Genomic DNA, 456,115 nt, shown 5'->3' with positions numbered 1-456,115 from the left:
GCCGAAGCTGGCCGAGGTCAACCCTTATGGCAGCGTGCCGACCTTGGTCGACCGTGACCTGGCGTTGTATGAATCGACCGTGGTGATGGAATACCTCGAGGAGCGTTACCCGCACCCGCCGCTGATGCCGGTATACCCGGTAGCGCGTGGCAACAGCCGTCTGCTGATGCACCGCATCCAGCGCGACTGGTGTGCCTTGGCCGATACCGTGCTTGACCCGCGTAGCAGTGAAGCTGCCCGAACCGAAGCGCGCAAGGCCTTGCGCGAAAGCCTGACCGGGGTCTCGCCGTTGTTCAGCGAGTTCGCCTGCTTCATGAGTGATGAGCAAAGCCTGGTCGATTGCTGTCTATTGCCCATACTCTGGCGTTTGCCGGTGTTGGGTATCGAATTGCCGCGGCAAGCCAAGCCGCTGCTGGATTACATGGAGCGCCAGTTCGCTCGCGAGCCTTTCCAGGCGAGCCTGTCCTCCGTAGAACGTGAAATGCGCAAGCTTTAAGGAGCCGTTGATGAACTCCAGTCGCCCCTATCTGGTTCGAGCACTGTACGAGTGGATCGTCGACAACGATTGCACGCCCCATATGCTGGTCAATGCCGAATTCCCGAAAGTTCAGGTGCCGGATGGTTTCGCCAGTGATGGCCAGATCGTCTTGAATATCTCGCCAAGTGCCGTGCGTAGCCTGCACATGGACAATGATGCAGTCAGCTTCGAGGGCCGCTTCAGTGGCGTGGCTCACTCGCTGTTCGTGCCAGTTGGTGCAATCCTGGGTATCTACGCCCGCGAAAATGGCCAGGGTATGGTCTTCGAGCTGGAGCCGTCTTCGATGGATGGTGACGAACTGGAAGACGATGATGTGCAGCCGGATGACGATGGCCCGCCAGACGATGGAGGGCAGCCGCCGCGTCCGACTGGCCGGCCAAGCCTGAAAGTGGTCAAGTAACAAAAAAGGCGATCCGGATGGATCGCCTTTTTTGTTTGGCCTGTCCAGGCAATCACTGAGTCAATCGATATACTCGAACAGCTTGACGATCTTCTGCACGCCCGACACGCCCTGCACCACGGCAGTGGCCGAGTTGGCTTCTTGACGGGTGACCAGACCCAGCAGGTAGACGATGCCGTTTTCGGTAATCACCTTGATGCGCGAGCTGGGCACGGCGTTGTCGGTCAGCATCTGGGTCTTGATCTTGGTGGTCAGCCAGGCGTCGTTGTTGCGCGCCAGAATGGAGGAGGGCTGCATCACTTGCAGCTCGTTGTGCACTTTCTTGACCCGCTGGACCTGGCTGGCGGTTTGCTCCGCGAGGCTCTTGAGGTCGGCGCGCGGGGTCTGCCCGGCCAGCAGGACGATACCGTTGTAGCTGCTGACAACGATGTGCGAGCCCTTGTCCAGGTCTGGGTTGGCTTTGGAAATGTTCACGGCAGCCTTGGTCTCGATCAGCGAGTCGTCGATCTTGCTACCGATGGTGCGCGTGCCGCGATCGTCCTCGATCGGCGAATTGCGGGTAGAGGTGAGTACCGAGCTGCAACCAGTGACGCTCAGGCACAGGGTCAGGGCCATCAGGCCGAGGCGCATAGGGGTCATTCTTCACTCCCGAACAGTTGGCTGTCGATCAGATCGCACAGGCAGTGGATCGCCAGCAGGTGGACTTCCTGGATACGCGCGGTAACTGTCGAAGGCACGCGGATTTCGACGTCCTCGGGCAGCAGCAGCGAAGCCATGCCGCCGCCGTCGCGACCCGTCAATGCTACGACAATCATTTCACGGTCATGTGCGGCCTGGATTGCCTGGATCACGTTGGCCGAATTGCCGCTGGTGGAGATCGCCAGCAGAACGTCACCGGGCTGGCCCAGGGCGCGGATCTGCTTGGAAAAGACTTCGTTGTAGCTGTAGTCGTTGGCGATCGAGGTCAGGGTCGAGCTGTCGGTGGTCAGCGCGATAGCTGGCAGGCTGGGGCGCTCGCGCTCGAAGCGGTTGAGCAGCTCCGATGAAAAGTGCTGGGCATCGCCGGCCGAGCCGCCGTTGCCGCAGGCGAGCATCTTGCCCTCGTTGAGCAGCGCATTGACCATGACCAGGCTGGCCTGCTCGATGTGCGGTGCCAGGATGTCCATTGCCTGTTGCTTGGTTTCGATGCTGGCCTCGAACAGCCGGCGAATTCGGGATTGCATGTCCATCTGGTGACCTTAAATGGGGCGGTGGCCTTTGCTACGCGCAACAACGACCAGCCCGCGATACATAGAGCAAAAAAAACGAAGTGGGTTCAGCATTCGAAGGCGTTTTTCAGCCATTGAAGCGGTCTGCCTGCATGGTGGCTACCCTGCAGGGCGACCACGTCGAAGCGGCAGGGGTAGTTGCCCCAGTGGGCCTCCTTCTGCAGGAACAGGGTGGCGGCAAGCACCAACCGTTTCTGCTTGCGCCCGTCGATACTGTCGAGAGCGCCTCCGAAGCCCGCGTGCAACCGGTAGCGGACTTCGACGAATACTACTGTATCGGCGTCGAGCATGACCAGATCAAGCTCACCGCCTTTGCATCGCCAGTTGCGTGCCAGCAACTGCAGCCCTTGCCCCTGAAGGTACTCAAGGGCTTGGGTTTCTGCCGCTTGCCCGGCACGGGTAGGCGATGCTGCGGCCATCAACGCACGGTGTCAGGCAGGCGCTTGACCTGGCCGCCGCTAAACTCGGCCCAAGGCAGCTGGCGTTCGACGCGCTGGTTGGCATTGATGCTCAGGCTGCCCGAAAGGCCAAGGACGCGGTTGTCCGGTAGCGCTTTCAGTTGGCCCAGGCGCGGCGCCAGGCTGTAGGCATCGACGCCCATGGCATACAGGCGGCCGAGGCTGCCAGCGGCTTGCGGCCACTGCTGTACAACCTGTTGACGCAGGCTGTTGCTGGTGTCGAGCAGCCACGGTGTTTCGCAGAAGCGGATGCCGTTCATGTCATTGTACTGGTTGATGTCACCGCTGGCGCTGTACAGGTTCGAGGTGGCATAGACCGGCACATCACCTGCGTATTGGAAGTTCAGGGTCGGCTTGATCTGTTGCGCCTGTTGTGGGGTCGAGGCGAGGAAGATGAAGTCGATGTCCTGGCGGCGCGACGGTTGTGCAGCGATGCTGCCGCCCACCGTGCTTTGCAGGCTCTTGGCGCGGCCTTCGCTCTGGCGCAGCTGGAACAGGTCGGCAATTTGCTGGGCCAGGGCGACCGGCTGGGCGATGCGCTCGGCGGCGAGCAGGGTTCCGCCATTGCCTTCCCAGTCCTGGCGGAAGGCGGCCAGGACACGGTCACCCCATTCGCCGCTCGGCACCAGGGCAACGGCGCGGACCATGCCATCGGCGCGGGCGCGGCGGGCCACTTCGCGGGCTTCGTCCTCGGCAGCCAGGCCGAACTGGAACAGTTGTGGCGGCGCCTTCTGGCCAGCGTCGGCGTAGTTCAGGGCCAGCGTGGTAATCGGCAGCTGTGGTTTGGCGGCCAGTTGTTTGACCAGCGGCTTTTCAAGCGGGCCGATGACCAGTTGCACGCCGGCGGCTTGCGCCTGGCGATAGAAGTCGTCCAGCGAGCCGATGCGTGAGCTGTCGAACACCTGCACCGCAGGCGCTGGCTGGCCGCTTTGCTGGGCCTGGAAGTGGGCGGCCATGAAGCCATCGCGCAGGGCGCGGGCTACACCGGCCAGCGGGCCTTCCTGAGGCAGCAGCAGGGCGATCTTGGTCAGCGGCTGGCTGGCCAGCTCCTTGAGCTTGGTCAGGGCCAGCGGCAGTTGCTGGGCGGCAGGGTGGTCCGGGTGCTGTTTGACCCAGGCTTCGATGGCCGCTTGCTGCTGCTCCAGGGTGCCGGCGCTTTTCACGGCGAAGGCCAGGCTGGTCCAGCCAGCCAGGGTCTGATCGTTGGTTGGCTGCTGCAGTTGCTCTGCAGGCAGCGAGGCGACCAAGGCCCAGATGGCGTCATTGTTGGTGCTGGCGGCCTGGCCGCCAAGCAGCGGGGCCAGCAGAATGCGCTGCTGTGCAGCAGCCAGGGCCTGGCCATCGGCTTCGAGCGCGGCGGCGTGCACACTGTAGGTGCGCGCTTGCAGGTCTGCCGGCAGTTCGGCGAGGCGCTGCAGGCTGGGGTGGGCCAGGGCGGTCAGCGCTGCCTTGGGCTGGTTGCGGCTCATGGCCAGCTCGGCCGCGAGGGTGCTGGCGAACACTTGCTGGGCCGGCTTGAGCGTGTCCAGCGGGACCTGCTCGAGAATGCGTGCGGCGCGTGGGAAGTCCTTCTGCTTGTAGGCCAGGTCGGCCGCGCTCAGGCGCAGCAGCGCGGCGTCTTCCGCAGACTTGCTGGAAGCGGCCTTTTCGAGCAGTTGCTCGATGCTGGCGTCCGGGGTGCGTGGTAGTTCGCCCAGGCTGGATGAGGGCGAGCTGGCGCAGGCTGCCAGCAGGGCGGCGAGGCAGAGGGCTGTGAGCAGCCGCAGGCAAGCGATCATGTAAAGGTCCTGTTACTCGATCAAGTTGGCCGGCAATTGTACCCAAGCACTGGCCGGGGCGCGATGTTGCTGTGTCGATCCTTCACTATAGGTGGCGTGTTCCTGATCGCCGGCGAAGTTCTTTGCGCCCTGTTGCAGGCGCTCGGGCTACAATGGCGCCTTTGATCCGAATGACAGGTGTGCGCAGTGACTGATGTGGCAGGGGCTTCGAAATCCACGGTGGGGACGCTGTATGTGGTGGCAACCCCCATCGGCAACCTTGACGACATGAGCGCCCGGGCGCTGAAGGTGCTGGCGGACGTGGCGCTGATCGCCGCCGAAGACACCCGTCATTCGATCCGCCTGCTGCAACACTTTGGCATCGATACGCCGTTGGCCGCTTGTCATGAGCACAACGAGCGTGACGAGGGCGGGCGTTTTCTCTCCAAACTGCTGGCGGGTGAAAATGTGGCGCTGGTCTCCGATGCCGGCACGCCTCTGATTTCCGACCCGGGCTATCACCTGGTGCGTCAGGCGCGGGCCGCGGGGGTGAGCGTGGTGCCAGTGCCGGGCGCCTGTGCCTTGATCGCCGCGCTATCGGCGGCGGGCCTGCCGTCGGACCGCTTCATCTTCGAAGGCTTCCTGCCGGCCAAGCAGGCAGGGCGTCGTGCGCGCCTGGAGCAGGTGAGGGAAGAGCCGCGCACGTTGATCTTCTACGAAGCCCCGCATCGAATCCTGGAATGTCTTGAAGACATGGAGGCGGTATTTGGTGGCGATCGTCCGGCGTTGCTGGCGCGCGAACTGACCAAGACCTTCGAGACCCTGAAGGGCTTGCCGCTGGCCGAGTTGCGCGCCTTCGTAGCCGGCGACAGCAATCAGCAGCGTGGTGAATGCGTGGTGCTGGTCGGCGGCTGGAGTGCGCCGGAGGGCGAGCAGGCCATCAGTGCCGAAGCGCAGCGCGTGCTCGATCTGCTATTGGCTGAGTTGCCACTGAAGCGGGCGGCGGCGCTTGCAGCGGAAATTACCGGGGTGCGCAAGAACCTGTTGTATCAACTGGCCCTTGAAAAGCAGAAAGCCGAATAGTGGCAGTTTGATATAAATGCCGTTAGCGCTTGTTCTTGCGCCCGCGTGTCGGTAACCTTGGCGGCGGAGAGTCGATCGGACAGTCGCTGCCTGTTTTTGTTCCGCAACTTTTTGTTGTGTGAGCAGCAGGGGGAGGAAAGTCCGGGCTCCACAGGGCGGAGTGCCAGGTAACGCCTGGGAGGCGTGAGCCTACGGAAAGTGCCACAGAAAATAACCGCCTAAGCACTTCGGTGCCGGTAAGGGTGAAAAGGTGCGGTAAGAGCGCACCGCACGGCTGGCAACAGTTCGTGGCTAGGTAAACCCCACTCGGAGCAAGACCAAATAGGGTTCCATCAGGCGTGGCCCGCGTCGGAACCGGGTAGGTTGCTAGAGGCGTCCAGTGATGGCCGTCGTAGAGGAATGACTGTCCTCGACAAAACCCGGCTTACAGATCGACTCTCCACCTTTCTTTCCCTGCTTGAATCGATAGCAGATCCTCTCTGGTAATACCGAAAAAATCTTACTCTTAATAAATTACTTTAACTTCGAACTCCATTCGCTTGCGTGGGTTTGATTTTTCTCGTGTTTTTTTCTCTCTGGCAGTCCTTCCACATTCCCTTGTTGCGCTAAATCTCGGTCCTGTAAGGCTTTTCCTTATGAACGTGCCTTGACGGTGCTGCGGGCGGATTCCTATAGTGTGCGCAAGTGGCAGAAAGTGGGATGAAGTGGGTTTTCTGACACAAAAAAGCTAACATTGTGGGGAATCACAGCCGTGTTCCGCGGAGCCAACGCCGTCAGCCTCGATGCCAAGGGCCGTCTCGCCATGCCGAGTCGGTACCGTGACGAGCTCGACTCACGTTGCAATGGCCAACTGATCGTGACCATTGACGCCGTAGACCCCTGCTTGTGTGTTTATCCCCTCGATGAGTGGGAACAGATAGAAGCCAAGTTGCGTGCCTTGCCATCGTTGCGTGAGGAAAACCGCCGCCTCCAGCGTTTGCTGATTGGTAATGCGGTTGACCTGGAGCTCGATGGCAGTGGGCGTTTCCTGGTGCCGCCCCGCCTGCGTGAGTACGCCAAGCTCGACAAGAAGGCGATGCTGGTGGGGCAACTGAACAAATTCCAGCTGTGGGATGAAGATGCCTGGAACGCGGTTTCGGCAGCTGACCTTGCAGCTATTCAACAACCGGGCGCCATGCCCGACGAATTGCGTGACCTGATCCTGTGACCATAGATAGCGGCTTCAACCACATTACCGTCCTGCTCGACGAAGCTGTCGAGGCATTGGCCCTGCGCGCCGACGGTTGCTATCTGGACGGCACTTTCGGCCGGGGCGGACACAGCCGTCTGATACTCAGCAAGCTCGGGCCGCAAGGTCGGCTCTTGGGCTTCGACAAAGATCCACAAGCGATTGCCACGGGGCAAGCGCTGGCGGCCGAAGACGGCCGCTTTGTCATTGTGCAGCGCAGTTTTGCCGAGCTGGGTGCAGAAGTGGCAGCACGCGGCCTGCACGGCAAGGTCAGTGGTGTGTTGCTGGACCTGGGCGTGTCCTCGCCGCAGCTGGATGACCCGGAGCGTGGCTTCAGCTTCCTCAATGATGGCCCGCTGGACATGCGCATGAACCCGGACCAGGGCATCAGTGCCGCTGAGTTCATCGCCACTGCGCCCGTGGAAGAAATCGCCCGCGTCTTCAAGGAGTACGGCGAAGAGCGCTTTGCCGGGCGAATGGCGCGTGCAGTGGTCGAGCGCCGTGAGAAGCAGCCCTTCACCCGTACCGCCGACCTGGCGGAGGTGCTCAAAGTGGCCAACCCGGCATGGGAAAAGGGCAAGAACCCGGCTACCCGTGCCTTCCAGGGCCTTCGCATTCACGTCAACAACGAGCTGGGTGACCTGGAGGCCGGTCTTGAGGCTGCGCTCGATGCGCTCGAAGTCGGTGGTCGCCTGGCGGTCATCAGTTTCCACTCGCTGGAAGATCGTATCGTCAAGCTGTTCATGCGAAAGCTGGTGAAGGGTGAGGCCGACAACCTGCCGCGTAACCTGCCGGTTCAGCACAAGGCCTTCGAGCCGAAAATCAAGCTGATCGGCAAGGCTCAGTTCGCCTCCGAGGCCGAGCTCAAGGCCAACCCGCGGTCGCGTAGCGCCGTGATGCGCGTGGCGGAGAAGCTGCGGTGAGCAGGCTACTTGCCAAACCCTTGCCAGGCGGAAGCTTCCTGATGCTTTTGCTGTTCGTCGGCGTGTTGGTTTCGGCCATTGCCGTGTCCTACAGTGCGCACTGGAACCGTCAACTGCTCAACACCCTGTACGGTGAATTGAACGAGCGCGACAAGGCTCAGGCCGAATGGGGTCGGCTGATTCTTGAGCAGAGTACCTGGACCGCTGCCAGCCGCATCGAGAACCTGGCCTCCGAGCAGTTGAAGATGCGCGTGCCGTCAGCTGACGAAGTCCGGATGGTGGCGCCATGATGAAGCTCGAAGGCGCACTCTACCCGTGGCGCTTCCGCGTAGTGATCGGCTTGCTGGCGATCATGGTCGGCGCCATTTGCTGGCGCATCATCGACCTCCAGGTGGTTGACCGTGACTTCCTCAAGGGCCAGGGCGATGCACGCAGCCTGCGTCACATCCCCATCCCGGCGCACCGCGGCTTGATCACCGATCGCAACGGTGAGCCGTTGGCCGTGAGTACCCCGGTCACCACGTTGTGGGCCAACCCCAAAGAGATGCAGGCCTCCAAGGAGCGCTGGCCGCAATTGGCCGCTGCGCTGGGGCAAAACCCGCAGCAGTTGATCGAGCGCCTGACCCAGCAGGCCAACAAAGAGTTCATCTACCTGGTCCGGGGGCTGACCCCCGAGCAGGGCCAGCACGTGCTCGACCTCAAAGTGCCTGGTGTGTACGGACTGGAAGAATTCCGCCGCTTCTATCCGGCCGGTGATGTGACTGCGCACATGGTCGGCTTTACCGACCTCGACGACCACGGTCGTGAAGGGGTGGAGCTGGCCTATGAAGAGTGGCTGGCCGGCGTGCCCGGCAAGCGCCAGGTGATCAAGGACCGGCGCGGTCGGCTGATCAAGGACATTCAGGTAACCAAGAACGCCAAGGCCGGGAAGACCTTGGCGTTGTCGATAGACCTGCGCCTGCAGTACCTGGCTACCCGCGAGTTGCGCAACGCCATTGCCGAACAGGACGCCAAGGCCGGCAGCCTGGTGATCATGGACGTCAAGACCGGTGAGGTCCTGGCCATGGTCAACCAGCCGACCTACAACCCCAACAACCGCCGTAGCATGTTCCCGGCGGCCATGCGTAACCGGGCGATCATCGACGTGTTCGAGCCGGGCTCAACGGTCAAGCCGATCTCCATGAGTGCGGCGCTGCAGAGTGGCCGCTGGAAGCCGACCGACAAGGTCGAGGTGTACCCTGGCAGCCTGCAGATCGGCCGCTACACCATCAAGGACGTGTCGCGCAGCGAGGGCCCGATTCTTGATTTGACCGGCATCCTGATCAACTCCAGTAACGTTGGCATGAGCAAGATCGCCTTCGACATCGGCGGCGAGGCCATCTACCGGGTCATGTCCCAGGTCGGCCTGGGTCAGTACACCGGCCTTGGCTTCCCGGGCGAACGTGTCGGCAACCTGCCCAACCACCGTGAGTGGCGCAAGGCCGAGACCGCCACCCTGTCCTATGGCTACGGCGTATCGGTGACCGCCCTGCAGCTGGTGCATGCCTACGCGGCGCTGGCCAACGACGGCAAGATGGTGCCGCTGTCGATCATCAAGGTCGACAAGACGCCGGAAGCCGTGCAGGCCATTCCGAAGGAAGTCGCCGAAACCGTTCAGGGCATGCTGCAGCAGGTGATCGAAGCGCCGCGTGGCGTCTTCCGAGCCCAGGTGCCGTTCTATCACGTGGCCGGCAAGTCCGGCACCGCGCGTAAGGCCACCGTGGGTGCCAAGGGATACACCGAAAACGCCTACCGCTCGCTGTTCGCCGGCTTCGGGCCAATGAGCGACCCGCGCTACGCCATCGTCGTGGTCATCGACGAGCCAAGAAAGGGTGGTTACTTCGGTGGCCTGGTTTCGGCGCCCGTATTCAGCAACGTCATGTCCGGCACCCTGCGCCTGATGAACGTGCCGCCAGACAACCTGCCGCCACCTGCACCAGCACCAGCCGTGCCATCACAAGTCAATGCAGCAGCCGCCAAGGGAGGGCGTGGATGATGACAATGCCATTAAGCAAACTTTTCGCCCATGCCAGCCGTGATCCGTTGATTCGCGAGCTGACCCTGGACAGCCGTAGTGTGCGCCCGGGTGACTTGTTCCTGGCGGTGCCGGGTGCCAAGGTCGATGGCCGCGAGCATATCGCCGATGCCCTGGCCCGTGGTGCTGCTGCCGTGGCCTATGAAGAGCAGGGCGCCAACGTGCTGCCGCTGACCGATGTGCCCCTGATTCCGGTCAAAGGCCTGATCGCTCAGCTGTCAGATATCGCCGGGCGCTTCTACGGTGAACCGAGCCGCCAGTTGAATCTGGTCGGCGTGACCGGCACCAACGGCAAGACAAGTGTTACCCAACTGGTCGCCCAGGCGCTCGACCTGCTTGGCCAGCGCTGCGGCCTGATTGGCACCCTGGGTACCGGTTTCTACGGCGAGTTGCAGAGCGGCCGCCTGACCACGCCGGACCCGATTGCCGTGCAATCGACCCTCAACGACCTCAAGAAAGGCGGCGCCAGGGCCGTGGCCATGGAAGTGTCTTCCCATGCCCTGGAGCAAGGCCGGGTTGCCGCACTGGAATTCGACATCGCGGTGATGACCAACCTGTCCCGCGACCACCTCGACTATCACGGCAGCATGCAAGCCTATGAGGCCGCCAAGGCCAAGCTGTTCGCCTGGCCGAGCCTGCGTTGCCAGGTGGTCAACCTGGATGACGGGTTTGGTCGTCGTCTGGCCGCCGACTTCGCGCGTCGCCCGAGTGTCGACCATATCGAAACCCGGCTGCTGAGCTACAGCCTGGAAAGCCCAGAGGCCTCGTTGTTCTGCCGCGAAGCTGTGTTCAGTGACGATGGCGTGCGCGCCACGATCGTCACTGCCCAAGGTGAGCGTATCTTGCGCAGCCAGCTGCTGGGCCGCTTCAACCTGAGCAACATGCTTGCCGCTGTGGCGACCCTGCTGGCGCTGGACTATGCGCTGGACGAGATCCTCAAGGTCACGCCGCAACTGCAGGGGCCGGTAGGCCGCATGCAGCGCCTGGGTGGCGGCGACAAGCCGCTGGTGGTGGTCGACTACGCGCACACACCGGATGCACTTGAAAAAGTACTCGAGGCCCTGCGCCCGCACGCTCATGGCAAGTTGTTGTGCCTGTTCGGCTGCGGCGGTGACCGTGATCGCGGCAAGCGCCCGCTGATGGCCGAAGTGGCCGAGCGCCTGGCCGACCGCGTACTGGTCACCGACGACAACCCGCGTACTGAAGATCCGTTGCGCATCTTCGATGATATCCGCCCCGGTTTCACCAGGCCTGACGACGTCGAGTTCGTGGCCGGCCGTGGCGAAGCCATCGCGCACCTGATTGCCACCGCTGCTGCCAACGATGTGATCGTGCTGGCCGGCAAGGGGCACGAGGATTACCAGGAGATCAATGGCGAGCGCCATGATTTCTCCGATTTGACCGAAGCCGAAAAGGCACTTGCAGCCTGGGAGGCTCCACATGCTTAAGCCGCTGTCACTCAGCCAGCTGACCACAGCACTGAAGGGTCAACACATCGGTGACGACGCCACGTTCACCGGCGTCAGCATCGATAGCCGCAGTGTCAGCGCCGGGCAACTTTTCGTCGCCCTGGCCGGCCCGCGTTTCGATGGCCATGACTACCTGGCAGATGTGAAAGCCAAAGGCGCAGTAGCCGCCCTGGTCGAGCGTGAAGTAGCCGATGTCGACCTGCCGCAGTTGCAGGTGGCCGATTGCCGCCTGGCCCTTGGCCAGCTCGGTGCTTTGAATCGCGCCGCTTTCGACAAGCCGGTGGTGGCCATTACCGGTTCCAGCGGCAAGACCACGGTCAAGGAAATGCTCGCCAGCATCCTGCGTACCCGTGGCCTGGTGCACGCCACCCGCGGCAACTTGAACAATGACCTCGGTGCACCGCTGACACTGCTGGAGATCGCCCCGGAACACAGCGCGGCAGTGATCGAGCTGGGCGCCTCGCGCATTGGCGAAATCCGCTACACCGTAGGCCTGACGCAACCGCAGGTGGTCATCATCAACAACGCCGGTACTGCCCACGTTGGCGAATTCGGCGGCCCGGACAAGATCGTCGAAGCCAAGGGCGAGATTCTCGAAGGCCTGGGCCAGGGCGGTATTGCCATCCTCAACCTGGACGACAAAGCCTTTGACATCTGGAAGGCGCGGGCCGGTGCGCACGAGGTCGTCAGTTTCGCACGCAGCAACCCGAAGGCCGATTTCCACGCGTCAGACATTGGTCGCGATGCCCGTGGCTGCCCGTCCTTCACCCTGCATGGCGCCGGTGAAACGGTAGCCGTGCAACTCAATGTGCTGGGTGAACACAACGTCAGCAATGCCTTGGCCGCCGCCGCCGCTGCACATGCCGTTGGTCTGAGCCTGAGCGGCATCGCCGCCGGCCTGGCTGCGGTGCAACCGGTCAAGGGGCGCACCGTGGCGCAGATCGCGCCGAACGGGGTACGGGTAATCGACGACAGTTACAACGCAAATCCCACCTCTATGTGCGCAGCCATTGATATACTCGCCGGCTTTTCCGGACGCACCGTTCTGGTGCTTGGGGATATCGGCGAATTGGGGCAATGGGCGGAAGAAGGCCACCGTCAGGTGGGTGACTACGCGCGTGGCAAGGTCGACGCCCTGTACGCGGTGGGTTCCAACATGACACATGCGGTCAAGGCGTTCGGCGCCAATGGCCGCCATTTCGCTACTCAAGCTGAGCTGATCGATGCGGTTAGCGCCGAGAATGCCAGTGACACCACTATCTTGATCAAGGGCTCGCGCAGCGCTGCGATGGAAAACGTCGTGGCGGCATTGTGCGGTGCCAGCGGGGAGAAACATTAATGCTGCTGCTGTTGGCCGAGTATCTGCAACAGTTCCACAAAGGCTTCGCGGTCTTTCAGTACCTGTCCCTGCGCGGGATTCTTGGTGTACTGACCGCGTTGTCCCTGGCGCTGTGGCTGGGCCCCTGGATGATCCGTACCCTGCAAATTCGCCAGATCGGCCAGGCCGTGCGTAACGACGGCCCGCAATCGCACCTGTCCAAGTCCGGCACCCCGACCATGGGTGGTGCGCTGATCCTGTCGGCCATCGCCGTCAGCACCTTGCTGTGGGCCGACCTGAGCAACCGCTATGTATGGGTTGTGCTGATCGTCACCCTGGCGTTCGGTGCCATTGGCTGGGTCGATGACTACCGCAAGGTGATCGAAAAGAACTCGCGTGGCCTTCCGAGCCGCTGGAAGTACTTCTGGCAGTCGGTGTTCGGCCTGGCGGCGGCGGTGTTCCTGTACAAGACGGCGCCAACCAGCGTCGAGACCACGCTGATCCTGCCGTTCATCAAGGATGTCACCATTCCGTTGGGCGTCGGCTTCGTCGTACTGACCTACTTCGTCATTGTCGGCTCGAGCAACGCGGTCAACCTCACCGATGGCCTTGACGGCCTGGCAATCATGCCGACGGTGATGGTCGGCGGCGCGCTGGGCATCTTCTGCTACCTGTCGGGTAACGTGAAGTTCGCCGAGTACCTGTTGATCCCCTACGTGCCGGGCTCGGGCGAGCTGATCGTGTTCTGCGGCGCGCTGATCGGTGCCGGCCTGGGCTTTCTGTGGTTCAACACTTACCCGGCGCAAGTGTTCATGGGCGACGTCGGCGCGCTGGCGCTGGGCGCCGCGCTGGGCACCATCGCCGTCATCGTGCGCCAGGAAATCGTGCTGTTCATCATGGGCGGCATCTTTGTGGTGGAAACCCTGTCTGTGGTGATCCAGGTCGCCTCCTTCAAGCTGACCGGCAAGCGCGTGTTCCGCATGGCGCCGATTCATCACCACTTTGAACTCAAGGGCTGGCCAGAGCCCCGGGTGATCGTCCGATTCTGGATCATCACCGTGATCCTGGTACTGATTGGCCTTGCAACCCTGAAACTGAGGTAGATGAGCGTGTCTTTGATCGCTTCCGACCAATTCCGCATCGTTGTCGGCCTCGGCAAGAGCGGCATGTCCCTGGTTCGCTTCCTGGCGAGCCGGGGCATTGCCTTTGCGGTCGCCGATACCCGCGAGCAACCGCCGGAACTGGAAACCCTGCGCCGTGATTACCCGCAGGTGGAAGTGCGCTGTGGTGAACTGGACGTGGACTTCCTGTGCCGCGCCAACGAGCTGTACGTGAGCCCCGGCCTGGCCTTGGCCACGCCGGCCTTGCAGCAGGCGGCCGCGCGTGGCGTGAAGCTGTCTGGCGACATAGAGCTGTTTGCTCGCCATGCCAAGGCGCCGATCGTTGCCATCAGTGGTTCCAACGCCAAGAGCACCGTCACGACGCTGGTCGGTGAAATGGCCGTCAAGGCCGGCAAACGCGTGGCCGTGGGCGGTAACCTCGGTACCCCGGCGCTCGACCTGCTGGCCGATGACATCGAGCTGTACGTGCTGGAGCTTTCCAGCTTCCAGCTGGAAACCACTGATCAGCTCAACGCCGAAGTGGCGACCGTTCTGAACATCAGCGAAGACCACATGGACCGCTATAGCGGCCTTCCGGCCTACCACCTGGCCAAGCACCGGATTTTCCGCGGTGCCCGCCAGGTGGTGGTCAACCGCCAGGACGCCCTGAGCCGGCCGCTGCCGGTGGAAGGCCGTCCATGCTGGACCTTCGGCCTCAACCCGCCCGACTTCAAAGCGTTTGGCCTGCGTGAAGTGGACGGTGAGAAATACCTGGCGTTCGAGTTCCAGACGCTGATGCCGGCGCGTGAACTGAAGGTTCGCGGTGCTCACAACCAGAGCAACGCCCTGGCGGCGCTGGCCCTGGGGCATGCTGCCGGCCTGCCGTTCGAGCCCATGCTCGAGGCCCTGCGCGAGTTTGGTGGCCTGGCCCACCGTTGCCAGTGGGTACGCGAGCGTAATGGCGTGAACTGGTACGACGATTCCAAAGCCACCAACGTCGGTGCAGCCCTGGCCGCCATCGAAGGCCTGGGCGCCGATATCGAAGGCAAGTTGGTGCTGATCGCCGGTGGTGACGGCAAAGGTGCTGAATTCACTGCGCTGCGCGAGCCGGTCAAGCGTTTCTGCCGCGCCGTGGTATTGCTTGGCCGTGATGCCGAGCGCCTGGCCGAGGCCTTGGGCGATGCCGTGCCACTGGTTCGGGTCAAGACCCTTGACGATGCCGTACAGCAGTGTGCCGAGCTCGCCCAGGCCGGCGATGCCGTGCTGCTGTCGCCAGCATGCGCCAGCCTCGACATGTTCAAGAACTTCGAGGAACGGGGACGCCTGTTCGCCCAGGCAGCGGGAGGTCTTGCATGATCTTCGGCATCTTCAAACCCTACCCGTCGCCGCTGATCAGCGGCCGTGGCATCGACCTGGACTTCCCGATGCTCGCCGGTTGCCTGGCCTTGCTGGGCCTGGGCCTGGTGATGATCACTTCGGCCTCCTCGGAAGTGGCTGCGGTACAGTCCGGCAACCCGCTGTATCACATGTTCCGCCACCTGGTGTACGTGTTCCTTGGCCTGGTGGCCTGTGGTGCAACCATCCTGGTGCCGATCGCCACTTGGCAGCGCATGGGCTTCATGATGCTGCTTGGCGCTTTCGGCTTGCTGGTACTGGTGCTGGTGCCGGGTATCGGCCGTGAGGTCAACGGCTCCATGCGCTGGATCGGTTTCAGCTTCTTCAACGTGCAGCCTTCGGAAATCGCCAAGGTGTTCGTGGTCATCTACCTGGCCGGCTACCTGGTACGCCGACAGACCGAGGTGCGCGAAACCTGGATGGGCTTCTTCAAGCCGTTCATCGTGCTGCTGCCCATGGCCGCCTTGCTGCTGATGGAGCCGGACTTCGGCGCCACGGTGGTGATGATGGGCGCGGCGGCGGCCATGTTGTTTTTAGGAGGGGTGGGGCTGTTCCGCTTCAGCCTGATGGTGGTGCTGGCGGTGCTGGCGGTATTTGTCCTGGTGCAGGCGCAGCCCTACCGGATGGCGCGGCTTATTACGTTCACCGACCCCTGGGCCGATCAGTTCGGCTCGGGCTACCAGCTGACCCAGGCACTGATCGCCTTCGGCCGTGGCGAGTGGCTGGGCGTTGGCCTGGGCAACAGCGTGCAGAAGCAGTTCTACCTGCCTGAAGCGCACACCGACTTCGTGTTCTCGGTCCTGGCGGAAGAACTGGGCGTGGTCGGCTCGCTGCTGACCGTCGCGCTGTTCGTGTTTGTCACCGTGCGCGCCCTGTACATCGGCCTGTGGGCCGAAAAAGCCAAACAGTTCTTTGCCGCCTACATGGCGTTCGGCCTGGCTTTCCTGTGGATTGGCCAGTTCCTGATCAATATCGGTGTGAATGTCGGCCTGCTGCCGACCAAGGGCCTGACCCTGCCGTTTCTCAGTTACGGGGGGAGCTCGCTGGTGATCTGCTGCGCCTGCGTGGGCCTGTTGCTGCGCATCGAATGGGAGAGCCGCACGCACCTGGGCAGTGAGGAGCACGAATTCAGCGAAAGCGATTTTGCCGAGGAGACCAGTCATGGCCGCTGAAGGCAATAATGTGTTGATCATGGCCGGCGGCACCGGGGGGCACGTGTTCCCGGCGCTGGCCTGCGCCCGTGAGTTCCAGGCGCGCGGTTACAGCGTGCACTGGCTGGGCACCCCGCGTGGCATCGAGAACGAGCTGGTGCCGCAGGCGGGTTTGCCATTGCATCTGATTCAGGTCAGCGGCTTGCGCGGCAAGGGCAAGCTGTCGTTGCTCAAGGCGCCTTTCACCCTGGTCAAGGCAGTGCTGCAGGCACGGCGCATCATTCGCCAGCTCAAGCCCGTATGTGTCCTGGGCTTTGGCGGCTATGTGACCGGCCCCGGCGGCGTGGCCGCGCGGCTGTGCGGCGTGCCACTGGTGATCCATGAGCAGAACGCCAGGGCCGGTACCGCCAATCGGTTGCTGGTGCCACTCTCGGCGCGGGTCTGCGAAGCTTTCCCGAACACCTTCGAGGCCAGCGACAAACGTCGCACCACCGGCAACCCGGTGCGTCCGGAGCTCTTCATGGACGCGCAACGCACGCCTTTGGGCGAGCGCCGCGCACGCCTGTTGGTGCTGGGGGGCAGCCTGGGTGCGGAACCATTGAACAAATTGTTGCCTAAGGCCCTGTCCGAGGTGCCCGCGGCGCTGCGGCCAGAGGTGTTCCACCAGGCCGGCAAGCAGCACGCACCGATCACCGCCGAGCGTTATCACGAGGCGGGCGTCGCGGCTCAGGTAGAGCCTTTCATCAAAGACATGGCCCAGGCTTATGGCTGGGCCGACCTGGTGGTGTGCCGGGCCGGTGCCTTGACTGTCAGCGAACTGGCAGCAGCAGGCCTGCCTTCGATGCTGGTGCCTTTGCCCCACGCGATCGACGATCACCAGACCCACAACGCCCAATATCTGGCCCGCGAAGGCGCTGCCTTCCTGATGCCACAAGCGACAACTGGCGCAGCGCAACTCGCTGAACGCCTGAACGAGGTGCTGATGCAACCCGAGAAACTCAACGTCATGGCTGGCACCGCACGGCGCCTGGCCAAACCTGCTGCAACCAGCACCGTGGTCGATATCTGCCTGGAGGTGGCCCATGGTTGAGAGCCAGAAAGCCATGCCCCAGCCGAAGATGGGCCGTATTCGCCGCATTCACTTCGTCGGCATCGGCGGCGTGGGCATGTGCGGTATTGCCGAAGTGTTGCTGAACCTGGGTTATGAAGTGTCCGGTTCGGACCTTAAAGCCTCGCCGGTCACCGAACGCCTGGAGTCCTTCGGCGCTGAGATCTTCGTCGGCCACCGCGCCGAAAACGCTGCCACCGCCGATGTGCTGGTGGTGTCCAGCGCCATCAACCCGGCCAACCCGGAAGTTGCCACCGCCCTCGAGCGGCGCATTCCGGTGGTGCCGCGTGCCGAGATGCTCGCCGAACTGATGCGTTACCGCCATGGCGTGGCCGTTGCCGGTACTCACGGCAAGACCACCACGACCAGCCTGCTGGCTTCAGTGTTCGCCGCCGGTGGCCTGGACCCGACCTTCGTCATCGGTGGCCGCCTTACCGCTGCCGGCACCAATGCGCAGCTGGGCACCAGCCGCTACCTGATCGCTGAAGCAGACGAAAGCGATGCCAGCTTCCTGCACCTGCAGCCGATGGTGGCGGTTGTCACCAACATCGATGCCGACCACATGGCGACCTACGAAGGTGACTTCAACAAGCTGAAGAAAACCTTCGTCGAGTTCCTGCACAACCTGCCGTTCTATGGGCTGGCGGTGATGTGCCTGGACGACCCGGTGGTTCGCGAGATCCTGCCGCAGGTGAAGCGCCCGACCGTGACCTACGGCTTCAGCGAAGAGGCCGACATCCGCGCCATCAATGTGCGTCAGCAGGGCATGCAGACCCACTTCACCGTGCTGCGCCGTGACCGCGAGCCGTTGGAGGTTTCGGTGAACATGCCCGGCAACCACAACGTGCTCAACGCCCTGGCTACCATCGCCATCGCCACTGACGAAGGCATTACTGACGAGGCCATCGTCCAGGGCCTGTCCGGCTTCCAGGGTGTCGGTCGTCGCTTCCAGGTATACGGTGAACTGCCGGTCGAAGGCGGCAGTGTGATGCTGGTCGACGACTACGGTCATCACCCCACCGAAGTGGCGGCGGTGATCAAGGCTGTGCGCGGTGGCTGGCCAAGCCGCCGCCTGGTGATTGTCTACCAGCCGCACCGCTACAGCCGCACCCGCGACCTGTACGACGATTTCGTCCAAGTGCTGGGCGATGCCAACGTGCTGCTGCTGATGGAAGTCTACCCGGCCGGCGAAGAGCCGATCCCCGGTGCCGACAGCCGTCAGCTGTGCCACAGCATCCGCCAGCGCGGCAAGCTGGACCCGATCTACATCGAGCGCGGCGCCGAACTGGCACCGCTGGTCAAGCCACTGCTGCGCGCTGGCGACATCCTGCTCTGCCAGGGTGCCGGTGATGTCGGCGGCCTGGCCCCCCAGTTGATGAAAAGCCCGCTGTTCGCAGGCGCCAAGCAGGAGAAGTCGAAATGACCAGCGCCTACGACAAGCTGCACTCGACCCTGGACGTCAAGGCGTTCGGTCGCGTCGCCGTGCTGTACGGTGGCAAGAGCGCCGAGCGTGAAGTGTCGCTGAAATCCGGCGCCGCAGTGATCGATGCGCTGAGCACTGCCGGCGTCGACGTGGTTGCCATCGACGTCGGTGACGACCTGCTCGCACGCCTGCAGAGCGAGAAGATTGACCGCGCCTTCATCATCCTCCACGGCCGTGGCGGTGAAGACGGGAGCATGCAAGGTTTGCTGGAGTGCCTGGGCATCCCCTACACCGGCAGCGGCATCCTGGCTTCGGCGCTGGCGATGGACAAGCTGCGCACCAAGCAGGTGTGGCAGAGCCTGGGCATTCCCACGCCACGCCACGCGGTGCTGGCGAGCGAAAGCGATTGTTTGCAGGCCAGTACGGAACTGGGCTTCCCGCTTATCGTCAAACCCGCCCATGAAGGCTCTAGCATCGGCATGGCCAAGGTGAACAGCACCCAGGAACTGGTCGCCGCCTGGCAGGACGCCGCCAAATACGATTCCCAGGTACTGGTGGAGCAGTGGATCCACGGCCCGGAGTTCACCATCGCGGTACTGCGCGGCCAGGTGCTGCCGCCGATCGCCCTGGGTACGCCGCACGTGTTCTACGACTACGACGCCAAGTACATCGCCAACGATACCCAGTACCGCATCCCGTGCGGGCTGGATAGCGTCAAGGAACAGGAACTGATCGACCTGACCGCGCGCGCCTGCGATGCCATTGGCATCGAAGGCTGGGGGCGGCTGGACGTGATGCAGGACGAGCAGGGCCGGTTCTGGCTGCTCGAAGTCAACACCGCACCAGGCATGACAGATCATAGCCTGGTGCCCATGGCGGCCCGCGCGGCTGGCCTGGACTTCCAGCAACTGGTGCTGGCAATCCTGGCCGAAAGCGTGGCGACGCGAGGTTAATAACCATGCAAGGCGCGATGATACGTCAGCAGCAACCCGTTACCGGCCGTAGCAAGCCGGTGCCGCGTGGTGCCAGCCGGCTGGTGGCCGACGAGCCCGTATCGGCGCGCCTGCCCCGGCCAAGCCTGGGCGGCCTGAAGCGCTTGCTGTGGCCGGTGTTGCTGGTGGCGGCCGGCTTTGGTGCCTACGAGGGCGCCGTTCGCCTGATGCCGTACGCCGACCGCCCGATCACCAAGATCGATGTGCAGGGCGACCTCAGCTACATCAGTCAGCAATCGGTGCAGCAGCGTATCGCGCCCTACGTGGCGGCGAGCTTCTTCAGCGTCGACCTGCCGGCGATGCGCGCCGAGCTCGAGCAGATGCCGTGGATCGCCCACGCCGAAGTGCGCCGGGTGTGGCCCGACGAGGTGGTGATCCGCCTTGAAGAGCAGCTGCCGGTGGCACGCTGGGGGGACGCGGCCCTGCTCAACAACCAGGGTCAGGCTTTCACCCCGCGCGAGCTGGCCAACTATGAGCACCTGCCGCAGCTGGCCGGGCCGCAGCGTGCTCAGCAACAAGTCATGCAGCAGTATCAGGTATTGAGCCAGATGCTGCGCCCCTTGGGCTTTTCCATCGCTCGCCTGGAGCTGCGCGAGCGAGGCAGCTGGTTCCTGACCACCGGTGCGAGCAGTGCCGGGCCAGGCATCGAGTTGCTGCTGGGGCGCGATCATCTGGTGGAGAAGATGCGCCGTTTCATTGCCATTTACGACAAGACACTCAAAGACCAGATCACCACTATCGCCCGCATTGATCTGCGTTATTCCAACGGACTTGCCGTTGGTTGGCGGGAACCGATTGCACCGACGACGGCCCAACCCGCCGTTGCGAAGAATTAGAGAGAGGCAGGACCATGGCAAACGCGCATAGCGGCAAAATGATCGTCGGGCTGGACATTGGCACCTCCAAGGTGGTGGCGCTGGTGGGCGAAGTGGGCGAAGACGGCACCCTGGAAATCGTCGGGATCGGCACCCATCCGTCCCGTGGCCTGAAAAAAGGCGTGGTGGTGAACATCGAGTCCACCGTGCAGTCGATCCAGCGCGCCGTGGAAGAGGCGCAGCTGATGGCCGGCTGCCGTATCCACTCGGCGTTCGTCGGTGTGGCCGGTAACCACATCCGCAGCCTGAACTCCCACGGCATCGTCGCCATCCGTGACCGCGAAGTCAGCCTGGCCGACCTGGAGCGCGTACTCGACGCTGCCCAGGCCGTGGCGATTCCGGCCGACCAGCGCGTGCTGCACACCTTGCCGCAGGACTACGTGATCGACAACCAGGAAGGCGTGCGCGAGCCGCTGGGCATGTCTGGCGTGCGCCTGGAAGCCAAGGTTCACGTGGTCACTTGCGCAGTCAACGCCGCCCAGAACATCGAGAAGTGTGTGCGCCGCTGCGGCCTGGAAATCGACGACATCATCCTCGAGCAGCTGGCTTCGGCCTACTCGGTGCTGACCGATGATGAAAAAGAGCTGGGCGTGTGCCTGGTGGACATCGGTGGCGGCACCACCGACATCGCCATCTTCACCGAGGGTGCCATCCGCCACACGGCGGTCATCCCGATTGCTGGCGACCAGGTGACCAACGACATCGCCATGGCCCTGCGTACCCCGACCCAGTACGCCGAAGAAATCAAGATCCGCTACGCCTGTGCCTTGGCCAAACTGGCTGGCGCTGGCGAGACCATCAAGGTGCCAAGCGTGGGCGATCGCCCACCGCGCGAGCTGTCGCGCCAGGCCCTGGCCGAGGTGGTGGAGCCACGTTACGACGAGCTCTTCACCCTGATCCAGGCCGAACTGCGCCGCAGCGGCTACGAAGACCTGGTGCCCGCCGGCATCGTCCTCACTGGCGGCACCGCGAAGATGGAAGGCGCCGTCGAACTGGCCGAGGAAATTTTCCACATGCCGGTACGCCTGGGCGTGCCGCACAGCGTTCGGGGGCTGAGCGACGTGGTGCGCAACCCGATCTATTCCACTGGTGTGGGCTTGCTCACCTACGGCCTGCTGAAGCAGTCCGAGGACTTGGCCCTGACCGGTAACAGCAACAGCAGCAGCAACAGCTATGGCGATGAACCGAAGGCCCCAGTGCTTGAACGCTTCAAGAAGTGGGTCCAGGGCAACTTCTAAGTTTCAAAGCAGTAGTGGTAGGCGCAACAACTAGAGAACTGTAAGGAGAGGGAAAATGTTCGAGCTCGTAGACAACGTCCCGCAAAGTCCGGTCATTAAAGTGATCGGCGTTGGTGGTGGTGGCGGCAACGCCGTCAACCACATGGTCAAGAGCAGCATCGAAGGCGTGGAATTCATCTGCGCCAACACCGATGCCCAGGCGCTGAAAAACATTGGCGCGCGCACCATCCTGCAATTGGGCACGGGTGTGACCAAGGGCCTGGGTGCCGGTGCCAATCCGGAAGTCGGCCGTCAGGCCGCGCTGGAAGACCGTGAGCGCATTGCCGAAGTGCTGCAGGGCACCAACATGGTGTTCATCACCACCGGCATGGGTGGCGGTACCGGTACCGGTGCAGCGCCAATCATTGCCGAAGTGGCCAAGGAAATGGGTATCCTCACCGTAGCAGTGGTGACCCGTCCGTTCCCGTTCGAAGGCCGCAAGCGCATGCAGATCGCCGATGAAGGCATCCGCATGCTGGCTGAAAGCGTCGACTCGTTGATCACCATCCCCAACGAGAAGCTGCTGACCATCCTGGGCAAGGATGCCAGCCTGCTGTCCGCCTTCGCCAAGGCTGACGATGTTCTGGCCGGTGCCGTACGCGGTATCTCCGACATCATCAAGCGCCCAGGCATGATCAACGTCGACTTCGCCGACGTGCGCACCGTGATGGGTGAAATGGGCATGGCCATGATGGGTACTGGTTGCGCCAGCGGCCCGAACCGTGCGCGTGAAGCCACCGAGGCAGCTATCCGTAACCCGCTGCTGGAAGACGTCAACCTGCAGGGCGCCCGCGGTATCCTGGTGAACATCACCGCAGGCCCGGACCTGTCGCTGGGTGAGTACTCCGACGTGGGTAGCATCATCGAAGCCTTCGCCTCCGACCACGCGATGGTCAAGGTCGGCACCGTGATCGACCCGGACATGCGCGACGAACTGCACGTGACCGTGGTGGCCACTGGTCTGGGCGCACGCATCGAGAAGCCTGTGAAGGTGGTCGACAATACCCTGCAGACTGCCCAGCAGGCGTACGAAGCGTCCAATCCTGCGCCGGTGCGCCAGGAGCAGCCAGCGGTCAACTACCGTGACCTGGAGCGCCCGACCGTCATGCGCAACCAGGCGCATGCAGGTGCTGCCGCAGCCGCTAAACTGAACCCTCAGGATGACCTGGACTACCTCGATATCCCGGCATTCCTGCGTCGTCAGGCTGATTAATGGAATTTATCAGGGGTATAAAGGTGATTGGTATTCATCAAAGGTTGGGTCTGTTATCATCCCCAGCCTTTGTTGATACCTGTTCGCAATTTGCGCTGAAGCGGCCAATGCCATGATTAAACAACGCACCCTGAAGAATACCATCCGTGCCACAGGTGTCGGTCTGCACTCCGGGGAGAAGGTCTACCTGACCCTCAAGCCTGCACCTGTTGACACCGGCATCGTCTTCCGCCGCGCCGACCTCGACCCTGTGGTCGAGATCCCTGCGCGTGCGGCCAACGTCGGCGAGACAACCATGTCGACGACGCTGGTCAACGGTGACGTCAAGGTCGATACGGTCGAGCACCTGCTCTCCGCCATGGCGGGTCTGGGCATCGATAACGCCTACGTCGAGCTCTCCGCCTCGGAAGTGCCGATCATGGATGGCAGCGCCGGTCCTTTTGTATTCCTGATTCAGTCTGCCGGCCTGGAAGAACAGGACGCAGCCAAGAAGTTCATCCGCATCCTGCGTGAGGTAACCGTGGAAGAGGGCGACAAGCGCGCCACGTTCCTGCCTTTCGAAGGTTTCAAGGTGAGCTTCGAGATCGATTTCGATCACCCGGTGCTTCGCAACCGGACCCAGAGCGCCAGCGTCGACTTTTCCAGCACGTCGTTCGTGAAGGAAGTCAGCCGCGCGCGTACTTTTGGTTTCATGCGTGACATCGAGTACCTGCGCAAGCACAACCTTGCGTTGGGTGGCAGTGTCGAGAACGCCATCGTGGTCGATGAGGACGGCGTGCTCAACGAAGACGGCCTTCGTTACGAAGACGAATTCGTCAAGCACAAGATCCTCGACGCCATCGGCGATCTGTACCTGCTGGGCAACAGCCTGATCGGCGAGTTCAAGGGCTTCAAGTCCGGCCACGCGCTGAACAACCAGCTGTTGCGCAAGCTGATTGCTGAAACCGATGCCTGGGAAGTGGTCACTTTCGAAGATGCCAGTACGGCACCGATCTCGTACATGCGCCCTGTTGCGGCCGTGTAAGTTCGAACACTCTCTAGTTCATTAAGGCCACCTTCGGGTGGCCTTTTTTATGGCTTGCCCTGGGCGTGGGCGGCCAACCGTTCCAGTGCTGCGCGCAGTTTGGGGTCGGTAATGCCTTCGGCGGTGTCGCGCAGGCTCTCGGCCGCGCTGTTCGAAAGCTCGGCAGCATGCCCGCCCCGCTTGGCCGGCACCAGCGGCGGCTGCACCTTGTACAGGATGCGCCTGAGGTTGCCGAATGCTTCCATGGCCTGCAGTGCCGCCAACAAGCGCTTCTGCTGGTAGCGCAGGCGGGTGGCCCAATGGCCGTCGGTAACCACCAGCAACAAAGTACCATCGCGCCAGGACGCCACATGGCAGTGCTCGCGGGCAGCCGGTTGCAACTGGCTTTCCAGCAGGCGCTGCAAGTGCTCCAGGCGCTCGGCCTGGTTCAGCAGCAGGCGCAGCGGGCGCACCTGGCGCAGCAGGGCGGAGGGCGGCTGGGCGGGGGAGGGTTTGTAGGCCATGGGGGTACGCGTGAGGTGACGTGGGCACAGTCTAACATCTCCGTTGCCTGTACCGGCCTCTTCGCGGGTGAACCCGCTCCTACCAGGGCTATCGATACCTCGTAGGAGCGGGTTCACCCGCGAAGGGGCCGGCACAGGCAGCCAAAGACAAGACTGGTTCTCGATAGCTTTCATGTTGCCAAGCCTTGAACTCAGTGAAAATGCCCCTATCTAAAACAGGCCCCCGCCAAAACGCTGTATCAGCATCGTGGAAATCCACCACTTTCCTCACCATCGTTTCCGGGTAGAATGCTCGTTCGCATGCGGCCTATGGGCTGCACGGGCGACTCATGGGGCCGCCCTCCATCCCTACGTGTGGAAGATCCTGCCGATATGTTTGCGCCTTTGTTAAAAAAACTTTTTGGAAGCAAGAACGAGCGTGAAGTCAAACGCATGCTCAAGACGGTGAGTATCGTCAATGCCTTCGAAGAGAAGATGGTGGCCCTCTCCGACGAGCAACTGCGGGGCAAGACTGCAGAGTTCAAGGAACGCCTGGCCAAAGGCGAGACACTGGACCAGTTGCTGCCCGAAGCCTTCGCCGTGGCCCGCGAGGCCGGCAAGCGCGTAATGGGCATGCGCCATTTCGATGTGCAGTTGATCGGCGGCATGACCCTGCACGAGGGTATGATCGCAGAAATGCGCACCGGTGAAGGCAAGACCTTGGTCGGTACCTTGGCCGTCTACCTCAACGCATTGTCCGGCAAGGGCGTGCATGTGGTCACCGTCAACGACTACCTGGCGCGCCGTGACGCCAACTGGATGCGCCCGCTGTACGAATTCCTCGGTCTGTCGGTCGGTATCGTCTCGGCCTTCCAGCCGCCGGAAGAAAAGCGCGCCGCCTATGCAGCCGACATCACCTACGGCACCAACAACGAATTCGGGTTCGACTACCTGCGCGACAACATGGCGTTCAGCCAGGACGAGAAGTTCCAGCGTGAACTGAACTTCGCCGTGATCGACGAAGTCGACTCCATCCTCATCGACGAAGCGCGTACCCCGCTGATCATTTCCGGTCAGGCCGAGGACAGCTCCAAGCTGTACATCGAGATCAACCGCCTGATCCCGCGCCTCACCCAGCACATCGAAGAGGTCGAAGGCCAGGTCACCCAGGAAGGCCACTTCACCATCGACGAGAAGAGTCGCCAGGTGGAGCTGAACGAAGCCGGTCACCAGTTCATCGAAGAGATGCTGGCCCAGGCGGGCCTGCTGGCTGAAGGCGAGAGCCTGTACTCCGCGCACAACCTGGGCTTGCTGACACACGTCTACGCCGGTCTTCGTGCACACAAGCTGTTCCACCGCAACGTCGAGTACATCGTCCAGGACGGCCAGGTTCTGCTGATCGACGAACACACCGGCCGTACCATGCCGGGCCGTCGCCTGTCCGAGGGCCTGCACCAGGCCATCGAGGCAAAAGAGAACCTGAACATCCAGGCCGAGAGCCAGACCCTGGCTTCGACCACGTTCCAGAACTACTTCCGCCTGTACACCAAGCTGTCCGGCATGACCGGTACCGCCGACACCGAAGCGTTCGAGTTCCAGTCGATCTATGGCCTGAACGTGATGGTCATTCCGCCGAACAAGCCACTGGCGCGTAAGGACTACAACGACCTGGTGTACCTGACCGCTGACGAGAAATACGCCGCGATCATCGCCGACATCAAGGAAAGCATGAAGCTGGGCCGTCCGGTGCTGGTGGGTACCGCGACCATTGAAACTTCCGAGCACATGTCCAACCTCCTGAAAAAGGAAGGCATCGACCACAAGGTGCTCAACGCCAAGTATCACGAGAAGGAAGCCGAGATCATCGCGCAAGCAGGCGCGCCAGGTGCACTGACCATCGCCACCAACATGGCTGGCCGTGGTACCGACATCCTGCTGGGCGGTAACTGGGAAGCCGAAGTGGCTGCCCTGGAAAACCCGACAGCCGAGCAGATCGCCCAGATCAAGGCCGACTGGCAGAAGCGTCACCAGCAAGTGATCGAGACGGGTGGCCTGCATGTAATCGCTTCCGAGCGCCACGAATCGCGCCGTATCGACAACCAGCTGCGTGGCCGCTCCGGTCGTCAGGGCGACCCGGGGTCCAGCCGCTTCTACCTGTCGCTGGAAGACAGCCTGATGCGCATCTTCGCCTCTGACCGGGTGAAGAACTTCATGAAGGCACTGGGCATGCAGTCGGGCGAGGCCATCGAGCACCGCATGGTCACCAACGCTATCGAGAAAGCCCAGCGCAAGGTCGAAGGCCGCAACTTCGACATTCGTAAGCAATTGCTCGAATATGACGACGTCGCCAACGAGCAGCGCAAGGTGATCTACCACATGCGCAACAGCCTGCTGGCCGCCGACAACATTGGCGACACCATCGTCGAATTCCGCAAGGAAGTCCTGGACGCTACCATCAGCCAGCACATTCCGCCGCAGTCGCTGCCAGAGCAGTGGGACGTAGCCGGCCTGGAGGCTTCGCTGGCCAGCGATTTCGCCATCAAGTTGCCGATCCAGCAATGGCTCGACGAGGACGATCACCTCTACGAAGAGACCCTGCGCGAGAAGCTGCTGAGCGAGATCACCACGGCCTACACCGAGAAGGAAGACCAGGCCGGTCTCGAGGCCCTGCGAACCTTCGAGAAGCAGATTCTGCTGCGCGTACTGGACGACCTGTGGAAAGACCACCTGTCGACCATGGACCACCTGCGTCACGGTATTCACCTGCGTGGTTATGCGCAGAAGAACCCGAAGCAGGAGTACAAGCGCGAGTCGTTCAGCCTGTTCCAGGAGCTGTTGGAGTCGATCAAGCGCGACACCATCCGCGTGCTGTCGCACGTACAGGTTCGCCGCGAAGACCCGGCCGAAGAGGAAGCCCGCCTGCGCCGCGAGGCCGAAGAGCTGGCGAGTCGCATGCAGTTCCAGCACGCCGCTGCACCGGGCCTGGAAAGTGAGCAACTGAGCGAGGAGGGTGCCGAAGTAGCGGTAGCCTCGGCGCCAGTACGCAATGACCAGAAGCTGGGCCGCAACGAGCCGTGCTGGTGTGGTTCGGGCAAGAAGTTCAAGCATTGCCACGGTCAGATCGAGTGATCTGAACCTTACGTTGTACAAGCCTGGGGTCGCTTTGCGGCCCTTTCGCGACACAAGGCCGCTCCCACAGGTACCGCGCTCGTCCATGAACGGGCGCGATCCTTGTGGGGGCGGCCTTGTGTCGCGATGGGGCGCGAAGCGGCCCCTTTTTCGACATCATCGTTTTTTCTAGGAGCGCTCTAATGGCTGTTGGTCTTGGTCCTTTGCCCACCCTGCACCCGGTTCCGGGTTTTGAACTCGGTATCGCTTCTGCCGGTATCAAGCGCCCGGGGCGCAAGGATGTGGTGGTCATGCGCTGTGCCGAAGGCTCCAGCGTGGCTGGCGTGTTCACCCTCAACGCCTTCTGCGCCGCGCCGGTGATCCTGTCCAAGCAGCGTGTACAGGGCACCGTGCGCTACCTGCTGACCAACACGGGTAACGCCAACGCCGGCACCGGCGCGCCAGGTCTGGCCGCCGCCGAGCGCACCTGCGCCAAGCTGGCCGAACTGGCTGGCGTACCGGCCGAGTCGGTACTGCCGTTCTCCACCGGCGTGATTGGCGAGCCGCTGCCGGTCGAAAAGATCGAAGGCGCGCTGCAGGCCGCCCTCGACAACCTGTCGGAAAACAACTGGGCTGAGGCCGCTACCGGCATCATGACCACCGACACCCTGCCCAAGGGGGCCAGCCGCCAGTTCCAGCACGATGGCGTGACCGTCACCGTTACCGGAATCAGCAAGGGTGCAGGCATGATCCGCCCGAACATGGCGACCATGCTGGGCTACATCGCCACCGACGCCAAGGTGGCGCCAAAGGTACTCAAGGACCTGATGCTGGACGGCGCCAACAAGTCGTTCAACCGCATCACGATCGATGGTGACACTTCGACCAACGATTGCTGCATGCTGATCGCTACCGGCAAGGCCGACCTGCCGGAAGTGACCGAAGCCAGCGGCGCGCTTTTCGAAGCGCTGAAAAAGGCCGTGTTCGAAGTGTGCATGGAAGTGGCCCAGGCCATTGTCCGTGACGGCGAAGGCGCGACCAAGTTCGTGACCGTGCAGGTCAACGGCGGTGGCAACCACCAGGAGTGCCTGGACGTTGGCTACGCCGTGGCCCACTCGCCGTTGATCAAGACCGCGCTGTTCGCTTCCGACCCGAACTGGGGCCGCATCCTCGCCGCCGTAGGCCGTGCCGGTGTACCGGAGCTGGATGTGAGCCTGATCGATGTCTACCTGGACAGCGTTTGCATCGCGAGCAAAGGCGGCCGCAGCCCGAGCTATACCGAAGCGCAGGGTTCGGCAGTGATGGCCCAGGAAGAGATCACCATCCGAATCGAACTGGGCCGTGGCCAGTGCAGCGAAACCATCTGGACGACTGACCTGTCCCACGAGTACGTGAAGATCAACGCCGAGTACCGTACCTGATCTACTGATCCGAAGGCCTCTTCGCGGGCACGCCCGCTCCCACAGGTGTTGCAATGCCTGCAGGAGCGGTGCGGTCCCTGCAGGAGCGGGCTTGCCCGCGAAAGGCCGCGTAGCGGCCTGCGGGTTTTGCAATACAAACCTGATGGAGCCGAACCATGAGCTATCACCTGATCATCGGCGACAAGCTGTACTCCTCCTGGTCGCTGCGTGGCGCCCTGGCGCTCGAGCTGGCTGGCGTGCCCTACGAAGAAACCCTGATCAAGCTGAACCAGCCTGATACCCGCCAGCGCATCCTCGCTTTCTCCTCCACCGGCAAGGTGCCGCTGCTCAAGACCGAGCACGGTGTGATCGCCGATTCCCTGGCCATTGCCGAATACCTCAACGAACAGCACCCCGACGCCCAGCTGTGGCCTGCCGATGCAGCCGCCCGCGCCCAGGCCCGTTCGGCTTGCGCGCAGATGCACAGCGGTTTCTTCGCCCTGCGCGGTGCCATGCCGTTCGACCTGTCGCGTGACCAGGCGCTGGACACTGTGCCGCTGGACGTGCAGGTCGATATCGACCGTATCGTCGCGCTGTGGTCCGAATGCCGCGTGGTGGCCAAGGACAGCGGCCCGTTCCTGTTCGGCAAGCCAAGCCTGGCCGATGCCTTCTTTGCCCCGGTGGCCGTGCGCCTGCGCACCTACCGCGTAGAAGTCCCCGCCGAGGCGGCAGCCTACATCGAGACCATTTATCAGTGGCCAGCCTTCCAGGCATGGCAACAGGCAGGCCTGGAGGAGCGTAAAGCGTGAAACGGATTCATGTAGTAGCTGCCGTCATTCGCGGTGCTGATGGCCGTATTCTGATCGCACGCCGTGCCGATACTCAGCACCAGGGCGGCTTGTGGGAGTTCCCCGGTGGCAAGGTGGAAGAAGGCGAAAGCGTCGAAGCGGCGCTTGCCCGCGAGCTGCGCGAGGAGCTGGGCATCGAGGTAAGTCGGTCGCGTGCGCTGATCAAGGTCAGCCATGACTACCCGGACAAGCAGGTGCTGCTGGACGTGCGCGAGGTCGAAGCGTTCACTGGCGAACCCCATGGTGCCGAAGGCCAGCCGCTGGAATGGGTTGCCCCGCGCGATTTGCCGCAGTACGAATTCCCCGAGGCCAACAAGCCGATCGTCGCCGCTGCGCGCCTGCCGGACCAGTACCTGATCACCCCGGATGGCTTGGAGGTGCCGCAGCTGCTCAAGGGCATCCAGAAGGCCGTGGCCAATGGCATTCGTCTGATCCAGTTGCGTGCCCCGGACATGTACGACCCCAAGTACCGCGACGTGGCGGTGGATGCGGTCGGGCTGTGTGCGGGCAAGGCGCAGCTGATGCTGAAAGGGCCACTGGAATGGCTGGGTGATTTCCCGGCGGCCGGTTGGCACCTGACGGCCGCGCAGCTGCGCAAGTACGCCGCCAGGGGCCGGCCGTTCCCCAAGGAGCGCTGGTTGGCGGCATCCTGCCACAGTGCCGAAGAGCTGGCGCTGGCTGAGCAGATGGGCGTGGACTTTGTCACCTTGTCGCCAGTGCAGGCGACCCTGACGCATCCGGATGCGGTGCCGCTGGGCTGGGATGAGGCGCAGCGCGTGATTGCCGGGTTCAACAAGCCGGTTTATCTACTGGGTGGGATAGGGCCGAGTGAGCGCCAGCAGGCCTGGGAGGCGGGTGCACAGGGTGTGGCCGGGATCCGGGCGTTCTGGCCCGAGGTTTGAGTCCCCTGTAACAGGGGCCGCTGCGGGCCTCATTCGCGGGCTTGCCCGCTCCCACAGGAAACTCACAAGCCTCAAGCCTGCTCGAAACCTGTGGGAGCGGGCAAGCCCGCGAATGGGCTGCAAAGCAGCCCCAGAAGTATCAGCCTTTCGGTTTCTCGGCGGGCTGCCACAAAACCTCAGCCACCCCCTGGCGCCGCCCGATGATCCGCGCCGCCACGAACAATAGATCGGAAAGCCGGTTGATATACGCCAAACCAACGCCTTCCAGCGGCTCCACGGCATTCAACTGCTGGCACCGGCGCTCTGCACTGCGTGCCAGACTGCGGCACACATGCGCCTGCGCCACCAGCGCCGAACCACTGGGCAGAATGAAGTTCTTCAGCGGCCCCAGCTCTTCGTTCCACACATCGATGGCCGCCTCCAGGCGTTCCACTTCTGCCAGGTTCAACGCCTGGTAACTGGGCATCGCCAGCTCGCCACCCAGGTCGAACAAGCGGTGCTGACACGGCGCCAGCACTGTGGTCACTTCATTCAGCCCATGCTCGGCGAGCCCCGCCAGCAGCAACCCCAACTGGCTGTTCAGGCTGTCCACCTCGCCAATCGCTTCGATCCGCGGGTGGTCCTTGGGCACCCGACGGCCGTCGCCCAGGCCGGTTTCGCCTTTGTCGCCGGTGCGGGTATAGATCTTCGAAAGGCGGTAGCCCATGTCATTGCTCCGTTCTGGCCGGCACCGCCGCTGCCGGCTGGGTGAGGGGCAGGCGTAGGGTAAAGCAGGTGCCTTGGCCTGGCGTGGATTGCACTTCCATCTGCCCCTTGTGGTTGTTGGTGATGATGAAGTAGGAGACCGACAGGCCCAGCCCGGTACCCTGGCCGATTTCCTTGGTGGTGAAGAACGGCTCGAAGGTGCGCTTGCGCACCGCCTCGGGCATGCCGACGCCGTTGTCTTCGACCTGGATTTCCGCCCATGGCGGGTTTAGCCGGGTGCGCAGTGTGATGCGTCCGGGCTCGCTGGGTTGCGGGCGTTGGTGGATGGCCTGGGCTGCGTTCTTCAGCAAGTTGAGCAGTACTTGTTCCAGCTCGTTGGCGGTACATGGCACCGGCCCCAGGTCGGGGTCGAACTGGCGCACGATGGCTTGCCCCTTGAAGTCGAAGCCGATGGCCAGATCGAAGTCATTGCCGGCAATTTCAAGCGCCTGATCGATCAGTGCCGGCAGCTCGCATGGCACCAGCTGGCGGTTGCTGCGGCGGCTGAAGCTGAGCATGTGGGTGACGATCTTCGCCGCCCGGGCGCCGGCCTGCTGAATGCCGTCGAGCAGCTGCGGCACCTCGCGGCTGTCCAGGTAGCGGTTGATCGTGGCCAGGTCGATGCCCAGCTCTTCGGCCTGTTCCTGGTTGCGCGGCAGGTCGGACGACAGGCGTCGGCGAATGTTCTGCACGTTGTGCAGGATAGCGCCCAGCGGGTTGTTGATTTCGTGCGCCATGCCGGCAGCCAGACCACCGACCGAGAGCATTTTTTCCGATTGCACCATCATTTCTTCCAATGACAGACGCTGGGTGATGTCGTCGATACGAATGACCACGCCGCGCCCGCCGCCGCCGGTCAGTGGGTAGAAGGTCAGGGCGTAGTGGCGCAGGTCGTCGCCCTTGGGCCAGGTTACCCGCTCAATCTTCGCCACTCGATGTTTTTCCACGGTTTCCTTCAGTTGCGGGAGGAACGGCTTCAACGGCTCGAACGCAATGAACACCGGCTGGTTAAGTGCCTCATCCAGTGGTGTGCCGGAAAGCACCGTGGCTTCGTGGTTCCATTGGGTCACGTAAAGCTGTTCGTCGAGGGCGATCAGTGCCGAGGGCATCGAGTCGATGATGCTGTTGAGGTAGTTCTGGAAACCGGTGAGCTTTTTCTCGATCTTGCTGCGTACCTGTACTTCCAGTTCCAGCTTGCGGTTGGTGTGGCGGGTTTCTTCGGCAAGGCCCTGAGCCTGGTCGTAGGCACTCTGGAACTCGTCGCGGGCGCTCTTGAGCTGCTGCTCGCGCGCCTCGATGCGCGACAGCATGGTGTTGAAGGCCTCGGCCAGGCTGCCGATTTCATCATCGTTGCCGCGTTGGGCGCGCAAGGCGTAGCTCTCTTCGCGGGTAACCTGGCGGCTGAGTTCCTCAAGCTGGTTGATCGGTTGGGTGATCAGGCGTTTGATCTGCCGTGCGATGACGATCCATAGCAGGACACTGAACACCAGGATGCCCAGGCTGGCGCTGAGTGTGCCGGTGTAGAACGCCGTGGGCAGTTCGCTGCTGGCTACCAGCAGCAAGTGTGCCGGTGGGTTGGCATCGCGGGGGATGCGGATCAACTGAGTGCTGCGAAACTCCATCAGGCGCCAGCCGTCGATGTTGCGAAAACGTTTGGGCAGGGCCAGCGGCTCGCCATGCTGCAACTGCGCCAGCATTCGGCCATCGCCACCGTAGACCGCGGCGGCGCGCAGCGGTGTGTAACTTTCCAGTTCCTTGAGCAGGGCACGGGCGGTTTCCGGGGTGTCGCCGGCGCGGGCTGCAAGCTGAGGATTGGCCACCAGCCGGCCGATGGTCTGCATGGCCTGGGGCGCCATGCTTTCCTGGGTGATCCAGTAGGCGGCGCTGATGAAGGTGAGGTTGGCCATCAGCAAGATGGTCACCAGCAATACCAGCAGGGCCGCCAGCAGCTTCTGCCCGACCGGGAGGTTTTCCAGGCGTTGGCGCAAGGTCATGGGCAAGGCAATGTCCGTATCCGGTTGAAGGGCCGCGTCAGTCGCAGGGCAAACCACGCGCGCGCAGGTTTTCGACCAAGCGCTGCAGCAGGTGTTCCAGCTGCGGCAAGTGCAGGCCATGACGGCCCGCAGCGCGGCAAGCATGGCCGAGCAGGTAGTGCAACTCGGTGCGCCGTCCTGCATGCACGTCCTGGTACATGGAAGAGTAGTTGGCTGCGGTGGCGAGGATTACCCGCTGCACTTCTTCGTCCAGCCCCTCGGCTGCTTGCGGCTGGCCGCAACGGCGCAGCAGTCGGGCCAGCTCGACGCACAGGGCCTGCACTTCACCCAGGTGCCCCAGCAGCCCGCCATTCTGGCAATCATGAAGGACGGTCAGCGGGTTGATGGCGCAATTGAGCGCCAGCTTGCGCCACAGGCGGGTCAGTATGTCTACTGTCCATTGCGCGGGGATACCGGCCTCGTGCAGGTCATCGAACCAGGCGGGGATCATGGGGTTACGTGGGTCGCCCAGCCAGTTGAAGCCATGGCCGGCAAAACGCACCTGCCAGTCCCCCTCGCGGAAGGCGCCTTCGGTGCTGGAGGCGAAGATGCAGCGAGCGTGCGGCACCAGGTCGGCGACTTCATCCTGGCTGCCAAGGCCATTCTGCAACAGCAGCACTTCGGCGCTCTCGGCCAGCCGTGGCGCTACACCGGCAATCGCCGGGGCAGCGTCATAGGCCTTGCAGGCCACCAGCAGCCGGTGGATCGGGCCTTGCGCCTGCGCCGTTTCGGCAGGTATGGCGTAGTGCCGGGTGTGCTCCTGTTCGACCAGGGTCAGGCCACCGGCCTGCTGATAGGCCTGTAGCCGTTGCCCGTCACGCAGGATCAGGCGCACGGCCTTGCCTGCGCGTGCCAGGCGGCAGGCCCACAGACTGCCAAGGCTACCGGCGCCGAGAATATGCCAGGTGCTGCTCATATGCGTTTCGCAACCCGTTATAATGAGCCCGCATTTTAACCTTCAAACCCAGCGCGCTCCATCTTCAGCCTGAGCGCGCTTTTATTTTGGGAGAACAACCATGCCTTCGTTCGACGTGGTATCGGAACTGGACAAGCACGAAGTGCAGAACGCGGTCGACAACGCCATCAAGGAACTGGACCGCCGCTACGACCTCAAGGGCAAAGGCACCTTCGAGTTCAAGGACAAAGAGCAGACCGTGATGCTCACCGCCGAGGAAGAGTTCCAGCTCGAGGCGATGCTGGAGATCCTGCGCCTTGCACTGGTCAAGCGCAAGATCGACGTGAAGTGCCTGGAAACCAAGGACCCCTACGCCTCCGGCAAGGAAAAGAAACAGGAAGCCAAGTTCCGCGAAGGCATCGACAAGGACCTGGCAAAAAAGATCGTTGCCACCATCAAGGATGGCAAGCTGAAAGTACAGGCCGCCATCCAGGGTGAGCAGGTACGGGTAACCGGCAAGAAACGTGACGATCTGCAGGAAGCCATTGCCCTGCTGCGCACCAAGGAATTCGACATGCCGCTGCAGTTCAACAACTTCCGCGACTGATGCGGGGGTGGCCCGGAACCCCGATGGCCAAATGATGTCCATGGGGGCCGGGGTTGCGTAATAACACGCGCGCCTGTTCTACCGTGTACTTGCCGCTCGGCATCAGGAGATGAATATGGATTTGAACGCTGAAGTCGATCAGCTCGTCCGCCAATCCCAGACGTGGATTCCCTTGATCATGGAATACGGCAGCCGTGTGCTGCTGGCACTGCTGACCCTGGCGGTCGGCTGGTGGATCATCAACAAGGTCAGCGCCCGCCTCGGCAAGCTGGTGGGGCTGCGCAACGCCGACCTGGCGCTGCAGGGCTTCATCAGCACCCTGGCGAACATCGTGCTGAAGGTGCTGCTGTTGGTCAGCGTGGCCTCGATGATCGGCATCGAGACCACCTCGTTCGTCGCCGCCATCGGTGCCGCAGGCCTGGCCATCGGCCTTGCCTTGCAGGGCAGCCTGGCGAACTTCGCCGGTGGTGTGCTGATTCTGATGTTCCGCCCGTTCCGTATCGGTGACTGGATCGAGGCGCAGGGCGTTGCCGGCACCGTCGACAGTATCCAGATCTTCCACACCGTGCTGCGCACCGGTGACAACAAGACGGTCATCATGCCCAATGGCAGCCTGTCCAACGGCATCATTACCAACACCAACCGCCAGCCGACGCGCAAGGTGGTGTTCGATGTGGGCGTTGACTACGAGGCCGACCTGCAGAAGGCCCGCAATGTGTTGCTGGAACTGGCAAAGGACCCGCGTGTTCTGCAAGACCCGGCACCGCAGGCGGTCGTGTCGACGCTGGGCGACAGCTCGATCACCGTATCGCTGCGGTTGTGGACCAAGACCTCCGATTACTGGGACGTGATGTTCATGCTCAACGAGTATGCGCGTGACCGGTTGAAGGCCGAAGGGATCGACATTCCGTTCCCGCAGCGGGTTATTCGCGTGGTGCAGGAGACTGCAACGCAGTAATGCCGCGTTCAAGCCGGGGCCGCTTTGCGCCCCTTCGCGGGCAAGCCCGCCCCTACGAGGACATGCGTGTTCTGTGTAGGAGCGGGCTTGCCCGCGAAGGGGCGCAAAGCGGCCCCAGCTTTTTCCGACCCTGATTACACTTGCTCACAGCAATTTCCAGCCATTTCTGGCATATAGCGTGACCCCGCCCGCCACACCCGATACGCCATCATGAAACCACTGCTGTATATCACCCCTCTGCGTGCCTTGCTGTTCGGCCTGACCCTGGCCCTGTTCGAACTGCTGACCTACCTGGCCAGCGATGCGGTCATGCCGGCCATGCCTGTCGTGGTCAACGACCTCGACGCCAGCCCCGAATACATACCCCATGCCCTCAACCTGTACCTGCTGGGGGGCGTGGTACTGCAATGGCTGATCGGCCCGTTGGCCGACCGTTATGGACGGCGCCCTTTGCTGCTGGTCGGCTGCGCATTCTTTGGCCTGGCCTGCCTGGCTACCTTCTGGGTCCAGGACATCGGCCTGTTCAACCTGTTGCGTCTGTTGCAGGGCATTGGCCTGGGCTTTGTGGTCACCGTCAGCTACCCAGCCCTGAACGAGGCTTTCAGCGAGGCTGATGCCGTACGCATGATGGCCCTGCTGGCCAACATCGCCTTGCTGTCGCCCCTGCTCGGGCCGCTGGTGGGCACCTTGCTGCTGCAATGGCTGGACTGGCGCTGGCTGTTCGTGGCATTCGCCATCGGCGCGGTGCTGGCCTGGCTGCTGCTGTACCGCCTGATGCCGGAAACCCTGGGCGTGGAGCGCCGTGACGGCTCGCGGCTGGCGTTCACGCCGATTCACCTGCTGCCGCTGTTGGCGGGCTATGGTCAGTTGCTGGGCAACCGCCGCTTCGTTGCAGGCAGCGCCGCCCTTGGGTTGGTCGGCTTGCCGCTGATTGGCTGGATTGGCCTGTCGCCGGTGCTGCTGATTCACGATGAGGGGTTGAGTACCCTGGAGTATGCCTTGTGGCAGTTGCCGGTATTTGGCGGGCTGATCCTCGGTAACCTGATCATCAATCGTATTGCCGATCGCTACCCACTGCCAGCCCTGGTGCGTGGCGCGCTCTGGCCATACCTGGCTGGCCTGTGCCTGATGGTGCTGGCGACCTGGTACTGGCCGAGCGTGACCAGTGTGGTGGCCGGCATGTCGCTGTATGCGCTGGGGTTGGGCGTGGCCAATGCGGTGCTGTACCGCATGACGCTGTTCTCCAGTGAGCAGAGCAAGGGGCTGGTTTCGGCCATGCTGGGGATGATCACCATTGCCTTGCTGGGGCTCGGCGGTGCGCTGCTGGCGATGATTGGCGCCGGTGCCAGCTTGCTGCATTTTGCCCTGGCGGCGGGGGTGGCGGGGGCGTTGGCGCTGTGGCCGCTGTGGTTTGTGGTGGGTGGGCGGCCTGGGGAAGGGGCTGTAGCTCGATAATCGGTATTGCCGGTGCCGGCCTCTTCGCGGGTAAACCCGCTCCTACGAGGCAACGCGTGCTGGCCTCTTCGCGGGTAAACCCGCTCCTACGAGGCAACGCGTGCTGGCCTCTTCGCGGGTAAACCCGCTCCTACGAGGCAGCGCGTGCCGGCCTCTTCGCGGGTAAACCCGCTCCTACACAGGGCCGCGCCGCCTTGTAGGAGCGGGTTTACCCGCGAAGAGGCCAGCACAGGCAATACAAAACTTCAGGGCCGCTCAGCCACAGAATGATCCTCGGCCACCGGCGTCCCCCGCCCGGCTTCCTGATGCCACTGCAGGGCGATCAGGATCAGCGTAGGCACCCCCAGCAGCGCCGTGATCAGGAAGAAGTCGTGGTAGCCGAATTTCTCCACAATAACGCCCGAATACCCGCCAATCAGCCGCGGCAACAGCAGCATGATCGAACTGAGCAGCGCGTACTGGGTCGCCGAGAACTTCAGGTTGGTCAGGCTTGACAGGTAGGCGACAAAGGCCGAGGTAGCCATGCCGGAGCTGAAGTTGTCCAGTGAGATGGTCACCACCAGCATTTCCAGGTTCGGCCCCATGTCAGCCAGCATCAGGAACAGGATGTTGGTGCCGGCAGAGGCTACGCCGCCGATGAACAGGATGGGCATGATGCCGAAGCGTACGATCAGCAGGCCGCCAACCCCGGCGCCGACCAGGGTCATGATCAGGCCGAAGATCTTGCTGACGCTGGCAATCTGGTCCTTGGTGAAGCCCATGTCGATATAGAACACGTTGGCCATCACCCCCATCACCGTGTCCGACATGCGATAGGTGGCGATCAGGCCTAGCAGCAGCAGAGCCTGCCAGCGGTAGCGGGTGATGAAGTCGTTGATCGGGGTCAGCACGGGGGCCAGGCCGCGACGGCCGAGGCTCGACAGGCAGGCCCAGGACAGCAGCACGTAGAGGATCAGGCGCAGGAAGGCGCGGTCTTCCAGCAGCAGGTCGAGCGGCGTGGCATCACCGGAGATCACGCTGGACCAGCCGGTATTGAACATCTGGGTGAAGCTGGCCGGTACCGAGACCAGCAGGATGATCAGCACGAACACCGAGGCCATCTGGTGCACCAGCCCGTAGCGCGCTGCCGATAGCTGGGTGCGCATGGGCACTGGTGGTTCGCGCATGACCAACGTGGTGAACAGGGCGGGCAGCATCATCACCCCGAACATCACGTACGTGCCGGCCCAGGCCTTGTGCAGGTAGCTGAAGCCGGTAGAGCCGAACCACTCGGCGAAGAACAGGGCACCGGCCGTGGCGAGCAAGGCAGCCACCCGGTAGCCGGCCATGTAGCTGGCTGCGAGCGCGGCCTGGCGCTGGTCGTCAGCGATTTCCAGGCGGTAGGCGTCGACAGCGATGTCCTGGGTAGCCGAGGCGAAGGCCACCAGTACGGCCATGGCGATCAGCCAGGAGAGGTGTTGTTGCGGGTCGCACAGGCTCATGCCGACCAGCCCGATCACCACCAGCGCTTGCGACAACAGCAGCCACGAACGCCGGCGCCCGAGGCCGCCAAGCAGCGGCAAGCGCCATTGGTCGAGCAGCGGTGACCAGACCCACTTGAAGGCGTAGGCCAAGCCAATCAGGCTGGCATAACCGATGGTTTCACGGGCAACGCCGGCTTCGCGCAACCATACCGACAGGGTCGAGAACACCAGCATGTAGGGCAGGCCGGCGGCGAAACCGAGTAGCAAAAGTACCAATGTTGACGGGCTGGCATAGGCAGCAAGCGCAGCGCGCCAGGTTTTACGGGGCATGGGCCAACATCTGCCTCAAGTTTTCGAAAACAAAGCGCGCACTCTAACCGCTGTGCTCCATTGGGCGCCAGCCATGGCGCGTCATATCCACACGATTGTTGCTTACATTCACACCTTCCCCGCGTAACCGCGCCCGTTGTTCATCGCCCGACGGGGTGCCCAGCGGCAGGCTCAACCGGCCACCTGCACCGAGCACCCGGTGCCAAGGCAGGCGTGTGTCTGCAGGCAACTGCCCCAGGGTACGCCCCACCCAGCGCGCCGCACGGCCAAGCCCGGCCAGTTCGGCCAGTTGGCCATAGCTCACGACCTTACCGGGTGGCACTTGGCCCAGTACTGAATAAAGCGCCGTTCGTCGGCCCTCGGCCGAATCAAGGGCGTGCTCATATCCATCAGACATCTCGCCCGCCTTGGGCTGCAGATGAAACCGGACCGGTGGTCTGGTAAATGAGAGTTGAACTCAACGGCATACTCCCGGTCTGTCCTTGCTCTGGTCGTGGGTATCTGGATAATGCCCGGCTTTTTCGTCAAATCGAACCCATAGTCCGCAAACAAAGCCCGTTTATGAATTCTAGATCCTTGTTGTGCCTTCTTGCTGTTTCCCTGTGTGCCTCTCCAGTGTGGGCCGACACTGTGTGGATGAAGAACGGTGACCGGCTAAGTGGCAAGATCAAGGTATTCGACGGCGGCAAGCTGCTGCTGGAAACCCCTTATGGCGGGTCCATCGCCCTGGACTGGAAACAGGTCCAGACGCTGGAAAGCGACCAGGAGATGCTGGTCAAGCAGGACGCCTACAGCGGAGAGAAAGCCAAGTCGCTCAAGGCGGCAGAGCCAGGCAAGGTGACCTTGGCCAATGGCGATTCACCGAAGACGGTGGAGCTGGCCAGCATCGAGCAGATCATGAAGCCCAAGCCGCTGGTCGAGGATTTCGTGTGGAAAGGTAATGTCGACGTGGCGCTGGACTACAAGCGCGCAGAGAACGACACCGACGATTACGACGTGGGCTTCAAGACCACTGCCCGCCATGGCCGCTGGCGGCACAACGCCGAGGGTGAGTACAACCGCGAGACCAAGGACGACGTCACCACCACCAACAACTGGAGCGCCGAGTACGCGCTGGACCGCTTCATTACCGATAAGTGGTTCTGGCAGGGGCGTGCGGAATACAAGCGCGATCACATCGAAGACCTGGCCCGCCAGCGCACCGTGGGTACCGGCCCGGGTTACCAGTTCTGGGACGATGAGCTGGGTGCGTTCTCGCTGGGCTCACTGATCAACCGCACTGATTTCGAGTACCGGGACGGCGGCAAGGATAATTTCTATTCTGCGGCCGTGAAGTGGGATTACACCCGCTACCTGATCGGCAAGAACGTGCAGCTGTTCACCAACGGCGAGTTCGCCAAGCCGCTGGGTGGCGTGGCCGACTACTCGCTGGATGCCGAGGTTGGCCTGCGCTACAAGGTCACCGAGTGGGCCTCGCTGAACCTCAAGGCGGAGAAGGATATCATCACCGGCACGCGTGAGAGTGACCTGGACAAGACACGCTATACCGCGGGCTTCGGCGTTACCTGGTAAGGCGTCTGGATGCAGGTCAGTGGCACAGGCAGCTGATAATGCTTATCTTGTCCCCAACCCGTCCGCCAGGAGCCGCCCTCAAGTGAGTACCAACGCCATTCGCCCCGCCCGGGAACTGCTGCTCAAGGAATACCGCGGCGTGCTTTCGACACATTCCAGGTCGATGCCTGGCTACCCCTTCGGTTCGGTCGTGCCGTACTGCCTGGACGCCCAGGGCAACCCGCTGATCCTGATCAGCCGCATTGCCCAGCACACCCACAACCTGCAGAAGGACCCCAAGTGTTCGCTGCTGGTGGGTGAGCGCGAGGCCGAGGATGTGCAGGCGGTAGGGCGCCTGACGGTGATGGCCGAAGCGCACAAGCTGGTCGACGAGGCCGTCATCGAGGCCGCCGCCGAACGCTATTACCGCTATTTCCCGGACGCGGCCGACTACCACAAGGCCCACGATTTCGATTTCTGGGTGCTGCAACCGGTGCGCCACCGCTACATCGGCGGCTTCGGTGCGATCCACTGGCTTGACCATGTGACCTTGGCCAACCCGTTCGCGGGCAAGGCCGAGGGGAGCATGATCGAACACATGAACAGCGATCACGCCAGTGCCATTGCCCACTACGTCGAATTGACCGGGTTGCCACAGCACGTACCGGCGCAGATGGTTGGGGTAGACAGCGAAGGCATGCACCTGCGCATCGGCCAGGCAGTGCACTGGTTGCCTTTCCCCACTACTTGCAACACGCCGACACAAGTCCGCGAGGCCTTGGTTTTGCTGGCTCGCGCCGACCATTGGCCGCTTGTGATGCAAGCCGAGGGTTGAAATCCGGAGCGCAGGCATCCATTTGAGGTCTTATTGGAAGGTTATCTTCCGTCGAGGAACCCTTGATGCGTGCTTTTCTACTGCTGTTTCTGATTTTTCCTGTGCTGGAGCTGTTCGTCTTCGTGAAGGTCAGCGCGGCTATCGGTTTCTTCCCGGCGTTGCTGCTGATCATCGCCGGCTCCGCCCTGGGCGTACTGGTCATGCGGGTGGCCGGCCTGGCGACTGCATTGCGCGCCCGTGAAAGCCTGCAGCGCGGTGAATTGCCCGCCGAGGACATGTTCCAGGGCATGATGCTGGCCGTGGGCGGTGGCCTGTTGTTGCTGCCCGGCTTCATCAGCGACGTGCTGGGTGTGCTGTGCCTGCTGCCATTCACCCGCCGCCTGGCGGCGCGCAAGATGCGCGAGCGTGCCGAGGCCCAGGCCATGCGCCAGCGTGCATTCCAGGATGACCCCTTCCAGGCGCAGCCGCGTGATGGCGGCCACCGCCCGAACGTGATCGAAGGCGAGTACGAGCGCCGCGACAAGTAACAAGGACCGGGGCCGCGCAAGCGGCCCCGGTTTTTTTGGGCCTGATGAAAAATTTTCTATCTCGAGCCTTGTAATTGGATGTGGCGGCCTCATGTATGTGGTCACCGCAAGGTTTCTGGTGGCAACACCAGACATTACACAGGTGGTTCGCTCACAGCGGGCCACCCCCGGCAACGCCGGACAGCATCAAAACCGCCGGTGTCGAACCGGCCGATGAAAACCACAATTTGGGAGAGATCGACAATGAAACTTCGTCCTCTGCATGACCGCGTAGTCATCCGTCGCAGCGAAGAAGAATCGAAAACCGCTGGCGGTATCGTCCTGCCGGGTTCGGCCGCTGAAAAACCAAACCGCGGCGAAGTTGTAGCCGTCGGCACCGGTCGCGTTCTGGACAACGGCGAAGTTCGCGCGCTGGCCGTGAAAGTGGGTGACAAAGTGGTTTTCGGCCCGTACTCGGGCAGCAACACCGTGAAAGTCGATGGCGAAGACCTGCTGGTCATGGCCGAGAACGAAATCCTCGCCGTTGTCGAAGGCTGATTTCCCCCGACTTCCCGTTACTCCAAAGTTTTTCAAGGATTAAACGATCATGGCTGCTAAAGACGTAAAATTTGGTGATTCCGCTCGTAAGAAAATGCTGGTTGGTGTCAACGTTCTGGCTGACGCGGTAAAAGCGACCCTGGGCCCGAAAGGCCGTAACGTGGTACTGGCCAAGAGCTTCGGCGCGCCGACCATCACCAAGGACGGCGTTTCCGTCGCCAAAGAAATCGAGCTGAAAGACGCTTTCGAAAACATGGGCGCCCAGCTGGTCAAGGAAGTTGCTTCCAAGGCCAACGACGCTGCCGGTGACGGCACCACCACCGCTACCGTTCTGGCTCAGGCCATCGTCAACGAAGGCCTGAAAGCCGTCGCTGCCGGCATGAACCCGATGGACCTGAAGCGCGGTATCGACAAGGCCACTGCTGCCGTTGTTGCCGAGCTGAAGAACCTGTCCAAGCCATGCGCCGACTCCAAGGCCATCGCCCAGGTAGGTACCATCTCTGCCAACTCCGACAACTCCATCGGTGAAATCATCGCCGAAGCCATGGAAAAAGTCGGTAAAGAAGGCGTGATCACCGTTGAAGAAGGCTCGGGCCTGGAAAACGAACTGTCCGTCGTAGAAGGCATGCAGTTCGACCGCGGCTACCTGTCGCCGTACTTCGTCAACAAGCCGGACACCATGGTTGCCGAGCTGGAAGGCCCGCTGCTGCTGCTGGTCGACAAGAAAATCTCCAACATCCGTGAGCTGCTGCCAGTTCTGGAAGCCGTTGCCAAGGCCGGCCGCCCACTGCTGATCGTTGCCGAAGACGTTGAAGGTGAAGCGCTGGCTACCCTGGTAGTCAACAACATGCGCGGCATCGTCAAGGTTGCTGCAGTCAAGGCTCCGGGCTTCGGCGATCGCCGCAAGGCCATGCTGCAGGACATCGCTGTCCTGACTGGCGGCCAGGTCATCTCCGAAGAAATCGGCCTGTCCCTGGAAACCGCTACCCTGGAGCACCTGGGTAACGCCAAGCGCGTCATCCTGTCCAAGGAAAACACCACCATCATCGACGGTGCTGGCGCTGACACCGAGATCGAAGCACGCGTCAAGCAGATCCGTGCCCAGATCGAAGAAACTTCCTCGGACTACGACCGTGAGAAGCTGCAAGAGCGTCTGGCCAAGCTGGCTGGCGGTGTTGCCGTGATCAAGGTGGGTGCCGGCACCGAAGTTGAAATGAAAGAGAAGAAAGCCCGCGTTGAAGACGCCCTGCACGCTACCCGTGCAGCCGTTGAAGAAGGCGTGGTGCCTGGCGGTGGTGTTGCCCTGGTTCGCGCCCTGGCAGCCATCATCGACCTGAAAGGCGACAACGAAGACCAGAACGTCGGTATCGCGCTGCTGCGTCGCGCTGTTGAATCCCCGCTGCGCCAGATCACTGCCAACGCCGGTGATGAGCCAAGCGTGGTTGCTGACAAGGTCAAGCAAGGTTCGGGCAACTTCGGCTACAACGCCGCTACCGGTGAATACGGCGACATGATCGAGATGGGTATCCTCGACCCAGCCAAGGTCACTCGCTCGGCGCTGCAAGCTGCTGCTTCGATCGGCGGTCTGATGATCACCACCGAAGCCATGGTTGCCGACCTGCCGGAAGACAAGCCAGCTGCTGGCATGCCTGATATGGGCGGCATGGGTGGCATGGGCGGCATGATGTAAGCCAGCCTTACCCTCTGCACCATAAAAAGGCCCCGGTTCGCGAGAACCGGGGCCTTTTTTTATTGCTGTCGGGGCCTCTTCGCAGCACAAGGCTGCGCTTGAGCCTTGTGCTGTGAAACGAGTGGATCAACCGACCAGCGGATCACCGACGTGCAGGATCTTCATGCCGTTGGTGCCACCGATGGTGTGGTAGCTGTCACCCTTGGTCAGGATCACCCAGTCACCTTGCTCCACCAGGCCACGTTTGAGCAGCTCGTCGACCGCCGCCTGGCTCACCTTGTCGGCCGGCAGCGCGGCCGGGTCGAAGGCAATCGGGTACACGCCACGGAACATCGAGGCGCGCGCCTGGGTGGCGCGGTGCGGCGACAGGGCGAAGATCGGTACATGCGAACGCAGGCGCGACATGATCAGCGGGGTGTAGCCGCTTTCGGTCAGGGCGATGATCGCCTTTACGCCCGGGAAGTGGTTGGCAGTGTACATGGCCGCCAAGGCGATGCTTTCGTCGCAGCGCTGGAAGGTGGTGTGCAGGCGATGGCTGGACTTCTGGCTGGTCGGGTGCTTTTCGGCACCCAGGCAGATGCGTGCCATGGCCTGGACAGCTTCGATCGGGTAGGAACCGGCGGCGCTTTCGGCCGACAGCATCACCGCATCGGTGTTGTCCAGCACGGCGTTGGCCACATCGGACACTTCCGCGCGGGTCGGCATCGGGTTCTGGATCATCGACTCCATCATCTGGGTCGCCACGATCACGGCCTTGTTGTTGCGGCGGGCGTGCTGGATGATCTTCTTCTGGATAGCGATCAGCTCGGCGTCGCCGATTTCCACGCCCAGGTCACCACGGGCAACCATCACCGCGTCGGAGGCGGCGATCAGCTTGTCGAGGGTCTCGTCATCGGCCACCGCTTCGGCGCGTTCGATCTTGGCCACCAGCCAGGCGCTGCCGCCGGCTTCATCACGCAGCTTGCGCGCGTATTCCATATCGCTGGCGTCACGCGGGAAGGATACGGCCAGGTAGTCCAGGTCCATTTCCGCAGCCAGTTTGATGTCGGCCTTGTCTTTTTCGGTCAGGGCCGGTGCGGTCAGGCCGCCACCTTTACGGTTGATGCCTTTGTGGTCCGACAGTGGGCCACCGATGATCACCACGCAGTGCAGGGCATCTGCAGTGGCGGTTTCGACGCGCATGACCACGCGGCCATCGTCGAGCAGCAGTTCGTCACCAACGCCGCAGTCCTTGACCAGGTCGGGGTAGTCGATACCGACGATGTCCTGGTTGCCTTCGGTCAGCGGGTGGGCGGTGGAGAAGGTGAACTTGTCACCGATCTTCAGTTCGATGCGCTTGTTGGCGAACTTGGCGATGCGGATCTTCGGACCCTGCAGGTCGCCCAGCAGTGCAACATGGCGGCCGTTCTTGGCGGCGATGTCACGGATCAGGCGCGCGCGGGCCTTGTGCTCGTCCGGTGTGCCGTGGGAGAAGTTCAGACGTGCCACGTCCAGGCCGGCGAGGATCAGTTGTTCGATCACTTCCGGCGAGTTGCTGGCGGGGCCAAGGGTGGCGACGATTTTGGTGCGGCGGATGCTCATGCACAGACTCCTATAGTGAAGCGCAGCGAAAGGCTACTCCTGAATCTCGCTGTAGTCATTGTTCCGTTGCACTACCTGCAACCAAGGCAGGGTGGCATTTGAACGGGGCAGGGTATCCTTGCAAAAGGGTGTGAAGATTTGCAGGCAAACGCCGATACACTGGCATCAAAGGAGATCCCCATGCGAGCCCTGATCGTTTTAGCCTTGGCCGCCAGCGCCGTCGGCTGTACCCGCTGGTCCATGGACCACCACCTGAACAATGCCTACCGCGCCTACGACCGCGGCGATTGCGCACGGGTCATGCTCGAACTGTCGCAGGTTGATCGCACCAGCCGTGCCCGGCCGTTCATCCACCCCGAAGTGTCACTGCTGCGCGGCCAGTGCCTGGAGCGCCAGGCGTTGTACGTGGACGCGGCGCAGACCTATCAGTACCTGATCCAGCAGTACCCGGGCAACGAATATGCCTATCGCGCCCGGGCGCGCCTGCAGACCTTGGAAAAACTCGGCCATTTGCGCGGTGCAGAAACGGCCGTGGCCAACCCGGTGACGACCGTACCTTGGCGCTAACACAAAGGTGTGGTTTATTTCACGGGATTTGCTGCGCGTGCTGCGCTAATCTGTAACTCAGCTGTTACAACAACCGCCAGTACCTAGTATTCCTGGCATCAGGTACGGAATACACTCGCGATCATGTTCAACAAGCGCCACATAGAACGTCATCAGCTACCTTGTGTCCTCAAGGTGTTCAACCGCTTTACCGGTCAGGAGATCGGTCAGCTAGGCAATGCCTCTGAAAATGGGTTGATGGTCATCAGCCAGCTGCCCGTGTTGGTCGGGCCCGATTACGAGCTGCAACTGCGTATGCCCCTGCCTGGCGGCGGGCACCAGTTCGTCAACCTCACTGCCAGTTGCCTGTGGTGCCGCGAGGACCAGACGCCTGGGCACTACGATTCGGGCTTCATGCTGCTGCAGTCTCCGCGCGAGTACGATGATTTCGTACGTTCGTTGCGCGACTATTTCAGTTTCCGCCCCGCCAACGCTCCCGTCTGAACGTTCATTTTTCAGAATCGCGCTAGAATCGGGTCGACCTTGATACAGGACGACCCCGTGACCTCCAGCATTTTCTGGCACGACTATGAAACCACCGGCATCAACCCGCGCTGCGATCGGCCGCTGCAGGTGGCCGGCCTGCGCACTGACTTCGACCTTAACGAAATCGACGAGCCAATCAGCCTTTATTGCCGACCGTCGGACGACATCCTGCCGCACCCGGCGGCCTGCCTGGTGACAGGCATTACGCCGCAACTGCTGGCGGAGCAGGGCCTGTGCGAAGCCGAGTTCATGACTCGCGTGCATGCCCAGCTGGCGCAACCGGGCACCTGTGGTGCCGGCTACAACACCCTGCGCTTCGACGATGAAGTGACCCGCTACAGCCTTTACCGCAACTTTTTCGACCCCTATGCCCGTGAATGGCAGGGAGGCAATAGCCGCTGGGACCTGATCGACATTGTGCGTACCGCCTATGCCTTGCGCCCGGAAGGCATTGAATGGCCGCAACAGGACGGGCGCACCAGCCTGCGTCTGGAACTGCTGAGCAAGGCCAATGGCATTGACCACGGTCATGCCCACGAAGCGCTTTCCGACGTGCGGGCAACCATTGCCTTGGCTCGCCTGATTCGGCAGAAACAACCCAAGTTGTATGACTGGCTGTTTCAGCTGCGCAGCAAGCATAAAGTGATGGAGCAGGTCCGTCTGTTGCAGCCACTGGTGCATATATCCGGGCGTTTTTCGGCGGCGCGCAATTACCTGGGGGTCGTATTGCCACTGGCCTGGCACCCGCGTAATCGCAATGCACTGATTGTCTGCGACCTGCATCAGGAAACCCTACCGTTACTGCGGGAAAGTGCTGAAGTTTTACGTCAGCGCTTGTACACCCGGCATGATGAATTGGCCGAAGGTGAATTACCGGTACCGCTCAAATTGGTGCAGATCAATCGCTGCCCGGTAGTGGCGCCGCTGTCGGTATTACGCCCGGTCGATCAGCAACGATTGGGCCTGGACTTGACGTTGTTACAATCGCGCGGTGAACAACTGGCCAATCAACAGGCGCAATGGCAAGAAAAGCTGGAGCACATCTATGGCAAGGACGAGTTTGCCCCGAGTGAGGACCCGGAACAGCAGTTGTATGATGGTTTTATAGGTGACCGCGACCGGCGCTTATGCGAGCAAGTTCGTGCGCTGGAACCGGCGCAGTTGAGCCATGGCCAATGGATGTTCGATGATCCGCGTTTGCCGGAGCTGTTGTTCCGCTACCGGGCACGTAACTTCCCTGAAACCTTGACCGGCGAAGAGCGGCAACGTTGGTATGGCTTCTGCCAACAGCGCCTGAGCGACCCGCAGTGGGGGGCGCCGAATACCTTGGGCGACTTCGAAAAGGCGCGCCAGCAAGCCTGGGAGGGGGCCGACGAGGCAGGCAGGCGCGTGTTGGAGGCCTGGCAACTGCATGCTCGACAACTGCAGGAACGCTATTCCATCGGCTGATGGCAGATAAACAAAAACGCCGGCAATGTGCCGGCGTTTTTGTTGTGCGAAGCAAGAGGGCGTATGCGGATAATCAGTCCAGCAGGGTTGCCCAGCTTTCAACCACGTCGCCGCCCCAAGTGGCTTTCCACTCTTTCAGGGTCTTGTGGTTGCCGCCTTTGGTTTCGATCACTTCACCGTTGTGCGGGTTCTTGTATTGCTTGACCTTGCGTGCGCGCTTGGTGGCGGTAGTCTTGACCGAACCACGAGGTGCCTTGCTCAGTTTCGACTCTGGATCGAGCAGGGCAATCACGTCGCGCAGCGACTTGGAGTACTCGCCCATCAGTGTGCGCAGTTTGCCTTCGAACTCCAGTTCTTTCTTCAGCTTGTCATCCTGCGACAGATTGGCCAGGCGGGCCTGAAGTTCCTTGATGGCTTCTTCGGTGGCGCGGTACTCGTTGATCAGGGACATGGAGTGTTCCTTAATGCGTGTTCAGAAATGTGTGGGGCAATAATAGACAGCCCATACTCGCAAGTAAACATAAGATTGGGCAATTAACTGTTAATTAAGCTGTGACAGCATTTCTCTACGTGAACAAAATTTTACATATGCCCCGTGCGTTTCCTCTTGTCTGTCAGGCAGCGCCCGTGTGGCGTTTTCGGGCTTGCATATGCCATCGCGGTAACGATCAATACTGCGTTTTTTCTGGCGGACCGCTAGAATAGGCGCCTTTGCGAAGTTCTGGAGTCTCATTCATGCGCACCTATCGTCTGGTGATCGCCTGCCCCGACCGTGTAGGCATCGTGGCGAAAGTCAGTAATTTCCTGGCCTTGTACAATGGCTGGATCAACGAAGCCAGCCACCACTCCGATGAGCAGAGCGGTTGGTTCTTCATGCGTCATGAAATCCGCGCTGAATCGCTGCCGTTCGGTATCGAAGCCTTCCGTGAGGCGTTTGCGCCGATCGCCGAAGAGTTCTCCATGACCTGGCGCATTACCGACTCGGCTCAGAAAAAACGCGTGGTATTGATGGCCAGCCGTGAGTCGCACTGCCTGGCAGACTTGCTGCACCGCTGGCACACCGATGAGCTGGACTGCGAGATCCCTTGCGTGATTTCCAACCACAACGACCTGCGCAGCATGGTCGAGTGGCACGGTATTCCGTTCTTCCATGTACCGGTCGACCCCAAAGACAAGGCCCCGGCCTTTGCCGAGGTGTCGCGCCTGGTGCAGGAGCATGCGGCCGACGTCGTGGTGCTGGCCCGCTACATGCAGATCCTGCCGCCACAACTGTGCCGGGACTATGCCGAGAAGGTGATCAACATCCATCACAGCTTCCTGCCGTCGTTCGTCGGCGCCAAGCCTTACCACCAGGCCGCCCTGCGTGGGGTGAAGCTGATCGGCGCGACGTGCCACTACGTCACCGAAGAGCTGGATGCCGGCCCGATCATCGAGCAGGATGTGGTGCGTGTCAGCCATGCCGACAGCATCGAGGACATGGTCCGCTTCGGCCGTGATGTGGAGAAGATGGTGCTGGCCCGTGGCCTGCGTTATCACCTGGAGGACCGCGTGCTGGTGCATGGTAACAAGACTGTGGTGTTCGACTGACACCGTGCGGCTTGCTGTGAGATTCCGGGCTGCTGCGCAGCCCTGTCGCGACAGGGGCGCAGAGCGCCCCGGCAATCCTGGGTGAAACGGCAATGACCAAGCAACGCAACAACCCCGTCGCCTCACCTCCACCGACCGTTGGCGAAGGCTGCCTGGCCCGCTACGACCCTGAAGCCCTGGATGACACGGATGGCACCGACTTCCCCGGCGCCGCCGAACTCTGGCAACAGCTCAACCCGCCTGACGCCGCCAGCGCTCCAGCAACGGACGTCCCAGCAGGCACACAAACACCGGCCCCCCAGCCAGCAGATAAAAGTAGTACGTAACCGCCCGCCATATCAGGATTGCCGCAGCTGCGGTCGAGCTGCCCACCAAGGGTGTCAACAGGCTGGCCGACGTCAGCTCGGCGGCCCCGGCGCCGCCAGGCAGCAGACTGAATTGGCCGGCGCTGAGCGACAGCATCTGCACCAGGAAGCTGGGAATCCACTGCAGGTCTACCCCCAAGCCACGCAACACCAGGTACAAGACGCTGTAGCGCAGCCCCCAGTGGATGCAGGTCAGGGTGAATACCAGGCTCAGCCTGCGCTTGGGCAGGCGCCAGGTCTGCGCCAGTGCTGCAACGAAGTGCAGCAGTTTGCGCGCCCAGCGACGTTTGCGCGGCTGGCCCATCCCCATGCGCTGCAACAGCCTGCCGTTCATGCGCATTATCGGGCGCCGGTAGCGCAACAGCCCGATCACCCCGGCCAACGCTGAGCACAGCAGTAACGCACTGCCAAGCAACATGCTTTCCTGGCTGCGGCCCAGGCTGTGGAACAGCGCATAGCCGGCAATCGCCAGCATTGCGCAGAAGAAGAACACCAGGTCGTTCAACTGGTCCATGGCAAAAACGGCGCCGCTGCGCGCCGGGCGGATGCGGTCTCGCGCCAGCAGGGCCATCAGGGTCAGCGGCCCACCACTGCCGCCAGGGGTGGTGCAGATGGCAAACTCGGTGGCCATGACCACGCCCAGGCTGCGAGCATGGCTCAACTGTTTTGCCTGCTCACCCAGCAACAGGCGCAGGCGCAGCGCATTGATGACCCAGCACAACAGAATCATGCCTAGTAGCATGAGCAGCAGGTGCGGGTCGAACCGGCTCAGCCTCGGCAGCAGCTCGCTACCACCCAGCAACGCTGGCACCAGCGCTGCACCCAGCAATGCCAGCGCCAGCCAGGCCCAGCGCTTCATGCTGCCCCCTGGCGCTCCAGCCAGGCAGATTTGGTCAGCGGTTCGCGGCCATCCTTCAACAGTCTCTCCAGCGTGCGCAACCAATAGTCACGGGATGAGCGATGGCGCATGTCTACAGGGTGCAGCCCCAAGCGCAACGTGCTCGCGCCCCGCCAGCGCTGGCATTGCCAGTCGCACAGCGTGCGGGACAGTTTGCGACGCCATGCGCTGCGCGCGCTCCAGACCAGGCCTGGCGCATCAATGGCCGTAAAGTCTGGTAAGCGGTACAGATGCTGAGGTGTACTGGTGTATTTCAGTGGCAGGCGGCACAGCGCTTGCCGCGTGCCCTGGCTCATGAGCCAGGCCGGTGCGACAAACCCTGCCACAGGCCACCCTCGGTCCTCGAACAGTGCCAGGCCCTCCTGTAGCCGGGTAAGCGCTTCGTTCTCATCAAGGCTGTAGAACTCGCCTTCATGGGTATAAATGCGCCGCATGAAGTAGTCGACGGGGCTGCGCGGTACGGGGCCTTCGTCAGCATGGACATAGCCGTGAAGCGCCAGTTCGTCGCCTTTGGCAAGGCGTTCGTCCAGCAGACGGCAGAACGAAGGTGCCTGGTGCAGCGGATTGCGTCGATGGAAGTCCGGGACCACCAGCCATGTCATTGGCACGTGGCCCAGCGCGTCCACGGCCCCTACGAACGGTTCATAGTCCGGCCAGGTTTCCGGGGCAACATCATGCAACACCAGCATGAGGCTGCGTTGGCTGGCGGAAGGCTCAAGCATGGGCGCGCACCTGCGGCTGGTGGCCGAGCACGGCCTGGTAGTGCTGGAGCAGGCCAGCTACCACGTTATCCCATGAATAATGTTGCTCTACATGGTGACGGGCCTGCACGCCGAGCTCGCGGATACCTGCCTCGAATGCCTCGCGCACGGCGGATGCCATGGCCCGGCCATCGTTGGGCGTGCACAGGCGGCCACACTGTTCGTTGATGATTTCAGGGAACGCACCGGCGCGCACGGCCACCACGGGTGTGGCGCTGGCCATCGCTTCGAGAATGACCAGGCCGAATGTTTCCTGGTCGCCAGCATGCACCAGCAAGTCGGCGCTGGCGATCAGCCGGGCCACCTCTGCAGCCGGGCAGAAGTGATCGATGACGCTGACGTTGGGCGGCACGCTGGCCGGCATGTTCGAGCCCACCAGTAACAGGTGGTAGGGGTCGCCGAGTCGCTGCATGCAGTCAAGCAGCACCGGCAGGTTCTTTTCTCGCGAGCCGCGGCCGGCAAAGATCAACAGGCGGCTGGTGTCGGCAATGCCCAGTTCGGCACGTACATGTGGGTCGCGCCGGGAGGGGTGGAAAGTGGCAAGGTCAACGCCCAGCGGCTGCACATGGACATCGCGCACGCCCAAGCGGCGTAGTTTGTCGGCCATCACCTGGCTGGGGGCCAGTACCCGATCAAAATTGCCGTAGAGCTTGCTGACGTAGGCCTCGACATTGGGTGCGAACCAGTTGCCCATGCGGTTGCTGACCAGTAACGGCAGGTCGGAATGGTAGAAACCGATCACGGGCACGTCGAGCTGGCGCCGCGCCTCCAGCGCCGCCCAGGCGGTCAGGTAGGGGTCGCCAACTTCGATCAGGTCGGGTTTGAGCGTGCGCAGTGTATTGCACCAGGGGGCCAGGCGTACCGGAAAGCGGTAACCCTTGCCAAACGGCAAGGGCGGCGCAGGTACCTGATAGATGCCATCGCCGTGTTGGGCGCTGGCACCGGGAATCAACAGGCTGTGGCGTACGCCGTGAATGGCGTCGAGACGGTGATGTTTGGCATCAAGATAGGTACGTACGCCACCGCTGGCCGGGGCGTAGAACATGGTGATGTCGGCGATGTGCACGATCAGCATCCCTCCGGGATCGTCTTCGGGTCTGTCATCCGGCGTTGAATTGCCGGCGATGAAATGCCTAAAGGTGGACCTATCAGAAGGATAGTTTGTTCGATCGGTTTGAGAGGAGGGGAGTGCGTAATGCCTGGCGCAGCGCAGAGGCTGCGCCAGGCGAATGTGTAGCCTCTATCAGATACGGAAGCTGCCCACCAGGTGCTTCAGGCGGCCAGCCTGCTGCTCGAGGTCGGAGCAGGCGCGCAGGGTCGCTTGCAGGTTCTCCACGCCTTCCTGGTTGAGCATGTTGATCTCGTTGATGTCCATGTTGATCGCCTCGACCACGGCGGTCTGCTCTTCGGTGGCAGTGGCCACCGACTGGTTCATGCCGTCGATCTCGCCAATGCGCACGGTAACGCTGTCCAGTCGCTCACCCGCCTGGTTGGCGATCTGCATGCTGTCCTGGCTGTGGCGCTGGCTCTGCTCCATGGTGTCGACCGACTCGCGGGCACCGACTTGCAGCTCTTCGATCATGGTCTGCACTTGCTGCGCCGACTCCTGGGTGCGGTGCGCCAGATTGCGCACCTCATCGGCGACCACGGCAAAGCCACGCCCGGCCTCACCGGCGCGGGCCGCTTCGATGGCGGCGTTCAGCGCCAGCAGGTTGGTCTGCTGGGAAATGCTGGTGATCACTTCCAGGATCTGGCCGATATTCACGGTCTTGCTGTTCAGTGTTTCGATGTGCGCGCTGGAGGTGACGATCAGGTCGGACAGGCGGTTCATCGCGGCAATGTTGCGCTCGACCACTTGCTGGCCTTCTTCGGCCAGCAGGCGCGCGGAGCTTGCGTGCTGCGAAGCCTGGGCGGCATTGCCGGCGATTTCCTGAGCCGCAGCGCCCAGTTCGTTGATGGCGGCGGCGACACTGTTGGTGCGGTTGGACTGCTCGTCGGAGTTGGTCATCGACGAGTTCGAAGCGCTGATCACCCGCAGGGCCACTTCGTTGACCTGCTCGGTGGCCGAGGACACTTCGCGAATGCTGCTGTGAATGCGTTCGACGAAGCGGTTGAAGGCGTTGCCGAGGACACCGAATTCGTCGTGGCTGTGGATGTGCAGGCGCTTGGTCAGGTCGCCCTCACCTTCGGCGATGTCTTCCATGGCGCGGGTCATGGTGTGCAGCGGTTGCATCAACACGCGGATCAGCAGGCCGAGCAGGCCGATGATGATCACCACTGCCACTACCGTGGCGATCACCGCAGAGGTGCGGAAGGTGCTGAGCATCGAGAAGGCCTTGTCCTTGTCCACCGACAGGCCGATGTACCAGTTCGCCGACGGCAGGCCGGTAATCGGGCTGAAGGTCAGCAGGCGGGTCTGGCCATCGCTTTGCACTTCGGTCAGCTCGCCGGTCAGTTTCGGCGTGTGCTGCGGGAACAGGTCCGACAGCGACTTCATGACCAGATCCTTATCCGGGTGCACCAGGATCTTGCCCTGGTCGTTGACCAGGAAGGCGTATCCCATGCCGCCGAAGTTCAGCGAGTTGATGATCTGCACCAGGCCGTCCAGGGCCAGGTCGCCGCCGACCACGCCAACGCTGCTGGAGACCTTGCTGAGGATGCCGATGACCATCTTGTTGGTGGTCATGTCGATGTAGGGTTCGGTCAGCGTCGCGCCGCTGGCATTCATGCCGTCCTTGTACCAAGGGCGGGTGCGCGGGTCGTAGCCGTCGGGCATCTTCGCGTCCGGGCGCACGCTGAAACCGCCGTCGACTTTGCCCAGGTAGACCGTGAGGAAGCTGGATATCAGCGCATTCTGACCCATCAGGGTTTCGGCGTTGGCCGGGTCCTGGGCAATGTTCTGCGCCAGGTTTTCCACCAGTTTTATCCGGCCCTCGAACAGGTTGCGAATGTTGGTCGACGTGGAGGCGCCCATTTCAGCCAGATAATTTTCCAGGTCCTCGCGGATCGCATTACGCTGGAGGTAATCGTTGTAGAGGGTGAAAAGGCTGAAGGCGAGTATCACGATCAGTGATGCCGCCAAAAGAATCTTGTGGCTGAAACGAAGGCTTTTGTTCATGGCGTAATCGGTTCCGCTAAGGTTTTATATCAGGCGTTCGCACGAGTGGAGCCGTAGGTTGTGCAACATCCCGAAAAGTCCCTTTTCGGCTGTTCCTCTCTATTAAGGCGAATAACACCCACAGGTATCGGCCGAATTAAGCTAAAGCTTGAGCAGAGGATTAAAGAGATGTCGGAATTTTCGACCATCGTTGTAGGCGCGGGCCCGGATGGCCAGCCAGTCGGGCAAGCAATGCGCCTGGCCAACCGCCACGGTCTGGTGGCTGGCGCAACCGGTACTGGCAAGACCGTCACCCTGCAGCGCCTGGCGGAGGTGTTCAGCGACGCAGGGGTGGCGGTGTTCGCCGCAGATGTCAAAGGCGACCTTTGTGGCCTGGGTGCTGCCGGTGCGCCACAGGGCAAGGTGGCTGAACGCATCGCCGGCATGCCGTGGCTGGGGCACACGCCCAGGGCTTACCCGGTGAGCTTGTGGGATATCGCCGGGCAGTCTGGCCACCCACTGCGCACCACCCTCAGTGAAATGGGGCCGTTGTTGCTGGGAAACTTGCTGGAACTGACCGACAGCCAGCAGGCGGCGCTGTATGCAGCATTCAAGGTGGCCGACCGCGAAGGCCTGCTGCTGCTGGACCTCAAAGACCTCAAGGCCCTGCTGGCGCATCTGAAGGACAACCCGCAGCTGCTCGGCGAAGACAGCGCGCTGATGACCACGGCCTCCACCCAGGCTTTGTTGCGCCGGCTCGCTACCTTGGAGCAGCAGGGCGCCGAGGCACTGTTCGGCGAGCCGGCATTGCAACTGGAGGACCTGCTGCGCCCTGATCCGGATGGACGTGGACGTATCCACTTGCTCGATGCCAGCCGATTGGTGCACGAGGCACCCAAGGTGTACGCGACGTTCCTGTTGTGGCTGCTGGCCGAATTGTTCGAGCAGTTGCCCGAGCGCGGTGATGCCGACAAGCCGGTGCTGGCGCTGTTCTTCGATGAAGCACACCTGCTGTTCAACGGCACGCCCAAGGCGTTGCAGGACCGTCTTGAGCAAGTGGTCCGGCTGATCCGCTCCAAGGGGGTGGGGGTCTATTTCGTTACCCAGTCGCCGGGTGATTTGCCCGACGCGGTGCTGGCCCAGTTGGGCTTGCGCATTCAGCACGGCTTGCGGGCGTTCACGGCCAAGGAGCAGAAGTCGCTGCGAGCAGTAGCCGATGGTTTCCGCCCCAACCCGACGTTCGACACCCTGGCGGTGCTGACCGAACTGGGTATTGGCGAAGCGCTGGTGGGTACGTTGCAAGAGAAGGGCACGCCGGCCATGGTGCAGAGGGTGCTGGTTGCACCGCCGCAGTCGCGTATCGGGCCACTGAGTGCGGCTGAGCGCAGTGCGCTGATTGCGGCTTCGCCATTGTCGGGGCGCTATGACAAACCGGTGGACCGTGAGTCTGCCTATGAAATGCTGAGCCAGCGTAAGGGCGAGCCGGTGGAGCCGGCGCCACAACCGAAGGCGGATGAAGAGAGTTTTGCCGACAAGGCGGGTGAGTTCTTGCAGAGTGCAGCGGGGCAGGCGATCAAGTCGGCAGTGCGCCAGGCGGCCAACCAGTTGGGGCGGCAGTTGGTGCGCGGCTTGATGGGGTCGTTGTTAGGGGGCAAGAAAAGGTAGTCTTCCTGCGCCGCGCCCATACCCTTGGTAGCACAAGGCTGCTTCGGCAGGCATAACGGCTATGAAAAAGGCGCCCGAGGGCGCCTTCATTCATTGCGGTGTCACTCAGCCAATGGCTTTGGACGCCAGCCAGAACAGGCCGGCCGCCAGGCCCATCGAGGTAGGCAGGGTCAGGACCCATGCCAGCAGGATGGTCTTCACGGTGCCGCCTTGCAGGCCACTTTTGTTGGCGACCATGGTGCCGGCCACGCCGGACGACAGCACATGGGTGGTCGATACCGGCAGGGCGAATACGTTGGCCATGCCGATGGCGCAGGCTGCGGTGATCTGTGCCGACATGCCTTGGGCATAGGTCATGCCTTGTTTGCCGATCTTCTCGCCCACCGTCAACACCACGCGCTTCCAGCCAACCATGGTGCCCAGGCCAAGGGCCAGGGCGACGGCCACGATCACCCAGAACGGGGCGTATTCGGTGGTGGCGGTGAGGTCTTTGCGCAGTTTTTCAAGGTCGGACTTTTCACGGGCGTCCAGGCCTGGCAGCTTGCCAACCTTCTTCGCCGTGTCATCCAGGCACAACAGATAGCGGCGCACTTCAACGCGCTTCTCGGCATCGAGGCTGTGGTAGTCCGTCACGCCCTTCAGTGAGGTCTGCAGCGCAGCAATGGTCGGCTCGGTCTGCTGCGGGTTGCAACTGAACTGCTCCGGCAGGTCGCTGGCCTTGGCCTTGCCCAGTGCCAGGAACTCGCCCAGGGTGGCAGCGTTACGCTGGTAGAACTGGCTCATGTGCAGGGTGGCGTCGCGAGTACGTTCGATCTGGTAGGTGGTGCTGTTCAGGTCGAGTACGAACTTGGCCGGGACAATACCGATCAGCACCAGCATGATCAGGCCGATGCCTTTCTGGCCGTCGTTGGAGCCGTGCACGAAGCTCACGCCCATGGCGGAAACCACCAGGACCAGACGGTTCCAGAAGGGCGGGTGCTTCTTGTCGTCGAGCTTGCGGCGCTGTTCCGGGGTTTTGTGCATCTTCGACAGCGGGCGCCACCATTTCAGGCCGATCAGCACCAGGGCAGCAACGGCGAAGCCGGCCATTGGCGAGACCACCAGCGACATGGCGATATCGATCGCTTTCTGCCAGTTGACGCCGTCGCCCAGCGGAATGTCGTTGATCAGGGCGTTGGCCAGGCCGACACCGAGGATGGAGCCGATCAGCGTGTGCGAACTGGAGGCGGGGATGCCAAAGTACCAGGTGCCCAGGTTCCAGGTGATGGCCGCAGCCAGCAACGAGAAGACCATGGCCAGGCCGTGGCCGGTGTTCACATTGATCAGCAGCTCTACCGGCAACAGGTGCACGATGGCATAGGCCACCCCTACACCGCCGAGCAGAACGCCAAGGAAGTTGAACACGCCGGAGAAGAACACGGCGAGGTGCGGCGGCATGGCTTTGGTATAGATGACGGTAGCTACCGCGTTGGCGGTGTCATGAAAGCCATTGATGAACTCGAAGGCGAGTACGAAGGTCAAGGCGAGCAGCAGGCTCACCAACACCCAGGCATCCAGTCCGCTGAATAAATCGATCATGAAGGTTGTCTGGCGGGTCTTAGGGGGGCGGGATTATGCCAGAAAACCTTGGCAATCGATGCACCTGTAACAGGCAGATGACAGTCTTCATGGTGCAAGCGCGCCATGCAGAGGGGGGCGGCACGGGAGGTAAATAGCGGCTAAAAATCACAAAATAGGGCGAAAAAAGGCCGAAAGCTTGAGAAAAATCCATTTCGCAAAAATTCAAACGCCTGTATGAAATTTGTGTGATTCCATTTCATCATCGGCCAGACAGTAAAGATCGAGCTCGCCCGGGTAGGCCGGGCGACGATGCGCAGAGGGCCCCGAGACTCAGGGGTTGTCGCTGCGCAGTTCTTTTTCGATGCGTTCCAGTTCCTGGCTGAAGGCCTGGTCGCGAACGCTGGCACGCTTGCGCCAGGGTTTGCGTTCCGGATCCGGTTGTGCGGCGTATGTGGTGACTTCGCCACCATAAACATCCTTGTAACGTTCAGCCTGGCGCTCGAGTTCCGCGCGCAGTTCATCTTTCGTCACGTGCAGTACCTGAAATAAGTGTAATGACTGTTGTCATGCATTGTGCAACATGCATTTGCCTTGCTGGCCGCAACGGCTTGATAAAGCGGAAGGTTCAACGACCACGGTAAGCGGAGGGCCTGCGCAATCGATTATAGCAACCGATAATTCGCCGAACATCGATAATTTACGCAACCCTGACATCATCTGGCGTAAGTAGCAGATTGTGCCCGCGAACAGTTGGGACCTTTCGTACAAAGTTTGAAAGGAATGGCGGATAGAAGTTCGTTGCAATGTCAGGGCGGGCCGTAATGAAAAACGGCCTCGCCGAAAGGCGAGGCCGTTGCCTGGGGACTTCTACGGTGGGTACCTGACCAGTCTCTCCAAAGAAGCCACAAGTGGCATGGGAAAGGTATAAGCAAAAGTGTCGGCGGTCAATTGCGATTATCGGCCGTTTGTTCGATAATCGCACGAACCGGTGTTTTTTTTGAGGTGTGCGATGAGTGACGAAACCCTGGGCAACGATTCCGGCAATGCCGAGGTGGCGCGACCTGCTTCGGCTGCCATGGCGCCGCCGATCGTGGCTTCCCCGGCCAAGCGCATCCAGGCCTTTACCGGTGACCCGGACTTCATGACCTCGCTGGCACGTGGCCTGGCCGTGATCCAGGCATTCCAGGAGCGCAAGCGCCACCTGACCATCGCCCAGATCAGCCACCGTACCGAAATCCCTCGCGCGGCGGTGCGCCGTTGCCTGCACACGTTGATCAAGCTGGGGTACGCCACCACCGACGGGCGTACCTATTCGCTGCTGCCCAAAGTGCTGACCCTGGGGCATGCCTACCTGTCGTCGACGCCGCTGGCAATTTCTGCACAGCCGTACCTGGATCGCATCAGCGACCAGCTGCATGAGGCGGCCAACATGGCCACCCTCGAGGGCGACGACATCCTTTATATAGCCCGTTCGGCCACGGTCGAGCGGCTGATCTCGGTCGATCTGTCGGTGGGCGGGCGCCTGCCGGCCTATTGCACGTCGATGGGGCGCATTCTGCTGGCGGCCATGGATGACACCAGCCTGCGTGAGTACCTGGAACGTGCCGACCTCAAGGCGCGCACCAGCCGCACCCTGAATGACCCCGAATCGTTGTTCGCCTGCATCCAGCAGGTGCGCGCCCAGGGCTGGTGCGTGGTAGACCAGGAACTGGAACAGGGGCTGCGATCGATTGCCGTGCCGGTGTATGACGCTTCGGGGCAGGTGTTGGCTGCGCTGAACGTCAGTACCCATGTCGGGCGGGTGACCCGCAGTGAACTGGAGCAGCGGTTCTTGCCGATTTTGCTGGCAGCCAGCCGGGACCTTTGCCACCAGTTGTTTGGTTGAGACCACAGGGAGCACTTTGCGGCCCCGGATCAGAACAGGCAAAACCGTTTCCTGTGCGATAAACGCACAGTGTCGTGCCGGGTGAATTGCGTCACCTCGGCCGGCTGATTAATGTCTCTCGCAACGGTCGGCTAGCCGACCGAACAAGAAAAACACTAGAGGCACTCACTCATGAATACTGTCACCTCGCTGCTGCGGCCGCACCCGCATGCAGTATCGTTATATCCAGGCTGACCCAGGCCATATACCCCAATCATCGCCCTTGTACCGGATGCCCGCGTGCAATGGCCTGACTGTGCCCCACATTCTGGATAACAATAATGAACCAAGCGCAAACCAACGTCGGCAAAAGCCTCGACGTTCAGTCATTCATCAATCAGCAGCCGCTGTCCCGCTATCAGTGGCGGGTCGTGCTGCTGTGCTTCCTGATCGTCTTCCTCGACGGCCTGGACACCGCTGCCATGGGGTTCATCGCCCCGGCACTGTCGCAAGAGTGGGGGATCGACCGCGCCAGCCTTGGGCCGGTCATGAGTGCCGCGTTGATCGGCATGGTGTTCGGCGCCCTGGGCTCCGGGCCGCTGGCTGACCGTTTCGGCCGCAAAGGCGTGCTGGTGGGGGCGGTGCTGGTGTTCGGTGGCTTCAGCCTGGCCTCGGCCTATGCCACCAACGTCGACCAGTTGCTGGTACTGCGCTTCCTGACGGGCCTGGGCCTGGGTGCAGGCATGCCCAACGCTACCACGCTGTTGTCCGAATACACCCCGGAGCGCCTCAAGTCGCTGCTGGTGACCAGCATGTTCTGTGGCTTCAACCTGGGCATGGCGGGTGGTGGCTTCATTTCCGCCAAGATGATCCCGGCCTACGGCTGGCACAGCCTGCTGGTCATCGGTGGCGTGCTGCCGTTGCTGCTGGCGCTGGTGCTGATGGTCTGGCTGCCGGAGTCGGCGCGGTTCCTGGTGGTGCGCAACCGCGGTACCGACAAGGTGCGCAAGACCTTGTCGCCAATCGCGCCGCAAGTGGTGGCTGAGGCAGGCAGTTTCAGCGTGCCGGAGCAAAAGGCGGTGGCTGCACGCAACGTGTTCGCGGTGATCTTCTCTGGCACCTATGGCTTGGGCACCGTGTTGCTGTGGCTGACCTATTTCATGGGCCTGGTGATCGTCTACCTCCTGACCAGCTGGCTGCCAACCCTGATGCGTGACAGCGGCGCGAGCATGGAACAGGCCGCGTTCATCGGCGCGCTGTTCCAGTTTGGCGGCGTGCTAAGTGCAGTCGGCGTGGGTTGGGCCATGGACCGTTTCAATCCGCACAAGGTGATCGGCATTTTCTATCTGCTGGCCGGGGTGTTCGCCTACGCAGTGGGGCAGAGCCTGGGCAACATCACTCTGCTAGCCACGCTGGTGCTCGTCGCGGGTATGTGCGTGAACGGTGCGCAGTCGGCAATGCCATCGCTGGCGGCGCGCTTCTATCCCACCCAGGGCCGGGCCACAGGCGTATCGTGGATGCTGGGTATTGGCCGCTTTGGTGCGATTCTCGGCGCCTGGAGTGGTGCAACGCTGCTGGGCCTGGGCTGGAGCTTCGAGCAGGTGCTGACGGCGTTGCTGGTACCGGCGGCGCTGGCGACGGTGGGAGTGGTCGTCAAGGGGCTGGTCAGCCACGCCGACGCAACCTGAGGGCGAGGGCCGCGTTGCGGCCCATTCACAGCACAACGCCGCTCCCGCAGGGGCGGCGTTGTGCTGCAATCAGGGCGCACAGTTGCCCTGCGCGTGGGGTGGATAGTTGCGCAACAAATGGTTCGTTAATCGCACAGATAGTCGATTATCGGATTGTAAGGTACCTACCAGTCTCCTTAATCTGGGTTTACCGAAGCACCCTGACCAGGAGCCTCCAAATGCCACGCGCAGACCATTTCCGAACCCACCCAAATCGAGCTGTCCGCCATGCGTGACCTCGACGCCCGTACCGCCGCTGACCATGGCCAGCTGGCAGGAGAAGCCTGATGCACGACGTATTCATCTGTGATGCCATCCGTACCCCGATCGGCCGCTTCGGCGGCGCCCTGGCCAGCGTGCGGGCCGACGACCTGGCAGCCGTGCCGCTGAAGGCGCTGATCGAGCGCAACCCTGGCGTGCAGTGGGACCAGGTAGACGAAGTGTTCTTCGGCTGCGCCAACCAGGCCGGTGAAGACAACCGCAACGTGGCCCGCATGGCACTGCTGCTGGCCGGCCTGCCGGAAAGCATCCCGGGCGTCACCCTGAACCGTCTGTGCGCGTCGGGCATGGATGCCGTCGGCACCGCGTTCCGCGCCATCGCCAGCGGCGAGATGGAGCTGGTGATTGCCGGTGGCGTCGAGTCGATGTCGCGCGCCCCATTCGTCATGGGCAAGGCTGAAAGCGCCTATTCGCGCAACATGAAGCTGGAAGACACCACCATTGGCTGGCGTTTCATCAACCCGCTGATGAAGAGCCAGTACGGTGTGGATTCCATGCCGGAAACCGCCGACAACGTGGCCGACGACTATCAGGTTTCGCGTGCTGACCAGGACGCGTTCGCCCTGCGCAGCCAGCAGAAGGCTGCCGCTGCACAGGCTGCCGGCTTCTTTGCCGAAGAAATCGTGCCGGTGCGTATCGCTCACAAGAAGGGCGAAATCATCGTCGAACGTGACGAACACCTGCGCCCTGAAACCACGCTGGAGGCGCTGACCAAGCTCAAGCCGGTCAACGGCCCGGACAAGACGGTCACCGCCGGCAACGCCTCGGGCGTGAACGACGGTGCTGCGGCGATGATCCTGGCCTCGGCCGCAGCGGTGAAGAAACACGGCCTGACTCCGCGTGCCCGTGTTCTGGGCATGGCCAGCGGCGGCGTTGCGCCACGTGTCATGGGCATTGGCCCGGTGCCGGCGGTGCGCAAACTGACCGAGCGTCTGGGGATAGCGGTAAGTGATTTCGACGTGATCGAGCTTAACGAAGCGTTTGCCAGCCAAGGCCTGGCGGTGCTGCGTGAGCTGGGTGTGGCTGACGATGCGCCCCAGGTAAACCCTAATGGCGGTGCCATTGCCCTGGGCCACCCCCTGGGCATGAGCGGTGCACGCCTGGTACTGACTGCGTTGCACCAGCTGGAGAAGAGTGGCGGTCGCAAGGGCCTGGCGACCATGTGTGTGGGTGTCGGCCAAGGTCTGGCGTTGGCCATCGAGCGGGTTTGACCTGTACCGGCCTCTTCGCGGGGAAGCCCGCTCCAACAGGGATCCACGCAATCACCTGTGGGAGCGGGCTTCCCCGCGAAGAGGCCTCTCCTGTGAGACATAAGGCCCATTGCCAGCCCGATAGCGGAACGAGTGTGTTACTAGGTATGTCTAGAACTACCTAGGACCCTCCAGGAGTAAACCCGTCATGACCTCAACCTATTACACCGGCGAAGAACGCAGCAAGCGCATCTTCGCTATTGTCGGTGCCTCATCAGGCAACCTGGTGGAATGGTTCGACTTCTACGTCTACGCCTTCTGCGCGATCTACTTCGCCCCGGCCTTCTTCCCCTCCGACGACCCCACCGTGCAGCTATTGAACACGGCAGGTGTATTCGCCGCGGGCTTTTTGATGCGCCCCATTGGTGGCTGGATCTTCGGCCGCCTCGCCGACCGCCATGGTCGCAAGAATTCCCTGATGATCTCGGTGCTGATGATGTGCTTCGGCTCGCTGATGATCGCCTGCCTGCCCACCTATGCCAGCATCGGCACCTGGGCCCCGGCGCTGCTATTGCTGGCCCGCCTGATCCAGGGGCTGTCGGTAGGGGGCGAATACGGCACCACGGCCACCTACATGAGTGAAGTAGCACTGCGTGGGCAGCGCGGCTTCTTTGCTTCGTTCCAGTACGTCACCCTGATCGGCGGCCAGTTGCTGGCGGTCCTGGTCGTGGTGATCCTGCAACAGCTGCTGACTGAAGATGAACTGCGGGCCTGGGGCTGGCGCATTCCCTTCGTGGTGGGCGCCATCGCCGCCCTGATCTCGCTGATGCTGCGCCGTTCGCTGCACGAGACCAGTAGCGCCGAAGCCCGCAATGACAAGGATGCAGGTTCGATCGGAGGTTTGTTCCGCAATCACGCAGCGGCGTTCATCACGGTACTGGGCTACACCGCGGGTGGCTCGCTGATTTTCTATACTTTCACCACCTATATGCAGAAGTACCTGGTCAACACCGCGGGCATGACCGCCAAGAACGCCAGCTACGTAATGACCGGGGCGTTGTTCCTGTTCATGGTGGTGCAGCCGTTCTTCGGCATGCTGTCCGACCGTATCGGCCGGCGCAATTCGATGCTGCTGTTCGGCGGCCTGGGTACCCTGTGCACCGTGCCGCTGCTGATGGCGCTGAAAACCGTGACCAGCCCGATCATGGCCTTCGTGCTGATCAGCCTGGCCCTGTGTATCGTGAGTTTCTACACCTCGATCAGTGGTCTGGTGAAGGCCGAGATGTTCCCGCCGCAGGTGCGTGCACTGGGTGTTGGCCTGGCCTACGCGGTGGCCAACGCAGCATTCGGCGGTTCGGCCGAGTATGTGGCCCTGGGCCTGAAAACCCTGGGGATGGAAAACACTTTCTACTGGTACGTGACGGCGATGATGGCGATTGCCTTCCTGTTCAGCCTGCGCCTGCCGAAGCAGGCGGCGTACCTGCACCATGATGATTAAGGACGCTGCATGAGCAACCAACTGTTCGACGCCTATTTCACCGCGCCGGCCATGCGCGAGATTTTCTCCGACCGAGGCCGCCTGCAGGGCATGCTGGATTTCGAAGCCGCGCTTGCCCGTGCCGAAGCCTCTGCCGGTTTGGTCCCGCACAGCGCGGTAGCGGCCATCGAGGCGGCATGCCAGGCCGAGCGCTACGACGTTGGCGCGCTGGCCAATGCCATCGCCACCGCGGGCAACTCGGCCATTCCGCTGGTGAAAGCGTTGGGCAAGGTGATCGCCACCGGCGTGCCTGAGGCTGAGCGCTATGTGCACCTTGGGGCCACCAGCCAGGATGCGATGGATACCGGTCTGGTTCTGCAGCTGCGCGATGCCCTCGATTTGATCGAGGCCGACCTCGGCAAGCTGGCCGATACCCTGTCGCAGCAGGCCTTGAAGCACGCCGATACGCCCTTGGTGGGTCGTACCTGGTTGCAGCACGCCACCCCGGTGACCCTGGGCATGAAACTGGCCGGTGTACTGGGTGCTTTGACCCGCCACCGTCAGCGCCTTCAGGAACTGCGCCCGCGCCTGCTGGTCCTGCAGTTCGGCGGTGCCTCGGGTAGCCTGGCGGCCCTGGGTAGCAAGGCGATGCCGGTGGCCGAAGCGTTGGCCGAACAGCTCAAGCTGACCCTGCCCGAGCAGCCCTGGCACACCCAGCGCGACCGCCTGGTGGAGTTTGCCTCGGTACTGGGCCTGGTTGCCGGCAGCCTGGGCAAGTTCGGCCGTGATATCAGCTTGCTGATGCAAACCGAGGCGGGGGAGGTGTTTGAGCCTTCTGCGCCGGGTAAGGGTGGTTCTTCGACCATGCCACACAAGCGCAACCCGGTGGGTGCCGCCGTGTTGATCGGTGCCGCGACCCGCGTGCCGGGCTTGCTGTCGACGCTGTTCGCAGCCATGCCTCAGGAGCACGAGCGCAGCCTGGGCCTATGGCATGCCGAGTGGGAAACCCTGCCGGATATCTGCTGCCTGGTCTCTGGCGCCCTGCGCCAGGCTCAAGTGATTGCCGAGGGCATGGAGGTGGATGCCGCGCGCATGCGCCGTAACCTCGACCTGACCCAAGGCCTGGTGTTGGCCGAAGCGGTGAGCATCGTCCTCGCCCAGCGTCTGGGTCGCGACCGTGCCCACCACCTGCTGGAACAATGCTGCCAGCGCGCGGTGGCCGAACAGCGGCACCTGCGTGCCGTGCTGGGTGACGAGCCACAGGTCAGCGCCGAGCTGTCTGGCGAAGAACTCGATCGTCTGCTCGACCCTGCCCATTACCTGGGCCAGGCCCGCGTCTGGGTGGCGCGCGCCGTGTCCGAACATCAACGTTTCACTGCCTGAAGGAGACCGCTGTGGCGCACTTGCAACTGGCCGATGGCGTTTTGAATTACCAGATCGATGGCCCGGATGACGCCCCGGTGCTGGTCCTGTCCAACTCGCTGGGTACCGACCTGGGCATGTGGGACACCCAGATTCCGCTCTGGAGCCAGCACTTCCGGGTGCTGCGCTATGACACCCGTGGTCACGGCGCATCGCTGGTCACTGAAGGCCCTTACAGCATCGAACAGCTGGGCCGCGACGTGCTGGCCCTGCTCGATGGCCTGGACATTCAGAAGGCTCACTTCGTCGGCCTGTCGATGGGCGGCCTGATCGGCCAGTGGCTGGGTATCCATGCAGGTGAGCGCCTGCACAGCCTGACCCTGTGCAACACGGCCGCCAAGATCGCCAATGACGAGGTGTGGAACACCCGTATCGACACGGTACTCAAAGGCGGCCAGCAGGCCATGGTCGACCTGCGCGATGCCTCCATCGCCCGCTGGTTCACCCCGGGCTTTGCCCAGGCACAGGCGGAGCAGGCCCAGCGTATCTGCCAGATGCTGGCGCAAACCAGCCCGCAAGGCTACGCAGGCAACTGTGCAGCGGTACGTGACGCTGATTATCGTGAGCAACTGGGCCGCATCCAGGTGCCCGCGCTGATCGTTGCCGGTACGGAAGACGTGGTTACCACCCCTGAGCATGGCCGCTTCATGCAGGCCGGTATCCAAGGTGCCGAGTACGTCGACTTCCCGGCGGCGCACCTGTCCAACGTCGAGATTGGCGAGGCCTTCAGCCGCCGCGTGCTCGATTTCCTGCTGGCTCACTGAGGACAACACCATGGACGAGAAACAACGTTACGACGCTGGCATGCAAGTGCGCCGCGCAGTGCTGGGTGATGCCCACGTGGACCGCAGCCTGGAGAAGCTCAACGACTTCAATGGCGAGTTCCAGGAAATGATCACCCGCCACGCCTGGGGTGACATCTGGACCCGCCCGGGGCTGCCGCGCCATACCCGCAGCCTGATCACCATCGCCATGCTGATCGGCATGAACCGCAACGACGAGCTGAAGCTGCACCTGCGTGCGGCGGCCAACAATGGCGTGACCCGCGACGAGATCAAGGAAGTGCTGATGCAGAGCGCGATCTACTGCGGCATTCCGGCGGCCAATGCCACGTTCCACCTGGCTGAGTCGGTGTGGGATGAACTTGGCGTAGAGTCTCGCCAGTAAACCGTGATCACGGGCAGGCCCCTGCAACAGGGCGCTTGCCCGCGAATGGCCTTTACACCGATGCCTTTTTTTGCCGCATGGCAATCGGGCCGGCGTTGGCTTCCACGGCGCGCTTCAGGGTCGGGCACAGGCCCAGCATGAACGCAGCTTCCGCCACCACGAACAGTGGCCCGATGATCAGGCCGCTCACGTCGTCGACAAATGCCGGTTTGCGGCCTTCGTAGTAATGGCCGATGAACTGGATGATCCAGCCCACCACGAACGTCCCCAGCCCGGCGCCGAGCCATAGCGTTGTCGACTGCACTGCCAGCGCCTCACCGACCCACAGGCACAGGCCCAGCAACAGCCCCATCACCAGCCCGAAGCGCAGGTCCAGGCGCAAGTAGAACCACACAGACGCCGCCGCTGCCAGCAGGGCAGGGGACAGCCACATGCCAGCTATCTCCCAGCCTGGGCGTGAAAGCAGGATGGTGACTGCCAGCACGATCATGGGGATGCCGACGAAGTGGGTGGCGATGTTGCGTGGATCGCGGTGGTAGTTGGCGTATTGGCTCAGGTGGTCGACGAGGGTTTTCATTGTTGTGCCTCCCTGTTCAGCTTTGTTTCACCTGTAGCGGATAGTGATCAGGATAGCCTGCAGTCACCACCATCATCAGCTCAGCGAATGGCGGCAGCTCGCACTGGGCAATTCATGGCAGGGTTTTCATCACGCTGTTGCCAATGATGCTTTCAAAAGGGAGGGCGTCTGGCCTCTTCGCGGGGTTATTCGCGAAGAGGCCAATTGAGTCACAGAAGATTCAGCGGATAACTCACAATCAAGCGGTTCTCATCGAACGCGTTGGTGCTGAAGTCGCGACGCATGGTCGAGTTGCGCCATTTCAGCGACAGGTCCTTGAAGCTGCCCGACTGCACCACATAGGCCAGCTCTGTTTCCCGCGCCCATTCCTTGCCATCGTCCACGCTGCCCACGGTGACGTTGTCACCCTTGATATAGCGGTTCATCAGGGTCAGCCCGGGTACGCCGACGGTGGCGAAGTTGAAGTCATGGCGAACCTGCCAGGAACGCTCCTTGGCATTGTCGAAGCTTGAATTGTAGCTGTCGTTGGCCAGGGTACCGCCACTGGTGCCATTGACCCGCATCCAGGCATCGTCGCCGCTGACCTTCTGCAGGCCAACGTAAAAGGTGTGGCCTTGGTAGCGCGCGGAAAGCAAGGCGGAGGCGGTGCGGTTGTCCAGCTTGCCGGCCCGTTCGGCGCCATCTTCCTTGCCGATGAAGTAGCCCAGGTTGGCGCCCAGCGTCCAGTCGCCCAGCGGCTGGCTGTGCGTCAGGTTGAGGTATTGCTGGCGGTAGATGTCCTTGAGCTGGGCATCCCACAGGCCGATCATGGTGCGCTTGTCGTTGAAGGTGTACTCACCGCCGCCGAAGTTGAAACGGTCGGAGGTGAAGGCGGCTTTGCCGTTGAGCGACATGTCTTCCATGCTGGCATCGTTGCGCGGGCTGTTGCCGCGGAACTGGCCGGCGTACAGGGTCAGGCCGGCGATTTCCCTGGAGGTCAGCTGGCCACCGCGGAAGGTTTGCGGCAGTGAGCGGCCATCGTCCGAACGCAGGATTGGCAGTACCGGCATCCATTCACCGACTTTCAGCTCGGTTTCGGACAGCTTGGCCTTCAGCGCCACACCCAGCCGGCCAAAGTCATCGGCCGGGCGGCCGTCGTCATGCACTGGCAGCAGGTGGGTGTTGGTGGTGCCTTTGCCGCCGTCGAGCTTGACCGAGTACAGGCCCAGTACGTCCACGCCGAAACCGACCGTGCCCTGGGTGAAACCGGAACGGGCATCGAGGATGAAGCTTTGTGTCCATTCCTCGGCCTTGCCCTGTGGGTGGGCCGGGTCGACGAAGTTACGGTTGATGTAGAAGTTGCGCAGGTTGAGGGTGGCCTTGGCGTCCTCGATGAAACCACCTTCGTTGGCGGCGAATGCGGGGAGGGCGCAGGACATGGCCAACAGGCCAGGCAGCAGCTGACGTGCGGGTAGCGAAATGCTCATCTGTCGTGGATCTCTTGTTTTTATGGTCGAGCCGGTGCACTGCAGGATCGGGCCTGCAGGTGCGGGTGTTTTTGATGAACTTGGGTAACGTTGCGTGGTGGGGATGGTGCGGGGTAGTGCGGGGGTGAGGCAATTCGCCGCAAACGGAACGGGGCGATAATCGAACGGAATGTTCCGGTTGGTTAATAACTCTCCTGGGGCGGCCTCTTCGCGGGTGAACCCGCTCCTACAACGGCTTGCGCCCAACCACCGATATGTGTCCACCACACGATCCGCGTAGGAGCGGGTTCACCCGCGAATACGGTGGTGGCTGCGACGGTGAATCACCAGGGATACTGGCCGGCACAGGCACTAAAAAAGCAAAGCCCACCGCTAAGGGTGGGCTTGTGCTGTAACAAGGCCGATCAGCCTTTCGGTGTTTCCACCGATGCCTGCTGGTTGGCCTGCCCGGTCTGCTCGTACCAGCCACCGCCAAGCGCCTTGTACAGGTTGACCTCGCTGGTCAGCTGCGACAGGCGGTCTCCGATCAGCGCTTGCTGGGCACTGAACAGGTTGCGTTGGGCATCGAGGAAGGTCAGGTTGCTGTCAATCCCGATGCGGTAACGGCGTTCGGCCAAGCGGTAGTAGTCCTGGTTCGCCTGCACCAGGTCGCGCTGGGCCTGCAACTGCTCTTCAAAGGTCTTGCGTGCCGCCAGGCCATCGGAGACTTCCTGGAAGGCCGTCTGGATGGTTTTTTCGTACTTGGCGACGTTGATGTCCTTCTGGATTTTCGAGTAGTCCAGGCTGGCTTTCAGGCTACCGGCGTTGAAGATCGGCAGGTTGATCTGCGGCTGGAACAGCCAGGTGCCCTGGCCGCCCGAGAACAGGTGGCCCATGTCGGGGCTCAGGCTACCAGCGTTCGCGGTCAGGCTGATGCTCGGGAAGAACGCTGCGCGGGCTGCACCAATGTTGGCGTTGGCAGCCTTGAGCAGGTGCTCGGCTTCCTGAATGTCCGGGCGACGCTGAAGGATATCCGATGGCAGGCCGGCCGGTACTTCGGCCAGTTGGTCGGCATCAAGCTCCAGCGGCTTGGCCAGGTCGGCAGGAATGCCGGTGCCCAGCAGCACGGTCAGGCTGTTGACGTCCTGGGCGACCAGGCGCTGGTACTGCGAGTACTTGACCCTGGCGCCTTCCACGGCGGTACGCGCCTGGCTGACGTCCAGGGCCGAGGCCACGCCGACCTCGTTGCTGCGACGGGTGAGGTTGTAGCTTTCCTCGTAGGTCTTCAGCGTTTCTTCGGTCAGCTTGAACAGGGCCTGGTCGGCCTGCCAGGTGTAGTAGGCGTTGGCCACGCTGGCTACCAGGGCGATTTGCGTGGAACGACGCGCCTGCTCGCTGGAGAGGTAGGTTTCCAGGGCCTGCTCGGTCAGGCTGCGCACGCGGCCGAACAGGTCCAGCTCGTAGGCGCTGACGCCCAAGGTGGCCGAGTACTGGCTGGTGATGCCAGATTCGCCCGTTTGCGACATGTTCGCCGGGACACGCTGGCGGCTGCCGCTGCCGGTGGCCGAAACCGCCGGGAACAGGTCGGCGCGCTGAATGCGGTATTGCGCACGGTAGGCGTCGAGGTTCAACGCCGCGACCCGTAGGTCGCGGTTATTGACCAGCGAGGTCTGGATCAGCTGTTGCAGCGCCGGGTCGTGGAAGAACTGGCGCCAGCCCTGTTCAGCAGCGGCAACATCCGCCGATTGCGTCGGCGAGTAAGCAGGGCCTTGCGGCCACTGCGCAGCCACCGGCGCCTCCGGGGTCTGGTAGTCAGGGATCAGCGAGCAGCCGCCAAGAATGAAAGCGGTTACCGCCAGGGACAACAAAGACTTGGTCATTGCCCAGCCTCATAACGTGGATTTTCAGGGGTGACGTCTTTTTCCGGCTCTTTGCTGCCGAACAGCGACGACACTGCGACGAAGAACAGTGGTACCCAGAAGATAGCCAGCACGGTCGCACTGATCATGCCGCCGATCACGCCAGTACCGATGGCGTGCTGGCTGCCGGCGCCGGCGCCGCTGGCGATGGTCAACGGTACCACGCCCAGGATGAACGCCAGCGAGGTCATGATGATGGGGCGCAGACGCATGCGGCACGCCTCGATCGCTGCGTCGTACAAGCTGCGGCCTTGTTCGTGCAGCTCCTTGGCGAATTCCACGATCAGAATGGCGTTTTTCGCCGCAAGACCGATGGTGGTCAACAGGCCAACCAGGAAGTACACGTCGTTGGACAGGCCGCGCAGGCTGGTGGCGATCAGCGCACCGATGATACCCAGCGGTACTACCAGCACCACAGCGATCGGGATCGACCAGCTTTCGTACAGGGCCGCCAGGCACAGGAACACGAACAGCACCGAGAGGGCGAACAGCGCCGGCATCTGCGAGCCGGAGAGCTTTTCCTCGTAGGACATGCCGGTCCAGGAGAAGCCGATACCGCTTGGCAGCTCGCCTGCAATGCGCTCGACCTCGGCCATGGCTTCACCGGTACTGTAGCCAGGCGCCGGTGCACCGAGGATTTCCATCGCTTCGACACCGTTGTAACGCGACAGCTTCGGCGAACCGTAGGTCCATTCGCCTTTGGCGAAGGAGGAGAACGGCACCATCTCGCCTGCGCCGTTGCGCACGTACCATTTTTGCAGGTCTTCCGGGCTCATCCGCGCGCTGGGTTCGCCCTGGATGTACACCTTCTTGACCCGGCCACGGTCGATGAAGTCGTTGACGTAGCTGGCACCCAAGGCAATCGACAGGGTGTTGTTGATGTCGGCAATGGTCACGCCCAGGGCGCTGGCACGTTCGTCATCAATGGTCAGCTGGTACTGCGGTTCATCGTTCAGGCCGTTCGGGCGCACGGCGCTGAGGATCTTGCTCTGCGCAGCTTTGGCCAGGAACTGGTTGCGCGCCTCCATCAACTTCGCGTGGCCGACACCGCCGCGGTCCTGAAGGAACACGTCGAAGCCGGTGGCGTTACCCAGTTCAAGCACCGCTGGCGGGGCGAAGGCGAACACCATCGCATCACGGAAGGTGAAGAAGTGCTGCTGGGCGCGCTGGGCCAGGGCGAACACGCTGTTCTCCTTCGAGCGTTCATCCCAGGGTTTGAGCATGATGAAGGCCATGCCCGAGCTCTGGCCGCGGCCTGCGAAGTTGAAGCCGTTGACGGTGAACACCGACGATACGGTATCGGCTTCGTCCTTGAGCAGGTATTCACGCATCTGGTCGACCACGACCTGCGTGCGTTCGGCACTGGAGCCGGCCGGGGTCTGCACCTGAGCGAACAGTACGCCCTGGTCTTCTTCCGGCAGGAACGCGGTAGGGATGCGGGCGAACAGCCAGATCATGCCTACCACGATCAGCGCATAGGCCAGCAGGAATGGCACCTTGTTGCGCAGGATGGTGCCTACACTGCGCTCGTAGCCATTGACGCTGCGGTCGAAGTTGCGGTTGAACCAGCCGAAGAAGCCGCCTTTGGCGGTGTGGTGCTCGCCCTTCTTCAGCGGTTTGAGCATGGTTGCGCAGAGCGCCGGGGTGAAGATAAGCGCAACCAGCACCGACAGGCCCATGGCCGAGACGATGGTGATGGAGAACTGCCGGTAGATCACACCCGTGGAGCCGCCAAAGAACGCCATGGGCAGCAGTACGGCCGAGAGCACCAGGGCGATACCCACCAGGGCGCCCTGGATCTGTTCCATCGAGCGTTTGGTCGCTTCCTTGGGCGGCAAGCCTTCCTCGGACATGACCCGCTCGACGTTCTCCACCACGACGATGGCGTCGTCCACCAGCAAGCCGATGGCCAGAACCATGGCGAACATGGTCAGGGTGTTGATGCTGAAGCCCGCGGCGGCAAGGATGCCGAAGGTACCCAGCAATACCACCGGTACGGTCATGGTGGTGATGATGGTGGCGCGGAAGTTCTGCAGGAACAGGTACATCACCAGGAACACCAGCACCACGGCTTCGATCAGGGTGTGGATCACGCCGCTGATCGATTCGGTGACCACTGGGGTGGTGTCATACGGGAATACCGCCTTGACCCCCGGCGGGAAGAACGGTTCCAGGCCTTTGATGGTCTCGCGCAGTGCCTTGGCGGTGTCCAGGGCGTTGGCGCCGGTTGCCAGTTTTACCGCCAGGCCGGAAGCCGGCTTGCCGTTGAACTGGGCGCTGACGGCGTAGTTTTCACCCCCCAGGCCCACTTGGGCGACGTCACCCAGGCGCACCTGTGAACCGTCTTTGTTGACCTTGAGCAGAATGCTCTCGAACTGCTCGGCGGTTTGCAGGCGGGTCTTGCCGATGATGGTGGCGTTCAGCTGGGTGCCCGGCAGGGCTGGCAGGCCGCCGAGCTGGCCGGAAGACACCTGCACGTTCTGTGCGGCCACAGCGGTCTTGACGTCGACCGGGGTCAGCTGGAACTTGTTCAGCTTGGCCGGATCGAGCCAGATACGCATGGCGTACTGCGCACCGAACACCTGGAAGTCACCCACACCGGCGGTACGCGAGATCGGGTCCTGCATGTTCGAGACGATGTAGTTGGCCAGGTCGTCCTTGGTCATGCTGCCGTCTTCGGAGACCAGACCAATCACCAGCAGGAAGTTCTTCACTGCTTTGGTGACGCGGATACCTTGCTGCTGCACTTCCTGCGGCAGCAGCGGGGTGGCCAGGTTCAGCTTGTTCTGTACCTGTACCTGCGCGGTGTCGGGGTTGGTGCCCTGTTCGAAGGTGGCGGTAATGGTCATGCTGCCGTCGGAGTTACTTTCCGACGACACATAACGCAGGTTGTCGATACCGTTGAGCTGCTGCTCGATCACCTGCACCACGGTGTCCTGCACGGTTTGCGCCGAGGCGCCCGGGTAGGTCACGGCGATGGCGATGGCCGGCGGCGCGATACTGGGGTACTGGTTGATCGGCAGCTTCAGGATGGACAAGGCCCCGACCAGCATGATCACCAAGGCGATCACCCAGGCGAAGATCGGGCGATCGATAAAGAACTTCGACATGGTTTACTCCGCTTTGGCGTCTGCTTTCGCCGCGTTGGCCTGATCAGGGCCGGCCGGCTTCTTGACGTTGGTGGCATCGCTGACCTTCACCTCGACGCCTGGGCGCACGTACTGCAGCCCTTCGGTGATCAGGCGGTCACCCGGGTTGAGGCCTTCCTCGATCAGCCAGTCGCTACCCAAGGTGCGGCTGGCCTTGAGCTGGCGCAGTTCGACCTTGTTCTCCTGGTTGACCACCAGGGCGGTGGGTGCGCCCTTGAGGTCGCGGGTCACGCCTTGTTGCGGTGCCAGGATGGCGTTGGTGTTGACCCCGGCCTTGAGCCGCGCATGCACGAACATGCCTGGCAGCAGGGTGTGATCGGGGTTGGGGAACAGGGCGCGCAGGGTTACCGAGCCGGTGGTCTCGTCGACCGCGACTTCGGAGAATTCCAGGCGGCCTTCCTGCTTGAACAGGCTGCCGTCTTCCAGCACCAGCTGAACCGAGGCGGCGTTTTTGCCGGCCTTCTGCAACTGGCCGCTTTCCAGGTCACGGCGCAGCTTGAGCAGCTCGGCGGTGGACTGGGTAACGTCGACATAAATAGGATCGAGCTGCTGGATGGTGGCCATGGCGTCGGTCTGACCGTTGCTCACCAGTGCACCTTCGGTGAACGAAGAGCGACCGATACGGCCGCTGATCGGCGCCAGAACCTTGGTGTAGCGCAGGTCGATCTGTGCGCTCTTGAGCGAAGCCTCGGCCTGCAATCGTTTGGCATTGGCGTCGTCGTATTCCTGTTTGGAGACGGCCTGCTCGTCAATCAGTTGCTTGTAGCGTTCGGCCAGTGAGCGTGTAGCCAGCAAGTTGGCCTTGGCATTGGCAAGGGTGGCTTCGTACACGGCAGGGTCGATCTGATACAACTGCTGGCCTTCCTTGACCTCACTGCCTTCCTTGAACAGGCGCTTGAGGATGATGCCGTTGACCTGCGGGCGCACTTCGGCGACGCGGTAGGCACTGGTTCGCCCCGGCAATTCCGAGGTGAGGGTGAAGGCTTGCGGCTGGATGGTCACGACGCCGACCTGAGGAGCCTGCGCCGCGGGCGCTGCTTCTTCTTTCTTACAGCCACTGAGCAGGGTTGCCAGGGCGACGGCGGAAACCAGAGCGGTAACGGCTGGCTTGAATTGCATGAGGATCCTCGGGTCGCTGGAGCAGGGAGACGCTCAAGAGTAATGGAAGAGATCTTGATCTGGAAAAAATGCTATCCGGTGGATAAATAGCTTGCTAAGGAATATACTTACATTCATGGTTGTTTGTAAATACTGCTGGGTTGTACTCAGGTACAGCCGCAGCGTTTGATTAGCTCATCCGAGAGGCCCCGGCAGAGGTGCCCCCGGAGCGTCCCCGCACGCGCTGCGCGTTCGGGCCAGATGAGGTTGTGCTGCCATGGTCCGTAGAACCAAAGAAGAAGCCCAGGAAACCCGCGCCCAGATCATCGAGGCGGCGGAAAGGGCCTTCTACAAGCGCGGGGTCGCGCGAACCACCCTGGCCGACATCGCCGAACTGGCGGGTGTGACGCGGGGGGCGATCTACTGGCACTTCAACAACAAGGCCGAGCTGGTGCAGGCGTTGCTCGACAGCCTGCGCGAGACCCATGACCATTTGGCGCGCGCGAGCGAAAGCGAGGATGAACTCGACCCGCTTGGCTGCATGCGCAAGCTGCTGTTGCAAGTGTTCAACGAGCTGGTGCTCGATGCCCGAACCCGTCGTATCAATGAAATCCTGCATCACAAGTGCGAGTTCACCGATGACATGTGTGAAATTCGCCAGCAGCGCCAGAGTGCGGTGCTGGATTGCCACAAGGGCATCACCCTGGCGCTGGCCAATGCCGTACGCCGGGGCCAGTTGCCTGGCGAGCTGGATGTCGAGCGCGCGGCGGTGGCCATGTTTGCCTATGTCGATGGCCTGATCGGGCGCTGGCTATTGCTGCCTGACAGTGTCGATCTGCTGGGCGATGTCGAAAAATGGGTCGACACCGGGCTGGATATGCTGCGCTTGAGCCCGGCTCTGCGCAAATGACACTTTGTTAAGGATTGTGAGGGAGTGTTTCCCCTTTGTGTTAAGGGGGTATTAAGGGCATGTCCGCCCTGCGGCTGTTCGCAGCACAAGGCGGCTCTTGCAGCGAGTGCGTAGCCTTCAGCGGCCGCGCAATTGCCGGTCGGGCAAGGCCAATGCCGCAAGCAGTCCCAGCACCGCGACGACCGCACTCCCCATCAGCAGCTGCCGGAACGTTTCCAGCAACCGTCCCTGAGTCACCGGGTCCACCTCTGCGGCCTTCAAGCTCCCCAGCAACGGATTACCCGACAGTTCGAAACCACCCTGATGCAGCAGTGCCAGCAACAAGCTGGACATGCATGCCACGCCCATGGCTCCGCCCAGCGAACGGAACAGGTTGGTGGTGCTGGTGGCCACGCCGATGTCTTTGCTGGCCACCGCGCTTTGTGTACCCACCAGGGAGGTCGGGAATTGCAGCCCGCAGGCTATACCGGTCAGCAGCATGAACAGCGCACTGAGCAACGCTGATTGCGGCGGGGTCAGTGCCATCGCGAAAATGGCCACTGGCATCAGCAGTGCACCGGCCAGGATCTGTGGCTTGTAGCGCCCGGTCCGGCTGGTCATGCGGCCACCTGTGAAGGCGCCCATGGGCAGCCCCATGGCCAGCGGCAGCAGATGCAGGGCGGCGCTGTCGGCACCGGCGCCGGTAATGCCCTGGTAACGCAGGGGCATGAGCATGGTCAGCGAAATGGACTGGAAGCTGGCGAAGAAGATCACCGCCCAGCACAGCACTGCCACACGGTTGCCGAACAGGCTGAGCGGCAGCAGCGGCTCCGGGCAGCGGCGTTCGTGGGCGATGAATAGCGCCAGGCCCAGCAGGGCGCAGCCGAACAGCGCCAGCACGGCCGGGTCGGCCCAGGCGTGGCCCTGGCCCACCAAGGTGATGCCCAGGAGCAGGCTGCCAAGGCCGAGAATCAACAGCATGGCGCCAAGGTAGTCCACCTGTGCCTCACGACGCTGCACTGGCATGTCAGCGAGCGCACGGCGAATGGCCCACAAGGCGACCAGCCCCAGCGGCAGGTTGATCCAGAACACCCAGCGCCACGACAGGTACTCGGTCAACCAGCCGCCCAGCACTGGCCCGGCCACGCTGGCCGCGGCGTACATGCTGCTGAAGTAGCCCTGGTAGCGGCCGCGTTCGCGCGGGGGCACGAAGTCGCCAATGATTGCCTGGCTCACCGAGACCATCCCGCCTGCGCCGATACCCTGCAGTACCCGGGCCAGCACCAGTTGCGGCATGTCCTGGGCCATGGCGCAGGCAATGGAGGCCAGGGTGAACAGGCTGATGCCGGTGAGGATCATCCGGCGCCGGCCGTAAAGGTCGCCCAGTTTGCCGTAGATCGGCACGGCCACGGTCATGGCCACCATATAACCGGAGATGACCCAGGCCAGCAGGCCGACATCGCTGAACTGCGCCGAGATGGCCGGCAGCGAGACGGCGACGATGGTCTGGTCCAGTGCGCCGAGGAAGATGGCCAGCATCAGGGCGGTGAGCACGTTGCGCAGGGCGGTGGGGGGCAGGGCGGCGGTCACGGGAATACCTTGTTTTGTCTATGGCGGCCCCTTCGCGGGCAAGCCTGCTCTCACAGAAGCCCTCGGATTGTAACCTGAGTTAGGTAGCTTCCTATGTACTATCTGCATCCCCTATGCAAGATCGGCATTGGCGCATTCATCCAGTGCTGCATGGCTGCGTGATATCGTTGGTATGCCACAGAGGCTGAAATCCGGGGCTTGCACCAGGTTGGTGCAGCATATTGCCGCAGGTTTTTCAGTCCGCTGTCTCCCACACCTTTTATTCCTCTGCCTGCATGTCGAGCATGACCGCCCAGATGGCGACGGTTGGAACAGGTCAGGTAGACCCGATTACAGGGGTCGGTAGTTACCGTTCAAATTTCAACTTTTTTGCGGAGTGATCATGCCCAAGGCTTCCCACCAAGATCTGCGTTTTGCCTTCCGCGAGCTGCTCGCTTCAGGTTCTTGTTTCCACACTGCCTCGGTGTTCGACCCAATGTCGGCACGCATTGCCGCAGACCTGGGCTTCGAAGTCGGTATCCTCGGCGGTTCGGTCGCTTCGTTGCAGGTACTGGCTGCTCCGGACTTCGCTCTGATCACCCTCAGCGAGTTCGTCGAGCAGGCCACCCGCATTGGTCGGGTCGCGCAACTGCCGGTACTGGCCGACGCCGACCATGGCTATGGCAACGCACTGAACGTGATGCGCACGGTGATCGAACTGGAGCGCGCCGGTGTGGCCGCACTGACCATCGAGGACACCCTGCTGCCTGCCCAGTTCGGGCGCAAGTCCACCGACCTGATCCCGGTCGAGGAGGGGGTTGGCAAGATCCGCGCGGCGCTGGAGGCACGGGTCGATTCGTCCCTGTCGATCATTGCCCGTACCAACGCGGGCGTAATCAGCACCGAAGAAATCATCGTGCGTACCCAGAGCTACCAGAAGGCGGGCGCTGATGGCATCTGCATAGTCGGGGTCAAGGACTTCGAGCAGCTCGAGCAGATTGCCGAGCATCTGACCGTGCCGCTGATGCTGGTCACCTATGGCAACCCGAACCTGCGCGATGACGAGCGCCTGGCGCGTCTGGGCGTGCGCATCGTGGTCGATGGCCATGCGGCTTACTTTGCCGCGATCAAGGCCACTTACGACTGCCTGCGGCTGCAGCGTGGTCGGCAGAACAAGTCGGAAAACCTCAGTGCCACCGAACTCTCGCACACCTACACCCAGCCAGAAGACTACATTCGCTGGGCCAAGGAATACATGAGCGTCGAAGAGTGATCGGCAGGGCGCCGTCCATTCAACGGACGGCGCTCAAGGTTGCACTGTGAGGCACGCAATGTGCCTGCTCGCAGCTATTGGCGACGCTTGGCTGGCTGCGTAGCAGTTCGGCGCGCCAGCAGGCCGAGCCATACAGCGCTGTAACTGCGGTAAGGGCCATGACAAGGGCGACTCTTCTGGATTTGATGCCCATGGTGCTCACCTCCTGTGACAGCGATAGGGGTGTACGCCACTAGTATAGATCCCGATCCCACTCCGGCTCGTCCTTGAAACGCTGTACCAGGAAATCCAGCATGCTGCGCAAGGTCGCCGGCATGTGTTTGCGCGACGTATACACCGCATTAAGGTTCAGTTCACGCGGTTTGGCCTCGGGCAGCAGACGCACCAGTTCACCCCGGCGTATGGCGTCTGCGGCCTGGAAGGTTGGCAGCATGGCGATACCTGCGCCAGCCAGCGCGGCCCTCTGCAGGGTCATAACCTCATTGGCACTGATGTTTCCCGATACGGGGACGGCGACCTGCTGGCCGGCTACCGCGAAATGCCACAAGCTGTGTCCGAAATAGGCATGGGTCAGGCAGTTGTGCAGGCTCAGTTCCTCAACCCTTTGCGGCGTGCCTCGCTCATTCAGGTAGGCCGGTGCCGCGCACACGACCGAGCGGCACACGCTCAGGCGCCGGGCGATGAGGCTGGGGTCCACGTCATTGCTGGTGCGAATGGCCAGGTCGATGCGCTCGTCCACCAGGTTGACGGTGCGGTCGAGCATCTGCAGTTCTACCTTCACGTCGGGAAAGCGCCGCACATAGGCGGCCACTGCATCCACCAGCTGTGCCTGGCCGAATGAGGTACTGACGCTGATACGCAGCGCCCCCCTTGGCGCGTCTTCCGGCTGCTGCACGGCAGCCTGCAGGTCGCCGGCCAGTTCCAGCAGTTGCCGGCAGCGAGGCAGGGTTTCCTGGCCGGCTGCCGTGAGGCTGAGCTTGCGCGTGGTCCGCTGCATCAGCCGCGCGCCAACCCAGTCTTCCAACTCTGCCAGGTAGCGCGACACGACCGGCCGCGATAACTGCAGATAGTCCGCCGCCGCCGACTGGCTGCCCAGGTCGATGACGGTGACGAATACACGCATGGCGTTGAGGCGATCCATGATTTGCCCGATTTCAGAAACAAACTATGTCTGAGCATCGCATTTTTTGTGACGAATCGGGTAACTAAGCTGTGCGCATTGTTTGCCGGAAGGCGTTATCCGAAGCCGGCAGACGAGAGCCCTGGCGCTGGCGGCGAAGGTCGCCAAGGGCAGTCATTTCGTTCAACTGATGGAGAGTATTTCATGAGCAAGATCGCAATCATCGGTGCCACTGGCCGCGCTGGCAGCCAGTTGCTGGAAGAGGCTCTGCGCCGTGGTCACCGTGTACTGGCCATTGCCCGCGACCCTTCCACGCTTGAAGGGCGTGAGGGTGTGACCGTCAAGTCGCTGGATGCCACGGACAGCGCGGCCCTGCAAGCAGCCGTCGCAGGTATGGACGCTGTGTTGAGTGCCGCGCATTTCTCGACAATGCAGCCGCACGCCATCATCGAGCCGGTGAAGCGCGCCGGGGTCAAGCGCCTGCTGGTGGTGGGTGGCGCCGGTAGCTTGTTGCTGCCGTCAGGGCATCGGGTGATCGACAGCCCGGATTTCCCGGAGGCATATAAAGCCGAGGCCAGTGCCGGCGTGCGTTTTCTGGAGGCGCTGCGGCGCGAGCCGAACCTGGACTGGACCTTCCTCTCGCCTTCGGCCGAGTTCGTTGAGGGTGAGCGCAGAGGTCACTATGCGCTGGGCAAGGATCATCTGTTGATCGGTGCGGACGGCAAGAGCTGGATCACGTTTGCCGACTATGCGATTGCCATGCTGGATGAGCTGGAGAAGCCGAAACACTCGCGGCAACGGTTCACAGTCGGCTATTGAGTCGCCTGCGAAAGGGCCGTCACAGGCTGGCCTGGCCCTCCAGCCAGTCCAGCAATTCCAGCAACCCCGGCGGCAAGCTCCTGGCCTGGCTCACCAGGTAATATCCCTTGCCTGTCAGCACCTTCAGCGCAAACGGCATGCACAACCGCCCACCGCGCAGGTCATCGCCAATCAGCGACCAATCGCCGATCGCCACCCCTGTCCCCTGCGAGGCCATGGCCATCGCCATGTCGAGTGTCTCGAAATGCTGTTTGGGTCCATGCGTGGCCAGCGTCACTCCAGCCGCCTGCAACCACAACCGCCAGTCGTGTTCATCCCGCGAGGGATGCAGCAGCATGTGCCTGGCCAGGTCTTCCACCTGCTGCAACGGCACTGGCCCTTCACGCAGTGACGGTGCGCACACCGGGGTCAGCTGCTCATCGAACAGCTTGCGCACCTGCAGCCCGTGGTTCGGTGCATCGCCGTAGACCACTGCCGCATCGAAGCCCTCACGACGGAAATCCACCCCGTGCTGCACGGTCGTGGTCAGCTCCACCGGTACGTCCGGGCGCAGTGCCTGCCACTCCATCAGGCGCGGCAGCAGCCAACGCATCACGCAGGTGGGGGCCTTGAGCTGCAGGGTGGTGCTGTGCTCACCCACCTCGCGCACCCCTTGTTCGATCAGGGCGAACACCTGCTGCACCCGCGGCAACCAGTCCAGGCCTTCACGGGTCAGGCTCAACCCACGCGCCTCGCGCTTGAACAGGGCATAACCGAGGTGTTCTTCGAGGGCTGCAATCTGGCGGCTGACAGCGCCCTGGGTGATGTGCAACTGCTGCCCGGCGCGGGTGAAGTTGCAGTGCTGGGCGGTGACCAGAAACGTGTGCAGGGCAGGCAGGGGCGGGAGGCGTTTCATTGCAGTAAGCCATGATCACAGGACATGGCTAGTATGTGTTTTTTTACATTGTGGCGATAGCCGTGGCTTGGGTCCAATAAGGGCATACCCCAACAAGATTCATGGTGATCCCTGATGGCAACCTGCGGCGAAGTACTGGTCAAACTCCTTGAAGGCTATGGCGTCGATCATGTCTTTGGCATCCCCGGTGTACATACCGTGGAGCTCTATCGTGGCCTGGCGGGCTCTTCCATTCGCCACATCACCCCGCGTCATGAGCAAGGTGCCGGGTTCATGGCTGACGGCTATGCGCGCACCCGCGGCAAACCCGGGGTGTGCTTCATCATCACTGGCCCGGGCATGACCAATATCACCACTGCCATGGGCCAGGCCTATGCCGACTCGATCCCGATGCTGGTGATTTCCAGCGTGCAGTCCCGTGACCAACTGGGCGGTGGCCGTGGCAAGTTGCACGAGCTGCCCAACCAAGCCGCGCTGGTATCGGGTGTGGCGGCGTTTTCCCACACCTTGATGAGTGCAGCCGACTTGCCGCAGGTGCTGGCCCGGGCATTTGCCGTGTTCGACAGTGCCCGGCCACGCCCGGTGCATATCGAAATCCCGCTCGATGTGCTGGTTGAACCGGCCGACTTCCTGCTGCCGGGCCGCCCTGTACGTGGCAGTCGGGCTGGGGCTGCACCGCAGGCCGTGGCGCAGATGGCTGAGCGACTGGCCAGTGCACGTCGGCCGCTGATTCTGGCCGGTGGCGGGGCGTTGGCTGCGGGCGCTGCGCTGGCACGCCTTGCTGAACACCTTCAGGCCCCGGTGGCGCTGACCATCAATGCCAAAGGCTTGCTGCCTGCCAGCCACCCATTGCAGATCGGCTCGACCCAGTCGTTACCGGCCACACGGGCGCTGGTGGCCGAGGCTGACGTGGTGCTGGCGATCGGCACCGAACTGGCCGAAACCGATTATGACGTGACCTTCAAGGGTGGCTTCGAGATCCCGGGCAGTCTGCTGCGCATTGACATCGACCCGGACCAGACCGTGCGTAATTATCTGCCGGAGCTGGCGCTGGTGGCCGATGCCGAGCTGGCAGCCGTAGCGCTGCTCGGTGCCTTGCAAGCTCAGCCGCAGCCAGTGCACGAAAGCACTTGGGGCGTGGCCCGCGTGGCCGACCTGCGCAAGGTCCTGGCGGCAGACTGGGACCAGCCCACCCTGAGCCAGACGCGTTTGCTGAGCGCCATACTGGAGCGCCTGCCGAATGCGATTCTGGTGGGCGACTCGACCCAACCTGTGTACACCGGCAACCTGACACTCGACATGCAGCAGCCACGCCGCTGGTTCAACGCCTCGACCGGTTACGGCACCTTGGGTTACGCGTTGCCAGCAGCCATGGGCGCCTGGTTGGGCAGTGCCGAGCAGGCCGTCGAACGCGCTCCGGCGGTGTGCCTGATTGGTGATGGTGGTTTGCAGTTCACCCTGCCGGAACTGGCCAGTGCAGTGGAGGCGCAGGTACCGCTGATCGTACTGCTGTGGAATAACCAGGGGTACGAGGAAATCAAGAAATACATGGTCAATCGGGCGATCGAGCCGGTCGGGGTGGATATCCATACCCCGGATTTCATCGGCGTGGCGCGGGCGTTGGGCGCGGCAGCAGAGAACGTGGCCGATATCGCCCAATTGCAGGCCGCGCTCGGGCAAGCGGTGGAGCGCAAGGGGCCGACCTTGATTCAGGTGGACCAGAATCAGTGGCAGGCCGCGGTATTGGGTTGAAGCATTGCGATTGCCTGTATCGGCCTCTCGCGCCTGCAGGCAGCGCGCAATTTTCGCATCTGTACAAAAACCTGTAGGAGCGGGTTTACCCGCGAAAGCGCCGGTGCAGGCGAATGTCGAGCTTCAGACCGCAGTAGCCCGCAACCGAGCCACATCACGAATCGGCGGCGCGCCGTAAAGCCGGCTGTATTCACGGCTGAACTGCGACGGGCTTTCATAACCCACCCGATAAGCCGCCACCGCCGCCTCCAGCCCGTCGTTCAACATCAGCCGCCGCGCCTCCTGCAGGCGCAGCTGCTTCTGGTACTGAAGCGGGCTCATCGAGGTCACGGCCTTGAAGCGGTGGTGCAAGGTCGAGGTGCTGAGGTTGACCTCACGGGCCAGGTCCTCGATACGCAGCGGCTGTTGGAAGTTGTTGTTGAGCCAAGTGATGGCCTGGCAAACCCGGTGGGTCTGGCTGTTGGCCAAGGCAATTTCATACAGCCGGTAACCCTGCGGCCCACGCAGCAGGCGGTAGAGAATCTCGCGGCGAAACAGCGGCGCCAGCATTGCGATGTCGCGGGGGGTGTCCAGCAGCCGCAGCAACCGCAGCAGGGCATCGAGTAACGCGGCATCTGTCCTTTCCACATACAAACCACGGCCGGAAGGCCTATTGGGTACCAGCATCGGCCCGCTTTCGGCGATCAGCTGGCTGATCTCGGCCGGGTCCAGGTCCATGCGCAGGCCCAGGCTTGGGTTCTCGGGGCTGGCATCCAGCCTTACGGCACTGAGTGGCAAGGTCACCGAAACGACCATGTAATGCAGTGGGTCGTAGGCGTACTGCTCGTCACCCAGGAACAGGCTTTTGCTGCCCTGGGCAAGGATGCACAGGGCAGGCTGCGCCAGGGTGGGTACAGAACGCACATTTTCGGTGTAACGCACCAGGTACAGGTCATCGATGGCCGATGCTGGGCCATAGGGCTCGCCCGCGTGGCGGTTGATCAGCTCGGCCAGCTCCAGGCGCTGCAATTCCAGGGTCGGTTCGGTGGACGTGGCGGTGGTCATGATGGCTTTCCTCTGCTGACCGACGCAGCATAGGTTTGAGCAAAGACGGGCGCTAGTCGAAAGCTGCATGTGGATTGCCTGATCCTGCCGCGCAGCAGGATCAGGCAATCGACATGCAGTAATGGCCTAACGCGCCGCGCGGGTGAGCGCCTAACCTTGGCAGCCTGGCTTTTCCGTCCGCCTGCTTCAAGGAGATTGTGCAATGACCCTTAAACAACCGGTCACCCACCTTGCTTTCATCCGTGCCAGCAGCGGGCGCTCGGCAGAGCTGGGCGCGCGCCTGCGTGACCTGCTCGAGCCCTCGCTGCGTACACCGGGTTGCCTGAGTTTTACCGTGCAGCGTTCTCAGGCTGATGCTGACCTGTGGTTGCTCAGCGGAAGCTGGCAGGACCAGCAGGCGATGAGTGGTTACTTTGCTTCGCCGACACTGGAGGTGTTCGGTGAGCTGGTGCAGGCCCAGGTGGTCAGCAGCCTGGACTTGCATACCTTCGATTGAGCGTGAATGAGGTAAAGTGACGCCCTTGTTCAATCACGCGGACAGCAACATGGCACGTAGGGAATTCACTCATTTCGAAGCGGTATCGGCGATGGTGCCGGTGGAAGGTGGCGGCTATAACGCAGCCATCGCGGTCAAAGCCTTGGGCATGGGCGGCGCGCCGCGCTTTCACAAGGTTCTCGACGGGCAGGTGTTCAAGGGCGCCGTGGCCGCCGACGAAGCGGCCACCGCCGAGCTGCAACGCCTGCAGGGCGTCAGCGAAGAGGGTGAGCTGGTCTGGTGATCAGGCCGGCGGTCGGGCCATCTTGAACAGGTTGCCCAGCTCGAAATAATCCGCCGGGCCACCCCCACGCAGGATTGGCTCGGCGGCAGCGGTATCGTAGATGCCGTTGTTCAACAGGTGCTCGGCAATGTGCACCGCCACCACTTCTCCAAGGATCAGCCAGCTGGGCACCTGTTCCTGGTCGGCCCGCTTGAGCTGGACGATCTGGCTGACCTTGCACTCGAAGGCTACCGGCGTTTCACCCACGCGCGGCACCTTGACGATGCTAGACGGTGCGGCAGTGAGGCCGCTCAATTCGAATTCGTTCACTTCGGCAGCGACCGGTGCGCAGCTCAGGTTCATTTGCTCGGCCAGTGGGCGGGTGGCCAGGTTCCAGACGAAATCACCGGTCTGCTCGATGTTGTTCAGGCTGTCTTTGCGCCCGACGCTGCAGAAACCGATGATCGGCGGGATGTAGTTGAACGCATTGAAGAAGCTGTAAGGCGCCAGGTTCAGGCGGCCTTCGCGGTCCTGAGAGGAGATCCAGCCGATCGGGCGGGGACCGACGATGGCATTGAACGGGTCGTGCGGCAGGCCGTGGCCTTTGGCGGGTTCGTAGTAATACATCTGTGCTGGGCTTGTTGGCCCTACCTCCTGATGGACAAGGTGCCTAGTGTGCCAAGCCTGAGCTCGCCTGCAAATGATCAAGCCCGGCCGAAGCCGGGCTGGGTGCTCGCAATCAGGTATCAGCTGATGCGGTGCGCATTGGTGCGGTCGAAGCCGTCTTCAGCGAAGCGTTGGCCACCGGTGCGGTCGAAGCCGTCTTCAGCGAAGCGTTGACCACCGGTGCGGTCGAAGCCGTCTTCAGCGAAGCGTTGGCCACCGGTGCGGTCGAAGCCGTCTTCGGCGAAGCGCTGGCCACCGGTGCGGTCGAAGCCGTCTTCGGCGAAGCGCTGGCCGCCGGTGCGGTCGAAGCCGTCTTCAGCGTAGCTGGCTGACTGGGTTTGAACCGCGGCAAAGGTGTGAGCGTCGGTCCGGTCGAAGCCATCTTCGGCGAAGGCGCCAGCTGCGAAAACCGAGAGGGCCAGGGTAAGGATCAGTTTGTTTTTCATGGTCGTTGCTCCAGGGGTTTGTGAGTTGTTTGTTTCTATGGGTTTAATCCTACGCCGAATAATTTGATTAAAAAGCGCAAAAAATAGTGCTAAATAATCCATTTGTTCGATGTATTTGGGCGCGTATGTCGTGCTTCAGGCCGCAAGGCTGGCTTGGGAGCGTTCGCGCGGGCGCCAACGTTCTGCCAGCCATTGCAGCTTGCCAAGGTGGAATTAATAGGGCGTTAAGAAGGAAAAGTCTGAATAGAAAAGGGGCGCTCCATGCAATGGAGCGCCCCTTTTAGTACTGCCAGGCCAGCGTTACTCAGTGGTAATCCGCGAGTGCTGCTTGGTGTCTTTCATGGTCGCGTAAACCAGCAGCGAGCAGGCGATACAGGCGGTGACGTACCAGTAGAAGCCGCTCTCCATGCCAGCGCTCTTGAACCACAGGGCCACGTATTCGGCGGTGCCACCGAAGATCGACACCGTCAGGGCATACGGCAGGCCAACGCCCAGGGCGCGAATCTCGGTAGGGAACAGCTCGGCTTTGACCACGGCGTTGATCGAGGTATAGCCGCTTACGATGATCAGGGCGGCCATGATCAGGAAGAACGCACCCCACCAGGTCTGGATGGTGTGCAGGGTGCTGAGGATGGGGACGGTGAACAGGGTGCCGAGCACACCGAAAGCGATCAGGATCGGACGGCGGCCAATCTTGTCGGACAGACCACCGATCACCGGCTGCAGGCACATGAACAGGAACAGCGTGGCGGCCGAGATGGTGGTCGAGTCACTGATGCTCATGCCCACGGTGTTGACCAGGTATTTCTGCATGTAGGTGGTGTAGGTGTAGAAGGCCAGGGTGCCGCCCATGGTCAGACCGACGACGGTCATCAGCTCCTTGGGGTGACGCAGCAGGGTGCGCATCAGGCTTTCCTTGGCCTTTTCCTTCTTGGTGAACGAGGCGGTTTCTTCCATGCCGCGACGCAGGTACAGGGCCACCACCGCGCACAGCGCACCGATCACGAACGGCACGCGCCAGCCCCAGGCGTACAACTGCTCGGTGGTCAGGGTCTGTTGCAGGACGATCAGTACCGCCAGGGCGATGAGCTGGCCGGAGATCAGGGTCACGTACTGGAAGCTGGAGAAGAAACCACGGCGCTCCTTGCTGGCCATTTCGCTGAGGTAGGTGGCCGAGGTGCCGTATTCACCACCCACCGACAGGCCCTGCAGCAGGCGCGCGATGACCAGCAGGACAGGTGCGGCGACGCCGATGGTTTCGTAACCCGGGGTCAGGGCGATGACCAGCGAGCCTGCACACATGAGCAGGACCGACGCCATCAGCGCGGCCTTGCGGCCCTTGCGGTCGGCGTACAGGCCCATCAGCCAGCCACCGATCGGGCGCATCAGGAAGCCCACGGCGAAGATCGCGGCGGTATTGAGCAGTTGTGCGGTGGAGTCGCCGGCGGGGAAGAAGGCCTTGGCGAAGTACAGCGAGAATGCGGCGTAGACGTACCAGTCGTACCATTCGACCATGTTGCCGATGGACCCGCTGAAAATCGACTTCAAGCGGCTGGCGGTGGTTTTTTCTGCGGCAGGCGCGGTGGCCGCCCCGGCAGGCAGGGAGGTGGCGTTATCCATCAGGGATACCTTCTCGTTGTTTTTGTGGAGCGCGCCGTGGCGCAGCTTGCCAAGGCAATTGCAGAAGGTGTGCCAAATGGGTGCGGGCTGATTCATTTGAGGGCATCAAATAGCCCGAGCCGGCACAGCAGTGGGTGTTGCGCCGCCCTTTGCAGGAGCGGGCTTGACCGCGAAGGGCTGCAAAGCAGTCCAAAACCTCGACGTCATGAGCGGTTTTTTGCCTACCAGGTCTTGGTCATAAGCGGATTTCCGCTCATGCCTGCCCAATAAAATCCTCACGCACCAGCCCATGCCGTTGCATCTTCTCGTTAAGCGTGCGCCGCGGCAGTTGCAAGGCCTCCATCACCGACTTGATCTCGCCCCCATGTTGACGCAAGGCCGCACGCAGGCATTGCGCCTCGAATGCTTCCATCTGCTCGCCCAGCGACTGCCCGGCAGGTGCCACCTCGATGTTTGGCGAACCCAGCCCCAACGCATGCCGCTCCGCCGCATTGGCCAGTTCACGCACGTTGCCAGGCCAGTCATGTGACAGCAGCTGGGCCAGCTGTGCACCCGATAGCGGCGGGGCCGCGCGACCAAGCTTTTCACCGGCAGCACGGGCAAAGTGTTCGAACAGCAGCGGAATGTCCTCCCGCCGCTCGCGCAGCGGTGCCAGGTGCAATTCGGCGACGTTCAGGCGGTAGGCCAGGTCTTCGCGGAAGCGCCCGGCACGAGCCTCCTCGAGCAGGTCAGGCTTGGTCGCAGCAATGATGCGCAGGTCGACGCTGATGCTCTGGTTGGCCCCCAGGCGCTCCAGTTTCTGCTCCTGTATCACCCGCAACAGCTTGGCCTGTTGGGCCAGGGGCATGCTCTCGATTTCGTCGAGGAACACGGTGCCACCGTTGGCATACTCCAGCTTGCCGATGCGTTTACCCTGGGCGCCCGTGAAGGCGCCGCTCTCATGGCCGAACAGTTCGGCCTCGAACAGCGACTCGGGGATGGCCGCGCAGTTAAGGGCTACAAAGGGCTTGGCGGCACGGGGGCCGAAGTCGTGCAGGCAGCGGGCCACCCGCTCCTTGCCACTGCCGGTTTCACCGCGGATCAGCACGTTCACCGGCAGGCCGGCCAGGTCCAGCACTTGCCGGCGCAGCTGTTGCAGGCCCTGGGACATGCCCAGCAGCGTGCCTTCCAGGCGTGACTTGAGGTCGGCCTGCTCGTGGAGCCGGCGGTTCTCAAGCACCAGCTGGCGTTTTTCAAGGGCGCGGCGCAGGCTGCCCAGCAAATCTTGCGGCGTGAAGGGTTTTTCCAGGAAGTCATAGGCCCCCATGCGCATGGCTTCTACCGCCATCGGTACATCACCGTGACCGGTCAGCAGAATCACGGGCAGGTCGGGGTCGTTCGCCTGCAGGCGTTCGAGCAATTGCAGGCCATCCATGCCCGGCATGCGCACATCGCTGATGATCACCCCAGGGAAGTGCTGCGGCAGGTGTGCCAGGCACGCTTCGGCGCGAGCGAACAACTGCACGCTGAAGCCAGACAGGCTCAGCCATTGCTCGACAGCAGTGCGGATACTGGCTTCATCATCGACGACGATCACCGAATTCAACATACAGGCTCCAGGTCACGGGGCAGGGTAAGGCTCAGGCGCGCGCCGCCAGGCAGGTTTTCGGCCCGCAGCTGGCCGCCGGCCTCGTGGACGATGCCGTAGGAAATGGCCAGGCCCAGCCCTAGCCCTTCCCCCACCGGTTTGGTGGTGAAGAACGGGTCGAAGACCTTGGCCAGGTCGGCTTCGGCAATGCCGCCACCCGAGTCGAGCACACTCAGGCGCCATAGGTCCCCGTCGGGTTCGATGCGGATCTCCAGGCGTTTGTAACGCTTGTCGAGCATGGCGTCGAGTGCATTGTGCAGGAGGTTTATCAGCACCTGCTCCAGGCGGATGGCATCCCCGCGTACCCAGGCCGGGCGTGCCAGGTACAGAGCCACTTCCACTTCCTCGTTGCGAAGGCGCGCTTCCAGCAGGTGCAAGGCCTGGTCGACCACGGTTGCCAGGTCAAGGCGTTCGCGCAGGCCCATCGGGCTGTTGCGGGCAAAGGTTTTCAGGTGGCTGGTAAGTGCTGCCATGCGCGTGAGCATCTGTTCCAGTGGCTCCAGCGCTTGCCGCGCTTCGTCATGGCGACCATGGTCAAGCAGCAGGCGCAGGGTTTCCAGCTGCATACGTTGGGTGGTCAGCGGTTGGTTGATTTCGTGGGCCATGGCCGCCGACATCTGCCCGAGTGCGGCCAGCTTGGCTGATTGCACCAGGCCTTCCTGGGCAGTGCGCAGCTCGCGGGTGCGCTCCTCGACCTGGCGTTCGAGTTCTTGCCGGCTGCGCTGGCGCAGGCGTGCCAGGCGCAGGCGTTGGCTGACGAAAAGGGCGGCGAACACCAGACTCAGCCAGACGGCGGCGGCGCCAAGCGCGGCATTACGGCCGTCGGCAGCGACCTGCGGTTTGCGCAGCAGGTGCAAGGTCCAGTTTTCGCCTTCCAGCGGCAGGCTTTCCCACAGGTACTCGGTACTACCCTCGGGGCCTTGCACGCGGCTAAGGGTGCTGTAGGGGGCAAACCGCGTCAGCACCTGATGGTGTAGCGGCACCAGCGGTTGCTTGTCGTACTGACGGGTTTCGGCCAGCTCGGCACGGTCGGCGCCACTGAGCGGCTGAAGTTCGCGGTAGCGCCAGCCATCCTGGTTTGCGATGAAAGTGATGCCGCGGGCGTCGCTGACCAACAGGATATCGTTGCCCTGTCGCCATTCGCGCTCCAGCTCGGGGAACTCCAGCTTCACCACCATGGCGCCAAGGAATCGGCCGTGCTCGTCGTTCACCGCGCTGGCGAGGAAGTAGCCCGGCACGCCACTGGTCACGCCCACGGCATAGAAGCGTCCACTGCCCTGGCTGCGGGTTTGCTTGAAGTAGGGGCGGAAACCGTAGTTGGAGCCGACGTAGCTGCTGGGCAGCCGCCAGTTGCTGGCGGCAATGGCCAGCCCGGTGCGGTCGAGCAGCTCGAGGGTGGAGGAATTGGCGGCGCCATTGATGCGTTCGAGCTTGAGGTTCAGGGCGTTCTGAACCTTTTCGTCGACCGGGCCGCGCAAGGCTGCGATCAGCTCCGGGTCCAGCGCCAGCACGGCGGGGAGGGCACGGTAGCGATCGATCAGGGTGTGCAGTGCGTTGGCGTACAGGCCCAGTTGCTGACTGGCACGCTTGGCGTCGTCTTCCATGGCCTGGCGCTTGGCCTGGTGCATGGCCCAGCCGGCGCTGAGTGCGGTACCCAGCACGATCAGCAGGGTGATCAGCCCCAGACGCAGGGCGCGAAAGGAAAAGGGCATCGGGGGCGGATCCGGTGGTGGGAGATCGGGGCCTGCCTCTTCGCGGGTAAACCCGCGCCTACAGGGACTCTGCAGCACCTGTAGGCGCGGTTTTACCCGCGAAAAGGCCGGAACAGGCGGCCTTTTTCAGTCAAAGCAATTCAAAGCTCTGCTGCTGCACCGCCTGGGAATCCAGCCCTATCTGGACATTGAACTCCCCTGGTTCGGCAACCCGCTGCAACTGGCCATTGTAGAACTTCAGGTCGTCCTCGCTGATGCGGAAGGTCAACGTGCGGGTTTCACCCGGTTCAAGCATCAGCTTCTGGAAGTTTTTCAGCTCTTTCACTGGGCGGCTCATCGACGCCGACACATCCTGCAGGTACAGCTGCACCACCGTCTCGCCTGCAACCTTGCCGGTGTTCTTGACCGTTACCTTGGCATCCAGCGTATCGCCGCGCTTGAGATCCTTGCTCGACAGGTTCAGGCCCGACAGCTCGAAGCTGCTGTAGCTCAAGCCATAGCCGAACGGATAAAGCGGCCCGTTGGGTTCTTCGAAGTATTGCGAGGTGTAGTTGCCCGGCTTGCCCGGCGTGAACGGCCGGCCGATGCGGGTGTGGTTGTAGTACATCGGGATCTGCCCCACCGACCGTGGGAAGGTAATGGCCAGCTTGCCGGAGGGGTTGTAGTCGCCAAACAGCACGTCGGCGATGGCATTGCCGCCTTCGGTGCCGGCGAACCAGGTTTCCAGGATGGCGTCGGCCTGCTCGCGCTCCCAGCTGATCGACAGCGGCCGGCCGTTCATCAGCACCAGCACCAGCGGTTTGCCGGTGGCCTTGAGCGCCTTGATCAGCTCGCGCTGGCTGGCCGGGATCTCCAGGGTGGTGCGGCTCGACGACTCGTGGGACATGCCGCGGGACTCGCCGACCACTGCGACCACGACGTCGGATTGCTTCGCCGCCTTGACTGCTTCATCGATCAGCACAGCAGGCGGGCGTGGGTCGTCGACGATTTCCGGAGCATCGAAGTTGAGGAAGTTCAGGTAATCGAAGATCGCCTTGTCGCCCGTGACGTTGGAGCCTTTGGCGTAGACCAGCTTGGCCTTGCCCTCCACGGCGCGGCGCAAGCCTTCGCGCACGGTCACCGAGTGAACGGGCTTACCGTCGGCTGCCCAGCTGCCCATCATGTCGATCGGGGCATCGGCCAGCGGGCCGACCAAGGCAATGGTGCCGGCCTTTTTCAGCGGCAGGGTCTGGTTGCGGTTTTCCAGCAGCACCAGGCTGCGGCGTGCCACGTCACGCGCAGCTTCGCGGTGCAGGCGGTCGTTGCCGTAGTAGTCCTTCAGGTCGGTTTCGGCCTTGCCGATGCGCACGTACGGGTCCTTGAACAGGCCCATGTCGTACTTGGCACCCAGCACTTCACGCACCGCCTGGTCCAGCTCGCGCTGGGTCACCTCGCCGGACTTCAGCAGGCCCGGCAGCTCTTCGCCGTACAGGGTATCGTTCATGCTCATGTCGATGCCGGCCTTGATCGCCAGCTTGGCGGCTTCACGGCCGTCACGGGCGACGCCGTGGCGAATCAGTTCCTGGATGGCACCGTGGTCGCTGATGGTCACGCCCTTGAAGCCCCACTCCTTGCGCAGCAGGTCGTTCATCAGCCAGGTGTTGGAGGTGGCCGGTACGCCGTTGATCGAGTTCAGCGCCACCATCACGCCACCGGCACCTGCATCGAGCGCGGCGCGATAGGGTGGCAGGTAGTCGTTGTACATTTTCGGCAGGCTCATATCGACCGTGTTGTAGTCGCGCCCGCCTTCCACGGCGCCATACAAGGCGAAATGCTTGACGATGGCCATGATGCTGTCGGGGTTGGCCGGGCTGCTGCCCTGGAACGAGCGCACCATTACCTGGCCGATTCTCGAAGTCAGGTAGGTGTCTTCGCCGAAACCTTCGCTGGTGCGGCCCCAGCGCGGGTCACGGGCGATATCCACCATTGGCGCGAACGTCATGTCCAGGGCGTCGGCCGAGGCTTCGATCGCGGCGGTGCGGCCGACCTTGGCGACGGCCTCCATGTCCCAGGTCGCGGCCATGCCCAGGCCGATCGGGAAGATGGTGCGCTCGCCGTGGACGGTGTCGTAGGCGAAGAACATCGGGATCTTCAGGCGGCTGCGCATGGCCGCGTCCTGCATCGGCCGGTTTTCGGGGGCTGTGCGTGAGTTGAAGGTGCCACCGATACGGCCGGCGGCGATTTCCTCGCGGATCTTGTCGCGGGGCATTTCCGGGCCGATGCTGATCAGGCGCAACTGGCCGATTTTTTCGGCTTCGGTCATCTGGCTGATCAGATGCTCGATAAAGGCCTGCTTGTCCTGCAGGGGCGGGGCGGTGGGGGCGGCGAGGGCCGCCTGACTGGCAAGGCCCATGGCCAGGCCCAGCAAAGACAGTTTCATCATCAATTCCGTTTTGGGGCCTCTGCCGTATCCACGGTGATACGTGCGCGACCGAAGTTTTCAGGCGGCTATTGTTGTACGATTTGCAGGCAATTCTTCCAGCGGCGGATTATGCCTGAATATGTCGCCTGCGGATGAAGCCCCGAATGCCGGGATAACAACTATAAGAACGCTCAAGAGACCGACGGCATGACCCCCTTCGACGAATACCATCAGCGGCAGATTGCCGAAGCCATTGCCCGTGCCGAACGGCGTACCGATGCCGAACTGGTGACGGTGCTTGCCCGTCGTGCCGACGATTATGCGTATTGGCCGTTGTTGTGGGCCGCCGTGCTGGCACTGACCGTGCCCGGTCTGTTGCACTGGCTGCTGGCTTGGCCCAGCGTGCGTGGCGTGCTGATGGGCAACGTGCTGCTGTTCGTCGTTTTGTGCATGCTGCTGCGCAACCCGCGCCTGGCCGACTGGCTGATCCCCCGTACCTTGCGCCGCTGGCGTGCCTCGCGCCTGGCCCACCAGCAGTTTCGCGAGCAGAACCTGCAGCGCACAGCAGGCGCCACGGGCGTGCTGATTTTCGTCAGCGAGGCGGAGCGGCATGTGGAGATCCTGGTCGATCGGGGTATCGAGCACTGCCTGGATGCCCAAGCCCGCGCGGCCATCGGTGCCCGCTTGGCCGAGCAGGTGCGCCAGGGCCGTACCTTGCAGGGCTTTGTCGAGTGCATCGAAGCGTGTGGCGAGTTGCTTAGCCAGCACGTGCCGCCAACCCATGCACGCAACGAGTTGCCCAACCGCTTGGTGATTCTCGACTGAAGGAGCGTCCAGCCTTGCTGGATTTCCTGTGGGCACAGGCTTGCCTTGGAAACAGGCGACAGGGTGTCTGGCACCGGCTTTGCCGGTGTTCGCGGGCAAGCCCGCTCCCACAGGGTGCTTGGGGCACGTTAGAATAGGCGTTCCGCTTCCCAAGGCCCCCTTTTTCATGTCCGCCAGTACTTCTGCCTCTTGCGCGCCGGATGCGCGCGCTCAGTTTCTCGACCTGCTGAACGCCACCCTGCACGGCGAAACCCTGGTCAAGCTGGTGCTGGCGCGCCATGTCGGTGCCGACCAGACCTTGCAACGGATCATTGCCAAGCCGCTGCAGGTCAAGGGCCAGCCGTGCCTTTCGCTGGTCTACCGCCACCAGACCCGCGACATCACCCGCAACCTGCCGCTGGACCAGGCCCAGGTGCTGGTTGCCGAACTGCTGCCGGACAGCTTCCGCAATGCCCATCTGTTCGATGCTGACGGCGAAGTGCAGCTGACCTTCAGCAAGAAGGGCAAACCGATGCTCCAGCGCCACGGTGCCCAGGCACCGCGCGTGGCCGATGCGGGCAGCGGGCATGACCGCGAGAAGAAGCGTTATCTGGAGCTGTCGCGGCCGTTTCTGCGCGACCTCGGTGTGACCGACGCACAAGGCGCACTGATCCCGTCCATGTCGCGCAAGTGGAAGCAGATCAACAAGTTCATCGAGGTTTTCGACCACGCCCTGGCCAATGCACCGGTGTCTACGGAACAGGCGCTGCGGGTGGCCGACTTCGGTTCGGGCAAGGGCTACCTGACTTTTGCCATGCATGACTACCTGCGCAACAGTTTGGGCCGCGACGCACAGGTCACCGGCGTGGAGCTGCGCCAGGACATGGTCGACCTGTGCAACGCCGCGGCCGCACGCCTCGACCACCCAGGCCTGGAGTTCCAGTGTGGTGATGTGCGCAGCGTGGTGCCTGAGGCCATCGAGGTGATGATCGCCTTGCATGCCTGTGACATCGCTACCGACTACGCCATCCACACCGGCATCCGCTGCAACGCCGCGATCATCATGTGCTCGCCGTGCTGCCACAAGCAGATCCGCCCGCAATTGCACAGCCCAGGGTTGCTGCAACCCATGCTGCAGTATGGCCTGCACCTGGGCCAGCAGGCCGAAATGCTGACCGACAGCCTGCGCGCGCTGTACCTGGAAGCCTGTGGCTATGAAACCAAAGTGTTCGAATTCATCTCGCTGGAGCACACCAACAAGAACAAGATGATTCTTGCGGTGAAGCGGCGGCAGGCGGGAGATAACGGGGCGTTGCTGGAGAAGATTGCCCAGCTCAAGGCGTTCTATGGGGTGCAGGAGCATTGCCTGGAAACGTTGTTGCGCGCGGATGGGTTGCTCTGACGCCACCCACCGGCACGCCTCCGGGGACGCTGTCAGCGCCGAGCAGAGGGCACTTCGATAGCCAATGCTGCCTGCCCCAACGGGTGGGTGCTGGCATCGAAGAAATGCAGCGCCGTCCCCGGCAAATCCCCGAAACGATCTGCAAAATGCTGCTTCTGATTGATCACCGAAGCCTCGCCCAGCGGCCGAATGGCAATGGATAGCTGTTGCGGACGGGCTTGGCGCACAGCGTCGAGCAGGTGCCGGTCACTGCTGTCCAGATGCTGCCCGAACAGGCATATCCCGTGGTTTTCCTGCGCCAGCTGCCCCAGGCACCAGCTCAGGTAGTCCGAGTTGCGGATAGCGCGCAGTTTTTCGTCGCTGCGGTCTTCGTTGACGAACAGCGGTACTTCACCCGGGATGTTCACGGCAAACCCATCGAGCAGTTCGGCACTTTCAGCGCTGCGCTGGCGGGTGGTGCCGTCGGGCAGCTTGAGCAGGTGCAGGCCGCCATGCAGGTGCAGCACCCGGGTGCCTTCGCTGCCGGTGCGTCGCACGTCGAAATAGCCTTGTTCGTCGAACAGTTCGGCGAAGCCACTCGGGGCGTGCTGCACGGCCCATGGCAGCAGCAGGTCGTAGTTGCTGGTGTAGACGCTTCGATAGCCGCGCAGCGCCTGATTGAGGGTTGCCAGTGTGGCCTTCGGCATCAGCGGCCAGGGCAGATGCACTGTGCGCACGGCGTGAATCAACGCTTCCTTGATCGAGTAGTAGCGGTTCAGCGGCGCGGTGGAGTTGATGGCCAGGGCGGCGTTGGTACGCACGGTGGTGTTGAGGGCGCTGAGCACCGGCTCGAACAGTTCCGTGGCCAAGGACTTGAACAGTGCCTGGTCGCTGACCGCCAGGCCTTTCTTGCGGCCTGCGCGTTGCGCTTGCTCGAACAGCGAGAAGTAGCCGAACGGCTTCCATACTGCGCGGCTGGCGCCGTTGCCCAGCAGCAGGGCGTCGCAGGGATGGCGGGCGGCGAGTTCTGGCCAGGGGGTGAGGGTGGCATCGAGAGCGGGCATGCTGAGTCCGTTGGGTGGTGCGGGGAACGGGGCGACTTTAGCATGTCATGCGAGGTGTGCGAGGGTTGGTGTCAGGGCGATGGTTTTGTGTTGTCTGTGCTGGCCCTTTCGCGGGTGAACCCGCCCCTACAAGTCCATGTAGGAGCGGGTTTACCCGCGAAAGGGCCAGCAAAGGCGCAGCACGTTGAACAGGATGAAAGCCGCTCAACCCTGTCCGGTCACCTGCACACTGTGGTTTCGGTTGCGCCACACGCGGTACGCACGAATCCCTGCGCGTACCGAGCCGAATAGCAGTTTTTCTTCCATGTCCCGCGCCATCCCCGAGCGCACCAGCATGCGCAGGAAAGTGCCACGGGCGCGGGCGATGGCGAAGAAGATGCCTTGGGCCGCCAGGGTGTCGCGCACTTCGCGCAGGGCGGCGATGCCGCTGACATCGATGCTGGTTACCGCTTCGGCATCGAACAGCACGGCTTTAGGCTGGTCCTGGCTTTGCACGGCTTCAAGCAGGCGCATCTTGAAATAGTCGGCGTTGAAGAACAGGATGGCGTCGTCGAAGCGGTACACCACCAGGCCAGGCACGGTGCGGGCGTCCTTGAACTTGCGGATGTCGACCTGGCCTTCGGTGCCCGGCAGCCAGCCCAGTACGGCATCGGTGGGCTGGTAGATGCTGTAAAGCAGGCGCAGGATCGCCAGGGTCACGGCAAACACGATGCCGGGCAGCACGCCCAGGCCCAGTACGCCCGCCGTGGTCAGCAGGCACAGCCAGAACTCGAAGCGGCTTAGACGCCGGATATGCCCCAGCGATTTGATGTCGATCAGCCCCCAGCCAGCCATCAGCAGCACGGCGCCCAGCGCAGCCTGCGGGATCCAGGCCATGGGTGCGGTGAAGAACAGCAGGATCAGGGCGATCACCAGTGCCGCGATGATGCCCACCAGCTGGCTTTTGCCACCGACCATGTCGTTGACTGCAGTGCGCGAGTCGGCACCGCTGATGGCAAAGCCCTGGGAAACCCCGGCCGCCAGGTTGCTCACGCCCAGGGCGACGAATTCGTGGTTGGCGTTGATCGCATAGCCATGCCGGGCGGCAAAGCTGCGTGCGGTAAGCATGGCGCTGCAGAAGCTGACGGTGGCGATACCCAGGGCGTCGCGCAGCAGGCTCTTCATTTCCGCCAGGTTGCTGTGTGGCCAGGCCAGTTGCGGGATGCCTGCAGGTACCGGCCCAAGGACGGCAACGCCGAAGCGGTCGAGGCCGAACAGGCCAACCAGCAGCATGAACAGCGCCACTACCGTGAGGGCTGCGGGCAGGCGCGGGTAGCGCCGTGGCAGCCAGATGAGCAGGCCCAGGGCGGCCAGGCCGATGATCAATGTGACCCAGTGAATTTCCCCCAGGCGTTGGAAGAAGTTGATCAGGCTGAGGATGAAACCGTCGCCCTCGATCTGGAAGCCCACCACCTTGGACAGCTGCCCGGCGATCAGGCTCAGGCCGATACCATTGAGGTAGCCGATCAGGATCGGCCGCGAGAAGAAGCTGGCGATGAACCCGGCGCGCGCCAGGCCTGCGGCAATCAACATCACGCCGACCAGTACGGTGACGATCACCGACAGTTCGACGATGCGCTGCGGGTCACCCAGGGCCAGCGGTGCCACGGCACCGGCGATCATTGCGCAGGTGGCGGCGTCGGGGCCGACCATCAGCTGGCGCGAGCTACCGATCAGCGCATAGACCATCATCGGTAGCACACAGGCGTACAGGCCATATTGCGGCGGCAGCCCGACGATCTGCGCATAGGCAATGGCAATGGGAATCTGGATCGCGGCTACCGACAGGCCCGCTTGCAGATCGGCGTGGAACCATTCACGGCGGTAGTGCAGCAGGTTGGCAAGGCCCGGTAGCCAGCGGGATAGAAACATGCGTTGTCCTTTCGAATGTTTTCACGAATCCAGTGAGCATATCCGCCACAAACCGTTTCGCTTGCGCACGCAAAGGCCCGATGCGCATTGAAGCGGATCGGTGGGTAATTGGCCATGGGCCAGGTCAAGGCAGGATGAAAAACGAAAAAAGGAGCCAAGGCTCCTTTTGACTGCGATGACGTTGCTGGAACGCCATGCGGGACTGCGATGTGGAGCGGGTAGAGGGAATCGAACCCTCAACTAAAGCTTGGGAAGCTTTCGTTTTGCCACTAAACTATACCCGCATCTGAGCTCGACTTTTTACCAGAACCTTCAGCGAATTAGAAGCCCAAGTTATAAAAAAGCTTGTCGGCGCCCCGTGGCCTGCGGGTATTGGCTACAAGGCGCCGAGCCGCTCAGATGGCAAATGCATGCTGCCCCTGCTGCACGGGTTGGTAACGTTGGCGGGGTTCACGCACGGTTGGCTTGAGGAAGCCCAGCATGACATTGCGGGTGTTCTCGCAGGCGGTCTTGTTCTCCATGTCCAGGAAGTGGCCCGCATCGCGGATCACGCTGAACTGGCTTCTGCCCACATGCTTGCTGAACTGCCGCGCATCCTCGACTGTGGTGTACTCGTCGCGCTCGCCGTTGATGAACAGCACCGGGATGTTGATATTGCGCGCGCCTTGCAGCGCACGTTCCAGGTCGTGCTCCAGCACCTGGTTGATGTGGAAGTGCATCTGTGCGTACTCGTGGCTGTCCAGGCTGCTCACATGGCGGTAGTTGAAGCGTTTGAACAGCGACGGCAAGTGCTTGCCGATGGTGTCATTGACCAGGTTGCCGACCTGATAACGGTCGCAGGCGGCCAGGTACTGGCAGCCACGGTCCAGATAGTCGCGCATCGGCTCGTTGATCACTGGCGAGAACGAACTCACCACTGCCTTCTTCACGTACCGCGGCTGGTGCGCCAGCGCCAGCAGCGTGCTTGCGCCACCCCACGAAAAAGACATCACGTGGTCTGCCTGGAAGTGCTCGATCAGCTCAAGGAGGATATGCGCCTCGGTCTCCTTGCTGATCAGCCGTTCCTGGCGGTTGTGCGGCTTGGACTTGCCTGAATACGGCTGGTCGAACAGAACCACGTTGAACTGTGGGTGCAGGTTACGTACCGTCTGGGCGAACGAGGCCGTGGTGGCCAGCGAGCCGTTGATCAGGATGATCGTGTTTTCGGCCGCATCCGCGCGATAGAACTCCGTGTAAACCCGATACTGACCTTGGATATCAAGTACAGCGATTTCTGGCCTCATGTCATCGACTCCTGGCGCAAAAAGGGTATTCGCGTCACCTAGGGTGCACGTTCTTTATGACAGGTAGGCATTTGCCTGAAGATAATCCGGGGGCCCTGTGTCGATCCTTGGCACTTGCGTCGACGGTATTGTTTTTGGCGGGCAATTTGCCGTGCCCCAAGGCATCTAGGCTTTGGGTGGCCGGCAAAAAGTGTCATTGGCTGCAGGTGTGACTTGGTAGTCACATGCAGACTGACGATTTGGATTCAAGCAGTGGGTTGGGGATCGCGCAAGTGCCGTTCGGTAAGTAATGTGACTTTTGTCGCTGAGCGGTCGTGTGACGACACCGGCTGTCTGTCACGCCTGGACAGTGGCTATCTCATTGGCCGTCAGTTCACGATACTCCCCCGGCGCCAACCCCGGATCCAGCCGGATCGCTCCCATGCTCTCCCGATGCAGCCCCACCACCTTGTTGTTGAAGTGCCCGAACATGCGCTTGACCTGGTGGTACCGCCCCTCGACGATCGCCAGCCGGGCTCGGTGGGGGCCGAGGATGTCCAGCTGGGCTGGTTGGGTGGTGAGGTCTTCGAAGGCAAAATAGAAACCCTCGCGAAACTTGGCCACATAGTGCTCGCCAATCTCGTCCTCGGTGTCCACCAGATAATGCTTGGGCAGCTTTGTGGCAGGCTGGGTCAGGCGCCGTGACCACTGGCCATCGTTGGTCAGGATCATCAGGCCGGTGGTGTTGAAATCCAGGCGCCCGGCTATGTGCAGGTCATCTCGCAACGCCGTGGGCAGCAGGTCGAGAACGGTACGGTGTTGCGGATCGTGGGTGGCGCTTACGCAGCCAGTGGGCTTGTACAGCATCAGGTAGCGGGCGGGCCGGCCGGCCTGCAGCAGTTGCTCGTCCAGCTCTACGCGGCTGAATTCACGCACGTCGGTCAGCGGGTCACTGGCGACCTTGCCGTCCACCCGCACGCGGCGTTGCGCCAGCATCAGACGAACTTGCTGGCGGTTGTAGCTGGGCAGGTTGGCGAGGAAACGGTCAAGGCGCATGGCAACGATCAGTGGGCAGCGGATGGACGGAGCTGTTCTTCAACGGCGGCGCAGCGCGGGCACAGACAGGCCTTGTTGCGCAGTTCATCGGGCAGGGCCTGGAGCACGGCCGGGTCGATGGTCACGCTGTAGCACCAACACGCCTGGGTGGCACGGCGTGGGTCGGCCAGGCTGCACTGGTTGAGGGCACCGCAAGCGGGGCAGTGTTGCTTGTCATTCATGGCGGGTTTCACTGCAGACGCGGTTGCGGCCAGCCTGCTTGGCACGATAAAGCGCGCGGTCGGCGCGGGTCAGCAGGGCGTGCAGGGTATCCCCCGGTTGCAGGCTGCTCAGGCCGATGCTGGTGGTCAGTCGCAGCGGCTGGTTGTCGTAACTGAAGGTCAGCTGTTCGGTGCGTCGCCGGATCTTTTCCGCCACCTCGACGGCCTGGCTGCCTTCAGCTTCGCGCAGCAGCACGATGAATTACTCACCGCCCCAGCGGCACAGTATATCTGACTGACGCAGGCTGCCTTGCAGCACATTGGCGAATTGACGTAGCACTTCGTCACCTGCCAGGTGGCCGTGGTTGTCGTTCAGTGCCTTGAAGTGGTCCAGATCAATCAGCAAGGCCACCAGAGGGCTATTGTCGCGCCGGGCTTCTCGCAGCGCCTGGGCGGCGAGCAGGTCGAAGCTGCGCCGGTTGTGCAAGCCGGTGAGGCTGTCGAGCGTGGCCAAGGCTTCGGTGCTGGCCTGGTGGCGGCGGACCATGGCATGCACCAGTGCCAGCACCACCAGGGTGATCATCGTACAGATCGCCAGGTTCAGGTACAGCGCCTGGCGAATGCGGTCGAGGACGCCGGTTTCGCGTTTGTCCACCAACAGGTACCAGTCCAGTTCGGGAAGGTGGCGAACGTTGAGAAAGTGGCTGTGGTTTTCGCTGTCATGGTACTCGTGGCTGCCTTCGCCCGGCACCCTCTGCTCGGCCAGCATGGCTTTCAGATCAGGGTTGTCGCTGAGTGACTGGCCAACTTGCAAACCATGCGGGCCACCCTCGGAGCCGGTCAACAGCACCTTGCCTTTGGCATCCGTGAATAGCACCGCGCGCTGGTAGCGGCGTTGGTACTGATCGATCAGCTTGACCACCGACGATACGCTCAGCCCTACGCCTGCCGCGCCGATGAAGCGCTGCTGGTAGTCGTGCACCTGGTAGTTGATGAACACGGTCAGGCTGTCCTGGTTGGCCATGTCCAGGTCGACGTTGATCTCATAAGGGGCCTTGAGTTCACGCAGACGGAAATACCAGGCATCACGCCAGGTGCCCGGTTCGACGTGCTTGAGCACGCCTTTGGCCTGGTAGTAGGTCCGCGTGCGATCGGACACGAAAAAGGACGTGAAGATGTCCTGCTTGCCCATGACCTCGCTCAGGTAGCGGGTCATGCGTTCGGTATCCTGCTCGCCGGACAGCACCCAGTCGCGCAGGAAGGTGTCCTGGGCCATCATCGAGGCGATCAGCACCGGGCGGATCAGGTCTTTCTGGATTTCCGAGTAGACAGTGTCGGAGGTCAGCGGCAATTCGGTATTGATGATGCCGTCGCGGATGGCGCTTCGCGAGGAGAAGTAGCTGAGCAGCGAAGTGGCCAGGAAGCCGCAGGCCAGTAACACGAGCAGGGTAACGATCAGCGAGCGTTGCGAGAACAGAGCGGAACGTAAGGGCATGATCTTCCCGTGATGTGTGCCGAGCCGCTTATTCTAGAGAGATGGCCGACAAATGACTGCAAGTTTTTCAGGGTTATTTCAGCTGTATCAAGTTATTGCAGAAATGGCACTGCACCTGCGCGCCGCTGTCTTAGTCAATGTCGATTGACGCATCTCGTATCGACGCTCGCCAGCGCCGCTGTTCGGGCACTCCAGCGGTCCAGGAGGCCGCCATGTCCTATCGAATCCTGTTGATCGCCCTGCTGGGGCTGATGACTTCGGCCTGCGCCCCGTACTATGAACGCGGGGGCTACTACCGTTCGGACTACTACTCCACCGACCGCTATGTGGCGCCGGGGTATTACCGCGATGACCGGTACTATGTAGCGCCTGCGCCGCGCTACTACTATCAGCCTGCTCCCCGTTACTACAATCGGTCGGCCCCTGTGCCCCATTACCGGCCCTATCCGCAGCCGAGGATGAACCAGTGGCATGGCAACCCGCGCTATGACTACGGCAATCGCCAGCGGCAAGACTACCGGCAGGACCGGGATCGCCATGACTATCGCAATGACAGCCAGCGTTACCGGCAGGGCGACCGGCACTCCAATCGGCAGGTTGACGACCGCGGGCGCTGGGACGGGCGGGGCGGGCAGGGGCGAGGAGGAAACTGGCAGCGCTAGCTGAGCGGAGGCGGGGGCTGAAAAGCAGCCCCCGCATCAGCAGGCTAACCCACATCCGCCAATGGGTGCCGTCCTTCCCACGCCTTGGCAAAATGCGCCTCGACTACCGCCGCCGGTACTTGCGCCACATCAGGCCAGTGCCAGCGCGGCTGGTTGTCTTTGTCCAGCAGGCGAGCGCGCACGCCTTCACTGAATTCAGGGTGGCGGCAACAGTTCAGGCTCATGCTGTATTCCATCTGGAACACCTGCGCCAACGACAGGTACCGCGCCCGGCGGATCTGCTCCCAGACCAGATGCGCCGTCAGCGGGCAACCCTCATGCAGGCGTTGGCCGGCATCTGCCAGCAATGGGTCGTCATGCTGCTTGAGCCTTTCCAGCGCGCGCCAGGCTGAAGCCGCATCCGCCACGTCGAGTAACTGATCGATCTCATGCCGTCGTGGCAGCCACTGGGCATCAGGCAGCTCGGCGCAGGCACGATGCTGCTCGGCCTTGAGCAGGCTGTTCAGTTGTATGGCGGTCTGCTCCTGCCAGTTGAGTTGCACCAACTCCTCGATCAAGGCCTCTTGCTGGTGCTCGCCCAGAAAACGGTCAGCCAGGCCCAGGTCAAGGGCATCGCGGGCATTGATCGGCGCACCTGTCAGGCCGAAGAACAAACCGAGCTTGCCCGGCAGTCGGGCCAGGAACCAACTGGCGCCTACGTCAGGGTACAGGCCGATGCTGATTTCCGGCATGGCCAGCCGGCTGCTGGGGGTGACGATACGTACATTGGCGCCTTGCAGCAGCCCCATGCCACCACCCAGCACATGCCCATGGCCCCAGCACAACAACGGTTTGGGGTAGGTGTGCAGGGCAAAGTCCAGGCGGTATTCGGCGGCGAAGAAGGAGGCCGCCAGCGGTGGGACACTGCCGGGGTGGTCCCGGCAGGCTTGCGCCAGCGCACGGACATCGCCGCCTGCGCAAAAGGCTTTTGCCCCGTTGCCGCGCAGCAGCACACAGACGATACCCGGGTCGCGGGCCCAGGCATGCAGTTGTTCGCCCAGCACCTCGATCATCGGCAGGTTCAGGGCATTGAGCGCCTTGGGCGCATCCAGGGTGGCGATGCCGATGCGGGCGCCATCGACGCCGGTGAGTACCTCGCAGTGAATGGTCATGGACTACCTCTCGCAAGTCATCGCTCAAGTATGGCTTGCCTGGCCGATCATGCCGGTCGTCGGTCGGATCGTTTGACAAGCGCGAAGGGCTTACCTAGTGTCGCGCCATTGTTTATGGAAGGCCCCATGACTGACGACGATCGCATCAAACTCGAACCCAGCTGGAAGGCCGCATTGCGCGGTGAATTCGACCAGCCTTACATGCACCAGCTGCGCGAGTTCCTGCGTGGCGAGTACGCTGCCGGCAAGGAGATCTACCCGCCAGGGCCTCTGATCTTCAATGCGCTCAATTCGACACCGCTGGACCAGGTGAAGGTGGTCATCCTCGGTCAGGACCCGTACCACGGGCCGGGCCAGGCACATGGCTTGTGCTTCTCGGTGCAACCGGGCGTGGCCACGCCACCGTCGCTGGTCAATATCTACAAGGAGCTGCAGCGCGACCTGAACATCCCGATCCCCAGCCACGGCTACCTCCAGAGCTGGGCGGAACAAGGCGTTCTGTTGCTCAACACGACCATGACCGTCGAGCGCGCCAATGCCGCGTCGCATGCCAAGAAAGGCTGGGAATTGTTTACCGACCGGATTATCCAGGTGGTCAGTGAGCAATGCCCGAACGTGGTCTTCCTGCTATGGGGGGCGCATGCACAGAGCAAGCAGAAGCTGATCGACGGTACCAAGCATCTGGTACTGAAGTCGGTCCATCCTTCGCCGCTGTCGGCGTATCGCGGGTTCATCGGTTGCGGGCATTTCAGCCGTGCCAACAGCTTCCTCGAGCAGCGGGGGCTCGGGCCCATCGACTGGGCACTGCCCCCGCTGTGAGAAACCGCGGTGGGGTACGCAATCGCTCAGGGCGTCATGCTGATGCGCGGCTCGCTGCGCTGGCCAATGGCAATACCCCGCTCATGGTTCTGGCGCACGTACTCCACCAAGGCTTCAAGGTCGGTGATGCCGGTGTCCTGGCGTCGCCTTCCTTCTTTGAAAGTGGCCAGGCCACCGCCACCATCGGCCAGGAAAAGGTTGCTGACGACGCGATAATGGGTCAACGGCTCAACGGGTTTGCCGTGAAGACGCACACTCCCCTCGACGACACGGCTGCCGACAGGCCGTGAACCATCCCACTCATAATGAAAACCCTTCGATACTTGCAGCGGATTGAAACTGCCCCTGTTCCATTGAAGGTTGAGCAGTTCGGTAATCTGCTTGCCTGTCAGTTCCTGAACCACCAGTGGGTTATTGAACGGTTGTACGGCGAATAATTGTTCGTAGGTCAGGTCGCTATCGGCAGGCTGGATAAGATCACTGCGCAGCCCACCCAGGTTGAGAAAGGCAACCTGGGTATTGAACGCCTGGGTCATGGCCAATTGGGCATCCGTGACCAGGTTCCCCAAGGTTGTTTCACCGGCCGCATTTTCTTTGCGGTCAAGTTCTGCCGTCGAGATGCGTCCTATGGGTTCGAGCAATTTTTCCCCGGACCGCTGACGCACTTCCTCCAGCAAACTCGTCAACTTGGCATTCGGCAGGTAGTTCTGTGGGTCAGCAGGAATATTGCGGGCGGTGATGTTCGTGACGTGATGGGTGCCTGGCGTTACCTGCAACTTCAACTGAGTCAGGAAGTGGCCGTATTTGCCAGCCTGAGTGATGCTCAGGTCACCCACCTTGCATTGATAGCTGGCATGCGAGTGACCGCTGATGACAGCATCTACCGCAGGATCCAGCCGCTTCGCCACGTCGACGACCGCGCCACTCAGCTGGCTGCAATCCTGCGTGTCGAACGGCTCGACGGTATCCCCTCCCTGGTGCATGACCGCGATGATTGCATTGACGCCTTTGGCCTTGAGCTCCGGAATCACGTCATTGATGGCTTGCGCTTCATCTGTGGCTTTGAGCCCTGCGAATGCGCTGGCCGAGACCACTTTTTCCATGTTGCGTGGCACGGCACCGACGAACGCTATCTTGACCCCTTTCACCTCTTGAATGTGATAGGCCGGTAGCAAGCGCTCGCCCGTGGTGGTATCGATCAGGTTGGACGCTATGTAAGGGAAGCCACTTCCTGGATAATCGCCGCGAAACGTGCAGGCCTTTTCAGGGCGCGTTGACTCGCATCCTCCGTGGATCTGACGAAGAAACTCGGCCTTGCCTGCATCCAGTTCGTGGTTCCCGGATGCGCTGACAATCATGCCCATCGCGTTCAAGGCCTCAAGCACAGGCTCGTCAGCCCACAGCGCAGAAATGGCAGGGCTGCCCCCTATCAAGTCGCCAGCCCCGATGAACAGCAGATCGGGGTCCTGCGTTCGCAGTTCATCGAGCATGGCGCCGAGTGTGGCGATACCGCCGTAGGTCAGGCGGGTAGCGCCTTGCGCGCCGGCGTAGTCCTGGGGGTTGGGTTCCAGGTAGCCGTGAAGATCATTGATAGCCACGACGTTGATCTGGACGGGGGCAGGTGGCTGTGCGGCAAGGCTGCCTGCGCTGATGGCAAGGCATGCCCAGGCAATAGCCGAGCGATAGTTGCAAGAAAGACGGACTTTCATCATTACCTCTTGAATGCCGGGAAGTGTGGGTTTGCTGGCGATCAGGGCAGCAATCCGACTCTATTCATCCGGGCATTGGGCAAGTGGTAACTATCTATCTTCAGGGGGCTTGCCGCTTGAATACCTGTTGTCCCACCACCGGAAAAGCGGTTCTGCAAGAAACAACACCAGGATCAGGCGCATCACCTGCAGCGCGGTTACCAGCGGCACTGACAATTGCAACGTTTCGGCCGTGAGGCTCATTTCGGCGATCCCGCCAGGCATCATCCCCAGTGTCAGCGAACGCAAGTCCAGTGCAGTCATCATGCTCAGCACCCACGCGGCACTGGCTGCAATCGCCATGCACAACGCCGTGGCCATCAAGGTGCGTCCCAGGAACGACGGTGCGCGGCGGAAGAACGCGCGGTTGAAGTGGCAGGCCAGGCCGCTGCCGATGAGCCACTGGCCGATCTGGCTGGCGCCGTTGGGCAGGGCGACCTGCAGGTTGCCGGCCAGGCTGACCGTAGCCGCGACCAGCAATGGCCCGAACAGCCATGGGTTGGGCTGGCGCAAGCGCTGCCAGAGCAAGGCAACGGCAACGCCCAAGGGCGCAATCAACGCCAGCCAGCCCCAGCTCACGCTACCGGTGTGGTTCAGTGGTACCCCGTCACCCAGCAGAAACTTGAACAGCGCCGGCACGCACAGCACCACTGCCAGCACACGCAAGCTTTGCGCTGCCGCCACCTGGCTGAGCACCGCGCCATTGCGCGCCCCAAGGTTGACCATCTCGCCCGAACCGCCAGGCATGCTGGCGAAGAACGCGGTGGCGCGGTCTTCGCCGGTTCGCCGCAGCAGCCATACGCTGATCACGCTGGACAGGGTGGTGAACAACGCACCGAAGCAGATCAGCGCGAAATGGCTGGCCACTTGCTCGATCACCGCGGGGGTGAAGTGCAGGCCAATACCGATGCCGATGATCCACTGCCCACACTTGCGGCCGTTGGGGATTTCCGACAGCTGCCAACGCGTCAGGCAGCGCACCAGGATGATCGCCAGCAATGAACCGACCATCCATGGCAAAGGCCAGCCGACCTTGCTGGCGGCAAAACCGCCAGCAAGGCCGACCAGCCCGGTCGCGACGAACAATGGCAACGACCGATCAGGCATCGGCCAGGGCCCGGCGCTGCAGGCTGCGTTTGCGCCAGATGCGCAGCAGCGGCAGGGCGAGCATCAGCACTACCAGCGCCCAGACGCCCATGCTGATCGGGCTGGACCAGAGGATGCCCAGTTCACCGTTGGAGATCGACAGCGCCCGACGCAGGTTTTGCTCCATCAGCCCGCCGAGGATGAAGCCCAGCAGAATCGGCGACAGAGGGAAGTCCAGCTTGCGCAGGATGTAGCCCATGATGCCGATACCGACCATGAGGAACAGGTCGAAGGTGGTGGCATGCACGGCGTACACACCGATCGCGGTGATGATGGCGATCACCGGCACCAGCGCCCAGTTTGGCACGGCGAGGATGCGGGTGAAGATGCGGATCATCGGGATGTTGAGGATCACCAGCATGATGTTGGCGACGAACAGCGAGGCGATCAGGCCCCAGACAATATCTGGCTGCTGTTCGAACAGCAGTGGGCCAGGGGTGATGTTGTACAGGGTCAGGGCGCCGATCATCACAGCCGTGGTGCCAGAGCCCGGTACGCCCAGGGTCAGCATCGGGACCAGGGCGCCACAGCAGGACGCACCAATGGCCGTTTCCGGCGCTGCCAGGCCACGGGCATCGCCTTTGCCGAACTTGCCGCTTTCCCCGGCCATGCGTTTCTCGGTCATGTAGGCCACGGCGCTGGCCAGCGTTGCGCCGGCGCCGGGTAGAACACCCATGATGAAACCGAGCAGGCCGCAACGGATGTTGACCAGGAACACCGAGGCCGCTTCCTTGAAGTTGAACAGCATGCGGCCGGTAGCCTTGACCGCCTGGTGGCCATGGTGGGTCTTTTCCAGCAGCAGGAGGATTTCGCTGACGGAGAACAGGCCCAGCACGAGCACCACGAACTGAATACCGTCGGCCAGGTGCACGCTGTCACCGGTGAAGCGGTAAACGCCGCTGTTGGCGTCGATGCCGACCGCCGACAGGAACAGGCCGATGAGAGCGGCAATGAAGGTTTTCAGTGGTTTGTCACCGGCCATGCCACCCAGCGCGACGATGGCGAACACCATCAGCACAAAGTACTCCGCCGGGCCGAAGGCGATGGCCCATTTCGCCAGCAGCGGGGCGAACAGCACCATGCCGCAGGTGGCAATGAAGGCGCCGATGAACGAGCTCCAGGCCGACAGCGACAGCGCGACGCCTGCCAGTCCTTGGCGAGCCATCGGGTAGCCGTCCAGGGTTGTCATCACGGTCGAGGCTTCGCCCGGGATGTTCAGCAGGATCGAGCTGATACGCCCGCCATATTCGCAGCCCAGGTACACCGCCGCCAGCAGGATCAGCGCCGATTCCGGCGGCAGGCCGAGGGCAAAGGCGATGGGGATCAGCAGGGCCACGCCATTGATCGGGCCCAGGCCCGGCAGCAGGCCGACCACGGTGCCGATCAAGGTGCCGGAGAGGGCGGTGACCAGGTTGTAAGGGGACAGGGCAATGCCGAAGCCCTGGCCCAGGTAGCTCAAGGTATCCATGTCAGTTCTCCAGTACGCTCAGCAGGCCAAGGGGCAGTGGCACGTCCATCACGCGGTCGAACAGCCAGTAGAGGAAAATGCTCATGCCGGCCACCACAATGGCGCTTTGCAGCCAGCGGCCACCGTACAGCCGAGCCATGGGCAGGCCGACCAGGATGGCGCTGAGGATGAAACCGAGCGCTTCGAAAGTGGCGGCGAAGACGATCAGCAGGCCGACACAGGCGGTGATCTTGATCAGGGTCTCGCGGTCCAGTTCCGGTTCGTCATCCTTGCGCACGATGGGCGTTGGGCGGAACACCAGGTACAGCAGGCCCAGCCCCATCAGGCCGAGCACCAGCAGCGGGTAAGCGCGCGGGCCCACCGGTTCATAGGAGAATGCAGCCTGATAGGGCCAGGCCATCACGGCCAGGGCGGCACACACCGCCAGCAGGGCCAGGGCGAAAATGCGTTGAAGGATCATTGGGGAATCCTCGTTGGGATTGCTCAAGTGAGATGCACATCCTGTGGGAGCGGCCTTGCGTCGCGATCGGGCGCGAAGCGGCCCCTGGCACAGCCGATACGATGCTTCGGACAGATCGCATCGGCAGGTTTAGCGGCCGCTTCGCGCCCGATCGCGACGCAAGGCCGCTCCCACAGGGGTGGTGGTGAGTCCGACAGGCTTACTGGATCAGGCCGAATTCCTTGGCCAGTGCCTTGTAGTCAGCCACTTGCTTCTTCACATAGCCGTCCAGCTCTTCGCCGGTCATGGCGAACGGGAACAGCTCGCGCTGGTCTCGCAGCTTGGCGAAGTCCTCGGAGGCCAGCATCTTGTCGAACGAGGCCTTCCACCAGGCGTAGTCCTCGTCGCTCACTTTTGGCCCCAGGTAGAAACCGCGCACCACCGGCCAGACGATGTCGTAGCCCTGCTCCTTGGCAGTAGGGATGTCTTTCATTTCCGGCTCGTCCAGGCGGTTTTCAGAGAACACCGCGAGGATGCGCATGTTGCCGCTCTGGATGTGCGGCATGGAGTCGGAAATGTCGGTAGAGCCGACCTGGATATGGCCGCCCAGCAATGCCGTGGCGATTTCGCCGCCGCCCTCCAGGGCCACGTAGCGCAGGTCGCGCGGGTTTATGCCTGCGGCCTTGGCGATCAACGCGGTCTGCATCCAGTCCTGGCTGCCGACGGTACCGCCGGAACCGATCACGACCTTGCTCGGGTCTTTCTTCAGCGCTGCGACCAGGTCATCAAGGGTCTTGTAGGGCGAGTCGCTCTTCACCGCGATGGCACCGTAGCTGGTGCCGACGGCAGCCAGCCATTTCACTGCGTTTTCGTCAAAACGGCCGAATTTGCCCTGAGCCAGATTAAGCAGCGAGCCGCTGGACCAGGCCACCAGCGTGCCGGCGTCTGCCGGGCGCTGGGCGACCACGGCGTTGTACGCGACCGCGCCGACACCGCCGGGCATGTAGGTGACGCGCATCGGCTTGCTGAGGATTTTTTCTTGTACCAGTGCGCTTTGCACCAGCTTGCAGGTCAGGTCGAAGCCACCGCCAGGGGAGGCGGGTGCGATGCATTCGGGGCGTTTCGGTTCTGCAGCGAGGGCGTTGCCGGCCAACAGCAGGCAGCCGGTAGCGAGGACGAGGCGGCGCAGTGAAAAGGTCATCGTCGATCTCCGTGAGCGTTGTTGTTATTGTATTACCGCTATGGGGTTACCACAGCGCCACGCTGTAGCTGACCAACAGCCTCACTTCATCCGCGTCACGGGCGAAGTTGGAGCGGAAGGTGGCGTTGCGCAGGCGCACGGCGACGTTCTTCAACGGGCCGCTTTGTACCACGTACTTCAGTTCGGTGTTGCGTTCCCACTCTTTGCCTTCGCCACCGGCAGCACGGCTGACGTTGTCACCGCTGATGTAACGGGTCATGAAGGTCAGGCCCGGTACGCCGAGCGCGGCGAAGTTGTAGTCGTAGCGCGCCTGCCAGGAGCGTTCGTCGGCACCGGCGAAGTCGTTGATCTGGACGAAGTTGACCAGGTACGGGTCGGCGCCATCCACATACGGGAAGGCACTTTCGCCAGACAGCTGCTGCCAGGCGGCGCTGACCTTGTGCCCGCCCAGGGCATAGCTGAGCATGCCGTTGACGGTGGTGTTGTCGATGTTGCCGGCCTTGGCTGCACCGGCGTCGTCGCTGATGGCAAGGCGCAGGTCGGCACCCAAGGTGCCCGGGCCCCATGGCTGGGTGGCGACCATGCCGATGAAGTGCTGGCGGTAAATATCTTCGAGCTGGGCGAAGTGGTAGCTGCCGGTGATGCGGTCGGTGAACTTGTAGTCGAGCCCGCCCAGGGCCAGGTTGTCAGCGCTGAAGGTGCCACCGAAGCGGCCGTTCTTGTTGTTCAGCGCCAGGTCTTCCCAGTTGGTGTCGTTGCGGTCCTTGGCCTTGTCCAGGCGGCCACCGGTGAAGGTCAGGCCCTTGATCTCTTTGGAGGTAAGCAGGCCGCCCTCGAAAGTTTGCGGCAGGATACGCCCGTCGTTGGGCTGCAGGGTCGGCAGCTCGGGAATCAGGGTGCCGATCTTGAGTTCAGTCTGGGAGATCTTCACCTTGCCGGTCAGGCCCAGCTTGGAGTACTCGTCGGCAGCCTTGCCGTCATCGTGGGTGGGCAGCAGGCCGCTGTCGGTACGGTCGGGGCTGGAGTCGAGCTTGATGCCGAGCATGCCCAACGCGTCCAGGCCAAAGCCCACGGTGCCATCGGTGTAGCCAGACTCGAAATTGAGGATGAAGCCCTGGGCCCATTCATCGCGCTTGGATTGCTGCGCGCTGGTGCCGTCGCGGAAGTCGCGGTTGAAGTACATGTTGCGGGTTTCGAAGGTGGCCGTGCTGTCTTCGAAGAAGGCGGCCTGGCTCATCGGGGCGACACCGGCAAGCGCGAGGGCGCTGGCGATGGCCGAGGGGCGAGCGATAAAGGAACGGGTAGGCGCGAACGCCTGCGGCTGCGATGACAGCATCGTCGATGACTCCGTTTATTGTTCTTATTCGTTGCACCTTGCTGGTGCTTTTTTCGGCGCGAAGGGCGACCGTGGTGCGATGCTAGGCAACGAACCTTTCGCTAACCTTTCAGCGTGAAAGGTTTGTCACGAGGGGCTTCACAGGCGTTGTGACAGCGGTACACTCCGCGCCACCGTCCCACCCGAGCAGGGAGAATCCGATGCGTGTGCTACTGGTCGAAGACCACCTGCAACTGGCCGAAAGCGTGGCCCTGGCCTTGAAAAGCCATGGCCTGACCGTGGATGTGCTGCATGACGGCGTGGCTGCCGACCTGGCGCTGGCCAGTGAGGAATACGCCGTGGCCGTGCTGGATGTCGGCCTGCCGCGCATGGACGGCTTTGAGGTACTGGCGCGCTTGCGAGGTCGTGGCAAGACCTTGCCGGTGCTGATGCTGACTGCGCGCAGTGACGTCAAGGACCGGGTCCATGGCCTGAACCTGGGCGCCGACGATTATCTGGCCAAGCCGTTTGAGCTGACCGAGCTGGAGGCGCGGGTCAAGGCCTTGCTGCGCCGCAGTGTGCTCGGTGGCGAGCGCCAGCAACGCTGTGGGCCGCTGGTGTATGACCTGGACACCCGGCGCTTCACCCTCGGTGACGACAACCTGACGCTGACCTCGCGCGAGCAGAGCGTGCTGGAAGCGCTGATCGCTCGCCCGGGCCGGGTGATGAGCAAGGAACAGCTGGCTGCCCAGGTGTTTGGCCTGGACGAAGAGGCCAGCCCTGACGCCATCGAAATCTACATTCACCGGCTGCGCAAGAAGCTCGACGGGCACCCTGTGGCCATCGTCACTTTCCGCGGTCTGGGCTATTTGCTTGAGCACCGCGATGCGTGACAACGGCAGCCTGCGCGGGCGCTTGCTGGGTAATTTGGCGCTGTTGCTGGTGGTGCTGATGCTGGCCAGCGGCCTTAGTGCCTACTGGAATGGCCGCGAGGCCGCCGACACCGCCTACGACCGCACCCTGCTGGCTTCGGCGAGAACCATCGCTGCAGGCCTGTCGCAGCGCGATGGTTCGTTGAGCGCGGATGTGCCTTACGTGGCGCTGGACACGTTCGCCTATGACAGTGCGGGGCGCATTTACTATCAGGTGCTGGATATCCAGCAAAGGCTGATTTCTGGCTACGAGAACCTGCCGCCACCGCCGCCTGGCACGCCGCGCACCGATGACTATCCGGCATTGGCACGGTTCTACAACGCCACTTACCTGGGCCAGGACGTTCGTGTGGTCAGCCTGCTGAAGCCGGTCAGCGAGCCGAACATGAACGGCATGGCAGAGATTCGCGTAGCCGAAACCGAAGAAGCGCGGGTGCGCATGGCCCGAGGGTTGATGGCCGATACCCTGCTGCGCCTGGGCATGCTGGCACTGGGGGCGTTGGTGATGGTGTGGTTTGCCGTGAGTGCCGCGTTGCGGCCGTTGGAGCGCCTGCGCACAGCGGTGGAAGAACGCCAGCCGGACGACTTGCGAGCGTTGCCGGTGGTGCAGGTACAGCGCGAGCTGGGCCCGCTGGTGCGCGCCTTGAACCACTTTACCGAGCGCTTGCGCGGCCAGTTCGAGCGCCAGGCGCAGTTCATTGCCGACGCGGCCCACGAACTGCGAACGCCGCTGGCGGCGTTGAAGGCACGGGTCGAGTTGGGCTTGCGCTCGGCCGAGCCGCAGGAGTGGCGGCAGACCTTGGAGTCGGCAGCCCAGGGCACCGACAGGCTGACCCACCTGGCCAACCAGCTGTTGTCGCTGGCGCGGGTCGAGAATGGCGCACGGGCGATTGCCGAAGGCGGTGCGCAGCGTCTGGACTTGAGTCAGTTGGCCCGCGAGCTGGGCATGGCCATGGCGCCTTTGGCGCACAAGCGCGGGGTGGCGCTGGCGCTGGAGGCCGAGGCGCCGGTGTGGCTGAAGGGGGAGCCGACATTGCTCAACGAGTTGTTGAGCAACCTGGTGGACAATGCCTTGGCGCATACGCCAGCGGGTGGCAATGTGATTTTGCGGGTAATGGCGCCGGCAGTGCTGGAAGTGGAAGACGACGGGCCAGGTATTCCCGTGGCCGAGCGCGAACGGGTGTTCGAGCGGTTCTACCGGCGAAGTGCGCAGGGCAGTGGGTTAGGGCTGGCGATCGTTGGCGAGATCTGTCGGGCGCACCTGGCGCAGGTGAGCCTGCATGATGGCGAGAAGGGCGGGTTGCGGGTGCGGGTGAGCTTTATCGCGGATTGAAGGTTTGCCTGTGTCGCCCCTTTCACGGGCTCACCCGCGAAAGGGGGCGACACAGGCTGCTACAGCTCAGCGCAACATGCTCCGCGCCTCCAGCAGTTCATCGACCTCCAGCTCGGTGCCAAACGGCAACCCCAGATGGCGGTACGCCGGCAGCGCAGCCAATGGCCGGTGACGCCCGCGCTGACTGATGCAGCGGGCGATCTGCACGATGTCGATGTAATCGATCTTGTCAGTCTGGCGGTCCAGGTCATGAACCTGGCTCGGCAGGTGGACCAACTGCTCCGGAAACTCCCAGGCCTTGAGGATCTTGTCCCCCAGCACCGGCTGGAGTTGCTCGATCACGTAATGCAGGCAAACCGGGTCGGACAACAGTTCGTTGTGCTCTTCGGCATAGATGAGTACCGGCAGCGCGCCAATCTGGTTGACCAGCCCACCCAAGGTGGCCTGGTCAGGCTTGAGAGGTGTGAAGCGGCGGCAGATTTCGTAGCTGATGCCCGCCACTTCCAGGCTACTGGCCCAGATATCGCGCAGTTTCTGCTCCACTGCCGGCGAGCGGGCATGGAAAATCTGCTCGATCACCAGGCCGATGGCCAGGTTGCAGCTGTAATTGATGCCTAGCCGCGTGATGGCGGTATGCAGGTCGGTCACCTCGACCGCAGCACGCAGCAATGGGCTGTTGACGACCTTGATCAGGCGCGCTGACAGGGCCGCGTCGCGGCCGATCACCTTGCTCAGGGCCGCTACGCTGATCTCGCTGTCTTCCGCTGCCTCGCGGATGCTCAAGGCAACCTCGGGCAGGGTTGGCAGGACCAGGTCATCCTTTTCGATGGCGTCGAGCAATTGTGCTTGAACCAACTCGGCCAGCTTGTTCATGGGCATGTCTACCGCAGTGGTGGTGCGGCCCCGCCACAGGGGTGGGGCAGGCTGGTCAGCGCTGGATTTCCCGGTCGCGGTCCAGTTCGTAAGGCAGGGTCAGCACCTGCAGGCGCGGGCCTTCGAGGCTGCCCAAGTGCAGGTTGCCGTCTTCCACCGCCTCGGCGCTGAGCACCGCGAGCAGTTCGCAGCCCGTGCCGTTGCCGGCAGCAATGACCACTTCGCCGACCGACGACCCATGGGTGGGCGAGAAAATCTCGGCGCCAGGGGCCGGAATGGCCTGCTGGTCCAGGGCCAGGCGGTACTGGCGGCGCTTGAGTTTGCCCAGGTACTGCATGCGGGCGACGATTTCCTGGCCGGTGTAGCAGCCTTTCTTGAAGCTGACGCCGTCGACGGCCTGCAGGTTGATCATCTGCGGGATGAACAGCTCACGGGTTGGGCCCATGACCTGGCCGATACCAGCGCGAATCTGCCCCAGCAGCCAATCGTTGACACTGCCTTCGGGCAGCGCTGCGGCAAGGGCCTGGCGCACAGGCTCGGCGTCAGCCGCCGGCACCCACAACTCGACCCGGCCGGCGGACACGGCGATCGCGATCAGCCCGTCATGGCGCACGGTGCTACCGGCGGCGGCGGGCACGACAAGCCCCAGCGCCTGCAGTGCAGCGTCGCCACCTTGCAGGCCGAAGCGTGCCCATGCGCTGCTTTCGTCGGTCAGCGTGGCCTTGGAGAACACAGCGTACTTTTTCAGGTCGGCCAGTTGCGCGTCGAGCAGTTCACTGGCCATGGCCAGCAAGTAGCCGTTGCCTTCGGGCACTATGCGGAAGCTCGACTGCATGCGTCCCTTGACCATGCAGCGGGCGCCGAGGCTTGCGTATTCCTGGCTGAGGTAGTTGATGTTGCAGGTCAGCTGGCCTTGCAGGAACTTGCCTGCATCGGAGCCGCGGACGGCGAGGATGCCCTCGTGGGACAGGGGGCAGAAGAAAGCGGAATCGGCCATGGGTCATCGCGGTGGCTAAAGACTGGCGGCCATCATAGAACGCCGGTAACAAAATAGGTAGGTGACTAGACCAACGCCCGGTGTCGCTTCGCGCGCCTGGCTGTATACTGGCGGCCCATTCGAGGAGGGCCCCATGGTCGAACAAACTGAACTCAACCGGCTTTTCTGGCACAGCCGCCGCGGCATGCTGGAACTGGACGTACTGCTGGTGCCTTTCACCCAGGAAGTCTACCCCACCCTCAATGAGACCGACCGTGAACTGTACGTGCGTCTCTTGAGCTGCGAGGATCAGGACATGTTCGGCTGGTTCATGGAGCGCACCGAGTCCGAAGACCCGGAACTGCAGCGCATGGTCCGCATCATTCTGGACCGTGTCCAGCCCAAGTGAGTGCTTCGAGTGCCGTTGGCAAGGCTCGCGCCTGCTGCTGACGGCCTACCTCGCTTGTCAGGTACTGGCGTGGCTTGCCGTGTGGGCGAGCCCGCTGCCCGGGTGGATGGCCTTTTTTGTTGTCGCCGCCTGTACGGCCCACGCTGGCTGGGCCATTCCCCGACGTATCCTGTTGACCCATGAGCATGCTGTTGTCGGCCTGCGCCGTGATGTGCGGGGCTGGCAGGTGTTCAGCCGTGCCTGTGGGTGGCAGCGGGTTCGGTTGTGCCGGGACAGCGTGGCGTTGCCACGGCTGGTGGTTTTGCGCTTTGAGCGGGTGGGGCGTTGGCTGGGGGAAAGCCAGTGTATACCTCAGGATGCGCTAGGGGCTGACGAGCATCGGCGCTTGCGGGTGCGGTTGAAGTTCAGCCGGCGGCGCTGGGCTGCGGTGAGCCGGGCATAGATCGAGACCGGGTTAGCTTCTTCGCGGGCTCGCCCGCTCCCACAGGTCCAACTGCGCAATGCTGCAAGGCAGTCAAATTCCTGTGGGAGGGGGCGAGCCCGCGAAGGCCGCGACGCCGTTTTCAGAGCGGGCTGAGGATAGTGTCCTTGGCCTCGTCCAGCATCCCTGGATAGTCCAGTGTGTAATGCAACCCTCGGCTTTCCTTGCGCTGCATGGCGGACAGGATCATCAGCTCGGCCACTTGCGCCAGGTTGCGCAGCTCGATCAGGTCACGGCTGACCTTGTAGTTGCTGTAGAACTCGTCGATTTCATCCAGCAGCAGGCGAATGCGGTGCTGGGCTCGCTGCAGGCGCTTGCTGGTGCGCACGATGCCGACGTAGTCCCACATGAAGCGCCGCAGTTCGTCCCAGTTGTGCGCAATGATCACGTCCTCGTCCGAGTCGGTCACCTGGCTGGCGTCCCAGCCGGGCAAGGCCTTGGGCATGGCCACTTGCTCCAGGTGTGCCTGGATGTCGGCAGCGGCGGCGCGACCGTACACAAAACATTCCAGCAGCGAGTTGCTGGCCATGCGGTTGGCGCCGTGCAGGCCGGTGAAACTGGTTTCGCCGATGGCATACAGGCCAGGCACATCGGTGTGGCCGCAGTCGTCGACCATCACGCCGCCGCAGGTGTAATGCGCCGCCGGCACCACCGGGATCGGCTGGCGGGTGATATCGATGCCAAAGGCCAGGCAGCGCTCGTACACGGTGGGGAAGTGGCTCTTGATGAAATCTGCAGGCTTGTGAGTGATGTCCAGGTATACGCAGTCCACGCCCAGGCGCTTCATCTCGTGGTCGATGGCGCGGGCCACGATGTCCCTTGGGGCCAGCTCTTCGCGTGGGTCGAAGCGTGGCATGAAGCGTTCGCCGTTGGGCAGGCGCAGCAGGGCGCCCTCGCCGCGCAGGGCTTCGGTGATCAGGAAACTCTTGGCCTGCGGGTGATACAGGCAGGTCGGGTGGAACTGGTTGAACTCCAGGTTCGCCACCCGGCAGCCGGCCCGCCAGGCCATGGCGATACCGTCGCCGCAGGCACCATCGGGGTTGCTGGTGTAGAGATAGACCTTGGCCGCACCGCCAGTGGCCAGCACGGTGAAGCGCGCGCCGAAGGTGTCTACCTCGCCGGTGTTGCGGTCGAGCACGTAGGCGCCCAGGCAGCGTTCGCCGGGCAGGCCCAGGCGGCGTTCAGTGATCAGGTCGACCGCCACCCGCTGCTCCAGCAGCTGGATGTTCGGGCGCTGGCGAGCCTGTTCCAGCAGCGTGGTGAAGATTGCCGCGCCGGTAGCGTCGGCGGCGTGGATGATGCGCCGGTGGCTATGGCCCCCTTCACGGGTGAGGTGGAACTCGAAGCCGCCATCGTCGACGCTGTAGTGCTCATCGCGGGTGAAGGGCACGCCTTGTTCGATCAGCCACTGGATCGCTTCGCGGCTGTGCTCGACGGTAAAGCGCACTGCGTCTTCATGGCACAGCCCGCCGCCGGCATTGAGGGTGTCCTCGACATGCGACTGCACAGTATCGGTGTTGTCCAGCACTGCAGCGACGCCGCCCTGGGCCCAGAAGGTCGAGCCGTTGGCCAGGTCGCCCTTGCTCAACACGGCAACGCGAAGGTGGCTGGGGAGGTTAAGTGCCAGGCTGAGACCGGCGGCACCGCTGCCGATCACCAGGACATCATGTTGGAATTGTTGGCTCATGTCGGGACACTAGTAATCTTTGGGAGGGGCACGGCACAATGGTCACGCGCGGATGGCATTGTGAAACTATCGTTAAACGTGTCGGGATGCCTTTATAGCAGCCCCGGGTGGCCAATTTCCATGCTACCTGCCAGGTTGCGACAACCTTTGTGGGAACTTTCCGACATGGCCGGAAATCCTATGAAGGCTGCCCGTACGCCACAATTTGCCGCGGCGACGCAGGGCGGCAGGCCTTTCCAGGCTTACCCCTGTGTATTTGAAACCTGATTATCGACGTAGCCGGCCGTGACCGCGCCGCGTCTTCCGTGCAAGCCGACCAAGGGCTGCAGGAAACTTGCTTGGAGGGGAGAACTTTTGCGCAAAGCCCGAGTCTATGGTTGCAAGCCTGAACGATGGCTGATGCAACGCTCCTTCGAGTTCACTGAGGAGTGTTCATGCTAACCCAGGAAGAGGATCAGCAGCTTGTCGAGCGCGTTCAGCGCGGCGACAGGCGAGCTTTCGATCTGTTGGTGCTGAAGTATCAGCACAAGATTCTCGGGTTGATCGTGCGGTTTGTCCACGATACCCACGAGGCCCAGGATGTAGCACAGGAAGCCTTCATCAAGGCCTACCGTGCGCTTGGCAACTTCCGCGGCGACAGTGCGTTCTATACGTGGCTGTACCGCATCGCCATCAACACGGCGAAGAACTACCTGGTGTCCCGTGGAAGACGGCCGCCAGACAGTGATGTGAGCTCCGAGGATGCGGAGTTTTACGACGGCGATCATGGTCTCAAGGATCTCGAGTCCCCAGAGCGCTCGTTGTTGCGGGATGAAATCGAAGGCACTGTCCATCGCACCATCCAGCAACTGCCCGAAGACCTGCGTACGGCATTGACGCTACGCGAGTTCGACGGGCTGAGTTACGAAGACATTGCCAGTGTCATGCAATGTCCGGTGGGTACCGTGCGCTCTCGAATCTTCCGCGCTCGGGAGGCCATAGATAAAGCCCTGCAGCCGTTGTTGCAGGAAACCTGAGACAGCGGCGACAGCGCCAAGAGAGGAACCGCCATGAGTCGTGAAGCTTTGCAGGAATCGCTGTCCGCGGTGATGGATAACGAAGCGGATGAACTGGAACTGCGTCGGGTGTTGAACGCCGTCGACGACGCCGAAACCCGTGCCACCTGGTCGCGTTACCAGGTTGCCCGTGCAGCCATGCACAAGGAGCTGCTGCTGCCTAACCTGGATATCGCCTCTGCGGTGTCCGCGGCGCTGGCTGACGAAGCCGTGCCAGCCAAGGTCAAGAAAGGCCCTTGGCGCAGCATTGGCCGTCTGGCGGTAGCCGCCTCGGTTACTGTCGCGGTACTGGCCGGTGTGCGTATGTACAACCAGGACGAGATCACGGGTGCAGAGCTTGCTGCCCAGCAGCCTGTCCAGCAGGGCCTGAGTGTGCCACAAGCGCAAGGCCCGGCCGTTTTGGCAGGCTATAGTGAGAGCAGTGAGCAACCGACCGGGCCAATGGCCAATGGCGTGCTGCAGAACCAGGCCGGCTGGGATCAGCGTCTGCCAGGCTACCTGCGCCAGCATGCCCAGGAATCTGCGCTCAAGGGCACTGAAACCGCATTGCCGTATGCCCGCGCCGCCAGCCTGGAAAACCGTTAAGTAAGGAGGATCATGCGCGCGCTACCTCTCTTGTCGCTGCTGATTGGCAGCTGCATGACGGTGCCAGCATTGGCGGCCAATTCTTCGCCTGAGGCGAGTGAGTGGCTGAACAAGCTGGCACAGGCCGAGCAAAAACAGAGCTATCAAGGGTCGTTCGTCTACGAACGCAACGGCAGTTTCTCCTCCCACGACATCTGGCACAGGGTCGACGGCGGTAAAGTCAGCGAGCGGCTGTTGCAGCTTGATGGCGCCGCCCAGGAAATCGTGCGCGTGGATGGCAAGGTGGAGTGTGTCAGCGGGGCCTTGGCCAGCGGTGTCACGGCGCCGCCGGATACCGCACCGCGTGTGCTTGATCCGCTGAAACTGATGGGTTGGTACGATTTGAGTGTGGCAGGCAAGTCACGGGTCGCCGGGCGCGATGCCGTGATCATTACGCTTACGCCACGCGACCAGCATCGCTATGCGTTCGAATTGCACCTGGACCGTCACTCGGGTTTGCCGCTGCGTTCGTTGATGCTCAACGACAAGGGGCAGTTGCTGGAACGCTTCCAGATGACCCGTCTCGATACCGATGAAATACCCAGCGACGCAGACTTGCGCCCAGGTGCTGCCTGCAAGCCAGTGCAGCATGTGGCAGCCGGCAGCAATGATACCGTCGCGGGTTGGCGTTCGGACTGGCTGCCACCCGGTTTCGAGCTGGTCAACAGCTCGGTACGCCGTGATCCCAAGCACAACAGTTCGGTCAGCAGCCTGATGTATGACGACGGCCTGGCGCGTTTTTCGGTGTTCATCGAGCAAGTGAGCGATGATGGCGGCACCGACATGCGCACCCAGCTAGGCCCGACCTCGGCAGTCTCGCGTCGCCTGAATACACCCAAGGGCAAAGTGATGGTGACCGTGGTTGGCGAAATTCCGCTGGGTACGGCAGAACGCGTCGCCCTGTCGATGCGCCCCCAGGATGCCCAGGCGCGCCAGTAATGGCGCGCTTTTGCGTGCCGAGTCAAGGCAGGTGGGCATACGCCTGAAATGAAATTAAAGCATTGTCATTTGCAATCCATCGGCAAATTTTCTATAGGTCAGGCTTTGAAGAGCCTGGCCTTTTCTGCGTTGAGCAGGGGTCTTTCCAAACTACCGCTCGTTGTGACGGGAGTCGTATGTCAATACCACGCTTGAAATCCTACCTAATGATGTTCGCTGCTGTGCTGATGCTCGGCCAAGTAGTCGCCGCCCAGGCCGAGGAAGCCCTGCCGGACTTCACCACCCTGGTGGAGCAGGCTTCGCCGGCAGTGGTCAACATCAGTACCAAGCAGAAACTGCCTGACCGCCGGATCGCCGCAGGCCAGATGCCGGATCTGGAAGGCCTGCCGCCGATGTTCCGCGAGTTCTTCGAGCGCAACATGCCCCAGCAGCCGCGTTCGCCGCGCGGCGACCGCCAGCGCGAGGCGCAGTCGCTGGGCTCGGGTTTCATTATCTCCAGTGATGGCTACGTGCTCACCAATAACCATGTGGTGGCCGATGCCGACGAGATCATCGTTCGCCTGTCGGACCGTAGCGAGCTCCAGGCCAAGCTGGTCGGCACCGACCCGCGCACTGACGTGGCGCTGCTGAAGGTCGATGGCAAGAATTTGCCAACGGTGAAGCTGGGTGACTCCGAGAAGCTCAAGGTGGGCGAGTGGGTACTGGCCATCGGTTCGCCGTTCGGCTTCGACCATTCGGTGACCAAAGGTATCGTCAGCGCCAAGGGCCGGACCCTGCCCAATGACACCTACGTACCGTTCATCCAGACCGACGTGGCCATCAACCCGGGTAACTCCGGCGGCCCGCTGTTCAACATGAAAGGCGAAGTGGTGGGGATCAACTCGCAGATCTTCACCCGTTCTGGCGGTTTCATGGGCCTGTCGTTCGCCATCCCGATCGATGTGGCGATCGATGTCTCCAACCAGCTGAAGAAAGACGGCAAGGTCAGCCGCGGCTGGCTGGGCGTGGTGATTCAGGAGGTCAACAAGGACCTGGCTGAATCGTTCGGCCTGGACAAGCCGGCGGGCGCCCTGGTGGCCCAGGTGCTGGAAAACGGCCCGGCAGCCAAAGGCGGCCTGCAGGTGGGCGACGTGATCCTCAGCATGAACGGCCAGCCAATCGTCATGTCGGCCGATCTGCCGCACCTGGTAGGCGGCCTCAAGGATGGCGAGAAGGCCAAGCTGGAAATCATCCGCAATGGCAAGCGCCAGAACCTGGACATCAGCGTCGGCGCGCTGCCGGATGACGACGTTGACATTGGCGCTGGCACCGAAGGCAGCGCCGAGCGCAGCAGCAACCGCCTGGGTGTATCGGTCGCCGACCTGACCGCCGAGCAGAAAAAATCCCTGGAGCTCAAAGGTGGCGTGGTCATCAAGGAAGTGCAGGATGGCCCGGCAGCCATGATCGGCTTGCGCCCGGGTGATGTCATCAGCCATCTGAACAACCAGGCCATCGGTTCTGCCAAGGAATTCACCGAAATCGCCAAGGAACTGCCGAAGAACCGTTCCGTGTCGATGCGCGTGCTGCGTCAGGGCCGTGCCAGCTTCATCACCTTCAAGCTTGCTGAATAAGCGGTTTCGCAAGGCGAAAGGGCAGCTTCGGCTGCCCTTTTTCATGAATATTCACAATTGCCGGAATGATTGCTGTGTACAGTCGGACAGAGGAATCTCCCATAACCCAGCAGCTTAAGGTACAATTCCCGGCTATTTTTCGGCGGGCGTCCGGCTCGCAGCCTTTTCGAGTGTTGACCCGTGAGTGATTTGAGTCATATCCGCAATTTCTCCATCATCGCCCACATCGACCATGGCAAGTCGACGCTGGCTGACCGTTTCATCCAGATGTGCGGTGGCCTGTCGGCGCGCGAGATGGAAGCCCAGGTGCTCGATTCCATGGACCTGGAGCGTGAGCGCGGTATCACCATCAAGGCCCACAGCGTCACGCTTCACTACAAGGCGCAGGACGGCAAGACCTACCAGCTGAACTTCATCGATACCCCCGGCCACGTCGACTTCACCTACGAAGTCTCGCGCTCGCTGGCGGCCTGTGAGGGGGCACTGCTGGTGGTCGACGCCGGCCAGGGCGTGGAGGCCCAGTCCGTAGCCAACTGCTACACCGCCATCGAGCAGGGCCTGGAGGTCATGCCGGTCCTGAACAAGATGGACCTGCCCCAGGCCGATCCGGACCGCGTCAAGGACGAAATCGAGAAGATCATCGGTATCGACGCCACCGACGCCGTCGCCTGCAGCGCCAAGAGCGGCATGGGCGTTGACGAGGTGCTCGAGCGCCTGGTGCACACCATTCCCGCGCCGGAAGGTGAGATCGACGCACCGCTGCAAGCGCTGATCATCGACTCCTGGTTCGACAATTACCTGGGCGTGGTCTCGCTGGTGCGCGTGCGCCAGGGCCGCGTCAAGAAAGGCGACAAGATCCTGGTCAAGTCCACCGGCAAGGTGCACCTGGTCGACAGCGTCGGTGTCTTCACCCCGAAACACACCCAGACTGCCGATCTGAAAGCCGGCGAAGTAGGCTTCATCATCGCCAGCATCAAGGACATCCACGGTGCCCCGGTTGGTGACACCCTGACCCTGTCCTCGACCCCTGAGGTCGAGGTGTTGCCAGGCTTCAAGAAGATTCAGCCGCAGGTCTATGCCGGCCTGTTCCCGGTCAGTTCCGACGACTTCGAGGATTTCCGCGACGCTCTGCAGAAGCTGACCCTGAACGACTCCTCGCTGCAGTACATGCCGGAAAGCTCCGACGCGCTGGGCTTTGGCTTCCGTTGCGGTTTCCTGGGCATGTTGCACATGGAGATCATCCAGGAGCGCCTGGAGCGCGAATACGACCTGGACCTGATCACCACCGCACCCAGCGTGATCTACGAGCTGGAGTTGAAAACCGGCGAAACCATCGTCGTCGACAACCCGTCCAAGCTGCCGGACGTCTCGGCTGTAGCCGACTTCCGCGAGCCGATCGTCACCGCGACCATCCTGGTTCCGCAGGAGCACCTGGGCAACGTCATCACCCTGTGCATCGAGAAGCGTGGCGTACAGCGCGACATGCAGTTCCTCGGCAGCCAGGTGCAGGTGCGTTACGACATGCCGATGAACGAAGTGGTGCTCGATTTCTTCGACCGCCTCAAATCCACCAGCCGCGGCTATGCTTCGCTGGATTATCATTTCGATCGCTACCAGTCGGCCAACCTGGTCAAGCTGGACGTGCTGATCAACGGCGACAAGGTCGATGCCCTGGCATTGATCGTGCACCGCGACAACGCGGCCTACAAAGGCCGTGCGTTGACCGAGAAGATGAAGGAACTGATCCCTCGGCAGATGTTCGACGTAGCGATCCAGGCAGCCATTGGCGGCCAGATCATTGCGCGGACAACCGTCAAGGCGCTCAGAAAGAACGTACTGGCCAAGTGCTACGGTGGTGACGTCAGCCGTAAGAAGAAGCTGCTGGAGAAGCAGAAGGCCGGTAAGAAACGCATGAAACAGGTGGGCAACGTGGAAATTCCACAAGAAGCCTTCCTCGCCGTGCTCAGGTTGGATAGCTAGGTCCTATGTCGCTAAATTTCCCGCTGTTGCTGGTCATCGCCGTCTTCATCTGCGGTCTGCTGGGCTTGATCGACCTGCTGTTCCTGGCCCCGCGCCGGCGTGCGGCAATCGCCAACTATCAGGGCAGCGTCAGCCAGCCTGAGATGGCGGTGGTCGAACGGCTGAACAAGGAGCCGTTGCTGGTCGAGTACGGCAAGTCGTTCTTTCCGGTGCTGTTCATCGTGCTGGTGCTGCGTTCGTTCCTGGTCGAGCCGTTCCAGATCCCTTCGGGATCGATGAAACCGACCCTGGAAGTGGGCGACTTCATCCTGGTGAACAAATTCTCGTACGGCATTCGCCTGCCGGTGATCGACAAGAAGGTCATCGAGGTCGGTGACCCGCAACGCGGGGATGTGATGGTGTTCCGCTACCCGAGCGACCCGAATGTCAACTACATCAAGCGTGTGGTTGGCCTGCCGGGCGACGTGGTCCGCTACACCAACGACAAGCGGCTGTTCGTCAACGGCCAGCCCGTTGCCGAACAACTGGTGGGCAGCGAGCCGGGTACCCTGGGCAGTGCTCAGCTGTACAAGGAAAAGCTCGGCGCGGCCGAACACCTGATCCGCAAGGAAATGAGCCGTTATCGCATGCCGCCGGACCAGCAGTGGACCGTACCTGCGGGCCATTACTTCATGATGGGCGACAACCGCGACAACTCCAACGATAGCCGTTTCTGGGATGACCCGAACATTCCCAAGGAACTGCACGGCATGGTTCCGGACCGGAACATTGTCGGCAAGGCCTTCGCGGTGTGGATGAGCTGGCCAGAGCCCAAACTCAGCCACTTGCCCAACCTGTCGCGGGTTGGCCTGATCCATTGATACCCATCGGCGCTGTCCAGCAGACAGCGCCGAATGCATTTCTGACATAGGCTGTGTTCTCAGGGATCGGGAGATTCGCCGCAAATCGATCGGCGGACCACAGCCAAACAGTCTTTCAGGATGTTGATTTGAACAACGCGTTGAACAACGATCGGGTGGCCGCATGAGTGCTTCCCTTGCCGGTCTGGAGCGAAAGCTCGGTTACACCTTCAAGAACCAGGACCAGATGCTCCTGGCACTGACCCATCGCAGTTACGCCGGGCGCAACAATGAGCGCCTGGAGTTCCTCGGTGACGCCATTCTCAACTTCGTTGCCGGCGAAGCGCTGTTCGAGCGTTTTCCGCAGGCCCGCGAAGGCCAGTTGTCGCGGCTGCGTGCGCGGTTGGTCAAGGGTGAGACCCTGGCCCGTCTGGCCCGTGGTTTTGACCTGGGCGATTACCTGCGCCTGGGTTCCGGAGAACTCAAGAGCGGCGGCTTTCGCCGCGAGTCGATCCTGGCCGACGCCCTGGAGGCACTGATTGGTGCCATCTATCTGGACGCCGACATGGACACCGCCCGGGAGCGCATCCTGGCCTGGCTGGCCGATGAGTTCGAAGGCCTGACACTGGTCGACACCAATAAAGATCCGAAAACCCGCCTGCAAGAGTTCCTGCAGTCGCGCAGCTGTGAGCTGCCGCGTTACGAAGTCGTGGATATCCAGGGTGAACCACACTGCCGGACCTTCTTCGTCGAATGCGAAGTGGTACTGCTGAACAACAAGAGCCGTGGTCAAGGCGTTAGCCGGCGTATTGCCGAGCAAGTCGCCGCCGCGTCTGCACTGATCGCCCTGGGCGTGGAGAATGGCAATGACTGATAGCAACCCGACCCGCTGCGGCTACGTAGCCATTGTCGGCCGTCCCAACGTCGGCAAGTCGACCCTGCTCAACCACATCCTGGGCCAGAAGCTGGCGATTACCTCGCGCAAGCCGCAGACCACCCGCCACAACATGCTCGGCATCAAGACCGAAGGTGATGTGCAGGCCATCTACGTCGATACCCCCGGTATGCACAAGGCCAACGACAAGGCCCTGAACCGTTACATGAACCGCAACGCCTCGGCGGCCCTCAAGGACGTCGACGTGGTTATCTTCGTGGTTGACCGTACCAAGTGGACCGACGAGGACCAACTGGTTCTGGAGCGCGTGCAGTATGTCACCGGCCCGCTGATCATCGCGGTCAACAAGACCGACCGCATGGAAGAGAAAGCCGAGCTGATCCCGCACCTGCAGTGGCTGCAAGAGCAACTGCCGAACGCCGAGGTGATGCCGATTTCCGCACAGCAGGGGCACAACCTTGAAGCGCTGGAAGCACAGATCGCCAAGCACCTGCCCGAGAACGATCATTTCTTCCCCGAAGACCAGATCACCGACCGTAGCAGCCGCTTCCTGGCCGCTGAACTGGTGCGCGAGAAGATCATGCGTCAGCTGGGTGCGGAGTTGCCGTACCAGATCACCGTGGAGATCGAGGAATTCAAGCAGCAGGGCCATGTGCTGCACATTCATGCGTTGATCCTGGTTGAACGCGATGGCCAGAAGAAAATCATCATTGGTGACAAGGGCGAGCGCATCAAGCGCATCGGTTCCGAGGCGCGCAAGGACATGGAAGTGCTGTTCGATTCCAAGGTCATGCTCAACCTGTGGGTCAAGGTAAAGGGCGGCTGGTCCGACGACGAGCGCGCCCTGCGTTCGCTGGGCTACGGCGACCTGTAATTACCTGACCGGTCGGTTATTCCTGTGGGAGCGGGCTTGCCCGCGAATGCGATAGTGGGTTCACTGACGCTTTCGCGGGCACGCCCGCTCCCACACGTACATCAGGCCCCAGAGATAGTGCATGGACCAACCCGCCCCCCAGCCAGCCTACGTGCTGCACAGCCGTGCCTACAAGGAAACCAGCGCGCTGGTGGACTTTTTCACCCCGCAGGGCCGCATGCGCGCCGTGTTGCGTCGCGCACGGGGTAAGGGCGGCAGCCTGGTGCGACCGTTCGTGTCGCTGGAGGTGGAACTGCGTGGGCGTGGCGAGCTGAAGAATGTCAGCCGCATGGACAGCACCGGCATCGCCGCCTGGCTTCACGGCGATGCGCTGTTCAGCGGGCTGTACCTCAATGAGCTGCTGATGCGCCTGTTGCCTGCCGAAGCGCCGTTCCCGGCCCTGTTCGAGCACTACACCTTGACCTTGCAGGCACTGAGCGCCGGTCGACCGCTGGAACCCCTGTTGCGCTCGTTCGAATGGCGGCTGCTGGACGAACTCGGTTATGCGTTTTCCTTGCACCATGACGTCAACGAGCAGCCCATTGCCGCCGATGGCCTGTACCGCTTGCGCGTTGACGCCGGCCTGGAGCGGGTTGAGCTGGCGCAGCCCGGCCTGTTCCGTGGCACCGAACTGCTGGCCCTGGCCCAAACCGACTGGGATGCCCCTGGCGCCTTGCTTGCCGCGAAGCGGCTGATGCGCCAGGCACTGGCAGTTCACCTGGGGGCAAAACCGCTGGTCAGCCGGGAACTGTTTCGCAAGCGCTGATCAGGACGTATGCTGTTGGGCTCAATCCTCAGGAGAGCCTTTCGTGACTCACAGCAACCGCATGCTTCTTGGCGTCAACATCGACCACGTGGCGACCCTGCGCCAGGCCCGTGGCACGCGCTACCCTGACCCGGTCAAGGCTGCCCTGGACGCCGAGGAAGCAGGCGCCGATGGCATCACCGTGCACCTGCGCGAAGACCGCCGGCACATCCAGGAGCGTGACGTCGTGCTGCTCAAGGATGTACTGCAGACCCGCATGAACTTCGAGATGGGCGTCACCGAAGAGATGATGGCCTTTGCCGAAAAGATTCGGCCGGCGCACATCTGCCTGGTACCCGAAACCCGTCAGGAGCTGACCACCGAAGGTGGCCTGGACGTGGCAGGGCAGGAAGCGCGGATCAAGGCTGCAGTGGAACGGCTGGCACGTACCGGTGCCGAGGTGTCGCTGTTCATCGACGCCGACGAGCGGCAGATCGAGGCCTCGCGTCGGGTCGGCGCACCGGCCATCGAGCTGCACACCGGCCGTTATGCCGATGCCGAAACCCCCACCGATGTGGCTGAAGAGCTCAAGCGTATCGTCGAGGGTGTGGCGTTTGGCGTGGGCCACGGGCTGATCGTCAATGCGGGTCACGGGCTGCACTACCACAACGTCGAGGCGGTGGCGGCGATCAAGGGTATCAATGAACTGAACATTGGCCATGCGCTGGTGGCCCATGCCCTGTTTGTCGGCTTCAAGGCTGCTGTGGCCGAGATGAAGGCGCTGATCGTGGCGGCTTCGCGCTGATTTGTCGGCTACTCGCCGCAAGTGAATTCAGGCGCCCTTGCGGGCGCCTTTTTTATTTGCGCGCCAGCAGGGTGGCGCGGCGCGGGGCAGGCAGGCCTTCGACGGTCTTGCTGTGGTCGTTCGGGTCGAGGAAGTCGCTCAGTGACTGGTAGCGCATCCAATCGGTGCTGCGCTGTTCCTCGACGCTGGTCACGCTCACGTCGACGCAGCGCACATCGCTGAAGCCGGCACGGCGCAACCAGCGGGCCAGCGCCGGTACCGACGGCAGGTACCAGACGTTGCGCATCTGTGCGTAGCGGTCTTCAGGCACCAGCACCTGGTTTTCGTCGCCCTCGATAACCAGCGTTTCCAGCACCAGCTCGCCACCCTTGACCAGGCAGTCCTTGAGCGCCAGCAGGTGCTCGATGGGCGAGCGGCGGTGATAGAACACGCCCATGGAAAACACGGTATCGAAACCTTCCAGGTTGGCGGGCAGGTCTTCCAGGGCGAACGGCAGGTGCCAGGCCGGCAACTCCGGCAGGTATTGCTGCACGGCCTGGAACTGGCAGAAGAACAACCAGTTGGGGTCGACCCCAATCACCATGTCTGCGCCGGCGCCGAGCATGCGCCACTGGTAGTAGCCATTGCCGCAGCCCACGTCGAGTACACGCTTGCCCTTGAGGTCCAGGTGCGGGCCGACCCGTGACCACTTCCAATCCGAACGCCATTCGGTGTCAACGTGCACGCCAAACAGGTCGAACGGCCCTTTGCGCCAGGGCGACAGGCCCATCAGTGCCTGGCGCATCTGCGCGCGGGTGGCGTCGTCGCAGTCGCAATCCAGACGCAACCCGTTGACCAGGTCGATTTCACTGGGTTGCAGGGCGGGCAGGGCTTCCAGCGCCCCGCGCCAGCGGTCGAGGTCACCGTGACCCTTTTCCAGCTTGGCGTCCAGTTGTGCTTGCAGGCCTTGCGACCAGGAAGCCAGGGGCGTGCCCGCCAGGCGGCGGACGAGGGGAGACAGATCGATCATGGCAGGGCTATCAACGAGGCGAAGTTAAGGCATTGGAACCAAGGCACCACTTTCGAGAAGCCGGCTGCGCGCAGGCGTTCCTGGTGGGTTTCGAGTGTATCGGGCTTCATCACGTTTTCGATGGCGCTGCGCTTCTGGGCGATTTCCAGTTCGCTGTAGCCATTGGCCCGTTTGAAATCCAGGTGCAGTTCATTGAGCAGGTCCTGCTCTTGTTCATCGGCGAAGCGCAGCTTCTCCGACAGAATCAGCGCGCCGCCGGGCAGCAGCGCCTGGCGGATTCGCCCGAGCAGTTCAAGGCGCTGGTCAGGGGCGATGAACTGCAGGGTGAAGTTCATCGCCACTACCGAGGCGGGCTCGAAGGGCAGGGCAAGGATATCGGCTTCCAGTACTTGCACTGGCAGCAACTCCTGGAACATCGAATCCTGCGCAGTGAGGTACTGGCGGCAGCGCTCGACCATGGCGGCGGAGTTATCCACCGCGATTACCCTGCAGCCGTCGCTGCGCACATGGCGCCGCAGCGACTGGGTAACGGCACCCAGCGATGCGCCCAGATCGTACAGTGCGGTGCCTGGCTGGGCGAACCGAGCGGCCAGTACCCCGAGGTTCTCGACAATGGTTGGGTAACCGGGCACCGAGCGCTTGATCATGTCCGGGAACACACGCACGACGTCTTCGTTGAAGACGAAGTCGGGCACCTGCTCCAGGGGTTGGGAGAAAAGGCGGTCGGGTTGTTTGCTCACGGCGAATCCAGGCGGCTGGTGATAGGCAGGGGGCGCATTCTAGCCAAACCGCAGCCCGGATGCATGGTTGGCTGACCAGCGCTTTGCGCTCAATTGACCCGAATGGCGCAATCGAAGGTCTGTACCGGGCGCACTTCCGGGGCCCAGGGTTGCTGGTAGACCAACACCAGGTTCCCCTCGCCCGTAGCGCGGGCCTGGAAGCGCCAGGTCGATAGGCCCGAGCTGCCGACGATACCGGTGTCTTCAGGCGCGCTGTAAACCTCGGGGCCAAGGCTGTGCAATACGTTGGGCGCCGGGTTCTGTACCAGCCAGCGGTAGCCGGTGGTGGGGTTGCTGGGCAGGGTAAGCGTGAGGATCTGGCCGACCTGCAGGCGCTTGGGGCATTCGCTTTCGGCGTCCAGGTCAACGGGCTGCGAGGATTGTTGCGCGCAAGCAGAAAGCAGGGCGAAGCTCAGGGGAACGAGCAGACGAGGAGAGGTCATGGTGGCTCCGAAGGCTGGCGATGGCCTGAGGATACCCGATGATCGAGGAAATTTGTGCTGCCTGTGCCGGCCCTTTCGCGAGTAAGCCCGCGCCTGCAGGGATAGCGTACCCGTGCAGGCGCGGGCTTGCCCGCGAAGAGGCCGGTGCAGGCTAGAACAGCACTTTCGCCACGTCGGCAAAGCGTTTGGCGAAATGCACTGTCAGGCCTTCGCGCAGGTAGTCCGGCAGTTCTTCAAAGTCACCGCGGTTGGGCTCCGGCAGGATCAGTTCGAAAATCTTCTGCCGCCGCGCTGCAATCACCTTCTCGCGCACGCCGCCAATCGGCAGTACCTGACCGGTGAGGGTCAGCTCGCCCGTCATGGCGACACCTTTTTTGGCAGACTGGTCGCGGGCCAGTGAAAGCAAAGCGCTGGCCATTGTGATGCCGGCACTGGGGCCGTCCTTGGGCGTGGCGCCTTCTGGGACGTGCAGGTGGATGAACGCTTCGTTGAAGAAACCTGGATCCCCGCCAAATTGCTTGAGGTTGGAGCTGATGTAGCTGTAGGCAATTTCGGCAGACTCCTTCATCACGTCACCCAGCTTGCCGGTCAGCTTGAAGCCGCGGTTGTGGGTGTGGATGCGGGTCGCCTCGATCGGCAGCGTGGCGCCGCCCATGCTGGTCCAGGCCAGGCCGGTGATGACGCCTTTGCCAGCCAGTACCTGCTCGCTGCGGAACACCGGTATGCCGAGTGCGTTTTCCAGGTCCTTGGTGCCGATCTTAAGCTTGGCGTCGGGGTTTTCCAGCAGCTTGACCACGGCCTTGCGCACCAGTTTGCCCAGTTGCTTCTCCAGCTGGCGCACGCCGGCCTCGCGGGCATAACCGTCGATCACCAGGCGCAGGGCGCTGTCGCTGATGCTGAGGCTGGTCTTGGAAACGCCGGCCTTCTCCAGCTGCTTGGGCCACAGGTGGCGCTTGGCGATGGTCAGTTTTTCTTCGGTGATATAGCCAGACAGGCGGATCACTTCCATGCGGTCGAGCAACGGCCCAGGAATCGAATCGAGGGTGTTGGCAGTGCACACGAACAGCACCTTGGACAAGTCCAGGCGCAGGTCGAGGTAGTGGTCGAGGAAGTCGACGTTCTGCTCGGGGTCGAGGGTTTCCAGCAACGCTGAGGCCGGGTCGCCCTGGTAGCTCTGGCCCATCTTGTCGATTTCGTCGAGCATGATGACCGGGTTCATCACTTCGACGTCTTTCAGGGCCTGCACCAGCTTGCCGGGCTGGGCGCCGATATAGGTGCGGCGGTGGCCCTTGATCTCGGCTTCGTCACGCATGCCACCGACGCTGAAGCGGTAGAACGGGCGGCCGAGCGATTCGGCGATGGACTTGCCGATGCTGGTCTTGCCCACCCCGGGCGGGCCCACCAACAGCACGATCGAGCCGCTGATCTCGCCTTTCCAGGCGCCCACGGCGAGGAACTCGAGGATGCGCTCCTTGATGTCGTCGAGGCCGGAGTGGTACTGGTCGAGGACTTTGCGCGCGTGCTTGAGGTCGAGCTTGTCTTTGCCGTACACGCCCCACGGCAGGGCGGTGGCCCATTCCAGATAGTTGCGGGTGACGGCGTATTCGGGTGAGCCGGTTTCCAGGATGGCCAGTTTGCCCATCTCTTCATCGATGCGCTTGCGTGCCTGCGGTGGCAGGGTCTTGCCTTCCAGGCGTTGTTCGAACTGTTCAAGGTCGGCGCTGCGGTCGTCCTTGGTCAGCCCCAGCTCTTGCTGGATGACCTTGAGTTGTTCCTTGAGGAAAAACTCGCGCTGGTGCTCGCCGATCTGCCGGTTGACCTCGGCCGAGATCTCGTTCTGCAAGCGCGCGACTTCCACCTCTTTGCGCAGCATTGGCAGTACTTTCTCCATGCGTTTGAGCATGGGCACGCAGTCGAGCACTTCCTGCAACTGATTGCCGGTGGCCGAGGTGAGCGCGGCGGCGAAGTCGGTGAGCGGCGAAGGGTCGTTGGGGCTGAAGCGGTTGAGGTAGTTCTTCAGCTCTTCGCTGTACAGCGGGTTGAGCGGCAGCAGCTCCTTGATCGCGTTGATCAGTGCCATGCCGTAGGCTTTGACCTCGTCGGTCGGCTCGGCGGGCTGGCGCGGGTATTCGACTTCGACCAGGTAGGGCGGGCGGTGGTGCTTGAGCCAGTTGCGGATGCGCACCCGGGACAGGCCCTGGGCGACGAACTGCAATTTGCCGTTTTCGCGGCTGGCGTGGTGCACCTTGACCAGCGTGCCGTACTGCGGCAGTGCCGAGGTGTCGAAGTGGCGGTGGTCCTCTGGCGGGGTGTCCATGAAGAACAGCGCCAGGCAGTGGTCCGGTGACTTGGCTACCAGGTCGAGCGTTTCGGCCCAGGGTTCTTCATTGACGATGACCGGCAGTACCTGGGCCGGGAAGAACGGGCGGTTGTGGATCGGGATGACGTAGACCTTGTCCGGCAGCTGCTGGCCGGGCAGGGCGAGGGCGTGGCCGGCTTCGGCCTGGAAGGTGTGTTCGACTTCGCTGTGTTCGTCAGGGTGTTCGGGGAAATCCTGCTGGTCGCTCATGGGGCACCTGCGTGAATGACTATGGTGCTTAGATGGGGCGGGGAGGGATGGGTTTCAATGGTTCGGGAGCAGCCTTGTGTCGCGATTGGGCTGCGCAGCAGCCCCAGAATCCATCCAGCATTCTAGATCGTTGGGGCCGCTGCGCGACCGAAACGCGACACAAGGCCGCCCACAAGGACTGCGCCAGGCTTTAGATGTGTACGGCGACCTTCAGGGCTTCCAGCGCCGGCTAGACCTTGATGCCCAGCGCTGCACCCAGCTCCATATGGGCGGTTTTGCGGTGATGATGTTTCTCGATACCGCGCTGGGCTGAGGCTGAACACCGGCCTGTGGGAGCGGCCTTGTGTCGCGAAAGGGCCGCGAAGCGGCCCCGGCATTATTTGCATCGACGCTGAAATCCCGGGGCTGCTGTGCAGCCCTTTCGCGACGCAAGGCCGCTCCCACACGGATGGGAGCGGTGTCGCTTACTCGGCTAATTTGTAAGCGATGATGTAATCGCCCATCTTGGTGCCCAGCGAGCCATGGCCGCCGGCAGTCACCAGCACGTACTGCTTGCCGTCCTTGCCGGTGTAGCTCATCGGCGTAGCCTGGCCACCTGCTGGCAGGCGTGCTTTCCACAACTCCTTGCCGTTGTTCACGTCATAGGCGCGCAGGTACTGGTCGAGCGTGCCGCTGAGGAAGCCGACGCCACCGGCGGTGACGATCGAGCCACCCATGCTCGGCACGCCAACCGGCAGGCCGATCGGTAGCGGGGTGCTGTCGCGGGTGGTGCCGTTCTTGTGTTTCCACACCACCTTGTTGGTGAACAGGTCGATGGCGGCGACGTAGCCCCAGGCGGGTGCCTGGCACGGTACGCCGAGCGGCGACATGAACGGGTGCATGATCACTGCATACGGTGCGCCGGTGTTCGGCTGCACGCCGCTGGTCTCGCTTTCGCGCTTGCTGCCTTCGGCAACCTGCTCACGCGGAACCATCTTCGACACGAACGCCATGTAGTTGGGCGAAGTGAACAGCAGCTGGCGCACCGGGTCGACCGACACGCTGCCCCAGTTGAATACACCGACGTTGCCGGGGTAGACCAACGAACCTTGCTCGGATGGCGGGGTGTACTGGCCTTCGTAGCGCAGCTCGCGGAACTGGATGCGGCACAGCATCTGGTCGAAAGGCGTGGCGCCCCACATGGCCTGTTCGGTCAGCTCTGGGCCGAGCAGGTTGAGGTCGGAGCGGGCCTGGGTGGGCGAGGTGTGGTCGCCTTCCACTGCGCCTTGTGGGGTGGGGATCTCGCGGATCGGCACGATTGGCGTACCGTCGCGGCGGTCGAGCACGTACAGGCTGCCTTGCTTGGTCGGTACGATGATCGCCGGTTTCACGCCATCGTCGGTTTTCAGGTGTACTAGGGTCGGCTGGCTGCCGACGTCCATGTCCCACAGGTCGTGGTGGGTGAACTGGTAGTTCCAGCGTGCCTTGCCGGTGGCCAGGTCAAGGGCGACCACGCCGGCGCTGTACTTCTCGGCGCCCGGGGTGCGGTCGGCGCCCCACTGGTCCGGGGTCTGGTTGCCCAGCGGCAGGTAGATCATGCCAAGGTCTTCGTCGACGCTGGCGATCGACCACATGTTGGCCGAGTTGCGGCTGTACATTTTGCCGGCAGCCAATGGCTTGGTGTCGTCCGGGTTGTTGCTGTCCCAGTTCCACACCAGGTGGCCGTCGTGCACGTCGTAGGCGCGGATCACCCCGGACGGCTCATTGGTCGACTCGTTGTCGGTGACGTGGCCACCGATGATCACCATGTCACGGGTAATCGCAGCAGGCGAGGTGGAGTAATAGCCGCCGGCGGTGAATGGGCCAATGCCGGTGGTGAGGTCGATCACGCCCTGGTTGGCGAAACCTTCGCAGACCTTGCCGTTGTCGGCGTTGATGGCGATCAGGCGGGCATCCGCGGTAGGCAGGTAGAGGCGACGCGGGCAGGCTTGGGCCACGGCCTGGCCTGCATCGGTAATTTTCGGCGCCGGGCTGCCGTCGCGGCTGACGTAGCGGTTTTCGTCATAGTACGAGACGCCACGGCAGGTCATGTGGGCAAAGCCCTTGAAGGTGCCGGTCGGGCTCTTGACCTGCGGGTCGTAGCGCCAGATTTCCGCGCCAGTGTCCGGGTCCAGCGCCAGCAGGCGACTGTGCGCGGTGCAGGCGTACAGCATGCCGTTGACCTTCAGCGGGGTGTTCTGGTTGGTCAGCTCCACCGGGTCGTTTTCGGTTGGCAGATCACCAGTGCGAATGCGCCAGGCTTCTTCCAGACGGTAGGCGTTCTGCGGGGTGATCTGGCGCAGCGGCGAGTAGCGGTCGCCATGCTCGGTACGGCCGTAGGCCTGCCATTCGCCGTCGGGCATGGCCGGGGCGGCGCTGGCCATTTCGCTGCTGTCGCGGCCCAGTTCGCCGAACACTTCACCGGGATGGGTGAACTGGCTGGCCAGCGCGCAAGCGCCCGAAGCGACCACTGCCACGCCGAGCAGTGCAGTGTTGGCTTTGCTGGCTGGGCCGATCAGCGGGCGACGTGCCCACGGCAGCAGCAACACCACGCCGATGGCGAACCAGATAGCCAGCCGTGGCACCAGTTGCCACCAGTCCAGGCCTACTTCGAACAGGGCCCATACGGTGCTGCCCAGCAGCACCAGGCCATACAGGCCCAGGGCGATCTGGCGTTGGGCCAGCAGCAGGATGCCCGAAAGGGCAAAGCCGATACCGGCGATCAGGTAGTACAGCGATCCGCCCAGCTGGCTCAGCTTGATACCGCCGGCCAGCAGGGCCAAGCCCATCAGCAACAGCAGCGCGCCAATCAGGCGCGGTAGCCAGCGGCTTCCTTGGTTCGCACCTTCAGTGCTCATCGTAGGTTCTCCGTCAGGTCAAAAAAGGGGTTAGAAACTGCTCTGGATCTTCAGGCCGCCGATCAGGGCGCCATCGACCTGCGACACCCCGCCCGGGTGGCGGATGTACTGCAGGTTGGGGCGTACCGTGAGCCAGTCGGCCAAATGGATGCCGTAGTACAGCTCGGCGCTGTACTCGGTGTCCTGCACTGGCAGGAAGCCCGGGTTGTCGTAGTCGTAGAGGCCGGCGGCCTGGTTGACCAGGCGGGCGTTCTTGCGATAGGCAGGGTTGACGTGCACGCGAGCCAGGGCGAAACCGATGTCGTCCTTGGCGCGGGCATCGAAGAGCCCTTTGAATACCAGTCCTGCCTGCACATAGTTGTCGATGGCATTGGTCTTTTTGTCATGCACCGTGGCGTTGGCGAACACGCTCAAGCCGCGCGACTGGTCGGACGCCAGCGAGGTGACCTGCTGCTGGGCGCCAATCCACAAGCCGTGCTTGCTCGAACTGCTGCGGTAGGCGGCGCCGCTGATGGCGGCCGGCTGACCGTTGCTGTCCTTGAGAACATCTTGTGCCTTGGCATTACTGTAGTAGTAGCCGGCACGATATTCCCCTTTCAAGCCTTGGATACGTGGGGTCCATACCAGTTCGAACGGCATTACCGCACCCTGGGTGCCGCTGCCGCTGAGCTTGAAACCATTGCCGGATTCGAGGTTGGAAGGGTTCTGCTCGAAGACGCCGACCTGGGCGTACAGCTCGGGGGTAAGGTTGTAGCGCACGCGCAGGGCCCACTGGCTGACTGGCCAGTTGTACCAGATGCCACCCACCCAGTTGCCCACCTGCGAGCCGCAGAAAGCCAGGTTCTGGAAGTCGCAAGGGAAGCTGTTGAAGTCCTCGCCTTCACCGAAGCGGCCGAATTTCACATCCAGCGCACCGTCGAAGTACTTCTGCTTGATCCACATCTGCGTCAGCCGCCAGGTTTCGCCGCGGCCCCAGACTTCCTGGGCGGAGGTGAAGCCGCCGACACGCGGGTCGTTGATGCGGTCGTTGCTGATGTTGTCGCCGTGACGCTCGGTGACGGTCAGCTGGAATTCGGTGTCATGCCAGCCGAGGATCTTCTCCAGGTCCAGGTGGCTGCCGAAGGTGAACTGGTCGCTGTAGCGCGCGGTGCGGTCGTGGTCGTAGCCGCCGTGCAGGTTGCTGCCCATCTCGCCGGTGTAGCCAAGGGTGAAGTCGTAGCCCTTTTCCAGCAGTTCGCTGCGGGTTCCGCCCCAGTCGCCGAGCATCCAAGGGGAGTCGCTGGCGAACATTTCGCTGGCGCCGGCGGGGGTTGCCAAGGCACTGAGGGCCAGGCCGATGTAGCAGGTTTTAGGCAGTTGGAACATGAGATAGCGCTATCTTTTGATTATTGAAAAAAACGGCAAGCGCATCGAAGGGCGGGCCCCTCAATGGATATGGCGACAAGATTAATCGATGAAGCGTTTCAGCTTGCGGCGGGGAGGATATAGGGGAAGTTATAAGAAAAAAAGACAAATTGTCGCAGAGGATTGTTGTTGAACGGGCAACAGTCGTCATTAATCGAGGCAGGTGTAGGAGCGGGTTCACCCGCGAATGCGCCGGTTGCCCTACCATCGTATTCGCGGGTGAACCCGTTCCTACACCGATCTTCGTCGCTTGTGGTTCAGAAGGTGGTACGCAACCCGACTTCCACGCTACGCCCCGGCGCCGGTGCGATATCGCGCAGGATCGAACTGGCATAGCGCACGGTCTGGTCGGTCAGGTTTTCGCCGCGCACAAACGCCAACCACTGGCTTTGACCAATGTCGAAGCGGTAGCCAACGCTCGCGCCCAAGGTGGTGTAGCCATCGGTGCTGGTTTCGTTGGCGGGTTTGCGGTGCTGCGACGCAGCGTGCTGCACGTCTACCCGCGCCTGCCAGCGGTCCAGCTCCCAGACCAGGCCGCTGTTCAGGCGCAGCGGGGCGATGCGGGGCAGTGGCTCGCCACTGTCGAGGTTCTTGGCCCGGGTATAGTCACCGGACAACTCCAGTGCGAAGCTGCCGTAACGGTTTTCGGCCAGCTGCCAGCGGTCCTGGGCCTCGATGCCGTAGAAGCGCGCCCGCATGCCTTGGTACTGGTATTCCGGGAAGCCCTCATGATCGTGATCGTGGTCATCCTCGTCATGGTCATGCCCGCCCTCGCGGGTGTTGCCGGTACCGATCAGGCCGATGTAGTTGCGGAAGTGATTGTAGAACACCCCGACACTGCCTTTATGGGTGCCGTTGTCGAAGCGTAGCGCCAGGTCGACGGAAATGGCCTTTTCCTTGTTCAAACTGGCGTCGCCGACTTCAAAGGCCCCGGTGGCCACGTGCGCGCCATTGGCGTACAGCTCGTAAAAGGTCGGGGCACGCTCGGTGTAGCCGAGGTTGGCCGCCAGCGACCAGATGGGGTCGAGCTGGTACACAGCCCCCGACGACAGGCTGAAGGCGTTGAAGCTGCTGGCGCTGTCTGCGTCGACGAAGTTCTCGTTGCCTTTGGCGTCAGGATCTACGCGGGTGTGCTCCATGCGCGCACCCAGGCTCAGGTTCAGGCGCTCGCTGGCTTGCCACTGCTCGAGCATGAACAGTGCCACGCTGTCGGTATCGGTATGCGGGACGAAGGCTTCCTCGCCGAGGGCCGAAAACTCGTTACGGCTGACTTGGGCCCCAATGATCCCTTCCACTGGTCCAAGCGGTTGGTGGCGGGCTTCAATACGCGCTTCGTAGCCTTTGTTCTTGAAGGTGGTATGGACCTCGCCTTCTTCGATTTCTTTGTGTTCGTAGTCGGTGTAGCCGGCATCTACCTTGACCGAGCTGAACGGGCCGTCGAGGTCGCGCAGTTCGGAGGCGAAGGCGTAGTGATCCTGTTTCATGTCCAGGCGCACGCCGGACTCGGCCACCGAGCCATAGTTGCTGTCGTAGCCGCTGTACGACAGGCCGGCGTAGCCGTGGTCCCAGTGGTAGGCACCACCGATTGCGCCGCCGTCCTGGCGACCGTCGCTGTTTTCCAGGCGGTGTTTGCTGCCGGGCTCGTCGGCATCGCGCACCTTGGCGCTGCGTGCGTAGCCCGGGATGCGCAGGTCGTTGAACTGGCGGCTGTTGGCATCCAGGTGCAGGGCGAAGGCGCCGTCGCCGGCCTCCAGCTTGCCGGCGCTGCTGCGGGTGGTGTCGGCGCCGCCGTAACGCAGTTCACTGGCACCGTGGATGCCCTCGATCGGCGAGTCCGGGATGCGGTTGTCGAAGGTGTTGACCACCCCGCCAATGGCGTTGCCGCCGTAAAGCAGGGCGGCCGGGCCCCGGACGATTTCGACGCGCTCGACGGTTACCGGGTCCAGCGGCACGGCATGATCGTAGGACAGTGACGAGGCATCCAGGGCACCGACGCCATTGCGCAGGATACGAATGCGGTCGCCATCCAGGCCGCGGATCACCGGGCGGCTGGCGCCAGGGCCAAACCAGGTAGAGGCGACACCGGGCTGCTTGTTCAGGGTTTCACCCAGGCTGCCGTGCTGCTGTTGCAGCAGGTTTTCGCCTTCGAGCACGGTGCTGGGGGCGGCCAGTTGGCGGTTACCCAGCGGGTTGGCGGTGATGACCTGTGGTTCGAGTTCTACGGCCTGGCTGGGGGATGCAGCCAGCCAGAGTGCGACGGCAAGGGGGGAAAGGCGAAGCGGTGTGTACAGCATGGGGATGGGGCGTTCCTTGGCAGATGCTTTTTAGCGTTACAACATAACATAACTATTCCATCACAGAGGTTTTGCCTCTGACCAGCGATTTTTCTGTCGACTCGACGGATCCCGCCCACCACTACACTCGTGTAAGGTGCGCATCTTTCCTACGGAGCACAGCATGAGCACGGCCCAACACAACGCGCTGCACGGCAAGACCCTTGAACAAATCCTCACCGAGCTGGTGGCGCATTACCAATGGCATGGCCTGGCCGAGCGCATCGATGTGCGCTGCTTCAAGAGCAACCCGACCATCAAGTCGAGCCTGACGTTCCTGCGCAAAACACCGTGGGCGCGGGAAAAGGTCGAGCAGCTGTATGTGAAGCTGCAGCGTCAGGCCTGACATGCCGCGTCGCCCTTGGCTGACCGGCATGGCGGTGCTGGGCTGGTTCGGCCTGGCCGTGCAGGTGAACCTGGTACTGCTGGCGCGTTGGCAGGAACAGGCCAGCCTGATTGGTGGCCTGATCAATGTGTTCGGCTACTTCACCGTGCTGACCAATACCCTGGTGGCGACGGTGCTCAGCTATGCCGCATTCGGCCGGGAAGGCCGTGGCAAACGCTTTTTCCTGTCGCCCTCGGTAAGCTCTGCAGTGGCCGCCAGTATCGTGCTGGTGGCGCTGGCCTACAGCGTGCTGCTGCGTCATTTGTGGCAACCACAGGGTTGGCAATGGCTGGCGGACGAGTTGCTGCACGACGTGATGCCGGTGCTGTATGCCTTGTACTGGTGGAGCGAGGTGCCCAAGGGCAGTTTGCGGCTATGGCATTTGCTGGTGTGGGCGGTGTACCCGGCGGTCTACTTTGGTTATGCGTTGTGGCGGGGGAGTGAGATTGGCGTCTATGCCTACCCGTTCATCGATGTGGCCAGCCTGGGGTATGGGCAGGTGATGCTCAACGCCCTTGGGGTGCTGGCGGGTTTCTGGGGGATAGGGCTGGTGTTGCTTGGGCTGGATCGGTGGCGGGGGCTGCACCGGCTGGCTTGACCTGTACCGGCCTCTTCGCAGGCAAGCCCGCCCCCGCAGAGAAATCACAAGCCCAAGGGCTGTGGTATTCGCTGTGGAAGCGGGAGGCACGCGGCCCGGGTGTCAGCAGCAGAGCACAAGATTGCTGATATCCCCAAATGGCCAGGGCCGCGATGGAGCCTTAGTGCTTCTTCCCTTGCATGCTCGAAACCCATTGCTCGCTGCGACTATGCCCACTGGTTCTCAACACGCCCAGGTCCAGCGCATTTTCCCCATCCGCCGCCATTTTGCTTTTGGCTATCTCGGCGATTGCCGTGCCCAGATCCACCGGTGAGTTGGACGCATCCAACGACAGGTCTCGGCGATAGTCATTGCCGCTTAGCGTTTCCTGGGTGACCGATTTGGCGTCGAGCCTCACGTCGCCTTTGGCCGACTGCAAGCGTGCACCCACCAGATGAGCGTTGCCACCGACCTGCAGGTCGATGCCGTCGCTGCTTTTAAGCGTGGTCTGACGCGCCACATTGTCACGCTGTGCATGCGACACGTCGAGGCTGACGGTCGGCGAGAACCCTGGGTCTGCCTTGCTCAGGGCCGAACCGGCCTTTTTCTCGACCTTGCCTCCCAGCGGGCCAGCCACCGATTTGGCCGCATTGACATAGCCCTGAGGGTTTTTCTCCTGGCTCAGCCTGACATCGCCTTTCACGCTCAGGGTGTTGACGTTGTCCTTGAGGCTGGCGATGCGTAGGTCACCGTCGATTGTGCCGCCAATATGCCCTGCATCCAGGGTGGCACTCTCGATGCGGGTATCGCCGCGGCTTTGCAGGTCGATGCGCTCGGCGCGCAGGTCACTGGTATTCCAGGTGAGGTTGTCGCGCTTGTCGAGCTCTACCTTGAGCCGGCCATGCAGGCCGCGGGTGTCCAAGGCGCCCTTGGCCATGTTGAAACCAGCGCCGGCCGAGATGTCGAGGTTGTCGCGTCGCTCCTGGCTGGAAGAGGCTTCAACCAGCATGCCGCCATTCGAGGCGTCGAGGGTGATCTGTTCGGCCGAGGCCTGCAGGCCTTGCAGGTGCAGGGCGATGTCCTCGCGGGCGCTGCTGGTCAGGGTCAGTGTGCCGTTGCTGGCAAACTGGGCATCGACCGCCTGACGTGCATGTTCGTCCTGCTTGCCGTGGCTGAAGTGGCCGCCTATGGCTCCCCCCTGGGTCTGGCCAGCCTTGGCCGCCAGCTCCATGCCGCCACCCAGGTTGGCGCCTGTGGCCTGCTGGGTACGCCCGGCGCGCATGGCGCCGAACAGGCTGGCGTCAATGCTCGAAGAGGGGCTGGGCAGGTGTTCGACCACCTCGCCGCTGCGGCTGTCGATACGGTTGCGGCCGACAGTGATGTCGAGCGTTTCGCTGGCCATTAGCAAGCCTTTGCTGTCCACGCGCGGTGCGATCAGTTCGAGTGCGCCACCGGCATTGCCCTGGCCATGCTCCAGTACCTGCAGGGTGCCACTGGCCGTGAGCGTATCGAGGTACCTGAGCTGTTGCTCCTCAAATTGCGGGGTGCCCACCACGAAGCCTGCGCGGGTGGTGTTGATGAAACTGCCGCCATTGAGGGTGATGCCATTGGGGTTGGCCAGTATGTAGTCGGCCGGGCGCCCGAAGATTTCCTGCGGCCCCTCGATCAGCGAGGCGTTGCGGCTGACCACTTCGTTAAGAATGGTCGAGGCGGCCTGGCCCTGGAACTGCGGGTTGGCCGCCAGGGCGCCGGCCAGTTGCGACTGCCCGGCTGCGGTGGCGTTGTTCAGCACCAGGCCCGGGGTGGCAACGTTGTAGTCGATGAACTGGTTGTGTGACAGCCCCGTGGCGTTGGGCGGCACGATGTCGATGACCGGCACCCCGTGGCCGTTATGGATGACCGGGGTCCCCCCGGGGCCGCTGGCTGCTTCCAGTCCTGTCTGAGCCAGTGCGGCGCTGGGCCCGAGCACGGCGAGGAAGATTGCCCAGCGCAAGGTATCCGGGCGAACAGGCGGTAACTGCGAGAGTGTTTGCATTTTCTCGTTCTCTTTGTTGTGGGTGAATCAGATGCTCAGGGTCCAGTCCAGCACCCAGAAGCCGGGCTCCAGCCGCGGGCGGGGCAGGTCGCTGGTGTACAAGGCGCGTTGGTAGTCCAGGCGCAGGCGGCTGCCGGGCAGGCTCAGTTCCAACCCTGCGGCGGCCCCGGCCAGGCGCTGCGACGGTTTGCCTTCGGCGGTGCGAACCCAGCCCAGGTCCAGGCCGATGTAGGGGCGTATCTCGAAAGGTGGGGCCCAGGTCCGTGGCAGCGCCTGGCTGAACGTATTGCGCCAGACGGCGCTGCTGGCACCGGAGTAAGTGTGCAGACGAAAGCCGCGGACAGCCGAATCGTCGCTGACCAGCAGCTGTTCGACGGCAGGCAGCGGGTCGCGGCTGTACTGCATGGCCAGCTCGCTCTGCCAGCGCCAAGGGCTGGGTGCCGGGCCTTGACGCAGGTGCAGCAGGTTGGCGCGGTACTTGCGAAAGTCCGGGCGCAGGCGTTGAGCACCCAGGGGCGAGCGGTCGGCACCCAATGCGTCAATGCCTTGGGCAACGCCGAAGTAACCGTTCCACAGGCCACTTTCGAGCCACAGCAGGTTGATGCCGGCCTCTACCGTGGCCAGCGTCGGGCTTTGCTGGACGATAACCGCGCCAGCACTGCGGTTGATCAGCTGCTTGCGGTCCAGACGGGCGCTGGCGCTGAGCATGCCTTGCTGGTTGCGCCACAATACCCGCTCGACACTCAGGCCCTGATAGCTGCTGCTGCCGTCGGCAGCCTTGTCGCTGTAGGGGAGGGGGGCTTGATAGCTTAGCTGGCTGGCGCTGAGGGCAAAGGTCCAGGCGCCGTAGGGGATGCTGTAGTACAACGATATCCCTTGGCTTTGGCCGGGCGTATCGAGCACCGTGCGGGTAAACGACAGGCGCAGCTCATCATTGAGGCCAAGCGGGCTGTCCAGGCCAATGCCGAGGTTGACGCGGTGGCGGCCGGTCAGCTCGCTGCCCCGGTTGTCGAAGCGGCTGTCCAGGTGCCAGCGTGAAGCAACCTTGCCCGGCTGCACGACCACGCGGGTGCCGCCCTGCAGTTCGCCGGGCAGCAAGGTGGCGCCCAGTTCATAGGCGCGAAGGCGGTTGAGCTGGTCCAGGCCTTGCTCAAGGTCGGGCAGGTACAGTGGCTGCCCAAGCAGGCCTGGGAAGGCACTGGAGAGAGACAGGGGCAGGTCGGGGCCAGCCAGTTCGATGGTTTCGACAAAGCCTTCGACAATGACGATGTCCAACGGCATGCCCTCTGCTGGGGGCTGCCGCAGGTAGGGGCGGCTGGTTGGGTAGCCGGCTTGTACATAACGTTGGGTGATGGCTTTGAGCAGCCGGTTGATGTCGGCGATGCCCATGCAGGCAGGCGTGAGGGCACGGATGGTGGGCGCCAGTGCCGAGTTCGAAAGCTGGTGCATGCCCGCCACGCGCACGCCATCGACTGCCCAGCAGCGATCATCGTGCGGGCGGTGGGAAGTGCTGTTGGTCGGTTCAGTCGGGGCGGGTATACGCTGCCAGCGTTCCAGCCGCTGCTGTTGCTCCAGTTGCCGCAGCCCATGCTGTTGATCGCGCAGCTGCTGGCTGGCAGGGTCGTCGGCCAGCACCTGGGGAACGGACAGCAAGCCAGAAAGGCAACCGGCCGACAGCCAATGGGCGATGCGGTGAATCAGGCACGGCATTGAAGCACCCCGCAAATGATGTACGGTTTTCGTACTCGTCTGCGTGGATGCTAGAAATTAAGCCACTCGTATGGATGCAGTACCCTGCCTAAGCACCTGTCAGGCAAGTTCGCGCTAAATGGTGAGAAGGTTCCTACAACTTTTGCCGGAAGGCTCTATATCAAGGGCGGATCTCGATCAGCGTTCCATCCCGAACCAAGTCCCATACTTCCTGCATGTCGCGGTTGCGCATGGCAATGCAACCATCCGTCCAGTCCAGGGTATGGAAGTACCATTCCGGGTATTCATCGTTGATCGGTGTGCCGTGAATCATGATCATGCTGCCGGCATTCACCCCTGCCCGGGTCGCGCGGGCGGCATCGCTGATGTTCGGGTAATTGATGTGCATGGCCAGGTTGAAGCGGTCGCTCTGCTTGCGCCAGTCCAGCCAGTACAAGCCCTCGGGGGTTTTCTTGTCGCCTTCGCGTTCCTTGGCGCCCTTGGGCTGCTTGCCCAGCGAGATGCGGTAGGTTTTCAGCGGCTCGCCGCGGCTGATCAACTGCAGGCGGCGCTCCGACTTGATCACCAGCACCTTGTCGATCAACGGTTGCATGGCTTGCTGCGAAGGCGAGGGGGGTTGCGCTGCCGGCGCGGGCTTGCGGATGATGGTTTCGGTGAAGGCCGCCTGGGACACCGAGGTAACGCAAAGGCAGAAAAGGGCAAGCAACCAGCGCATGTAACAGTATCCCTGAAGGCGTTTAGGTGTGTGGCGAAACGTTCATCGGCGGCAGGTATTCATGGCCTATGGGGTAGTGCTGGCCGATGCGGTCGCGATAGTAGCATTCTAGTGTGCGAGTGACGGTGCGGAAAGCCAGCTCGTCCCACGGTATCTCATGTTCTTCGAACAGGCGCACCTCCAGGCTTTCGATACCGACGGCAAAGTCCAGGTCCGCCAACTCGGCGCGGAAGAACACATGCACCTGGCTGATGTGCGGCAGATCGAACAGCTGGTACAGGGACGTCGGCCCGACCCGGGCGCAGGCTTCCTCGACGGTTTCGCGACGCGCGGCCTGGTCGAGGGTTTCGCCGTTTTCCATGAAACCGGCGGGCAGGGTCCAGAAACCCCGGCGCGGCTCAATGGCGCGGCGACACAGCAGCACCTGGCTGCCCCAGGTCGGCAACACGCCGGCCACGATGTTGGGGTTCTGGTAGTGGATGGTCTGGCAAGAGCCGCAGACGTACCGCAGGCGGCTGTCGCCCTCGGGGATCCGCTGAGTGACCGGTTGGCCGCATGCGCTGCAGAATTTCATGTGTGGTTCCTTATGCTCAAGGCTATCTTGGCGCGGCCACCGTGCCGCCGCAAGCGCTGGGGCTTGGGTGCTTCGCGGCTTTGGTGCATCATGCAACACAGGACCTGGATACGAGCGTGCGCAATGCTGGACGAGCTACTTCGCCGAATGAGCAACCACCAACCCGCGTCATTGGAAACCGACAGGCGGTTCCCCGAAGCGGCGGTCCTCTTGCCCATTACCCGCAGCGAAGCGCCCGAACTGGTCTTGACCCTGCGCGCCAAGGGCCTGTCTACCCACGGTGGCGAAGTAGCCTTTCCCGGTGGCCGCCGCGACCCGGAAGACCCGGACCTGGTCTTTACTGCCCTGCGCGAGGCTGAAGAAGAAATCGGCCTGCCCCCTGGCCTGGTGGAGGTGATTGGTCCGCTCAGCCCGCTGATTTCGCTACATGGCCTGAAAGTGACGCCATTCGTCGGGCTTATCCCCGACTTCGTCGAATATCGCGCCAATGATGCCGAGATCGCGGCAGTATTCACCGTGCCGCTGGAATTCTTCCGGCAGGACCCGCGCGACCATACCCACCGTATCGATTATCAGGGGCGTAGCTGGTATGTGCCCAGTTACCGCTATGGTGAATACAAGATCTGGGGGTTGTCGGCGATCATGATCGTCGAGCTGGTCAACCTGCTGTTCGATGCCGGTATCAGCCTGCATCAGCCCCCTGAGCGTCACATCGAAAATTGAGCGGGCCTACCCCGCCGTCTGCGTCGCAGCCTGAGGAACAAGCATGAAATATCGCCTGGGCGACCTGCGGGTCGAGAGCCACCCCACCAGTTGGGCCGCCCCCAACGCAACGCTCATTGGCAGCGTGCGCCTGCAAGCCCATGCCAGTGTGTGGTTTGGCGCGGTGTTGCGCGGTGATAACGAGCTGATCGACATCGGCGAAGGCAGCAACGTGCAGGATGGCACGGTGATGCACACCGACATGGGCTCGCCACTGACGTTGGGCAAGGGCGTGACCGTTGGCCACAATGCCATGTTGCATGGCTGCACGGTGGGCGACTTCAGCCTGGTCGGTATCAACGCAGTGATCCTCAATGGCGCGCGCATTGGCAAGCACTGCATCATCGGCGCCAATGCACTGATCGCCGAGGGCAAGGAAATTCCGGACGGTTCGCTGGTGATGGGCTCGCCGGGCAAGGTGGTACGCGAACTGACCGAGCAGCAGAAGCGCATGCTTGAAGCGAGTGCCGCACATTACGTGCACAATGCCCAGCGCTATGCGCGGGATCTGGTGGTTGATGATGAGTGAAGTGGTCGAGCGGCCGGTGGCATCACCGTGCGTGAGCATTTGCGCGCTGGACGAGCAGGATATCTGCACCGGCTGCCAGCGTACCGTGGCCGAGATTGGCCGCTGGGGGCGGATGGACAACGACGAGCGTCGGGCGGTGCTCAAGCGTTGCCATGAACGGGCAGTAGAAGCCGGCCTCATCATGCAGGCCTGACGCGAACCCTGTAGGAACGGGTTTACCCGCGTACACCGGCGAAGCCGGTGCCATGCACCGCAGTGGCAGCTTCGCGGGCACGCCCGCTCCCACAGGTACAGCGACAGCCTTGAGGGCTGCACAACATCTATGGGAGCGGGTTTACCCGCGAACGGCCCAGCGGTAATCTGTACGGCTTGCCCACAGACAGCCCGCCATGTTCTATCTGATTGCCTACATCAGCAGCGTAGTGCTGATCAACTATGCCTTCTCCAGTGCCCCGCACCTGGACATCATCTGGTCCGCCTGGGGCGGCCTGGTGTTCATCCTGCGCGACATGGTGCAGACCCGTTTTGGTCATGGCGCCCTGTTCGCCATGCTGGTGGCACTGGTGCTGTCCTATGTCACCTCGGAACCGGCCATCGCCCTGGCCAGCGCCACTGCGTTCTTCATCTCCGAGCTGATCGACTGGCTGGTGTTCAGCATCACCCGTCGGCCGCTGCGCGACCGCCTGTGGCTCAGTTCGGCGCTGAGCATCCCGGTGGATACCTTCATTTTCTTCGGCATGATCGGCGCGCTGACCCCGGCAGTGATCGGCACCGCGATGGCCTCGAAGTTCGCCGGTGTAACCGCGGTGTGGCTGGCCATGGCATTTCGCGCCCGGCGGGCCGCCGTGGCCGGTTGATGGTGTAGAATAGTGGTCCTTTTTCAGCGGGTGGCGCCTAGCCTGGCGCGGCCCCGGATGCCTTCGAGGACCTGAAATGACCCGTATCGGAACCCCATTGTCGCCCACCGCGACCCGTGTACTGCTCTGCGGCTGTGGCGAGCTGGGCAAGGAAGTGGTAATCGAGCTGCAGCGCCTGGGCGTCGAAGTAATCGCCGTCGACCGCTACGCCAATGCTCCGGCAATGCAGGTGGCGCACCGCAGCCATGTGGTCAACATGCTCGATGGCGTTGCCCTGCGCGCGGTGATCGAAGCCGAGAAGCCGCACTACATCGTGCCGGAAATCGAAGCCATCGCCACCGCCACCCTGGTCGAGCTGGAAAACGAAGGTTTTACCGTGGTGCCCACCGCCCGCGCCACCCAGTTGACCATGAACCGCGAAGGCATCCGCCGCCTGGCTGCCGAAGAGCTGGACCTGCCAACCTCGCCGTACCACTTCGCCGACACCTATGAAGACTACGCCAAGGCCGTAGCCGACCTGGGTTACCCGTGCGTGGTCAAGCCGGTGATGAGCTCGTCGGGCAAGGGCCAGAGCTTGCTGCGCAGCGATGCTGACCTGCAGGCGTCGTGGGACTATGCCCAGGAAGGCGGCCGCGCTGGCAAGGGCCGGGTGATCGTCGAAGGTTTCATTGACTTCGAATATGAAATCACCCTGCTGACCGTGCGCCACGTGGGCGGTACCACCTTCCTTGAACCCGTTGGCCACCGTCAGGAGAAGGGCGATTACCAGGAGTCCTGGCAGCCACAGGCCATGAGCCCGAAGGCGCTGGCCGAATCGCAGCGCGTGGCCAAGGCGGTCACCGATGCCCTCGGCGGTCGCGGCCTGTTTGGTGTGGAGCTGTTCGTGAAGGGCGACCAGGTGTGGTTCAGCGAAGTGTCGCCGCGCCCGCATGACACCGGTCTGGTCACCCTGATTTCCCAGGACCTGTCGCAATTCGCCCTGCATGCTCGCGCCATTCTCGGCCTGCCGATTCCGGTGGTGCGTCAGTTCGGCCCGTCGGCTTCGGCAGTGATCTTGCCCGAAGGCCAGTCCCAGCAGACCAGCTTCGCCAACCTGGGCGCAGCGCTGAGCGAGCCGGATACCGCCATTCGCCTGTTCGGCAAGCCGGAAATCAATGGCACCCGCCGCATGGGTGTGTGCCTGGCGCGTGACGAATCGGTCGAACTGGCGCGGGCCAAGGCGACCCGCGCTTCGCAGGCGGTCAAGGTCGAGTTCTGATCCGAGAGTGCTGGGGCTGCTTTGCAGCCCTATCGCGACACAAGGCCGCTCCCACAGGGATAGCGCAGCTTCCAGGCTTACGCGATCCCTGGGGGGCCTTGTGTCGCGATAGGGCCGCAAAGCGGCCCCAGTGGCTTACAGCGTGGTATTGCGCGTCTCTTTCAGGCACAGCACGGCAATCAGGCTGATCACCGCTGCCACCGACACATAACCCCCCACCCAGCTCAAACCCCCCATGCTCACCAGCTTCTGGGCAAAGAACGGTGCTGCCGAGGCGCCGACGATACCGCCCAGGTTATACGCCGCCGAGGCACCGGTATAACGCACGTGGGTCGGGAACAGCTCTGGCAGCAGTGCACCCATCGGCGCGAAGGTCACGCCCATCAGGAACAGCTCGATGGCCAGGAACAGCGCCACGCCTGCAGTCGATCCCGAGGTCAGCAGTGGCTCCATGGTAAAGCCCGAAGCTATCGCCAGCAGGCCGCCGACGATCAGTACCGGCTTGCGGCCGTAACGGTCACTGAGCCAGGCCGACAACGGTGTGGCCAGTGCCATGAACACCACCGCGAAACACAGCAGGCCAAGGAACGTTTCGCGGCTGTAGCCCAGTGTGGTTACGCCGTAGCTCAGCGAGAACACCGTGGAAATGTAGAACAGCGCATAGCACACCACCATGGCCGCAGCGCCCAGCAGGGTTGGCAGCCAGTATTTGGAGAACAGGTCGACCACCGGCATTTTCACCCGCTCGTGGCGGGCAACGGCCTTGGCGAACACCGGGCTCTCTTCGAGCTTCAGGCGCACGTACAGGCCTACCAGTACCAGTGCGGCGCTGAGCAGGAACGGAATGCGCCAGCCCCACTCGCGGAACTGCTCGTCGCTGAGCACCAGGGCCAGGGTCAGGAACAGGCCGTTGGCCGCCAGGAAGCCGATTGACGGGCCCAACTGCGGGAACATGCCGAACCAGGCCCGCTTGCCTTCCGGGGCGTTTTCGGTAGCCAGCAGGGCCGCGCCACCCCATTCGCCGCCCAGGCCCAGGCCTTGGCCAAAACGCAGCAGGCAGAGAATGATCGGCGCCCACACGCCAATGCTGTCATAGCCTGGCAGCACGCCAATGGCGGTGGTGGATACGCCCATCAGCAGCAGCGAGGCGACCAGCGTGGATTTGCGACCGATACGGTCGCCAAAATGGCCGAACAACGCCGAGCCCAGTGGCCGGGCGAGAAAGGCGATACCGAAGGTGAGGAAGGCGGCCAGCATTTGCGCGGTGCCCGACCCGGACGGGAAGAACACCGGCCCGATCACCAGGGCTGCGGCGGTGGCGTAGACGTAGAAATCGTAGAACTCGATGGCGGTGCCGATGAAGCTGGCAGTGGCTACCCGCGCAGGCGAGTTGACTGGCGCGGCAGGCGCTTGGGCATAAGTGCTGCTTGTCATTGAGGAGGTCCCTGACAGTCTGGTCCGGCTCCATGGGCTTGGCCCGCGACGGCATGCCCTGCAAAAGGGCGGGTACGGTTAAGCGGGCGCCGGAGCGTTTTATTGTGTGCGCCCGACTGACGATAGCCCAAGGGGGTAGGGGCGGGGCGGGTACTGTTCGGGGGTGTTGACGCAGGACCGCAGGGCGTATCAGTGGAGCGGACTGGCCGTGGAGCGCCGGGTGCGGGTAGCGGGCGTGACGGCGGGGCTGGGTAAGCGTGACCCGAGTATAGCTATCGGGTCACGGTCCACACCAGTACCTTGCTGGCGCAATTGTCCTCTGTTTCAAGGATTTCCAGGCGATAGCGGCCTATTTTCAGGCAAACAGCGCTTTCCGGGATGCTTTCCAGCGCCTCGGTGACCAGCCCGTTGAGGGTTTTCGGCCCGCCGTCGCAGGGCAGGTGCCAGCTCAGGGTGCGGTTGATTTCGCGTAACGAAGCGGTGCCATCGATGACGAAGGTACCATCGGGTTGCGGGTGCACATGCGGGTTTTCCAGGCTTTGCTCGTCCTCGAACTCGCCTACGATCTCTTCGAGAATGTCTTCCAGGGTGACGATACCCAGTACTTCGCCGTACTCGTCCACCACCACGCCCAAGCGGCGTTGCTGCTTGTGGAAGTTCAACAACTGCATTTGCAGGGGCGTGCTTTCCGGTACGAAATAAGGTTCGTAGCAGGCGCTGTGCAGCGCTTCCAGGGTCAGCTCGGCCTTGGGCAGCAGGTGGCTGATCAGCTTGGTGTTGAGGATCGCTTCGACCTGGTTGATGTCGTTGTGGTAGACCGGCAGGCGGGTGTGGCGGCTGACGATCAGCTGCTCGACGATGCGTTCGATCGGCTCGTCGAGGTTGATGCCATCCACTTCGTTGCGCGGCACCAGGATGTCGTTGACGGTGATCTTGTCCAGCGACTGCAGGCCGTCGAGCAGACCCTGGCGAGGTGCTTCGTGCTGTTCATCCTCATCGAAGTCGTCGGCCTCCTGCGTGTGCAGGGCCACCGCCGTGGGCTGTGCCCGGAACGGGCGCAGAATCAGCTTGGCGGCGCCGTCCAGCAGGCAGGCCAGTGGCTGCAGCAGTGCAAGAGGCACTTTCAGAAGGCTGGCACCAAGGCTCACGAACGCCTGCGGGTTACGCCGGGCCAGGCGCCGCGGCAGGTACTCGGCAAACACCAGCAAGGTGAGGGTCGCGGCCAGGCCTGCCAGCCAGAAGCCGTGCTCGCCACTCTGGCGCTGGCCCACCAGGCAGGCCAGCCCCAGCACCAGCAGCTTGCCCAGGCTGGCGCACAGCACCAAGGCCTGGGCTGGCAGCACGGGATGGCCGTCTTCGCCGGCGCGCAGTGTGCCATTGAGCTGCAGGCGGGCAGCCTCCACGGCAGTGAACAGTGCTGACCACAAAAGGGCCAGTGCCAGAGTGCCGAATAGCGGTGCGTACGGCAGGGTGTCCATGGGCGGCCGTCAGATATGCAAGATGAATTCGCGAACCAGCTTGCTGCCGAAATAGGCCAGCATCAGCAGGCAGAAACCGCTCAGCGTCCAGCGGATGGCCATGTGGCCCCGCCAACCCAGGCGGGTGCGGCCCCACAGCAGCACGCTGAACACCACCCAGGCGACACAGGCCAGCAAGGTCTTGTGCGCCAGGTGCTGGGCGAACAGGTTGTCGAGGAACAGCCAGCCGGAGATCAGCGACAGCGACAGCAGGCACCAGCCGGCCCAGAGGAAGCCGAACAGCAGGCTTTCCATGGTTTGCAGTGGCGGGAAGTTGCGGATCAGCCCGGACGGGTGCTTGTTCTTCAGCTGGCGGTCCTGCAGCAGCAACAGCAGCGACTGGAACACCGCGATGGTGAACAGCCCGTAGGCCAGGATCGACAACAGGATGTGCGCAAGGATGCCGGGTTCTTCGTTGATCAGCGGTACCGTGCCGGGGGGGGCGAACTGGGCCAGCAGCGCGGTCACCGCACCCAGCGGGAACAGCAGCACCAGCAGGTTTTCCACGGGTATGCGCAGGCAGGCCAGCAGGGTCAGGGAGATGACCGCCACGGCGATCAGGCTGGCGGCGCTGAAGAAGTCCAGGCTCAGGCCCAGCGGGGTGATCAGCTGGAAGAACAGTGCACCGGCCTGGGCCAGGACCGCGATGGCACCCAGCAGGCCAAGCAGGCGCTTTTCGGCCTTGCGGCCCTGGGACAGGTATGAGCCCTGGTAGATGGCCGCCGCTATATATAGGCCGGCTGCGATCAGGTTGGGGATGAGGCTGGGTGAGGAGACCATAAGTCCTGGTTGGCGAGCCTTTAAAGAGACGGAGTTTGGCATAGATTCCGCTGATCAAGGAAGACTGAAGGCTTGTGTCGGGGCATTCGTGGGCACGCCCGCTCCCACAGGGATGGCGCAGGCCTGCAAGCAGTGAGGATCCTGTGGGAACGGGCGCGCCCGCGAAGAGGCCAGCACAGCCACCGAATATCTACCAAGGTGTGCGTCGCCGCTGCACTTCGCTATAATCGCCGCCTTGCTGTGCCCGGCGGGTGTGTGTTTCCCCCCTGGCACCTGACAAACCTCGGCTTTACTGGGCCTGAAAGGATCACCATGTTCGAAAACCTGACCGACCGCCTGTCACAGACGCTGCGCCATGTCACCGGCAAGGCCAAGCTGACCGAAGACAACATCAAGGACACGCTGCGCGAAGTGCGCATGGCGCTGCTCGAGGCCGACGTTGCCCTGCCGGTAGTCAAGGATTTCGTCAACAGCGTCAAGGATCGTGCGGTCGGGACCGAGGTGTCGCGCAGCCTGACTCCGGGCCAGGCATTCGTGAAGATCGTCCAGGCCGAGCTGGAAAGCCTGATGGGCGCGGCCAACGAAGACCTCGCACTGAACGCCGCCCCGCCTGCCGTCGTGCTGATGGCGGGCCTGCAGGGCGCGGGTAAGACCACCACCGCCGGCAAGCTGGCGCGCTTTCTTAAAGAGCGCAAGAAAAAGAGCGTGATGGTGGTGTCTGCCGACGTCTATCGTCCGGCGGCGATCAAGCAGTTGGAAACACTGGCCAACGATATCGGCGTCACCTTCTTCCCGTCCGATATCAGCCAGAAGCCGGTGGCCATCGCCGAAGCCGCCATCCGTGAAGCCAAGCTGAAGTTCATCGACGTGGTCATCGTCGACACCGCCGGCCGTCTGCACATCGACGCCGACATGATGGACGAGATCAAGGCGCTGCACGCTGCCGTCAAACCAATCGAGACGCTGTTCGTGGTCGACGCCATGACCGGCCAGGACGCTGCCAACACCGCCAAGGCCTTTGGCGAGGCGCTGCCGCTGACCGGTGTGGTGCTGACCAAGGTTGACGGTGACGCCCGTGGCGGTGCTGCACTGTCGGTACGTGCAATCACCGGCAAACCGATCAAGTTCATCGGTATGGGTGAGAAGACCGAGGCCCTCGAGCCGTTCCACCCCGACCGCGTCGCTTCGCGCATCCTCGGCATGGGCGACGTGCTCAGCCTGATCGAGCAGGCCGAGCAGACCATCGACAAGGCCAAGGCCGACAAGCTGGCCAAGAAGCTGAAGAAGGGCAAGGGCTTCGACCTCGAAGACTTCCGCGACCAGCTGCAGCAAATGAAGAACATGGGCGGCCTCGGCGGCCTGATGGACAAGCTGCCAAGCATCGGCGGGGTCAACCTGTCGCAAATGGGCAATGCCCAGGGCGCGGCCGAAAAGCAGTTCAAGCAGATGGAAGCGATCATCAACTCCATGACCCCGGCCGAGCGCCGCGACCCTGACCTGATCAGCGGTTCGCGCAAGCGCCGTATTGCGTTGGGTTCCGGTACCCAGGTGCAGGACATCGGCCGGCTGATCAAGCAGCACAAGCAGATGCAGAAGATGATGAAGAAGTTCTCTGCCAAAGGCGGCATGGCCAAGATGATGCGCGGCCTCGGTGGGATGCTGCCAGGTGGCGGCATGCCAAAGCTGTAACCCCTGATCCGGGTGCCTGCCTTTTGTCGGGCAGGCGCCCAGAACCCCCGCTGTAGCGGGGCAACAGCCGCGAATTTCGCGGCGCAACCGGCAAATCTGGACGGCAGGGCGAGGCCTTGCCGAAAAAGTCATTTGCAAATGTCCGTGTATTCCCCGAGAATATGCGGCCTTTTGGGCACCCGTGTGCCTATTTGGCATTCAGATTTGCAGTACCAGCTGCTGTATCAACTGCAGCACCGACTATAGGAACGATGTTCACATGGTAACCATTCGTCTGGCCCGTGGCGGCTCGAAAAAGCGCCCATTCTACCACCTGACCGTGACCAACTCGCGTAACGCCCGTGACGGCCGTTTCGTTGAGCGCGTAGGTTTCTTCAACCCAATCGCTGCTGGCGCCGAAGTTAAGCTGTCGGTCAATCAAGAGCGCGTCACCTACTGGCTGAGCCAGGGTGCACAGCCGTCTGAGCGTGTTGCTCAGCTGCTGAAGGAAGCTGCCAAGGCCGCTGCCTGAATAGTATGAACGCGACGCCAGAAAAGGCTGACGACCTCATCGTCGTTGGCAAGATTTTTTCGGTTCACGGCGTTCGCGGCGAGGTGAAGGTGTATTCCTTTACCGATCCGATTGAAAACCTGTTGGATTATCCACGCTGGACGCTTCGGCACGAAGGCAAGGTAAAGCAGGTCGAGCTGGTCAGCGGTCGTGGCTCCCAAAAGGGCCTGGTCGTGAAGCTGAAAGGTCTCGACGATCGCGATGAAGCCCGTCTTCTGAGCGGTTACGAAATCTGCATCCCGCGGAGCCTTTTGCCCAACTTGGCTGCCGACGAGTACTACTGGTACCAGTTGGTAGGTCTGAAGGTCATCAACCAGGACGAACAACTGTTCGGCAAGGTCGATCACCTGTTGGAGACCGGTGCGAACGATGTAATGGTGGTCAAGCCCTGCGCAGGCAGCCTGGATGATCGCGAGCGTCTGTTGCCCTATACGGAGCAATGTGTGCTGGCAATCGACCTCGAAGCAGGCGTGATGCGGGTCGAATGGGACGCGGACTTCTAAACGATGGGTAACCTTCGCGTAGACGTCATCACGTTGTTCCCCGAGATGTTCTCGGCCATCACGGAGTACGGCATTACCAGCCGCGCGGTGAAACAAGGGTTGCTTCAGGTGACTTGCTGGAACCCGCGGGACTACACCACAGATCGTCACCACACGGTAGATGATCGGCCGTTTGGCGGTGGTCCGGGCATGGTGATGAAAATCAAGCCTCTGGAAGACGCCCTGGTTAGCGCCAGGCAGGCGACCGGAGCAGCGGCGAAGGTGATCTACCTTTCGCCACAAGGCCGCAAGCTGACTCAGCAGGCGGTCAAAGGCCTGGCCGAACAGGAATCGTTGATCCTGATCGCCGGTCGTTATGAAGGCATCGACGAGCGCTTTATCGAGGCTCATGTCGATGAGGAGTGGTCGATTGGCGACTATGTGCTTTCCGGTGGCGAGCTGCCGGCCATGGTACTGATCGATGCGGTTACGCGACTGCTGCCCGGAGCTTTAGGGCATGTGGACTCGGCGGAAGAAGATTCCTTCACCGACGGTCTGCTCGATTGCCCGCACTACACCCGGCCTGAGGTGTATGCGGATCAGCGTGTTCCCGACGTGTTGCTAAGTGGCAACCATGCACATATCCGGCGTTGGAGGATGAAGCAGTCCCTTGGTAGGACCTTCGAACGACGCGCCGATCTTCTGGAAAGTCGCTCGCTTTCTGGAGAAGAGAAGAAGCTGCTCGAGGAATATCTCCGCGAGCGGGACGATAGTTAAACGTATCGATGGTGGATCGCGTATCCATCTTAGGAGCACAGCATGACCAACAAGATCATCCAGCAGCTCGAAGCCGAGCAGATGAGCAAGGAAATCCCAACCTTCGCACCAGGCGACACCGTTGTCGTTCAGGTTAAAGTGAAGGAAGGTGAGCGTTCCCGTCTGCAGGCGTTCGAAGGCGTCGTTATCGCCAAGCGTAACCGCGGTCTGAACAGCGCCTTCACCGTGCGCAAGATCTCCAGCGGCGTTGGCGTAGAGCGTACCTTCCAGACCTACAGCCCGCAAATCGACAGCCTGGCCGTGAAACGTCGTGGTGACGTGCGTAAAGCCAAGCTGTACTACCTGCGCGACCTGTCCGGCAAAGCCGCTCGCATCAAGGAAAAACTGTCCTGAGTGCAGTTTGCCCGGTGGCCGAGGCCGCCTAGCGAGAAAAAAGCAGCCTTCGGGCTGCTTTTTTGCGTTTTGAAACCCCGAAAATGTGATTGCCATGACGACCCGAGACCAGGAAATCCAGCGCCGCACCGAACTGTCGGTTACCCGCGTGACCAAGGCGGTGTTCCCCAATACCACCAACCACCACAACACCCTGTTCGGCGGCACCGCCCTGGCCTGGATGGACGAAGTGTCGTTCATCGCTGCCACGCGTTTCTGCCGCCTGCCGCTGGTGACCGTGTCTACCGACCGTATCGATTTCAAGCACCCGATTCCGGCGGGCTCGATCGTCGAGCTGGTGGGTACGGTGATCAAGGTCGGCAATACCAGCTTGCAGGTGCAGGTGGATGTGTTTGTCGAGAACATGTACCTGGATGGCCGTGATCGGGCAATCCATGGGGTGTTCAGCTTCGTCGCCATTGACGAGGACAAGCGCCCGGTGCCCGTGCTGCCAGGCACCTGAGCATTACGGTTGCGCTGCTGGCTCGATCAATGCCACCAAGGTCCAGCCCGGTTGTGGCTGCAACGGGTTATCAGGGCTGGCTACATGGACCCAGCCATGGCCATCGCGCGCGAACAGCAAGTTTGCCCGTTCGCCATGCAGTGCCTGGTAGGCATCCCAGCCAAAGCCTTCGGTCAGGTTGGTGCTATACAGCTCGGCGCCTTGATGCAGACGGTTGGCCAGTTGCAGATAGGTCATCGGCTTGGCCCCCAATAGATGCCCGCGGTGCTCTTCGGCCGCCCGGTGCTTGTCGCTACGTTGTTTCTCCAGGCCACTGGCTAGCACGAACAGCCGGCTGTGGCCGAAATCATGACGGAACCTGGCGCAGGCCAGGGCATTGATTTCGCCGGCGGGAGAGAGGCCCAGCAAGTGCCCGAGGCCGACCAGGTCCAGATGGGCGTCGGCATGCTGCGAGGCCGGGTTGCCAAAGTAGGTCGTGAGCCCGTCCATGCGTGCGGCGCGGATGTTTTCCCAGCTGGAGTCCGTCAGCAAAACCCGGCAGCCCAATTGTTGAAGGGCTTTGGCGATGGCCCGGGCCGGTTCGTTGGCACCGACGATGAGAAACCCGCTGGGTGCCGGTTCGGCGACCTTGAGCAAGCGTGCCAGCGGCCTGGCCGTGGCGCTTTGCAGTACCACCGTGCCAATGATTACCGCGAAGGTCAACGGTACCAGCAGCAAGGCATCCTGGTGGCCGGCCTGGTGCAGGCGGATGGCAAAAATAGCGGAAACGGCCGCGGCAACGATGCCGCGCGGCGCAATCCAGGCCAGCAGCGCGCGCTCCCGCCAGTTGAGTGTCGAGCCCAGTGTGGCCAGCCAAACGTTGAGCGGGCGTGCCAGCAGCTGGATCACCAGCAGCAATGCCAGCACAGCAGGGCCAAGGCCCAGCAGGGCATGCAGATCAAGGCGTGCAGCCAGCAGAATGAACAGGCCGGAAATCAGCAGGACACTGAGGTTTTCCTTGAAGTGCAGGATCTGCCGCACATCAACCCCGCGCATGTTGGCCAGCCACATGCCCATCACGGTCACCGCCAGCAGCCCGGACTCGTGCACGATCTGGTTGGCGGCGATGAAAATGCCCAGTACCGCCGCCAGTGACGCGAGGTTGTGCAGATATTCTGGTAGCCACTGTTCGCGCATGATTTGCCCCAGTACCCAGCCCCCTGCTGCGCCCAGGGCGGTACCGCAGAAGATCACACCGGCAAAAGTGATAAGGCTCTGGCTCAGGCCGTTACCCTCGGCGCTGGCGATGATGAAGCTGTATACCACCACGGCGAGCAGCGCGCCGATGGGGTCGATCATGATCCCTTCCCAGCGCAGGATGTTCGCGATCGCAGACTTTGGCCGCACCACGCGCAGCATCGGCACGATCACCGTCGGGCCGGTCACCAGCGTCAGGGTGCCGAAAAGAATCGCCAGCGGCCAGTCGAACCCGAGCAGCCAGTGGGTTGCCAGTGCAATCACCAGCCAGGTGACCAGTGCACCCACCGTGACCAGGCGATGCACCACGCTGCCGATCTCGCGCCACTGCGACAGGTGCAGGGTCAGGCTGCCTTCGAACAGGATCAGCGCCACCGCCAGCGACACCAGCGGCATCAGCAATGGGCCGAACAGCGCCTCGGGGTCGAGCCATCCCAGCGCTGGGCCGGCAAGGATCCCGGCCAACAACAGAAACAGAATCGCCGGCAGCTTCAGGCGCCAGGCCAGCCACTGGCAGGCGAGCGCCGCTGCGCCGATGCCGCCCACACTCAGAAGGATCTGCTGTTCGCTCATGCGGGCTCCCTATGCCGACGTTGTTATGAAAGACTAAGCGCCATTTCGTCGTTTGCCACCGAGATTTCATGCCCGCCCTCGACCACCCCCTGATCGACCAGTTCCTTGACGCCCTATGGCTGGAAAAAGGCCTGTCCGACAACACCCGCGTGTCCTACCGCAGCGACCTGGCCCTGTTCAATGGCTGGCTGCAGGAGCATTCGGTATCGCTGCCGGACGCCGGCCGCGACCTGATCCTCGATCACCTGGCCTGGCGCCTGGATCAGGGCTACAAGCCACGTTCCACGGCGCGTTTCCTCTCCGGTCTGCGCGGCTTTTTCCGTTACCTGCTGCGGGAAAAGCTGGTGGCCATCGACCCGACCCTGCAGGTCGACATGCCGCAATTGGGCAAGCCGCTACCCAAGTCGCTGTCCGAAGCCGATGTCGAAGCCCTGTTGCAGGCTCCGGACCTGGGCGAAGCCATTGGCCAACGCGACCGTGCCATGCTCGAAGTGCTCTACGCGTGCGGCCTTCGGGTTACCGAACTGGTCAGCCTGACCCTCGACCAGGTCAACCTGCGCCAGGGTGTGCTGCGGGTGATGGGCAAGGGCAGCAAGGAACGCCTGGTGCCCATGGGTGAAGAGGCGGTGGTGTGGTTGGAGCGCTACCAGCGCGATGGTCGCGCCGAACTGCTCAATGGCCGTCCCAGCGACGTGCTGTTCCCCAGTCAGCGCGGCGAGCAGATGACGCGCCAGACCTTCTGGCACCGTATCAAACACCACGCACGGGTTGCCGGCATCGACAAGCCGCTGTCGCCGCACACCCTGCGTCATGCCTTTGCCACCCACCTGCTCAACCACGGTGCCGACTTGCGGGTGGTGCAGATGCTGCTGGGCCACAGTGACCTGTCGACCACGCAGATCTATACCCACGTCGCCAAGGCCCGCCTGCAGCAGTTGCACGCCCAGCACCACCCGCGTGGATGAATGTTTTTCATGTTCCGCCGACCGGTCCTTGCGACCCCCTTCACGGGCAGCGTGATGTGGTAGGCTTGGGCGGTTTGCACCAAGGGCCGCACGGTCACCGCGTATTTTCCGCAGGTGGCGCCCTCCGGCCCCTGTCCGCCTTCAGGAGTTCCCATGCGCGTGACCCAGTTTTTCGCCGCCGCCGCGTTGGCGCTGGCCAGTACCTTTGCCGTTGCCGCGGCAACCGATAGCAACGCCGGTGCCGAGCAGGCCATCCGTAAATCGTTGCAGAACCTCGAACTGGAAGTGCCTGTGGAAAGCGTGGCCAGCAGCCCGCTCAACGGCCTCTATGAAGTCAAGCTGCAGGGCGGCCGCGTGCTGTACGCCAGCGCTGACGGCCAGTTCGTGATGCAGGGCTATCTGTTCCAGATCCAGGACGGCAAGCCGGTCAACCTCACCGAAAAAACCGAACGCCAAGGTATCGCCAAGCTCATCAACGGCATTCCAGCCGGCGAGATGGTGGTTTATCCTGCCAAAGGCGAGACCAAGTCGCACATCACCGTGTTCACCGACACTACCTGCCCGTACTGCCACAAGCTGCACGCCGAAGTGCCCGAGTTGAACCGTCGCGGTATCGAAGTGCGCTATGTCGCCTTCCCGCGCCAGGGCCTCGGTTCGTCGGGTGACCAGCAGTTGCAGGCGGTGTGGTGCTCCAGCGACCGCCGCGGGGCGATGGACAAAATGGTCGAAGGTGAAGAAATCAAGGCCGCCAAGTGCAGCAACCCGGTCAGCAAGCAGTTCCAGCTGGGTCAGTCGATCGGGGTCAACGGCACGCCGGCCATTGTTCTTGAAAGCGGCCAGGTCATTCCGGGCTACCAGCCGGCACCGCAGGTCGCCAAGCTGGCACTTGCCAAGTAATCCAGTTCAGTACGCCGTCGTCATGGGGTGACGGCAAGTTTCACGGTCGGCAAACGTGTCGGCCGTTCAATGGGGAGTTCACAGTGAAACCGGTCAAAGTAGGCATCTGTGGGTTGGGGACCGTCGGTGGCGGAACCTTCAATGTACTTCAGCGCAACGCCGAGGAGATTGCCCGCCGTGCCGGGCGCGGTATTGAAGTGGCACAGATCGCCATGCGCTCGCAGAACCCGAACTGCCAGATTACCGGTACCCCCATTACCGCTGACGTGTTCGAAGTTGCAAGCAACCCGGAGATCGACATTGTCATCGAGCTGATCGGTGGCTATACCATCGCCCGCGACCTGGTGCTGAAGGCCATCGAAAACGGCAAGCACGTGGTCACCGCCAACAAGGCGCTGATTGCCGTGCACGGCAACGAAATCTTCGCCAAAGCCCGCGAGAAGGGCGTGATTGTCGCGTTCGAGGCGGCCGTAGCCGGTGGCATCCCGGTGATCAAGGCCATCCGCGAAGGCCTGTCGGCCAACCGCATCAACTGGCTGGCTGGCATCATCAACGGCACCGGCAACTTCATCCTCACCGAAATGCGTGAGAAGGGCCGTGCCTTCCCGGACGTGCTGGCTGAAGCCCAGGCGCTGGGCTACGCCGAAGCCGACCCGACCTTCGACGTAGAAGGCATCGACGCTGCGCACAAGCTGACGATCCTGGCGTCCATCGCGTTCGGTATCCCGCTGCAGTTCGACAAGGCCTACACCGAAGGTATCACCCAGCTGACAACGGCAGACGTGAACTACGCCGAGGCCTTGGGCTACCGCATCAAGCACCTGGGTGTGGCGCGTCGCACCGCCGAAGGTATCGAGCTGCGCGTGCACCCGACGCTGATCCCGGCCGACCGCCTGATCGCCAACGTCAACGGTGTGATGAACGCTGTCATGGTCAACGGTGATGCTGCCGGCTCCACCCTGTACTACGGTGCTGGCGCGGGTATGGAGCCTACCGCTTCGTCAGTGGTCGGCGACCTGGTCGACGTGGTCCGTGCCATGACCTCCGACCCGGAAAACCGTGTGCCGCACCTGGCCTTCCAGCCAGACTCGCTGTCGGCCCACCCGATCCTGCCGATCGAAGCCTGCGAAAGCGCCTACTACCTGCGCATCCAGGCCAAGGATCACCCGGGCGTACTGGCCCAGGTCGCCAGCATCCTCTCGGAGCGCGGTATCAACATCGAGTCGATCATGCAGAAGGAAGCCGAGGAACAGGACGGCCTGGTGCCAATGATCCTGGTGACCCATGGCGTGGTCGAGCAGCGAATCAATGACGCCATCGTCGCCCTGGAAGCCCTGCAAGACGTGGTCGGCAAGGTTGTGCGCATTCGCGTCGAGCAGCTCAACTAACAAATATTGCCGACGGGCCGCCCGCGCGGCCCCGGCCCCAGCATCGAAGGTTTGCACCCATGCGCTATATCAGTACCCGCGGCCAGGCACCGGCCCTGAATTTCGAAGACGTGCTGCTGGCTGGCCTGGCCAGCGACGGCGGCCTCTACGTGCCGGAAAACCTGCCCCGCTTCACCCAGGAAGAAATCGCCTCGTGGGCCGGCTTGCCCTACCACGAGCTGGCCTTCCGCGTGATGCGCCCGTTCGTCGAAGGCAGCATCGCCGACGCCGACTTCAAGAAGATCCTCGAAGAAACCTACGGCGAGTTCGCCCACGCTGCGGTCGCCCCGTTGCGTCAGCTGAACAGCAACGAGTGGGTGCTGGAGCTGTTCCACGGCCCGACCCTGGCGTTCAAGGACTTTGCCCTGCAGTTGCTCGGCCGCCTGCTTGACCATGTGCTGGCCAAGCGCAACGAGCGCGTGGTCATCATCGGTGCCACCAGCGGTGATACCGGTTCTGCCGCGATCGAAGGCTGCCGCCGTTGCGACAACGTCGACATCTTCATCCTGCACCCGCACCAGCGTGTGTCGGAAGTGCAGCGCCGCCAGATGACTACCATCTTTGGCGACAACATCCACAACATCGCCATCGAAGGCAACTTCGATGACTGCCAGGAAATGGTCAAGGCCAGTTTCGCCGACCAGTCGTTCCTCAAGGGCACCCGCCTGGTCGCCGTCAACTCGATCAACTGGGCGCGGATCATGGCCCAGATCGTCTACTACTTCCATGCAGCCCTGCAGCTGGGTGGCCCGGCGCGCTCGGTGGCGTTCTCGGTACCGACCGGCAACTTCGGCGACATCTTCGCCGGCTACCTGGCGCGCAACATGGGCCTGCCGGTCAGCCAATTGATCGTCGCCACCAACCGCAACGACATCCTGCACCGCTTCATGAGCGGCAACCAGTACGTCAAGGAAACCCTGCACGCGACCCTGTCGCCGTCGATGGACATCATGGTCTCGTCCAACTTCGAGCGCCTGCTGTTCGACCTGCATGGCCGCAACGGTGGTGCGATTGCCGAGCTGATGGCCAACTTCAAGCAAGGTGGCGGCTTCAGCGTCGAGCAAGACCGCTGGACCGAAGCCCGCAAACTGTTCGACTCGCTGGCTGTCAGCGACGAGCAAACCTGCGAGACCATCGCAGAAGTGTTCGCCGCCACCGGTGAAGTGCTCGACCCGCATACCGCAATCGGCGTCAAGGCTGCCCGCGAGTGCCGCCGTAGCCTGGACACGCCAATGGTGGTGCTGGGTACCGCGCACCCGGTCAAGTTCCCGGAAGCGGTGGAGAAGGCCGGTGTGGGCAAGGCGCTGGAGCTACCCGCGCACCTCAGCGACCTGTTCAGCCGTGAAGAGCGTTGCACTGTACTGGCCAACGACCTGAAGGCTGTACAGGGCTTTGTCAGCCAGCACGGCAACCGCGGCAAGCCGCTGTAATTGCATGGCGTTTGGGGCTGCAGAGCAGCCCCAACGTCTCAGCCTTTTCTCTCAGGTCTATCAGAAACATCCTATTCGGTCCGCCGAGCACCCCGCATAAATTAGCCGGTCCTCCCAACAGGAGCGGCTCATGCACCAGCCCTATGTGTTGATCCACCAGGCTCGCCCGTCCCACCAGATCCTCTTGCACCAGGCGCTTAACGGCCAAGGCGTCTTCAACGTGCGCATCAGCGAGAGCATCGCTGACCTCGACGCCTGCCTCTGTGCTGAGCGTCGCCCCGACCTGCTGATCCTCGACCACGCCATGCCAGCCCGGGCCGGCCTTGCTCTGTTCGCCCAGCCGCAGCGAGCGCGCGCATTGCTGTTCGTCGGCCAGCCTGCCCCAACGCGTCAAAACCTTGCCCAAGAGGCCAGGAAGCGCGGCATGTGGGTGCTCGACGAGTTGCCCTGGCCGCTGTCGATGCCACGCCTGCAGCAGGCCTTGCAAACACTGCAGGTGCGCCCAGGGAGGCGTATTCAAACTGTCATGCCAGCCCCGCATGCTCACTGAAGCGGGCGCGGTTTGACGAACTTTCTGCGGCGCCTGCTGGTCAGTTACTTTAGGTCCCACCACGCAGCGAGTGATCCGGATGGAAAGAATCTGCAGCCTGCTCAACGAAGCCCTGACGCCCTATCAGACCCACCTCGGCATCGCCGATCCCAGTGGTAATCGCCAACTGACCGTTCACGACCCTCTCTCAGGTATTACCTTGCGGCGCACGGTTAGCGAGCGCCAATTGCAGGAGCAACGCCTGCTGATCGACCTCGTGGACGGCCTGCACCGAGACCTGCAGATAGCTGAGGGGCGGTTGCAGCCGTGTGTCATCGCAGCATTGCAGCATCGCCAGCAACCGCAGGGAACCTTTGCCTGAGTGGTTTATCAGACAGTGTAAGGGCAGCCAGCCAGTGCTTTGCTCCGGCGCTGGCAAGGCTGCCACGGGAAGTCCTCAAGGGCTTTCGCTTGGCCCCGGGCGTCTTCCCCAGCGCCTGGGGTTTCTTTTTCTGGGCAGGCACGTATCCCGCGGCTGCTCCTGCAATGACGGTGCAGACCGGTTGGGCTTAATTGTCCTCAAAGAAACGCCGGCTTTCCTCCAGATAGTCCTCCCGCAATGCCAGGTCCAGCCAGCGGGCATACAACCCTGGCAACACATCCCGGCGCAGGGTGGGCAGCAACTGGTCGATGTGGGCAACTGCCGCACGCCCCAATTCGCTGTCTGAACACCCCACATGCAGAAACTGGTAGCGATTCACGCCCTGCACAGTATGAAACTGGTAGTCAGCCAGTGACCCGCCTTGTTGTTGGATCAGGTAGCGCACTTCAGGCCAGTAGCCGAGCACCAGGCGCAGGCGCCCCAACTGCTGCATCTGCAGCAGGTTGGCGGTGGCCTCGTTGCCGTAGTGGCGGCTGAGCGCGCTGTCGGGTAACTGGCGCAAGATGCTGTCAATCTGCGTGCCGTAGCTGCGTTCCGCGACAATCCCAAGCTTTAGCGGGGCCTTGCTCAGCAGGCCATGCAAGTCCACCTGCTGGCCGTCGAGGTAGGGTGCCACCAGCGCCTGGTTTTCCTTGCGCAACACCAGGCCGCCGCTGAGCACGCCCAGCGATGGAACAGAAAAATGCACATATTTGGCCCGTTCCGGTGTCCACAGCAGGGTTGGGTCGCAGGTGAAGGTGTCACGGTCTTGCAGCATCTGCAGGCTGCGGGCGCGGTTGACCCGCACGATGCTGTGTTCGTACTCGGGCATTTGCCTTATCAGCAGCGGTAACAACTGGTCGATGACCCCCCGGCCTTCTTCCGGGCCATCAAAAATGGTGAACGGTGGCAGGTCGCGCACCAGCCAGAAGAGGTGCTCCTTGGCGCTTGCTGGCTGCAACAGCAACGCAGGCAATAGCCCGCAGAGCAGGAGCAGATGGCGTAGGCAGCGGGGCGCGCACATGGAGCCGGTCAGCGCCAGGATCAGACCGTGCCCGCTGCGCGCAGGCTGGCGATGGCCGCTGCGTCGTAGCCCAGGCTGCCGAGCAGCGCCTCGGTATGCTCGCCCAAGGCCGGGCCGACCCATTCGCTAGAGCCGGGAGTCTCCGACAGCTTGGGCACGATGCCGGGCATGTGGAATGGCTTGCCATCCGGCAGCTTGGCCTGCAGGAACATCTCGCGTGCCAGGTACTGGGGGTCGTTGAACATGTCTTCGGCCGAATAGATACGGCTGGCCGGCACTTCGGCAGTGGTCAGCACCTGCATCAGTTGCTCCAGTGGCAGGCTGTTGGCCCAGCGGTCGATCACCCCATACAGCTCGTCACGACGCAGGTCGCGGCCGTCGTTGCTGGCCAGGGTCGGGTCGTTGGCGAGGTCATCGCGACCGATGGCCTGCATGAAGCGCTTGAAGATCGCATCACCGTTGGCGCCGATCTGTACATGCTTGCCGTCGGCGCTTGTGTGGATGGAGGAGGGCGTGATGCCTGGCATGATGTTGCCGGTGCGTTCGCGGATGAAACCGAACACATCGAATTCCGGGACCATGCTCTCCATCATGGCAAAGATCGCCTCGTACAGGGCCACGTCCACCACCTGGCCCTGGCCGCCATTGACTTCCCGGTGGCGCAGCGCCATCAGCGCGCCGATCACCCCCCACAGGGCGGCAATCGAGTCACCGATGGAAATCCCGGTGCGCACCGGCGGGCGGTCATCGAAACCGGTGATGTAGCGCAGGCCGCCCATCGACTCGCCTACGGCACCGAAGCCTGGCTGGTCTTTCATCGGCCCGGTCTGGCCAAAGCCCGACAGGCGCACCATCACCAGACGCGGGTTCAGCGCATGCAGCACATCCCACCCCAAACCGAGTTTTTCCAGCACGCCCGGGCGAAAGTTTTCGATCAGGATGTCGGCCTCGGCCAGCAGGCGCTTGAGGATATCGCGGCCCTCGGGGTGCTTGAGGTTAAGGGTGAGCGACTGCTTGTTGCGGGCCTGCACGAACCACCACAGCGAGGTGCCCTCGTACAGCTTGCGCCACTTGCGCAGCGGGTCGCCGCCATCGGGGGATTCGACCTTGACCACTTCGGCGCCGAATTCGGCACAGATACGCGAGGCGAACGGCCCTGCGATCAGGGTACCGAGTTCGACAACTTTAAGGCCGGCGAGGGGTTTGCTGGGCGTCGACATGGGGTGTCCGTGGCAGTTGGGCAGAGCCGTGGTTTTATCACACGTCGGTTTCGCCGGGTACTGCTGCGGGGCATGGAGGGTGCGGATGGGTTAGACTGTGCCACTTTCTTTTGCACGAAGCCCGTCGACCATGGCCCAGCCGTCCACCACCTACAAGTTCGAATTGAATCTCACCGACCTTGATCGCAACGTCTACGAAAGCGTCAAACAGACTATCGCTCGGCACCCTTCGGAAACCGAAGAGCGCATGGCCGTTCGTTTGTTGGCGTACGCGCTCTGGTACAACGAGAACTTGTCGTTTGGCCGCGGCCTGTCGGATGTCGATGAGCCAGCGTTGTGGGAAAAGAGCCTGGACGATCGCGTGCTGCACTGGATTGAAGTTGGCCAGCCCGATGCCGATCGCCTGACCTGGTGCTCGCGTCGTACCGAACGCACCAGCTTGCTGGCTTACGGCAGCCTGCGAGTGTGGGAGGGTAAAGTGGTGAGCGCGGTCAAGAACCTGAAAAACCTGAGCATTGCCGCTGTGCCGCAAGAGGTGCTGGAAACCCTGGCGACCGACATGCCGCGTAGCATCAAGTGGGACGTGATGATCAGTGAAGGCACGGTATTCGTGACTGACGACCGTGGCCAGCATGAAGTACAACTGCAGTGGCTGCTCGGTGAGCGTGGTTGAAGCAACCCATGCGTATCGAACCTCGCCCGCTGCCGCCGACCCTGCCATTTCTGGGTAACCTGCCACCCTTGCTGACCCGCCTTTACGCCGCGCGCGGCGTGCAGAGCGAAGCCGAGCTGGACAAAAGCCTGGCACGCCTGCTGCCGTACCAGCAGCTCAAGGGCATCGAGGCCGGTGTGGACCTGCTGGTCGAAGCCATCGACCAGCGCCAGCGCATCCTCATCGTCGGCGACTTCGATGCCGACGGTGCCACCGCCAGCACCGTCGGGGTGCTGGGCCTGCGCCTGCTGGGTGCGGCCCATGTCGATTACCTGGTACCCAACCGCTTCGAGTATGGCTACGGCCTGACCCCGGAAATCGTCGAGGTGGCGCTGCAGCGCCAGCCGCAGTTGCTGATTACCGTGGACAACGGCATTTCCAGTGTTGATGGGGTGGCAGCCGCCAAGGCCGCCGGGCTCAAGGTGCTGGTCACCGACCACCACCTGCCGGGCGAGCAGTTGCCCGATGCCGATGCCATCATCAACCCCAACCAGCCGGGCTGCAGCTTTCCGAGCAAGTCGCTGGCCGGGGTAGGGGTGATCTTCTATGTGTTGATGGCCCTGCGCGCTCGCTTGCGCAGCCTTGGGCGCTACGAGGCGCAGCCACAGCCGAACATTGGCGAACTGCTCGATCTGGTGGCGCTGGGCAGTGTTGCTGACGTGGTGCCGCTGGATGCCAACAACCGCATCCTGGTGCACCAAGGCCTCGAGCGCATCCGCGCCGGCCGAGCCCGACCGGGGCTGAAGGCCATTCTCGAAGTGGCCCGCCGTGATCACCGGCGCATCACCTCGACCGACCTCGGTTTCATCCTCGGCCCGCGGTTGAACGCCGCAGGGCGGCTGGACGACATGAGCCTGGGTATCGAATGCCTGCTGTGCGAAGACGCGGCGCTGGCCCAGGACATGGCCCAGCAACTGGACGACCTGAACCAGGACCGCAAGTCCATCGAGCAGGGCATGCAGCGCGAGGCCCTGGCCCAGCTCAAGGACCTGCCGGTCGAGTCGATGCCGTATGGGTTGTGCCTGTTCGATGCCGACTGGCACCAGGGCGTGATCGGTATTCTGGCTTCGCGCTTGAAGGAGCGTTACCACCGGCCGACCATCGCCTTCGCCGATGCTGGTGATGGCATGCTCAAAGGCTCGGCGCGTTCGGTGCCGGGCTTCCATATTCGCGATGCGCTGGATGCCGTGGCGGCGCGCCATCCGCAGTTGATCAGCAAGTTCGGCGGCCACGCCATGGCGGCAGGGTTATCGTTGCCCGAGGCCAATTTCCCGGCATTTGCCGAGGCGTTCGATGAAGAGGTGCGGCGTCAACTGCGCGAAGAAGACCTGACCGGCCGGCTGTTATCCGACGGTAGCCTGGCGGTCGAGGAATTCCACCTCGACCTGGCCAAGGCCCTGCGCCACGCCGGGCCTTGGGGCCAGCACTTCCCGGAGCCGCTGTTCCATGGCGTGTTCCAGTTGGTGGAGCAGCGTGTGGTTGGCGAACGGCACCTGAAAGTGGTGCTCAAGAGCGAATGTGGCTCGGTGCGGCTGGATGGCATTGCCTTCGGCATTGACCGCGAAGTGTGGCCAAACCCGACGGTGCGCTGGGTGGAGTTGGCGTACAAGCTGGATGTGAACGAGTTTCGCGGTAATGAGAGTGTGCAGTTGATGATTGCGCATATGGAGCCGCGCTGACTGCAAATAGGGGGCTGCTTTGCAGACTATCGCCGGCAAGCCAGCTCCCACCTCGACCGCATTGACTTCAAGTCATGCACGCTCCCACACATACAACTGTTAGTGGCGGATCTCGGATTGCCTTTTGCACTTCCGGATCTGCCAGTGCATGACGCCTGCTGCGACGAACGAAGCCAGGCTCAGCAGTGAGAAGAACACAATCCCCTCGACTGCTTCCCGGTTGTAAGTCTCTATCACATACTTCTTGATTGCTTGATCGTACAGAATTTCATCGCTGGTCGATAATTGTCTGACGATTGAGCCGGCTAAAGCATCTTCGACATCTGCAAACAGGGGCGTCGCCTTGCTAAGGTTGGCGGCGTCGAAGCGGGCTTTTTCTGCATAAACCCATGTTTTGATCAGATGGCCGCTTGGTTCGGTGTAAGTAATGCCAAAACTGTAGATCGACTTGTCATGCTCCCAAAGTTCGGGTTTTGATGTAAGAGTGGCTGGAACGCGTACCCAGGGAGCTGTTACTGGTTGTGTGCTGCTGTTCCAGTTCGTTAGGTAGATCGGAATAAAACATAAGAAAATGAAGCCGATAAGTAGCATGGATGTCATTCGCTTATGGGGTTCCAAAGCCTGCATGATTTCGATCCAGGCACGCCAAGTTAACATCAGCAAATCCCTCCTAGGAATGAAGCCTTCTAACGATATTTGTCTTGCTGTGGGGCAGAGCAACAAGCGTACTTGTCCTGGCCGCCACCTATGACGGTGGTGATTGATGGACGAGGACCTGCGGGCGGTTGTCCATTAATGCTGTCAATTCCCACGGTGATCGTAGCGCCGTCACTAGTAGATGGCGGCGGCTGAATGGGTGGGTTCACACCGCCATAAATAACTGGTTGCCCCCAGTTGTTCACTTGAAATAGCTCTAATCTTCTTGTGCCTAGCTGGATCTCCAACGTATCGGGGTGCCATGTGACTACCTGGATTAATCCGCCGAAGTGATTATTTATAGTCTCTGGATTGGTAATTGATAAGTTTGGGGCTAATATAGGCTTTGGTGCTTCGCTGGATATGTCGTGTGTTTTTAAGCTGTTCATAATTGGCGCTATGGCCGTTGCGATATTTTTAGCTAATTCTGAATTATATGTGCCTAGTAAGCTGGCGCCCAGCGCGACAGCAGTGAATACACCAGCGGTATAAGGGGCCGCCGCCAGGAGTGCAAACCCCGCCACCACACCAGCTACGTTGCCTACTAAACTGATGTAATCACCTTCTTTTGGCTCTTTTCCTTCCTTGGATTCAGCAACGATTTTCAAAAATGTCACCGTACCCGCGAGAGTATTGGTAACGATATTCAAAAACGGCACTGCTCCCGCAGTCATTTGCGTAACAGACAGCACGGAGGCAATGGCACTGGCGGTCTGCGCAGTCTGCACAACTAGCGAAAAGCCTTGACTGTCAGTGGTGAACTGGTCATGCACCGCAGCAGCCGCGCCTGCTTGGAATCCAGGTTTTCCAACCCTATCAACCATGGCCACAAATATTTCGACCCGTTTAGTCATATTTTGAAATCCTTGTTTATTGTCTTGAACGCAATAGTGAGGCGCAGACGGTCGCAGTCTATGGTTGGTGAGTTAGCTCGGTGTGGAATTTCACCGTCGAAGATTGCGATACGCCTTGGTTTGGGTAGTGCCGCAGCGATAACGTCAGTCTTGGCGTCATTGCAGAATAAAAGCTCACCTCCCCATGTCGTTGCCCAGTAGTCGTTACAGAAAAGGACTGCGGTATGCCCTGGCTCGCTTGGCAGGTTGTCTCGGTGAATTGGGCTGTCCTGCCCAGCGGTCTGGCCGTTTGCATACACGCCGATCAGTCTGGAGTTTTTCATGTGTCCAGCACATAGACGCTTCCAGATGTTGATGAGGAATCCCCAGCGCTCGTTTGCGACCAGTTCTTGCTCACAACATTCCAGTGATTCACGCTTGCTCCCTGCAATGAAAAAATGCCAGCAGGGGCGAGCGAAGGGCGTAGAATTTACTGGCCAGTCATATCGCCATAGGGGGTGTGAGAACGCGTTGTTAAGTTTGGCTTGTTCATCAAGTGTAATGGCATTGTCTAGAATGCTAATGTCACTTGGAGCGAATTGTCTTTGCATTGGCTATGTCTCAAGTTTTGTACAATGCCTTAAAGGCTGTTAGCCAGATAGTGGTGGTTGGCGCTAGGAGACATTAGTCGCTTGGTGTAGTGGGTTCGATAAGATATGGGGGTTACTGATTGAGAAGATTTTCCGAAGCTGATGTGGCTCTTGAGGCAATTGGCTGTGGGAAATCTTCCGTTGCCCCGGTGCGTCGGGGCAAGAAGGTGTACATGGGGGAGGTGACCCATTCATGTATGGAGTAATTACTGCCCTTAGCCGAGTAACAGTGGCGCCAACCTCAACGCGACATACCTAGGGGTTGTATGAAATGCCTTGAGACGAAAGTCAGGCAAGGCGAAAACAGCCGAAGAAGCGCAGTTTATGGGCCGTAAATGAGCATACCGAGGCTGTTTTCAACGCAGCATTACCGAGTATCAAGGCATTTCATACAGAGCCTAACTCGGCATCATCCATCAACGCCTTGGCCATCGCACTGCGGTAGTGGGCAGCCCAGATCATCATGGGTTTCTCATCCATCAGGCCGAGGATGGTCAGTTCGCGCACATAACCCATCAATTCGGATGCCTGGTCACGGGCGTCTCGGCACGGAATGCCTGCTTCGATGCGAAACAGTGGGTGGGTCTGGTTTTTACCTTGGAAGAAAGTGGTTTTGCCGACGGTGAATTGGGTGTCGACTGTGCTCATTGATCCTTCTCCTGAATCATTTCGAGTGACAACGAATGAAAGTTCTAATCGAAATGAGGGGGAGATCAGGGACTGTCATTTTCATATCAATAACTCGTAGGCTTACTGATTGACTGCTTCTCCGATTCCACACGAAGGGTGGCAGCTGTACGCGGTGTGGAATCCAGGCTACGAGTTAACCCGGTAGGCTTGTGACCTTCCGCGCACAACGGCCATGACGACAGTTACTCGGTAATTGATCGGGATTCCACGCCCGGACGCTGAATGCCAGCAACCAGCAAAGGCGACATACTCTCAAGACAAAAAAACCACACCCCACCCAAAATCCCATGGAACCTCCCCCCCACCCATTCTGGTCTAGTCTGAAGTTATGACCGGACCTGGGCCAGGGACGTGCACTTGAGTGTCCGGGCCGGATCACCATTGGAGTCCTTGGGAGGTGCCCTCATGAGCCTGCTGCTCGAGCCTTACACCCTGCGTCAGCTGACCTTGCCCAACCGCATCGCCGTGTCACCAATGTGCCAGTATTCCGCCGTCGATGGCTTGGCCAACGACTGGCATCTCGTCCATTTAGGCAGCCGCGCCGTCGGTGGCGCCGGCCTGGTAATCACTGAAGCCGTAGCGGTGACCGCCGATGGCCGTATCACAGCCGAAGACCTGGGCCTTTGGGACGACGCCCAGATCGCGCCGTTGCAGCGCATCACCCGCTTCATCAGTGCCCAGGGGGCCGTGCCTGGCATCCAGCTGGCTCACGCCGGGCGCAAAGCCAGTACCTACCGCCCGTGGCTTGGCAAACAAGGCAGCGTCAAACTGGAGGAGGGCGGCTGGCAGCCGGTGGGGCCGTCGAGGATCGCCTTCGATCCGCAGCACACACCTCCACGCGAGTTGAGCCAGGACGAGATCCAGGAGGTGATCGCCGCCTTCGTCGCCTCGACCGAGCGCGCCTTGAAGGCTGGATTCAAGGTGGTGGAAATCCATGCTGCCCATGGCTACCTGCTGCACCAGTTCCTGTCACCGCTGAGCAACCAGCGCCGTGATCAATATGGCAGTTGCTTCGAAAACCGTATCCGCCTGACCCTGGAGGTGGTCGAGGCCGTGCGCAAAACCTGGCCTGCCGAATTGCCGCTGTTCGTGCGGGTATCGGCTACCGATTGGGTAGAGGATGGCTGGAACCCGGATGAAACCGTCGAACTGGCACGCCGCCTGCGGAGTTTGGGCGTGGATCTGATCGATGTTTCTTCTGGTGGCACCTCGGTCAACGCCGAGATCCCCACCGGCCCCGGCTACCAGACCCGCTTTGCCGAGCGCGTGCGCAAGGAATCGGAAATCGCCACCGGCACCGTGGGCATGATCACCGAACCGGCCCAGGCCGAGCACATCCTGCGCACCGGCCAGGCCGATATCATCTTCCTCGCCCGCGAACTGTTGCGCGACCCGTACTGGCCACTGCATGCCGATGACGACCTGGGCGGCAACAAGGCCACCTGGCCTGCGCAATACCAGCGTGCGACCAGCCGCGCCAACCCGATTCACGAGTCGGATTTGCGCGACTGACCCATGCCTTGCGCGGCCCTTGCAGGAGTGGCCGTGTTTCGCGAAAGGGCCGCAAAGCGGCCCTGGGTTCAGCTATAGGCAGCCTTGCTGAGAATATCGCTTACCCATTGGTTGATGCTTTTTTCGGCCAGCTCCGCCTTGGCCGCCACACTGGCGTGAAGGGTAGGCTCAAGGCGTAGGCTGAGCTTGCCGGAATACGTTTTCTGCGGTTCCCGCCCAAGGCGTTCGCAAGTCTCAAGATAATCGTCAACGGCTTCTTCAAATGCCTGGCGCAACTCACTGATCGATTCGCCATGAAAACCTATCACGTCGCGAATACCGGCGACATGGCCGATCAACAACTGGTCTTCGTCGCTGTATTCGATACGAGCGGCGTATCCGCGGTAAGTCATTACATTCATGGTAATACTCCTGCCTGCTCAATGAACTGGCGGGCGTCTCTTGGTTGATAGGGCTTGGCGTGCCTGTCCGGATGAGGGCGGTGGAAGGTTGCCACTGCTCCATTGAGTTCAAAGCGAACCCGTGATCCTCTTCCTTCTACGACCCTGGCACCCAGCGATACCAGCAGAGACTCCACCCGCGCCCACTCCAGTGTTCTGGGAACCGGCCTTTTAAGTAATGCTTCAAGTGTGGCCTGCTGATGATTATTCATGGTATCAGATTATGATACCAGTCAAGAGAGCTCAATGAACGTGCAGTAGGAGGGAGTAGATCACGGTTGAAGGAAAATTCTGAGACGTTGGCCGAGGGGCATTCAAGCCCCTCGGTCAACGCGAGCACTTAGTGCTTGATCATCACATGCCGCACACAGGTGTAGTCCTCCAGCCCATACATCGACATGTCCTTGCCATACCCCGAATGCTTCTGCCCGCCATGGGGCATTTCGCTGACCAGCATGAAGTGGGTGTTCACCCAGGTGCAGCCGTACTGCAAGCGCGCCGCCAGGCGGTGGGCGCGGCCGGTGTCGCGGGTCCATACCGATGAGGCCAGGCCGTAGTTGGAGTCGTTGGCCCATTCCAGTGCCTGCGCTTCATCGGTGAAGCGGGTGACCGAAACCACCGGGCCAAAAACTTCGTTGCGCACGATCTCGTCGTCCTGCAGGGCGTCGGCCAGCACGGTAGGCTCGAAGAAAAAGCCATCGCCCGCTATTGGCTTGCCACCGGTTACCAGACGAATGTGCGGCTGGGCGATGGCCCGCTGAACCAACCCGGCGACCTTGTCGCGGTGCTGGGCGCTGATCAGTGGCCCCAGCTCGGTTTCTTCGGATTCCTGCAGGCCCGGCTTGAGGCTGGCTACGGCTTTACCCAGGCGTTCGACGAAGCGCTCGTAGATCCCGTCCTGCACATACAGGCGGCAGGCTGCGGTGCAGTCCTGGCCAGCGTTGTAGAAGCCGAAGGTGCGGATGCCGTCGATGGCGGCATCGATGTCAGCGTCATCGAACACCAGCACCGGCGCCTTGCCGCCCAGCTCCATGTGCATGCGTTTCACGCTGTCGGCGGTGGCGCTGATGATGTGCGCGCCGGTGGGGATCGAGCCGGTCAGCGACACCATGCGCACCTTGGGGTGGGTTATCAACGGGTTGCCGACCGTCTGGCCGCGGCCGAAGAGAATGTTCAGCACCCCGGGTGGTAGCAGGTCCTGGGCCAGTTCGCCCAGGCGCAGGGCCGTCAGCGGCGTCAGCTCGGACGGCTTTATCACCACGGTGTTGCCGGCAGCCAGGGCCGGTGCGATCTTCCAGGCCAGCATCATCAGCGGGTAGTTCCACGGCGCGATGGAAGCCACCACGCCCAACGGGTCGCGGCGGATCATCGAGGTGTGGCCCGGCAGGTACTCGCCAGCCGCCGAGCCGCCCAGGCAGCGCGCAGCACCGGCAAAGTAACGGAACACATCGGCAATCGCCGGGATCTCGTCGTTGAGTGCAGCGCTCAGGGGCTTGCCGCAGTTCTGTGATTCCAGCCGGGCCAGTTCATCGCCATGGGCTTCGATGGCATCGGCCAGCGCCAGCAAAGCCTGCGAACGTTCTTTAGGGCTGGTTTGCGACCAGCTGTCGAAGGCCTGGTCGGCAGCGCGCACGGCACTGTCCACCTGCGCCTCGGTGGCTTCGTTGATCTGCGCCAGGGCAATGCCCAGCGCCGGGTTGAGCACGGTCCAGGCCGGGCCTTGGCCAGCGACCAGCTGGCCATTGATCAGCATCTGCGTTTGCATCGGGGGCTCCTCCAGGGTCATTTGCCACCGCCCGCGACGCTGTCGCCGCCACGGGTCAGGTAATAGGCGCCAAGAATCGGCAGCATGGTCACCAGCATCACCAGCATGGCGACAACGTTGGTCACGGGCACGTCGCGCGGGCGGCTGAGCTGGTTGAGCAGCCAGATCGGCAGGGTGCGCTCGTGGCCGGCGGTGAACGTGGTGACGATGATTTCATCGAACGACAAGGCAAAGGCCAGCATGCCGCCCGCCAGCAGCGCCGAGCCGAGGTTGGGCAGGACGATGTAGCGGAAGGTCTGCCAACCGTCGGCGCCAAGGTCCATCGAGGCTTCGATCAGGCTTTGCGAGGTACGCCGCAGGCGGGCGATCACATTGTTGTAGACGATCACCACGCAGAACGTGGCGTGGCCGACTACGATGGTGAACACCCCGGGCTCTATCCCCAGCGTCTTGAACGCCGAGAGCAGGGCGATGCCGGTGATGATGCCTGGCAGGGCGATGGGCAGGATCAGCACCAGCGAAATGCTCTCCTTGCCGAAGAAGCTGCGCCGATAGAGCGCCGCCGAGGCCAGCGTACCGAGCACCAGTGCGATCAAGGTGGCCAGGCAAGCCACCTGCAGCGACAGCTTGATTGCCTCGAGCACATCGGGCCGGGCGAAGGCCACGTCGATCCACTTCAGGGTAAAGCCCTTGGGCGGAAAGCTGAACGCCGCGTCTTCGGTGTTGAAGGCGTACAGGAAGATGATCAGGATCGGGAAGTGCAGGAACAGCAACCCGCCCCAGGCCGCCAGGCGCAGCCCTGCAGACGCTTTTTCAGAGTGCATCGAAAGCCCCCAGGCGTTTGACGATGGCCAGGTATACCGCGATCAGCACGATGGGCACCAAGGTGAACGCGGCGGCCATCGGCATGTTGCCGATCGCCCCTTGCTGGGCATAGACCATGCTGCCAATGAAGTAGCCGGGCGGGCCGACCAGCTGCGGCACGATGAAGTCGCCCAGGGTGAGCGAGAAGGTGAAGATCGAGCCGGCGGCGATGCCGGGGATCGACAGCGGCAGGATCACCTGCACGAAGGTTTGCCCTGGCCGGGCGCCCAGGTCCGCCGACGCCTGCAGCAGCGACGGTGGCAAGCGCTCCAGCGAGGCCTGGATCGGCAGGATCATGAACGGCAGCCAGATATACACGAACACCAGGAAGCGCCCCAGGTGCGAAGTCGACAGCGTGCTGCCGCCCACGCCCGGCACGGCCAGCACCGCCTGCAGCAGGCCATCCAGGTGCAACTGCTGGACGAACCACTGGGCCACGCCGCCCTTGGCCAGCAGCAGGGTCCAGGCATAGGTCTTGACGATGTAGCTGGCCCACATCGGCATCATCACCGCGATGTAGAAAAACGCCTTGGTCTTGCCGCTGGTGTAGCGCGCCATGTAATAGGCGATGGGGAAGGCCAGTACCGCGCTGGCCAGCGACACTGCCACCGCCATGCCCAGGGTGCGCAGGATGATGTCGAAGTTCGACGGGTTGAACAGCGCGGCGAAGTTGCCCAGGGTCAGGTCCGGGGTCACCGCCATGGTGAAGTCGTCGAAGGTATAGAAGCCCTGCCACAGCAGGTTCAGCAGCGAGCCCAGGTAAATCGCGCCGAACCAGGTCAGTGGCGGGATCAACAGCAGTGCCAGGTACAGGTTGGGGCGCCGGTACAGCAGGTTGGACAGGGCGCGCAGTGTGCTCATGTCAGCGGCCCTCGGTTTCCTGCAGCACCGTCATGGCCTCGCGGGGCCAGTGCGCCTGCAGGCGTTGCCCGGGCTGCCAGGCCTGCACCTGCTTCTGCCAGCGGTCATTGGCCTGGCTTACTGCCAGCAGTTGACCGTTGTCCAGCTGCAGTTCGTAGCGGGTGGCGCTGCCTTGGTACTGGACATCGTGCAGCACGCCGCTGACCTGTACCTCATGGCTGGTCACTACCGGGTCGCCCAGGCGAATGTGCTCGGGACGGATGGAGAAGGGCGCCGGGCTGCCGTTGAGCTGCATGGCCAGCTCGCCCCGCACCACGTTGGACGTGCCGACGAATTCAGCGACGAAGGTTGTGCTGGGCTTCATGTACAGGTTGCGCGGGGTGTCGACCTGTTCGATACGGCCGCGGTTGAACACCGCGACCCGGTCAGACATCGACAGTGCTTCGGTCTGGTCGTGGGTGACGAAGATGAAGGTGATGCCCAGTTGGCGTTGCAGCTTTTTCAGCTCGCCTTGCATCTGTTCGCGCAATTTCAGGTCCAGCGCGCCCAGTGGCTCATCCAGCAGCAGCACCCGCGGCCGGTTGACCAACGCCCGGGCCAGGGCCACGCGCTGACGCTGGCCGCCAGACAGCTGTGCCGGCTTGCGCGCGCCATAGCCGGCCAGGGCTACCATGGCCAGGGCTTCTTCGGCGCGGCTGTGGCGTTCGGCCTTGCCCACGCCTTTTACTTTCAGGCCATAGGCGATGTTGTCCAGCACGTTCATGTGCGGGAACAGCGCATAGTCCTGGAACACGGTGTTGACGTCACGTTGGTAGGGCGGCAGGCCAGCGGCCTCGACCCCTTGGATGCGGATCGAACCGCTGGAGGGTTGCTCGAAGCCTGCGATCAGGCGCAGGCAGGTGGTCTTGCCCGAGCCGGAAGGGCCGAGCATGGAAAAGAACTCGCCATCGATGATGTCGATGCTGACCTGGTCGACGGCCTTGACCTCGCCGAAGGTGCGGGAAACCTGGGTGAACTGGACGGCTAGGGGCATGCGTGGACTCCGGACAACAAGGGTTCTCCTGTGCCGGCCTCTTCGCGGGTGAACCCGCTCCTACAGGGCGCGCCACCCTTGCAGGCGGTGAAGAACCTGGGGGAGCGGGCTTGCCCGGGAAAAGGCCGGTACAGGCATTCAGGCAACCTCAGCGACCACCCATGATCGCAATGTAGTCCTGGGTCCAGCGGCTGTAAGGCACGAACTTGCCCCCTTGGGCCTGCGGTGTTTTCCAGAAGGCAATCTTGTCGAAGTTGTCGAAGCCGTTGGTCTTGCAGCCCTCGGCCCCCAGCAGCTCGCTGCCGGTGCACGCCGCCGGCACAGCCGGCAACGAGCCGAACCAGGCCGCCACATCGCCTTGCACCTTAGGTTGCAACGACCAGTCCATCCACTTGTAGGCGCAATTGGGGTGCTTGGCCTCGGCGTGCAGCATGGTGGTGTCGGCCCAGCCGGTCGCGCCCTCCTTGGGGATGGTCGAGGCCACTGGCTGGTTCTCGGCCTTGAGGCCATTGACCATGTAGCCCCAGGAGCTGGAGGCAACCACGCCTTCGTTTTTCACGTCGCTCATCTGGACCGTGGCGTCATGCCAATAGCGGTGGATCAGCGGTTGCTGCTGGCGCAGCAGTTCCAGCACAGCCTTGTATTGTGCCTCGTTCAGTTCGTACGGGTCCTTGATGCCCAGTTCGGGCCTGGCCGACTTCAGGTACAGCGCTGCATCGGCGATGTAGATCGGCCCGTCATAGGCTTGCACGCGGCCCTTGTTCGGCTTGCCGTCGGGCAGGTTCTGCGGCTCGAACACCACGCTCCAGCTGGTGGGCGCCTGCTTGAAGGTGTCGGTGTTGTACAGCAGCACGTTTGGCCCCCACTGGTACGGCGTGCCGTACACCTGCTTGTCGACCACATACCAGCTACCGTTCTGCAGGCGCGGGTCGATGCTCTTCCAGTTGGGGATCAAGGCGGTGTTGATCGGCTGTACGCGCTTGCCTGCAATCAGCCGCAGCGATGCATCGCCCGAGGCGGTGACCAGGTCATAGCCGCCCTTGGTCATCAGACTGACCATCTCGTCCGAGGTGGCGGCCGTTTTCACGCTGACCTTGCAGCCGGTTTCCTTTTCGAAACCGGTCACCCAGTCGTAGGCCTTGTCGCTTTCACCGCGTTCGATGTAGCCGGGCCAGGCGACGATGTCCAGGCGCCCCTCGCCGGCCCCCAGGGCCTTGGGCGCTTCGGCGGCCTGCAGGCTGGCGCCGGCCAGCATGGCGCAGGTGGTGGCGCCGAGCAATGCGGTCTTGTGCACTGACATGGTGTTCCCTCTTCTTGGCGATCTTGTTCGGGCAGTCATGAGGCAAGCAGTGAAACAATCGTTATAAGCGTAGTGCGTGAGTGCGAGGTATTGGCGATATCGAGTCTAGTTGGCTTTTTGCCCGCTAACGCAACATCCTGAAGCAAATCCCTGCATGGCGTGTGCTCCGTCAAGCCTTACTCTGGCGTTTGAATCTTCTTACGTGGAGACACGCGAATGAACACCCGTGGCTTGCTCGATCAACTCCTCAAATCCGGCCAGCAACTGCTCGAAAAGCAGGGGGGCGCCACCAAGCCTGGCAGCCCTTCGGGCGGGTTGGGCGGGTTGTTGTCCGGGGCAGGGGGCGGCCTGCTGGGTGGGGGCGCTCTGGGCCTGTTGCTGGGTAGCAAGAAGGCCCGCAAATACGGTGGCAAGGCTCTGACATACGGCGGCCTCGCCGCGCTGGGGGTACTGGCCTATAAAGCTTACGGCAACTGGCAGGCAAACCAGCGGGGGGCCGTAGCCGAGCCTCAAACCATCGACCGCCTGCCGCCGGCCCAGGCCGAGCAGCACAGCCAGGCGGTACTGCGCGCCCTGGTGGCGGCGGCCAAGTCCGATGGGCATATCGACGAGCGCGAGCGGGCGCTGATCGAGGGCGAATTCACGCGCCTGGACAGCGATCGCGAATTGCAGCACTGGCTGCATGCCGAGCTGAACAAGCCGCTGGACCCGGCCGAAGTGGCCCGCGCTGCGCAAACGCCGGAGATGGCTGCCGAGATGTACCTGGCCAGCGTGATGATGGTCGATCAGGAAAACTTCATGGAGCGTGCCTACCTGGACGAGCTGGCCCGCCAGCTGCGGCTGGACCCGGGCTTGCGCCAGGAACTGGAAAGCCAGGTGCGGTTGGCTGCAGCGTAGTGGCGGTGCTTGCCACGGCCTATTGAGCGCCTGTGAGACCGAGCGCGGCCCGCGCGGCGCTCGGTCTCACAGGCGCAAAATTCCTGACGACAATCACATCAATACCGTAAGACCTCTGGGCTATACTTCGGCGATTTTTCCCGCTCGTTGTGAATTCCTGAGGGCTGAATGTGAAGAACTGGACCTTGCGCCAACGGATCCTGGCAAGTTTCGCCGTGATCATCGCCATCATGCTGCTGATGATCGTGGCCGCCTACTCGCGGTTGGTGACTATCGAAACCGCCGAAGAGGCAGTGGGGACCGACAGCATTCCCGGCGTCTACTACAGCTCGATGATCCGCAGCGCCTGGGTCGACAGCTACGTCACCAGCCAGCAACTGGTGGGCCTGTCCAACCATCGTGAAATCACATCGGCCGACCTGGAACTGTTCAGAAGCTTCGATAACCGGCTGAAGCAATACATGGCCAGCTACCAGGCCACCATCCAGGACAAAGACGACCAAACCCGATTTGACAGCTTCGTGCAACTGGAAGAAAGCTACCTCAAGATCGTCAACCAGGTGCTGGATGCCTACGGTCAGCGCAACTACGACGAGGCCCAACGGCTGATCAACGAAGTCCTCACCCCGGCCTGGAAGGATGGGCGCGAGCACCTGAATGAAGTGATCGAGAATAATCGTGCCTCTGCCAATGCCGCCACCGACGATATCGTCAACGCGGTCAACACGGCCAAGGGCAGCATGGTGGTCTCACTGTTGCTGGCAATCGTTGCTGCCGGCATCTGCGGCCTGCTGCTGCTGCGTGCTATCACAGCGCCCATGCAGCGTATCGTGCATGCCCTCGACAAGCTGCGTTCCGGTGACCTGAGCATGCGCCTGAGCCTGGATCGCAAGGACGAATTCGGTGCCATCGAAAGCGGCTTCAACGAAATGGCCGAGGCACTGGCCAACCTGGTGGCCCAGGCCCAACGCTCGTCGGTGCAGGTGACCACTTCGGTCACCGAAATTGCCGCCACCTCCAAGCAGCAGCAGGCCACCGCCACCGAGACGGCCGCCACTACCACTGAAATCGGCGCCACCTCGCGGGAAATCGCCGCGACTTCGCGGGACCTGGTGCGCACCATGACCGAAGTGACGACGGCTGCTGATCAGGCATCCAGTCTGGCAGGCTCCGGGCAGCAGGGCCTGGCACGCATGGAAGAGACCATGCACCAGGTGATGGGCGCTGCCGACCTGGTCAATGCCAAGCTCGGTATCCTCAACGAGAAAGCCAGCAACATCACCCAGATGGTGGTAACCATCGTCAAGGTTGCCGACCAGACCAATCTGCTGTCGCTCAACGCCGCCATCGAAGCGGAAAAGGCCGGTGAATATGGCCGCGGCTTTGCCGTGGTCGCTACCGAAGTGCGCCGCCTGGCCGACCAGACCGCCGTGGCCACCTACGACATCGAGCAAATGGTGCGCGAGATCCAGTCGGCAGTGTCGGCCGGTGTCATGGGGATGGACAAGTTCTCCGAAGAAGTGCGCCGCGGCATGTTCGAGGTGCAGCAGGTGGGCGAGCAACTGAGCCAGATCATTCACCAGGTGCAGGCCTTGGCGCCGCGCGTATTGATGGTCAACGAAGGTATGCAGGCCCAGGCCACCGGTGCCGAGCAGATCAACCAGGCGCTGGCCCAGCTCAGCGATGCCAGCACCCAGACTGTCGAGTCGCTGCGCCAGGCCAGCTATGCCATCGACGAGCTGAGCCAGGTGGCCGCGGGCCTGCGTGGCGGCGTGTCGCGCTTCAAAGTCTGACCGCGATGAACGACTTGCAACTGCGCACCGCGCGGGCGGCGAACACCGAGGGGGCGTTGTACCTGCAGTTTCGCATCAGAGCGCAGCGTTTTGCCCTGAGCGTGCACGAGGTGATCGAAGTGCTGCCGCGTCAGCCGCTCAAGCCGATCGCCCAGGCACCTGCCTGGGTCGCGGGCATCCTCGCCCATCGTGGCCAGCTGGTACCGGTAATCGACCTTGCCGCCCTGAGCTTTGGCCAGCCGGCGGTGCAACGCACCAGCACCCGTCTGGTGCTGGTGCACTACCGAGGCGGCCTGCAGCTTGGCCTGATCCTGGAGCAGGCCACCGAAACCCTGCGTTGCCAACCGGACGAGTTCCAGTCCTATGGGGTGGACACCGGTGAGGCGCCTTATCTGGGCCCGGTGCGCCAGGATGCCCAAGGCCTGCTGCAGCGCATCGAAGTCAATGACCTGCTGCCCGACACCGTGCACGCATTGCTGTACACGCAAGACCCGACAGGGATGCCTACATGAACGAACAGCGTTTCTTCCGCTTCTTGCGCGAGCGTATTGGCCTGGACGTGGAGTCGGTGGGCGCGCCCATGGTCGAACGCGCGCTGCGCCAACGTTGCGTGGCTGCGGGCGCGATGGACCTGGACGATTACTGGCTGCGCCTGCAGCAGTCGGCAGATGAGCAACAGGCGCTGATCGAAGCGGTGATCGTCCCGGAAACCTGGTTTTTCCGTTACCCCGAATCCTTCACTGCGCTGGCCAGCCTGGCCCATAAACGGCTGGCTCAACTGGCTGGCGCGCGCCCGCTGCGATTGCTCAGCCTGCCGTGCTCTACCGGCGAGGAGCCCTATTCGCTGGCCATGGCCTTGTTTGACGCCGGCATGGCGCCTGGGGCATTCCTTGTCGATGGAATGGACATCAGCCCAAGTTCAGTAGCCAAGGCCGGGCAGGCGGTATATGGGCGCAATGCGTTCCGGGGTAGCGAACTGGGCTTTCGCGAGCGCTACTTCGATGCTCTGGACGAAGGCCACCGCCTGCATGAGCGGGTACGCCAGCAAGTCAGCCTGCGGGTGGGCAATGTGCTTGACCCGGCGCTGGCCAGCCGCGACGGCCTGTATGACTTCGTGTTCTGTCGCAACCTGTTGATCTATTTCGACGTACCGACCCAACAGCGTGTATTCGAAGTGCTCAAGCGCTTGCTGCATCCGCAGGGTGTGCTGTTTATCGGCCCGGCCGAAGGCAGCTTGCTGGCACGCATGGGCATGCGTCCATTGGGGATCGCCCAGTCGTTTGCCTATGTGCGTCATGAAGGCGACAGCGCCTCCTTGGCGGCGGCACCCGCCCAACCTGCCAAGCGGGCGTTCACGACGTTGCCCGCACCGGTTTATCCGCAGCCCAGTGTGCCGTTGCCTCGTTCGCTGCGTGTGCTGCCGGTGGCGGCCAGGCCAGCGCCAGCCCGCGAGCACAGCCACGAGGGGGCCAGCGAGTTGCTGGCCGGCATTGCCCGGCTGGCCAATGCCGGCGCCAGCGAGCAGGCCCGTAGCGAATGCCAGCGCTACCTGAGCCAGTACCCGCCGTCGGCACAGGTGTACTACTGGCTGGGTTTGCTCAGTGATACCGAAGGCGATGCGCAGCAGGCGCTGAGCCACTATCGCAAGGCCCTGTATCTGGAACCACAGCACCCCGAGGCGCTGGTGCACCTGGCCGCCTTGCTGGCGGCCCAGGGTGACCTGGCCGGCGCTCGGCGCCTTCAGGAGCGCGCGGCGCGGGCTGGCCGGGAGTCTGAACGATGAACAGTGAATCCGCGATGCAATTGCTCGCCGAGGATGACGCGCACATCGACGACTGCTGGAACCGCATTGGCGTGCGCGGCGACAAGCAGTGCCCACTGCTGGAGCGGCATGTTCATTGCCGTAATTGCGAGGTGTATGCCGCTGCGGCCACGCGTTTGCTCGACCGCTATGCGCTGGTGCAGGAGCACCAGGCTGCAGCGGTGCAGCCGGACGCGGAAAACACCGGTCGCTCGATGCTGCTGTTCCGTCTGGGCGAAGAGTGGCTGGCGCTGGCTACCGCCTGCCTGGCCGAAATCGCCCCGTTGCAGGCGGTGCATTCATTGCCGCACCAGCGCTCGCGGCTGCTGCACGGGGTTGCCAATGTACGCGGTGCGTTGGTGCCGTGCCTGTCACTGGCTGATTTGCTGGGCGTGCAGGCAAGCTCCACCGAGCAACGCAGCGCACGGGCGATGCCACGTATGCTGATTCTGGCCGCCGAAGGCGGGCCGGTGGTGATGGCTGTCGAGGAAATCGACGGTATTCACCGGCTCGACCCGCAGTTGCTGGGCAGTGGCCGGGACGCCACACGCTTCACCGCCGCAGTCCTGCAGTGGCGCGGCCGCAGCGTGCGGGTTCTGGACGATCAACACTTACTGTCTGCCGTGCAGCGGAGCCTGTCATGACCCCAGAGCAAATGCGCGACGCATCGTTGCTCGAACTGTTCAGCCTGGAGGCCGAGGCGCAGACCCAAGTGCTCAATGCCGGCCTGATGGCACTGGAGCGCAACCCTACCCAGGCCGACCAGCTCGAGGCCTGCATGCGCGCTGCCCACTCGCTCAAGGGGGCTGCGCGCATTGTCGGGGTGGATGCTGGCGTCAGTGTCGCCCACGTGATGGAAGACTGCCTGGTGGCGGCCCAGGAAGGCCGACTGCGGCTGACCGCCGAGCATATTGACGCGCTGTTGCAAGGTACCGACCTGCTGATGCGTATTGCCACACCCGGCGATGCCGGGGCGCAGGCGACCTTGCCGGTGTTTCTTGCGCAAATGGCCAGCCTGCTCGACCCGGGCGCCTCTGCCAGGCCTGTCGTGCCACCGGCGGCATCCGTGCCGCCGCTGGCAACCCTGCCGCCTGCCCCCATGGTAATGCCAGCCGAACCACCGGAACCAGAGCCCGAACCCGCCCTGCGGCGCAAGGCTGGCAAGCGCGCTGGCGAAGGTACCGAGCGGGTACTGCGTGTCACCGCCGACCGCCTCAATAGCCTGCTTGACCTGTCCAGCAAGTCGCTGGTGGAAACCCAGCGGCTCAAGCCATATCTGGCTACCCTGCAGCGCCTCAAGCGCATGCACGGCCAGGGTATGCAGGCGCTTGACGGCTTGCGCATGCAGCTGGAAGACACGGGGCAGGGCAACGAGGTGCTCGAAGCCTTGGCACAGACCCAGCGCCTGCTGGCAGAGACCCAGCAGATTCTGCAGCAGCAGGCGGCCGACCTGGATGAGTTCGGCTGGCAGGCCAGCCAGCGTGCGCAGTTGTTGTATGACACTGCCCTGGCCTGCCGGATGCGGCCGTTTGCCGACGTGCTGACCGGGCAAAGCCGCATGGTCCGCGACCTGGGCCGTTCGCTGGGCAAACCGGTGCGGCTGGTGGTGGAAGGGGAGAAGACCCAGGTCGACCGCGATGTGCTGGAAAAGCTCGAAGCACCGCTGACCCACCTGTTGCGCAATGCCGTCGACCACGGCATCGAATTGCCCGAGCGGCGCCTGCTGGCGGGCAAGCCGGACGAGGGTGTGATCCGCCTGCGGGCTTCGCACCAGGCGGGCATGCTCAGCCTGGAGCTGATCGACGATGGCGCCGGTATCGACCTGGAGCGCCTGCGCAGCAGCATCGTCGAGCGCGCCCTGTCGCCCGCTGACACGGTGGCGCGGATGAGTGAGGCGGAGCTGCTGACGTTCCTGTTCCTGCCCGGTTTCAGCCTGCGTGACAAGGTTACCGAAGTGTCCGGGCGCGGCGTGGGGCTGGATGCGGTGCAGCACTTGATCCGCGAGCTGCGCGGCTCGATCGAGTTGACCCAGGTGGCAGGGCAGGGCTGTCGCTTCCATCTTCAGGTGCCGCTGACCCTGTCGGTCGTTCGCAGCCTGGTGGTCGAGGTGGGCGGTGAGGCTTACGCCTTCCCGCTGGCCCATATCGAACGCACGCTGGAAGTGACCGCCGAACAGATCGTGCAGATCGAGGGGCGCCAGCATTTCTGGCACGAAGGCCGGCATATTGGCCTGGTGGCGGCCAGCCAATTGCTCAATCGCCCGGCTGGGCAAAGCGATGAAGCCAGCCTGCGGGTAGTGGTGATTCGTGAGCGCGAGCAGCTGTATGGCGTGGCCGTGGAGCGGCTGGTGGGGGAGCGGGTGCTGGTCGTGATGCCACTCGACCCACGCCTGGGGAAGGTGCAGGACATTTCCTCCGGCGCCTTGCTCGATGATGGCTCGGTGGTCCTGATCGTCGATGTCGAAGACTTGCTACGCTCGTTGGAAAAACTGCTCAGCACGGGCAGCCTGGAGCGCATCGAGCGCGGCAGCAGCGGAGCCCGTGGCGTAGTCCGCAAACGCATCCTGGTGGTCGACGACTCGCTGACCGTACGCGAGCTGCAGCGCAAGCTGCTGGGCAACCGTGGCTACGACGTGGCGGTGGCGGTGGACGGCATGGACGGCTGGAACGCCCTGCGCAGTGAGGACTTCGACCTGTTGATCACCGACATCGACATGCCGCGCATGGACGGTATCGAGCTGGTTACCCTGGTGCGTCGCGACCAGCGCCTGCAGTCATTGCCGGTGATGGTGGTGTCCTATAAAGACCGTGAGGAAGACCGACGGCGTGGCCTGGACGCTGGCGCCGACTACTATTTGGCAAAGGCCAGTTTCCACGACGATGCGTTGCTGGATGCTGTTGTGGAACTGATCGGAGGTGCTCAGGGATGAAGATCGCCATCGTCAATGACATGCCCCTGGCCGTCGAAGCGTTGCGCCGGGCGGTCGCCCTGGAGCCCGCACACCAGGTCGTGTGGGTGGCCAGTAACGGTGCCGAGGCGGTGCAGCGTTGCACCGAGCAGTTACCGGACCTGATCCTCATGGACCTGATCATGCCGGTGATGGACGGTGTCGAGGCAACCCGGCGGATCATGGCCGAAACCCCGTGCGCCATTGTCATCGTCACGGTCGACCGTAAGCAGAACGTACACCGGGTATTCGAGGCCATGGGCCATGGCGCCCTCGATGTGGTCGACACCCCGGCGTTGGGCGCTGGCGATGCCCGCGAAGCGGCGGCGCCCTTGCTGCGCAAGATCCTCAATATCGGCTGGCTGGTCGGCCAGCAGCGGGCACCTGCCGCAAGGTCGGTCGCTGCGCCGCTGCGCGAGGCTTCCCAGCGCCGCGGGTTGGTGGCAATCGGGTCTTCGGCAGGTGGCCCTGCAGCACTCGAAGTATTGCTCAAGGGCTTGCCGGCAGCGTTTCCGGCGGCCATCGTGCTGGTCCAGCATGTGGACCAGGTGTTTGCCGCAGGCATGGCCGAATGGCTCAGCAGCGCAGCAGGCCTGCCGGTGCGCCTGGCCCGTGAAGGCGAACCGCCGCAGCCAGGGCAGGTACTCCTGGCCGGTACCAACCACCACATTCGCCTGCTACAGAATGGCCAACTGGCCTACACTGCGGAACCTGTGAATGAAATCTACCGGCCCTCGATCGATGTGTTCTTCGAGAGCGTGGCACGTTACTGGAATGGTGATGCAGTGGGCGTGCTGCTCACCGGCATGGGCCGCGACGGTGCCCAGGGCCTGAAGCTGATGCGTCAGCAGGGCTTTCTGACCATTGCCCAGGACCAGGCCAGCAGCGCGGTGTACGGCATGCCCAAGGCTGCTGCGGCTATTGATGCCGCCGTGGAAATCCGCCCGCTGGAACGCATTGCCGGGCGCTTGACTGAATTTTTCGCAAAATGACGAAATGTATTGAATCACGCCGCCAGGCCGGTAGTGATCGGGTGAACAATGATGAATGATTTACCGATCGAAGGTTTCGCGACCACCAACGAAAACTCGGCGATGGTGCTGCTGGTCGACGATCAGGCCATGATCGGCGAAGCGGTGCGGCGTGGCTTGGCCAATGAAGACAACATCGACTTCCACTTCTGTGCCGACCCGCACCAGGCGGTGGCCCAGGCCATGCGCATCAAGCCCACGGTCATTCTTCAAGACCTGATCATGCCTGGCCTGGACGGCTTGACCCTGGTGCGCGAGTACCGCAACAACCCGGTGACCCAGGACATCCCGATCATTGTCCTGTCGACCAAGGAAGACCCGCTGGTAAAGAGTGCGGCATTTGCCGCCGGGGCCAACGATTACCTGGTCAAGCTGCCTGACACCATCGAACTGGTGGCCCGCATCCGCTACCACTCGCGTTCCTACCTGACCCTGCTGCAGCGCGACGAGGCCTACCGTGCCCTGCGCGTCAGCCAGCAGCAGCTGCTTGATTCCAATCTGATGTTGCAGCGGCTGATGAACTCCGATGGCCTGACCGGGCTGTCCAACCGCCGGCACTTCGACGAATACCTGGAGCTGGAATGGCGCCGGGCGATGCGTGAACAGCAGCAGTTGTCGTTGCTGATGATCGACGTGGATTACTTCAAAGTCTACAACGACAGCTTTGGCCATCTGGCCGGTGACGAGGCCTTGCGCCAGGTCGCCGAAGCCATCCGTAGCTCGTGCTCGCGGCCGACCGACCTGCCGGCGCGCTATGGCGGCGAAGAGTTTGCCCTGGTGCTGCCCAACACCTCGCCAGGCGGGGCGCGGCTGGTGGCCGAAAAACTGCGCCAGACCGTGCTGGGCCTTGGCATCCCCCATACTGCGCCGACGGCTGATACGTTCTTGACCGTGAGCATCGGCCTGGCCACCCAGACTCCGGCTATCGGCAGCCATTGCCGGCAGCTGATTTCGGCGGCCGATAAAGGTCTTTACCTGGCCAAGAACGGTGGGCGTAACCAAGTCGGCATCGCCTGAGCTCCTGGAGACGCGCGGCCTGTGTGGGAGCGCAGGTTGCCCTATCGACATACGACCGCCCGGCGGGTCTGCCGCCATGCTGCGGACTCGGTTATACTCGCGGGCTTTTCACCGAATTCGCACGAGTAGCCCGCCCATGGAAATCCAACCGATCCTGAACACCATCAAGGACCTCACCGAGCGTTCCCAGTCAATTCGGGGGTATCTTTGACTACGATCACAAGCATGACCGCCTGATCGAAGTCAACCGCGAGCTGGAAGACCCCAACGTCTGGAACAAGCCTGAGTACGCCCAGGCTCTGGGCCGCGAGCGTGCCATGCTGGCCCAGGTCGTCGAGACCCTGGACAAGCTGTCCAACGGCCTGGGTGACTGCCAGGACCTGCTCGACATGGCCGTCGAAGAAAATGACGAAGGCGCCGTCGGCGACGTCGTGACCGAGCTGGAAAGCCTGGAAGAAAACCTGGCCCAGCTTGAGTTCCGTCGCATGTTCAGCGGCGAGATGGACATGAACAACGCCTACCTGGACATCCAGGCCGGTTCCGGTGGTACCGAAGCGCAGGACTGGGCCAACATCCTGCTGCGCATGTACCTGCGCTGGGCCGACAAGCGTGGTTTCGATGCCACCATCATCGAGCTTTCCGAAGGTGAAGTGGCCGGTATCAAAGGTGCAACCGTGCACATCAAGGGCGAATACGCCTTCGGCTGGCTGCGCACCGAAATCGGCGTGCACCGCCTGGTGCGCAAGAGCCCGTTCGACTCCGGTGCCCGTCGCCACACGTCGTTCTCGGCGGTGTTCGTATCGCCCGAGATCGACGACAAGGTCGAAATCGAGATCAACCCGTCCGACCTGCGCATCGACACCTACCGCTCCTCCGGTGCCGGTGGTCAGCACGTGAACACCACCGACTCGGCGGTCCGTATCACCCACGTGCCGACCAACACCGTGGTGGCTTGCCAGAACGAACGTTCCCAGCACGCCAACAAGGACACCGCCATGAAAATGCTGCGGGCCAAGTTGTACGAGCTGGAAATGCAGAAGCGCAACGCCGCCTCGCAGGCGCTGGAAGACAGCAAGTCGGACATCGGCTGGGGCCACCAGATCCGCTCTTACGTACTGGATGACTCGCGTATCAAGGACTTGCGTACCGGCGTCGAGCGTAGCGACTGCCAGAAGGTCCTCGATGGCGACCTTGACCAGTACCTGGAAGCGAGCCTCAAGCAGGGCCTGTAATTCGCACCCCCATGCCGCGCTACCTGGCCAGCCGCCGGTAGCGCGTGCCCTGCCCGGAACGGGCAACGAATACCTGATGGAAAGAATGACGACATGAGCGACCTGAAGACCGAATCGCAAGACCTGCAACAGGAAGAAAACGCCCTGATCGCCCTGCGCAAGGAAAAACTTGCCGCCGAGCGTGCCAAGGGCAATGCCTTCCCCAACGACTTCCGTCGCGACAGCTACTGCAACGACCTGCAGAAGCAGTACGCGGACAAGACCAAGGAAGAGCTGGAAGCAGCCGCGATCCCGGTCAAGGTAGCCGGCCGCATCATGCTCAACCGTGGCTCGTTCATGGTTATCCAGGACATGACTGGCCGTATTCAGGTCTACGTCAACCGCAAGACCCTGCCGGAAGAAACCCTGGCCGCGGTCAAGACCTGGGACCTGGGTGACATCATCAGCGCCGAAGGCACCCTGGCCCGTTCCGGCAAGGGCGACCTGTACGTCGAAATGACCAACGTGCGCCTGCTGACCAAGTCGCTGCGCCCGCTGCCTGACAAGCACCACGGCCTGACCGACACCGAGCAGCGCTACCGCCAGCGCTACGTCGACCTGATGGTCAACGAAGAAACCCGCCACACCTTCCGTGTGCGTTCGCAGGTGATCTCGCACATCCGCAAGTTCCTCATCGAGCGTGACTTCCTTGAAGTCGAAACGCCGATGCTGCAGACCATCCCGGGCGGTGCGGCAGCCAAGCCGTTCGAAACCCACCACAACGCCCTGGACATGGCCATGTTCCTGCGTATCGCGCCGGAGCTGTACCTCAAGCGTCTGGTGGTCGGTGGCTTCGAGAAAGTGTTCGAGATCAACCGTAACTTCCGCAACGAAGGCGTTTCGACTCGTCACAACCCTGAATTCACCATGCTCGAGTTCTACCAGGCCTACGCCGACTACCGCGACAACATGGACCTCACCGAGGAACTGTTCCGCGAGCTGGCGCAACTGGTATTGGGCTCCACTGACGTACCGTACGGCGACAAGGTCTTCCACTTCGGCGAGCCGTTCGTACGCCTGTCGGTGTTCGACTCGATCCTCAAGTACAACCCGGAGCTGACCGCCGCCGACCTGCAGGACGTCGACCGCGCCCGCGAGATTGCCAGGAAGGCCGGCGCCAAGGTGCTGGGCCATGAAGGCCTGGGCAAGCTGCAGGTGATGATTTTCGAAGAGCTGGTCGAGCACAAGCTGGAGCAGCCGCACTTCATTACCGAGTACCCGTTCGAAGTGTCGCCGCTGGCCCGTCGCAACGACGACAACCCGGCCGTTACCGACCGTTTCGAGCTGTTCATCGGTGGCCGCGAAATCGCCAACGCCTACTCCGAGCTCAACGATGCCGAAGATCAGGCCGAGCGCTTCCTGGCCCAGGTGGCCGAGAAGGACGCGGGTGACGATGAAGCCATGCACTATGACGCCGACTTCGTTCGTGCGCTGGAGTACGGCATGCCGCCGACCGCCGGTGAAGGCATCGGCATCGACCGCCTGGTGATGCTGTTGACCAACTCGCCGTCGATCCGCGACGTCATCCTGTTCCCGCACATGCGTCCGCAGGCCTGAGTGAGCTGAACGAGCCGCCTTTCGAGGCGGCTTTTTCTTGCCTGAAGCTTTATGTTGTCAGTACCGGCCTCTTCGCGGGTAAACCCGCTCCTACAAAGGCCTTGTAGGAGCGGGTTCACCCGCGAATGGGCCAGCACTGACGAAACACTGCCCATGAGGTATCCCCCGTGACACCCGCCATGCCTGACCAAGGCGCCGCCGGCATCGCCACCGCCGTCGCCGAAAGCGTGCAATACCAAGGCCGCAAGACTGCCCGCCAAGGCAGCGAACAGCGTCGCCAGTTGATTCTCGATGCCGCCATGCGCATTGTCGTACGCGACGGCGTGCGCGGTGTGCGCCACCGGGCAGTGGCCGCCGAGGCCGGCGTGCCATTGTCGGCCACCACCTACTACTTCAAGGACATCGAGGACCTGCTCACCGATACCTTTGCCCAGTACGTCGAGCGCAGTGCGGCCTACATGGCCAAGCTGTGGGCCAATACCGAGGTGGTGTTGCGCCAGTTGCTGGCACAGGGCGATGGCAGCCCGCAGGCACGGGCGCGGCTGGCTGACGACGTGGCGCGCATGACCGCCGATTACGTTCAGCGGCAACTGCTGAACCGCCGTGACTTCCTGATGGCCGAGCAGGCTTTCCGCCAGGAAGCATTGCTGTGCCCGCGACTGGCTGAGCTGGTGTGCGCTCATGAGCAGATCCTGCTGCACGGCACCCGGCAATTGCTGCAGGTCGTGGGTTCGCGGCAGCCGGAGCAGGATGCACAGATGTTGACGGCGATTATCGAGCAGTTGGAATATCAAGGCCTGCTCAAGCAAGCGAATGCGCAAGCCGATGGGCAGATGCTCGCTATGCTTACCCGATACCTGCAGCTGGTGCTGGCATCGGCCTGAGCCGAGAACGACCTTTTCAAGGAGAACCTGATGAAAGCCTGGCGTGTGGTGTTGTTGACTTTGTCATTCCTGCTGCTGGGCGGTTGTCTGGTGACCTTCCATGAGCCCTTGCCCAGCAACCAGGCAGCACCCAAGGCCCTGCTCGGCAAGTGGAGCAGCAAGGACGCCTGGGGGGAGCCGTTGAAACTGGTGATCAGCCGTAGCGGTGGCGACGCCTACAAGGCGGTGGCCACGGCCAAGGGCAAGGCCCCTGAAGAATACGTGTTCACCGTGTCACGCCACGGCAACCGCTGGTACTTGTCGGCTGGCGTGCCCAAGCGCCTGGGCGGCAATTTCCTGATTGGCGGCTTCGATATCGTCGATGGCAAGGAACTGGTGGTCTACAACCTGGATGTCGAGCAGGTACAGCAGGCGGTGGGCAAGAAGGAACTGAGCGGTCGTAGTACCGAAGTGCCGGAGGACAACGGCGACGGCGTGCTGATCGACAGCCCGGCGGCGCGGGTGCTGGCCTACCTGGACGACCCGGCCAACTCCGACCTGTTCGTCGAAGTGGCGCGGTTCCAGCGCTCGGGCAAATGACCGTGTTGGCGTCTTCGCGGGCTTGCCCGCTCCCACAGGTATTTCACAGGTATCTGATCCTGTGGTGCCCCTGTGGGAGCGGGCTTGCCCGCGAAGAGGCCGGTACAGGTTTCGTGTACTAGAAAGGAGTCCCTGGTGGACGAATACCAGCAAACCATCCGCGCCCTGTCCGACCGCATCGTCGCGGCACAGACGCCGATCCGGGTCCTTGACGCGGTGAAGTGGGACGACAACATCCGCCAGGGCTTTCTCAAGGCCAAGGGCAAGGAGCCGCCGGCGGTTGATCGCGCCTACTACCAATCGCGCCCGCTGTCGTTCGACTCCAGCGCGGTCAAGGCCGAGTTCCAGGGCATCGAGCGCGACATCATTCGCCAGTTGGGCCAGTTCAACCCGGTCGGGCAGATCATGAAGCGCATGTGCCGCGAATACCGCATGGTGGTGCGCATGCTTGAAGCGCGCGGTACCGAGGACTTCGGCCTGATCTCCCAGGAGCTGTACGGCGCCGCCTCGGATGCCTTCCACGCCGGTGACCCGACCCTGGCCGACCTTGGCCTGATGCTGTCGGACTACCTGAACAACATCGATGGCCGTGGTGACCTCAAGGATGAGCCAAAGAATCTCACCGCCAAGGAGGCGGTGGAGATCCTCCAGCACCGGCTGAACAACGTGTTCGGCGAGGCCGAAGGGACCATTCGCGTGTTCGAGTCCGACGGTATCGTCGCCGACGCCGCAGCCGGTGCCGACTACATCAAGGTGCGTGCCGATGCCATGTTCAACGCCCGCGATGTGCGCGCCCTGGAGGTGCACGAAGGGTTGGTGCACGTCGGTACCACGCTCAATGGCCTGAACCAGCCGATCTGCACCTTCCTGGCCAAGGGCCCGCCCTCGTCGACGGTAACCCAGGAGGGCCTGGCGATTCTCATGGAGGTGATCGCCTTTGCCTCCTACCCCAGCCGCCTGCGCAAGCTCACCAACCGCACCCGTGCCATCCACATGGTTGAGGAGGGGGCAGACTTCATGCAGGTCTACGGTTTCTTCCGCGAGCAGGGCTTCGAGATGGCGCAGAGCTACAGCAACGCCAGCCGGGTGTTCCGCGGCTCGGTACCCAACGGCCTGCCATTCACCAAGGACTTGTCCTACCTCAAGGGCTTCATCATGGTTTACAACTACATTCAGTTGGCCGTGAAGAAGGGCAAACTGGAACAGATCCCGTTGCTGTTCTGCGGCAAGACCACCCTGGAAGACATGCGCACCCTGCGCCAACTGGTCGAGGAAGGGTTGGTCGAGCCGCCCAAGTACCTGCCTGAACAGTTCCGCGACCTGAGTGCGCTGTCGGCCTGGATGTGCTTCTCCAACTTCCTCAACCACCTGAGCCTGGATCGCATTGAAGCCGACTACGCGAACATTCTCTGAGCACTGCCGCCTGCTCGTCCTCGGCCTGGTCCTGCTGAGCCTTGGCGGCTGCAGCAGCCTGTTGTTCTACCCCGAGCGTGGTCAGGCCTTCACCCCTGAGCGTGCCAAGCTGGAATACCGCGATGTCACGCTGACCACTGCTGATGGCATCCGCCTTCACGGTTGGTGGCTGCCAGCCAAGGCCGGGGTCGAGGTCAAGGGCACGGTGCTGCACCTGCACGGCAACGGCGGTAACCTGCCAGGGCACCTGGGGGGTAGCTACTGGCTGCCGGAGCAGGGCTACCAGGTGTTGATGATCGATTACCGCGGCTATGGCTTGTCTCAGGGCCAGCCGAGCCTGCCGGAGGTGTACAAGGACATTGCTGCAGCCATGGCCTGGCTGCAGCAGGCGCCCGAGGTCAAGGGCAAGCCGCTGGTACTGCTGGGGCAGAGCCTGGGCGGTGCCATGGCCATTCATTACCTGGCGGCCCACCCCGAGCAGCGTCAGCGCTTCAGCGCCCTGGTGTTCGATGGTGTGCCGGCCAGTTACCGCGCGGTGGGGCGCTTTGCGCTCAGCACTTCCTGGATGACCTGGCCATTGCAGGTTCCGCTGTCGTGGCTGGTGCCGGACGGCGACAGCGCGATCCGCTCGATCGAGCGATTGAGCAGCCCGCCCAAGTTGTTTTTCCACAGTATCGACGACAACCTGGTGCCGATGGACAACGGCATCCGCCTGTATCAGCACGCGCCACCACCGCGGGTGCTGCAACTGACCCGAGGGGGTCACGTGCAAACCTTCGCCGACCCTACCTGGCGCCAGGTGATGCTGCGGTTCCTCGATGATCCCAGCCATTTCAACGGCCTGCGGCGGCTTGCCGAAGTGCCCAATTTCCCTGACGAGAAGAACAAGCAATGAGTGAAGAACGCAACGCCATCCCGCTGATCCTGACCGGCGTCGGCAGCATCATCGTGACGGTAGGGGCTTTGTGGTATTACGGTTACCTGCATTTCGCCAAGCCCGAAGATGCCCTGCTGCTGCAGGACTTCACCATGCTCAAGACCATCCCCGGCGAGGACTACAAGGTATCGCTGGACCCGGCACCGCAAGTGGCCCAGTGCGTCGACGGCGTGCTGGTGCTGTTCGACACCCAGCAGAAAGGCCTGACCGGCGTGCTGGTGGACAACCGCAAGCGCGCGGTGCGCTGCATGGGCGAAGAAACACCGCAGCAGGTGCAGTGAGCCATTATCCTTGCTGCCTGAACTCGCCTCTTCGCGGGCACGCCCGCTCCCACAGGGTCGCGCAAAACTCGAAACTGGCGCCGTACCTGTGGGAGCGGGCGTGCCCGCGAAGAGGCCCGAACAGGCAAAAGAAAGCCCCGCGTCGATCGCGGGGCTTGTCCTTTCAGCTAGCCAGCCTTAGCGCTGAACCTGGCTCACCGAGCGTGGTGCCACCGGCTGGTTGTCGTTGGAGATGGTCACCTCCACCCGACGGTTCTGCGCACGTCCCGAGTTGCTCGAGTTGTCCGCTACCGGGTACTCCTTGCCATAGCCCTGGGAAACGATACGCGCCGGATCTACCCCGGCACGTACCAGTGCCATGCGCACGCTGTTGGCGCGGCGTTCGGACAGTGTCTGGTTGTAGTTGGCCGAGCCGACGCTGTCGGTGTAGCCCTCGACGATCACCTTGCGTTCCGGGTTTTCCTGAAGGAACTGGGCCAGCTTGGTGATGTTCGGGTAAGCACTGCTCTTGAGTTCGGCCTTGTTGAAGTCGAACAGCACGTCGCCGAAGGTCACCAGCGTTCCGCGGTCGGTCTGCTTGGCGTTGAGGCTGTCCTGCAGCTTGGCGATCTGCGCGTCGCGGGCATCCAGCTTGGCTTGGGCGCGCTGGGCCGAGGCGTTCTTCAGTTCAGCTTCGGCGGTACGCAGGGCAATGGTCTGCTTGGCCACTTCGACGCGCTGGTTGGTCAGGTAGGCCAGTTGGTCGACTTTCTTCTCGTCTTCACGGTCCATGTACGCCTTGTCGGCCTTGTTCAGCCAGTCCTGGGCGTCCTTGGTCTCCAGTGCCGCGACCTTGCTCGCTTGCGGGTCGCTCTGCAGCGAGGAGAAGTTGGTGCGGGCCGCTTCCAGATTGGCATTCGGATCGTGCGAGCAGGCAGCAAGACCGACGCTCAGGGCCAGCAGGGCGGGAATCATGACGTGTTTGCGCATAGTGTTCATCCTTTGATCGTGTGCGAAGGCTAAGGTTGGCGGGGCAGGGCTCACTGAACGCTGCGCAGGCCTTCCTCACGTACGTCCTGAACGCCCTGGCGGGCATCCTGCACGGCCTTCTGGGCTTTGGCTGCCTGGGCCTTTCGTTCGGCGAGGCGTGCATCCCACTCGGCCTGTTGGGCCAGGCGCTTGGCCTCGTCGTACTTCTTGTCGTGCATGGCGATTTCGGCTTGCTTGAACTTGTCCTGAGCCGCTTTCATTTCAACGGCAGCGAACTCGGTACCGCCAGCGCTGACGGCGGAGTTCACGGCGGACTGGGTGACGGCATACTGCTCGGTGGGCGGATTGCCCGCACAGCCGGCCAGGACCAGGCTACTGCCCAGCGCCAGCGCGGCCAGCTTGAACCCGCGCACATGAGTGGATGACAGTTTGCTAGTGCGGGTCTTCATGGTGGTCAGCTCCATTGGATCACTCCTGATAACGACGATGTCCGTAGCAGTCCATCGCTCAATCCCTGACATAACCGCGCGCTTCAGTTCAACGGTGCACGAGGGCAGTGTGCAGGGTTTTAGCGTGATGGCTATTGGCTCCGACTCGAAGGTTTTTCGAATAGTTCAGAAAAAAGCGCCGTGATCGGATAACTATTTCTGACTGATCGGTCAGTGCGATTTGCCTGGAACTTTCCCAGGCTGGAGCGGTATTCCGGGCCTTGAGCAGGCCCGGAATGCTGGCGCGCAGGATTATTTGTCGCTGTCGACTGTCGCGTTGCTCAAGTTGTGCAGGTGCTGGCGCGACAGGGAGAGAAAGCGCGGCGTAGGACCAACGTCTTCGTACAACGGGTCGCCTTCTTCGTCGGTGGCGATGACCTGGCGACCCTGTACATAGGGGAAGCTGGCTTCCAGTTCTTCAAGGGCGGCGGCGACCAGTTCGCCGAGCAGTTCTTCGGCGGTGCGCTTGGGGTACATGTCGATCAGCGCGGCCAGGCGCGCTTCGGACTCCAGGTCCAGGTGCAGGACATGACCGGTACGGCTGAGGGTGCCGGCGGCATTCTGTTCCCAATGCTGGGCGAGTTCACGGATTTTCATGATGACCTCTGTTGACGCCTGGAAAGGCTGCACTGCATGGGAGTGCTGTGCTTTCACTTTAGTTTGGTTTGGCCGATCACGGCTTGCCATCGTCGCCCGGCTGTGGGCACTCTTGGGGGATACCGCTCGCTCCTGCACAGGGCGCGCTGAGGCTGATAGGGATGCAACGGAGAGGGCGCCAATGACCGATATCGATGTGCGTTTGCGTGAAGATGTCCATGTGTTGGGTGAGCTGCTTGGCGAAACCATTCGCCAGCAGCATGGCGATGCGTTCCTGCAGAAAATCGAGGACATCCGCCACAGTGCCAAGGCCGACCGTCGCGGCCCGGGTGAGCAGCTGAGCTCGACCCTGGCGGACCTGGCCGAAGAAGACCTGCTGCCCGTAGCGAGGGCCTTCAACCAGTTCCTCAACCTGGCCAACATGGCCGAGCAGTACCAGTTGATCCGCCGCCGCGACGCCGACCAGCCCGAGCCATTCGAAGCGCAGGTACTGCCCGAGCTGCTGGGGCGCTTGAAGCAGGCAGGCCACAGCAACGATGCCCTGGCCCGGCAACTGGCCAAGCTCGATATCCAGTTGGTGCTCACCGCACACCCCACCGAAGTGGCCCGTCGCACGCTGATCCAGAAGTACGACGCGATCGCCGGCCAACTGGCCGCACAGGACCATCGTGACCTGACCCCGGCAGAACGCCAGCAAGTGCGCGAACGCCTGCGCCGGCTGATCGCCGAGGCTTGGCACACCGAGGAAATCCGCCGTACCCGGCCTACGCCGGTAGACGAAGCCAAGTGGGGTTTCGCAGTGATCGAGCATTCACTGTGGCATGCCATCCCCAGCCACCTGCGCAAGGTCGACAAGGCCCTGCTGGAGGCCACTGGCCTGCGCCTGCCGCTGGAGGCCGCGCCGATCCGCTTTGCCTCGTGGATGGGTGGGGACCGTGATGGCAACCCCAATGTGACGGCTGCCGTCACCCGCGAAGTACTCCTGCTGGCGCGCTGGATGGCCGCCGACCTGTTCCTGCGCGACATTGATGCACTGGCCGCCGAGTTGTCCATGCAGCAGGCCAACGACACCCTGCGCAAGCAGGTTGGCGACAGCGCCGAACCCTACCGCGCAGTGCTCAAGCAACTGCGCGACCGCCTGCGTGCGACACGCGCATGGGCGCATTCGGCCTTGACCAGCAACCAACCGGCCGGTGCCGACGTGCTGGTGGACAACCGCGAGCTGATCGCGCCGCTGGAGCTGTGCTACCAGTCACTGCACGAATGCGGCATGGGCGTGATCGCCGAGGGGCCGCTGCTTGACTGCCTGCGTCGTGCGGTGACCTTCGGCCTGTTCCTGGGCCGCCTGGACGTACGCCAGGACGCTGCCCGCCACCGTGATGCGCTGACCGAGATTACCGATTACCTGGGCCTGGGGCGTTACGCCGACTGGGATGAGGAGCAGCGCATCGCGTTCCTCCAGGCCGAGCTGAAAAACCGCCGGCCCCTGCTGCCTGCGCATTTCAAGCCGCAAGCGGACACCGCCGAAGTGCTGGCGACCTGCAGGGAAGTGGCCGCTGCGCCGGCCGCCTCGCTGGGGTCTTACGTCATCTCCATGGCCGGTGCCGCCTCGGATGTACTGGCGGTGCAACTGTTGCTCAAGGAAGCCGGCCTGACCCGCCCCATGCGCGTGGTACCACTGTTCGAGACCCTGGCCGACCTCGACAATGCCGGCCCGGTCATGCAGCGCCTGCTTGGCCTGCCGGGCTACCGCGCGGGCCTGCGCGGCCCGCAGGAAGTGATGATCGGCTACTCCGATTCGGCCAAGGACGCCGGCACCACGGCTGCTGCGTGGGCGCAGTACCGGGCTCAGGAAAACCTGGTGCGCATCTGTGCCGAGCATCAGGTCGAGCTGCTGCTGTTCCACGGCCGTGGCGGTACGGTCGGGCGAGGCGGCGGTCCGGCCCATGCCGCGATCCTGTCGCAGCCACCGGGTTCGGTGGCGGGGCGTTTCCGCACCACCGAGCAGGGTGAAATGATCCGCTTCAAGTTCGGCTTGCCGGGCATTGCCGAGCAAAACCTCAACCTGTACCTGGCTGCCGTGCTTGAAGCCACGCTGTTGCCACCACCGCCCCCGCAGCCGGCCTGGCGTGAAGTGATGGACCAGTTGGCCGCCGATGGTGTCCAGGCCTACCGCAGCGTGGTACGGGAGAATCCCGATTTCGTCGAGTACTTCCGTCAGTCGACGCCAGAACAGGAACTGGGGCGCCTGCCGTTGGGCAGCCGCCCGGCAAAACGTCGCGCCGGGGGCATCGAAAGCCTGCGCGCCATCCCGTGGATCTTCGGCTGGACCCAGACCCGGCTGATGCTGCCGGCCTGGCTGGGCTGGGAAACGGCGCTGACCAATGCCTTGGCCCGAGGTCAGGGTGAGTTGCTGGCACAGATGCGCGAGCAATGGCCGTTCTTCCGCACCCGCATCGACATGCTGGAAATGGTGCTGGCCAAGGCCGATGCGCAAATTGCCGAGGCCTACGACGAACGTCTGGTGCAACCGCACCTGCGTCCTTTAGGTGCGCACCTGCGCGACCTATTGTCGCAGTCATGCCGGGTGGTGCTGGGCCTGACCGGGCAGCCGGTGCTACTGGCGCACAGCCCCGAGACACTGGAATTCATTAGCCTGCGCAATACCTATCTGGACCCGTTGCACCGCCTGCAGGCAGAGTTGCTGGCCCGCTCGCGCAGCCGCGAAGCCGCTCTGGACAGCCCGTTGGAGCAGGCCTTGCTGGTGACCGTGGCGGGTATTGCCGCCGGGCTGCGCAACACCGGCTAAGGGCAAGCCCGGGTCATGTCTGGCGCGTGCCATGCAGGGCCGGCACTATGACGGGGAGGGTGGTTGCGCCTGGCGCAACCGCCTGCCCGGTCAGCCGCAAGTGGCGCATTTCTGCAACTTTGGGACGCTTGTCTGGCTGCCGGGCGCTGTGTATCTTGAGCAGCCTTCTGACCGATTTATGGTCATACCCGATTTTCCGGACTTGGCCCTGGTCGCCGAATCCATTGAATTTCATAAAAAAATTTGAGGAGCACGAGATGCGCGTAATTCTGCTGGGAGCTCCCGGGGCCGGTAAAGGTACTCAGGCAAAGTTCATCACCGAAAAGTTCGGTATTCCACAGATCTCCACCGGTGACATGCTGCGTGCCGCCGTCAAGGCTGGCACCCCGCTGGGCCTGGAGCTGAAGAAAGTCATGGATGCCGGCCAGCTGGTCTCCGACGAGTTGATCATCAGCCTGGTGAAGGAGCGCATCGCTCAGCCTGATTGCGCCAACGGCTGCCTGTTCGACGGCTTCCCACGCACCATCCCACAGGCCGAAGCCATGGTCGCTGCCGGCGTCGACATCGATGCCGTGGTCGAAATTGCCGTGGACGACGAAGAAATCGTCGGCCGCATGGCTGGCCGCCGCGTGCACCTGGCCTCGGGCCGTACCTACCACATTCAGTACAACCCGCCGAAAGTGGAAGGCAAGGACGACGAGACCGGTGAAGACCTGATCCAGCGTGACGACGACAAGGAAGAAACCGTTCGCCATCGTCTGTCGGTCTACCACAGCCAGACCAAGCCGCTGGTGGATTTCTACCAGAAGCTGTCGGCTGCCAATGGCGGCAAGCCGAAGTACAGCCACATCGAAGGTGTCGGCTCGGTTGAAGCCATCACCGCCAAGGTCCTGGCAGCCCTGAGCTGATCCGGCGCCTGACGCACCTCGACAACGGCCCGCTTGCGGGCCGTTGTCGTTTGTAGGCCGCACAGCGCCCCCTCAGGACACAACGCCGCTGCTGCTCTATACTGCCGCTCTTTTTCATTCGCACCTGGATACCCGTTCGATGACCACCCTGCTGGCCCTGGATACCGCCACCGAAGCCTGTTCCGTCGCGCTGCTGCATGACGGCAAGGTGACCAGCCACTACGAGGTGATCCCGCGCATGCATGCCCAGAAGCTGCTGCCGATGATCAAGCAACTGCTGGCCGACTCTGGCGTGGCACTGAATGCGCTGGATGCCATTGCCTTTGGCCGTGGCCCGGGCGCGTTCACCGGCGTGCGTATTGCCATCGGTGTTGTGCAAGGCCTGGCCTTCGCCCTCGAACGCCCGGTGCTGCCGGTGTCCAACCTGGCCGCTTTGGCCCAGGGTGCATTGCGCGAGCAGGGCGTGCAGCAGGTGGCCGCTGCCATCGATGCGCGCATGGATGAAGTTTACTGGGGCTGCTACCAGGCCACGGCGGGCGAAATGTGCCTGGTCGGCCGTGAAGCCGTATTGCCGCCCGAGCAGGTGGCGCTGCCGGCAGGCAGCAATGGCGAGTGGTTCGGTGCCGGTACCGGGTGGGGCTATGCCGAGCGCCTGGCGGTACAGGTGGCGGCGAGCAACCCGGCTGCCTTGCCCAATGCTCTGGACATTCTCAGCCTGGCCACCTTTGCCTGGGCCCGTGGCGAGGCAATCGTCGCCGAGCAGGCGCAACCGGTTTATCTGCGCGATAATGTAGCCACGCCCAAGAAGCACTGAGTGCTGTTCGTCGGTTATCGCCGAACACGCTAAAACCTTTTGCGCGATCTGTGGTCCAGTTATCACTCAAGCATTAGCGACGGAACCCTGATGCTGCTAAATTGCCATCATTGGTCCTGAGTGCTCATGCCATGCGTATCGACGGTTTCTCATCGCAGTCCTACCCGCTCAAGCGCACCTCGCGCAAAGCAGCGGTGCGTGACGAGGCCATCGACGATGCCGAGGTGATCGAGGAGGCAGAAGCCGCCCCGCAGGAAGCCACCGCCCGCCGCCCTGGTGGTGGCATGCCAGCCCGCCAGCAGGATATGGTTTTCCCTCGCGCCCGTGACCGCCGCACCGCCACCGCACTGGCCAGCTACCTGAGCACTGCCGGCTTTACTGACTGGGACATGGAAGTACTGGGGCTCGACCTGTACATTTGATGGATGAATCCCTCACCACTGCCTTACTTTCTCGGTTGCCCGTCGTGGAGCGAAAACGCCTGGCGCGACTACCTGTACCCCGCTGACGCCAACAGTAATCAAATGCTTGGCTTCTACAGCCAGGTGTTCAACGCCGTCGAAGGCAACACCACTTTCTACGCACGTCCCGCTCCCGGCACCATTGCCCGCTGGGCGCAGGTCATGCCCGAGCACTTTCGCTTCACTGCCAAGTTTCCGCGGGATGTCAGCCATGAGGGCGACCTGCGTGACCAGCTTGAACCTGCCTTCGACTTCACTCGGCTGATGGCCCCGCTGGGCCAGCGCGTATCACCCTACTGGTTGCAGTTGCCGGCCCAGTTCGGCCCGGCGCGCCTGGGTGAGCTTTGTCACTTCCTCGATCAGATCGCCGTGCCCGTGGCTGTGGAAGTGCGCAACCAGGCCTTTTTTGCCAAGGGTGAGGAAGAACGCCTGCTCAATCGCCTGCTGCACGAGCGCGGTGTGGAGCGTATCTGCCTCGACCCGCGTGCGCTGTTCAGTTGTACCTCGCGCGACCCTGCCGTGCTGCATGCGCAGTCGAAGAAGCCCAAGGTGCCTCCGCGGCCGGCAGCCTTCAGCCAGCACCCGCAGGTTCGCTTCATTGGCCATCCTGAACTGGAGGCCAATCACACCTTCCTTAGCCCTTGGGTAGAAAAAGTCGCCGCCTGGATCGAAGAAGGCCGCAATCCCTATATCTTCCTGCACACCTCGGACAATCGCCTGGCTGCGGCGCTGGCCCAGCGCTTCCATCAACGCCTGATGGCACGCCTGCCGGGCCTGGCACCTTTGTCGGAATTGCCGCGCGCCCCTGAGGTCGAACAATTGGGGCTACTCTGACATTTCCCTGACTGCCGGAGGTTGAACCATGGATGTGCAAACCCTGCGAGCTGAGGCCTTCAAGGCGTTACACGAGCGCGACGGCGCGTTCGTCATCCCCAACCCGTGGGATGCCGGCTCCGCCAAGTTGCTCGCCAGCCTGGGTTTCGAGGCGCTGGCGACCACCAGTGCAGGCCTGGCCTTCAGCCTGGGCCGGCCAGACGCCGAAGGCGCCTTGAGCCTGGACGATACACTGGACAATGCCGGCGAGATCGTCGATGCCACCGCGCTGCCGGTGGCCGCCGATCTGGAAAACGGTTTTGGCGACTTGCCCGAAGACTGTGCCCAGACCATTCTGCGTGCCGCCGAAATTGGCCTGGTGGGCGGCTCCATCGAAGATGCCAGTGGCCGCAGTGATGCGCCCATCTATGACTTCGGGTTGGCTGTGGAGCGCGTGCGCGCCGCTGTGCAGGCTGCGCGAAGCCTGCCATTCCCGTTCACCTTGTGCGCCCGGGCAGAAAACCTGCTGCACGGACGCATGGACCTCGACGACACCATCCTGCGCCTGCAAGCCTATGCCGAAGCCGGTGCCGACGTGCTCTACGCGCCTGGGTTGCGCACCGTGGAGGAAGTCCGTGCCGTGGTGCAGGCAGTCGCACCGCGTCCTGTGAATGTGCTGATGGGCATGGCGGGCGTGCCGCTGAGCGTCAACCAGTTGCAGGACCTGGGCGTGCGCCGCGTCAGCGTTGGCTCGTCGCTGGCCCGTGCTGCACTCGGGGCCTTCTACCGGGCGGCGCAGGAAATTCGCGATGAGGGCACGTTCGGCTACGGTGAGCAGGCAATGCCGTTTGCCCAGCTGAACGACCTGTTCCGCCGCTGATGAGGGCATTGCTGGCGCTACTGGCCGGCCTGCTGACGGTGGCCGGCCTGGCCTGGCACTTCGGCTGGCGCCTGCCTGCCACATGGAACCCCTGGGCGCCGCTGGACGTACGCCAGCCGCCCAACCTGCTGACCCCCTACAAACTGTCGCGCCTACGCGATGACCCAACGCTGTGCCGGCAGGCGCTGGAAACCAGCCACCTGCGTTACCGGGCACAAGCCGACAGCCCGGCGTCGGCCAACTGCCCGCTGCAGAACGTATGGCGCATCGAGGGCGGCCAGGCGCGGCTGAGCAGCAGCTTTCTGGCCAGTTGCCCGTTGGCGGTGGCCTATGCACTGTTCGAAAACCATGGCTTGCAGCCGGCGGCGCAGGAAGTGTTTGGGCAACCGGTGACGCAGGTCGATCACCTGGGCAGCTTTGCCTGCCGCAATGTCTACCACCGCAAGCAGGGCCGTTTGAGCCAGCACGCCACGGCCAATGCGCTGGACATCAGCGGATTTCGCCTGAAGGACGGCCAGCGCATTATCCTGGCGCGTGACTGGCAGGCGGGCGGGCAGAAGGCCGAATTCTTGCGTCAGGTGCAGCAGGCCGCTTGCGAGAGCTTCAGCACGGTACTGGGGCCGGATTACAACGCTGCGCACCGCAACCACTTTCACCTGGACATGGGGCGTTGGCAGATCTGTCGTTAGCCTCAGGCGTACGCGCGCACGTTGTTCAGCACCACTGGGCGCGCCCAGTGGATGTCGAACGCCAGGTCATTCTGCTGCTTGGCCAGGGTGGCGTCGTCGAACGGTTCCGGGGCCGGGTCCAGCAGGTTGCTTTCCAGCTCGGCGATGGGCAGGAACAGTGACCGTGGCGTGGGGCCAGGGCCGGGTTCGGCGATCGGCTGACCCTGGCTCATCACCACCGGGCGCAGCCAGCTGTTGTTGATGTCGAGCTGGCGCTGTTGCTCGATCAGTTCCATGGCGCTGAACGGCTCGGGGGCGGGCGGCAGCAGCTTGGCTTCAAGTTCGGCCTTGGGCAGAAACAACGGTTCGGGCGGCGCCACGATGGTGTCGTGCACCGGGCAGGCGCGCTGGGCGTCGATCAAGGCCAGTGCACGGGCGCCGCCGATGGGTTCGCCGCTGTCCTGGTCGTACTGCACGAACGACTGGCTGACGCCGTCTACGGGCTCTTCCTGCTGCTCGGCCATGGCCCGGGCAAAGAAATCCTGCCACAGGTGGCTGACGCCCCCGAGTGCCTGGGTGTTGTGCTGACTGTAGTTGCCGACGGGCGACAAATAGGTCAAGCCGATGGGAAGAGTTTCTGACATGGCAGTCGTGCGCGCTGTGCTCTGGCAGAATAGCGGGATATTGCCTGTATCGGCCGTGGCTGCCGATTCATTAAGGGCTTGGTTTGATTTTTCGGGTGTGAACGATGGAAGAGCAAGGCACGGGTATCAGGGTCGAGGCGATGACAGCTGAGTATGCGCAACAGGCCAGGGCGTGGGCTGAACGCCTGGGCCTGCCGCTGCAGGACGATACCGCCGCCTTCGCGGTGCAGGTGGGCGCCGACGGCTTGCAGATTCAGCAGCTTGGCCCGCAAGCGCCCGGGCCGGTGCGTGTGGACTTCGTCGAAGGCCAGGCTGCGCATCGCCGCCAGTTTGGCGGTGGCAACGGGCAGATGATCGCCAAGGCTGTGGGCATTGCCCAAGGTATCCGGCCGCAGGTACTGGATGCCACGGCGGGGCTGGGCAAGGACGCGTTCGTGCTGGCCAGCCTTGGCTGCCAGATGACCCTGATCGAGCGCCAGCCGCTGATTGCCGCGCTGCTGGAGGACGGCCTGGCGCGGGCGCGAACGGATGAAGAAGTGGGCCCGATTGTCGGGCGCATGCGCCTGCTGACCGGCAACGCCATCGAGCGCATGCGCGCCTGGGAAGGAGAGGCGCCGCAGGTGATCTACCTCGACCCGATGTTCCCGCACCGCGACAAGAGCGCCCTGGTGAAAAAGGAAATGCGTGTGTTCCGGCCTTTGGTGGGCGATGACCCGGATGCCCCGGCGCTGCTTGAAGCCGCCCTGGCGCTGGCCAGCCACCGGGTGGTGGTGAAGCGCCCGCGCAAGGCACCGATCATCGACGGGCCGAAGCCCAGCCACAGCCTGGAAGGCAAGTCGAGCCGGTATGACATTTATCCGAAGAAGGCGTTGAAAGCCTGACGTTTGTGTGGCCTGCCCAGGCTTCTTCGCGGGTAAGTTCGCGAAGAGGCCTGCAAAGATATCCAGGTATCAGGGTTTGAATGCCCTCAAGAACACCCCCACCACCTCGCGCACATGCGCCTCGGCTTCATCGCCTTCCAGCGGCCCCGCACATCCCAGCAGCAACCGGTAATCCGGTGCCCCTTTGACCAGGCAGAAGAAGTGCTCCGCCGCCCTCAAGGGGTTGTCGATGCGCAGCAGCCCGCGCTCATGTGCCCCACGCAGTAGCGCTTCCATGCCTGCGAGCACGCGCTTGGGCCCGGCCTCGTAGAAGTACTCGCCAAAACTCGGGTCCAGGCTGCCCTGGGCCATGATCAGGCGGCTGAGCTTGATCGCTTCGTCACTGCTGATAAGCGCCTGGAAGTTGCGGGCAATCGTCAGCAGCACTTCTTCCACCGGTACCCCCTCGGGATACTCGAACAGCAGGTCAGGCAACTGGATCTGGCAGGTGGCCATGACCGCCGAACAGAACAATGTCTGTTTGTCGGTGAAGTGGCTGTACACGGTGAGCTTTGAAACACCTGCCGCCGCAGCGACCGCATCCATGCTGGTGTTGGCGTAGCCAAGGCTGAGGAACAGGGCCTTGGCCGCTTCGAGGATCGCCTCGCGCTTGGCCAGGTCCTTGGGCCGGCCTGGGCCGATGGGTGCGTCGTTGAGCATTGTGGTCTGCATCTGGTTTAAGAATCCCCATCTTAACGGGTCAGCCGCGATACGGCTAAAACTAGCTCACATTTACCTGCGGCCTGCCAGCGTTCAGTTGATCGACAGGGTGGGCGTTCAGCCGCCGCTTGATTTCACAGGCGCCAGAGGGCTCCAGCCAGGTCGTCGAAAAACCAGCGCATACCCTTCCCGGCATCGTTGCACTGATTTAATATACCAGCCAGTACAAATATTAAATGTGCACTCCGCGAAAGGATTCATCATGTTGCGCCATGCCTTGTCCATCGCTCTGCCCGCCGCCGCTGCCCTGCTTCTGGCGGCGTGTGGTCAGGAAGCCGCCCCACCCGCCGCGCCGCGCCCGGCGCTGGTGGTGCAGCCACAGCCTGCCGAAGCCGCTGCCGACAGTTACCCCGGCGAAGTACGCGCGCGCTTCGAGCCGGAGCTGGCCTTCCGCATTGGCGGCAAGGTCAGCAAGCGTCTGGTGGAGGAGGGGCAGCGGGTCAAGGCCGACCAGCCGCTGGCCGAACTGGACCCGCAGGACGTGCGCCTGCAACTTGAAGCCAACCGCGCCCAGCTGGCGGCTGCCGAGGCCAACCTGGCATTGGTGCGCGCCGAACGCGACCGCTACCAGAAGCTGCTGGAGCGGCAGATGGTCAGCCACTCCCAGTACGACAATGCCGAAAACCTCTACCGTGCAGGCCTTGCCCGTCTGAAGCAGGCCAAGGCCGAGTTCGATGTGGCGGGCAACCAGGCCGAATATGCCGTATTGCGTGCGCCGCAGGCCGGGGTGATCGCCAAGCGCCAGGTTGAAGTGGGCCAGGTGGTCGCCGCCGGGCAGACCGTGTTCACCCTTGCCGCCGATGGCGAGCGAGAAGTGGCCATCGGCCTGCCGGAGCAGCAGTTTGCCCGCTTCGCTGTGGGCCAACCGGTGAGCGTGGAGCTGTGGTCGCACCCGCAGGCGCGTTTCCAGGGGCGCATTCGCGAGCTGTCACCGGCCGCCGACCCGCGCTCGCGCACGTTCGCGGCGCGCATCGCCTTCACCACGGCCGCCGTACCGGCCGAGCTGGGCCAGAGCGCCCGGGTGTTCATCGCCAAGGACGGGCTGATCCCGCTGGCGGTACCGCTGTCGGCAGTGACTGCGGAAAACGGTCAGGCCTATGTCTGGCGGGTGAACAAGGAAAGCCGCCTGGAGCGGGCGACCGTGCGCCTGGGGGCTTATGGCAGCGACAGTGTGCCGGTGCTCGAAGGCCTGGACCCGGGTGACTGGGTGGTTGCCGCTGGTGGCCATGTACTGCGCGAGGGCCAGGAGGTACGCCCCGTGGACCGCAGCAACCGTGTAGTGAACCTGACGGCCAAGGAGTAAGTCCCGATGGGTTTCAACCTTTCTGCCTGGGCGCTGCGCAACCGCCAGATCGTCCTGTTCCTGATGATCCTGCTGGCCGCCATTGGCGCCATGTCGTACACCAAGCTTGGCCAGAGCGAGGACCCGCCATTCACCTTCAAGGCCATGGTCATCCGCACCTTGTGGCCAGGCGCCAGCGCTGAAGAAGTGGCGCGGCAGGTGACCGAGCGCATCGAGAAGAAGCTGATGGAAACCGGTGAGTACGAGAGAATCGTCTCGTTCTCTCGCCCCGGCGAATCGCAGGTTACTTTCATGGCCCGCGACTCGCTGCACTCCAAGGACATCCCCGAGTTGTGGTACCAGATCCGCAAGAAGGTTGCGGACATTCGCCACACCTTGCCGCCGGAGATCCAGGGCCCGTTCTTCAACGACGAGTTCGGCACCACCTTCGGCAATATCTATGCGCTGACTGGCGAAGGCTTTGACTATGCGGTGCTCAAGGACTACGCCGACCGTATCCAGATCCAGCTGCAGCGGGTCAAGGATGTGGGCAAGGTCGAGCTGATCGGCCTGCAGGACGAGAAAGTCTGGATCGAGCTGTCCAACCTCAAGCTGGCCACCCTCGGCGTGCCGCTGGAAGCCGTGCAGAAGGCGTTGCAAGAGCAGAACGCGGTGAGCACCGCCGGTTTCTTCGAGACGCCCAGCGAGCGCTTGCAACTGCGCGTGAGCGGGCGTTTCGACAGTGTCGAGCAGATCCGCCAGTTCCCCATTCGCGTGGGTGATCGCACCTTCCGGATTGGTGATGTCGCCGAGGTGCACCGTGGCTTCAACGACCCACCTGCACCGCGCATGCGCTTCATGGGCGAGGATGCCATTGGCCTGGCGGTGTCGATGAAAGACGGTGGCGACATCCTGGTACTGGGCAAGGCCCTGGAAGGCGAGTTCGAGCGCCTGGCGCATAACCTGCCTGCCGGCATGGCGCTGCGCAAGGTTTCGGATCAACCGGCGGCGGTCAAGGCCGGCGTGGGCGAGTTCGTGCAGGTGCTGGTCGAGGCGTTGGTCATTGTGCTGCTGGTGAGCTTCTTCTCGCTGGGTCTGCGCACTGGCCTGGTGGTGGCGCTGGCCATTCCGCTGGTGTTGGCCATGACCTTTGCCGCCATGCACTACTTCGGCATCGGCCTGCACAAGATTTCCCTTGGCGCGCTGGTGCTGGCCTTGGGCTTGCTGGTGGACGACGCGATCATTGCCGTGGAGATGATGGCGATCAAGATGGAGCAGGGCTATGACCGCCTCAAGGCAGCCAGCTATGCCTGGACGAGTACGGCCTTCCCGATGCTCACCGGTACGCTGATCACGGCAGCAGGCTTTCTGCCGATTGCCACCGCGGCCTCCAGCACGGGCGAATACACCCGGTCGATCTTCCAGGTGGTCACCATCGCTTTGCTGACCTCTTGGGTGGCGGCCGTGGTGTTCGTGCCTTACCTGGGCGAGCGCCTGCTACCCGACCTGGCCAAGCTGCATGCGGCGCGTCATGGCAAGGACGGCCATGCACCAGACCCATACGCCACCCCGTTCTACCAGCGCGTGCGACGGCTGGTGGAGTGGTGCGTACGGCGGCGCAAGACGGTAATCCTGCTGACCATCGCTGCCTTTGTCGGCAGCATCCTGCTGTTCCGCTTCGTACCCCAGCAGTTCTTCCCGGCTTCCGGTCGCCCGGAGCTGATGGTTGACCTGAAGCTGGCCGAAGGCGCCTCGCTGGCCAATACCGCCGAGCGGGTCACGCAGCTGGAGGCGCTGCTCAAGCAGCAGGACGGTATCGACAACTACGTGGCCTATGTGGGCACCGGTTCGCCGCGCTTCTACCTGCCGCTGGACCAGCAACTGCCGGCAGCCAGCTTTGCCCAGTTCGTGGTGCTGGCCAAGTCGATGGAAGACCGCGAGCGCCTGCGCAGTTGGCTGATCAGCACTGTGGACCAGCAGTTCCCCGACCTGCGCGCCCGGGTCACGCGCCTGGAAAACGGCCCGCCTGTGGGCTACCCGGTGCAGTTCCGGGTCACTGGCGAGCATATCGAGAAGGCCCGTGCACTGGCCCGTGAAGTGGCGGACAAGGTGCGCGAGAACCCGCATGTGGTGAACGTGCACCTGGACTGGGAGGAACCCAGCAAGGCGGTGTTCCTCGAAATCGACCAGGACCGCGCCCGTGCGCTGGGCGTGAGCACTTCGCACCTGGCGAGCTTCCTGCAAAGCTCGCTGATCGGCACCACGGTCAGCCAGTACCGCGAGGACAACGAACTGATCGAGATCCTGCTGCGCGGCACCCTCCAGGAGCGCAGCGAGCTGGGCAACCTGGGTAGCCTGGCATTGCCCACCGACAATGGCCAGAGCGTGGCGCTGTCGCAGGTGGCGACCCTGGAGTACGGCTTTGAAGAAGGCATTATCTGGCACCGCAACCGCTTGCCGACGGTGACCGTGCGTGCCGATATCTACGACCAGGAGCAGCCGGCGACGCTGGTGAAGCAGATTCTGCCGACCCTGCAGGAAATCCGCGCCAAGCTGCCCGATGGCTACCTGCTGGAGGTGGGCGGCACGGTGGAGGACTCCGAACGGGGGCAGAAATCGGTGAATGCCGGCATGCCACTGTTCATCGTGGTAGTCCTGAGCTTGCTGATGATCCAGCTGCGCAGTTTCTCGCGCACGGTGATGGTGTTCCTCACCGCGCCGCTGGGGTTGATTGGTGTGACCCTGTTCCTGCTGGTGTTCCGCCAGCCGTTCGGCTTTGTCGCCATGCTTGGCACCATTGCCTTGGCGGGGATGATCATGCGCAACTCGGTGATCCTGGTGGACCAGATCGAGCAGGACATCGCAGCGGGGATGGAGCGCTGGCAGGCGATCATCGAGGCAACGGTGCGGCGCTTCCGGCCGATCGTGCTGACCGCGCTGGCGGCAGTGCTGGCCATGATCCCGTTGTCGCGTAGTGTGTTCTATGGACCGATGGCGGTGGCGATCATGGGTGGGTTGATCGTGGCCACGGTGCTTACACTGCTGTTCCTGCCGGCGTTGTATGCGGCGTGGTTCAGGGTGAAGAAGGGCTGAAGGCCGCAGGGGGAGGGCTTGGCCCTCCCTTCGCGGGTGAACCCGCTCCTACGACGGCCTGTGTCCAACCCCGCCGCCGTGTAGGCGCGGGTTTACCCGCGAATACGGTGGCGGCAGCAACGGTGAGCGGCTGGTGAAAATTGGCCAGCAGGCCCGGCCCTTTCGCGGGTGAACCCGCTCCTACAGCGCGCCGAAGACCTTCTTGGCCAGGCTGGTAGCCGCCGCTGCCGGGTTCTGGCGAATGCTCTGCTCCTGCTTGCCGATCATCTCGAACAGGCCATCCAGCGCCTTCTCGGTCACGTAGTTCTCAATATTGGCGTCATCCTTGACCAGCCCCAGGCCTTTGGCTTGGGCAGCGAAGGCGTTGTACTGCTGGGCCACGCCAACCTTGTCGGTGGCCTGCTTGACGATTGGCAGGAACTTGGCGCGGATCTGCTCGCGGCTGCTCTTGTTCAGGTACTGGGTGGCCGAGTCGTCACCGCCGCTGAGAATGCCCTTGGCATCGGTCACGCTCATGTTCTTCACGGCATCCACCAGAATCGCCTGGGCCTGCGGCACGGCAGCCTCGGCGGCTTTGTTCATGCTGGTTTCCAGGGCTTCGACCTGTTCACCCTTGCCGAACATCTTCATCGCCTTGGCGGCTTTGCCCAGGTTGCCTGGCAGCTCGATGCGCACGTCCGGGTTGTTGCTGAAGCCGCCTGGGGTGCTCAGTTGCTTGACGGCCAGTTGCGCACCTTGGGTCAGGGCATCTTTCAGGCCGCCGGTGGCGTCTTTCTGGCTGAGGTCGCCCAGCGACAGGGCCAGGGCGCTGGCCGACAGCAGCAGGCCGGCGCACAGGGTGGTGAAGCGCAGGGAAGTGCGGATCATGAAGCTTTCCTTGTAAACGGATGAGAACGGGTATCAGCGAACCTGATCTACCTTGATGCGTACCGATTGCGGGTCACTGCCATCGAGCGCGACACCGTGGTGTTCGGTATTGATGAACAGCAACTTGCCATTCAGCTCGATGCGCGCACTCACCGCATAGCGGTGGCCAGGCTTGACCTGCGCGGGGTCATAGGTGAGATGGAACGGCAGCGGCACGTTGCCTTTGACCGGGCCGGCCTGGCGCGCCAGGGTCACGGCAGGGGCGTCCATCAGCGACACATCCTGCAGTTCCACACTCAGGGTGGCTGCAGGCGGCAGGGCAATGCGCTGCAGGTAGAAGACTTCACCGTCCAGGCTGGCCTGGTTGGGTGGGGTTTGGCTGGAGCAGGCTGCAAGCAGGGATGCGCAACACAGCATAAAGAGCTTTTTCATGGAATCTCCGGTGTCCTTGGAGCTGGCTTGTGGCCAACCCCACGGACTTTAGCGGATTTTGCCGACCGATGAACCGTTAGAGGGTCGAAGTTTCCAGCCCGTCGTCACGGTGCAGGGCCACCTGGCGGATCGACAGGCGCAGCTCGGCCGACAGTACTCGCTTGGCCACGCCCTCGGCCAGCTCGCCGAGCTTGTCGTGATAACCCAGCTTGCCTTGCGCGTCGGCGTGCAGCACGCCTTGCTGAAGCAAGGTCTGGATGAAGTGGCGGAACAGCGTCTTGTCGAAGAACTCCGGTGCGTTCAGGCCATGCAGGATCGACAGGCGCTGGGCCATCATCACGCATAGGTCTTCCAGCGCTTCGGCGCTCAGGCTGTTCTGCCCGCTGTTGATCAGCAGCGAGGTTGCCATGTAGAAGCGCTGCAGGGTCTGGGTGATGGTGCGGGCGAGCAGGGTCAGCAACACGAACTGCCGCGAGCTGGGCGCCGGGCGCACGTACAGGTCGTTGTCCTGGCGCAGCAGGCCCTGTTCCACCAGCGCGACCAGCCATTGGTCGATGACCTCGTCCAGCTGTTCTGGCGTCCAGCGCAGGAACAGTTCGGCCTGCAGATAGGGATAAAGCGCATGCACATACTGGCCCAGCAGTTGGCGGCTCATGCGGGAACTGCTGAGGAAGAAGCTGGCCAGCAGCGCCGGCAGGGCGAAGATGTGCAGCACGTTGTTGCGGTAGTAGGTCATCAGCACCGCGTTGCCTTCATCCAGGTAGAGGATGCGGCCCAGGGCGTCCTTCTGCTCGGCCACCAGGTTCATGCTGCGCACATGTTCGATCAGTGCCTGGCCGTCGCCCTCGGGCAGGGTGGTGTGCGGCGAGTAGGGCACTTGGCGCAGCAGCGCCAGGTACAGGTCGAGTACGCGGGTCAGGGCGCGCTCGTCCAGGGCAAGGCGGCTGGTCGACAGCAGTGCCAAGGCCACCAGGTTGACCGGGTTGATGGCGGCCGCCTCGTTGAGGTGGCGGGCCACGGTTTCTCCCAGGCGGGCGGTGGTGGCGTTGAGCCAGTCCGGTCGGTACTGCGGACCGTGATCCTGTTCACGCCAGCCGGGCTGCTGCTGGTCGAGGAAACCAGCCAGGCGGATGGGTTCGCCGAAGTTGACGTAGACCTGGCCAAAGCGCTGCTTGAGTGCACCGAACACCTTGAAGATGTCCAACACCGACTCCTTCTTCTTGCTGGCGCCGCGCAGTTCGCCCAGGTAGGTACGGCCTTCGAGCACGCGTTCGTAGCCGATGTACACCGGCACGAACACGATTGGCGTACGCGACGAGCGCAGGAAGCTGCGCAGGGTAATGGCCAGCATCCCGGTGCGCGGCTGCAACATGCGCCCGGTACGCGAGCGGCCGCCTTCGACGAAGTACTCGACCGGGAAGCCCTTGGTGTACAGGGTGTGCAGGTACTCGTTGAACACTGCCGTGTAAAGCGGGTTGCCCTTGAACGTGCGGCGCATGAAGAAGGCGCCACCACGGCGTAGCAGGTTACCGACCACCGGCATGTTGAGGTTGATGCCCGCAGCCACGTGCGGCGGGGTGAGGCCGTTGCGGAACAGCAGGTACGACAGCAGCAGGTAGTCGATGTGGCTGCGGTGGCATGGCACGTAGATCACTTCATGGCCAGGGGCGATACCCTGCACCTGTTCGATGTGGTTGACCTTGATGCCGTCGTAGATCTTGTTCCAGAACCAGCTGAGCACCACTTCGAGGAAGCGGATGGCGGTATAGGTGTAGTCCGAGGCTATCTCGTTGCCATAGCGCAGTGCCTGGGCCTCGGCTTTGGCCAGCGGCAGGTTCTCGCGCTGAGCTTCGTCGGCAATCGCCTGGCGCACTTGCGGGGCATGGACCAGGCCTTTGACCAGGGTGCGTCGGTGCGAGATGTCCGGGCCGATGACGGCAGTCTTGAGGTTGCGAAAGTGCACGCGCATCAGGCGCTGGGCCATGCGCACGGTGCGCTCGTGGCCTTTGTTGTGCTGCACCAGTTCGCGCAGGTGGATTGGCGCGGAGAACTGTACCCGGGTCTTGCGCCCCAGGATCAGTACGGTCAGCAACCGGCGCAGGCGCCCGGTTACCGCCCAGCTGTCGGCGAACAGCAGCTTCCAGGGGCTGGACTCGCTGGCCGGGGTCTGGCCCCAGAACACGCTGACAGGAATGATCTGCGCATCTTCTTCGGCATGCTGGCTGACGGCAGCCACCAGGCGCTCGAGCGTGGGCGGGGCGCCGCTTTTGTCCTGGCGGCCGAGCCAGTCCGGGTCGGGGGTCAGGTAGAAGAACGCGGCGGGTTCCTGCAGTGGGCCGACGGCTACCGGCAGCACCGGGCGCGGCAGCCCCGCCTTGGTGCACTCGTGGTCGAGCACGGCCAGGTCGGTGAGCGCGGGCGAGGGCAACGCATAGAACACCGGCCGGCTGCGGTCGAGGTTGAGGGTCATGGAAGACTGGTTGATGGTCTCGGAGCGCACCCACAGGTACAACAGGCGACGCAGGCCGCCGAATATCAGGCGGTGCAGGGGGGAACGGGTCATGGGGTGTGTGCCCTGGGTGTGATTTTCAGGTGAGTATTCTGCTATTTAGTCTGCCGTATCGGCGTAAGTTCAGCAAAATTCGGCCAACGACGGGACCGTCATCAATTTTTTTTGTTCTGTGTCATATACTCGGCCTGCCACTTGCAGGATATTTCGGCAAGCGGCGTTGGCACGGGGCAGGTGACCTCGTGCCTGCAAGGCGATCTTCACAATAAAAATCCGGAGTAGTTCAGATGTCGTCTCGTGAGACTGGGAATGTAAAGTGGTTCAACGATGCCAAGGGTTATGGCTTCATTCAGCGCGAAGGTGGTGCGGATGTGTTCGTCCACTATCGGGCGATTCGCGGTGAGGGGCATCGTACCCTGGTCGAAGGGCAGCGGGTGGAGTACGCCTGCGTGCAGGGCCAGAAAGGCCTGCAAGCCGAAGACGTAGTGGGCCTCTGAGCCTCTGGTTTCAAGCCGTAGGAGCGGGCTTGCCCGCGAAGCAGCCACCACGGTGGCTGCCACGGGCATAGCCCGTGTTCGCGGGTAAGCCCGCTCCTACAGAAACGAGCAAGCCTGCCGTTTCATGATGTACGCCAGGTGATTTCCTCTTCACCGTCGGCGCTGATGCGGACCCAGCGGTCAGCATCTTCTTCCCCGTCTTCCTCGACCCAGCCACCCGGCGCGCAGCGCACTTCCACACCCAGCGCGGCAAATGCGGCGCGGGCGCAGGCAACGTCATCGGCCCACGGCGTCTGGTCGCTTTCCAGGTACAGGCTGTTCCATTTCCCTACAGCCTTGGGTAACCAAGTGACCGGAATGTTACCGGCCTGGCATTTGAAGGTATGGCCTTTCTGCTTCCACTCGGTGCACGGGCCGATTGCCTGGGCGAGCCACTCGGCAATCTGCTTGTGGTCGACGTCGGCGTCCTTCAGGTAGATCTCGATATCAGGTTGACGCATAAGGGCTCCGGGTGTGCTCAGTCTTGGCGCACGAAATAGTCATAACGCATGGAAACCGTGACCTCGAACGGCTCGGGCTGGTCGATCACCCGGGCACGTTTTTCGGCGCTGGCGCGCCAGCCGTGTGGGGTCATGGCCAGCAGGTCGGCGCGGGCCTTGGGCGCGGCCAGGCTCAGGCGGAACTCGAGGGTTTCGCTGTGGGCGTGGGCCATGCCTTCAGGGACCAGGGCCAGGTGCTTGTCGTCGGCGTAAGGGCGTACTTCATCGTAGAGCACTTCACGCAGTTCCATCAGGTGGCCGCTGGTCGGGCCGACCCGCATCAGGCCGCCGCCGGGGCTGAGCAAGCGCTTGGCCTCGGCCCAGTCCAGCGGGCTGAAAACGCTGGCGATGAACTGGCAGCTGGCGTCGGTCAGCGGCACGCGGGCCATGCTGGCGACCATCCAGGTGACCGCCGGTGCTCGGCGGCAGGCACGCTTGACCGCTTCACGGGAGATGTCCAGCGCATAGCCGTCGGCGGCCGGCAAGGCCTGGGCGATCTGTGCGGTGTAGTAACCCTCGCCGCAGCCGATGTCCAGCCAGGCGCCAGGCTGGCGTTCGGCGGCCAGCTCGGCCAGGCGGCGGGCGACTGGCGCGTAATGGCCGGCGTCGAGAAAGTCGCGGCGTGCCTCGACCATCGCCTGGTTGTCACCGGGGTCGCGGCTGTTCTTGTGCTGCACCGGCAGCAGGTTCAGGTAACCCTGGCGGGCGCGGTCGAAGCGGTGGCCGGCCGGGCACACCACTCCATTGTCGAGCCGGCTCAGCGGCGCCTGGCAAAGCGGGCAGGCAAGCATCAGGCGAGCAACCGGACCAGGGTCTGGTAGTAGATTTCGGTCAGCAGATCGAGGTCGCTGGCCAGGATCCGCTCGTCAACCTGGTGGATGGTGGCGTTGACCGGGCCGAGTTCGACCACCTGGGTGCCCATGGTTGCGATGAAGCGGCCATCGGAGGTACCGCCGCTGGTGGAGGGCTGGGTATCGTGACCGGTGACGCCCTTGATGCTGGCCGCCACGGCGTCGAGCAGCTCGCCTGGTTCGGTCAGGAACGGCAGGCCCGACAGTGCCCAGTCGACCGACCAGTCCAGTTCATGCTTGTCGAGAATCGCCGACACTCGGGCCTGCAGGCCTTCGACGGTGGACTCGGTAGAGAAGCGGAAGTTGAACAGCGCGGTCAGCTCGCCCGGGACCACGTTGGTGGCGCCGGTGCCGGAATTGAGGTTGGAGATCTGGAAGCTGGTTGGCGGGAAGAACGCATTGCCTTCGTCCCAGTGCTCGGCAGCCAGTTCCGCCAGGGCCGGGGCGGCCAGATGGATCGGGTTGCGCGCCAGGTGCGGGTAGGCCACATGGCCCTGTTTGCCGCGTATGGTCAGCTTGGCGCCCAGCGAACCGCGGCGACCGTTCTTGACCACGTCACCCAGCAAGGTGGTGCTGGACGGTTCGCCGACGATGCACCAGTCCAGGCGCTCGTTGCGCGCTTTCAGGCGCTCGACCACCGCTTTGGTGCCGTGGTGGGCGGGGCCTTCCTCGTCGCTGGTGATCAGAAACGCGACCTTGCCGCGGTGGTTCGGGTAGTCCTGCACGAAGCGCTCGCTGGCGATCACCATGGACGCCAGGCTGCCCTTCATGTCGGCGGCGCCACGGCCGCAGAGCATGCCGTCGGCGTCGATCAGCGCCTCGAACGGTTCATGCTGCCATTGCTGGACCGGGCCGGTAGGCACCACGTCGGTGTGGCCGGCAAAACACAGTACCGGGCCGTCCTGGCTGCCGTGGGTGGCCCAGAAGTTGTCGACGTCTTCAATGCGCATCGGCTCCAGCTGGAAACCGACGGCGCCCAGACGGTTCATCATCTGCGCCTGGCAATCGGCGTCGACGGGGGTGACCGAGGGGCGACGGATCAGGTCGCAGGCCAGTTGAAGGGTAGGCGAGAGCTCGGCAGGGGCCGTCATGGGGGACTCCGGGGCAAGGCAAGGCGGGGAAATCTGAGGGGCGTTATCTTATATCAAATGGTTTCGGGCAGCACGGCCCATTCGCGGGCACGCCCGCTCCCACAGGTACTGCACAGCTCTGAACGCCTGTGCCAAGCACGTGGGAGCGGGCGTGCCCGCGAATGGGCTGCACAGGTCAGCCCAGGCAACTTCAAGCCTGCTGCGCTTCGGCAGCCTTTTCTGCGGGCTTGGGCAGCGACGACAGGAACGCCATCACCAGCGCTGCCACATAAGGCAACGACTGCACCAGCAACATCGCCACCCAGAAGCGCATGTCCGAACTCGGCAGCCCCTGCACCAGGTAGATACCCAACGCCGCGCCCCACAGCAGCACCATGATGAACAGCTCTTCACGGGCTTCGGAAATCGCCACCAGCAACCCATGGCTGTCAGCGTTCTTCGGCGTGCGGAAGAACGGCATGCTGCTGGTGAAGAAACCATACAGTACCGCCTTGGCGATGGTGTGCGACAGTGCCAGCCCGGCCAGCGCAGCTGCGAAGGCATCCTTGAGGTTCACCCCCACCGCTCGGCGGTACAGGAAGATGATCTTGCCGACCTTGAAGAAGAACAGCGCCAGCGGCGGGATGGCGAAGATCATCAGGGGCGGATCGACCCGATGCGGCACGATGATCATCGCCGCTGACCACAACAGCGCGCCGATGGTGAAGAAGATGTTCATGCCATCGGCGATCCACGGTAGCCAGCCGGCCAGGAAGTGGTAGCGCTGGCCACGGGTCAGCTCGCTGCCTTTGCCGCGCAGCAGCGCGCCGGCGTGGTGCTTGATGATCTGGATGGCGCCGTAGGCCCAGCGGAAGCGTTGTTTCTTGAAGTCAATGAAGGTGTCGGGCATCAGGCCCTTGCCGTAGCTGTTGTGGGCGTAGGCGGCGGACAGGCCTTTCTCGAACACGCGCAGGCCCAGTTCGGCGTCCTCGCAGATGCACCACTCGGCCCAGCCCAGTTCTTCCAGCACACTGCGCCGGGTCATGGTCATGGTGCCGTGCTGGATGATCGCGTCACGGTCGTTGCGGGTGACCATACCGATGTGGAAGAAGCCCTTGTATTCGCTGTAGCACAGCTTCTTGAAGGCGCTTTCGTGCTGGTCGCGGTAATCCTGCGGTGACTGCACCACGGCAATTTTCGGGTCGGCGAAGTGCGGCACCATGTGCTTGAGCCAGTTGCGGTCGACGCAGTAGTCCGAGTCGATTACCGCGATCACTTCGGCGTCCTTTGCCGTGTGCGGGATCAGGTAATTCAGCGCGCCACCCTTGAAGCCGGCCAGTGGCGCGACGTGGAAGAACTTGAAGCGCTCGCCAAGCTTCTCGCAGTGGGCCTTGAGCGGCTCCCAAACGGCCGGGTCCTTGGTGTTGTTGTCGATCACCAGCACTTCGTAGTCGGGGTAGTCCAGGGCGGCCAGGGCGTCCAGGGTCTGTTTCACCATCTCAGGTGGCTCGTTGTAGCACGGCACATGCACCGACACCTTGGGCCGGTAGGCAGTGTCGGCCTGCACGGGCAGGAACTCGCGGCGGCGCTTGTGTATCCAGACCGCCTCGGCCAGTTCGTGGGCCTCGGTGAGCAGCACGATGAACACGCCCAGCGCGCCGAGGGCCAGCAGCACGCCCACGGTCAGGCTGAACCAGGTGCTGTATTGCTGGCTGTAGTCGTAGGCGATCCACACCAGTACCGACCCGCACAGGAAGGTGATGAACGTCAGGAAGGTACGGCCACGCTGGCGCAGGGCCGAGCCATCGATGAACAGCACCATCAAGGCGATCATTGCCAGCACCACCGACGCCACTGCCAGGGCCCGCCACTGCGGGATCGCCACCACGGGGCCGTCGAAGTTGAACTTCTGCTGGCGCTCGGCGTTGTAGACGCCCCAGTAGGCGCCTACCGAACCTTCGTCGCTGGCCTTCCAGGGTTGGTCATAGGCTTCAATGACAAAGTAGTTGTAGCCACGGCGGTTGAGGGTGTTGACCAGGGTGCGCAAGTAGATGGCCTGGTCGGCCTGTGTGGCATCGGCACCACCGCGCATGCGGCCGTTGCTCGGCCAGCCGACTTCCGACAGCAGCAGGGGTTTGCGCGGGAACTGGTGCTTCAGTTCACGGGCGCGGTCGAGGACGAACTCGACCGAATCCTTCATCGGCACGAACTCCCAGTAGGGCAGGATGTGCGCGGCAATCAGGTCGACGTGCCTGGCCAGCTCAGGATGTTCCTTCCAGATGTGCCATTGTTCACTGGTGGTCACGGGCACCTTCACGGCTGCGCGTACCCGGTCCAGGTATTTGATCAGGTTTTCCGGTGTGACCTCTTCACGGAACAGCGCTTCGTTGCCGACCACTACCCGCACCACGCTGCGCGACGTGTTGGCCAGTTGGATGGCCGTGGCGATTTCGCGCTCGTTGCGCTCCAGGTCCGGGCTGATCCATATCCCCAGCGTCACCCGCAGGCCGAACTCCTCGGCCAGGCGCGGGATGTCGGCCTGGGTGCCTTCCACGGTATAGATACGGATGCTGTCGGTCAGTTTGCTCAGTTGCTCCAGGTCCTGGCGCATTTCGTCGTCAGTGGGGTACTGACCCTTCTGTGGGCTTTCGCCCAGGCGGAACGGCGAATACGAAAAGCCAGAGATCTGTTCTGGCCAGGCGGGGGCGGAGACCGGGCGGTTGATCAGTGCCCAGAACCCGGTGAACAGTGCGGCGATGGCCAGCACCACTACCAGGTTCAGGCCGAATTTACGTGAAGACATCGTCGTCCATTCATGTGGAAGTGATAGGACATTAAAGCAGGGTTGGCAGTCTCTTTCCTAACGATGCAGGCCAAGGGCTCACTGGCATATAATGCGCGCCGGTTTTTTGGGGTATGAACATGAGCACAGAAGATCCACGCTTTGCCGGCGTTGCCCGGTTGTATGGCGACCAGGGGCTGCAACGTCTGGGCCAGGCCCATGTGGCTGTGGTCGGTATTGGCGGGGTGGGCTCGTGGGTGGCCGAAGCACTGGCACGCAGCGGCGTGGGCGAGATCACCCTGTTCGACCTGGACGATGTCTGCGTCAGCAACACCAACCGCCAGGCCCATGCGCTGGAAGGGCAGGTGGGGCGGCCCAAGGTCGAGGTCATGGCCGAGCGCCTGCGGGCGATCAACCCGGCGTGCACGGTGCATGCGGTGGCCGACTTCGTCACCCGCGAGACCATGGCCGAGTACATCACCGAGCACCTCGACTGCGTGATCGACTGCATCGACAGCGTCATGGCCAAGGCGGCGCTGATCGCCTGGTGTCGGCGACGCAAGATTGCCATTGTTACTACCGGTGGCGCGGGTGGGCAGATCGATCCGACGCAGATCCAGATCGCCGACCTGAACAAGACCTTCAATGACCCATTGGCTTCGCGGGTGCGTTCCACCTTGCGCCGCGACTACAACTTCTCGCGTAATGTCAGCCGCAACTATGGCGTGCCGTGCGTGTTCTCCAGTGAACAGCTGCGTTACCCCAAGGGCGACGGCAGCGTTTGCCTGCAGAAAAGCTTCGTGGGTGAGGGCGTGCGGCTGGACTGCTCGGGTGGCTTTGGTGCGGTGATGATGGTGACCGCGACCTTTGGCATGGTAGCGGCGAGCAAGGCGATAGAAAAACTGGTGGCTGGAGCGCGCCGGCCGTCGGAACGGGTCAAGCCTGAATAAGACCGCGTGGGTTTCTTCGCGGGCCTGCCCGCTCACACAGATACTGCATCTCTATCAAGCATGATGCCGTATCTGTGGGAGCGGGCAGGCCCGCGAAGAAACCGGCGCCGATTCAGCGGTTGGACGCCAACTCCGCCATCCGCTGCAACACCGCATGCAGCCCATTGCTGCGCGACGGCGACAGTTGGCGTTCCAGCCCGAGCTGGGTAAACCACTCGCGCAGATCAATCCCGGCCAGCTCCTCACTGGCCAGTCCCTGCACCCGCACCAGCAACAGCGCCAGCAGCCCACGCAACAAGCGGGCATCGCTGCTGGCCTTGAACCGCCACACGCCCTCGATCTGCTCGGCCACCAGCCACACCAGGCTCTCGCAGCCATGCACCCGGTTGGCCTCGGTCTTTTCGGCATCAGCCAGCGGCTCCAGGCGGTCACCCCACTGCATCAGCAGCCGCGCACGCTGTTCCCAGCCTTTGCCCTGTTGAAACGCTTCCAGCGCTTGGTGCGCCTGTTCCGGCAGGCTCATCGCAACAGCTCCAGGCCTTGGTCCAGCGCGTCGAAGAAACGCTGCACGTCATCGCTGTCGTTGTACAAACCCAGCGATACCCGTATCGCGCCTTCCAGCCCCAGCCCCTTCAGCAGTGGCATGGCGCAGTGGTGACCGGCACGCACGGCAATGCCCTGTTCAGTCAGCAGGTGAGCGATATCGGCGTTGTGCACGCCCTCAATGACGAAACTGGCCAGGGCCGTCTGCGGTGCGCCCAACACCCGCACGCCCTCGCGGTCGCCCAGGCCACGCAGCAGGTGCTGGTGCAGGCTGGCTTCATGTGCTGCGACCGCATGGGCATCGAGGCTGGCCAGATAGTCCAGTGTCGCACCCAGGCCGATCACCCCGGCAATCGGCGGCGTACCCGCTTCGAAGCCCAGGGGCGCGGGACGGAAGCTGGCGCTGTGGTACTCGGCCAGCTGCACCATCTCGCCACCGAACTGCCAGTGGCGCAACAGCTCCAGGGCCTGGGCGCGGCCATAGAGCACGCCGACGCCGTCCGGACCGTACAGCTTGTGGCTGGAAAACACATAGAAGTCGCAGCCCAGTTGCTGCATGTCCTGGCGACCATGCACCACGCCCTGGGCACCATCGACCACCGTCAGCGCGCCTTGGGCGCGGGCATGGGCCAGCAGCGCTGGCAGCGGTTGCCAGGTACCCAGCACGTTGGACAGCTGGCTGATGGCGAGCACTCGGGTGCGCGGGCCGATCAGTTGCAGTGCCTGGTCCTGGTCGATACGACCATGGGCGTCCAGTGGCAGCACCACCAGGCGCAGGTTGCGCCGGTGCGCCAGCTGTTGCCAGGGCAGCAGGTTGGCATGATGCTCCAGGGCACTGACGGCAATTTCGTCACCGGCTTCGAGGCGGTGCTCCAGGCCATAGGCCAGCAGGTTCAGTGCCGAAGTGGCGCCGTGGGTGAACACGATCTGCCGCGAGTCTGCCGCATTGAGCCAGGCGGCGACCTTGTCGCGGCTGGTTTCGAAGGCCTGGGTCGCCAGCGCACCTGGCAAATGCTGGGCACGGTGCACGTTGGCCGCGCCATGGCCGTAGTAATGGCTCAGGGCATCGAGCAAGGCTTGCGGCTTCTGGGTGGTGGCGGCGCTGTCCAGATAGGTCTGGTGCTGCCGTTGCAGGGCGGCGATGGCGGGAAAGTCGGCACGCCAGGGAGAGGGCTGGAACATGTTTGCGAGGCCTGGAATGAAAATCGGGTCTGGTGCATTGGCGCCAGACCCGATCTTAACACCTCAAACCCCGCAGGGTTCTCAGTTGTGAGCGTGCAGCGCTTCGTTCAGCTCGATGGCCGACTTGTGGGTCTTGCACTCTACCGCGCCGTTCAGCGAGTTGCGGCGGAACAGCAGGTCGGTCTGGCCGGCCAGGTCGCGGGCCTTGACCACTTTGACCAGTTCGTTGTTCTCGTCCAGCAGGTTCACCTTGGTGCCTGCGGTGATGTACAGGCCGGCTTCGACGGTGTTGCGGTCGCCCAGCGGAATACCGATACCTGCGTTGGCGCCGATCAGGCAGCCCTCGCCGACTTTGATGACGATGTTGCCGCCACCGGACAGGGTGCCCATGGTCGAGCAGCCGCCGCCCAGGTCCGAGCCCTTGCCGACGAATACGCCAGCGGAAACGCGGCCTTCGATCATGCCCGGGCCTTCGGTACCCGCGTTAAAGTTGACGAAGCCTTCGTGCATGATGGTGGTGCCTTCGCCAATGTAGGCGCCCAGGCGCACACGGGCGGTGTCGGCGATGCGCACGCCGGCCGGGACCACGTAATCGGTCATTTTCGGGAACTTGTCCACCGAGAACACTTCCAGCAGCTCGCCCTTCAGGCGTGCTTCCAGTTGCAGCTCGGCCAGTTCGCCCAGGTCGACCGCGCCCTGGTTGGTCCAGGCCACGTTCGGCAGCAGCGGGAAGATGCCGGCCAGGCTTACGCCATGCGGCTTGACCAGGCGGTGCGACAGCAGGTGCAGCTTGAGGTAGGCCTCTGGGGTCGAGCTCAGTGCGGCGTCTTCGGCCAGCAGGGTGGCGACCAGCGGCTTGTGGCTCTCTGCCAGACGGGTCAGCAGGGCGGCCTGCGCGGCGTCCACGCCCTTCACGGCTTCGGCCAGTTGTGCGGCCTGGGCGTTGCTGAAGGCGATGGCCTGGTTGCCACCTTCGTAACCGAGAACAGGGGCGACTGCAGCAACCAGTTCGGCGCTCGGATTGAGCAGTGGTTGTGCGTAGAACACTTCCAGCCAGGCGCCCTGGCGGTTCTGGGAGCCGACACCAAAGGCCAGGCTGAACAGGGTATTGGACATGTGATTACCTCGTGCGAAATAGGGTAGGGGCTCAGGCCAGGGCAGCGGCGTACAGGTCGGGCTTGAAGCCAACCAGGGTACGCGCGCCAAGGTCGAGCACCGGGCGTTTGATCATCGACGGCTGGGCCAGCATCAGCTCGACGGCCTTGGCCTGGTCGAGGTCTGCCTTGCTGGCGTCGTCCAGCTTGCGGAAGGTGGTGCCGGCACGGTTGAGGATGACTTCCCAGCCGTGCTCGTCGCACCAGCGGTTCAGGCTGTCGCGGTCGATGCCTTGGGTTTTGTAATCGTGGAATTCGTAGGCGATGGCTTTGTCTTCGAGCCAGGTACGCGCCTTTTTCATGGTGTCACAGGCTTTGATGCCGTAGAGCGTGTAGGTCATTGTGTACATTGGGGTTACAAGTCGCCCCAATCTCTCCGTTTTTCGATGTCAGTCGCGCGATTATGCGGGAACGATCCTCGCGGCGCCACGCCCGTGGCGCCCCTGTTTATTGATCAGGATGTGTTCAAGCGACCAGACGCTGGACCGACCCGATGATCTCATCGCCGTGTTGCTGTTCGGCTGTGCGCAGATCGAAGGCCGTCTGCAGGTTGAGCCAGAACTCAGGAGTGGTGTCCAGGCAGATGGACAGGCGCAGTGCCATGTCGGCGGAAACACCGCCCCGTTCGCGCAGGATGTTGTTGACGGTTGGCGTTGCTACACCCAACGCCCTGGCCAGAGCCGCGGCGCTGAAGCCCATTTCCTTCTGGAACTCCTCCCGCAGGATTTCACCCGGATGGATTGGACGCATACCGTTCTTGAGCATGATGCACCTCAGTGGTAATCGACAATTTCAACGTTAACTGGCCCGTGTTCTGTCCAGGTGAAGCAAACCCGCCATTGGTCATTTACACGGATACTGTGTTGGCCGGCGCGGTTGCCGCTCAGTGACTCGAGGCGATTGCCAGGTGGCGACCTAAGGTCTCGCAACTCTGTTGCGGCATCGAGCATGGCCAGCTTGCGCTCCGCGACTGACTTGATATCTGACCAACGCCGTGTCTTTCCCGTTGTGAAGAGCGCTTCCGTGTCGGCACAGCTAAAGCTTCGAATCATGAGCCTGAATGCTTAACGTTATTCGTTAATGGCGATTATACGACGGGATCGCTGTAGTTCAAGTCTTCAATAACGGGGCACGCGACTCGCAAGCTCCGGTCGCATCTGCTGGGTATCATCATGTTACATATTCCCCCGTCACCTGCGACTATCGTGCAGCGGCCCCGAACCGTCGGTCGCCGCTAACATATTGTTCCAATGGCGATGTTTCGCCTTGCTATCGTTTCTGGTTCACAAAGGAAGCTTTCCCGGATGCAGTCCGCCTACACCGTTCTCATCCTGCTGACGCTGGTCAGCCTGTCGAAGCTGGTCGGCCGTGTGATCCCGCTGCCATTGCCGCTGGTACAGATTGCCGCCGGTGCCTTGCTGGCGTGGCCGACGCTGGGCCTGCATGTAGCCCTTGACCCCGAATTGTTCCTGTTCCTGTTCCTGCCTCCGCTGCTGTTCGCCGACGGCTGGCGCATCCCCAAGCGTGAGTTATGGCGCATTCGTGGCCCGGTAGTGGCGCTGGCCGTGGGGCTGGTGTTGTTCACCGTGGTCGGCGCCGGTTACTTCATCCACTGGTTGCTGCCGAGCATCCCGTTGCCGGTGGCCTTCGCCCTGGCCGCAGTGCTTTCGCCGACCGACGCCGTGGCCGTTTCGGCCATTGCCCAGGACCGCCTGCCCACTCCCCTGATGCACATGCTGCAGGGCGAGGCGCTGATGAACGATGCGTCGGGCCTGGTAACCTTCAAGTTCGCCTTGGCGGCGGCGATCACCGGAGTGTTTTCGTTGGCTGACGCCAGCTTCAGCTTTGTGTTGGTCGCACTGGGCGGCCTTGCGGTGGGTGTGGTACTGAGCTGGTTGATCGGTCGCCTGCGCATGTGGATGATCACCCGGGGCTGGGACGATCCAGCTACCCATGTGGTGTTCATGTTGCTGCTGCCGTTCGCAGCCTACGTGCTGGCCGAGCGCCTGGGCGTTTCGGGTATTCTCTCGGCGGTCGCGGCCGGCATGATGCAGAGCTGGCTCGACCTGCTGCCGCGTCAGACCAGTACCCGCCTGCTCAATCGTAGTGTCTGGTCGTTGCTGGAGTTTGCCTTCAATGGCCTGATCTTCCTGTTGTTGGGCTTGCAGTTGCCAGACATCATCAAGGCTGTGGTCAGCCACGAAGCGACCCTCTGGCCGACATTGGCCTACCGCTGCCTGGACGTGGTGGCGATCTTTGCCGCACTGATTCTGTTGCGGTTCATCTGGGTCCAGAGTATCTGGCGCTCGATCGGTGTGGTACGTCGCTGGCGCGGCAAGCCGGCACTGGTGCTGATGCCTACGGCGCGTTCCTGCTGGTTGCTGACCTTGGGTGGTGTGCGCGGCGCTGTCACCCTGGCGGGTGTCATGTCGATCCCGTTGCTGATAGGGGCTGATACAGCTTTCCCGGAGCGTGACCTGCTTATCTTCATTGCTGCAGGGGTAATTCTGCTGTCGTTGATCAGTGCCTGCCTTGCCCTGCCGCTGTTACTGCGAGGGGTGACCAAGAGCCCTGACGAGCGCTTGCACCAAGAGGTACAGGAAGCCTGGCGGCGCACAGCCGAGGCGGCGATTCATGCCTTGGAGGCAGAAGAGGTGATCGACAGCAACGCACCGCAGGATGCTGCGCAGGCAACCTTGGCGACCGAGCTGAAGGCGCGCTTGATGGCTGAATACCGGGATGAGCTGGAAAGCTACGACGACAGTGCCGAAGCCAAGGCCCTGGCCGCACAGATGGACTTGCTGGAGCGGCGTTTACGCTTGCGTGCCCTGAGGGCCCAGCGGCTGGAGCTGTACAACCTGCATCGTCAGCACCTGGTGGGCGATGAGGTGGTGCGGCAAGTACTGGGTGAGCTGGATATGAGTGAGGCGAACCTAGGTTCAGTCAAGTAGACCCTATCAAGGCCCTTCGCGGGCGCGCCCGCTCCCACAGGTACTGCGCTGCGCTTGAAATCAGCGCAGTACCTGTGGGAGCGGGCGTGCCCGCGAAGGGGTTGATTAGCGGTTTTGCAGGAAGGCGCGAATGCGCTCCGCCGCTTCGATGCATTCGGCCAGCGGTGCAACCAGTGCCATGCGCACGCGCCCGGCACCCGGGTTCACCCCATCCACTTCACGCGACAGGTACGACCCCGGTACCACGGTCACATGCTGGGCTTCGAACAGGCCGCGGGTGAACTCGGCATCGTCGCCCGGTACCTTGGCCCACAGGTAGAAACTGCCGTCCGGGCGCTGCACATCCAGTACCGGCTGCAGAATATCCAGCACGGCATCGTACTTGGCCCGGTATTGATCGCGGTTCTCGCGCACATGCGCCTCGTCCTGCCAGGCGGCGATGCTGGCCAGCTGGGTTTGCACCGGCATCGCGCAGCCGTGGTAGGTGCGGTACAGAAGAAACGGCTTGATGATCCGGGCATCGCCCGCGACGAAGCCCGAGCGCAGCCCAGGCAGGTTGGAGCGCTTGGACAGGCTGTGGAACACCACGCAGCGCGCAAAATCGCTACGGCCAAGCTCGGCGCATGCCGACAGCAGGCCTGGCGGAGGCGCATCCTCGTCGAAGTACAGCTCGCTGTAGCACTCGTCGGCGGCGATCACGAAGTCGTGTTCGTCAGCCAGGGCAATCAGCTTCTTCAGGGTGTTCATCGGCACCAGCGCGCCGGTAGGGTTGCCCGGCGAGCACAGGAACAGGATCTGGCAACGCTTCCACACCTCGGCCGGTACGGCGTCGAAGTCCGGGTTGAAACCGTTGTTTTCCAGGCAGGGCAGGTAGTGCGGGGTGGCGCCGGCCAGAAACGCTGCGCCTTCGTAGATCTGGTAGAACGGGTTGGGGCTGATCACCAGGCCGTCATCGGCGCGGTTGACCACGGCCTGGGTGAAGGCGAACAGCGCTTCACGGGTGCCGTTGACCGGGAGGATGTGGCGGTCGGCGTCCAGCCAGCCGGCGGGCACGCCAAAGCGTCGTTCGCACCACTGGCCGATGGCCTGGCGCAGGGCTGGCAAACCGAGGGTGCTGGGGTAAACCGCCAGCTTGTCGAGGTTGTCGGCCATGGCCTGGGCGACGAACGCCGGCGATTCGTGCTTCGGCTCACCAATCGACAGAGCGATGGCGCGTTTGTCCGCCGCAGGCTTCACGCTGCCCAGCAGGGCGCGAAGCTTTTCGAACGGATAGGGCTGAAGCTGGGTCAAGGCATGGTTCATCGGCGCAAGGTCTCGTCAATCGTCTAATCGTTAAAAGGTCACGCGGGTCTGGCTGGTGTCGCTACCTTGGCCGGCCTGCAGTTGCTGCACGATGGCTTCCTGCAGGCGGCTGCACAGCTGCGGGTCTGACAGCGGCTGGTTGTCGGCATCGGTAATGAAGAACACGTCTTCTACCCGCTCGCCGAGGGTGGCGATCTTGGCGTTTTGCAGTGACAGGTCGAACTCCAGGAAGATCCGCCCCAGCCGGGCCAGCAGGCCCGGGCGGTCTGGTGCGGTGATTTCGAGGATGGTCACCGGCCGCTGGGCATCGTTGAGGATGGTCACTTGCGGCGGGAAGTCGAAGTGCTTGAGCTGCCGCGGTACCCGGCGCTGGATGATGGTCGGGTAGTCCTCGGGGTTGCGCAGCGCTTCGGTCAGGCCATCGCGAATCTGCTTGACCCGCTGCGGGTTGTCGCCGATCGAGCCACCGTCGTTGTCCAGCACAATGTAGGTGTCGAGGGTGAACTGGCTGCTCGACGTGATGATCCGTGCGTCGTGGATGTTCAGGTTCAACTGCGACATGGCCGCCACCGTCACGGCGAAGAAATCGTGCTGGTCGGGGGCATAGATGAAGATCTGCGTGCCGCCTTCGAACTCGCGCTGGGTGGTTTCCTTGATCAGCACCAGCGGCCCGCCATCGGCCGGTTGCTGCAGGATCGCATCCGTGTGCCAGGCGACGTCGGCGGCGGTGTGCTTGAGGAAATAGTCATCGCCCAGTTGCGCCCATAGCTGCTCGACGTCGTCCGGGTCGGTGCCCTCGCGCACCAGGATGTCCAGCGCTGACGACTGGGTCTGGCGAATCTGCTCTTCGCGGTCCAGCGGGTTTTCCAGGCCGCGGCGCAGGGCACGCTTGGTCTCGGTGTACAGCTGGCGCAGAAGGCTGGCCCGCCACGAGTTCCAAAGGCTCGGGTTGGTGGCGTTGATGTCGGCCACGGTCAGTACGTACAGGTAGTCAAGGCGCGTCTCGTCGCCCACGTGCAGGGCAAAGTCGTTGATCACCTGCGGGTCGGACAAGTCCTTGCGCTGAGCGGTGGTCGACATCACCAGGTGGTTCTGCACCAGCCAGACGATCAGGCGGCTGTCCCAGGCCGGCAACTGGTGCCGTTCGCAGAACTTCTGCGCGTCCACTGCACCGATTTCCGAGTGGTCGCCCTGGCGACCCTTGCCGATGTCGTGGTACAGCCCGGCCAGGTAGATCAGCTCGGGTTTGGGCAGGCGCCCCATGAGCTTGCTGGCCAGCGGGAATTTCTCGGACACCGGCGTGTATTGCAGCTTGCGCAGGTGCTTGATGAGGTTGAGGGTATGCGCGTCGACCGTATAGATGTGGAACAGGTCATGCTGCATCTGCCCGACGATCAGGCCGAACTCTGGCAGGTAACGGCCAAGAATGCCGTAGCGGTTCATCCGGCGCAGGTTGCGGTGGATGCCGATTTCGCACTTGAACAGCTCGATGAACAGGCTGGTATTGCGGATGTCGGTGCGGAACGTGTCGTCGATCAGGTGGCGGTGTTCGCGCAGCAGGCGCACGGTATCGGCACGCACGCCCTTGATCTCGGGGTGTTGGGCCATCAGCACGAAGATTTCCAGCATGGCGAATGGCGTGCGTTTGAACACGTTCGGGTGGGTGGCCTCGATATAGCCGTCATGCAGGCGGAACCGCGCATTCAGCGGCTGGGTGCTGCCACTTTCCTCATCGGCGAGGATAACCTCTTCGAAGTGCTGGATGATCAGGTCGCACAGCTGGCTGATGCTCATCACCACCCGGTAGTACTGCTGCATGAACTGTTCGATCGCCCGCTTGGGGTTTTCATCGCTGTAGCCCAGCAGCGTGGCGATGCTGCGCTGGTGGTCGAACAGCAGGCGGTCTTCGGCGCGTCCGGCCAGCATGTGCAGGGCGTAACGGACTTTCCAGAGGAAGTCCTGGGACGAAGCCAGCAGTTCATTCTCGCTTTCCAGCAAGAAGCCTTCGCCGGCCAGTGCGTGCAGGTTGAGCGTCCCGTACTGGCGGCGGGCCACCCACAGGACCGTCTGGATGTCACGCAGGCCACCTGGCGAACCCTTGACGTTGGGTTCGAGGTTGTACTCGGTGTCGTTGTACTTGTGGTGGCGGGCCTTGAGTTCGGCGCGCTTGGCCAGGAAGAACTCCTTGCTCGGCCACATGTGCGCGGTGCTGGTGACTTCCAGCATGCGCTGGCGCAAGGCCTCGGGACCGGCGATGGTGCGGCTTTCCATCAGGTTGGTGATCACCGTCAGGTCGGCGCGGGCCTGTTCGGCGCACTCGTCGACGGTGCGCACGCTCTGGCCGACTTCCAGGCCAATGTCCCACAGCAAGGTCAGAAAGCGCTCGATGGCGTCGCGGTACTGCTCGTGCTCGGCAGCGCCCAGCAGAATCAGCAGGTCGATGTCCGAGTGCGGGTGCAGTTCACCGCGCCCGTAGCCGCCCACCGCAACCAGGGCAATGCCGCTCTGGTCGCCCCAGTCGAACTGGTTCCACGCCTGTTGCAGGATATTGTCGACGAGCCAGGCGCGGGCCTCGATCAGCGGACGGATGTCGCTGCCGGCGCGAAAACGTTTGTCGAGCACCTCGCCGGCCAGGCGGATGGCTTTCTTGAAGGCGGCGATGGGGCTCGCCTTGAGGGCCAGTTCCGCCTGGAACTGGCCACGGTCGAACAGCTCGGGGTCCACCTGGGGCATCGCGTCACGTTCCTGTCGTGGGGTGGCCTGTCGGGGTGCGGTCAGGCCGAAGTGCGCGGGATGGTGTCGTCCTTGCGCAGGGTGAAGATCTCGTAGCCAGTGGCGGTCACCACCAAAGTGTGTTCCCACTGGGCCGAGAGCTTGCGGTCCTTGGTGATGGCGGTCCAGCCGTCGCCCAGCACCTTGGTGTCGGCCTTGCCCTGGTTGATCATCGGCTCGATGGTGAAGGTCATGCCTTCCTTCAGCTCCATGCCCGTGCCAGCGCGGCCATAGTGGAGGATCTGCGGCTCTTCGTGGAACACCTTGCCGATGCCATGACCGCAGAACTCGCGTACCACCGAGAAACCGTTCTTTTCCGCGTGCTTCTGGATCACTTCACCGATGTCGCCCAGGCGGCAGCCCGGCTTGACCAGCTCGATGGCCTTGTACATGCATTCCTGGGTGACCTTGGACAGGCGCTCGGCCCAGACCGGCACGTTACCGACGTGGAACATGCGGCTGGTGTCGCCGTGGTAGCCGTCCTTGATCACGGTGACGTCGATATTGAGCGTGTCACCGTCCTTGAGCGGCTTGTCGTTGGGGATGCCGTGGCAGACCACATGGTTGATCGAGGTGCAGATCGACTTCGGGTAGCCCTTGTAGTTGAGCGGTGCCGGGATGGCCTGCTGAACGTTGACGATATAATCGTGGCACAGGCGGTCGAGCTCTTCGGTGGTGACACCGGGCTTGACGTGTTCTTCGATCATTTCCAGCACTTCGGCGGCCAGGCGGCCAGCGATGCGCATCTTCTCGATGTCTTCTGCGGTCTTGATGGTGACGGTCATTACAGGCTCTCTACGGCGCCGTGCACGGCGCGAACAAACGGGAAAGGCCGGATTCTAGCAGAGCAGGGCGCCGATCGGTCGGGATAAAGGCGGTCATGCTGTTGTCTACAGCTCGCATTCTGGCGCGAAAGCCGGGGTGCTGCAAAAAGTGCTGACAGACGCAACAGTATCCGGGTTCCGTTCGCTCGCGGTCTGTGGTATAAAATGCGCCGCTTTCGGGGACGACCCCGTCAGCACTTAACCCACACACGTGTCGACACGATGACCTGGGTGCCCCGAGTTGCAGAATTCGCGGGTTGGTCATTGGGATACGTGGAGGCCCAACCCGACTTATCAAGGAACTATCATGTCCCAAGTCAACATGCGCGATATGCTGAAGGCCGGTGTGCACTTCGGCCACCAGACCCGTTACTGGAACCCGAAAATGGGCAAGTACATTTTCGGCGCGCGTAACAAGATCCACATCGTCAACCTGGAAAAAACCCTGCCAATGTTCAACGACGCTCTGTCGTTCGTAGAGCGCCTGGCCCAGGGCAAGAACAAGATCCTGTTCGTCGGCACCAAGCGTTCCGCCGGCAAGATCGTCGCCGAGCAAGCCGCTCGTTGCGGTTCGCCGTACGTTGACCACCGTTGGTTGGGCGGCATGCTGACCAACTACAAGACCATCCGCGCTTCGATCAAGCGTCTGCGCGACCTGGAAACCCAGGCCGAAGACGGCACTTTCGCCAAGCTGACCAAGAAAGAAGCCCTGATGCGCTCCCGCGACCTGGAAAAACTGGATCGCAGCCTGGGTGGCATCAAGGACATGGGCGGTCTGCCAGACGCTCTGTTCGTTATCGACGTTGATCACGAGCGCATCGCGATCACCGAAGCCAACAAACTGGGTATCCCGGTCATCGGCGTTGTCGATACCAACAGCAGCCCGGAAGGTGTTGACTACATCATCCCAGGTAACGATGACGCCATTCGCGCTATCGAGCTGTACATGACTTCGATGGCTGACGCAGTCATCCGCGGCCGCAACAACGTTGCCGGCGGCACCGAAGTTTACGCTGAAGAAGCGGCTGCACCTGCTGCTGAGTAATAGGCGCTAGCGTCTACTTGGCACGCAAAAAGGGGGCTTTGCCCCCTTTTTGCCACCTTGAAATCCTGCTGTCAGCATCGGCCCCGCATCATGGGCCTGCTGAAATGAAAACAGCGGATTAGCAGAATTGAACGCCCGTGATTGACGGGTGGAATGGTTGAAAAACTTTCCAAGAGGATTTTGAAATGGCAGCAATTACTGCAGCGCTGGTAAAAGAACTGCGCGAGCGTACCGGCGAAGGCATGATGGATTGCAAAAAGGCCCTGGAAAAGGCCGGCGGCGACATCGAGAAAGCCATTGACGACATGCGTGCCTCGGGCGCCATCAAGGCCGCCAAGAAGGCTGGCAATGTCGCTGCTGAAGGCGCTATCGCCGTCAAGACCGACGGTACTTCCGCCGTCCTGCTGGAAGTGAACTCGCAGACCGACTTCCTGGCCCTGCAAGACGACTTCAAGAACTTCGTGGCCGAAAGCCTCGAAGAAGCCTTCGCCCAGAAGCTGACCGACGCCGCTCCGCTGATCGCCTCGCGTGAAGCTGCTCGTGAAGCCCTGGTTGCCAAGTGCGGCGAGAACGTCAACATCCGTCGCCTGGTGCGCGTTGAGGGTGACGTTGTCGGTGCCTACCTGCACGGCAACAAGATCGGCGCTGTGGTCGTTCTGAAAGGCGGTGACGTGGAGCTGGCGAAGAACATCGCCATGCACGTTGCAGCTTCGAACCCTGAGTTTCTGGATTCGTCGGAAATCTCCGCCGAGGCCATCGAGCGCGAGAAGAATGTCTTCCTGCAGCTGAACGCCGACAAGATCGCCGGCAAGCCGGAAAACATCGTTGAGAACATGATCAACGGTCGTATCACCAAGTTCAAGGCCGAAGCCTCGCTGAAAGAGCAAGCCTTCGTCATGAACCCGGAAATCAAGGTTGGCGAGCTGGCCAAGAAAGCCGGTGCTGAAATCGTTTCCTTCACCTACTTCAAAGTAGGCGAAGGCATCGAGAAGCCAGTCGACGACTTCGCTGCTGAAGTTGCCGCTCAGGTCGCTGCTGCCAAGCAGTAAGACAGCCCCGTCTGTCGCCCCAAAGAGGCTGCCCGCTCACGCGCGCAGCCTCTTTGTCAAAACGGGGAGGGGTTTATACGACTCCCTCTTCGCTGGCACCGAAGCGGTGCCACGCTACAGTTAGCAGGCTGCAAACAGCCCGCACGAATTTTCTAAAAGTACGCCGCAGGAGAGACTCGCAATGGCTCAGCAGGTGAGTGGTCGCCAACCTCGCTATAAACGCATTTTGCTCAAACTTAGCGGCGAGGCCCTGATGGGCTCGGAAGACTTCGGGATCGACCCGAAAGTGCTGGATCGCATGGCGCTTGAAGTTGGCCAGCTGGTAGGGATCGGTGTCCAGGTCGGCCTGGTGATCGGTGGTGGCAACCTGTTCCGCGGCGCCGCGCTCAGCGCAGCCGGCATGGACCGCGTCACAGGTGACCACATGGGGATGCTGGCTACCGTGATGAACGGCCTGGCCATGCGCGATGCGCTGGAGCGCTCGAACATCCCGGCCCTGGTCATGTCGGCCATTTCCATGGTGGGTGTCACCGATCATTACGATCGCCGCAAAGCTATTCGTCACCTCAACTCCGGGGATGTGGTAATTTTCTCCGCCGGTACCGGCAACCCGTTCTTCACCACCGACTCCGCGGCCTGCCTGCGCGCCATCGAAATCGATGCTGACGTGGTGCTGAAGGCGACCAAGGTCGATGGCGTGTACACTGCCGATCCATTCAAGGACCCGCATGCCGAGAAATTCGATCACCTGACCTACGATGAGGTTCTGGATCGCAAGCTGGGTGTGATGGACCTGACCGCAATCTGCCTGTGCCGTGACCACAAGATGCCATTGCGGGTATTCAACATGAACAAGCCTGGCGCCCTGCTGAACATCGTGGTGGGTGGCGCTGAAGGCACACTGATCGAGGAAGGCCAAGCATGATCAACGACATCAAGAAAGACGCGCAGGAGCGCATGGGCAAGTCCATCGAAGCCCTGTCCCGCAACCTGGCTGCAATCCGCACCGGTCGCGCTCACCCAAGCATCCTGGACAGCGTCAAGGTTACCGCCTGGGGTAGCGAAATGCCGCTGAACCAGGTCGCCGCGATCACCGTCGAAGATGCCCGCACCCTGAAGATCGTCGCTCACGACAAGAACCTCAGCGCTGCCATCGAAAAGGCCATCCTCACCTCCGATCTGGGCCTTAACCCGTCCAGCGCCGGTACCACCATCCGTGTGCCGATGCCGGCCCTGACCGAGGAAACCCGCAAGGGCTACACCAAGCAGGCCAGCGGTGTTGCCGAGGATGCCAAGGTAGCCGTGCGCAACGTGCGCCGCGACGCCCTGGCTGACCTGAAAAAGCTGACCAAGGACAAGGAAATCAGCGAAGACGAAGAGCGTCGCGCCGCGGACGAGATCCAGAAGCTGACCGACAAGTTCGTCGCCGAAGTGGATGCTGCCTTCAAAGCCAAGGAAAAGGACCTGATGGCCGTCTAAGGCCGGGGTTTTTTAATGGAAAAGACCAAGCCAGCGGCGCCGTCCTCGGTGCCGCGTCATGTCGCGATCATCATGGATGGCAACAACCGCTGGGCGAAAAAACGCCTGCTGCCCGGCGTAGCCGGGCACAAGGCGGGTGTGGATGCCGTTCGCGCGGTCATCGAAGTCTGTGCCAAGTCCGGGGTCGAGGTACTGACCCTGTTCGCCTTCTCCAGCGAGAACTGGCAGCGCCCTGCCGAAGAGGTCGGTGCGCTGATGGAGCTGTTCTTCTCGGCGCTGCGCCGTGAGGCCAAGCGCCTTGACGAGAACAACATCAGCCTGCGCATCATCGGCGACCGTTCGCGTTTCCATCCTGAGCTGCAGGCCGCCATGCGCGAGGCCGAGGCAGTGACCGCTGGCAACAACCGTTTCATTCTGCAGATAGCAGCCAACTACGGTGGTCAGTGGGACATCGCCCAGGCTGCCCAGCGGCTGGCGCGGGAAGTGCAAGCCGGGCACCTGCGCCCGGAAGACATCACCCCGGGTCTGCTGCAGACCTGCCTGGCAACCGGCGACCTGCCGTTACCGGACCTGTGCATTCGCACCGGTGGCGAGCACCGCATCAGCAATTTCCTGTTGTGGCAGCTGGCCTATGCCGAGTTGTACTTCTCCGACCTCTACTGGCCGGACTTCAAACACGAGGCCATGCGCAATGCCCTGGCCGATTTCGCTTCGCGCCAGCGCCGCTTCGGTAAGACCAGCGAGCAGGTCGAGGCTGGAGCTCGTGCTTAATGCTTAAACAACGCATCATTACTGCGCTGATCCTGCTGCCGGTCGCGCTGGGTGGTTTCTTCCTGCTCAATGGCGGGGATTTCGCCCTGTTCATCGGCTTCGTAGTGACCCTCGGTGCCTGGGAGTGGGCGCGCCTTGCAGGGCTGATGGCCCAGCCGCTGCGCATTGCCTATGCAGCGGTGGTCGCGGGGGCGCTGATGCTGCTGTACATCCTTCCGGAACTGGCGCCCTGGGTGCTGGGCGCTGCCGTGATCTGGTGGGGGCTGGCCACCTGGCTGGTGCTTACCTACCCGCGCAGCAGCGACCTGTGGGCCAGTGCTGCCTGTCGGTTGTTGATCGGCCTGCTGGTGTTGCTACCGGCCTGGCAAGGGCTGGTGCTGCTCAAGCACTGGCCCTTGGGAAACTGGCTGATCCTGTCGGTCATGGTGCTGGTGTGGGCCGCCGACATCGGTGCGTACTTCTCTGGCCGGGCATTCGGCAAGCGCAAGCTGGCTCCGCAGGTCAGCCCGGGCAAGAGTTGGGAAGGCGTGTACGGTGGCCTGGCGATCAGCCTGTTGATTACCCTGGGTGTCGGCATCAGTCGCGACTGGGGCTTTGGTCAGATCCTGCTGGGCCTGTTGGGCGCTGCGTTGCTGGTGATGTCCTCGGTGGTCGGTGACCTGACCGAGAGCATGTTCAAGCGTCGCTCCGGTATCAAGGACAGCAGCAATCTGCTGCCTGGGCATGGGGGGGTGCTCGATCGCATTGACAGCCTGACTGCCGCAATCCCGGTCTTCGCCGTGCTGTTGTGGGCTGCCGAGTGGGGTGTGATGTGAGTCGCCCGCAACGTATTACCGTGCTCGGGGCCACCGGCTCCATTGGCCTGAGCACGCTGGATGTGATTGCGCGTCATCCTGACCGTTATCAAGCGTTCGCCCTCACTGGCTATTCGCGCATCGACGAGCTGTTGGCGCTATGCGTGCGTCATCGTCCGGCCTTCGCTGTGGTGCCGAGCACTGAGGCGGCGGTGAGGTTGCGTGCGAGTCTGGCTGCGGCCGGTTGCACCACCGAGGTGCTGGAAGGTGAGGCCGGGCTTTGCCAGGTGGCGTCGGCCGCTGAAGTGGATGCAGTGATGGCAGCCATTGTCGGTGCTGCCGGCCTGCGCCCCACGCTGGCGGCGGTCGAGGCAGGCAAGAAGGTGTTGCTGGCCAACAAGGAAGCACTTGTGATGTCCGGCGCACTGTTCATGGAGGCGGTGCGGCAAAAGGGTGCCGTGCTGCTGCCGATCGACAGCGAACACAACGCTATCTTCCAGTGCATGCCAGGCGACTACGCCCGTGGCCTGAGTGCCGTCGGTGTGCGCCGGATCCTGCTTACCGCGTCCGGCGGGCCGTTCCGCGAAACGCCGGTCGAGGCGCTGCTGGACGTGACTCCGGAGCAAGCCTGTGCGCACCCCAACTGGTCCATGGGGCGCAAGATCTCCGTGGATTCGGCCAGCATGATGAACAAAGGCCTCGAGTTGATCGAAGCCTGCTGGTTGTTCGATGCCGTGCCGTCCAAGGTTGAGGTGGTGGTGCACCCGCAGAGCGTGATCCACTCGCTGGTCGACTACGTGGACGGTTCGGTACTCGCGCAGTTGGGCAACCCGGACATGCGTACGCCAATCGCCAACGCGTTGGCTTGGCCGGAACGGATCGATTCCGGGGTTGCCCCTCTGGACCTGTTCGCCATCGCCCGTCTGGATTTCCAGGCGCCCGACGAACAACGCTTCCCTTGCCTGCGCCTTGCGCGGCAGGCTGCCGAGGCCGGCAACAGCGCGCCTGCCGTGCTCAATGCGGCCAACGAAGTCGCGGTCCAGGCATTTCTTGAACGGCGCATCCGCTTCCCGGAGATCGCGGGTATGATCGAACAGGTACTCGACCAGGAACCCGTCGTACCGCTGCCGTCGCTGGATGCGGTATTTGCCGCCGATCAGCGTGCCCGGGAGCTTTCCCGTGAGTGGCTGAGGCGTCACGGCCGCTGATGCAGGCCCGCCAAGGTTCGTGAGGGGGCTGGGCAGGATGCCGGCCCGCTGAACATCATTCGGAGATGGACATGACAGCGCTCTACATGATTATCGGCACCCTCGTGGCTTTGGGTGTGCTGGTCACTTTCCACGAATTCGGTCACTTCTGGGTGGCGCGCCGCTGCGGCGTCAAGGTGCTGCGTTTCTCGGTGGGGTTCGGCACGCCGCTGCTGCGGTGGCATGACCGCCACGGCACCGAGTTCGTTGTTGCGGCCATTCCTCTGGGTGGCTACGTCAAGATGCTCGACGAGCGCGAAGGCGATGTGCCGCCAGCGCTGGCCGGGCAGTCGTTCAACCGCAAGTCGGTGCGCCAGCGTATTGCGATTGTCGCGGCAGGCCCGATCGCCAATTTTCTGCTGGCTATCCTGTTTTTCTGGGTGCTGGCGATGCTGGGTACCCAGCAAGTCCGCCCGGTTATCGGCGCGGTCGACAGTGGCAGCCTGGCAGCATCTGCAGGGCTGACCGCGGGTCAGGAAATTGTTTCTGTAGATGGCAAGCCGACCAACGGTTGGTCGGCGGTCAATTTGCAGCTGGTTCGTCGTCTGGGCGAGAGCGGTACCTTGCAGATTGGCGTGCGCGATGAGGGCGCCAGCGCCGAGCGCCAGCTGCAGGTCAAGCTGGACAGTTGGCTCAAGGGCGCCGACGAGCCGGACCCGATTCAATCCCTGGGGCTGCGCCCTTGGCGACCGGCGATCACACCTGTGCTGGCCGAGATCGATCCGAAGGGGCCGGCTGCCGCTGCGGGCCTGAAAACCGGTGACAAGCTGCTGGCTCTGGACGATGTGGCAGTGACTGAATGGCAGCAGGTTGTCGACCGCGTGCGCGCCCGCCCGGATGCCAAGGTCGTGGTGCGAGTGGAGCGCGATGGCGCTGCCCTGGAGCTGCCGGTGACCTTGGCCCGCAAGGGGGAGGGCAAGGCCGTCGGTGGCTATCTTGGCGCTGGCGTCAAAGGTGGCGAATGGCCTGCCAACATGCTCCGCGAAATCAGCTACGGCCCGCTGGATGCGGTGGGTGAGAGCTTGTCGCGTACCTGGAGCATGAGCGTCCTGACCCTTGAATCGCTGAAGAAAATGCTGTTCGGGGAGCTCTCGGTAAAAAACTTGAGTGGACCGATAACCATTGCTAAAGTGGCGGGCGCTTCAGCCCAGTCCGGCGTGGGGGATTTCCTGAATTTCCTGGCCTACCTGAGCATAAGCCTGGGGGTTCTTAACCTGCTGCCCATTCCAGTACTGGACGGGGGGCATTTGCTGTTTTACCTGGTCGAGTGGGCGCGCGGTCGTCCGCTGTCGGATCGGGTGCAAGGTTGGGGGGTTCAGATCGGTATCAGTTTGGTCATAGGGGTGATGTTGCTCGCCCTGATCAACGATCTGGGTCGACTATAAAGCTTCGCTCAATTGCGAACCTGCCGTTCTGTGACGGCAGGTTGTTTATTGCCAGTTGGAATAAAAGGACTTCATGAAACGTCTGCTGCTAACTGCGGTCATGTCCGCACTGATGATCGCTGAAGTTCACGCCGAGTCCTTCACCATCTCCGATATTCGCGTCAACGGCCTGCAGCGGGTTTCCGCTGGCAGTGTGTTCGGTGCCTTGCCGCTGAACGTCGGCGACCAGGCTGACGACCGCCGCCTGGTGGACTCGACTCGTTCCCTGTTCAAGACCGGGTTCTTCCAGGACATCCAGTTGAGCCGCGATGGCAATGTGCTGATCATCAACGTGGTCGAGCGTCCGTCGGTGTCGAGCATCGAGATTGAAGGCAACAAGGCGATCAGCACCGAAGACCTGATGAAGGGCCTGAAGCAATCGGGCCTGGCCGAAGGCGAGATCTTCCAGCGTGCCACCCTCGAAGGTGTGCGTAACGAGCTGCAGCGCCAGTACGTGGCCCAGGGGCGCTACTCGGCCGAGGTCGACGCCGAAGTGGTGCCGCAGCCGCGCAACCGTGTGGCCCTGAAGATCAAGATCAACGAAGGCACCGTCGCCGCCATCCAGCACATCAACATCGTTGGCAACAACGTATTCGATGACGAGACCCTGGGGCAGCTGTTCGAGCTGAAGACCACCAACTGGCTGTCGTTCTTCAAGAACGACGACAAGTACGCCCGTGAAAAACTCTCCGGTGACCTGGAGCGCCTGCGTTCCTACTACCTGGACCGCGGCTACATCAACATGGACATCGCCTCCACCCAGGTGTCCATCACGCCGGACAAGAAGCACGTCTACATCACCGTCAACATCAACGAAGGCGAGAAATACACCGTTCGCGACGTGAAGCTGTCCGGTGACCTCAAGGTGCCGGAAGACCAGGTCAAGTCGCTGCTGCTGGTGCAGCCGGGGCAGGTATTCTCGCGCAAGGTGATGACCACCACGTCCGAGCTGATCACCCGTCGCCTGGGTAACGAAGGCTACACCTTCGCCAACGTCAACGGCGTGCCGCAACCCAACGACCAGGACCACACGGTCGACATCATGTTCGTGGTCGACCCGGGCAAGCGTGCCTACGTCAACCGCATCAACTACCGCGGCAACACCAAGACCGAAGACGAAGTGCTGCGTCGCGAAATGCGCCAGATGGAAGGCGGCTGGGCGTCGACCTACCTGATCGACCAGTCCAAGACCCGTCTTGAGCGCCTGGGCTTCTTCAAGGAAGTCAACGTCGAGACCCCGCAGGTGCCTGGCACCGACGACCAGGTCGACGTCAACTACAGCGTCGAAGAGCAGGCCTCCGGCTCGATCACCGCCAGCGTCGGTTTCGCCCAGAGCGCCGGCCTGATCCTGGGTGGTTCGATCAGCCAGAGCAACTTCCTCGGTACCGGTAACAAAGTATCCATCGGCCTGACCCGTTCGGAATACCAGACCCGTTACAACTTCGGTTTCGTTGATCCCTACTTCACCGCCGATGGCGTCAGCCTGGGCTACAACGCCTTCTACCGCAGCACCGATTACGACGACCTCGACGTCGACGTTGCCAGCTATGCGGTGGACAGCTACGGTGCCGGCGTCAGCCTGGGCTACCCGATCAGCGAAACCTCGCGCCTGACCTACGGCCTGAGCGTGCAGCAGGACAAGATCAAGACCGGCAAATACACCGTTGACGAGATCTTCGACTTCCTCGAGGAGGAAGGTGACAACTTCCTGAACTTCAAGGCCTCGATCGGCTGGTCCGAGTCGACCCTGAACAAAGGCGTACTGGCCACCCGTGGTCACTCGCAAAGCCTGACCCTGGAGTCCACCGTTCCGGGCAGCGACCTGTCGTTCTTCAAGCTTGACTACCGTGGCCAGCTGTTCAAGCCGATCACCAGCGACTACACCCTGCGCCTGCATACCGAGCTGGGCTATGGTGATGGTTACGGCAGCACCTCCGGCCTGCCGTTCTACGAGAACTATTTCGCGGGTGGTTTCAACTCCGTCCGTGGCTTCAAGGACAGCAGCCTGGGCCCGCGCAGTACCCCGAGCATCGGCGAGGCCGCAGGTGGCAAGCCAGGCACCATCGCCGACCCGGATCAGGATCCGTTGCCGTTTGGTGGTAACGTGCTGGTGCAAGGCGGTGCCGAACTGCTGTTCCCGCTGCCGTTCGTCAAGGATCAGCGTTCACTGCGCACCTCTGTGTTCTGGGACGTGGGTAACGTGTTCGACACCAATTGCGGCAACAAACCTGATTGCGAGAAGGTCGGGTTCTCGGGCATGGCCAGTTCGGTCGGCCTGGGCGTGACCTGGATTACCGCACTGGGCCCGCTGAGCTTCAGCCTGGCAATGCCGGTCAAGAAGCCGGACGATGCCGATACCCAGGTGTTCCAATTCTCTCTGGGCCAGACCTTCTAAGGTCGGCCCTTGCTTAATGACAACGGTTTATCCAGGAGTGCATCGTGCGTAAATTGGCTCAATTGGCCGTAGTGGCCGCGGCGCTGGTCGCCACCCCGGCTTTCGCCGAAATGAAGGTTGCCGTCCTGAACTACCAGATGGCCCTGCTCGAGTCGGATGCCGCCAAGAAGTATGCGGTTGATGCCGAGAAGAAATTCGGTCCGCAACTGACCAAGCTGAAAAGCCTGGAAAGCAGTGCCAAGGGCATCCAGGACCGCCTGATCAAGGGCGGCGACAAGATGCAGCAGCAGGAGCGTGAGCGCCTGGAGCTCGAGTTCAAGCAAAAGGCCCGCGATTTCCAGTTCCAGTCCAAGGAACTGAACGAAGCCAAGGCCGTTGCTGATCGCGACATGCTCAAGCAACTGAAGCCGAAGCTGGATGGTGCTGTCGAGGAAGTGATCAAGAAGGGCGGCTACGACCTGGTCCTCGAGCGTGGTGCGGTCATCGATGTCAAACCTCAGTACGACATCACCCGCCAAGTCATCGAGCGCATGAACCAAGCCCGTTGATATGAGTGTGACCATGACGCTAGGCCAGCTGGCCGAGGTGCTCGGAGCTACCCTCAAGGGGCCCGAGGCGCTGCAGATTACCGGGTTGGCCACCTTGCAGGAGGCTGGCCCGACGCAGTTGAGCTTCCTCGCCAACCCGCAGTACCGCAAGTACCTGGATAACAGCCAGGCCGGCGCGGTGCTGCTCAAGGCTGCGGATGCCGAAAGCTTTGCCGGCAATACCCTGATCGTGGCGGACCCGTACCTGGCTTACGCGCGGATTTCCCACCTGTTCGATCCCAAACCCAAGGCTGAGGCGGGAATACATCCCAGCGCCGTGGTGGCGGAAGATGCCCAGGTGGACGCCAGCGCCAGCATCGGGCCGTTCGCGGTCATCGAAAGTGGTGCGCGCATCGGCGCCAACGTCAGCATCGGCGCACACTGCTTCATCGGTGCCCGCAGTGTGGTCGGTGAAGGTGGTTGGCTGGCACCGCGGGTCACGCTGTATCACGACGTGACCATCGGTAAGCGTGTGGTCATCCAGTCGGGTGCCGTGATCGGCGGCGAGGGCTTCGGCTTTGCCAACGAGAAGGGCGTCTGGCGCAAGATTGCGCAGATCGGCGGTGTCACCATTGGTGATGACGTGGAGATCGGCGTCAATACTGCTGTTGACCGTGGCGCGCTGTCCGACACCCGGATCGGCGACGGGGTCAAGCTGGATAACCAGATCCAGATCGCTCACAACGTGCAGATCGGTGATCACACTGCCATGGCCGCTTGCGTCGGAATCTCCGGCAGCACGCGCATCGGCAAGCACTGCATGCTGGCCGGGGGTGTGGGGCTGGTTGGGCACATCGATATTTGCGATAACGTTTTCGTTTCCGGAATGACCATGGTTACCCGTTCGATCACTGAACCGGGTTCTTATTCTTCCGGCACTGCCATGCAGCCGCTGGCTGACTGGCGCAAGAGCGCCGCGCGTATCCGCCACCTGGACGACATGGCCAAGCGTCTCCAGCAGCTGGAAAAACGCGTCGATACCGTGACCTCAGGTGGCCTGCCGACATCAGAAGGCTGATACCATTCCCTGAGCAAGAGTGAACAGTCGCTAGCTGGCTCCTCTTTGGATTGCAAAAGGAGCGTGTGGTCAGCACCTGCGCTCCCTATTCTTATTACAGGCTTCCCCACCGAAATGATGGACATCAACGAGATTCGCGAATACCTGCCTCACCGCTACCCGTTTCTGCTGGTAGACCGTGTGACGGATCTGGACTTCGAGGCCCAGAGCATTCGTGCCTACAAGAATGTCAGCATCAATGAGCCGTTTTTCAATGGCCACTTCCCGGCACACCCGATCATGCCGGGTGTCCTGATCATCGAAGCCATGGCCCAGGCGGCCGGCATCCTTGGTTTCAAGATGCTCGATGCCAAGCCGGCTGATGGCACCCTGTACTACTTTGTCGGTTCCGACAAACTGCGTTTCCGTCAGCCGGTTCTGCCGGGTGACCAGCTTGTGCTGGAAGCCAAGTTCCTCAGCCGTAAAAGCATGATCTGGAAGTTCGAGTGCCGCGCCCTTGTCGATGGCAAGCCGGTCTGCTCGGCAGAAATCACCTGCGCGGAACGCTCCCTATGAATTCGATTGATCCTCGGGCCATTATCGATCCGTCGGCCAAGCTGGCCGACGGCGTCGAGGTCGGCCCTTGGTCGATCGTTGGCCCTGATGTAGAAATCGGGGAGGGCACCGTTATCGGCCCGCATGTTGTGCTCAAAGGCCCGACCCGCATCGGCAAGCACAACCGTATCTTTCAGTTTTCCTCGATCGGTGAAGACACCCCGGACCTTAAGTACAAGGGTGAGCCGACGCGCCTGGTGATCGGCGATCACAATGTGATTCGCGAAGGGGTGACCATCCACCGCGGTACTGTTCAGGACCGCGCGGAAACCACCGTGGGTGACCATAACCTGATCATGGCCTATGCCCACATTGGCCACGACAGTGTCATCGGCAACCACTGCATCCTGGTCAACAACACGGCGTTGGCAGGTCATGTACATGTGGGTGACTGGGCGATCCTGTCCGGTTACACCCTGGTTCACCAGTACTGCCATATTGGCGCCCACGCGTTTTCCGGCATGGGCACGGCCATTGGCAAGGACGTTCCGGCCTTCGTTACCGTGTTCGGCAGCCCCGCCGAAGCCCGCAGCATGAACTTCGAGGGCATGCGCCGCCGCGGTTTCAGCGACGAGGTGATCCATGTGCTGCGTCGTTGCTACAAGATTGTCTACCGTCAGGGCCTGACCGTCGAAGACGCGATCAAGGAGCTGGCCGAACCGGCCACGCAACACCCTGAGGTCGAGCTGTTCCGTCAGTCGATCCTGAGCTCCGCTCGCGGCATCACGCGCTGATATGGCCCAGCTTTGCGTAGCGCTGGTCGCCGGTGAGGCCAGTGGCGATATCCTTGGTTCAGGCTTGATGCGTGCCCTCAAGGCGCGCCACCCCGACGTGCGTTTCATCGGGGTTGGCGGCCCCTTGATGGAGGCCGAGGGCCTGCAATCCTATTTCCCCATGGAGCGCCTGGCCGTCATGGGGCTGGTCGAGGTACTGGGGCGCCTGCGCGAGCTGCTCAAGCGCCGCAAGCTGCTGATCCAGACCCTGATCGAAGAAAAGCCCGACGTATTCATCGGCATCGACGCCCCTGACTTCACCCTCAACATCGAGCTGAGGCTGCGCCAGGCCGGGATCAAGACCGTGCACTATGTCAGCCCGTCAGTGTGGGCCTGGCGGCAGAAGCGCGTGCTGAAGATCCGCGAAGGCTGCGACCTGATGCTGACGCTGCTGCCGTTCGAGGCGCGGTTCTACGAAGAGCAGGGTGTGCCAGTGCGTTTTGTCGGCCACCCGCTGGCAGACACCATACCGCTTGAAGCCGACCGCCCGGCCGCGCGCGCCGCGCTGGGCCTGGGCGAGGGGCCGGTGGTGGCGCTGATGCCGGGCAGCCGGGGTGGCGAAGTAGGGCGCCTGGGCGCGTTGTTCCTTGACGCCGCCGAGCGCCTCAGCCAACAAGTGCCGGGTGTGCGCTTCGTGTTGCCCTGCGCCAACGCCACGCGGCGCGCCCAGATCGAACAGATGCTTGAAGGGCGCCAACTGCCGCTGACCCTGCTCGATGGCCAGTCGCACCAGGCCCTGGCGGCCTGTGACGCGGTGCTGATCGCCTCGGGCACCGCCACCCTCGAGGCGTTGCTGTACAAGCGGCCGATGGTGGTGGCGTACCGCCTGGCGCCCTTGACCTTCTGGATTCTCAAGCGTCTGGTGAAAAGCCCTTACGTGTCATTGCCGAACCTGCTGGCCCAGCGAGAGCTGGTGCCCGAGTTGCTGCAGGACGACGCTACCAGCGAAGCGCTGGCCAACACCCTGGCGCCGCTGGTGCGCGATGGAAGCCAGCAGACCGAACGTTTCGACGAAATTCACCGCACCCTGCGCCGTGACGCCTCCAATCAGGCGGCCGAGGCGGTACTGGCCCTGCTCAAGGACCGCTGACATGCAAATTGGACTGGACTTCAACCTGGTAGAAGACCTGGTCGCCGGCGTTGACGAAGTGGGCCGTGGCCCGCTGTGCGGCGCGGTGGTAACGGCGGCAGTGATTCTTGATCCCGCGCGGCCGATTCTCGGTCTGAACGATTCGAAGAAACTCACCGAAATCAGGCGTGAGGCGCTGTTCGACGAGATCTGCGAAAAGGCCTTGAGCTTCTGCATCGCCCGCGCCGAAGTCGAGGAAATCGACAGCCTGAACATCCTGCAAGCCACCATGCTGGCCATGCAGCGGGCAGTGGAGGGCTTGCACATTACGCCGAAGCTGGCCCTGATCGATGGCAATCGCTGCCCGAAGCTGGCGGTGCCGGCAGCACCGGTGGTCAAGGGGGATAGCCAGGTGCCGGCCATTGCGGCGGCATCGATCCTGGCCAAGGTGACCCGTGATCGGGAGATGAGTGCGTTCGAACTGATCTACCCGGGTTATGGCATTGGCGGGCACAAGGGCTACCCGACCCCGGTGCATCTCGAGGCCTTGGCGCGCCTTGGGCCTACGCCCATTCATCGGCGTTCCTTCGCCCCGGTGCGGGCGGCTTGGGAAGCGCGCGAAGGCGTCACCGATTCCCTGATCTGACCTATTGGGGCCGCTTCGCGGCCCTTGGCGGGCACGCCCGCTCTCACAGGATTCATCGGTCTGAGCGGCGGGGCCGTACCTGTGGGAGCGGGCGTGCCCACGAAGGGCTGCAAAGCAGGCCCAAAAAAAGCCCCTAGTTAGGCTACAATCCCGCCCTTGTCGTTAAGCTCTGCTACAGGATCTTCCATGTCGGTTCCCTTCGTTCACCTGCGCGTCCACTCCGAATTCTCGCTGGTCGACGGCCTGGTGCGGATCAAACCGCTGGCCAAGGCGCTGACCGGGATGAACATGCCGGCGGTCGCGATCACCGATCAGAGCAACATGTGCTCGCTGGTGAAGTTCTACAAGACTGCCATGGGCGCCGGCATCAAGCCGATCTGCGGTGCCGACCTGTGGCTGGCCGGTGCCGACCCGGAAGCCCCGCTGTCGCGCATCTGCTTCCTGGCCATGGACCCCAAGGGCTATCGCAACCTCACCGAACTGATCTCGCGCGGCTGGACCGATGGGCAGCGCAATGGCCTGGTCATCCTCCAGCGTGAATGGATCGCCCCGGCCAGCGAGGGCCTGATTGCCCTGTCCGCGGGCAAGGAAGGCGACATTGGCATGGCGCTGCTGGCGGGTCGGCAAGACGAAGCCGAAGCGCTTCTTCAAGACTGGATGGGCATGTTCCCCGAGCGCTTCTACGTTGAAGTGCAGCGCACCAATCGCGCACGCGACGAAGAATACGTGCACGCGGCGGTGGCATTGGCCGACAAGCTTGGCGCCCCGCTGGTGGCTACCAACGACGTACGTTTCATCAAGCAGGCGGACTTCGACGCCCACGAGACCCGCGTCTGTATCGGCGAGGGCTGGACCCTCGACGACCCGCGACGTCCGCGTTGCTACAGCGACCAGCAGTACCTGAAGTCGGCCGAGGAAATGGCCGAGCTCTTCAGTGACCTGCCCGACGCCATCGCCAACACCGTTGAAATTGCCAAGCGCTGCAACATCCAGGTGCAGCTGGGCAAGTACTTCCTGCCTGACTTCCCCACGCCCAACGGCATGGGCATCGACGACTACCTGCGGCATGTGGCCCACGAAGGCCTGGAAGAGCGCCTGGCCGTGCTGTGGCCGAAAGAAACCACGCCCAATTACGAAGAAAAGCGTCAGGTTTACCTGGACCGCCTGAAGTTCGAACTGGACATCATCATCCAGATGGGCTTCCCCGGTTACTTCCTGATTGTTATGGACTTCATCAAGTGGGCCAAGAACAACGACGTACCGGTTGGCCCGGGCCGCGGTTCGGGCGCTGGCTCGCTGGTGGCCTATGTACTGAAGATCACCGATCTCGACCCGCTGGCCTACGACCTGCTGTTCGAGCGCTTCCTCAACCCTGAACGTGTTTCCATGCCCGACTTCGACGTCGACTTCTGCATGGACGGCCGTGACCGGGTGATCGACTACGTGGCCGAGGCGTACGGCCGTAATGCGGTGAGCCAGATCATCACCTTCGGTACCATGGCCGCCAAGGCGGTGGTGCGTGACGTGGCGCGGGTGCAAGGCAAATCCTATGGCCTGGCCGACCGCCTGTCGAAGATGATCCCCTTCGAAGTGGGCATGACCCTGGAGAAGGCCTACGAGCAGGAAGAAATCCTGCGTGACTTCCTCAAGGGCGACGAAGACGCCCGTGAAATCTGGGACATGGCCCTGAAGCTGGAGGGTGTGACCCGGGGTACCGGCAAGCACGCCGGTGGTGTGGTTATCGCACCGACCAAGCTCACCGACTTTTCGCCGATCGCCTGTGATGAAGAGGGTGGTGGCCTGGTAACCCAGTTCGACAAGGATGACGTCGAGGCCGCCGGCCTGGTGAAGTTCGACTTCCTCGGCCTGCGTACCTTGACCATCATCAAGTGGGCGATGGAGATCATCAACCGCGAGCAGGCCAAGAAGAACCTGCCCGACCTCAACATCGACTTCATCCCGCTGGACGACCGCAAGACTTACGAGCTGCTGCAGAAGGCCGAAACCACGGCGGTGTTCCAGCTTGAATCGCGTGGCATGAAGGAGCTGATCAAGAAGCTCAAGCCCGACTGCCTGGAAGACCTGATCGCACTGGTTGCGCTGTTCCGCCCGGGCCCGCTGCAATCGGGCATGGTGGACGACTTCATCAACCGCAAGCACGGCCGCGCCGAGCTGGCCTACCCGCACTCCGACTACCAGTACGAAGGCCTCAAGCCGGTACTGGCGCCGACCTACGGCATCATCCTGTACCAGGAACAGGTGATGCAGATCGCCCAGGTCATGGCGGGTTACACCCTGGGTGGCGCCGACATGCTGCGCCGGGCCATGGGTAAGAAAAAGCCCGAGGAAATGGCCAAGCAGCGCGGTGGTTTCATCGAAGGTTGCGTAGCCAACAATATCGATGCGGACCTCGCCGGTAACATCTTCGACCTGGTAGAGAAGTTCGCGGGCTACGGCTTCAACAAATCCCACTCCGCCGCCTATGGCCTGGTGTCGTACCAGACCGCCTGGCTGAAAACCCACTACCCGGCGCCGTTCATGGCTGCGGTCCTGTCGGCGGATATGCACAACACCGACAAGGTAGTGGTGCTGGTGGAGGAGGTGCGCAGCATGAAGCTGCGCCTAGACGCGCCGGACGTGAACTTTTCGGACTTCAAGTTCACCGTCAACAACGACGGCCGTATCGTCTACGGCCTTGGCGCCATCAAGGGTGTCGGCGAAGGCCCGGTGGAGGCGATTGTCGAGGCGCGTGCCCAAGGCGGTCCGTTCAAGGACCTGTTCGATTTCTGTGAACGCATCGACCTCAAGCGGGTCAACAAGCGTACCCTTGATGCGCTGGTGCGCAGTGGCGCGCTGGACCGCCTTGGCCCGCACTTCCATGACGAGATCAAGGCCTACCACGCCAACATCGACATCAACCGGGCAACCTTGCTGTCGGCGCTGGGCGAGGCCATCAAGGCAGCCGAGCAGGCTGCGCATACCGCTGACAGTGGTCATGTCGACCTGTTCGGCAGCATGTTCGACGCGGCAGATGTCGACGTCTATGCCAACCATCGCAAGGTGCGCGAGCTCACCCTCAAGGAGCGTCTGAAGGGGGAGAAAGACACCCTTGGCCTGTACCTCACCGGCCACCCGATCGACGAGTACGAGACCGAGATCCGCCGCTTCGCCCGCCAGCGCATCGTCGACCTCAAGCCGTCGCGCGAAACCCAGACCATCGCGGGCATGATCATTGCCTTGCGGGTGATGAAGAACAAGAAGGGCGACAAGATGGGCTTCGTCACCCTGGATGACCGTTCCGGACGGATCGAGGCATCGCTGTTTGCCGATGCCTTCATGGCGGCACAGTCCTTGCTGCAGACCGATGCCATGGTGGTGGTGGAAGGCGAGGTCAGCAATGACGACTTCTCCGGGGGCTTGCGCCTGCGGGTGAAGCAGGTGATGACCATGGAAGACGCGCGCACCAAGCTGGCCGAGAGCCTGCGCCTGAAGGTGGCGCACGACGCACTGAAGGGCGACCGGCTGAAATGGCTGGGCGAGTTGATCACCCGCCATCGCGGTGCTTGCCCGATCACGCTGGAGTACACCGGCAGCGACGCCAAGGCCATGCTGCAGTTTGGCGAGCAGTGGGCGATCGACCCAGCCGATGGGCTGATTCAGGCGCTGCGTGACCAGTTCGGGCGTGAGAACGTCTTCCTGCAATATCGTTGAACCGACAAAAATTTAATCTCGACCTGAATGCGCCTGATCCCTTAAGGTATGGCGCCAAACGGATCAACCGGCCGGCCGCCTGGCCGTAGACCCAAGACGGATGACTATGAACCCGAATTTCCTCGACTTCGAACAGCCGATTGCCGACCTGCAAGCCAAGATCGAAGGCCTGCGCCTGGTGGGCAACGACAACTCGCTGAACATCAGCGATGAAATTGCCCGTCTGCAAGACAAGAGCAACACCCTGACCGAAAGCATCTTCGGCAACCTGACCAGCTGGCAGATCGCCCGCCTGGCCCGTCACCCGCGTCGTCCTTACACCCTGGACTACCTGGAGCACATCTTCACCGAGTTCGAAGAGCTGCACGGGGACCGTCACTTCTCTGACGACGCCGCCATCGTGGGTGGTACTGCGCGTCTGGACGGCAAGCCGGTCATGGTCATTGGCCACCAGAAGGGCCGTGAAGTGCGCGAGAAAGTGCGTCGCAACTTCGGCATGCCGCGCCCGGAAGGCTACCGCAAGGCCTGCCGCCTGATGGAAATGGCCGAGCGCTTCAAGATGCCGATCCTGACCTTCATCGACACGCCGGGCGCCTACCCGGGCATCGACGCCGAAGAGCGCAACCAGAGTGAAGCCATCGCCTGGAACCTGCGGGTCATGGCACGCCTGAAAACCCCGATCATCGCTACCGTGATTGGTGAGGGTGGTTCCGGTGGTGCACTGGCCATTGGCGTGTGCGACCAACTGAACATGCTGCAGTACTCCACCTACTCGGTTATCTCGCCGGAAGGCTGTGCCTCGATTCTGTGGAAAACTGCCGATAAAGCAGCAGACGCGGCCGAGGCCATGGGCATCACCGCCGAGCGTCTGAAGAGCCTGAACATTGTCGACAAGGTCATCCAGGAGCCGCTGGGCGGCGCCCACCGTGACCCGGCCAAGATGTCCGAAAGCATCCGTGCCGATCTGGTGCAGCAGCTGGACATGCTCGGCAAGTTCGACAACGATGCGCTGCTGGCTCGTCGCTACGAGCGCCTGATGAGCTACGGCCTCTGATTCTGATTTGCCCCGGGGGCCGTTTTGCGGTCCTTGTGATTGATGGCACCGGCTTCGCCGGTGTTCGCGGGTAAACCCGCTCCTACAGGTATTGCGCTGCCCTTGAGGCTTGCGCCGTACGTGTGGGAGCGGGCATGCCCGCGAATGCTTTCTGGAATCGAGCGAGGGCTAGATGATCAACCTCACTCCTTGGCTCAACGCCCCCACCTGGTACGTCGCCTTCTCCGGCGGCCTCGATTCCACCGTCCTCCTGCACCTGCTGGCCGAATACGCCCGCAACCACGCATCCCCCCCGCTGCGCGCCATCCATATCCACCACGGCCTGCAAGCTGCTGCCGACGCCTGGCCCGCCCACTGCCAGGCCATCTGCGACAATTTCGACGTTGAACTTCAGGTCATCCACGTCCAGGTCTCCCCAGGCGCCAGCCTGGAACAGGCGGCCCGAGATGCCCGCTATGCCGCCTTCAGGCAAGTGCTCGGCCCGGGCGATATCCTGTTCACCGGCCAGCACCGCGACGACCAGGCCGAGACCCTGCTGTTCCGCCTGTTGCGCGGTGCCGGCCTGCGGGGCCTGGCGGCAATGCCGGGGCAGCGGGCGCTGGGGCAGGGCAGCCTGGTCAGGCCGTTACTGGCCTGTTCCCGGCAACATTTGCAGGATTATGCGCAAGCCCAAGGGCTGACCTGGATCGAAGACCCGTCAAACGTCGACACACAATTCGCTCGCAACTACCTGCGCGGCGAAGTGATGCCGCACTTGCAGCAACGTTGGCCACAGGCCAGCCAGAACTTCGCCCGTGCAGCAGAGCATCTGGGCGAGGCGCTGGGTTTGCTGGACGAACTGGCCCAGGAGGATCTGGCGCTTGCGGGCAAGGGGGCGCCCATCGCCTGGCCGGGGCTGGATTCCCTCGACCTGGCCGCCCTGCTGGCGTTATCGCCGGCCCGTCAGCGCAATGCCTTGCAGTACTGGCTGAGCCAGCGCACCCGTTTGCCCGATACCCGGCATTGGGCCGGCTGGGCAGACCTGCGCGATGCCGCTGCCGATGCCCAACCAGTCTGGCGGCTTGCCGATGGACGGTTGGTGCGTAGCCACGGGCGTATCTGGTGGCTGAGCGGTGATTGGCTACAGCAACCGGCTGGCTCGCTGGCCTGGCCCGACCCTGATGGGCCGTTGCGTTTGCCGGGCAATGGTTGCGTGCGTCTTGTTGGCGCAGCCGTGCCGAGCGGGTTGCGCATTGCCTACCGTCAGGGGGGGGAAATGCTGGAGGTTCCCGGCCGTGGCCGGCGGGACCTCAAGCGCCTGCTCAACGAACAGCAGGTGCCGCATTTCCTGCGCTCGCGCCTGCCGTTGCTGTATCAAGGCGAACGCCTGCTGGCGGTGGCCAACCTGCCCGGGCTGGTGCAGGCGGATTGCCAACTGCACTGGCAGTTACCGACGAACGCGCAAGGTTTGAGCTGAAGGGTACATTCCGGTAGACTACCCTCCCTTCTTGATACAACTTCTGTGGGTTCCGCGAAAACACAGGGGTTGCCGATTACCAAGCAGTTTTTTGCCGAGCTGATTCTGGAAATGACGAGCGAACGCCATGCCGGGTATACCCTGGCTGTACAGACGCGGCAGTTTTTCGAGATGCACTGTGATTGACGCAGGTGATCGGGGGCTTCGGCCTTCCTTCGCTTTCTCCGGCGGCGCTGGCCGCCTTAACGCAGACTTCTAGGGTTTTTCATGACGCGCTACATATTCGTCACGGGCGGTGTTGTTTCTTCATTGGGGAAAGGCATTGCCTCGGCTTCCCTGGCGGCCATCCTGGAAGCGCGGGGCCTGAAGGTCACCATGCTCAAGCTGGATCCGTACATCAACGTCGACCCGGGCACCATGAGCCCGTTCCAGCACGGTGAAGTGTTCGTCACCCACGATGGCGCCGAGACCGACCTCGACCTGGGGCACTACGAGCGGTTCATCCGCACCACCATGACCCAGAACAACAACTTCACCACCGGCCGTATCTACGAGCACGTGCTGCGCAAAGAGCGTCGTGGTGATTATCTGGGCGCGACCATCCAGGTCATCCCGCACATCACCGACGAAATCAAGCGTCGCATCATCAAGGGTGCCGGCGATGCCGACGTGGCCCTGGTGGAGATCGGCGGTACCGTGGGTGATATCGAGTCGCAGCCGTTCCTCGAGGCGATTCGCCAGCTGCGTGTCGAAGTGGGCTCCAAGCGTGCCATGCTGATGCACCTGACCCTGGTCCCGTACATCGCCACCGCTGGCGAAACCAAGACCAAGCCGACCCAGCACTCGGTCAAGGAGCTGCGCTCCATCGGCCTGCAGCCTGACGTGCTGATCTGCCGCTCCGACCACCCGGTGGATGCTTCGTCGCGTCGCAAGATCGCGCTGTTCACCAACGTTGAAGAGCGTGCGGTGATTTCGCTGGAAGACGTCGACACCATCTACAAGATCCCGGGCGTGCTGCATGCTCAGGGCCTGGACGACTTCGTCGTCGAGCGCTTCGGCCTGCAGTGCAATGGCGCCGACCTGTCCGAGTGGGACAAGGTGGTCGATGCCAAGCTCAACCCGGAGCACGAAGTGACCATCGCCATGGTCGGCAAGTACATGGAGCTGCTGGATGCGTACAAATCGCTGATCGAAGCGATGAGCCACGCCGGCATCACCAACCGGACCAAGGTCAACCTGCGCTACATCGATTCGGAAGACATCGAGAACCAGGGCACCAGCCTGCTCGAAGGCGCCGATGCTATCCTGGTACCGGGCGGTTTCGGCCTGCGCGGTGTGGAAGGCAAGATCACTGCGGTGCAATACGCCCGTGAGAACAAGGTACCGTACCTGGGTATCTGCCTGGGCATGCAGGTGGCCGTCATCGAATTCGCCCGTAACGTGATGGGCTGGAAAGACGCCAACTCCACCGAGTTCGACCGTAACAGCGGCCACCCAGTGGTCGGCCTGATCACCGAGTGGGCCGATGCCACCGGTGCCGTCGAGACCCGCGACGAGGCTTCCGACCTGGGCGGCACCATGCGCCTGGGCGCACAGGACTGCCAGCTGGCTGCCGGTTCCAAGGTGCACGACTGCTACGGCAAGGACGTGATCACCGAGCGTCACCGTCACCGCTACGAAGTGAACAACAACCTGCTGCCACAATTGGTGGACGCTGGTCTGGTGGTTTCCGGCCGTTCCGAAGACGGCGCGCTGGTGGAAGTGGTCGAGTCCAAGGATCACCCGTGGTTCGTCGCTTGCCAGTTCCACCCGGAGTTCACCTCCACCCCGCGTGACGGCCACCCGCTGTTCAGTGGTTTCGTCAAGGCAGCCCTGGCTCAGAAGAACAAGGCCTGATCGATGACCCAGAAGATCATTCGCGTCGGTAACATCGAGATCGCCAACGACAAGCCGTTCGTCCTGTTCGGCGGCATGAACGTTCTGGAATCCCGTGACCTGGCGATGAAGGTCTGCGAAGAGTACGTGCGGGTTACCGAGAAGCTCGGTATCCCGTACGTGTTCAAGGCCAGTTTCGACAAGGCCAACCGTTCGTCGGTAACGTCCTACCGTGGCCCTGGCATGGAAGAGGGGCTGAAGATCTTCGAAGAGATCAAGCGCACCTTCAACGTGCCGGTGATCACCGACGTGCACGAGCCTTACCAGGCCGAGCCCGTCGCCAAGGTATGCGACATCATCCAGCTGCCGGCTTTCCTGTCGCGGCAGACTGACCTGGTGGTGGCCATGGCCAAGACCGGCGTGGTGATCAACATCAAGAAGGCTCAGTTCCTCGCACCTCAGGAAATGAAACACATCCTGGCCAAGTGCGAAGAGGCCGGTAACGACCAGTTGATACTCTGCGAACGTGGTTCGAGCTTCGGCTACAACAACCTGGTGGTCGACATGCTGGGCTTCGGCATCATGAAGCAGTTCGAGTACCCGGTGTTCTTCGACGTGACCCACGCCCTGCAGATGCCGGGTGGCCGCGCCGATTCCGCCGGCGGTCGTCGGGCCCAGGTCACTGACCTGGCCAAGGCCGGCATGAGTCAGGGCCTGGCCGGGCTTTTCCTCGAAGCCCACCCCGACCCGGACAACGCCAAGTGCGATGGCCCATGCGCCCTGCGCCTGGATAAACTGGAGCCGTTCCTGGTCCAGCTCAAGCAATTGGACGACCTGGTGAAAAGTTTTCCGACGGTAGAAACCGCGTAAAGCTCATTTCTCGGGTAAAGTACCGCCCGATCCACCCCTGACCAGTCGGTCAGGGGCTCCCTTCATCAGGCCTGCCCAAAGCAAGTTCGCCCGGTGAACGGCAAGAATTTCCTAAGCTAAGTTGTTTTCGTCAAATTCTGGAGTGCTTACAACAATGGCAAAAATCGTCGACATCAAAGGTCGTGAAGTTCTCGATTCGCGTGGCAACCCCACTGTGGAAGCCGATGTACTGCTCGACAACGGCATCATCGGCAGCGCTTGCGCGCCGTCCGGTGCTTCTACCGGCTCGCGCGAAGCGCTGGAGCTGCGTGATGGCGACAAGAGCCGTTACCTGGGCAAGGGCGTGCTGAAGGCTGTCGCCAACATCAACGGTCCGATCCGTGACCTGCTGCTGGGCAAGGATCCTTCCGACCAGAAGGCTCTGGACCGCGCCATGATCGAACTGGACGGTACCGAGAACAAGGCCAAGCTGGGCGCCAACGCCATCCTGGCTGTTTCCCTGGCTGCCGCCAAAGCTGCTGCCCAGGACCTGGACCTGCCGCTGTACGCGCACATCGCCAACCTGAACGGCACCCCGGGCCAGTACTCGATGCCGGTTCCGATGATGAACATCATCAACGGTGGCGAGCACGCCGACAACAACGTCGACATCCAGGAGTTCATGGTTCAGCCGGTTGGCGCCAAGACCTTCTCTGACGGCCTGCGCATGGGTACCGAAATCTTCCACCACCTCAAGGCCGTCCTGAAGGCCCGTGGCCTGAACACCGCCGTAGGTGATGAAGGTGGTTTCGCCCCTAACCTGGCATCCAACGAAGACGCCCTGGGAGCCATCGCTGAAGCTGTCGAAAAAGCCGGCTACAAGCTGGGCACCGACGTGACCCTGGCCCTGGACTGCGCGGCTTCCGAATTCTACGAAGACGGCAAGTACAACCTGTCCGGCGAAGGCAAGTCGTTCGACGCCGAAGGCTTCGCCGACTACCTGAAAGGCCTGACCGAGCGTTTCCCGATCATTTCGATCGAAGACGGCCTGGACGAGTCCGACTGGGCTGGCTGGAAAATCCTCACTGACAAGATCGGTGAAAAAGTCCAGCTGGTCGGTGACGACCTGTTCGTGACCAACACCAAGATCCTCAAGGAAGGCATCGAGAAGGGCATCGGTAACTCGATCCTGATCAAGTTCAACCAGATCGGCTCGCTGACCGAAACCCTGGAAGCCATCCAGATGGCCAAGGCTGCTGGTTACACTGCAGTGATCTCGCACCGTTCCGGTGAAACCGAAGACTCGACCATTGCCGACCTGGCTGTGGGTACTGCTGCTGGCCAGATCAAGACGGGCTCGCTGTGCCGTTCCGACCGCGTTTCCAAGTACAACCAGCTGCTGCGCATCGAAGAGCAACTGGGCGCCAAAGCGGTTTACCGCGGTCGTGCCGAGTTTCGCGGCTAAGCAAGAGATGGTAAAAAGGCAGCAGCCGGAGTTGTAGGAACGTTCGTACTGAACTTTCCTACGTACTAACGGGTTTCTGTCGACGAAGCCTGGCCTCGGCCAGGCTTCGTGCTATTCGAGGCCCCGAAGTAAAAAGTACGCGGCAGCCTTTTTAACCTGGATAACGTGATGCGCAGTCCCTATTGGTTGTTCCTCGTTCTGCTCTTGCTGTTGGGTGGCCTGCAGTACCGCCTGTGGGTGGGTAACGGCAGCCTGGCGCAAGTGACCGAACTGAAGCAGCAGATTGCCGATCAGCATGCCGAAAACGAGCGCTTGCTCGAACGTAATCGTGTGCTCGATGCTGAAGTGCTAGAGCTGAAAAAAGGCATGGAGACCGTTGAAGAACGGGCCCGCCATGAATTGGGGATGGTCAAAGAGGGCGAAACCCTCTTCCAGTTGCCACAGAAATGATCGATACCTTACCGGCCTTCTGGGCCGTGATTCCTGCGGCGGGTGTAGGTGCCCGCATGGCTGCCGACCGCCCCAAGCAATACCTGGAGCTGGCTGGGCAGACCCTTCTCGAGCACAGCCTCGACTGTTTTCTTGGCCACCCGGCGCTTAAGGGCGTGGTGGTCAGCATTGCCGAAGATGACCCGTACTGGCCTGGCCTGCGCTGCGCCAGCGACCCACGCATCCAGTGCGCGGCGGGCGGGCGTGAACGCGCTGACTCGGTGCTTAACGCCTTGCTGGTGCTGCATGCCCAGGGGGCGGGGGATAGCGACTGGGTGCTGGTGCACGATGCTGCGCGGCCGAACCTGGCGCGCAGCGACCTGGACAAGCTGTTGTCGGAGCTGGCGGACGACCCGGTGGGTGGCCTGCTGGCGGTGCCGGCGCGCGACACCCTCAAGCGTGCCGACAGCCATGGCCGGGTGAGTGCTACCGTGGACCGCAGCACGATCTGGCAGGCGTACACACCGCAGATGTTCCGCCTTGGAGCGTTGCACCGGGCGCTGGCTGAGTGCCTGGTGTCGGATGTGGTGGTGACCGATGAAGCTTCGGCCATCGAATGGTCCGGTCAGGCGCCGCGGCTGGTGGAAGGGCGCAGTGACAACATAAAGGTGACCCGGCCCGAAGATCTCGAATGGTTGCGCCAGCGCTGGGCGGGTAAACGCTGAGCGCTCTCCTGGGCTGGCCTTTTCGCGGGTAAACCCGCTCCTACACTGGATTGCATCGGTGGTTGGACACAGACCGTCGTAGGAGCGGGTTTACCCGCGAAAGGGCCGGGCCTGCTGGCCAATCCCCACCCGCCGTTCCCCGTTGCCGCCGCCACCGTATTCGCGGGTAAACCCGCTCCTACACAGGCTTCGGTGGTTGGACACAGACCGTCGTAGGAGCGGGTTCACCCGCGAAAGGGCCGGGCCTGCTGGCCAATCCCCACCCGCCGTTCCCCGTTGCCGCCGCCGCCGTATTCGCGGGTAAACCCGCTCCTACACAGGCTTCGGTGGTTGGACACAGACCGTCGTAGGAGCGGGTTTACCCGCGAAAGGGCCGGGCCTGCTGGCCAATCCCTACCCGCCGTCCACCGTTGCCGCCGCCACCGTATTCGCGGGTAAACCCGCTCCTACACGGTGGTAGACACACACCGGTGGTTGGACGCAGGCCGTCGTAGGAGCGGGTTCACCCGCGAAGAGGCCAGTACATGCAGCACATCCCGTCAGCCGAAACGATATTCCGGCAACCCCGCCAACCCCTCCTTCAGGTAATCCACCAGCCGCCTTACCTTCGGCGACAGGTGCCTCTGCTGCGGATACAGCGCCCACACCGCCGTATTCGGCGGTTGGTGCGACTCCAGCAGCGACACCAGCGCACCACTGTTCAGGTGTTCCAGCACGTAGTAATCCGGCAACTGGCACAACCCGATCCCTTGCAGCGCCGCATCCAGCACTGCCTGGCCACTGTTGCAGCGCCAGTTACCCTGTACCCGCTGGCTGATCTCACGGCCATCCTGCTGTAGCGCCCACAAGTCCGAACTCCCCACCAGGCAATTGTGCCGCGCCAGCTCCGACAGGCTGTGTGGCCGGCCATAGCGCTCAAGATAGGCCGGCGAGGCACACAGGTACATGCGCCTTGGCGCCAGGCGGGTAGCCACCAAGCGAGAGTCGGCCAGGCGGCCCAGGCGGATGGCCAGGTCCATGCCTTCATGCAGCAGGTCGAGGGTGTGGTTGCTCAGCTCCACATCCACGCGCAACTGCGGGTACAGCGCCATGAATCGCGTCACCAGCGGCACGATGAAGCGCTCGCCGTAGGCCACTGCGCACGTCATGCGCAACAAGCCCTTGGGTTCGCTGGCCAGGTCGCCCATGGCGCGCAGCGCTTCCTCACGGCCATCCTGCAAGCGTTGGCAATGCTGCAGGAAGGTCTGCCCGGCTTCGCTCAGGGCTACACGGCGGGTGCTGCGATACAGCAGACGCGTTTGCAGGCGGTCCTCCAGCCGGGCGATCTGCCGGCTGATGTGCGATGAGGAAACCCCCAGGCGTTCGGCGGCGGCAGTGAACTGGCCCGATTCGGCCACGGCGACAAATTCGTCGATGCCTTCCCATCGGCTGCTCATCGATTATCCCTGTGTGGCAATAATGTTTTGTCTTTGGCCTGATTATTCATCAAAAGGCGCTGAATTACACTGCATGACTGAATCGATCCACTGTCTGGAGACCTTTGATGATCAAGTCCCGTGCTGCCGTAGCCTTCGAAGCCAAGAAACCCCTGGAAATCGTCGAAGTCGACGTGGCCATGCCAAAGGCCGGTGAAGTGCTGCTGCGCGTGGTCGCCAGCGGTGTCTGCCACACCGATGCCTATACCCTCTCCGGTGCTGACCCGGAAGGTATCTTCCCGTCGATCCTCGGCCACGAAGGCGGTGCCATCGTCGAAGCGGTAGGCGAGGGGGTGACCTCGCTCGCCGTGGGTGACCACGTCATCCCGCTGTACACCCCGGAATGCGGCAAGTGCAAGTTCTGCCTCTCGGGCAAGACCAACCTGTGCCAGGCCATCCGCGCCACCCAGGGCAAGGGCCTGATGCCGGACGGCACCACGCGCTTCTCGTACAAGGGCCAGCAGCTGTTCCACTACATGGGCACCTCGACGTTCTCCGAATACACCGTGCTGCCGGAAATTTCCGTGGCCAAGATCCAGAAAGAAGCACCCCTGGAAAAGGTCTGCCTGCTGGGTTGCGGCGTCACCACCGGTATCGGCGCGGTGCTCAACACTGCCAAGGTCAAGCCCGGTGATACCGTGGCCATCTTCGGCCTCGGTGGCATCGGCCTGTCGGCCGTGATCGGTGCGGTCAAGGCCAAGGCCTCGCGTATCATCGCCATCGACATCAACCCGGCCAAGTTCGAAATCGCCCGCCAGTTGGGTGCCACCGATTGCGTCAACCCGAAAGACTACGATCGCCCGATCCAGGAAGTGATCGTCGACCTCACCGATGGTGGCGTGGACTTCTCCTTCGAGTGCATCGGCAACGTTCAACTGATGCGCGCCGCCCTGGAATGCTGCCACAAGGGCTGGGGTGAGTCGGTCATCATCGGTGTGGCCGGTGCCGGCCAGGAAATTTCCACGCGTCCGTTCCAGCTGGTTACCGGTCGGGTTTGGCGTGGTTCGGCGTTCGGCGGCGTGCGTGGCCGCAGCGAGCTGCCGAGCTACGTGGAAATGTCCGAGAAAGGCGAGATCCCGCTGGACACCTTCATCACCCACACGATGGGTCTGGAAGACATCAACAAGGCCTTCGACCTGATGCATGAAGGCAAGAGCATCCGTAGCGTGATCCACTTCTGAGGTCTGCCATGAGCCTGGATAACATCTCCTGCCAGAAGAGCTTCGGCGGCTGGCACAAGCGTTACCGGCATCAGTCCAAGGTGCTGGGTTGCGATATGGTGTTCGCGGTGTACCTGCCGCCGCAGGCCGAGCAGGGCGAAAAGCTGCCGGTGCTGTACTGGCTCAGCGGCCTCACCTGCACCGACGAGAACTTCATGCAGAAGGCCGGCGCCCAGCGTCTGGCCGCCGAGCTGGGGCTGATCATCGTTGCCCCCGATACCAGCCCGCGTGGCGAGCAGGTGCCGGGCGACCCGGACGGCGCTTGGGACTTCGGCCTGGGTGCTGGCTTCTACCTCAACGCCACCCAGCAACCCTGGGCCCAGCACTACCGCATGCACGACTACGTGGTGGAGGAGTTGCCAGCCCTGATCGAGGCGCACTTCCCGGCGTCGGGCGAGCGCAGCATCAGCGGCCACTCCATGGGTGGGCATGGCGCGCTGGTGTGCGCCTTGCGCAATCCGGGGCGCTACCGCTCGGTGTCGGCATTCTCGCCGATCAGCAATCCGATGGATTGTCCGTGGGGCGAGAAGGCCTTCAGCCGCTACCTGGGTGAAGACCGTGGACGCTGGCGTGAGTGGGATGCCAGTGTGCTGCTGGCCGAAACCCCTGCTGGCCAATGCCCGCCGTTGCTGGTGGACCAGGGCGACCGTGACGACTTCCTCGAGAAGCAACTCAAGCCTGAAGCGCTGGAGCAGGCGGCACGCAAAGGTGGCCATGAAATGACCCTGCGTATGCAGCCGGGTTATGACCATAGCTACTACTTCATTGCCAGCTTCATCGAGGAACACCTGCGCCATCATGCGGTGGCACTGGGGCGGGTTTAACGCCTCCTGTGGGAGCGGGCGTGCCCGCGAAGGGCTGCACAGCAGCCCCAATCCCACAAATCCCCTGCAAAGCAGGTAGAATCACGCCCTGACTCATTCAGGGCGTTTTCTTATGCGTATTGGCCACGGCTACGATGTGCACCGTTTTTGCGACGGTGATTTCATTACCCTGGGCGGGGTGCGTATCCCCCACAAATACGGCCTGCTGGCCCACTCCGACGGTGACGTGCTGCTGCACGCCCTGAGCGATGCCTTGCTTGGCGCTGCGGCGCTGGGCGACATCGGCAAGCACTTCCCTGACACTGACCCGCAGTTCAAGGGGGCTGACAGCCGCGTGCTGCTGCGCCATGTGGTCGGCATCGTCAAGGCCAAGGGCTGGAAGGTCGGCAACGTTGACGCCACCATCGTCGCCCAGGCACCGAAAATGGCCCCACACATCGAAACCATGCGCCAGCTGATCGCCGAAGACCTGCAGGTCGAGCTCGACCAGGTCAACGTCAAGGCCACTACCACAGAGAAGCTTGGCTTTACCGGCCGCGAGGAGGGCATTGCCGTGCATTCGGTCGCCCTGCTGCTGCCAGCATGACCGAACTGGAACTGCTGGGCCCGCGCGCATCGGGCGAACCCCTGGGCACCGCCATCCTCAAAGCGGTCGCCGAAGACTTTCAGGTTGACGAAGTCCTGGATATACCGCTATCGGGCCAAGGCGAGCACCTGTGGCTGTGGGTCGAGAAGCGTGATCTGAACACTGAAGAAGCTGCCCGGCGCCTCGCCCGCGCCGCTGGCGTGCCGGTGCGCAGCATCAGCTACGCCGGCCTGAAGGACCGCCAGGCGCTGACCCGCCAGTGGTTCAGCCTGCACCTGCCGGGCAAGGCCGACCCGGATCTGTCGCGTGCCGAGGATGCCAGCCTGCGTGTGCTCAAGCAGGTGCGTCACCAGCGCAAACTGCAGCGCGGCGCGCATTCGGCCAACGGGTTCACCTTGCGCCTGACCGCCCTGGCTGCCGATCACCAGGCGGTGGATGCCCGCCTGGAGCAGCTCAGGCAGCAAGGTGTGCCCAACTATTTCGGCACCCAGCGCTTCGGGCACGGGGGTGGCAACGTCCATGAGGCCCTCGATTGGGCCGCGCGCAAGGCTTTGCCTGAACAGCGCAACGTGCGTTCGCGGCTGCTTTCGGCCGGGCGCAGCTACCTGTTCAATCAGTTGCTGGCTGCGCGTGTGGCTGACGGTAGCTGGGCCCGAGCCCAGGTCGGCGACCTGCTGGCGTTCACCGACAGCCGCAGTTTCTTCCCGGCGGGTGAGGCGGAATGTGCCGACCCGCGCCTGGCGATTCTCGACTTGCATCCAACCGGCCCGATGTGGGGGGAGGGCGCTTCACCTGCTGGCGGTGCGCCTGCGCAGCTGGAAAACGCTATCGGCGCACGTCAGCCGGCACTTTGCCAGTGGCTGGCCCAGGCGGGCATGGATCACGAACGGCGAATTCTGCGGCTCCCTATTGGCGGCCTGACGTGGCATTATCCCGAGCCTGATATCCTGCAACTGGAATTCGTCCTGCCGGCCGGATGCTTCGCCACCGTGGTGGTGCGTGAAGTCGTGGATCTGGTGTCGGCAGGGCAGACGGACAGCCCATGCGTATTCTGATTTCGAATGACGACGGTGTTACCGCACCTGGCATCGCCGCGCTGCACGCTGCGCTGGCGGATTATGCCGAGTGCGCGGTGATCGCCCCGGATCAAGACAAGAGCGGCGCCAGCAGTTCGCTGACGCTGGACCGGCCACTGCATCCGCAGACCTTGGCCAATGGCTTCATCAGCCTCAACGGCACGCCGACCGACTGCGTGCACCTGGGGCTCAATGGGCTGTTGCCGCAGATGCCGGACATGGTCGTGTCGGGGATCAACCTCGGTGCCAACCTGGGCGATGACGTGCTGTATTCGGGAACGGTCGCTGCGGCGCTGGAAGGCCGCTTCCTCGGCGGTACCTCGCTGGCGTTCTCGCTGTTGTCGCGCCAGCCGGACAACCTGCCGACTGCGGCCTATATCGCCCGTCGTCTGGTCGAGGCACAGTCGCGCCTGGTGTTGCCGCCACGCACCGTACTCAACGTCAATATTCCCAACTTGCCGCTGGAGCACATCCGTGGCATCCAGCTCACCCGTCTCGGTCACCGGGCGCGGGCGGCGGCGCCCACCAAGGTGGTCAACCCGCGTGGCAAGGAAGGCTACTGGATTGCCGTGGCCGGTGATGCCGAGGACGGCGGCCCGGGCACCGACTTCCACGCGGTGATGCAAGGCTACGTATCGATTACCCCGTTGCAGCTCGACCGCACCTTCAATGATGCCTTCGAGCAGCTCGATGGATGGCTGGAGGGCCTGCTTTGATGCGTGAGGACGATATGCTGCGGCGTGGCATCGGCATGACCTCTCAGCGTACCCGGGAGCGGCTGATCCAGCGCTTGTGCGAAGAGGGGGTTTCGAACACCAAGGTGCTCGACGTGATCCGTCGTACGCCGCGCCACCTGTTCGTCGACGAGGCGCTGGCGCATCGGGCTTACGAAGACACCGCGCTGCCGATCGGCCACAACCAGACCATCTCCCAGCCGTTCATGGTTGCTCACATGAGCGAGTTGTTGCTCGAGGCCGGGCCGCTGGACAAGGTGCTGGAGATTGGCACCGGTTCGGGCTACCAGACGGCGATCCTGGCCCAGCTGGTCGAGCGAGTGTTTTCGGTAGAGCGCATCAAGGTACTGCAGGACCGGGCCAAAGAGCGCCTGGTGGAGCTTAACCTGCGCAACGTGGTCTTCCGCTGGGGTGACGGTTGTGAGGGTTGGCCGGCGCTTGCGCCGTACAACGGCATCATCGTCACCGCCGTGGCGCCGGAAGTGCCACAGGCACTGCTCGACCAACTGGCACCCGGTGGGCGCATGGTCATCCCGGTAGGGCCGGCCGGCGAAGCGCAGCAACTGATGCTGATCGTGCGCGAGGAGCATGGATTCTCCCGTCGGGTACTGGGGGCTGTGCGTTTCGTGCCGCTGCTCAATGGTCCCCTGGCCTGAGGCCTGTTGATCCGAGCTGTGCGGGCATGAGGCGCGGTGTATTTTTGTGCCGGTGGCGAATTCTTGTCGCTTCGCCCTGTCTATCAGGCGGTGCGAAGCGCTGACGCACAGCGTGCACCGGGGTTTTATGCCCGTCTTTTGTACCCGTCTGCCATTACCGGCTGGCTTGGTTATAATTGCAACAATATTGCATTTCTTGTCTTCATATCGATTTTCGGCACCATGAGGGGAGCGCGGGTGGGTCACACAGTCATTCGGCAGCGCAAGGACGGGTCGGGTTTCAAGCTTCTGGTGATTGCATTGGCCATGGGCTCGCTTCTGGTGGGGTGCTCAAGCACCAGCAGCAACAGCGCGCGGGTGGTCGACCGCAACAACACCGTGCCCAAGCGCCCGGTGGTGACTTCTGGGCAATACATCGTCAAGCCAGGCGACACCCTGTTCTCCATCGCCTTCCGTTATGGCTGGGACTACAAGGAGCTGGCTGCACGCAACGGCATTCAGGCGCCTTATACCATCCGCCCGGGCCAAGCGATTCGTTTCAGCAGCGGTTCCAGCAGCCGCACCACGGTGGTGTCCAGCCCGTCCTCGTCAAGCCGCACCACGGTCACGCGGCGGCCTGTGGGCAGCACTGCCACGGCGCCTGCCAGCACCAGCAAACCGGCCACGTCGACGCCTTCCGCCCCTGCCCCTGTGGTCGCTACCGTACCAGCCGCAGAGCGCGCGGTAGGTGGGTGGACCTGGCCTGCCAATGGTGTACTGATTGGAAAATTCGCTTCAAACGGTAGTTTGAATAAAGGCATTGATATCGCCGGTGATTTGGGACAGCCTGTTTTTGCTGCGTCTGATGGTGCGGTGGTTTATGCCGGGAGTGGTTTGAGGGGCTACGGCGAGCTGATCATCATCAAGCACAGCGACACCTACGTCAGTGCCTACGGTCATAACCGCAGGCTGTTGGTTCGGGAGGGGCAGCAGGTCAAGGCAGGGCAGTCGATTGCTGAAATGGGGTCTACGGGCACAGATCGGGTGAAGCTGCATTTCGAGATTCGCCGCCAGGGCAAACCCGTCGATCCACTCCAGTTCCTGCCACGTCGTTGACCGTTGTACCCAGCCTGTTCCTGTGATGTAGAGGGGACAGGCTCAAGCGCTGCCAGGGAGAAAGGTGCCGCTCGAGTCTGAGTTCGAACTCAGCAAAGGATTATAACAATGGCTCTCAGTAAAGAAGTGCCGGAGTTTGACATCGACGATGACGTCCTCCTGATGGAGACGGGTATCGTTTTGGAAACGGATGTGGTGTCAGACGAACCTGCTGTATCTTCGGTTCGGACGAGGGCCAAATCGGGCTCTTCGCTCAAGCAACACAAGTACATCGATTACAGCAGGGCGCTCGATGCCACCCAGCTGTATCTCAACGAGATTGGTTTCTCGCCGCTGCTTTCGCCGGAAGAAGAAGTGCATTTTGCGCGCTTGTCGCAAAAGGGTGACCCTGCCGGCCGCAAGCGCATGATCGAAAGCAACCTGCGCCTGGTTGTCAAAATTGCCCGTCGATACGTGAACCGTGGCCTGTCGTTGCTCGACCTCATCGAGGAGGGCAACCTGGGGCTGATCCGTGCGGTCGAAAAGTTCGACCCGGAGCGTGGTTTCCGTTTTTCGACCTATGCGACCTGGTGGATTCGCCAGACCATCGAACGGGCGATCATGAACCAGACCCGTACCATTCGCCTGCCGATCCACGTAGTCAAGGAACTGAACGTCTACCTGCGCGCCGCGCGCGAGCTGACGCAGAAACTCGATCACGAGCCCTCGCCGGAAGAAATCGCCACCTTGCTGGAAAAGCCGGTCGCCGAGGTCAAGCGTATGCTCGGCCTGAACGAGCGGGTGTCTTCGGTAGACGTGTCGCTTGGCCCGGATTCGGACAAGACCCTGCTCGATACCCTGACCGACGACCGCCCGACCGACCCGTGCGAACTGCTGCAGGATGACGACCTGTCGCAGAGCATCGATCAGTGGCTGGGTGAGTTGACCGACAAGCAGCGTGAAGTGGTTGTACGCCGCTTTGGCCTTCGCGGCCATGAAAGCAGTACCCTGGAGGATGTTGGGCTGGAGATCGGCCTTACCCGTGAACGCGTGCGGCAAATCCAGGTGGAAGGGCTCAAGCGCTTGCGCGAGATCCTTGAAAAGAATGGTCTGTCCAGCGAGTCATTGTTCCAGTAGCTAGCGCTGTAACAAAAGACGCCCCGATCATCTCGGGGCGTTTTTGTTTGTGGCGAAAAGCGAGTTGCCCTTCAGATTGCCCGAGGCGCATGGCGCCCATACGCTACCTGGCAAGACATCTATCAAATGTGTACCGCGCTACCCCGGTAACATCGCGTGTAAGCCTTTGCTTACTCGTTGTGTAAGCTTTCCATGCAACCTTCAGTAAATCAAAGTCGTTTCCAAAGGCTGCCTTTTTACAACCCATTGAAAAGCATGGTTTATTCACCGGTGAGTAAATGTGTCCGCGGAAATACCTTGCAAGGTCCATCGCTTGCTCGCCGGGCTGAACCCGCTAGTATTCGAACTGTGCACAGGGACATGCACAGGCTTTCAGGATGAAGGCCAGGGACATCGCAAGAAGCGATTTCATCAGGATGATGTTTGGGACAAGCAGGGACTACGGAAAAAATGTGGGCGGGTCAAACCGCCCCTTTTTTTTGCCTGTAGGAAAACAAAAAAGGCCCCGAAGGGCCTTTTTCGCGTCTGGGCGCTATCAGCGCTCCAGGTCGGCAATCTTGCCAGGCTTGCCATCCCATTCTTCAGCGTCCGGCAGGGCGTCCTTGCGCTCGGTGATATTAGGCCAGATTTCCGCCAGCTCGGCGTTCAGCTCGATGAAGTTTTCCATGCCCGAAGGCACTTCGTCTTCCGAGAAGATGGCTTGCGCTGGGCACTCCGGCTCGCACAAGGCGCAGTCGATGCACTCGTCCGGGTGGATGACCAGGAAGTTCGGGCCTTCGTAGAAGCAGTCCACCGGACAGACTTCCACGCAGTCGGTGTATTTGCATTTGATGCAGTTGTCGGTGACGACGAAGGTCATTTCTAATTCTCTCCTCAGGCGACGGCGGCGGCCCTTCCTCTCAGGGCCGCGCGGTTTACGGGCATGTGGCTGCAGGCCAGGCTAATAACCTGCAGCACCAGCAAACCGCGGCGGATTCTACCAGCTTGTAATGGGCGCCGTTATAACAGGTTCTTTAGTTGATATAGCATTTCGATAGCTTGACGCGGGGTCATGTCGTCCAGTTGCAGCTTGCCCAGCTTCTCGATGGCTGGATGAGGCAGGCTGGCAAACAAGTCGCTCTGGTGCGGCACTTGCGGCGCGTCCTTGGCCTTGTGGGCCGCAGGCTGCTCATGGGGCAGGCTGGTGGTTTCCAGCCGGCCAAGGTGTTCGCGAGCACGCTGGATCACTGCCGTCGGTACGCCGGCCAGCTGTGCAACGGCCAGGCCGTAGCTTTGGCTGGCAGGGCCGGGTAGCACGTGGTGCAGGAACACGATGCGTTCATTGTGCTCGGTGGCGTTCAGGTGCACGTTGGCCACCAGCGGCTCGCTCTCCGGCAGCACGGTCAGTTCGAAGTAGTGGGTGGCGAACAAGGTGTAGGCACGCAGCTGGGCCAGGCGCTCAGCGGCAGCCCAGGCCAGCGACAGGCCGTCGAAGGTGCTGGTGCCGCGGCCCACTTCGTCCATCAGCACCAGGCTGCGGTCGGTGGCGTTGTGCAGGATGTTGGCGGTTTCGCTCATCTCCACCATGAAGGTCGAGCGCCCGCCGGCCAGGTCGTCACTGGAGCCGATGCGGGTGAATATGCGGTCGACCAGCGATAGCTCGCAGCTGGCTGCCGGCACGAAGCTGCCGATGTGCGCCAGCAGCACGATCAGGGCGGTCTGGCGCATGTAGGTCGACTTACCGCCCATGTTCGGGCCGGTGATGATCAGCATGCGCGTACTGTTGTCCAGGCCCAGGTCGTTGGCCACGAACGGCGTGGTCAGCACCTGCTCCACCACCGGGTGGCGGCCCTGCTCGATGCGCAGGCAAGGCTCGTCGACGAAGCGTGGGCAGTTAAGGTCGAGGTTCAGTGCGCGCTCGGCCAAGTTGCTGAGCACATCCAGCTCGGCCAGCGCGGCGGCGCTGTCCTGCAGCGGCGCCAGGTGGCTGATCAGGGTTTCCAGCAGCGCGTCGTAGAGCATCTTCTCGCGGGCCAGGGCGCGGCTCTTGGCCGACAATGCCTTGTCCTCGAACGCCTTCAGCTCCGGGGTGATGAAGCGCTCGGCGCCTTTGAGGGTCTGGCGGCGGATGTAGTCGCCCGGGGCCTGTTCGGCCTGCTTGGTCGGCAGTTCGATGAAGTAGCCGTGCACGCGGTTGTAGCCGACCTTGAGGTTGGCCAGGCCGGTGCGAGCCTTTTCTCGGGCTTCCAGGTCGATCAGGAACTGGCCGGCGTTCTCGCTGATTGCCAGCAGCTCGTCCAGTTCGTTGTCATAGCCGGCCTTCAGTACGCCGCCGTCGCGGATCACCGCCGGCGGGTTATCGATGATCGCCCGCTCCAACAGGCTGGCCAGCTCCGGATAGGTACCGGTAATGGCCGCCAGACGCGCCAGGTGCGGTGCTTCGAGCTCGGTCATGGCGTTCTGCAGCTCTGGCAACGCACCCAGCGCATCGCGCAGGCGTGCCAGGTCGCGCGGGCGGGCATTGCGCAGGCCAATCCGGGCGAGGATCCGCTCGATATCGCCAATTTCCTTCAACTGCGGCTGCAGCTTCTCGAAGCGGTAGCTGTCGAGCAGGCAGCGGATCGAGTCCTGGCGTGCTTGCAGCACCTTGAGGTCGCGCAGCGGGCGGTTCAGCCAGCGGCTCAGCAGGCGGCTGGCCATGGCGGTCTGGCAGCGGTCGATCACCGATTGCAGGGTGTTGTCGCGCCCGCCGGCCAGGTTGATGTCCAGCTCCAGGTTGCGCCGGCTGGCCCCATCGAGGATGACCGTATCGTCCAGACGCTCGTGGCGCAGGCTGCGCAGGTGCGGCAGGGCGGTGCGCTGGGTTTCCTTGGCGTAGGTCAGCAGGCAGCCGGCGGCGCCGATGGCCAGGGTCAGTTTGTCGCAGCCGAAGCCCTTGAGGTCCTTGGTCGCGAACTGCTGGCACAGGGCCTTGCGTGCCGAGTCGCGGTCGAAGTCCCAGGGTGCGCGGCGGCGGGCGCCTGGGCGTTTCTCCGCAGGCAGGTCCCGTGGCCAGTCGTCGGGGATCAACAGCTCGACCGGGTTCAGGCGCTCGAGTTCGGCCAGCAGGTTTTCCCAGCCCTTGATCTCCTGCACGCTGAAATTGCCGCTGGTGATGTCCAGTACCGCCAGGCCGAACAGGCGCTCGTCACCGAGCAATGCTGCAATCAGGTTGTCGCGGCGCTCGTCGAGCAGTGCCTCGTCACTGACCGTACCCGGGGTGATGATGCGCACCACCTGGCGCTCCACCGGGCCCTTGCTGGTGGCGGGGTCGCCGATCTGCTCACAGATCACCACCGACTCGCCGAGCTTGACCAGCTTGGCCAGGTAGCCTTCCAGCGAATGGAACGGAATCCCGCACATGGGGATGGACTGGCCGGCCGACTGACCGCGGGCGGTCAGGGTGATATCCAGCAGTTTCGCGGCCTTTTTCGCATCTTCGTAGAAGATCTCGTAGAAGTCGCCCATGCGGTAGAACATCAGCTGGTCCGGGTGCTGGTTCTTCAGCTTCCAGTACTGCTGCATCATCGGGGTGTGTGCGGAAAGATCTGACATTCAGGGCCTTACAGGGGGGATCTGGTTGGCGATGGTAAACCCGTAATGGTACAGGCTTTTTCGTTGCGATGCAGGCGCGTGCTTTGGGGCATGCGCGCAGTCTGGCGGGCAATGGTGGAGCTGGGCCGCGTAACCCTCTAGAATGCGCGCCCCTCGATGAATGCCCCTAGCCGTGACCTGCACGATGAATGTGTCCAGCCCTGTCCCTTATGTAACGCAACAGCTGATCTACCTCCTTTATGGCGAGCGCCGGATCTATCAGCTGGAGGCAAAACTCAGCATCCTCACCGCCCTGGCCCGTTGCAAGCCGGCTGAGCTGCCGGTGATCCGCGTGCTTACCGACCAGCCACAGGCTTTTGCCGGCTGGCCGGTGGAAGTGATCGCACTGGACGAGCAGACCTTGCAGGCCTGGGCCGGCGACGGCGGCTACACCCATCGGCGCAAGGCCTGCGCCATTGCCCAGGCCGGGCAGTGGGCGGACAAGACCGTGTTCATCGATACCGATACGGTATTTCTGCAGTCGCCGCAAAAGCTGTTCAGCCAGGTCGATGTCGGGCAATTCTTGGTCGACGAGGTGGAAATGAGCTGGGCCGAGGCCTCGCGCAGCAGCTATTACCGCAGCTTCGTCGAGGGGCTTGCGGAGTCGGGCGAAGCACCGGCCGATGCCCTGCGGCTGTGTAACAGCGGTGTGATGGGCTTTACCCGCGACAACGTTGGCATCGCCGAGCGCGCCATCGTCCGGATTGACGACTGGACGCCGTATGCCCGTGACTTGCATACGATCGAGCAGATCGCCTTTTCCTTCGAATTGCATGGCGCGCCGATCAACGAGGCGCGCGGCGTGATCAGCCATTACTTTGCGATGAAGCAGTACGTGCATGCCATTCTAGAAATTTTCTTTGCCCGGCATGGCGAGCATTTTCATTCGAAGATGCCAGGTCTGGCCCTGAAGGTGCCGGCGCATCGCCCGGTGCCCTCGTGGTTGGCTCGGCTCTCGGTAAAATGGAGCCTCAAGCATGTACCCCGGGAGTTGCGTGGCATCGGCCGCAAGTTGCTCTACGGCAGTGTGATGAGTGGTGATGATTACCAGCGCGCGTGCAAGGTGGTCTGGTGGCGTTCGGCAATCGAGGACATGCGCACGCTGGGCGGCTTCGACTGGAGCCGGGAGTGGCCTGAGGGGCTGCCGCGGTTGGGGCAGCGTGACGAACTGGCGTTCAGCGAAATCGCCCGGGCCAGCCTGAAAGTTTCCTGAGCCAGAGCCCGAAGCAGGGTGATAGGGTAGAGAGCCGCCCTCAAGGAGCACCCACATGGACCCGATCACTACGCTCGCCACCCGCCTGGGTGAACACCTGCGCCGATTCAATGCGCAGGTGACTACCGCCGAATCCTGCACCGGTGGTGGCATTGCTGAAGCCATTACCCGCATACCTGGCAGCTCGGCCTGGTTCGAAGCCGGATACGTCACCTATTCCAATGCCCAGAAAACCCGCCAGCTGGGGGTGCCTGAAGCGTTGTTCGGTCAGGTGGGGGCAGTCAGCCAGGAAGTGGTCGAAGCCATGGTTCGTGGGGCTCAGGCCGCCAGTGGCGCACGCTTCGCCGTGGCGGTGAGTGGTGTGGCCGGGCCGGACGGCGGCTCGCCAGCCAAACCGGTGGGCACTGTGTGGCTGGCCTGGGGTGATGGCGACCGGGTATTCAGCGAACGTCGGCAGTTCGACGGTGACCGCGAGGCGGTGCGCCGACAGACGGTGATCGCCGCGTTAGACGGCTTGTTACAGCTTGGTGCCGAGTAAATCGACGACAGGGGTTTGCGCGGGCGTCTGCCTGTGGAATAATACTGGCTACTTATACAGGTATTCCGGCCGTCAGGGCCAAGTCGAACACGTGAGGATTTCAATGGACGACAACAAGAAGCGCGCCTTGGCTGCGGCCCTGGGTCAGATCGAACGCCAATTCGGTAAAGGCGCGGTCATGCGCATGGGTGACCATGAGCGTCAAGGCATTCCGGCCATCTCCACCGGCTCGCTGGGGCTGGATATCGCACTGGGCATCGGCGGTCTGCCAAAAGGCCGTATCGTCGAGATCTACGGCCCGGAATCGTCGGGTAAGACCACGCTGACCCTGTCTGTCATCGCTGAAGCGCAGAAGAACGGTGCTACCTGCGCCTTCGTCGACGCCGAACATGCCCTTGACCCTGAGTACGCCGGCAAGCTGGGCGTCAACGTCGATGACCTGCTGGTTTCGCAGCCGGACACCGGTGAGCAGGCCCTTGAAATCACCGACATGCTGGTGCGTTCCAACGCGGTCGACGTGATTATTGTCGACTCCGTTGCCGCGCTGGTACCGAAGGCCGAGATCGAAGGCGAGATGGGTGACATGCATGTGGGCCTGCAGGCCCGCCTGATGTCCCAGGCGCTGCGTAAGATCACCGGTAACATCAAGAACGCGAACTGCCTGGTCATCTTCATCAACCAGATCCGTATGAAGATCGGTGTGATGTTCGGCAGCCCGGAAACCACTACCGGTGGTAACGCCCTGAAGTTCTATGCTTCGGTCCGTCTGGACATCCGCCGTACCGGCGCGGTCAAGGAAGGCGACGAAGTGGTCGGCAGCGAAACCCGCGTCAAGATCGTCAAGAACAAGGTCTCGCCTCCGTTCCGTCAGGCTGAGTTCCAGATTCTTTATGGGAAAGGTATCTATCGTAACGGCGAGATCATTGATCTGGGGGTATCTCAGGGCTTGGTCGAGAAGTCCGGTGCCTGGTACGCCTACCAAGGCAACAAGATCGGTCAAGGCAAAGCCAACGCTGCCAAGTACCTGGCTGAGAACCCGGCTATTGGTGCCGAGATCGAGAAGCAGATTCGTGAGAAGTTGCTGAAAGCGGGTGCTGCTGCTGAAGCCGGCAAAGCTGCTGCTGCCGAAGCTGATGCCGATGACATGGCCGACGCTGACGCCGGTTATTGATTGCGCAGTAGATAGCCCAATATGTCTGCCGTACTCGACACCCCCGTCGCCATCCGGCGGACAGCCATGGACCTGCTCGCACGACGTGAGCACGGTCGAGTCGAGCTGACGCGCAAGTTGCGTCAGCGCGGCGCTTCGGACGAGTTGATCGAGCCTGAACTCGATCGCCTCGCCGAAGAAGGGCTGCTTAGTGAAGCCCGCTACCTCGAGAGTTTCATTCGTTATCGTTCCGGCTCTGGCTATGGCCCTGCGCGTATTCGCGAAGAGCTGTGTCAGCGTGGTTTGGCGCGTGCAGATATCGACCAGGCCCTGCGTGAAAGCGAGGTGAATTGGGGCGAGCGTATGTGCGACGTGTGGCAGCGCAAGTTTGCCGGGCAGCGCCCGCAAGATCCGCGCAGCCGCGCCCAGCAGACCCGGTTCCTGGCTTACCGTGGGTTCCCTATGGACATGATCGGTCGTCTGCTCAGCGGGCGTGATCTCGACGATTATTGACGCTCTAAACCACAGTGGCACGTGCCCGTAGCGGATAATCTGTTTTGCCAAATGCCCCAGGCTGTCTCCATTCCATTGTAGGAGCGGGTTCACCCGCGAATGCGGTGGCGGCTGCGACGGTGAATGACCAGGGAAATTGGCCAGCAGGTCAGGCCTTTTCGCGGGTAAACCCGCTCCTACGACGGTCTGAGTCCAACCACGGGGTAGGAGCGGGTTCACCCGCGAATACGGTGGCGGCCGCGACGTTGAATGACCAGGGAAATTGGCCAGCAGGTCAGGCCCTTTCGCGGGTAAACCCGCTCCTACGACGGTCTGCGTCCAACCACTGGTAGGAGCGGGTTCACCCGCGAATACGGTGGCGGCTGCGCCGGTGAATGACCGGGGAGATTGGGCAGCAGGTCAGGCCCTTTCGCGGGTAAACCCGCTCCTACGAAGGTCTGCGCCCAACAACCGATCATGTGCAGGAGCAAACAGCCTAAGGTTGCTCCTGCAGGTATCACGCGAGCTGTTATAGAAAAGCATCAACTCACTTTCAGCGCCTGCCTGGCCCTCTGCGTGGTATGCATGGGTTGTGGCTTGGCCCAGTTCTCCGGCAGGTTGATGAAATCCACCAGCTCACGCAAGCGGCCCTGATCCCGGCCGTTGAAGGCGAATGACAGGCGGGTCAGGTGGCTGTAATTGCCAACTTCGTGCTCGGCGCTGCTATCCGCTTGCTGGTGATATTTGCCACTCAGGCGCAAATCGGCAAACCCTTCCTGAATGTCATACAACGCCGCCTCGCTGAGCGCATGGTGCATGCGGATCACGAACTGGCTCTTCAGCCAGCGGCTGGAGTGGTAGTTGCTGTAGAACTGGTTGATTTCCTCAACCGCCTCGTCAGCGCTGTGCACCAGGCGCACCAGCTTCAGGTCGCTGGGCAGGATGTAGCGGTTTTCTTCCAACTGGCGGCTGATGAAGTCCAGGCAGTCGTGCCAGAAGCTCCCGCCCGGCGAATCCAGTAGCACCACCGGCACCAGTGGGCTCTTGCCGGTCTGGATCAAGGTCAGTACCTCCAGCGCTTCATCCAGGGTGCCGAAGCCGCCAGGGCACAGCACCAGGCCATCGGCCTCCTTGACGAAGAACAGCTTGCGAATGAAGAAAAAGTGGAACGGCAGTAGTTTGTCGGTACCGTTCACCGTCGGGTTGGCATGTTGTTCGAAGGGTAAGGTGATGTTGAAGCCCAGGCTGTGCTCGCTGCCGGCGCCTTCGTGGGCGGCCGCCATGATGCCGCCGCCGGCGCCGGTGATAACCATCAGGTCGGAGCGCGCCAGAGTGGCGCCCAGCTCGCGGGCCAGGGCGTACATCGGATGCTCCAGCGGGGTGCGTGCCGAGCCGAACACGGTCACTTTGCGTCGGCCCTTGTAGCGCTGCAGGGTCCGGAACGACTGGTCCAGTTCGCGCAGGGCCTGCAGGGTGATCTTGGCGCTCCAGCGGTCGCTGTCGTCATGGGCCATGCGCAGGATGGTCAGCATCATGTCGCGGTAGAGCGGCAGGTTGGGGCTGTTGGGGGCAACCAGTTGCAGTTGTGCTTCGATATTGCTCAGGTCGATATTGTTGTCGCGGAAGTGGCTGAACAGCAGTTCATTCGAATGGTAAGGCATGCGACGTCTCCTTCTGCACCAATACCTCTGACCTCAATCTAGACCCTTGCGCCCGATCGTGCCGAGGTGTTCGGCGCAGCCGCCTGTCGGCCTGCGGCCATCGGCAGCACGGGTTTGGTTAACTGGTAGAGTGAAACGTGTCGATGCAGGAGGTGGCGGTATGCATCGCTTGGTCATCGAAGTGGACTGGCAGCTCTACCAGCAGCTGGAGAATGCGGCCCAGGTGCATCACCTGAGCCTTGAAGCCGAGTGCCGCCGCAGGCTGTCGGGGCTGGAGTGCCGGTCGCGATACTTGCAGGCGCTGTTGGCGGAGATGCGCGCCGATGACGTTGAAGGGCGCTGGCACGCTCATGAGGACGAAAAGGCGTAGCGTTGACGCTGTGCTTACTTCTTCTTGTTGCCGGCCACGCAGCTGGCGTTGTCGAAGGCCTGGTCCATGACGGGCTGGTTGGTCTTGTAGACCGTGAAGCGGTAGACCATGACGGCACCCTTGGACATCAGGTTGCGGAAGCCGTTGTTGCGGCACACGCTGTCGCCCAGTTGGCTGCGCACCTGCTCAGGGTTGGCCTGCATGCGCGCTGCGTGGCTCTGGCGTACGCTCAGATGGTTGACCAGTGCCTTGCCTTCAACGGTGTAACCCTGATCGAGAATGTCCTCGTTGATTGCGCGTGGGGTGCCGACGCTGCTCTCTTTGGCGACCTTCTGCAGCAGGGTGTTCAGGTCGTAATCCTGCTTGGATGCCGCCTGGGCTGCCAGAGGCAGGGCGAGCAGCAGGCTCAGGGCGGGGGCGATAAGGCGCAGCATGAATCTCTCCTGGTTCGATGACTGGCGCTTTGACATGCGCGGGTCAACGGTGTTCCGTAAAATTGCGCGTGGCGAGGACCGGCACGGTAGAAACCCGATTATAAGGAGCGCATTGCCGGCTGCACAGCAATTGCCACCTGTTCTGGTAGACTGGCCGCCTTGTTTTCTCCGAGTCATCCTTGTGCCCATTTTCAATCTGTCCAGAGGCCTGCCGGCATGAGCCATGCGGTAGCGCGTCTGCGCGCCGAACGCCTGGCCCGCAGCAACAAGCCTTTCATCGCCCGTGGCTCGCGTGCCGAGCGTTGCCCGGATTGCCGGGTCATCGCCACCCATTGCCTGTGTGCCTGGAAGCCTAGGGTGCAGGCTGACGCAGGTGTGTGCCTGCTGATGCACGACACCGAGCCGCTGAAACCCACCAACACCGGCTGGTTGATTGCCGACCTGATTGAAGACACCTGGGCCTTCGGCTGGTTGCGCACCGCAGTTGACGAGCGCCTGCTGGCCTTGCTCGATGACCCGCGCTGGCAGCCCTATATCGTTTTTCCGGGCGAGTTCGTTGCCCAGGAGCGGGTGGTCAGCGAGGTGGTGCGCGAGCCGGGCAAGCGTCCATTGTTCATCCTGCTGGATGCCACCTGGACCGAAGCGCGCAAGATGTTCCGCAAAAGCCCGTACCTGGACCGCTTCCCGGTGTTGAGCCTGCAAGCCGAGCAGATGTCGCGCTACCGCCTGCGGCGCTCCAAGCGCGATGATCATTTCTGTACGGCAGAAGTTGCGGCGATGTGCCTGGACCTTGCTGGCGATAGTCAGGCTTCGCAGGCGCTGGATGCCTATCTGGATGTGTTCAGCCTGCATTACCTGAGCGGCAAGCGGCGGCTGCCGCTTGACGAGCAGGACGACACCCACCAGCGTTTGCATACCTTCCTATAGTCCAAGGGGCACAACCCCTGCTTTGGTTCATAATGACGGAGCTGGCAGCCAGGGTGGGCGAGACGGCAGGGCGATTGGCTTGATCTCCCTTGACCGTGCTCGGCCTCCTTGGCGCCGATTCCCCGCCGGGCGCTTCCCTTCCACTCGAGTGCCTGGCACAGAACAGGATCCTTAGATCGATGGCCACATACGAAATCCTGATTGCCGATGACCACCCACTGTTCCGTGGCGCCCTGCGCCAGGCCGTTACCCTCGGGCTTGGCTCCGATGTGCGTCTGGTCGAAGTCGCGAGCATTGCCGAACTGGAAACCCGCCTGAGCGAAAAAGCCGACTGGGACCTGGTGCTGCTGGACTTGAACATGCCGGGTGCCTACGGTTTTTCCGGTCTGGTACTGCTCCGCGGGCAGTACCCGCAGATCCCCGTGGTGATGGTTTCGGCACAGGAAGAGGCCGCCGTGGTGGTCAAGTCCCGCGAGTTCGGCGCCAGTGGTTTCATTCCCAAGTCCAGCACCCTGGAAGTGATCCAGGATGCGGTGCGCAAGGTGCTTGATGGCGAGGTCTGGTGGCCGCCGCAGGCGTTCGAAAAGGTCGATGTTTCAGCCGAGGCCAAGGCCGCCAGCGAAGGCTTGGCCAGCCTCACGCCGCAGCAGTTCCGCGTACTGACCATGGTCTGCGAAGGCTTGCTGAACAAGCAGATCGCCTATGAGCTGAGCGTGTCGGAAGCGACCATCAAGGCCCACGTTACTGCGATCTTCCGTAAACTGGGCGTGCGTACCCGGACCCAGGCTGCACTGCTGCTGCAACAACTTGAATCGGTTGCCAGCAACTGACTGCGTGTGGCTTCACGCTTTTTTGACCCGAGCCGGTCTAGTCTGCTGGCCTTTCTGCTGTGAAGTGACTCACATGACATCGCCATTCAAGGGCCAGACCGGCCTCAAACGCATCTTCAACGCCGCTGGCTACTCGCTGGACGGCCTGCGTGCCGCCTTCAAGGGCGAGGCCGCATTCCGCCAGCTGGTGCTGCTCAACGTGCTGCTGATCCCGATCGCCTTCTGGCTGCCGGTCAGCCGCGCCGAGCGGGCCATCATGATCGCCGTTTGCCTGCTGGGGCTGATCGTCGAGCTGTTCAACTCGGCGGTGGAGGCGGCCATCGATCGCATTTCGCTGGAGCGCCACCCGCTGTCGAAAAATGCCAAGGACATGGGCAGCGCCGCACAGCTGGTGGCCCTGACCATGGTGGCGCTGGTGTGGGGTGTGATCCTGCTTTAAGCGATCGGCGGCAGCACGATCTCGTCACTGCGGGTAAAGCCCGCAGTGAAGTTGCGGCATAGCTCGAGAAACTCACGCATGGCCGAGGTCTGGTACTTCTGTTTGTGCCAGATGAAGTAGAACTGGCGCAGCAGGTCCAGCTCCGGTGTTTCCACAGGTACCAGGCTGCCACGGCGGAAGGCGTCACGCAGGGCCAGGCGTGAAATGCAACCGATGCCCAGGCCCGACTCCACCGCGCGCTTGATCGCTTCGGTGTGCTCCAGCTCCAGGCGAATATTAAGGTTGGCGCGGTGATGGCGCATGGCCTGGTCGAAGGTCAGGCGCGTGCCTGAGCCTTGTTCGCGCAGGATCCACGCCTCCTGCGAAAGGCTTTCGATATCGGCGCGGCCCAGTTTCGCCAGTGGGTGCTGTGGCGCACAGAACACCACCAGTTCGTCCTCGACCCACGGCTGAACTTCCAGGTCGGGGTGATTGCAGTCACCTTCGATTAGACCCAGATCAATTTCGTAGTGCGCGACCTGTTGCACGATATGCGCAGTATTTTGGACATGCAGTTTTACCTGGCTTTCCGGGTGTGTCTGCATGTAGTTGCCGATCAGCAGGGTGGCCAGGTAGTTGCCGATGGTGAGGGTGGCGCCGACCGCCAGTGAGCCGAAACCGGATTTGCCGTTGAGCAGGTCTTCGATTTCCTTGGCCTGGTCAAGCAGGGCTACTGCTTGTGGCAGCAATTGATGGCCCAGGGCATTGAGGGCCAGGCGTTTGCCGGCACGGTCGAACAGCTGGCAGCTCGATTGCCGCTCCAGTTCCGTGATAGAGGTACTGGCGGCCGACTGCGACAGCGCCAACAGGCTGGCGGCCCGAGAGACGCTTTGGTGCTGGGCGACGGCGACGAAGACTTGCATTTGACGGAGTGTGAATCGCATATCGATATAACCGATAACACATATCTTGATAATCCAGTTAACAGATATTGTCGCTGCCCCTAAACTATTGCGCAACTGTGCGCTTTGCGCGCGCGTTTTTCTTCAGGAGCCCCATCGATGAGCAACATGAACCACGAACGTGTCCTCAGTGTGCACCACTGGAACGACACCCTGTTCAGCTTCAAGTGCACCCGTGACCCGGGCCTGCGCTTCGAGAACGGTCAGTTCGTGATGATCGGCCTGCAGCAGGACAACGGCCGTCCGCTCATGCGTGCCTACTCCATCGCTTCGCCAAACTGGGAAGAGCACCTTGAATTCTTCAGCATCAAGGTGCCGGATGGCCCGCTGACCTCGCAGCTGCAGCACCTGAAGGAAGGCGATGAGATCATCATCAGCAAGAAGCCTACCGGCACCCTGGTGCTCGACGACCTGAATCCTGGCAAGCACCTGTACCTGCTGAGCACCGGCACTGGCCTGGCGCCGTTCATGAGCGTCATCCAGGACCCGGAAACCTACGAGCGCTTTGAAAAAGTGATCCTGGTGCACGGCGTGCGCTACGTGAACGAAGTGGCCTACCGCGAGTTCATCACCGAGCACCTGCCGCAGAACGAGTTCTTCGGTGAGTCGGTTCGCGACAAGCTGATCTACTACCCGACCGTGACCCGCGAGCCGTTCGAAAACCAGGGCCGTCTGACCGACCTGATGCGCAGCGGCAAGCTGTTCAGTGACATCGGCCTGCCGCCGATCAACCCGCAAGACGACCGCGCGATGATCTGTGGCAGCCCGAGCATGCTCGACGAGACCAGCGAAGTGCTGGACAGCTTCGGCCTGAAGATCTCCCCGCGCATGCGCGAGCCGGGTGACTACCTGATCGAGCGTGCCTTCGTCGAGAAGTAAGGCGCAGGCGGATAGAGGAAGGCGACTTTCGGGTCGCCTTTCTTATGCCTGGGATTTGTGCATTGCCTGGTCCGGCCCTTTCGCGGGTAAACCCGCTCCTACGGGGGGGCGTGCAATTCTCGAGACGTGCGCTGCACCTGTAGGAGCGGGCTTGCCCGCGAAAGGGCCGGTGCAGGCGACGCCCGATCTATTCGACCCGCGTCTCGCCGCTGTACACCAGGACTTCCCGGCACCGCTTGCACAGGTATCGCCGCCCTTGGTGCACTAGCTTGTGCCGCTGCGCGGTAAACGGGAAGTCGCTTTGCGGGCACGGGCAGCGGTAGATGTAGCGGGTCACTGCGCGCCGTTGCACGTCATAGTTGTGGCAACGATTGGGCGGCAGTTCATACACCCCGCGCATGATCAACTGCCACTCTTCACCATGGGCCTGGATGCGGTCGCCAAACAGCTGGTGGGCAACCAGGTGTGCCACTTCATGGGCCACGGTCTGGCGCAGGAAGTCTTCCTGGTTTTCGCGGTAGAGCTGCAGGTTGAAGCGCAGCAGATTCTCGTGCAGGTGGGCGACGCCGGCTTTTTGCCCGCGCAGTTTGAAGCTGACTTCGGGGCGCGGGAAGCGGCGTTTGAAAAAGGCTTCGGCTTGCTGGTAACAGGTTTCGACGCGTTGTTTGAGCTGCTCGGGCATGGCGGGGCGGTTCTCCTGACCAGGCATTATGCCGCAAGCGCAGGTGGCTTGCCGAGTCACCGGTCAGCGCACAGCCAGAGGCCGCCTTGCGGCGGCCCCTGGTTGATGCCCCAGTGTTGGTTCGGTCTGTTCTAGTTGGTGTAGACGGGCCCCACGCCCAGTCCCCAGATAATCACGGTAGCGGCCATGATAGCCACCAGTACCACCAAGCCCACTGCCAGCACCGAGCTGGAGAACAGGAAGCCTTCATCCGACGGTATGTTCATGAACGTCGGCAAGCCGACATACAGCAGGTACACCGTGTAGCAGATGGCGGCAGTGCCGATCAGCATGCCCAGCCACAGGTGGGGGTAGAGCGCCGCCAGGCCACCGATGAATAAGGGGGTAGCGGTGTAGGTGGCAAAAGCGATGCATTGCGCCATGGACGGGTTGGCATCGTAGGTGCGGGCCATCCAGTGGATGAACGCGCCCATTACCGCCACCCCGGCGAGCATGGCCAGGTAGGACATGATGCTCATCCAGATTGCGCTTTCCATGGTCAGCATCACTGCTGGCCGGTCACCGATCACCCAGCCCACCTGGGTAGTGCCGATAAACGCCGAAACGGCCGGAATCGCCGCGAGGATCAGGGTGTGTGTCAGGTACATGTGGCTGATGGTTTCTTCTTCGCCACGAATCTCCCGCCATTCCTGATCGGGATGGGTAAACAGCCCCACAACGTGATGAATCATGCCGATCACTCCTCTCAATGTTGCCAAACGCCCCCCAATATGGAGCGTAAGCGGCCCGAGGCCCTAACACCGATGCAAGCGGTAATGTGGCCTTATGTCGCAGTATAGGAAGCCGTTACCTACATAAACCGCGCTTTTTAGAGCAAATTGCGCTGTAAGCCGTGCTGTTGATTACAATGAAGTCTTTATCGGAATGCCTACAGCGGCGTCGCGTTTGTGCGTAAAATAGCCGGCTTTTGTCACACCTCGCGGATCCAAGCGCTATGGGCACCCTCTCGGTCAACCAGAACAAACTGCAAAAACGCCTGCGTCGTCTCGCTGGCGAAGCCATCACCGACTACAACATGATCGAGGATGGCGACAAGGTCATGGTCTGCCTGTCCGGCGGCAAGGACAGCTACACCATGCTCGACGTTCTGTTGCACCTGCAGAAGGTGGCACCGATCACGTTCGAGATCGTTGCGGTGAACATGGACCAGAAACAGCCGGGCTTCCCTGAGCACGTATTGCCGGCTTACCTCAAGGAACTGGGGGTCGAGTACCACATCGTCGAGAAGGATACCTACTCGGTGGTAAAGGAGCTGGTACCCGAAGGCAAGACCACTTGCTCGCTGTGTTCGCGCCTGCGCCGCGGTACCCTGTACACCTTCGCCGACGAAATCGGCGCTACCAAGATGGCGCTGGGGCACCACCGCGACGACATCGTCGAAACCTTCTTCCTCAACATGTTCTTCAACGGCGCGCTCAAGGGCATGCCGCCGAAGCTGCGCGCCGACGATGGCCGCAACGTGGTGATCCGCCCGCTGGCCTACTGCAGCGAGAAGGACATCCAGGCCTACTCGGACATGAAGGAATTCCCGATCATCCCGTGCAACCTGTGCGGCTCGCAGGAAAACCTGCAGCGCCAGGTGGTCAAGGACATGCTGGTGGAGTGGGAACGCAAGCACCCGGGCCGTACCGAGAGCATCTTCCGTGCCCTGCAGAACGTGGCACCGTCGCAGCTGGCCGACCGGAATCTGTTTGACTTCACCAGCCTGAAGATCGACGAAAACGCTACCCCGCGTTTCCTCGACGTGCTGAACATCTGAGCCCATGCGTGATTACCAGTGGTTGCATGAGTATTGCCTGAACCGCTTTGGTTCGGCCCAGGCGCTGGAGGCTTTCCTGCCGCAGCCGCGCACGCCGGCGCAACTGCGCGACATCAGTGACGACCGCTACCTGTCGACATTGGCCCTGCGCGTGTTCCGCGCGGGGCTCAAGCACAGCCTGGTGGATGCCAAGTGGCCGGCGTTCGAGCAGGTGTTCTTTGGCTTCGACCCGGAGAAAGTGGTGCTGATGGGCGCCGAGCATCTGGAGCGGTTGATGCAGGATGAGCGCATTATCCGCCACCTGGGCAAGCTCAAGAGCGTGCCGCGCAATGCGCAAATGGTGCTGGATATCGCCAAGGCGCATGGCAGTTTTGGTGCGTTCATCGCCGACTGGCCAGTGACCGACATTGTCGGCTTGTGGAAGTACCTGGCCAAGCACGGCAACCAGTTGGGCGGGTTGTCGGCGCCACGATTCTTGCGCATGGTCGGCAAGGACACGTTCATCCCGACCGATGACATGGCAGCGGCGTTGATTGCGCAGAAGGTGATCGACAAGCAGCCAACCAGCCAGCGCGACCTGGCTCTGGTGCAGCAGGCATTCAACCAGTGGCATGCAGAGAGCGGGCGGCCGCTGTGCCAGTTGTCGGTGATGCTGGCGCACACCGTCAACCATTGAGTCTTGTGTTGCTCCCATTCGCGGGCACGCCCGCTCCCACAGGAATCGCACCGCACTTAAGGCCTGTGCAGTACCTGTGGGAGTTGATTGCGCAGAAGGTGATCGACAAGCAGCCAACCAGCCAGCGCGACCTGGCTCTGGTGCAGCAGGCGTTCAACCAGTGGCATGCAGAGAGCGGGCGGCCGCTGTGCCAGTTGTCGGTGATGCTGGCGCACACCGTCAACCATTGAGTCTTGTGTTGCTCCCATTCGCGGGCACGCCCGCTCCCACAGGAATCGCACCGCACTTAAGGCCTGTGCAGTACCTGTGGGAGCGGGCGTGCCCGCGAAAAATCTAACTGCCTTCGCCTGCCATGCGCCGTTCATGCTGGAACTTCCAGCGCACGTACAGTAGCCCGGCAATGAACAGCCCCAGGCTCCCCAGCACTTCAAGCCAGCCGAATACCGCCCGCGACGGGTCGAACGCTGCCAGCACGCCCTTGATGAAATAGATATTCACCACGAAGCAGGTCCAGGCATGCGCCCGGGCGCTGCCTTTCAGCATGCCTGGCAGCAGCAACAGCAACGGCACCAGCTCGATCGCCAGGATCACCTCGACCCTGGCCCCATGCAGGTTGGCGAACCACAGGTTGTTCACCACCAGCAGGGCGATCAGGCCGAAGAAGCATGCCAGGCTCAATGCCCGCGTCAGGCGCAGGCGTGGTACCAGCCATTGGACCGGCGGCAATGCCTTGGGCTTTCTAGCCACGCGCCGCCTCCAGGGCCTTGGCCGTGGTCGCCAGGCGTTGGCCCAGGGCGCGGCACAGGGCGATTTCGTGTGGGTCGAGTTCGCGCTTGCCATCGGCGCCTGCGTGGTGGCTGGCGCCATAAGGCGTGCCGCCGCCACGGGTCTCGAGCAGTGCCGACTCGCTGTAGGGCAGGCCCATCACCAGCATGCCGTGGTGCATCAGCGGCAGCATCATCGACAGCAGGGTGGTTTCCTGGCCGCCGTGCAGGCTGGCGGTGGAGGTGAACACGCCAGCCGGTTTGCCGACCAGCTCACCGCCTAGCCAAAGGCTGCTGGTGCCATCGAGGAAGTACTTGAGTGGCGCTGCCATGTTGCCGAACCGGGTCGGGCTGCCCAGTACCAGGCCAGCGCAGTGGCGCAGGTCGTCAAGGGTGGCGTACAGCGCGCCACTGGCCGGAATATCCGGGGCCACCGCTTCGCATTCGGTGGAAATAGCTGGCACCGTGCGCAGACGCGCCTCCATGCCGGCCAGCTCGATACCGCGGGCGATGTGCCGGGCCATTTCGCTGGTCGCGCCATGGCGGCTGTAATACAGCACCAGGATGTAGGGCGCGCTCACGGCAGGATCTCCAGCACTTTTTCCGGCGGGCGACCGACCACGGCCTTGTCACCGGCTACCAGGATCGGCCGCTCGATCAGTTTGGGGTGCTGGGCCATGGCCTCGATCAGTTGCGCGTCGGTCAGTGCCGGGTCAGCCAGGTTCAGCGCTTTGTATTCGTCCTCGCCGCTGCGCAGCAACTGACGCGGGGCGATGCCCAGCTTGCCGAGCAGGGCCTTGAGGGTGTCCGCGTCGGGCGGAGTTTCCAGGTAGCGCACGATGGTCGGGGCCAAGCCGCGGGCTTCGAGCAGTTCCAGGGCGCCGCGGGATTTCGAGCAGCGCGGGTTATGATAGAGCGTGAGATCAGTCATGTCGGGTCGCATCCAGCTGGGTGTGGCGGCTATTCTAACCGCAGCGACTGACCAATTTGCTTTAAAACTCGAGAAGGATTGACCCATGGCAAGGCGTCTGGCAGCAGTACTGGCCATCACCGCGAGCCTGTTGCTCGGTGGTTGCGGTGCCGATTACGGCGTGGACCAACACGGTAATACGGTTAAGGCCGAACAGATCGAAGGGCACTGGCTGGTGCTCAACTACTGGGCTGAATGGTGCGGACCGTGCCGTACCGAAATCCCGGAACTGAATGCGGCGGCCAAGCAATGGGCGGCTGAGGGCATCAAGGTGGTGGGGGTGAACTTCGACGGTTTGCAGGGGCAGGACCTGAAGCAGGCTGCCGAAACCCTGGGTATCGGTTTCACCGTGCTTGCCCAGGACCCGGCCGAGCGCTATGACCTGCCGCGCAGCGAGGCCTTGCCGGTGACCTACATCATCGACGACAAGGGCAAGGTGCGTGAGCAGTTGATGGGCGAGCAGACCCTTGAAGGGTTGCAGGCCAAGATCAAGGCCCTGAAAGGCGCCTGATGCATTCGGGCCGCTTTTGCGGCCCTTTGCGGGCAGGCCCGCTCCCACAGGGGGGTATAAACTGTGGGAGCGGGCGCGCCCGCGAAGGGCCGCAAAGCGGCCCCGGCAATCCTCAGCCTTCCTCAGGCCAGAAGCGCAGCGGCTTGCCTTCGGCCGGCCAGAAGCGCATCTGCTCCACCGGTGACACATCCCAACGCTCTACCGTTTCCAGCGCCTGCAGGAAGCGTTTTTCCTGTTCCATCAGCGCGGGTGAGCACAGCTTGCGGGTCTTGCCGACCTTGCCGAAGCTCAGGTGCTCGCCATCGAGCGTGTAAGGCGCAAACCAGTGGTTGCAGCCGCCGTTGCCATAGGCACGGCCGTCGCTGGCCAGGGTCAAGGTCAGGTGGCTGTAGTCGATCAGTGGTCGTTCGCCAATCCACTCCAGCACGTAGCTGCGTTCCTGCTGCAGCCTGGAAGGTTCAGTGGCGCAGCCGAGCAGGCCGGTTGCAATCAGCACGCCGGTCAGCAGATTCTTCACTCGGCGCTCTCCTGGCAACGCGGGCACAGGTGTTTTTCGCCACGGCTGGCCCAGCCCAGCTCTGCGATACGGGCGCTGGCAGCCGGTTGACGAGCTGCCTTGCCGAGCTTGGCGTCTACTGCGAACTCGAAGCCCAGCACCGCATCGCAGCGATCGCATTCGACCTGCCAGGTGAGGATTTCCAGCTCGTTGAATACCGGGCCACTCGCCACGGCCACCCACTGGCCGCGTGGGTTGATCAGGTGGCGCACGCTTTCCACGGTCAGGCGCATGGACAAATCCTTGCTGCCCTTGAGCGTGACCAGCAGGCTGTCGCCTTTTTGCATCGAACCGCCGTTGCCCGTGACCTGATAGCGGCCCGGCACCAAAGCGCGGCACTCGATCAGGGTGTGTTGCGGGTTGAAAAGGGTGTAGCGAAAATCGTGTTCGACCATGGGTCCTCCAGAAATGCCGCGTATCCTAGCATTAACCCATCACCAGGTTCTGTGGATTGCCTGCCGCCCAGCGGTTGATGTTGTCCAGTGTGGTCGCGGCAATGGCATCCAGCGCCTCGCGGGTGAGGAAAGCCTGGTGAGCGGTGATGATCACGTTGGGGAAGGTCAGCAGCCGAGCCAGCACATCGTCTTGCAAGGGCAGGTCGGAGCGGTCTTCGAAGAACAGTTGGGCTTCTTCCTCGTAGACGTCCAGGCCCAGGTAGCCAAGCTGGCCGCTTTTCAGTGCGTCAATCAGCGCCGGGGTGTCGACCAGCGCACCGCGACCGGTGTTGATCAGCATGGCGCCGGGCTGCAACTGGGCCAGGCTTTGCGCGTTGATCAGGTGGCGAGTGTGTTCGGTCAGCGGGCAGTGCAGGCTGATGATGCGGGCTTCGCGCAACAGCTCGGGCAGGGGCATGTAGCGGGCGCCAAGGGCCAGCAGCTCTGGGTTGGGGTAGGGGTCGTACGCCAGCAGCTGGCAGCCGAAACCGGCCATGATGCGAGCAAAGGCGGCCCCGATCTGGCCGGTACCGACCACCCCGACGGTTTTGCCGTGCAGGTCGAAGCCGGTCAGCCCGTGCAGGGTGAAGTCACCTTCGCGGGTGCGGTTGTAGGCCCGATGTAGGCGCCGGTTGAGTGCCAGGATGAGCGCCACGGCGTGCTCGGCAACGGCGTGTGGCGAGTAGGCCGGCACCCGCACCACGGCCAGGCCCAAGCGCTGGGCTGCGGCCAGGTCGACGTGGTTGTAGCCGGCCGAGCGCAGGGCGATCAACCGCGTGCCCGCATCGGCCAGGCGCTGCAGCACCGGCGCGTCGAGTTCGTCATTGATGAAGGCGCAGACCACCTCAAAGCCCTCTGCCAGGGCGGCGGTGTCGAGGGTCAGGCGGGCGGGCTGGAAATGCAGCTCCAAGGGGGTGCCGCTGGCAGCCTTGGTGAAGCTTTCCTGATCGTAGTGCTGGCTGCTGAACAACAGGGCGCGCATGGTGGAACTCCTTTGCAATGCATGTCTTGGTTGGGTCGCTGCCTGTCAAGGCATACCCAGCGTGGCCCAGAGCCACTCAAGCGCTCAATCTGGCCTGTGCCGCCAGCCGGCTGATCGCGCTGTCCAGTTCATCCAGGGCTTGCTGCGCCTGGGGATTGTCCTGCTTCAGCAAGGTCTCGCTGCGTTGGCACGCTGCCCGTAACTGCGGCACGCCGCAATAGCGTGAGGCACCGTTCAGACGGTGTACCTGCTCGATCAGGCCGTTGCGGTCATCGGCGGCGCGGGCGGCGCGTATGGCTTCGCGGTCTGCATCCAGCGAGGCCAGCAGCATGCTCAGCATGTCAGCCGCCAGATCTGCCTTGCCAGCGGCCAGGCGCAGGCCCTCTTCGGGGTCGAGTACCTTCAGTTCGTCGCCGTTGGTCAGCAGCTCGGCCTGTGCCTGCTGCGGTGTGCCCAGGCTCAGGCCGGTCCACTTCATCACCACCTGGGCCAGTTGCCGTTCGCTGATCGGTTTGGTCAGGTAGTCGTCCATGCCGCTGTGCAACAACGCGCGTTTTTCGTTGGCCATGGCATGGGCAGTGAGGGCGACGATCGGCAGCGGGTTGCCGCTCTGGGTGTTTTCCCACAGGCGGATCTGTTCGGTACAGGCGCGGCCGTCCATGCCGGGCATCTGCACATCCATCAGCACCAGGTCGAACAACTCTTCCTGCACGGCCTGTACCGCCGCATAACCATTGTTGACGGCCAGTACCTCGGCACCCAGGTCTTCGAGCAGGGTTTTTACCAGCAGCAGGTTGGCGGCATTGTCGTCGACGCAGAGTATTTTCGGTCGTCGCTGGCCGTTGGGGTTGCTCCCCTCGGCCAGCGGACGGCGAGGTTGTACCAGCTCCAGCAAGAGGCGCCGCAGCTTGCGGGTGCAGGTCGGCTTGGACAGCAACTGGCCATGGCCGTTGGGCAGGTACGGGTGGTACAGCGCCTGCTCGGTGGTCGGGCACAGCACCACGCATTGGCAGTGGTAACGCTCGAGCTGCTGATGATAACGGCCCAGTTGCTCGGGCGACAGGTTGCCCAGGTTGGCCCCGAGCACCGCGAACTCGAAGGGCAGGCCGGCCTGGCTGGCGGCCTGCACCCCCTGCAGCAACTGGTCGTAGGAGGCGAACAGGCTCACGCTGAGGCCGCAGTCTTCCAGCTGGTGCTCCAGTGCCTGGCGCGCCAGTTCGTGGCCATCGACAATGGCAGCACGGCGGCCCAGCAATGGCTGCGGTGGCAGCGCTTCGGCATCGTCATGAGCCTTGGGCAGGTTGAGGCTGATCCAGAACTGCGAACCTTCGCCCGGGGTACTGTCGACACCGATCTCGCCGCCCATCTGTTCGATCAGGCGCTTGGAAATCACCAGCCCCAGACCGGTGCCGCCGGGCTGGCGGGCCAGTGAGTTGTCAGCCTGGCTGAAGGCCTGGAACAGTGTGCGCACATCCTGTGGTGACAAGCCGATGCCGGTGTCCTGCACGCTGATGCGCAACTGCGCGCAGTCTTCGTGCTCGTCTTCCAGCATGGCGCGCACGACGATGGTGCCTTCGCGGGTGAACTTGATGGCGTTGCTGACCAGGTTGGTGAGGATCTGCTTGAGCCGCAACGGGTCGCCCACCAGCGAAGCAGGCGTGTCGCGGTAGATCAGGCTCAGCAATTCCAGCTGCTTGGCGTGGGCGGCCGGAGCGAGGATGGTCAGGGTGTCCTGGATCAGGTCCCGCAGGTTGAACGGTATGCTGTCGAGCACCAGCTTGCCGGCCTCGATCTTGGAGAAATCGAGGATCTCGTTGATGATTCCCAGCAAGTTGTCAGCAGACTTCTCGATGGTGTTCAGGTAGTCGAGCTGGCGCGGTGTCATCTCGCTTTTTTGCAGCAGGTGGGTAAAGCCGAGGATGCCATTGAGCGGGGTGCGGATTTCGTGGCTCATGTTGGCCAGGAACTCCGACTTGATGCGGCTGGCCTCAAGGGCCTCTTTGCGCGCCATGTCCAGCTCGATGTTCTGGATTTCGATGGTTTCCAGGTTCTGGCGCACGTCTTCGGTGGCCTGGTCGATGCTGTGTTGCAGTTCTTCGTGGGCGTTCTGCAGGGTTTCGGCCATGCGGTTGATGCCGTGGGCCAGTTCGTCCAGCTCATGGCTGCCCATGGTCGGCAGGCGTTCTTCGAGGTGGCCGTCCTTGAGCTGATTGACCGCGTGCTTGATGCGTTCGATGGGGTCGTTGATGGTGCGGCTCATGCGCAGCGCCAGCAGGCCACTGAGTGCCAGGCAGGCGAGAATCAGCAACAGGCTGGTGAACAGGTTGCGGTAGCCGCGCAGCAGCGTGCCGTCGTGCGACAACTCGATCTCTACCCAGCCCAGCAGCCGCTCGGCTTCGGCCGGCACGGCGTCGGTCGCCAGGTCGCGGTGGTGACCGAACACAGGCATCAGGTAGCGGGTGGCGTCGTTGCCACTGCGCTGCAGGAGTTGGGTGCCGGTACCGCCGCTGGGCGGCAGGTTGAGCATGCTCGGGCCGGCGTGGGCCAGGCGCGTGCGGTCCGGGGCCAGAAACGCCACTGCGCGCACATCGGCCTGCTCCAGGGTTTGTGCGGCAATTCTCTCCAGTTGCGCAGGCGCGAGCCGGGCCATGGCGGGTGCAGCCAGGGGCGCCAGTTGTTCGGCGATCATCTTGCCGCGCTGCAGCAGCTGGGTGCGCAGGTCGTTCTGTTGCAGCCAGGTGAAATAGCTACCCAGCACCAGGGCCATCAAGCCGGCCGGTAGCAGTGCCAGCAGCAGTACCCGGCTGCGGATTCCCAAGCGATCGAGCACACTCGCCTCCTCTGATGTGCCTGGATGCCGTCAAGTGGTAACGGCCAAGCCGCGAAGTTACTCCGCCTGCCGCACCATTGCATCTCTTTAGTACGTGTTATGCGCCGTTGCCGGGGCATTGGTCGCAGTGCGGTTGCCTGGCAGGTGGCGAATGCTCAATAATCACGTAATTGAGAATGCATGGCAGTTGCCAATGAATCCTGTATCTATTTACAAGACCAACATCCTTGCCATCGAGGACGACCCGGTGCTTGGCGCCTATCTGCAGGAAGAGCTGCAGCGTGGAGGCTGCCAGGTCACCTGGTGCCGCAATGGCCTGGAGGGCCTGGAAACGGCTGGCCGCCAGGCTTTCGATGTGGTGCTCATGGACATCCTGCTGCCCGGGCTTGATGGGCTGGACGCCTTGGCGCAGTTGCGCAGGCACAGCACCACACCGGTGATCATGATGTCGGCGCTGGGGGCCGAGGCGGATCGTATCAGCGGCTTTCAGCGCGGCGCCGACGATTACCTGCCCAAGCCATTCAGCATGGCCGAGTTGCAGGTGCGCATCGAGGCGATTCTGCGCCGCGTGGCCCTGGAGCGGCGGCATCAGGGCCCGCTGGAGCAAGCCGGCTGCGGCGAGTTGCAGTTCGATGAGGGGCTGTGTGACGTGCGCCTGAATAGCCGCCTGGCAGGCCTGACCCCCAGCGAATACCGCCTGCTGGACATCCTCAACCGCAACCTCGACGAAGTCCTCAGCAAGCCATTCCTGTACCAGCACGTGTTGCAGCGCGGCTATTCACGGCATGACCGCAGCCTGGACATGCACGTCAGCCAGATCCGTCGCAAGCTCAAGGGCATCGGTTATCACGAACGGCAGATCCGCACCGTGTGGGGCAAGGGTTACGTGCTCAGTGCCAGCGAGGCGGAGTGAGCCATGCTCGACCGCCATTCGCTGTTCTGGAAGCTGGCCATCTTGCTGGTGGGCTTTTGCCTGCTGATGATCGGCCTCAGTTATACCTGGGGCCGGCACATGGAAACCCAGAATGCCTTCCTCTCGGAGCCGGCACGGCAGACCTTGCGGGGTTATGCCGCCGAAGCTGAGCAGGCCTGGCGCAGCGGCGGGCGGGCAGGGCTGGACCAGTGGGTGGCGGCCATGCATCAGCGCGAACGGGGCTGGGTCGGCGTGCTCGACATCAACCTGCGCCCGCTCGACAGCGCCACCCTCAACCCACAGATCATGCAGCGTCTGACACGCCTGCGCGGTGTCGATTGGCCGATGAGTCGGCGCAGTGTCGACCAGCCGTGGGTGCGCATACCATTCCCGGGGGCGCCGGAGCAGGGCATGCTGGTGATCGAACTGCCGCAGCGCTTCAATCCGGGGCAGCACCGCTTGCTGTGGCGCATTGTCACCAACGGCATCATCCCGGGGCTGTTCACCTTGCTGTTGTGTGTAGGCCTGTACCGCATGTTGATCGTGCCGCTGAACCAACTTCGCGAGCAGGCCAATGCCTGGCGGGCCGATCAGCTGTCGGCCCGGCTGGACTCGCGCACCATCGCCCGGCATGACGAGCTGGGCGAACTGGCGCGTGCCTTTGACCAGATGGCCGAGCGGCTGCAAGGCACGGTGGCTATGCAGCAGCAGTTGCTGCGCGACCTGTCCCACGAAATGCGCACGCCGCTGAGCCGGTTGCGGGTGGCCTGCGATGGTGAAACCGACCTGCAGCGTTTGCGTGACCGCCTGATCCGTGAAGTGGACTGCATGCAGCAACTGGTCGAAGACACCCTGCAACTGGCCTGGCAGGACGCCGAGCGTGCGCCGATGAACCTTGAGCCGATCGAGGTCCACGCCTTGTGGGAGTTGCTGGCCGAAAATGCCAGCTACGAGAGCGGCTGGTCGCCTGCGCAACTGCGCTGCGAAGTACCGGCCGACTGCTGGGTGCAGGGCAACCTCAACCACCTGGCTCAGGCGCTGGAGAACATCTTGCGCAATGCCATTCGCCACTCGCCGGCCGAGGGTGTGGTGCGGTTGGGTGGGCAGCGTGAGGGCAGCTATTGGTGGTTGTGGCTTGAGGATGAGGGTGGCGGGGTCGCTGAAGAAGACCTGGAACGGATCTTCGCGCCGTTTTCGCGGTTGGACGGTTCGCGGCCCGGGGATGGTGGCTTCGGCCTGGGGCTGAGCATCGCCCGCAGTGCCATCCAGCGCCAGGGCGGCACCTTGTGGGCGCAGAATGGCAAACGCGGGTTGCGCTTGTGGATGAGGTTGCCGTTGCATGTGCCGGCCGCTTCGCGGGTAAACCCGCTCCTACAGGCTAGCGGATCCCCTGTAGGAGCGGGTTCACCCGCGAAGAGGCCAGCACATGTCACACCGTTATAGCTTGTAGCTATATGCACTACAGATTGCGTGATATGGCCGCGAAGGGTTTGCCGGTATGATAGGCACCCCCGCCGTCCGGATTGCGAAATACGCCATGACCTTGCAGTACCCAACCATCGCCGATTGCGTCGGCAATACGCCACTGGTTCGCCTGCAGCGCATCGCTGGCGAAACCAGCAATACCCTCCTGCTCAAGCTCGAAGGTAACAATCCTGCCGGCTCCGTGAAAGACCGCCCGGCCCTGTCGATGATCGCTCGCGCCGAATTGCGGGGCCAGATCAAGCCAGGCGATACCCTGATCGAAGCCACCTCCGGCAACACCGGCATCGCCCTGGCGATGGCGGCGGCGATCAAGGGCTACAAGATGATCCTGATCATGCCCGACAACTCCACCGCCGAGCGCAAGGCCGCCATGACGGCCTATGGCGCCGAGCTGATCCTGGTGACCAAGGAGGAGGGGATGGAAGGCGCCCGTGACCTGGCCGAGAAGCTGCAGGCCGAAGGCCGTGGCCTGGTGCTCGACCAGTTCGCCAACGGCGACAACCCGATCGCCCACTACAACAGCACCGGCCCGGAGATCTGGCAGCAGACCCAAGGCACCATTACCCATTTCGTCAGCTCCATGGGTACCACCGGTACCATCATGGGCTGCTCGCAGTACCTCAAGGAACAGAACCCCGCGGTGCAGATCATCGGCCTGCAACCGATGGAGGGCTCGGCTATTCCGGGCATTCGCCGCTGGCCCGAGGAATACCTGCCGAAAATCTTCGATGCCACCCGCGTCGACCGCGTGGTCGACATGTCGCAGCAGGAAGCCGAAGACACCACCCGTCGCCTTGCGCGTGAAGAGGGCATTTTCTGCGGCGTGTCTTCTGGTGGTGCGGTTGCGGCCATGTTGCGCCTGTCCCGCGAAGTGGAAAATGCCGTAATGGTCGCGATCATTTGCGACCGCGGCGACCGTTATCTGTCCACCGGCCTGTTTGATCCACGCTAAATGTCCAAGAAAAAAAGCAACAGCGGCCTGCGCTTCCAGCCGGCCGGCGGCAATCGCACCCCCCAGGTACCCGTGGGCAAGAAGCAGCGCCTGGACATCGAGCGCCTGGCCGGTGACGGCCGTGGCATCGCCTTCCTCGACGGGCGTACCTGGTTCGTCAGCGGTGCCTTGGCCGGTGAGGCCGTGGAGGCGCGGGTGCTTAACGCCCGTGGCAAAGTGGTCGAGGCACGCCTGGAGCGGTTGCTGCAGGCCGCGCCCGAGCGCCGTGAGGCGCCGTGTCGCTACTACGACCGCTGCGGTGGCTGCAACCTGCAGCACCTGCCGCACGAAGCGCAACTGGCGCTGAAGCAGCGCACACTCGCCGAGCAGTTGCAGCGGGTGGCCGGCGTGCAACCCGAGGCGTGGGCTGCCCCCCTGAGCGGGCCGGAATTCGGCTACCGGCGCCGGGCCCGTGTGGCCGTGCGCTGGGACGTCAAGGCGCGTCAGCTGGAGGTGGGTTTCCGCGCCGAAGCCAGCCAGGACATCATTGCCATCGACGATTGTGCAGTGCTGGTACAACCCTTGCAGTCCATTTTGCGCCACTTGCCGACGGTGCTGCGTTCGTTGAGCAAGCCGCAGGCACTGGGCCATGTAGAGCTGTTCAGTGGCACCGCCGAGGCGGTTCTGGTGCGCCACGTCGCGCCGTTGCCGGCCGAGGACCAGGCCAGGTTGCAAGCGTTCTGCGAGCAGGCCAACGCCCAGCTATGGCTGCAAGGCGAAGGTGAGCCGGCGCCAGTGGACCCAGCGGCGCAGTTGGGCTTCGCCCTGGCACCTTGGCAGCTGGAGCTGGCCTGGCGCCCGGGCGATTTCGTGCAGGTGAATGCCCAGGTCAATACGGCGATGATCGAGCAGGCTTTGGCCTGGCTCGCGCCACAAGCCGACGAGCGTGTGCTGGACTTGTTCTGCGGTCTGGGCAACTTTGCCCTGCCGCTGGCCCGCCAGGCGCGTGAGGTGGTGGCAGTGGAAGGTGTACAGGCCATGGTCGATCGGGCCGCGGCCAATGCCCGGAACAACAATGTGCATAACGCACGGTTTTTTCAGGCCGATTTATCGCAGCCTTTGGCAGGCACCGGATGGGCCGCCGAGGGCTTTTCTGCGGTACTCTTGGATCCACCGCGCGACGGTGCTTTCGAGGTGGTGCAAGGCATCGCCCGCCTCAAGGCCAGCAGGCTGGTCTACGTATCGTGCAACCCGGCCACGCTGGCGAGAGACGCCCAAGTGCTGGTCGGCCAGGGGTACCGGTTAAAAAGGGCCGGGATTCTCGACATGTTTCCTCAGACGGCGCATGTCGAGGCCATGGCGTTATTCGAAGCGGGCTAGCTGACTGGCCCCTTGGTGCGGTTGCCACGGAATGGCGGCCGCACGGTGATCGCCAGCACACCCGTATGGTGTGCTGCATGGAAAGGTAAAACAAAGATGGTACAGGTGAGAGTGCACCAGCCGGTCAACACCGACGGCAGTATCAATCTCGAAGCATGGTTGGACCATGTGGTAAGCGTCGATTCGGCACTGGATCGCGCAGCGCTGAAAGAAGCCTGCGAGTTTGCCCTTGAGGTAGAGAAAAAGGGCAACCCGGCCAAGCATTCCTGGGCGGATGGTACGTCCAGCTTCCAGGCAGGCCTGGAAATCGCCGAAATTCTGGCTGACCTCAAGCTCGACCAGGACTCTCTGGTGGCTGCGGTCATCTACCGCTCGGTGCGCGAGGGCAAGGTCACCCTCGCCGAGGTCAGCCAGCGGTTTGGCCCGGTGGTGTCCAAGCTGATCGACGGCGTGCTGCGCATGGCCGCCATCAGTGCCAGCCTCAGCCCACGACAGTCGCTGGTGCTGGGCTCGCAGGCGCAGGTCGAGAACCTGCGCAAGATGCTGGTGGCCATGGTCGACGACGTGCGCGTGGCGCTGATCAAGCTGGCCGAACGCACGTGCGCAATCCGGGCGGTGAAGTCCGCCGATGACGAGAAACGCCTGCGTGTCGCGCGTGAAGTGTTCGACATCTACGCGCCGCTCGCGCACCGCCTGGGTATCGGTCACATCAAGTGGGAGCTGGAAGACCTGTCCTTCCGCTACCTGGAGCCCGACCAGTACAAGCAGATCGCCAAGTTGTTGCATGAGCGGCGGCTGGACCGCGAGCGCTTCATCAGCGACGTGATGAACCAGCTGCAGAACGAGTTGCTCGCCACTGGCGTGAAGGCCGACATCAGCGGCCGGGCGAAACATATCTATTCGATCTGGCGCAAGATGCAGCGCAAAGGCCTGGAGTTCAGCCAGATCTACGACGTGCGTGCGGTGCGCGTGCTGGTGCCGGAAATCCGCGACTGCTACACCGCGCTGGGCATCGTGCACACCTTGTGGCGGCATATTCCCAAGGAGTTCGACGACTACATCGCCAACCCCAAGGAGAATGGCTACCGCTCGTTGCACACTGCGGTAATCGGCCCCGAGGGCAAGGTGCTGGAAGTGCAGATCCGTACCCACGGCATGCACGAAGAGGCCGAACTTGGCGTATGCGCCCACTGGCGCTACAAGGGCACCGACGTCAAGCCCAGCTCCAACCACTACGAAGAAAAGATTTCCTGGTTGCGCCAGGTGCTGGAGTGGCACGAAGAGCTGGGCGACATCGGTGGCCTGGCCGAGCAGTTGCGGGTCGACATCGAGCCTGACCGGGTTTATGTGTTCACCCCCGACGGCCACGCCATCGACCTGCCCAAAGGCGCCACGCCACTGGACTTTGCCTACCGCGTGCACACCGAGATCGGCCACAACTGCCGCGGCGCGAAGATCAACGGCCGTATCGTGCCGCTGAACTACAGCCTGCAGACTGGCGAGCAGGTGGAGATCATCACCAGCAAGCACGGCAACCCTAGCCGTGACTGGTTGAACTCCAACCTGGGCTACGTCACCACCTCGCGGGCGCGGGCCAAGATCGTCCACTGGTTCAAATTGCAGGCCCGCGACCAGAACGTTGCTGCCGGCAAGACCTTGCTTGAGCGCGAGCTCAGTCGTCTGGGCCTGCCGCAGGTTGATTTCGAGCGCCTGGCCGAGAAGACCAACGTCAAGACCGCCGAGGACATGTTTGCCTCGCTCGGTGCTGGCGACCTGCGCCTGGCTCATCTGGTCAACGCTGCCCAGCAGTTGCTGGAGCCTGAGCGTATCGAGCAGATCGAGCTGGTGCCGCGCAAGCCTACCGGGCCGCGTACCGGCAAGCGTGGCGACATTCAGATCCAGGGTGTCGGCAACCTGCTGACACAGATGGCCGGCTGCTGCCAGCCGCTACCGGGCGATGCCATTGTCGGTTACATCACCCAGGGCCGTGGCGTGAGCATTCACCGCCAGGACTGCGCCTCGGTATTGCAGCTGGCAGGCAAGGAGCCAGAGCGCATGATCCAGGTGAGCTGGGGGCCGATCCCGGTGCAGACCTACCCGGTCGACATCGTCATCCGCGCCTACGACCGCCCGGGCCTGCTGCGCGATGTGTCGCAGGTGCTGCTGAACGAGAAGATCAACGTGCTGGCGGTGAACACTCGTTCGAACAAGGAAGACAACACCGCGCTGATGTCGCTGACCATCGAGATTCCAGGCCTGGACGCGCTGGGGCGCCTGCTGGGGCGGATCTCGCAGTTGCCGAACATCATCGAGACGCGGCGTAATCGTACCCCTTGAGACCGGGGCGTCCGCTTCGCGGGTAAACCCGCTCCTACAGGATGGATGCAGGTTTGAAATCTGCACCGTACCTGTGGGAGCGGGCAAGCCCGCGAAGAAGCCACCACCGAAGGACCTGCCTGTATGACCTACACCCTTGACGACCTGCTGCACCTCATGGCCCGCCTGCGCGACCCGCAGTACGGCTGCCCGTGGGACCTGAAGCAGAACTACGCCAGCATCGTCCCTCACACCATCGAAGAGGCCTACGAGGTCGCTGACACCATTGAGCGCGGCGATTTCGAGCACCTGCAAGGCGAGCTGGGCGACTTGCTGTTCCAGGTGGTCTACTACAGCCAGCTGGCCCGCGAAGAAGGGCGTTTCGAGTTCGATGGCGTTGTCGACAGCATCACCCGCAAGCTCATCCGCCGCCACCCGCACGTATTCCCCACTGGCGAGCTGTACGCGCCGGTGGACACGCCCAGTCTGAGCGAAGCCCAGGTCAAGTCGCGCTGGGAAGAAATCAAGGCCGAAGAGCGCGCGGAGAAGAGCCAGCCCGAACAGCTGTCGCTGCTTGATGACGTGCCGGCAACCTTGCCGGCGCTGTCGCGGGCAGCCAAACTGCAAAAACGTGCGGCCACGGTCGGTTTCGACTGGCCGGCGGCGTTGCCGGTGCTGGACAAGGTCCGCGAAGAGCTGGATGAAGTGCTGCAGGCCATGGCCGACGGCGACGCCGATGCGCTGGAAGATGAAGTCGGCGACTTGCTGTTTGCTGCGGTCAACCTGGCCCGCCACCTCAAGCAAGACCCAGAGCATGCGCTGCGCCGCGCCAATCGCAAGTTCGAACGACGTTTCCGTTTTATCGAACAGGCATTGCGCGACAGTGGCCGCCCCATTGAAGATTGTGACCTTGACGAGCTGGATGCCCTTTGGGGGGAAGCCAAACGTCAGGAAAAGAACCTGCCCAGCTGCGGCTGAGCTGTTGCATAAGTGAGTGAATATTCATGAGCCTTTCCCTTCGCGACCAATTGCTCAAAGCCGGTCTGGTCAACCAGAAACAGGTCTCGCAGACCAACAAAGCTGAAAAGAAACAGAAGCGCATGGAGCACAAAGGCCAGGTCGAAGTCGACGACAGCCAGCAGCGCATGGCCAAGGAAGCCATGGCTGAAAAAGCCCGGCGTGACCAGGAGCTGAACCGCCAGCAGCAGGAAAAGGCCGAGCAGAAGGCCCGTGCCGCACAGGTCAAGCAACTGATCGAGGCCACTCGCCTGCCCAAGCTGAGCACCGAGGATTACTACAACTTCGTCGACGACAAGAAGGTCAAGCGCATTGCCGTCAACGCCCTGATGCGTACCAAGCTGAGCAACGGTGCGCTGGCCGTGGTAGCCCATGCCGGTGGTTACGAGGTTATCCCTCGTGAGGCCGCCTTGAAGATCCAGGAGCGCGACCCTGGCCGTATTCTGCTGCTCAACAGCCATGTCGAGGAAACGGACGAAGACGACCCGTACGCGGCTTACAAGATCCCTGATGATCTGATGTGGTAAGCACGAAAATCCCGCCTTGGCGTTAATGCGGTTATTCAAGATTGCAGGGCCGCTCTGCGGCCCTTTCGTGACACGCGCGTTCTCAAGAGGACGCTGGCCTTGTGTCGCGAAAGGGGGGCGTCGCTCGCCGAACCGGCGCAGTTAGTCAGTTGCACTATCGTCTTGGTTCCCTCCGTTCGTCGGACATTTCCTAGGGTTCCGGCACAACGGCTAGCCTCCAGCTTAGCGTCAGGGATAGCGCTGAACATTCGGTCCAGGAAGGGCCACTACGCCTCGTCGTCCCGACGCTTTATCTGCTGAGGAGACGACAATGAAAATAACCCTTAAACGGCTGGCGTGTCTGGGTGCAAGTTTCACCAGTGCGTTCGCCATGGCCGATGCGGCCAGCCCGCCGGTGCTGTCACCTGCGATTCCCTTCGATGTCACCGCCAATCCCCCCTTCACCCTGGACAACCTGCAACACGATTTCGACGTGCTGTCGTGGCAAACCTTCGTCGCCCTGAACTGGCCCGCCAATGCCGACGGCAGTGCCAACACCTCGGCGAAGATCGGCGCGCCCGGCAAGACCGTGTGGGAGTCGTGGAAAGAAAGCTACGAGATCTTCCTGCCCAAGGGTCAGAAGCCCGTCGCCTGGGACCAGCAGGCGCCCGTGCCTGAGGCCTGCCAAGGCAAGGGTGACTTGCCGGTGCTGCAACAGATGGGCAAGGTCGCCGGTGTGCTCGATGAGTTCATCCAGCCGTTCAAGACCGGCCCGCTGGTTGACCAAAGCGGCACCTACACACGCAACGCGATCATGGTCAACCAGCCGATGTTCGATGACATCGTCAACAATGGCCTTTACAGCAAGGAAGGCCAGCAAGCGTTTCTGAGCAAGGCCGACAACCGCATCGCTTTCGCCTGCGGTTCGCAAAAGGCCCAGCAGGTCGGCGCGATCATGGTCAAGTCGGCCTGGAAAGTGCTCGATGGCAGCGACAACCCGCAGGAGTTCCACGCCGTCGACGCGCTGGTCTACACCCCCGGCAACGCCGACCCGAACAAGGGGGCGGTGATCCCCGAGTCGTGCAATGCGCAGAAGGTCGGGCTAGTAGGCCTGCACATCGTGCACAAGACCGAAGGCGCACCACAGTGGGTATGGTCGACGTTCGAGCACGTGCGCAACGTGCCGGAAAAGACCACGCCAATGAACGAGCGCAAGGGGCCTTACCTGTTCTACGACGCCCAGGCCAGCGACCGCCCGGTGAACGAGCCGCCCGCGCCACCGTGGGACCCGTCGAAGAAGGCCATCCCCTCGCAGATCGTGCGTGAAATTCCCATCACCGCCGCTACCCAACAGCTCAACGCGCAGTGGCAAGGCGCGCTCAAGGGCACGGTGTGGGCCAACTACCACCTGATCAGCACCCAGTGGCCCACCGCCCCGGCCGATGACTGCCAGGTGCCGTCGCCGACCAACCCGCTAGGTACGCCTGCGCCGAACTTCCTGGCCAACGCCACCCTGGAGACCTACAACCAGGGCACTACCCCGCAGGCCTCGTCCAGTTGCATGGAGTGCCACAACAACGCGACCACCCGCGTGACCCAGTCACCGCGCACCAGCTTCGCCGATTTCACTTTCCTGCTTGAACGTGCCCAATCCACCGGCGCCAAGGAGTGATGCCATGAGCGACCAGAACCTGCAAAACTTCATCGGCTTGTCCGCCGTGCTCACTGGCCTGTCGGCCAAGCTGCTGGCGCCTTCCGTCGACCCGATCAACCTGCCGCCGGTGTTCTTCGCCACCGCCCAGCAAGGCATGGGCCTGGAGGCGTTCAGCAGCCTGCTGGAGCTGTACGCCAGCATCCAGAGCCAGCCGCCCGCGCAAATCGCCAGCGCCGTGCTCGATAACGCGAACCCGCAAATCGCCCAGGGCGCCCGCTCAATCATGAAGCTGTGGCTGCTCGGCAGTTGGTACCAACCCTACGACCTGGGCAGCGCCCGCAAGGGTGACACGCGTGTGGTCTCCGACCAGGCCTACAAGGAAAGCTGGGCGTGGAAGATCGCCCAATCCCACCCCATGGGCTACAGCCAGTTCCACTTCGGATACTGGGGTGAGCAGCCACCGACCCTCAAGCAATTCACCGGTGTCGACGCCAAGGAAGGGCAGCAGCCATGAGCAATGTACAAACCCAGAACATCGAAACCGCCGATGTGATCGTGGTGGGCGCCGGTATGGCCGGCAGTGTCATGGCCTACCAGTTGGGCCTGGCCGGGTTGAAAGTGCTGGTGCTCGAATCGGGCCCGGCCATTCCACCGAATCGCAGCGAGTACCTGGAGCGCTTCTACAACGCGGTGCTCAAGGCGCCCGAGTCGCCGTACCCGCCTGAGCAGAGCGAGCAGACCCCGGCCACGCAGTTCGCGCCACGGGCGACCATCCAGGACCTGATCACCGCAGGTAGCCAAGACCCGAACAAGGCGCAGAAAAGCTACCTGGTGCAGAAGGGACCGCACCTGTTCGCCAGCACCTACGAGCGGGTAGGCGGCGGCACCATGTGGCACTGGATGGGCACGGCCCTGCGCCTGTTGCCCAACGACTTTCGCATGCGCACTGCGTACAACGTCGGGGTCGACTGGCCGATCAGTTACGACGACCTGCAGACCGCCTACTGCCGCGCCGAGGAGGAGATGGGCGTGTCCGCCGATGTCGCCTCGCAGACCTACCTGGGCGTGACCTTCCCGCAGGGCTACAAATACAGCATGCATGGCATCCCGCCGTCGCTGGTCGACCAGGGCCTGGGCAAGCACGTCACGGGCACCGTGTACCAGAGCCCGGAGAAGGGGCCCGACGGCAAGCCGTACCCAGGTGTCACGCTCAACGTCCGGCAGACCCCGGCCGGGCGCAACTCGCAGAATGATAACGGCCGCCGGGTGTGCGCAGGCAACACCAGCTGCACGCCGATCTGCCCGATCCAGGCCAAGTACGACGCCACCGTGACCATGGCCAAGGCACTGGATACCGGCAACGTGCGCATCCTTTACCAGACCGTGGCGAGCCAGGTACAGGTCGATGCCAATGGGGTCACGGGCATCGATTTCATCCAGTACCAGAACAACGGTACGCGCCAGAACGGCACGGCCCAGGGCAAACGCTACGTGATCGCCGCCCACGCGATCGAAACGCCGAAGCTGCTGCTCAACTCCATCGGCCCGAACAGCCCTAAAGGGGTTGCCAACAGCAGCGGCCAGGTCGGCCAGGCATTGGCTGACCACCCGGTGTACCTGGCCTGGGGCCTGATGCCCGAAGGCAAGCCGCTGTTCCCGTTCCGGGGGCCGTTGTCCACCTCGGGGATCGAGGACATGCGCGATGGCCCGTTCCGCAGCCAGCGTGCCGCCTGGCGTATCGAAATCGGCAACGAGGGCTGGAACTGGTCGGTGAACGACCCCTACACCTCGGTCTGTGATTTCATCGACGGCACCAACCACGGCGGCGCTAACCCCAGCAATCTGGCGTTGTCCGGCCAGGCGCTGGTGCAGCAGCTCAACAGCGTGCTGACCCGCCAGTTCCGTCTGGGCTTCTTGGTCGAGCAGGTGGAGAAAGACCCCGATAATGCGCTGTGCCGGGTGGAGAGGAGTACGGAGTTCTCCGACGGATTGGGCCTGCCTCGGCCGCAGATCACCTACGAACTGTCCGACTACACCAAGGAGGGTTTCAAGCAGGCGCGCCTGGCCGCTACGTACATCATCACCGAGCTGATGGGCGCTACCGAGCTGACCGACCTGAACCCTAAGCTCGAGCCCGGCTCGCAAACGGTGTTCGAGTACGACGGCCAGAACTACGCGTTCTACGGCGCTGGCCACCTGATGGGCACCTACCGCATGGGCTCGGACCGCACCAAGTCGGTGGTGGACAAGGACCAGCGCAGCTGGGACCACCCCAACCTGTTCCTGGTCGGCGACGGCGTGTTCCCCACTACCGGCACCGCCAACCCGACCTTGACCATCACCGCGTTGACGTTCCAGGCCGCCGACGTGGTGGCCAGCGACCTGCTCAAGCGCACCGTGCAGGTGCAGGCCAACCAGGCATGGCAGGGCACGGGCATGCAGGTCAATGGGCAGAGCTGGCAGTTGGCGGTATGCACGGGCGGGCAGTGGACGGCGAACCCGGCCACCGGCATGGTTGGCGCGGCGGGCAACCCAAGGTTGATCGCCAAGCCCGGCTATGCCTTGCCTGGTCAACCGGAAGGGGCGTTGATCGGGCGTATCGGCAACAGCGGCGTGCCGTTCCTGGTCGGCAACCAGGTGCAATTGCCGCGTGGCCAGCAAGGTGAGTTGCAGCTGTGCATCAATGACGACCTGGACGGGCGTTACGGGGCTGGCCTGAGCGATAACCTGGGCAGCCTGTCGGTAGAGGTGCGTTTCGGGGCGGTGTAGGCCCTGTCATGGCAACCCCACGATGCTCCGGCAATGCCGCAGCATTGTGGGGTTGCTCACTCAGCCCAGGCGAGTCAGGGGTTCGCCGCAATGGGCAGGGTCATTGTGTGGCGCGCTGGTTTTCCAGGTCTTCAAGCTCAACGCGGTATTGGTGTGCTTCGTGTTCGTTATGGAACATGCCCACCAGTTGACCTTGTTGGTACACATCCCAGATCCGCACGCCAGCGGCCAGGCCTTCGTGGGACATTCTCGATTCGTCGCGTTCGGTTACTTGGACAGTCATCGGTAAACTCCACTTCTTCAAGATGGCTGCGACAGTGTGTCGCACGTCTTCTTTATAGAGTTTGTTAGCAGACTAAGTAAGTAAAACAGGCATGAAACAAGTTTCATGAAGCTCGAAGGGATGCTGCCTGGAGGGCTTCTTCGCAGCAAAGAAAAGCCCCGCACAGGGCGGGGCTTCAGGTGTTACAGGCAGTGCGCGATCAGTTGCCCTTCACCGGTTTGCCATCGACCGTGCCATCCTGCAGCACGATCACGTACTCCTTGCCATCGGTCTCTACCTGGCGCAGTTGCACCAGCAGGTAGTCCCAGTTCTTGGCAAACCACAGCTCGGTGATGCGCTTGCTCTGGCTGGGATCGCGCACGCGCTCGACCTTCACGGCATCGACCTGGCCGGTCTTGGTGGTGACCTTTTCGGTGCCCAGCACGCGGAAGTCGTAGGTGTCGATCTCGTCGCCGTCGACCACCTGGTAGGTCATGCTCTTCTTGCCTGCGGCCACGTCGTGCTGCAGGGCCAACTGGTAGGAGGACTTGTCCAGTACGCCGCGGTTCAGTGGCAGGCTGACGGCATCGCCACGGTCGCTGCCGGTGATCTTCTTGGTGCTCCAGTCGAAGTCAAGGTCGACCTTCTTGGCCTTGCCCAGGCCGCCGCGCTCGAAGTGATACTTCTGCGGCAGCAGGGTGTCGTTTTCCAGGCGCAGGGTGCTTTGCTCGGTCAGGCTGGCGATCATCATGGAAGCCTTGAAGTTAAGGTCCCAGGTACCGTTGGCATTTTTGACCAGGCTGCGCTCGGCGGTGCCGCTCATGGGCAGCTGCTTCCAGTCGGCAGTGTAGCTTGCCGAGAACGGCTTCAGATCAGCTGCCTGGAGGGGCAGGGCGAGCACGGCGAGAGCCAAGAGCAGGGCGCGACGCATAAATTCTCCTAGGATCGAATCAAGTGACCGCTGGCCGCCAGTGGCTGGCCGTCCAGTAATGCACCCTGTTCGCCAAGACGCAAGCGCCCTTCAGCGAACCAGCGCACCGCCAGTGGGTAGATCAGGTGTTCCTGATGGTGTACCCGCTGTGCCAGGCTTTCGACGGTGTCATCAGACGCCACCGGTACCACAGCCTGTACGACCAGTGGGCCGCCATCGAGTTCCTCAGTCACGAAGTGTACGCTGCAGCCATGCTCGGCGTCGCCAGCTTCCAATGCCCGGCGATGCGTATGCAGGCCCTTGTACTTGGGCAGCAGCGACGGGTGGATGTTGAGCAGGCGGCCCTGATAGTGGCGCACGAAGCCGCCACTGAGGATGCGCATGAAACCGGCCAGCACGACCAGGTCCGGGGCAAAGCCGTCGATGCGCGCCATTAGCGCGGCATCGAAGGCTTCACGGCCGTCGAACTGGGTGTGGTCGAGCACGACGCTGTCGATGCCGGCCGCTGCGGCGCGTTGCAGGCCGTAGGCATCGGCGCGGTTGGAAACCACCGCGCGGATACGCACCGGGCTGTCCTGCCCTTGGCAGCTGTCGATCAGGGCTTGCAGGTTGCTGCCGGAGCCCGACAGCAGTACCACTACATTGCAGGTCTTGCTCGGCATCAGTGTGCCTTGAGGTTCTGCAGCTCGACCTGGGCAGCGCCTTCGGCGGCTTCGGCGATGTGGCCGATTACCCACGGTTGCTCACCGGCGGCGCGCAGTTCGTTCAGGGCGGCTTCGACCTGGTCCTGGGCCACGCAGATGACCATGCCCACGCCGCAGTTCAGTACGCGGTGCATTTCGTGCTCGTCGACGTTGCCCTTTTCCTGCAGGAAGTCGAACACCGCCGGGCGCTGCCAGCTGGCCACGTCAACCACGGCCTGGGCGTTTTTCGGCAGTACGCGCGGGATGTTGTCCAGCAGGCCGCCGCCGGTGATGTGGGCCATGGCCTTGACTGCGCCGGTGTTCTTGATCAGCTGCAGCAGCGGTTTGACGTAGATGCGGGTCGGCGCCATCAGCAGGTCGGTCAGCGGCTTGCCGTCCAGCTGGGTGTTCTCGATGTCGGTAGCCGACACTTCGAGGATCTTGCGGATCAGCGAGTAGCCGTTGGAGTGCGGGCCCGAGGATGGCAGGGCGATCAGCGCGTCACCGGTGGCAACCTTGGAGCCGTCGATGATTTCGGCCTTTTCCACCACGCCTACGCAGAAACCAGCCAGGTCGTAGTCTTCGCCTTCGTACATGCCAGGCATTTCGGCGGTTTCACCACCGACCAGCGAGCAGCCGGCCAGTTCGCAACCGGCGCCGATGCCGGTGACCACGGTGGCGGCCACGTCAACGTTCAGCTTGCCAGTGGCGTAGTAGTCGAGGAAGAACAGCGGCTCGGCGCCGCACACGACCAGGTCGTTGACGCACATGGCGACCAGGTCCTGGCCGATGCTGTCGTGCTTGTTCAGGTTCAGCGCCAGGCGCAGCTTGGTGCCGACGCCGTCGGTGCCGGAGACCAGCACCGGCTGCTTGTAGCCGGCCGGGATCTCGCAGAGGGCGCCGAAGCCGCCCAGGCCACCCATGACTTCAGGGCGTGCGGTGCGTTTTGCCACGCCCTTGATGCGTTCGACCAGTGCTTCGCCGGCGTCGATGTCTACACCGGCGTCCTTGTAGCTCAGGGAGGGTTGCTTGCTCATTGATCCAGGCCTTTAGGAGGGAGGGATTCTTAAAAACGACCATGACGGCCAAGGCCGGCTGATAAGCGGCGGCGGTCTGAAACGTCAGTGGTCTGTGAAGGCGCGCGATTTTATCAGGGTTGCCGGGCAGCGGCCATCCTCAGGCCGACGGGCAGGGCGGTAATTGTTGAAAAAAGCTGGAGGGTGGTTGATGTGGTTGCATGTGTATAAGCTGCAAGCAACGAGCTTTACGCTGCACGACAATGCAGCCCGGCACTCGGCCTGCTTTTTCTTGCAGCTTGAAGCTTACGGCTTGAAGGTCGACTGGACAGGAATCCTCCATGCGTTTGTTCAATATTCTGGCAGCTGGTTGCCTGGCCCTGATCTCGGCCACGGCCCTGGCTGAAAATGTCTCCGGCCTTTATCAGGTGCGCGAGCCGGTCACCGGGCCGGGTGCCGAAGCCCGTACCGCAGCCACAGTCAAAGCCCTGGACACGTTGGTGCAGCGTCTGACCGGTGACCCAAAGGCCGTGCAGAGCCCTGCATTGGCCGAGCTGCGCAAGGACCCACAGCAAATCATCAACCAGGTGGGCAGCGAAGCCGGCCCGCCCGAGTCAGTAGTGGTCGAGTTCGACCCCGGTAGCACCGAGCGGGCTTTGCGCAAGGCTGGCCTGGCTTTGTGGGGCAGTAACCGGCCCTCGATACTGGGGTGGTGGTTGAACGACACCGTTGAGGGCAGCAGCCTGGTCGGTGATGGCCAGGCCAGTGCCCAACCCCTGCGCCGCGCCGCCCAGCACCGTGGTCTGCCGTTGCGCTTGCCGCTGGCCGACTTGCAGGAGCAGCTGGTCGCCAATGCCAAGCAGATCGAAGGCAACGATCCGGCGCCGCTGCGCGAAGCTTCCGAGCGCTACGGCGCCGATGCTTTGCTGGCGGTACATGCCCAGGAAGCCGACGGCAAGTGGCAGGGCAAGTGGCAGCTGTGGCTGGGCGACCAGCGTGAGCAGGGCACTGCCGAGGGCGCCGACCAGGCCGCCTTGGCTGACGCGGTGATGATGGCGGTAAGCAGCCGCCTGGCGCCACGCTACGTTACCCGGCCGGGTGCCAGCAGCCAGTTGCAGGTGCAAGTGCAGGGCATGAATCTGCAGCGCTATGCCGAGCTGGCCCGCGTGCTGGAGCCCTATGGCCCACGCTTGCAGGCGGCTGAAGGCACTACCCTGACCTACGGGGTTACGGGCAATCGTGAACAGCTACGTGCCCAGCTTGGCCTGGCCAAACTGCAGGAAGTGCCGGTCGAGCAGGCACCGACGGTGCCGGCCATGCCAGCACCGGCAGTGGACGCCGCAGCCGCGAAGCCCGCGCCTGCGCAGCCAGTACCCAAGCCGTTCGACGGCTTGCGTTTTCGCTGGTAAGGGGCGCTTGCCGTGACTGACATGCGTCGCTGGATCTGGCTGGGCGCTGCACTGCTGATCGCTGTGCTGCTTTATAGCCTGCACAATATTCTTACGCCGTTCCTGGTCGGCATCATGCTGGCCTACCTGGCCGACCCGCTGGTCGATCGTCTCGAGCGCCTGGGGCTTTCGCGTACCTGGGGTGTGGTGGTGGTGTTCGGCCTGTTCACCCTGTTGCTGTTGGCGTTGTTGCTGGTGCTTGTGCCGATGCTGGCCAAGCAGTTGGTGCGCCTGTACGAATTGGCGCCGCAGATGCTCGACTGGCTGGAGCATGTCGCACTGCCGTGGGTACAGAGCCGCCTTGGCCTGGCCGATGGTTTCTGGAAATTCGACAAGATCAAGGCCGCCATCGGCGCGCACATGGGGCAGACCACCGATATCGTCGGCATGCTGCTGTCCCAGGCCACTGCCTCAAGCCTGGCGTTGGTGGCCTGGTTGGCCAACATGGTGCTGATCCCGGTAGTGGGCTTCTATCTGCTGCGCGATTGGGACTTGATGATGGGCAAGCTGCGCGGCCTGTTGCCGCGCCAGCGCGAGCCGCAGGTGATGGGCCTGGCAGGTGAATGCCATGAAGTGCTGGGGGCATTCGTGCGCGGGCAACTGATGGTGATGCTGGCCCTGGGCGTCATCTATTCAGCCGGCCTGATGCTGGTGGGGCTCGAACTCGGTCTGCTGATCGGCATGCTTGCAGGCCTTGCGGCCATCGTGCCGTACATGGGCTTCATCATTGGCATTGGTGCCGCGCTGGTGGCCGGCCTGTTCCAGTTCGGTGGCGACCTGTACCCGATGCTGGGCATCGTTGCGGTGTTCATGGTCGGGCAGGCGCTGGAGGGTATGGTGCTGACCCCTCTGCTGGTGGGCGATCGCATCGGCCTGCATCCGGTTGCGGTGATCTTTGCCATCCTCGCCGGTGGTGAACTGTTCGGCTTCACCGGTGTGCTGCTGGCGCTGCCGGTGGCGGCGGTGATCATGGTGCTGCTGCGGCATGTGCATGCCCTGTACAAGGAATCGGATATGTACGCTGGGAACATCGACCCGGAGCTTTGAACACCCTGTGTTTCGTCTTGAGCTGTTTCGCGCCCGCGAAATTGAGCGTCGCCTCGCGGCGCCCGATCTCGCGGGCGCTGAGCACGGTTTGTCCTGCATCCGCCGCTCGCTTGTGCTGCGCAACTTGTTGATTTTGCTTGCCCTATCTGCAGTCGAGATTGTGCGCCCCGCGTTGCGGGTATAGACTTTGCAGATTGTTCACCAAAGGCCCCCAGCGGTCCCGTCGACCGCCCGCGAGCATGAAACCACCGATCCAGTTGCCCCTGGGTGTGCGCCTGCGCGATGACGCCACCTTCATCAACTACTATCCGGGCGCCAATGCTGCGGCATTGGGTTACGTCGAGCGGCTATGCGAAGCCGACGCCGGCTGGACCGAGAGCCTTATCTACCTGTGGGGCAAGCAGGGTGTTGGCCGTTCCCACCTGCTGCAGGCCGCCACCCATCGCTTCCAGCAACGTGGCGAGCCCGCTGTCTACCTGCCGCTGGCGCAGTTGCTCGACCGTGGCGTGGAACTGCTCGACTACCTAGCCCAGTACGAACTGGTGTGCATCGACGATCTGCATGTGATCGCCGGCAAGGCGGATTGGGAAGAGGCCATGTTCCACTTGTTCAACCGCCTGCGCGACAGCGGCCGACGCTTGCTGCTGGCTGCCTCGGCATCACCGCGTGAGCTGCCGATCAAGCTGCCGGACCTGAAGTCGCGATTGACCCTGGCCCTGGTGTTCCAGATGCGCGGCCTGTCCGACGAAGACAAGCTGCGCGCCTTGCAGCTGCGAGCTTCGCGCCGTGGCCTGCACCTGACCGACGAAGTCGGCCATTTCATCCTCACCCGTGGCGCGCGGAGCATGAGCGCGTTGTTCGACTTGCTCGAGCGCCTCGATCAGGCGTCGCTGCAGGCACAACGCAAGCTCACCATTCCGTTTCTCAAGGAAACCCTCGGCTGGTAACCCCCTGAAAACCTTGGGCCAGAGCGGTAAAACAAAAAAGTCACATCTTTTTCGATAAAATTTGCAAATGGCCATGATAGAGGGCATAGTTTCACCCTTCTAAAGGATTACAGACACGGTCGTGCCCATGCTGAAGCGCTTCGCACCCCTCGTGCCACTCGCACTCGTGACCCTGCTTTTTGGCTGCGCGGCCCAAGGCCCGGTATCTCAGCCCCAGGATCACACCCCGATCACTGCACAATCGGCAATCAAGGCCAAGGCCTCTTCCTCGTCGGTATTCGGCGAGCCGGAAGAGCTGGCCACCGAAGATGACCTGGCGTCTTTCTCCGGCGGCAAGCCTTACCAATTGCCGGTTCTGGCTGACAGCATTCTCGAGCGCGGCATGTCGTTGATCGGCACCCGCTACCGCTTTGGTGGTACCTCGGAAAAGTCTGGCTTCGACTGCAGTGGCTTCATCGGTTACCTGTTCCGCGAAGAGGCGGGCATGACGCTGCCGCGCTCCACGCGTGAAATGATCAACGTCGATGCGCCGAAAGTGGCCCGCAACAAGCTCAAGCCAGGTGACTTGCTGTTCTTCAGCACCAATGGCCGCGGCCGGGTAAGCCATGCCGGCATCTACCTGGGTGACAACCAGTTCATCCATTCCAGCAGCCGCCGCAGTGGCGGTGTGCGCATCGACAGCCTCGGTGATCGCTACTGGAGCAAGACCTTCATTGAAGCCAAGCGCGCCTTGGCCATGGCGCCGACCAACATCGCGCGCAACTGATATCAAAATGATGTACCCTGCCGCGGCGGTGATGCTTTGAAAAAAAGCTCGCCGCCGTGCGCATTTACAGAAAGCGTCTAATCTAAACTCTCAACTCTTTTCGGCTGCAGCGCAGCGGTCTCAGACAGGATGTTCTGGCCATGGTAAAGATGGCGCGCTTCGCATTTCTCTCCTTGGCAGCCTTGCTGGCTGCATGCTCCAGCCGTGCGCCTGCGCCGGCCCCTGTGGTACAGCCGCAGGTTACCTATAGCCAGCCCAGTCCTTCACCGATTGCCGATGACGTGCTGATTCGCGCCATTGGTCTGGTAGGCACGCCCTATCGTTGGGGGGGCAATACCCCGGACTCCGGCTTCGACTGCAGCGGCCTGATCAAGTATGTGTACCGTGATGCTGCTGGCATCAGCCTGCCGCGCTCGACGCGAGAGATGATTGTCATGCGCGCACCGACGGTGGATGTCAGTTCGCTGCAGTCTGGTGACCTGGTGTTCTTCGCCACCAGTGGCGGCTCGCAGGTCAGCCATGCCGGCATCTATGTCGGGGACGGCCGCTTCGTACATGCACCTTCCACCGGTGGCACCGTGCGCCTGGACTACCTGTCAAACAGCTACTGGGCCAAGGCCTACCTGCAGGCCAAGCGGGTGATTCCGCAAGGGCATCTGGCACAGAACCCTTGATGTCCATGCCTGTCTAGCGGCCCCCTCGGGCTCGGGGCCGATACCGGCTGCCTGGATTCAAGGTGTTTTGCTCACCCGCCAGACCACCCGCTTCGATTGACGCTCCCGGTGCAACCCTCTAACCTTCGCGGCGTGTTTCAGGTGCCCTGCCAGCCCCGACTGGGCAGGGTGAAACTGGGAAGCCGGTGGGCGCCAGCATGGCGCGATTCCGGCGCTGCCCCCGCAACGGTGGATGAGTAAAAGGCCGCGCAGGGCCACTGGGTGCCAGCATCCGGGAAGGCGCGCAGGCCAGGGCCAAGGCCCACTCACAAGCCCGGAGACCGGCCTGATACTGCCAACGGCATCACGGAGGGTGATGCGCGGTGCACCGTGGCGCCCAGCCATGGCCTCTGCGCGTTCTCCGTTTGCCTGCCTATTACCTGTCGCCGCGCATTGCTGTGGTGCCAGCCAGCGGAGAACCCTGATGAGCGATTCCACCGAACGCGACGAACGCCACCTGGCGCGCATGCAGCGCAAGAAGGCGGTCATCGACGAACGCATCGCCAATTCCCCTAACGAATGTGGCCTGCTGCTGGTGCTGACCGGCAATGGCAAGGGCAAGAGCAGTTCGGCCTTCGGCATGCTCGCGCGCGCCTTGGGCCACGGCATGCAATGCGGTGTGGTGCAGTTCATCAAGGGCCGCAACAGCACCGGCGAGGAGCTGTTCTTCCGTCGCTTCCCCGAACAGGTGCGCTACCACGTGATGGGCGAGGGCTTTACCTGGGAAACCCAGGACCGCCAGCGTGACATCGCCGCTGCGCAAGCCGCCTGGGCGGTGTCGCGCCAGTTGCTGCAGGACCCGGGTGTACAGTTCGTGGTGCTGGACGAGCTCAACATCGCCCTCAAACATGGTTACCTCGACCTGGACCAGGTACTGTCCGACATTCAGGCCCGCCCGCCCATGCAGCATGTGATTGTCACTGGCCGCGCTGCGAAGCCCGAGATGATCGAACTGGCCGACACCGTGACCGAAATGGGCATGCTCAAGCACGCCTTCCAGGCCGGTATCCGCGCACAGAAAGGCGTCGAACTGTGAGTCGATCGCGGCACTGCCCCGCCGTGTTGATCGCGGCGCCGGCCTCTGGCCAGGGCAAGACTACCGTCACTGCTGCGCTGGCCCGCCTGCACCGCAACCTCGGGCGCAAGGTGCGGGTGTTCAAATGCGGGCCCGACTTTCTTGACCCGATGATTCTCGAACGGGCCAGTGGCGCGCCGGTGTATCAGCTGGATCTGTGGATGATCGGTGCCGAGGAAAGCCGTCGTCTGCTGTGGGAAGCTGCTGGCGAGGCTGACCTGATCCTCATCGAAGGGGTGATGGGGCTGTTCGACGGTACCCCGTCAAGCGCCGACCTGGCGCGCCACTTTGGCGTGCCGGTGCTGGCGGTGATCGACGGCACAGCCATGGCCCAGACCTTCGGCGCCCTGGCCCTGGGCCTGGCGCGGTACCAGGCCGATCTGCCGTTCGCCGGCGTGCTGGCCAATCGGGTAGGCAGCCTGCGTCATGCGCAACTGCTCGAAGGCAGCCTGACCGAGGGCTTGCGCTGGTATGGCGGCTTGTCCCGCGAGCGCGGCATCGAGCTGCCCAGCCGCCACCTGGGCCTGGTGCAGGCCAGCGAGCTGAATGACCTGGACACCCGCCTCGACGCTGCCGCCGAAGCGCTGGGCGCCAGTTGCGATGCGGCGTTGCCGCCGCCAGTCAGCTTTGCCGAGCCGGAACCGCAAGCCAGCGTTGCCTCGCTGGCCGGTGTGCGCATTGGCGTGGCGCGGGACGAGGCGTTCGCCTTCATCTATGGCGCTAACCTCGACCTGTTGCGCAACCAAGGTGCCCAGCTGGTGTTCTTCTCGCCGCTGCACGACCACGAACTGCCGGCGGTAGACAGCCTGTATCTGCCGGGTGGTTATCCTGAGCTGCATCACCATGCGCTGGCCGCCAACGCACCGATGTGCGAGGCGATCCGCGCCCACCACGCGCAGGGCAAGCCATTGCTGGCCGAGTGCGGCGGCATGCTGTACCTGCTCGATGCCCTGACTGATGTGGCCGGCGAACGTGCCGAACTTCTCGGCCTGCTGCCGGGTGAGGCGACCATGCAGAAGCGCCTGGCTGCCCTGGCGCTGCAGGCGGTGGAGCTGCCGGAGGGGACCTTGCACGGTCACACCTATCACCATTCGCTGACCAGCACTGCGCTGGAACCGATCGCCCGGGGTCTGAGCCCCAACGGCGGGCGGGGCAACGAGGCGGTTTATCGTCTGGGCCGGCTGACGGCCTCTTACGTGCACTTCTATTTCCCTTCCTGCCCGGATGCGGCGGCGGCGCTGTTGCGACCATGAATGATCACGCCTACAGCGACGCCGAGCGCGCCGCCATTTACCGGGTCATCGGCGAGCGCCGCGACATGCGCCATTTTGCGGGTGGCCAGGTGGCGCCCGAACTGCTTGGCCGCTTGCTGGCCGCCGCGCATCAGGCGCCCAGTGTCGGGCTTATGCAGCCGTGGCGCTTTATCCGCATCACCCAGCGTGACCTGCGCGGGCGCATCCAGGCCTTGGTGGAAGCGGAGCGGGTACGCACGGCCGAAGCGTTGGGCGAGCGATCCGATGCCTTCATGAAGTTGAAGGTGGAGGGCATAAACGATTGTGCCGAGCTGCTGGTGGCGGCCTTGATGGACAACCGCGAGCCACACATCTTCGGCCGCCGCACCCTGCCGGAGATGGACCTGGCCTCGCTGGCCTGTGCCATCCAGAACCTGTGGCTGGCCGCGCGTGGCGAAGGGCTGGGCATGGGCTGGGTGTCGCTGTTCGACCCGCAGGCGTTGTCCGCGCTGCTGGGCATGCCCGCCGGGGCCAAGCCGGTTGCGGTACTGTGCCTTGGGCCGGTCGCCGAGTTCTATCCGGTGCCGATGTTGGTGCAGGAAAGCTGGGCCGAAGAGCGGCCCCTGAGTGAAATGCTTTACGAAAACCAATGGGGAGAGCGTCAATGAGCGTGGCCTTGCTGACCGTGGCCGGGGTGGCCCTGGACGCTTTGCTGGGCGAACCACAGCGCCGCCACCCCTTGGTGGCGTTCGGCAACATGGCCGGCAACCTGGAGCGCCGCCTGAATGCGGGGGGGCGCGGCTGGCGCAGCCACGGCGTGAGCGCGTGGTTTCTGGCGGTGGTGCCGCTGACCCTGGTGGCGCTGGTCCTTTCGTGGCTGCCATATATTGGCTGGCTGGTTGATGTGCTGGCGCTTTACTGCGCGGTGGGGATGCGCAGCCTGGGCGAGCATGTGCTGCCGGTGGCCAATGCCTTGCGCCAGGGCGACCTGGCGGAGGCTCGGCGCCGGGTTGGCTACCTGGTCAGCCGCGAAACGCGCGAACTGGACGAGCCCGCGGTGGCCCGAGCGGCGACCGAGTCGGTGCTGGAGAACGGCAGCGACGCAGTGTTCGCCGCGTTGTTCTGGTTTGTGGTGGCCGGTGCGCCCGGTGTGGTGCTGTACCGCCTGAGCAACACGCTGGATGCCATGTGGGGCTACCGTAACGAACGTTTCGAGCGCTTTGGCTGGTGCGCGGCGCGCATCGACGATGTGCTCAACTATATACCTGCAAGGCTGGTGGCCCTGACTTATGCCCTGTTGGGCAAGACCCGTCTGGCCCTGGCCTGCTGGCGCAAGCAGGGCCCGCTGTGGGACAGCCCCAACGCCGGGCCGGTGATGGCTGCCGGCGCCGGCGCGCTGGGCGTCGAGCTTGGTGGCCCGGCGGTGTACCACGGCGAACTGCATGAGCGGCCGCGTCTGGGCGAGGGGCCAGTGGCCGATGCCGATGCCATCGAGCGCGGCTGGCAGCTGGTGCAGCGCGGCGTGTGGCTGTGGCTGCTGATGATCTGCCTGGGGGCCTATATCAATGCTTGAACATGGTGGCCGCCTGTTACGCGCGGTGCAGCAATACGGTATCCCCCGCGAGCAGTGGCTCGACCTGTCCAGCGGCATTGCGCCCTGGCCATTTCCTGTCCCGCCGATTCCCGTCGACGCCTGGGCCCGCCTGCCGGAAACCGAGGACGGCCTGGAGGACGCCGCGCGCTTGTATTACGGCGCCCGCCAGTTGCTGCCGGTAGCCGGCTCCCAGGCCGCGATCCAGGCCTTGCCGCTGCTGCGTACAACCGCCCGGGTTGGCGTGCTGACGCCGTGCTATGCCGAACACCCCTATGCCTGGCAACGGGCGGGGCATCAACTGCTGGCGCTGGATGAAGCGCAAGTCGAGGCTGCGCTCGACGGCCTCGATGTGCTGGTGCTGGTGAACCCCAACAACCCGACCGGCCAGCGGGTGTCGCGCGAACGCCTGCTGGCTTGGCATGCTCGCCTGGCTGCTCGCGGTGGCTGGCTGCTGGTCGACGAAGCATTCATGGACAACACCCCGGCGGACAGCGTGGTGGACTGCGCCGAACGCCCGGGGCTGATCGTGCTGCGCTCGTTTGGCAAGTTCTTCGGCTTGGCCGGCGTGCGCCTGGGCTTCGTTGCCGCCGAACACAGCTTGCTGCTGCGCCTGGCCGAGCTGCTCGGACCCTGGACCGTCAACGGCCCGACCCGGGTGCTGGCCCAGGCCAGCCTGTCTGATGAGACTGCCCAGCGCGCGCAGGCCGAACGCTGTGCTGCTGCCAGCGAGCGGCTTGCGCACGTATTGCGCAGTGCCGGCCTGGCGCCTAGTGGTGGCTGCGACCTGTTCCAGTACGTGCGTAGCGAGCATGCTGCGCGGCTGCATGAATTTCTCGCCCGGCGCGGCATCCTGGTACGGCTGTTCGAACAGCCAGCGGCAGTGCGCCTGGGGTTGCCTGCCTGCACGGCGGACGAACAGCGCCTGGCCCAGGCCCTGGCGGCTTATCAGAAGGAAACGGCATGACCACCCTCATGGTGCAAGGCACCACCTCCGACGCAGGCAAGAGCACACTGGTGACCGCGTTGTGCCGCTGGCTGTTGCGCCAGGGCGTCGCTGTGGTGCCCTTCAAGCCACAGAACATGGCGCTGAACAGCGCGGTGACGGCTGATGGCGGTGAAATCGGCCGGGCCCAGGCGGTGCAGGCCCAGGCCTGCCGGCTACAACCGCACACCGACATGAACCCGGTGCTGCTCAAGCCCAACAGCGACACCGGCGCCCAGGTCATCATCCACGGTCGCGCGGTCACCAGCATGAATGCAGTGGCCTACCACGACTATAAAACCACTGCCATGCAAGCGGTGCTGGCGTCTCACCAACGCCTGAGTGCCGCGTACCCGGTGGTCATGGTCGAGGGTGCGGGGTCGCCGGCAGAGATCAACCTGCGTGCCGGCGATATCGCCAACATGGGCTTTGCCGAAGCGGTGGACTGCCCGGTGATCCTGGTGGCCGACATCAACCGCGGTGGTGTGTTCGCCCACTTGGTGGGCACGCTGGAATTGCTGTCGACCAGTGAGCAGGCGCGGGTCAAAGGTTTTGTCATCAACCGCTTCCGTGGCGACATTGCCCTGCTGCAGCCAGGGCTGGACTGGCTGGAACAACGCACCGGCAAACCGGTACTGGGCGTCCTGCCTTACGTTACCGACCTGCACTTGGAAGCCGAAGACGGTATCGATGTGCGTCAAGGCGTCAAGCACGAGCGAGTGCTAAAGGTGATCGTGCCAGTGCTGCCGCGCATCAGTAACCACACCGACTTCGACCCGCTGCGCCTGCACCCGCAGGTGGACTTGCAGTTCATTGGCCCGGGCCAGCCGATTCCGGCTGCCGACCTCATCATCCTGCCAGGCTCCAAGAGCGTGCGCGGCGACCTGGCACAACTGCGCGAGCGCGGTTGGGACACGGCCATCGAGCGGCACCTGCGCTATGGCGGCAAGCTGATCGGTATCTGCGGTGGCCTGCAGATGCTGGGGCGGGAAGTGCATGACCCGCTGGGGCTGGAGGGGGCCGCAGGCTCAAGCCAGGGGCTCGGCCTGCTCGACTATGCCACGGTGCTCGAAGCCGAGAAGCAACTGCGCAATGTGGCCGGCACGCTGAGCCTTGAAGCGGCAACGGTAACCGGTTATGAAATTCATGCTGGCGTTACGACGGGGCCTGCGCTGGCGCAACCTGCGGTCCAACTGGCTGATGGCCGCCATGATGGTGCTGTCAGTGCCGATGGCCAGATCCTCGCCACGTACCTGCATGGCCTGTTCGAAGGCAGCCAGTCGTGTGCTGCGCTATTGCGCTGGGCCGGGCTGGAGGATGTGCAGGTTATCGACTACGAAGCGTTGCGCGAACACGACATCGAGCGCCTGGCCGATCTGGTGGAAAAGCACCTGGACACCGCGCAGTTGCGCCAACTGTGTGGGGTAGCCTGACATGCGTAACCTGATTCTCGGCGGCGCCCGGTCTGGCAAAAGCCGCCTGGCCGAACAACTGGCCAGCGCCAGCGGCTTGCCGGTGACCTACATCGCCACCAGTCAGTCGCTGGATGGCGAAATGAACGAACGCGTGTTGCTGCATCGTCAGCGCCGGCCGGATGACTGGGGGTTGATCGAAGAGCCCTTGGCCCTGGCCGCGGTACTGCGCGCCGAAGCGGCCGAAGGGCGCTGCCTGCTGGTGGATTGCCTGACCCTGTGGCTGACCAATTTGTTGATGCTGGAAGATGACCAGCGCCTGGCCGAGGAGCGTGATGCCCTGCTGGCATGCCTGGAACAGTTACCTGGCACCCTTATCCTGGTCAGTAACGAAACCGGCCTGGGCGTCGTGCCCATGGGCGAGCTGACCCGGCGCTATGTCGACCTGGCCGGCTGGCTGCACCAGGCCGTGGCCGAACGCTGTCAGCGTGTCGTGCTGACCGTGGCCGGCCTGCCCCTAATCCTCAAAGGACCTGCACTATGACCCAAGCCTGGTGGCGTGATGCCTGCCAACCCCTCGACAACGCCGCCATGGACCAGGCCCGCGCCCGGCAGCAGCAACTGACCAAACCTGCTGGCTCGCTCGGCCAACTTGAAAAGCTGGCCATTCAGCTGGCTGGCCTGCAGGGGCTTGAACGACCAGCGCTGGATCAGGTAGCCATCAGCATTTTTGCCGGCGACCACGGCGTGGTCGAAGAGGGCATCTCGGCCTACCCGCAGGCGGTGACCGGGCAGATGCTACGCAACTTCGTCGGCGGGGGCGCGGCGATCAGTGTGCTGGCGCGGCAACTGCAGGCCAGCCTGGACGTGGTCGACCTGGGCACCATTGACGCGCAGTTGGAGCTGCCCGGCGTGCGCCATCTGCGCCTGGGCACCGGTACTGCCAACTTTGCCCGTCAACCCGCGATGACCGAAAACCAGCTGCAAGCGGCCTTGCAGGCCGGTCGCGACAGTGCCCAGCGCGCCGCCGAACAGGGCGCACAGCTGTTCATCGGTGGCGAGATGGGCATCGGTAACACCACAGCCGCCGCAGCCTTGGCCAGTGTTCTGCTGGGGTGTCCGGCGTCGGAGCTGAGCGGCCCTGGCACCGGCCTGGACAACGCCGGGGTGCAGCACAAGGCTGAAGTCATCGAGAGGGCGCTGCGCCTGCATGGCCTGCATGCTGAAGACCCGTTGCAGGCACTGGCTTGTGTTGGCGGTTTCGAGATCGCGGCGTTGGCGGGTGCCTACCTCGGTTGCGCGCAGGCGGGTGTCGCAGTGCTGGTGGATGGCTTTATCTGCAGTGTCGCTGCGCTCGTGGCAGTGCGCCTCAACCCGCAGTGTCGAGCCTGGCTGTTGTTCGCTCACCAGGGGGCTGAGCCTGGGCACAAGACCTTGCTTGCTGCGCTGCAGGCCGAGCCCTTGCTGGCCTTGGGCTTGCGCCTGGGTGAGGGCAGTGGCGCTGCCCTGGCGGTGCCGCTGTTGCGCCTGGCCTGTGCGCTGCATGGGCAGATGGCGACCTTTGCCGAGGCCGCGGTGGCGGACCGCCCGGCATGATCCTCGACTTGCTGCGCCATGGTGAAACGGAACAGGGCGGCCTGCGTGGCAGCCTTGATGATGCCTTGACCGACAAGGGCTGGGCGCAGATGCGCCGCGCCGTGGCCGACGCCGGCCCGTGGCAGGTGCTGGTCAGCTCGCCGCTGCAACGCTGTGGGCGTTTCGCCGATGAGCTGGGTGCGCAGTTGAACCTGCCAGTGCAGCGTGAGCCCGCCCTGCAGGAACTGCACTTCGGTGATTGGGAGGGCCAAAGTGCCGCGCAGATCATGGAGCACCAGGCCGATGCACTGGGCCGTTTCTGGGCCGACCCTTACGCCTTCACACCGCCCAATGGCGAGCCGGTCGAGGCGTTTGCCGAACGGGTGCTGGCGGCTGTCGAGCGTTTGCGCCTTCAGCATGCCGGCAAGCGCGTGCTGCTGGTGACCCATGGTGGCGTGATGCGGCTGTTACTGGCCCGTGCCCGTGGCTTGCCCAGGGAGCAGTTGCTGCAGGTCGAGGTTGGCCATGGCGCGTTGATGCGGCTGGTGCCGGGTGGCGATGGGCAACTGGTCGAGGCGCCCTGAGATGTTGCCGTTCTGGATCGCCCTGCAGTTTCTCAGCAGCCTGCCGGTGAGCCTGCCGGGCATGCCGGCACCGCGTGAGGTAGGGCGTTCGCTGCTGTACTACCCGCTGGTCGGGCTGCTGTTCGGCTTGTTGCTGTGGTTGGCCAGTCACCTGCTACAGGGTGCGCCGTCGCCGCTGCATGCGGCTTTGCTGCTGACGTTGTGGGTATTGCTCAGTGGTGCCTTGCACCTGGATGGCCTGGCGGACAGTGCCGACGCCTGGCTCGGTGGTTTCGGCGACCGTGAGCGCACCTTGCGGATCATGAAAGACCCGCGCAGTGGGCCGATTGCCGTGGTCACCCTGGTCTTGGTGTTGTTGCTGAAGTTTTGCGCATTGTGGGTGCTGGTCGGGCAGGGCATCGGGGCGCAATTGCTGCTGGCGCCGTTGATCGGGCGGGCGGCGATGTTGGGCCTGTTCCTTTGTACACCTTATGTGCGACCTGGCGGGTTGGGCCAGGCATTGGCCGAACATATGCCCCGCCGCGCGGCGGGGTGGGTATTGCTGGTTTGTGTGCTGTTCTGCCTCTTTCTGGGCGGATGGAGCGTGCTGCTGGCGCTGGCGGTGTTTGCCTGGTTGCGGCATCTGATGTGCCGGCGCCTGGGCGGGACCACCGGTGATACCGCCGGTGCGTTGCTGGAGCTGCTGGAGCTGGCCGTCGTGCTCGGGTTGGCGCTGGGGCTTTGAGCGCTTGATCTGGACGACCCTTTAGCGGCTGCTTTGCAGTGCTTTCGCAGCAGGCCATAGGTGTGGAGGGAGCCAGTAACTTCCAGAAACGGTCCGGTAGCGCCTGCCTCTTGCTTGTCGGCGTATCCTCAGCGTCCCCCAAGCAACCAGGTAGGCTTTCCGTGCGTCACTGGATCTTTGCCAGTCTATTGGTCCTGTCCACCCTCCCAGCCACTGCTGCAGATCTCATGGCGTTCTGGGACACCCCACGCCACGGCGGCAACAGCTTCAACCGGCTGCCACCCGATCAAGCCTACTTCGATGCCCTGAGGGGGTACGGCGCCACATGGGTGCGGCTGTCGTACGACAAATGGCAACCGGTGAGACGAGATTTCCTCCTTGGCAGCGCCGATACCTATGAAGGCCTGCCCGACGCCGACCTGGCTGTGCTGCGTGCCACCCTCGACCGGGCGCACCAGGCGGGGCTCAAGGTGGTCATCGCGCCACTCTCGCTACCGGGTATGCGCTGGTCGCAAAACAACCAGGGCCAGTTCGATGATCGCCTGTGGCAAGACAAACGCTACTGGTCCCAGGCTGCGGCGTTCTGGCGAGATATGGCGCGTGAACTGAAAAGTCATCCGGCCATCGCGGCCTACAACCTGATCAATGAGCCAGCACCGGAGAAACAGGGTGGCCTGGCTGAACATGCCGAACTTGGGCAGATGCAGCAGTGGTATGCGCAAGCGCAGGGCGGTGCGCGCGATCTGCCCTTGCTGTACCGGCAACTGATAGCGGCCATCCGCGAAGAAGACGCTGATACGCCGATCATGGTCGATGCCGGCTGGTATGCAGGCGCAGACGCGTTCGGCTACTGGCCGGCGCCGCTGGAGGACCCGCGAGTGCTGTACAGCGTGCACATGTATGAGCCCTATGCCGCAACCAGTGCGCCGAACATGGCGCGCAAACAGCCCATCGCCTATCCAGGCCCCGTATCTTTTGCCGGGCAGACACAGCTGTGGGATGGCCGGCGAGTTGAAGGCTACTTGCGCCAGCCGCTGGCATGGGCTGAGGCCGTGGGGCTACCGCTTTCTCGTCTGGTGGTGGGCGAGTTTGGCTGCATGCGCAGGCTGCCGGGTTGTCGGCAGTACCTTGAAGATGTACTCGTCGTGCTGGATCGCAACCGGTTGCACTGGGCGTTCTATAGCTTTCGTGAAGACAACTGGGATGGCATGGACTACGAACTGGGCACGGCGAAGGTGCCGTGGCGCTACTGGCAAGCGGTCGAGCAGGGCGCGCCAGACCCCTTGGCGCGCAAGGCCACGGTTGAGTTCGAGCCGATCCGCAGGCGCTTGAACCCGGACTGACGCTTCTCTATTCCTTGTGAAACTTCTTGCAACACTCCGTACGCGGGTATATACACGTATCCATGCTGACCAGTGAATGCATCTGTACCCACCTGCGTCGCGCCGCCCGCGGCGTGAGCCGGCATTACGACGAAGCCCTTGCCGGCTTCGGGGTCAATGTTGCCCAGTTTTCTCTGCTGCGGCACCTGCAGCGGCTCGACCGACCCAGCATCACAGCCCTGGCAGAAGCCATGGGGCTCGAGCGCAGTACCCTGGGCCGCAACCTGCGTGTGCTGGAGGCGGATGGGCTGGTAGCACTGGGCGAGGGCGACGACCAGCGTAACCGCGTGGTGCTGTTGACCGCGGCGGGTAAGCAACTGCTGCACGTTGCCCACCCGGCCTGGGAGCAGGCCCAGAAAGAGCTGGTTGAACGGCTCGGGGTGGGGCAGCGGGATGAACTGGTGCGACTGCTGGAACAACTGGCCTGATTTGATACGACTATAAGCGGGTATATACCCGCAAACCTTGCGATGTGCTGGAGATAATGACAATGACTTCGGTGTGGCGAACCAGCGGATGGGTGTTGGTGGGGGCGGCCTTGATACTGGCGCTGTCTCTGGGCGTACGGCACGGCTTTGGCCTGTTTCTGGAGCCGATGAGTACTGATTTTGGCTGGGGGCGTGGGGTGTTTGCCTTCGCCATTGCCTTGCAGAACCTGATCTGGGGCCTGGCGCAGCCGTTCGCTGGCGCCTTGGCCGACCGGCTTGGCGCGGCGCGGGTGGTCATCATCGGCGGTATTCTTTATGCCGTCGGCTTGATCTTGATGGGCTTGGCTGATTCGCCCTGGTCGTTGTCGCTGAGTGCGGGCTTGCTGATCGGCATCGGCCTGTCCGGCACGTCGTTCTCGGTCATCCTCGGTGTGGTCGGGCGTGCAGTGCCGGCCGAAAAGCGCAGCATGGCCATGGGGATCGCCAGCGCCGCCGGGTCGTTCGGTTCGCCATGTTGCCGGGCACCCAAGGCCTGATTCAGTGGCTGGGCTGGTCGGCAGCGTTGCTGGTACTGGGCCTTTTGGTGGCGTTCATCGTGCCTTTCGTCTGTCTGCTGCGCGATCGCCCGTTACCCAGTCACGGTGCCGAGCAGACCCTGGGCCAGGCGCTGCGCGAGGCGTGCACGCACTCCGGCTTCTGGTTGCTGGCACTGGGCTTTTTTGTCTGTGGCTTCCAGGTCGTATTCATTGGCGTGCACCTGCCGGCCTACCTGGTTGACCAGCACCTGGCTGCGACCACCGGTACGACAGTGCTGGCGCTGGTGGGCCTGTTCAACATCGTCGGTACCTTCACCGCAGGCTGGTTGGGCGGGCGCATGTCCAAGCCGCGCCTGCTGACCGGGTTGTACCTGCTGCGTGCGGTGGTGATCGTGCTGTTCCTGTGGGCGCCGGTGAGCGAGTTCAGTGCTTACCTGTTCGGCATTGCCATGGGCCTTCTGTGGTTGTCCACGGTACCGCTGACCAATGGGACCGTGGCCACGGTGTTCGGGGTGCGCAACCTGTCCATGCTGGGCGGTATCGTGTTCCTGTTCCATCAGTTGGGTGCGTTCCTGGGGGGCTGGCTGGGTGGGATAGTGTATGACCGCACCGGTAGCTACGACCTGGTCTGGCAGATTTCCATCCTGCTCAGCTTGCTGGCCGCTGCCCTTAACTGGCCGGTGCGCGAACGCCCGGTTTCACGCCTGCAGGCCCAGGCTGTATGAACCGCTACCTGATACGCGGCCTGTTGGCTATTGCCGCTCTGTTGCTGCTGGCACTGGTGTGGTGGGGCTGGCATCAGGGTGGGATGGCGCTGATGCAACTGGGCATGAGTGTGTGTTAGGCGCTACCCTGCAAGCTCAAGGATTGTCATGCGGGAGAAACGAGTCATGCGTGCACATTGGTTGACGGTGCCGGTGCTGGCCCTGCTTGCCAGTACATCGAGCTGGGCTGCAGATTGCCCGGCATTGTTGCAGGGTAGCCTGCCGGAATTGCGCGGCAAGGGGCAGGTCGAGCTGTGCAAGCGCTTTGCCGGCAAGCCGCTCGTGGTGGTGAATACCGCCAGTTATTGCGGTTTTGCCCCGCAGTTCGAGGGGCTTGAAGCGACGTACAAGGAGTATCACGACCAAGGCCTGGAAATGCTCGGCGTGCCGTCCAATGACTTCAAGCAGGAAGACGCCGACAGTGAGAAGACTGCCAAGGTTTGCTATGCCAACTACGGTGTCACCTTCACGATGACCAAGACGCAGGCGGTGCGGGGCAAGGATGCGATACCGCTGTTTGCGGAACTGGCCAGCCAGAGCAGTGCGCCGAAGTGGAATTTCTACAAGTATGTTGTCGATCGCAAGGGCAAGGTGATCGGTAACTTCTCTAGCCTGACCAAACCGGATGATCCCGCGTTCCGCGCCGCTATCGAAAAGGCCATCGCCTCACAGCAGTAACCAGGCTGCGCTTGCTGCGGCGTTTGCTTTTAAGCGCGAGGCAGTTCAGGCGACGCAGATTGCGACTTCAGTAGGCCTTACGCCGTCCTCCTGAAGTCGCGGGATCAAGATCAAGAACAGGAAGTGGCTGGCTGCTGGTCACTTCACCGTGCGTGCACGGTAATCGCCACCAACCGCACCACCACCGGCCGGACCAGCAGCACACACACAAATGCCACCGGCATCGCCAACTGATAGGCCTTGAGCACATTGCCCAGATACTCAGGGGTAAACCCGGCATTGGCCGCCGTGATCACGAAGCACATCAGCAGCGCCATGATCGACGACATGTAGAACGCGAAAACGTAGGGAGTAGCGACCGGGTGCAATTTACGTCGACTGCGCGACCGGGACAGATTGCTCATGCGAACTCCTGAAAGCTGAGTGGAAGCGCAGATTAGCAACCTGCACCCTGCAGCTGTAGACCGGCAGCATTGAGTTCTTTATAAAGAAACACTTACGAATCCAAGCGCTCACCATGGACCTGCTCAACGCCATTCGCTGCTTCATCAAGGTGGTCGAGGCCGGTAGCATCGCTGCTGGTGCCCGTATCCTCGGCCTCAGTCCGGCAGCCGTCAGCCAGAACCTGGCGCGGCTGGAAGGCCACCTGCAAGTACGCCTGCTCAGCCGAACCACACGCAGCATGGCCCTGACGCCCTCTGGCGCCCAGTATTACGAGCGTGTAAAGCATATCGAGCGTGATCTGGCCCTGGCCGAACAGGCAGTGACAACACCCGACAGCGAGCCTCAGGGGCGGCTGTGCATCGCCTCGACCTCTGCCTTTGGGCGCCATGTGCTGGCGGCGTTGATACCTGCTTTCAGTGCCCGCTACCCTTTACTTTCGATAGAGTTGGTAACGACTGATCGTCGGGTCAACCATGCCCGTGAAGACGTTGACGTGAGCCTGCGCATTGCCCCGCAGCTCGAAGACCAGCTGCTGGCCCGGCGCATTGCCCGCATCCCGTTCATTTGTTGTGCCTCACCCGGTTACCTGCAAAGTGCTGGCGTACCTGCCACGCCCGAGGCCTTGCGCGGGCACCGTTGCCTTGTGTTTCGCTATCCGGTGGATGGCCGCTTCTTGCGCTGGGGCTTCATGCGGGACGGCCTGCGCTTCGAAGCGGAATTCGGCAGTGTATTGATCAGCGACGATATCGATGTCCTGACCCAGATGGCCTTGCACGATGGTGGCATCACCCGTCTGGCCGAGTTCATCGTGCGGCCGCACCTGGCGTCGGGGGCCTTGGTGCCGCTGTTCGAATACTGCGACAGCAGCCAGGCATACGCCCAGACCGAGCCCATGGACATCTACCTGTGCCTGGCCGATCGCTTTGCCATGACCACCAAGGTGCGCGCTTTCATGGACTACCTGCGCGAATGCCTGGGCGACAGCTGGCAAGTGCAGGCATGAAAAAAACCGCCACGAGGGCGGTTTTCATGTAACGCACAGGAATCAGAAGCGGTAGGTGAGGGATGCACCGATACCGTGAGCGCTGTTCTCGTACTTGGCCTGGTAGCTGCCTTTCAACAGCCCTTGTTGTTGCGAGCTTGGCAGGTTGTTGACCTTGGTATCCTCTTCCCACAGATACGAATAGGCAACGTCGATGGTCATGTCATCGTTCGGGCTCCAGCCGGCACCAAAGCTGACCGCTTTACGATCGCCAGTCGGAATGCGTGGCGAGCGATCATGGTTGTTGGTGGGCGACTGGTCGACGGAGAAGCCTGCGCGCAGGGTCCACTCCTTGTTCACCTTGTAGGACGCGCCAATGGCGTGGGCCCAGGTGTCGTGCCAGTTCTGCTCTTCGGTGATGGTCTTCAACGGGTAGCCTGCCGGCGCTTCGTTCTCGACGACGATGCTTTCCAGGCGGCTCCAGCGCGTCCAGGTGCTACCCGCATACAGTGTCCAATGGTCATCCAGTTCATGAGTGACCGAGAAGTCCACTGACTCTGGCGTCTTGATCTTCAGGCTGGCGTCGAACCTGCCGTTCAGGCCAAGCTGTGGAATCGGGTAGGAAACGCGGGTATTGCCTTCAAGCTTGTAGTCGACCATCGAGTGATAGGTCAGGCCCAGACGGGTACGGTCCGTAGCTTGCACCAGAACGCCGATGTTGTAACCAATCGCAGTGTCATCGCCCTTGATCTTGGTCTCGCCGTCAGGGCCATTGGGCCCCAGGAGGGCCTTGCTGCTCAGGTTCGAACCCAGTTCACCCTTGATACGGTTGATAGTCGGGCCAAAACCGATCGACACTTTGTCGTTGAAGGCGTAGCTGACGGTTGGCTGGAAGGTGACAACCTCGACCTTGCTCTTCTTGCCCCAGTAGCGTGCAGCGTCATCGCTACCGTAGTCGGTGATCAGGCCATATGGCACGTAAACGCCGAAGCCAACGCTCCAGTGATCATCAATCGGCTTGACGTAATAGCCCATGGGTACGCCAACGAGAGGCACCATGTCACCATCGGTTTCCCCCCCGAAGTTGCTACCTGGGCCCGATATGTCGGTCTTGGCGATGACGGCAGCGCCGCCCACGGTGAATTGTTCGCGCTTGAGGCGGGACATGCCGGCCGGGTTGCCATACACAGTGCTGGCATCGTCGGCAGAAGACGAGCGCCCAGCAAAACCGGTTCCCATGCCGCTGATACTTTGTTCGTTCAGCGCGAACCCGGCGGCGAGCAGTTGGCTGGAAGCAAGCGCAACGGCTACGCCGAGGGAGGTTTTGAGCATTACTTTTTTCATTATTAGAAAACTCCTTGGGTCTCCGGGGCGAAAAGCTACCAACAAATCACGCGCTGCGCTATAGGCTCAATCGCAGGAGTTAGAGCGGTTTTGTAGGACAATCCGACCAAAATTCCATTTTTTCCGGGTTACTTGTAGGACGCGTCTCAAGATGCCTGTGGCAATTTCTGATCTATGCAGGCATGCCAGGCATGGGTGAAGTCGCGCAGACGACCCTGGGGGTTGAAAATCTGGCGCCAGATACGCGCCAGTGCCAGCAGATCGTCCGCCGCAGGCAATGGGGTGGCCTGCTCTTCGATGAGCATCCAGGCAATGGCAGTGGAATAGCGCAGGTTGACGGTGAGCTCCAGGTGCGGGCCACCAAGGAAGGCGTGCTGGCTGGCCAGGCCGCGGACCAGGCTGGCGAGGTCGGGGTCACGGGCCAGGTATTCGTCCCAGAGCGCCTGGTGACGATGTTCGCCGATGCGGTAGAGGCCGTGCCCGCGTCGGTCGTGCAGGGCTGAGCCGAGTGCTGACTGGCTGGCGGCGATACCCAGGAGCAAGGCTTCGGCGCTGGCGCAGTGACGGTTCAGGTAGACCAGGGTGGGTCGGATCACATACTGACACAATTCATTCGCCGCAATACCCATGATGCCCTCGAGCAGGTAAGGGCCGGACGGGCGCTGGAGCTTGGCAGCTGGTGAATGATCAGGCCCGCCGGGAGCGGAAAGCACCGCTCGAGTTGAAGTGTAGTGTGATAATCGTGGTGTAAAGAGCTGTTTTTAAATCGATTGCTGCCTGATGCTCCGGGCTATATGCCCTAAGGCAATTACGCCCAGAGCGTTCAGGCAGTCTTGCGATCGGAGGATTCAGCGCTTGAATACCTCGGTATTCGCCGGTCACGCGGTGAGCGACTGACGCGTCCGGGCGATCACCGCCTGCAGCGGTTCATGGCGGCTGTACTGTTCGTGGTACAGGCGTTCGGTATGGCAGGCAACGCCGTGTTCGTCTACCAAGGTAAAGCTGAAGCTGCCCTTGCGTGGGGCAACGATAAGGCACTTCAACGGCGAGAAGGCCTGGGAGAGGGTGCCAATGGCAGCCTGAATCTGATGATGAGTTTGCATATTGTTGGAGGTTCCTGCTTTAAACACGGGGGTTATGATCCGTGCATGATAGAAACGTTCCAGTGACGCCTTTATTAAGGGACGAACGAACCTGACTGGAACAGGGCAGCCAGAGGGGGCGCAATCAAATGTAGGCGCTTGGGCTGACTGGTAGGTACTTCGGAAGGCAGGCAGCACGCCGGGGCCAAGGTTCTAGGCCGTCGAGGTGGGATCCTGATCAATCTGTCATGTGATTCGTGCTTGCGCAGCGTAAGGCTGGCGAGTGAATCATTGAATGGGCCGGTCCTTGTTTCAGCAGGGACGCTCTTGGGGGGAGCGAGTCTGCAAGGACGCTTGCGGCCAGAATTGACTTTCAGCTTGGTACTAACGAGGGGCACCTTACCGGAAGTGCAGATGTTTGGCAAGCGCTACGTTTGTTCAGGTGAGCCGCGCAGTATGGCGCGAATTTTCGTTGCTGGGAAGAGGGGGTAAATGGCCCGAATGCCGGCCGATGTGCCCTTTTCGTGCACCCAAATGGAGGTTTATGGTGCACTTGTTCACATTCGGGGCAGCGCTTGTAACGGCCTGGTAACACCACCCGGCAGCCTCGCCAATGCCTTGACTGCGTGGTTAAGTCAATGAAAAAAAACACTATTTTTAGCTGGTGAAAAAATCGTCAGTTTGACCAAAGCCCCCAATTCACGGGGGTTTGAGGGGTGTGAGAGGGGGTTGTCCACCGAGTTATCCACAGGAACTGTGGATTGTCCCGAGCGCTTGCTCTAGCACGGGCGTGCCAGCAATGGGATGGACTGTCCGACAATTGCCATGCTCCAACAGACTGGTTGGTCATCCACCTGAAAACGTCAAGAAAAGATCATGGAATTTTTTTTCAATCCTCCAGAAATCGACAGGCCAGGGCGAAAAAAAAAGAGTAGAGTGGCGCGCCTTTCGAGTTACCAAACCTGTTGCTCATGAAGTTTCGCGGTAAAAACCTCGCCAGCCCTGCTGCATCGACACTTGCACCTCCCGCCAAACGCTTTTCCCTGAAAGTGGCCCTGTGGTTGCTCGACAGTCCGCGCCTGGGCGACAACCCTCAGGTCAAGCATCTGGCCGGGCGCTTGTTGAAGCAGCCGGCGCGCCAAGGTGTGGTTGTGGCGCAGAGCCGCCTGGGGCAGATGCTGTGCCGAGATTGTGGCAACGCCCGTGACCGGCGTATAGGCCATGAGCTGCTGCGTCAGGCTGCCCGCGCAGGGGATCGGCGGGCGCAGCTGGAATACGCCCGGCTGTGTCAGCACAACGAGCCGGAGCAGGCGCGCTATTGGCTTGAGCTTGCGGCAGGGCAGGGATCGCAGGAAGCGCGGCGGTTGTTGCGACAGTGGTTTCCTGCCTGAGCTTTTTTGCCTGCGCGGGCCCTTTTGCGAGCAATCACCTATGTGTGTTCACCACCGTGGTAGGAGCGGGTTTACCCGCGAATACGGTGGCGGCTGCGACGGTGAACGGCGGGTGGGGATTGGCCAGCAGGGCCGGCCCTTTCGCGGGTAAACCCGCTCCTACGGCGGCCTGTGTCCAACCCCCGATGCGTGTGTAGGAGCGGGTTTACCCGCGAATACGGTTGCGGCGGCAACGGTGAACGGCGGGTGGAAATTGGCCAGCAGGCCCGGCCCTTTCGCGGGTAAACCCGCTCCTACGGCGGCCTGTGTTCAACCCCCGATGCGTGTGTAGGAGCGGGTTTACCCGCGAATACGGTGGCGGCTGCGACGGTGAACGGCGGGTGGAAATTGGCCAGTAGGGCCGGCCTCTTCGCGGGTGAACCCGCTCCTACGGGCGACCGCGCGGGCTTTTCTTTCAGGCTTGCGCAGCGGGCTTGCCCGCGAAGAGGCGGATGCAGGCAACACACCCATCAGGCTGATAAGCTGCACTCAATTTGCATCAGAGCGTTCGGGGTAAGCATGACAGTGGATCTGGCCAGCATTCTGCTGGGCTTGGTGGCAGGCGCAATACCCTGCCTGGTGTGGGTCATGCAGGTGCAGCGCCGCCAAGGCGCCCGGCAAGCTGAGCAGGCCTTGCTCGAAGAACGCCTCAATGCAGCCCAGCTGGCCCAGGCCGGCCTGCAGGCGCAACTGGACGCCAGTCGCGACGAGGTCAGCGACCTCAGTGAGGCCAACGCCGTCAAGCAGGCCCAGTTGGCCGCCCAAAGCCGTGAGCTGGAGCTGCTGCAGATCGATCGCGACAACGCCCGTGACGCCGCCCACGCCTGGAGCCTTGAGCGCGCCAATCGCGAAGCCGAACTGCGTCGCCTGGAGGCGCAAACCGCGCGCCTGGACGCAGAACTGCGCGAACAGCAGGAAAGCCACCAGCAACGCCTGGAAGACCTGCAGGAGGCCCGTGACACCTTGCGCGCCCAGTTCGCCGACATGGCCACCAAGATCTTCGACGAACGCGAGCAGCGCTTCGCCCAGACCAGCCAGCAGCACCTTGGCCAGTTGCTCGACCCGCTCAAGGAGCGCATCCAGGCCTTCGAAAAACGCGTGGAGGAAAGCTACCAGCAAGAGGCCCGCGAGCGCTTCTCGCTGGGCAAGGAGCTGGAGCGCCTGCAACAGCTCAACCTGCGCCTGTCCGACGAAGCCACCAACCTTACCCAGGCCTTGAAGGGCCAGAAAACCCAAGGCAACTGGGGTGAGCTTATCCTCGAACGTGTGCTGGAACATGCCGGCCTGGAAAAGGGCCGCGAATACCAGACCCAGGTCAGCCTGAAAAGCGCCGACGGCGAGCGTTTCCAGCCGGATGTGCTGATCATGCTGCCCGGCGACAAGCAGGTGGTGGTGGACGCCAAGGTCAGCCTCACGGCGTACCAGCAGTTCGTTGCCGGCAACGACGAAGCTGCGCTCAAGCAGCATGTGCAGTCGCTGCGCAGCCACGTCAAAGGCCTGTCGAGCAAGGACTACAGCCGCCTCGAAGGCCTGCACAGCCTGGATTTCGTGTTGTTGTTCGTGCCCATCGAGGCGGCCTTTTCGGCGGCCCTGCAGGCCGAGCCGAACCTGTTCCAGGAGGCTTTCGACCGGCAGATCGTGATTGTCAGCCCTACCACGTTGCTGGCCACCTTGCGGGTTATCGACAGCCTGTGGAAGCAGGAGCGTCAAGGGCAGAACGCCCGCGAAATTGCCGAGCGGGCCGGCTGGCTCTACGACAAGTTCGTGCTGTTCATCCAGGACCTGGACGAGCTGGGCAGCCGCTTGCAGCAGGTAGACAAGGCTTATGCCGCCGCGCGCAACAAGCTGTGCGAAGGGCGTGGCAACCTGGTCAGCCGCAGCGAGCAGCTTAAGCTACTGGGCGCCCGTGCCAGCAAGAGCTTGCCGGCAGACCTGCTGGAGCGGGCGCTGTCCGATGAGGCGCTGCCCGAGGTAGCGGTTACTGAGCCAGGCTCAGATGGCGATTGAGCAGGGCGCGCAAGGCCGCGGGCTTGACCGGTTTGGCCAGGTAGTCCAGCCCTGATGCATGTACCAGAGCGATGGTTTCCTTGCTGCCGTCGGCGCTGATCACTACACCGGGTACCGGCTCACCCAGCCGTGCTCGAAGCCAGCCCATCAGCCCGGTACCGGTCTCGCCGTCGTCCAGGTGGTAGTCCACCAATGCCAGGTGCGGGCGCATGCCTTTGGCCAGCAGGGCTTCGCATTCGGCCTGGTTGCGCGCGGTCCATACCTGGCAACCCCAGCGGCTCAGCAGGCTGTTCATGCCGATCAGGATGCTGTCTTCGTTGTCCACGCAAAGCACTTGCAGCCCCGCCAGTGGCTGGCCGCCCTGTTGTTCTGCAGGCGCGCTTGGTGCCGCGTTGGCCTGGCGTGCAATCGGTACGCTGACGCGGAACACCGTGCCCTTGCCTGGCCATGAGCGCACTTCCAGCGGATGCCCCAGCACCCGACACAGACCGTCTGCAATGGCCAGGCCCAAGCCTAGCCCCTTCTCGGCACGGGTCTGGTGGCTGTCCAGGCGCTTGAACTCCTGAAAGATCACTTGCAGCTTGTCGTCAGCAATGCCCGGGCCACGGTCCCAGACCTCCAGCCACAGGCGCTCACCCTGTCGGCGCGCGCCTAGCAGGATCGGGCTCTTGCCGTAGCGCAGGGCATTGGTGAGGAAGTTCTGCAGCACCCGGCGTAGCAGTTTCATGTCGCTGTCCACCCTCAGGCGGCTGCCGCGCAGGCGGAACTCCAGGCCCTTCTCGGCCGCCAGCAACTTGAACTCGGCGCCCAGGGTGTCGAACAGCTCGTTGAGGGCGAAGGGTTTGGCATCCGGGGTGATCTTGCCGTTTTCCAGGCGCGAGATGTCCAGCAGGTCGCTGATCAGCTCTTCAGCCGAGCGCAGCGAGCTGTCCATGTGCTGTACCAACTGCCGGGCCTCTTCGTTCATGCCCTCGGCCTGTTGCGACAAGGCGGCAGAGAAAAGCCGTGCAGCGTTCAAAGGTTGCATCAGGTCATGGCTGACGGCGGCCAGGAAGCGGGTCTTGGAGTTGCTCACCGCTTCGGCCTGGCTCTTGGCTTCGGACAGCGCCTGGTTCAACTGCGACAGTTCGTGGGTGCGCTCCGCCACGCGTTGCTCAAGGCGTTCGTTGGCATCGCGCAGGGCCTGCTCGGCCTCGCGGAACGGGGTGATGTCGGTGAAGCTCATGACAAAGCCACCGCCCGGCATCGGGTTGCCGATCAGCTCGATCACCCGGCCATTGGGGAACAGCCGCTCGGAGGAGTGCGCGCGGCCCTGGCGCATCCAGTGCAGCCGCCGCGCCACATGCACCTGTGCCTCGCCGGGGCCGCACAGGCCGCGCTCGGCGTTGTAGCGGATGATGTCGGCAATCGGTCGCCCTACACTGATCAGCCCGTCCGGGTAGTTGAACAGTTCAAGGTAGCGGCGGTTCCAGGCCACCAGGTGCAGGTTCTGGTCGACCACGCTGATGCCTTGGTTGATGTTCTCGATGGCGCCTTGCAGCAGGGCGCGGTTGAACTGCAGCACCTCACTGGCTTCGTCAGCGATGCGCACCACGTCTTCCAGTTGCATGTCACGGCCTTCGATGGCCGCCTTGACCACCGCGCGGGTCGAAGAGGTACCGAGCACCCCGGCCAGCAGGCGCTCGGTGTGCTCGATCCAGTCGCCATCGGCGTTCTGGTTAGGGTTGAAGCCCTTGCCCTGGCGGTAGGCAAAGCGGATGAAGCTCTGCCGTGCGCGCTCTTCCCCGACAAAGCGCGAGGCCAGGGTCAACAGGTCGTCGATCTGCACCGCCAGCAGCGGCTTGCTGCTGGGCCGCGCGCTGGTCTGCTGGCCAATGAACCGGCCGGCCTGCCAGTGCTCGGAAACCCGTGTGCGCGACAGCACCGAGACCCAGGCGAACAGGGTGAAGTTGCCCGCCAGTGACAGCACCACACCTTGGGTCAGTGGACTGATCGGCAGGTTCAGCGGGTTGCCGTGCAGCCACGCCAGGCCAGGGAACAACTGCAACGACCAGCCCAGGCTGTGCGCGGCAATCGGCAGCACCAAGGTGTAGAACCACAGGAAAATGCCAGCGGCCAGGCCGGCGAACACACCGCGACGGTTGGCCTGCTTCCAGTACAGCGCGCCAAGCATGGCCGGGGTGAGCTGGGTCACAGCGGCAAAGGCGATCTGGCCGATGGTCGCCAGGCTGGCGGTGGAACCCAGCAGGCGGTAGCTGACATAGGCCAGCAGCAGGATCACCACGATGGTTACCCGGCGTACCGAAAGCATCCAGTGGCGGAACGCTTCGAAAGGCCGCTCGGCGTTATTGCGGCGCAGCAGCCAGGGCAGCAGCATGTCGTTGGACACCATGGTCGACAGCGCCACGGCCTCGACGATCACCATGCCGGTGGCCGCCGAGGCACCGCCGATGAACGCCAGCAGGGCAAGGCTCGGGTGCGCCTCGGCCAGGGGCAGGCTGATGACGAACGAGTCGGAGATCACCGTGCCGGGCAGCAGCATCTGCCCGGCCAGGGCAATCGGCACCACGAACAGCGCGGCCAGTGCCAGGTACATCGGGAATACCCAGCGCGCCAGGCGCAAGTCCTGCGGTTCGATGTTCTCCACCACGGTAACGTGGAACTGCCGGGGCAGGCAGATGATTGCCATCATCGCCACGGCGGTTTGCACCACCATGGAAGGCCAATTGATGGTTTCTTTCCAATAGTCCTGCAAGTGGATCGACTGGCGGGCCTGGCTGAACAGGTCGTCGAAACCGTCATACAGGTTGAAAACGATGAAGATGCCCACGGCAAGGAACGCCAGCAACTTGATCAGCGATTCGAAGGCAATTGCCAGGACCATGCCGCGGTGGTGCTCGGTCACATCCAGGCTGCGGGTACCGAAGACGATGGCGAACAGCGCCAGTACCAGCGATATCACCAGCGCGGTGTCCTGCACGCGGGTGCCGGTGGCGTCGGCGTTGGCGCCGATCAGCAGGTTCACGCCCAGTACGATGCCCTTGAGCTGCAAGGCGATGTACGGCAGCACGCCGACCAGGCAGATCAGTGCCACCACCACTGCCAGGGTCTGCGACTTGCCGTAGCGCGCGGCAATGAAGTCGGCGATCGAGGTGATGTTCTGCTGCTTGCTGATCAGCACCATCTTCTGCAGCACCCAAGGGGCGAAGATCAGCAGCAGTACCGGGCCCAGGTAGATGGGCAGGAACGCCCAAAGCTGTTCGGCGGCCTGGCCGACCGCGCCGAAGAAGGTCCAGCTGGTGCAGTACACGGCCAGCGACAGGCTGTACACCCAGGCACGCAGCTTTGGCGGCAATGGCGTGCTGCGGCGGTCGCCATAGAAGGCGATGGCGAACATGATGGCCATATAGGCCAGGGCGACCACGGCGATCAGCCCGCTGGACAACGACATGAAGACTCCGAAGCAAAAAGGTAACGCGGTCCCGATCAATCAGTCTGGCACGCAAGTGCCGCTTCGTCAGCGCAGACGATGGTTGTAGGAGCGGGTTCACCCGCGAATGGGCCGGAACAGGCAACATCAACCCCTGCGGGTGCCCAACCAATAGAACACCCCTGCCAGTATCACCGACAACACCAGCAGGTAGAAGACTGCCCCTGGCCACAGGTGTACCAGTGCAAACCCCACCATCACCGGCCCCAGCGCCGCCCCCAGGTTGGACAGGTTCTGCGCGCCGTAATACACCCCGCGCAAGTGCTCCGGTGCGATCAGGTCGATAAACATGTACTCGGCCGGGATCACGATGATTTCGCCCAGCGTGAACACCAGCATCGCCAGGCACCAGGCCAGTACCGAGCCCGCCAGCGCAAAACCCAGCAAGCCGGCGATGAACAGGCCCATGCCGGCCAACAGCCACGGCATCAGGCGCTGGCGGCTGATACGCCGGCCAATCAGGTACTGCAAGGCAATGACCGTCACGGCGTTGGTGGTGACCAGATAGCCGATCAGCCGTGCCGCTTCGGCCGGGTTGCTGGTGACCACCAGGTACTGGGACAGGTAGGCGGTGAACTGGCCGAACACCACCGCGCTCAGCACCCCACCCACGGTAAAGCACACCAGCCGACGATCCCGCGCCAGCCCCAGCGCCACTTGGCCGAAGCCGGCCGCAGGCTTGTCCGGCGCGCTGGCCTGCAGGCTGCGATCACCCAGGCGCCAATAAGCCAGGCACATGGCCAGGCCAAGCAGGGCAGAGGCGAGGAACGGCACATGGTCGTTCAGTTCAAGCATGGCCACGCCCAGCAACGGGCCGGCGGCGTAGCCGACGTTGCTGAGGGTGTACTTGATGGCGAACACCTCGGCCCGCTCATCCACCGGCAGTAACGCGCAGAAGCCTGCCTTGGCGGCGATATCGACCACTGCCAGGGCCAGGTTGATCAACACCAGACAGAAGAAGAACGGCAGTGCCGAACGGCTGGCGACCGCGCCGACGAAGGCCAGGGCGAACAGCAGGGTACTGGCGCTGACCAGCGTGTGGTTGCTCAAGGTGTCGACCAGATGACCACCGTAGAGACTCAACAGGGAGGCAACGATCAGCGCGCCACCGATCAGCAGGCCGATCTGGCTGATCGGCAGCTGGAAATTGTCGGCCAGGTAAACCACCAGGTAGGGCAGGGTGAGGGCGCGGGCGACGGTAAGCGTGAAGGTGGTGGTGAGCAGCAGGCGAACGGTGTGCGGATAGCGTTTTATGGCGGCGAGCATTGCCACGTCCTTGTTGTGCGGGTTTGCCGAGCACAAGCATAAGCCACATGCGGTCCTCCCGACACAAGGCCGTTTCGCCTACCAAAGGGCGACAGGCGGAGGATTGACAGCCCGCCAGGCTCAGGGAATACTCTCGAGAAATTCATATATATGTTTATATAACAAGACGAGAGCGAGACCCATGCACCCATTGACCGGTGATGCTCGACTGCCCCGCTACCAACAACTGCGCGATCACATGGTCGCGCAAATTGCCAACAACCGCTGGCGCCCGGGGGAAGCGATCCCCACCGAGGCAGCCTTGGCCACCGAATTCGACCTGTCGATCGGTACCGTGCGTAAAGCCGTCGATGTCCTGGTGGCCGAAGGCGTGCTGGAGCGCCAGCAGGGCCGCGGCACCTTCATTCGCCGCCCACAGTTCCAGTCGTCGCTGTTCCGCTTCTTCCGTTTCGAGGCCGCCAATGGCGAGCGCATAGTGCCGGAAAGCCGCATTCTCTCCATCGAGTCGCTGCCGGCGCCTTCCGCGGTGGCCGAGGCATTGGGCCTGGCAGGGGAGGCAGAAGTGATCCGCATCATTCGCACACGTCTGCTCGGCGCCCAGCCGGTGCTGGCGGAAGAAATCTGGCTGCCGCGCCAAACCTTCCAGCCGCTGCTGGACGTGGATCTGAACAGCGAGGGCCCGCTGCTGTACCCGATCTACGAAGCGCTGTGCGGTCAGGTGGTCGCCTACGCCGAAGAAACCCTGACCGCCGAAGCGGTTGACGCGGTGCATGGCCGCTTGCTGCAACTGCCGGCCGACAGCCCGGTGGTCGTGATCGAGCGCCTGGCCCGCGACTACGCCGGCAAACCTCTGGAATGGCGCCGCTCGCGCGGCCATGCGCAGCACTTCCGCTACCGCATCGACATTCGTTAAACCGGTCGCTTCACCCCTTTACCTGTCTGCGCCGTGCTACCACGGCGCAGTGGCTTCGCCTGCCCGTCACACCCACGACTAGAAGGATAACAATCATGTTCAGCTGGTATCGCGAGATCACCTCACGGGAACGCAAGACATTCTGGGCCTGTTTCGGCGGCTGGTCGCTCGATGCGCTGGAAGTGCAGATGTTCGGCCTGGCCATCCCCGCGTTGATTGCCGCGTTCTCCCTGACCAAGGGCGATGCCGGCCTGATCAGTGGCCTGACCCTGGTGACCTCGGCAATCGGCGGCTGGCTGGGTGGCACACTGTCCGACCGCTATGGTCGCGTCCGTACCCTGCAATGGATGATTCTCTGGTTTTCGTTCTTCACCTTCCTTTCGGCGTTCGTCACCGGCTTCTACCCGTTGCTGTTCGTCAAGGCCATGCAAGGCTTTGGCATCGGTGGCGAATGGGCAGCCGGCGCTGTGCTGATGGCCGAAACCATCAACCCCAGGTATCGCGGCAAGGTCATGGGCACGGTGCAGAGTGCCTGGGCTGTGGGGTGGGGCCTGGCGGTGGCATTGTTTACGCTGATCTACTCGCTGGTGCCGCAGGAGTTTGCCTGGCGGGTGATGTTCTTCGTCGGTCTGCTGCCGTCGCTGCTGATCATCTGGGTACGCCGCAACGTGCCTGAGCCGGACAGCTTCCAGCGCCTGCAGAAAGAAAAGGCCATCCCTTCCAGCTTCTTGCAGTCGATGGCTGGCATCTTCCGCCCGGAACTGCTGCGTGTGACCCTGCTGGGCGGCTTGCTCGGCCTGGGTGCACACGGTGGCTACCACGCGGTGATGACCTGGTTGCCGACCTTCCTCAAGACAGAGCGCAACCTTTCGGTGCTGAACTCGGGCGGTTACCTGGCGGTGATCATCCTGGCCTTCTGGTGCGGCTGCGTGGTCAGCGGCCTGCTGATCGACCGTATTGGCAGGCGCAAGAACATCCTGCTGTTCGCCCTGTGCTGTGTACTGACCGTGCAGGCCTACGTGTTCTTCCCGCTGACCAATACCCAGATGCTGTTCCTCGGCTTCCCGCTGGGCTTTTTCGCCGCCGGCATCCCGGCCAGCCTGGGCGCGTTTTTCAATGAGCTGTACCCGGCTGACGTGCGCGGCGCCGGGGTGGGCTTTTGCTACAACTTCGGTCGCGTGCTGTCGGCCGTGTTCCCGTTCCTGGTCGGGCACATGAGCGAGTCGATGTCGCTGGGCAGTGCCATCGGCATCGATGCCGGCATCGCCTATGGCGTTGCGGTGATCGCAGCCCTGTGCCTGCCCGAAACCCGTGGCCGCAACCTTGAATCTGCACCTGCGCCGGAAACGGCCGGTGCCGTCGCCAAGTAATCTGAACCTGTTTGTATGAGAACCATGCCCGACGCACCCGCTTTGCACCTGACTGCCATCGACAGCCACGCCCACGTGTTCAGCCGTGGGCTGAACCTGGCCAGCCAGCGGCGTTATGCGCCCAGCTACGATGCCCCGCTGGGCGACTACCTGGGCCAACTGCGGGCCCATGGTTTCAGCCATGGCGTACTGGTCCAGCCCAGCTTCCTGGGTACCGACAACCGCTACCTGCTCAGCGCCTTGCAGACCGTGCCAGGGCAACTGCGCGGGGTGGTGATGCTGGAGCGGGATGTCGAGCGGGCGACCTTGACGGAAATGGCCCGGTTGGGAGTCAGGGGGGTACGCCTCAACCTCATGGGGCAAGACATGCCTGACCTGACCGGCGCGCAGTGGCGGCCCCTGCTGGAGCGCATCGGCGAGCAGGGTTGGCACGTGGAACTGCACCGTCAGGTGGCGGACATTCCAGTGCTGGTGCGGGCATTGCAGCCCTATGGGCTGGACATCGTGATTGACCATTTCGGCCGGCCAGATGCCCGCCTTGGCCTGGGCCAGCCGGGGTTTGCCGAACTGCTGACCCTGAGCGGTCGGGGCAAGGTGTGGGTGAAGGTGTCCGGCATCTACAGGCTGCAGGGCTCGCCGGAGGAGAACCTGGCATTCGCCCGTCAGGCGCTGTGCGCGCTGGAAGCCCATTACGGCGCAGAGCGGTTGATGTGGGGCAGTGACTGGCCGCATACCCAGCATGAGTCGGAGGTCAGTTTCGGCACCGCTGTCGAACAGTTCGAGGCCTTGGGTTGTTCAGCGCCGTTGCGCCAGGCACTGTTGCTGGATACCGCGCGGGCGTTGTTTGGCTTCGAGTGACCTAGCGCCAGTGCTGCAACTGCCAGCAGGTCCTTGAACGCAAGCTTGTGTGGTCATGCCTGAGCCGGTGCTTGCCAGCCAGCGCATTTCCCATGCAGATTTGTGGCCCGGCGCGCTTGGCGAGCCTCCAATTGAAAAGCCCTCAGGACCAAGGACGATGAGTCACTCTTCGCAATTCACCTTGCTCGGCAAGCGGCGTTTCCTGCCGTTTTTCATCACTCAGTCGCTGGGTGCCTTCAACGACAACCTGTTCAAGCAGTCGCTGATCCTGGCGATTTTGTTCAAGCTCAGCCTGGGCGATGGTGACCGATCGATCTGGGTCAACTTGTGTGCCTTGCTGTTCATCCTGCCGTTTTTTCTGTTTTCGGCGCTGGGCGGGCAGTTTGGCGAGAAGTTCGCCAAGGATGCGCTGATCCGGGCAATCAAACTGGCCGAAATCGTGATCATGGCGATTGGTGCGCTGGGCTTTGTCACCAACCATCTGGCGCTGATGCTGGTGGCGCTGTTCGGTATGGGGACGCACTCGGCGCTGTTCGGCCCGGTGAAGTATTCGATCCTGCCGCAGGCCCTGCGCGAGGAAGAGCTGGTGGGCGGTAACGGGCTGGTGGAAACCGGCACCTTCCTCGCCATCCTCGCCGGCACCATCGGCGCGGGCATGATGATGTCGGCCGACAGCTACGCAACGGTGGTAGCCGGTGGCGTGGTCGGCACGGCGGTACTCGGCTACCTCGCCAGCCGCTGGATCCCTCGGGCGGCTGCCGCCTCGCCGCAAATGCCGCTGGACTGGAACATCTTCAAGCAGTCGTGGGTGATCTTGCGCATGGGCCTGGGCCAGCCGCCGGCGGTGTCGCGTTCGATCGTCGGCAACTCGTGGTTCTGGTTTGTCGGCGCCATCTACCTCACGCAGATTCCGGCCTATGCCAAGGATTGGCTGCACGGTGATGGCACGGTAGTGACCCTGGTGCTGACCCTGTTCTCGGTGGGCATTGCCCTGGGCTCGCTGCTGTGTGAGCGGCTCAGTGGACGCAAGGTGGAAATCGGCCTGGTGCCGTTCGGCTCGTTCGGCCTGACCCTGTTCGGCCTGCTGTGGTGGTGGCACTCCGGTGATGTACCGGCTGCAGCAGCGCCGCACGACTGGCTGGCACTGCTGGGCATGAGCCAGGCCTGGTGGATCTTGCTGTCGATCATTGGCCTGGGTGTGTTCGGCGGCTTCTACATCGTGCCGCTGTATGCGTTGATCCAGGCCCGCACGGCCGAGGACGAGCGCGCCAGGGTGATCGCGGCCAACAACATCCTCAATGCCTTGTTCATGGTGGTGTCGGCGGTGCTCACCATCATCCTGCTAGGCGTGGCCAAGCTGAGCATCCCGCAGCTTTTCCTGGTGGTGTCGCTGCTCAATATCGCGGTCAACACCTATATCTTCAGGATCGTGCCTGAGTTCACCATGCGTTTCCTGATCTGGCTGCTCAGCCATTCGATGTACCGCGTGCAGCACCGAGACCTTGAGCGCATCCCCGACGAAGGTGCAGCGTTGCTGGTGTGCAACCACGTATCGTTCGTCGATGCGTTGCTGCTGGGCGGGGCCATACGCCGGCCGATCCGCTTTGTCATGTACTACAAGATCTACAACCTGCCGGTGCTCAACTTCGTGTTTCGCACTGCCGGTGCCATCCCGATTGCCGGGCGTAACGAAGACCAGGCGACGTACGAGCGGGCCTTCGCGCGCATTGCCGAATACCTGGCGGATGGTGAACTGGTGTGCATCTTCCCGGAAGGCAAGCTGACGGGCGATGGCGAAATCGATGTCTTCAAGGGTGGGGTCAGCCGCATTCTCGAAGAAACGCCGGTACCGGTGATTCCGCTGGCCTTGCAGGGGTTGTGGGGTAGCTTCTTCAGCCGTGACCCGGCCAAGGGCTTCTTCAAGCGCCTGTGGTCGCGGGTGACCATCGTGGCAGGCGCCGCCATCCCGGTGGAGGCGGCGCAGCCCGAGGTGTTGCGCGAACAGGTCAGCCGCCTGCGCGGCCCTCTGCGATAGGGGTTAGCTGGCGCTGACTTTCAGGCCGACAAGGCCGCAGACGATCAGCGCCACACTGACCAGCCGCACCAGGGCCATGGACTCGCCGAACAGAATGATCCCGGCGATGACCGTACCGACTGCGCCTACGCCGGTCCAGATGGCATAGGCGGTGCCCAGCGGCAACTCCTTCATGGCCAGGCCCAGCAGGCCCAGGCTGATGACCATGGCGCCGACGGTAAGGACAGTGGGTAGCGGTCGAGTGAAACCGTCGGTGTATTTGAGGCCGACGGCCCAGCCAACCTCGAACAGGCCGGCGAAAAACAGGATGATCCAGGACATGAGTGTGTCTCCATCGTTTGAATGATGGGGCCGTCCCCGGAGTGGTCACGCGGTGCGTCGTGAGGTCGTCCTCACAGTGGGCACCATGGTGCCTGTCTGCGGCCTTCCGGGCAAGTCAACGCCTGCTGGCCAATTTCCACCCGTCGTTCACCGTTGCCGCCGCTACCGTATTCGCGGGTAAACCCGCTCCTACACCTGATCGGGGGGGCACACATTGGTGATTGGGCGCAGGGCGTCGTAGGCGCGGGTTTACCCGCGAAGAGGCCGGTGCTGGCAGAAACGCTTCAAGCCAGCACCGCAACTCATACCCGTCAGACCCCTTGCGGGATCTCTTCCCCACCCAGCGCCTCGAACAGCACCGGCAGGAATTCGGCAAAGGTCATCATCATCAACTGGAAGCTGGCATCGAACTGCTGCGCAGCCTCATCGCCACCGTCCTGCTCGGCCTGCTCCTGCAGCAGTTCTTCGAACTTCAGGCGCTTGATGACCATCTTGTCGTCGAGGATGAACGACAGCTTGTCTTGCCAGGCCAGGGCCAGCTGGGTCACCACTTTGCCGGTGCTCAGGTGCAGCTGGATCTCTTCGCCAGTCAGGTCCTGGCGCTTGCAGCGTACGATACCGCCATCTTCGGCGGTGTCGCGCAGCTCGCACTCGTCCAGCACATAGAAGCCTTCGGCGGCTTGCTGCGACTTGACCCAGTCGGTCATGGTGGCCACTGGCGCAATCTTCACCGTGGCCGGGCGCACGGGCAGCGAGCCCATCACTTCACGCAGGGTCGACAGCAGGTCTTCGGCGCGCTTGGCGCTGGCCGAGTTGACCAGGATCACGCCCAGGCGCGGGGCAATGGCAGCGAAGATCAGCGAGCGGCGGATGAACGCACGCGGCAGGAACGCCTGGATGATTTCGTCCTTGATCTGGTCGCGTTCCTTTTTATAGACCTTGCGCATTTGCTCGGTCTCGATCTCTTCGACCTTTTCCTTGACCGCGTCGTTGACCACGCTGCTCGGCAGGATGCGTTCTTCCTTGCGCGCGGCAATCAGCAGGTACTCGCCGCTGACATGCACCAGGGGAGCGTCTTCGCCTTTGCCGAACGGCGCGACGAAACCATAAGTGGTCAGCTCCTGGCTGGCGCAGGGGCGGGCCGGCTTGCTGGCCAGGGCGGCTTCCAGCGCTTCAGGCTCGAACGGAACTTCCTGGGTCAGGCGGTAGGTCAGCAGGTTCTTGAACCACATGAGGGGCAATCTCTCCTTAATGCATAAGGCGGGCATTATTCTCCGAGCGGTGAATTGAGGCCAGCCCTGTCAGAGGGCCAGCAGTGGCTTATGCATGAAAGAATCGCCCGACAACGCTAGGTCTTTGAAAGGCCTGAGGTTTTTTTTGCAAAAAGTTTAAAAAGTGCTTGCCAGGGTGTGGGGCGCTCCGTAGAATGCGCGCCACACCGAGACGAAGGGTGATTAGCTCAGCCGGGAGAGCATCTGCCTTACAAGCAGAGGGTCGGCGGTTCGATCCCGTCATCACCCACCACTCGATGTATAGCGCAGCGGTAGTTCAGTCGGTTAGAATACCGGCCTGTCACGCCGGGGGTCGCGGGTTCGAGTCCCGTCCGCTGCGCCATATTCCACTTCCAGGGCCCACTGAACACCCGGAAGTAACAAAGAAAGCGACCTTAGGGTCGCTTTTTTTGTGCCTGATTTTTGGTGTTTGACCGAAGTGTGAAAAAACTTCGATAAGTGCTTGCCAGAGCGCCAAGTCGCCCGTAGAATGCGCGCCACACCGAGAGACATGGGTGATTAGCTCAGCCGGGAGAGCATCTGCCTTACAAGCAGAGGGTCGGCGGTTCGATCCCGTCATCACCCACCACTCGATGTATAGCGCAGCGGTAGTTCAGTCGGTTAGAATACCGGCCTGTCACGCCGGGGGTCGCGGGTTCGAGTCCCGTCCGCTGCGCCATATTCCACTTCCAGGGCCCACTGAACACCCGGAAGTAAAAAAGAAAGCGACCTTAGGGTCGCTTTTTTTATTTCTGCATCATGCGATCGTCTCCGCCCCTCTGCAACAAGGGGCTAGCTGCGCCACTCTTCTTCCCGCAGCGTCAGCACCTCAAACCCGTCCTCGGTCCCCGGCCGTGCCTTGAGCGTATCGACGATGAACGCCTCGGCGCGGTCGTTGATCTGCATCGTGGTCACATCGGGGCGGATGAAGCTGTCGAGTTTGGCAAACACCTGGGTCAGCAACTGACCGGCGCGGCGCGTCAGTCGAGTTGGGCGGGGGGCTTGAGGATCACCTGGGACATGGGGGGAGGGCAGTTGCTCATGCTGGAAATTGCCCCAGCAAAGCGCCTGGGAGCGTGAGGTTGCCACCGCATGGTGCGTAACCTGTGCAGGCCTCTTCGCGGGCACGCCCGCTCCTACAGGTACTGCGCCGCCCTCAGGCCTTGCGATATCCCTGTGGGAGCGGGCATGCCCGCGAAAGGGCCGGTATAGCTGGCCCATAAATTGCTGATCTACTCTCACCCCGGGCTGTCAACGTCGACAGCCCTCACCACTTCACGACAAAGGCGCCGTGTTGCCCCGCTTGCATCAGCATGCAGGGCAGCCGGCGCCTTTTTGCGTTTTCCACAGGAGCCCGCCCATGGCCAACAGCGAAGTACGCAGCGTCTGCCCCTACTGCGGCGTGGGCTGCGGCATCGTCATGAGCGTTGCCGATGGCAAGGTCGGCAAGATCAGCGGCGACAAGCTGCACCCGAGCAACTTTGGCCGCCTATGCACCAAAGGCCTCACCGCACACCAGCCACTGAGTGCCAGCGGGCGCATGGCCGACGCCTACCTGCGCCAGCAACGCAGCCAGCCGCCAGTGCGCACCAGCATGGACCTAGCCATCGCTGCCACTGCCGAGCGTCTGCGCAGCATCATCGACCAGCACGGCCCGGATGCCGTGGCGCTGTACGTGTCCGGGCAAATGTCGCTGGAGGCTCAGTACCTGGCCAACAAGTTGGCCAAGGGCTTTATCCGTACGCGCCACATCGAGTCCAACTCGCGCCTGTGCATGGCCAGCGCCAGCAGTGGCTACAAGCTGTCGCTTGGCGCCGATGGCCCACCTGGCAGTTACCAGGACTTCGAGCACGCCGACGTATTTCTGGTGATCGGCGCCAACATGGCCGACTGCCACCCGATCTTGTTCCTGCGCCTGCTTGATCGGGTCAAGGCCGGTGCGAAGCTGATCGTCGTCGACCCACGGCGCAGCGCCACCGCCGACAAGGCCGACCTGTTTCTGCAGGTGCGCCCCGGCAGTGACATGGCCTTGCTCAACGGCCTTTTGCACCTGCTGCATCGCAACGGCCACACCAACCCCGATTTCATCGCCCGCCACACTGAAGGCTGGGACGAACTGCCGGCCTTCCTCGACGACTATACCCCCGAGCGCGTCGCCGCCATCACCGGGCTGGCCGAGGCCGATATCATCAAGGCCGCCGAATGGATCGGCAGCGCCAACAACTGGATGAGCTGCTGGACCATGGGCTTGAACCAGAGCATACACGGCACCTGGCACAGCAACGCCATCTGTAACCTGCACTTGGCCACGGGTGCCATCTGCCGCTCCGGTAGCGGCCCGTTCTCGCTGACCGGCCAGCCCAATGCCATGGGCGGCCGCGACATGGGCTACATGGGCCCCGGCTTGCCAGGCCAGCGCTCAGCGTTGGTGGAAGATGACCGCGCGTTCGTCGAACGGCAGTGGCAACTGCCACCCGGCAGCCTGCGCAGCGAGGGCGGCGAGGGTACGGTGGCGCTGTTCGGGCAGATGAAAGCCGGTGAAGTGAAAGCCTGCTGGGTCATCTGCAGCAACCCGGTAGCCAGTGTCGCCAACCGCCAGCAAGTGATCGACGGCCTGCGCAAGGCCGAACTGGTCATTACCCAGGACGCCTTCCTCGACACCGAAACCAACCGCTACGCCGACATCCTGCTGCCGGCCGCGCTGTGGGCCGAAGGCGAGGGTGTGATGATCAACAGCGAGCGCAACCTGACCCTGATGCCACGCGCTGTCGAGCCCCCCGGGCAAAGTCTGCCGGACTGGCAGATCATTGCCCGCGTAGCGTGCGCCATGGGCTATGCCGACGCCTTCGACTACCCCAATGCCGAAGCGGTGTATGAGGAAATACGCCGCTTCCACAACCCTGTTACCGGTTATGACCTGCGCGGTATCGGCTATGCCGAATTGCGTACGCAGCCGCGCCAGTGGCCCTGTGCACCGGGAAGCGAACAGCATCGCAGCCCGCTGCGCTACCTCAACGACGGCAGCAGCCAGGCGCTACTGCTCGATGCCCGGGGTAGGCGGCCGGCACTGGCCTTCCCCACCGCCAGCGGCAAGGCGCGCTTCTTTGCCCGGCCCTGGTTGCCGGCAGCGGAAGTGCCGGACGATGACTACCCCATGGTGCTGAATACTGGGCGTGTGCAGCACCAGTGGCACACGTTGACCAAGACCGGCAAGGTGCCGGCGCTGAACAAACTGGAGCCCGGCCCCTACCTTGAGATTCACCCCGAGGATGCCGCCCGGCTGGGTGTCGCTGAAAAGGACCTGGTGGCCGTTCGCTCGCGCCGGGGGCAGGCCGTGTTGCCGGCGCGCATCAGTGACCGGGTCATGCCGGGCAACTGCTTTGCGCCGTTTCACTGGAACGACCTGATCGGCGAGCAATTGGCGATCAATGCCGCGACCTGCGATGCGGTCGACCCGCTGTCGCTGCAGCCTGCCTTCAAACACTGTGCCGTAGCCCTGGAGCGGGTCGCAGGCGAGCGCATCGACGCCCTTGATCTGAACACTGCCACTGTAGAGCCTGTCCGCATGCCGACCGCCACCCTGTCCCGTCTGCTTGGCCTGCACACTTTGCCGGTTCCGGTGCTGGCCGAAGAAGAGCGTCATTACCTGCAAGGTTTCCTGCTGGGCCTGGACCAGGCCCGCGCCGAGGGCGTACCCCGCCTGCCGGCCAGTGCGCCGCTGGCTGCCAGCCGTCGTTTGTTTGTCGACGGCTTGCTGGCCGGGCTGTTCGCCCAGCCTGCAACTGCACCCATCGCGGCACAGGCCGCGCCATGGCATCAGGTGCTGTGGGCCTCGCAGACCGGCAATGGTGAGCAGCTGGCGGAACGCTGTGCCGCGCGCCTGCGCGGTGCCGGTCTGAACGTGCAACTCAGCTGCCTGGAGGCGGTCAGCCCAAGCCAGCTGCAGGGTGCTGCCAGTGTGGTGTTGATCGCCAGCACCTTTGGCGATGGCGACGCGCCCGACAGCGGCGCGGCCTTCTGGCAGGCTTTGCAGGGCGAGGAGGGCGCTCACTGCGCCGGGCTGCCCTATGCCGTACTGGCCCTGGGCGACTCCAGTTACGACCAGTTCTGCGGTTTTGGCCGCAAGCTCGACCAGCGCCTGGCCGAGCTGGGAGGGCATCGCCTGCTGCCGCGGGTGGACTGCGAGCCAGACTTCGACGAAGCCTTTACCGGCTGGCTCGAAGCGTTATTGCCTGCACTGGGCACTGCCACAGCGCCGCCTCCGGCGAGTGAACCTGCACCCGTATCGACCTTCAGCAAGCAGCAACCCTGGATGGCCACCGTACTGGAAAACCGCCTGCTCAATGGCCCCGGCGCCAGCAAGGAAACCCGTCAGCTGGTCTTCGATCTGGGCGGCAGCGGCTTCAGTTACGCTGCCGGCGATGCCCTGGGCGTATGGCCGCGCAACTGCCCGGCCCTGGTAGAAGAGCTGCTGACACTGATGCAGCTCGATGGCCAGGCTATGGTCGAGCTTAAAGGTCATAGCGCCATGCCATTGGCCGAAGCCCTGCAAACACACCTGGAAATTGCCAAGGTCACTGCGCAACAACTGCAGGCATTTGCCAGCAACGCGCCTGACCTGCAGCGCTTGCTGCAGCCTGAATGCAAGGCCGAGCTGCAAGATTGGCTGTGGGGCCGGCAGTTGGTCGATGTGCTGCGCGCCTTCCCCCAGCAGTTGTCGCTGGCCAGCTGGCTGGAATTGCTCAAGCCATTGCAGCCGCGGCTCTATTCGATCAGCTCCAGCCCGCTGGCGCACCCAGGCCAGGTGCATCTGACGGTATCGACGGTGCGTTATGGCGAACGTAAAGGCGTGTGCTCAAGCTTTCTTGCCGACCGTGCGCAGGTGCAAAAGGTGGCGATCTTCCCGCAGGTGTCGAAGCACTTTCGCTTGCCCGAGGACGACAGCGTGCCGGTGATCATGGTGGGCCCTGGTACCGGCATTGCACCGTTCCGTGCGTTCCTCGAGGAGCGAGAGGCACGGGGCGCAAAAGGCGACAACTGGCTGTTCTTCGGCGAGCAGTATGCAGCGACCGATTTCTATTACCAGGAGCAGTTGCAGGCCTGGCAAGCGGCGGGGCATCTGCGGCTGGACACGGCGTTCTCGCGGGACCAGGTCGAGAAGATCTATGTGCAGCAGCGCATGCTCGAGCAGGGTGCGCTGTTGTGGCAATGGCTGGAGGCGGGGGCGTATTTCTATGTGTGTGGCGATGCGCAGCGCATGGCCAGGGATGTGGATGCGGCGTTGCGGGTGATCGTCGCCGAGCATGGCCGGATGGATGCGGCGGCGGCTGCGGCTTATGTCGAAGGCTTGAGCAAGGCCAGGCGTTATCGGCGCGATGTGTACTGAAGTGCTCCAAGATGGGGTGTTGTGCACCTTGAATGTGCATTGGCTGGGCGGGCCCAGCGCAAGTGTAGGAGCGGGTTTACCCGCGAAGAGGCCGACACAGGCAACCCACGCAACCCAGGCAACCCAATTGGCACGCTCCCTGCTTAACCTCGGATACAACAAAGCCCACTGATCAACGGCGATCAACCGGGCCCCCTACCGTGATGAATACAGGCAAAGGCGCCTGGAGCTTCGGCTCCAGGCGCTTTTTTTTTGATCGAGGATCGGCTTATGAAGGCAACAGCGAGCAGCGGGCAACGAGAGCGACTGGTCATCGTCGGCAACGGCATGGTCGGCCACCATTGCGTCGAACAACTGGTCAGTCGCGGCGCCCTGCAGCGCTTCGAGGTGCGGGTATTCGGCGAAGAGCGCCAACGCGCGTATGACCGCGTGCACCTGTCCGAATACTTCGGCGGCAGCTGTGCCGAAACCCTGGCCCTGTGTGAGCACGATTTCTACGAGGCCAATGGCGTGCACCTGCACCTGGGTGAGGCCGTGCTGGAGATCGACCGCGAGCGCCGCGAAGTCGTCACTGCCGAAAGTCGCTATGGCTACGACCAACTGGTGCTGGCCACCGGCTCCTATCCCTTCGTGCCGCCGATCGAAGGCTCCAGCGGCAATGCCCGTCTGGTCTACCGCACCCTGGACGACCTCGATGGCATTCGTGCTGCCGCAGCCGGTGCCCGCCGAGGGGTGGTGGTCGGCGGTGGCCTGCTTGGCCTGGAAGCGGCCAACGCCCTCAAGTCGCTGGGGCTGGAAGCCCACGTGGTGGAATTCGCCCCACGGCTGATGCCGGTACAGCTGGACGGCGAGGGCGGTGCCGCGTTGAAGGCGCAGATCGAAGCACTGGGTGTGGGGGTGCACCTGTCACGCGCCACCCAGTCGGTCAGTGCCGGTGAAACCTACCGCTACCGCATGAACTTCGACGGCGGTGAGCACCTGGAAACCGACCTGATCGTGTTCTCCGCCGGTATCCGCCCACAGGATGCACTGGGCCGGGGTTGCGGCCTGGACATCGCCGCGCGCGGTGGCGTGGTCATCGACAACCACTGCCGCAGCAGCGACCCACGCATCTTCGCCATCGGCGAGTGCGCCTCGTGGAACGGCAGCGTGTTCGGCCTGGTCGCCCCGGGCTACAGCATGGCGCGCAACCTGGCCGGGCTGCTGATGGGCGAGGCGGCAGTGGCGTTTACCGGCGCCGATATGTCGACCAAGCTCAAGCTGCTGGGTGTGGATGTCGGTTCGATCGGCGATGCCCACGGTGCCACGCCGGGCGCGCGCAGCTATCGCTTCATCGATGAAGCCAACAGCGCTTACCGCCGTTTGGTGGTGGATGCCAGCGGCAAGCACGTGCTCGGCGCGGTGCTGGTCGGCGACAACAGCTATTACGACACCCTGTTGCAGTACGCCCAGAACGGCATCGCCCTGCCGGCCGACCCGGCAGCGCTGATCTTGCCGCAAGGCGGTGGTGCGCCGGCCCTGGGCGCCGATGCGCTGCCCGACAGTGCGACCATCTGCTCCTGCCACAACGTCAGCAAGGGTGCGGTGTGCGCCGCGATCGACAGTGGCTGCAGTGACCTCGCTGCGGTCAAGGGCTGCACCAAGGCCGCGACCGGCTGCGGTGGTTGCGCGGCCCTGCTCAAGCAAGTCTTCGAGCACGAGCTGACGGCCCGCGGTGTGGCGGTGGACAAGAGCCTGTGCGAGCACTTTGCCTACACCCGGCAGGAGCTGTACGGGTTGGTGCGGGTGGAGGGTATCCGCACCTTCAGCGAACTGCTCGAACGCCATGGCAAGGGCCATCTGGGTTGTGACATCTGCAAGCCGGCGGTGGGCAACATTCTCGCCTCGTGCTGGAACCAGCCGATCATGGACCCGGCGTTGGTGCCGCTGCAGGACACCAACGACACCTTCATGGCCAACATGCAGAAAAACGGCACCTATTCGGTGGTGCCGCGCATTCCCGGTGGTGAAATAACCCCCGACAAACTCATCGTCATCGGCCAGGTGGCCAAGAAATACGACCTGTACACCAAGATCACCGGTGGCCAGCGCATCGACCTGTTCGGCGCCCAGTTGCACGAGCTGCCGCTGATCTGGGGCGAACTGATCGAGGCCGGTTTCGAAACCGGCCACGCCTACGGCAAGTCGACCCGCACGGTGAAGTCGTGCGTGGGCAGCACCTGGTGCCGTTACGGCGTGCAGGACAGTGTCGCCATGGCCCTGCGCCTGGAAGATCGCTACAAGGGCCTGCGCAGCCCCCACAAGCTCAAGTTCGCGGTATCGGGTTGCACCCGTGAATGCGCCGAGGCGCAGAGCAAGGATATCGGCGTTATCGCCACCGACAAGGGCTGGAACCTGTACGTGTGCGGCAACGGCGGCATGCGCCCGCGGCATGCCGAGTTGTTCGCCACCGACCTGGACGACGAAACCCTGGTACGCCTGATCGACCGCGTGCTGATGTTCTACATCCGCACGGCCGACAAGCTGCAGCGCACCTCAGTGTGGCGTGAAAACCTGGAAGGCGGGCTGGACTACCTGAAGCAGGTGATCATCGACGACAGCCTGGGCCTGGCCAACGAGCTGGAAGCGCAGATGCAGCATGTGGTCGACCAGTATGAATGCGAATGGGCCAATGCCCTCAACGACCCCGAGAAGCTCAAGCGCTTCCGTACCTTCGTCAACGACCGACGCGCCGACCCGGACGTGCACTTCGTGCGCGAACGCGAACAACGCCGGCCCGCTGCACCGCTGCACCTGATCCCAACTGTCGAGGAGGCTGTCTGATGAACCTGGCCAATGTTGCTGTGAACACGCAAGAAAACTGGCAGACGGTGTGCCAGGCGCAAGACCTGGTGGCCGATTCCGGGGTCGTGGTTTGGCTCGATGGGGCCCAGGTGGCGTTGTTCTACCTGCCGGGGCAGGCGCAGCCGTTATACGCGGTGGACAACCGTGACCCGCGCTCCGGCGCCAATATCATCGGCCGTGGGCTGGTGGGCAGTGTGCAGGGCGAGCTGGTGGTGGCGGCGCCGTTGTACAAGCAGCATTTCAGCCTGCTGAGTGGGGAGTGCCTGGAGGATGCCGGGCAGAGGTTGCGGGTGTGGCCGGTGCGGTTGAAGGGGGAGGCGGTGGAGCTGGCGGTGGCCTGATACCCCTTTGCTGCCTGTGCCGGCCTCTTCGCGGGCAAGCCCGCTCCTACGGAATCTGCACCGCCTTCAAATACGGCGCTGCACCTGTGGGAGCGGGCTTGCCCGCGAAGAGGCCAGCACAAGCCGACTAGATAACCAACCCCTGCGGCGTGCGCCCGGCAAACACATCCACCAGGCTGGCCACCACCATCTCGCCCATGCGCGTGCGTGTCTGTACCGTGGCACTGGCGCGATGGGGTTGCAGGACTACATCTTCACGCTCGAACAACGCCTCGGGCGCTCGCGGTTCATCGGCAAACACGTCCAGCGCCGCGCCAGCGATCTCGCCAGCCTGCAGCGCGGCGATCAACGCAGGCTCATCTACCAGCTTGCCGCGTGCGATGTTGATCAGGTACCCCTCGCTGCCCAACGCCCGCAGCACGTCGCGATTGATCAGCGCCTCGCCCTTGTCAGCCGCCGCCGCGAGGATCAGCGCATCGCTGTCCTTGGCCAACTGCAGCAGATCTGCCTCGAACCCGTAGGGCACATCCAGCGCCTGTAGATCGGTGTAGCGGATCGGGCAACCGAAGGCTGCCGCCCGCTGTGCTACCGCCCGACCGACCCGGCCCATGCCGACGATGCCCACGCGCATGCCCGACACCTGCCGGGCCAGTGGCAGCGGTGCCAGGGGCGTGGTGCTGGTGGCCCAACGGCCGGCGCGAACGAAGCGGTCACCGGTGCAGATACCCCGGCACAAGCCGATCAGCAGGCCGATGGCAAGATCGGCGACGTCCTCGGTGAGCGCACCGATGGTCGCCGTCACCTGGATGCCGCGATCGCGGGCATAGGCCAGGTCTACCGCGTCGGTGCCGACGCCATTGACGGCGATCACTTCGAGGTTGGGCAGGCGCGCCATCAGCGCCTGGCTGATGCCGGTGTGGCCGCCGGTGATCACGCCGCGAATATTGCCAGCATGCTGGCTGACGTAGGCCTCCTTGTCGGCCTGTTCGTAGTAGCGGTGTACGGTGAACAGCTGTTCCAGGCGCTCACGGATCTGCGGGATCAGGATAGGGCTCAGTTGCAGGACTTCTGGTTTCATCGGTCACTCCATCATAAACAGGGATCAGCCACGGCCAACGAATGGCATGTTGCTGGCCATCACGGTCATGTTCAGTACGTTGGCGTCGAGCGGCAGCGCTGCGATGTAGCGCACCGCATCGGCCACATGGCGCACGTCGAGCATCGGCTCGGCGGCGATCTCGCCATTGGCCTGGCGCACCCCCCGGGTCATGCGCTCGGACAACTCGGTCAGGGCGTTGCCGATGTCCACCTGGCTGCACACGATGTTGTAAGGCCGACCATCCAGCGCCAGCGCCTTGGTCAGGCCCAGTACCGCATGCTTGCTGGCGGTGTAAGGTGCGGTGAACGGGCGTGGGGTGTGCGCCGAGATCGAGCCGTTGTTGATGATCCGCCCGCCTTGCGGCTGCTGGCGGCGCATCAGGCCGAAGGCGGCGCGGGCGCACAGGAATACACCATCGACGTTGGTGGCGATGACGTTGCGCCAGTTCTCCAGCGGCAGCTCGTCGACGGGTACAGCGGGGGCGTTGATGCCGGCATTGTTGAACATCACGTCGAGGCGGCCATGCACCTCCTCGATGGTGGCGAACAACTGCGCAACGCTTTGCTCATCGCGCACGTCAGTGGGAACGGCCAAGGCCTCACCGCCCGCTGCTTGCGCTTGCTCGACGACGGCTTGTAGCGGTTCGGCGCGGCGCCCGGCGAGGACCAGGCTGAAGTTGTCCTCGAGCAGGGCGAGGGCGACGGCACGGCCGATGCCACTGCCAGCACCGGTGACCAGCGCGACTTTCTTGTTTTGGCTCATCGATAGGCTCCAACAGGTTTAGGCGGCGTTGGCGGTATGCCCGGCAGGGCGAGGACCGACGTGCAGGTGCAGCTCGCCAATACCGTCGATCCCGGCGTGTATCGTGTCGCCCGGGTTCAGCGGGGCCACGCCGGGCGGGCTGCCGGTCATGATCAGGTCGCCCGGGCGCAGTGGCAGTTGGCGAGACAGCCTGCTGATCACTTCGGCCAATGCCCAGGTCTGCTGGCTGAGGTGTGCCCGTTGGCGCTCCTGGCCATTGACCTGCAGCCATAGGGACGCATCCAGCGGCCAGTCGCATTCGCTGGCGGGGACGATGGCGGTCATCGGTGCCGAAGCCTCGAACACCTTGGCGCCTTCCCACGGCAGGCCCTCGGCCTTGGCCTTGCGCTGGTGATCGCGACGGGTCATGTCCAGACCGGCGGCAAAGCCGAACACGTGCTCCAGGGCATGCTCGCTGGCGATGTTGGCGCCGCCTTTGGCGATGGCCGCGACCAGCTCGATTTCATGGCAGAACTCGTCGGTCTGCGGCGGGAAGGGCAGTTCGCCCAGTGCCTCGACCACGTTGCTTGCCGGTTTCATGAAAAACACAGGCTCCTGCGGCGCCGCGCCGTAGGATTCCGGCCACGGGTAGTTGCGGCCGAGGCAGAACACCCGGCCGACCGGGAAGCGCGCATCGCTGCCGCGGATCGGCAGGCTGACGATGGCCGGCGGGTTGAACAGGTAGGTCATGGGTGGATCCTCCGTACTGGAGTGGACAGCGTATCCAGCGGCTGGCCGGCAAAGTTGGACGAAAACGGGGTTGGGTTGGACTATCCAAGGCACCTGTACCGGCCCTTTCGCGGCTAAAGCCGCTCCTACAGGGCTAGCGTCAAACCCAAGGCCAATACCGTCCCCCCGTAGGAGCGGCTTTAGCCGCGAAGAGGCCGGTACCGTCAATACACGCCTTGGCTCAGCCCGCAGTCTTCAGCTCGATGCGATAAAGCTTCCCAAGCAGCAGCGAGTAAGACAGTGTGCCCATCAACGCCACCCCACCGATGAACCAGAACGCCATGGCGAACGAGCCACTGGCGTGCACGATCGCGCCGATCACGATCGGTGTGACGATGCCACCGATGTTCGCCGCCAAACTTGTAATGCCGCCGGTCAGGCCGATCAGCTCTTTTGGCGCCACTTCCGACACGGCAGCCCACGACGACGAGGCGATGCCCTGGGCGAAGAACGCCAGGGTCAGCACGGCGATGCACAGCACATTGGAGTCGGTGAAGTTCACCAGCACGATCGACATCCCCAGCATCGAGCCCACCACCAGCGGCAGCTTGCGGGCGAACGACAGCGAGTAGCCCTTGCGGATCAGCAGGTCGGAGACGATGCCCGCCAGGAGGATGCCGACCGTGGCACCAATGAACGGCATGACCGCGAAGATGCCGACCTTGATCAGCGTCAGCTGGCGTTCTTCGATCAGGTAGGTGGGGAACCAGGTGAGGAAGAAGTACAGCGCCGAAGTGCTGGCGAACTTGCCCAGGCAGATCGCCCAGATCTGGCGATAGCGGAACAGTTCGGCAACCTGGCGCCAGTCGAAGCGGGTACGTTGCTGGCTGCTCTTCACCAGGCCACCGCCGTTCTCGATGTAGGCCAGTTCCTCCTTGCTGACCTTCTTGCAGTTGAGCGGGTCGCGATACAGGAACAGCCACACTGCACCGAACAGGATGCCGACCAGACCGGTGCTGTAGAACACGTGGCGCCAGTCATAGGTGGTCGCCAGCCACAGGAGCGCGCCGGTGAACAGCGCGGTGCCCAGGTACTGGCCACATACGTAGATGCTGCTGGCCATGCCGCGCTCGCGAGCGGGGAACCATACCGTAGCCGCACGGCTGTTGGCCGGGAAGGCCGGGGCCTCCATGGCGCCGACCGCCAGGCGCAGGCCGAACAGCGAGGCGAAGCCACTGGCCAGGCCCTGGGCCACGGTGACCGCCGACCAGCTGATCAGCGACACGCCATAGGTCAGGCGTGAGCCGAAGCGGTCGGCAATGAAGCCAGCCGGTACCAGGGCCAACGCGTAGGTCCAGGCGAAGGCGGAGAAAATCAGGCCCATCTCGACCTTGTCCAGGCCAAGGTCTTTGGCCATGAACGGCGCTGCGATGGAAATGTTCACCCGGTCGACGTAGTTGATGATGGTCGCCACCAGCAGCAGCGACAGCATGAACCAGCGGCGGCGGGTAGGCAGGCGCTGGGCGGGGGCCGCGTCCAGCGTGTACGACGACGCGGCGGGGGGGGTAGGCGTGCTCGACATGAGTCGACCTCGTTTGTTGTTGTTGGTAGAGGTTGGGCTGCAGTCCCTTTTCTAAGGTGGTCGTACAACGAGGTGAATGCAACGGGGTATTTAGACCGTTTTTTTCATTGGAGGCGGGGCAGTGCTGTGCTGTCCAAGAAATTTCTCAGCCGGGGTTTCGCCTGAAAAATTGGCTGAATAGCGCATTATCAGAGGGCTGCGTGGATTTTCGGTTGCGCAGGTTTTTGCATAAGGGGTTAAATTGCAGAGTTTGGACGTCGTACAACTTAAAGCGCCCGTATCCCGGAGATTGCCCATGCCCCCCAAGCGCGAGGTTCCGACCTATGTCATGCAGCAGCGCAGCGAGCTGATGGATTTCTATATCCGCGATCAGCGCGGGCGTCCCGCCGAGACCGCGCCGCATCGTCATGAGTACTTCCAGATCCAGGTCAATCTCGGCGGCGACACGGTGCAACACATCGGCAGCGTGCAACGCCCATTCAGACGCAACACCCTGGCCTTCATCCTGCCGCACCGGGTGCATGTAATACCGCATCCGGCGGACAGCGACTTCGTGGTGATCAATTTCTCCCAGACGTTCCTGCTGCCGCACCTGGCCTGCGACCCGATGGACCTGGAGGAAGTGTCGATCCTGCAGGCGCCGGAGCTGTCGCCGTTCCGCTTTCAGGAGCATCTCGACTTCCACCTGAGTGACCCGGACTTTGCCGAGGTACGGCAAACCCTCCAGCGCATGCGTGCGCTGGATGCCAACCGCCGTTTCGGCACCCGCGAAATCCTCAAAGGCCTGTTGCTGCAGCTGATCGGCCAAGTCTGTGGCCTGTATGCCGAGCCGCTGCGCGAACTGGCCGACAGCAACGCGGCCCAGCTCAGCCGCCGTGCCGCGCTGGGCCGCATGAGCGACTACCTGCGCCGGCATATCGACGACCCCGACCTGAACCTGCAGAAAGTCGCCGCCGCCACCTACCTGTCGCCGACCTACCTGACCCACTGGCTGCGCAAGGAAATCGGCAAGACCTTCAGCGAGCTGGTGCTGGAGCGGCGCATGCACGCCGCACGCAACTACCTGCTCAACGGCAGCCGCCCAGTGGGCGAGGTGGCGCGGCTTTGTGGCTTTGCGGACGAAGCTTACTTCTCTCGACGTTTCCGCCAGATCCACGGCCTGCCACCTGGCCAGTTCCGCCGCCAGCAACGCGACCCGGATACGCCGCAGGCGGCAATGCTTTAAGCCTGCCCGCTTCTGCCGTGGCGTACTACTGGTCCGGTTTCAGAGAGAGGGCGAGCAGGCAGGGGAGTCGGTAGCCCTGCTGTACGTCTTGCCCGCTCACCAGCATGCGCTGGTTGTCGGTATCGATTACCATCGAGTCGGTGTGAGTGATGAAGCCAAATTCCCCCGAAAACGCTCCAAACTGACCGTAGCCATATGGGGGGGCAAAGCGAGTGTCCAGTTGGCCGCTTGAGTGGTAGCGCACCGCTATGTTGAAGGCATAGAAACCACCGTAACCGATCAGGCCACCCTCGGCATTCTTGATTCGGACCATGGTATTGAGCTCCACTCACAATAATCGCTGAACACCTATTGAGCGATGCTTCGCCAGGATCGGCTACTGGCAGAAGTGACAGGTGCGTCAACGATCTGGACATGCAGGGCAGCCTGGCCAGGGCGTCCGATATCCTGTCGAGCACTTAAGTCTTGATACTCGTTGATACTGCGTTGAAAACAGCCTCGGAATGTTGATTTACAGTCCGTAACGTCCGCTTCCTCGGCTGTTTTCGCCTTGCCTGAACTTCGCCTCAAGACTTTTATGCAGTCTCTGGTAAAGTGCCAGTTCGTCTCATTTTTGTTGCTTCAATGAGACAGCAATGACACAAGGGGTGGAACCCGTCCGTGCTTCCCGCCCCGCTACGAGGAGACGTTGGCTTTCTGGCATTACCGTTGCGGAATGGCTGTTACCATAGAATCCTGGTTCAGGCACCGTTGCCGTAAAAACACCGTAACCATTCGGCGGCACGAATGTAGTGTCGAGTTGGCCGTCCAGACGGTAACGCACCGCCATGCCGCGAGTGAAAAATGAACCATAACCTACCAGTTTTCCATCGGCCTCTGTCATATAGTCCCAGCCACCCTCAATTGGGAATAATAGGACACGACCCTCGTTGAATTCTTTAGCAGGTTTTCCTGTGTAGTCTAGCCGATAGATCATGGGATTAACGGTCCCTTCGGACCACATCGCGCCGTGGACGGTGATGCGCTGACTGGCGTTATTTAGCGTGAAACCATAAATGATAAGGCCAGGCTCTGGCCAATAGACCCCGTTGTCAGCGAAGCGCTGGTCGAGCTCTCCGGACACTGTCAGTGCTGCGATTCCGTTTACGCTCGCCGAATCGGTGTAATAGCGCGTGTAGATGATGATGCGCACCTTCTCACCAACCTCCAGCATCTTAGGCGCCCCAATGACATATCGGAGGTTCGGAATAAGATCTTGCATCTTGAGGATGCCTAGCTTACCAAAGCTCTCGCGTGGGACACCTTCATGGGTGAGCACGAAAAGGATTGGAGCGTCTTCGAGGGAACCTGAGAAGATATAGTCGTTCTTGTAAATGGTGAATTCGTAGAGCCTGATATCTTTAAAATTGAAAAAATTATTTAGGATGACGTAGCCGTTGTTGCTGCCGAAATCAGTATCTGGCTTTCCGTTTGGCTTAAGCTTCCACAGGTGGGTGAAGCCTTGGGTTAGATCATTCATAGTGAGCAGGATGTGACCCTCCGCATCCTCGGCCATGTGCAGGTAACTATGATAATCAAAAACTGTGCTCAGGTCAGTCAGATAGACAAGACCAGTTTTGTTGAAAGACGTATCCAGCTCGCCATCTTTCAAGGTCCGCGCAATGAAAGGTTTCGTGCCGTTGTGGACGCCTCTCAAGTAAATTCGCTCGGGATAGTAGTTGCTTTCCAGGATTTGCGAAACCTCGTTTCTATGACTCACGATAGGCTCGCCGATGTGAAGGTGACCTTTGTCGGCATAGGTTACGTCAATGGGCGCCTTGAGTTCCTGACTCTCGCCTTGGTAATCACGGGGGGTGTGTTGAGTCTGGGCAAAAAAAACCATATTTGGATGCATGATATGACCTGTCACTTGGGGAAGTGGTTTTTGCGATCTCATTTAATGCGATCCGGATGGTTGCGGGTACTGGCAAAAATGATAGGCGTTGGTGGTCGATGGATAACGATCCGGTCCTGGAGTTTGGGCTGCAACGGGGAGCACGGGGCGGCAGACCTGGATACGCCGCAGGTAGCGATGCGGTAAGCTTGCTGCCATGAACCTCGACACCCGCATCAAATACCGCCACTTGCTGTGCTTCCTGGAGATTGCCCGGCAGGGCAGCCTGGCCAGGGCGGCCGATATCCTGTCGATCAGCCAGCCGGCGATTTCCAAGACCCTCAAGGAGCTTGAGGACCTGCTCGAGGCGCGCCTGTTCGAGCGTAGCCGCCAGGGTGTCGAGCTGACTCCGGCCGGCACCCGCTTCATGCGTTACGCCGGGCCCAGTGTGCAGGCGCTGCGCGATGGCGTCAGCAGCCTGCGCGGTGAAGCGCGGGCGCCGTCGCAGGTGCGCATTGGCGTGCTGTCCACGGTCGAAGGCCTGCTCATGCCCGAGGTACTGTGCCGCCTCCACCAGCGCCATGAAGCGCTGGTGATCAGCGTGGTCACCGGGGTCAGCGCGCAGTTGCTTGGCCAACTTCACCTGGGGGAGCTGGAACTGGTGGTCGGGCGCATGACCGACAGCCCACAGATCCAGGGCCTGTCGTTCGAGCACCTGTACAGCGAGTCGATGAGCCTGGTGGTGCGCCCGGGTCACCCGCTGCTGGCCAGCACGCCCGTGGAGCGAGGGCAGGTGGGGCGTTACCCGCTGGTGCTGCCGCCGGCCGGCACCACCATCCGCCAGCATGCCGACAGCCTGTTCGTGCAATGCGGCATCCAGATGCCGGCCCAGCGCCTGGAAACCCTGTCGCTTGCCCTGAGCCGGCGCTACCTGCTGGGCAGCGATGGCCTGTGGGTGGCGCCGCGTGATGCCGTGCTGCTCGACCTGCGCCGTGGCGAACTGGTCGAGCTTGACCTGGGTGTGCGTGAGCCGGGAGGGTCGGTGGGGATTTGCCGCAATGCCGCCTTGCCGTTGAGTTTGCCGGGGCAGTGGGTGGGTGAGGTGCTGCGGGAGGTGGCGGGGGAATATCGAGAGGGTTGGTATCCTTGAGGTTTCGGGGGGGCTGCCTGGCCTGATGTTCCCCTCCTCAGAACCCGCAGAAATAAAAGGCCACAAAAAATCGGCAAACCAGGCACAAAGGGTCAATACTGGCCAATGGCTGTAAAGCTTCGATGAAGAAGCTTTTAATGACTGAACTTCCTTACGAAAACCCGCTCCTATGCCGGTAGCCATTGGTCATGGCCGCCTGATAAGCTCGCGGCTTTACCCTGATTGCCCTCATGGCGCATGAACAAGGAAATAGCATGAAACAGCATCGTTTGGCGGCTGCGGTTGCCCTGGTAGGCCTGGTACTGGCTGGCTGCGATCAACAAGCCAGCAGCCCCGAGCTGAAGACTCCGGCGCAGAAAGCCTCCTACGGTATCGGCCTGAACATGGGCAAGAGCCTGGCTCAGGAAGGCATGGAAGACCTTGATTCGAAAGCAGTCGCCCTCGGTATCGAAGACGCCGTTAGCAAGAAAGAACAACGCATCAAGGACGAAGAGCTGGTAGAAGCTTTCACCGCGTTGCAGAAACGCGCCGAGGAGCGCCTGGCCAAGGCCAGCGAAGAAGCCGCCTCCGCCGGCAAGAAATTCCTCGAAGAAAACGCCAAGAAGCCAGGCGTGGTTACCACTGCCTCGGGCCTGCAGTACGAAGTGGTCAAGAAGGCCGACGGCCCGCAGCCCAAACCGACTGACGTGGTCACTGTCCACTACGAAGGCAAGCTGATCGATGGCAAGGTATTCGACAGCTCCGTCGAGCGTGGCAGCCCGATCGACCTGCCGGTCAGCGGTGTGATCCCAGGTTGGGTCGAAGGTTTGCAGCTGATGCACGTCGGCGAGAAGTACAAGTTGTTCATCCCGGCTGAGCTGGCCTACGGCGCACAAAGCCCAAGCCCGCTGATCCCGGCCAACTCGGTACTGGTGTTCGACCTGGAACTGATTGCCATCAAGGACCCGGCCCAGTTGCAAGGTGCCGAGCCGCAGGCCGAAGCCCCTGAAGAAGCACCTGCCAAGTAACATTGGCTGGTTGTCGGAAACGCCCCACATTGTTGGGGCGTTTTCGTTTGTGCCGATTGGACGAACCTGCAACAGCTGATACTGTCCGAGGAAATGCAGCGTGAAGAAGTAGGATGTTTCTGACGCAAATCGTTTGCGCCGCAGGTAGTCATGGCGTGAAACGACTGTGTAAAAAACGCCCGATCTGACCGGGCCCCTTGCCTGGCAGGCACCTGGGGTCGGAAACGTCGCCCTGTTCACAAGGTTATCCACAATAAATGTGGATAACCTTTTCCTCTCGGAGGCTCCATGAGCGCACCCTGGAATTTCGCCCGTTTCCTGCCATTGGCCGAGCGCCTGCTCAGCCGCGGTCGTTTGCCGGCCTTGTTGTTCGCGGTGGCGCGCAAAGGCCCGCGCCTCGGCCAACTGCGTGAAGATGTGAAGCTGCTGCAGTCGCTGTGCCTGGCCTGGTGGAGGGGTGAGTACCGTGCCATCAGCCCCAAGGCACTGGTCACTGTCGTGGCGGGCCTGCTGTATTTCGTCAGCCCCATCGATGCCATCCCGGACTGGTTGCTGGGGGTGGGTTTCCTCGATGACATCGCGGTGCTGGGCTGGGTGCTGAAAACCGTGGCCGACGAGTTGGCGCGCTTCAAGGCCTGGCGCGATAGCCAGGCACCCGAACGGCTGCGCGTGGTCGAGCGCCTGCCGGCTACCCCGGAAGCGTTGCAGCTGGAGCGCAACAAGTAATGAAACCGGCCTGAATCTCACCTCAACTGCACAGACCTCGGAGTTGGTAATATAATTGGCATAAGGGTTATGCCTACGGATTACATGCTGTAATCCTTTTTAAAGGGGTTTGTAATGGGTATTCAGGTCATCAGCCGGGACGGTCAACCCGAGTACGCCGTCGTTCCCTGGGAGCAATACCAGGCGTTGCTCAGCGCTGCAGGGCAGGCACCAGCCGAGGCGGTTTCCAGTGAGGCGCAGGGCGTTGCTGCCAGCGCGCCCCTGCCAGCCTTCAGCGAAGTCGCCCAGATTCGCCAGGCCAAGGGCATTGCCCCGGAGCAACTGGCGCGCAATGTCGGTGTGAGCCCGGCGTATCTGGCCATGATCGAATCGGGTGAACGCCAGCCAGATGCTGCCATCCGCCGCGCCCTGGCATGGCATCTGGGGGTGGCTGGCTGGAGCGAGCCATCATGAGCCAGGTCAGGATCAGCCGTCAGCACTGGGATAACCTGCTGGGCGAGCTTGACCTGGCCCGTCGTCAACGTCACTTGCTGACATACCGAGCGCTGATCGAGCGCTTGCAGCTACCCAGCCCGGCCATGCAGACGCTGACTGCCGCGCTGGAATACCTGGCGGTGCTGGATGCCCGTGCCGAGCAGCCATTGCGCAGTTCGCTGGTGATCAGCCAAGGCGCCAGCCGTTTGCCGCGTACTGGCTTCTTTGAGTGCGTCGAGCGCCTGGGGCGGTTTACCGGGCCGGTCGATGGCATGGAGGCCGCCTCGTGGCATGCCTCTGAGGTGGTTCGGGTGTTCGAGTACAGCTATCCCGAAACGGCCTGAAGCGTTGCCCGTTCCAGCCTGTTCGCTACAGGTGGTGACCCTGAGCGAAAGGGCAGGGCCTGCTGGCCAATTTCCACCCGTCGGTCACCGTTGTCGCCGCTACCGTATTCGCGGGTAAACCCGCTCCTACACGCCTGATCGAGGGTGGACACATGTCTGTGGTTGCGCACAGGCCGCCGTGTAGGAGCGGGTTTACCCGCGAAAGGGCCGGGCCTGCTGGCCATTTACCACCCGCCGTTCACCGTTGTCGCCGCTACCGTATTCGCGGGTAAACCCGCTCTTACACGCCGGATCGGGGGTGGACACAGCTCGGTGGTTTGGCGCAGGCCGCGTGTAGGAGCGGGTTCACCCGCGAATAGGCCGGCACAGGCAGCGCATCCCTGTGAATCAACCCGCACCCCCTGCCATCGGCATCCACCACTTCCAATGCCTCCAGGTGCTGGTATCGGCCAAACAGCTCCAGCAGCTGCCCGATCGTGGCATTCAAGCGCACTGTCGGTTGGTCAGCCAGTGGCACCTGCGTCAGTGCTGGTAAAAGCCCGCTGTCGCGTACTCCCATCTCCTGTGGCCGCCCTAGCAAATAGCCCTGCACCAGGTCCACGCCCATCTCCACCAGCACCGCCAGCTCTTCCGCCAGCTCGATGCCCTCGGCAATCACCTGTGCCTTCGATGCCCGGGCGATCTGCAAGATAGAGCCTACAAACTCGCGCTTGAGCGGGTCACGGTGGATGCCGTCAATGAAGTGCCGGTCGATCTTCACGTACTCGGGGCGCAGCTCCGACCACAGGCGCAGGCTGGAATAGCCCGCGCCCAGGTCGTCGATGGCAATCGAGAAGCCCATGTCGCGATAGTGGTGCACGGCATTGGACAGCAGCTGGAAGTCGTCGGTGGGCGTGTGCTCGGTCAACTCGATCACCACCCGGCTGGGCGGCAGGCCAACCTGTTCGAGCAGTTTCAGGGTCAGGCCGGAGGGGTAGTGCGGCTCCAGCAGCGATTCGGGTGAGATGTTGAGAAACAGTTTGCCCTGCAGTTGCTGCTCGCTGAAGCGTCGGCAGGCGCTTTCTCGGCAAGCGGCTTCCAGCTCGGTCAGGCGGCCGGCCTGGCGGGCGATGGTAAACAGGTTGAGCGGTGCATGCAGCGGGCTGTTGGACGGGCCACGGCTCAGCGCCTCATGGCCGAATACCCTGTGTTCACTCAGGCACATGATTGGCTGGAACAGACTGTGAATACTGCGCTGAGCCAGGATGGCACTCAAGGCACTGAGCTGTTCGGCAACGGTCATGATGGATTCCTGAAAAGTAAGGGCCGGGCATCTGCATGCCCGGCCCTCATATTTCACGACAGCGCGATGACTGTTTGATGACAGGTCGCATTATTCTGCCATCATTGCTGAGGTGCCCTACTTCTTGGCCACCTTGGTGCTGGCGCTGAGGTAGTCGATCAGGATGCGACCGGTTTCCGCGAGGTAAGCGTCGTCTTCCGGCTTGGTATTTTCATCCTCGACCGGCAGAGCGTCTTCGTCCTCTTTCTTCAGCTCTTTCAGCGGTTCTTCACCCTTGGCCTTGCGGCGGGTGTTTTCCAGCGCCAGTTGCTTGCTCTCGATGCTGTCGTGGCGTGCGCGGCGTTCCTGCTCGTTGAGGCTGACGGTTTTCTCGTTCATCAGCTTCTGGGTCAGGGCCAGGCGGTCGCGGATGTAGGTGAACTCGGCATCCTTGTCGCTGCGCGCCTCATGTTGCGCCTTGAGCTGGGCCAGGAACGGCCTGAACGGATCGGCCGCAGGCTTGACCACCGGGCGGATGGTGTCCCACGGCATGGCCTCTGGCAGGGCGCTCTCGCCGATTTCCTTGGTGTCGATGATCGATGGGTAGTCGATGTCCGGCAGCACCCCCTGATGCTGGGTACTCTGCCCGGAAACCCGGTAGAACTTGGCCAGGGTCAGCTTCAGCTCGCCATGGTTGAGCGGCTGGATGGTCTGCACGGTGCCTTTGCCGAAGGTCTGGCCACCGATGATCAGCGCGCGGTGGTAGTCCTGCATGGCACCGGCGAAGATCTCCGATGCCGAGGCCGACAGGCGGTTGACCAGCAGTGCCAGCGGGCCCTTGTAGAAGGCCCCTGGGTTTTCGTCTTCCAGCACGTCGACGCGGCCGTCGCTGTTGCGCACCAGCACGGTCGGGCCTTTCTCGATGAACAGGCTGGTCAGCTCGGTGGCTTCCTGCAGCGAGCCGCCGCCGTTGTTGCGCAGGTCGATGACCACGCCGTCGACTTTCTCTTTCTGCAGTTCGGTGAGCAGCTTCTTCACGTCACGCGTGGTGCTCTTGTACTCGGGGTCGCCAGCGCGGTAGGCCTTGAAGTCCAGGTAGAAGGCCGGGATCTCGATGATGCCCAGCTTGTAGTCACGCCCGTCCTGCTTGAGCTTGAGCACCGACTTCTTCGCCGCCTGTTCTTCAAGCTTCACCGCTTCACGGGTGATCGACACAATCTTGCTGGTCTGGTCGCTAGGCGCATTGCTGGCCGGGATGATTTCCAGGCGCACCACCGAGCCTTTCGGGCCACGGATCAGCTTGACCACTTCGTCCAGGCGCCAGCCCACTACGTCGACCATTTCCTTGTTGCCCTGGGCCACGCCGATGATCTTGTCAGCCGGGGCCACCTGCTTGGTCTTGGCTGCCGGGCCAGCTGGCACCAGGCGCACGATCTTGACCTGGTCGTTGTCGCTTTGCAGCACTGCGCCAATGCCTTCGAGCGACAGGCTCATGTTGATGTCGAAGTTTTCGGCGTTGTCCGGCGACAGGTAGTTGGTGTGTGGGTCGTAGGACTGGGCGAAGGTGTTGATGTAGGCCTGGAAGATGTCCTCGGCACGGGTCTGGTCCAGGCGCGTGAGCTGGTTCTTGTAGCGCTTGATCAGGGTTTCCTGGATCTGCTTGGGTTCCTTGCCGGCGATCTTCTGGCGCAGCACTTCGTCTTTGACGCGTTTGCGCCACAAGTCGTCGAGTTCGGCCTGGTTCTTCATCCACGGCGCGTCCTTGCGGTCGATCAGCAAGGTTTCCCTGGTGGTGAAGTCAATCTTGTCCACGCCCTTGTTCAGCTCGGCCAGGGCGAAGTCCAGGCGTTGCTTGACGCGGTCGAGGTAGCGCTTGTAGATGGTGAAGCCCGGGTCCAGGTTGCCGCTCTTGAGGAAATCGTCGAATTGCGTTTTCCATTTATCGAATTCGGCAATGTCGGCAGCGGTGAAGTAGCTGCGCGCCGGGTCCAGCAGCTTGATGTAGCTGTCGTAGATAATGACCGAACGGGCATCGTCCAGGGGCGGCTTGCTGTAGTGGTGGCGCTTGAGCAATTCCACCACGTTGAGGCTGGCGACGATCTCGTCGCGGTCGGGCTGCAGGCTGTCCCACTTGTTGGCGGCCGTCGCATTGCCGCCGAGCGTGAGGCTGCCCAGGCCGATCATCACAGCCAGTGCGGTGCTTGGAAGGAAATGCTTCATGCTGATTCGACGTGGAGGCAATTGATCACGCATAGTAGGCCGTCTTTTCCGTTGCCGGTTCCATGGAGCCGGGCAAATACTGCAAAAGGCCTGAGGTAAGCGACCTCAGGCCCAGTCATGATTCAACTATGGAGGCACTGTGAAGGCATTGCAAGGCGTTGACGGACATGTGGAGTGGGTCGAGGCCGAACGCCCGACCTGTGACGCGGGCCAAGTGCGCATTCGCGTGGCCGCTGCGGGGCTGAACCGCGCCGACCTGCTGCAGATGAAAGGTTTGTACCCGCCACCACCAGGTGCCAGCCCATACATGGGGCTGGAGTGTTCCGGGGTGGTTGAAGAGGTGGGGGCTGGTGCCGCCTGGCGCGTGGGTGACCGCGTTTGCGCCCTGCTGGCCAGCGGCGCCATGGCCGAGGAAGTGGTGGTCGATGCCCGTCACGTATTGCCGGTACCCGAAGGCCTTGGCCTGCATGAGGCGGCAGCGTTGCCGGAGGTGTATGCCACCGCCTGGCTGAACATCTTCCAGCTCGGTGCAGTTAAGGCTGGCGAGAAGGTGCTGGTGCACGCCGGCGCCAGTGGCGTTGGCTCGGCCGCCATCCAGCTGTGCAAGGCGTTCGGCAGCCCGGTATGGGTCAGCGTCGGTTCGCAGGACCGCCTGGCCTACTGCCAGGCGCTGGGCGCTGCGGGGGGTGTGGTACGTAACGAGAACCTGGACGAGCTGGAAGCTTTCGGCCCGTTCGATGTGATTCTCGACCCGGTGGGCGCCAGCTACGGTGAGCTGAACCTCAAGCTGCTGGCCCGTGACGGGCGCTGGGTGATCATCGGGCTGATGGGCGGACGCAAGTTCGAGCTGGACCTGGCCCAAGTGCTGGGCAAGCGTCTGGAAATTACCGGTTCCACCCTGCGCAACCGTGATGACGGCTTCAAGGCCGAGTTGCTGCGCGAACTGCAGCAGCAAGTATGGCCGCTGTTCGCCGAGGGGCGGTTGTCGCCGCAGCTGGTCGACACCTATCCGGTGGAGTTTGCCCAGGCGGCGTATGCCGAGCTGGAGACCAACCAGGTGTCGGGCAAGCTGGTGATGGTGATCGACCCTAGCCTGGTGTAAGCAGGCCTGGCCCCTTCGCGGGTAAACCCGCTCCTACATCGGGATCGCCATAATTTGAACACTGTGCGATGTAGGAGCGGGTTTACCCGCGAAGGGGCCGGCACAGCCCATAAAAACCTTCAGCTCCAGCTCAGAATCGGCCACCCATTGATCTCGGCATGCTCGCGCAACACCGCATCCGGGTTCACCACATGCGGGTGATCCACTCTCAACAACAACGGCAAGTCATTCCTCGAATCGGAATAGAAACTCGCGCCCTCCAGGTTTTCCTGCTCCTGATCCAGCCACTCCAGCAACCGGGTGATCTTGCCCTCACGATAGGTCAGCACGCCGTGGGTCTTGCCGGTGTACACCCCGTTCACTGCCTCCAGCTCGATGGCCAGGTACTCATCCACGCCCAGTCTCGCGGCAATCGGCCCGACCAGGTGCGTACCCGAAGCGGAAATGATCAAAATGCGATCTCCACGCTTGCGGTGCTCGGCAATGCAGCGGCAGGCGTCACCGTAGATGATCGGTTCGATCACTTCTTCGACCCACGGTGTCACCAGGTGCTCGACTTCTTCCAGGGTACGCCCGGCAATCGGCTCCAGGCTGAAGGCCATGTAGTCCTCCATCTGCAGGTGGCCCCTGCCATAGGCTTCCATCAGTTCATGATCGCGGCGCAGGAAATCCTTGCCGTCGACCCAGCCCAGCCTGGCCATCTGCTCGCTCCACAGTGATGCGCAGTCGCCGTGGATCAGGGTTTCATCCAGATCGAAAATTGCCAGTGCCATTGTATTGAGTCTCCTTAAGCCACTTCCCGCAGCGCAGTGGGGTCGATCGACACGCTTACCCGTTTTCCGTCCGCATGCAAGTCGGCCGGCGAGCGGTTGAGCACATCGACCACCAGCTCCACTTCGCGCACCCGCACCCGGTAGCGGATCACGTTGCCCAGCAGGCTGTGGCTGCGCACCTCGGCGTCCAGCTCGCCGTGCTCGCCAAGGGTGATCGACTCCGGGCGGATCGCCAGGCGGCTGGCCACCGGGCGCTGCAGCAGGCGGCTGGCGCTGTCGGCGTCGAGCAGGTTGTAGTTGCCGATAAAGCCGGCGGCAAACAGGTCCACGGGTGCGGTGTAGAGGGTTTCGGCATCGCCACTCTGAACAATGCGCCCCTGGTTCATCAGGAAGATGCGGTCGGACATGGTCAGCGCTTCCTCCTGATCGTGAGTGACGAAGATGGTGGTCAGCCCCAGTTCGCGCTGGATGGCGCGGATCTGCTCGCGCAGGTGCTTGCGGATACGCGCATCCAGCGCCGACAACGGTTCGTCGAGCAGCAGCAGGCGCGGGCGGGTGACCAGTGAGCGTGCCAGGGCCACGCGCTGGCACTGGCCACCGGAAAGCTGGTGCGGGTAGCGCCCGGCGAACTTGCCCAGCTCCACCAGCTCCAGCACCTCGCGTATCCGCAGCTGGCTTTCATCGGCCTTGACCTTCTGCATGCGCAGGCCGAAGGCGACATTCTGCTCCACGGTCATGTTGGGGAACAGCGCGTAGCTCTGGAACACCATGCCGATGCCACGCTTTTGCGGGCTTAGCGGCACGATGTCGTGGCCGTCGAGCAGTATCTGCCCGCTGTCCACCGAGGTCAGCCCGGCAATGCAGCGCAGCAAGGTGGACTTGCCGCAGCCGGACGGGCCGAGCAGGGTGACGAATTCGCCGCGTTCGATGTGGCAGTCGATGCGCTCGAACACCGGGCTGCCGGCGTAGCTTTTCTGCAGTTTCTGTACGCTGACGAAGCTCATGTCAGGTCTTGTCCTTATTCAGGCGGTTGGCGACCCAGGTCAGTACCAGCACGAAGGCGAAGTAGGAGATGACCAGCGCGCTGTTGAAGTGGCCGCTGCTGTTGCGCATGTTGTTCAGGTACACCTGCAGGGTCTCGTAGCGGGTGCCGACCAGCAGGTTGGCAAACACGAATTCACCGAACAGGAACGAGAACGACAGCAGCACTGCCACCATCAGGCCCTGGCGCAGGTTCGGCAGCACCACCAGCAGTGCGGCCTGCCAGGTGCTGGCGCCGAGCAACTGCGCGGCGTCCATCAGGTCGCGCAGGTTGATGGCCTGCAGGTTGTTGGTGATGGCCCGGTACATGAACGGCAGGGCGATGGTGAAGTAGCAGCCGATCAGGATCCACGGTGTGCCGACCATGGCCATCGGCCCGCTGCCATACAGCTGCAGCAGCCCCACCGACGACACCACCGGCGGCACCGCGAATGGCAGCAGGATGAGGATGTTCATCAGCGCGTCGAGCCGCGGGAAGTGGTAATGCACCACGAACAGCAGTGGCAAGATCAGCACCACCGACAGCAGCAGCGCGCCTACGCACACCAGCAGCGACTGGCCGAAGGCCGCGAGGAAACGCGGCTCGCTCCACAGCGCCGCATACCACTTCAGGGTCAGGCCACTGGGCAGCAGGCTCGCCGACCAGCTGGTGGCCAGCGAGTAGAGGAGGGTGCCGGCCAGGGGCAGCAGCAGGATCAGGAACAGCAGGTAGACCACGAGGCGGTGGTACCAGCCGCCGGAACGGATGTCAGCGCGCATGGTAGCTCCTTTTCAGCAGCCATTGATGCACCACCGTGACCAGCGTCATCAGCCCCACCAGCACCATCGCCAGGGCGCTGGCCAGGTTCGGATCGAGGCTGATGTCGCCCGCCACCAGGCCGGCGATGCGGATCGGCAGTACGTTGAAGTTGCCGGTGGTCAGTGCGTACACCGTGGCGTAGGCGCCCAGGGCGTTGGCCAGCAGGATGACGAAGGTGCCCAGCAGTGCCGGGGCCAGCACCGGCAGGCCGATGTGTCGCCAGAACTGCCAGTGGTTGGCGCCCAGCAGTGCGGCTGACTCGCGCCAGTCTTCGCGCAGGGCGTCGAAGGCGGGGTACAGCAGCAAGACGCCCAGCGGGATCTGGAAGTAGGTGTACACCAGGATCAAGCCGCTTTTGGAATAGATACTGAAGTCTTCCAGCAGGCCGACCTGCTTCAGCAGCAGCGTCAGCGCGCCGTTGAAGCCAAGCAGGATGATGAAGGCAAAGGCCAGCGGTACGCCGGCAAAGTTGCTGGTCATGTTGGCGAAGGCGCTGACGAAGTCGCGCAGCTTCGAGTCCACCTGGCGCAGTGAATAGGCGCCGAGGGTAGCGATGACGATGCCGAACACGCTCGACCAGAAGCTGATTTCCAGGCTGCGTTGCAACGCCTGCCGGTAGAACTTGGAGGCGAACACCTTGCTGAAGTTGTCGATGCCCCAGCCGGCCTCCGATTGCAGGCTGTTGATCGCCACCCAGGCCAGCGGGGCGACCTGGAAAATGACGAAGAACACGGCGAACGGCAGCAGGCAGAGCAGGGCCAGGTAGCGGCCACGTATGCCGCCATTCACTTCAGCAACTCCCGGCAAACCGTCTTGTCGTGCGCGGCGCCCAGCAGCTCGCAGATGGTGCCGCACAGTTCGGTTTGCAGCGGTTTGGCGGCCGGGTCCAGGCTGAAGGCGTCGCCGAAGACGAACAGCGGCACTTCACGTTCTTCAGCCAGCAGGCCGTTGTGCGAGCGGTCGTTGTTCATGCCGTGGTCGGCGGTGACCAACACCTGGTAGCCCTCTTCGAGCCAGCCGGGCAGGTAGTCGGCCAGCAGGATGTCGACGCTGCGCGCAGCGTTGCGATACTGGCTGCTGTCCAGGCCGTGGCGGTGACCCACGTCGTCAACGCTCATCGGGTGCACCAACAGGAAGTTGGGCGCGTGGCGGCGGCGCAGGTACTCGCCATCGGCCAGAAGGTGCGAATCGGGGTAACGGTCGTCCCAGTAGAACAGCCCATGCTGGATCGGCAGTTTCGGCGCGTGGGTATGGCGGTCGCGCTGCGGATCGAAGGGCGAGCGGTTGTACAGCTCGCTCATCCAGTGATAGGCCGCCGCCGCAGTGCCCAGGTTGGCCTCGCGGGCGTAGTGAAACACGCTGCGTTGGTTGGACAGGCGGTTGATGTTGTTGTGCACGATGCCGCTGTCGATCGGTGGCACGCCGGTGAGGATGCATTCGTACAGCGGCCGCGACAGCGAGGGCAGCTCGCATTCCAAGCGGTACAGCGCGGCGCGGTCGGCCTCGACGTAGGCGTGCAGGTGGCCCATCGCATGATGGGCGACCTGGTAGTTGAGGCCGTCGAGCAGGACCAGGATGACGTTGTGTTGCATGTTTTCTCCAGTCATGAACCGCGTTGGCATCTTCGCGGGTAAACCCGCTCCTATGTATCGCGTATCCCTGTGTAGGAGCGGGTTTACCCGCGAAAGGGCCGGATCAGGCACTACAAAGCCCAGCCCCTTACTCCATCTCGATGATCACCTGCTCCTGCCACATCTGCGGCAGTTTCTTCGAGGTGGCTTCCCAGGCTTCGGCATTCTTGATCGGCTGGGCGGCAGCGTACTGGTCGTTGGGCAGCAGCTTGGCCTGCACATCCGCCGGCAGCTTCAGGTGCTCGGCCCGGATCGGCCGCGCATGGCCCTTGGCCAGGTTGATCTGCCCGGCGTCGCTGAAGATGTATTCACGGGTCAGCTTGGCCGCGTTGGGGTGCTTGGCGTACTTGTTGATGACCGTGGTATAGCCGGAAATCACCGAGCCGTCCGAGGGGATAAGCACTTCAAAACGTTTTGGGTCGATCTGTTCACGGTAGCTCAGGCCGTTGAAGTCCCACACCACGCCAACTTCCACCTCGCCCTTCTCCAGTGTCTGGATGGTCGGGTTGGCCAGCGACAGGCGCTTCTGCTGCGCCAGCTTGGTGAACAGCTGCAGGCCCGGCGCCACGTTGCTTTCGTCACCCTTGTAGGCGATGGCCGCAGCCAGCACACCGTTGGCGGCCTGGGCGGCGGTGCCGACGTCACCGATGGCGACCTTGTATTTGCCTTTTTCCAGGTCATGCCAGGTTTTCGGCCGTTCCTCTTCCTTGACCAGGTCCTTGTTGATGATGAAAGCGATGGTGCCGGTATAGGCCAGCGCCCAGTGGCCGTCCTTGTCCTTGGCCCATTCCGGCACCTGGTCCCAGGTGCTTGGCTTGTAAGGCTGGCTGACGCCCTTGGTCACCGCGATCGGGCCGAAGGCGGCACCCACGTCACCGATGTCGGCGCTGGCGTTGTCCTTCTCGGCTTCGAACTTGGCCAGTTCCTGGGCCGAGCTCATGTCGGTGTCGCTGTGCTTGAGGCCGTACTTGCTGGCCAGGTCTTCCCAGGTGCCTTTCCAGTTTGCCCAGGCGTCGGGCATGCCCACGCTGTTGACAGTGCCTTCCTTGCGGGCGGCGTCTTCCAGGGCCTTGAGGTCAGTGCCGGCGGCCATGGCCGTGGTGCACAACGCGATGGCCGAACCAAGCAGTGACGCCATGAAGAACTTTTTCATCCGAAGCTCCTTTGGGTGGGTGCCTTTGCGATCGTTGTTCTGGGTAAAGCCGTTGCAAGCCTTTGACTGGCACCTTTGGTCTAGGTCAGCAAACCTTGAGCCAAGGTAGGCCGCTTGCGTGACAGTTTGATGTAGGGAGGGGGCCGGCAAGGGCCCTGAAGCTACAGCGTAGACCAGGTAATCGCCCCGGTTCTGCTGGCTTGGCGCGTTTCTGGCAGTGCCTGGCCCAAGCTTTGTCACAGGATGTTCATCAGCCCTGCCTAGGCTTGCACTATTCTCAACCTGCCCTGTGATGGGGCTGGACTAGTCCAGATAGGTAACCTTTCGATGCAGTCGACGCCCCCGCGTGCGGTAACAGCCATCTGCCATGCCCTGCAGGAGCAGATCGAGCATGGCCTGCTGGCGCCGGGCGGCAAGCTGCCGGCCGAGCGGCGGCTCAGCGAGGTGTTCGACACCACGCGCATTACCCTGCGTGAGGCGTTGGTGCAGCTGGAGGCCCAAGGCTTGATCTACCGAGAAGAGCGCCGAGGCTGGTTCGTTGCGCCGCAGCGCTTGACCTACGACCTGATCGAGCGCAGCCACTTCCATGCCATGGTACGCGATCAGGGGCGGGTGGCCAGTACCGAACTGCTGTCGGCGAGGCTGCAGCCGGCTTCGGCGGCCATCTGTGCACGCTTGCAGCTGCCGGCGTTGTCCAGTGTGGTGCGCGTCTGCCGGTTACGGCGGATTGACGGGCGGGCGGTGCTGTATGCCGAGCATTACCTCAACCCCCGTTACTTTCCAGGCATTCTCGAACACGACCTGGCGCAGTCACTGACCGAGATTTATGGGCGGGTGTATGGCATCGAGTACGGGCAGGTGTGCTTCGAGATCCTGCCGACAGCGTTGCCGGTGGAGGCGGCCAGTGCCTTGAAAGTGTCGGCGGGCAGCCCGGGGTTGCACATTACCCGGGTCAACAGCGACCAGCATGGGCACTTGATCGACTGTGACCTCGAGTATTGGCGGCATGATGCGATCCGCATTCGTGCCCAGGCTGGATGATGTGTTGCCTTCTTCGCGGGTAAACCCGCTCCTACGAGCCGGCCTCGGTCATTCCACCCCCACCGGCTGTCACCACCTGCACCGACAACCGCGGCGTCGCCAGGTCCAGCCCGGCTTCATCCAGCTGCCGCTTCAAGGCCAGGTTGAACGCCCGCGACACCTCCCACTGCTTGATCGGCGCGGTCTTGAACCGCGCCCGCAGGATCGCCGACCCTGACTCGAAGCTCTCCACCCCCTGCAGCTCCAGCGGCGACCAGATATTGCGGCGCATCAGCGGGTCGTTGCGCAGCTTCTGCCCCACTTCGCGAACCAGCGTGATCGCCTGGTCGATGTTCATGCTGTGCGGGATTGCCACGCGGAAGATCGCGTAGCCGAACTCCCGCGAGTAGTTCTTGATGCTCTTGATTTCGCTGAACGGGATGGTATGCACAATGCCGTCGATGTCGCGTAGGCGCACGGTACGAATGGTCAACCCTTCCACCGTGCCCAGGTGGCCGCCGACATCCACGTAATCGTCGATGGCCAGCGAATCTTCGATGATGATGAACAGGCCGGTGATCAGGTCGGCCACCAGCGACTGCGCGCCAAAACCGATGGCCAGGCCGATCACACCGGCACCGGCCAGCAGCGGGGTGACGTTCATGCCCATGTTGGCCAGGGCGACGATGACCGCGATGATGAAGATGACCACAAACATCACGTTGCGAATCAACGGCATCATGGTTTGCGCACGGGCGTTGGCCAGCCCCCGGCGCGAGCGCACCAGGGCATGGTGTACGGCGGTGTCGGCAAGGATCCACACCAGCCAGGCCACGATCAGCGTGCCGGCCAGGCCCAGCAGGCGCAGGCTAATGTCATGGCCGTCGCCCTCGGCGAAGCTGATCATCGACACGCCCCACACACGCAGGCCCAACTCGATGAACACCAGCCAGATGAACAGGTGCACCAGCAGGTAGCCGAAGTTGCGCAGGCGTTCGGTGTACACCGCCTGGCGCTTGCTGGCCCGCTTGGGGTTGGCGGCATGGCGGCGCACCAGGCCGTTGAGCACCATGCACACCACCACCAGCACGGTGCACATCAGCGACTGGCGCAGGGCGGTGCTGGTGTCGCCGGCGGAGACGAAGGTGGCGAACAGCGAAATGGCCACCAGGATCAGCGCCGGAATGAACCAGAAGCTGCCGAGGATCTCGATGGTATCGCTGAGGGTACGTCGGGTCAGGCGTCGCGACAGTGGCTGGTTGCGGATCAGGTGGGCGATCGGCCGGCGGAAGCGCAGGATGAACAGCCCGGTACACAGTGCCGCAATCACATTGGCCAAGGTAGCCAGGGTGTGGGCCAGGTGGGTACCGAGGGCAACCAGCATGCGTGGATCGCTCATCGCCTCGCCAAACGCGGCGAAGCTGCCAATAAGCCACAACGGGCGAAACGCCTGGCGCCGCAGGATGTGCAGGGCGCGGTGGCGGTGTGGGCCGTCCAGCAAGGAAAAGGCGATGACGCAAATGGCCGAAAAGCAGGTACCGACCACCAGTGCGTAGGCCAGCACCATTGCCAGGGATTTGCCCAGTGATGGCGGCAGCACGAAACTCAGGTACACCGTGAACACCAGCGCCACCAGCCAGGGGCCGAGCTTGCGCAAGGCAAAGCGCACCAGGTCCCAGGTCCGCGGGTGCTGTGGCAGTTCCTCGCTCAGGCCAAAGCGCAGGCGGACCCGATGGCCGACCCAGTTGAAGGCATAGGCCAGCACGCTCCACACGGCAATCACTGCAGCAAAACCGAACAGGATCGCCGGCCACTGGTGCACGGGCACCACCAGTTCCGCCAGTTCGGCCTGGGCCTGTTCGATTTCCGCGGCCCAGCGGTGGAATGGGCTGGCATCGCCGCTGAACTGTTTTTCAAAGTCATGCAGGGCACCGCCGATCAGGCCGAGTACGCCCTGTTCAACGCTGGGTTGCGATTGCCGGGTGGCGTCGCGCAGTTTTTTCAGGTCGGCCAGCAGCTTGGCCCGTTGCTGGTCGTTTTCGAGGTTCTTGATCACCTCGTCCAGCGACTTGCCCAGCGGCTCGGTGGCCTCTGGTTGCGCGGGCGCACTGCCGCCCAGCAGGCCAGGCAAGCCCGCCGCTTGTACCGGGGCAATGAAAAGCAAGAGCAACAGGAACAGGTAACGCAGGAGGGCAGGCACTGGCAAATCTACCTCAGGTCAAACGATTGACCGAGTGTAGAGGTTTATGTCGGCAGTTTCTCGAGGATCTTCCAGCAGGTGAGGCCGAAAATACCCAGGGTGCCGACCCACATCATCAGTACACCGATGTTGCGTTCGCGCATGCTGAAGCCGATGGTCAGCAGCATCAGGAACAGGAACACCGGGACGAACAGTGACAGGAACGGGGACATGGACAGCAATCCTTTTGCAGTGGGGCCATGTAACAAGCATAGCGCTTGGCCAACGAGGCGTGATTGACCTTGAGCACGTTTAAGCAGGCGCGGCCTGTTCGCGGCGGTTCGACGCCTCGATGAACCCGCTCCTACGGGGACCGCACAACCCCGTAGGAGCGGGTTCACCCGCGAATAGGCCGCGCCTGCTTACATCACGGCAGCTCGCGGCTACGGTAGAACGCGGTCAGTACCTTCACCAGATGCGCCAGGTCATGGCTGCCACACAGCTCGCGAATGGAGTGCATGGCAAAGGTCGGCAAACCAATATCCACCGTGCGCACACCCAGGTGGCTGGCGGTGATCGGCCCGATGGTCGAGCCACAGCCCATGTCGCTGCGCACCACAAAGCTCTGCACCGGTACTTCCTCGGCCATGCACAAGTGGCGGAAGAACCCGGCCGTCTCGCTGTTGGTGGCGTAGCGCTGGTTGTTGTTCACTTTGATCACGGGCCCGGCGTTGAGCTTCGGCCCGTGGTTGCCGTCATGCTTGTCGGAGTAGTTGGGGTGCACGCCGTGGGCATTGTCGGCCGACACCATCAGCGAGCGCTGGACGGTGCGCACGTAGGTGTCGCCATCGGGCAGCAGGCGCTGCAGGGTCTGCTCCAGCATCGGGCCATCGGCACCGCAGGCCGAGCAACTGCCGACTTCTTCGTGGTCGTTGCACACCAGCACACAGGTCTCGTCGCTGTCGGCGGCCAGCAGGGCCTGCAAACCGGCGTAGCACGACAGCAGGTTGTCCAGGCGGGCGCCGGCGATGAAGTCGCCATTCAGACCGATCAGCGCGGCGTCCTGCGTGTCATAGAAGCTCAGCTCGTAGTCCAGCACCACGTCGGCGATCAGCTCGTGCTCGCGGGCCAGTTGCTCGGTGAGCAGGGCGCGGAAGTCGATGCGTTCGTCACCGGCCACTTGGGCGAGGATGGGGGGCAGTTCGTTCTGCGGGTTGATCGCCCAGCCTTCGTTGGCGGTGCGGTTCAGGTGGATCGCCAGGTTGGGGATGATCGCGATTGGCAGCTTGAAGTCGATCAGCTGGCTTTCGACCTTGCCGTCACGGCGGTAGGTGACGCGGCCGGCCAGCGACAGGTCGCGGTCGAACCAGGGGGCCAGCAACGCGCCGCCATACACTTCCACGCCCAGTTGCAGGAAGCCCTGGCGCTGCAGCTCGGGCTGAGGCTTGACCCGCAAGCACGGGCTGTCAGTGTGGGCGCCGACCATGCGGATGCCATTGAGCAGCGGCGACTGCTTGCCCAGTTTGATGGCGATGATTGAAGAATCGTTGCGGGTGACGTAGTAGCGGCCGCCAGTCTCGGTGTCCCAACTGTCGCGCTCGTCCAGGCGCTTGTAGCCGGCCGCCTCAAGGCGCTGGACCAGGCTGGCGGTGGCATGGAAGGGCGTGGGGGAGGCCTTGAGAAATTCGATGAGGCCGGTATTCAGTGCGTCGCGCATAGCTCACTCCAGACAGCAGTGGCGCGAGTTTAACGCAGAATGTCGACAATTTGTGTCTGCATCTTCGCGGCTAACGCCGCTCCCACAGGCATTGCACAGCCCCTGAGCGCAGTGCGGCCCTTGTAGGAGCGGTTTTAGCCGCGAAGAGGCCGTTACAGGCCCTGCAAAATCAGAACGGCGCAGGGCACTCGAACTTCAACCGCTGCCCGGACACCGGGTGGGTAAAGCTCAGCATCGAGGCATGCAGGCACAGCCGCTCATGGGCCGCCAGGGCTTGCGGGTTGGCGTACAGGCGATCACCCAGCAGCGGGTGCCCGATCGACAGCATGTGCACGCGCAGCTGGTGCGAACGCCCGGTAATCGGCGTCAGCTCCACCCGACAGTGATCGCCGCAGCGCTCGACGATACGCCAGAAGGTCAGGGCGTGCTTGCCCTGCTCGTGGTCCACCACATGCCGTGGTTTGGTCGGTGGGTCGTAGCGCAGTGGCAGGTCGATGCTGCCGCTGTCCAGCGCCGGCTGGCCCCAGCACAGTGCGGTGTAGGCTTTCTCCGTTTCACGGTCGTGGAACTGGCGCGACAGCTCGCGGTGGCTGTCGGCATCGCGGGCCAGCAGGATGATGCCGGAGGTTTCCCAGTCCAGACGGTGCACGATCAGCGCATCGGGGTAGCCGTTTTCCTGCAGACGGGTGATCAGGCAGTCCTTGTTGTCCTCGGCACGGCCAGGTACCGACAGCAGCAGGGTCGGTTTGTTGATCACCAGGATGGCGGCGTCTTCGAAGAGGATCTGGACATTCGACAGCGGCATTGCAGGTCTCCCGAAAATAGCAGTAAACGCTGGGGCCGCTTTGCGGCCCTTCGCGGGCAAGCCCGCTCCTACAAAGGGTATGCGTTCCCCTGTAGGAGCAGGCTTGCCCGCGAAGGGCTGCAAGGCAGCCCCAAATTGTCGACTACGCGGATCAGCGATCCGGCAGGGTGATGTTCAGCTCCAGAATCGAGCAGCTGCCCTGGTTTTCCAGCTCGATATGCACATCATCGTTGCCGATGTTCACATATTTGCGGATCACTTCCAGCAGTTCTTTCTGCAGCGCGGGCAGGTAGTCCGGTTCGCTGCGTTGGCCGCGCTCGTGCGCCACGATGATCTGTAGACGCTCTTTCGCTACCGACGCGCTGGTCTGTTTCTGTCTGCCACGAAAGAAGTCAAAAAGGTTCATGGTTTATTTGCTCCCGAAAATGCGCTCGAAGAATCCCTTCTTCTGTACATCGATGAAGCGCATCGGCTTCTCTTTGCCCAGCAGGCGGTCGACCGCATCACTGTAGGCCTGGCCGGCATCGCTCTGGTCATCGAGAATGACCGGGATACCTTGGTTGGACGCCTTGAGGACGGCCTGCGATTCCGGGATCACACCCTTGAGTTTGATCGACAGGATTTCTTCCACGTCGGCCACGCTCAGCATTTCGCCTTTGACGACGCGCTCAGGGTGGTAGCGGGTGATCAGCAAATGCTCCTTGATCGGCTCTTCACCGTTTTCGGAGCGGCGCGACTTGCTCGACAGAATGCCCAGCATGCGGTCGGAGTCACGTACCGACGAAACTTCCGGGTTGGTCACCACGATGGCTTCGTCAGCGAAGTACATGGCCAGGTGAGCACCTTTTTCGATACCGGCCGGCGAGTCGCAGATGACGTACTCGAAGTCCTTCTTCAGGTCCATCAGTACCTTTTCCACGCCTTCCTGGGTCAGCGCGTCCTTGTCACGGGTCTGGCTGGCGGCCAGCACGTACAGGTTCTCGAGGCGCTTGTCCTTGATCAGGGCCTGTTGCAGGTTGGCTTCGCCGTTGACCACGTTGACGAAGTCGTACACCACGCGGCGTTCGCAGCCCATGATCAGGTCGAGGTTACGCAGGCCCACGTCGAAGTCGACAATGACGGTCTTGTGGCCGCGCAGTGCGAGGCCGGTACCAATGGCGGCGCTGGTAGTGGTCTTGCCCACACCCCCCTTGCCGGAAGTAACCACGAGAATCTTGGCCAAGGTGTTTCACCCCTAAAAATAGTCGGGACACTTGTCCCTGCAAAAAACTGAAATAGCGAAATAAAGGCAACGGTAAAAAAGTTGCTCTAAAAATGCTGGCAAGTATCCGTTAAAGACGGGTGATGTTCAACACGTCACCAGACAGGCTGACTTGCACGCTGGTCCCCCACAGTGGATCCCGGCGCAGGTCTTCGCAGACTTTGTACTGGCCGGCGATCGAGACCATTTCGGCGGTCATCTGCTGGCAGAAGATACGCGCCTTGGTGTTGCCTTTGATGCCAGCCAGGGCGCGGCCGCGCATGGCGCCGTACACATGGATGTTGCCATCGGCCAGAAGTTCCGCACCTGGGCTGACCGAAGCCGTCACAACCAGATCACCTCCCTGAGCATAGATCTGTTGGCCACCGCGTACTGGCGAAGTAATGATGCGGGTCGGGCGCACCTCGGGTTCGGGGGGCGGTGGTGGCGCCGGGGCCGGTTCGGGCTTTTTGACCACCTCGGGCTCGGGCTCCAGCGGCCGTTCGCGGGCCCCTGACGGCGGCAGCACCGGCAGGTCGATGGCGATGGCGGCGGCGATGTCCTCGATGCGGTTGGCGCGGATGGCCAGGGTACGCAGGCCGTGGTGGCGGCAGATTCGCATCAAGCCGGGCAGGTCGACCGCCCCTTCGTCGGCCGGCAGCTTGTCCAGCGCCAGCACCAGCGGTGTATTGCTGAAGAAGTTCGGGGCCTGGGCGACTTTGGCCGCCAACTGGCGGTCGAGGGCTTCAAGGTCATTGCGTGCCAGTTCCAGTACCGTAATGGCGAGCATGCTGCCCTTGAGCTGGAACACGGAGGCGGTGTCGGATGTGTGGTTTGGGCTCATGGTCTGCATAGACGGCTTGTTGCGAAAAAAGTGCCCTGACTTATAACGAGAACACCGGTTGCCCGCAACATGCGCTGATCCGTTGTAGAATGCGCGGCCTTTGTCTTTCCGGATGCTTCAATGGAACGCCCGCGTTTTCGTCCCTATTTCCTTCACCCCAAGTTCTGGGGCCTGTGGCTGGGCCTGGGCCTGCTGTGGCTGGTGGTTCAGTTGCCGTACCGGGTGCTGCTGAAGATCGGTGCCGCGCTGGGCGCCGTCATGTATTGCTTTGCCGGTGAACGTCGGCGCATCGCCGCGCGCAACCTGGAGCTGTGCTTCCCGGAGCTGTCGGTCGACGAACGGCAGCGTTTGCTCAAGGCCAACTTCGCCTCCACCGGCATCGCCTTCTTCGAAATGGCCATGAGCTGGTGGTGGCCCAAGGCCAGGCTGGCGCGCCTGGCCCATATCGAGGGCCTTGAGCACCTGCAGGCCGCCCAGCAGGCGGGGCAGGGCGCGATCCTCATGGCGGTGCACTTCACTACCCTGGAAATCGGTGCCGCGCTGCTCGGCCAGCAGCACACCATCGACGGCATGTACCGCGAACACGGCAATGCACTGTTCGACTTCATCCAGCGCAGCGGCCGCGAGCGTCACAACCTCGATTCGCTGGCGGTGGAGCGCGAGGACGTACGTGGCATGCTCAAGCTGCTACGTTCGGGCCGGGCTATCTGGTACGCACCGGACCAGGACTACGGTGCCAAGCAGAGCATCTTCGTACCGTTGTTTGGTATCCCCGCGGCGACGGTGACCGCTACCACCAAGTTCGCCCGGTTGGGGAAGGCGCAGGTGATTCCGTTCACCCAGAAGCGCCTGGAGGATGGCAGCGGCTATCGGCTGGTCATCCACCCGCCGCTGACGGATTTCCCCGGGGAAAGCGAAGAGGCCGATTGCCTGCGCATCAACCAATGGGTCGAGAGCGTGTTGCGCGAGTGCCCCGAGCAGTACCTGTGGGCGCACCGCCGGTTCAAGTCGCGCCCCGAGGGTGCGCCGCGGCTGTATGACAAGAAGAAGCGCTGAAAACACATCAACCCCAGGAAGGACGCCATGGCACCACCCCCGGTAACCGGTCTCATCCTGTCTGGCGGCGGCGCCCGCGCCGCCTACCAGGTCGGTGTGCTGGCGGGCATCGCCGAGTTGCTGCCCGCCGGCGCGGACAACCCTTTTCCGGTCATCGTCGGCACCTCCGCCGGGGCCATCAACGCCGTCACCCTGGCCAGTGGTGCCGTGCACTTCAATGACGCCGTGCAGCGGCTCACTGCCTTCTGGCAGAATTTCCGCAGCCATCTGGTCATCCGCAGCGACTGGCCCGGGGTCGTGCGCCAGGCCAGCCGTTTCGTTGGCCACAGCCTGCTGGGGCTGGGTGGCCAGGCCCCTGTGGCGTTGCTCGACAGCAGCCCGTTGCGCAGCCTGCTGCAAACGCACCTGAACCTGGATGGCATCGGCCACGCCTTGGCCGCCGAGCAACTGCGCGCCGTGGCGGTGACCGCCTTTGGCTACGAGTCTGGCCAGGCGGTGACCTTCTACCAGGGCCGCGGCACCATCGAGGCCTGGCTGCGCCACCGGCGTATCGGCGTACCCGCACCGTTGACCATCGACCACTTGCTGGCCAGTGCGGCGATCCCGCTGCTGTTCGCCCCGGTGCAACTGGGCGGCGAGTATTACGGCGACGGTGCAGTGCGCCAGTCGGCACCGATCAGCCCGGCCTTGCACCTGGGCGCCAGCCGGGTGCTGGTGGTCGGGGTCAGCGGAAACCCGCAGCGGCCAGCGCCACCTGTACCGCCCCAGCGTGTGTTCAGCGGGCAGCAGCCGAGCCTGGCGCAGATCGGCGGCCACATGCTCAACAGTACGTTCATTGACAGCCTGGAAGGCGATATCGAACTGCTGCAGCGCCTCAATCACTTGAGCGGGCTGTTGCCGGCGCACCTGGATGCCCGGCGCCTGGGGCTGGCACCGATCGACGTGCTGGTGGTGGCGCCCAGCCAGCCGCTGGATGAGATTGCCGCTCGGCACCGCCGCGAGTTGCCGGCGGCGCTGCGCCTGTTCTTACGGGGGCCGGGGGCAACGCGCACCAGCGGGGCGGGGGTGTTGAGCTATTTGCTGTTCGAGGCCAGCTATTGCAGTGAACTGATCGAGTTGGGGCGGCGCGATGCCCTGGCCAAGAAGCGCGAGCTTTGCGAATTCCTGGGGATTTGATGTTGCCTTTGCGGGCCCTTTCGCGACAAGGGGTTGCGCCAATACCTGTGTAGGAGCGGGTTCACCCGCGAAAGGGCCGCAGCAGGCTTACTCGGCTATCTGCAACTTGCGCGCCTGGGTATACACATACCGCACCTTTTCATACTCGAACGGCGAATTCAGCTGGCCATAGCGGAATTTGGTCGTATAGCGCCTGTCCACCACGCGCAGTGCGAAGATTTCCGGATGATCGGTGCTGGCTTCGGCCACGTTCAGGTAGTTGACCGCCTGCTCTCCCGCATAATCCACCACCAGCCCGGTGGTATCGCGAAGGTTCGATGGGCCTAGCACCGGCAGCATCAGGTACGGCCCATCCGGTACGCCATAGAAGCCCAGGGTCTGGCCAAAGTCCTCGCTCTGGCGCGGCAGGCCCATGCTGGTCGCCGGGTCCCACAGCCCACCCACGCCGATGATCGTGTTGAACATCAGTCGCGCGGTGATTTCTGCCGAGCGCTTGGCTTTGAGCTGCAACACGCTGTTGAACAGGTTCGGCACATCGCCAAGGTTGTTGAAGAAGTTGCTCACCCCCGTGCGCACGAAGCTTGGGGTGACATACTGATAGCCATTCACCAGCGGCAGCAGCACCCATTGGTCCAATCGGTAGTTGAAGTGGTAGATGCGCCGGTTGATCGACTCCAGCGGGTCGTACACGTTCAGCGCCTGCAGGGTTGAGCGCTCGAACTCGCGCTGGTCCAGCCCCGGGTTGAATTTCAGCTCACGCAGCGGGTCGAGGAAGCCATCGGCTTCGGGCACCAGTGGCGCGGTGCCGATCACCTGCGGGTCGGCCTCGACCACACTGGCTCGGGGTGCGGTTTCGGCGGCCAGGGTGTGGCCAGCGGCAAGCAGGGCAGTGGCGAAGAGGAGTTTGTTAACCACGGAAGAACTCCAGCATGGCGTCACTGTTGACGCGGTAGTTGAGGTTGCCGCAATGGCCGCCATGGGGGTAGAGGGTCAGCCGTTCGCCGAACACCTTGCGCAGGAAGCCAATGTCGCCCGGGCCGAGAATGACGTCGTCGGCGTTGTGCATCACGGCGATCTTGTCACTGCTGCGCAGGTAGTCTTCCAGGGCATACAGGCTGACCTGGTTGACCAACTGCAGGATGCTGTTGCCGTCGGTGCGGGCGCGCCACATCGGAATTACCTGTTCGGTCATGTAGCAGTCGAAGTCGCACTGCAGGGCGCGCTTGAAGAACGGCGTGAGGCTGCTGCCTTCAGTGATCGGGAACTTCGGCGGAATGATCAGGCCACGTCGGTTGATCAGGTCGGAAGTGAAGGCGATGTCGGCTGCCGAGAAACGGAACGAGGTGCCGATCAGCATGGCCATCTGTTCGTTGGACAGGTGCTGGCGCGACTGCTGGAAGTCGTACAGCAGGGCGTCGTTCAGGTCGATGTAGCCCTTGTCCTGGAAGTAACGGGTGAGTTTTTCCAGCATCAGCTCGTAGAACGTGGTGCTGCGGTCGATGCCCTTGACCTGGGTCTGCACCAGCTTGTCGAGGTTGTTGATCGAGGTGTAGAGGTTGACCGGTGGGTTGAGCAGCAGTACACGCTTGAAGTTGAAGCTGCGGCGGGTTTCGTCCAGGTGGCTGACGAAGGCGGCGTCGAGCGCGCCCAGGCTGTAACCGGTGAGGTAGAAATCACTGACCGGCAGGCGTGGATGCTGGGCGCGCACGGCCTGCATCACCCGGTACATGTCTTCGGCGTCTTCCTGGCTGATGCCGGGGGTAGCAAAGCGCGAGGCCGCACTCATGAAGTCATAGCTGGTGGGCGATGACAGTTGCACCACGTGGAAGCCGGCCTGGTAGAACAGCTTTTTCAGGTATTCATTGATGCTGCTGCTGTAGGGCGCGCCGGTGCCGGCGATGATGAAGATCAGCGGCGCTTCGCGATCCTGGCGGGCCAGGCGGTACTTGAGCTTCTTCACTGCCCAGAAGTTGTCGGGCAACGTGAACTCGCGTTCCGGGCGCAAGTTCAGGCTGTAGTCGGACTGAGTGATTTCATCGTCGCTGGGCAGGTCAGGGCGCTTGTCCGGCGGCGTGGTGGCGATGGTGGCCTCGAACGGGTTGGTAAGAGGGTAGCCATAGCTGGCAGCGTCGATATCCCGCGCTGAAGCGGCCACAGCCATGAGCAAGCTGCCGAGCAGGGCAGCGAGGCGCAAAGATCGAAGCATGTAATCCCCCAAAAGAACGCAAGGTCGAGCAGTGTGCAGGCTAGGACCACAGCCAGGTGGGCAAAGTTGCCCGCTGCGGTGGCATTTGGCGTACTTGCTATCTGCAACATAGCTGCCGGGGTGTGATTTTGCCTTAGAAACGGGCATAAGCGATCATGGATGCTTTCGATTACCGCTATTGGAGAACAGGATGTCTCGTTCGCTGCCGACGGCGCTGTTGCTGCTGTTCCTGGGGGGTTGGCTCGCGGCCAGTTATGGCGTGCGTTACGGCCTGATGGAGGACGGCCAGTGGGTAGGGCTGTGCGCAGTGCCGACCGCCTATTGGCAGTGCGAGGTGCGTTCGCTGCTGGGGTTGGGCATTCACCATCAAGTCATGGCCTGGGGCGGATTGGGCCTTGCGCTACTGGCCCAGTTCGTTTCCGCGCGTGCCGGCTGGTGGCTGGCAGTGTTGGCACTGGTGTTCGCGGTGCCGGCGCTGGTGCTGTACACCGCCAGCATTGCGGTGTTTGCGCTGGTGCTGGCGGGGTTGCGCCTGGTCAGGCAGCCCCCATTGTAGGCAGCTGCGCGTACCTGTGGGAGAGGGCTTGCCCGCGAAGCCAACACCGTGGTGGATGGCACGGGCTTCGCCCGTGTTCGCGGGCAAGCCCGCTCCCACAGGGATCGCGCCAGCTTTCAGAAATTGAGCAAGACAGTTGCTCCCACAAGGTCCGCGCCGGGCTTGAGGAATATGCAGTATCAAGCCTGGCGCATCCGCAGGCTTCGCCACAATGCCGCTGTCATCAGCACACTCACCACTGCCCAGCCCCAGGCCTGCTGGTTCTCCAGCCCTTCCACGAACAACTGCGGCGCCACCCCGGCGCCGACGATGAACGCCAGCAACGCCACCTCCGCCCGCCGTGCCCGCACTGGCCACAGCACATACACCAGCGCCGGCAACGCCAGCGCCGCGCTGGGGAAGCTGCGGTAGCGCGGGTCGAACACCATTGCCAGCATGCTCACCGCCGCAGCGAAGCCTGCCGCCAGCAACAGCCAGCCGGCTCGCTCCTGCAGCCAGGCGAACAAGCGTTCACGCCAGCCGGCCCGCCGCGTCAGCGCCAACAACGCATGGGCCAGTACCAGCAGGTTCAGCCCGGCCAGCATCAGTGCCCACAGCCATTCCCCGGCAAAGCGCGCATGGGTGCGCATCAACTCGCCCCACAGGCCCAGGCAAGCGGCACCAAACGCTGCCAGCAGTGGCAGCAGCAAGGCGGCCATCGGTGTAGCGGGGCGCCCGGCCAGCCCCAGCATGATCACCGTCAGCACGGCGCTGGCCAGCAACCACTGCGGCCAGTCATGCAGGTTGCTCACTGGCCCTTCGAGCACGCCCTTGTCCTGCCGGTCCGCGTCGTATAGCCCCCAGTAACCACCCACTGCGCCCTCATTGGCGCGTTTCCAGGGCTGATCGAAGGCTTCGATCAGGTTGTAGTGCCAGCCATTGCGCTCCGCCATGGCCACGAAGCCACGGATGAAGCGCGCCTCATTGACCCGGCTGGGCACCGCCGTTTCGCGTTGGCGGCCTTCGCTGGGCCAGCCGGTTTCGCCAATCAGAATGTCCTTGGGCGCGAAGCGTGTGCCGAACACCCGGCGCACATCGGCAACGTGGGCCAAGGCATCGTCGATGCCACGCGGGTCGTCCTCCCAGTAGGGCAGCAGATGGATGGTCAGGAAGTCCACTGCCGGGGCCACCTGCGGGTGCTGCAGCCAGAATTCCCAGACATCGGCGTAGGTCACGGGCACCTTGACCTCGCGCTTCACCCGCGCGATCAATTTGGCAAGGTGGGCACCGGTCACCTCCTTGCGCAACAGTGTCTCATTGCCGACGATCACCGCGCTGACCACGTCCGGGTTGGCGTTGGCAGCAGCGATCAGCAGGTTGATTTCCTTCTCGGTGTCGGCCGGGTGGGCGTTCACCCAGGCGCCCAGCATCACCTTCAGCCCATGCTTGCGTGCCAGCGCCGGGATTGCCTCAAGACCGCTCATGGAATAGGTACGGATGCACTGAAACCGCTCGGCCAGTAACGCCAGGTCGGCGTCCATCCGCGCTGGGCGCAGGCGAAACGGCTGGTCGTAAGGCGACTGGTCTTTGTCAAACGGCGTGTACGAAGCGCATTGCAGCTTGTGCGCAGGGCTGGCCGCATCGGGCAGGTGCACAGGCTTGCCCAGCCCGTACCAGAGCCCCCCCAGCCCGAGCAGGGCCAGCAGGCAGGCAAGCAGGTACAACGGCAATAACAGGCGGCTACAACTGGGCATGTGGCGGTCCATCGTCTGGCACAAAAGGTTAGATAGTAGCCCGGCGCCAAACCTTTGGCATGCAAGGATCGCGCAGGCCGAGGCAGGCCGATGGCGCTAATGGCACAGTGCTGTCGCATATGGGGCGGGTGCAGGTCGCAGGTGGATCAGGTCGACTTGTGTTGCAGGAAGATGATGCAATCTCCAAGACCTGACGAGGGGATGCTTTGATGGCAACTTTGAAGAAAATGCGACGTTTCCTGGGTGTGGGCACCGCCCTGGTAATGGCCATGAGCACTGCACAGGCTATGGCCAAAGAAGTAAGCATTGGTTACGTGGATGGTTGGGCCGACAGCGTGGCGACCACCAACGTGGCTGCCGAAGTAATCAAGCAAAAACTCGGCTATGACGTGAAGTTGCAGGCCGTGGCCACGGGGATCATGTGGCAGGGTGTGGCAACTGGCAAGCTCGATGCCATGTTGTCGGCCTGGTTGCCGGTGACCCATGGTGAGTACTGGTCCAAGAACAAGGACAACGTGGTCGACTACGGCCCGAACTTCAAGGACGCCAAGATCGGCCTGATTGTCCCCGAGTACGTCAAGGCAGTGAGCATTGCCGACCTCAAGACCGATAACAGCTTTAAGGACAGGATTGTTGGCATCGACGCAGGCTCCGGTGTGATGCTCAAGACCGACCAGGCGATCAAGGACTATGGCCTGACCAGTTACAAGTTGCAGGCCAGCTCGGGTGCGGCGATGACGGCGGAACTGGGCCGTGCCTATGCCAAGCAGCAGTCGATTGCGGTGACCGGCTGGGTTCCGCACTGGATGTTCGCCAAGTGGAAGCTGAAGTTCCTCGAAGACCCGAAAGGCGTATATGGCGCGGCAGAAACCGTGAACAGCATCGGCAGCAAGGAACTGGCCACCAAGGCACCGGAAGTGGCGGAGTTCCTGAAGAAGTTCAACTGGCAGTCCAAGGACGAGATTGGCGAGGTGATGCTGGCGATCCAGGAAGGGGCCAAGCCTGAAGCGGCCGCCAAGGACTGGGTCGCCAAGCACCCTGATCGTGTGAAGGAGTGGACTGGCAAGTAATAACCTTCCAGGGCCAATAGGGTTTCTTCGCGGGTAAACCCGCTCCTGCAGGAGCGGGTTTACCCGCGAACGGGTCATTACTTTGTTACGCAATCGGTAAAACACCGTTGCATCTAAGACTAAGGTCGTCTGGTTGGCGTCCATCGGCAGCATAAAGTAAGGGTGTGGGTTCCATCCCGTATCTGTGCTGCTAGGACAAAAACAATGAACGACAGCATTTACCTCTCGATACAAAACAGCCCCCGTTTCAAGGAGCTGGTCACCAAACGCGAACGGTTCGCCTGGATTCTCTCGGCGATCATGCTCGGCCTGTACTGCGCCTTCATCCTCCTGATCGCCTACGGTCCTCATGTGCTGGGCGCCAAGCTCAGTCCTGAGTCATCGATTACCTGGGGCATTCCCCTGGGCGTCGGCCTGATCGTTTCGGCATTCGTCCTGACCGCCATCTACGTACGCCGCGCCAACGGCGAATTCGATGAGCTGAACAAGGAAATCCTGAAGGAGGCGCAACAATGATTCGCCAAACCAAAGCCCTGGCCGTACTGGCCTGCGGAGCCTTCGCACCCGCCGTGTGGGCCGCCGATGCCCTGACCGGCGAGGTGCAGAAACAACCGCTGAACGTTTCCGCCATCGCCATGTTCGTGGCCTTCGTCGCCTTCACCCTCGGCATCACCTACTGGGCTTCCAAACGCAACAAGTCGGCATCGGATTACTACGCTGCCGGGGGCAAGATCACCGGCTTCCAGAACGGCCTGGCGATTGCTGGCGACTACATGTCGGCCGCCTCGTTCCTGGGTATTTCCGCGCTGGTGTTCACCTCGGGTTACGACGGCCTGATCTACTCGATCGGCTTCCTGGTTGGCTGGCCGATCATTCTTTTCCTGATTGCCGAACGCTTGCGCAACCTGGGCAAGTACACCTTCGCCGACGTGGCCTCGTACCGCCTCGGGCAAAAGGAAATCCGCACCCTGTCTGCCTCTGGTTCGCTGGTGGTGGTGGCGTTCTACCTGATCGCGCAGATGGTCGGCGCCGGCAAGCTGATCGAGCTGCTGTTCGGCCTGGACTACCATGTGGCGGTGATCCTGGTGGGTATCCTGATGTGCCTGTACGTGCTGTTCGGCGGCATGCTGGCCACCACCTGGGTACAGATCATCAAGGCGGTGCTGCTGCTGTCCGGTGCCAGTTTCATGGCGCTGATGGTCATGAAGCACGTGGGCTTTGACTTCAACACGCTGTTCTCCGAAGCGATCAAGGTACACGCCAAGGGCGAGGCGATCATGAGCCCCGGCGGCCTGGTCAAGGACCCTATCTCGGCATTCTCCCTGGGCCTGGCACTGATGTTCGGTACTGCCGGCCTGCCGCACATCCTGATGCGCTTCTTCACCGTCAGTGACGCCAAGGAAGCGCGCAAGAGCGTGCTGTACGCCACCGGCTTCATCGGCTACTTCTACATCCTCACCTTCATCATTGGCTTTGGCGCGATCCTGCTGGTCAGCACCAACCCGGAATTCAAGGACGCCGCAGGCGCTCTGCTGGGTGGCAACAACATGGCCGCGGTGCACCTGGCCAATGCGGTGGGTGGCAGTGTGTTCCTCGGCTTCATCTCGGCGGTGGCCTTTGCCACCATCCTGGCGGTGGTGGCTGGCCTGACCCTGGCCGGTGCCTCGGCAGTGTCCCACGACCTGTACGCCAGCGTCTGGCGCAAGGGCAAAGCCAACGACAAGGACGAGATCCGCGTATCGAAGATCACCACTGTCGCCTTGGGTGTGCTGGCGATCGGCCTGGGGATTCTGTTCGAGAAGCAGAACATTGCCTTCATGGTCGGCCTGGCGTTCTCCATTGCGGCCAGCTGCAACTTCCCGGTACTGCTGCTTTCGATGTACTGGAAGAAGCTGACCACCCGCGGTGCCATGATCGGCGGCTGGCTGGGCCTGGTGAGTGCGGTGACGCTGATGATCCTTGGCCCGACCATCTGGGTACAGATTCTCGGCCACGAGAAGGCCATCTACCCGTACGAGTACCCGGCGCTGTTCTCGATGGCCATTGCCTTCGTCAGCATCTGGTTCTTCTCGGTCACCGACAAGTCCAAGGCGGCTGAGGATGAGCGCGCGCTGTTCTTCCCGCAGTTCGTGCGTTCGCAGACTGGCCTGGGTGCCAGCGGGGCGGTCTCGCACTAACGTCAATCCCCTGCATTGAAAAACGCCCCGCCTGTCGGGGCGTTTTTTATTTTATGCAGTCAGAAACAGCCTACATACATAGTGAGGCTCTGCCCATAAAGTTCCCTCATGTCGTAAGTGCATCTATAGATGCCGGCACATTTGGGGAATATTCAATGAAGTTACGCTGTTTAATCACCTTCGCTCTCCTTGGCGTGGCGGGCGCTGCAGGGGCAAAGGAAATACCGCAGGACATCAGTGTCCAGGCTGTCGTGTCGGCACCTGAATTTCAGGTGAACTCGGTTGGCAATTGGTGGGAAGACGTACTTCAGGCTGAATATGACCCGGACCGGGGCGTCTTCAAGCAAATCGAAAAAGAGGTGTTTGTAAAAAGCACCTACGGCCCGATTTACGCGAAAACAGATCGTTCGGAGTATCGGTTCACGCGGGTGGGCGGTGCGGTAGCGCCCCGTCGATACCACATCATGTTGAATCGCAAAAAAATGGGCACGGCGCCGGTTGAAATCATCAGTGCTGCTGAAGCTGCTCAGGGAAAAAACATTCAATTCAGGTTCTATCCGATGGCGGAATCGTCGTCGACTCGCATGCCTGGTACTTACACTACGCAAGCCACCTTGATGTTTGAAACAGGGGCGCCCTGATTCGCAATTTCATTCGGGTGCCCCAGGGCGCCCGCTATTTGATGTGCAACCGTTAAAGGAAGTTTGATGTGAAATCCTATGTATTGGCTGTCCCGTTCCTTGCATTGTTTGCCGGTGCCGCTGTCGCGTCCGCCCCTGAGCCGATCACCCAGAGTATTTCAGTGACGGCGATCATTCCCGGGAATGATTTTTCAGTGGCCCCCGTAGGGGACTGGCTGGAGAAAGGCGTGACGCTTGAATATGAGCCGGAGCGCGAAGACTTCAAGGCGGTCAGTGAAAAGTTCTCGGCACAGAGTGATGTCGGCGCTATTCAGGCCCACCTGCTGCACACAGCATCGCTGCAAGACCCACAAACCGACCAGAAGATTGATCTTATCATCACTGTCGGGGATAAAAAGTTGGAGTTGACGCCCGCGGAGGTCATGAGCGCGGAAGATGCTAAAGCTGGCAATGATCTTCCCATTACGTTTAAGGCCATAAAGCCCGACAATGGTTATCTGAAGGGTGAGTATGCCGGGACAGTGAGCGTGTTGTTTGAAACTTCCTCCACCAGCCTTTGATTGAAGCAGTGCCGCCTGCCTCAACTTACTGGATGTTTACCAGTGTAGGGGCAGGTGTTGAAGTGGATTGAATCATGTTCCAGTTTGCTGCACCCGGCCGCGCACTCGCTGTCTGGCTGTTGGGTGCTGCCTGCATTATGCCCCTCGAAGTGTTGGCCGAGCGCGCGTCCAGTGCCATTGACCTGAATACATTCGGGCGTTTGCCAGAAGACTTCGAGGCGCACTTTTTCGATGTGCCGCTTGCCGTGCGAGTGGAGCTTGATCAACGCTACCTCGGTGATGCCATGGTGGTATTGAGCCGTGATAACCGTGTGCAGTTGCTGACGTTTACCGACACTGAGCAGAGCGCAGAGCCGGCCACGCTCAGGCAGTTATGGCAACAGCGCCTGGAGGGCGGGCGCATGCTGGGCGACTGCCTGCAAAACTGCCCGGACGGGTTGCAGGCTATCCATTACAGCCTGGCCAATTCCCAGTTGTCATTGCTGACCTCCAATGCCGAGAAGCGGGAGCAGGACGCGCTCTTCCACCGCCTCCCGGAGCAGAGTGACGCTGGGTTGCTGCTGCGTAACCAGCTCAACCTGGTCAATGATGGCAATCAGACCACGGGCAGAATCGGCCTGCTCGGTCAGGGCAACCTGCATAACTGGACGACGCTTGCCGATGCACGCGTGGATCGTAGCCCATCTGAGCAAGGCGATATGCGTTACCGCATGAACCAGCTTTACGCGGAGCGCCTGCAGGAAGAGCATTTCTTTCGGCTGGGTTACTTCTCCACTGGCGCACAAGGCCTGGTGCGCCAGCCATCGCTACTCGGGCGCCGCCCTGATAGCACGCTTGGCTTGATGCTGGGCAGCAGTGACAGCCTGCTGGTCGACAATGGCCAAGCCAGCGCCATCCCCGTCTACGTCACGCCGAACCGCCCGGGTATCGTCGAAATCTATCGCAATGGTTCGCTGATCAACAGTCAGCCGGTACAGCCGGGTTTGCAGGCGATCGACACGCGGGTATTGCCCGGCGGCATCTATGATGTGGAGCTGCGTTTGCTCGAAGACGGCCTGGAGACCTCGCGCAGCGAAGTGTCCATCTACAAGCCCAGCCGGTGGCAGAACATGGATAACCGCTGGCGCTACAACCTGTACCTGGGCCAGCAGGTCGAGCTACTGAGCAACTCGGATGGCAATCGTGAACAGAGCCCGGTGTTCGGTGCCCTTTCCAACTACCTGATGCATCCTGCCGCGGTGCTGGGGTTGTCAGTGCAACAGGTCGATGCTGACCTGCAGTTGGGGACCTCGCTGGACTGGGACGTGCATGAACGGTTCAAGCTTTACGCCAGCCTCAATCAGACTCAGGGCCTGGGCAACGGCGGCGATCTGCAGTTGACCTACACCCACCCTTGGGGCTCGTTGTTGCTGAGCCACAACCAGACCTGGCTGGAGCCTGGCAGTAGCGGTCACGACGATACTTCCCAGCGCCAGGTGCGCAGCCGCACCGCCTTTTCGATCAACCAGCGGGTAACCGCGCGCAGTTCAGCGACGCTGCGTCTGGAACACAGTGCGGGCTCGGCAAGCGGCCTGGGGGCCGACCTCAGCTGGGCGTTCTTCGGGAAACTGCGGGGGCATCAGAGCAGTGTTCGCCTGTCACTTTTCGACAGGCCTGGAACGCGCAGCAGCGCCGGTGTCCGCAGCCGCGGCGTCAACGTTGCTGTAAGCATGAAGCTTGAGCGCGATGGCAGGCAGCTTGGGGTCGATGTGGGTAGCCGCGCCTCGCGTGAGGGGGGCAATGACCCCTACGCTTCGCTGTGGTATCGGCAGAACGTCGACCTGGGCCCCGTGCACAGCCTGGGGGGCAGCGCGACGCTCGACGGCTATGGCACCAGCCTGGCGGCCAATGGGCGATTCCACAGCCAGGCGCTGCAGGGCGATGCCTATGCCCAGAGTTCCTCTTTCAACAATAACCTCAGCGGTGGCCTCAACCTGGAAAGCACCCTGGCGCTGGGCGCCGGGAAGCTGGCCATGGGCGGCAGCAACCTGCCGCTCGAAGCCGGCTTGATCATCGATGTCGAAAGCGATCTGCACGGTGTGAAGCTGCGCGCCAACGATGGCCAGGGCATGAGTGCAGTGCTGCACCCCGGGCGCAATATCGTGCCGGTGACGGCGTTCAAGTCTGGCCATGTGCGCTTCGACTTCGACACGAAGGACGTGCCGCCAGCTCAGATCCAACCCCTCGCTGTGGACTATCACCTCAACCGCGGTGGGGTGGGGTACCACACAGTGAAGGTCATGCGAACGGTCACCGTGTTTGGCCGGCTGCTCGACGGGCAAGGCCAGCCACTGCACGGCGCGCATGTGGTCAATGACGCCGGGCGCACGGTTGTCGAGGTGGATGGCTATTTCAACGTCGAAATGAGTGAGTCACGGCCCACCTTGGAAATTCGCCATGACACGGCAGGTAGCTGCCTTCTGACATTACCGCCGGACAACTTTGATCGCGAGGATGACCTGCTGATCGTGGGTGATCAGCGGTGTGTGCCCAGTGTGGGCTGAGCCGGCTTTCGGCATGACGCTGTAGAGGGCCCGATTCCCGGGTCGATGGATTGGATGTTGAGTAAACAGAGGTTGAAGATGCACAGGTTCACATTTCACTTGTCACCCTTGTTGTTCGTTGCGCTGATGCTGCCGTGGTTTGCCCAGGCCGGGCCACAGCTGGATGTCGGCGCGCTCTATGACTACCTCGAGCCAGGCAAGGGCACCTATGCCAAACGCATCTACAACCGGGGGGACAGTACCGCGTTCGTCAAGGTCAGCGTGCTGGAGCTGGTCTACGACGGCCAGGCCGAACCCCGTGAGGTGGAAGTCGATGAGCTGCCCTTCGACCAGCGCAGCGTTGTTGCCAGCCCTGCGCGGATGATCATCCCGGCACGCGGCATGCAGGCCGTGCGGTTGCTGTATCGCGGTGAACGGAACCAGGAGCGTTACTACCGGCTGCGCTTCGTCCCGGTGGTGCCGGAACAGGATGACAGCTTCGCACTGGACGAAACGGAGCTTGACGCTTACCGCAAGGAACTCAGTGCCGGTGTGCAGTTTCTGGCCGGCTACGGCACCATTTTGATTACCAAGCCTGCTGCCACGCGGTATCAGACCTCGATTGAGCGAGCCGGTGGGAAATGGACCGTGCGCAACGAGGGCAATGCCACGGTGCTGCTCGACAACGTCCAGGTCTGTGTGCTGAACGAGGACGAGTGTGAGCCTCCGGCCAAGCACCATCTTCGTCCTGGACGTACGCGCGAGTTCGTCGAGAAGCCCGGTGTCGAATACCGCTTCGAACAGGTGGAAGGCGATGCGCGCAAAGCCATGAACTTCAAGGCAGAGTGAGAGGTAGGGGCATGTTTCGCAAGTGTGCAATGCTGGTACTGCTGTCTGGCGTGTTCGGCTCATCGTGGGCGCAGGCGGCCGACATTACGCTCAAGCTGCGTTACCGCGGCGAGACCCGGCAATTTGAAAACCTGACACCCCGGTCATCCCCTGTCTGTACTCAGTTGCCGCAGCTTTGTGGCGATCCGCTGCAGGATCTGCTGGATGTGGGGGTCGAATACTCGAAAACAGTCGATGGCGAAGGCACCGATGGCTTCTACCTCTCGGCCCCTGTCCAGCCAACTGCGCTACTGATGGTGCGTGACAAGACCGGCGAGCAGGTCAGCATGGACTTTGCCATTACCCACCTGGGCGGTGCGGTAACTTCGGACGATGGGGCACCTACGCTTGCGGCGCGCACGGGCCTGGACTCGAGTGGTTGCCAGGTTGCGTTGGCGAGCGCGGCGCATCGCCTGTTTCTGTGGTCGCCAGCCAGCAACGGGTGCTGGGCCAACCTCAACGTGGAGAATGCGAGCACTTACCATGTGAGTCACCTTACGCTGGGCTACAGGCTGAAGACGCCTTTGCCGGCGAGCTTGAAGTCGGGCGTGTACCGAGGGCGCGTGGTCTATTCGATAGGCCCCGACAGGGATATTGGCCTGGGTTCGAGCCGAACGGTCGCCGGGCTCACGGCCGATTCAGTGGCGATCAACGTCGAACTGGAGGTGGTGCATGACCTTGAGGTGCGTTTTGAGCCGGGTTCCGAGCAGGTGGTACTGGTGCCGCAGCAGGCGCACGGGCCTGGGAGCCGAGGACGGGGTGTGGCAGAGAAACTGGAAAAAGACATGGGCTTCAGCCTGACTGCCAGTGGGCCATTCAACGTCTGGGCGCTGTGCAGCACCGGGTTGGATAGCACGTGCAATCTACGGTCGGCCAAGGGCCATGGCATACCGCTGTACCTGGCCATGACCTTGCCAGGGGTTTCCTACAATGGCCGTTCGCTCTATCGGCAGGCAATGACCTTTGGCGGAGCTGAGAACGCCATGAGCCTGGAAGTCCCGCCAGAGGGTGTGACCGGCAGCCAAGGGCAGTTGCATTTTCATGTATACCCTCGCGGCCACACCCAGAAACAGGACATGTTGCCTGGTATCGAGTATCAGGCCGTCGTGACAATGGTGTTCGATGCGAACCTGTAGAATGGCAACCGGGTGGTGTGACCCGCTTGCCATTCACCTCAAGTGACTGTTTGAAGTGGCTATCCGCAGCGCGTCATATCATCCCAAGCAACAGTAATACCAACAGAATCACCAACACCACGCCGATTATGCCGGAAGGGCCATAGCCCCAGCTGCGCGAGTGGGGGAAGACCGGTAAGCCACCGATCAGCAGCAGAATCAGGATGATGATAAGGATCGTGGTCATGTCAAAGTCCTTGCGTGATTAGGGGGCAAGAGCCTGAGATTGCTGGCCTCTCGATAATTCGGACCGGTGCGGGTTGGTAAAGATTCCATCCCCGTGCAGCCGTCTACCCAATCATGCCCGCCCATTCACTGCCCTGATGAATCCTCCCGGATGGCGACGCCTTGATTAGACTCACCGGACTCCCTGTCAGAACAAGGCCTGCGACCATGCAAAAACGCATCATGATCACCGGCGCCGGGTCTGGCCTCGGCCGCGAGATCGCCCTGCGCTGGGCCCGTGAGGGCTGGCGCCTGGCATTGGCCGATGTCAACGAAGCCGGCCTGCGCGAAACGCTGGAGCAGGTTCGCCAGGCCGGTGGCGACGGCTTCGTCCAGCGCTGCGATGTGCGCGACTATAGCCAGCTGACGGCCCTGGCCCAGGCCTGCGAAGCGAAGTTCGGTGGGGTCGATGTGATCGTCAACAACGCCGGCGTCGCTTCGGGTGGGTTCTTCGCCGAACTGACGCTGGAGGACTGGGACTGGCAGATCGCGGTCAATCTGATGGGCGTGGTCAAGGGTTGCAAGGCCTTCCTGCCGCTGCTGGAGCGCAGCAAGGGGCGCATTATCAATGTCGCCTCGATGGCCGCACTGATGCAGGGCCCGGGCATGAGCAACTACAACGTGGCCAAGGCCGGTGTGCTGGCCTTGTCGGAAAGCCTGCTGGTGGAGTTGCGTCAGGTGGAGGTGGCGGTGCACGTGGTGTGCCCGTCGTTCTTCCAGACCAACCTGCTGGACTCGTTCCGCGGGCCGAACCCGGCGATGAAGGCGCAGGTGGGCAAGCTGCTCGAAGGTTCGCCGATCAGTGCGGCGGACATTGCCGACTATATCCATCAGCAGGTCGCTGCAGGCGAGTTCCTCATCCTGCCCCATGAGGCAGGGCGCCAGGCCTGGCAACTGAAACGCCAGGCCCCTGAGCGGCTGTATGACGAGATGGCCGAAATGGCGGTGAAAATGCGGGCAAAAGCCCCGTCGCGATGATTGGTCTGTAGGAGAAGTTACTCAAAAGTGTAAGAGGCTTCTGAATCGTAGTGGAGCTATTGAGTAGCTGAATACCTACGGGGCAGGCTCCGGTTTTCCCTTTCGCAGGAGGATCGGAACATGCTGGTAATAGGGCGCGAAGTAGGGGAGGTCATCGTGATTGGCGATGACATCCGGATCATGGTGGTAGAGACCCGGGACGGCGTGGTGCGCTTTGGTGTGGCTGCTCCGCGTGAGGTGCCGGTGCATCGAGCCGAAGTTTACAAGCGCATCAAGGCGTCCAAGCAGAGCAAGGCCTGAAGAGGCCTGGCCTGCTATTCGAGCAGCTCGCGGGGCACATCATGCTTGGCCAGCAACTGGCATTGCTGGCTTTCCAGGTCGAACAGGATGAAAGCCTGGCCTTTGGCCAATGCCTGGCGTACCCGCAGCACGCGGGTTTCCAGCGGTGTGTCGTCGCCATTGTCAGTGCCGTCGCGGGTGACGAAGTCCTCGATCAGGCGGGTCAGGGTTTCGGCTTGCAATTGGTCGTAGGGGATCAGCATGGTCGGGCGGTGTCTGAAATAGGTATGGGCATGCTACGCGAAACATTCGAGGTGTTGGGGCCGCTTTGCAGCCCCAAGTGCGTTTAGCCTTTGTTTCCGACCAGGCTGTCCACGGCCGGTACCCGCGTGTCGCTCTCCATCTGCGCATCATGCTCCAGCTGGTGGCTGAAGCGCTCGAGTGACGTATTGGCCGGCTGCGAGTCGCTGGCAAATACGGGCGGGCTCAGCAGGTAGGCTGACAACAACCGGCTCAGCGCTGCCAGGCTATCGATATGGGTGCGCTCGTAACCATGGGTGGCATCGCAACCAAAGGCCACCAGCGCGGTACGAATATCGTGCCCGGCAGTCACCGCCGAATGGGCATCGCTGAAGTAATAGCGGAACAGGTCGCGCCGCACCGGCAAGTCATGGTCGCCGGCTAGTTTCAGCAGGTGCCGGGACAGGTGGTAGTCGTAAGGCCCCGACGAGTCCTGCATGGCCACACTGACCGCATGCTCGCTGGAAGCCTGCCCGGGCGCCACCGGGGCGATGTCGATGCCGACGAACTCGCTGACGTCCCAGGGCAGGGCGCCGGCTGCACCCGAGCCGGTCTCCTCGGTGATGGTGAACAGCGGGTGGCAGTCGATCAGCGGCTGGCGGCCGCTTTCCACCACGGCCTTCAGTGCCGCCAGCAATGCCGCTACGCCAGCCTTGTCGTCCAGGTGACGGGCACTGATGTGGCCGCTTTCGGTGAATTCGGGCAAGGGGTCGAAGGCCACGAAATCACCAATGCTCACGCCCAGCGCCTCACAGTCGGCGCGCGTGGCGCAGTAGGCATCCAGGCGCACTTCCACGTGGTCCCAGCTGATCGGCATCTGGTCGATCGCCGTGTTGAAGGCATGCCCGCTGGCCATCAGCGGCAGCACGCTGCCACGGAATACCCCGGTATCGGTAAACACGCTAACCCGGCTGCCCTCGGCAAAACGGCTGGACCAGCAGCCGACGGGCGCCAGGGCCAGGCGGCCATTGTCCTGCAACTGACGCACGCTGGCGCCGATGGTATCCAGGTGGGCAGAGACGGCGCGGTCGGGGGTGGCCTGCCGGCCTTTGAGGGTGGCGCGAATGGTGCCGCGGCGGGTCAGCTCGAAGGGGATGCCCAGCTCGTCAAGGCGTTCGGCCACGTAGCGCACGATGGTGTCGGTGAAGCCGGTGGGGCTGGGGATGGCGAGCATTTCCAGCAGCACGCGTTTGAGGTAGTCGAGATCGGGTTCGGGGTGTTGCTCGGACATGGTTGGGGACTCCTTTACTCCTGTGCCGGCCTCTTCGCGGGTAAACCCGCTCCTACGGGTACAGCGCCGTCTTCGCGGGTAAACCCGCTCCTACAGGTACAGCGCTGCCTTCGCGGGTAAACCCGCTCCTACAGGTACAGCGCCACCTTCAAGGGCGGTGATATCCCTGTGGGAGCGGGCTTGCCCGCGAAGAGGCCGGCACCGGTTTACGCCAAAGGCCGGCTATGGGGAAACAGCAGGTCGATAAAACGCTCGGCCGTGGGCTGCGGTTCATGGTTGGCCAGGCCAGCACGTTCGTTGGCCTCGATGATCACGTACTCCGGCTGCCCGGCATCGCGCACCATGAAGTCCAGCCCAACCACCGGAATTTCCAGTGCCCGTGCCGCCCGCACGGCAGCATCGGCCAGCACCGGGTGCAGGCGTTCGGTGACGTCTTCCAGGGTGCCGCCGGTGTGCAGGTTGGCCGTACGCCGCACGGCTAGGCGCTGGCCGGCCGGCAACACGTCGTCATAGCCAACGCCCGCTGCGCGCAAGGTGCGCTCGGTTTCGTCGTCCAGCGGAATGCGGCTTTCGCCACCGGTGGCGGCCTGGCGGCGACGGCTCTGGGCTTCGATCAACTGGCGCACGCTGTGCTTACCGTCGCCCAGCACCTGCGCCGGGTGGCGGATGGCGGCGGCCACCACCTCGTAGCCAATCACCACGATGCGCAGGTCGAACCCGGCATGGAAGCTTTCCAGCAGCACGCGGCTGTCGAACTGGCGGGCATGCGCCACGGCACGGGTGATGTCGTCGATGCAGGTCAGGTTCACCGCCACGCCCTGGCCTTGCTCGCCATCGACCGGCTTGACCACCACCGCGCCATGCTCTTCGAGAAACGCCAGGTTGTCATCGGCATTGCCCGCCAGCTGTTGCGCGGGCACCTGCAGCCCGGCGTTGTGCAGGGCGTGCTGGGTCAGGCGTTTGTCCTGGCACAGGGTCATGGTCACGGCACTGGTCAGGTCGCTGAGCGATTCCCGGCAGCGAATTCGCCGCCCGCCAAGGCTCAGGGTGAACAGGCCGCCAGCGGCGTCGTCCACCTGCACCTCGATGCCCCGGCGCAGGGCCTCGTCGACGATGATGCGTGCGTAGGGGTTGAGGTCGGCTTGCGGGCCAGGCCCGAGGAACAGCTGCTCGTTGATACCGTTCTTGCGCTTGACTGCGAAGGTGGGCAGGTTGCGAAAACCCAGTTTCTGATACAGGCGCTTGGCCTGGCGGTTGTCGTGCAGCACCGACAGGTCCAGGTAGGCCAGGCCACGGCTCATGAAATGTTCGATCAGGTGGCGCACCAGCACTTCACCCACGCCGGGGCGGGTGCAGTGTGGGTCCACCGCCAGGCACCACAGGCTGCTGCCATGCTCGGGGTCATCGAACGCCTTGGCGTGGTTCAGGCCCATGACGCTGCCGATAACCGCGCCGCTGTCTTCGTCCTCTGCCAACCAGTACACCGGGCCACCCAAGTGGCGAGGGGTAAGCAGCTCGGCGTCGACGGGGAGCATCCCGCGCGCCTGGTACAGCGTGTTGATCGCCTGCCAGTCGGCAGGGTTCTGTGCCCGGCGCACGCGGAAGCCGCGAAATACCCGCTGCGCCGGGCGGTAATCGGTGAACCACAGGCGCAGGGTGTCGGACGGGTCGAGGAACAGCTGCTGAGGGGCCTGTGCCAGCACCTGCTGCGGGGCGGCAACGTACAGGGCGATGTCGCGTTCGCCCGGGTGCTCGTCGAGCAAATCCTCGGCCAGGGAAACCGGGTCGGGGTAGGTGTGGCCTATCAGCAGCCGGCCCCAGCCGCAGTGCACGGCACGCGGTTGGTCGTGAGGCTGGCTGCCGTCGCCGGCCAGGCGCGCTTGCAGGCGCTCGTAGGACGGCGTCTGGCCGCGCAGCAGGCGCTGACCATAAGCGATTTCATGGGCTTTCATCGGTCAGATTCCTTGTTCGCTCAGCCACAGGTTCAGCGCCGCCAGTTGCCACAGCTTGGAACCGCGCAATGGCGTCAGCTGGCCGTGCGGGTTGCTCAGCAGGCGGTCGAGCATGGTCGGGTTGAACAACCCTCGGTCCTGGCTGGGGTCGGTCAACAGTTCGCGTACCCAGCCCAGGGTGGCACCTTCCAGATGCTTCAGGCCCGGTACCGGGAAGTAACCCTTCTTGCGGTCGATCACCTCATGCGGGATCACCCGTCGCGCCGCCTGCTTGAGCACCTGCTTGCCGCCGTCGGGCAGCTTGAAGCGGGCGGGAATGCGTGCCGACAGTTCCACCAGGCGGTAATCGAGGAACGGCGTACGCGCCTCCAGGCCCCAGGCCATGGTCATGTTGTCCACCCGCTTGACCGGGTCGTCGACCAGCATCACGGTGCTGTCCAGGCGCAGCGCCTTGTCCACGGCAGCCGGTGCGCCGGGGCGCGCGAAGTGTTCGCGCACGAAGTCGCCGGCAGCGTCGGTTTCCAGCAGCCAGGGCGCCTGCACGGTTTCGCGGTATTCGGCATGGCTGCGGTCGAAGAAGGCGTCACGGTAGGCCGCATAGGCATCGTCGGCGCCGTCCACCTGCGGGTACCAGTGGTAACCGGCGAACAGCTCATCAGCACCCTGGCCGCTCTGTACGCCTTTGCAGTGCTTGGCCACTTCCCGCGACAGCAGGTAGAAGGCGATGCAGTCGTGGCTGACCATCGGTTCGCTCATGGCGCGGAACGCGGCCGGCAACTGGTCGATGATTTCGTGTTCGGCAATGCGCAACTGGTGGTGACGGGTGCCGTAGTGTTTGGCGATCAGGTCCGAATACTGGAACTCGTCGCCGCGCTCGCCGCCGGCATCTTCAAAGCCGATGGAGAAGGTCGACAGGTCGTCAACGCCCACTTCGCGCAGCAAGCCGACCAGCAGGCTGGAGTCGACGCCGCCGGACAGCAACACACCCACATCGACGGCTGCCCGTTGGCGGATGGCTACGGCGTCGCGGGTGGCGTCGAGCACGCGGGTGGTCCAGCCTTCCAGGTCCAGTTCACGCTCGTCGGTGTGGGGGCCGTAGTGCAGTTGCCACCAGACTTGGCGTTCCACTTCGCCATGGCGGTCGATGCGCATCCAGGTGCCGGGCTCCAGCTTCTGCACGTTGGCCAGCAGGGTGCGCGGTGCCGGTACCACGGCGTGGAAGTTCAGGTAGTGGTTGAGGGCCACCGGGTCGAGCATCGGGTCGATGTCGCCGCCCTTGAGCAGTGCCGGCAGGGTCGAGGCAAAGCGCAGGCGCTCGCCGTTGCGCGACAGGTACAGGGGTTTGACGCCCAGGCGGTCGCGGGCCAGGAACAGGCGCTGGTTGTCGCGCTCCCAGATGGCCAGGGCAAACATGCCGTTGAGCTTGGGCAGCAGCGCCGCGCCCCAGGCGTGGTAGCCCTTGAGCAGCACCTCGGTGTCGCCGTCGGACCAGAAGGTGTAGCCCAGCGCCTGCAGTTCCTCGCGCAGTTCGGGGAAGTTGTAGATGGCACCGTTGAAGGCCAGCGACAGGCCCAGCGTATTGTCGACCATCGGCTGCGCCGAGCCGTCGGACAGGTCCATGATCTTCAGGCGCCGATGGCCCAGGGCGATCGGGCCCTGGCTATGGAAGCCCCAGGCATCCGGGCCTCGCGGGGCCAGGTGATGGGTAATGCGCTCTACCGCAGCCAGGTCGGCTGGGCGAGGGGCTTGGTCGATGGGGGTGAAACGTAACTCTCCTGCTAATCCGCACATAAGTCCTTACCGGTTTTTCCGTTGGGGAGGTGATGCCCCGGATTAGGGCACCTTAAGGAACTGACCTATGTGCTTTTCGAGAGTTTTAGAATGTTTGGTTATATGTGACCGGGCAGGCAACCCGATGCAATCATTTCCCCCGGATCAACCGGCGCAATCCAAACCGGTTCGGATGGCAAGCCTCCGCCACCGCCCGCGGCAATGGCAGCGGTTCCCCACATACCCAGGCCGCCACCAGCTCGCCACTCAACGGTGCCGTGATCAACCCGCGTGAGCCATGCCCGCTGTTCACATACAACCCGCCCAGCCAAGGGCAGGGCACATCCGGTACTTGCCGCGCATCCCGGCCCAGTACTGCATAGGCTTCGGCAAACGCCTGCGCGTCGGCGATAGGGCCGACGATCGGCAGGTAATCCGGGCTGGTGCAACGAAACGCAGCACGTCCCTGCAATTGCTCGGGGTCCAGTTCAGCCACAGCCAGCCGTTGCGCCAGATCGACGGAAATTTCGTCCAGCAGCGCCAGGTTGCCCTGGTGCTCGGCCACTGTCGGCGCAAGGTCTTCGCTATGGAAGTCAAAACTGGCGCCCAGTGAATGTTCACCCTCGCGCGGCGGTGCCACATAGCCTTCCGCGCACACCACGGTGCGCAGTGCCTGGCTGCTGGCGGTGGCCGGCAAGCGGGTGATCTGCCCGCGGATGCGCTTGAGTGGTAACTGCGCGCAAGGTTCGAAGCGCAGCACATCCGCCGCGCCGGCCAGGACCACCACTGGAGCGCGGGCTAACAGCTGGTCGCCAGCCCAGGCTTGCCACTGTTCATCCACTTTGCGCAGTTCGAGCACTTCCTGGTGCGTCACTAAATGAATACCAGGGTGCTGCAACTGCTGCTGGCACAGCGCCGGCGGGTGCACCCAGCCACCTTCGGGGTAGAACAACCCGCCGCCAGGCAACGCCACGCCGGCGATGGCTTCGGCCTCGGCGCGCGCCAGGCAGTGCAGCAAGCCGTGGTCGAAGGCGGCAGCCAGCTTGCCCTGGCGTTCGGCCTCCTTGCTGTCGAAAGCCAGTTGCAGCACCCCGCAGGCATCCCAGTCACGGCCACGCTGCAAGCGCTGCAGCTGGCGCCGGGTGTAGCCGAACCCGGACAGGATCATCTGCGACAGTGCGGTGCCATGGGCAGACAGCTTGAGGTACAGCACCCCTTGCGGGTTGCCTGAAGCCTCCTGGGCGGGGGCTTCGTGGCGCTCCAGTACAGTAACCTGCCAGCCGCGCCGGGCCAGGCTGGCGGCGCTGCTGCTGCCGGCAAGTCCGGCACCGATCACCAGCGCCTCGCGCGGCCCCTGTGTCACAGCGGGGCGCGCGTACCAAGGCGCGCATGGGCCGGGCAGGGGGCCGACGTAGGCGCCGCTCATCACCTCCCACTTCTTGCCGATGCCTGGCACCTTCTTCATGGCGAAACCGGCTTCGACCAGGCTGCGACGTACCCAGCCGGTGGTGGTGAAGGTACCCAGCACCGTGCCCGGATGCGATAGCCGGGCCAGTTGCGCAAACAGCTCCGGGGTCCACATGTCGGGGTTCTTGGCGGGGGCGAAGCCGTCGAGGAACCACACATCGATTTGCGCATCGAGTTGCGGCAGCTGTTCCAGCACATCGCCTATCAACAGGGTCAGGGTGACCCTGCCACCGGCGAAGGTGAACTGCTGAAAGCCCGGGTGCACCGCCACGTATTGCTCCAGCAGCGGCTCGGTATAGGCGGCCAGTTCAGGCCACAGGCGCACTGCGCGGGCCATGTCGGCGTGGTCGAGGGGGTACTTCTCGACGCTGACGAAGTGCAGGCGCGCGTCGCTGTGTGCGTGCTGGTCGAACAGCTGCCAGGCGCAGAAAAAATTCATGCCGGTGCCAAAACCGGTTTCGCCGATCACCGTGCAGGCGTGCGGCGCCAGGTTGGCAAAACGCTCGGCCAGGCGGGTCTGGCCGAGGAACACGTGCTTGGTTTCTTCGATGCCTTCGTTGACTGCGAAATAGACGTCGTCATAGTGCCGCGAATGGGGGCGGCCCTGGTCGTCCCAGTCGATCTGGGCGTGCTGGAGGAGGGTGGGCATGGTGGGCTCGGTTGCAGCGGATGGCGGGATTTTATGCCATCCGGCTGAGCTGTGGGAGCGCGTTCATTGGTGAAGAGGTCAATACAGGCCGAAATGAAATCCGCTAGTCTTGCTTATCCATTGAAGGAGCCAGTGCATGTTCGAATCTGCCGAAATCGGCCACAGCATCGACAAGGAGGCTTACGACGCCGAGGTACCCGCTTTACGCGAGGCCCTGCTCGAAGCCCAGTACGAACTCAAGCAGCAGGCGCGTTTTCCGGTGATCGTGCTGATCAACGGCATTGAAGGCGCCGGCAAGGGTGAGACGGTAAAACTGCTCAACGAGTGGATGGACCCGCGCATGATCGATGTGCTCACCTTCGACCAGCAGACCGACGAAGAGTTGGCCCGCCCACCCGCCTGGCGCTATTGGCGGGCCTTGCCACCCAAGGGGCGAATGGGTGTGTTCTTTGGTAACTGGTACAGCCAGATGCTGCAGGGGCGGGTGCACGGGGTGTTCAAGGATGCCGTGCTCGATCAGGCCATTACCGGTGCCGAACGCCTGGAGGAGATGCTGTGCGATGAAGGTGCGCTGATCATCAAGTTCTGGTTCCACCTGTCCAAGAAGCAGATGAAGGCACGGCTCAAATCGCTCAAGGACGATCCGCTGCACAGTTGGAAGATCAGCCCGCTGGATTGGCAGCAATCGCAAACCTACGACCGCTTTGTGCGCTTTGGCGAGCGCGTGCTGCGCCGCACCAGCCGTGACTATGCGCCATGGCACATCATCGAAGGGGTAGACCCGAATTACCGTAGCCTGGCGGTGGGGCGCATCCTGCTGGAAAGCCTGCAAGCCGCGCTGGCCAATAATCCCAAGGGCAAGCACCAGGGCAACGTGGCCCCGCTGGGCCACAGCATTGACGACCGCAGCCTGCTCGGCGCCCTGGACATGACCTTGCGCCTGGACAAGGCCGACTATCAGGAACAGTTGATCACCGAACAGGCGCGTCTGGCCGGCCTGCTGCGTGACAAGCGCATGCGCCGGCATGCCCTGGTGGCGGTGTTCGAAGGCAACGACGCCGCCGGCAAGGGGGGCGCCATCCGCCGCGTGGCGGCGGCGCTGGACCCGCGTCAGTACCGTATCGTGCCGATTGCCGCGCCGACCGAAGAAGAGCGCGCCCAGCCGTACCTGTGGCGGTTCTGGCGGCACATCCCGGCACGGGGCAAGTTCACCATCTTCGACCGTTCCTGGTATGGCCGGGTGCTGGTGGAGCGGGTGGAAGGCTTCTGCAGCCCTGCTGACTGGATGCGTGCCTATAGCGAGATCAACGACTTTGAAGAGCAGTTGGTGGATGCCGGCGTGGTGGTGGTCAAGTTCTGGCTGGCGATCGACCAGCAGACCCAACTGGAGCGCTTCGAAGAGCGTGAGCAGATTCCGTTCAAACGCTACAAGATCACCGAGGATGACTGGCGCAACCGCGACAAGTGGGACGAGTACTCCCAGGCGGTGGGCGACATGGTCGACCGCACCAGCAGCGAGATTGCCCCTTGGACGCTGGTGGAGGCCGATGACAAGCGCTGGGCGCGGGTGAAGGTGGTGCGCACCATCAACCAAGCGCTGGAAGCGGCGTTTGCCAAGCACAAGAAATAGCTGAATGTGATGTTGCCTGTTTCGGCCCTTTCGCGGGTAAACCCGCTCCTACGACGGATTGGACTGCGCCCCGGATGTTGGACAAAAAATCCAACACCGGGGCGCAGCTCACGCTCCCGTAGGAGCGGGTTTACCCGCGAAAGGGTCAGCACAGGCAACACCTCCCCCCAGCCATGCTCCAAAAGAATGACCTGATGAATTCTTTTCTCGGCACTCTCCACCGTCTCCGTCCTCCAACCCCGTAGAATTCAACAACCCCCACCACGGGCTTGATCGAGGATTTTATGCACACCACTTCTGGCCGCTGGGGCTATGGGCTGTTCCTGGCACTTCTGACGGCGCTGCTCTGGGGCATCTTGCCGATCAAGCTCAAGCAGGTATTGCAAGTGGTCGACCCGATCACTGTCACCTGGTACCGCCTGCTGGTCTCCGGCAGCCTGTTGTTCGCCTGGCTGGCGGCTAACCGGCGTTTGCCGTCCATACGCAAGCTGGCGCCCAGGGGCAAGGGCCTGGTGCTGGTTGCGGTGCTCGGCCTGATGGGCAACTACGTGCTCTACCTGATCGGTCTCAAACTGCTTAGCCCGGGCACTGCACAACTGGTGGTACAGATCGGCCCGGTGCTGTTGCTGGTGGCCAGCGTGTTCGTGTTCCGCGAGCGCTTCAGTGTGGGGCAGGGCATGGGCCTGTTGGTGCTGCTGGCAGGGTTTGGCCTGTTCTTCAACCAGCGCCTGGAAGAGCTGCTGACTTCGCTGGGTACCTACACCACCGGCGTGTTGACCATCTTGCTGGCGACCAGCATCTGGGTGTTCTACGCCCTGAGCCAGAAGCAGTTGCTGACCGTGTGGCACTCGCAGCAGGTGATGATGGTGATCTACCTCAGCTGCGCTGCGTTGCTGACACCTTGGGTGCACCCGCTGGAGGCCTTGCAACTGACCCCGGTGCAAGGCTGGCTGCTGCTGGCCTGTTGCCTGAACACCCTGGTGGCTTACGGCGCGTTCGCCGAAGCGCTGGCGCACTGGGAGGCGTCGCGGGTAAGTGCCACGCTGGCGCTGACCCCGCTGGTGACCTTTGTTGCGGTAGCGCTGGCAGCATGGGTGTGGCCTGAGTATGTGCATGCCGAGGACATCAATGCCCTTGGCTATTTGGGGGCGGTCACGGTGGTGTTCGGTTCGGCGCTGGTGGCGCTGGGGCCCTCGCTGGTAGCAGGTTGGCGGGCCCGCAGGGCGCGGTTGGCCTAGGTCTGTCGATTGCCTGTACCGGCCCTTTCGCGGGTGAACCCGCTCCTATGTATGGACTCGCCCACACTGTCTAGCTGCTTTTTTGAACATAGGAACCCGGTTGCATCTATGTATCAGGCCTGTTCGAGGAAGCTTTTTGCTTCTGGCCAACATCGTGGTGAGCTCGCAGTGTGCCGTTTACATTGAGGCCACTATCAGGCCTGTAGGAGCGGAGGCATCGGTCTGCGACGGTCTTACCTAGGGTCAATGTTCACTAGCAGGGGTTGGAGCGCCTAGCGCCCCGGTGGCATTACCCGGTTGGTCAGAGGCTCATAGCCGCCTCCGGTTTTTCGTTCGGTTTGCGTTGGTAAACCTGATCGCTCTGTAACAGGGCCCAGATAATCCGCAGATTTCGATTAGCCAGCCTGATCGCCGCCTCCTTGCGCCCAAGGCGGGATAGCCAGCGCAAGAGGCGGCGATCATCTGGCTGATCGGAATCAGGCCTTAACTGACTCAAGACAGCATGCGCGCCCTGGATCATCAGGCTGCGTATGTAGCCGTCACCGCGCTTGCTCATCTTGCCCAATCTGATTTTGTTTCCGCTGCTGTGCTGATCGGGCACGATACCGAAGAAGGCGGAATACATTCGGCCACTGGCGAAGCGGCTGGGGTCGGTCTGTTTCGCCACGATCGCCGTGGCAATGATAGGGCCGACGCCGCGAATGGTGATCAGTCGCTGAGCGACTTTATCCTCTTGGGCAGTCGCTTCGAGCCGGCGGCTCAGCGCCGCTATGCGTTCACCTAGAGACAACCAGTCCATCAGCAACTCATCGAGCAACTCGCGCAACAGGTCGGGTAGAGGCAAGGAAGCATCCTCAAGCGCCTGAGGCACATGCTTATTGATCGCGGCATCGCCCTGGGGCATGGATACGCCATGCTCGAGTAGCAAACCACGGATCTGATTACCCAGCGCGGTATGTCGCTTGATGTTACCGCGCCGGATACGGTGCAGCGCTTGAATAGCCAGTGCTGTGGTGCTCTTGATCGGTATCGAAGCGATGCTCGTATCGCGACCGGCACGCAAAATGGCATAGCAGTCGTTACGATCGTTCTTAGCACCGCTGCGATGTTCGGCGACACGTTGCGCCGGCAGGATGCGAACCGGATTACCTTTGGCCTGCAGCAGTCTGGCCCAGGCTTGTGCACCTGGACCGCACTCCATCAAGACGGCCACGGTCGTTGGCAGCCTGAGCAGGAAATCGTGGAACGCTTGGCGGGATTTGATGCGATCTTCGTAGATCACCCGACCAGTAGCGTCCTCGCCTGCTAATTGGAAGACCTGTTTGGCCAGGTCTACGCAGATGGTTGTGCAAAGCTCCACATCAGTGGAAGACAGGGAATCGTGTTTCGAACTATGCTTTTTCATGGTCTCGCCCTCGCTGCCGTTGGCTTCTTCGAACACCACCGTGGCACTGTGATGCCTCGGCGGGGGCGAGTCCATCGATTACGATGGATTCGCCTCTCGGCGTAGGAGCGGGTTTACCCGCGAAAGGGCCGGTACAGGCTACAGAGCAGTCAGCCCTTGCCGCCCGGCGCCAGCATGTTCTCCGGCCGCACCCACTGGTCGAACTGCTCATTGGTCAGGTACTTCAACGCCAAGGCCGCCTCGCGCAAGGTCTTGCCCTCGCTGTAAGCCTTCTTGGCAATTTCTGCCGCCTTGTCATAGCCAATATGCGGGTTCAGCGCCGTCACCAGCATCAACCCGCGCTCCAGGTGCGCGGCCATCTGCTCGGCATCCGGCTCGATACCTGCCACGCAATGCTGCTGGAAGTTGCGGCAACCATCGGCCAGCAACTCGATGGATTGCAGCAGGTTATGGATGATCACCGGCTTGAACACATTCAACTGCAAATGCCCCTGACTGGCGGCAAAGCCGATGGCTGCGTCGTTGCCCAGTACCTGGCAGGCCAGCATCGACAGCGCCTCGCACTGGGTGGGGTTGACCTTGCCCGGCATGATCGAGCTGCCCGGCTCGTTGGCTGGCAGGCGCACCTCGGCAAGCCCGGCGCGAGGGCCGGACCCCAGCAGGCGCAGGTCGTTGGCGATTTTCATCAGGGCCACGGCCAGGGTCTTCAGGGCCCCCGCCAGGCTGGTCAGCGGTTCGTGGCCGGCGAGGGCGGCGAACTTGTTGGGTGCAGTGATGAACGGCAGGCCGGACAGCGCCGCCAGCTCGGCCGCGATGGCCTCGGCAAAACCCTGCGGGGCGTTGAGCCCGGTACCCACGGCAGTGCCGCCCTGGGCCAGTTCGCACACCGCCGGCAGGGTGGCGCGGATAGCGCGCTGGGCGTAATCGAGCTGGGCGACGAAGGCCGACACTTCCTGGCCGAAGGTAATCGGCGTGGCGTCCATCATGTGCGTGCGGCCGGTTTTTACCAGCTTGTGGTGACGCATCGACAGCTCGGCCAGCCCCGAAGACAGTTCAGTGACGGCCGGCAGCAGCTTTTCATGCACCGCCTGGGCTGCCGCAATGTGCATGGCGGTGGGGAAGCAGTCGTTGGAGCTCTGCGAGCGGTTGACGTGGTCATTTGGGTGTACTGGCGCCTTGCCGCCACGGCCTTTGCCGGCCAGTTCGTTGGCGCGTCCGGCGATCACCTCGTTGACGTTCATGTTGCTCTGGGTGCCACTGCCCGTCTGCCAGACGACGAGCGGGAACTGATCGTCGTGCTGGCCATCCAGCACTTCATCGGCGGCCTGTTCGATCAACCGGGCGATGTCGGCCGGCAGGTCGCCATTGCGGTCGTTGACGCGCGCCGCGGCCTTCTTGATCAGTGCCAGGGCGTGCAATACCGCGAGGGGCATGCGTTCCTTGCCAATGGCGAAGTTGATCAGCGAACGCTGGGTCTGCGCACCCCAGTAGGCGTCCTCCGGAACTTCGACCGGGCCCAGGCTGTCTGTCTCGATACGGCTCATTCTGTACTCACTCCTGTGTAGTTCGAAATCGCAGTTTAGGCCCTGATTCGACCGAGCGGTTCCGTCGCTCGTCGTGCCACTTGAGCACATCGCCACCACGGCGCAGAATGCTCTACTCTGAGGTGCCCGCCTCCCCCTCTTTGAAGGAAATGCAATGACCCGTCTCCGTGTCCTTTGTGCCGCCGTTGCCCTGGTTTGCGCCAGCGGCCAGGTACTCGCTGCCACCGCCAGCCACAACGCTGCTGCCGAGAAATTCCTGACCCTGGCCAACGCCGACAAGCTGGGCACCCCGGTGTACATGCAAGTGCAGCAGATGTTCGCCCAGCGTTTCGCCCAGACCAAGGCCCCGGCCGCCAAGCAGCCCGTGCTGGAAAGCTACCAGGCCAAGGCCAATGCCGCGCTGGACAACGCCATCGGCTGGAACAAGCTGAAGCCGAAGATGGTCGACCTGTACACCCGGACCTTCACCGAGCAGGAGCTGAAGGACCTGGTCAAGTTCTACGAATCGCCGCTGGGCAAGAAAGTGCTGCGTGAAATGCCCAAGGTCACCCAGCAGTCGGCACAGTTGACCCAGCAGAGCCTGGAGCCAGCAGTACCGGTGGTGAACAAGCTGCTGGAAGACATGACCAAAGAGCTGGACCCGAACGCAGGCAAGGCCGCCGCCCCAGCGAAGAAGTGAGTACGCCGCAATGACCATGCAACAACGTATCGAACAGCAACTGGCCGCGCTGGCGCCGCAACACCTGGAAGTGCTCAACGAAAGTCACATGCACAGTCGTGGTCAGGAGACCCACTACAAGGCGGTGATCGTCAGCGAGCAGTTCGCCGGGTTGAACAGCGTCAAGCGCCACCAGAAGGTGTACGCCACCATGGGTGAACTGATGGGCGAGATCCATGCCCTGGCCATCCACACCTACACCGCCGAAGAGTGGGCCAAGGTCGGCGTTGCTCCGGCCTCGCCGGTGTGCGCCGGCGGCGGGCACTGAAACCTTTCTGTTGTTCTGGTAGAATCCTGCAAGATCCGGGGGCCGCTTTGCGGCCCTTTCGCGACACAAGGCCGCTCCCACAGGAACCGCACTAGCCATCGGGTTACGCGGTCCCTGTGGGAGCGGCCTTGTGTCGCGAAAGGGGCACAAAGCGCCCCCCTGCTTTTTCTGTACCTGTCAAACCCGGTCCGCCCCTTACGAGGGCAGCCACCTGGAGATTCCGTTACATGTCTCAAGCCATCGTCGTCGCGGCGCTGTACAAGTTCGTTACCCTGGAAGACTACGTCGAGCTGCGCGAGCCGCTGCTCAAGACCATGCTCGACAACAACGTCAAAGGCACCCTGCTGCTGGCCCAGGAGGGCATCAACGGCACCGTGTCGGGCACCCGGGAAGGCATTGATGGCCTGCTGGCCTGGTTGCGCGGCGACCCGCGTCTGGTCGATATCGATCACAAAGAATCGTACTGCGACGAACAGCCGTTCTACCGCACCAAGGTCAAGCTCAAGAAAGAGATCGTCACCCTCGGTGTGCCGGGCGTAGACCCCAACCAGGCCGTTGGCACCTATGTCGAGCCCAAGGACTGGAACGCCCTGATCAGCGACCCGGAAGTGCTGTTGATCGACACCCGCAACGACTACGAAGTGGCCATCGGTACCTTCAAGGGCGCCATCGACCCGAAGACTGAAACCTTCCGTGAGTTCCCGGAGTACATCAAGGCCAACTTCGACCCGAGCAAGCACAAGAAGGTCGCCATGTTCTGCACCGGCGGCATCCGTTGCGAAAAAGCCTCCAGCTACATGCTCGGTGAAGGCTTCGAGTCGGTCTATCATCTTAAGGGCGGCATCCTGAAATACTTCGAGGAAGTGCCTCAGGAAGAAAGCCTGTGGGACGGCGACTGCTTCGTCTTCGACAACCGGGTCACGGTGCGTCATGACCTGAGCGAAGGCGAGTACGACCAGTGCCACGCCTGCCGCCATCCGATCAATGCAGAGGAGCGCGCGTCCGAGCACTATTCGCCAGGTGTCAGCTGCCCGCATTGCTGGGACAGCCTGAGCGAGAAGACCCGACGCAGTGCCATCGACCGGCAGAAGCAGATCGAGCTGGCCAAGGCCCGCAACCTGCCGCACCCGATCGGTTACAACTACAAAGCCGAGGCTTGAAGCATGTCTGCACGCCTGATCTATGTGATGGACCCGATGTGCTCCTGGTGCTGGGGTTTTGCGCCAGTGGCCGCGGCCCTGATCGCCCAGGCGCGTGAGGCAGGCGTGCCCGCCCGCTTGGTAACGGGCGGGCTGCGTACCGGCGGCAGCGCCCTGGACAGCTCCACTCGCAAGTACATCCTGGAACACTGGCAGGCGGTGGCTGATGCTACCGGCCAGCCGTTCCGCTTCGAGGGGGCCATGCCGGACGGCTTCGTCTACGACACCGAGCCGGCCTGCCGCGCCCTGGTCACGGCCCGCGAGCTGGATGCCGAGCGCGTCTGGCCGCTGCTGGCGTTGATCCAGCGTTCGTTCTACGAACAGGGCATCGATGTGACCACCGCGCCGCAGTTGGTCGAGCTGGCCTCGCAGTGTGGCTTCGACCGTGCCGCGTTCGCCGAAGCCTTCGCCCGTGCCGATACCCGCGCCGCCACCGCGGCCGACTTCGCCTGGGCCCAGGACCTGGGTATTGCCGGGTTCCCGACCCTGCTGGCCGAGCGCAATGGTCAACTGGCCTTGCTGACCAACGGCTACCAGCCGCTGGAGCGCCTGCAACCCTTGCTCAGCCGCTGGCTGCAGCAGGCCGCCTGTGCTTGATGTACCAGGGTCACCCGACCCGGTACCGGGCAAGCCATACACTGCGGGCGATCGGCTGAGCTGGGCGGAAATCCGCCGCCTGGCCCTGCATCACAAGAAAAACCTCTGGTCCGCCAACCTCATTGCGTTACTGGCGGCGTGTTGCAGTGTGCCCATTCCGCTGCTGCTGCCGCTGTTGGTGGACGAAGTACTGCTCGGCCATGGCGATGCGGCGCTGAAGTGGATGAACCATCTGCTGCCGTCCAGCTGGCAGGTGGCAGCCGGCTACATCGGCCTGATGCTGGCGCTCACCCTGTGCCTGCGCCTGGCTGCGTTGGCCTTCAACGTGATCCAGTCCAAGCTGTTCGCCGGGCTGGCCAAGGACATCGTCTACCGCCTGCGCATCCGCCTGATCGAGCGCCTCAAGCGTATTTCGCTGAAAGAGTACGAAAGCCTGGGCAGCGGCACGGTGACCACCCACCTGGTCACCGACCTGGACACCCTGGACAAGTTCGTTGGCGAAACCCTCAGCCGCTTCCTGGTGGCCATGCTGACACTGACCGGCACGGCGGCCATCCTGATCTGGATGCACTGGCAACTGGCCTTTCTGATCTTGCTGTTCAACCCGCTGGTGATCTACTTCACCGTGCAGTTGGGCAAGCGCGTCAAGCACCTGAAAAAGCTCGAAAACGACAGCACCGCGCGCTTTACCCAGGCGCTGGCGGAAACCCTCGATGCCATCCAGGAAATCCGCGCCGGCAACCGCCAGGGCTACTTCCTTGGCCGCCTGGGCTTGCGTGCCCGCGAGGTGCGCGATTACGCCGTGGACTCGCAATGGAAAAGCGATGCCAGTGGCCGTGCCAGTGGCCTGCTGTTCCAGTTCGGCATCGACATCTTCCGCGCGGCGGCGATGCTGACCGTGCTGTTTTCCGACCTGTCGATCGGCCAGATGCTGGCGGTGTTCAGCTACCTGTGGTTCATGATCGGTCCGGTGGAGCAACTGCTTAATCTGCAATATGCGTACTACGCCGCAGGCGGTGCGCTGAGCCGCCTCAACGAGCTGCTGGCGCGTGCCGACGAGCCGCAATACCCGGCCGCCAGCGACCCGTTCGCCGGGCGCGAAACGGTGGGCATTGAAGTGCGCGACCTGCGCTTTGCCTATGCCGACGAGCCGGTGCTCGAGCACCTCGACCTGTCCATCGCTGCGGGTGAGAAGGTGGCGATTGTCGGTGCCAGCGGCGGCGGCAAGAGCACGCTGGTGCAGCTACTGCTGGGCCTTTACAGCGCCCAGGCCGGGACCATCCGCTTTGGCGGGGCCAGCCTCCAGGAAATCGGCCTGGAAACCCTGCGCGAGAACGTCGCGGTGGTGTTGCAGCACCCGTCGCTGTTCAACGACAGCGTGCGTGCCAACCTGACCATGGGCCGCGACTGCAGCGATGATGCGTGCTGGCAGGCGCTGCGCATCGCCCAGCTGGATGCCACCATCGCCGCCTTGCCGCAGGGCCTGGACAGTGTGGTAGGGCGTTCAGGCGTGCGCTTGTCCGGTGGCCAGCGCCAGCGCCTGGCCATTGCCCGCATGGTACTGGCTGAGCCCAAGGTGGTGATCCTCGACGAGGCCACCTCAGCCCTGGATGCCGCCACCGAGTACAACCTGCATCAGGCCTTGGCGTGCTTCCTCAGCGGCCGCACCACGCTGATCATCGCCCACCGCTTGTCGGCGGTGAAACAGGCCGACCGGGTGCTGGTGTTCGATGGCGGGCACGTGGCCGAAGACGGCGACCATCAGCAGCTGATTGCCGAGGGTGGGTTATACGCCAAGCTTTATGGGCATCTGCAGCAGAGCTGATTATCTGGCTGCCTTCACCGGGCTTTTGGGAGCAACTGTCTTGCTCAATTTCTAAAAGCTGGTGCCACCCTGTGGGAGCGGGCTTGCCCGCGAACACGGGCGAAGCCCGTGCCATCCACCGCGGTGTCTTCTTCGCGGGTAAACCCGCTCCTACAATGGCCAGCGCGTACGCTGTAAAAATCCCCGATTCCTTGTCATAAAAATCCCCGCCACAGCGATGGCAAATGGCCTACGCTGTGCTTGTCTGGGTCGATTTACGCCTTATCTGCTCTGTGACAGGGACTCCATGAAGGGACATCGCACACTCGAAGCGCCAAAGTTGCTCGGCATCACCTGGCCTTTCATCGCCGTCGTGGTCCTTCAGGTGGCGCTGGGCAGCCTCAGCCTTTATACGCTCTCGGCCGTGCGTGCCTATGTCGCGGGCGAAAGCCTGTGGTCCAAGGCGCAGAAAGATGCCATCTACTACCTCAGTCTGTACGGCGAGACGCAGGACGACAGCACCTACCAGCGCTATCGCCAGGCCATTACCGTGCCCCAGGGTGACCATCGTCTGCGCGAGGTGCTCGACCACCCCAGCCCTGATCTGGACGCCGCGCGACAGGCGGTTCTGCAAGGTGGCAACCACCCTGACGATGTCGATCGGATCATCTGGTTCTACCGCAACTTTCGCCATGTCAGCTATATGCAGACAGCCATCGATTACTGGGACATCGGTGACGACTATCTGGCCAAGCTGGATGTACTGGCCGGTGAAATGCGCCAGCGTTTTGCCAATGGCCCGGCGGATCCAGACACTGTCAGCGATTGGAAGGCCCGCATTGTCGCCATCAACGAAGGCGTGACCCCGGCGGCCAAGGCTTTCAGTGATGCCTTGGGCGAAGGCTCGCGCATGTTGCTGCGGGTGCTGCTGATCACCAACCTGCTGACCGCGATGTTCCTGATCGCCATTGCCTGGCGCCGCTCCAGCAAGCTGTTGGCCCAGCGCCAGGCCTTTGCCAGTGCCCTGCAGGAAGAAAAAGAGCGTGCCCAGATTACCCTGCAGGCCATCGGTGATGCGGTAATCACCACCGATGTCGAGGGCAGTATCGGCTATATGAACCCGGCCGCCGAGCAGTTGACCCACTGGCAATCCGGCCAGGCCCAGGGCCTGCCGCTGTCGGCACTGTTCAGCCTGTTGGATGAACACGCCGAGGAGGACGGTCGCAGCTTGGTCGAGCAGGTGCTCAGCGGCAGCCTCAAGGGCGGCTCCGAGCATGCCCGGCTGATCCAGCGCCTGGACGGCAGTACGGTGTCGATCAACCTGGTAGGCTCGCCGATCCTCAATGATGGCCAGGTCAGTGGCATCGTGCTGGTGCTGCACGACATGACCCAGGAACGCCAGTACATCGCCAACCTGTCCTGGCAGGCAACCCACGACGCCCTGACCGGGCTGGCCAACCGCCGCGAGTTCGAATACCGCCTGGAGCAGGCGCTCAACGACCTGGCGCGCCAGGCCGGGCGGCATTCGCTGATGTTCCTCGACCTCGACCAGTTCAAGCTGGTCAACGACACCTGTGGCCACGCTGCCGGCGATGAGTTGCTGCGGCACATCTGCGCGGTGCTGCAATCCGGCCTGCGTGAGGGCGATACGCTGGCGCGGCTGGGCGGCGATGAATTTGGCGTGCTGCTGGAAAACTGCCCGCCCGACCAGGCCGAGCGCATTGGCGAACAACTGCGCCAGATGGTGCAGAGCCTGCACTTCGTATGGAAAGGGCGGCCGTTCGTGACCACGGTCAGTATTGGCCTGGTGCATATGGCCCAGGCCCCCGGTACCCTGGAAGCCTCGCTGCGCGCCGCCGACATGGCCTGCTACATGGCCAAGGAAAAGGGCCGAAACCGTGTGCAGGTGTACCACGCCGACGACAGCGAACTGTCCATGCGTTTTGGCGAAATGGCCTGGATCCAGCGCTTGCATGTGGCCCTGGAAGAAAACCGCTTTTGCCTCTACGCCCAGGAAATCGCCCCGCTCAAAACCTTCGAGGGCCCGGGCCATATCGAAATTCTGTTGCGCCTGCACGACGAAAGCGGCCGCACCATCCTGCCCAGCAGCTTCATCCCGGCGGCCGAGCGCTACGGCCTGATGACCGCGCTGGACCGCTGGGTGGTGCGCAATGTGTTCATGGTCATACGCCAGTGCCTGGAAGAAGGGCGTGAAGGGCCGTTGTCGACCTGTGCCATCAACCTGTCGGGGTCCAGCATTGGCGACGACAAGTTCCTTGAATACCTCCAGCGGTTGTTCGTCGAATACGCCATTCCGCCGCGAATGATCTGCTTTGAAATTACCGAAACCAGCGCCATTGCCAACCTGGGCAGCGCCATTCGCTTCATCAACGAGCTGAAAGGACTGGGTTGCCGTTTCTCGCTCGATGATTTTTGCGCCGGCATGTCCTCGTTCGCCTATCTCAAGCATTTGCCCGTGGACTACCTGAAGATTGACGGCAGTTTCGTCAAGGACATGCTCGACGACCCGGTCAACCGGGCCATGGTCGAGGTCATCAACCATATCGGCCATGTGATGGGTAAGCGCACGATTGCCGAGTTCGTCGAAACACCCTTGATCGAGCAGGCCTTGCAGGAAATAGGCGTGGATTACGCCCAGGGCTACCTGATCGAACGCCCCCAGGTGTTCACCTGTGACAGTCTGCAGCGCCAACGGATCGCCGCCCGGCCTCTGTTGCAGCGAGCACCTGGCACATTTCGCTAGTTGGAAATCACAAGGATCAAGGAGCTGAAAGTGATTGACGCATTCGTTCGTATCGGGCCTTTGATGGACCCCGCCAGTTACCCCCAATGGGCCCAGCAACTGATTGAAGACTGCCGCGAGAGCAAGCGCCGGGTGGTTGAGCATGAGTTTTATGCACGACTACGCGATGGCCAGCTGAAGCAATCGACCATCCGTCAGTACCTGATCGGGGGCTGGCCGGTGGTGGAGCAGTTTTCGTTGTACATGGCGCATAACCTGACCAAGACCCGCTATGGCCGGCATCAGGGCGAGGACATGGCGCGGCGCTGGCTGATGCGCAACATCCGCGTCGAGCTCAACCACGCCGACTACTGGGTGAACTGGTGCCAGGCGCACGGTGTGCACCTGCACGAGTTGCAGGCGCAAGAAGTGCCGCCCGAGCTGAACGGCCTGAACGACTGGTGCTGGCGAGTGTGCGCTACCGAGAACCTGGCTATTTCCATGGCAGCGACCAACTACGCCATCGAAGGCGCGACCGGTGAATGGTCAGCGGTGGTGTGCTCGACCGACACCTATGCGCAGGGGTTCCCTGAAGAAGGGCGCAAGCGGGCGATGAAGTGGCTGAAGATGCATGCCCAGTATGACGATGCGCACCCGTGGGAGGCGCTGGAAATCATCTGTACCCTGGCCGGTGAGAACCCCACCCTGGGGTTGCGGACCGAGCTGCGCAGGGCCATTTGCAAGAGCTACGACTGCATGTTCCTGTTCCTGGAGCGCTGCATGCAGCTGGAAGGGCGCCAGCAAGGCCGTATGCGGCCGGCGTTGGCTGCGGGCTGATCGCTTTCCTGTACCGGCCTCTTCGCGGGCTTGCCCGCTCCCACGGGATCACCGCAACCCTCAAGGACTGCGCCCTACCTGTGGGAGCGGGCAAGCCTGCGAAGAGGCCGATGCAGGTTTATTGGGCGTTGAACGCCTGCCCGTTCACCCCTGTGCTGTCCGGCCCCATCAGGTACAGGTACACCGGCATGATCTCTTCGGGCAGCGGGTTGTTCTGCGGGTTCTCGCCGGGGTAGGCCTGGGCCCGCATCGCCGTGCGCGTGGCGCCTGGGTTGATACTGTTGGCGCGCACCGGCGCCACGCCTTCCAGTTCATCGGCCAGGGTCTGCATCAGGCCTTCGGTGGCGAACTTCGACACACCATAGGCGCCCCAGTAAGCCCGGCCCTTGCGCCCCACGCTGCTGCTGGTGAACACCACCGAAGCGTCTTCCGACAGCTTCAGCAGCGGCAGCAGGGTGCTGGTGAGCATGAAGGTGGCATTGACGTTGATGTGCATCACGCGCATGAAGTTGTCGCCCGACAGCTGTTCCAGCGGCGTGCGCGGGCCGATGATCGACGCATTGTTGAGCAGGCCATCGAGGCGGCCGAACTGGCCTTCGATCATGGCCGCCAGCTCGTCGTACTGGTGTGGCAGGGCGGTTTCCAGGTTGAACGGGATGACCACTGGCTGCGGGTGGCCGGCGGCTTCGATCTGGTCGTAGACCTCGTTCAGGTTGGCCTCGGTCTTGCCCAGCAGCAGCACGGTGGCACCCAGCGCGGCATAGGCCTTGGCAGCCGCGGCACCAATGCCACGGCCGGCACCGGTAACCAGGATGACCCGGCCTTGCAGCAGGTCGGGGCGGGCGGTGTAGTCGAACATGGTTCTGTCCTTCGAGTTCGTGTGGGCGGCCAGGGCCTAATTGTAGGAGCGGGTTCACCCGCGAATGCGCCAGCCCGGACAACACTGGCGCCTGATCGGACGCATTCGCGGGTGAACCCGCTCCTACAAAAGGCGGTGCCCGGTCATCGGTCTGGGTTCAGCACCCGCACAGCGCGCTGTCGATCACTTTGCGCAGTTCCAGCGGGTGGTCCACCACCACGTCGGCACCCCAGTTGTTGGGGTTGTCCTCTGGATGAATATAGCCGTAGCGCACTGCTGCCGTGCGGGTACCTGCGTCGCGGCCAGACTCGATGTCGCGCAGGTCGTCGCCAACGAACAGCACACTGGCCGGGTCCAGGTTCAGGGTCTTGCAGGCCAGGATCAGCGGCTCGGGGTCGGGTTTGCTGTTTTTCACGTGGTCCGGGCAGATCAGCAACGCCGAACGCTCGGCCAGGCCCAGTTGCTGCATGATCGGCTCGGCGAAGCGCACCGGCTTGTTGGTGACGACGCCCCACAGCAGGTTGCCTTTCTCGATGTCGGCCAGCAGCTCGGCCATGCCCTCGAACAGCTTGCTGTGCACCGCGCAGTCGCGCTGGTAACGCTCGAGGAACTCCAGGCGCAGGGCCTCGAAGCCGTCAGCCTCCGGGTCCATGGCGAACGCAGTGGCAACCATGGCGCGGGCGCCACCCGAGATCACGCCACGGATCAGGTTGTCGTCAACGGCCGGCAGCCCGCGTTCGGCGAGCATGGCCTGGCAAATGGCGATGAAGTCCGGCGCCGTGTCCAGCAAGGTGCCGTCCATGTCGAAGAGTACTGCTCGCAAACGCATGCTTATTCCTCGCGCAGGGTCTGGATCATGTAGTTGACGTCGACGTCGCTGTTGAGCTTGTAGTGCTTGGTCAGCGGGTTGTAGGTGAGGCCGATGATGTCCTTCACCTGCAGGCCGGCATCGCGGCTCCAGGCGCCCAGCTCGGACGGGCGGATGAACTTCTTGAAGTCATGGGTGCCGCGCGGCAGCATCTTCAGGATGTACTCGGCGCCGACGATGGCCAGCAGGTAGGCCTTGGGGTTGCGGTTGATGGTGGAGAAGAACACCTGGCCGCCCGGCTTGACCATGCGGTAGCAGGCGCGAATCACCGAAGACGGGTCGGGCACGTGCTCGAGCATTTCCAGGCAGGTGACCACGTCGAACTGTTCAGGCATTTCCTCGGCCAGGGCTTCGGCGGTGATCTGCCGGTATTCCACCTGCACGCCGGACTCCAGCTGGTGCAGCTGAGCCACCGCCAGTGGCGCCTCGCCCATGTCGATACCGGTGACCGTGGCGCCGCGCAGGGCCATGGCTTCGCTGAGGATGCCGCCACCGCAACCCACGTCCAGCACTTTCTTGCCGGCCAGGCTGACGCGCTCGTCGATCCAGTTGACGCGCAGCGGGTTGATTTCGTGCAGCGGCTTGAACTCGCTTTCGCGGTCCCACCAGCGGTGGGCCAGCGCTTCGAACTTGGCGATTTCGGCGCGGTCGACGTTGCTCATTGAACAGTCCTCTGAAACTTCGCAAAATTGCGCCGGAGTATACCCGAGCGCTTGGCCGCGAGGGTCGCTATAATCGCCGGTTTTTGATATCCGAATGACGGGGAGAGGCGATGCGCGAGCGACTTTTGGCGGCGGAGAAGGTGACCGCGATCCGCTGGCAGGGCGGCGCCTTGCACCTGCTCGACCAGCGCCTGCTGCCGTCGGAGGAGCGTTGGCTGGCCTGCGACAATGTTGCGCAGGTGGCCGCAGCCATCCGTGACATGGCAGTGCGCGGCGCCTCGGCGATCGGTATTGCCGCAGCTTACGGCCTGGTACTGGCCCTTGAAGAGCGGCTGGCCGAAGGCGGCGATTGGGAAATGGACCTTGAAGACGACTTTCTCACCCTCGCCGAGGCGCGCCCTACTGCCGCCAACTTGTTCTGGGCGCTGAACCGCATGCGCGAGCGCCTGCAGCGCCTGCGGCCGGAAGAAGACGTTCTGGCAGCGCTGGAGGCCGAAGCGGTGGCCATTCACGACAGCGACCGTGAGGCCAACCTGACCATGGCCCAGCAGGGTATCGAGCTGATCCGTCGCCATCAGGGCAATGCCCAGGCCCTGCTCACCTTCGGCAACGCCGGCGCCCTTGCCAGTGGTGGCTTTGGCACCGCACTGGGGGTGATCCGTGCCGGCTACCTGGAAGGCATGGTCGAGCGGGTTTATGCCGGTGAGACTCGCCCTTGGCTGCAGGGCTCGCGCCTGACCGGCTGGGAGCTGGCCAACGAGGGCATCCCGGTGACCCTTTGTGCCGACTCGGCGCTGGCCCACCTCATGAAGACCAAGGGCATCACCTGGGTGGTGGTGGGGGCGGACTGCATCGCTGCCAATGGCGACATGGCCGGCAAGATCGGCACCTATCAGTTGGCCGTCAGTGCCATGCACCATGGCGTGCGCTTCATGGTCGTGGCGCCGAGCACCAGCATCGACCTGAACCTGGCCACGGGTGAGGATATCCCGCTGGAGGAGCGTGACGCCGACGAGTGGCTGGACTTCGGCGGTACCCGGGTGTCGCCGGGTGTCGAGGTGTTCAACCCGGTGTTCGATGTGACGCCGGCCGACCTGATCGATGTGATCGTGACCGAGCGCGGCATCGTCGAGCGCCCGGATGCTGCCAAGCTGGCTCAGCTGGTTTGCCGCAAGCGCCTGCACTGATTTTGTATCGCCTCACCGGCCTTTTCGCGGGCTTGCCCGCTCCCACAGGGATATCGCATGGCCTTGGGGCTGTGGTGAACCTGTGGGAGCGGGCGAGCCCGCGAAGAGGCCGGTGCAGGCAATACAGAAACCAGGTTTCAAACGCGGCTGAGACCAACTGCCACCTCTCCCCACCGCCCCCGCGTTTGTGATAACATCCGGCAGTTTCCAAGACCGCCCATCACGGCGGCCTTCATTGCGCAGATCCATGGCACAACTCATTGATTTGTCGTAAGTCGTCGCACCCTTATGCGCTGCGGCGGCGAGCTTCGTTCGGCCCTTGATGGAGCTGCGAAGTTTCACCAGAAAAAGGAATCAGGCTTCTCATGGGCGAACTGGCCAAAGAAATCCTCCCGGTCAATATCGAAGACGAACTGAGACAGTCTTACCTCGACTACGCGATGAGCGTGATTGTCGGGCGAGCGCTGCCCGATGCGCGTGACGGCTTGAAGCCCGTGCATCGCCGCGTTCTCTATGCGATGAGCGAACTGGGCAACGACTGGAACAAGCCGTACAAGAAATCCGCCCGTGTGGTCGGTGACGTGATCGGTAAGTACCACCCGCACGGCGACACTGCGGTCTACGACACCATCGTGCGTATGGCCCAGCCGTTCTCGTTGCGCTACCTGCTGGTCGACGGCCAGGGCAACTTCGGTTCGGTGGACGGCGACAACGCTGCCGCCATGCGATACACCGAAGTGCGCATGACCAAACTGGCCCACGAACTGCTGGCGGACCTGCACAAGGAAACCGTCGACTGGGTGCCCAACTACGACGGCACCGAGCAGATCCCGGCGGTCATGCCGACGCGTATTCCCAACCTGCTGGTCAACGGTTCCAGCGGTATTGCCGTGGGCATGGCGACCAACATTCCGCCGCATAACCTCGGCGAGGTCATCGATGGCTGCCTGGCGCTCATCGACAACCCTGAAGTCACCATCGATGAGCTGATGCAGTTCATCCCTGGTCCGGACTTCCCGACTGCCGGCATCATCAACGGTCGCCAGGGCATCATCGAGGCCTATCGCACCGGCCGTGGCCGCATCTACATGCGCGCCCGCTCCGAGATCGAGGACATCGACAAGGTTGGCGGCCGCCAGCAGATCGTGATCACCGAGCTGCCGTACCAGCTGAACAAGGCGCGCCTGATCGAAAAGATCGCCGAGCTGGTCAAAGAGAAGAAGATCGAAGGCATCACCGAGCTGCGCGACGAGTCCGACAAGGACGGCATGCGCATCGTCATCGAGCTGCGTCGCGGCGAGGTGCCGGAGGTGGTGCTCAACAACCTCTACCAGCAAACCCAGCTGCAGAGCGTATTCGGCATCAACGTGGTGGCCCTGGTCGACGGCCGTCCGCGCCTGCTCAACCTCAAGGACCTGCTCGAAGCGTTCGTCCGCCACCGCCGTGAAGTGGTGACCCGCCGTACCGTATTCGAGCTGCGCAAGGCCCGTGAACGTGGCCATATCCTTGAAGGCCAGGCGGTTGCGCTGTCCAACATCGACCCGGTCATTGCCCTGATCAAGGCCTCGCCGACGCCGTCCGAAGCCAAGGAAGCCCTGGTCTCCACGCCGTGGGAATCCAGTGCCGTGCAGGTCATGGTCGAGCGCGCCGGCGCCGATTCCTGCCGCCCTGAGGACCTGCCCGAGCAGTACGGCCTGCATGACGGCAAGTACTTCCTGTCGCCGGAACAGGCCCAGGCCATTCTCGACCTGCGCCTGCACCGCCTGACCGGCCTGGAGCACGAGAAGCTGCTGGCCGAGTACCAGGAGATCCTCGAGCAGATTGGCGAGTTGATCCGCATCCTCAGCAGCGCCGAGCGCCTGATGGAAGTGATTCGCGAGGAGCTGGAGGCCATTCGTGCCGAGTACGGCGATGTGCGCCGCACCGAAATCCTCAATGCCAGCCACGACCTCAACTACGGCGACATGATCCCGGAAGAAGAGCGCGTGGTCACCATCTCCCATGGTGGTTATGCCAAGACCCAGCCATTGTCCGCCTACCAGGCCCAGCGCCGCGGCGGCAAAGGCAAGTCGGCGACCGGCGTGAAGGACGAGGACTACATCGAGCACCTGCTGGTCGCCAACAGCCATGCCACCCTGTTGCTGTTCTCCAGCAAGGGCAAGGTTTACTGGAAGAAGACCTACGAAATCCCCGAAGCGTCCCGCGCTGCCCGCGGTCGTCCGCTGGTCAACCTGCTGCCGCTGGAGGAGGGTGAGCGCATCACCGCCATGCTGCAGATCGACCTCGAAGCACTGCAGCAGAACGCCGACCTCGACGAAGAACTGGACGAGGCTGAAGACACCGTGCTCGAGGGTGAGCTGGTAGAGGCCGAGGAAGTCGACGAAGAAGACGGCGACACCCCGGAGTGGGTTGCAGAGCCGACCGGTGCGTACATCTTCATGGCGACCGCTTCCGGTACCGTCAAGAAGACCCCGCTGGTGCAGTTCGCCCGTCCGCGCTCCAACGGCCTGATCGCCCTGAAGCTGAAGGAAGGGGACACCCTGATTGCCGCGGCCATCACCGATGGCGCCAAGGAAGTCATGATGTTCTCCGACGCTGGCAAGGTCATTCGCTTTGCCGAGAGCGTCGTGCGTGAAATGGGCCGCAACGCCCGTGGTGTGCGCGGCATGAAGCTGGGCAAAGGCCAGCGGATCATTTCGATGCTGATCCCGGAGTCCGGCTCGCAGATCCTCACCGCCTCCGAGCGTGGCTTTGGCAAGCGCACCCCGTTGTCCAAGTTCCCGCGTCGCGGCCGCGGTGGCCAGGGTGTGATCGCCATGGGTACCAAAGGGCGCAACGGCTTGCTGATCGGGGCGATCCAGGTGCAGGAAGGCGAGGAGATCATGCTGATTTCCGACCAGGGCACGCTAGTTCGCACCCGGGTTGGCGAGGTGTCCAGCCTCAGCCGCAACACCCAGGGCGTTACGCTGATCAAGCTGGCGGCCGATGAGACACTGGTGGGCCTGGAGCGTATCCAGGAGCCGTCCGAGGACGAACTCGATGCAGTGATCGAGACGGACGAGGAGGGTGTCGAGGCTGTAGCGCCAGACAATGAAAATGAAGAAGCTGCAGGTGCCGACGAGGCCCCGCAAGAGTAAGCAAGCGTAAACCCGAGCGGGGCGACCAAGGTCGCCCCGTTTGACTGATAACAGCTGGCAAAGCCCGGCCTTGTGGGAGCGGGCATGCCCGCGAAGCAGACACTGCGGTAGATGGCACCGGCTTTGCCGGTGTTCGCGGGCTCGCCCGCTCCCGCAGGGTCGCTGCTAACCCATGTGATAGTTTTTGTTCTATTTGGCAGAGCGAGAGTGGATGTGAGCAAACGAGCCTTTAACTTCTGCGCAGGCCCTGCCGCGCTTCCTGACGCTGTCCTGCAGCGCGCACAGGCCGAGATGCTGGACTGGCGTGGCAAGGGGTTGTCGGTGATGGAAATGAGCCATCGCAGCGACGATTACGTGGCCATCGCCGAAAAGGCCGAGCAGGACCTGCGTGACCTGCTGTCCGTCCCCTCCAACTACAAGGTGCTGTTCCTGCAAGGGGGCGCCAGCCAGCAGTTCGCTGAAATCCCGCTGAACCTGCTGCCGGAAAACGGCACGGCCGACTACATCGAAACCGGTATCTGGTCGAAAAAGGCCATCGAGGAAGCGCGCCGTTTCGGCAACGTCAACGTCGCCGCCACTGCCAAGCCTTACGACTACCTGGCCATCCCCGGCCAGAACGAGTGGAACCTGACCAAAAACGCAGCCTACGTGCACTATGCGTCCAACGAGACCATCGGTGGCCTGCAGTTTGACTGGGTGCCGCAAACCGGTGACGTGCCGCTGGTGGTCGATATGTCGTCCGACATCCTCTCGCGCCCGATCGATGTGTCGCAGTTCGGCCTGATCTACGCCGGCGCGCAGAAGAATATCGGCCCAAGCGGCCTGGTGGTGGTGATCGTGCGCGAAGACCTGTTGGGCCATGCCCGCAGCAGCTGCCCGACCATGCTCGACTACAAGGTTTCGGCTGACAACGGCTCGATGTACAACACCCCGGCCACCTACTCCTGGTACCTCTCGGGCCTGGTCTTCGAGTGGCTGAAAGAGCAGGGCGGTGTCGAGGCCATGGAGCAGCGCAACCGTGCCAAGAAAGACCGCCTTTACGGCTTCATCGACCGCAGCGAGTTCTACACCAACCCGATCAGCGTCAACGCCCGTTCGTGGATGAACGTGCCGTTCCGCCTGGCTGACGAGCGCCTGGACAAGGCCTTCCTCGCTGGCGCCGACGCGCGTGGCCTGCTCAACCTCAAGGGCCACCGTTCGGTTGGCGGCATGCGCGCCTCCATCTACAACGCCCTGGGCCTGGAAGCGGTAGAAGCGCTGGTAGGCTACATGGCTGAATTCGAGAAGGAGCATGGCTGACATGTCCGAACAGGAGCTCAAGGCGCTGCGCGTGCGCATCGACAGCCTCGACGAGAAAATCCTCGAGCTGATCAGTGACCGCGCCCGCTGCGCCGAAGAAGTGGCCCGGGTCAAGACGGCCTCGCTGAAAGAAGGCGAGAAGCCGGTGTTCTACCGTCCCGAGCGTGAAGCTGCGGTGCTCAAGCGCGTGATGGAACGCAACAAGGGCCCGCTGGGCAACGAAGAGATGGCGCGGCTGTTCCGCGAAATCATGTCGTCGTGCCTGGCCCTGGAAGAGCCGCTGAAAATCGCCTACCTCGGCCCTGAAGGCACCTTCACCCAGGCGGCGGCCATGAAGCACTTTGGCCACGCGGTGATCAGTCGGCCGATGGCGGCCATCGACGAAGTGTTCCGTGAAGTGGCGGCCGGTGCCGTCAACTTCGGTGTGGTGCCGGTGGAAAACTCCACTGAAGGTGCGGTCAGCCACACCCTGGACAGCTTCCTCGAGCATGACATGGTGATTTGCGGTGAGGTCGAGCTGCGTATCCACCACCACCTGCTGGTGGGCGAGAACACCAAGACCGACAGCATCACCCGCATCTACTCCCACGCCCAGTCGCTGGCCCAGTGCCGAAAGTGGCTGGACGCGCACTACCCGAACGTGGAGCGCGTGGCCGTATCGAGCAATGCCGAAGCGGCCAAGCGGGTCAAGGGTGAGTGGAACTCGGCGGCGATCGCCGGCGATATGGCGGCCAACCTGTACGGCTTGACCCGTCTGGCCGAGAAGATCGAAGACCGCCCGGACAACTCCACGCGCTTCCTGATGATCGGTAACCAGGAAGTACCGCCGACCGGCGACGACAAGACCTCGATCATTGTTTCGATGAGCAACAAGCCAGGTGCGTTGCATGAGTTGCTGGTGCCGTTCTATCAGAACGGCATCGACCTGACCCGTATCGAGACCCGCCCGTCGCGCAGCGGCAAGTGGACCTACGTGTTCTTCATCGACTTCGTCGGCCACCACCGCGACCCGCTGATCAAGGCGGTGCTCGAGCAGATCAGCCAGGAGGCTGTGGCGCTGAAGGTGCTGGGCTCTTATCCGAAGGCGGTGCTTTGATTCAGGGGCCTTGGGGCTGCCTTGCAGCCCTTCGCGGGCATGCCCGCTCCCACAGTGAGCATGTGATGCCGATCTCTGTGGGAGCGGGCTAGCCCGCGAAGGGCCGCGCCGCGGCCCCAATGGCCCTCACAGGCTACCTAGATTTCTGAACAGGGTTCGCACCAGTGGTAAATGCAGCAAAAACCAAACCCGCGCCCATCATCGACCGCCTGGTTGTGGTCGGTCTCGGCCTGATCGGCGGCTCGTTCGCCAAGGGCCTGCGTGAAAGCGGCCTGTGCCGCGAAGTGGTCGGTGTCGACCTGGATGCCCCCTCGCGCAAGCAGGCCGTGGCCCTGGGCGTGGTCGACCGCTGCGAAGAAGACCTTGCCGCCGCTTGTGTGGGCGCCGATGTCATCCAGCTGGCCGTACCGATCCTGGCCATGGAAAAAGTCCTCGCGCGCCTGGCCCTGCTCGACCTGGGTGATGCGATCATCACCGACGTCGGTAGCGCCAAGGGCAACGTCGTGCGTGAGGCGCGTGCCGTCTTCGGTGCCCGCCTGCCGCGCTTCGTCCCGGGCCACCCCATCGCCGGTTCCGAGCAGAGCGGGGTAGAGGCGTCCAATGCCACCTTGTTCCGTCGGCACAAGGTCATCCTCACGCCGCTGGCCGAAACCGACCCCGCCGCGCTGGCCCTGGTTGACCGCCTGTGGCGTGCGCTGGATGCCGATGTGGAGCACATGTCGGTCGAGCGCCATGACGAAGTACTGGCCGCCACCAGCCATCTGCCACACCTGCTGGCCTTTGGCCTGGTCGACTCACTGGCCAAACGCAATGAAAACCTCGAGATCTTCCGGTACGCTGCGGGTGGGTTCCGCGATTTCACGAGAATCGCCGGCAGCGATCCGACCATGTGGCATGACATCTTCCTCGCCAACCGCGACGCTGTCCTGCGCACGCTTGATACATTTCGCAGTGATCTCGACGCCCTGCGCGACGCGATCGCTGAAGGGGATGGGCACCAGCTGCTGGGTGTATTCACCCGCGCACGGGTTGCCCGCGAGCATTTCAGTAAAATCCTGGCCCGCCGGGCCTATGTGGACGCTATGAACGCCAACGATCTGATTTTCCAGGCCCAACCGGGTGGCCGCCTGAACGGGCGGATCCGTGTACCGGGCGACAAGTCGATTTCCCATCGCTCGATCATGCTCGGCTCGCTGGCCGAAGGTACTACCGAGGTCGAAGGCTTCCTCGAAGGCGAAGATGCGCTGGCGACCCTGCAGGCATTCCGTGACATGGGTGTGGTCATCGAAGGCCCCAACCACGGTCGTGTGACCATTCACGGCGTGGGCCTGCATGGCCTGAAGCCGCCACCAGGGCCGCTGTACGTAGGTAACTCCGGTACTTCGATGCGCCTGCTGTCGGGCCTGCTGGCCGGTCAGCCGTTCGATGTCACCATGACCGGCGACGCCTCGCTGTCCAAGCGCCCGATGAACCGTGTGGCCAACCCGCTGCGCGAAATGGGTGCTGTGGTCGAGACCGGCCCGGACGGCCGCCCGCCGCTGACCATCCGCGGTGGCCACAAGCTCAAAGGGTTGACCTACACGCTGCCGATGGCTAGCGCCCAGGTCAAATCCTGCCTGCTGCTGGCCGGCCTGTACGCCGAAGGCAAGACCACTGTCACCGAGCCTGCGCCTACCCGTGACCACACCGAGCGCATGTTGCGCGGTTTTGGCTATTCGGTCGACAGCAATGGCCCGGTGGCCTCGCTGCAGTCCGGTGGCAAGCTGACCGCTACCCGGATCGAAGTGCCGGCTGACATTTCCTCGGCAGCGTTCTTCCTGGTCGCAGCCTCTATCGCTGAAGGCTCCGAGCTGGTGCTGGAGCATGTCGGCATCAACCCGACCCGTACTGGCGTGATCGACATCCTGCGCCTGATGGGCGGCGACATCACCCTGGAAAACCAGCGTGAAGTGGGTGGCGAACCCGTGGCTGACCTGCGTGTGCGCGGTGCCAAGCTGAAGGGTATCGACATTCCTGAAGCGTTGGTGCCGCTGGCCATCGACGAATTCCCGGTCTTGTTCGTGGCCGCTGCCTGCGCTGAAGGGCGTACCGTGCTGCGTGGCGCCGAAGAGCTGCGGGTGAAGGAGTCCGATCGTATCCAGGTGATGGCCGATGGCCTCACCACCTTGGGCATCAAGTGCGAGCCGACCCCGGACGGCATCATCATCGACGGCGGCCAGATGGGCGGCGGCGAAGTGCATGGGCATGGTGACCACCGCATCGCCATGGCCTTCAGCGTGGCTTCGCTGCGCGCCAGTGCGCCGATTCGCATTCACGACTGCGCCAACGTCGCCACCTCGTTCCCCAACTTCCTGGCGCTGTGCGCCGAAGTGGGGATTCGCGTGGCAGAAGAGGGCAAGTCGTGAATTCAATGGCACCGGTTATCACCATCGACGGGCCAAGCGGCTCGGGCAAGGGCACGGTCGCCGGGCTGATTGCCCGCGAGCTGGGATGGAAGCTGCTGGACTCCGGCGCGCTGTATCGCTTGCTGGCATTCAATGCCAGCAACCACGGCGTCGACCTGACCAACGAAGAGCTGCTGACCAAGCTTGCCGCCCATCTGGATGTGCAGTTCATCGCTGCCGAGCCCGGTAAGCTACAACAGATCATCCTTGAGGGTGAGGACGTCAGCAACGTCATCCGTACCGAAACCGTCGGTGCCGGTGCATCGATGGTGGCCTCGCTGCCGGCAGTGCGTGAAGCGCTGCTGGTCCGTCAGCGTGAGTTCCGCGAAGTGCCGGGGCTGATTGCTGACGGTCGCGACATGGGTACCGTGGTGTTCCCGGATGCGCCATTGAAGGTCTTCCTCACCGCCAGCGCGGAGGAGCGCGCACGTCGCCGCTACCTGCAGTTGAAGGGTAAGGGTGAAGATGTTAGTCTGTCGAGTCTGCTGGATGAGATTCGTGCGCGTGATGAGCGCGACACCCAACGTGCAGTGGCCCCGCTGAAACCAGCGGCCGATGCCATTCAGTTGGACTCTACCGAGTTGTCCATCGAGCAGGTGTTGCAACGTATCAGAAGCGAGATCGCCCAGCGCGACCTTATCTGATAGCCAGGAAAGCAGGCAGGGGCACCAGTCAACGTCCTGCCGGCTTTCCTTTACTTAAAACGAACCCACATTGTCTGGAATGTGGTTATGGGCGTCTGTTTCGCCCGAATCTACAGGAATTAAAATGAGCGAAAGCTTTGCAGAACTCTTTGAAGAAAGCCTGAAAACCCTCAATCTTCAGCCGGGTGCGATCATCACCGGTATCGTTGTCGACATCGACGGCGACTGGGTTACCGTACACGCTGGCCTGAAGTCCGAGGGCGTCATCCCGCTCGAGCAGTTCTACAACGAAGCTGGCGAGCTGACCATCAAGGTCGGTGACGAAGTTCACGTTGCGCTGGACGCGGTCGAAGACGGCTTTGGCGAAACCAAGCTGTCCCGTGAAAAAGCCAAGCGCGCCGAGTGCTGGATTGTTCTGGAAGCAGCTTTCGCCGCCGAAGAAGTGGTCAAGGGCGTTATCAACGGTAAGGTTAAGGGCGGCTTCACTGTCGACGTTAACGGCATCCGTGCGTTCCTGCCGGGCTCCCTGGTTGATGTCCGCCCAGTGCGCGACACCACCCACCTGGAAGGCAAAGAGCTGGAATTCAAGGTCATCAAGCTGGACCAGAAGCGCAACAACGTTGTCGTTTCCCGTCGCAGCGTGCTGGAAGCCGAGAACAGCGCCGAGCGCGAAGCCCTGCTGGAAACCCTGCAGGAAGGCCAGCAAGTCAAAGGTATCGTCAAGAACCTCACCGACTACGGCGCATTCGTGGACCTGGGCGGTATCGACGGCCTGCTGCACATCACCGACATGGCCTGGAAGCGCATCAAGCACCCATCGGAAATCGTTAACGTTGGCGACGAAGTCGACGTACGCGTTCTGAAGTTCGACCGTGAGCGCAACCGCGTTTCGCTGGGTCTGAAGCAGATGGGCGAAGATCCGTGGGTAGCTATCACTGCCCGTTACCCAGAAGGTACTCGCGTACAGGCTCGCGTTACCAACCTGACCGACTACGGCTGCTTCGCTGAGCTGGAAGAAGGTGTTGAAGGTCTGGTACACGTTTCCGAAATGGACTGGACCAACAAGAACATCCACCCGTCGAAAGTCGTTCAGGTTGGCGACGAAGTGGAAGTCATGGTTCTGGACATCGACGAAGAGCGTCGTCGTATCTCCCTGGGCATCAAGCAGTGCAAGTCCAACCCATGGGAAGACTTCTCCGGCCAGTTCAACAAGGGTGACAAGATCACCGGTACCATCAAGTCGATCACCGACTTCGGTATCTTCATTGGTCTGGACGGCGGCATCGACGGTCTGGTTCACCTGTCCGACATCTCCTGGAACGAAACCGGCGAAGAAGCCGTGCGTCGTTTCAAGAAGGGCGACGAGCTGGAAACTGTCATCCTGTCGGTTGACCCAGAGCGCGAGCGCATCTCCCTGGGCATCAAGCAGCTGGAAGACGATCCGTTCTCCAACTTCGTTGCTGTCAATGACAAGGGCGCTATCGTCAAGGGCATCGTGAAAGAAGTTGACGCCAAAGGCGCCATCGTCACCCTGGCCGACGACATCGAAGCCACTCTGAAAGCTTCCGAAATCAGCCGTGACCGCGTTGAAGACGCGCGTAACGTTCTGAAAGAAGGCGAAGAGATCGAAGCCAAGATCATCAGCGTTGACCGCAAGTCCCGCGTTATCAGCCTGTCGATCAAATCGAAAGACGACGCTGAAGAGCGCGAAGCTATCCAGAGCCTGAAAAACGCTCCGGAAGCTGCTGCCGACACCACCATGGCTGCGCTGCTGCGCGAAGCAATGGCCAAGCAGAACTGAGTTCTGTTTGATCGGTAAAAAGGGCGACCCTCGGGTCGCCCTTTTTTTTGCTCCGCAACCAGGTGGCGCGGCGGATGGCACTGCTGGAACACGCCAGCTTCAGGCTGGCGAAGCCCGTTGTAGGAGCGGGTTCACCCGCGAATCAGGCGGCGCGGTGGATGGCACCGGCTTCGCCGGTGTTCGCGGGTAAACCCGCTCCTACACCGATGGCGCTGGATCACACTCGCCTCAGGCCGACACGCCCCGTTGTAGGAGCGGGCTTGCCCGCGAATCAGGCAGCGCTGGCCTGCCTGAGTGGTAGACCATTCTTGAATTACTTCAATCTTGAATTTTTTTATTAAGTCAAGATCCACCCTGTTCAAATCCTTCCCAGCGTGCTACAAACTGGTTAAGCAATGATCTAGCTGCTTGATAACGAAGGGAAAAATATGACGAAGTCGGAGCTGATCGAACGTATTGTCACCCATCAGGGGCTGCTCTCGTCCAAGGATGTGGAGCTGGCCATCAAGACCATGCTTGAGCAGATGTCGCAATGCCTGGCTACCGGCGATCGCATCGAGATCCGCGGTTTTGGCAGCTTCTCGCTGCACTATCGCGCCCCTCGCGTAGGCCGTAACCCGAAGACCGGCCAGTCGGTCAGCCTCGAAGGCAAATTCGTGCCGCACTTCAAGCCCGGCAAAGAGTTGCGTGACCGGGTCAATGAAGACGAGCATGAAGAGGCCCACACCTGATTCCACAAGGAGCAATCTGATGCGTAACCTCAAGCGCGCCCTGGCGGCGGTGTTCGTGCTGCTATTGGCGGCTGTGGTGTTGTTCTTCGTGCTGGAGAACCAGCAAACCGTGTCATTGGTCCTGTTCGGTTGGGCTGCACCCGCCATGCCGGTTGCTGTCCTGGTGTTGGCTGCCTTGGTCATTGGCCTGGCAGTCGGGCCGTTGCTGGGGGCCTACGGCGTGCAGCGCAGCAAGCGCAAGATCAGGGCTTCTGCTCGTCAGGCGGCATTGAACGGCAACTAAGGAAATTTCCTACACCTAATAAAGAAAGGTTCACCTATGCATGCGTCGGCCGTCATGGAGTAATAGTCCACTTCATTTTCGGTCCAGGCGAGTGTGCGCAGCATGGAATATCCCAGCCTTTCCCATCACGGTGGTACCCGGGGTGTCACCGGGTCCTGTCACCAGCTGCACCTCGGCCCATCCACCAGTTTGCTGGTCGACTGCGGGCTGGAACAGGGAAGTGATGCGCCGCCCGGTGCAGAATCCGCCCCCCTCGGTTTTGACATCCAGGGTATTCAGGCCCTGGTCATCACCCATGTCCATCTCGACCATGTTGGGCGCATCCCTGCGCTGCTGGCAGCGGGTTACCGTGGCCCTATCCTGTGCAGCGAGCCTTCGGCCCGGCTGCTGCCGCTGGTGCTGGAAGACGCCTACAAGCTGAGCATCAGCAGCGAGCCTGCGCAGGTGGCGCGCTATCTCGATTTCATCCGTGACCTTATCGTGCCGCTGCCCTTCGAGCAGTGGCACACGGTGGTTGAGTGCCCTGGTCTTGCCTGTCGTATTCGCCTGCAGCGTGCAGGGCATCTGCTGGGTTCCGCTTATGTCGAGTGCGATATGCAGCATGAGCAAACCAACACCCGGTATGTGTTTTCTGGCGATCTGGGCGCTTGTGGCAACCCGCTGCTGCGCCCGGTGCAGCCCCCGGAGCGTGCTGACGTGCTGGTGCTGGAAAGCACCTACGGCGACCGCCTACACCCGCAGGCAGACGACCGCCGTCAGCGGCTGGAAGACGCCATCGACCGAGCCCTCGCCGACAAGGGCACCCTCCTGATTCCTGCATTCAGTCTTGGTCGCACGCAGGAGCTGTTGTACGAGCTGGAAGACATTCTGCACCGCAAAGCCCTGCTGAACACTACCGGTCCGGCTCCGGACGGTGAGCCAATCGACTGGTCACAGTTGCCAATCATCCTCGATTCGCCCTTGGCTCAGCGCATCACCAGCGTGTACCGGGAGCTGCACGAATACTGGAATGCTGAAGCCAGGGCGCGTGTTGCAGCAGGGCGCGATCCACTCGGCTTCAGCCAACTGATCTGTGTGGACACCCATGCCCGCCACCAGCAGGTGGTCAATTACCTCAAGAGCACCGGGCGACCGGCGATCGTGATTGCTGGCAATGGCATGTGTTCGGGTGGGCGCATCGTCAATTACCTCAAGGCCATGCTGGGGGATCCGCGGCATGAGGTGATGTTTGTGGGGTACCAGGCTAAGGGGACGCCGGGGGCGGTGATACAGGCGAGTGAGGGGGCTGAAGGTTTCGTGCAGCTAGATCTGGATGGAGAGGCTTGCGAGATTCGGGCTAAGGTGATGACGTTGAGTGGGTATTCTGGGCATGCGGATCAGGCCGGTCTCTTGGTATTCGCGACCGGAATACAGCATGCGCCCACTAAGATAGTGCTGGTGCACGGAGAGAGAGCTTCGAAAAACATGTTGGCATCCGTACTGAAGCAAGCGTTTGCGCGCGGTACATCAAGTACGCGTATTTCAGTTCCTGGTTGACCACTCTGCAGAGATTTTGAGGGCGCACAGCTACCTGGGAACCACTAACATCATAAGAACTCCAATCGTGTTCGTTTCATTCGTCTTGACCGGACGGTCTTGGTAGGGTGCAATTACGTGATGCATGCAGGCAAATTGACGCTACGCGATGCCACGTACCTCTATGGTGAGGCCTGTAGATCAAGTGCTTGGCCCGTACCAAGGATGAGCTCAGTGTTTGAATGATGTTAGACGGCCCCTAGGATAATCAGAATAAATGCGTAACGAACCTCAGTGCCCAAATCGTGATGATGAAATCGACCTTTTCGAATTGATGCAGGGAATATGGCGCCAGAGGTTGTGGGTGGGGGTGGTCGCTACACCAATTGTAGCGGCGGGCGTTGCTTATGCATTGTTGGCCACGCCAGTCTACGAGGCGAGGCTATTTGTAGAGCCGCCCAGCCAGAATGATATTGCGCAATTGAATCTCGGCCGTGGTGGTGAGTCTGGCTTGAGCTACCTGACCGTGAAGGATGTGTATGACATCCACCTTCAGGCATTGCAGTCAGAGGGCGTGCGCTACGCTTTTTTCCGTGATGTGTATTTGCCAAGCTTGAGTGAAGAAAGGCGTAAGGGTTCGCGCGATTCGTTGTACAGCGAGTTTGCCAATTTGCTGACTGTGGCGCCTGCAGGCAAAGGTTCCTCTACGCGCTACATGGTCACTGCTTCGGTTGCCGACCCTCAGCAGGCGGCTAAGTGGGTAGTGGCGTACAACGAGCTTGCCGCGGGGAACGCCAAACGTGAAGTGCTCGAAAGCAATCGCAGTGACATGCTAGTCAAGGCGGACAACCTGCAAACTCAAATTGACGCTCGGAAAGCCAGCGCGCGACGGGAGCGTGAAGACAACGTTGTACGGTTGAAGGAGGCGCTGCTAGTTGCGAAATCCATTGGTCTGGAAAAACCACCAGTCATTTCGCAATCGCTGACCGATGAAGTGTCTGCGGCAATGGGGGGGGCGCTCACCTACATGCGAGGGAGCAAAGCGTTGGAGTCCGAGATCGCGAACCTTGAAGCGCGTACCTCTGATGAGCCGTTCATTCGTGGCCTACGTCCCTTGCAAGAAAAGGTCACGTTTTACCGTAATCTGAAGATTGACCCATCGGATATAAATGTGTTTGAACAGGATGGTGCTGTGGAGCTGCCGGACCGACCGGTCAAACCGAAAAGGGCGCTTATCGTTGTGCTGAGCGCAGTGCTGGGCCTCGGTGCTGGTGTTCTGTTGGCATTCGGCAGAGACCTCTGGATTCGGCGTCGGTCATTTTGAGTACCCCGCTTGTGAGCGATCGGTTTTAGTTGATATCAAAATACTGTTACGTGAGGGGCGATGACCGTTTTTCATAGGGCAAGGAGCCTGCCTTGATGACGTAAGGTAGTGCAAAGGTGTAGTGTGGATGGTCCGTCTATCACGAGATAGAGCGCGTTGGCGGGCTGTCGTTGCCGAGTTCATGGCGGGTCTGCGCCTCGAATCACGGTCGTACTGTTTTAGCTGGAGTTCATCCCCTCGTAGGATGAAATAGACATCTTAAACACCCCGCCTCCTGTCATATGTGCAGGCGGGTAATAGAGAAGGGTGGTTCACGCGATATGACGGATCTCAAGAAGCAGGCGGTTGAAAAGTTCAAGGGTAAAACAGCTCTGATAGGTATAGTAGGGCTTGGGTATGTTGGCCTGCCCCTCATGCTGCGTTATAACGCTATCGGCTTTAACGTTTTAGGCATAGACATTGACGAAGTAAAAGTTGGGCGCTTGAACGCAGGCCAGAGCTACATTGAGCATCTTTCCAGTGAGCGAATCGCTGCGGCTCGCCAGCAAGGGTTCGAGGCGACCTCAGATTTTAGTCGGGCCAGCGAATGTGACGCCCTCATTCTTTGCGTTCCTACGCCTCTGAATAAATATCGCGAACCTGACATGAGCTTCGTCATCAATACAACCGATGCGATAAAACCCTATTTGCGGGGCGGTCAGGTAGTGTCGCTGGAAAGTACTACCTACCCGGGTACCACCGAGGAGGAGCTGCTGCCGCGCCTGCAAGAAGGTGGTTTGAAGGTAGGGGAGGATATCTTCCTTGTTTATTCTCCAGAGCGGGAAGACCCGGGTAATCCGAACTTCGAAACACGAACGATTCCCAAAGTCATCGGCGGGCATACGCCAAGTTGCCTGGAAGTCGGCATCGCCCTGTATGACCAGGCTATCGAGAAAGTCGTACCGGTGAGTTCGACCAAGGCTGCCGAGATGACCAAGCTGCTAGAGAACATTCATCGTGCCGTCAACATCGGTCTGGTCAACGAAATGAAAATTGTCGCTGACCGCATGGGTATCGATATCTTCGAAGTGGTGGATGCAGCGGCAACCAAGCCATTCGGTTTTACCGCTTACTATCCCGGTCCGGGGCTTGGCGGACACTGCATTCCTATCGATCCTTTCTACCTGACCTGGAAGGCGCGTGAGTACGGTGTCAACACCCGCTTCATCGAGCTCTCGGGTGAGGTCAACCAGGGTATGCCGGAGTATGTCCTCGGTAAGCTGATGGATGGTCTGAATGAGTCAGGCAAGGCTCTGAAAGGGAGTCGAATCTTGGTGCTGGGAATTGCTTATAAGAAGAACGTCGATGACATGCGCGAATCGCCTTCGGTCGAGATTATGGAGTTGATCCAGGCTAAAGGTGGCGTGGTGGCCTACAGTGACCCGCATGTGCCGGTATTCCCGAAAATGCGCGAGCATCATTTCGACCTTCGCAGTGAGCCCTTGACGGCAGAAAACCTGGCTTCGTTCGATGCTGTGCTGTTGGCTACCGACCATGACAAGTTCGACTATGCGCTGATCGAAGCCAAGGCCAGGTTGATCGTAGACAGCCGTGGTAAGTACCGTTCTCCAGCTGCTCATATCATCAAGGCTTGAGCCTCGAGTCGATTCGCCCATCCGCCCGGGTTCTGGCTTCGGGCGGGTTCACCTGTTTGGTAAGGAAAGTTCATGAAGAATTTCGCACTGATCGGCGCCGCTGGTTACATTGCCCCCCGGCATATGCGGGCCATCAAGGACACCGGCAATCGCCTGGTCTCGGCCTACGACATCAATGATTCTGTGGGCATCATCGACAGCATCTCTCCTCAAAGCGAGTTCTTCACCGAGTTTGAATTTTTCCTCGAGCATGCACACAGCCTGAAGCGAGAAGCCGCGAGCGCGCTGGACTATGTCTCGATCTGCTCGCCGAATTACCTGCATTACCCACATATCGCTGCGGGTTTACGCCTGGGTTGCGATGTGATCTGCGAGAAGCCGCTGGTCCCAACGCCAGAAATGCTAGATCAGCTTTCGCTTATCGAAAATGAAACGGGTAAGCGCTTGTATAACATCCTGCAACTTCGTCATCACCAGGCGATTATCAAGCTCAAGGACAAGGTTGCCGCTGAGAACCGTGTACACAAATACGAAGTCGACCTTACCTATATCACTTCACGCGGCAAGTGGTACCTGAAGAGTTGGAAAGGTGACCCTCGCAAGTCGTTTGGGGTTGCTACCAATATTGGTGTCCACTTCTACGACATGCTTCATTTCATCTTCGGCAAGCTGCAGCGCAACGTCGTGCACTATTCATCCGAGCACAAGGCCGCCGGCTACCTTGAGTACGAGAAAGCGCGCGTGCGCTGGTTCCTTTCGGTAGATGCCAACGACCTACCCGAGTCCGTAAAAGGTAAAAAGCCAACTTACCGTTCAATCACTGTGGATGGCGAGGAAATGGAGTTCTCCGAAGGGTTCACCGACCTGCACACCACCAGCTATGAAGAAATTCTGGCAGGGCGTGGCTACGGTATCGAGGACGCCCGCCATTGTGTGGAGACCGTCAACGTAATCCGCAGCGCCGCTATAGCGCAGGCCAAGGACAACGAGGCGCACCCTTTCGTCCTCGGGCTTTCTCGCTGAAAACCCAGGGATAGCGGGCGGCCCGCAGGCCGCCTTTCCACGTGCGATACATTCAGTAAGGTCTTTGCCAGCTTGCCCAATAACAATGAAACTTTGCCGCAGGACTTGAACACGTTACGGTCGCGTAAGGGCATGCGGCTGGACGTTCAGGGGCTGCGCGCGGTAGCGGTTTTGGCTGTTCTTATCTGCCACATGGGCAGCGCATGGCTCCCGGCGGGGTTCGTCGGCGTCGAAGTGTTTTTCGTCATATCGGGTTTTATCATTACGGCGCTACTGACTGAGCCAGGGCAGAAGATCCACCTGGCAGGCTTCTACCTGAACCCTATTAAACGCATTGTTCCCGCGTACGCCGCCATGCTGGCGGCGGCCATTCTGCTAGTGTGGAGCACGATGAGAGTGGAGACGGGCGCGCAGGGCAGCCACTATTTCTCGCTCCTCGCTCGCATACCTGAATTCCTTGTGGAGGGCGTAGCCGCTCTCGGTCTACGGGATCGTGAAATACCCTCGCTTGTTTCGACGCTTCTCGGCTTGCTGGGCCTGGGCTTGCTTGCAGCCAGCTTTGTGCTGATTGATAAAACTCGATTCCCCGGTTTATGGTTGCTCGCACCTTGTTTAGGCACCGCACTGGTGATCGCGGCACGCCGAGGCCATGTCAATAATCTCCTGGCCACCCCAGGCTGGGTATGGGTCGGGGGCATCTCTTACTCTCTATATCTATGGCGAGCAGGGCAGGTGTGCATTTTCTGGACCTCTCCAATTCAGGTTTTTTGCCGACGCCCCTTACGAGCATGGAGCGGTTATCTACTTGGATAACCACCATCTGAATGAAGCCGGCGCGCGTCGCTACGGATATTTTGCGCGCGGGCGGCTACAGCAGTTGTACGACCAAACTCAATCCAGCGTGAGTCTCAAGTAATGAATCATTATCAGCATCCTAGTGCAATCGTCGATGAAGGCGCGCAGATTGGCAAAGATTCGCGTGTTTGGCATTTCGTCCATATATGTAGCGGTGCCCGGATCGGTGCAGGCGTTTCCCTTGGACAAAACGTCTTTGTCGGCAACAAGGTCGTGATTGGTGACCGCTGCAAGATTCAGAACAACGTGTCGGTGTACGACAACGTCACATTGGAGGAAGGGGTATTCTGCGGGCCGAGCATGGTCTTCACCAACGTCTACAACCCACGTTCGCTCATCGAGCGCAAGGACCAGTATCGGGACACCCTTGTGAAGAAAGGCGCAACTCTGGGGGCGAACTGCACGATCGTTTGCGGGGTCACAATTGGTGAATTTGCTTTTGTAGGTGCGGGCGCGGTGGTCAATAAGGACGTACCGGCCTATGCGCTGATGGTCGGAGTGCCGGCCAAACAGATCGGCTGGATGAGTGAGTTTGGCGAGCAACTGGATGTAGGCGTAGATGGCCAAGCCATTTGCTCACAAACAGGTGCAACGTACGTAGTACGCGGTAATTCCCTTGAAAAACTGGATGTGTGATCATGATTGAGTTCATCGACCTGAAACAGCAACAAACACGCATAAAGGCGACTATCGATGCCGGTATTCAGCGCGTATTGAGTCATGGTCAATACATCTTGGGTCCTGAAGTAGCCGAGTTGGAGGACCGACTGGCGGCTTATGTCGGGGCGGCTCACTGCATCACCTGTGCCAATGGCACTGATGCCTTGCAAATTGTTCAAATGGCACTTGGTGTCGGGCCTGGTGACGAAGTTATCACGCCCGGTTTCACCTATATTGCGACGGCTGAAACTGTTGCGTTGCTCGGTGCGAAGCCTGTGTACGTCGATGTTGATGAGCGCACATGCAACCTGGATGTAGCGCAACTGGAGGCCGCCATAACGCCGCGTACGAAAGCGATAGTCCCCGTCTCGCTGTACGGGCAGTGCGCTGATTTTGATGCGATCAACCAGATTGCAGAAAAATATAATCTACCGGTTATTGAGGATGCGGCGCAGAGCTTTGGAGCTACTTACAATGGGCGGCGCTCTTGTGGGTTGACCACGGTGGCATGCACCAGTTTTTTTCCAAGTAAACCCCTCGGCGGTTATGGTGATGGTGGTGCGATATTTACAAACGACCCAGCGCTTGCTCTCATTATTCGTCAGATTGCCCGACACGGCCAGGAAAAGCGATATCACCATATAAGGGTAGGCGTCAACAGTCGGCTCGATACCCTACAGGCCGCTGTACTTCTGGCGAAGCTCGATATTTTTGATAGTGAAATAGTGCTTCGTCAGCAGGCGGCGAAACGCTACTGTGAGCTTTTGAGTGGGCACGATTCAATCAAGCTCCCTCATATTGCAGCGGGGAATTCCTCGGTCTTTGCCCAATTCACTGTCCAGGTAGAGGATCGGGAGAAAGTCCAGGCTGAGTTGAAAAGTCGTGGGGTGCCGAGTGTGGTTCACTATCCCATTCCTCTTAATAAACAAACCGCAGTCGCTTCTGACGCTTATCTCCCGGTAGGGGATGCACTGGCGACTAAGGTATTGAGCTTGCCGATGCATCCCTATTTGAGTGAGGTCGAAATCAAAGCTGTAGCAGACGCTCTAATTAGTGCGTGCGGTAAGAATAAATGAAAGTTTTTGAGTATGTTTCGTCGTACTGGCGAGATGTTTTTTTGCAAGCCTCAGGAAATACGGTAGCACAAGTCGTTGGGGTGTTGGGTATTCCGTTGCTGTCAAGGTTGTATGCGCCCCAAGAGTTCGCGTTGCAAAGTATTTTCCTGCAGCTCGTCATGTTCTTCGCGGGTGTCATGACTTGGAGGTATGAGTATTTTTTTCAAATGCTTAAAGACGATCAGCAAGCGCGTTGGTTGTTATCTGGGATAATAAAGCTTGGCATTGTTTCTGGGGTTGTACTTACCATTGCGCTGTACGCGTTCTCGGCGGAAATTTCGCAACTGTTGTCCGTTGAACAAGGCGCTAATTTACTACTTATTGCACCTGTCAGTGCATTTCTAGTGTCCCTGGCGTTGGCGTTTCAACACAATGCCCAGCGCTTAGGTGACTACAAGATTTCCGCATTATCGGAAGTGTTTGGTAAATCATCCTATGTTGCGTCGGGCGCGTTGTTGGCGACGGTAAGCACGAGCGGTTTGGTTTTTACGACATTATTTAGTGCGTTGGGCAAAATTGGTGCCCTTCTGCGCTACTCTAAAGACCTTATCTACGGTGCTCGTGTACATGCGCCCAACACCATGAGCCCTTTTAAAAAGCATGCCAGTGGTGCCAATGCCATGGTGATGTCACATGTCTTGGTTACTGTTAGCAGTGCGGCACCCATTTTTTTCATATCGGCCGTATACGGTACGGAAGTACTTGGGCAATTTTCGATGGTCATGGCAACGATCTTCCTTCCCTCTGGACTGATAGGTGCAGCCATAGGCCAGGTTTTCTATCAGCGTGCGGCGTCGCACGCGGAGGAACCGCTGGTTCTTAGAGGGCTCTGGAACATGACCATACGAAAACTGACGCTATTTGGAGTTCCAATCTATTTGTGCGCTGGTATTCTGTCCCCTTGGCTTTATCCGTTTGTTTTGGGAAGCCAATGGGGTGATGCGGGACTGTACGCGCAAGTTTTGATGGTTGCCGCGCTCAGTGCCTTCGTCAGTACGCCCTTGGATCGCGTCTCATTGGTGCTTCGCTACAACTGGTATATGCCTGCATTACATGTGTTCAGGCTGACAGCAACAGGAGTGCTACTTGCGCTCGCTACTCATTTCGCCCTTGATTTCAAAGACTTCTTGCTATTTTATGTCGTGCAGGTATCGGCCGTGTATCTTCTCGATCTTTTGTTTGCTCATTTTTTGATCGTTCACGCGGTCAGGAACGGTGCGGCGGCAATGGGAGAGTCTTGATGTATGGTTGATATAATCAAAGTTTTGCGCATGGGTATGCTGTGATTGGCAAGGTAAGTTGTGTCGGGATAAATGGCATGCGTCGGCTAACCGAGAGCGATAGATCATAATGAGCAATGAAGTGTCGGGTCGTTATAGGGAGCAGGATGCTTTAGTGTTGCCAGGCTCTTTGGTGTTAGTAAGGTTGGCGCGCATAAAACTACTGGTGGCTGTGGTATTTTATGTTTGTGCACTTATTTACGGCCATGATCGATACCTTTCTCTAGTGCAGGGGTTTTGGGGGTTCAATTCGCCTAGCTTTAATCTTGGCAGTATGCTGCTTATCATCGTCCTGGCTGTGGTTCCTGTTTTTGTTATGCCTTTATACCTGACAAGGCCGTCTACTCTATTTATTTATGCTTTGGTATTTTGCGTTTACCTACCAGCGATCGTCATCGGAATGCTTAATCATGAAGACTCCCTTGATCGTTACTTCTGGTTATTCTTTTGTTTTTGCATCGGTCTTGTCGGTTGTTGCTTGGCTGTTCGCTGTGTTCCCTTGCGAAGTAGCGCTTCCAGATCGTTGTCGAGGCCTTTGGTGCTTGCCTGCGTGCTGGGTTCGCTAACTTCCTTCTTGGTCTTGTTTCTGACGTATCGGGACATTCTTTCGTTTTCGGGTGCGGATGATATTTATGCGCAAAGGGAGAAGGGGGCGGCTACATCCTTGTTTATAGGCTACTGCCAGGTTTATTTGGCTTATTTTTTATCGCCGGTGCTTTTTGCTACCGGTTTGGTGTCGAGGCGTGTCCTGATCGCGTTGCTCGGCTTTGCTGGTTTTATTTTTGTGTTCATGATCACCGCTGAGCGAACGGTGTTTCTCATGCCTTTCGCAATGTTTTTGTTGGCTTTCATTTTCAAAAGGCGTGGCGGTAATCCTAATAATCCTGCGTATTTGTTTGCGGGCGGCGGGATGATGATCTTTCTGATTGCTGCGCTCTACGATCAGGTAGGTATTTTCAGAGAGTTGGGCTTCTATTTTTATACGCGTTTAATCGCTTATCCTGGCTTATTTGTTACCCAGTATTATGATCTCTTCGCAGTGCAAGGTTTTACTTACTGGGCTCACGTGTCTGGCATCGGTCGATTAGTTGATGTCCCTGCAGCGTTTGCAACTGATGAAAAATGGCCTCTTCTTGGCAAAATTCTGGCTGAGCGGGTGCTCGGTGTACAAAGCCAGTCTAATGCCAGTTTTGTGGCTACCGATGGCGTCGCCGCTGCCGGCGCCCCGGGAATACTGGTCATCTTCGTGCTTTACACAGCCTGGCTGATTGCACTTGATTGGGTGTCCCAAGGGTGGAACAAGGTGTTGCTGCTGACGGCACTTTTTCCTCTCGCATTTGTAACCACGAATGGACCTTTTTTTACCATGCTGGCTTCCTTTGGCGGAGGGCTGTGGATTGCCGTGCTTTGGGCTGACAAGTTTAGAATAAAACTATGGGGGTATCGACTGTGATTGGATATATCATCTCGCGGATACTAAAAAAATCACGGGGATCTGCGCTGATCGACTCGCATGTTCCTCGTAGTTCGAAGGTAGAGTCTGGCAGTACGTTATTTTCCACACGTTTTGGTGAGCATAGCTTTTGCGGCTATGATTGCACGTTCATAAAAACTACTATTGGGTCATTTTGCTCAGTTGCCAATAATGTTGTGGTGGGTGGCGCGCGACACCCAATCGAGTACGTCTCGACCAGTCCCGTGTTTCTGGCGCATAAAGAGAGTATCAAGAAGAAATTCTCTCGGCATGAGTACCGTTGGGACCCTACCACGACCATAGGGCACGATGTCTGGATCGGGGAGGGCGTTTTGATAAAGGGTGGGATTACGATCGGAACCGGTGCTGTGATAGGCATGGGCAGCGTGGTTACCAAGGATGTCCCTCCTTATGCTATCTATGGCGGCAACCCGGCACGCTTGATCCGTTACAGATTTCCTGAGTCCATTGTTGAGGGACTTCTGAAAAGTCGTTGGTGGGAACTATCGGATGAGCAATTGAGTGTGGCTGCTGCCCATTTCACCGATCCAGAAGCTTTTTTGAAAAATCAGAATTTGCTATGAAAATCATTCATCTGTGTGTTTCATGTTTCTATATCGATGGCTATCGGTATCAAGAAAATGAGCTAGTGCGCGAGCACGTAGATACCGGCCACGAGGTATTAGTGGTGGCGTCCACGGAAACCTATCTGGATAATTTGACCCTTGGCTATACCACGCCAGGTGATTATATGGGGACGGATGGAGCTCGCGTTATACGGTTACCTTACAGTGGTTTCGGTCCGTTCTTTTTGAGAAAGAAGCTCAGGATTCACAAACAACTGGAGCGTATTCTTGAGACGTTTGCTCCAGATGTGATCATGTTTCATGGGTTGTGTGGCTGGGAGTTGCGCACTGCGGCGCGGTACAAATGCAAGCACGCGAATGTTAAGCTTTATGTCGATAGTCATGAGGATGCAAATAATAGTGCGGTAAGCAGGTTGTCAAAACTGCTTCACAAATTTTACTACCGTCCAATCATTAGGGCGGCGCTGCCGAGTATAGACAAGGTGCTTTGCATTTCTCGAGAGACTCTCGATTTTTGCCGAAAACAATACGGCATCGACGAAGCATCTATGGAGTTTTTCCCGCTGGGCGGAAGGATCGCCGATGACTCAAGCTATACAAAAATTCGGTCTGAAACACGCGCGATGCTGGGTATCGCCCCTGGTCAAACAGTGTTTATTCAGTCTGGGAAGTTTGATGCAAAAAAGAAGCTGGTTCAAAGTCTTCGGGCGTTCTCGCGATTGCAATCTGAAGGTTTCCAGTTTTTGATCGTTGGTCAATTGCATGACTCCATTGCCGAGGAGGCGCGTGAGCTCATTGCCAGAGACCGCCGTATCACTTTCTTGGGCTGGAAAACTGCCGATGAATTATACGATTTGTTGTGCGCGGCTGATGTGTATGTCCAGCCCGGGAGCCAATCAGCGACAATGCAGATGAGCCTCTGCGCTCGCCGGCCTGTTATCGTTGCTGACGTGCCCAGTCATGTTCCGTTTGTGCAGGGAAATGGATGGACCATTCGAGATGAAAGCGATTTGCTCAGCGCCTTTGCAAAGATTGAGGCAGATCCTGGAATATTGGATACTTACTCGAGGCGGTCTTATGAAATTGCTTCGAGTCTTTTGGATTATCGTCGCATGGCAAAGCGCCTGCTGACCTAATTGCTGGAAGCTAATATGAAAAACTACAAAATTTGTACCCGTTGTATCATGGATACCAGTGATCCAAATATTCGCTTTGATCAGCATGGTGTTTGCGAGTACTGCGCCAACTTCGAGAGTGAAATCAAGCCCAATTGGGACACTGGCGCGCATGGCGAGTCCCAATTGATGGCGCTGGCAGAAAAAATCAAGAAGCACGGTAGAGGCAAGGATTTCGACTGCATCATCGGTTTGAGTGGCGGCCTGGACAGCTCCTATGCCGCTTACATAGCCAAAAATGTCATGGGGCTGAGACCGTTGCTGTTCCACGTAGATGCGGGATGGAACACTGATCAGGCTGTTGGCAACATCGAGCGCTTGGTCGACGGGCTCGGCCTGGATCTCTATACCGATGTAATCAATTGGGAAGAAATGAAGGACCTTCAAGTGGCCTTCTTGCGCTCGCAGATTTCCGACCAGGATTTACCGCAGGATGCAGCCTTCTTCTCTTCGCTTTACAAGTTTGCACGCAAGCACAAGATAAAATATGTCTTGACCGGCGCAAATTACTCGACGGAGTGCTGCCGTGAGCCCGAAGAGTGGGGCGGCTATCCAGGGATCGATAAGACATTATTCAATGACATTCATGGACAATTCGGAAAGCGGTCACTGAAGAGCTTCCCGCTAGTTGATATCCTTACCTACAAGATTTTTTACCAGCGCATTCTCGGCATGCAGATTGTCAAGCCTCTGAATCTCGTGCCCTACGTCAAGGCGGATGCAGAAGCCACGTTGGAGCGCCTGTTCGGCTGGAAGCGATTCAAGCATAAGCACCACGAGTCACGCTTCACGCGTTTTTACGAAGATTACTGGATGCCGCGCAAGTTTGGCTACGAAAAGCGCCGCGCGCATTTCTCCAGCCTGATCATGACAGGCCAGCTGACGCGGGAGGCGGCCCTTGAGCGGATTGCCAAGCCTGAGATGGACGAAAACTTCCTGAAATCGGAGTTCGAGTACGTCGCGCACAAGCTGGACTTGACTGTGCCTGAGCTTCAGGGCATTTTTGAAGGTCAGAACAAGACCTTCCGTGACTACAAAAACAAACGTTTCCTGATCGGCATTGGGGCGAGAGTGCTCAGCGCCATCGGATTGGAAAGAAGGCTGTTCAGATGATTACCATCATTGATTACGGCTTGGGCAACATCCAGGCATTCGTCAACGTCTATAGACGCTTGCACATTCCGGTATCGGTTGCGCAAACCGCAGCGCAGTTGGACGGCGCAACCAAACTGATCCTCCCCGGCGTCGGCGCCTTCGACCACGCGATCGAACGGCTGGATGCCTCTGGCATGCGTCCTGCTCTCGAAGCGCTGGTACAGCAGCACAAGGTGCCTGTGCTTGGTATCTGTGTGGGTATGCAAATTCTCGCCAACAGCAGTGAGGAAGGGCAACTGGCAGGCCTGGGCTGGGTACCTGGGTGCGTTCGGTCCTTCAAGTCCGTCCCGAACCTTGCAGATCTGCCGTTGCCTCACATGGGTTGGAATGATGTGGCTGCACTCAACGACAACTCCTTGTTTAAAGGCTTCGAGGATGAGGCGCGGTTCTATTTCCTGCATTCGTTCTTCTTTGAGTGTGAACAGGAGCAGCACCGGGCAGCGATCTCATCCTACGGGCTTGAGTTCAGCTGCGCTGTTCAGGCCGGGAACGTCTATGGCGTTCAGTTCCATCCTGAGAAGAGTCACCACTTTGGTGTCGGCTTGCTGAAAAACTTCGCGGAACTGTGAGCGGAAACTGACAAATGCTAAGACCACGGATCATTCCATGCCTGCTCATCCAAGACGGTGGGCTGGTGAAGACGGTCAAATTCAAGGACCCGAAATACGTCGGAGATCCCATCAATGCGGTGAAGATCTTCAATGAAAAGGAAGCCGATGAACTGATCGTGATTGATATCGATGCCACTGCCCATGGTGTCGAGCCCAACTATACCCAGATCGCCAAGCTTGCAGCCGAGTGCCGCATGCCACTGTGTTATGGCGGGGGTATCCGCACTGCAGAACAAGCCAAGAAGATCATCCAGTTGGGCGTCGAGAAGGTGGCCATCAGTTCAGCTGCGCTCGATAACCCTCGGCTGGTGACCCAGATTGCCGAGGAAATCGGCACCCAGAGCGTCGTGGTAGTACTGGACCACAAATCGCGCTTGTTGAGCAAGCATCAGGAAGTATGGACGCACAACGGCACGCGCAATACCAAGCGTAACGTCGTTGAAGTTGCACAAGAGCTGGAAAAGCTTGGTGCCGGTGAGATCGTGCTCAACTCCATTGAGAACGATGGGAGGATGAAGGGCTATGACCTCGAGCTGGCCAGCAAGCTGCGGGCCGCGGTGCATATTCCTATCACCATACTGGGTGGGGGAGGGTCACTCGAAGATATGGCCAGCGTGGTCAAGGCGTGCGGTGTGGTAGGCGTGGCAGCAGGCAGTTTCTTCGTATTCAAGGGGACCTATCGAGCTGTGCTGATCAGCTACCCAACTGCCCAGCAGAAAGACGACATCATTTATTCCGCTCTACGAGCCCGCTAACTTCCAACGTGCGTCGCAAGGGTCAGATCATATGTTCAAAGGTAAGAAGCTCCTCATCACCGGTGGCACGGGGTCTTTTGGCAACGCTGTGCTCAAGCGGTTTCTCGATAGCGATATTGCTGAAGTGCGAGTTTTCAGCCGCGACGAAAAGAAGCAGGACGATATGCGCAAGCGCTACGACAGCGCCAAGTTGAAGTTTTACATCGGCGATGTTCGCGATTACCAGAGCGTGCTGAACGCCACGCGAGGGGTCGACTATATCTTCCACGCTGCCGCGTTGAAGCAGGTACCTTCCTGCGAGTTCCACCCGATGGAGGCTGTGAAGACCAACGTCCTCGGCACCGAGAACGTCCTTGAGGCAGCGATCCAGAACGAAGTACAGCGTGTGGTCTGCCTCAGTACCGACAAAGCGGTATATCCGATCAATGCCATGGGTATTTCCAAAGCCATGATGGAAAAGGTCATGGTGGCAAAGTCGCGCAACCTCGACCAGACCAAAACGGTCATTTGCGGTACCCGCTACGGCAATGTCATGGCATCGCGCGGGTCGGTGATTCCGCTATTCGTCGAGCAGGTTCGCGCAGGCAAGTCATTGTCGATCACAGACCCGAACATGACTCGTTTCATGATGACGCTGGCTGACGCTGTGGACCTGGTTCTGTATGCCTTCGAGCACGGTAACAACGGTGACCTGTTCGTACAGAAAGCGCCTGCTGCGACGGTCGAAACCTTGGCCATTGCATTGACCTCGCTGCTTGGCAAGCCCGAGCACCCTGTGCAGGTTATCGGTACCCGTCATGGTGAAAAACTCTACGAGGCCCTGCTCAGTCGTGAGGAGATGGCCTGTGCCGATGACATGGGCAACTACTTCCGGGTACCGCCAGACCTGCGCGATCTAAACTACAGCAAGTTCGTTGAGCAAGGTGAAGAGAAGATCTCAAGGACTGAAGATTACAATTCGCACAACACTGAACGCCTAGACGTTATAGGCATGCAAGCATTGCTGCTCAAGCTCGAATTCATTCAGGCCATTCAGCGTGGCGAACATGCTACTCCGGAGGAATGAGTGATGAAGGTTCTGGTTACCGGCGGCAATGGCTTTATCGCGCGCAACCTGCTGGTTCACCTCAAGGAACGTAAGAACATCGAGGTGACTTTGTTTGTCCGCGGCGATGACCTGGGCACCTTGAACCGCAAGGTCGCCGAAGCGGATTGCATCTTCCATCTGGCAGGTGTAAATCGCCCCCAGGACCCCGCGGAGTTCGACAGCGGCAACAGCGAACTGACTCAGCAGCTATGTGATGCAGTCAAGGCTTCCGGGCGCAAGATACCGGTGGTGTACTCGTCATCCATTCAGGCGGAGCGTGACAATCCATATGGTGTCAGCAAGCTCGCGGCTGAGCGGGCTTTGACGACCTTGGGCCAGCAGAGCGAAAGCCCGGTTTACATCTTCCGGTTGCCCAACGTATTCGGGAAATGGGCACGACCGAACTACAACTCGGCCGTTGCGACCTTCTGCCATAACATTTCCCACGACCTACCTATCCAGATTCACGACGAATCTGCAGCATTGAACCTGGTTTATGTAGATGATGTAGTCAGCAAATTTCTCGCCATCATGGATGGAGAGGTGCCGAACAGCGGCCTGGTAGAGGTCGAACCGATCTACAGCACTACCGTAGGCGAGTTAGCGAAGCAGATACGCCGCTTCCGTGACAGCCGTGCCACCCTGGTTACCGAGAACGTGGGCGTGGGTCTGGTCAGAGCGCTGTACTCCACTTATCTGAGCTACCTGCCGCCATCTGCATTCACCTATGAGGTACCCAAGTACGGCGACCCGCGTGGCGTTTTCGTAGAAATGCTCAAAACCCCCGAAGCCGGGCAGTTTTCCTACTTTACGGCACACCCAGGCATTACACGTGGCGGTCACTATCATCACTCGAAAACCGAGAAGTTCCTAGTCATCAAAGGCAAGGCTAACTTCCGCTTCCGTCAGGTAGTGACAGGCGAGTTTTACGAGCTGCAGACCAGCGGTGAGTCGCCGACCATTGTCGAGACGGTACCAGGCTGGACCCATGACATCACCAATATCGGTGATGACGAGATGATCGTCATGCTTTGGGCCAATGAAATCTTTGACCGTGAACACCCAGACACCTATGCACTGCCGGTCTGCCCTTGACCCGGCTGGGCTAGGAATGAGAATTGTATGAAAAAGCTCAAAATCGTCACCGTTGTTGGAACACGTCCAGAAATCATTCGCTTGTCTAGGGTCCTGAGTGCGCTCGATGAACACTGTGAACATGTGCTGGTGCACACCGGGCAGAATTACGACTACGAACTGAACGAGATTTTTTTCCAGGATCTGGGCATTCGTAAGCCGGATCACTTCCTGAACGCAGCAGGTGCTTCCGGCGCCGAAACCATCGGTAATGTGATCATTGCGGTGGATCGTGTGCTGGCTGAGGTTAATCCAGAGGCTTTGCTGGTGCTGGGCGACACCAACAGCTGCATGGCTG

Annotated in this window: 414 protein-coding genes, 5 tRNA genes, 1 other RNA gene, 7 pseudogenes and 1 riboswitch (2 of these 428 cut by a window edge); of the genes and pseudogenes, 264 read left to right on the top strand and 163 right to left on the bottom strand. The window is 62.3% G+C overall.

Features of this window, described 5'->3' with window-relative positions:
* Positions 1-496: the 3' portion of a glutathione S-transferase N-terminal domain-containing protein gene (locus AC3RCM_RS22865; RefSeq protein WP_014592290.1), read on the top strand. 128 nt of this gene lie to the left of the window's left edge; the window shows 496 of its 624 coding nt (coding positions 129-624); its start codon lies beyond the left edge, outside the window; the stop codon is at positions 494-496.
* Positions 497-506: 10 nt separating this feature from the next.
* The gene (locus AC3RCM_RS22860) at positions 507-938 is read left to right on the top strand and encodes a ClpXP protease specificity-enhancing factor (protein ID WP_003251830.1); all 432 of its coding nucleotides are present in this window, start codon (positions 507-509) and stop codon (positions 936-938) included.
* A gap of 60 nt (positions 939-998) precedes the next feature.
* Here AC3RCM_RS22860 and AC3RCM_RS22855 read toward each other — a convergent pair whose 3' ends face one another.
* From AC3RCM_RS22855 to AC3RCM_RS22840, 4 genes are all read right to left on the bottom strand, one after another.
* Positions 999-1,577 carry a BON domain-containing protein gene (locus AC3RCM_RS22855; protein WP_003251832.1) on the bottom strand — a complete coding sequence of 193 codons (579 nt, stop codon included), beginning with the start codon at positions 1,575-1,577 and terminating at the stop codon, positions 999-1,001.
* Complete coding sequence (locus tag AC3RCM_RS22850) at positions 1,574-2,167, bottom strand: phosphoheptose isomerase (protein WP_012053657.1); 594 nt, start codon at positions 2,165-2,167, stop codon at positions 1,574-1,576. The genes AC3RCM_RS22855 and AC3RCM_RS22850 overlap by 4 nt, the downstream gene beginning before the upstream one ends.
* Before the next feature lie 86 nt (positions 2,168-2,253).
* Entirely contained in the window at positions 2,254-2,625 is a 372-nt protein-coding gene (locus AC3RCM_RS22845) for a YraN family protein (protein WP_020190054.1), read from the bottom strand.
* Positions 2,625-4,442 carry a penicillin-binding protein activator gene (locus AC3RCM_RS22840; protein WP_010952444.1) on the bottom strand — a complete coding sequence of 606 codons (1,818 nt, stop codon included), beginning with the start codon at positions 4,440-4,442 and terminating at the stop codon, positions 2,625-2,627. The genes AC3RCM_RS22845 and AC3RCM_RS22840 overlap by 1 nt, the downstream gene beginning before the upstream one ends.
* Positions 4,443-4,709: 267 nt before the next feature.
* On the opposite strand from AC3RCM_RS22840, the gene rsmI reads away from it, so the two are divergent.
* The 18 genes from rsmI (at position 4,710) to lpxC (ending at position 24,074) form a co-directional block, all read left to right on the top strand.
* Positions 4,710-5,504 (top strand): 16S rRNA (cytidine(1402)-2'-O)-methyltransferase, encoded by a 795-nt coding sequence (rsmI, locus tag AC3RCM_RS22835; RefSeq protein WP_230065380.1) that lies wholly within the window; start codon positions 4,710-4,712, stop codon positions 5,502-5,504.
* A 67-nt stretch (positions 5,505-5,571) separates the two neighbouring features.
* Positions 5,572-5,947, top strand: an RNA gene (rnpB, locus tag AC3RCM_RS22830) — RNase P RNA component class A.
* A 308-nt stretch (positions 5,948-6,255) separates the two neighbouring features.
* The gene (mraZ, locus tag AC3RCM_RS22825; RefSeq protein ID WP_004575120.1) at positions 6,256-6,711 is read left to right on the top strand and encodes a division/cell wall cluster transcriptional repressor MraZ; all 456 of its coding nucleotides are present in this window, start codon (positions 6,256-6,258) and stop codon (positions 6,709-6,711) included.
* Complete coding sequence (gene rsmH / locus AC3RCM_RS22820) at positions 6,708-7,655, top strand: 16S rRNA (cytosine(1402)-N(4))-methyltransferase RsmH (protein ID WP_014592285.1); 948 nt, start codon at positions 6,708-6,710, stop codon at positions 7,653-7,655. The genes mraZ and rsmH overlap by 4 nt, the downstream gene beginning before the upstream one ends.
* Positions 7,652-7,945, top strand: coding sequence for a cell division protein FtsL (gene ftsL, locus AC3RCM_RS22815; protein ID WP_010952448.1), 294 nt, complete (start codon positions 7,652-7,654; stop codon positions 7,943-7,945). Before rsmH ends, ftsL begins: the two co-directional genes overlap by 4 nt.
* Positions 7,945-9,690, top strand: a complete 1,746-nt coding sequence (locus AC3RCM_RS22810) for a peptidoglycan D,D-transpeptidase FtsI family protein (RefSeq protein WP_162490564.1) — start codon at positions 7,945-7,947, stop codon at positions 9,688-9,690. Before ftsL ends, AC3RCM_RS22810 begins: the two co-directional genes overlap by 1 nt.
* Positions 9,687-11,177, top strand: coding sequence for a UDP-N-acetylmuramoyl-L-alanyl-D-glutamate--2,6-diaminopimelate ligase (locus AC3RCM_RS22805; protein ID WP_177410007.1), 1,491 nt, complete (start codon positions 9,687-9,689; stop codon positions 11,175-11,177). The genes AC3RCM_RS22810 and AC3RCM_RS22805 overlap by 4 nt, the downstream gene beginning before the upstream one ends.
* On the top strand, positions 11,170-12,537 hold the full coding sequence (locus AC3RCM_RS22800) for a UDP-N-acetylmuramoyl-tripeptide--D-alanyl-D-alanine ligase (RefSeq protein ID WP_198748293.1): 1,368 nt from the start codon (positions 11,170-11,172) through the stop codon (positions 12,535-12,537). Before AC3RCM_RS22805 ends, AC3RCM_RS22800 begins: the two co-directional genes overlap by 8 nt.
* The gene (gene mraY / locus AC3RCM_RS22795; protein WP_003251852.1) at positions 12,537-13,619 is read left to right on the top strand and encodes a phospho-N-acetylmuramoyl-pentapeptide-transferase; all 1,083 of its coding nucleotides are present in this window, start codon (positions 12,537-12,539) and stop codon (positions 13,617-13,619) included. The genes AC3RCM_RS22800 and mraY overlap by 1 nt, the downstream gene beginning before the upstream one ends.
* Before the next feature lie 6 nt (positions 13,620-13,625).
* Positions 13,626-14,972, top strand: a complete 1,347-nt coding sequence (murD, locus tag AC3RCM_RS22790) for a UDP-N-acetylmuramoyl-L-alanine--D-glutamate ligase (RefSeq protein WP_064491343.1) — start codon at positions 13,626-13,628, stop codon at positions 14,970-14,972.
* Positions 14,969-16,183 carry a putative lipid II flippase FtsW gene (gene ftsW, locus AC3RCM_RS22785; protein WP_020190051.1) on the top strand — a complete coding sequence of 405 codons (1,215 nt, stop codon included), beginning with the start codon at positions 14,969-14,971 and terminating at the stop codon, positions 16,181-16,183. Before murD ends, ftsW begins: the two co-directional genes overlap by 4 nt.
* The gene (gene murG / locus AC3RCM_RS22780; protein WP_492629153.1) at positions 16,173-17,252 is read left to right on the top strand and encodes an undecaprenyldiphospho-muramoylpentapeptide beta-N-acetylglucosaminyltransferase; all 1,080 of its coding nucleotides are present in this window, start codon (positions 16,173-16,175) and stop codon (positions 17,250-17,252) included. Before ftsW ends, murG begins: the two co-directional genes overlap by 11 nt.
* The gene (murC, locus tag AC3RCM_RS22775) at positions 17,245-18,693 is read left to right on the top strand and encodes a UDP-N-acetylmuramate--L-alanine ligase (protein WP_010952455.1); all 1,449 of its coding nucleotides are present in this window, start codon (positions 17,245-17,247) and stop codon (positions 18,691-18,693) included. The genes murG and murC overlap by 8 nt, the downstream gene beginning before the upstream one ends.
* A complete protein-coding gene (locus AC3RCM_RS22770) occupies positions 18,690-19,646 on the top strand; it encodes a D-alanine--D-alanine ligase (protein WP_020192745.1) in 957 nt (318 codons plus the stop codon). The genes murC and AC3RCM_RS22770 overlap by 4 nt, the downstream gene beginning before the upstream one ends.
* A gap of 5 nt (positions 19,647-19,651) precedes the next feature.
* The gene (locus AC3RCM_RS22765) at positions 19,652-20,521 is read left to right on the top strand and encodes a cell division protein FtsQ/DivIB (RefSeq protein WP_176682615.1); all 870 of its coding nucleotides are present in this window, start codon (positions 19,652-19,654) and stop codon (positions 20,519-20,521) included.
* 14 nt (positions 20,522-20,535) lie between these two features.
* The gene (ftsA, locus tag AC3RCM_RS22760) at positions 20,536-21,798 is read left to right on the top strand and encodes a cell division protein FtsA (protein ID WP_003251867.1); all 1,263 of its coding nucleotides are present in this window, start codon (positions 20,536-20,538) and stop codon (positions 21,796-21,798) included.
* 55 nt (positions 21,799-21,853) lie between these two features.
* Positions 21,854-23,050, top strand: a complete 1,197-nt coding sequence (ftsZ, locus tag AC3RCM_RS22755) for a cell division protein FtsZ (RefSeq protein WP_003251871.1) — start codon at positions 21,854-21,856, stop codon at positions 23,048-23,050.
* Between the two features lie 112 nt (positions 23,051-23,162).
* Positions 23,163-24,074 carry a UDP-3-O-acyl-N-acetylglucosamine deacetylase gene (lpxC, locus tag AC3RCM_RS22750; protein ID WP_003251873.1) on the top strand — a complete coding sequence of 304 codons (912 nt, stop codon included), beginning with the start codon at positions 23,163-23,165 and terminating at the stop codon, positions 24,072-24,074.
* 47 nt (positions 24,075-24,121) lie between these two features.
* On the opposite strand, the gene AC3RCM_RS22745 is transcribed toward lpxC, so the two are convergent.
* Positions 24,122-24,577 carry a DUF721 domain-containing protein gene (locus AC3RCM_RS22745; protein ID WP_003251875.1) on the bottom strand — a complete coding sequence of 152 codons (456 nt, stop codon included), beginning with the start codon at positions 24,575-24,577 and terminating at the stop codon, positions 24,122-24,124.
* Positions 24,578-24,949: 372 nt separating this feature from the next.
* Here AC3RCM_RS22745 and secA point away from each other — a divergent pair, with 372 nt between their 5' ends.
* The 4 genes from secA (at position 24,950) to AC3RCM_RS22725 (ending at position 30,814) form a co-directional block, all read left to right on the top strand.
* Positions 24,950-27,685 carry a preprotein translocase subunit SecA gene (secA, locus tag AC3RCM_RS22740; RefSeq protein WP_104887088.1) on the top strand — a complete coding sequence of 912 codons (2,736 nt, stop codon included), beginning with the start codon at positions 24,950-24,952 and terminating at the stop codon, positions 27,683-27,685.
* A gap of 182 nt (positions 27,686-27,867) precedes the next feature.
* On the top strand, positions 27,868-29,085 hold the full coding sequence (argJ, locus tag AC3RCM_RS22735; RefSeq protein ID WP_010952461.1) for a bifunctional glutamate N-acetyltransferase/amino-acid acetyltransferase ArgJ: 1,218 nt from the start codon (positions 27,868-27,870) through the stop codon (positions 29,083-29,085).
* A gap of 155 nt (positions 29,086-29,240) precedes the next feature.
* Complete coding sequence (locus AC3RCM_RS22730) at positions 29,241-29,873, top strand: glutathione S-transferase family protein (protein ID WP_010952462.1); 633 nt, start codon at positions 29,241-29,243, stop codon at positions 29,871-29,873.
* On the top strand, positions 29,870-30,814 hold the full coding sequence (locus tag AC3RCM_RS22725) for a Nudix family hydrolase (protein ID WP_409320548.1): 945 nt from the start codon (positions 29,870-29,872) through the stop codon (positions 30,812-30,814). The genes AC3RCM_RS22730 and AC3RCM_RS22725 overlap by 4 nt, the downstream gene beginning before the upstream one ends.
* 139 nt (positions 30,815-30,953) lie before the next feature.
* Here the strand turns inward: AC3RCM_RS22725 and AC3RCM_RS22720 are convergent, their stop codons facing one another.
* Genes AC3RCM_RS22720 through AC3RCM_RS22710 form a run of 3 tightly spaced genes read right to left on the bottom strand, consistent with a single transcriptional unit; the run spans position 30,954 to position 34,507 of the window.
* Positions 30,954-31,520, bottom strand: coding sequence for a cob(I)yrinic acid a,c-diamide adenosyltransferase (locus AC3RCM_RS22720; protein ID WP_020193628.1), 567 nt, complete (start codon positions 31,518-31,520; stop codon positions 30,954-30,956).
* Between the two features lies 1 nt (position 31,521).
* Positions 31,522-33,552 carry a sensor histidine kinase gene (locus AC3RCM_RS22715; RefSeq protein WP_020193627.1) on the bottom strand — a complete coding sequence of 677 codons (2,031 nt, stop codon included), beginning with the start codon at positions 33,550-33,552 and terminating at the stop codon, positions 31,522-31,524.
* Positions 33,553-33,589: 37 nt separating this feature from the next.
* Positions 33,590-34,507, bottom strand: coding sequence for a putative 2-dehydropantoate 2-reductase (locus AC3RCM_RS22710; protein ID WP_064491373.1), 918 nt, complete (start codon positions 34,505-34,507; stop codon positions 33,590-33,592).
* Between the two features lie 100 nt (positions 34,508-34,607).
* On the opposite strand from AC3RCM_RS22710, the gene AC3RCM_RS22705 reads away from it, so the two are divergent.
* From AC3RCM_RS22705 to AC3RCM_RS22695, 3 genes are all read left to right on the top strand, one after another.
* Positions 34,608-35,093 (top strand): YajQ family cyclic di-GMP-binding protein, encoded by a 486-nt coding sequence (locus tag AC3RCM_RS22705; protein WP_003251890.1) that lies wholly within the window; start codon positions 34,608-34,610, stop codon positions 35,091-35,093.
* 115 nt (positions 35,094-35,208) lie between these two features.
* Entirely contained in the window at positions 35,209-36,051 is an 843-nt protein-coding gene (locus AC3RCM_RS22700) for a mechanosensitive ion channel family protein (protein WP_003251892.1), read from the top strand.
* A 210-nt stretch (positions 36,052-36,261) separates the two neighbouring features.
* Positions 36,262-37,506 carry an MFS transporter gene (locus AC3RCM_RS22695; RefSeq protein ID WP_104962508.1) on the top strand — a complete coding sequence of 415 codons (1,245 nt, stop codon included), beginning with the start codon at positions 36,262-36,264 and terminating at the stop codon, positions 37,504-37,506.
* 245 nt (positions 37,507-37,751) lie between these two features.
* Here the strand turns inward: AC3RCM_RS22695 and AC3RCM_RS22690 are convergent, their stop codons facing one another.
* Both AC3RCM_RS22690 and AC3RCM_RS22685 read right to left on the bottom strand, forming a co-directional pair.
* Entirely contained in the window at positions 37,752-39,299 is a 1,548-nt protein-coding gene (locus tag AC3RCM_RS22690; RefSeq protein WP_457251953.1) for an AmpG family muropeptide MFS transporter, read from the bottom strand.
* Positions 39,300-39,342: 43 nt separating this feature from the next.
* A complete protein-coding gene (locus AC3RCM_RS22685; RefSeq protein ID WP_020191618.1) occupies positions 39,343-39,696 on the bottom strand; it encodes an MGMT family protein in 354 nt (117 codons plus the stop codon).
* A 164-nt stretch (positions 39,697-39,860) separates the two neighbouring features.
* Here AC3RCM_RS22685 and AC3RCM_RS22680 point away from each other — a divergent pair, with 164 nt between their 5' ends.
* From AC3RCM_RS22680 to groL, 5 genes are all read left to right on the top strand, one after another.
* Entirely contained in the window at positions 39,861-40,871 is a 1,011-nt protein-coding gene (locus AC3RCM_RS22680) for a DUF481 domain-containing protein (RefSeq protein ID WP_064491143.1), read from the top strand.
* Between the two features lie 82 nt (positions 40,872-40,953).
* Positions 40,954-41,685 (top strand): HugZ family pyridoxamine 5'-phosphate oxidase, encoded by a 732-nt coding sequence (locus tag AC3RCM_RS22675; RefSeq protein ID WP_064491142.1) that lies wholly within the window; start codon positions 40,954-40,956, stop codon positions 41,683-41,685.
* A 65-nt stretch (positions 41,686-41,750) separates the two neighbouring features.
* Positions 41,751-42,212: an FxsA family protein gene (locus tag AC3RCM_RS22670; protein ID WP_003251903.1), complete on the top strand. Its 462-nt coding sequence runs from the start codon at positions 41,751-41,753 to the stop codon at positions 42,210-42,212.
* Positions 42,213-42,455: 243 nt separating this feature from the next.
* Positions 42,456-42,749, top strand: coding sequence for a co-chaperone GroES (locus tag AC3RCM_RS22665; protein ID WP_003251905.1), 294 nt, complete (start codon positions 42,456-42,458; stop codon positions 42,747-42,749).
* 49 nt (positions 42,750-42,798) lie between these two features.
* Positions 42,799-44,439, top strand: a complete 1,641-nt coding sequence (groL, locus tag AC3RCM_RS22660) for a chaperonin GroEL (protein ID WP_010952474.1) — start codon at positions 42,799-42,801, stop codon at positions 44,437-44,439.
* 126 nt (positions 44,440-44,565) lie between these two features.
* Here groL and pyk read toward each other — a convergent pair whose 3' ends face one another.
* On the bottom strand, positions 44,566-46,020 hold the full coding sequence (gene pyk / locus AC3RCM_RS22655; protein ID WP_003251912.1) for a pyruvate kinase: 1,455 nt from the start codon (positions 46,018-46,020) through the stop codon (positions 44,566-44,568).
* A 180-nt stretch (positions 46,021-46,200) separates the two neighbouring features.
* Between pyk and AC3RCM_RS22650 the strand changes: the two genes are divergently transcribed.
* From AC3RCM_RS22650 to sbcB, 3 genes are all read left to right on the top strand, one after another.
* Positions 46,201-46,587 (top strand): tol-pal system YbgF family protein, encoded by a 387-nt coding sequence (locus AC3RCM_RS22650; protein ID WP_003251914.1) that lies wholly within the window; start codon positions 46,201-46,203, stop codon positions 46,585-46,587.
* A gap of 123 nt (positions 46,588-46,710) precedes the next feature.
* Positions 46,711-47,070: a PilZ domain-containing protein gene (locus AC3RCM_RS22645; protein ID WP_012053641.1), complete on the top strand. Its 360-nt coding sequence runs from the start codon at positions 46,711-46,713 to the stop codon at positions 47,068-47,070.
* A 57-nt stretch (positions 47,071-47,127) separates the two neighbouring features.
* Positions 47,128-48,561 (top strand): exodeoxyribonuclease I, encoded by a 1,434-nt coding sequence (sbcB, locus tag AC3RCM_RS22640; RefSeq protein ID WP_064491140.1) that lies wholly within the window; start codon positions 47,128-47,130, stop codon positions 48,559-48,561.
* A 73-nt stretch (positions 48,562-48,634) separates the two neighbouring features.
* Here the strand turns inward: sbcB and mvaT are convergent, their stop codons facing one another.
* Entirely contained in the window at positions 48,635-49,012 is a 378-nt protein-coding gene (gene mvaT / locus AC3RCM_RS22635; RefSeq protein WP_003251920.1) for a histone-like nucleoid-structuring protein MvaT, read from the bottom strand.
* A 284-nt stretch (positions 49,013-49,296) separates the two neighbouring features.
* On the opposite strand from mvaT, the gene purU reads away from it, so the two are divergent.
* The gene (gene purU, locus AC3RCM_RS22630) at positions 49,297-50,148 is read left to right on the top strand and encodes a formyltetrahydrofolate deformylase (RefSeq protein WP_003251921.1); all 852 of its coding nucleotides are present in this window, start codon (positions 49,297-49,299) and stop codon (positions 50,146-50,148) included.
* 231 nt (positions 50,149-50,379) lie between these two features.
* Here the strand turns inward: purU and gpgF are convergent, their stop codons facing one another.
* The 5 genes and pseudogenes from gpgF to AC3RCM_RS22605 all read right to left on the bottom strand — a co-directional run.
* Entirely contained in the window at positions 50,380-51,372 is a 993-nt protein-coding gene (gene gpgF, locus AC3RCM_RS22625; protein WP_104887091.1) for a glucosaminyl phosphatidylglycerol flippase, read from the bottom strand.
* Complete coding sequence (gene gpgD / locus AC3RCM_RS22620; RefSeq protein WP_409322075.1) at positions 51,369-52,133, bottom strand: N-acetylglucosaminyl phosphatidylglycerol deacetylase; 765 nt, start codon at positions 52,131-52,133, stop codon at positions 51,369-51,371. Before gpgD ends, gpgF begins: the two co-directional genes overlap by 4 nt.
* Positions 52,126-53,247: an N-acetylglucosaminyl phosphatidylglycerol synthase gene (gpgS, locus tag AC3RCM_RS22615; RefSeq protein WP_409322076.1), complete on the bottom strand. Its 1,122-nt coding sequence runs from the start codon at positions 53,245-53,247 to the stop codon at positions 52,126-52,128. The genes gpgD and gpgS overlap by 8 nt, the downstream gene beginning before the upstream one ends.
* A 168-nt stretch (positions 53,248-53,415) precedes the next feature.
* A pseudogene (locus AC3RCM_RS22610) lies at positions 53,416-54,012 on the bottom strand (methyl-accepting chemotaxis protein); the annotation flags it as partial.
* Positions 54,013-54,321: 309 nt separating this feature from the next.
* Positions 54,322-55,146: pseudogene (locus AC3RCM_RS22605) on the bottom strand (cache domain-containing protein); the annotation flags it as partial.
* Between the two features lie 312 nt (positions 55,147-55,458).
* Between AC3RCM_RS22605 and AC3RCM_RS22600 the strand changes: the two are divergent.
* On the top strand, positions 55,459-56,934 hold the full coding sequence (locus tag AC3RCM_RS22600; protein WP_104887093.1) for a helicase HerA-like domain-containing protein: 1,476 nt from the start codon (positions 55,459-55,461) through the stop codon (positions 56,932-56,934).
* Positions 56,935-57,039: 105 nt separating this feature from the next.
* Here AC3RCM_RS22600 and AC3RCM_RS22595 read toward each other — a convergent pair whose 3' ends face one another.
* Both AC3RCM_RS22595 and AC3RCM_RS22590 read right to left on the bottom strand, forming a co-directional pair.
* Positions 57,040-58,512 (bottom strand): inorganic phosphate transporter, encoded by a 1,473-nt coding sequence (locus AC3RCM_RS22595; protein ID WP_014592256.1) that lies wholly within the window; start codon positions 58,510-58,512, stop codon positions 57,040-57,042.
* Positions 58,513-58,824: 312 nt separating this feature from the next.
* Positions 58,825-59,025 (bottom strand): hypothetical protein, encoded by a 201-nt coding sequence (locus AC3RCM_RS22590; protein WP_003251937.1) that lies wholly within the window; start codon positions 59,023-59,025, stop codon positions 58,825-58,827.
* A 478-nt stretch (positions 59,026-59,503) separates the two neighbouring features.
* On the opposite strand from AC3RCM_RS22590, the gene pcaR reads away from it, so the two are divergent.
* The 8 genes and pseudogenes from pcaR to pcaC all read left to right on the top strand — a co-directional run bounded on the left by pcaR (position 59,504) and on the right by pcaC (position 67,620).
* Positions 59,504-60,379, top strand: a complete 876-nt coding sequence (gene pcaR, locus AC3RCM_RS22585; RefSeq protein ID WP_003251938.1) for a pca regulon transcriptional regulator PcaR — start codon at positions 59,504-59,506, stop codon at positions 60,377-60,379.
* A gap of 320 nt (positions 60,380-60,699) precedes the next feature.
* The gene (gene pcaK / locus AC3RCM_RS22580) at positions 60,700-62,046 is read left to right on the top strand and encodes a 4-hydroxybenzoate transporter PcaK (RefSeq protein ID WP_020192010.1); all 1,347 of its coding nucleotides are present in this window, start codon (positions 60,700-60,702) and stop codon (positions 62,044-62,046) included.
* A 231-nt stretch (positions 62,047-62,277) separates the two neighbouring features.
* A pseudogene (locus tag AC3RCM_RS22575) lies at positions 62,278-62,373 on the top strand (CoA-transferase subunit beta); the annotation flags it as partial.
* A complete protein-coding gene (gene pcaF, locus AC3RCM_RS22570; protein WP_172835047.1) occupies positions 62,370-63,575 on the top strand; it encodes a 3-oxoadipyl-CoA thiolase in 1,206 nt (401 codons plus the stop codon). The pseudogene AC3RCM_RS22575 and the gene pcaF, both read left to right, overlap by 4 nt.
* A 187-nt stretch (positions 63,576-63,762) precedes the next feature.
* Complete coding sequence (locus AC3RCM_RS22565) at positions 63,763-65,052, top strand: MFS family transporter (protein WP_010952486.1); 1,290 nt, start codon at positions 63,763-63,765, stop codon at positions 65,050-65,052.
* Between the two features lie 9 nt (positions 65,053-65,061).
* A complete protein-coding gene (locus tag AC3RCM_RS22560) occupies positions 65,062-66,414 on the top strand; it encodes a 3-carboxy-cis,cis-muconate cycloisomerase (RefSeq protein WP_010952487.1) in 1,353 nt (450 codons plus the stop codon).
* Between the two features lie 11 nt (positions 66,415-66,425).
* Positions 66,426-67,217, top strand: a complete 792-nt coding sequence (gene pcaD / locus AC3RCM_RS22555) for a 3-oxoadipate enol-lactonase (RefSeq protein ID WP_014754363.1) — start codon at positions 66,426-66,428, stop codon at positions 67,215-67,217.
* A 10-nt stretch (positions 67,218-67,227) separates the two neighbouring features.
* Positions 67,228-67,620: a 4-carboxymuconolactone decarboxylase gene (pcaC, locus tag AC3RCM_RS22550; protein ID WP_010952489.1), complete on the top strand. Its 393-nt coding sequence runs from the start codon at positions 67,228-67,230 to the stop codon at positions 67,618-67,620.
* A gap of 52 nt (positions 67,621-67,672) precedes the next feature.
* Here the strand turns inward: pcaC and AC3RCM_RS22545 are convergent, their stop codons facing one another.
* The 5 genes from AC3RCM_RS22545 to ttgA form a co-directional block, all read right to left on the bottom strand.
* Positions 67,673-68,197, bottom strand: a complete 525-nt coding sequence (locus AC3RCM_RS22545) for an Mpo1 family 2-hydroxy fatty acid dioxygenase (protein WP_064491137.1) — start codon at positions 68,195-68,197, stop codon at positions 67,673-67,675.
* Between the two features lie 209 nt (positions 68,198-68,406).
* Positions 68,407-69,663 carry an OprD family porin gene (locus AC3RCM_RS22540; RefSeq protein WP_064491136.1) on the bottom strand — a complete coding sequence of 419 codons (1,257 nt, stop codon included), beginning with the start codon at positions 69,661-69,663 and terminating at the stop codon, positions 68,407-68,409.
* 404 nt (positions 69,664-70,067) lie between these two features.
* The gene (locus tag AC3RCM_RS22535; RefSeq protein WP_010952492.1) at positions 70,068-71,522 is read right to left on the bottom strand and encodes an AdeC/AdeK/OprM family multidrug efflux complex outer membrane factor; all 1,455 of its coding nucleotides are present in this window, start codon (positions 71,520-71,522) and stop codon (positions 70,068-70,070) included.
* Positions 71,519-74,671: a multidrug efflux RND transporter permease subunit TtgB gene (gene ttgB, locus AC3RCM_RS22530; RefSeq protein ID WP_014754360.1), complete on the bottom strand. Its 3,153-nt coding sequence runs from the start codon at positions 74,669-74,671 to the stop codon at positions 71,519-71,521. Before ttgB ends, AC3RCM_RS22535 begins: the two co-directional genes overlap by 4 nt.
* A gap of 3 nt (positions 74,672-74,674) precedes the next feature.
* Complete coding sequence (gene ttgA, locus AC3RCM_RS22525) at positions 74,675-75,829, bottom strand: toluene efflux RND transporter periplasmic adaptor subunit TtgA (protein ID WP_064491135.1); 1,155 nt, start codon at positions 75,827-75,829, stop codon at positions 74,675-74,677.
* A 256-nt stretch (positions 75,830-76,085) separates the two neighbouring features.
* Here ttgA and ttgR point away from each other — a divergent pair, with 256 nt between their 5' ends.
* A complete protein-coding gene (gene ttgR / locus AC3RCM_RS22520; protein ID WP_012053630.1) occupies positions 76,086-76,718 on the top strand; it encodes an efflux transport transcriptional regulator TtgR in 633 nt (210 codons plus the stop codon).
* Positions 76,719-76,835: 117 nt separating this feature from the next.
* Here ttgR and AC3RCM_RS22515 read toward each other — a convergent pair whose 3' ends face one another.
* Entirely contained in the window at positions 76,836-78,287 is a 1,452-nt protein-coding gene (locus tag AC3RCM_RS22515; protein WP_064491134.1) for an MDR family MFS transporter, read from the bottom strand.
* Positions 78,288-78,669: 382 nt separating this feature from the next.
* Here AC3RCM_RS22515 and AC3RCM_RS22510 point away from each other — a divergent pair, with 382 nt between their 5' ends.
* The gene (locus tag AC3RCM_RS22510) at positions 78,670-79,539 is read left to right on the top strand and encodes an isocitrate lyase/PEP mutase family protein (RefSeq protein ID WP_492629152.1); all 870 of its coding nucleotides are present in this window, start codon (positions 78,670-78,672) and stop codon (positions 79,537-79,539) included.
* A 232-nt stretch (positions 79,540-79,771) separates the two neighbouring features.
* Here the strand turns inward: AC3RCM_RS22510 and AC3RCM_RS22505 are convergent, their stop codons facing one another.
* Positions 79,772-80,680, bottom strand: coding sequence for a LysR family transcriptional regulator (locus AC3RCM_RS22505; RefSeq protein ID WP_064491133.1), 909 nt, complete (start codon positions 80,678-80,680; stop codon positions 79,772-79,774).
* 183 nt (positions 80,681-80,863) lie between these two features.
* On the opposite strand from AC3RCM_RS22505, the gene AC3RCM_RS22500 reads away from it, so the two are divergent.
* Positions 80,864-81,478 (top strand): NAD(P)-dependent oxidoreductase, encoded by a 615-nt coding sequence (locus tag AC3RCM_RS22500; protein WP_064491132.1) that lies wholly within the window; start codon positions 80,864-80,866, stop codon positions 81,476-81,478.
* A gap of 19 nt (positions 81,479-81,497) precedes the next feature.
* Here AC3RCM_RS22500 and AC3RCM_RS22495 read toward each other — a convergent pair whose 3' ends face one another.
* Positions 81,498-82,373, bottom strand: a complete 876-nt coding sequence (locus AC3RCM_RS22495; RefSeq protein ID WP_012053627.1) for a LysR substrate-binding domain-containing protein — start codon at positions 82,371-82,373, stop codon at positions 81,498-81,500.
* A 114-nt stretch (positions 82,374-82,487) separates the two neighbouring features.
* Between AC3RCM_RS22495 and AC3RCM_RS22490 the strand changes: the two genes are divergently transcribed.
* Positions 82,488-84,125 carry a 5-guanidino-2-oxopentanoate decarboxylase gene (locus tag AC3RCM_RS22490; protein ID WP_064491131.1) on the top strand — a complete coding sequence of 546 codons (1,638 nt, stop codon included), beginning with the start codon at positions 82,488-82,490 and terminating at the stop codon, positions 84,123-84,125.
* A gap of 123 nt (positions 84,126-84,248) precedes the next feature.
* On the opposite strand, the gene AC3RCM_RS22485 is transcribed toward AC3RCM_RS22490, so the two are convergent.
* Positions 84,249-85,169: an AraC family transcriptional regulator gene (locus AC3RCM_RS22485; protein WP_003251974.1), complete on the bottom strand. Its 921-nt coding sequence runs from the start codon at positions 85,167-85,169 to the stop codon at positions 84,249-84,251.
* Between the two features lie 202 nt (positions 85,170-85,371).
* Between AC3RCM_RS22485 and AC3RCM_RS22480 the strand changes: the two genes are divergently transcribed.
* Positions 85,372-85,665 (top strand): putative quinol monooxygenase, encoded by a 294-nt coding sequence (locus AC3RCM_RS22480; protein ID WP_010952504.1) that lies wholly within the window; start codon positions 85,372-85,374, stop codon positions 85,663-85,665.
* A 16-nt stretch (positions 85,666-85,681) separates the two neighbouring features.
* Positions 85,682-85,948 (top strand): hypothetical protein, encoded by a 267-nt coding sequence (locus AC3RCM_RS22475; protein ID WP_014859143.1) that lies wholly within the window; start codon positions 85,682-85,684, stop codon positions 85,946-85,948.
* Here the strand turns inward: AC3RCM_RS22475 and AC3RCM_RS22470 are convergent, their stop codons facing one another.
* The 6 genes from AC3RCM_RS22470 to bglX all read right to left on the bottom strand — a co-directional run bounded on the left by AC3RCM_RS22470 (position 85,949) and on the right by bglX (position 94,420).
* On the bottom strand, positions 85,949-86,554 hold the full coding sequence (locus tag AC3RCM_RS22470) for a flavin reductase family protein (RefSeq protein ID WP_492629151.1): 606 nt from the start codon (positions 86,552-86,554) through the stop codon (positions 85,949-85,951).
* 119 nt (positions 86,555-86,673) lie between these two features.
* Entirely contained in the window at positions 86,674-87,039 is a 366-nt protein-coding gene (locus AC3RCM_RS22465) for a hypothetical protein (protein WP_012053623.1), read from the bottom strand.
* Between the two features lie 300 nt (positions 87,040-87,339).
* Positions 87,340-88,659, bottom strand: a complete 1,320-nt coding sequence (locus tag AC3RCM_RS22460; RefSeq protein WP_003251986.1) for an MFS transporter — start codon at positions 88,657-88,659, stop codon at positions 87,340-87,342.
* A gap of 253 nt (positions 88,660-88,912) precedes the next feature.
* Positions 88,913-90,247, bottom strand: coding sequence for a sigma-54-dependent transcriptional regulator (locus tag AC3RCM_RS22455; protein ID WP_104887100.1), 1,335 nt, complete (start codon positions 90,245-90,247; stop codon positions 88,913-88,915).
* Positions 90,241-91,998 (bottom strand): ATP-binding protein, encoded by a 1,758-nt coding sequence (locus AC3RCM_RS22450; RefSeq protein ID WP_064491128.1) that lies wholly within the window; start codon positions 91,996-91,998, stop codon positions 90,241-90,243. The genes AC3RCM_RS22455 and AC3RCM_RS22450 overlap by 7 nt, the downstream gene beginning before the upstream one ends.
* A gap of 130 nt (positions 91,999-92,128) precedes the next feature.
* Positions 92,129-94,420: a beta-glucosidase BglX gene (gene bglX, locus AC3RCM_RS22445; RefSeq protein ID WP_198747812.1), complete on the bottom strand. Its 2,292-nt coding sequence runs from the start codon at positions 94,418-94,420 to the stop codon at positions 92,129-92,131.
* A 186-nt stretch (positions 94,421-94,606) separates the two neighbouring features.
* Here bglX and AC3RCM_RS22440 point away from each other — a divergent pair, with 186 nt between their 5' ends.
* Entirely contained in the window at positions 94,607-95,224 is a 618-nt protein-coding gene (locus AC3RCM_RS22440; protein ID WP_104887101.1) for a TPM domain-containing protein, read from the top strand.
* 166 nt (positions 95,225-95,390) lie between these two features.
* Complete coding sequence (locus AC3RCM_RS22435; protein WP_104887102.1) at positions 95,391-96,605, top strand: class I SAM-dependent methyltransferase; 1,215 nt, start codon at positions 95,391-95,393, stop codon at positions 96,603-96,605.
* 32 nt (positions 96,606-96,637) lie between these two features.
* Here the strand turns inward: AC3RCM_RS22435 and AC3RCM_RS22430 are convergent, their stop codons facing one another.
* From AC3RCM_RS22430 to AC3RCM_RS22400, 7 genes and pseudogenes are all read right to left on the bottom strand, one after another.
* Positions 96,638-97,648, bottom strand: coding sequence for a DUF4917 family protein (locus AC3RCM_RS22430; RefSeq protein ID WP_409263680.1), 1,011 nt, complete (start codon positions 97,646-97,648; stop codon positions 96,638-96,640).
* A 204-nt stretch (positions 97,649-97,852) separates the two neighbouring features.
* Positions 97,853-99,559: a SulP family inorganic anion transporter gene (locus AC3RCM_RS22425; protein WP_492629150.1), complete on the bottom strand. Its 1,707-nt coding sequence runs from the start codon at positions 99,557-99,559 to the stop codon at positions 97,853-97,855.
* A gap of 210 nt (positions 99,560-99,769) precedes the next feature.
* A tRNA-Gly gene (locus AC3RCM_RS22420) sits at positions 99,770-99,843 on the bottom strand.
* Positions 99,844-99,954: 111 nt separating this feature from the next.
* On the bottom strand, positions 99,955-100,842 hold the full coding sequence (phaG, locus tag AC3RCM_RS22415; RefSeq protein ID WP_010952516.1) for a (R)-3-hydroxydecanoyl-ACP:CoA transacylase: 888 nt from the start codon (positions 100,840-100,842) through the stop codon (positions 99,955-99,957).
* A gap of 336 nt (positions 100,843-101,178) precedes the next feature.
* The gene (locus tag AC3RCM_RS22410) at positions 101,179-101,877 is read right to left on the bottom strand and encodes a pseudouridine synthase (RefSeq protein ID WP_004575157.1); all 699 of its coding nucleotides are present in this window, start codon (positions 101,875-101,877) and stop codon (positions 101,179-101,181) included.
* Positions 101,878-101,885: 8 nt separating this feature from the next.
* A complete protein-coding gene (locus AC3RCM_RS22405) occupies positions 101,886-102,098 on the bottom strand; it encodes a cysteine-rich CWC family protein (RefSeq protein ID WP_003252007.1) in 213 nt (70 codons plus the stop codon).
* Positions 102,091-103,572, bottom strand: a pseudogene (locus AC3RCM_RS22400) (sensor domain-containing diguanylate cyclase). Before AC3RCM_RS22400 ends, AC3RCM_RS22405 begins: the two are co-directional and overlap by 8 nt.
* 212 nt (positions 103,573-103,784) lie before the next feature.
* On the opposite strand from AC3RCM_RS22400, the gene AC3RCM_RS22395 reads away from it, so the two are divergent.
* The gene (locus AC3RCM_RS22395) at positions 103,785-104,234 is read left to right on the top strand and encodes a hypothetical protein (RefSeq protein WP_492629149.1); all 450 of its coding nucleotides are present in this window, start codon (positions 103,785-103,787) and stop codon (positions 104,232-104,234) included.
* A 44-nt stretch (positions 104,235-104,278) separates the two neighbouring features.
* Here AC3RCM_RS22395 and dspII read toward each other — a convergent pair whose 3' ends face one another.
* The gene (dspII, locus tag AC3RCM_RS22390; protein WP_012053615.1) at positions 104,279-105,385 is read right to left on the bottom strand and encodes an enoyl-CoA hydratase/isomerase DspII; all 1,107 of its coding nucleotides are present in this window, start codon (positions 105,383-105,385) and stop codon (positions 104,279-104,281) included.
* A 126-nt stretch (positions 105,386-105,511) separates the two neighbouring features.
* Here dspII and ung point away from each other — a divergent pair, with 126 nt between their 5' ends.
* Positions 105,512-106,204 carry a uracil-DNA glycosylase gene (gene ung / locus AC3RCM_RS22385; RefSeq protein WP_010952520.1) on the top strand — a complete coding sequence of 231 codons (693 nt, stop codon included), beginning with the start codon at positions 105,512-105,514 and terminating at the stop codon, positions 106,202-106,204.
* A 26-nt stretch (positions 106,205-106,230) separates the two neighbouring features.
* Here ung and AC3RCM_RS22380 read toward each other — a convergent pair whose 3' ends face one another.
* The 6 genes from AC3RCM_RS22380 to AC3RCM_RS22355 all read right to left on the bottom strand — a co-directional run bounded on the left by AC3RCM_RS22380 (position 106,231) and on the right by AC3RCM_RS22355 (position 113,542).
* A complete protein-coding gene (locus AC3RCM_RS22380) occupies positions 106,231-107,913 on the bottom strand; it encodes a bifunctional metallophosphatase/5'-nucleotidase (protein WP_492629148.1) in 1,683 nt (560 codons plus the stop codon).
* Positions 107,914-108,003: 90 nt separating this feature from the next.
* A complete protein-coding gene (locus AC3RCM_RS22375; RefSeq protein WP_336085790.1) occupies positions 108,004-109,059 on the bottom strand; it encodes an AbrB family transcriptional regulator in 1,056 nt (351 codons plus the stop codon).
* Entirely contained in the window at positions 109,052-110,566 is a 1,515-nt protein-coding gene (locus tag AC3RCM_RS22370; protein ID WP_019752457.1) for a tripartite tricarboxylate transporter permease, read from the bottom strand. Before AC3RCM_RS22370 ends, AC3RCM_RS22375 begins: the two co-directional genes overlap by 8 nt.
* Before the next feature lies 1 nt (position 110,567).
* Positions 110,568-111,026 carry a tripartite tricarboxylate transporter TctB family protein gene (locus tag AC3RCM_RS22365; RefSeq protein ID WP_017147937.1) on the bottom strand — a complete coding sequence of 153 codons (459 nt, stop codon included), beginning with the start codon at positions 111,024-111,026 and terminating at the stop codon, positions 110,568-110,570.
* 199 nt (positions 111,027-111,225) lie between these two features.
* Entirely contained in the window at positions 111,226-112,206 is a 981-nt protein-coding gene (locus tag AC3RCM_RS22360; RefSeq protein WP_003252023.1) for a Bug family tripartite tricarboxylate transporter substrate binding protein, read from the bottom strand.
* 46 nt (positions 112,207-112,252) lie between these two features.
* Positions 112,253-113,542 carry an OprD family porin gene (locus tag AC3RCM_RS22355; protein ID WP_492629147.1) on the bottom strand — a complete coding sequence of 430 codons (1,290 nt, stop codon included), beginning with the start codon at positions 113,540-113,542 and terminating at the stop codon, positions 112,253-112,255.
* Positions 113,543-113,742: 200 nt separating this feature from the next.
* Here AC3RCM_RS22355 and AC3RCM_RS22350 point away from each other — a divergent pair, with 200 nt between their 5' ends.
* Complete coding sequence (locus tag AC3RCM_RS22350) at positions 113,743-114,414, top strand: response regulator (RefSeq protein ID WP_010952527.1); 672 nt, start codon at positions 113,743-113,745, stop codon at positions 114,412-114,414.
* Complete coding sequence (locus tag AC3RCM_RS22345) at positions 114,407-115,786, top strand: sensor histidine kinase (RefSeq protein ID WP_064491110.1); 1,380 nt, start codon at positions 114,407-114,409, stop codon at positions 115,784-115,786. The genes AC3RCM_RS22350 and AC3RCM_RS22345 overlap by 8 nt, the downstream gene beginning before the upstream one ends.
* 66 nt (positions 115,787-115,852) lie before the next feature.
* On the opposite strand, the gene AC3RCM_RS22340 is transcribed toward AC3RCM_RS22345, so the two are convergent.
* Together AC3RCM_RS22340 and ygfZ are read right to left on the bottom strand one after the other, a co-directional pair.
* Positions 115,853-116,659: an HDOD domain-containing protein gene (locus AC3RCM_RS22340; protein WP_028698136.1), complete on the bottom strand. Its 807-nt coding sequence runs from the start codon at positions 116,657-116,659 to the stop codon at positions 115,853-115,855.
* Between the two features lie 55 nt (positions 116,660-116,714).
* A complete protein-coding gene (gene ygfZ, locus AC3RCM_RS22335; protein ID WP_064491111.1) occupies positions 116,715-117,656 on the bottom strand; it encodes a CAF17-like 4Fe-4S cluster assembly/insertion protein YgfZ in 942 nt (313 codons plus the stop codon).
* A 133-nt stretch (positions 117,657-117,789) separates the two neighbouring features.
* Between ygfZ and AC3RCM_RS22330 the strand changes: the two genes are divergently transcribed.
* Together AC3RCM_RS22330 and AC3RCM_RS22325 are read left to right on the top strand one after the other, a co-directional pair.
* Entirely contained in the window at positions 117,790-118,044 is a 255-nt protein-coding gene (locus AC3RCM_RS22330; protein ID WP_003252043.1) for an FAD assembly factor SdhE, read from the top strand.
* Positions 118,028-118,486 carry a protein YgfX gene (locus AC3RCM_RS22325; RefSeq protein ID WP_029615366.1) on the top strand — a complete coding sequence of 153 codons (459 nt, stop codon included), beginning with the start codon at positions 118,028-118,030 and terminating at the stop codon, positions 118,484-118,486. The genes AC3RCM_RS22330 and AC3RCM_RS22325 overlap by 17 nt, the downstream gene beginning before the upstream one ends.
* A 121-nt stretch (positions 118,487-118,607) precedes the next feature.
* On the opposite strand, the gene nadB is transcribed toward AC3RCM_RS22325, so the two are convergent.
* Positions 118,608-120,212, bottom strand: coding sequence for an L-aspartate oxidase (gene nadB, locus AC3RCM_RS22320; protein ID WP_064491113.1), 1,605 nt, complete (start codon positions 120,210-120,212; stop codon positions 118,608-118,610).
* A gap of 434 nt (positions 120,213-120,646) precedes the next feature.
* Here nadB and rpoE point away from each other — a divergent pair, with 434 nt between their 5' ends.
* From rpoE to pdxJ, 10 genes are all read left to right on the top strand, one after another.
* Positions 120,647-121,228 carry an RNA polymerase sigma factor RpoE/AlgU gene (gene rpoE / locus AC3RCM_RS22315; RefSeq protein WP_003252049.1) on the top strand — a complete coding sequence of 194 codons (582 nt, stop codon included), beginning with the start codon at positions 120,647-120,649 and terminating at the stop codon, positions 121,226-121,228.
* A gap of 33 nt (positions 121,229-121,261) precedes the next feature.
* Entirely contained in the window at positions 121,262-121,852 is a 591-nt protein-coding gene (locus AC3RCM_RS22310) for a sigma-E factor negative regulatory protein (RefSeq protein WP_003252050.1), read from the top strand.
* Between the two features lie 12 nt (positions 121,853-121,864).
* On the top strand, positions 121,865-122,830 hold the full coding sequence (locus AC3RCM_RS22305; RefSeq protein ID WP_064491114.1) for a MucB/RseB C-terminal domain-containing protein: 966 nt from the start codon (positions 121,865-121,867) through the stop codon (positions 122,828-122,830).
* A gap of 206 nt (positions 122,831-123,036) precedes the next feature.
* Positions 123,037-124,440, top strand: a complete 1,404-nt coding sequence (locus AC3RCM_RS22300) for a DegQ family serine endoprotease (RefSeq protein WP_371920367.1) — start codon at positions 123,037-123,039, stop codon at positions 124,438-124,440.
* Positions 124,441-124,620: 180 nt separating this feature from the next.
* On the top strand, positions 124,621-126,420 hold the full coding sequence (lepA, locus tag AC3RCM_RS22295) for a translation elongation factor 4 (RefSeq protein ID WP_010952535.1): 1,800 nt from the start codon (positions 124,621-124,623) through the stop codon (positions 126,418-126,420).
* 5 nt (positions 126,421-126,425) lie between these two features.
* The gene (gene lepB / locus AC3RCM_RS22290) at positions 126,426-127,280 is read left to right on the top strand and encodes a signal peptidase I (RefSeq protein WP_003252057.1); all 855 of its coding nucleotides are present in this window, start codon (positions 126,426-126,428) and stop codon (positions 127,278-127,280) included.
* A gap of 163 nt (positions 127,281-127,443) precedes the next feature.
* A complete protein-coding gene (rnc, locus tag AC3RCM_RS22285) occupies positions 127,444-128,133 on the top strand; it encodes a ribonuclease III (RefSeq protein ID WP_003252059.1) in 690 nt (229 codons plus the stop codon).
* A complete protein-coding gene (era, locus tag AC3RCM_RS22280; RefSeq protein WP_003252061.1) occupies positions 128,126-129,028 on the top strand; it encodes a GTPase Era in 903 nt (300 codons plus the stop codon). Before rnc ends, era begins: the two co-directional genes overlap by 8 nt.
* A 121-nt stretch (positions 129,029-129,149) precedes the next feature.
* Complete coding sequence (gene recO / locus AC3RCM_RS22275; RefSeq protein ID WP_198747626.1) at positions 129,150-129,833, top strand: DNA repair protein RecO; 684 nt, start codon at positions 129,150-129,152, stop codon at positions 129,831-129,833.
* 61 nt (positions 129,834-129,894) lie between these two features.
* On the top strand, positions 129,895-130,617 hold the full coding sequence (gene pdxJ / locus AC3RCM_RS22270) for a pyridoxine 5'-phosphate synthase (RefSeq protein WP_371919374.1): 723 nt from the start codon (positions 129,895-129,897) through the stop codon (positions 130,615-130,617).
* A gap of 52 nt (positions 130,618-130,669) precedes the next feature.
* Here the strand turns inward: pdxJ and cmoB are convergent, their stop codons facing one another.
* The 7 genes from cmoB to AC3RCM_RS22235 all read right to left on the bottom strand — a co-directional run bounded on the left by cmoB (position 130,670) and on the right by AC3RCM_RS22235 (position 141,991).
* Entirely contained in the window at positions 130,670-131,626 is a 957-nt protein-coding gene (gene cmoB / locus AC3RCM_RS22265; protein WP_064491118.1) for a tRNA 5-methoxyuridine(34)/uridine 5-oxyacetic acid(34) synthase CmoB, read from the bottom strand.
* Positions 131,623-132,366 carry a carboxy-S-adenosyl-L-methionine synthase CmoA gene (gene cmoA, locus AC3RCM_RS22260; protein WP_010952541.1) on the bottom strand — a complete coding sequence of 248 codons (744 nt, stop codon included), beginning with the start codon at positions 132,364-132,366 and terminating at the stop codon, positions 131,623-131,625. The genes cmoB and cmoA overlap by 4 nt, the downstream gene beginning before the upstream one ends.
* Positions 132,367-132,455: 89 nt before the next feature.
* Positions 132,456-132,848, bottom strand: a complete 393-nt coding sequence (locus AC3RCM_RS22255; RefSeq protein ID WP_064491119.1) for a protease inhibitor I42 family protein — start codon at positions 132,846-132,848, stop codon at positions 132,456-132,458.
* Positions 132,849-132,999: 151 nt separating this feature from the next.
* Positions 133,000-135,417 (bottom strand): endopeptidase La, encoded by a 2,418-nt coding sequence (gene lon, locus AC3RCM_RS22250; RefSeq protein WP_064491120.1) that lies wholly within the window; start codon positions 135,415-135,417, stop codon positions 133,000-133,002.
* Between the two features lie 464 nt (positions 135,418-135,881).
* Entirely contained in the window at positions 135,882-138,293 is a 2,412-nt protein-coding gene (locus AC3RCM_RS22245; protein WP_492629146.1) for a glucose/quinate/shikimate family membrane-bound PQQ-dependent dehydrogenase, read from the bottom strand.
* Positions 138,294-138,323: 30 nt separating this feature from the next.
* On the bottom strand, positions 138,324-139,658 hold the full coding sequence (locus AC3RCM_RS22240; RefSeq protein ID WP_104887114.1) for a carbohydrate porin: 1,335 nt from the start codon (positions 139,656-139,658) through the stop codon (positions 138,324-138,326).
* Between the two features lie 296 nt (positions 139,659-139,954).
* On the bottom strand, positions 139,955-141,991 hold the full coding sequence (locus AC3RCM_RS22235) for a TonB-dependent receptor (RefSeq protein ID WP_492629145.1): 2,037 nt from the start codon (positions 141,989-141,991) through the stop codon (positions 139,955-139,957).
* Between the two features lie 163 nt (positions 141,992-142,154).
* On the opposite strand from AC3RCM_RS22235, the gene AC3RCM_RS22230 reads away from it, so the two are divergent.
* Both AC3RCM_RS22230 and AC3RCM_RS22225 read left to right on the top strand, forming a co-directional pair.
* Positions 142,155-142,376, top strand: coding sequence for a VF530 family protein (locus AC3RCM_RS22230; protein WP_012053596.1), 222 nt, complete (start codon positions 142,155-142,157; stop codon positions 142,374-142,376).
* Between the two features lies 1 nt (position 142,377).
* Positions 142,378-143,013 (top strand): Pr6Pr family membrane protein, encoded by a 636-nt coding sequence (locus AC3RCM_RS22225; RefSeq protein ID WP_064490975.1) that lies wholly within the window; start codon positions 142,378-142,380, stop codon positions 143,011-143,013.
* A gap of 160 nt (positions 143,014-143,173) precedes the next feature.
* On the opposite strand, the gene AC3RCM_RS22220 is transcribed toward AC3RCM_RS22225, so the two are convergent.
* The 4 genes from AC3RCM_RS22220 to AC3RCM_RS22205 form a co-directional block, all read right to left on the bottom strand.
* Positions 143,174-145,027, bottom strand: coding sequence for a two-partner secretion domain-containing protein (locus tag AC3RCM_RS22220; protein ID WP_492629144.1), 1,854 nt, complete (start codon positions 145,025-145,027; stop codon positions 143,174-143,176).
* 27 nt (positions 145,028-145,054) lie between these two features.
* Positions 145,055-146,737: a ShlB/FhaC/HecB family hemolysin secretion/activation protein gene (locus tag AC3RCM_RS22215; protein WP_492629143.1), complete on the bottom strand. Its 1,683-nt coding sequence runs from the start codon at positions 146,735-146,737 to the stop codon at positions 145,055-145,057.
* 160 nt (positions 146,738-146,897) lie between these two features.
* The gene (locus tag AC3RCM_RS22210) at positions 146,898-147,452 is read right to left on the bottom strand and encodes a L,D-transpeptidase family protein (RefSeq protein ID WP_274101251.1); all 555 of its coding nucleotides are present in this window, start codon (positions 147,450-147,452) and stop codon (positions 146,898-146,900) included.
* 22 nt (positions 147,453-147,474) lie between these two features.
* A complete protein-coding gene (locus AC3RCM_RS22205; protein WP_492629142.1) occupies positions 147,475-148,026 on the bottom strand; it encodes an NUDIX hydrolase in 552 nt (183 codons plus the stop codon).
* 123 nt (positions 148,027-148,149) lie between these two features.
* Here AC3RCM_RS22205 and AC3RCM_RS22200 point away from each other — a divergent pair, with 123 nt between their 5' ends.
* From AC3RCM_RS22200 to purT, 5 genes are all read left to right on the top strand, one after another.
* Positions 148,150-148,749 (top strand): CoA pyrophosphatase, encoded by a 600-nt coding sequence (locus AC3RCM_RS22200; protein WP_020191180.1) that lies wholly within the window; start codon positions 148,150-148,152, stop codon positions 148,747-148,749.
* Between the two features lie 43 nt (positions 148,750-148,792).
* Positions 148,793-149,317, top strand: a complete 525-nt coding sequence (locus AC3RCM_RS22195) for a gamma carbonic anhydrase family protein (RefSeq protein ID WP_020191179.1) — start codon at positions 148,793-148,795, stop codon at positions 149,315-149,317.
* A gap of 1 nt (position 149,318) precedes the next feature.
* The gene (locus AC3RCM_RS22190) at positions 149,319-149,510 is read left to right on the top strand and encodes a DUF1289 domain-containing protein (RefSeq protein WP_162497239.1); all 192 of its coding nucleotides are present in this window, start codon (positions 149,319-149,321) and stop codon (positions 149,508-149,510) included.
* A gap of 196 nt (positions 149,511-149,706) precedes the next feature.
* Positions 149,707-150,174: a 7-cyano-7-deazaguanine/7-aminomethyl-7-deazaguanine transporter gene (locus AC3RCM_RS22185; protein ID WP_014592198.1), complete on the top strand. Its 468-nt coding sequence runs from the start codon at positions 149,707-149,709 to the stop codon at positions 150,172-150,174.
* Between the two features lie 76 nt (positions 150,175-150,250).
* Positions 150,251-151,432: a formate-dependent phosphoribosylglycinamide formyltransferase gene (gene purT, locus AC3RCM_RS22180; protein ID WP_012053590.1), complete on the top strand. Its 1,182-nt coding sequence runs from the start codon at positions 150,251-150,253 to the stop codon at positions 151,430-151,432.
* 135 nt (positions 151,433-151,567) lie between these two features.
* Here purT and AC3RCM_RS22175 read toward each other — a convergent pair whose 3' ends face one another.
* The 3 genes from AC3RCM_RS22175 to AC3RCM_RS22165 form a co-directional block, all read right to left on the bottom strand.
* Complete coding sequence (locus AC3RCM_RS22175) at positions 151,568-152,866, bottom strand: MFS transporter (protein ID WP_010952558.1); 1,299 nt, start codon at positions 152,864-152,866, stop codon at positions 151,568-151,570.
* Positions 152,867-153,138: 272 nt separating this feature from the next.
* On the bottom strand, positions 153,139-154,344 hold the full coding sequence (locus AC3RCM_RS22170) for a transporter associated domain-containing protein (protein ID WP_010952559.1): 1,206 nt from the start codon (positions 154,342-154,344) through the stop codon (positions 153,139-153,141).
* Between the two features lie 9 nt (positions 154,345-154,353).
* On the bottom strand, positions 154,354-155,163 hold the full coding sequence (locus AC3RCM_RS22165) for a cytochrome C assembly family protein (protein WP_064490840.1): 810 nt from the start codon (positions 155,161-155,163) through the stop codon (positions 154,354-154,356).
* A 312-nt stretch (positions 155,164-155,475) separates the two neighbouring features.
* Between AC3RCM_RS22165 and ffh the strand changes: the two genes are divergently transcribed.
* From ffh to AC3RCM_RS22135, 6 genes are all read left to right on the top strand, one after another.
* Positions 155,476-156,852 carry a signal recognition particle protein gene (ffh, locus tag AC3RCM_RS22160; protein ID WP_003252139.1) on the top strand — a complete coding sequence of 459 codons (1,377 nt, stop codon included), beginning with the start codon at positions 155,476-155,478 and terminating at the stop codon, positions 156,850-156,852.
* A 259-nt stretch (positions 156,853-157,111) separates the two neighbouring features.
* Positions 157,112-157,363 (top strand): 30S ribosomal protein S16, encoded by a 252-nt coding sequence (gene rpsP / locus AC3RCM_RS22155; protein ID WP_003252142.1) that lies wholly within the window; start codon positions 157,112-157,114, stop codon positions 157,361-157,363.
* 5 nt (positions 157,364-157,368) lie between these two features.
* Positions 157,369-157,905 (top strand): ribosome maturation factor RimM, encoded by a 537-nt coding sequence (rimM, locus tag AC3RCM_RS22150; protein WP_003252144.1) that lies wholly within the window; start codon positions 157,369-157,371, stop codon positions 157,903-157,905.
* 3 nt (positions 157,906-157,908) lie between these two features.
* Positions 157,909-158,661, top strand: coding sequence for a tRNA (guanosine(37)-N1)-methyltransferase TrmD (gene trmD, locus AC3RCM_RS22145; protein ID WP_003252146.1), 753 nt, complete (start codon positions 157,909-157,911; stop codon positions 158,659-158,661).
* Positions 158,662-158,703: 42 nt separating this feature from the next.
* Positions 158,704-159,054 (top strand): 50S ribosomal protein L19, encoded by a 351-nt coding sequence (gene rplS, locus AC3RCM_RS22140; RefSeq protein WP_003252148.1) that lies wholly within the window; start codon positions 158,704-158,706, stop codon positions 159,052-159,054.
* Positions 159,055-159,148: 94 nt separating this feature from the next.
* On the top strand, positions 159,149-159,556 hold the full coding sequence (locus AC3RCM_RS22135; protein ID WP_003252150.1) for an acyl-CoA thioesterase: 408 nt from the start codon (positions 159,149-159,151) through the stop codon (positions 159,554-159,556).
* Positions 159,557-159,559: 3 nt separating this feature from the next.
* Here the strand turns inward: AC3RCM_RS22135 and AC3RCM_RS22130 are convergent, their stop codons facing one another.
* Entirely contained in the window at positions 159,560-161,365 is a 1,806-nt protein-coding gene (locus tag AC3RCM_RS22130; protein WP_004575448.1) for a cation:proton antiporter, read from the bottom strand.
* Positions 161,366-161,433: 68 nt separating this feature from the next.
* Between AC3RCM_RS22130 and xerD the strand changes: the two genes are divergently transcribed.
* The 6 genes from xerD (at position 161,434) to AC3RCM_RS22100 (ending at position 166,995) form a co-directional block, all read left to right on the top strand.
* Entirely contained in the window at positions 161,434-162,330 is an 897-nt protein-coding gene (gene xerD / locus AC3RCM_RS22125) for a site-specific tyrosine recombinase XerD (protein WP_003252154.1), read from the top strand.
* A 153-nt stretch (positions 162,331-162,483) separates the two neighbouring features.
* Positions 162,484-163,227 (top strand): thioredoxin fold domain-containing protein, encoded by a 744-nt coding sequence (locus AC3RCM_RS22120; RefSeq protein ID WP_049587384.1) that lies wholly within the window; start codon positions 162,484-162,486, stop codon positions 163,225-163,227.
* Positions 163,228-163,310: 83 nt separating this feature from the next.
* The gene (locus AC3RCM_RS22115; protein ID WP_003252157.1) at positions 163,311-164,615 is read left to right on the top strand and encodes a homoserine dehydrogenase; all 1,305 of its coding nucleotides are present in this window, start codon (positions 163,311-163,313) and stop codon (positions 164,613-164,615) included.
* 59 nt (positions 164,616-164,674) lie between these two features.
* Positions 164,675-166,084 carry a threonine synthase gene (gene thrC, locus AC3RCM_RS22110; protein WP_010952565.1) on the top strand — a complete coding sequence of 470 codons (1,410 nt, stop codon included), beginning with the start codon at positions 164,675-164,677 and terminating at the stop codon, positions 166,082-166,084.
* A 130-nt stretch (positions 166,085-166,214) separates the two neighbouring features.
* Entirely contained in the window at positions 166,215-166,634 is a 420-nt protein-coding gene (locus tag AC3RCM_RS22105) for an ANTAR domain-containing protein (RefSeq protein WP_104887118.1), read from the top strand.
* A 79-nt stretch (positions 166,635-166,713) separates the two neighbouring features.
* Positions 166,714-166,995, top strand: a complete 282-nt coding sequence (locus AC3RCM_RS22100; protein WP_003252163.1) for a DUF3509 domain-containing protein — start codon at positions 166,714-166,716, stop codon at positions 166,993-166,995.
* Positions 166,996-167,182: 187 nt separating this feature from the next.
* Here the strand turns inward: AC3RCM_RS22100 and AC3RCM_RS22095 are convergent, their stop codons facing one another.
* Positions 167,183-168,058, bottom strand: coding sequence for a TIGR02285 family protein (locus AC3RCM_RS22095; RefSeq protein ID WP_492629141.1), 876 nt, complete (start codon positions 168,056-168,058; stop codon positions 167,183-167,185).
* Positions 168,059-168,078: 20 nt separating this feature from the next.
* On the bottom strand, positions 168,079-169,278 hold the full coding sequence (locus AC3RCM_RS22090) for a CaiB/BaiF CoA transferase family protein (protein ID WP_010952569.1): 1,200 nt from the start codon (positions 169,276-169,278) through the stop codon (positions 168,079-168,081).
* Between the two features lie 130 nt (positions 169,279-169,408).
* Here AC3RCM_RS22090 and AC3RCM_RS22085 point away from each other — a divergent pair, with 130 nt between their 5' ends.
* Both AC3RCM_RS22085 and recJ read left to right on the top strand, forming a co-directional pair.
* Positions 169,409-169,951 carry a YaeQ family protein gene (locus AC3RCM_RS22085; RefSeq protein WP_003252169.1) on the top strand — a complete coding sequence of 181 codons (543 nt, stop codon included), beginning with the start codon at positions 169,409-169,411 and terminating at the stop codon, positions 169,949-169,951.
* Between the two features lie 8 nt (positions 169,952-169,959).
* The gene (gene recJ, locus AC3RCM_RS22080) at positions 169,960-171,669 is read left to right on the top strand and encodes a single-stranded-DNA-specific exonuclease RecJ (RefSeq protein ID WP_020192999.1); all 1,710 of its coding nucleotides are present in this window, start codon (positions 169,960-169,962) and stop codon (positions 171,667-171,669) included.
* 99 nt (positions 171,670-171,768) lie between these two features.
* Here recJ and AC3RCM_RS22075 read toward each other — a convergent pair whose 3' ends face one another.
* The 4 genes from AC3RCM_RS22075 to AC3RCM_RS22060 all read right to left on the bottom strand — a co-directional run bounded on the left by AC3RCM_RS22075 (position 171,769) and on the right by AC3RCM_RS22060 (position 174,496).
* Complete coding sequence (locus tag AC3RCM_RS22075; RefSeq protein WP_064490844.1) at positions 171,769-172,326, bottom strand: hypothetical protein; 558 nt, start codon at positions 172,324-172,326, stop codon at positions 171,769-171,771.
* Positions 172,327-172,355: 29 nt separating this feature from the next.
* Positions 172,356-173,219 (bottom strand): hypothetical protein, encoded by an 864-nt coding sequence (locus AC3RCM_RS22070; RefSeq protein WP_492629140.1) that lies wholly within the window; start codon positions 173,217-173,219, stop codon positions 172,356-172,358.
* On the bottom strand, positions 173,216-173,809 hold the full coding sequence (locus AC3RCM_RS22065; RefSeq protein ID WP_019436544.1) for a 2OG-Fe(II) oxygenase: 594 nt from the start codon (positions 173,807-173,809) through the stop codon (positions 173,216-173,218). Before AC3RCM_RS22065 ends, AC3RCM_RS22070 begins: the two co-directional genes overlap by 4 nt.
* Positions 173,810-174,235: 426 nt before the next feature.
* Positions 174,236-174,496: a DUF3077 domain-containing protein gene (locus AC3RCM_RS22060; protein WP_064490845.1), complete on the bottom strand. Its 261-nt coding sequence runs from the start codon at positions 174,494-174,496 to the stop codon at positions 174,236-174,238.
* Positions 174,497-174,943: 447 nt separating this feature from the next.
* On the opposite strand from AC3RCM_RS22060, the gene AC3RCM_RS22055 reads away from it, so the two are divergent.
* The gene (locus AC3RCM_RS22055) at positions 174,944-176,050 is read left to right on the top strand and encodes an NADH:flavin oxidoreductase/NADH oxidase (RefSeq protein ID WP_492629139.1); all 1,107 of its coding nucleotides are present in this window, start codon (positions 174,944-174,946) and stop codon (positions 176,048-176,050) included.
* Between the two features lie 68 nt (positions 176,051-176,118).
* On the opposite strand, the gene AC3RCM_RS22050 is transcribed toward AC3RCM_RS22055, so the two are convergent.
* The 7 genes from AC3RCM_RS22050 to ydcS form a co-directional block, all read right to left on the bottom strand.
* Positions 176,119-176,451, bottom strand: a complete 333-nt coding sequence (locus AC3RCM_RS22050) for a type II toxin-antitoxin system HicB family antitoxin (protein WP_003252175.1) — start codon at positions 176,449-176,451, stop codon at positions 176,119-176,121.
* Positions 176,448-176,702, bottom strand: a complete 255-nt coding sequence (locus AC3RCM_RS22045; protein WP_081273133.1) for a type II toxin-antitoxin system HicA family toxin — start codon at positions 176,700-176,702, stop codon at positions 176,448-176,450. Before AC3RCM_RS22045 ends, AC3RCM_RS22050 begins: the two co-directional genes overlap by 4 nt.
* Positions 176,703-176,830: 128 nt before the next feature.
* Positions 176,831-178,255, bottom strand: a complete 1,425-nt coding sequence (locus tag AC3RCM_RS22040; protein WP_064490847.1) for a gamma-aminobutyraldehyde dehydrogenase — start codon at positions 178,253-178,255, stop codon at positions 176,831-176,833.
* Between the two features lie 17 nt (positions 178,256-178,272).
* Entirely contained in the window at positions 178,273-179,079 is an 807-nt protein-coding gene (locus AC3RCM_RS22035; RefSeq protein ID WP_003252179.1) for an ABC transporter permease, read from the bottom strand.
* Entirely contained in the window at positions 179,069-179,980 is a 912-nt protein-coding gene (locus AC3RCM_RS22030; protein ID WP_003252181.1) for an ABC transporter permease, read from the bottom strand. The genes AC3RCM_RS22035 and AC3RCM_RS22030 overlap by 11 nt, the downstream gene beginning before the upstream one ends.
* Before the next feature lies 1 nt (position 179,981).
* Complete coding sequence (locus tag AC3RCM_RS22025; protein ID WP_064490848.1) at positions 179,982-181,013, bottom strand: ABC transporter ATP-binding protein; 1,032 nt, start codon at positions 181,011-181,013, stop codon at positions 179,982-179,984.
* Between the two features lie 148 nt (positions 181,014-181,161).
* Entirely contained in the window at positions 181,162-182,313 is a 1,152-nt protein-coding gene (ydcS, locus tag AC3RCM_RS22020) for a putative ABC transporter substrate-binding protein YdcS (protein WP_274144948.1), read from the bottom strand.
* 216 nt (positions 182,314-182,529) lie between these two features.
* Here ydcS and AC3RCM_RS22015 point away from each other — a divergent pair, with 216 nt between their 5' ends.
* The 15 genes from AC3RCM_RS22015 (at position 182,530) to AC3RCM_RS21945 (ending at position 198,721) form a co-directional block, all read left to right on the top strand.
* Positions 182,530-183,210, top strand: a complete 681-nt coding sequence (locus AC3RCM_RS22015; protein WP_104887123.1) for a tellurite resistance TerB family protein — start codon at positions 182,530-182,532, stop codon at positions 183,208-183,210.
* A gap of 170 nt (positions 183,211-183,380) precedes the next feature.
* Entirely contained in the window at positions 183,381-185,003 is a 1,623-nt protein-coding gene (locus AC3RCM_RS22010; RefSeq protein ID WP_064491444.1) for a methyl-accepting chemotaxis protein, read from the top strand.
* A gap of 5 nt (positions 185,004-185,008) precedes the next feature.
* The gene (locus AC3RCM_RS22005; protein WP_492629138.1) at positions 185,009-185,515 is read left to right on the top strand and encodes a chemotaxis protein CheW; all 507 of its coding nucleotides are present in this window, start codon (positions 185,009-185,011) and stop codon (positions 185,513-185,515) included.
* Entirely contained in the window at positions 185,512-186,786 is a 1,275-nt protein-coding gene (locus AC3RCM_RS22000; RefSeq protein ID WP_104887124.1) for a CheR family methyltransferase, read from the top strand. Before AC3RCM_RS22005 ends, AC3RCM_RS22000 begins: the two co-directional genes overlap by 4 nt.
* On the top strand, positions 186,783-187,448 hold the full coding sequence (locus AC3RCM_RS21995) for a chemotaxis protein CheW (protein WP_064491443.1): 666 nt from the start codon (positions 186,783-186,785) through the stop codon (positions 187,446-187,448). The genes AC3RCM_RS22000 and AC3RCM_RS21995 overlap by 4 nt, the downstream gene beginning before the upstream one ends.
* Positions 187,445-189,733, top strand: a complete 2,289-nt coding sequence (locus tag AC3RCM_RS21990) for a hybrid sensor histidine kinase/response regulator (protein ID WP_104887125.1) — start codon at positions 187,445-187,447, stop codon at positions 189,731-189,733. Before AC3RCM_RS21995 ends, AC3RCM_RS21990 begins: the two co-directional genes overlap by 4 nt.
* Positions 189,730-190,743, top strand: a complete 1,014-nt coding sequence (wspF, locus tag AC3RCM_RS21985) for a Wsp signal transduction system protein-glutamate methylesterase WspF (protein WP_010952586.1) — start codon at positions 189,730-189,732, stop codon at positions 190,741-190,743. Before AC3RCM_RS21990 ends, wspF begins: the two co-directional genes overlap by 4 nt.
* Positions 190,744-190,794: 51 nt before the next feature.
* Entirely contained in the window at positions 190,795-191,799 is a 1,005-nt protein-coding gene (gene wspR, locus AC3RCM_RS21980; protein WP_029615556.1) for a Wsp signal transduction system regulator diguanylate cyclase WspR, read from the top strand.
* Between the two features lie 136 nt (positions 191,800-191,935).
* A protein-coding gene (prfB, locus tag AC3RCM_RS21975; RefSeq protein ID WP_061405587.1) for a peptide chain release factor 2 occupies positions 191,936-193,031 on the top strand; the annotation gives its coding sequence in 2 pieces (ribosomal slippage) (positions 191,936-192,007 and positions 192,009-193,031; 1,095 coding nt in all).
* 93 nt (positions 193,032-193,124) lie between these two features.
* A complete protein-coding gene (lysS, locus tag AC3RCM_RS21970) occupies positions 193,125-194,627 on the top strand; it encodes a lysine--tRNA ligase (protein ID WP_010952588.1) in 1,503 nt (500 codons plus the stop codon).
* A 179-nt stretch (positions 194,628-194,806) separates the two neighbouring features.
* A complete protein-coding gene (locus AC3RCM_RS21965; RefSeq protein WP_019437363.1) occupies positions 194,807-195,511 on the top strand; it encodes a TetR/AcrR family transcriptional regulator in 705 nt (234 codons plus the stop codon).
* A 30-nt stretch (positions 195,512-195,541) separates the two neighbouring features.
* On the top strand, positions 195,542-196,090 hold the full coding sequence (locus AC3RCM_RS21960) for a hypothetical protein (RefSeq protein ID WP_064491441.1): 549 nt from the start codon (positions 195,542-195,544) through the stop codon (positions 196,088-196,090).
* A 135-nt stretch (positions 196,091-196,225) separates the two neighbouring features.
* Positions 196,226-197,503, top strand: a complete 1,278-nt coding sequence (locus AC3RCM_RS21955) for a flavohemoglobin expression-modulating QEGLA motif protein (RefSeq protein ID WP_003252215.1) — start codon at positions 196,226-196,228, stop codon at positions 197,501-197,503.
* Positions 197,475-198,398 (top strand): alpha/beta hydrolase, encoded by a 924-nt coding sequence (locus tag AC3RCM_RS21950; protein ID WP_492629137.1) that lies wholly within the window; start codon positions 197,475-197,477, stop codon positions 198,396-198,398. The genes AC3RCM_RS21955 and AC3RCM_RS21950 overlap by 29 nt, the downstream gene beginning before the upstream one ends.
* Complete coding sequence (locus tag AC3RCM_RS21945; RefSeq protein ID WP_003252219.1) at positions 198,395-198,721, top strand: PA3694 family proteiin; 327 nt, start codon at positions 198,395-198,397, stop codon at positions 198,719-198,721. The genes AC3RCM_RS21950 and AC3RCM_RS21945 overlap by 4 nt, the downstream gene beginning before the upstream one ends.
* A 177-nt stretch (positions 198,722-198,898) precedes the next feature.
* Here the strand turns inward: AC3RCM_RS21945 and lptF are convergent, their stop codons facing one another.
* The 3 genes from lptF to AC3RCM_RS21930 form a co-directional block, all read right to left on the bottom strand.
* Positions 198,899-199,690, bottom strand: a complete 792-nt coding sequence (gene lptF / locus AC3RCM_RS21940) for a lipotoxin F family OmpA-related lipoprotein LptF (RefSeq protein ID WP_020190165.1) — start codon at positions 199,688-199,690, stop codon at positions 198,899-198,901.
* A gap of 50 nt (positions 199,691-199,740) precedes the next feature.
* A complete protein-coding gene (locus AC3RCM_RS21935) occupies positions 199,741-200,154 on the bottom strand; it encodes a DUF4398 domain-containing protein (protein ID WP_020190164.1) in 414 nt (137 codons plus the stop codon).
* 276 nt (positions 200,155-200,430) lie between these two features.
* A complete protein-coding gene (locus AC3RCM_RS21930) occupies positions 200,431-200,775 on the bottom strand; it encodes a hypothetical protein (protein ID WP_021785939.1) in 345 nt (114 codons plus the stop codon).
* Between the two features lie 181 nt (positions 200,776-200,956).
* On the opposite strand from AC3RCM_RS21930, the gene ppc reads away from it, so the two are divergent.
* The 8 genes from ppc to AC3RCM_RS21890 all read left to right on the top strand — a co-directional run bounded on the left by ppc (position 200,957) and on the right by AC3RCM_RS21890 (position 208,149).
* Positions 200,957-203,584 (top strand): phosphoenolpyruvate carboxylase, encoded by a 2,628-nt coding sequence (ppc, locus tag AC3RCM_RS21925; protein ID WP_064491440.1) that lies wholly within the window; start codon positions 200,957-200,959, stop codon positions 203,582-203,584.
* A gap of 31 nt (positions 203,585-203,615) precedes the next feature.
* Positions 203,616-203,831 carry a hypothetical protein gene (locus AC3RCM_RS21920; RefSeq protein ID WP_492629136.1) on the top strand — a complete coding sequence of 72 codons (216 nt, stop codon included), beginning with the start codon at positions 203,616-203,618 and terminating at the stop codon, positions 203,829-203,831.
* A 10-nt stretch (positions 203,832-203,841) separates the two neighbouring features.
* A complete protein-coding gene (gene adk, locus AC3RCM_RS21915; RefSeq protein ID WP_004575467.1) occupies positions 203,842-204,492 on the top strand; it encodes an adenylate kinase in 651 nt (216 codons plus the stop codon).
* A 139-nt stretch (positions 204,493-204,631) separates the two neighbouring features.
* A complete protein-coding gene (tsaB, locus tag AC3RCM_RS21910; protein WP_014592162.1) occupies positions 204,632-205,306 on the top strand; it encodes a tRNA (adenosine(37)-N6)-threonylcarbamoyltransferase complex dimerization subunit type 1 TsaB in 675 nt (224 codons plus the stop codon).
* Positions 205,307-205,437: 131 nt separating this feature from the next.
* Positions 205,438-205,728 carry a hypothetical protein gene (locus AC3RCM_RS21905; RefSeq protein WP_064491439.1) on the top strand — a complete coding sequence of 97 codons (291 nt, stop codon included), beginning with the start codon at positions 205,438-205,440 and terminating at the stop codon, positions 205,726-205,728.
* Positions 205,729-205,731: 3 nt separating this feature from the next.
* Positions 205,732-206,601 (top strand): DUF72 domain-containing protein, encoded by an 870-nt coding sequence (locus AC3RCM_RS21900; protein WP_318081663.1) that lies wholly within the window; start codon positions 205,732-205,734, stop codon positions 206,599-206,601.
* Positions 206,602-206,629: 28 nt separating this feature from the next.
* Positions 206,630-207,460, top strand: a complete 831-nt coding sequence (locus tag AC3RCM_RS21895; protein ID WP_014592159.1) for an isocitrate lyase/PEP mutase family protein — start codon at positions 206,630-206,632, stop codon at positions 207,458-207,460.
* Positions 207,460-208,149 carry an extensin-like domain-containing protein gene (locus AC3RCM_RS21890; protein WP_014592158.1) on the top strand — a complete coding sequence of 230 codons (690 nt, stop codon included), beginning with the start codon at positions 207,460-207,462 and terminating at the stop codon, positions 208,147-208,149. The genes AC3RCM_RS21895 and AC3RCM_RS21890 overlap by 1 nt, the downstream gene beginning before the upstream one ends.
* A gap of 2 nt (positions 208,150-208,151) precedes the next feature.
* Here AC3RCM_RS21890 and AC3RCM_RS21885 read toward each other — a convergent pair whose 3' ends face one another.
* Complete coding sequence (locus AC3RCM_RS21885) at positions 208,152-208,772, bottom strand: hypothetical protein (RefSeq protein ID WP_020192465.1); 621 nt, start codon at positions 208,770-208,772, stop codon at positions 208,152-208,154.
* Positions 208,773-208,876: 104 nt separating this feature from the next.
* Here AC3RCM_RS21885 and AC3RCM_RS21880 point away from each other — a divergent pair, with 104 nt between their 5' ends.
* Positions 208,877-209,653 (top strand): class I SAM-dependent methyltransferase, encoded by a 777-nt coding sequence (locus tag AC3RCM_RS21880; protein WP_064491435.1) that lies wholly within the window; start codon positions 208,877-208,879, stop codon positions 209,651-209,653.
* A 69-nt stretch (positions 209,654-209,722) separates the two neighbouring features.
* On the opposite strand, the gene AC3RCM_RS21875 is transcribed toward AC3RCM_RS21880, so the two are convergent.
* Positions 209,723-210,364 (bottom strand): TetR/AcrR family transcriptional regulator, encoded by a 642-nt coding sequence (locus AC3RCM_RS21875; protein WP_064491434.1) that lies wholly within the window; start codon positions 210,362-210,364, stop codon positions 209,723-209,725.
* 250 nt (positions 210,365-210,614) lie between these two features.
* Between AC3RCM_RS21875 and AC3RCM_RS21870 the strand changes: the two genes are divergently transcribed.
* Together AC3RCM_RS21870 and AC3RCM_RS21865 are read left to right on the top strand one after the other, a co-directional pair.
* Positions 210,615-211,715: an efflux RND transporter periplasmic adaptor subunit gene (locus tag AC3RCM_RS21870; protein WP_010952607.1), complete on the top strand. Its 1,101-nt coding sequence runs from the start codon at positions 210,615-210,617 to the stop codon at positions 211,713-211,715.
* A 6-nt stretch (positions 211,716-211,721) separates the two neighbouring features.
* Positions 211,722-214,787 carry an efflux RND transporter permease subunit gene (locus tag AC3RCM_RS21865; RefSeq protein ID WP_198747640.1) on the top strand — a complete coding sequence of 1,022 codons (3,066 nt, stop codon included), beginning with the start codon at positions 211,722-211,724 and terminating at the stop codon, positions 214,785-214,787.
* Between the two features lie 180 nt (positions 214,788-214,967).
* Here the strand turns inward: AC3RCM_RS21865 and AC3RCM_RS21860 are convergent, their stop codons facing one another.
* The 3 genes from AC3RCM_RS21860 to plsB form a co-directional block, all read right to left on the bottom strand.
* The gene (locus AC3RCM_RS21860; protein ID WP_003252248.1) at positions 214,968-215,654 is read right to left on the bottom strand and encodes a DUF4197 domain-containing protein; all 687 of its coding nucleotides are present in this window, start codon (positions 215,652-215,654) and stop codon (positions 214,968-214,970) included.
* A 33-nt stretch (positions 215,655-215,687) separates the two neighbouring features.
* A complete protein-coding gene (locus AC3RCM_RS21855; RefSeq protein ID WP_003252249.1) occupies positions 215,688-216,086 on the bottom strand; it encodes a YbaY family lipoprotein in 399 nt (132 codons plus the stop codon).
* Positions 216,087-216,162: 76 nt separating this feature from the next.
* Positions 216,163-218,649 (bottom strand): glycerol-3-phosphate 1-O-acyltransferase PlsB, encoded by a 2,487-nt coding sequence (gene plsB / locus AC3RCM_RS21850; protein WP_180689358.1) that lies wholly within the window; start codon positions 218,647-218,649, stop codon positions 216,163-216,165.
* Between the two features lie 233 nt (positions 218,650-218,882).
* Between plsB and AC3RCM_RS21845 the strand changes: the two genes are divergently transcribed.
* Positions 218,883-219,092, top strand: a complete 210-nt coding sequence (locus tag AC3RCM_RS21845) for a cold-shock protein (protein ID WP_003252255.1) — start codon at positions 218,883-218,885, stop codon at positions 219,090-219,092.
* 122 nt (positions 219,093-219,214) lie between these two features.
* Here the strand turns inward: AC3RCM_RS21845 and AC3RCM_RS21840 are convergent, their stop codons facing one another.
* From AC3RCM_RS21840 to AC3RCM_RS21825, 4 genes are all read right to left on the bottom strand, one after another.
* Positions 219,215-219,592: a hypothetical protein gene (locus AC3RCM_RS21840; protein ID WP_010952612.1), complete on the bottom strand. Its 378-nt coding sequence runs from the start codon at positions 219,590-219,592 to the stop codon at positions 219,215-219,217.
* Between the two features lie 17 nt (positions 219,593-219,609).
* Positions 219,610-220,422 carry a putative RNA methyltransferase gene (locus AC3RCM_RS21835; RefSeq protein ID WP_003252259.1) on the bottom strand — a complete coding sequence of 271 codons (813 nt, stop codon included), beginning with the start codon at positions 220,420-220,422 and terminating at the stop codon, positions 219,610-219,612.
* Positions 220,422-221,573, bottom strand: a complete 1,152-nt coding sequence (gene dapE, locus AC3RCM_RS21830) for a succinyl-diaminopimelate desuccinylase (protein WP_492629135.1) — start codon at positions 221,571-221,573, stop codon at positions 220,422-220,424. The genes AC3RCM_RS21835 and dapE overlap by 1 nt, the downstream gene beginning before the upstream one ends.
* A gap of 190 nt (positions 221,574-221,763) precedes the next feature.
* Positions 221,764-224,355, bottom strand: a complete 2,592-nt coding sequence (locus AC3RCM_RS21825) for a glycosyltransferase (RefSeq protein WP_104887129.1) — start codon at positions 224,353-224,355, stop codon at positions 221,764-221,766.
* Positions 224,356-224,474: 119 nt separating this feature from the next.
* On the opposite strand from AC3RCM_RS21825, the gene tcdA reads away from it, so the two are divergent.
* A complete protein-coding gene (tcdA, locus tag AC3RCM_RS21820) occupies positions 224,475-225,284 on the top strand; it encodes a tRNA cyclic N6-threonylcarbamoyladenosine(37) synthase TcdA (RefSeq protein ID WP_162490563.1) in 810 nt (269 codons plus the stop codon).
* A 112-nt stretch (positions 225,285-225,396) separates the two neighbouring features.
* Here tcdA and AC3RCM_RS21815 read toward each other — a convergent pair whose 3' ends face one another.
* The 6 genes from AC3RCM_RS21815 to graT form a co-directional block, all read right to left on the bottom strand.
* Positions 225,397-225,807, bottom strand: coding sequence for a SufE family protein (locus AC3RCM_RS21815; protein WP_003252266.1), 411 nt, complete (start codon positions 225,805-225,807; stop codon positions 225,397-225,399).
* Positions 225,804-227,009 carry a cysteine desulfurase gene (locus AC3RCM_RS21810; protein WP_064493149.1) on the bottom strand — a complete coding sequence of 402 codons (1,206 nt, stop codon included), beginning with the start codon at positions 227,007-227,009 and terminating at the stop codon, positions 225,804-225,806. Before AC3RCM_RS21810 ends, AC3RCM_RS21815 begins: the two co-directional genes overlap by 4 nt.
* An 81-nt stretch (positions 227,010-227,090) precedes the next feature.
* Entirely contained in the window at positions 227,091-228,125 is a 1,035-nt protein-coding gene (gene dapD / locus AC3RCM_RS21805; RefSeq protein ID WP_019437665.1) for a 2,3,4,5-tetrahydropyridine-2,6-dicarboxylate N-succinyltransferase, read from the bottom strand.
* A gap of 31 nt (positions 228,126-228,156) precedes the next feature.
* On the bottom strand, positions 228,157-228,504 hold the full coding sequence (locus AC3RCM_RS21800) for an ArsC family reductase (protein WP_003252272.1): 348 nt from the start codon (positions 228,502-228,504) through the stop codon (positions 228,157-228,159).
* Positions 228,505-228,628: 124 nt separating this feature from the next.
* Positions 228,629-228,928, bottom strand: coding sequence for a type II toxin-antitoxin system antitoxin GraA (graA, locus tag AC3RCM_RS21795; RefSeq protein ID WP_010952669.1), 300 nt, complete (start codon positions 228,926-228,928; stop codon positions 228,629-228,631).
* An 8-nt stretch (positions 228,929-228,936) separates the two neighbouring features.
* Positions 228,937-229,215, bottom strand: a complete 279-nt coding sequence (graT, locus tag AC3RCM_RS21790; RefSeq protein ID WP_080574895.1) for a type II toxin-antitoxin system toxin GraT — start codon at positions 229,213-229,215, stop codon at positions 228,937-228,939.
* 252 nt (positions 229,216-229,467) lie between these two features.
* On the opposite strand from graT, the gene AC3RCM_RS21785 reads away from it, so the two are divergent.
* The gene (locus AC3RCM_RS21785; protein ID WP_064493150.1) at positions 229,468-231,114 is read left to right on the top strand and encodes a Na+/H+ antiporter; all 1,647 of its coding nucleotides are present in this window, start codon (positions 229,468-229,470) and stop codon (positions 231,112-231,114) included.
* Between the two features lie 105 nt (positions 231,115-231,219).
* Here the strand turns inward: AC3RCM_RS21785 and dapC are convergent, their stop codons facing one another.
* From dapC to map, 3 genes are read right to left on the bottom strand one after another with little or no spacing between them, the layout of a single operon-like run.
* A complete protein-coding gene (gene dapC, locus AC3RCM_RS21780; protein ID WP_064493151.1) occupies positions 231,220-232,416 on the bottom strand; it encodes a succinyldiaminopimelate transaminase in 1,197 nt (398 codons plus the stop codon).
* Positions 232,417-232,446: 30 nt separating this feature from the next.
* Positions 232,447-235,149, bottom strand: a complete 2,703-nt coding sequence (locus AC3RCM_RS21775) for a [protein-PII] uridylyltransferase (RefSeq protein ID WP_010952673.1) — start codon at positions 235,147-235,149, stop codon at positions 232,447-232,449.
* A 41-nt stretch (positions 235,150-235,190) separates the two neighbouring features.
* Positions 235,191-235,973, bottom strand: a complete 783-nt coding sequence (map, locus tag AC3RCM_RS21770; RefSeq protein ID WP_003252286.1) for a type I methionyl aminopeptidase — start codon at positions 235,971-235,973, stop codon at positions 235,191-235,193.
* 346 nt (positions 235,974-236,319) lie between these two features.
* On the opposite strand from map, the gene rpsB reads away from it, so the two are divergent.
* The 23 genes from rpsB (at position 236,320) to ispD (ending at position 262,467) form a co-directional block, all read left to right on the top strand.
* The gene (gene rpsB / locus AC3RCM_RS21765; protein ID WP_003252287.1) at positions 236,320-237,057 is read left to right on the top strand and encodes a 30S ribosomal protein S2; all 738 of its coding nucleotides are present in this window, start codon (positions 236,320-236,322) and stop codon (positions 237,055-237,057) included.
* A gap of 185 nt (positions 237,058-237,242) precedes the next feature.
* Positions 237,243-238,106, top strand: a complete 864-nt coding sequence (tsf, locus tag AC3RCM_RS21760; RefSeq protein WP_010952674.1) for a translation elongation factor Ts — start codon at positions 237,243-237,245, stop codon at positions 238,104-238,106.
* A gap of 181 nt (positions 238,107-238,287) precedes the next feature.
* Positions 238,288-239,031 carry a UMP kinase gene (gene pyrH, locus AC3RCM_RS21755; protein WP_003252294.1) on the top strand — a complete coding sequence of 248 codons (744 nt, stop codon included), beginning with the start codon at positions 238,288-238,290 and terminating at the stop codon, positions 239,029-239,031.
* The gene (gene frr, locus AC3RCM_RS21750) at positions 239,028-239,585 is read left to right on the top strand and encodes a ribosome recycling factor (protein WP_003252296.1); all 558 of its coding nucleotides are present in this window, start codon (positions 239,028-239,030) and stop codon (positions 239,583-239,585) included. Before pyrH ends, frr begins: the two co-directional genes overlap by 4 nt.
* A 15-nt stretch (positions 239,586-239,600) precedes the next feature.
* Positions 239,601-240,356, top strand: a complete 756-nt coding sequence (uppS, locus tag AC3RCM_RS21745; protein WP_010952675.1) for a polyprenyl diphosphate synthase — start codon at positions 239,601-239,603, stop codon at positions 240,354-240,356.
* Positions 240,356-241,171 carry a phosphatidate cytidylyltransferase gene (locus AC3RCM_RS21740; protein WP_064493152.1) on the top strand — a complete coding sequence of 272 codons (816 nt, stop codon included), beginning with the start codon at positions 240,356-240,358 and terminating at the stop codon, positions 241,169-241,171. The genes uppS and AC3RCM_RS21740 overlap by 1 nt, the downstream gene beginning before the upstream one ends.
* Complete coding sequence (ispC, locus tag AC3RCM_RS21735; RefSeq protein ID WP_049587431.1) at positions 241,168-242,358, top strand: 1-deoxy-D-xylulose-5-phosphate reductoisomerase; 1,191 nt, start codon at positions 241,168-241,170, stop codon at positions 242,356-242,358. The genes AC3RCM_RS21740 and ispC overlap by 4 nt, the downstream gene beginning before the upstream one ends.
* Before the next feature lie 71 nt (positions 242,359-242,429).
* Positions 242,430-243,782: an RIP metalloprotease RseP gene (rseP, locus tag AC3RCM_RS21730; protein ID WP_492629134.1), complete on the top strand. Its 1,353-nt coding sequence runs from the start codon at positions 242,430-242,432 to the stop codon at positions 243,780-243,782.
* A gap of 73 nt (positions 243,783-243,855) precedes the next feature.
* On the top strand, positions 243,856-246,216 hold the full coding sequence (bamA, locus tag AC3RCM_RS21725; RefSeq protein ID WP_010952679.1) for an outer membrane protein assembly factor BamA: 2,361 nt from the start codon (positions 243,856-243,858) through the stop codon (positions 246,214-246,216).
* Between the two features lie 44 nt (positions 246,217-246,260).
* The gene (locus AC3RCM_RS21720) at positions 246,261-246,764 is read left to right on the top strand and encodes an OmpH/Skp family outer membrane protein (RefSeq protein WP_003252311.1); all 504 of its coding nucleotides are present in this window, start codon (positions 246,261-246,263) and stop codon (positions 246,762-246,764) included.
* 1 nt (position 246,765) lies between these two features.
* Complete coding sequence (gene lpxD / locus AC3RCM_RS21715) at positions 246,766-247,821, top strand: UDP-3-O-(3-hydroxymyristoyl)glucosamine N-acyltransferase (protein ID WP_104887135.1); 1,056 nt, start codon at positions 246,766-246,768, stop codon at positions 247,819-247,821.
* A gap of 114 nt (positions 247,822-247,935) precedes the next feature.
* Positions 247,936-248,376 (top strand): 3-hydroxyacyl-ACP dehydratase FabZ, encoded by a 441-nt coding sequence (gene fabZ / locus AC3RCM_RS21710; RefSeq protein ID WP_003252314.1) that lies wholly within the window; start codon positions 247,936-247,938, stop codon positions 248,374-248,376.
* Positions 248,373-249,149 carry an acyl-ACP--UDP-N-acetylglucosamine O-acyltransferase gene (gene lpxA / locus AC3RCM_RS21705; RefSeq protein ID WP_104887136.1) on the top strand — a complete coding sequence of 259 codons (777 nt, stop codon included), beginning with the start codon at positions 248,373-248,375 and terminating at the stop codon, positions 249,147-249,149. The genes fabZ and lpxA overlap by 4 nt, the downstream gene beginning before the upstream one ends.
* A gap of 1 nt (position 249,150) precedes the next feature.
* Positions 249,151-250,278, top strand: a complete 1,128-nt coding sequence (gene lpxB / locus AC3RCM_RS21700; RefSeq protein WP_064490981.1) for a lipid-A-disaccharide synthase — start codon at positions 249,151-249,153, stop codon at positions 250,276-250,278.
* 1 nt (position 250,279) lies between these two features.
* Complete coding sequence (gene rnhB, locus AC3RCM_RS21695) at positions 250,280-250,903, top strand: ribonuclease HII (RefSeq protein WP_104887137.1); 624 nt, start codon at positions 250,280-250,282, stop codon at positions 250,901-250,903.
* A gap of 186 nt (positions 250,904-251,089) precedes the next feature.
* Positions 251,090-254,614, top strand: coding sequence for a DNA polymerase III subunit alpha (gene dnaE, locus AC3RCM_RS21690; RefSeq protein ID WP_010952683.1), 3,525 nt, complete (start codon positions 251,090-251,092; stop codon positions 254,612-254,614).
* Between the two features lie 106 nt (positions 254,615-254,720).
* Positions 254,721-255,668: an acetyl-CoA carboxylase carboxyltransferase subunit alpha gene (locus AC3RCM_RS21685; protein WP_003252323.1), complete on the top strand. Its 948-nt coding sequence runs from the start codon at positions 254,721-254,723 to the stop codon at positions 255,666-255,668.
* A gap of 172 nt (positions 255,669-255,840) precedes the next feature.
* Positions 255,841-257,124: a tRNA lysidine(34) synthetase TilS gene (tilS, locus tag AC3RCM_RS21680; RefSeq protein WP_492629133.1), complete on the top strand. Its 1,284-nt coding sequence runs from the start codon at positions 255,841-255,843 to the stop codon at positions 257,122-257,124.
* Between the two features lie 267 nt (positions 257,125-257,391).
* The gene (pyrG, locus tag AC3RCM_RS21675; RefSeq protein ID WP_012270851.1) at positions 257,392-259,020 is read left to right on the top strand and encodes a CTP synthase; all 1,629 of its coding nucleotides are present in this window, start codon (positions 257,392-257,394) and stop codon (positions 259,018-259,020) included.
* 3 nt (positions 259,021-259,023) lie between these two features.
* Positions 259,024-259,869, top strand: coding sequence for a 3-deoxy-8-phosphooctulonate synthase (kdsA, locus tag AC3RCM_RS21670; RefSeq protein WP_010952685.1), 846 nt, complete (start codon positions 259,024-259,026; stop codon positions 259,867-259,869).
* A gap of 154 nt (positions 259,870-260,023) precedes the next feature.
* Positions 260,024-261,313, top strand: coding sequence for a phosphopyruvate hydratase (gene eno, locus AC3RCM_RS21665; RefSeq protein ID WP_064490979.1), 1,290 nt, complete (start codon positions 260,024-260,026; stop codon positions 261,311-261,313).
* Between the two features lie 168 nt (positions 261,314-261,481).
* Positions 261,482-261,763 (top strand): cell division protein FtsB, encoded by a 282-nt coding sequence (gene ftsB / locus AC3RCM_RS21660; RefSeq protein ID WP_004576849.1) that lies wholly within the window; start codon positions 261,482-261,484, stop codon positions 261,761-261,763.
* On the top strand, positions 261,760-262,467 hold the full coding sequence (gene ispD / locus AC3RCM_RS21655; RefSeq protein WP_064490978.1) for a 2-C-methyl-D-erythritol 4-phosphate cytidylyltransferase: 708 nt from the start codon (positions 261,760-261,762) through the stop codon (positions 262,465-262,467). The genes ftsB and ispD overlap by 4 nt, the downstream gene beginning before the upstream one ends.
* Before the next feature lie 539 nt (positions 262,468-263,006).
* Here ispD and AC3RCM_RS21650 read toward each other — a convergent pair.
* Positions 263,007-263,903 carry a LysR substrate-binding domain-containing protein gene (locus tag AC3RCM_RS21650; RefSeq protein WP_064493437.1) on the bottom strand — a complete coding sequence of 299 codons (897 nt, stop codon included), beginning with the start codon at positions 263,901-263,903 and terminating at the stop codon, positions 263,007-263,009.
* Between the two features lie 107 nt (positions 263,904-264,010).
* On the opposite strand from AC3RCM_RS21650, the gene AC3RCM_RS21645 reads away from it, so the two are divergent.
* The 8 genes from AC3RCM_RS21645 to rpoS all read left to right on the top strand — a co-directional run bounded on the left by AC3RCM_RS21645 (position 264,011) and on the right by rpoS (position 271,249).
* A complete protein-coding gene (locus AC3RCM_RS21645) occupies positions 264,011-265,123 on the top strand; it encodes an S-(hydroxymethyl)glutathione dehydrogenase/class III alcohol dehydrogenase (protein WP_014592131.1) in 1,113 nt (370 codons plus the stop codon).
* An 8-nt stretch (positions 265,124-265,131) separates the two neighbouring features.
* The gene (fghA, locus tag AC3RCM_RS21640; protein WP_104887140.1) at positions 265,132-265,986 is read left to right on the top strand and encodes an S-formylglutathione hydrolase; all 855 of its coding nucleotides are present in this window, start codon (positions 265,132-265,134) and stop codon (positions 265,984-265,986) included.
* 112 nt (positions 265,987-266,098) lie between these two features.
* Positions 266,099-266,572, top strand: coding sequence for a 2-C-methyl-D-erythritol 2,4-cyclodiphosphate synthase (gene ispF, locus AC3RCM_RS21635; RefSeq protein ID WP_016501146.1), 474 nt, complete (start codon positions 266,099-266,101; stop codon positions 266,570-266,572).
* Positions 266,569-267,627: a tRNA pseudouridine(13) synthase TruD gene (truD, locus tag AC3RCM_RS21630; protein ID WP_064493438.1), complete on the top strand. Its 1,059-nt coding sequence runs from the start codon at positions 266,569-266,571 to the stop codon at positions 267,625-267,627. The genes ispF and truD overlap by 4 nt, the downstream gene beginning before the upstream one ends.
* Positions 267,615-268,364: a 5'/3'-nucleotidase SurE gene (gene surE / locus AC3RCM_RS21625; protein WP_010952690.1), complete on the top strand. Its 750-nt coding sequence runs from the start codon at positions 267,615-267,617 to the stop codon at positions 268,362-268,364. Before truD ends, surE begins: the two co-directional genes overlap by 13 nt.
* Positions 268,365-268,399: 35 nt before the next feature.
* On the top strand, positions 268,400-269,038 hold the full coding sequence (locus tag AC3RCM_RS21620; RefSeq protein WP_003252348.1) for a protein-L-isoaspartate(D-aspartate) O-methyltransferase: 639 nt from the start codon (positions 268,400-268,402) through the stop codon (positions 269,036-269,038).
* Positions 269,039-269,275: 237 nt separating this feature from the next.
* A complete protein-coding gene (locus AC3RCM_RS21615; RefSeq protein ID WP_064493439.1) occupies positions 269,276-270,133 on the top strand; it encodes a peptidoglycan DD-metalloendopeptidase family protein in 858 nt (285 codons plus the stop codon).
* Between the two features lie 108 nt (positions 270,134-270,241).
* A complete protein-coding gene (gene rpoS, locus AC3RCM_RS21610; protein WP_003252351.1) occupies positions 270,242-271,249 on the top strand; it encodes an RNA polymerase sigma factor RpoS in 1,008 nt (335 codons plus the stop codon).
* 535 nt (positions 271,250-271,784) lie between these two features.
* Here rpoS and fdxA read toward each other — a convergent pair.
* Positions 271,785-272,108: a ferredoxin FdxA gene (gene fdxA / locus AC3RCM_RS21605; RefSeq protein WP_003252355.1), complete on the bottom strand. Its 324-nt coding sequence runs from the start codon at positions 272,106-272,108 to the stop codon at positions 271,785-271,787.
* 140 nt (positions 272,109-272,248) lie between these two features.
* On the bottom strand, positions 272,249-274,822 hold the full coding sequence (gene mutS / locus AC3RCM_RS21600) for a DNA mismatch repair protein MutS (RefSeq protein ID WP_010952693.1): 2,574 nt from the start codon (positions 274,820-274,822) through the stop codon (positions 272,249-272,251).
* Positions 274,823-275,006: 184 nt separating this feature from the next.
* Between mutS and AC3RCM_RS21595 the strand changes: the two genes are divergently transcribed.
* The 4 genes from AC3RCM_RS21595 to recX all read left to right on the top strand — a co-directional run bounded on the left by AC3RCM_RS21595 (position 275,007) and on the right by recX (position 278,275).
* Entirely contained in the window at positions 275,007-276,074 is a 1,068-nt protein-coding gene (locus AC3RCM_RS21595) for a hypothetical protein (RefSeq protein WP_064493440.1), read from the top strand.
* Positions 276,075-276,129: 55 nt separating this feature from the next.
* Complete coding sequence (locus AC3RCM_RS21590; RefSeq protein ID WP_010952695.1) at positions 276,130-276,612, top strand: CinA family protein; 483 nt, start codon at positions 276,130-276,132, stop codon at positions 276,610-276,612.
* A gap of 103 nt (positions 276,613-276,715) precedes the next feature.
* Positions 276,716-277,783, top strand: a complete 1,068-nt coding sequence (recA, locus tag AC3RCM_RS21585; RefSeq protein ID WP_003252365.1) for a recombinase RecA — start codon at positions 276,716-276,718, stop codon at positions 277,781-277,783.
* A 21-nt stretch (positions 277,784-277,804) separates the two neighbouring features.
* Positions 277,805-278,275 (top strand): recombination regulator RecX, encoded by a 471-nt coding sequence (gene recX / locus AC3RCM_RS21580; RefSeq protein ID WP_064493441.1) that lies wholly within the window; start codon positions 277,805-277,807, stop codon positions 278,273-278,275.
* 521 nt (positions 278,276-278,796) lie between these two features.
* Here the strand turns inward: recX and AC3RCM_RS21575 are convergent.
* Entirely contained in the window at positions 278,797-279,915 is a 1,119-nt protein-coding gene (locus AC3RCM_RS21575) for an LOG family protein (RefSeq protein WP_019436650.1), read from the bottom strand.
* A gap of 160 nt (positions 279,916-280,075) precedes the next feature.
* Between AC3RCM_RS21575 and AC3RCM_RS21570 the strand changes: the two genes are divergently transcribed.
* A complete protein-coding gene (locus AC3RCM_RS21570) occupies positions 280,076-280,285 on the top strand; it encodes a hypothetical protein (protein WP_064493442.1) in 210 nt (69 codons plus the stop codon).
* Positions 280,286-280,299: 14 nt separating this feature from the next.
* Here the strand turns inward: AC3RCM_RS21570 and AC3RCM_RS21565 are convergent, their stop codons facing one another.
* Positions 280,300-280,719 carry a quorum-sensing-regulated virulence factor family protein gene (locus AC3RCM_RS21565; RefSeq protein ID WP_003252372.1) on the bottom strand — a complete coding sequence of 140 codons (420 nt, stop codon included), beginning with the start codon at positions 280,717-280,719 and terminating at the stop codon, positions 280,300-280,302.
* A gap of 216 nt (positions 280,720-280,935) precedes the next feature.
* Between AC3RCM_RS21565 and AC3RCM_RS21560 the strand changes: the two genes are divergently transcribed.
* The 3 genes from AC3RCM_RS21560 to AC3RCM_RS21550 all read left to right on the top strand — a co-directional run bounded on the left by AC3RCM_RS21560 (position 280,936) and on the right by AC3RCM_RS21550 (position 282,915).
* A complete protein-coding gene (locus tag AC3RCM_RS21560; RefSeq protein WP_004574842.1) occupies positions 280,936-281,646 on the top strand; it encodes a tRNA-uridine aminocarboxypropyltransferase in 711 nt (236 codons plus the stop codon).
* A 179-nt stretch (positions 281,647-281,825) separates the two neighbouring features.
* Entirely contained in the window at positions 281,826-282,476 is a 651-nt protein-coding gene (gene erdR / locus AC3RCM_RS21555) for a response regulator transcription factor ErdR (protein ID WP_010952699.1), read from the top strand.
* Positions 282,477-282,549: 73 nt separating this feature from the next.
* A complete protein-coding gene (locus AC3RCM_RS21550; RefSeq protein ID WP_010952700.1) occupies positions 282,550-282,915 on the top strand; it encodes a diacylglycerol kinase in 366 nt (121 codons plus the stop codon).
* Here the strand turns inward: AC3RCM_RS21550 and finR are convergent.
* Positions 282,912-283,838, bottom strand: a complete 927-nt coding sequence (gene finR, locus AC3RCM_RS21545; protein WP_003252379.1) for a LysR family transcriptional regulator FinR — start codon at positions 283,836-283,838, stop codon at positions 282,912-282,914. The two genes, AC3RCM_RS21550 and finR, sit on opposite strands and share 4 nt — an antisense overlap.
* Positions 283,839-283,955: 117 nt before the next feature.
* Between finR and fpr the strand changes: the two genes are divergently transcribed.
* Positions 283,956-284,735, top strand: coding sequence for a ferredoxin-NADP reductase (gene fpr, locus AC3RCM_RS21540; RefSeq protein WP_003252381.1), 780 nt, complete (start codon positions 283,956-283,958; stop codon positions 284,733-284,735).
* 187 nt (positions 284,736-284,922) lie between these two features.
* On the opposite strand, the gene AC3RCM_RS21535 is transcribed toward fpr, so the two are convergent.
* Together AC3RCM_RS21535 and AC3RCM_RS21530 are read right to left on the bottom strand one after the other, a co-directional pair.
* Entirely contained in the window at positions 284,923-285,417 is a 495-nt protein-coding gene (locus AC3RCM_RS21535) for a SprT family zinc-dependent metalloprotease (protein WP_010952701.1), read from the bottom strand.
* Between the two features lie 131 nt (positions 285,418-285,548).
* Positions 285,549-286,148 (bottom strand): Yip1 family protein, encoded by a 600-nt coding sequence (locus AC3RCM_RS21530; protein WP_003252385.1) that lies wholly within the window; start codon positions 286,146-286,148, stop codon positions 285,549-285,551.
* Positions 286,149-286,411: 263 nt separating this feature from the next.
* On the opposite strand from AC3RCM_RS21530, the gene ttcA reads away from it, so the two are divergent.
* The 3 genes and pseudogenes from ttcA to AC3RCM_RS21515 all read left to right on the top strand — a co-directional run.
* Positions 286,412-287,236 carry a tRNA 2-thiocytidine(32) synthetase TtcA gene (gene ttcA, locus AC3RCM_RS21525; protein ID WP_014592121.1) on the top strand — a complete coding sequence of 275 codons (825 nt, stop codon included), beginning with the start codon at positions 286,412-286,414 and terminating at the stop codon, positions 287,234-287,236.
* 4 nt (positions 287,237-287,240) lie between these two features.
* Positions 287,241-287,912, top strand: a complete 672-nt coding sequence (locus AC3RCM_RS21520; protein ID WP_010952703.1) for a DNA-3-methyladenine glycosylase I — start codon at positions 287,241-287,243, stop codon at positions 287,910-287,912.
* Positions 287,913-287,995: 83 nt separating this feature from the next.
* Positions 287,996-288,142, top strand: a pseudogene (locus AC3RCM_RS21515) (DNA-3-methyladenine glycosylase I); the annotation flags it as partial.
* A gap of 103 nt (positions 288,143-288,245) precedes the next feature.
* Here the strand turns inward: AC3RCM_RS21515 and AC3RCM_RS21510 are convergent.
* The 3 genes from AC3RCM_RS21510 to arsC are packed head-to-tail and all read right to left on the bottom strand — an operon-like array spanning position 288,246 to position 289,607.
* Positions 288,246-288,659: a DUF2069 domain-containing protein gene (locus tag AC3RCM_RS21510; protein ID WP_104887141.1), complete on the bottom strand. Its 414-nt coding sequence runs from the start codon at positions 288,657-288,659 to the stop codon at positions 288,246-288,248.
* Complete coding sequence (gene wrbA, locus AC3RCM_RS21505) at positions 288,652-289,257, bottom strand: NAD(P)H:quinone oxidoreductase (protein ID WP_003252400.1); 606 nt, start codon at positions 289,255-289,257, stop codon at positions 288,652-288,654. The genes AC3RCM_RS21510 and wrbA overlap by 8 nt, the downstream gene beginning before the upstream one ends.
* A complete protein-coding gene (gene arsC / locus AC3RCM_RS21500) occupies positions 289,254-289,607 on the bottom strand; it encodes an arsenate reductase (glutaredoxin) (protein ID WP_014592117.1) in 354 nt (117 codons plus the stop codon). Before arsC ends, wrbA begins: the two co-directional genes overlap by 4 nt.
* Before the next feature lie 85 nt (positions 289,608-289,692).
* Between arsC and AC3RCM_RS21495 the strand changes: the two genes are divergently transcribed.
* Positions 289,693-290,157 carry a peroxiredoxin family protein gene (locus tag AC3RCM_RS21495; RefSeq protein WP_003252403.1) on the top strand — a complete coding sequence of 155 codons (465 nt, stop codon included), beginning with the start codon at positions 289,693-289,695 and terminating at the stop codon, positions 290,155-290,157.
* Between the two features lie 112 nt (positions 290,158-290,269).
* On the opposite strand, the gene AC3RCM_RS21490 is transcribed toward AC3RCM_RS21495, so the two are convergent.
* The 4 genes from AC3RCM_RS21490 to AC3RCM_RS21475 form a co-directional block, all read right to left on the bottom strand.
* Positions 290,270-290,674, bottom strand: a complete 405-nt coding sequence (locus AC3RCM_RS21490; RefSeq protein WP_104887142.1) for an META domain-containing protein — start codon at positions 290,672-290,674, stop codon at positions 290,270-290,272.
* Positions 290,671-291,108 carry a hypothetical protein gene (locus tag AC3RCM_RS21485; RefSeq protein ID WP_014592115.1) on the bottom strand — a complete coding sequence of 146 codons (438 nt, stop codon included), beginning with the start codon at positions 291,106-291,108 and terminating at the stop codon, positions 290,671-290,673. The genes AC3RCM_RS21490 and AC3RCM_RS21485 overlap by 4 nt, the downstream gene beginning before the upstream one ends.
* Positions 291,109-291,139: 31 nt before the next feature.
* Positions 291,140-292,129, bottom strand: a complete 990-nt coding sequence (locus tag AC3RCM_RS21480) for a 2-hydroxyacid dehydrogenase (RefSeq protein WP_104887143.1) — start codon at positions 292,127-292,129, stop codon at positions 291,140-291,142.
* Positions 292,130-292,205: 76 nt separating this feature from the next.
* Complete coding sequence (locus tag AC3RCM_RS21475; RefSeq protein ID WP_104887144.1) at positions 292,206-294,959, bottom strand: response regulator; 2,754 nt, start codon at positions 294,957-294,959, stop codon at positions 292,206-292,208.
* A gap of 193 nt (positions 294,960-295,152) precedes the next feature.
* Between AC3RCM_RS21475 and AC3RCM_RS21470 the strand changes: the two genes are divergently transcribed.
* From AC3RCM_RS21470 to AC3RCM_RS21425, 10 genes are all read left to right on the top strand, one after another.
* A complete protein-coding gene (locus AC3RCM_RS21470; RefSeq protein WP_198747602.1) occupies positions 295,153-295,872 on the top strand; it encodes a response regulator transcription factor in 720 nt (239 codons plus the stop codon).
* 3 nt (positions 295,873-295,875) lie between these two features.
* Complete coding sequence (locus tag AC3RCM_RS21465; RefSeq protein WP_104887146.1) at positions 295,876-297,315, top strand: sensor histidine kinase; 1,440 nt, start codon at positions 295,876-295,878, stop codon at positions 297,313-297,315.
* Between the two features lie 94 nt (positions 297,316-297,409).
* Positions 297,410-298,309 carry a cysteine synthase CysM gene (gene cysM, locus AC3RCM_RS21460; protein WP_010952713.1) on the top strand — a complete coding sequence of 300 codons (900 nt, stop codon included), beginning with the start codon at positions 297,410-297,412 and terminating at the stop codon, positions 298,307-298,309.
* On the top strand, positions 298,310-299,668 hold the full coding sequence (rlmD, locus tag AC3RCM_RS21455; RefSeq protein ID WP_012053460.1) for a 23S rRNA (uracil(1939)-C(5))-methyltransferase RlmD: 1,359 nt from the start codon (positions 298,310-298,312) through the stop codon (positions 299,666-299,668).
* Positions 299,669-299,764: 96 nt separating this feature from the next.
* On the top strand, positions 299,765-302,005 hold the full coding sequence (relA, locus tag AC3RCM_RS21450) for a GTP diphosphokinase (RefSeq protein WP_010952715.1): 2,241 nt from the start codon (positions 299,765-299,767) through the stop codon (positions 302,003-302,005).
* A gap of 123 nt (positions 302,006-302,128) precedes the next feature.
* Positions 302,129-302,962, top strand: coding sequence for a nucleoside triphosphate pyrophosphohydrolase (gene mazG / locus AC3RCM_RS21445; RefSeq protein WP_003252422.1), 834 nt, complete (start codon positions 302,129-302,131; stop codon positions 302,960-302,962).
* Between the two features lie 26 nt (positions 302,963-302,988).
* Positions 302,989-303,528 carry a DUF2058 domain-containing protein gene (locus AC3RCM_RS21440; protein ID WP_003252424.1) on the top strand — a complete coding sequence of 180 codons (540 nt, stop codon included), beginning with the start codon at positions 302,989-302,991 and terminating at the stop codon, positions 303,526-303,528.
* A 310-nt stretch (positions 303,529-303,838) separates the two neighbouring features.
* Positions 303,839-305,179: a cytochrome C gene (locus AC3RCM_RS21435; protein WP_104887148.1), complete on the top strand. Its 1,341-nt coding sequence runs from the start codon at positions 303,839-303,841 to the stop codon at positions 305,177-305,179.
* Between the two features lie 4 nt (positions 305,180-305,183).
* Complete coding sequence (locus AC3RCM_RS21430) at positions 305,184-305,675, top strand: sorbitol dehydrogenase (RefSeq protein ID WP_020192005.1); 492 nt, start codon at positions 305,184-305,186, stop codon at positions 305,673-305,675.
* Positions 305,672-307,930: a GMC oxidoreductase gene (locus AC3RCM_RS21425; protein ID WP_104887149.1), complete on the top strand. Its 2,259-nt coding sequence runs from the start codon at positions 305,672-305,674 to the stop codon at positions 307,928-307,930. The genes AC3RCM_RS21430 and AC3RCM_RS21425 overlap by 4 nt, the downstream gene beginning before the upstream one ends.
* A gap of 100 nt (positions 307,931-308,030) precedes the next feature.
* Here AC3RCM_RS21425 and AC3RCM_RS21420 read toward each other — a convergent pair whose 3' ends face one another.
* The 4 genes from AC3RCM_RS21420 to purM all read right to left on the bottom strand — a co-directional run bounded on the left by AC3RCM_RS21420 (position 308,031) and on the right by purM (position 310,843).
* Entirely contained in the window at positions 308,031-308,213 is a 183-nt protein-coding gene (locus tag AC3RCM_RS21420; RefSeq protein WP_003252431.1) for a hypothetical protein, read from the bottom strand.
* A gap of 199 nt (positions 308,214-308,412) precedes the next feature.
* Complete coding sequence (locus AC3RCM_RS21415) at positions 308,413-309,123, bottom strand: DUF3108 domain-containing protein (RefSeq protein WP_010952720.1); 711 nt, start codon at positions 309,121-309,123, stop codon at positions 308,413-308,415.
* Between the two features lie 8 nt (positions 309,124-309,131).
* Positions 309,132-309,785: a phosphoribosylglycinamide formyltransferase gene (purN, locus tag AC3RCM_RS21410; protein ID WP_014754253.1), complete on the bottom strand. Its 654-nt coding sequence runs from the start codon at positions 309,783-309,785 to the stop codon at positions 309,132-309,134.
* Entirely contained in the window at positions 309,785-310,843 is a 1,059-nt protein-coding gene (purM, locus tag AC3RCM_RS21405) for a phosphoribosylformylglycinamidine cyclo-ligase (RefSeq protein WP_003252437.1), read from the bottom strand. The genes purN and purM overlap by 1 nt, the downstream gene beginning before the upstream one ends.
* A gap of 320 nt (positions 310,844-311,163) precedes the next feature.
* Here purM and AC3RCM_RS21400 point away from each other — a divergent pair, with 320 nt between their 5' ends.
* The 20 genes and pseudogenes from AC3RCM_RS21400 to AC3RCM_RS21305 all read left to right on the top strand — a co-directional run bounded on the left by AC3RCM_RS21400 (position 311,164) and on the right by AC3RCM_RS21305 (position 328,709).
* Positions 311,164-312,231 (top strand): DUF2066 domain-containing protein, encoded by a 1,068-nt coding sequence (locus AC3RCM_RS21400; RefSeq protein WP_104887152.1) that lies wholly within the window; start codon positions 311,164-311,166, stop codon positions 312,229-312,231.
* Between the two features lie 12 nt (positions 312,232-312,243).
* Positions 312,244-313,317, top strand: coding sequence for an AI-2E family transporter (locus AC3RCM_RS21395; protein ID WP_104887153.1), 1,074 nt, complete (start codon positions 312,244-312,246; stop codon positions 313,315-313,317).
* Between the two features lie 239 nt (positions 313,318-313,556).
* Positions 313,557-314,264: a DnaA regulatory inactivator Hda gene (gene hda, locus AC3RCM_RS21390; RefSeq protein WP_003252443.1), complete on the top strand. Its 708-nt coding sequence runs from the start codon at positions 313,557-313,559 to the stop codon at positions 314,262-314,264.
* Positions 314,265-314,391: 127 nt separating this feature from the next.
* Complete coding sequence (locus tag AC3RCM_RS21385; protein ID WP_020193409.1) at positions 314,392-315,030, top strand: C40 family peptidase; 639 nt, start codon at positions 314,392-314,394, stop codon at positions 315,028-315,030.
* Positions 315,031-315,170: 140 nt separating this feature from the next.
* A complete protein-coding gene (locus AC3RCM_RS21380) occupies positions 315,171-315,704 on the top strand; it encodes a C40 family peptidase (RefSeq protein WP_014592098.1) in 534 nt (177 codons plus the stop codon).
* A 122-nt stretch (positions 315,705-315,826) separates the two neighbouring features.
* Positions 315,827-316,047, top strand: a riboswitch (cobalamin riboswitch).
* A gap of 120 nt (positions 316,048-316,167) precedes the next feature.
* Positions 316,168-316,779 (top strand): cob(I)yrinic acid a,c-diamide adenosyltransferase, encoded by a 612-nt coding sequence (gene cobO, locus AC3RCM_RS21375; protein ID WP_003252448.1) that lies wholly within the window; start codon positions 316,168-316,170, stop codon positions 316,777-316,779.
* The gene (locus AC3RCM_RS21370; protein WP_104887154.1) at positions 316,776-318,071 is read left to right on the top strand and encodes a cobyrinic acid a,c-diamide synthase CobB; all 1,296 of its coding nucleotides are present in this window, start codon (positions 316,776-316,778) and stop codon (positions 318,069-318,071) included. The genes cobO and AC3RCM_RS21370 overlap by 4 nt, the downstream gene beginning before the upstream one ends.
* Positions 318,068-318,718 (top strand): 5,6-dimethylbenzimidazole synthase, encoded by a 651-nt coding sequence (gene bluB / locus AC3RCM_RS21365; protein WP_064491177.1) that lies wholly within the window; start codon positions 318,068-318,070, stop codon positions 318,716-318,718. Before AC3RCM_RS21370 ends, bluB begins: the two co-directional genes overlap by 4 nt.
* The gene (gene cbiB, locus AC3RCM_RS21360; RefSeq protein ID WP_064491176.1) at positions 318,715-319,623 is read left to right on the top strand and encodes an adenosylcobinamide-phosphate synthase CbiB; all 909 of its coding nucleotides are present in this window, start codon (positions 318,715-318,717) and stop codon (positions 319,621-319,623) included. Before bluB ends, cbiB begins: the two co-directional genes overlap by 4 nt.
* Entirely contained in the window at positions 319,616-320,608 is a 993-nt protein-coding gene (gene cobD, locus AC3RCM_RS21355; RefSeq protein ID WP_064491175.1) for a threonine-phosphate decarboxylase CobD, read from the top strand. The genes cbiB and cobD overlap by 8 nt, the downstream gene beginning before the upstream one ends.
* Positions 320,605-322,059, top strand: coding sequence for a cobyric acid synthase (locus tag AC3RCM_RS21350; protein ID WP_064491174.1), 1,455 nt, complete (start codon positions 320,605-320,607; stop codon positions 322,057-322,059). The genes cobD and AC3RCM_RS21350 overlap by 4 nt, the downstream gene beginning before the upstream one ends.
* Before the next feature lies 1 nt (position 322,060).
* A complete protein-coding gene (cobU, locus tag AC3RCM_RS21345) occupies positions 322,061-322,582 on the top strand; it encodes a bifunctional adenosylcobinamide kinase/adenosylcobinamide-phosphate guanylyltransferase (protein ID WP_064491173.1) in 522 nt (173 codons plus the stop codon).
* Entirely contained in the window at positions 322,579-323,634 is a 1,056-nt protein-coding gene (gene cobT / locus AC3RCM_RS21340; protein ID WP_064491172.1) for a nicotinate-nucleotide--dimethylbenzimidazole phosphoribosyltransferase, read from the top strand. The genes cobU and cobT overlap by 4 nt, the downstream gene beginning before the upstream one ends.
* A complete protein-coding gene (locus tag AC3RCM_RS21335) occupies positions 323,631-324,197 on the top strand; it encodes a histidine phosphatase family protein (protein WP_060546111.1) in 567 nt (188 codons plus the stop codon). Before cobT ends, AC3RCM_RS21335 begins: the two co-directional genes overlap by 4 nt.
* A 1-nt stretch (position 324,198) precedes the next feature.
* Complete coding sequence (locus AC3RCM_RS21330) at positions 324,199-324,921, top strand: adenosylcobinamide-GDP ribazoletransferase (protein ID WP_104887158.1); 723 nt, start codon at positions 324,199-324,201, stop codon at positions 324,919-324,921.
* 227 nt (positions 324,922-325,148) lie between these two features.
* Positions 325,149-326,264: a glycoside hydrolase family 5 protein gene (locus AC3RCM_RS21325; protein WP_104887159.1), complete on the top strand. Its 1,116-nt coding sequence runs from the start codon at positions 325,149-325,151 to the stop codon at positions 326,262-326,264.
* A gap of 62 nt (positions 326,265-326,326) precedes the next feature.
* Entirely contained in the window at positions 326,327-326,731 is a 405-nt protein-coding gene (locus AC3RCM_RS21320) for a MarR family winged helix-turn-helix transcriptional regulator (protein WP_014592088.1), read from the top strand.
* 62 nt (positions 326,732-326,793) lie between these two features.
* Positions 326,794-327,992: pseudogene (locus tag AC3RCM_RS21315) on the top strand (MFS transporter).
* Entirely contained in the window at positions 327,989-328,111 is a 123-nt protein-coding gene (locus AC3RCM_RS21310) for a hypothetical protein (protein WP_010952738.1), read from the top strand. Before AC3RCM_RS21315 ends, AC3RCM_RS21310 begins: the two are co-directional and overlap by 4 nt.
* 46 nt (positions 328,112-328,157) lie before the next feature.
* Positions 328,158-328,709, top strand: coding sequence for a glutathione peroxidase (locus tag AC3RCM_RS21305; protein ID WP_198747596.1), 552 nt, complete (start codon positions 328,158-328,160; stop codon positions 328,707-328,709).
* A 143-nt stretch (positions 328,710-328,852) separates the two neighbouring features.
* Here AC3RCM_RS21305 and AC3RCM_RS21300 read toward each other — a convergent pair whose 3' ends face one another.
* Entirely contained in the window at positions 328,853-329,113 is a 261-nt protein-coding gene (locus tag AC3RCM_RS21300; protein WP_020189978.1) for a DUF2798 domain-containing protein, read from the bottom strand.
* A 113-nt stretch (positions 329,114-329,226) separates the two neighbouring features.
* Between AC3RCM_RS21300 and AC3RCM_RS21295 the strand changes: the two genes are divergently transcribed.
* Positions 329,227-330,156 carry a LysR family transcriptional regulator gene (locus AC3RCM_RS21295; protein ID WP_064491166.1) on the top strand — a complete coding sequence of 310 codons (930 nt, stop codon included), beginning with the start codon at positions 329,227-329,229 and terminating at the stop codon, positions 330,154-330,156.
* A gap of 42 nt (positions 330,157-330,198) precedes the next feature.
* Here the strand turns inward: AC3RCM_RS21295 and AC3RCM_RS21290 are convergent, their stop codons facing one another.
* The 3 genes from AC3RCM_RS21290 to AC3RCM_RS21280 form a co-directional block, all read right to left on the bottom strand.
* Positions 330,199-331,479 (bottom strand): OmpP1/FadL family transporter, encoded by a 1,281-nt coding sequence (locus AC3RCM_RS21290; protein ID WP_014592083.1) that lies wholly within the window; start codon positions 331,477-331,479, stop codon positions 330,199-330,201.
* A 146-nt stretch (positions 331,480-331,625) separates the two neighbouring features.
* Positions 331,626-332,108 carry a hypothetical protein gene (locus tag AC3RCM_RS21285; RefSeq protein ID WP_003252489.1) on the bottom strand — a complete coding sequence of 161 codons (483 nt, stop codon included), beginning with the start codon at positions 332,106-332,108 and terminating at the stop codon, positions 331,626-331,628.
* 249 nt (positions 332,109-332,357) lie between these two features.
* A complete protein-coding gene (locus AC3RCM_RS21280) occupies positions 332,358-332,582 on the bottom strand; it encodes a hypothetical protein (RefSeq protein WP_010952743.1) in 225 nt (74 codons plus the stop codon).
* 950 nt (positions 332,583-333,532) lie between these two features.
* Between AC3RCM_RS21280 and AC3RCM_RS21275 the strand changes: the two genes are divergently transcribed.
* On the top strand, positions 333,533-333,952 hold the full coding sequence (locus AC3RCM_RS21275) for a tetratricopeptide repeat protein (protein ID WP_014592081.1): 420 nt from the start codon (positions 333,533-333,535) through the stop codon (positions 333,950-333,952).
* Between the two features lie 672 nt (positions 333,953-334,624).
* Positions 334,625-335,998 (top strand): DNA recombination protein RmuC, encoded by a 1,374-nt coding sequence (locus AC3RCM_RS21270; RefSeq protein WP_162497237.1) that lies wholly within the window; start codon positions 334,625-334,627, stop codon positions 335,996-335,998.
* Here AC3RCM_RS21270 and AC3RCM_RS21265 read toward each other — a convergent pair.
* Together AC3RCM_RS21265 and AC3RCM_RS21260 are read right to left on the bottom strand one after the other, a co-directional pair.
* Positions 335,970-339,449: a hybrid sensor histidine kinase/response regulator gene (locus AC3RCM_RS21265; protein WP_409322327.1), complete on the bottom strand. Its 3,480-nt coding sequence runs from the start codon at positions 339,447-339,449 to the stop codon at positions 335,970-335,972. The two genes, AC3RCM_RS21270 and AC3RCM_RS21265, sit on opposite strands and share 29 nt — an antisense overlap.
* Before the next feature lie 126 nt (positions 339,450-339,575).
* Positions 339,576-340,754, bottom strand: a complete 1,179-nt coding sequence (locus tag AC3RCM_RS21260) for an MFS transporter (RefSeq protein WP_010952748.1) — start codon at positions 340,752-340,754, stop codon at positions 339,576-339,578.
* Positions 340,755-340,935: 181 nt separating this feature from the next.
* On the opposite strand from AC3RCM_RS21260, the gene AC3RCM_RS21255 reads away from it, so the two are divergent.
* The 4 genes from AC3RCM_RS21255 (at position 340,936) to AC3RCM_RS21240 (ending at position 345,930) form a co-directional block, all read left to right on the top strand.
* Entirely contained in the window at positions 340,936-341,667 is a 732-nt protein-coding gene (locus AC3RCM_RS21255) for a GntR family transcriptional regulator (RefSeq protein WP_020189988.1), read from the top strand.
* Positions 341,668-341,762: 95 nt separating this feature from the next.
* Positions 341,763-343,037, top strand: a complete 1,275-nt coding sequence (locus AC3RCM_RS21250) for an MFS transporter (protein WP_014754228.1) — start codon at positions 341,763-341,765, stop codon at positions 343,035-343,037.
* A 24-nt stretch (positions 343,038-343,061) separates the two neighbouring features.
* Entirely contained in the window at positions 343,062-343,895 is an 834-nt protein-coding gene (locus AC3RCM_RS21245) for an amidohydrolase family protein (RefSeq protein WP_064491467.1), read from the top strand.
* Positions 343,896-344,052: 157 nt separating this feature from the next.
* The gene (locus AC3RCM_RS21240) at positions 344,053-345,930 is read left to right on the top strand and encodes an MFS transporter (RefSeq protein WP_049587237.1); all 1,878 of its coding nucleotides are present in this window, start codon (positions 344,053-344,055) and stop codon (positions 345,928-345,930) included.
* A 3-nt stretch (positions 345,931-345,933) separates the two neighbouring features.
* Here AC3RCM_RS21240 and sugE read toward each other — a convergent pair whose 3' ends face one another.
* Both sugE and rdgC read right to left on the bottom strand, forming a co-directional pair.
* On the bottom strand, positions 345,934-346,251 hold the full coding sequence (gene sugE / locus AC3RCM_RS21235; RefSeq protein WP_010952753.1) for a quaternary ammonium compound efflux SMR transporter SugE: 318 nt from the start codon (positions 346,249-346,251) through the stop codon (positions 345,934-345,936).
* A gap of 311 nt (positions 346,252-346,562) precedes the next feature.
* Positions 346,563-347,483 (bottom strand): recombination-associated protein RdgC, encoded by a 921-nt coding sequence (rdgC, locus tag AC3RCM_RS21230; protein ID WP_492629132.1) that lies wholly within the window; start codon positions 347,481-347,483, stop codon positions 346,563-346,565.
* Positions 347,484-347,699: 216 nt separating this feature from the next.
* Here rdgC and AC3RCM_RS21225 point away from each other — a divergent pair.
* The 4 genes from AC3RCM_RS21225 to AC3RCM_RS21210 all read left to right on the top strand — a co-directional run bounded on the left by AC3RCM_RS21225 (position 347,700) and on the right by AC3RCM_RS21210 (position 348,201).
* A tRNA-Val gene (locus AC3RCM_RS21225) sits at positions 347,700-347,775 on the top strand.
* Positions 347,776-347,788: 13 nt separating this feature from the next.
* Positions 347,789-347,865, top strand: a tRNA-Asp gene (locus tag AC3RCM_RS21220).
* A gap of 170 nt (positions 347,866-348,035) precedes the next feature.
* A tRNA-Val gene (locus AC3RCM_RS21215) sits at positions 348,036-348,111 on the top strand.
* 13 nt (positions 348,112-348,124) lie between these two features.
* Positions 348,125-348,201 (top strand) — tRNA-Asp (locus tag AC3RCM_RS21210).
* A gap of 161 nt (positions 348,202-348,362) precedes the next feature.
* On the opposite strand, the pseudogene AC3RCM_RS21205 reads toward AC3RCM_RS21210, so the two are convergent.
* Positions 348,363-348,544, bottom strand: a pseudogene (locus AC3RCM_RS21205) (type I methionyl aminopeptidase); the annotation flags it as partial.
* Positions 348,545-348,882: 338 nt separating this feature from the next.
* On the opposite strand from AC3RCM_RS21205, the gene AC3RCM_RS21200 reads away from it, so the two are divergent.
* The 3 genes from AC3RCM_RS21200 to nirD all read left to right on the top strand — a co-directional run bounded on the left by AC3RCM_RS21200 (position 348,883) and on the right by nirD (position 356,093).
* Positions 348,883-352,908 carry a bifunctional nitrate reductase/sulfite reductase flavoprotein subunit alpha gene (locus AC3RCM_RS21200; RefSeq protein ID WP_492629131.1) on the top strand — a complete coding sequence of 1,342 codons (4,026 nt, stop codon included), beginning with the start codon at positions 348,883-348,885 and terminating at the stop codon, positions 352,906-352,908.
* 270 nt (positions 352,909-353,178) lie between these two features.
* A complete protein-coding gene (gene nirB, locus AC3RCM_RS21195; RefSeq protein WP_064493499.1) occupies positions 353,179-355,731 on the top strand; it encodes a nitrite reductase large subunit NirB in 2,553 nt (850 codons plus the stop codon).
* On the top strand, positions 355,731-356,093 hold the full coding sequence (gene nirD, locus AC3RCM_RS21190) for a nitrite reductase small subunit NirD (RefSeq protein WP_064493500.1): 363 nt from the start codon (positions 355,731-355,733) through the stop codon (positions 356,091-356,093). The genes nirB and nirD overlap by 1 nt, the downstream gene beginning before the upstream one ends.
* Before the next feature lie 127 nt (positions 356,094-356,220).
* Here nirD and AC3RCM_RS21185 read toward each other — a convergent pair whose 3' ends face one another.
* The 4 genes from AC3RCM_RS21185 to AC3RCM_RS21170 form a co-directional block, all read right to left on the bottom strand.
* Positions 356,221-357,171 carry a 2-hydroxyacid dehydrogenase gene (locus tag AC3RCM_RS21185; protein WP_064493501.1) on the bottom strand — a complete coding sequence of 317 codons (951 nt, stop codon included), beginning with the start codon at positions 357,169-357,171 and terminating at the stop codon, positions 356,221-356,223.
* A gap of 24 nt (positions 357,172-357,195) precedes the next feature.
* A complete protein-coding gene (locus AC3RCM_RS21180; protein ID WP_064493502.1) occupies positions 357,196-357,954 on the bottom strand; it encodes an SDR family oxidoreductase in 759 nt (252 codons plus the stop codon).
* 18 nt (positions 357,955-357,972) lie between these two features.
* On the bottom strand, positions 357,973-358,683 hold the full coding sequence (locus AC3RCM_RS21175; RefSeq protein WP_064493503.1) for a fumarylacetoacetate hydrolase family protein: 711 nt from the start codon (positions 358,681-358,683) through the stop codon (positions 357,973-357,975).
* 220 nt (positions 358,684-358,903) lie between these two features.
* Entirely contained in the window at positions 358,904-360,244 is a 1,341-nt protein-coding gene (locus tag AC3RCM_RS21170) for an MFS transporter (RefSeq protein WP_492629130.1), read from the bottom strand.
* A 295-nt stretch (positions 360,245-360,539) separates the two neighbouring features.
* On the opposite strand from AC3RCM_RS21170, the gene AC3RCM_RS21165 reads away from it, so the two are divergent.
* Complete coding sequence (locus tag AC3RCM_RS21165) at positions 360,540-361,469, top strand: helix-turn-helix transcriptional regulator (RefSeq protein ID WP_409322947.1); 930 nt, start codon at positions 360,540-360,542, stop codon at positions 361,467-361,469.
* A gap of 25 nt (positions 361,470-361,494) precedes the next feature.
* Here the strand turns inward: AC3RCM_RS21165 and AC3RCM_RS21160 are convergent, their stop codons facing one another.
* Together AC3RCM_RS21160 and AC3RCM_RS21155 are read right to left on the bottom strand one after the other, a co-directional pair.
* The gene (locus AC3RCM_RS21160; RefSeq protein WP_409320589.1) at positions 361,495-361,782 is read right to left on the bottom strand and encodes a hypothetical protein; all 288 of its coding nucleotides are present in this window, start codon (positions 361,780-361,782) and stop codon (positions 361,495-361,497) included.
* Positions 361,783-362,076: 294 nt separating this feature from the next.
* Entirely contained in the window at positions 362,077-363,405 is a 1,329-nt protein-coding gene (locus tag AC3RCM_RS21155; RefSeq protein WP_231114236.1) for a hypothetical protein, read from the bottom strand.
* A 154-nt stretch (positions 363,406-363,559) separates the two neighbouring features.
* Here AC3RCM_RS21155 and pcaQ point away from each other — a divergent pair, with 154 nt between their 5' ends.
* The 5 genes from pcaQ (at position 363,560) to AC3RCM_RS21130 (ending at position 367,043) form a co-directional block, all read left to right on the top strand.
* A complete protein-coding gene (gene pcaQ / locus AC3RCM_RS21150; protein WP_064491337.1) occupies positions 363,560-364,492 on the top strand; it encodes a pca operon transcription factor PcaQ in 933 nt (310 codons plus the stop codon).
* A 254-nt stretch (positions 364,493-364,746) separates the two neighbouring features.
* Positions 364,747-365,499, top strand: a complete 753-nt coding sequence (bamJ, locus tag AC3RCM_RS21145) for a BamJ family beta-barrel-assembly machinery protein (protein ID WP_010952765.1) — start codon at positions 364,747-364,749, stop codon at positions 365,497-365,499.
* A gap of 288 nt (positions 365,500-365,787) precedes the next feature.
* Positions 365,788-366,225 (top strand): YkvA family protein, encoded by a 438-nt coding sequence (locus tag AC3RCM_RS21140; RefSeq protein WP_054888718.1) that lies wholly within the window; start codon positions 365,788-365,790, stop codon positions 366,223-366,225.
* Between the two features lie 114 nt (positions 366,226-366,339).
* Positions 366,340-366,678 (top strand): helix-turn-helix domain-containing protein, encoded by a 339-nt coding sequence (locus tag AC3RCM_RS21135; protein ID WP_004577645.1) that lies wholly within the window; start codon positions 366,340-366,342, stop codon positions 366,676-366,678.
* Positions 366,675-367,043: a hypothetical protein gene (locus AC3RCM_RS21130; protein ID WP_003252539.1), complete on the top strand. Its 369-nt coding sequence runs from the start codon at positions 366,675-366,677 to the stop codon at positions 367,041-367,043. Before AC3RCM_RS21135 ends, AC3RCM_RS21130 begins: the two co-directional genes overlap by 4 nt.
* A 280-nt stretch (positions 367,044-367,323) precedes the next feature.
* Here the strand turns inward: AC3RCM_RS21130 and AC3RCM_RS21125 are convergent, their stop codons facing one another.
* Together AC3RCM_RS21125 and AC3RCM_RS21120 are read right to left on the bottom strand one after the other, a co-directional pair.
* Complete coding sequence (locus tag AC3RCM_RS21125; RefSeq protein ID WP_064491336.1) at positions 367,324-368,325, bottom strand: EAL domain-containing protein; 1,002 nt, start codon at positions 368,323-368,325, stop codon at positions 367,324-367,326.
* Between the two features lie 117 nt (positions 368,326-368,442).
* On the bottom strand, positions 368,443-370,524 hold the full coding sequence (locus tag AC3RCM_RS21120) for a carboxy terminal-processing peptidase (RefSeq protein ID WP_492629129.1): 2,082 nt from the start codon (positions 370,522-370,524) through the stop codon (positions 368,443-368,445).
* Positions 370,525-370,663: 139 nt separating this feature from the next.
* Here AC3RCM_RS21120 and AC3RCM_RS21115 point away from each other — a divergent pair, with 139 nt between their 5' ends.
* Positions 370,664-371,626: an NAD(P)H-quinone oxidoreductase gene (locus AC3RCM_RS21115; RefSeq protein ID WP_104887164.1), complete on the top strand. Its 963-nt coding sequence runs from the start codon at positions 370,664-370,666 to the stop codon at positions 371,624-371,626.
* A 119-nt stretch (positions 371,627-371,745) separates the two neighbouring features.
* Here the strand turns inward: AC3RCM_RS21115 and AC3RCM_RS21110 are convergent, their stop codons facing one another.
* The 6 genes from AC3RCM_RS21110 to AC3RCM_RS21085 all read right to left on the bottom strand — a co-directional run bounded on the left by AC3RCM_RS21110 (position 371,746) and on the right by AC3RCM_RS21085 (position 377,023).
* On the bottom strand, positions 371,746-372,399 hold the full coding sequence (locus AC3RCM_RS21110) for an HAD family hydrolase (protein WP_064491333.1): 654 nt from the start codon (positions 372,397-372,399) through the stop codon (positions 371,746-371,748).
* A 14-nt stretch (positions 372,400-372,413) separates the two neighbouring features.
* Positions 372,414-373,403, bottom strand: coding sequence for an ABC transporter ATP-binding protein (locus AC3RCM_RS21105; protein ID WP_064491332.1), 990 nt, complete (start codon positions 373,401-373,403; stop codon positions 372,414-372,416).
* Between the two features lies 1 nt (position 373,404).
* Complete coding sequence (locus AC3RCM_RS21100) at positions 373,405-374,199, bottom strand: ABC transporter permease (RefSeq protein WP_003252553.1); 795 nt, start codon at positions 374,197-374,199, stop codon at positions 373,405-373,407.
* On the bottom strand, positions 374,189-375,028 hold the full coding sequence (locus AC3RCM_RS21095; RefSeq protein ID WP_010952772.1) for an ABC transporter permease: 840 nt from the start codon (positions 375,026-375,028) through the stop codon (positions 374,189-374,191). The genes AC3RCM_RS21100 and AC3RCM_RS21095 overlap by 11 nt, the downstream gene beginning before the upstream one ends.
* Positions 375,025-375,831, bottom strand: coding sequence for an alkaline phosphatase family protein (locus tag AC3RCM_RS21090; RefSeq protein ID WP_492629128.1), 807 nt, complete (start codon positions 375,829-375,831; stop codon positions 375,025-375,027). Before AC3RCM_RS21090 ends, AC3RCM_RS21095 begins: the two co-directional genes overlap by 4 nt.
* A 127-nt stretch (positions 375,832-375,958) precedes the next feature.
* Positions 375,959-377,023, bottom strand: coding sequence for an ABC transporter substrate-binding protein (locus tag AC3RCM_RS21085; RefSeq protein WP_064491331.1), 1,065 nt, complete (start codon positions 377,021-377,023; stop codon positions 375,959-375,961).
* Between the two features lie 327 nt (positions 377,024-377,350).
* On the opposite strand from AC3RCM_RS21085, the gene AC3RCM_RS21080 reads away from it, so the two are divergent.
* Positions 377,351-378,064, top strand: a complete 714-nt coding sequence (locus AC3RCM_RS21080) for a UTRA domain-containing protein (protein WP_003252562.1) — start codon at positions 377,351-377,353, stop codon at positions 378,062-378,064.
* A 31-nt stretch (positions 378,065-378,095) separates the two neighbouring features.
* On the opposite strand, the gene AC3RCM_RS21075 is transcribed toward AC3RCM_RS21080, so the two are convergent.
* The 7 genes from AC3RCM_RS21075 to minC all read right to left on the bottom strand — a co-directional run bounded on the left by AC3RCM_RS21075 (position 378,096) and on the right by minC (position 384,837).
* Positions 378,096-380,243, bottom strand: a complete 2,148-nt coding sequence (locus AC3RCM_RS21075; protein WP_325948717.1) for a mechanosensitive ion channel family protein — start codon at positions 380,241-380,243, stop codon at positions 378,096-378,098.
* A gap of 44 nt (positions 380,244-380,287) precedes the next feature.
* Positions 380,288-380,455, bottom strand: coding sequence for a hypothetical protein (locus tag AC3RCM_RS21070; protein ID WP_003252566.1), 168 nt, complete (start codon positions 380,453-380,455; stop codon positions 380,288-380,290).
* Positions 380,456-380,649: 194 nt separating this feature from the next.
* Positions 380,650-381,939 (bottom strand): M18 family aminopeptidase, encoded by a 1,290-nt coding sequence (locus AC3RCM_RS21065; RefSeq protein ID WP_104887167.1) that lies wholly within the window; start codon positions 381,937-381,939, stop codon positions 380,650-380,652.
* 169 nt (positions 381,940-382,108) lie between these two features.
* Complete coding sequence (locus AC3RCM_RS21060) at positions 382,109-382,744, bottom strand: RluA family pseudouridine synthase (RefSeq protein ID WP_019436776.1); 636 nt, start codon at positions 382,742-382,744, stop codon at positions 382,109-382,111.
* 151 nt (positions 382,745-382,895) lie between these two features.
* On the bottom strand, positions 382,896-383,150 hold the full coding sequence (gene minE / locus AC3RCM_RS21055) for a cell division topological specificity factor MinE (protein ID WP_003252572.1): 255 nt from the start codon (positions 383,148-383,150) through the stop codon (positions 382,896-382,898).
* 3 nt (positions 383,151-383,153) lie between these two features.
* Positions 383,154-383,966, bottom strand: a complete 813-nt coding sequence (gene minD / locus AC3RCM_RS21050) for a septum site-determining protein MinD (RefSeq protein WP_003252574.1) — start codon at positions 383,964-383,966, stop codon at positions 383,154-383,156.
* A gap of 109 nt (positions 383,967-384,075) precedes the next feature.
* Positions 384,076-384,837, bottom strand: a complete 762-nt coding sequence (gene minC, locus AC3RCM_RS21045) for a septum site-determining protein MinC (RefSeq protein ID WP_020192896.1) — start codon at positions 384,835-384,837, stop codon at positions 384,076-384,078.
* A gap of 111 nt (positions 384,838-384,948) precedes the next feature.
* Between minC and AC3RCM_RS21040 the strand changes: the two genes are divergently transcribed.
* Together AC3RCM_RS21040 and AC3RCM_RS21035 are read left to right on the top strand one after the other, a co-directional pair.
* The gene (locus AC3RCM_RS21040; RefSeq protein WP_064491552.1) at positions 384,949-385,884 is read left to right on the top strand and encodes a lipid A biosynthesis lauroyl acyltransferase; all 936 of its coding nucleotides are present in this window, start codon (positions 384,949-384,951) and stop codon (positions 385,882-385,884) included.
* Positions 385,885-385,911: 27 nt separating this feature from the next.
* Complete coding sequence (locus tag AC3RCM_RS21035) at positions 385,912-387,060, top strand: patatin-like phospholipase family protein (RefSeq protein ID WP_020193406.1); 1,149 nt, start codon at positions 385,912-385,914, stop codon at positions 387,058-387,060.
* Between the two features lie 87 nt (positions 387,061-387,147).
* Here AC3RCM_RS21035 and AC3RCM_RS21030 read toward each other — a convergent pair whose 3' ends face one another.
* Both AC3RCM_RS21030 and AC3RCM_RS21025 read right to left on the bottom strand, forming a co-directional pair.
* Positions 387,148-387,894 (bottom strand): MlaA family lipoprotein, encoded by a 747-nt coding sequence (locus tag AC3RCM_RS21030; protein ID WP_050545954.1) that lies wholly within the window; start codon positions 387,892-387,894, stop codon positions 387,148-387,150.
* Between the two features lie 73 nt (positions 387,895-387,967).
* Positions 387,968-389,266 (bottom strand): serine protein kinase PrkA, encoded by a 1,299-nt coding sequence (locus tag AC3RCM_RS21025; protein WP_020193404.1) that lies wholly within the window; start codon positions 389,264-389,266, stop codon positions 387,968-387,970.
* Between the two features lie 190 nt (positions 389,267-389,456).
* Here AC3RCM_RS21025 and AC3RCM_RS21020 point away from each other — a divergent pair, with 190 nt between their 5' ends.
* Positions 389,457-389,822, top strand: coding sequence for a hypothetical protein (locus AC3RCM_RS21020; protein WP_014592050.1), 366 nt, complete (start codon positions 389,457-389,459; stop codon positions 389,820-389,822).
* Positions 389,823-390,001: 179 nt separating this feature from the next.
* Here AC3RCM_RS21020 and AC3RCM_RS21015 read toward each other — a convergent pair whose 3' ends face one another.
* A complete protein-coding gene (locus AC3RCM_RS21015; protein ID WP_104887168.1) occupies positions 390,002-391,567 on the bottom strand; it encodes a glycoside hydrolase family 17 protein in 1,566 nt (521 codons plus the stop codon).
* 197 nt (positions 391,568-391,764) lie between these two features.
* Here AC3RCM_RS21015 and AC3RCM_RS21010 point away from each other — a divergent pair, with 197 nt between their 5' ends.
* The 8 genes from AC3RCM_RS21010 (at position 391,765) to AC3RCM_RS20975 (ending at position 400,549) form a co-directional block, all read left to right on the top strand.
* The gene (locus AC3RCM_RS21010; protein ID WP_064491541.1) at positions 391,765-392,625 is read left to right on the top strand and encodes a glycine betaine ABC transporter substrate-binding protein; all 861 of its coding nucleotides are present in this window, start codon (positions 391,765-391,767) and stop codon (positions 392,623-392,625) included.
* A 204-nt stretch (positions 392,626-392,829) separates the two neighbouring features.
* Entirely contained in the window at positions 392,830-393,141 is a 312-nt protein-coding gene (locus AC3RCM_RS21005) for a DUF485 domain-containing protein (RefSeq protein ID WP_010952786.1), read from the top strand.
* On the top strand, positions 393,138-394,802 hold the full coding sequence (locus tag AC3RCM_RS21000) for a cation acetate symporter (RefSeq protein WP_012053405.1): 1,665 nt from the start codon (positions 393,138-393,140) through the stop codon (positions 394,800-394,802). Before AC3RCM_RS21005 ends, AC3RCM_RS21000 begins: the two co-directional genes overlap by 4 nt.
* A gap of 155 nt (positions 394,803-394,957) precedes the next feature.
* Positions 394,958-395,443 (top strand): CS1 type fimbrial major subunit, encoded by a 486-nt coding sequence (locus AC3RCM_RS20995; protein ID WP_014861130.1) that lies wholly within the window; start codon positions 394,958-394,960, stop codon positions 395,441-395,443.
* Between the two features lie 68 nt (positions 395,444-395,511).
* Positions 395,512-396,003, top strand: coding sequence for a CS1 type fimbrial major subunit (locus AC3RCM_RS20990; RefSeq protein WP_064491540.1), 492 nt, complete (start codon positions 395,512-395,514; stop codon positions 396,001-396,003).
* Between the two features lie 74 nt (positions 396,004-396,077).
* A complete protein-coding gene (locus tag AC3RCM_RS20985; RefSeq protein ID WP_064491539.1) occupies positions 396,078-398,546 on the top strand; it encodes a CS1-pili formation C-terminal domain-containing protein in 2,469 nt (822 codons plus the stop codon).
* Positions 398,547-398,624: 78 nt separating this feature from the next.
* Positions 398,625-399,374: a molecular chaperone gene (locus AC3RCM_RS20980; RefSeq protein WP_447810678.1), complete on the top strand. Its 750-nt coding sequence runs from the start codon at positions 398,625-398,627 to the stop codon at positions 399,372-399,374.
* Between the two features lie 11 nt (positions 399,375-399,385).
* A complete protein-coding gene (locus tag AC3RCM_RS20975) occupies positions 399,386-400,549 on the top strand; it encodes a hypothetical protein (RefSeq protein WP_492629127.1) in 1,164 nt (387 codons plus the stop codon).
* Positions 400,550-400,622: 73 nt separating this feature from the next.
* Here AC3RCM_RS20975 and AC3RCM_RS20970 read toward each other — a convergent pair whose 3' ends face one another.
* Positions 400,623-400,775, bottom strand: a complete 153-nt coding sequence (locus tag AC3RCM_RS20970) for a DUF3309 family protein (protein WP_003252624.1) — start codon at positions 400,773-400,775, stop codon at positions 400,623-400,625.
* A 206-nt stretch (positions 400,776-400,981) separates the two neighbouring features.
* On the opposite strand from AC3RCM_RS20970, the gene AC3RCM_RS20965 reads away from it, so the two are divergent.
* Positions 400,982-401,791 (top strand): SDR family oxidoreductase, encoded by an 810-nt coding sequence (locus AC3RCM_RS20965; RefSeq protein ID WP_020193054.1) that lies wholly within the window; start codon positions 400,982-400,984, stop codon positions 401,789-401,791.
* Positions 401,792-401,911: 120 nt separating this feature from the next.
* Positions 401,912-402,091 carry a carbon storage regulator CsrA gene (csrA, locus tag AC3RCM_RS20960; protein ID WP_004575804.1) on the top strand — a complete coding sequence of 60 codons (180 nt, stop codon included), beginning with the start codon at positions 401,912-401,914 and terminating at the stop codon, positions 402,089-402,091.
* A 14-nt stretch (positions 402,092-402,105) separates the two neighbouring features.
* Here csrA and AC3RCM_RS20955 read toward each other — a convergent pair whose 3' ends face one another.
* The 5 genes from AC3RCM_RS20955 to mnmC all read right to left on the bottom strand — a co-directional run bounded on the left by AC3RCM_RS20955 (position 402,106) and on the right by mnmC (position 409,439).
* Complete coding sequence (locus AC3RCM_RS20955) at positions 402,106-402,333, bottom strand: YheU family protein (protein WP_004575803.1); 228 nt, start codon at positions 402,331-402,333, stop codon at positions 402,106-402,108.
* 83 nt (positions 402,334-402,416) lie between these two features.
* Entirely contained in the window at positions 402,417-403,601 is a 1,185-nt protein-coding gene (locus AC3RCM_RS20950) for an osmoprotectant NAGGN system M42 family peptidase (RefSeq protein WP_020193055.1), read from the bottom strand.
* Positions 403,602-403,807: 206 nt separating this feature from the next.
* On the bottom strand, positions 403,808-405,553 hold the full coding sequence (gene ngg / locus AC3RCM_RS20945) for an N-acetylglutaminylglutamine synthetase (protein ID WP_104887172.1): 1,746 nt from the start codon (positions 405,551-405,553) through the stop codon (positions 403,808-403,810).
* 3 nt (positions 405,554-405,556) lie between these two features.
* The gene (locus tag AC3RCM_RS20940) at positions 405,557-407,344 is read right to left on the bottom strand and encodes an N-acetylglutaminylglutamine amidotransferase (protein ID WP_198748308.1); all 1,788 of its coding nucleotides are present in this window, start codon (positions 407,342-407,344) and stop codon (positions 405,557-405,559) included.
* 130 nt (positions 407,345-407,474) lie between these two features.
* A complete protein-coding gene (gene mnmC / locus AC3RCM_RS20935) occupies positions 407,475-409,439 on the bottom strand; it encodes a bifunctional tRNA (5-methylaminomethyl-2-thiouridine)(34)-methyltransferase MnmC2/FAD-dependent 5-carboxymethylaminomethyl-2-thiouridine(34) oxidoreductase MnmC1 (RefSeq protein WP_064492645.1) in 1,965 nt (654 codons plus the stop codon).
* A gap of 136 nt (positions 409,440-409,575) precedes the next feature.
* Between mnmC and pap the strand changes: the two genes are divergently transcribed.
* Together pap and AC3RCM_RS20925 are read left to right on the top strand one after the other, a co-directional pair.
* On the top strand, positions 409,576-411,069 hold the full coding sequence (gene pap, locus AC3RCM_RS20930) for a polyphosphate:AMP phosphotransferase (RefSeq protein ID WP_492629126.1): 1,494 nt from the start codon (positions 409,576-409,578) through the stop codon (positions 411,067-411,069).
* Between the two features lie 284 nt (positions 411,070-411,353).
* Positions 411,354-412,307, top strand: coding sequence for a DMT family transporter (locus tag AC3RCM_RS20925; RefSeq protein WP_104887173.1), 954 nt, complete (start codon positions 411,354-411,356; stop codon positions 412,305-412,307).
* A gap of 301 nt (positions 412,308-412,608) precedes the next feature.
* Here AC3RCM_RS20925 and AC3RCM_RS20920 read toward each other — a convergent pair whose 3' ends face one another.
* Positions 412,609-413,667, bottom strand: coding sequence for an IS110-like element ISPpu11 family transposase (locus tag AC3RCM_RS20920; RefSeq protein ID WP_098316384.1), 1,059 nt, complete (start codon positions 413,665-413,667; stop codon positions 412,609-412,611).
* A 194-nt stretch (positions 413,668-413,861) separates the two neighbouring features.
* On the bottom strand, positions 413,862-415,256 hold the full coding sequence (locus tag AC3RCM_RS20915) for a class II fumarate hydratase (protein WP_064492642.1): 1,395 nt from the start codon (positions 415,254-415,256) through the stop codon (positions 413,862-413,864).
* A gap of 154 nt (positions 415,257-415,410) precedes the next feature.
* On the opposite strand from AC3RCM_RS20915, the gene AC3RCM_RS20910 reads away from it, so the two are divergent.
* The 7 genes from AC3RCM_RS20910 (at position 415,411) to AC3RCM_RS20880 (ending at position 423,422) form a co-directional block, all read left to right on the top strand.
* Positions 415,411-415,935, top strand: coding sequence for a DUF2059 domain-containing protein (locus tag AC3RCM_RS20910; protein WP_010952796.1), 525 nt, complete (start codon positions 415,411-415,413; stop codon positions 415,933-415,935).
* Positions 415,936-415,945: 10 nt separating this feature from the next.
* Positions 415,946-416,242 carry a BolA family protein gene (locus AC3RCM_RS20905; protein ID WP_010952797.1) on the top strand — a complete coding sequence of 99 codons (297 nt, stop codon included), beginning with the start codon at positions 415,946-415,948 and terminating at the stop codon, positions 416,240-416,242.
* Between the two features lie 227 nt (positions 416,243-416,469).
* On the top strand, positions 416,470-417,402 hold the full coding sequence (trhO, locus tag AC3RCM_RS20900; RefSeq protein ID WP_492629125.1) for an oxygen-dependent tRNA uridine(34) hydroxylase TrhO: 933 nt from the start codon (positions 416,470-416,472) through the stop codon (positions 417,400-417,402).
* Between the two features lie 3 nt (positions 417,403-417,405).
* A complete protein-coding gene (locus tag AC3RCM_RS20895; protein ID WP_198748309.1) occupies positions 417,406-418,038 on the top strand; it encodes a DsbA family protein in 633 nt (210 codons plus the stop codon).
* Positions 418,031-419,863: an ABC transporter ATP-binding protein gene (locus AC3RCM_RS20890; protein ID WP_492629124.1), complete on the top strand. Its 1,833-nt coding sequence runs from the start codon at positions 418,031-418,033 to the stop codon at positions 419,861-419,863. Before AC3RCM_RS20895 ends, AC3RCM_RS20890 begins: the two co-directional genes overlap by 8 nt.
* Positions 419,864-420,149: 286 nt before the next feature.
* On the top strand, positions 420,150-422,606 hold the full coding sequence (locus AC3RCM_RS20885) for an EAL domain-containing protein (protein WP_492629123.1): 2,457 nt from the start codon (positions 420,150-420,152) through the stop codon (positions 422,604-422,606).
* Positions 422,607-422,636: 30 nt separating this feature from the next.
* Positions 422,637-423,422 (top strand): iron-containing redox enzyme family protein, encoded by a 786-nt coding sequence (locus AC3RCM_RS20880; RefSeq protein WP_010952802.1) that lies wholly within the window; start codon positions 422,637-422,639, stop codon positions 423,420-423,422.
* 118 nt (positions 423,423-423,540) lie between these two features.
* Here AC3RCM_RS20880 and AC3RCM_RS20875 read toward each other — a convergent pair whose 3' ends face one another.
* The 3 genes from AC3RCM_RS20875 to ubiG form a co-directional block, all read right to left on the bottom strand.
* Entirely contained in the window at positions 423,541-424,281 is a 741-nt protein-coding gene (locus tag AC3RCM_RS20875; RefSeq protein WP_003252656.1) for a YciK family oxidoreductase, read from the bottom strand.
* A 157-nt stretch (positions 424,282-424,438) separates the two neighbouring features.
* Positions 424,439-425,110: an N-acetylmuramic acid 6-phosphate phosphatase MupP gene (mupP, locus tag AC3RCM_RS20870; protein WP_010952803.1), complete on the bottom strand. Its 672-nt coding sequence runs from the start codon at positions 425,108-425,110 to the stop codon at positions 424,439-424,441.
* A gap of 2 nt (positions 425,111-425,112) precedes the next feature.
* A complete protein-coding gene (gene ubiG, locus AC3RCM_RS20865; RefSeq protein WP_003252662.1) occupies positions 425,113-425,811 on the bottom strand; it encodes a bifunctional 2-polyprenyl-6-hydroxyphenol methylase/3-demethylubiquinol 3-O-methyltransferase UbiG in 699 nt (232 codons plus the stop codon).
* 110 nt (positions 425,812-425,921) lie between these two features.
* Here ubiG and mtnA point away from each other — a divergent pair, with 110 nt between their 5' ends.
* The 26 genes from mtnA to wecB all read left to right on the top strand — a co-directional run.
* Positions 425,922-426,998, top strand: coding sequence for an S-methyl-5-thioribose-1-phosphate isomerase (gene mtnA / locus AC3RCM_RS20860; protein ID WP_020192573.1), 1,077 nt, complete (start codon positions 425,922-425,924; stop codon positions 426,996-426,998).
* A gap of 365 nt (positions 426,999-427,363) precedes the next feature.
* Positions 427,364-430,135 carry a DNA gyrase subunit A gene (gene gyrA, locus AC3RCM_RS20855; RefSeq protein WP_064492639.1) on the top strand — a complete coding sequence of 924 codons (2,772 nt, stop codon included), beginning with the start codon at positions 427,364-427,366 and terminating at the stop codon, positions 430,133-430,135.
* A 213-nt stretch (positions 430,136-430,348) separates the two neighbouring features.
* The gene (gene serC / locus AC3RCM_RS20850; RefSeq protein ID WP_010952806.1) at positions 430,349-431,434 is read left to right on the top strand and encodes a 3-phosphoserine/phosphohydroxythreonine transaminase; all 1,086 of its coding nucleotides are present in this window, start codon (positions 430,349-430,351) and stop codon (positions 431,432-431,434) included.
* Between the two features lies 1 nt (position 431,435).
* Positions 431,436-432,530, top strand: coding sequence for a prephenate dehydratase (gene pheA, locus AC3RCM_RS20845; protein ID WP_003252669.1), 1,095 nt, complete (start codon positions 431,436-431,438; stop codon positions 432,528-432,530).
* A 197-nt stretch (positions 432,531-432,727) separates the two neighbouring features.
* Complete coding sequence (locus tag AC3RCM_RS20840; protein WP_231114300.1) at positions 432,728-434,935, top strand: bifunctional prephenate dehydrogenase/3-phosphoshikimate 1-carboxyvinyltransferase; 2,208 nt, start codon at positions 432,728-432,730, stop codon at positions 434,933-434,935.
* A gap of 5 nt (positions 434,936-434,940) precedes the next feature.
* Positions 434,941-435,618 carry a (d)CMP kinase gene (cmk, locus tag AC3RCM_RS20835; protein ID WP_232968887.1) on the top strand — a complete coding sequence of 226 codons (678 nt, stop codon included), beginning with the start codon at positions 434,941-434,943 and terminating at the stop codon, positions 435,616-435,618.
* Between the two features lie 124 nt (positions 435,619-435,742).
* The gene (gene rpsA / locus AC3RCM_RS20830) at positions 435,743-437,419 is read left to right on the top strand and encodes a 30S ribosomal protein S1 (protein ID WP_003252673.1); all 1,677 of its coding nucleotides are present in this window, start codon (positions 435,743-435,745) and stop codon (positions 437,417-437,419) included.
* 428 nt (positions 437,420-437,847) lie between these two features.
* Positions 437,848-438,150, top strand: coding sequence for an integration host factor subunit beta (ihfB, locus tag AC3RCM_RS20825; RefSeq protein WP_010952810.1), 303 nt, complete (start codon positions 437,848-437,850; stop codon positions 438,148-438,150).
* 19 nt (positions 438,151-438,169) lie between these two features.
* A complete protein-coding gene (locus AC3RCM_RS20820; protein ID WP_003260859.1) occupies positions 438,170-438,433 on the top strand; it encodes a lipopolysaccharide assembly protein LapA domain-containing protein in 264 nt (87 codons plus the stop codon).
* Positions 438,434-438,535: 102 nt separating this feature from the next.
* Positions 438,536-439,969, top strand: coding sequence for an MBL fold metallo-hydrolase RNA specificity domain-containing protein (locus AC3RCM_RS20815; protein ID WP_492629122.1), 1,434 nt, complete (start codon positions 438,536-438,538; stop codon positions 439,967-439,969).
* A gap of 256 nt (positions 439,970-440,225) precedes the next feature.
* Positions 440,226-441,272, top strand: coding sequence for an LPS O-antigen chain length determinant protein WzzB (locus tag AC3RCM_RS20810; protein ID WP_492629121.1), 1,047 nt, complete (start codon positions 440,226-440,228; stop codon positions 441,270-441,272).
* 320 nt (positions 441,273-441,592) lie between these two features.
* Positions 441,593-442,906 carry a UDP-N-acetyl-D-glucosamine 6-dehydrogenase gene (wbpA, locus tag AC3RCM_RS20805; protein WP_492629120.1) on the top strand — a complete coding sequence of 438 codons (1,314 nt, stop codon included), beginning with the start codon at positions 441,593-441,595 and terminating at the stop codon, positions 442,904-442,906.
* Between the two features lie 72 nt (positions 442,907-442,978).
* Positions 442,979-443,929 (top strand): UDP-N-acetyl-2-amino-2-deoxy-D-glucuronate oxidase, encoded by a 951-nt coding sequence (gene wbpB / locus AC3RCM_RS20800; RefSeq protein ID WP_104962361.1) that lies wholly within the window; start codon positions 442,979-442,981, stop codon positions 443,927-443,929.
* Between the two features lie 72 nt (positions 443,930-444,001).
* Positions 444,002-444,742: an acyltransferase family protein gene (locus AC3RCM_RS20795; protein ID WP_492629119.1), complete on the top strand. Its 741-nt coding sequence runs from the start codon at positions 444,002-444,004 to the stop codon at positions 444,740-444,742.
* A 102-nt stretch (positions 444,743-444,844) separates the two neighbouring features.
* Positions 444,845-445,420, top strand: a complete 576-nt coding sequence (wbpD, locus tag AC3RCM_RS20790) for a UDP-2-acetamido-3-amino-2,3-dideoxy-D-glucuronate N-acetyltransferase (protein ID WP_104962360.1) — start codon at positions 444,845-444,847, stop codon at positions 445,418-445,420.
* A gap of 2 nt (positions 445,421-445,422) precedes the next feature.
* Complete coding sequence (locus AC3RCM_RS20785; RefSeq protein ID WP_492629118.1) at positions 445,423-446,520, top strand: DegT/DnrJ/EryC1/StrS family aminotransferase; 1,098 nt, start codon at positions 445,423-445,425, stop codon at positions 446,518-446,520.
* Positions 446,517-447,800, top strand: a complete 1,284-nt coding sequence (locus AC3RCM_RS20780) for a lipopolysaccharide biosynthesis protein (protein WP_104962358.1) — start codon at positions 446,517-446,519, stop codon at positions 447,798-447,800. The genes AC3RCM_RS20785 and AC3RCM_RS20780 overlap by 4 nt, the downstream gene beginning before the upstream one ends.
* 109 nt (positions 447,801-447,909) lie before the next feature.
* Entirely contained in the window at positions 447,910-449,292 is a 1,383-nt protein-coding gene (locus AC3RCM_RS20775) for a hypothetical protein (protein WP_492629117.1), read from the top strand.
* Positions 449,289-449,897: a CatB-related O-acetyltransferase gene (locus tag AC3RCM_RS20770; RefSeq protein ID WP_274140432.1), complete on the top strand. Its 609-nt coding sequence runs from the start codon at positions 449,289-449,291 to the stop codon at positions 449,895-449,897. Before AC3RCM_RS20775 ends, AC3RCM_RS20770 begins: the two co-directional genes overlap by 4 nt.
* Entirely contained in the window at positions 449,894-451,036 is a 1,143-nt protein-coding gene (locus AC3RCM_RS20765; protein WP_492629116.1) for a glycosyltransferase family 4 protein, read from the top strand. Before AC3RCM_RS20770 ends, AC3RCM_RS20765 begins: the two co-directional genes overlap by 4 nt.
* 15 nt (positions 451,037-451,051) lie before the next feature.
* Positions 451,052-452,188, top strand: a complete 1,137-nt coding sequence (locus tag AC3RCM_RS20760) for an N-acetyl sugar amidotransferase (RefSeq protein ID WP_104962354.1) — start codon at positions 451,052-451,054, stop codon at positions 452,186-452,188.
* A complete protein-coding gene (gene hisH, locus AC3RCM_RS20755) occupies positions 452,185-452,799 on the top strand; it encodes an imidazole glycerol phosphate synthase subunit HisH (protein ID WP_104962353.1) in 615 nt (204 codons plus the stop codon). Before AC3RCM_RS20760 ends, hisH begins: the two co-directional genes overlap by 4 nt.
* A gap of 14 nt (positions 452,800-452,813) precedes the next feature.
* Entirely contained in the window at positions 452,814-453,596 is a 783-nt protein-coding gene (locus AC3RCM_RS20750) for an AglZ/HisF2 family acetamidino modification protein (protein ID WP_104962352.1), read from the top strand.
* Between the two features lie 31 nt (positions 453,597-453,627).
* Positions 453,628-454,662: a polysaccharide biosynthesis protein gene (locus AC3RCM_RS20745; protein ID WP_104962351.1), complete on the top strand. Its 1,035-nt coding sequence runs from the start codon at positions 453,628-453,630 to the stop codon at positions 454,660-454,662.
* Between the two features lie 3 nt (positions 454,663-454,665).
* Entirely contained in the window at positions 454,666-455,778 is a 1,113-nt protein-coding gene (gene wbjC, locus AC3RCM_RS20740) for a UDP-2-acetamido-2,6-beta-L-arabino-hexul-4-ose reductase (RefSeq protein WP_104962350.1), read from the top strand.
* A 27-nt stretch (positions 455,779-455,805) separates the two neighbouring features.
* A protein-coding gene (gene wecB / locus AC3RCM_RS20735; protein WP_104962349.1) for a non-hydrolyzing UDP-N-acetylglucosamine 2-epimerase crosses the window boundary here: on the top strand, positions 455,806-456,115 show its 5' portion. It continues 821 nt past the right edge of the window; only the first 310 of its 1,131 coding nucleotides appear in the window; it begins with the start codon at positions 455,806-455,808; its stop codon lies off the right edge, out of view.

It is taken from the genome of Pseudomonas sp. GW823-FHT05G12 (genome assembly GCF_058795575.1).
Note: the sequence above shows the minus strand (reverse complement) of the source record. Positions and strands in the feature narration are given on the sequence as shown.

Coding starts and splice junctions, on each gene's coding strand:
- AC3RCM_RS22805 (WP_177410007.1), top strand. CDS start 9,687: ATGATGACAATGCCATTAAGCAAACTTTTCGCCCATGCCAGCCGTGAT.
- AC3RCM_RS20905 (WP_010952797.1), top strand. CDS start 415,946: ATGACCATGCAACAACGTATCGAACAGCAACTGGCCGCGCTGGCGCCG.
- AC3RCM_RS21870 (WP_010952607.1), top strand. CDS start 210,615: ATGTTGCGCCATGCCTTGTCCATCGCTCTGCCCGCCGCCGCTGCCCTG.
- AC3RCM_RS21280 (WP_010952743.1), bottom strand. CDS start 332,582: ATGCAAACTCATCATCAGATTCAGGCTGCCATTGGCACCCTCTCCCAG.
- AC3RCM_RS22195 (WP_020191179.1), top strand. CDS start 148,793: ATGAAATATCGCCTGGGCGACCTGCGGGTCGAGAGCCACCCCACCAGT.
- relA (WP_010952715.1), top strand. CDS start 299,765: ATGGTACAGGTGAGAGTGCACCAGCCGGTCAACACCGACGGCAGTATC.
- AC3RCM_RS22210 (WP_274101251.1), bottom strand. CDS start 147,452: ATGCGCTGGTTGCTTGCCCTTTTCTGCCTTTGCGTTACCTCGGTGTCC.
- cobD (WP_064491175.1), top strand. CDS start 319,616: ATGCTTGAACATGGTGGCCGCCTGTTACGCGCGGTGCAGCAATACGGT.
- bamA (WP_010952679.1), top strand. CDS start 243,856: ATGAAACGTCTGCTGCTAACTGCGGTCATGTCCGCACTGATGATCGCT.
- AC3RCM_RS21930 (WP_021785939.1), bottom strand. CDS start 200,775: ATGAAAATCCGTGAACTCGCCCAGCATTGGGAACAGAATGCCGCCGGC.
- AC3RCM_RS21320 (WP_014592088.1), top strand. CDS start 326,327: ATGCTGACCAGTGAATGCATCTGTACCCACCTGCGTCGCGCCGCCCGC.
- pheA (WP_003252669.1), top strand. CDS start 431,436: ATGTCCGAACAGGAGCTCAAGGCGCTGCGCGTGCGCATCGACAGCCTC.
- AC3RCM_RS22535 (WP_010952492.1), bottom strand. CDS start 71,522: ATGACCAAGTCTTTGTTGTCCCTGGCGGTAACCGCTTTCATTCTTGGC.
- cobO (WP_003252448.1), top strand. CDS start 316,168: ATGAGCGATTCCACCGAACGCGACGAACGCCACCTGGCGCGCATGCAG.
- nirD (WP_064493500.1), top strand. CDS start 355,731: ATGAACCTGGCCAATGTTGCTGTGAACACGCAAGAAAACTGGCAGACG.
- nirB (WP_064493499.1), top strand. CDS start 353,179: ATGAAGGCAACAGCGAGCAGCGGGCAACGAGAGCGACTGGTCATCGTC.
- AC3RCM_RS22595 (WP_014592256.1), bottom strand. CDS start 58,512: ATGATCGATTTATTCAGCGGACTGGATGCCTGGGTGTTGGTGAGCCTG.
- ngg (WP_104887172.1), bottom strand. CDS start 405,553: ATGAAAGCCCATGAAATCGCTTATGGTCAGCGCCTGCTGCGCGGCCAG.
- dspII (WP_012053615.1), bottom strand. CDS start 105,385: ATGACCATTCACTGCGAGGTACTCACCGGCGTCGATGGCGCCCGCATC.
- minE (WP_003252572.1), bottom strand. CDS start 383,150: ATGAACCTTTTTGACTTCTTTCGTGGCAGACAGAAACAGACCAGCGCG.
- erdR (WP_010952699.1), top strand. CDS start 281,826: ATGGCCACATACGAAATCCTGATTGCCGATGACCACCCACTGTTCCGT.
- AC3RCM_RS22540 (WP_064491136.1), bottom strand. CDS start 69,663: ATGAGCATTTCGCTACCCGCACGTCAGCTGCTGCCTGGCCTGTTGGCC.
- AC3RCM_RS21155 (WP_231114236.1), bottom strand. CDS start 363,405: ATGAGATCGCAAAAACCACTTCCCCAAGTGACAGGTCATATCATGCAT.
- pcaK (WP_020192010.1), top strand. CDS start 60,700: ATGAACCAAGCGCAAACCAACGTCGGCAAAAGCCTCGACGTTCAGTCA.
- AC3RCM_RS20995 (WP_014861130.1), top strand. CDS start 394,958: ATGAAGTTACGCTGTTTAATCACCTTCGCTCTCCTTGGCGTGGCGGGC.
- trhO (WP_492629125.1), top strand. CDS start 416,470: ATGTCTCAAGCCATCGTCGTCGCGGCGCTGTACAAGTTCGTTACCCTG.
- era (WP_003252061.1), top strand. CDS start 128,126: ATGACTGATAGCAACCCGACCCGCTGCGGCTACGTAGCCATTGTCGGC.
- AC3RCM_RS20895 (WP_198748309.1), top strand. CDS start 417,406: ATGTCTGCACGCCTGATCTATGTGATGGACCCGATGTGCTCCTGGTGC.
- AC3RCM_RS20745 (WP_104962351.1), top strand. CDS start 453,628: ATGTTCAAAGGTAAGAAGCTCCTCATCACCGGTGGCACGGGGTCTTTT.
- AC3RCM_RS21965 (WP_019437363.1), top strand. CDS start 194,807: ATGCCTGACCAAGGCGCCGCCGGCATCGCCACCGCCGTCGCCGAAAGC.
- cbiB (WP_064491176.1), top strand. CDS start 318,715: ATGAGCGTGGCCTTGCTGACCGTGGCCGGGGTGGCCCTGGACGCTTTG.
- rlmD (WP_012053460.1), top strand. CDS start 298,310: ATGTCCAAGAAAAAAAGCAACAGCGGCCTGCGCTTCCAGCCGGCCGGC.
- AC3RCM_RS21570 (WP_064493442.1), top strand. CDS start 280,076: ATGCATCGCTTGGTCATCGAAGTGGACTGGCAGCTCTACCAGCAGCTG.
- AC3RCM_RS22690 (WP_457251953.1), bottom strand. CDS start 39,299: ATGCCCCGTAAAACCTGGCGCGCTGCGCTTGCTGCCTATGCCAGCCCG.
- ttgA (WP_064491135.1), bottom strand. CDS start 75,829: ATGCAATTCAAGCCAGCCGTTACCGCTCTGGTTTCCGCCGTCGCCCTG.
- AC3RCM_RS21435 (WP_104887148.1), top strand. CDS start 303,839: ATGAAAATAACCCTTAAACGGCTGGCGTGTCTGGGTGCAAGTTTCACC.
- AC3RCM_RS22485 (WP_003251974.1), bottom strand. CDS start 85,169: ATGACCACCGCCACGTCCACCGAACCGACCCTGGAATTGCAGCGCCTG.
- AC3RCM_RS21990 (WP_104887125.1), top strand. CDS start 187,445: ATGACCCCAGAGCAAATGCGCGACGCATCGTTGCTCGAACTGTTCAGC.
- AC3RCM_RS22220 (WP_492629144.1), bottom strand. CDS start 145,027: ATGCAAACACTCTCGCAGTTACCGCCTGTTCGCCCGGATACCTTGCGC.
- rnc (WP_003252059.1), top strand. CDS start 127,444: ATGAGTGCTTCCCTTGCCGGTCTGGAGCGAAAGCTCGGTTACACCTTC.
- lpxD (WP_104887135.1), top strand. CDS start 246,766: ATGAGTGTGACCATGACGCTAGGCCAGCTGGCCGAGGTGCTCGGAGCT.
- AC3RCM_RS21740 (WP_064493152.1), top strand. CDS start 240,356: ATGCTTAAACAACGCATCATTACTGCGCTGATCCTGCTGCCGGTCGCG.
- AC3RCM_RS21325 (WP_104887159.1), top strand. CDS start 325,149: ATGGCGTTCTGGGACACCCCACGCCACGGCGGCAACAGCTTCAACCGG.
- tcdA (WP_162490563.1), top strand. CDS start 224,475: ATGAGCACAGAAGATCCACGCTTTGCCGGCGTTGCCCGGTTGTATGGC.
- AC3RCM_RS21900 (WP_318081663.1), top strand. CDS start 205,732: ATGAATCCCTCACCACTGCCTTACTTTCTCGGTTGCCCGTCGTGGAGC.
- AC3RCM_RS21440 (WP_003252424.1), top strand. CDS start 302,989: ATGAGCCTTTCCCTTCGCGACCAATTGCTCAAAGCCGGTCTGGTCAAC.
- AC3RCM_RS20910 (WP_010952796.1), top strand. CDS start 415,411: ATGACCCGTCTCCGTGTCCTTTGTGCCGCCGTTGCCCTGGTTTGCGCC.
- AC3RCM_RS21160 (WP_409320589.1), bottom strand. CDS start 361,782: ATGGTCCGAATCAAGAATGCCGAGGGTGGCCTGATCGGTTACGGTGGT.
- AC3RCM_RS20970 (WP_003252624.1), bottom strand. CDS start 400,775: ATGACCACGATCCTTATCATCATCCTGATTCTGCTGCTGATCGGTGGC.
- frr (WP_003252296.1), top strand. CDS start 239,028: ATGATCAACGACATCAAGAAAGACGCGCAGGAGCGCATGGGCAAGTCC.
- dnaE (WP_010952683.1), top strand. CDS start 251,090: ATGTCGGTTCCCTTCGTTCACCTGCGCGTCCACTCCGAATTCTCGCTG.
- ftsB (WP_004576849.1), top strand. CDS start 261,482: ATGCGCAGTCCCTATTGGTTGTTCCTCGTTCTGCTCTTGCTGTTGGGT.
- AC3RCM_RS22695 (WP_104962508.1), top strand. CDS start 36,262: ATGAAACCACTGCTGTATATCACCCCTCTGCGTGCCTTGCTGTTCGGC.
- gyrA (WP_064492639.1), top strand. CDS start 427,364: ATGGGCGAACTGGCCAAAGAAATCCTCCCGGTCAATATCGAAGACGAA.
- trmD (WP_003252146.1), top strand. CDS start 157,909: ATGGGTAACCTTCGCGTAGACGTCATCACGTTGTTCCCCGAGATGTTC.
- AC3RCM_RS22500 (WP_064491132.1), top strand. CDS start 80,864: ATGAGCAAGATCGCAATCATCGGTGCCACTGGCCGCGCTGGCAGCCAG.
- AC3RCM_RS22395 (WP_492629149.1), top strand. CDS start 103,785: ATGTCCTATCGAATCCTGTTGATCGCCCTGCTGGGGCTGATGACTTCG.
- AC3RCM_RS21825 (WP_104887129.1), bottom strand. CDS start 224,355: ATGTCTTCACGTAAATTCGGCCTGAACCTGGTAGTGGTGCTGGCCATC.
- AC3RCM_RS22650 (WP_003251914.1), top strand. CDS start 46,201: ATGCGAGCCCTGATCGTTTTAGCCTTGGCCGCCAGCGCCGTCGGCTGT.
- ttgR (WP_012053630.1), top strand. CDS start 76,086: ATGGTCCGTAGAACCAAAGAAGAAGCCCAGGAAACCCGCGCCCAGATC.
- nadB (WP_064491113.1), bottom strand. CDS start 120,212: ATGAGCCAACAATTCCAACATGATGTCCTGGTGATCGGCAGCGGTGCC.
- AC3RCM_RS22545 (WP_064491137.1), bottom strand. CDS start 68,197: ATGAAAACCCTCGTCGACCACCTGAGCCAATACGCCAACTACCACCGC.
- plsB (WP_180689358.1), bottom strand. CDS start 218,649: ATGACCCGTTCCCCCCTGCACCGCCTGATATTCGGCGGCCTGCGTCGC.
- AC3RCM_RS20915 (WP_064492642.1), bottom strand. CDS start 415,256: ATGAGCCGTATCGAGACAGACAGCCTGGGCCCGGTCGAAGTTCCGGAG.
- purM (WP_003252437.1), bottom strand. CDS start 310,843: ATGAGCAAGCAACCCTCCCTGAGCTACAAGGACGCCGGTGTAGACATC.
- AC3RCM_RS21895 (WP_014592159.1), top strand. CDS start 206,630: ATGGATGTGCAAACCCTGCGAGCTGAGGCCTTCAAGGCGTTACACGAG.
- minC (WP_020192896.1), bottom strand. CDS start 384,837: ATGCAGACCATGAGCCCAAACCACACATCCGACACCGCCTCCGTGTTC.
- AC3RCM_RS21835 (WP_003252259.1), bottom strand. CDS start 220,422: ATGCTTGCCTGCCCGCTTTGCCAGGCGCCGCTGAGCCGGCTCGACAAT.
- phaG (WP_010952516.1), bottom strand. CDS start 100,842: ATGAGGCCAGAAATCGCTGTACTTGATATCCAAGGTCAGTATCGGGTT.
- AC3RCM_RS22070 (WP_492629140.1), bottom strand. CDS start 173,219: ATGACTAAACGGGTCGAAATATTTGTGGCCATGGTTGATAGGGTTGGA.
- AC3RCM_RS22035 (WP_003252179.1), bottom strand. CDS start 179,079: ATGCACTCTGAAAAAGCGTCTGCAGGGCTGCGCCTGGCGGCCTGGGGC.
- AC3RCM_RS22350 (WP_010952527.1), top strand. CDS start 113,743: ATGCGTGTGCTACTGGTCGAAGACCACCTGCAACTGGCCGAAAGCGTG.
- AC3RCM_RS21875 (WP_064491434.1), bottom strand. CDS start 210,364: ATGCAGACCACAATGCTCAACGACGCACCCATCGGCCCAGGCCGGCCC.
- AC3RCM_RS21040 (WP_064491552.1), top strand. CDS start 384,949: ATGGAACGCCCGCGTTTTCGTCCCTATTTCCTTCACCCCAAGTTCTGG.
- mupP (WP_010952803.1), bottom strand. CDS start 425,110: ATGCGTTTGCGAGCAGTACTCTTCGACATGGACGGCACCTTGCTGGAC.
- AC3RCM_RS22700 (WP_003251892.1), top strand. CDS start 35,209: ATGGATTTGAACGCTGAAGTCGATCAGCTCGTCCGCCAATCCCAGACG.
- AC3RCM_RS22030 (WP_003252181.1), bottom strand. CDS start 179,980: ATGAGCACACTGCGCGCCCTGTCCAACCTGCTGTACCGGCGCCCCAAC.
- AC3RCM_RS22205 (WP_492629142.1), bottom strand. CDS start 148,026: ATGAAATTCTGCAGCGCATGCGGCCAACCGGTCACTCAGCGGATCCCC.
- bamJ (WP_010952765.1), top strand. CDS start 364,747: ATGAAACAGCATCGTTTGGCGGCTGCGGTTGCCCTGGTAGGCCTGGTA.
- AC3RCM_RS21995 (WP_064491443.1), top strand. CDS start 186,783: ATGAACAGTGAATCCGCGATGCAATTGCTCGCCGAGGATGACGCGCAC.
- cmk (WP_232968887.1), top strand. CDS start 434,941: ATGGCACCGGTTATCACCATCGACGGGCCAAGCGGCTCGGGCAAGGGC.
- AC3RCM_RS22495 (WP_012053627.1), bottom strand. CDS start 82,373: ATGAAACGCCTCCCGCCCCTGCCTGCCCTGCACACGTTTCTGGTCACC.
- AC3RCM_RS22850 (WP_012053657.1), bottom strand. CDS start 2,167: ATGGACATGCAATCCCGAATTCGCCGGCTGTTCGAGGCCAGCATCGAA.
- AC3RCM_RS22670 (WP_003251903.1), top strand. CDS start 41,751: ATGCGTGCTTTTCTACTGCTGTTTCTGATTTTTCCTGTGCTGGAGCTG.
- AC3RCM_RS21255 (WP_020189988.1), top strand. CDS start 340,936: ATGCACCCATTGACCGGTGATGCTCGACTGCCCCGCTACCAACAACTG.
- fdxA (WP_003252355.1), bottom strand. CDS start 272,108: ATGACCTTCGTCGTCACCGACAACTGCATCAAATGCAAATACACCGAC.
- AC3RCM_RS22055 (WP_492629139.1), top strand. CDS start 174,944: ATGAGCCTGCTGCTCGAGCCTTACACCCTGCGTCAGCTGACCTTGCCC.
- AC3RCM_RS22135 (WP_003252150.1), top strand. CDS start 159,149: ATGACGACCCGAGACCAGGAAATCCAGCGCCGCACCGAACTGTCGGTT.
- gpgD (WP_409322075.1), bottom strand. CDS start 52,133: ATGCTTGAGCCTTCCGCCAGCCAACGCAGCCTCATGCTGGTGTTGCAT.
- pcaC (WP_010952489.1), top strand. CDS start 67,228: ATGGACGAGAAACAACGTTACGACGCTGGCATGCAAGTGCGCCGCGCA.
- AC3RCM_RS22360 (WP_003252023.1), bottom strand. CDS start 112,206: ATGACCTTTTCACTGCGCCGCCTCGTCCTCGCTACCGGCTGCCTGCTG.
- AC3RCM_RS20875 (WP_003252656.1), bottom strand. CDS start 424,281: ATGTTCGACTACACCGCCCGCCCCGACCTGCTGCAAGGCCGGGTCATC.
- AC3RCM_RS22435 (WP_104887102.1), top strand. CDS start 95,391: ATGTCCGCCAGTACTTCTGCCTCTTGCGCGCCGGATGCGCGCGCTCAG.
- AC3RCM_RS21310 (WP_010952738.1), top strand. CDS start 327,989: ATGAACCGCTACCTGATACGCGGCCTGTTGGCTATTGCCGCTCTGTTG.
- AC3RCM_RS21330 (WP_104887158.1), top strand. CDS start 324,199: ATGTTGCCGTTCTGGATCGCCCTGCAGTTTCTCAGCAGCCTGCCGGTG.
- AC3RCM_RS21935 (WP_020190164.1), bottom strand. CDS start 200,154: ATGGAGCTGACCACCATGAAGACCCGCACTAGCAAACTGTCATCCACT.
- AC3RCM_RS22845 (WP_020190054.1), bottom strand. CDS start 2,625: ATGGCCGCAGCATCGCCTACCCGTGCCGGGCAAGCGGCAGAAACCCAA.
- murG (WP_492629153.1), top strand. CDS start 16,173: ATGGCCGCTGAAGGCAATAATGTGTTGATCATGGCCGGCGGCACCGGG.
- AC3RCM_RS22480 (WP_010952504.1), top strand. CDS start 85,372: ATGACCCTTAAACAACCGGTCACCCACCTTGCTTTCATCCGTGCCAGC.
- AC3RCM_RS20820 (WP_003260859.1), top strand. CDS start 438,170: ATGCGTAACCTCAAGCGCGCCCTGGCGGCGGTGTTCGTGCTGCTATTG.
- AC3RCM_RS22810 (WP_162490564.1), top strand. CDS start 7,945: ATGAAGCTCGAAGGCGCACTCTACCCGTGGCGCTTCCGCGTAGTGATC.
- AC3RCM_RS21120 (WP_492629129.1), bottom strand. CDS start 370,524: ATGAAGCATTTCCTTCCAAGCACCGCACTGGCTGTGATGATCGGCCTG.
- mazG (WP_003252422.1), top strand. CDS start 302,129: ATGACCTACACCCTTGACGACCTGCTGCACCTCATGGCCCGCCTGCGC.
- AC3RCM_RS22715 (WP_020193627.1), bottom strand. CDS start 33,552: ATGACCTTGCGCCAACGCCTGGAAAACCTCCCGGTCGGGCAGAAGCTG.
- AC3RCM_RS21300 (WP_020189978.1), bottom strand. CDS start 329,113: ATGAGCAATCTGTCCCGGTCGCGCAGTCGACGTAAATTGCACCCGGTC.
- AC3RCM_RS21575 (WP_019436650.1), bottom strand. CDS start 279,915: ATGCCTTACCATTCGAATGAACTGCTGTTCAGCCACTTCCGCGACAAC.
- ung (WP_010952520.1), top strand. CDS start 105,512: ATGACTGACGACGATCGCATCAAACTCGAACCCAGCTGGAAGGCCGCA.
- AC3RCM_RS21285 (WP_003252489.1), bottom strand. CDS start 332,108: ATGGGTATTGCGGCGAATGAATTGTGTCAGTATGTGATCCGACCCACC.
- AC3RCM_RS21595 (WP_064493440.1), top strand. CDS start 275,007: ATGAATGTGTCCAGCCCTGTCCCTTATGTAACGCAACAGCTGATCTAC.
- AC3RCM_RS21060 (WP_019436776.1), bottom strand. CDS start 382,744: ATGCCGCTGTCGAATGTCCAGATCCTCTTCGAAGACGCCGCCATCCTG.
- wspF (WP_010952586.1), top strand. CDS start 189,730: ATGAAGATCGCCATCGTCAATGACATGCCCCTGGCCGTCGAAGCGTTG.
- thrC (WP_010952565.1), top strand. CDS start 164,675: ATGCGCTATATCAGTACCCGCGGCCAGGCACCGGCCCTGAATTTCGAA.
- rimM (WP_003252144.1), top strand. CDS start 157,369: ATGAACGCGACGCCAGAAAAGGCTGACGACCTCATCGTCGTTGGCAAG.
- pap (WP_492629126.1), top strand. CDS start 409,576: ATGTTCGAATCTGCCGAAATCGGCCACAGCATCGACAAGGAGGCTTAC.
- AC3RCM_RS21085 (WP_064491331.1), bottom strand. CDS start 377,023: ATGAAAAAGTTCTTCATGGCGTCACTGCTTGGTTCGGCCATCGCGTTG.
- rsmI (WP_230065380.1), top strand. CDS start 4,710: ATGAGCGCCCGGGCGCTGAAGGTGCTGGCGGACGTGGCGCTGATCGCC.
- pyrG (WP_012270851.1), top strand. CDS start 257,392: ATGACGCGCTACATATTCGTCACGGGCGGTGTTGTTTCTTCATTGGGG.
- AC3RCM_RS22340 (WP_028698136.1), bottom strand. CDS start 116,659: ATGAACAAGCTGGCCGAGTTGGTTCAAGCACAATTGCTCGACGCCATC.
- AC3RCM_RS21685 (WP_003252323.1), top strand. CDS start 254,721: ATGAACCCGAATTTCCTCGACTTCGAACAGCCGATTGCCGACCTGCAA.
- xerD (WP_003252154.1), top strand. CDS start 161,434: ATGCCCGCCCTCGACCACCCCCTGATCGACCAGTTCCTTGACGCCCTA.
- AC3RCM_RS22375 (WP_336085790.1), bottom strand. CDS start 109,059: ATGCCTGATCGGTCGTTGCCATTGTTCGTCGCGACCGGGCTGGTCGGC.
- AC3RCM_RS21535 (WP_010952701.1), bottom strand. CDS start 285,417: ATGCCCGAGCAGCTCAAACAACGCGTCGAAACCTGTTACCAGCAAGCC.
- AC3RCM_RS21265 (WP_409322327.1), bottom strand. CDS start 339,449: ATGTCGTTGTCCAGCGGGCTGATCGCCGTGGTCGCCCTGGCCTATATG.
- AC3RCM_RS21960 (WP_064491441.1), top strand. CDS start 195,542: ATGAAAGCCTGGCGTGTGGTGTTGTTGACTTTGTCATTCCTGCTGCTG.
- rpoE (WP_003252049.1), top strand. CDS start 120,647: ATGCTAACCCAGGAAGAGGATCAGCAGCTTGTCGAGCGCGTTCAGCGC.
- hisH (WP_104962353.1), top strand. CDS start 452,185: ATGATTACCATCATTGATTACGGCTTGGGCAACATCCAGGCATTCGTC.
- sugE (WP_010952753.1), bottom strand. CDS start 346,251: ATGTCCTGGATCATCCTGTTTTTCGCCGGCCTGTTCGAGGTTGGCTGG.
- purT (WP_012053590.1), top strand. CDS start 150,251: ATGACCCGTATCGGAACCCCATTGTCGCCCACCGCGACCCGTGTACTG.
- AC3RCM_RS22090 (WP_010952569.1), bottom strand. CDS start 169,278: ATGTCGACGCCCAGCAAACCCCTCGCCGGCCTTAAAGTTGTCGAACTC.
- tsaB (WP_014592162.1), top strand. CDS start 204,632: ATGACCACCCTGCTGGCCCTGGATACCGCCACCGAAGCCTGTTCCGTC.
- lon (WP_064491120.1), bottom strand. CDS start 135,417: ATGAGCGACCAGCAGGATTTCCCCGAACACCCTGACGAACACAGCGAA.
- AC3RCM_RS21165 (WP_409322947.1), top strand. CDS start 360,540: ATGCCCCCCAAGCGCGAGGTTCCGACCTATGTCATGCAGCAGCGCAGC.
- AC3RCM_RS22165 (WP_064490840.1), bottom strand. CDS start 155,163: ATGGTCTCCTCACCCAGCCTCATCCCCAACCTGATCGCAGCCGGCCTA.
- AC3RCM_RS21070 (WP_003252566.1), bottom strand. CDS start 380,455: ATGTCCCCGTTCCTGTCACTGTTCGTCCCGGTGTTCCTGTTCCTGATG.
- AC3RCM_RS21035 (WP_020193406.1), top strand. CDS start 385,912: ATGGCACCACCCCCGGTAACCGGTCTCATCCTGTCTGGCGGCGGCGCC.
- AC3RCM_RS22720 (WP_020193628.1), bottom strand. CDS start 31,520: ATGGGCTACCGCCTTTCGAAGATCTATACCCGCACCGGCGACAAAGGC.
- AC3RCM_RS21130 (WP_003252539.1), top strand. CDS start 366,675: ATGAGCCAGGTCAGGATCAGCCGTCAGCACTGGGATAACCTGCTGGGC.
- AC3RCM_RS22175 (WP_010952558.1), bottom strand. CDS start 152,866: ATGACAAGCAGCACTTATGCCCAAGCGCCTGCCGCGCCAGTCAACTCG.
- AC3RCM_RS22685 (WP_020191618.1), bottom strand. CDS start 39,696: ATGTCTGATGGATATGAGCACGCCCTTGATTCGGCCGAGGGCCGACGA.
- mtnA (WP_020192573.1), top strand. CDS start 425,922: ATGCGCGAGCGACTTTTGGCGGCGGAGAAGGTGACCGCGATCCGCTGG.
- AC3RCM_RS22450 (WP_064491128.1), bottom strand. CDS start 91,998: ATGCCCTTTTCCTTTCGCGCCCTGCGTCTGGGGCTGATCACCCTGCTG.
- AC3RCM_RS22085 (WP_003252169.1), top strand. CDS start 169,409: ATGGCCCAGCCGTCCACCACCTACAAGTTCGAATTGAATCTCACCGAC.
- AC3RCM_RS21430 (WP_020192005.1), top strand. CDS start 305,184: ATGAGCGACCAGAACCTGCAAAACTTCATCGGCTTGTCCGCCGTGCTC.
- dapE (WP_492629135.1), bottom strand. CDS start 221,573: ATGACGGCCCCTGCCGAGCTCTCGCCTACCCTTCAACTGGCCTGCGAC.
- AC3RCM_RS22355 (WP_492629147.1), bottom strand. CDS start 113,542: ATGCTGTCATCGCAGCCGCAGGCGTTCGCGCCTACCCGTTCCTTTATC.
- AC3RCM_RS21415 (WP_010952720.1), bottom strand. CDS start 309,123: ATGCGTCGCGCCCTGCTCTTGGCTCTCGCCGTGCTCGCCCTGCCCCTC.
- AC3RCM_RS22045 (WP_081273133.1), bottom strand. CDS start 176,702: ATGAATAATCATCAGCAGGCCACACTTGAAGCATTACTTAAAAGGCCG.
- AC3RCM_RS22345 (WP_064491110.1), top strand. CDS start 114,407: ATGCGTGACAACGGCAGCCTGCGCGGGCGCTTGCTGGGTAATTTGGCG.
- AC3RCM_RS21175 (WP_064493503.1), bottom strand. CDS start 358,683: ATGACCTACCTGTTCAACCCGCCGGCCATCGTCAGCCTGCCGATCCGC.
- rdgC (WP_492629132.1), bottom strand. CDS start 347,483: ATGTGGTTCAAGAACCTGCTGACCTACCGCCTGACCCAGGAAGTTCCG.
- AC3RCM_RS20955 (WP_004575803.1), bottom strand. CDS start 402,333: ATGCTGATCCCCTACGACCAATTGCAAGCCGAAACCCTGACCCGCCTG.
- AC3RCM_RS22490 (WP_064491131.1), top strand. CDS start 82,488: ATGGCAACCTGCGGCGAAGTACTGGTCAAACTCCTTGAAGGCTATGGC.
- uppS (WP_010952675.1), top strand. CDS start 239,601: ATGGAAAAGACCAAGCCAGCGGCGCCGTCCTCGGTGCCGCGTCATGTC.
- AC3RCM_RS22235 (WP_492629145.1), bottom strand. CDS start 141,991: ATGCTGTACACACCGCTTCGCCTTTCCCCCCTTGCCGTCGCACTCTGG.
- AC3RCM_RS21200 (WP_492629131.1), top strand. CDS start 348,883: ATGGCCAACAGCGAAGTACGCAGCGTCTGCCCCTACTGCGGCGTGGGC.
- AC3RCM_RS21385 (WP_020193409.1), top strand. CDS start 314,392: ATGCTGAAGCGCTTCGCACCCCTCGTGCCACTCGCACTCGTGACCCTG.
- AC3RCM_RS20950 (WP_020193055.1), bottom strand. CDS start 403,601: ATGTCCGAGCAACACCCCGAACCCGATCTCGACTACCTCAAACGCGTG.
- AC3RCM_RS22730 (WP_010952462.1), top strand. CDS start 29,241: ATGAGCTATCACCTGATCATCGGCGACAAGCTGTACTCCTCCTGGTCG.
- AC3RCM_RS22005 (WP_492629138.1), top strand. CDS start 185,009: ATGAACGACTTGCAACTGCGCACCGCGCGGGCGGCGAACACCGAGGGG.
- lptF (WP_020190165.1), bottom strand. CDS start 199,690: ATGCGCAAACACGTCATGATTCCCGCCCTGCTGGCCCTGAGCGTCGGT.
- ffh (WP_003252139.1), top strand. CDS start 155,476: ATGTTCGAAAACCTGACCGACCGCCTGTCACAGACGCTGCGCCATGTC.
- AC3RCM_RS21550 (WP_010952700.1), top strand. CDS start 282,550: ATGACATCGCCATTCAAGGGCCAGACCGGCCTCAAACGCATCTTCAAC.
- AC3RCM_RS21080 (WP_003252562.1), top strand. CDS start 377,351: ATGCAGTCGACGCCCCCGCGTGCGGTAACAGCCATCTGCCATGCCCTG.
- ftsZ (WP_003251871.1), top strand. CDS start 21,854: ATGTTCGAGCTCGTAGACAACGTCCCGCAAAGTCCGGTCATTAAAGTG.
- rpsB (WP_003252287.1), top strand. CDS start 236,320: ATGTCCCAAGTCAACATGCGCGATATGCTGAAGGCCGGTGTGCACTTC.
- ppc (WP_064491440.1), top strand. CDS start 200,957: ATGACCGATATCGATGTGCGTTTGCGTGAAGATGTCCATGTGTTGGGT.
- groL (WP_010952474.1), top strand. CDS start 42,799: ATGGCTGCTAAAGACGTAAAATTTGGTGATTCCGCTCGTAAGAAAATG.
- AC3RCM_RS21245 (WP_064491467.1), top strand. CDS start 343,062: ATGCCCGACGCACCCGCTTTGCACCTGACTGCCATCGACAGCCACGCC.
- rpsP (WP_003252142.1), top strand. CDS start 157,112: ATGGTAACCATTCGTCTGGCCCGTGGCGGCTCGAAAAAGCGCCCATTC.
- AC3RCM_RS22430 (WP_409263680.1), bottom strand. CDS start 97,648: ATGCCCGCTCTCGATGCCACCCTCACCCCCTGGCCAGAACTCGCCGCC.
- AC3RCM_RS21865 (WP_198747640.1), top strand. CDS start 211,722: ATGGGTTTCAACCTTTCTGCCTGGGCGCTGCGCAACCGCCAGATCGTC.
- AC3RCM_RS20775 (WP_492629117.1), top strand. CDS start 447,910: ATGAGCAATGAAGTGTCGGGTCGTTATAGGGAGCAGGATGCTTTAGTG.
- AC3RCM_RS22330 (WP_003252043.1), top strand. CDS start 117,790: ATGGTCGAACAAACTGAACTCAACCGGCTTTTCTGGCACAGCCGCCGC.
- AC3RCM_RS22665 (WP_003251905.1), top strand. CDS start 42,456: ATGAAACTTCGTCCTCTGCATGACCGCGTAGTCATCCGTCGCAGCGAA.
- AC3RCM_RS22380 (WP_492629148.1), bottom strand. CDS start 107,913: ATGAAAGTCCGTCTTTCTTGCAACTATCGCTCGGCTATTGCCTGGGCA.
- AC3RCM_RS22425 (WP_492629150.1), bottom strand. CDS start 99,559: ATGTTTCTATCCCGCTGGCTACCGGGCCTTGCCAACCTGCTGCACTAC.
- recJ (WP_020192999.1), top strand. CDS start 169,960: ATGCGTATCGAACCTCGCCCGCTGCCGCCGACCCTGCCATTTCTGGGT.
- AC3RCM_RS22410 (WP_004575157.1), bottom strand. CDS start 101,877: ATGCGCCTTGACCGTTTCCTCGCCAACCTGCCCAGCTACAACCGCCAG.
- AC3RCM_RS22040 (WP_064490847.1), bottom strand. CDS start 178,255: ATGCAAACGCAGATGCTGATCAATGGCCAGCTGGTCGCTGGCCAAGGC.
- ubiG (WP_003252662.1), bottom strand. CDS start 425,811: ATGAGCAACGTCGACCGCGCCGAAATCGCCAAGTTCGAAGCGCTGGCC.
- AC3RCM_RS20940 (WP_198748308.1), bottom strand. CDS start 407,344: ATGTGCGGATTAGCAGGAGAGTTACGTTTCACCCCCATCGACCAAGCC.
- AC3RCM_RS22215 (WP_492629143.1), bottom strand. CDS start 146,737: ATGCCGTGCCTGATTCACCGCATCGCCCATTGGCTGTCGGCCGGTTGC.
- eno (WP_064490979.1), top strand. CDS start 260,024: ATGGCAAAAATCGTCGACATCAAAGGTCGTGAAGTTCTCGATTCGCGT.
- AC3RCM_RS20980 (WP_447810678.1), top strand. CDS start 398,625: ATGCACAGGTTCACATTTCACTTGTCACCCTTGTTGTTCGTTGCGCTG.
- AC3RCM_RS22200 (WP_020191180.1), top strand. CDS start 148,150: ATGCTGGACGAGCTACTTCGCCGAATGAGCAACCACCAACCCGCGTCA.
- AC3RCM_RS20765 (WP_492629116.1), top strand. CDS start 449,894: ATGAAAATCATTCATCTGTGTGTTTCATGTTTCTATATCGATGGCTAT.
- cmoB (WP_064491118.1), bottom strand. CDS start 131,626: ATGATCGATCTGTCTCCCCTCGTCCGCCGCCTGGCGGGCACGCCCCTG.
- hda (WP_003252443.1), top strand. CDS start 313,557: ATGAAACCACCGATCCAGTTGCCCCTGGGTGTGCGCCTGCGCGATGAC.
- AC3RCM_RS22440 (WP_104887101.1), top strand. CDS start 94,607: ATGACCCCCTTCGACGAATACCATCAGCGGCAGATTGCCGAAGCCATT.
- AC3RCM_RS21480 (WP_104887143.1), bottom strand. CDS start 292,129: ATGCGCGCCCTGTTGTTCAGCAGCCAGCACTACGATCAGGAAAGCTTC.
- AC3RCM_RS22130 (WP_004575448.1), bottom strand. CDS start 161,365: ATGAGCGAACAGCAGATCCTTCTGAGTGTGGGCGGCATCGGCGCAGCG.
- graA (WP_010952669.1), bottom strand. CDS start 228,928: ATGCTCAAGAACGGTATGCGTCCAATCCATCCGGGTGAAATCCTGCGG.
- AC3RCM_RS21855 (WP_003252249.1), bottom strand. CDS start 216,086: ATGAAAAAGCTCTTTATGCTGTGTTGCGCATCCCTGCTTGCAGCCTGC.
- AC3RCM_RS21530 (WP_003252385.1), bottom strand. CDS start 286,148: ATGATTCATCACGTTGTGGGGCTGTTTACCCATCCCGATCAGGAATGG.
- mnmC (WP_064492645.1), bottom strand. CDS start 409,439: ATGCCCACCCTCCTCCAGCACGCCCAGATCGACTGGGACGACCAGGGC.
- AC3RCM_RS21275 (WP_014592081.1), top strand. CDS start 333,533: ATGAAGTTTCGCGGTAAAAACCTCGCCAGCCCTGCTGCATCGACACTT.
- AC3RCM_RS21465 (WP_104887146.1), top strand. CDS start 295,876: ATGCTCGACCGCCATTCGCTGTTCTGGAAGCTGGCCATCTTGCTGGTG.
- ygfZ (WP_064491111.1), bottom strand. CDS start 117,656: ATGGCCGATTCCGCTTTCTTCTGCCCCCTGTCCCACGAGGGCATCCTC.
- AC3RCM_RS22470 (WP_492629151.1), bottom strand. CDS start 86,554: ATGTATTACTACGAACCCGCCAAAGGCCACGGCCTGCCGCACGACCCG.
- pdxJ (WP_371919374.1), top strand. CDS start 129,895: ATGCTTCTTGGCGTCAACATCGACCACGTGGCGACCCTGCGCCAGGCC.
- kdsA (WP_010952685.1), top strand. CDS start 259,024: ATGACCCAGAAGATCATTCGCGTCGGTAACATCGAGATCGCCAACGAC.
- AC3RCM_RS22050 (WP_003252175.1), bottom strand. CDS start 176,451: ATGAATGTAATGACTTACCGCGGATACGCCGCTCGTATCGAATACAGC.
- AC3RCM_RS21620 (WP_003252348.1), top strand. CDS start 268,400: ATGACCTCTCAGCGTACCCGGGAGCGGCTGATCCAGCGCTTGTGCGAA.
- AC3RCM_RS22065 (WP_019436544.1), bottom strand. CDS start 173,809: ATGCAAAGACAATTCGCTCCAAGTGACATTAGCATTCTAGACAATGCC.
- bluB (WP_064491177.1), top strand. CDS start 318,068: ATGAATGATCACGCCTACAGCGACGCCGAGCGCGCCGCCATTTACCGG.
- AC3RCM_RS22510 (WP_492629152.1), top strand. CDS start 78,670: ATGCCCAAGGCTTCCCACCAAGATCTGCGTTTTGCCTTCCGCGAGCTG.
- AC3RCM_RS22745 (WP_003251875.1), bottom strand. CDS start 24,577: ATGGCCTACAAACCCTCCCCCGCCCAGCCGCCCTCCGCCCTGCTGCGC.
- gpgS (WP_409322076.1), bottom strand. CDS start 53,247: ATGCTGATCGTGCACATCGCCGACATCACCATGTTCTACGCCCCGGCC.
- rpoS (WP_003252351.1), top strand. CDS start 270,242: ATGGCTCTCAGTAAAGAAGTGCCGGAGTTTGACATCGACGATGACGTC.
- AC3RCM_RS22000 (WP_104887124.1), top strand. CDS start 185,512: ATGAACGAACAGCGTTTCTTCCGCTTCTTGCGCGAGCGTATTGGCCTG.
- AC3RCM_RS22100 (WP_003252163.1), top strand. CDS start 166,714: ATGGAAAGAATCTGCAGCCTGCTCAACGAAGCCCTGACGCCCTATCAG.
- AC3RCM_RS21125 (WP_064491336.1), bottom strand. CDS start 368,325: ATGACCGTTGCCGAACAGCTCAGTGCCTTGAGTGCCATCCTGGCTCAG.
- lpxB (WP_064490981.1), top strand. CDS start 249,151: ATGGCCCAGCTTTGCGTAGCGCTGGTCGCCGGTGAGGCCAGTGGCGAT.
- gpgF (WP_104887091.1), bottom strand. CDS start 51,372: ATGAAGCGCTGGGCCTGGCTGGCGCTGGCATTGCTGGGTGCAGCGCTG.
- cobT (WP_064491172.1), top strand. CDS start 322,579: ATGACCCAAGCCTGGTGGCGTGATGCCTGCCAACCCCTCGACAACGCC.
- AC3RCM_RS21305 (WP_198747596.1), top strand. CDS start 328,158: ATGCGTGCACATTGGTTGACGGTGCCGGTGCTGGCCCTGCTTGCCAGT.
- ftsA (WP_003251867.1), top strand. CDS start 20,536: ATGGCAAACGCGCATAGCGGCAAAATGATCGTCGGGCTGGACATTGGC.
- fpr (WP_003252381.1), top strand. CDS start 283,956: ATGAGCAACATGAACCACGAACGTGTCCTCAGTGTGCACCACTGGAAC.
- lysS (WP_010952588.1), top strand. CDS start 193,125: ATGAGCGACCTGAAGACCGAATCGCAAGACCTGCAACAGGAAGAAAAC.
- AC3RCM_RS21000 (WP_012053405.1), top strand. CDS start 393,138: ATGATTCGCCAAACCAAAGCCCTGGCCGTACTGGCCTGCGGAGCCTTC.
- ispF (WP_016501146.1), top strand. CDS start 266,099: ATGCGTATTGGCCACGGCTACGATGTGCACCGTTTTTGCGACGGTGAT.
- AC3RCM_RS21180 (WP_064493502.1), bottom strand. CDS start 357,954: ATGAGCCAAAACAAGAAAGTCGCGCTGGTCACCGGTGCTGGCAGTGGC.
- ihfB (WP_010952810.1), top strand. CDS start 437,848: ATGACGAAGTCGGAGCTGATCGAACGTATTGTCACCCATCAGGGGCTG.
- tilS (WP_492629133.1), top strand. CDS start 255,841: ATGATCAACCTCACTCCTTGGCTCAACGCCCCCACCTGGTACGTCGCC.
- AC3RCM_RS21945 (WP_003252219.1), top strand. CDS start 198,395: ATGAGTGAAGAACGCAACGCCATCCCGCTGATCCTGACCGGCGTCGGC.
- secA (WP_104887088.1), top strand. CDS start 24,950: ATGTTTGCGCCTTTGTTAAAAAAACTTTTTGGAAGCAAGAACGAGCGT.
- pyrH (WP_003252294.1), top strand. CDS start 238,288: ATGGCTCAGCAGGTGAGTGGTCGCCAACCTCGCTATAAACGCATTTTG.
- AC3RCM_RS22185 (WP_014592198.1), top strand. CDS start 149,707: ATGTTCTATCTGATTGCCTACATCAGCAGCGTAGTGCTGATCAACTAT.
- AC3RCM_RS22240 (WP_104887114.1), bottom strand. CDS start 139,658: ATGTTCCAACTGCCTAAAACCTGCTACATCGGCCTGGCCCTCAGTGCC.
- AC3RCM_RS21250 (WP_014754228.1), top strand. CDS start 341,763: ATGTTCAGCTGGTATCGCGAGATCACCTCACGGGAACGCAAGACATTC.
- AC3RCM_RS21905 (WP_064491439.1), top strand. CDS start 205,438: ATGCGTATCGACGGTTTCTCATCGCAGTCCTACCCGCTCAAGCGCACC.
- AC3RCM_RS21420 (WP_003252431.1), bottom strand. CDS start 308,213: ATGACTGTCCAAGTAACCGAACGCGACGAATCGAGAATGTCCCACGAA.
- AC3RCM_RS20885 (WP_492629123.1), top strand. CDS start 420,150: ATGAAGGGACATCGCACACTCGAAGCGCCAAAGTTGCTCGGCATCACC.
- tsf (WP_010952674.1), top strand. CDS start 237,243: ATGGCAGCAATTACTGCAGCGCTGGTAAAAGAACTGCGCGAGCGTACC.
- cobU (WP_064491173.1), top strand. CDS start 322,061: ATGCGTAACCTGATTCTCGGCGGCGCCCGGTCTGGCAAAAGCCGCCTG.
- AC3RCM_RS21810 (WP_064493149.1), bottom strand. CDS start 227,009: ATGTTCCAGCCCTCTCCCTGGCGTGCCGACTTTCCCGCCATCGCCGCC.
- lepB (WP_003252057.1), top strand. CDS start 126,426: ATGTCGCTAAATTTCCCGCTGTTGCTGGTCATCGCCGTCTTCATCTGC.
- AC3RCM_RS21650 (WP_064493437.1), bottom strand. CDS start 263,903: ATGAGCAGCCGATGGGAAGGCATCGACGAATTTGTCGCCGTGGCCGAA.
- AC3RCM_RS21005 (WP_010952786.1), top strand. CDS start 392,830: ATGAACGACAGCATTTACCTCTCGATACAAAACAGCCCCCGTTTCAAG.
- AC3RCM_RS21520 (WP_010952703.1), top strand. CDS start 287,241: ATGCGTGATTACCAGTGGTTGCATGAGTATTGCCTGAACCGCTTTGGT.
- AC3RCM_RS22075 (WP_064490844.1), bottom strand. CDS start 172,326: ATGTTAACTTGGCGTGCCTGGATCGAAATCATGCAGGCTTTGGAACCC.
- AC3RCM_RS21590 (WP_010952695.1), top strand. CDS start 276,130: ATGGACCCGATCACTACGCTCGCCACCCGCCTGGGTGAACACCTGCGC.
- AC3RCM_RS22025 (WP_064490848.1), bottom strand. CDS start 181,013: ATGCCCCTAGCCGTCCAGTTCACCCAGGTTTCCCGCACCTTCGGCGAG.
- AC3RCM_RS22565 (WP_010952486.1), top strand. CDS start 63,763: ATGACCTCAACCTATTACACCGGCGAAGAACGCAGCAAGCGCATCTTC.
- recO (WP_198747626.1), top strand. CDS start 129,150: ATGGACCAACCCGCCCCCCAGCCAGCCTACGTGCTGCACAGCCGTGCC.
- AC3RCM_RS20985 (WP_064491539.1), top strand. CDS start 396,078: ATGTTCCAGTTTGCTGCACCCGGCCGCGCACTCGCTGTCTGGCTGTTG.
- AC3RCM_RS21920 (WP_492629136.1), top strand. CDS start 203,616: ATGCAGGGCCGGCACTATGACGGGGAGGGTGGTTGCGCCTGGCGCAAC.
- wbjC (WP_104962350.1), top strand. CDS start 454,666: ATGAAGGTTCTGGTTACCGGCGGCAATGGCTTTATCGCGCGCAACCTG.
- fghA (WP_104887140.1), top strand. CDS start 265,132: ATGAGCCTGGATAACATCTCCTGCCAGAAGAGCTTCGGCGGCTGGCAC.
- AC3RCM_RS21775 (WP_010952673.1), bottom strand. CDS start 235,149: ATGCCCCAGGTGGACCCCGAGCTGTTCGACCGTGGCCAGTTCCAGGCG.
- recX (WP_064493441.1), top strand. CDS start 277,805: ATGTCTGCCGTACTCGACACCCCCGTCGCCATCCGGCGGACAGCCATG.
- AC3RCM_RS21890 (WP_014592158.1), top strand. CDS start 207,460: ATGAGGGCATTGCTGGCGCTACTGGCCGGCCTGCTGACGGTGGCCGGC.
- lpxA (WP_104887136.1), top strand. CDS start 248,373: ATGAATTCGATTGATCCTCGGGCCATTATCGATCCGTCGGCCAAGCTG.
- AC3RCM_RS22245 (WP_492629146.1), bottom strand. CDS start 138,293: ATGAGCACTGAAGGTGCGAACCAAGGAAGCCGCTGGCTACCGCGCCTG.
- AC3RCM_RS21880 (WP_064491435.1), top strand. CDS start 208,877: ATGGAAGAGCAAGGCACGGGTATCAGGGTCGAGGCGATGACAGCTGAG.
- AC3RCM_RS21785 (WP_064493150.1), top strand. CDS start 229,468: ATGCAGTCCGCCTACACCGTTCTCATCCTGCTGACGCTGGTCAGCCTG.
- AC3RCM_RS22365 (WP_017147937.1), bottom strand. CDS start 111,026: ATGATCCTTCAACGCATTTTCGCCCTGGCCCTGCTGGCGGTGTGTGCC.
- rseP (WP_492629134.1), top strand. CDS start 242,430: ATGACAGCGCTCTACATGATTATCGGCACCCTCGTGGCTTTGGGTGTG.
- AC3RCM_RS21840 (WP_010952612.1), bottom strand. CDS start 219,592: ATGCGTCAACCTGATATCGAGATCTACCTGAAGGACGCCGACGTCGAC.
- AC3RCM_RS21295 (WP_064491166.1), top strand. CDS start 329,227: ATGGACCTGCTCAACGCCATTCGCTGCTTCATCAAGGTGGTCGAGGCC.
- AC3RCM_RS21560 (WP_004574842.1), top strand. CDS start 280,936: ATGAGCCATGCGGTAGCGCGTCTGCGCGCCGAACGCCTGGCCCGCAGC.
- ydcS (WP_274144948.1), bottom strand. CDS start 182,313: ATGTCAGTGCACAAGACCGCATTGCTCGGCGCCACCACCTGCGCCATG.
- wbpA (WP_492629120.1), top strand. CDS start 441,593: ATGACGGATCTCAAGAAGCAGGCGGTTGAAAAGTTCAAGGGTAAAACA.
- AC3RCM_RS22860 (WP_003251830.1), top strand. CDS start 507: ATGAACTCCAGTCGCCCCTATCTGGTTCGAGCACTGTACGAGTGGATC.
- AC3RCM_RS22370 (WP_019752457.1), bottom strand. CDS start 110,566: ATGGATACCTTGAGCTACCTGGGCCAGGGCTTCGGCATTGCCCTGTCC.
- AC3RCM_RS21100 (WP_003252553.1), bottom strand. CDS start 374,199: ATGCGCGCTGACATCCGTTCCGGCGGCTGGTACCACCGCCTCGTGGTC.
- pcaQ (WP_064491337.1), top strand. CDS start 363,560: ATGAACCTCGACACCCGCATCAAATACCGCCACTTGCTGTGCTTCCTG.
- surE (WP_010952690.1), top strand. CDS start 267,615: ATGCGTATTCTGATTTCGAATGACGACGGTGTTACCGCACCTGGCATC.
- AC3RCM_RS20815 (WP_492629122.1), top strand. CDS start 438,536: ATGGAATATCCCAGCCTTTCCCATCACGGTGGTACCCGGGGTGTCACC.
- rpsA (WP_003252673.1), top strand. CDS start 435,743: ATGAGCGAAAGCTTTGCAGAACTCTTTGAAGAAAGCCTGAAAACCCTC.
- purU (WP_003251921.1), top strand. CDS start 49,297: ATGCGCACCTATCGTCTGGTGATCGCCTGCCCCGACCGTGTAGGCATC.
- AC3RCM_RS22105 (WP_104887118.1), top strand. CDS start 166,215: ATGCACCAGCCCTATGTGTTGATCCACCAGGCTCGCCCGTCCCACCAG.
- AC3RCM_RS21845 (WP_003252255.1), top strand. CDS start 218,883: ATGTCGTCTCGTGAGACTGGGAATGTAAAGTGGTTCAACGATGCCAAG.
- AC3RCM_RS21885 (WP_020192465.1), bottom strand. CDS start 208,772: ATGTCAGAAACTCTTCCCATCGGCTTGACCTATTTGTCGCCCGTCGGC.
- AC3RCM_RS22800 (WP_198748293.1), top strand. CDS start 11,170: ATGCTTAAGCCGCTGTCACTCAGCCAGCTGACCACAGCACTGAAGGGT.
- AC3RCM_RS21335 (WP_060546111.1), top strand. CDS start 323,631: ATGATCCTCGACTTGCTGCGCCATGGTGAAACGGAACAGGGCGGCCTG.
- AC3RCM_RS22465 (WP_012053623.1), bottom strand. CDS start 87,039: ATGAAAAACAAACTGATCCTTACCCTGGCCCTCTCGGTTTTCGCAGCT.
- AC3RCM_RS21380 (WP_014592098.1), top strand. CDS start 315,171: ATGGTAAAGATGGCGCGCTTCGCATTTCTCTCCTTGGCAGCCTTGCTG.
- ttcA (WP_014592121.1), top strand. CDS start 286,412: ATGGGCACCCTCTCGGTCAACCAGAACAAACTGCAAAAACGCCTGCGT.
- AC3RCM_RS21010 (WP_064491541.1), top strand. CDS start 391,765: ATGGCAACTTTGAAGAAAATGCGACGTTTCCTGGGTGTGGGCACCGCC.
- recA (WP_003252365.1), top strand. CDS start 276,716: ATGGACGACAACAAGAAGCGCGCCTTGGCTGCGGCCCTGGGTCAGATC.
- bglX (WP_198747812.1), bottom strand. CDS start 94,420: ATGATGAAACTGTCTTTGCTGGGCCTGGCCATGGGCCTTGCCAGTCAG.
- wbpB (WP_104962361.1), top strand. CDS start 442,979: ATGAAGAATTTCGCACTGATCGGCGCCGCTGGTTACATTGCCCCCCGG.
- AC3RCM_RS21350 (WP_064491174.1), top strand. CDS start 320,605: ATGACCACCCTCATGGTGCAAGGCACCACCTCCGACGCAGGCAAGAGC.
- AC3RCM_RS22095 (WP_492629141.1), bottom strand. CDS start 168,058: ATGTGCGCGCCCCGCTGCCTACGCCATCTGCTCCTGCTCTGCGGGCTA.
- AC3RCM_RS22230 (WP_012053596.1), top strand. CDS start 142,155: ATGAGCACGGCCCAACACAACGCGCTGCACGGCAAGACCCTTGAACAA.
- AC3RCM_RS21110 (WP_064491333.1), bottom strand. CDS start 372,399: ATGGCACTGGCAATTTTCGATCTGGATGAAACCCTGATCCACGGCGAC.
- pyk (WP_003251912.1), bottom strand. CDS start 46,020: ATGAGCATCCGCCGCACCAAAATCGTCGCCACCCTTGGCCCCGCCAGC.
- AC3RCM_RS22310 (WP_003252050.1), top strand. CDS start 121,262: ATGAGTCGTGAAGCTTTGCAGGAATCGCTGTCCGCGGTGATGGATAAC.
- AC3RCM_RS21170 (WP_492629130.1), bottom strand. CDS start 360,244: ATGTCGAGCACGCCTACCCCCCCCGCCGCGTCGTCGTACACGCTGGAC.
- csrA (WP_004575804.1), top strand. CDS start 401,912: ATGCTGGTAATAGGGCGCGAAGTAGGGGAGGTCATCGTGATTGGCGAT.
- AC3RCM_RS22840 (WP_010952444.1), bottom strand. CDS start 4,442: ATGATCGCTTGCCTGCGGCTGCTCACAGCCCTCTGCCTCGCCGCCCTG.
- AC3RCM_RS22770 (WP_020192745.1), top strand. CDS start 18,690: ATGACCAGCGCCTACGACAAGCTGCACTCGACCCTGGACGTCAAGGCG.
- map (WP_003252286.1), bottom strand. CDS start 235,973: ATGACCGTCACCATCAAGACCGCAGAAGACATCGAGAAGATGCGCATC.
- AC3RCM_RS22305 (WP_064491114.1), top strand. CDS start 121,865: ATGCGCGCGCTACCTCTCTTGTCGCTGCTGATTGGCAGCTGCATGACG.
- AC3RCM_RS20925 (WP_104887173.1), top strand. CDS start 411,354: ATGCACACCACTTCTGGCCGCTGGGGCTATGGGCTGTTCCTGGCACTT.
- AC3RCM_RS20750 (WP_104962352.1), top strand. CDS start 452,814: ATGCTAAGACCACGGATCATTCCATGCCTGCTCATCCAAGACGGTGGG.
- murC (WP_010952455.1), top strand. CDS start 17,245: ATGGTTGAGAGCCAGAAAGCCATGCCCCAGCCGAAGATGGGCCGTATT.
- mraY (WP_003251852.1), top strand. CDS start 12,537: ATGCTGCTGCTGTTGGCCGAGTATCTGCAACAGTTCCACAAAGGCTTC.
- AC3RCM_RS22455 (WP_104887100.1), bottom strand. CDS start 90,247: ATGTTGAATTCGGTGATCGTCGTCGATGATGAAGCCAGTATCCGCACT.
- AC3RCM_RS21090 (WP_492629128.1), bottom strand. CDS start 375,831: ATGCAACACAACGTCATCCTGGTCCTGCTCGACGGCCTCAACTACCAG.
- AC3RCM_RS21860 (WP_003252248.1), bottom strand. CDS start 215,654: ATGATCCGCACTTCCCTGCGCTTCACCACCCTGTGCGCCGGCCTGCTG.
- AC3RCM_RS22560 (WP_010952487.1), top strand. CDS start 65,062: ATGAGCAACCAACTGTTCGACGCCTATTTCACCGCGCCGGCCATGCGC.
- ftsW (WP_020190051.1), top strand. CDS start 14,969: ATGATCTTCGGCATCTTCAAACCCTACCCGTCGCCGCTGATCAGCGGC.
- cysM (WP_010952713.1), top strand. CDS start 297,410: ATGACCTTGCAGTACCCAACCATCGCCGATTGCGTCGGCAATACGCCA.
- AC3RCM_RS21425 (WP_104887149.1), top strand. CDS start 305,672: ATGAGCAATGTACAAACCCAGAACATCGAAACCGCCGATGTGATCGTG.
- dapD (WP_019437665.1), bottom strand. CDS start 228,125: ATGTCCAATACCCTGTTCAGCCTGGCCTTTGGTGTCGGCTCCCAGAAC.
- AC3RCM_RS22255 (WP_064491119.1), bottom strand. CDS start 132,848: ATGACCTCTCCTCGTCTGCTCGTTCCCCTGAGCTTCGCCCTGCTTTCT.
- AC3RCM_RS21240 (WP_049587237.1), top strand. CDS start 344,053: ATGAGTCACTCTTCGCAATTCACCTTGCTCGGCAAGCGGCGTTTCCTG.
- mutS (WP_010952693.1), bottom strand. CDS start 274,822: ATGTCAGATCTTTCCGCACACACCCCGATGATGCAGCAGTACTGGAAG.
- truD (WP_064493438.1), top strand. CDS start 266,569: ATGACCGAACTGGAACTGCTGGGCCCGCGCGCATCGGGCGAACCCCTG.
- AC3RCM_RS22705 (WP_003251890.1), top strand. CDS start 34,608: ATGCCTTCGTTCGACGTGGTATCGGAACTGGACAAGCACGAAGTGCAG.
- lpxC (WP_003251873.1), top strand. CDS start 23,163: ATGATTAAACAACGCACCCTGAAGAATACCATCCGTGCCACAGGTGTC.
- ispD (WP_064490978.1), top strand. CDS start 261,760: ATGATCGATACCTTACCGGCCTTCTGGGCCGTGATTCCTGCGGCGGGT.
- AC3RCM_RS21140 (WP_054888718.1), top strand. CDS start 365,788: ATGAGCGCACCCTGGAATTTCGCCCGTTTCCTGCCATTGGCCGAGCGC.
- graT (WP_080574895.1), bottom strand. CDS start 229,215: ATGATTCGAAGCTTTAGCTGTGCCGACACGGAAGCGCTCTTCACAACG.
- AC3RCM_RS22765 (WP_176682615.1), top strand. CDS start 19,652: ATGCAAGGCGCGATGATACGTCAGCAGCAACCCGTTACCGGCCGTAGC.
- AC3RCM_RS22060 (WP_064490845.1), bottom strand. CDS start 174,496: ATGAGCACAGTCGACACCCAATTCACCGTCGGCAAAACCACTTTCTTC.
- wspR (WP_029615556.1), top strand. CDS start 190,795: ATGAATGATTTACCGATCGAAGGTTTCGCGACCACCAACGAAAACTCG.
- pcaR (WP_003251938.1), top strand. CDS start 59,504: ATGAGTGACGAAACCCTGGGCAACGATTCCGGCAATGCCGAGGTGGCG.
- AC3RCM_RS22710 (WP_064491373.1), bottom strand. CDS start 34,507: ATGAGCAGCACCTGGCATATTCTCGGCGCCGGTAGCCTTGGCAGTCTG.
- AC3RCM_RS22645 (WP_012053641.1), top strand. CDS start 46,711: ATGTTCAACAAGCGCCACATAGAACGTCATCAGCTACCTTGTGTCCTC.
- adk (WP_004575467.1), top strand. CDS start 203,842: ATGCGCGTAATTCTGCTGGGAGCTCCCGGGGCCGGTAAAGGTACTCAG.
- AC3RCM_RS21470 (WP_198747602.1), top strand. CDS start 295,153: ATGAATCCTGTATCTATTTACAAGACCAACATCCTTGCCATCGAGGAC.
- AC3RCM_RS21260 (WP_010952748.1), bottom strand. CDS start 340,754: ATGCTCGCCGCCATAAAACGCTATCCGCACACCGTTCGCCTGCTGCTC.
- arsC (WP_014592117.1), bottom strand. CDS start 289,607: ATGACTGATCTCACGCTCTATCATAACCCGCGCTGCTCGAAATCCCGC.
- AC3RCM_RS20785 (WP_492629118.1), top strand. CDS start 445,423: ATGATTGAGTTCATCGACCTGAAACAGCAACAAACACGCATAAAGGCG.
- AC3RCM_RS22405 (WP_003252007.1), bottom strand. CDS start 102,098: ATGAATGACAAGCAACACTGCCCCGCTTGCGGTGCCCTCAACCAGTGC.
- purN (WP_014754253.1), bottom strand. CDS start 309,785: ATGCCGAGCAAGACCTGCAATGTAGTGGTACTGCTGTCGGGCTCCGGC.
- AC3RCM_RS21495 (WP_003252403.1), top strand. CDS start 289,693: ATGGCAAGGCGTCTGGCAGCAGTACTGGCCATCACCGCGAGCCTGTTG.
- AC3RCM_RS22120 (WP_049587384.1), top strand. CDS start 162,484: ATGCGCGTGACCCAGTTTTTCGCCGCCGCCGCGTTGGCGCTGGCCAGT.
- AC3RCM_RS20780 (WP_104962358.1), top strand. CDS start 446,517: ATGAAAGTTTTTGAGTATGTTTCGTCGTACTGGCGAGATGTTTTTTTG.
- AC3RCM_RS21800 (WP_003252272.1), bottom strand. CDS start 228,504: ATGACCTACACGCTCTACGGCATCAAAGCCTGTGACACCATGAAAAAG.
- AC3RCM_RS21565 (WP_003252372.1), bottom strand. CDS start 280,719: ATGCTGCGCCTTATCGCCCCCGCCCTGAGCCTGCTGCTCGCCCTGCCT.
- rnhB (WP_104887137.1), top strand. CDS start 250,280: ATGCAAATTGGACTGGACTTCAACCTGGTAGAAGACCTGGTCGCCGGC.
- dapC (WP_064493151.1), bottom strand. CDS start 232,416: ATGAACCATGCCTTGACCCAGCTTCAGCCCTATCCGTTCGAAAAGCTT.
- AC3RCM_RS21815 (WP_003252266.1), bottom strand. CDS start 225,807: ATGAGCCTGCCGGAACAGGCGCACCAAGCGCTGGAAGCGTTTCAACAG.
- AC3RCM_RS21105 (WP_064491332.1), bottom strand. CDS start 373,403: ATGAGCTTCGTCAGCGTACAGAAACTGCAGAAAAGCTACGCCGGCAGC.
- AC3RCM_RS21290 (WP_014592083.1), bottom strand. CDS start 331,479: ATGAAAAAAGTAATGCTCAAAACCTCCCTCGGCGTAGCCGTTGCGCTT.
- argJ (WP_010952461.1), top strand. CDS start 27,868: ATGGCTGTTGGTCTTGGTCCTTTGCCCACCCTGCACCCGGTTCCGGGT.
- AC3RCM_RS20760 (WP_104962354.1), top strand. CDS start 451,052: ATGAAAAACTACAAAATTTGTACCCGTTGTATCATGGATACCAGTGAT.
- AC3RCM_RS21020 (WP_014592050.1), top strand. CDS start 389,457: ATGTCTCGTTCGCTGCCGACGGCGCTGTTGCTGCTGTTCCTGGGGGGT.
- AC3RCM_RS21135 (WP_004577645.1), top strand. CDS start 366,340: ATGGGTATTCAGGTCATCAGCCGGGACGGTCAACCCGAGTACGCCGTC.
- AC3RCM_RS20810 (WP_492629121.1), top strand. CDS start 440,226: ATGCGTAACGAACCTCAGTGCCCAAATCGTGATGATGAAATCGACCTT.
- AC3RCM_RS21015 (WP_104887168.1), bottom strand. CDS start 391,567: ATGGACCGCCACATGCCCAGTTGTAGCCGCCTGTTATTGCCGTTGTAC.
- AC3RCM_RS22460 (WP_003251986.1), bottom strand. CDS start 88,659: ATGGATAACGCCACCTCCCTGCCTGCCGGGGCGGCCACCGCGCCTGCC.
- rplS (WP_003252148.1), top strand. CDS start 158,704: ATGACCAACAAGATCATCCAGCAGCTCGAAGCCGAGCAGATGAGCAAG.
- AC3RCM_RS21485 (WP_014592115.1), bottom strand. CDS start 291,108: ATGGTCGAACACGATTTTCGCTACACCCTTTTCAACCCGCAACACACC.
- AC3RCM_RS22170 (WP_010952559.1), bottom strand. CDS start 154,344: ATGGACACCCTGCCGTACGCACCGCTATTCGGCACTCTGGCACTGGCC.
- AC3RCM_RS22855 (WP_003251832.1), bottom strand. CDS start 1,577: ATGACCCCTATGCGCCTCGGCCTGATGGCCCTGACCCTGTGCCTGAGC.
- AC3RCM_RS21185 (WP_064493501.1), bottom strand. CDS start 357,171: ATGAAACCAGAAGTCCTGCAACTGAGCCCTATCCTGATCCCGCAGATC.
- AC3RCM_RS21645 (WP_014592131.1), top strand. CDS start 264,011: ATGATCAAGTCCCGTGCTGCCGTAGCCTTCGAAGCCAAGAAACCCCTG.
- AC3RCM_RS22600 (WP_104887093.1), top strand. CDS start 55,459: ATGTCGGAATTTTCGACCATCGTTGTAGGCGCGGGCCCGGATGGCCAG.
- AC3RCM_RS20975 (WP_492629127.1), top strand. CDS start 399,386: ATGTTTCGCAAGTGTGCAATGCTGGTACTGCTGTCTGGCGTGTTCGGC.
- wbpD (WP_104962360.1), top strand. CDS start 444,845: ATGAATCATTATCAGCATCCTAGTGCAATCGTCGATGAAGGCGCGCAG.
- finR (WP_003252379.1), bottom strand. CDS start 283,838: ATGCGATTCACACTCCGTCAAATGCAAGTCTTCGTCGCCGTCGCCCAG.
- AC3RCM_RS20965 (WP_020193054.1), top strand. CDS start 400,982: ATGCAAAAACGCATCATGATCACCGGCGCCGGGTCTGGCCTCGGCCGC.
- AC3RCM_RS22225 (WP_064490975.1), top strand. CDS start 142,378: ATGCCGCGTCGCCCTTGGCTGACCGGCATGGCGGTGCTGGGCTGGTTC.
- AC3RCM_RS21065 (WP_104887167.1), bottom strand. CDS start 381,939: ATGCGCGACGCACTGAATACCGGCCTCATCGAATTTCTCAAGGCCTCC.
- AC3RCM_RS21400 (WP_104887152.1), top strand. CDS start 311,164: ATGCGTTTGTTCAATATTCTGGCAGCTGGTTGCCTGGCCCTGATCTCG.
- mvaT (WP_003251920.1), bottom strand. CDS start 49,012: ATGTCCCTGATCAACGAGTACCGCGCCACCGAAGAAGCCATCAAGGAA.
- AC3RCM_RS22300 (WP_371920367.1), top strand. CDS start 123,037: ATGATGTTCGCTGCTGTGCTGATGCTCGGCCAAGTAGTCGCCGCCCAG.
- AC3RCM_RS22505 (WP_064491133.1), bottom strand. CDS start 80,680: ATGGATCGCCTCAACGCCATGCGTGTATTCGTCACCGTCATCGACCTG.
- fabZ (WP_003252314.1), top strand. CDS start 247,936: ATGATGGACATCAACGAGATTCGCGAATACCTGCCTCACCGCTACCCG.
- AC3RCM_RS22015 (WP_104887123.1), top strand. CDS start 182,530: ATGAACACCCGTGGCTTGCTCGATCAACTCCTCAAATCCGGCCAGCAA.
- AC3RCM_RS21025 (WP_020193404.1), bottom strand. CDS start 389,266: ATGCTTCGATCTTTGCGCCTCGCTGCCCTGCTCGGCAGCTTGCTCATG.
- AC3RCM_RS22680 (WP_064491143.1), top strand. CDS start 39,861: ATGAATTCTAGATCCTTGTTGTGCCTTCTTGCTGTTTCCCTGTGTGCC.
- ttgB (WP_014754360.1), bottom strand. CDS start 74,671: ATGTCGAAGTTCTTTATCGATCGCCCGATCTTCGCCTGGGTGATCGCC.